Genomic DNA, 447,743 nt, shown 5'->3' with positions numbered 1-447,743 from the left:
GGCCAGCTCGGCGAAGCGTTCGCCGATACGGCGGTGGGTGGCGGCGTCAGGGTGGAGTTCGTCGGGCAGGGGCAGTTCGGCGAAGTCTCTCTCGCCGTACAGGTCACGACCGTCGAGGTAGTGCAGGTGGGGGTCGTCGGCGGACCGCTGGCGCACGATACGGGACAGCTCCTCCCGGATGACGCCCAGCGTCAGTTTTCCGGTGGCTCGCTCGGCGGGATCGCCGGTCGCCCGGAAACGCAGCGCTCCGGCGGCGAGCTCGCTGAAGTCGAAGGCTCCGGGGCCGGGCGTGTCCTCGTGGATGGGACACAGGATGGGCGAGACGACCAGCAGCGGTGTGGTGGGATGCCCTTCGCGGATGGTGTCGAGGAAGCCGTGCACGGCGGGGGTGAAGGCACGCAGGCGCATCAGGTCGAGGTTGACCAGGTTGATGCCGAGCTTGAGGCTGATCACGTCGGCGGGGGTGTCCCGAATGGCGCGGGCGGTGAAGGGGTCGAGCAGGGCGCTGCCGGCCAGGCCGAGGTTGATCAGTTCCACGCCGCCGAGGGCGGCGGCCAGCGCGGGCCAGGTGGTGGTGGGGCTCGCGGCGTCAGAGCCGTGGCTGATCGAACTGCCGTGGTGCAGCCAGACTTTGCGGCCCCGGTCCGCCATGGGCTCGACGGGGGCGTCGGTGCGCAGGGCGATCAGTTCGGTGGTCTCGTTGTGCGGCAACCAGATCTCGATGTCCTTGATGCCGTCGGGCAGGTCGGTGAAGCTGAGGGTGCCTGGCGGGCCCGGCTGGTGCTCGGCGGTTCCGGTGGTCATGTCGATCGTCACGGTGTTGCCGCCGGTCACGGTGGCCTGGCCGGTCAGCCGGCCGTCGACGAGCAGGTCGTACACGCCGTCCGGGCGGGGCGGGGCGCCCTCGTAGGTCCGCTTGGTGGGCAGCGTGTCCAGCTCGACGGCGGTGGCACGGGTACGGAAGAGCAGTCGTACGCCGGAGGGCTGGGACTCCACCATGGCGAGCTGTGGGTCGGTGCACTGGGCGCGGGCTCGGGCGGGGAGGCGGTGTGGCAGCACGCCGTGTCGGGTGGGCTCCAAGTCGAGGGCGCCGCGGAGGAGTTCGGGCGTGATGGGCGTGGTAGTCCAGTTGGGGTGGGTGTGCATGGCCTCCGCCTGTTGATCAGCATGCTCGGACAACACGGATTTCTCGGCTTGCTCGGATACGCCGATGTGGGGCGCGGGCGGCGGTCTCCGCCTGGTGCGTCAGGGCGCGGGCCAGTTCCGCAGCAGCGCATCGAGGGCGTCCAGGATTCGTGACCAGGATTCCTGTGAGTCGGGGGCGCTGTGACTGAAGCCGCCGGCCAACTCCAGGCTGACGTAGCCGTGGAAGACGCTGCCCAGCATCCGGACCGCGTGGGTCTGGTCCGGTTCCGTCAGGTCGTAGCCGCGCAGGATCGCCCGCGTCATCTGCGCGTGTCTGCCCCCGGCGCTCGCGGCCGCCGCCTGAGGGTCGAGCCTGAACTGGGCCGCGGCGTAGCGGCCGGGGTGCTCTCTGGCGTAGTCGCGGTAGACGTTCGCGAAGGCCGCGAGGGCGTCCTTGCCGGCCCGCCCGGCCAGGGCGTCGGCGGCCCGGTCGGCGAGTTCTTCCAGGGCGAGCAGGGCGATCCCGGTCTTGAGGTCCTGGGAGTTCTTCAGGTGCGAGTACAGGCTCGCGACCTTGACGTCGAACCGCCTGGCGAGCGCCGAGACGGTCACCTGGTCGAAGCCGACCTCGTCGGCCAGTTCGGCTCCCGCCCGGGTCAGGCGTTCCGCTGTCAGTCCTACACGTGTCATGCCCCTCCTCCCAATCGGCATAACCAATCCTGCAGTTACCTAATACCTTTAGGCAAATTACGTCACTGCTGCTTGAGCCACCTACCGAGGTCAGCCCAACCCTTGTACGGCGAGCGGTTGCGCACCCTCAGCGCCTACGTGAAAGGCTCAGCGCACGCAGGCGGCCGGACGACAACCGGCATCGATTGCCCCAGGGCATCGGCACGAGGAGAGGCGACGGCATGCGCATCGGACTGCTCGGTACAGGACCGTGGGCCGAGATGGCCCATGCCCCCGCCTTGAGCGAGCACCGCGAACTGGATTTCGTGGGCGTGTGGGGCAGGCGCAGGGACGCGGCCGAGGCCCTGGCCGAACGGCACGGGACACGCGCGTACGAGGACGTCGACACCCTGCTCGCCGAGGTGGACGCCGTCGCGATTGCCCTGCCTCCCTCCGTTCAGGCCCCGCTCGCGGCGCGCGCGGCGCGGGCGAACTGCCATCTGCTGCTCGACAAGCCCCTCGCGGCGAGCGTCGAGGAGGGGCGGGCGGTCGTCGAGGCGGTCAGGGAGGCCGGTGTCGCCTCGGTGGTCTTCTTCACGGCCCGCTTCCAGAACACCACTGAGGCCTGGATCACCGAACAGGCCGCTCTGGACGGGTGGTTCACGGGACGCGCGGAGTGGCTCGGTTCGGTGTTCACCGGCGACAGTCCGTTCGCCGACTCGCCGTGGCGACGGGAGAAGGGGGGCCTTTGGGACGTCGGCCCGCATGCCCTGTCCGTACTGCTGCCGGTTCTCGGCGACGTCGAGCGGGTGGCGGCCACCGCACGCGGCCCGAAGGACACCGTCCACCTGATCCTTCAGCACATCGGCGGGGCGTCGAGCACCCTGACTCTCAGCCTCACCGCACCGCCCGCGGCTGCCGGAGCCACGGTCGAACTGCGCGGCAAGGCGGGAGCGACCGTCCTGCCCGCGTCCACCGAAGGACCGGTACAGGCCCTGATCCGGGCCGCCGACGCCCTCCTCGCCGCTGCCGGCACCGGCCGTCCGCATGCGTGCGACGTCGCCTTCGGCCTGCGAGTGACGGAGATCCTGGTTGCAGCCGAGGCCCAGCTGGCAGGGCCGTACTGACCGGGACTCCCCGTTCGCCATAAAGCTGCTTTATGAGGTCATAGGCCGGACCCTCGTACCAAGTTAGGTTTGCCTTAGTTTAGGGTTGCCGACGAGTTGCCTGTTCATCGCTCGAAGGGAACCTGATCATGCCCCGCCCCCTGCGGGTAGCCATTGTCGGAGCCGGCCCCGCCGGGATCTACGCCGCCGACGCGCTGCTGAAGTCCGAAGTGGCCGCCGAACCCGGCGTGTCCATCGACCTCTTCGAGCGGATGCCCGCCCCGTTCGGCCTGATCCGTTACGGCGTCGCCCCCGACCATCCCCGCATCAAGGGCATCGTGAAGGCCCTGCACCAGGTGCTCGACAAGCCGCAGATCCGTCTCTTCGGCAACGTCGACTACCCGAGCGACATCAGCCTGGACGATCTGCGCACCTTCTACGACGCCGTGATCTTCTCCACCGGGGCGACGGCCGACCGGGCGCTCGACATACCAGGCATCCACCTCGACGGCTCGTACGGCGCGGCAGACTTCGTCTCCTGGTACGACGGCCACCCGGACGTCCCGCGGACGTGGCCGCTGGAGGCGGAGAAGGTCGCCGTACTCGGTGTCGGCAATGTGGCGCTCGACGTGGCGCGCATCCTGGCCAAGACGGCCGAGGAGCTGCTGCCGACCGAGATCCCGCCGAACGTCCACGACGGACTGAAGGCCAACCGGGCTCGCGAGATCCACGTCTTCGGCCGCCGTGGACCGGCGCAGGCCAAGTTCAGCCCGATGGAGCTGCGGGAGCTGGACCACTCCCCCAACATCGAGGTGATCGTCGACCCCGAGGACATCGACTACGACGAGGGATCGATCGAGACCCGGCGCGGCAACAAGCAGGCCGACATGGTCGCCAAGACGCTCGAGAACTGGGCGATCCGCGATGTCGGCAACCGGCCGCACAAGCTGTTCCTGCACTTCTTCGAGTCGCCGAGCGAGATCCTCGGCGAGGACGGCAGCGTCGTCGGCCTGCGCACCGAGCGCACCACCCTCGACGGCACCGGCAACGTCAAGGGCACCGGCGAGTTCAAGGACTGGGACGTGACCGCGGTCTACCGCGCGGTGGGTTACCTCTCCGACAAGCTGCCCAAGCTGCCCTGGGACGTCGAGTCGGGCACGGTGCCGGACAACGGCGGCCGGGTGCTCGAGGACACCGGCGCGCACCTGCAGTCGACGTACGTCACGGGCTGGATCCGGCGCGGTCCCGTGGGCCTGATCGGTCACACCAAGGGCGATGCCAACGAGACGGTCGCCAACCTGCTGGACGACTACGCGGGCGGGCGTCTGCACACGCCCGGTTCGCCCGCCCCGGAGGCTGTGGACGCGTTCCTCGCCGAGCGGAACGTCCGCTTCACGACGTGGGACGGCTGGTACCGGCTGGACGCCGCGGAGAAGGCGCTGGGTGAGCCCGAGGGCCGGGAACGCGTGAAGATCGTCGAGCGTGAGGACATGCTCAGGGAGAGCGGCGCGTAGCGCTCAGGCCGCGCGGCCGGGCCCTCCCCCCCCATGTGCAGGGGGGTGGGGCCCGGCCGCGCGGCGTTTTGAGTGCCGAGCGGTGGTGTCACGCCGCAGACGAGCCCGCTGCGAGTGCTCGGCCGACATTGCCCGTGCCCAGAATTGCGATACGCATGGTGTGACGCCAAAGTGCGTCCCTGTCCCGGCGGATCGGGCCGCGAGCCCAGGCATGACCGGTACCAAGGACGTAAGTCCACAGCGCCTGGCGTAACTTCAGGGGAACAACCGGCGCCGTCCGTACGTACATCTCTACGCCGGTGCGCCCCGCTGCAAGTGCGGCTCGCGAAGCAACGAGGAAGGTCAGCACCATGACTGAAAGCACTCCCCCTGCCACTGAACTGACGTCGCAGTACCTCGCCCAGGTGGTCGGCGACCTCGACCGCAACGTCAAGGAGCAGGAACGCATCCGCGCGGAGATCAGTGCGTTGCAGGAACAACTGCTCGCCCTGCAGCATGACCACACCGTGCTCGTGAGCATGCAGCGGGCGCTCGGCCCGGACGCGCCCACTCAGCCCGCGCAGCCCGAAGATGCCGCGGCACCCGGCGCACCCTCCACTCCCAGGCGGAAGAGGCCGAAGGCCGCGACCGAGTCCGGCACCGGAAAGCGGTCCGGGACGAAGAAGGCCGCCGGCGCACAGGGCGGCACGACAGCGGCCAAGAAACCCAAAGCACGGCCCAAAGCACAGCCCAAAGGCGGGCCCATAGCCAAGACCGAAGCCTCGAAGTCCGCCCAGCCCACGCTCGTTGAACTCATCCGCCGTCATCTCGGCGAGCAGAGCGAACCCCGTTCCGCGGCGGAAATCGCCACCGCGCTCGGCCAGGCCAACCCCGAGCGTCGCATCAAATCCACCGTCGTACGCACCTCGCTCGAAGGACTCGTGGCCAAGAGCCAGGCCCACCGCACCAAGCAGGGCTCGTCCGTCTTCTACACCGCCCCGGACGCACCCGAGCCGACGGAGCCGCCCCGCACCGAAACCCAGTACGCCGCAGACTGACTGACGAGCCGTCACCTGCGCTGGGGGTGCGGCGGTACGTCAGGCGTTGGGGTCGAAGGCGATGCCGGCCGGCTTGGCAGCGGCGAGGTGGTTGTTGAAACTGCCGTCCTTGAGGCCGAAGTTGGCGCTGCCGAAGTTGGCCTGGCTCAGCCTGTCGCGCAGGCCCGCGGGGTAGCCGTTCCAGCCGACCAGCGGGGGGTACTGCCAGGTGCCCTTGTGGTTCTCCGGCGGTTCGTCGCCCGCGGTCGCGGGGCGGAAGGCGTGCGTGCTGACGCCGTCCTTGTGGTACACGATCTTGGGGTGGTTTCCGTCCCAGCGGATCTGGTCGCGGCCGTGGACACTGAAGCTGCCGTGGGCCGAAGTGGACACGTACATGGCCTGGTTGTTCTGCACCCACAGCACGACGTGCTCCCAGTCGTGGCGGTGTCCGCCGAGACTGCTGCCGGCCACGGCCTGGTCCTTCTCGAAGTACAGGCCGTACATGATGGCGCACCAGCCGTTGTTGCACTTGTAGCGGGAGTACCCGTTGGTGTTGTCCAGGTCCGAGGCGTCGCGGCACTCGCCGTTGAGGGATCCGGTCGGGTTGAGCCCGCCGTTGATGGTGCCGTCGGGTCCGATGGCGGGCGTGGAGTAGCAGCCGTCGGTGTCGTAGTCGTACGTCGGCTGGAACGTCTGCTCCAGAGCTTCCGCGTTCGCGGGCAAGGACCGCGGCGGAGCCGCGAGAGCACTGCCCGGGAAGGCGACGACCAGCGCAACGGCGCTGCCGAGTACGAGAGTTGCCCTGCGGATCCGTGAACTCGTTTTCAACGCGTCCTCCTGATCGACCACGGTGTGGGCGCATGATGGCACGATTGACATGCCCAGAACAGTCATCAGGAGGCGCATTGACGCCGTGACCCCCGCGAGGTGTTGAAACGATGAAACGCCCGCTAATACATCGGATTTGACTGGCCGAGTCGGCCGTGGCACGAGTGTCGACGGGTCAAGTACGACTCCCGACCCCTTCCGGTTGGCGCCCTGACGTGTCGTCATGCCGAGGCAGGAGGAACGGCGTTGTGAGGATCAGGAGTCCGGCGATCGCGATCGCGGTACGGGGGCCGGTGAAGCCGGCCAGCAGACCCCACAGGGCGGTCAGGGCCGCGACGGTGAGTTTGCTGGTGATCGACCACGCGGACAGGGTGCGGGCGACCCGGTCCGTCGCCGTCAGTTCCAGCCGGTAGGTGGCATACACGGGGTTGAACACGCCCATGCTGGTGATCAGCCCGAACTCGACGGCGATGACGAGCACGAGTCCAACGGTGCCGGGGCGGACGAAGGCCAGCCCGAGCAACCAGCACGCGCGCAGCGTCCCGGCGGTGAGCATGACCCTGTGCCGCCCGAACCGCGCGACGAGCGGGCGGGCCAGTCGTGAGCCGATCAGGCCGCCGACGCAAGGCGCGGCGAAGGCGAGGCCGTACTGCCATGGCGCGAATCCGAGGTCACCGAGCATGAGGACGGCGAGCACCGGCGAGGTCGCCATGATCAGGCCGCTGACGAGGATCGTGTTGAAGAACAGCGGGCGCAGCGCAGGGTGGGCCAGGATGTACCGCCACCCTTCGAGCAGGTCGCCGGCTCTGAGCCGGCCCCGTGCGCCGGTTCGCGCGGGGCGCGGCTCCCCGCCGCCGATCGCGCGGATACCCATGGCCGAGAGCAGGTAGCTGACCGCGTCGGCGATCACGGTCATCACCGGGCCGAACAGCCCGATCGCGGCCCCGCCGAGCGGCGGTCCGAGCACGGTGGCGGTCCAGGTCGTGGACTCGAACCGCCCGTTCGCGACGAGCAGGTTCTCCGGCGGTACCAGTGCCTTGAGGCAGGCGCCGCTCGCCGTGGTGAAGGTGATGTCGGCCGCGGCGACGACGACCGACACGATCAGGAGTTGGACGAAGCCGAGCCGGCCGAGCGCGTAGGCGGCCGGGACGCTCATCAGTGCCGCGAACCGGATCAGGTCCATCGCGACCATCACAGGGCGCTTGCGGCGGAACTCCACCCAGGGGCCGAGCGGCACCGCTACCGCCGCGCCGACGGCCAGTCCCGTGGCTGCGAGCGCCGACACCTCGGCCGGGCCGGCGTGCAGCACCGTGATCGCGATCAAGGGGAACGCGTCGAACGCCAGTCGCGTGCCGAACGTACTGACCGCGTACGCCGCCCAGAGCCATCCGAACTGCCGCCCCAACGGGCGCCCGACCGCCATGTCCTGTGCACCCCCGCTACTTCGCTGGACCAACGTCGCGTTTTGATCAGCGAGATCCAACCGAGCGGGGGCCGAGCGGTCAAACAACCGCTCGGCCAGGAAGCGACAACCGCGTGTTGTGCCACGAGGTCGGTGCGCTGGCGCTCCGCTGGGAGAGCGGTTTGAAGCTGCGGGTTTGTGGGTGGCTGGTCGCTCCCCCACTCTCGGCTTCTCCCCCACTCTCGGCTCCGCTCGAGCGGGGGGACCCCATGAGCGGGGACCCCCATGAGCGGGGGACGCCCATCGCGGCGGAGCCGCACATTGATACAGCCCCGCGCCCCTTCGGGGCGCTACCCGAACCGGACTTCGGCAAGTTCGCCAGCGGCAACGACGCGTGAGCCGCAGCCATCAGGCCAGGGCGGCAAGGGCAACAGTCGTCTCAGGAACCCAGGCGTCTCCACGCCCGCTGAAGCAGAGTCCTGAGCAGTGCCGCCTCCTCGCCGCCGAGGGCCGTCACGATGCCCTCCTGCTCCTGCTCCACCGCCGCCGTCCAGCGCCCGAGCGCCTCGTTGCCGCGCTCGGACGCGAAGACCAGCACGCGTCGCCGGTCCGCGTCATCCACCCGGCGCAGGACGAGGTTGAGGGACACCATGCGGTCGACCACCTTGGTCAGGGTGAGGGCCGACAGCAGTGCGAACTCGGCGATCTCCGTCATCGCGTGGCCGGCGCCGTCGCCCAGGAACGACAGCACGCGCCACTCCTCGAGAGTCGCGCCCTCCGCCTTCAGCGCCTCACCGAGCCTCGATACGACGCTCCGCTCCACGAGCGTGAGCGCCCGCGCGAAGTCGAGGTCGGATACGGCCGTCGCCGGGGTCGTCGTCGTCGCCCTGCCAAAGGTTCGTCGGTGTCGTTGCGGCGCCATGGTGACCGATCGTCAGCGAACGGGAGACTGGCCAGATCACATGGAGTGATTCCACGCCTTCGTCAGCGCCGCCGCGATGTGCGCCCTGGGCACCCTCGCGGCCGCCCTCGGACTACGGCTGATGTTCGCCCCACCGGCCACGGCACCCGAGCCCCATGTGCGCGAGACCGGGGAGGTGACACCTGCGGCCAGCGAGGCACGCGCCTGAGCACGGGGGCCCGCCGTCAGCTGCGCTGCTCGATTGGCGGGCCCCTCATCGATCTCGTCGGCGAGCCGACCGAGCCGAGGTCGAGGAGGGGCGTACGGCGGCATGTACGGCGCCGATCATGCAGGTTCCGACCACAACCGCCCACAGCGAGTCCGACTCGGAGCATCAACGGCCCGGGCGGATCAGCCCTGTCAGGTACCGCCAGAGCGATGACCGCTGCCGTGCCGCCTGATCCCGTACGACGACCGTCCCGGCAACCTCCTCGGGTTCCGCGTCGACCGCCGGCGGTTGCTCGGCCGGCGAGGCGAGTTCGTACCGTACGGGCAGCGACCTCAGGCCGCGCATGAACGGGGAGGAGCGCCAGGGCAGTTGATCGGCCGGGAGTGCCAGGTCCAGATGGGAGAACCGCTCGAACAGCCGGCTCACGCCCACCGCCGCGACGGTCGACGCCAGCTCGCGGGCCGGGACCGGGCACTGACGGCGGCCCGCACCCCACGACAGGTGCGCCCGGGTGCTGATCGTGGTGCTCCCGCCCACATGGTCGGCGAAGAGCGGATCGGCGTGCGCGGCGGCCGAGGAGACCCACACCGGGTCACCCGCGCGGATCCTGTAGTTCCCGAGCGGCGTGTCCCTGGCCGCGAACCGAGGCACGAAGTTCACCAGCGGCGGCTTGCGCATGACAGCCCGGTTCATGGCCTCCCTCACCATCCCGGCGGACAGGCTGGCCCGCACCCCGCCCTCACCCGAGATGACCTCGACGACGGTGTTGGAGACGAGGATGCCGACGTGGTCGGACGTCATGCCGAGCAGCATGAACAACTCACGGGCCAGCTCGTCGAGCGAGAGATCCGGGTGCGCGGCCAGCAGGTACGAGGGGAAGTCGTCCCCCGGTTCCTTCAGCTTCGCCGCCGCCAGTTCGGCCAGCGTCTCCAGCAGCCGCTCCAGCGCGGGTTCGGCGTCAGGACCCGCGTCCAGCACACGCCACATGTCCATCAGGGCGTCGTCGCCCTGCGAGCCGGGAAAGCCCAGCAGTTGGCTGGCCACCATCAGCGGCAGCGGTCGCGAGAACTGCGCGGACAGGTCCGCCACACCCGTGGCGCCGCCCTGCGCGATGAGGGTGATCAGCTCGTCGGCGTACGCGGTGACTGCCGTCCTGAGGCGCTTCGCCTGCGGATGGCGCGGGTCCTGGAACGGCTTGAGCGCCACGTCCCACGCCGACCGCAGCGCCCGGTAGCCCGAACCGCCCTGAATCAGCACATGGTTGACCTCCAAGGAGGGCCCGAGCGGCCAGTCGGCCGGCACCCGGCCCTCCGACCGGGCCCGCCAGTTCTCCAGGCCCTTCGGCCAGCCGTCGTCGTCCTGGAGCACCTGGAGGGACTCGCGATATCCCAGCACCAGCCAGGCGGGCACACCGAGCAGATCGACGGGCGCGACGGGGCCGTGCTGCTGCCTCAGCCGTTCGTAGACGAGGGCGGGGCGCGTCTCGTAGTCACGGGTCAGCAGCGGCTGCGCGTTCAGCGCCTCGAGCCGCGTGTCGTCCAGGTCCACGGATGAGCCGTCGCCAAGCTGGGATTCCATCGTGTTGCGGCCCTCCGACACTCCCCGTAACGGCAGGCAACCGTTCGGTTTTGTTACTGACCGGTGGGAGACCATACCTCAGGCCGGCCAGGGCGAGTTGTCCGGGTGCGGTATCTACGTGAGCATCAAAGGAACCTCGCCGAGGAGGACGTATGACCACCCTTGCCGATCCCGTTCCCGGCGGGCGCCCGGGCGACGTCGAGCGGGCCACCGCGCTGAGCGCGGAGCTGTCCGGGCGGGACGTACACGGCGTCGTCCTGTCCTACGTCGACACCGCGGGCATCGGCCGGGTGAAGACGATCCCGCCGGCCCGGCTCGCCTCGGCCGCCGCGTGGGGCGTCGGCATGTCACCGGTGTTCGACACCTTCCTGGCGAACGACTCCATCGTCTCCACGGACGTACTCGGATCACCGGACGGCGACCTTCGCCTCTACCCCGACCTCGACCACCTGGTCGTCCTGTCCGGACAGCCCGGCTGGGCATGGGCCCCGGTGGACCGCATCACCCAGGAGGGCGACCGGCACCCTGGGTGCAGCCGCACCTTCCTGCGCCGGATCATCGCCGACGCCGCCGAGCACCACGGGATCACCTTCAAGGCGAGCATCGAGATCGAGTGGTCGGTCGGTCGGGGATCGGCCGGTCGGGCATCGGCCGGTCACGGATCGGTCCTCGACGACGACTTCGTTCCCGTGACCTCGGGCCCGGCCTACAGCGCCACCCGCCAGGTCGAACTGAGCGACTGCACCGCCGAGTTGATGGCCGCACTGGCCGCCCAGGGCGTCGACGTCGACCAGCTCCACCCCGAGTACGCGGCCGGTCAGTTCGAGATCTCGGTGGGAGCGCTCGACCCGGTGGCCGCGGCCGACCGGAGCGTGCTGGTACGGCAGACCATCCGGGCGGTGACCCAGCGCCACGGCCTCAAGGTCTCGTTCGCACCGGCCGTCTTCGCCGAAGGCGTCGGCAACGGCGGCCACGTCCATCTCTCCGCCTGGCGCGACGGGGTGAACCTGCACTCCGGCGGCGAGGGCCGGTACGGCATGACGGCAGAGGCGGAGTCGTTCGCCGCCGGCCTGCTCGCGCATCTGCCGGCGCTGACGGCCGTGACCGCGCCGAGCCCGGCCGGCTATCTGCGGCTCAAACCCTCGCAGTGGGCAGGGGTGTTCACCGCCTGGGGCCGCGAGACCCGCGAATCCGCGGTACGCGTCATCACCGGCACGGCGGGCCATCGCGACCAGGCGGCGAACCTGGAGGTGAAGCCGGTCGACCTCGCAGCCAACCCGTACCTCGCGCTCGGCTGCCTCATCACCGCCGGACTCGACGGCCTGGACTCGTCCGCGGCCCTGCCCGACGAGATCACCGGAGATCCGGCGCGGTTCACCGCCGAGGAAGCGGCGGGCCGAGGCGTGCGCCGACTTCCGACGTCGCTGGACGAGGCCGTCGAGGAGTTCCGCAAGGACGAGCTGCTCCGCGCCGCGCTGGGACCGGTCCTGGCCGACGCCGTGATCGCGGTGCGCCTCGGCGAGATCGCGGCGGTGGCCGGGCTGGACGACGGGCAGGTGGCGGCGGCGTACCGCTGGAAGTACTGACATGAGCGCCGGACCCGTCCAAGAGACGCTCGCCGCGCTGCGGTTGGTGGACCACCACTGCCACGGTGTCGTCACCGCCGACCCGGACCGCGAGGGCTTCGAGTCGCTGATCACCGAGGGCGGGACGTGGCCCGGGATCTCGCCGTTCGACAGCCCGGTGGGCTTGGCCGTCCGCCGCCACTGCGCTCCCCTGCTGGACCTTCCACGCCACGCGCCGCCCGAGGAGTACCTCGCCCGGCGGGCCGAACTGGGCCGGCGTGAGGTCGACAGGCGCTTTCTCGCCGCCGCGGGCACGGACGTCTTCTGTGTGGACACCGGGTTCGCCCAGGATCGCCTCACCACGCCGCGGGAGCTGGCCGCGGTCGTGGGCGGGGCCGCGTACGAGGTCGTACGGCTGGAGAGCGTCGCCGAGGCAGTGGCGGCCGAGGGGGTCGAGCCGGACGCGTACGCGGACGTCTTCCGGGCGGCCGCGTGGGATGCCGTACGGCGGCCGGGCGTCGTCGCGGTGAAGTCGGTGGCCGCCTACCGCACCGGATTCGACCTGGACCCGGTCCGTCCCTCGGACGCGGAGGTCACTGAGGCGGCCCGGCGGTGGCTCGCCCGCGGCGGCCGGCTGGACGACCCGGTCCTCGTACGGCACTTGTTGTGGACCGCCGTGGACCTCGGACTGCCGCTCCAGCTGCACACCGGCTTCGGGGACAGCGACATCCGGATGCACCGGGTGGATCCGACCCTGCTGACCGACTGGCTGCACCTGGCCTCGGGCACCGTTCCGGTGCTGCTCCTGCACTGCTGGCCCTATCAGCGCCAGGCCGCTTACCTGGCGACGGTCTTCGAGCAGGTGTACCTCGACGTCGGCCTCACCCTGCACTACGTCGGCCCGGCGCGGGCCCGGGCGATCCTCGAGGAGGCGCTGGAGATCACCCCGTTCCGCAAACTGCTCTACAGCTCCGACGCCTACGGAGTCGCGGAGTTCTACCATCTCGGCGCCCTGGCCTTCCGGCACGGCCTGGTGGGGCTGCTTCAGGACCGGGTGGACGCCGACGAACTGAGCCTGCCCGACGCGCTTCGGATGAGCAGGTGGATGGGGCGCGACAACGCCTGCCGCGTGTACGGGCTCCCGCTATCCCACGGAGAGGTCCGGATCTGAGGCGGACGGCTCAGGGCCGTGTGGGTTCCGCAGCGGTACGACGCCCACGCAGCGGCCGTCACCGTCCAGCAGCCGGCCCATGTGCTTGACCGTGCGCAGGACCACGGACCGGTCGCCGATGGTCAGGCGTGGCAGGCGGCGGGAGAGGTGTGCCTCGAAGGTGTGCACGTCGGCCAGCTCACGCAGCCAGACGTCGATGACGAGGTTGTGGGGTCCCGCCGTGATCGCGCACGACCGGACCTCCCGCACACCGGACAGCACCCGGACGGTCTCCGCCAGGTACTGGCCGGGTACGGACGCGAAGTACACCGCGGACAGCGGCCAGCCGGACAGGGGGCGGGCCAGGTCGCAGCGCAGGCTCACCCGTGTGGCGAGCAGCGAGTGGAGTCTGCGGCGGACCGTTGTCAGGCCCGCTTCGGTCACCGCCGCCAGTTCACGCAGGGACATCCGGCCGTCGGTGCCCAGCAGTTCCATGAGCCGCACGTCGAGGCCATCCCATCCTGTGGGTTCGACCGCGGCGGGTGGCGCGGGCAGGGCCGCCTCGATCCTGGCGCACTGGAGCGAGTCCAGGCTGCGCAGCCTCCAACGGCTGCCCTCGGTGGGCACGCCCGTCGACACATGGGTACGGGTGGCCCGTACACCCGGTGTCGTCTGGAACAAGTATGTGGTGAGGCGGGCGAGTTCGCCGAGGTCCCGGGCGTGCACCGTGGCCACCAGGTCGCGGCCGCCCGCCATGAGCTTCAGGTTCGCCACGGCGGACTCCGTCGCGAGGGCCTGGGCCACGTCCTGAGCCGCGCCGGGCTCCGTGTCGACCTCCACCACCCCGCTCACCACGATCCGGGAGTCGGACAGCCGTGGATAGGCCGTCACCCAGGCCAGACCTGCCTCTTCCAGGCGCCGCCAACGCCGGGCCGCCGTCACGGGGTTGACGCCGAGCACGTCGCCGATCAGCGTCCAGGAGGCCCGGGGGCGGATCTGGAGCGCGTGCACGACGGCACGGTCCAGCTCATCCATCTCGCCCAGTTCCCGGGTGGCACGATCCTGCGCTCCTCCGGGCGGCGCATTCCTGCGCGGTTCAGCGGGATCGAGGCCGAATGCTGCACTGTGACACGGCGTTTTCTTCTGCATTCCACACTCCATTCGCTTGTTTCCCGAGACCGGAGGAGTGATTCCGCCCACCATGACGGACCCCACGAAGCAGGAGACCACAAGGACCGCCCTGCGCGTCCGCAACGCCCGGCTCATCGACGGCACGGGGGCAACCCCCGTGGACGACGCCGTCGTTGTCATCGACGCAGAGGGAACCATCACCTACGCCGGCCCCGCCGCGACGGAGCCCGAGGACACCACCCCGACGCAGACCATCGACGCTGGGGGCCGCACGGTACTGCCCGGGTTCTTCGACTGCCATGTCCATCTCGCCTACGCGCAGGGCTCGCCACCCGGTCGTCGCGCCGAACTCGACCCCGTTCTGGTCACCTTGGACACGGCCACACGGATGCGGCAGACCCTCGACGCGGGCATCACCACGGCCCGTGACGTGGGTGGTCTCTCCGCGGGCTACCGCACCGCCGTCGAGACCGGCCGGATCGTGGGCCCCCGGCTGCACACGGCCGTACGGATCATCAGCCACACCGGTGGTCACGCCGACGTACGCCTGCCCGACGGCACCGATCTGAGCGCGGCCATGTCGGAGATCGCGGACACGGCCGACGCGGCCCGGCTCGCCGTGCGTCGTGTCCTGCGGGACGGCGCCGACCTGGTGAAGATCTGCGCCACGGGCGGCATGGGCAGCCCGTACGACCAGCCCGACGACGAGGGCCTCCTGGAGGAGGAGATCCGGGCCGTCGTGGACGAGGCCCGGCGGCACGGGGGCAAGCCGGTCGCCGCGCACGCCCAGGGCAACGCGGGCATCGTCAACGCCATCCGGGGCGGTGTCACCAGCATCGAGCACGGCTACGGCCTGGACGAGCGGGCCCTGGAGATGGCGGGCGAGCGCGGCACCTTCGTCGTACCGACGCTGTCCACCGTGTACGCCGGCATCAACAAGGACACGATGCCGGACTACCACTACCAGAAGAAGGTCCGCTGGTCCGGGCTGACCAAGGAGAACATCGCCCGGGCCATCGCGTACGGCGCCCGGATCGCGCTGGGCACCGACGCCGCCGTCGGTCCGCACGGTGTGAACCTGATGGAGCTCAGCTATCTGGTGGACCTGGGCATGGACCCGATGGCCGCCATCGTCGCCGGCACCCGCACCTCCGCCGAACTCCTCGGCGTCGCCGACCGGTTGGGCACGCTCACGGCCGGCCGCACCGCCGATCTCGTCATCTGCGACGGCGATCCGCTCACGGACATCGGCGTCCTCGGCGATCCCGCCAACATCGTCTGCGTCGTCCAGGACGGCGTGATCCGCAAGGACCTGCTCCCAGCGGCCCCGACCGGAAGGCAGCCCTGATGTCCTCCTCATTGACCGGCCTCCCCACGCCGGACAGCAAATCCCCGGACCCCGAGCGGCGCGGCACCCTCGACCGGGTGCTCTCGCTGATCGAGCGGGCGGGCAACGCCCTGCCCAACCCGATCGTCCTGTTCGCCTCGCTCTTCGTGATCCTGGGTCTCGTCTCCACCGCCCTCGCCCTCGCCGATGTCTCCGTCGACGTCCCCGGCACCGACGACACCAAGCCGATCGCCGGACTGTTCACCGGCGAGGGAGTGCGCTGGCTGGTGGAGAACCTGATCCCCAACTTCGCGACCTTCCCGCCGATCGGTGCCGTACTGGTCCTGATCATGGTGGTCGGGCTCGCGGAGAAGGTGGGCTTGCTGGAGACCCTGATGCGGGCCACGCTGGCCCGGGTGCCGCGCGCCGTGCTGCCGTACGCGGTGGCGCTCATCGCCAGCCAGGCGCACATGATGAGCGACGTCGCCGCGATCGTGCTGCCGCCGCTGGCCGCTCTGGTCTTCAAGAGCGCCGGACGTCACCCCGTCGCGGGTCTCATCGGCGGCTTCGCCTGCGTGACGGCGGGGTATTCCGCCGGCTTCACCATCGGCTCGCTCGACGCCCTGTACGTCGGGATCACCCAGCAGGCGGCCTCGGTGCTCCCGGCCGCCGACGGACTCGACATCCATCTGCTGATCAACTACTTCTTCACCGCGGCGAGCAGCATCGTGCTGGCCCTGCTCGGCGGATTCCTCATCAGCCGCGTCCTCGAGCCACGACTGGGCACGTACGAGCCCTCCGCCGACGAGCCCGAGCAGCACAGCCTCGCCCTCACGCCCGTCCAGCGCCGAGGTCTGCTCTACACAGGCCTGGTCGTCCTGCTCTACCTCGGCGCGGTCCTCACCCTGTGGCTGCCGCCCGGCGCGCCGCTGCGCGGTGAGGGCGGGGCCTTCGTACCCTCGCCGCTCCTCAGCGGCATCGTCCCGGTCCTCTTCGGGGCCTTCCTGCTGGCGGGACTCACCTACGGCATCACGGTCAAGAAGGTCACCAGCACCGAGGACGCGGTGACCGCCGTGACCGACTCGGTGAAGAACATGTCCGGCTACATCGTCATGATGTTCGTGGCCGCGCAGGTCATCGCGCTGTTCACCTGGTCCAACGTCGGGGTGCTGCTGGCGGTGAAGGCCGCCGCGCTGTTCAACTCCACGGGAGTGACCGGCTTCTGGGCGATCGTCGTGTTCGTCCTGCTGGCCTCCTGCCTCAACCTCTTCATCGTCTCCGGCTCGGCCCTGTGGTCCCTTGTCGGCCCCGTCTTCGTCCCCGCGTTCATGCTGATGGGCATGAGCCCGGCGCTCAGCCAGGCGGCCTTCCGTATCGGCGACTCCGCGACGGGCGCCATCACCCCGATGAACCCGTACGTCTTCCTCATCCTGGCCATGCTCCGCCAGTACGAGCCTGAGGCCCGGCTCGGCACCCTGATCTCCCGGCTCGCCGTCTTCGTGGTGCCGTTCATGGTGGTGTGGCTGGCGATCCTGGGGATCTTCTACGGATTCGATCTGCCGCTCGGGCCGGGTGCGCACATCGGCCTCGAGTGACCGAGGACAGGCCTCAAGTGACGGGGTATCGGCGGCCGCGAACGATCGGGCTACGTGGTCGCCGCCACCCATTCCAGGACGACCTTCGAGAACGGCTCGGGCTGTTGCTCCGGGAACGGGACATGGCCGCCGGACAGGACGCGGGTCTCGCATCCGAGCCTCGCGGCGAACTTCTCCAGTCCGGGCAGCGAGTAGTGGTCACCCGAGGCGCAGACCGCCAGCGTACGGGCGGTGATGTGGGGCAGGCGTTCGTCCATCACGTAGCGCCGCACCGCTTCGTGGCCCTCCTCCACGCGGTCGAGGACAGTCAGCGCGTCGACCATGAACCGGTTGAGCGCGGCCTCCTCCCCTTCCTGGTAGAAGCCTCGGCGCCGGTTCCACAGCTCCAGCAGGTGCGAGCCGTCGGGTTTCGGGTCGACGTGGTCGACGGGTTTGCGCGTGGCTGCCGTACGCCGTTTCTCCTCGTCGACAAAGGAGGTCGCGGACAGCAGGAGGCTCGCGACCCGGTCCTGGTGGCGGGCAGCGAGTTCGACCGCGATCACCCCGCCCGTGTGGTGCCCGACGAGATGGAAGCGGTCCAGCTCCAGCGCCTCGATCACGGCGTCGGCGGCGTCCGCGAACCGCTCGATCGTGTGCGGCCCCTCGGGTTTCGCGGAGGCGCCGAAGCCCAGGGTGTCCATGGCGATCGCCCGGTGTTCGGCGCCGACCAGGGGCAGTACGTCGAGGTACTCGGTCCAGGAGCGAGGGGTCTGGTGGAGCATCAGTACGGGCTCGCCCATGCCGCATTCGGCATAGTGCAACTGCCCGAAGGGGCTGGGGACATAGCCCTTGCGCAGAGTGGGCGTCATCGGTGACCTGCCTTCGCTGGGGTGGGAGGGGAGGCGGTAGGGGAGAGCGCCGGCAGCACCGAGGCGCCGACGGATTCGATCAGTTCGGTGGGCGGGTCGTACGAACCGACGTGCTGGAGCAAGACGCCGGTGACTGAGGTGGTATGCAGGGCGCGGAGGCGTTCGGTGATCTGCTCGGCGGTGCCGAACAGGCAGAATTCCCGGGCGAATTGGAGGGCGCTCTCGTCGCTGATCCATGCCGAGCAGATCTCGACTGCCCGGTCCCAGTCCTCCGCGTGCACGAGGTCCGGGTAGATGCCTTCGACCCTCGCGGGTACGTCGACCTCGATCCCGGCGAGGGCGAGGAAGGGCGCTCCGCCGTTCTGCGCGATCGAGGCGCAGATGGGTTTGAGCAGCCGGGCTTCGGCCTCGATGTCGTCGGTCACCGCGCAGAACGCGGAGACGGTCAGGGGGATGTCGTCGGCGTTCCGGCCGGCGGCCTCGGCGCCCTCCCGTACGCGGGCGGTAGCTCCCGTCAACGTCCTCGGCGAGACACCACTGAGGAGGATCACGCCGTCGGCGATCTCACCGGCGAGCCGCAGGTTGTTCGGTCCACTCGCGGCCAGGTGCAGGGGTACTTGGGGCTGAGGATCGCGCAGTCGGGAGCGGACCCTTCCCTCGAAGTCCCATTCGTTGCCGTCCAGGAGCGTTCGCAGCATGCCGAGTCCCTCGCGCATCGCCGCCGAGGTGGTCTGGCGCAGGCCGATGGGACCGACCGAGCTGTTGCCCACGCCCAGGCCGAGGGTGAAGCGGCCGGGGGCGAGTTCGGCGACGCTGCGGGCCGCTGACGCGACGACGGCCGGGTGGCGGGTCGCCAGGTTGGTGACCGCCGTGCCGAGGCCGATCTGTTCGGTGCCAAGGGCGGCGGCGGTCAGGGTGGTGAAGACGTCCCGCCACAGCAGCTGGGAGTCCGGGAACCAGACGTCGTCGAAGCCGAGTTGCTCCGCTCGTCGTACGGTCTCGACGACGCGGTCCGCGCGGTCGCAGGGCGGGACGCGGATCCCGATACGCAGCGGGATCCGTTGTGCACTCACGCCCGCTCCCCCGCTGCCGCCAGGTCCAGGGCGATGTCGGTGATCATGTCTTCCTGTCCGCCGACCATTCCGCGGCGTCCGACCTCCACGAGGATGGCGCGGGTGTCCAGGCCGTAGCGGGCGGCGGCGCTCTCGGCGTGGCGCAGGAAGCTGGAGTACACCCCGGCATAGCCGAGGCTGAGGGTTTCGCGGTCGACGCGAACGGGGCGGTCCTGGAGGGGGCGTACGAGGTCGTCGGCGGCGTCCATCAGCGGGAACAGTTCGCAGCCGTGCTGCCAGCCCATCAGGTCGGCGACCGCGATGAAGGCCTCCAGCGGGCAGTTTCCGGCGCCGGCGCCCTGCCCGGCCAACGAGGCGTCGACGCGGGTGCAGCCGTTCTCGACGGCGACCACGCTGTTGGCCACCCCCAGGGCCAGGTTGTGGTGGGCGTGGATGCCGAGTTCGGTGCCGGGGTCGAGGACGTCGCGGTAGGCGCGGAAGCGGTCCCGTACGCCGTCCATGGTGAGCCGGCCGCCGGAGTCGGTGACGTATACGCAGTGCGCGCCGTAGGACTCCATCAGCTTCGCCTGGCGGGCGAGTTCGGCGGGCTCCGCCATGTGGGACATCATCAGGAACCCGGCCACATCCATGCCCAACTCCCGTGCGGCGGCGATGTGTTGGGCGGCGATGTCGGCCTCGGTGCAGTGCGTGGCGATGCGGACGGAGCGGATACCGAGGGCGTGGGCTTGTTCGAGGTCGTGGACGGTGCCGATGCCGGGCAGCAGCAAGGTGGTCGGAGTCGCCTGCCGTACCGCGTCGGTGACCGCTTCGATCCATTCCCAGTCGGTGTGGGCGCCGACGCCGTAGGTGATGCTGGAGCCCGCGAGGCCGTCGCCGTGCGCGATCTCGATCGCGGCGACGCCTGCGGTGTCCAGGGCGGTGGCGATGGTGCGGGCCTGCTCGACGGTGTAGCGGTGCCGGATGGCGTGCATGCCGTCCCGCAGCGTCACGTCCTGGAGGTACAGGGCCGGGGTCGGGGTCATCGCGCGGTCACCTCACGGGTGCGGTGGGCGGCCAGGCGTTCCGCGGTGCGCAGCGCGGCCGAGGTCATGATGTCGAGGTTGCCGGCGTAGGCGGGCAGGTAGTGAGCGGCGCCCTCCACCTCCAGGAACACCGACACCTTCACCGGCGCGGAGCCGGCGGGCACCAGCGCACGCAGGGGGTCGTCGGCGGCGGCCTCCTCGAACTGGACCTTCTGTTTGAGGCGGTAGCCGGGCACGTACGCCTGCACCCGTCCGATCATGGCTTCGATCGAGGCGGTGACGGCCTGCTCGTCGCACTCGGAGACAAGGCAGTGCACCGTGTCCCGCATGATCAGCGGTGGTTCGGCGGGGTTGAGGACGATGATCGCCTTGCCGCGGGCCGCGCCACCCACCTTCTCGATCGCGGACGCGGTGGTCTCGGTGAACTCGTCGATGTTCGCCCGCGTGCCCGGCCCCGCCGAGCGGGAGGCGATGGAGGCGACGATTTCCCCGTAGTGCACCGGGGTGACGGCCGAGACCGCGGCCACGATCGGGATGGTGGCCTGCCCGCCGCAGGTGACCATGTTGACGTTCGGGCCGTCCAGGTGGGTGTCCGCGTTGACCGGCGGCACCACGTACGGGCCGATTGCGGCCGGGGTCAGGTCGACCACCGTGCGCCCGAGACCGCGCAGCACCTCGTCATGGCGGCGGTGGGCACCGGCCGAGGTGGCGTCGAAGACGATCTGCACGTCTGCGAACTCATCCATGGTGACCAGCCCGTCCACGCCCTCGTGGGTGGTGGCGACCTTCAGGCGGCGGGCGCGCGCCAAGCCGTCGGAGTCCGGGTCGATACCGGCCATCGCCGCCATCTCCAGGCTCTCCGACAGCCGCAGCACCTTGATCATGAGGTCGGTGCCGATGTTGCCCGAGCCGATCACGGCCACCTTGGTGCGGATACTCACGACCTGTCTCCCTCCATCGCGAACTCGACCGCCACCCGGCCCAGTTGACTGATACGCGCCTCGAACCGATCGCCGGGCGTCGCCACGGCCATCGGCCCCAGCGCTCCGGTCAGCACCACATCCCCGGCACGCAGCGGATCCCCCATGCCCGCCAGCGTCGAGGCCAGCCAGACGGCCGCGTTCAGCGGGCCGCCGAGGCAGTCGGCACCGGTTCCCTGGGAGACCGGCTCACCGCCGCGGGTCATCGTCATCCGCACGCCGCGCAGATCCAGGCCCATCAGCGGCACCGGCGTACCGCCGAGCACGAACAGGCCGCTGGAGGCGTTGTCCGCGACGGTGTCCACAAGGCTGATGTCCCAGTCGGCGATCCGGCTGTCCACGATCTCCAGCGCGGGAAGCGCGAAGTCGGTCGCCCGCAGCACATCGGCCACCGTGCATTCGCGGTGCGGCAGATCCGCGCCCAGGACCACGGCAACCTCCGCCTCCACTTTCGGCTGCAGCAGCCGTCCAGCCGCCACCCGGCCACCCTCCGGGACCGCCATGTCCGCGAACAGTGCCCCGAAGTCCGGCTGTTCCACGCCGAGTTGGGCCTGCACGGCCGGTGACGTCAGCCCGATCTTCCGGCCCACGACCCGCCGCCCGGCGGCCACGCCACGCTCGACGTTCACCCGCTGCACGGCGTAGGCGGTCTCGACATCACCCGCGGCGAGAAGGGAACGCACAGGCGGGCAGGCCGTACCCGTGCGCCCCGCTTCGACAAGAGTGTCCGCGGCCTTGATCACCTCGGGGGCGGTCATGAGCTCGCCCCGGACGCCCCGGACAGCAGAGGCGACTCGGCGTCGACGGGACCCACCCCGCTCGCACCGCCGGGTGTCCCCAGCGGCTCCGCCCGGCCGGGCAGCACCACCTCGAAGAACTGCTTGTTGTCCTCGCGGTGTTCGGGCTCGGCGCGCCGGTCGACGGTGATCGCCTGCTCGGGGCAGGCGACCTCGCAGGCCCCGCAGTCGATGCACTCCGTCGGGTTGATGTAGAGCTTGCGGGCACCTTCGTAGATGCAGTCGACGGGGCATTCCTCGACGCAGGACCGGTCCATGATGTCGACACAGGCCGACCCGATGACGTACGTCATCTCAGTTCTCCTTCTCGGTGGAGTGCCCGGGGAACAGCTGGGCCTCCGGGTCGATGACGGTGGCGGCGTTGTTCACGGCGGTGGCGACCTCTCCGAAGCCGACGGCGATGAGGCGCACCTTGCCCGGGTAGTCGGTGATGTCGCCCGCGGCGAACACGCGGGGAATGTTCGTTGCCATCCGGGTGTCCACGGCGATGTGCCGGGCCTGGAGGGTCAGGCCCCAGTCCTTGAGCGGGCCGAGGTCGGCGGTGAAGCCCAGGGCGGCGACGACGGTCTGTGCCTTCAGGAGGCGGATGCTCTTGTCGCCGCGGTGCCGGATCTCCGCCTGCTCCAGGTGCGTGGAGCCGTGCAGCGCGCTCACCTCGGAGTCGGTGATGATCTCGATGCCGAGGGTGCGGACCTTCTCCACCGTCGCGCGATGGGCGCGGAACCGGCTGGTGCGGTGGACGAGCTTGACGGACCGGGCGACCGGGGCGAGCATCGCCGCCCAGTCGAAGGCGCTGTCGCCGCCGCCGACGACCACCACGTCGTGGCCGGCGTGGTCGGCGGGGTCCGGTACGAAGTAGACCTGGCCACGGCCGAGGTAGGCGTCGCCCGCCGGGAGGGGTCTGGGAGTGAACGTCCCCACTCCCCCGGTGATGACGACGGCTCCGGCGTGGACCGTGGTCCCCTGGTCGCTGCGTACGACGGGATGTCCGTCCGCGTCGTGGGAGAGCTCGACCGCGCGATGGCCGAGGAGGTAGACGGGCCCGTACGGCTCGGCCTGTGCGACCAGGTTGCCGACCAGGTCGCGGCCGCGCACCGACGGGAACCCGGCGATGTCGAAGATGGGCTTTTCCGGGTACATCGCGCTGATCTGGCCGCCGCACTGGGGCAGGACGTCCATGACCGCCACCCGGAGCCCGCGGAAGCCCGCGTAGTAGGTGCCGTAGAGGCCCGCGGGCCCGGCGCCGATGATCAGGACGTCGGTCTCGATCCGGCGCGAGAGGTCCGTGCTCACCGGCACGTCGGAAAGTACGCTCATGCTCCGGGAGCGTATGGACGGCTCTGATACCGCCCAATGAGTTCGGTCCGGTGAGCAAGACGCTTCGCTTATGCCCGCCCGGGCGGCACTGGGATGGTCGGCGTCCGACGATTTCCCGCCATGGGAGGGCACCTATGTACACGGACAGAAAGCCACGAGCCGGGATCAGGCTCAGCAGCATGACCGCCGCCTGCGCGGCGCTGGTCCTCACCACGGCCTGCACGGCCGGTACGACGGACTCGGCGGGGGTGTCGTCGGCGGGGCAGCCGACGGTACGCGTAGCCCTCGGTGTCGACGCCTCGTACGCCCCGTTCTATCTGGCCATGGAGCGCGGCATGTTCAAGGAGGCGGGCGTCAACGTCGAGTTGGTGAAGACCGAGGGCGGTCCGGCAGCCTCCGAGGCGGTGTCGGCGGGCACGGCGCAGATCGCGGCCAACGCCGACTCCACCGCACTGCCGCTGATGGTCGGCAATCCCGATCTGCGGGCTCTCGGCGTCTTCCAGTCCTCCGGCCGCTACCTCAAGGTCGTCCTGCGCGACGGCATCGACTCCCCGAAGCAGATCAAGACCATGGCGTCGATCGGCGGGCTCGGCCTGTACGCGACGCACCAGTATCTGCGGCACAACGGAATCGATCCGAAGTCGGTGAAGATCCCGCAGAGTTCGCCGCCGGAGATCCCGGGCATGCTGCAGCAGGGCTCGATCGACGCGTACATCCTGTTCGAACCGTGGGCGGCGAAGGGCGACGCGGAGGGCGGTCATATCGCCGGGCGCATCGGTGACTTCGGGGTGACGTACAAGCAGTGGCTGCTGGCCGACCAGAGCTGGCTCAAGGACAACGAAGAGGCCGCCGGTAAGATCTTCAAGGTGGTGGCCGCCGCGGACAAGCTCGTCACCGACGACCTCGACGCCGCGGCGGAGGCCTCCAACGAACAGGTCAAACTCCCCGTGGCGCAGACGAAGAAGGTACTGCCGGAGATCACCTTCGCCGCCCGCGGTATCAACGACACGGATGTCGCCGAGTCGAAGAAGATCGTCGACTTCCTCCTCGCCCAGAACCTGATCAAGAAGTCGCCGGACCTGGGGACTTCTCTGCTGAAGGGCTGGTACGAGCAGAACGCCAAGTGAGTCCGACGTGCCCTGTGACGCAGGGAGTGCCGCCGTCCTTGAGGACGGAGACGTCGAGCGTCACCCTCACTCCCCCGTCGCAGGGCTCGGTCGTACGCACCGTCGCGGTCCAGGTGAGCTTCTCGCCGGCCACGGCGGTCGCCCGGTTGCGCCAGCTCACGGACTCCAGGCGGGCTTCCGGCCCGGCCCACTCCAGCGCATACCGGCTGAGCGTCTCGCCGTGCAGGGTGGACTGGACGACCACGTCCGGGAAGCCCTCCGAGGCGGCGAACTCGGCGTCGTAGTGGATGCGATGGGAGTTCCACGACACTGCGCTGAACCGGAACAGCTGCACCCTGCTGTGCGCGTACACGCGCGGCGGGCAGACCTGCCCGGCGACGAGGGCCGACGTCATGCGGCTGCCCCGCTCTCATCGTCCTTCTCGGCGCTCTTCTCGCCCGGGAGGCCGTCCACCACGCCGTCCAGGACGACGATCGTCTCGTCCACGGTCATAAGGTCCTCTCCGTCCTCAGCGGTGAAGCGGGTGGTGACGCCGAGCAGTACGAACTCGCCCGACCTGCCGCGCCGTTGGTCGGCCGAGGTGACCGCGCGGGCGGCGGTGACGCGGGTGCCCGCGACCAGTGGGCGGCCCAGTCGGACCGACTGCCCGCCGTGCACCTGGCGTACCGGTAGGCCCTGGGTGCAGGGCGACTCCCGTACGGCCAGCCCGTCCGGGCGCAGTTCGTCCTCGGCCGGGCCGTCCTCCCAGCTCAGCGTCCCGGCCAGGAACAGGGCGGGGGCGACGACCTGCTCACCGGCCGCCTCCTGGGCGCGGGCCCGGCGGATGTAGTCCATGTCGTTGAGTGCGGCGGCGTACCGGCAGAAGTCCTTCGCGCCCAGCACGCCGCAGTCCTCGCTCTCCCACTCACCGATCAGCTTCCGGGCCCGGGAGAGCACCTCGTCCAGTAGCGCGGTCACCGCAGCGACCGGCTGATTCCCAGGGCCGCGGTGCGCAGCGCGGTGGCGTGCCCGGACAGGTCCATGCGGTAGGTCGGCCCGGTGATGGACAGCGCGCCGACGAGCGTGGACTGGCTGCCGAAGACCGGCACGGCCATGCTCGTGTAGCCCAGGCGGATCTCCTCGGCCTCGACCGCGATGCCCTCCGCCCGGATCCGCTCCAGCTGGGTCCGCAGCCGGCCCGGCGAGGTGACCGTGTGGCGGGTGAACGGTTTCAGCCCGTTCCTGACGACTTCGGCGAAGAGGGTGGGCGGGGAGAAGGCCAGAATCGCCTTGCCGGTGGCCGTGCAGTACAGCGGCAGGCGGCCCGCCACCCGGGACTCCTCGTTCAGCCCGCGGTGCGGCAGGATCTTCTCCAGGTACACCACGTCGAGGCTGTCGTGGATGGCGAAGTGGATCGTCTCCTGCGTGGCCAGCAGCAGATCCTCCATGTACGGCTGTGCCACCTCACGCAGGATCCGCTGCCGGTGCACGCGCTGGCCGATCTCGAACAGGCGCAGTCCGAGCCGGTAGTCGCAGCCCGCCCGCTCCAGCAGCCCCCAGACGACCAACTCCTGGGCGAGCCGGTGCACGGTGGCCTTGGCCACCCCGGTGCGGCGCACCAGCTCGGCCAGCGAGAGGGCGCTGTCCTCGGCGGTGAACGCCTCCAGAATGGGTCTGACCTTGCCCAGAACGGAGTTCATCGGGTCTGGGCAGGGAGCAGGGCGAGGAATCGCGGATCCGACGGGTCCGATGCCGGTGTGGCCGACCGAGGTGACGGTCATGGGGAGAACCTCCCGATCAATCCATTGCCTTCCGGAGAACGCGGTGCGTACGTGGCTGGAACTGGCCCTCCACGGAACCATGACTGCCTTGATCATGGCTATGAGCCGGGCTGTTAATTCGCGGTGACCGCGAACGCCGGACGGGACGGCGCGCCCGGCGCCGGAGGGGGCCCGCCCCGGTCCGCTATCGCGCCTCGGCGAGGAACGCCAGGCTGAGCGGGTTGTAGAGGTCGGCCTTCTCGTGCTGCGGCCAGTGCCCGCAATCGTTGAAGATCTCCAGACGGGCGCCGGGGATGGCGGCGGCGATGGCTTCGGCCTCCGGGACGTCCCCGAACGGGTTCTTGTTGGCCCACACCACGAGGGTGGGAGCCTTGATCCTGGCCATACGGTCCGGCCGGAGCAGGTTGCGTTCGCGGGTGTCGACCTCCTGCAGGGCCAGCAGGTTGTGCAGGTTCCGCTGGAATTCGGGCTGGTGGTAGATCTCGTACCGCACCTGGGTCAGCTCGTCCCCGAGGTCCTCGTCCCAGTCGGCCCACAGCAGGCGCAGCCGGTCCCGGGTGAGGGAGATGTCGCCCTCCAGCGCGGCGGCCCGCGTCGAGGTCTTCAGCCGCTCCATCACCGTCGGGTTGACCTTCGTACCGCCCATGCACAGCAGTTGCAGGGAGGCGACCCGGTCGGGGTACTCGCTCGCCGCCCAGGACGAGACCCAGCCGCCCAGCGACTCGCCGACCAGGTGGGCGCGTTCGGCTCCCACCGCGTCCAGGTAGGCCATCAAGTGCTCGACGTAGGCGGGGATTTCGCCGGGGCGGTCCGGCTTGCCGGTGTATCCGTGGCCCAGCATGTCGACGGCGTGGCAGCGGTAGCGCTCGGCGTGCGCCGGGATGTTCCGTACGAACGCCTCCAGGTGGCCGGTCGTGCCGTGCAGGAACACCACGTGCTCGCCGTCCTCGGGGCCCGCCTGCAGCGCGCGGGTCTTGATGCCGCCGGCGTCGACGTATGCGTGCCGGTAGTCGATGCCCGACAGTTCGGTCCAGATGCTCATGGCTGCCTTTCCTGGGTGGTGCGTGCGGGGTCGAGGACGGCGACGGCCATGCCGGTGAGCCACTCGGGCATGGGCTCGTACGCCAGTCGGCGGGCGGGTGCGTGGTCGAGCAGGGCCGCCGTGAGCAGCCAGGTGCGCAGCTCCTGCGCTCCGTTGCCCGCCGTCTTCTCCAGCGTCTCGGTGGTGTACTCGGTGATGCGGTGCGTCTGGCCGCGCTCCACCAGGGACAGGAACTCGTCGTCGAACTCGGGGTTGAGCGCCGCCTCGGCGGCCCGGATGATCTCGCGGCGGCGGGCGTCGTAGTCCTGCCAGTCGTCCCGGCCGTTCAGCCAGGCGCCGACCATGAACTCCTCGTCGTCGCCCCGCGGATCGCGCCAGTCCGGCCAGGGCAGCCGGTGCGAGAGTCCGCCGGAGCCGATGACGGCGACCCGGCGGCCCTCGGGGAAGGCGAGCACGGCGTCCCGGATCGCCCGGCCCAGCTGCTCGCAGCGGTCAAGGGTCGGCAGCGGAGGCGCGAAGACGTTCACGACGAGCGGCACGATCTCCACGTCGTCCAGACCGTCGAGCAGGTACTGGATCGCGTGCGACTGGCCGTGGTCGATCTGCAGCCGGGCGGAGAAAGCCACGTCGAAACGGCCGCCTTCGACAAGGGAGCCCGCGATGTGCCGGGCCAGCGGCACGTCCACCGGCTGCGGTCCTTCGGGGGTGCCGGACTCGCCGCTGGCGATGCACTCCCCCACGCCGATCGTGAAGCTGGGGATGAGGTCCAGCCAGAAGCCCCGGAAGTGGTTGGAGCCGACCAGGATCGCCGTGTCGGGGCGGACCGCGGCGAGTTCGTCGCGCGCCGAGCGCAGTGCGTCACGGAACCGTTCGGCGCGGTCCTTGTGGAAGGTCTCCTCCCAGTGGGTGTTCATCAGCGTGCTGTGCGACGCACCCACCCCGAGGACGATCTCGGTCATGCCGGCTCTCCTTCCAGCTGGTGCAGTTCGGCGCGGGAGCGGGTGACGGTGTCGACGGCCGTACGGACCAGATGACGCGTCAGCTTCTCCATGGCCCGTACGGAGACGGTGTTCATCCCCCGGGCGAAGTCGATCTCGAAGGGCGCCTCGTCTGCCGGGACCTTCGGCATGCCGACCCGCACGGTGGGGATGCCGCGACCGCGCAGGATGTTGGCGTCGGTGGCGCCGCTGTTGCCGCGGATCACCTCGTGCTCGCGTCCCTCGAAGGCCTCCCAGCCGGCCGCCGCACTGCGGAAGACCCAGCTGCCCGGATCGGTTCGCGTCCCGGGGATCGCCAGGATCATCTCGGCGGTGACGTCGAGTCCGGGAACCTTGTCCCGGATGGCCTCCAACGCGGCTGCGAACTCCCGCTTGGCCTGCATCGGGGTCGTGTCGGGGCTGATACGCAGGTCCACCCTGAGGGTGCAGGCGGCCGGGGTGACCGCGGCCATGCGGGGCCAGCCGCCGCGTACGGAGGAGACGATGCCCTGCGGTGCGACGGTGCCGTCGGTGTGGCGGTCGGCGTATTCGACGAACCACTCCTCCAGGTGCCGGGCAACCTCGCCGGCGCGGGCGATGGCGTTGTCGTACGGAAGGCGGTGACGCGAGCCGACGTAGGTGTGCGTGCCGCGGACGGTGACCTCGAACCAGGCGAGGCCGACCTCGTCCCAGGAGACCGTCCAGCCGGGCTTGGCGATGAGCGCGTAGTCGGTCCACACCCCCTGCTCGAGGAGGTACGAACAGCCCACGCCCTGCCCGGTGTTGTGCCGGGTGCCCACCGGCCGGGCGTTGGTGGGCATGCCGCCCGCCCCGAACGCGGCGACCAGGTCGCCGGTGAGCGGGACCCCGGCGGCGGTGATCGCCTCGGCGGCCATCATCACGCAGGCGGCGTGGCCCTTGGGGTTGGAGGCCCCGAGGCCGACGACCAGGTCGTCGTAGACGGTGGCCTGCGGGCGCATGTCGTCACGCAACTCCGGGCCGATCCAGGGGAGATCCTCGCTCTCGTCCCCCACGGTCAGGGTGTCGATGGGCGCGTAGAGCATGAGGTCGGGGCCGGTGCCGTCGCCGTCGAGCCGGGACCAGGCGTTGGCCTGGCGGTCGTCGAGGGGCTGGACCGTGGCGTGGCATCCTGCGGCCTTCAGTGTGTCCGCGATGTGCGCGGCGAGTGGGCCCTCGTCGCCTGTCGGGCTCGGGATGTCGACGAGCCCCATGATCAGATCACGCAGCCGGTCCCGGGTGACGTACCGCCAGGCCTCCAGGACCCAGGCGCTGCGTTTGTCGTCGAGCCCGGCCAGGCCCGTCGGCTGACCGCCGCTCATTGGTTGATCCTGTGGACCTGGGTCATCGTGGAGCGCTCGAAGCGCCGCTTGGCCAGGGGGAACGCGATGGCGATCGCGGCTCCGGCCAGCAGGGTGAGCAGGGTACGCCCCATGATCATCCCTTCTTTTCGTTGACGGGTCCGACGGACTGTTCGTTGACGGGTCCGGCGACGCCGACCGCGGCGAGCCTCTTGCCGTACTCCTCCTCGCTGAGGTTCCGCCAGGCGGTCAGCGAGATGTCGGGGCGGTAGAGCTTCTCCGGGGGTGCGTCGGTGACGTCGACCATCCAGGCGTCCTGGCCGGAGAACTGGCCGTGGAACAGCCAGCGGATGGCGCCCAGGTACTTGGCGTAGAACCCCAGGGTCTGCCAGCCCTCGGTGAAGTTGACCATCACCCCGACGTAGCGGTGGTTGTCCGCGTCGACCGGGACGTAGAACTCGTAGTGGATGAAGTTGGGGTAGGCGATGCGCAGCACGCCCGGCATCGACAGGGACGCGAAGCCGGGGAACTCCTGGGCCTCGATCGTCGGGTTGATCTTGTCGGCCTTGCCGGTGTTGCCGATGTTGAAGGTCTCCTTGGGCGGCTGGAGCTTCCACCAGCGCTTGTTGGACCAGCGGCCGACGCCAGGGAAGTCGGCATCCCAGTGGACCTCGTCCTGCACCCGGAAGATCCAGCGGCCCTTGGGCACGATCCGGGTGATGTTCCAGGTCGGCATCGGCTTGAACAGCCGCCAAAGAGCCGTGCGGTGCAGGTACTTGGCGTGGCCCTCGTCGAAGCCGTTCTCGCAGGCGAACCGCCAGTTGCCGCCGCGGGGTTCGATGCGGCCGCCCATGACGAAGCCGTTGGAGACGAGCTCCTCGGGAAGCTGCTCGTCGATCGAAGGCGGCTCCTCGTCGGCGACAGCGATGTACACCCACACCATGCCGAGGCGTTCCTCGACGGGGTACGTCTTCACCTCGACCTTGCCGGTCAGCCGGCAGTCGGGGCCGTCGGTGATGACCGCGCTCAGCTTGCCGGTGGGCAGGTCGAACGTCCAGCCGTGGTACGGGCAACTGACCGTGCCGGGGAACTGCTGGTTGCCCTCGGACAGTGGCACACCGCGGTGGGGGCAGCGGTTGTGCAACGCGTATGCCGTGCCGCCGTCGCGGATCAGCGTGACCTTCTCGCCGCAGATCGTGAACGGGAGCGGTTTGCCGGTGATGTGGCTGGACCAGGTGACCGGATACCAGTAGCCGCGGAAGCCGGTCGCCGCGTCGTCGTAGTGGGGCCAGGACGACCAGTCCTGGCGACCGGGCTGCCGGCCTTGCCGGCCGGCCGGTCTGCGGCCTCCTCGGCCGGCGCCCTTGGAGTCGAGCGCTCCCTCACCCGTCGTCATCGTGCGTGACCTCCTGATGCCTGCCGTCGGAACATGGCATTGAGCATCAGGGGGCGCATCGGATCCGCCTACGGACTCGTTCCGCTGAGCAGACCGCGACCCGGCTCCGCGGCGGGCGGCTTGCTGCGGTTTTCGCCCCCGCCGCCCCTATCCGTCCCATCCTTCTGGGGCTCCGCCAGGGCCCCCGCCAGGGGCCGAGCCCTGGACCCCGCTGGGGGCTGCGCCCCCAGAACCCCTTCGGCCTGAACGGCCTTGTCCTCGAACTCCCCCAGCTACCGCTGGGGGCGCCCCCAGACGGGCTGGGTTGTTCAGCGCCCGACGGCGACGGCTCCCTCGCGCAGTTCCAGCCGGGAGCCGGTGAACCGCGCCCGTATCCGACGGTCGTGGGTGACCATCACCAGCGCGCCCGCGTAGCCGGCCAGCGCTTCCTCCAGTTCCTCCACGAGTGCCGGCGAGAGGTGGTTGGTGGGTTCGTCCAGCAGGAGCAGGTCCACCGGCTCACTGACCAGCCGGGCCAGCTCGACTCGGCGCCGCTGCCCGTACGACAGCTCCCCGACGCGCAGTCGCAACGCCTCCGGGTCGAACAGACCGAGTGACAGCAGCCGGTCGGCGTGCTCCTCCCGGTCACCGGTGCGGCCTTGGGAGAACGCCTCCAGCACGGTCAGTTCCGGCGCCCACGGCGACTCCTCCTGCCGCAGGTGCCCCACTCGCCCGGGCACACTTACCGCGCCTGTGTCCGGCAGCAGTTCCCCGGCCAGGACTCGTAGCAGGGTGCTTTTGCCTGCGCCGTTGGGGCCGGTGACCAGCAGCCGCTCGGCCGGGCCGAGCCGCAGCTCCGGCACGCACAGCCGCCCCTCCACGACCACACCGTCGAGTTCCGCGGCCGGCGCCCCGCCCTGCCCGCCCGCGGTGGCGATACGGCCCATGAAGGACAGCGGATCCGGCGGCGGCGTCACCGGGTTCGCGGTGAGCCGCTCGACGCGCTCCTTGGCGTTGCGGATACGGCTCATCGCGCCGTGGGCACGACCGCGCATACGGAACCCGCCGTGCCCGAAACAGGCCTTCGGCATCTTGCGCGGGATGCCGTCCAGGCGAACCACGCCTGCCTCGGCGAGCCGACGGCTGCGGTCGAGTTCCGCACGCCACTGTTCGTACTGCTGCTGCCGCCGCCGGCGTTCGGCGGCCTTGGCGGCACGGTAACCGGCATAGCCGTTGCCGTGCCGGGAGACGCGACCGCCGTCGACCTCCAGGATCGTGGTGGTGATCCGTTCCAGGAACACCCTGTCGTGGGTGACGGCGACGACGGTGCCGCGATGGGCCCGCAGATGCTCCTCCAGCCAGCCCACGGCCCGGTCGTCGAGGTCGTTGGTCGGCTCGTCGAGCAGCAGCAGCTCCGGCCGGGAGGCCAGCGTCGCGGCCAGCGCCAGCCGCGACCGCTCACCGCCGGAGAGCGTCCCCAGCCGCCGGTCCCGGGGCAGCCCCGGCAGACCGAGCCCGTGCAGCGCGGCATCCACGCGGGCGTCGGCGCCGTAACCGTCGCGAGCCTCGTACTGCTCGGTCAGCCGCGCGTACGCGGCGAGTGCGTTCTCCAGCGCCGCACCCTCGGGCGCCTCGGCCAGCGCGGCCTCGGCCCGCCGCAGCGCCGCCTCGAGCGCACGCAGCTCCGCCAGCGCCAGATCGACGGCGTCCTGGACGCGGGCCTGCGCAGGCAGGTTGAGCGTCTGGGCGAGGTATCCGATCCCGCCGGGCGCGGCCACGGTCATCTCACCCGCGTCGGGTCGCTCCTCGCCGGCGAGGAGACGGAGCAGCGTGGACTTCCCGGCCCCGTTGTCACCGACGACACCGGCCTTCTCACCGGGGGCGAGACTGAAGGAAACCTGGTCGAGCACGGTGCGGTCGCCGTATCGCCTGGTGACGCCGTGCAGGGAAAGCTGTGAGGAATGTACGGAGGGTACGGAATGTGACGCACGCATGGATAAGCCCCTGTTCTCGGCCATGCCGACAGAACGGATTCGTGAGGGCGAATGAGCGCTACGACGGCGGAGCAGAGCTCTACGCGGTCGTGCGCGGGGCGATCACAGAGTTCCCATGGCGACGACCCTACGTGAATACCCAGCTGCCGGGCTAAGCGCTTTTCGGCCGATCGCGCCGTTGTGTGGCCGAGTTGGCTCCGTGCCTGTCCCGCTCAGCGGACCGCGATCCATGCCCGGCTGCCGGTCCGCGTTCTACGGTTCGCCAATCCCACGGCGCACGCCGAGGACCAGCCGGAACCGGCGGTCTCCCGCCAACCCACCGAGGCACTCATGCAGAAACGGGTCATCAGGAGACACCCCTTCGCGGGTGTCTCCGCACTCTCCGCACTGATGTTCCTGACCGCGTGCAGCGCGGCCACCACCGATTCCGCCGGCGGTTCCGGCGCAGGCGCGGCCAATGGCACCACGGTCCGGATCGCCGTCGGCATCGACCCCTCTTTCGCGCCCTTCTTCCTCGCCGACGAGCAGGGGCTGTGGGCCGAGCGTGGTCTCGACGTCGAGCTCGTCCAGTTCGGGCGGGGCGGCGAAGGCGTCGACGCCCTGGCAGGCGGCCAGGTACAGCTGGCCGGGAACTCGGACACCACCACCATCGGCATGCTCCAGCAGAACTCCGGTCTGCGGTCGCTCCTGGTGTATGAGGAGTCCGGCCGCTACCTCAAGGTCGTCCTCCGCCCCGGCGTCGCCGAACCCTCGCAGATTCGGAAGATGGCCGTCGTACCGGGGCTCTCGGAACTCGCGGCGACCCGCTTCCTGGAGTCGAAGGACATCGACACCAAGTCGGTCGAGTTCGTCACGGCCGACCCGCCGGAAATCCCGGCGCTGCTCCAGAAAGGCGACGTCGACGGCTACGTCCTGTGGGAACCCTGGCCGGCCAAGGGCACCGGGCTGGGCGGAAAGGTTCTGGAAACGACCGGCGACTACGGTCTGTCCTACGCCCACTGGCTCATCACGGACAACAAGTGGCTGAGCACCAACAAGACCACGGCCGTCAAGATCGCGCAGGCGCTCCAGGAAGCGGCACGGCTCACCGAGTCGGACCCGGACGGAGCGGCGAGCGCCACGCAGAAGGCCGCGAATATTCCCACCGCCCAGACCCTGAAGGCGATCGAGGAGATCGACTTCGGCGTACGCGACATCACCGCACAGGACCTCAAGGGCTACACCGCGACCGCCAAGTTCTACGTGGACACCGGCAAGGTCGAGGCCCAGCCGGACGTGACGCGGGCCGCGCTGCGCGGATGGTTCACCGAACAGACGAAGGGATCGTGATGACGAAGGCCATCGAGGCCGACCGGCCGCCGTCCGGCGCGTCAGCCGTCGGCGGAAGCCGCGGCGCGGCCGTGTCCGTAGACGGAGTGGACATCCGGTTCGGCTCCTTCCACGCCGTACGCGGCATCTCGCTGGACATAGCCGCCGGTGAATTCCTCTGTCTGCTCGGTCCGAGCGGCTGCGGCAAGTCCACTCTGCTGTCCGCGCTGGCCGGGTTCGTACGGCCGCACCAGGGCGGCCTCACCGTCGACGGCGTCACGATCGGCGGCCCCGATCCCGACCTCGGCATGGTCTTCCAGAGCAGCGAGGCGCTCTTCGACTGGATGACCGTCCGTCAGAACGTGGCGTTCGGTCCTCGTATGCGCGGCAAGTCCCGTGCCGAGCAGGCCAAGTTGGCCGACGAGTACCTCGCCCTGGTGGGGCTGCGGCACTGCGCCGACCGGTTCCCGGACCAACTGTCCGGCGGCATGCGCCAGCGCGTGCAGATCGCCCGTGTGCTGGCCAACGAACCGCGGGTCGTGCTGATGGACGAACCGTTCGGCGCGCTCGACGCACAGACCCGGCAGGTGATGCAGGAGGAGATGGGCCGTATCTGGGAGGCCTCGGGCTGCACCGTCGTCTTCGTCACTCACGACATCGACGAGGCGATCCTGCTGGCCGACCGCGTCGCCGTCATGACGGCAGGACCGGCGGCGTCGGTCAAGTCCGTCTACCCCGTCGAGCTGCCCAGGCCGCGCGACGAGACCGACCCCGCGGCCCTCGAACTGCGCCGCGCCCTGCGGGACGACATCGGCGAAGAGGTTCGCAAGGCCCTGCGCGACCAGGGCCTCGACACCGAGGTGGACTCATGACGGTCGTCACGGCGAAACCGGCCGCCGAGCCCCGGGTCGAGCGGCGTGCGTTGCGGGACGCCGCGCGAGGACTGCGCGGGATCCTCGTGTCCACGGTGTCCGTCCTCGTCGGCATCGCAATCTGGCAGCTGCTGGCGATGCAGTACGGCGCCTCCCTGGTCGCCTCCCCGAGCGCGACCCTGGACGCGGCGGGCGAACTCGCGGGCGACGGAACGCTCACCAACTCGATCATCGCCTCCAGCCGCCGCATCCTGATCGGCTGGGGACTCGGTCTGCTCGTGGGCGTACCGGTCGGCCTGCTCATCGGGCAGATCAAGCTCGTACGCCAACTCCTCGATCCCTACATCGAGTTCTTCCGCTTCATACCGCCGGTCGCGTTCGTGACACTGGCGGTGGTGTGGCTGGGCATCGGCGAGTCGTCGAAGGTCGTGCTGATCTTCTACACGGCGGTCTTCATCGTCACGCTCAACACGAGCGCCGGCGTGATGGCCGTGAGCGAGTCGAAACTGCGCGCGGCGGCAAGCCTGGGCGCGAGCCGCCAGCAGATCCTGCAGGGGATCGTGCTGCCGTCGACCGTGCCGTACATCGTCACCGGGGCGCGCCTCGCCATGGGCAACAGCTTCCTGACCATCGTCTCCGCCGAGATCGTCGCCGCCCAGGTCGGGCTCGGCTCGCTGATCTGGACCTCCCGCAACTACGGCCGCATCGACTGGGTCTTCGTCGGGATCATCACCTTGGGCATCCTCGGGTTCGTCTTCGACCGCGTGCTGCGCGTCGTCGCTTCCCGGGCCCTGCGTCGATACGGAGTGAAGATTTGAACAGCGAGACATCGCGCGCCCTGGTCCTCGAAGAGTTCGGCACGCTGCCCCGCCTGGTGGAGCGGCCGTTGCCCGTACGAGGGCCCGGCCAGACCCTCGTACGGGTACGGGCGGCGCAGGTCGGCCACCTCGATCTGAACGTCGTGGACGGCAAGTTCGGCATCCTCCCGGATCTGCCCGCCGTACCGGGCACCACCGCGTGCGGAGTCGTCCTGGTCTCGGAGACGCACGCCGAGGGCAGCCTCGTAAGGATCAACGGCAAGGGCCTGGGGCTGCGCCGGGACGGCTGTTGGGCCGAGCACGCCGTGGTACCCGACTCGGCCGTGCTCCCGGTGCCCGAGGGCACGGACCCCGCGCTGGCGTGCAGCTTCTTCTCACCGGCGGGCACGGCGTGGGCGGCGGTGCACTCGGTCGCGGCCGTGCGGCCCGGGGAGCGGGTTCTGGTGACAGGGGCCGCGGGTGCGGTCGGGGCGCTGACCGTGCAGGTCGCGGCGCGGGCCGGGGCCGAGGTGATCGGCGTCGTCGGCCGTCCCGCCAAGCTGACCCATGTCCCGGCACCCGGAAAGCCGGTCCTTGCGGCCGAGTTGTCGCCTCAGGCGGTGGGCGGACCGGTCGACGCGCTCATAGACACCGTCGGCGGACCGGTGCTGCGGGACGCGCTCGGGCTCGTCCGTCCACGCGGGCGTGTCGCGCTGGTCGGCTACACCGCCGGGCGCGAATTCACCGTGGACCTAGCGGACTTCCTGCTCGCCGACGTGGCACTGCTGCCCGTCAATCTGATGTCCCGGGGCAGGGAGGTCGCCGCGGACGCCGAGCGGATGCTGGGCGAACTGGCGTCGGGGGAGCTGACGTTGCCGATCGAACGGTACGGGCTCGACCGGCTGGCGGAGGCGGTGGAGAGGCTGCGGACCGGGGAGGCGGTGGGGAAGGTGGCGCTGGACTTGTCCTGACACCGATCAGGCAGGACTGTCCCACAGCACGTGCAGGGTGGAGGGCTTACGGAAGACCAGACCGTGCGCAGTGGCGGGGCGGTCCGGGTCGAGGCGCAGGGCGGGGAGACGTTCGAGCAGACGATGGAGAGCGATGCGGGTCTCCAGGCGGGCGAGGTGCGCGGCAAGGCAATAGTGCGGGCCGTGTGCGAAGGCCAGTTGGAGACGAACGTTCTCGCGTCGGACATCGAACCGGTCGGGGTCGAGGAAGACGGCAGGGTCGCGGTTGGCACCTGTCAGGGAGACGGTGACCAGGTCACCCCGGCGGATCGCGGCCGGACCGAGGACGATGTCAGCGGTGGCGTAGCGGTCCACGACCGCCGCACCGGGTTCCAGGCGCAGCGATTCCTCTATCGCGCCGTCCAGCAGGTCGGCGTCGGCCCGGACCAGTGCGAGTTCGTCCGGGTGTCGCAGCAGGTGCAGCAGCGCGTTGGTGATCATCGCCTCGGTGGTCTCGATGCCCCCGAACATCAGAACCGCGGCATTGGAGGCCACCTCGGGCAGCGCCAACTGCCCGGCAGCGGAGACAAGGAGTGAAGAACGTCCGCGGTCGGCGACGGTTGCTTCCACGGCGGCCCGTAGTCGCGCGTACGCCGCGGCACCGGCGGGCTCCGCCTCATGTCCGGCTGTGATGGCCGAGACCGACCGCACTATGGAGTCGTACCAGGAGAGCACCGTGACCGGGGTGGTGCCGACCAGCCCGAGTGCCTCGGTCACGACGGCGACCGCGAGCGGGCCCGCGAAGGCACGCCGCAGTTCGACGGCGCCCGTCGGCTGCAGTGTGGTGATGAGCCGGTCGGTCTCCCGCTCGATGAACGAAGCGAAACCGTCATGCACCGTCCGAGGGCGGAAGGCAGAGGTGAAGGGCTCGCGGTGGCGGGTGTGCTGGTCTCCGTCCAGGGACAGCATGCTCGGCCCGACGACCTGTGCGGTGGAGAACCGAGGGTCGTCGACGGTGAAGGTCTCGGCGTCCCGCATCACACTCAACGCGAGGTCGCGACGCGTCACCAACCAGCCGTCCAGCTCCGGCAGCCAGGACACGGGCTCATGCGCCCGCAGCAACGCCAGTCGCGGGTGCGGATCCCGCGCGAGTTCGGCGAGTGTGGTCGCGGCACCGAGCGGGAATGAGTCGACGACGTTCATCGCGGACTTTGGCCGGGCAGGAGGAAATCGATCACAGCCAAGGCTACAACGTCTCTTCGGACGAGGCGGATTGGGCTCCGCGAGGGGCGAAGCGCCGCCGCAGCGGCAGGACGGTCTCGCGTGCCACGGCGCCGACGAGGTCGAGGTCGCCCAGATCCTGACATGGGCGCCGGTGAGGCCGGTGGCCGCCAAGGCGGCCAGCAGTTCGGCCGGCCGGGCGCCCCGTTCGGCGGGCGACGGGCGGGGCATGACCGCGGTGACCAAGTCCATCGCTGTGTGCTCGACCAAGTGCCCGGTCAGGCGCCCCCGGGTCGGCAAAGCAGGATCACGTCAGGCGCCGTTGCCTTCCGTGCCGCCACGGGCACGCAGAGCACACCAGGCAGGAGCCCGCGCCGTGAATACGCCGGACTCCCGGCGAGCAGCGATCTGTAGGAATTGCAGGGCTTGCGAGTCGGCGGGACGCTGGACAAGTCGGCCTTGCGGCATCCGGTGAGCCGACGCCCGCGAAATCCCGGGCTCAGAGACAACTTGGTGAAGTCCCGGTCCAAGCAGCGGGTGATCGAGGTGACAGCCGTGAAAGGCCGAAGCCGGGGGCAGGAAATCCGCTCCTCTCGAGGAGATCACCATGGACAGTGCGACCTTGGATGCGATGCGGACCTCTCTGCGGGGGCCGGTCATAGGCCCGCAGGATCCCGAATATCTCGAGGCCCGCAGCATCTACAACGCGATGATCGACAAGCGTCCCGCCGCCCTCGTGCGGTGCGCGGACGCCGCGGATGTCATGGATGCGGTCAACTTCATCCGCGACAACGGCCTGGAACTCGCCGTCCGGGGTGGCGGGCACAGCGGTCCCGGCCTGTGTCTCGTGGACGACGGCGTCACCGTCGACCTGTCGCCGATGCGCTGGGTACGGGCCGACCCCGCCGCGAGAACCGCCCAGGTGGGCGGCGGCAGCCAGCTCCGCGATCTCGACCACGCCACCCACGGCTTCGGGCTCGCCACCCCCACCGGCATCGTGTCGATGACGGGCGTGGGGGGCCTGACCCTCGGCGGCGGCCATGGATACCTCACCCGCAAATACGGCCTGACGGTGGACAACCTGCTGGCCGCGGACGTCGTGCTGGCCGACGGCAGCTTCGTCACCGCAAGCGAGACCGAGCACCCGGACCTGTTCTGGGCCCTGCGCGGTGGCGGCGGCAACTTCGGCATCGTGACCTCCTTCACCTACCGCCTGCACCCGGTGAACACCGTCGGGGTCGGCATCACCGCGTGGCCGGTCGACCACACCCGCGAGGTGCTCACGTGGTACCGAGACTTCCTCCCGCAGGCCCCGGAGGACATCTACGGCTTCTTCGTGCTGTTCACCATCCCGCCCGGCCCGCCCTTCCCCGAAGAGATCCACGGCCGGAAGGTGTGCGGCATCGTGTGGTGTCACACCGGTGACCCGGACCGCACGGAGAACGCCCTCGCGGTGGTGAACGAGCCCGCGCCGCCCGCCTTCCACTTCACGGCACCGATGCCCTATCCCGCGTTGCAGAGCCTGTTCGATGAGCTGATCCCCACCGGGTACCAGTGGTACTGGCGCGGCGACTTCTTCGACCGTATCCCGGACGCCGCCGTGGACGTGCACCTCAAGTACGGCGAGAACCTCCCCACCCCACTGTCGCTGATGCACCTCTACCCGGTCGACGCTGCGGCCCACCGGGTGGCCCGGGAGGACACCGCGTGGAGCTACCGGGACGCCGTCTGGTCCGGCGTCTTCGCCGGCGTCGACCCCGACCCGGCCAACGCCGAGACCGTCAAGCAATGGTGTGTCGACTACTGGGAGGAGATGCACCCCCACTCCATGGGCGGCTCGTACGTGAACTTCATGGGGCAGGGCGAGGACCAGGAGCGGGTCCGGGCCACCTACCGCGACCACTACGACCGGCTCGCACTGGTCAAGCGGACGTACGACCCGGACAACCTCTTCCACGCCAACCAGAACATCAAGCCCGCTCAGCAGCACTGACGGCCGGACCTCGCCGTCCGCGTCCACGGTGCTTCGCGGTGCCGCGGCCTCTGCGCACCGCTGGTGGACGCCTGCGTGAGTATCCCGAACAGGGCAACCCGGCACCTGGGCAATCACGGCAGCCTGGGGAGTGCTGGTCTCGAACCAACTGTTGCTCGTCGTTCTGATGATCGCCGTAGTACTGACCCACTCGACCTGCGCCGGCACACTGGGCACCATCACGGCCTTGGCGATCTATCCCCTTGGCCTGCTGGCCCTGAGCACCCTGGCATGGAGCCTCTTCACCGTCGTGGTACCCCGGGCTGCTCGACGATGACCGGCCCTGTCGTCCGCGTCGACACCACCAGCCAGGTGCCGCCGTACGGGCAGATTCGCACCCAGCTCGCTGCCCTGATCCGCACTGGTCGGCTGGCCGAGGGCGAACGCCTGCCGACCGTGCGTCCGTTCGCCGCCGACCTGGGCCTGTCGCCGGGCACCGTGGCCCGCGCCTACCGTGAGTTGGAGGCCGCCGAGCTGATCAGTGCTCGCCGTGGCGCAGGCACCCAGGTCGCGCCGCTGCCATCCGAACCGGCCCTCCTGATCCCGAATCAACTCGCCATGCAGGCAGGAGACTTCACCACAGCCGCCCGCGCTCTCGGCGCCGACACCGAAGCCATCCTGACCGCCGTGCACAAGGCCCTGGGCTTGAGTTCGGAGACGGTGAATCCGGCAGGGCCGACGTAGGTGCAGAAAAAAAATGTGGAAGGTCGCAACCTTGTCCCTGCTGGACTGCTCTACATGAACATGCACGAGTTCACGGACTGGCGCCGAAGGGCTCATCCGGCAGTTGGCACGGGTCGCGTGGTCACAGGCGCGCTGCCGCGCCGTCCCGGTCCCTGGCCGATTGGCGCGAAGTATCTGAACGGGTGTTGTCATCGGCCTGGCCACAGCGAGCAGGCGATGAAGTCTCAGTGACAGCCTCTGACCGGCAGCAGCCCAACAGGTGGTGACGGAGAGTGGTGATCCGGACGAGGTTCCGGGCAGCAACTCCGCGGCCTCAGCCGGGGGTATGTGAGTCAAGACGAGGTGGGGAACATGTCCGTGAACACGCGCAGCGTCAAGGTCAGGGTGATGCTCGCCGCGTTAATGCTCCTGTTTGTCTCCGTCCTGGCCGTACGCGCCCTGAGCGACAAGGACGTCAGTGACCTGACCTGGAAGTACGACAAATTCTTCGACGGCAAGGGCACGATTGAGCTGTCCGCTGTGATGGCGACCGCCGATGACGACATCTGGGTGGCGGGCACCACCCGTTTTCCCCCCGAACCGGCCGACGCCGACGGGGCATTCCTCCAGCACTACGACGGCACCCGGTGGCAGCGCCGTCCCATGCCCGCGTCGTTCGGCGACAGCGTCCACGACGCACGCTTCGACACTGTGGACTCAGGCGGATTCCTGCTGACAGCGAGCCTGGACCTCAACGCCGTGCGGATGGCCCACTGGGACGGCACCCGCTGGACGGCGCTGCCCAAACTCCCCAACGACCCCCGGGTCTCCGATGTAAGGGCGTTTGACACTGACGACATCTGGGTCCTCGACGACCAGTCCAACGCCTACCACTGGGACGGCACCAGCTGGACTGCCATGAAACTGCCCGTCACCATCACGGCACTCGACGGCGTCGCGCCGGACGACCTGTGGGCGGTCGGTTTCCACGAACCATATGACGACGACGACCCCGCCCTGCCGTTCACCCAGCCCGCCGGTGTGCACTGGGACGGCCGTGCCTGGAAGTCCGCGCCGATGCCGGAGTACCGGTTCAAGGTCTGGCCGACCGAGCCCCACGCCGGACTCACCGAGGTCGTCGCGCTGGCGAAGGACAATGTACGGGCCTACGGCAATCTCGCCTCCTACAGCGAGGACGACGAGTCCGACCCCCCGGATGAGGACGTCCGGCTGCGCTGGAACGGCACCCGCTGGACCAAACTGCCGAACGCCAAGGGAGCGTGTGCCGACCGCGGCCGCACGGTCCGCGACGGTGAGCGCGGGGCGGTCGTCAGCCCCAGGCGGTATCTCACCGCGGACGGCGACTGCGAAACGATCGCGTACCCGAAGCTGCCCAGCATCCAGGGAAAGCAATGGTTCCGTCTAAACGCCATCACGGCGGTCCCGGGCACCGCCAAGATCCTCGGCATCGGCTCCGTCGCATCCGCAAGCAGCGACCCCACGTACGAAGCGATGATCGTCAGCCTGAAACGCTGAATGCCGCCACGTCGGGCAGATAGTGAAGGCGGAAGCAAGAACACCTCGGGCAACCTGTACCGCCACCACGGGCACGAAAGGGAGCGTTCGCGGCCCCCAGAAAACGTACGGATCACAGTCCGTCTCACCAAAGTTGGAGTGACTGTGGCACCGGATCCGACCACGCTGTCCCGTCTCGCTGAGCCCGGACGAGTCTCACTGTTCTGAGCGGGGCGGACCAGCACGCTCGCCGCGCTCGGCAGCCTCGACCCGGCCACCGCCGCCGACCCCGTGGGACAGGCCGATGCCATCGCCGAGGTCCTCGGTCTTGGTCGTCTTGTCGCGCAGCCGCAGGTTCGCGCCCCGGGTGTATGTCGCGAATCGCCGAGACTTCACTGACCGTTACCACTTGCGCGGGTCTCTCGGGCTTCCACTGGCCGGCAAGCTCGGTCAGGATGCGGCTGTTGCACATCATGTCGTTCCGGTACCACGGATACGCAATCCATCGCGAAGCATCCCCCTTGGCGCACCTGGGAGCCCACCGAGGAGAGCCGCTCCCCCAAGAGCTACTGGACGACAGCGAGCGGATGACGCGCGAGCAGCTGGCAGAACTGCAACTCGACCGGCTGCGGGCGACGTTGCGGCACGCCTACGAGAGCGTCGAGCAGTACCGGAAGAAGTTCGACGAGGCCGGGGTCAGACCTGACGACTGCCGCTCGTTGGAGGACCTGTCCCGGTTCCCCTTCACCACCAAGGCCGATCTGCGGGACACCTACCCCTTCGGCATGTTCGCCGTCCCGATGGCCGAGGTCCGCCGGATCCACGCCTCCAGCGGGACCACCGGCCGCCCCACCGTGGTCGGCTACACGGAGAACGACCTGTCGATGTAGGCCGACGTGATCGCCCGCTCGATACGCGCCGCCGGTGGCCGGCCCGGGCACAGGGTGCACATCTCGTACGGCTACGGACTGTTCACCGGCGGCCTCGGCGCACACTACGGGGCCGAGCGCGCCGGGTGCACCGTCATCCCCGCCTCGGGCGGCATGACCGCCCGCCAAAGCTTCAGGAGCCAGGTCTTTCCGTCCTTCGAAGGTTCGATGGACTCGGCGAGGAAGGGTTTCAGGCGGTAGTCGGCGTCGTGATAGAAGAGCGGTTCGTACAGGTTCACTACACGCGCCTGGTCCGGGTAGGACAGCCGGCTGTGCGGGTCGAGGGTGTCCTTGGCGCTGCCACCGCTGACGCCGACCCGCAGGGCGCCGCCACGCACCGGCTTGCCGTTCGAGGGGGCGGCACGGGTCGCGGAGCAGGCGGTCAGCAGGCCGACTGCCGGGCAGGGAGGCGGCGAGGAGGGCGCCACCGCGGAGGAGATCCCTGCGCGTCATCGCGTGGGGAGGGGAATGGGTGCCGGGCATGGCTGGCCTCGCCTTCAGATCGCAAGACGTTCGAGACGTTCATATGACGCGACGGCTGCACGGATGATGAAAAGATAGGGATGACGGTCAAGTAGTCAAGGGGTGAATTCCGCACCCGGGGCCGTCGATCGCCCGCCGGGTGCGGGCCAGGCACTGCCCGGCACCCGAACGCCAACCGCCGGAAGCCGAGGAAGAGATGCTCATGTCGAAGGCCGAGCGCACCACCGACAACAGCAAGTCCGCCCAGATCACCGAGCCGGACGGGGTCGCAGCGTCGGCGTCGGGCAAGGTCCAGTCGCTGGAGCGGGCGATCATCCTGCTGCAGGCGACGGCGGATAGCGCGCCGGACGGCGATACGGCCTCCAACCTGGCCGCACGGTGCGGGCTCAACCGCGCCACGGCCTGGCGACTGCTGTCCACGCTGGAGCAGTACGGCATGGTGGAGCGCAGCCCCGTCACCAACCGGTACACGGTCGGCTTCGCGGTCGCCCGGATGGCCTCGGCGGCCGGCTTCGACGGTCTGATCCGCCGCGCGCACGGCACGCTGAGCCGGGTCAGCGAACAGACGGGCGAGACCGCCAACCTCGCGGTGGTGCAGCCGCTCGGGCTGACGTACATCGACGAGGTGACCCCACCGGTCGTGCTGGCCGCCAAGTGGCTGGGGCGACAGGTGCCCGTACACGCCACGTCCACTGGCAAGGCGCTGCTCGCCTGGCTGCCCGAGGAGGAGGCGGAGTCGCTGCTCAGCGGCTCGCTGGAGGCGTACACGGACACCACCATCACGGACCGGGCGCGGCTGCGCGCCGAGTTGGAGCAGACGCGGGAGCGCGGATACAGCGTCTGCGCGGGCGAGATGGAGCGAAACCTCTACGGCGTCTCGGCACCGGTGCTCGGCAGCCGCGGCCGGCCGTTCGCGGTGGTCAGCATCTGGGGGCCTCAGGACCGGGTGCCCGAGTCGCGGCTCACGACGCTGGGGCCGCTCGCGCGGGCTGCGGCGGAGGAAATCGCCAAGGTGGCGCAGGCGCTGTAATGTTCTGCGAGTGTTCATTTTATGCAATGCCCGACCGCATTATGAAACAGAGTATTGAGGTTCCTCCGCTGCGCGGCTAAGGTCGGGGCACTCCCGTCGCCCCTACCTCCGCTCAGAGAGGAACCCGCGCGGCCATGAACCAGGACGTCATCATCACCTGCGCCCTCACCGGCGCAGGTGACACCGTGCGCAAGAGCCCGCACGTGCCCGTCACCCCCGAGCAGATCGCCGCCTCCGCGGTGCAGGCCGCCGAGGCCGGTGCCGCCGCGGTCCACATCCACGTACGCGACCCCGAGACCGGAGCACCCTCCCGCGACCCGCGCCTCTACCGCGAGGTCGTCGAGCGCATCAAGGAGACCGGGACCGACGTCGTCATCAACCTCACCGCGGGCATGGGCGGCGACCTGGTCATCGACGCGGAGAAGCCGCTGAAGCAGCTGCCCGGCACCGACCTGGTCGGGGGCCTTGCGCGGTTGCCGCACGTAGAGGACCTGCTGCCCGACATCTGCACCCTGGACTGCGGGTCACTCAATTTCGGCGACGGGTCGAACCTCTACGTCTCCACGCCCGACATGCTGCGCACGGGTGCCAAGCGCGTTCAGGAGCTGGGCGTGCGGCCGGAGTTGGAGATCTTCGACACCGGGCACCTGTGGTTCGCGAAGCAGCTGCTCGCCGAGGGGCTGCTGGACGATCCGACCGTGTTCCAGCTGTGCATGGGCATCCCGTGGGGCGCGCCCGCGGACCCCGGAGTGCTGCAGTCGATGGTGAACATGCTGCCGGACGGCGCCCAGTGGGCCAGTTTCGCTCTGGGTCGCATGCAGATGCCGTGGGTGGCACAGTCGATCCTGCTCGGCGGCCATGTGCGCGTCGGCCTGGAGGACAACCTCTATCTGGGCAAGGGCGTCAAGGCGACCAACGCCCAGTTGGTGGAGCGGGCCGTGACGATCATCGAGGCCCTGGGGGCGCGGGTCGCGACTCCCGACAAGGCGCGTCTCAAGCTCGGCCTCAAGCCGCGCGGTTGAGCCGCGGATCGCTTCCCCCTCTTCGCGGATCACTCACCCCCCACTTCAAGGAGCCCCCGATGACGGAGACTTCCCCCCTCATGCCCTCTCCCGAGGACGTACGGCGTGTGGCCTGCGTGGGCGCCGGAGTGATCGGCGGCGGCTGGGTCGCCCACTTCCTGGCCCGCGGCTACGACGTCACCGCCTGGGACCCGGCCCCCGACGCCGAGGCCCGGCTACGACGGCTCGTCGACACCGCCTGGCCCGCGCTCGAACAGCTCGGCCTCGCCCCCGGCGCCTCGGCGGACCGCCTCATGGTCACCGCGACACTCGAAGAGGCGGTCTCCGAGGCACAGTTCGTGCAGGAGAGCGCCCCGGAGAAGCTGGACCTCAAGCGCGAACTGCTGGCGAAACTGGATGCGGCGACACCCGCCGGGGTCGTCATCGCCTCCTCCACCTCCGGCTACCCGATGACCGACATGCAGACCGAGGCGGTCACGCCCGGCCGGCTGGTCGTCGGCCACCCGTTCAACCCGCCGTACCTCATCCCGCTGGTCGAGGTCGTCGGCGGGGAGCGGACGGACCCTGAGGCGGTGCGCTGGGCATCGCGTTTCTACGAGGTGGCGGGCAAGTCCGTCATCACCATGGACCGCGAGGTCCCCGGCTTCATCGCCAACCGACTCCAGGAGGCCTTGTGGCGCGAGGCCCTGCACATGGTCGCCAGTGGTGAGGCGACGGTCCGCGACATCGACCTGTCCATCACCGAGGGGCCGGGCCTGCGCTGGGCGATCATGGGCCCGATGCTCACCTTCGCACTCGCGGGCGGAGAAGGCGGAATGGCCCACATGCTCGACCACTTCGGGCCGTCCCTGAAGTCCCCGTGGACCCGGCTGGAGGCCCCGGAACTGGACAAAGCGCTGTACGACGCGGTCGTGGCCGGCTGCGACGACGCCGCCGACGGCCGTACGATCGCCGACCTGGTCGCCGAACGCGACCGGGGCGTCATCGCCGTCCTGCGCGTGACGGGTCGACTGCCCGGGACCGGTGCCGAGTGAGCCTGCCGGGGCTGCCGCTGTTCCGCGACACCGTGCGCCCGGAGTGGATCGACTACAACGGGCATATGAGCGAGGCGTTCTACGTCCTGGTCTTTGGTTACGCGACGGACGCGCTGATGGAGCGTACGGGGTTGGACGCCGCCTACCGCAAGAGCACCGGCTGCTCGATGTACACGGTCGAGGCTCACGTCCGCTATCTGCGAGATGCGCCGGAGGGGGCCCAACTGGCGGTACGTACACGCGTGTTGGGTGCGGCCGGGAAGAAGGCACGCTTCACGCACGAGATGTACGTCGTCAAGGGCCCGCGGACCGATCCGGAAGCGGATACCTGCCCGGTCGCCACGACGGAACTGCTCACCCTCCACGTCGACCAGGAGGCCGGCCGTGCGACGCCGTTCCCCGACGCCGTCCGTGAGCGCCTCTCGGCACTGATGGAAGAACCTCCTTCGTGGGCGGGGCGCTCGATCACAGCGCCCTGAGACCAGCGCTTCCCCGAACGCGTGATGCCGCATCCAGCGACGGTGTGGTTCGCATCGCAGGTGCGGGTGATCGGCAGGCGGTCGAGGGGCCGGTTCTGACACTCGGCCATGCCCTCCATGACCTTGTCGGTGATGGTGGAGACGGTCTGCTTGGACACCTCAGCGCCATACACCTCGGCGAGATGAGCCGAGATCTCCCCGTGCGTGAGTCCCTTCGCGTCATCGACCACCTTGGCCCCATGCTCGGGCCGTTCCCTTGCACGGTCGGGGGCCCCGCTGGATTCTGGCCCGACGGCGACTGCCCACCACATGTGCGGTGACGGTTGGTATCGAAGATGTCGGTGTCAGACGAGCACGACCACGGCATGGCCCCGGCAGCAGATGGTGCCGGGATCTTCGCCGTCGGGGACTCCGCAGTGCTCTACGAGGTCGAGCGTGACCTCACCGCGTCGGGGATCAACCTCTCGTACCCTGCCGGTGACCACGAGCCGGTCCCCCGCGTGGGCGGGCGCCCGGTTCTGCCAGGCGACCTCGCGTACCCGCCCGGTCTCGCCGGCGAAACCCGTCGCCGTCCGGTGGAAGAGGCAGCCGTGCAACTGCGCCATGACGACCGGGCCGGCCAGCCCTTCGGACCGGGCGAAGGCGGTGTCGTAGTGGATGTGGTGGGTGTTGCGGGTGACGGCGCCGAAACGCAGCAGGGCGACCGCGTCGGGCGTGAACTCGACGGGCGGTACCGGCTGCCCGACGGCGACGGAATCGATGCGCTTGCAGAACTGTTCCCGACTCACCGGACGATGAACCTCTCCATGACCTCGACGAGCGTTCCGCGCGCCGCGCTGTACGTCTTCTCGACCGTGAGCAACAGGAACCCGTCCCCCGCCCCCTTGCGCTCAACTGCCCTGAGAGCCCGTAGCAGTTCAAGCGCGTCCCCGGGCCGCACCTCCCCCGTCCAGCGCACCTGCTGACCGCCCGCCATGAGGCGGACGTCGAGCCCGTCGGTGCCGGGGACCTCGTCGCGGTACATGCCGTCCGGCCGGACCTCGTCCGGGCCGGCTCCCGGCGCTCCGCGCAGCAGGCTGACGACGTACATGGGGTGGACGGTGAACCGGGGACTGCCCGGATCGACCAGGTGCGACGCGGTCTCACCGGCCGCCCGGGCGAACTCCGCGGCGTCCTCGGCCCGTACGACACCCAGATGCCGCCGCTCCCACCGCCCGACCAACGCCCGTGCCCGCTCCTCGGCCAGGTCCAGCCCGTTCGCCATGCGCCGCCTCCACATTCGGATGACCGGAACTCGGATGACCGGACGCTAGCCAAGGACATTCCGGGCCACCATGGAACCGGCCCGCTCAGCGGACCGCTCCGCTTGGGCGGGCTGCCGCCGCCGGAGACCATGCGGGACATGGACCTCATGGACATTCAGCCGCCTCCGCCGGGCGCCTACGCGGAGGCGGACGGCGTCACGTACCACTACATCGAGACGGGCGAGGGAAGCCCCACCGTCTTTCTGCACGGCGGCGGCCCGGGGTGCACGGGCTGGTCGGACTTCGGGCAGGTGGCGCCGCTGTTCGCCGCGGACCGCCGGTGCTTCCTCGTCGACATCCTGCAGTACGGGAAGTCCGCGAAGCCGGTCATCAAGGGCCCCATGTGGGACTACCACGCCGCCAAGACCGTGGCGCTGCTCGACTCGTTGGGGGTGGCACGCGCCGACTTCATCTGCAACTCGTGGGGCGGAACCATCGCCCTCAACCTGGCCGCCAAGTACCCCGAGCGGGTGCGCTCCCTCGTGATCACCGGCAGTATGCCGGTCTTCTACGGGCCCCTCGCGCCCCTTCCGGAAGGCGGCCGCCGTGGTCGCAACGCCAGGGACGTGTACTACGGCGGAGACGGCCCCTCGCCGGTGAAGATGCGCGAGTTGATGGCCCGTCTGGAGTGGTACGACGCGGACGTGGTCCCCGAGCGCACGGTGAAGCTGCGCCACGAACAGAGCCTCGACCCCGAGGAGATGGCGCTCGCCGCTGCCTCGGACAACCCGCGCGGCGACTGGCAGGACCTGACGGACGAACTGGGCCGGATCGAGGCCCCGTCACTCTTCATGTGGGGCATGCATGACGCGTTCCTGACCCCGGACTACCCGCTGATGCTGGCCCGGATGGTCCCCCGGGGAAACCTCCACATCATGAGCCGGACGTCCCATCACCTCCAGGAGGAGCGACCATACGACTACTACTCCGTCGTCACCGGTTTCCTGAACCAGCACCACGCCTGACTCTCCACCGACACTCACCGGAGGAAACGTGAGCGAGGCGGCTCCGCGCGTCGTCGAACTGTCCAGTCCCTTCGCCCGTTTCGCGGGCAGGCTCCTGATGGGCCTCGGTCACGAGGTGGTGCTGGTCGAATCGCCGGGAGGCGATGCGACCCGGCACGAACTCGACGGCGACGCCTTCGCCCACTGGCACGCCGGGAAGCGCTCAGTGACGCTCGACACGGACACGCCCGAAGGTGCTGCTGAGCTGCGCCGGCTCCTTGAGGGCGCGGACGCGCTGCTCGACGGGAGCATCGAGGGCGCCGAGCCGGTCGCCGCCGGTCTCGATCACCTCGTACACGTACGCGTCACCCCTTTCGGCCTCGTCGGCCCGCGCAGCCACTGGCAGGGCACCGACCTGGTCGTGGCCGCGCTCGGCGGCATGCTGGCGCAGGTCGGCGACCCGGACGGCCCGCCGCTGCGGCTGCCGGAGAACCAGGCGGAGCAACTCGCCGGCGTCAACGCGGCGATCGCCGTCCTGCTCGGTCTGCGGGCCCGGCGGGGCGGCTCCGGGCAGCTCATCGACGTATCGGCACAGGCGTGCGTCGCCGCGGCACTGGAGGCGGGTGCCCTCGCCTACCTGCACGAGGACCGGGTTCCGCCGCGCCCGGGACGGGTGCATCCGCTGGTCCCGCACGGGCTCTTCCGGGCCGCGGACGGCTATCTGGGCGGCGGGCTCGGCGGCAGCCCTCGCATGTGGGACGCGCTGCTCGCCTGGCTGTGCGAGGAAGGCGCGGAGGCCGATCTGGCGGAGCCACGGTGGCAGGATCCCGTCGAGCGCAAAAAGCACCAGGAGCATGTGTTCAAGGTCGTGCAGGACTTCGTGGGCGCCTGGCCGAAGTCCGAGTTCGCGGAGCGGGCGCAGGCCAGGAAACTGCCGTGGGCCGCCGTCGACCTGCCCGACGAACTGCCGGGCAACCCGCAGCTCGCCGCACGCGGCTTCTTCACCCGGGTCCGGACGGAGCAGGGCGACCGAACCGACCTCGGCTTCCCGTTCGCGTTCCCCGAAGGCCGCCGTGTCACGTCACTCACCGTGCCCGGGCCCGGTGCCGACCAGGCGCTGGTCGACGAACCTCGTCCGCCGCGCCCGGTCGACGGCGACTGCCCCACCCTTTCCGCGCTGGACGGCGTACGCGTCCTCGATCTGACCTGGGTGCTCGCGGGCCCGTACTGCACAAAGGTCCTGGCCGACCACGGCGCCGACGTCATCAAGGTGGAGTCCGTCCGGCGCCCCGACCCGACCCGTTTCGCGCCCTTCATGCACCTTTCGCGGGGCGACCACACGGACCCGGACACCAACGGCTACTTCAATGAGGTCAACCGGAACAAGCGCAGCATCGCACTCGACACGCGGACCGAGGAGGGCGTCGCGGTGCTCCGCGACCTCATCGCCTCCTGCGACGTCCTCGTGGAGAACTTCAGTGCCACGGTCATGACCGGGCTCGGCCTCGGCTACGAGGCGCTGCGCGAGATCAACCCGCGCCTCGTCTACGTGAGCATGTCGGGCATGGGCCACACGGGACCGCGGTCCGGCTGGGTGTCGTACGCGGACACCGTCTCGGCCAGTGGTGGGTTGACCGGGCTCACCGGCTGGGGCCCGGACGACGTGGTGGGCGTGATCTACGGGCACGGGGACATCGTCGCGGGACTTCAGGCCGCGCTGGCCACGGTCGCCGCGCTGGAGCACCGCGCGGAGACGGGCCGCGGACAGCACGTCGACCTCTCCCAACTCGAGGCGATCGCCGCCCACATGGGGACGAGCCTCCTCACGTCGGCACGGTCGCCGATGGGCAACGCAGACCCTCGGTGGAGCCCTCAGGGGGTGTACCGGTGTCTGGGCGCCGACCGCTGGCTCGCCGTCAGCGTCCGCTCGGACGAGGAGTGGACGGCCCTCTGCCATACGATCGGACGCCGGGAACTGGCCGATGACGAACGGCTGTTGACCGCTGAGGGCCGCAGGCGGGAGAGCGCGCTGATCGATGGCGTACTCGGTGACTGGGCACGGGGGATGCCCGCCGATGCCGCTGCCGAGCTGTTGCAGGAGCGCGGGATTCCGGCCGGTGCGGTGCAGGACGGTCGTGAACTCGTCGAGCACGACCCGCAGTTGAGGGCCCGCGGCTTCTACGTCCGTCTTGCGCACCCAGCGGCGGGCGCTTTCCTCCACGAGGGTGTGCCCATCCGCCTCAGCGGCACACCGGGCGGAGTACGCAAGCCCGCGCCCCTGCTCGGTGCCGACACCGACGAGGTGCTGAGCGAGGTGGCAGGCATCGGTCCCGAGCGGCTTCGGCGACTTCACCAGGCCGGAGTTCTGCGGTGAGTGGCATCGCGGATGCGCTGACCGTGCCGCAACTCGTCGACACCGCCGCCGAGAAGTTCGGCGACCGGACCTTCCTGCGTGTGGGCGACACGACGCGGACGTACGCGAAGACCCGCGAGGCCGCCGCCACCATGGCCGGGGCACTCGCGGCACGGGGCTGCGGACCGGGCGACCGGATCGCGGCCCTGTTGCCCAACCGGATCGAACTCGTCGACCTGATCCTGGGCTGCGCCTGGCTCGGCGCGGTCGTGGTGCCGTTGAACACCGCTCTGCGCGGCCGGTCGCTGCGACATGTGCTGCACGAAGCTCGACCGCAATTCCTCTACGCCGAGGCCGAGTTGGCGAAACGTGCCGTCGAGGCGGGCCATCAGGGCACGGTGTGGGTGGCGGGCGAGGAGGACGTCCCCGCGCCCGGCACGACCGGGGCGCTCCCGCCCGCACCGGTACGTCCGCAGGACACCACCGCCATTCTCTTCACCTCGGGCACCACGGGCGCGTCGCGCGGTGTCCGCTGTCCGCAGGCCCAGTTCGTGTGGTGGGGCCGCAACGTCGCGGACTCCCTGCGGCTCACCTCCGACGACGTGCTCTTCACCTGTCTGCCGCTGTTCCACACCAACGCCCTCAACACGCTCGCGCAGGCCATGACGGTGGGCGCGAGCTGCGTCGTCGGCGGGCGGTTCTCCGCAACGCGGCACTGGGCGCAGGTCGCTCAGTCCGGTGCGACCGCGGTGTACCTGCTCGGTGCGATGGTGCCCATGCTGCTGGCGCAGCCTCCGGGCCCTCAGGACCGGGCGCACCGGGCGTGGCGCGGGCTGTCGCCGGCGACCCCGGCCGCCGCGTGGGAGCCGTTCCGCGAGCGCTTCGGCATCCGTCTCGTCGACGGGTTCGGCTCCACCGAGACGAACCTCGTCATCGGTTCCACACCCGAGGAGGCCCGTCCCGGCTACCTCGGCACCGTACGCGCGGGCTTCTCCGCCCAGGTGGTCGACGAAGGCCTCGCTCCTGTTGCGGACGGGACGCCCGGTGAACTCGTCGTCCGCAGCCAGCGGGAGCACGCCTTCTCGACCGGCTATGTGAAGGATCCGGTGCAGCCGTCCGACTCCTGGCGCCGGACCGGCGACCGCGTGATCCGCGAGCCGGACGGCTGGTTCCGCTTCGTCGACCGGATCAAGGACGTCATCCGGCGCCGCGGCGAGAACATCTCCTCGTCCGAGGTGGAGTCGGCGGTCCGCACCCATCCGGCGGTCGCCGAGGCCGCCGCGTTCCCGGTCTCCTCCGAACTGGCCGAGGACGAGGTGATGGTCGCGATCGTCGTCCGGCCCGGTGCCGATCTGGACCCGGAGGACCTGACCCGGCACTGCGCGCTGGAGCTACCCGCGTTCGCCGTGCCCCGCTACATCGAGACGGTCCCGTCCCTGCCGATGACCGAGACCGGCAAGGTCCGCAAAGCGGCCCTGCGGGAACGCGGCGTCACCGCCGGCACCTGGGACCGGGCGCGCGCCGCGGGCCGGGCCGCCCGGACCTGACCCTGGTACTGCGGCCCCCGGGCCGTGGCCCGTCAGTGGCGGACGGCATCCAGGTCGCCTCCGCCGTCGTCGCCTCCGCTGTCCTGGACTCTCCGCTGCCGACGGCCACCGTCGACGGCCATCTGCGGGGAGTTCAGCCGCCGGTCGCGCCAGGGGCATCCGTCAGTGCGACCGGTTGTCCGGTGCGCAGCGACTCGTAGGCGGCCAGCACGATCCGGAGGGTGCGCAGGCCCGTCTCGCCGTCGGGAGACGGCCGCCGTCCGGTGCGTACGGTGTCGAGGAACTCCTCGAGCATGGCGGCGTCCAGGTCGGTCCCGCCCGCCTCCCAGCGGTCGCGACCGGTGGCGGCGTCGAACCCGCCGAGCAGCGGAGGGAAGGCGTCGAACTCCACGATCGCCTTTTCGCCGACGCAGGTCATGGCGAGCCCGCCCCACGTCGGGTGGTCCGGCGGATGGCTCCAGCTGGCGTCCACGGCGGCGACCAGCCCGCTGGGGTAGCGGACGGTGACAAGGGCCGCGGTCTCGACATCCGGAGCGGGGCCGTCGTCGTCGAGGATGCTGTTGGCCTGGGCGTACACCTCCGCCGCCTGCTCGCCGTCCAGCAGCGCGTCCACGAGGTCGGCGATGTGGACGGTGTGGTCGGCCAGCGCTCCGCCGCCGGCCAGTTCCGGGTCGGCGAACCAGGGGTGCGAACGGGCCGGGTTCGAGCCGTTGTTGGCTCCGTGGACGCTTATCAGTCCGCCGAGCGAGCCGTCGGCCAGTGCGCGGCGCAGGGCGGTGAAGGCGGGGCTGAACCGTACGGGATAGGCGGTCATCAGCCCGACCCCGGCGCGCTCACAGGCGTCGATCATGGCTCGTGCGTCCGCCTCGGTCGTCGCGAGGGGCTTCTCGCACAGCACATGTGCCCCGGTCGCGGCGGCCCGCTCGACCAGGTGCCGGTGCCGGGCGTTCTCGCTGGTGACCACCACGGCGTCGGGGCGGAGGGCGAACACCTCGTCCCAGGTGTCGGCGTAGGCGGCACCCAGGCTTTCGGCGAGTTGACGACCCCGGGTCGGGTCGCCCGGCGGGGCGTCGGGGTCCGCGGTGATCAGTTCGATGCCGTCGCGGTCGCGCAGCAGCCCGATGTAGGTCGCGGCGTGCACATGGGCGAAGGACAGTACGGCGACTCTCACTGGTCAATTCCCCTTGTGGGTACGGTGGTTGGCTGCGGGGCAAGCTCGACGGTCCGTCCGGTACGTGCGGACTGGGCCGCGGCCTCGGCGATGCGGACGGCCGCCACGCCGTCCTGCCCGCTCACCCGTGGTTCGGGACCGCCCGCGAACGCCTCGGCGAACTCGCGGATCTGGGTGAAGTACGGCGACTCCCCGAAGTCTCCGACGGGTATGCCGTCCGCCGGGCCGCCGGACGCGGCGCCGGTGATCCGCAGGTCGAGGTGGGCCTGGGAGTCGTGCTGGACGGTACCGCCGGTGCCCGACACATGGAACGTGGTGCGAAACGGCGTTGCCGGCGGCCCCCACACTCCTATGACCTGCGTGATGGCGCCTCCCGCGTGGGTGAGTACGGCGGTACCGGTGGCGACCGCCCCTTCCGGGGCCGGGGCGGTGAGATGCCCTTGGTGCCGGGCGTGGACCCGTACGACCTCGCCGAAGAGCCAGCGGGCGATGTCCATGTCGTGGATCATCTGGTCCGTCAGAATCCCACCGGAACGCACCGGGTCGGCGAACCAGCCGCTCCATGTGGGATAGCGGCCGGTACGGGTGAACCGGGCGACCGCCACCCGGCCCAGACCACCCCCGGCGACCAGGTCGCGAAGCCGGGCGTAGGCGGGGAAGAAGCGCACGACATGTCCCGGGTACAGCCTCAACCCGGCCTCTTGTGCCGCGTCGGCCATCTCCCCTGCCTCGGCGGCGCTGAGCGCCAGCGGCTTCTCACACAGGACATGGGCGCCCGCCGCGACGGCGGCCAGAGTGATCTCCCGGTGGGTGTCGGTCGGGGTGCACACATCCACCACGGCGGCCCCGGCGATCGCCTCACGCAGGGAGCCCACGGACGTCGCGCCGAACTCGCGGGCCAGGGCGGGGGCGCGGCCGTCGGGTGCGTACAGGCGTACCCGCGCGCCGAGGGCGACCCACGCGGGCAGATGCGTGCGGGCGATGCCGCCCGCACCGATCAGCGCGACTTCGAGTTCTGCCATGGAATTCTCCGACCTCCTGTGGGTTCAGGCCTGGTGTGGTCAGCCCTTGAGGGCGCCGCTGAGTACGCCACTGATGAAGTGCCGCTGGAAGAACAGGTAGACGAGCACCACCGGGGCGATCACGATCAGGGTGGCCGCGGCGAGCAGCGGCACGTCGACGCCGAACTGCCCGGTGAAGAAACCCAGTCCGGCCGGGGCCGTACGGCGGGCCGGGTCCTGGATCAGGATGAGCGGGAGCAGGAACTGGTTCCAGCTCCAGACGAAGTACAGAACGCCCAACGTGGTCACCGCCGGGCGGGAGTTGGGCAGCAGGATCCGCCAGAGCGTCGCCCACGACGAGGCGCCGTCCAGCCGCGCGGCTTCCATCAGGCTGCGCGGCATGGTCGAGAAGTGGGCGCGCATCCAGAAGACCCCGAACGGCATGAACGCGGCGATCTCCGCGAGGGCCAGCCCCGGCACGGTGTTGGTCAGGCCGATGGCGCGCAGGTCGTAGTAGAGCGGGATGATGGTGCCCTCGGAGGGGATGGACAGGCCGAGCAGCAGATACGCGTAGAGCCTTCCCCGGCCGGGAACGTCCAGGGTCGCGAGCGCGTACCCGGCGAGGGTCGCGCACACCACCGCGGCAGGCACCACGCACAGCGCGATCACCACGCTCGACCGCAGCAGTGTGCCGAAGCCGGCCGCGGACCAGGCGCGGGAGAAGTTCTCCAGGTGCAGCCCGTCCGGCAGGGCGAAGCCGGTCAGCGGAGCGCCCGCCGGCTGGAGTGCTGCCAGCAGAAGGGAGGCGAACGGTACGAGCACGGCGGCCATGAACAGCGCGAGCACGAGGGGTGCCGCGAACCGCCCGGGGGACGCTCTTGTACCGGTGAAAGCTCTTGGGCCGATCACCGCTTTCGTAGGTGAGGTCACGGCGCCTCCCTGGACAGCCGGTTGATCACCAGGACGGCGAGGGAGATGACCACCGTCAGCACGATCGCCAGCGAGCTGGCCACACCGACGGCGCCACCCCCGAAGGCCAGGCGGTAGATGAGGATTCCGGGGACGACGGTGCTGTTGCCCGGACCCCCTCCGGTCGTGATGTAGATGAGGTCGAAGCTGGACAGGGCGGCGATCACGGTGATGGACAGTGCCACCGCGAACTCCGGCCGCAGCAGCGGGACGGTGATCGCCGTGAACTCGCGTACCGGGCCCGCCCCGTCCATCCGTGCCGCCTCGTAGATCTCCGGGTCGATGCGCTGGGTCCCGGACAGGAACAGCACCATGCACAGGCCCGAGACGACCCAGCTGCCGATCAGTCCGACCGCCGGCAGGGCCCAGGTGAAGCTGCCCAGCCAGGCGTCGGTGAGGCCGCCCAGACCGATCGCCCTCAGCGCCTGGTTGAGGGTGCCGTCCTCGGCGTACACCCAGCGCCAGAGGATGCCGACCGCGACCAGCGGGATGACCTGGGGCAGGAACAGCACCGTGCGGACCAGGGTGGTGCCCCGGCGCCCGGCACGCCGGGACACGATCGCCGCCGATACCAGCCCCAGGCAGATGGGAAGCACGGAGAAGAACAGGATCAGCGCACCGGCATGCCAGGCGGCGGCGCGCAGTTGCGGGTCGGTGACGATACGACCGTAGTTGTCCAGGCCGACGAAGGACGGGAGTGTCACCCCGTCCCAGTCGAACAGCGAGAGATAAGCGGTGTGCAGCAGCGGCAGCACGGCGAAGAGCGTGTAGGGCAGCAGAGCCGGCAGCAGGTACAGCAACGCCACGGCCTGGCGTCGGCGGCGGTGGGACCGCACCGGGCGGGAGTGCCTGCGCACGGTGCTGCCCACCGCGCGCTCCGCCGGACTCTGGGATCCGGGAGCAGGGGCGGGCCCGGTCAGTCGGTCGGCAGTGGTCATTTGTGGTAGTTCTCGAAGTCCGCCTGGAGACCGGCCAGGAACTTCTCGGCGGTGGCCTTGCCCCCGGCGAGCAACTGCAGCTGGGTGGTGAGGGTGTCGCCCATCGTCGGGCTGGAGGAGTTCTGGATGAACGGCTGCAGGCCGGCGTCCTTGACGATCGTCTGCCAGCCCTGCTGGACATCGCCCAGCAGCCCGCTCTGGCTCGGCATGGCGCCCGCGTCGGGAGCCATGAAGCCTGCCTTGGCGGTGATGGCGGCGGCCTCCGCGCCGGCGGTGAAGTCGAGGAACGCGGCGGCCGCGGCAGCGTTCTTCGACTTGCTGGACACGCAGTAGTACACCCCGGCGCCGGTGGTGCGTATCTTCCCGCCGGAGGTGACGGGCGGCATGTTGAAGTAGCCCGCCCCCTCCCCCAGGCCTTCGGCCACCGCCGCCGCGGCCCAGTTGCCGCTGATCCGGAAGACGCCCTCGCCCTTGGCGAACGCGGCGGTGGCGTCGTTGTCGCTGACGCCGTTGACCTTGGGGGTGACATACCCCTCGTCCACCCACCGCTTGAGCGTCTCGGCCGCCTTCTCGGCCTCCGGCAGCACGATGGTGGCGCTCTGGTGGCCATAGGCCCACGCCTCGCGGTCCTTCGGTGTCAGATAGGCCGAGAGCAGCACGTTGAAGGCGTGGTTGAGGCCGCCGTCGAGATTGCCGGCGACCAGTGCGGTCTCACCGGCCGCCTTGGCCTTGGCGAACAGGGCCTCCAGCTCGTCCAGGGTGGCCGGAGGGACGGTCAGGCCCAGCTTCTGCGCCTTGGCCTTGTTGTAGTAGACGCCTTCGAACGACAGGCCCGCGCCCACCCCGTACAGGTCGCCGGTGCCGACGGTCTTGCCGTCCGGGGTGAGGGTGATCTGGTCCAGGCCGGGGAACTTCTCCGCCCAGCCGTAAGCCTTGCCGTACTCGCCGACCTTGAGCAGCAGCCGTCCGGGGACGAGGTTCTGCATACCGGAGGTGAACTGGGCGATGTCGGGTGCGCTGTCGGCCGACATGGTGGTGTTGACGCTCTTGAGGTAGTCGTCCCAGCCGGTGTAGTTGCGCTTGACGGTGATGTTGGGGTGCTTCTCGCGGAAGGCCGCGATGAGACCCGGGGTCATGGTGGTGTCGTCGGCGTCGGCGACCACCAGCGTGATCTTCTCGTCGGCCGGTATCGCCGTGGAGACGGGGCCGGAACTGCTCTTCTCCGACGACGATGCGCCTGGGGTCAGATCGCTGCACGCGGTGAGTGCCGCGGCGCCGACCGCACCGGTGGCCGTGAGGAACGTACGTCTGGACAGGGACGACGGGCTGGGGCTCATGGGGTCTCCTGGGTGTGACGGGACAGGGAGAGCCGACGGCGGGGCCGGCCGGCGGTGGAGACGTGGTGCATGAGGCCGCGATGGTGCGCGGCGCGGCGGAGGCGGCGCGAGGAGGGTGGGAAGACGCCGTGGACGGGCCGGGATCGCGGTGGGTCCTGCGAGCGGCGGGGTTTCGACAGCTCTATGAACTCGATCAGTGAGCTCGAGTAGTTCGATAACGCAGTTGCGTTTTATAATCGGAGCGAGCCTGGCGTGCGTCAAGGACTCATGGCTGGATTGTTATCGTCGGGCGGTCTGCACCGGTCCCCGTCGAGCCGCTCCACAGGAGGTTGATCATTGGCCACGTCCAGGGACCGCTCCCCGTCCACTGCCCCCGCCGCGCGGGCGCTGTGGCCGCTCGGCGGGCTGCCGGAGCCGTACTCTCCCGGGCGCGAACTGCCCGCGGTGGTGGGCGTCGCGGACCTGCGGGCCACGAACGCCGCTGCCATCCTCGCCGCCGTCCGCTCGACCGACCCGCACCCCCGGCTCTCCACCCTGGCCGAGGCGACCAAGCTCTCCCGCCCCACCGTTGAGGCGATCGTCGAGGAACTCATGGACTGCGGCCTCATCGAGGTCGCCCCGGCCGTCTCCGCCCGTGGTCAGCGTTCGCCCGGCCGCCCGGCCCGCCGGTTCCGCTTCTGCCCGCGCGCGGGCTTCGTCATCGGCGTGGATGTACGGGCCCGCTCGGTGAGCGCCTGCCTGGCCGACCTCGACGGCCTGCCGGTGGCCGTCGAACGCAAGGCGGTGCGCGCCGACTTGGGCGGCCGGGCCCGCGCCCGCGCCGTGACGGGGGTGGTACAGCGCGCGATCGACCGCTCCGGAGCCGACGCCCGGCGGGTGTGGGCCGCGACGGTGGGCACCCCCGGCCTGGTGGACAGGAGCAACACCCGTATCCGGCAGGCCGACAACCTCAAGGGCTGGGCCGAGGCGGACATCGTCACCGTCCTCCGCGACGCCCTCGGCTGCCCGGTCGCCGTGGAGAACGACGCCAACCTCGCCGCGCTCGGCGAGCAGTGGCGCGGGGTCGGCGGCGCAGCCGACGAGATGGTCTTCGTCCTGCTCGGTGAACGCCTCGGCGCCGGTGTCATCACCGGGGGGCGCCTGCTGCGCGGACACCGCGGTGCGGCCGGTGAGATCGGCTTCATCCGCTTCCCCGGCAGCCCCTCCTCGCAGCCCGGCCTCGAACCACTGGTCCCGGAAGCTGTGGCCCGGGATCCTGCGGACCCTGCGCGTCGCACCGGTACCGACATCGTCCGTGGCGCCGCCTCAGGGGATCCCGAAGCAGTCGCGGCCATCACGTCGTACGGGCGGAGGCTGGCCGCCGGGATCGCCCCCGTGCTGCTGGCGCTCGACCCGGCGCTGGTCGTGCTCGGCACCAGCCTCTTCCCTGTCCCCGGCCTGCTCCCGGCGGGGGAACTCCTCCTGAGCGCCGCCGAGGAGGAGGCCGGCAGCCTCCTCGTCGACCTGCCGCAGTGGCGGCTGTCCGCCCTGGGCGACGAGGCCGTGATCACCGGTGCGGTCCGCTTCGCCCTCTCCTCCGTCGAAGAGGTGCTGCGCACCCGGCCAACCAGCCTTCCGTCCCAGGGCGCGCTCGTCCGGCCCACGGGCCTGGAGACGGGGGCAGAAGCCCCCTAGTTGGCTCCGGTGCGAGCTCTCGGCGTGCCGGCCGGGAGGCGTCGTCTGCCCGAAAGGCCGCTCGTCCGCGTGCCAATCGACGCGCGTCCGGTACGACTCCGGTGATCCAGGCGTCCGGGCAATGGAGCTCGTAGGTGACGCCCACTTCAGACGCCCGCTGCAGCATCTCGACGGTCACGCGACAGCGCCCGGAGGCTCGGGACGACCGACAAGCCATCAGGTCATCTGTCCCGGACTCTTGACTCCGTTGACCACAGTCGCGATTCTCATGAGCATCCGCTTGTGCGAGTCATGACAACCAGGGCCCGACCTAGTCATACCCATGCCCTCCTGTCTGGCTCATCGACGGCGCCATCCGCCGACCGGGGACGTGAGTGATGACCATGACTCGACAGCCACACCGCAGGCGTAGCCCCATCACGGTTCTCTCGCTGCTCCTCATCGTGATGACCATGACGCTCGGCCCCACGTCCAGTTCCGCGGCCGGGGCAGACTGGTGGACCCCGGTCGCGCGGCCCGCGCCGGACTCCCAGATCAATGTCACGGGCGAGCCCTTCAAGGGAACCGACTCCCAGGGGGAGGTACGTGGCCTCGTCGACGCGCACAACCACCTGATGTCCAACGAAGCGTTCGGCGGCCGGCTCATCTGCGGCAAGCCGTTCTCCGAACTGGGGATCACCGACGCGCTCAAGGACTGTCCCGAGCACTATCCCGACGGCTCGCTCGCGATCTTCGACTTCATCACCAAGGGCGGCGACGGCAAGCACGACCCGAACGGATGGCCCACGTTCAAGGACTGGCCGGCCTATGACTCGGTGACCCACCAGCAGAACTACTACGCCTGGATCGAGCGGGCCTGGCGCGGCGGTCAGCGCGTGCTCGTCAACGACCTCGTCACCAACGGCGTGATCTGCTCGGTCTACCCCTTCAAGGACCGCAGCTGCGACGAGATGACCTCCATCCGTCTGCAGGCGAAGCTGACGTACGACATGCAGGCCTACATCGACAAGATGTACGGCGGCACCGGCAAGGGCTGGTTCAGGATCGTCACCGACAGCGGGCAGGCCCGCGAGGTCATCGAGCAGGGCAAACTGGCCGTCATTCTCGGGGTCGAGACCTCTGAGCCGTTCGGCTGCAAGCAGGTCCTGGACGTCGCGCAGTGCAGCAAGGCCGACATCGACCGCGGGCTGGACGAGCTGTACGACCTGGGCGTGCGCAGCATGTTCCTGTGCCACAAGTTCGACAACGCCCTGTGCGGGGTCCGTTTCGACGAGGGCGGTCTCGGTACGGCGATCAACGTCGGCCAGTTCCTGTCGACCGGCACCTTCTGGAAGACGGAGAAGTGCGCCGGTCCGCAAGCCGACAACCCCATCGGCGGCGCGGCGGCGCCGGACGCCGAGGACGAACTGCCGGCAGGTGTGGAGGTCCCGTCGTACGACGAGAACGCGCAGTGCAACACCCGCGGGCTCACCCAACTCGGCGAGTACGCAGTGCGCGGCATGATGGACCGCAAGATGATGCTCGAGATCGACCACATGAGCGTCAAGGCCACCGGCCGGGTCCTCGACATCTTCGAGGCGGAGTCCTACCCCGGTGTGCTCTCCTCGCACAGCTGGATGGACCTCAACTGGTCCGAGCGGGTCTACCGTCTCGGCGGCTTCATCGCCCAGTACATGCACGGCTCCGAGGAGTTCAGCGCGGAGGCGGAGCGCACGGACGCGCTGCGCGACAAGTACGGCGTCGGCTACGGCTTCGGCACGGACATGAACGGCGTCGCCGAGTGGCCGGCCCCCCGCGGCGCGGACACCGCGAACCCCGTGAAGTACCCCTTCCGCAGCGCCGACGGCAGCGCCGTCCTCGACAAGCAGACCACCGGGCAGCGCACCTGGGACATCAACACCGACGGCGCCGCGCACTACGGCCTCGTCCCGGACTGGGTGGAGGACGTCCGGCGCGTCGGCGGCCAGGGTGTCGTGGACGACCTCCTGCGGGGCGCCGAGTCCTATCTCGGCACCTGGGGAGCGTCCGAGGACCACAAGGCCGGGGTCAACCTCGCCTCGGGCTCGATCGCCTCGGCCAGTTCCTCGGAGTCGAACCCGTTCACGAGTTACGCACCCTCCAGGGCCGTGGACGGCAAACCCGACACGCGTTGGGCGAGCGACTGGAGCGGCGATCAGTGGCTCCGGCTCGACCTCGGGTCCGCGAACCTCGTCAAGCGCGTCACCCTCGACTGGGAGCGTGCCTACGGGAAGGCGTACCGCATCCAGGTCTCCACCGACGGCACGAACTGGCAGTCCGTATGGTCCACTACCACCGGCGACGGCGGCCTGGACACGGCCCGGTTCACCGGCGTGCCGGCCCGCTATGTACGCGTCCAAGGGCTCGAGCGGGGCACCGAATGGGGATACTCCCTCCGCGAAGTCGGTGTCTACAGCAACTGACAGCACGGAGTCGGTGTCCAAGGGCCGCGGCCGGCCGGATCAGCTCGCCTGATCCGGCCGGCCGCGGGACGCCTTCCCCGGCGGAACACAAGAGCCGAGACACGAGAGCAAAGGGAATCCACATGGCACGGATGCCGTCGGCCGAGCGGCGCCGACAGCTCACCGAGGCGGCGATCCGTGCGATGACCCGAGACGGCGTCCCCCGGACGACGACCCGGTCCATCGCCGCCGAGGCGGGCGTGTCACTGAGCATCTTCCACTACTGCTTCGACTCCAAGCAGGCCTTGATCGAGTCCGTCATCGAGACGATCACCGGTCATTACGTCACGGTCGTGAAGGAAGCGATCCGACCGAAGGCCACCCTGCGGGAGACCATCGGGGCCGGCTTCCAGGCCTACTGGGACCATGTGTCCGCCAATCCGGGCGAGCACATGCTCACGTACGAACTGACTCAGTACGCCCTGCGCCAACCCGGGTTCGAGCATCTGGCACGACGGCAGTACGAGCTGTACTCCGACACCTACGCCGAACTCATCGAACAGCTCGGGCACAGCATGAACTTCGAACTCCGTGTACCTGTCCCCGTGTTGGCCCGCTATCTGGCCGCCATGACCGACGGCCTGACTCTGAACTTCCTCGTCCTCGGCGATGACGCGGCCTGGGCGGACATTCTCGACACGATCACCGACCACGTCGCCGGTCTCGTCCGGGACGAGGCGCCCGCGGCGACCTGAACGCCGGGCTCCGCCCCTGGCCGGTAGGACCCCGGAGTCGATCGGGCGAGTGCCCCTGATCCTCCAGGGGACGGGAAACCCGAATTCCACCGCGCGCTCACCGTCCGGGGTGAGGATCCCAAAGAGATTCAACTCGCCGTACGAGCGCTCCCAGGCGCCGCCCAGCACGAGGGCGGGCCGGTGTCCGCCGGGGTGGTGCCGCCGGCGCAGCGCCACCTTCGACAGGCCGTGCGGGCCCGGGGCGGCGAGAGTCAACTCCTACTCTCCATCCGGCTGGTGACATGCCGTCACTTCCGCGCCGGGCGCCGTCCAGCGGCCCGGCCCCGGCGGTGCGGCGGAGCGCGGGTCCCCGTCCGCCGCGATGATCACGTGGAGGGCATCGGGCAGGGGAACATCGATCACCGACATGACCTGCCGCCTCTCTCAGCCCTTCACCGCGCCGGACGTGAGCCCTTGGACGATGTGACGGCTGGCGAAGGCGAACAGCAGCATCGTGGGCAGGATGGTGAGGACCGCCGCCGCGGACATGGAGCCCCAGTCGATGTTGAAGCTGGAGATGAATCCGTTCAGGGCCGTGGGGACGGTCTTGTTGGCGTCGCTGTTCAACAGCGTCACGGACAGGAAGAGTTCGTTCCAGCAGTTGACGAAGTTGAAGATGAACGCGGCCACGATCCCGGGACGCATCACCGGCAGCAGCACCCGGAACAGCGCCCCGAACCGGGACAAGCCGTCGATCATGGCGGCCTCCTCCAGCGCGTCCGGGATGTTCTCGAAGAAGCCGCGGAGCATCACCGTGCAGAACGGGATGCAGACGGCGATGTAGACGAGGATGAGCCCGAGCCGGTTGTCGACCAGCTTGAGGTCGGTCATCAGCAAGTACAGCGGTCCCAGCGCGATGAAGGTCGGAATCATCTGGGTGACCAGGGCGGCCATCAGCAGCGCGGACTTGGTACGGAACTCGAAGCGTGCCAGTACGTACGCCGACAGCATCGAGATCGCCGTGGCGACCGCGCCCGCGACGGTCGCCACGATGAGGCTGTTGGTGAGGTAGACGCCGAAGTCGGCCTTGCCGAACAGCCCGCTGTAGTTCTCGAGCGAGAAGCGCTCGGGCCAGTAGGCGATCGGGAAGGTGAAGATGTCGCCGGGTGCCTTCAGCGAGGTGATGGTGATCCAGTAGAGCGGGAAGACGGTGAAGACCAGCCACAGCCCCAGGAAGGTGAACTTGCTGGCCCGGCCGGCCGTGGACTCCTTGCCGATCACGGCTTCACCTCTCGCCTCTCGCGCGTGGCCAGAAGGAAGAAGACCGCGAACACCAGCAGCGTGGCGACCACGATGAGGCCGAGCGCGGAGGCCCTGCCGTAGTCGCCCTGCTGGGTGATCTTGATCATCCAGGTGGTCACGATGTGCGTCTCGTTGTTGGGTCCGCCGCCGGTCATTCCGAAGATCAGGTCGGGGAAGTTGAAGATCCAGATGACCCGCAGCAGCACCGTCAGCGCGAGGGTGACCCTGATGTACGGGATCGTGATCTGGAACAGCGTGCGCACCTTGCCGGCTCCGTCGAGCGCCGCCGCCTCGTACAGTTCCTCGGGGACGGACTGCAGGGCGGCCAGGATCATGATCGTGAAGAAGGTGACCCCGTACCAGACGTTGGCGACCACGACGGCGAACATCGCGGTCTTCGGGTCGGCCAGCCAGGCGACCGGCTCGTCGATCAGCCCGGCCTTCTGGAGCAGATCGTTGACGACACCGAACTCGCTGTTGAACAGCCAGCGGAACAGGATGCCGATGAGGAATCCGGAGATCGCCCAGGGGAAGAAGACCAGCGCCTGGTAGAGGCCGCGGAAGCGGAACTTCCGGCGCAGCCACAGGGCGAGGGCGAAGCCGATCACCAACTGGGGCACGATCGAACCGAACACCCAGACGGCGGTGTTGGTAAGGACGGTGCCCCAGGCGGGGTCGGCGAAGACGTCACGGAAGTTCTTCAGGCCCACCCAGGAGGTGTCGCTCAGGTCCGTCAGATTCCAGTTACGGAAGGCCATCTGGCTGCCGGCGATCATCGGGTAGTACGTGAAGACCGCCACGAAGATCGCGGCCGGGGCCATGAAGGCGGCGATGAGCAGCCCGCGCCGGGAGGTGAACTCCGGCTTGCGGCGTCCCCGTTCAGTGCCCCGGGCGGGCGGGTCTCCCCCCTTCCGGTTCCGGGAGGAGCCCGCCGACGCCGTTTTCGTCGTTTCCGTCGTACTCGTACTCGAACTCGTCGTTTCGGACGCGGACGGCATTTTGCCTAGTCCTCCTGCTGCCACTTCTCGGTCCAGTACGCGTCCCAGCCGGCCAGCAGCGCCTTGGGCGTCAGCTTGCCGAGCACCATCTTCTGCACGTCGGCGTCGGCCTTCTGCTGCCACTCGGTCCACCAGGCGACGCCCCGCGGCTGGCTGACGTTGAGGTACTTCTCCGGCTGCTCCGTCATGGTGACGTAACTGGACCAGGGGCCGGTCTTGTAGAACGGGTCCTCGGTGGCCGACTTGAGGATCGGCACCAGGCTGTTCTCCTTGGTGAAGGTCGTCGACGCCTCGCCCTCGGAGAGGAACTCGACCAGCTTGACGGCCTCGGCCTTGTTCTTGCTGCCGTCCGCGACGCCCCATCCGGCGGTGGCCAGCGGCTGGACGGTCTTGCCGCTGGGGCCTGCCACCAGCGGGGCGGTGTCCCACTGGTCCTTCGCGATCGCCTTGGACTCCGAAACCGTGGCGATCACTTCGGGATCCTGGAGCAGGAAGGCCGTGGAGCCGTTGGAGAACCCCTCGACCATCTCCGGATAGCCCCAGGACACGGACGACTTCGGGGACGCCTGCTTGAAGAGCTTGAGGTAGGTCTCCATGGCGTCGAGGGCCTCGGGCGCGGAGAAGATCGTGCTGCCGTCCTTCAGCTTGAAGCCGTTGGCGGGGTCGATCTCGTCGGCGACGTACGCCTCGATGACGGCGGTGGCGTTGCCGTTGGCGTTGGCCCCGCCGCGGAAGGCGTACCCGTAGCGGCGCTTCGCCGGGTCGTGGATGGCGGAGGCCTGCGTCAACAGCTCCTCCCAGGTGGCCGGCGGCGCGCTGAATCCGGCCTCCTTGATCAGGTCGGTGCGGTAGAAGACGCTCAGGCCGTAGAAGCCGTACGGGACGAAGTAGGTCTCGCCGTCGGCGTCCTGGGAGGCCTTGACGGCGTTCTCCGTCATGGCCTCCCAGCCCTTCCAGCCGGTGAGGTCCTTCTTCATGTCGTAGAGCCAGCCGTTGTTCGACCACGGGCCCACGGTGGTGTCCCGCACCTCGAGGGTGTCCACGCCACTGCCGGACTGGAGCATCTGCTGGATCTTCTGGTCGGCCTGCTCGGTGGGCGGCGAGACCAGATTGACCTTGATCTTGGGGTTCTGCTGCTCGAAGTCCGCTATGAGGCCCTTCAGCAGATCCGTGCGGGCGGGGTTCGTCAGGCTCTCGACCATGTTGAGGGTGACCGTTCCGCCACCACCACCGCTCACGGTGGAGCATCCGGTCAGCACCAACGCGCCGGCCGTGCCGAGGGCGAGAGCTACCGTCCTTCTTCTCATCATGCCGACCTCTTCCTTGGATGCGGCCGCGCCGGCGGCGGCTTCGGGGACGGGGGTTTCGCGGTGCCGCGCCGCTACGGCGCAGCGGGGTGTTCGCGGGCCGCGCGGGCCCACTCGCCGAGGACGGGGACGCAGTCCTCGGCGAAGTACTCGTAGTCGGCGGCGGTGTTGTAGACGTGCGCGGACAGCCGCAGATAACCGGTGCCGCCGAAGCTGGTGAAGGCCGTCTCCACGCCCAGTTCCCGGGCGGTCCGGTCGCGCAGCGCGTCGGCCTCGACGCGGCTGGCGCCCAGTCCCGCCGGCAGCCGCACCAGCCGCATTCCGGGCACCGCCATGCCCACGTCGACGGCGCTGGGTTCACCGGTGAGCTCGGCGAACGCGGCGCCGACGACGCGCTCGGCGTAGCCGACCAGGTCGTCCATGTACTGGCGGGCGGTCCCCCAGCCCCAGGTGCGCTCGATGAGGTCCAGCGCCGTCGGCGCCGCCAGATAGCTGGTGAGGTCCACCGTGCCCTGCTGGTCGAAGCGGTCGGGGTACGGATCGGCGGCGCCCCACGAGTCGATCAGGGGGTAGAGCTGCTCGCGCCGCGGGCCACGGGCGACCAGCGCGGCGGTGCCGCGCGGTGCGCAGCCCCACTTGTGCAGGTTCCCAGCCCAGAAGTCGCACGTCACACCGTCGAGGGGGGCGGCGATCAGACCGGGGGCGTGGGCTCCGTCGACGAGCAGCGGGATGTCGCGCCGCCGGGCCTCCGCGCCGATCCGCTCCACCGGCATCCGGCGTGCGGTCGCCGAGGTGATGTGGTCGAGGACGATGAGATCTGTGGCCTCACCGATCTCGGCGGCCACGGCCTCGTACGCCTGCTCCTCGTCCGCGTCCAGCGGCACCCGGGCGGTGCGGACCCGGCCGCCCCAGCGGCGTGCCAACCGTTCCGCGCCCATGGTCACAGCCCCGTAGCCGTGATCGGTGACGACGATCTCGCCACCGCGGCGGCGGGAGAGGCCGGCGAACACGACGCTGGCACCGGCACTGGCGTTCGGCACCAGGGCGAGGTCGTCCGGGGCGACCCGCAGGAAGGCGGCGAGTTCGACCCGGGTGGCGGAGATCCGCTGCGGCAGCGCCGGGAACCACACCACCGGGGAGCGGTCCATTTCCGCACGCAGTTGGTTCTGCCGCTCCTGCGCCACCGAGGGGACCGCCCCGAACGAGCCATGGTTCAGGTGCTTCATCGCGGGATCCAGCGACCACGCCCGAGCGGCGGGCCGGCCGTCGGCCAGCAGGAGGGGGCGCGGCGCGGTGGTGACCTCGGTCTCGCTCACATCACTCCGTATCTGCCCGACCTGAGTGCCCGAGACATCAGACGGTGTCTGATCTTTTCTCAGAGACATATGATGACTCGGCATCCTGGCATGGCATTTTCGCGTTCTGCAAGGCTCGTGCAGGGAAGTCATCAGATGAATCTTGGCCGATACATACAAGACATCTGATGTCTCGGTACTATGCACGAGGGCTTCGGTGATGCCGCCGGTCCGTCAGGGAGGAGTCGAATGTCCGCAGTCGACAAGGCGTTCCACGGCCTACGACACATGATCGCGACGGGACGTCTCGGTGCGGGCGAGCGCATCCCGCCCGAAGCCGAGCTCGGCGAGGAACTCGGCGTCTCGCGGGGATCGTTGCGTGAGGCCGTGCGGATGCTCGCGGCCCTGGGAGTGATCGAGCCGCGGCACGGCTCGGGTACCTACGTCTCCCAGCTCAGGCCGGAGGACATCATCGGCAGCCTCTCACTGACCCTCGAACTCCTGCCACTGCCCGGCCTGTTGGAGGTGTACGAGATCCGGCGGGTCCTGGAGGCTCATGTCGCGGCCAAGGCCGCCGCGCGCCGAACCCCCGAGACCGTGCGGACGCTCTTCTCGCTCATCGAGGCCATGGAGGCCACCGACGACCCCGCCGAGGCCTCGGAGCTCGACCACCGCTTCCACGCGGAGATCGCCCGGGCCGCCGAAAACCCCACCCTCGCCTCCCTGCTCGCGGTCTTCCGCGCCCGCTCCCGCAAGTACCAGGTCTTCACCCTCCCTGAAGGCCCCGAGCTGCGGCGCAAGAGCGACGCGGACCACCGCGTGCTGGCCACCGCGATCGCCGACCGCGACCCTGGCTCCGCCGCGGGCGCGGCCGAGGCCCACGTCACCCAGACGGAGCGGTGGCTGCGTGCCTTCATGCCTCCGGTGGAGGAGGGCGCCGAAGGCCGGGAGAAGAGCGGCGAGGCTGACGGCGCCCTGAGCTGATGGCACTCGGCCGTCGGCGGGCCGTACCCCGCGGCGCCCGTCACGGGGCTGGCCGGCCGGCCAGAGAGAATCGACGCGACGACCAATTGAGGTCCTGGCCGTCAAACTCCCTCGTTCCAAGCAGCTCTCACCCTCTCGGGGTGGCCCTCCGATCCCGTCCCTGGACCGGCCGCCCGACGCCAGTGCTCCGTCGCTTGCCGGCCGGTCGCGAACCAGACGTCCCTCTGCGCGCGGACGTGGTCCAGAAGTTCCTCGAGCAACAGGGCGCGGCCCGGCTTGCCGATGGACTGCGGGTCGAGGGCCAGGACCCAGCACAGGCCGTAGTCGCGGTAGGCGTCGAAGGAGTCCTTCCAGTCGTTCAGGACGTCCTGGTAGGCGGCGATGCGGGACTCGGCGGGAGGGAAGGCGACCGGGGCGCCGTTGAAGAGGAAGTACGGGTGATCGGCGTACTCCCACTGCCAGGGCAACTCCACGACGGGCGTGGGCCGTCCGGCGGTCCACAGCAGGTGGGGGCGGTCGTCGCCGTGTGTGGACGAGGACCAGCCGAAGCCCAGTTCGTCGAGGAGCGCGGCGTGCCCGTCGCCCATGGGGCCCGGTGCTGCCCGTAGCCCGGTCGGCCGGGCGCCGGTCACCGTCTCCAGCAGATCGGCGGTTCGCGACCAGGCCTCCCGGATGTCCGAGGTGGGTGTCCCTCCGGGGACGGGGGACGCAGCCGCGGCGATCTCGTGTCCCGCGGCGGCGACCTGGCGGACCGTGTCGGCGTGGCGCAGCGCGCTGTGCTCGGGAACGAACCAGGTGGCCGGGAGACCGTACGCGTCCAGGAGGTCCAGGAGGCGCGGGACGCCACGGGTTACGGCGTACGTCCCCAGCGAGAGGGTCTTGGGCCGGTGCCGGGCCGACGGGTGCTGCCTGAGCCAGAACAGTTCGGCGTCCAGGTTGAAGGTGAGCACCACCGCGCACCTGGCGCCTCCCGGCCACTGCGGGCGCGGCTGCCGACGCCGCCGGGTGCCACTGTCAGCGCCGGGACCCGACATGGCCGTATCAGAGATGCTCATATCGTCCTCCCCGAAGCGGTCTCGCCGCGCGACCGCCACCAGTCGGCGATCTCGGCACCCGTGGCGAACCAGACGTCACCAGCTCGCCGCATGTGGTCCAGCAGTCGCTCCAGGGCACGCACCCGCTGGGGTTTACCGATGACCTGGGGATGCAGCATCAGCACGTAGCACAGGCCCCATCGGTGGTAACCGTCGAACTCGCGGCGCCAGTTGTCGAAGGTGGTGAGCGTGGACGCGATCCGGTCCAGACCGCGCGGCTCCGGCGGGGACTCGTTGTAGACGAACTGCTGGTAGTCGTCCAGCTCCCAGTGCGCCGGGATCTCGATCAGGTCCAGGACGTGGCCGTCGGCCTCCCAGCGGTAGGGCCGGTCGTCGCCGCGCATGGAGCTGGAGTAGGAGAAGCCCAGTTCCGCCAGGAGGGACGGGGTGTCGGCGGCGATGTCGCCGCTCGGGCTGCGAAAGCCCACCGCGCGTACTCCGGCAGTACGTTCCAGCAGGTCCTGGCCGCGCTCGATGATGTCGCGCTGCGCCGCGCGGGAGTGGTCGAAGAAGGTCTCGTGCATCCAGCCGTGATGGCCGATCTCATGTCCGGACGCGGCGATGTCCTTCACCACGGCGGGCCACTCTTCGACGATTTTGCCCGGTACGAAGAAGGTGGCGGGCAGTGAGCGGTCCTCCAGCAGGTCCAGCAGGCGCGGGGTGCCCCGCCAGGGGCCGTACGCGCCGAGGGAGAAGCCCCGCGCGTCGTCCCACTGCCCGGTGGCGCGGTCGAGCCACAGGGTGGGGCCGTCCAGGTCGAAGCTGAGCATGGCGGCACAGCGTGCCCCGCCCGGCCAGACGGGCGGCGGTCCTTGGTGCATGGGCGGTTCCGATTCGCGTGAGTCGTGAGCGGTGCCGGTCAGCTCCTGCGTGGCCGTGACTCGGGCGCGTCGAGCAGCTGCCCGCGCAGCACAGTGAGTTGGTGGGAGGTCTCGACGGCCCGGTGCTCGTCCAGTGAGGCGAGGGCGAGTACGAGGGTGTCCATTACGACGGTGCCGGCGAGGGACTCGGCGGTGATGCCCGTTGGCGTGTGCGGGGCGCTGATCACCACGTCAGCGCGCCTGGCCAGGGGGCTCGTAGGCTCGTCGGTGACCAGCAGGACGCCCGCGCCGACCGCCCGCGCCCGCTCGGTGAGGACAGTGAACTCCCGCAGCAGTCGGCCGGGTTGGAGGATCACCACCGCGTCGCCGCGGCCGAGGTCCAGCAGTTCGTCGGCCATGGTGAAGCCGGTGGCGCCGACGAAACGGGCCCGGCGACCGGCCCGTCGCAGCTTCAACACCAGGTGGCGGGCGGCGAGTTCGGAGGCGCCGACGCCGTACGCGACCACTTCGCGCGCGTCGGCCAGGATCTGGACCGCCTGCTTGAGCACGTCCGTCTCCAGCAGCCGGCGGCACTGTTCGAGACGCTCCGCCGCCTCGTCGAAGACGCGGTCCTTGATCTGCTCCAGGTCGTGGCCGACATGGGCGATGCGCTGCTTGAGCCGTTCCTCGGGAGCGGTCGCGGAGGTGAAGTCTGCGGCGAGTTCCCGCTTGAGCGCGGGCAGTCCGGTGTAGCCGAGGCGCTGCAGGGCGCGTACGACGGTGGCGTTGCTGGTTCCGCTCGCCGTGCCCAGCTCCTGCGCGCTGGCGAAGAGCAGGTGCTCCGGCGGAGTGTTCGCCAGGTACTGGGCCACCACGCGCTCCGAGGCGGACAACTCCCCCCACAGGTCGCGAATCGTGGCGTGGAGTCGTGTCGCTCCGGTTACGTCTTCTGTTTCGCTCATTACAGCTATTGACTTCCTCGTAGCGTCCATTACTAACCTGGTGCCATCATTCCAGAAGCTCCGGATCCTGAAACGCACATTACAGGCCCGTTGTGGGTCCGGGCCTTGGATCACATGCGTCGCAGAGCACAATCGCAGAGCACAGGAGAGGCATGACAGCCAGCGCCATCCCGATCGTCGAGATCTCCGGTACGCCCGCCGAGCGCGGCCGCCAGTACGGCGAAGCCGTGCGCGGCAGACTCGGCGCCGCGCTCGCCTACTACCAGGAAGCCTTCGGCCAGTCGTCGGGGCTTGCCTGGGACCAGGTCACCGCGCGGGCCGAGCGCTGGCTGGAGCCGGTGCGCGCGTACGCCCCCGATCTCGTCGAGGAGATGCGCGGGATCGCCGAGGGGGCCGGGGTCGGTCTCCTGGACGTGCTCGCACTGAACGCCCGGGGCGAGATCCTCTACGACGAGACCTTCGCCGGGATGCGCGGCCGGGAGGACTCCACGGACGACACCGTGGAGGAGAAGGGCACGGCCGACGGCTGCACCTCGTTCGCCGTCATGGGCGAGGCCAGCGGCGACGGGCACGTGTACTGCGGTCAGAACTGGGACTGGAGGGCGGGCACCGCGGACACCCTCGTGATGCTGCGGATCGTCCAGCCTTCGCGGCCCACGGTGATCATGCAGGTCGAGGCGGGCCAGATCGGCCGCCAGGGCGCCAACTCCGCGGGCATCGCCCTCAACGCCAACGGTCTCGGCGGCCGTTTCGACGACGCCGTGGGCCTGCCCCAGACCGTGATCCGCCGCCGCGTACTGGACAGCGAGTCGATCAGCGAAGCGGTCGAGGTACTGTGCCGCACCCGCGGCCATATCGCCAGCAACGCCCTGCTGACCTGCCGCGAAGGCTTCGCCGTCGACCTGGAGACCACCCCCGGCGCGCACGGCTGGCTGTATCCGACCGACGGCCTGCTCGTGCACGGCAACCACTACCAGGCCGGCGTGCCCGTCCAGCTCGCCGCCAACTACCGCCCGGCGTCCTCCGATTCACTGATCCGCGTCCCCCGCGCCGAGTCCGGACTGCGCCAACTGCGTACGGCCACCGCCCCTGACGACTCCCGCAAGCTGATCCGCCAGGCCATGTCCGACCACCTCGGTCACCCCGAGGGCCTGTGCACCCACCCCGATCCGCGGCAGGCGGAGGTCAAGCGGTGGACGACGCTGCTGTCCTCCTGCGTGGACCTGACCACCGGTGACTACTACGTGACCCCGGGCACCCCCTGCGACCACGAGTACCAGTACCTGCCCTGGAACCTCTACGACGGCCCGCACGCGCCGAACTGACACACCATCAGTCGCCGCCCCGAACGTCCCGCCACCCCCCGCACCGACGCCCCGTCACCCCTCGAACCACCAGGAAGAGCCTGCTATGAGAACCAAGCTCTGTACCACCGCAGCCGGCCTCGCGGGAGCACTGCTGTTCACCGCGGGATGCTCCGGGGCCTCCACCGGGTCGGGCGGCGCGACTGCCGACGCCGCCGAGCTCAAGCTCACCAACACCACCGCCAAGGCGTCCGGCGAGGCCGCCTCGGTGAACTGGCTGGTGGAGCAGGAGCCCGGTTCCCTGGACCTGGACCGGCAGGGCAACACCAGCGGACGGACCGTGCTGGCCAACGTCTGCGAGCGGCTGCTCCAGCTCCAGCCCGACCTCACCACCGAGCCGCAGCTCGCGGCGAAGGCCGAGTACACCGACGACAGGACGCTCGTCCTCACCCTCCGCGACGGCGTCACCTTCCACGACGGCTCCCCCATGACGGCCGACGACGTGGTGTGGAGCCTGAAGCGGCACGCGCAGCCGGAGATGTCGGAGTCGGACGAGTACGAGGACGTCGACGAGATCACCAAGACCGGCGCATCCGAGGTCACCGTCACCTTCAAGGAGCCGAGTGCCCTGTTCATGAAGGCGCTGGCCGGTGACGCCGGGATCATCATGGACCGCGAGACGGTGGAGAAGCAGGGCGACGACTACGGCACCCCTGGCCGGCCGGACGCCTGCACGGGGCCGTACCGGCTGAAGAGCTGGGATTCCGGTTCGTCGATCAACATCGAGCGTTACGCGGACTACTGGGACGACAGCAGCCCGGCGCTGACGAAGAACGTCGTCTTCCGCTGGGCGACCGGCAGCGCGCTGGTCAACGCCGTCTCCACCGGCGCGGCGGACGGCGCGTATCTGACCGCCACGGGCCCGGCCGCCGTACTGGCCGAGAAGAAGGGCGTACGCGCCTACTACGGGCAGAGCACCACCGCCTGGTCGCTCAGCCCCACCGACAGCGGCGCGCTGAAGGACGCCCGGCTGCGCAAGGCGCTGTCGCTGGCGCTGGACCGTGAGGGCATCGCCAAGTCCGGGTTCAGCGGGCTCGCCACGCCCTGGGCGACGCCCGTCGGGCCCGGCGCGTGGGGCTACGAGAAGGCCACGTTCGAGAAGGCGCAGACGGACCTGGAGAAGTCGACCGCGTACACGGCGTCGCCGTCGTCCGACGACATCGACGAGGCCAAGCAGCTGGTCGAGGAGGCCGGGGCACCCGCGCAGCCGATCGTCGTGGCCAGTGACGGCGGTGAGAGCCAGACGGTCATCACCAACGCGGTGCGCGGCGCGGCACAGAAGGTCGGTCTCGAGGTGAACGTGAAGACCGTGCCGCCGAGTCAGTACGACGAGTTCTTCGCCGACCCGAAGGCGCGGGAGGGCTTCGATCTGATCGCGGTCGACTGGTACATCTCCAAGGCCGACCCGGTGGGCTTCTACGACAACGGCATGTCCGGCAGCGCCAACAACTGGCTCGGATACTCGGACAGCGGCTACGACACCCTCGTCAAGAAGGCCCAGCAGACGATCGACGACAAGCAACGGGCGAAGCTCGTCATCGAGGCGCAGTCGAAGTTCGCCGACGCCGCCGTGTGGATTCCGCTGGTGCAGGTGCCGTCGGTGCTGGTGCTCGGCGAGAAGTACACCGGCCCGCCCGCGTCCATGGTGTCGCTCTACTACCCCTGGGCCGCCGACCTCGGAACGAAGGGCTGAAGCCATGCTGCGCGGACTGCCGCGGCGCTTCGCCGGCCTGCTCGCGACGCTGCTCGCCGCCTCGTTCGTCATCTTCTCCGCCGTCTACGCGGCACCGGGCGACCCCGCCGTCCTCCTCTCCGGCAGCAGGCAGGAGCTCACCCCTGAGAAGCTCGCTGCGGTCCGCGCCGAGTACCACCTCGACGAGCCGCTGGTCGTCCAGTACGGGCGGTGGCTGTGGGAGAGCGCGCAGGGCGACTTGGGCCGGTCGTTCCAGTACCGCGACCAGGTGGCGGACCTGATCGGAGCGCGGCTGCCGACCACCCTCGAACTCGTCGCCTACGCCACGGTGTTCTTCGTGGTCCTGGGCGTCGGCTCCGGGGTACTGGCGGCGCTGCGCCGCGGCTGGGTGGACTCGGCTGTCGTCGGGGGCACCACGCTCGCCGCGTCCATCCCCTCGTTCGTCGCCGCGATCGCGCTGGTGTCGCTGTTCGGGGTGCGGCTCGGCTGGTTCCCGGTGACCGGCCAGGGCGAGGGATTCGCCGGCCGGCTGCACCATCTGACGCTCCCGGCGTTCGCACTGGCGCTCGGCGCGCTCGCGGTGATCAGCCGGGTGACCCGGCAGGCGATGGCCGAGGCATACGCCTCCGATCATGTGGAGGCCGCCCGCGCCGCCGGCCTGACGGAGCGTGAGATCGTCGTGCGGCATGTGCTGCGCAACGCGCTCGGCCCGATCGTCACCATGTGCGGTCTCGTCATGGCGGGCATGCTCGCCGGGACGGTGGTCGTCGAGACCGCCTTCGGCCTCAGCGGCGTCGGCTCGCTGCTGGTGAGCGCGATCACCGCGCACGACTTCCCCGTCACGCAGGCGGTGCTGCTGCTGATGGTCATCGGCTATGTCGTCGTCACGACGCTGGTCGACCTCGTACATCCGCTGATCGACCCCCGGGTCTCGCTCGGAGGGAGGGCCGCATGACGACCCTGACAGCCGGGGCACTGCTCCCGGTCAAGGTGCGGGCCCGGCGGCCGGTACCGGTGATGGTGGCGGGCGGCTTCCTCGCCTTGGTTGTGGTGGCGGCCCTCTTCGCCCCTCTGCTCGCGCCGTACGCGCCCGACGCGGTCGATCTGTCCGCCTCGCTCGCCGGGACGAGCCCCGAGCATCTGCTGGGCACCGACGCGTCGGGACAGGACCTGCTCTCCCGGGCGCTGTACGGAGCCCGGTCGAGCCTGCTCGCTCCCCTGGCCCTGCTGGCGCTGGCCGCACTGCTCGGCATCACCATGGGCACGGTCGCCGCCTGGTACGGCGGCTGGGTGGACACCCTGTTGTCTCGGGTGACGGATGTGATGTACGCCTTCCCGGGCCTGCTGTTCGTCGTCCTGGTGATCGCGGTGTTCGGCGACGGCCTCACCACCTCGGTCGTCGCCATGGGGCTCGCGTACGCGCCCACCATCGCCCGGTACACGCGCAGTCTCGCCCTGTCCGAGCGGTCCAAGCCCTACATCGACGCCTATCGGGTCCAGGGCATGGGCGGGGCGCGGATCTGCGTACGTCATCTCGTGCCCAATCTGTCCGGTGCGCTCGTCGGCTATCTCGTGGTGCTGTTCGGCGAGGGACTGATGAGCCTGGCCACGCTCAGCTATCTGGGCTTCGGCGCCGGATCCCCCAGTATCGACTGGGGGTTGATGGTGCAGGAGGGCCAGGACGCCGTGGTGCAGGGGGCGCTGCTGCCGGCCCTCGTACCGGGCACGGCCATCGCCGCCGTGGTGGTGGCCTTCAACATCGTCGGGGTCTGGGTCTCGGACCGGCTGGGCCAAGGAAGGTAACCGTCCATGCTGCTGGACATCGAGAATCTCACCCTCCGGCTGCCCTCCGGGGCCGCCGCCCGACCCCTGCTCGCCGAGGTGTCGCTGACCGTCGGCCAGGGCGAAGTGGTCGGCCTGGTCGGCGAGTCGGGCTCCGGGAAGTCGACCACGGCGCGGGCGGTGCTGGGCATGCTGCCGGAGGGGGCGTCGGTCTCCGGCGCCGTGCGAGTGGAGGGCGAGGACGTACTCGCCATGGACCCGGGGCGCCTGCGCGCGCACCGGTCCCGTACCGTCTCCATGGTCTTCCAGGACCCCCGCTCGGCGATGAACCCGGTCCGCCGGATCGGCGACTTCCTCACCGAGCCGCTCGTACGCGTCCTGGGGCTGCCCAAGCGCAAGGCGGCGGCGAAGGCCGTGGAGCTGCTGACCGCCGTGGGGCTGCCCGATCCGGAGCGCCGGATGCGGCAGCGCCCGCACGAGCTGTCCGGCGGCATGCTGCAACGGGTGGTGATCGCCGCCGCGCTTGCCACCGACCCTGGCCTCCTGCTCGCCGACGAGGCGACGAGTGCGCTGGACGCGACCACCCAGGCGGAGGTGCTGGCCCTGCTGCGCGGCATCCAGGAGGAGCGGCGACAGGCCGGCAGCGGCCTCGGCACGCTGTTCATCACGCACGATCTGCCGCTCGCCGCCGCCTACTGCGACCGCGTGTACGTGATGTACGCGGGCCGCGTGGTGGAACACCAGCCCGCCCGCGGACTGTTCGCCGCCCCCCGGCATCCCTACACCCGCGGCCTGCTGGACTGCTCGCCCGCGCTGGGCGACGAGCGCGAACTGCGCCCCATCCCCGGCCGCCCGCCGTCACTGTCCGACACCTTCACCGGCTGCCCGTTCACCCCGCGCTGCCAGCGCGCCGAGGCGGAGTGCGAGAGCTGGACGCCAGTGACGGTGCCGTTCGGTGGCGACAGCGGACCGGCGGACAGTGGATCGGCAGCCTGCCGCCGTCTGGAACTCGTAGCGAGGAGCAGCGCATGACCAAGGCCGAACCCGCACTCGTCGTACAGGGCCTGTGCAAGAGCTATCCGCTCCCGGGCGGCGGCCGTACGACGGCCGTGGACGACGTCTCGTTCTCCGTGGCGGCCGGCGGTTCGCTGGGTGTCGTCGGCGAGTCCGGCTCCGGAAAGACCACGGTGGCCCGGATGCTGGTGGGCCTCGTACGGCCTGACGCGGGAACGATCGCCGTGAACGGGCGGGAGCGGACGCCCGGGGAACGCGGCGGAAAGCTGCCCGGGCTGAGGCGGCCGGGCGGGGGCAGAGCGGCACGTCTGCGCCGCGCCCGCGAGATCCAGATCGTCTTTCAGGATCCGTATGTCTCCCTGGACCCCCGCCTGACGGCACGTCAGTGCCTGCACGGCGCATTGCGGCTGCACGGCCGGTACGAGGGTGAGGCCGCCGCGATGCGGGTCGGCGAACTGCTCGATCAGGTGGGCCTGGGCAAGAGGGAGGCCGATGCCCGGCCCCGTGGACTGTCGGGCGGGCAGCGACAGCGGCTGGCCATCGCCCGTGCGCTGGCCGTGGATCCCCAGGTGCTGGTTCTGGACGAGGCGGTGGCGGCGCTGGACGTGTCCATCCAGGCGCAGATCCTCCAGCTTCTGGCCGATATCCGCCGGGAGACCGGGGTGGCCCTGGTCTTCGTCAGCCACGACCTGGCCGTCGTACGGCACATCACCGACGACACGCTGGTGATGCGCCGCGGCCGCACGGTCGAGACCGGCCCGACGGCCCGTGTCCTGGACGCCCCGGCGGACCCGTACACCCGGCTCCTGCTCTCCTCGGTACCACGCGAGGGCTGGGACCCCGCGCAGACGGTACGGCTGCGCGGCGAACTCGCCGCAGCGACGCGGGCGGCCTGACGTACGTCGAACGAATCGAACGCGCCACCCAGGGCGTGGAAGTGGGCGTGGAAGTGGCGCGATCGAGCGTTGCGGCCCCGGTGCCCGAGGAAGAATCTGGAGGATGCGGGAGCGCTCCCATACCGGAATTCACCATCTCGGAAAGAAGGAGCCCATGACTTGTCATGATCGCACCAAGCCAGCCCGGCCTCGGTGGACACTCGCCCTGAGCCTGCTCACCGCGGCCCTGCTCTGCCTGATCCCCTGGAGTGGCACCGCCGCCGCCCACGGCTCCGTCATCGACCCGGCGTCCCGCAACTACGGCTGCTGGCTGCGCTGGGGCGACGACTTCCAGAACCCGGACATGGCCCAGGAAGACCCGATGTGCTGGCAGGCCTGGCAGGACGATCCGAACGCCATGTGGAACTGGAACGGCCTGTACCGCAACGGCTCCGCCGGCGACTTCCAGGCGGTCGTCCCCGACGGGCAGCTGTGCAGCGGTGGCCGGACCGAAGGCGGCCGTTACAACTCCCTGGACACCGTGGGCGCCTGGCAGACGACGGACATCGACAGCGACTTCACCGTCAAGCTGTACGACCAGGCCAGCCACGGCGCCGACTACTTCCTGGTCTACGTCACCCGCCAGGGTTTCGACCCCACCACCCAGCCGCTGACCTGGAACGACCTCCAACTGGTCGCCCGGACCGGCAAGTACGCCCCCAGCCAGAACTACTCGATCGACGTGAGCACCTCGGGCCTGACCGGCCGCCACGTCGTCTACACGGTCTGGCAGGCCTCGCACATGGACCAGACGTACTTCCTGTGCAGCGACGTGAACTTCCGCTGACACACCGTCGTCCCGCCGGACGCATCGGAAGCACCGCGTCCGGCGGGACACCCGGCCTGCGCGAGCTTCGCCGGAACAACGCCTAAGCTCGACAGATGGCCAAGTACTTCGACGTGCACCCCGACAACCCGCAGCAGCGCACCATCGGCCAGGTGGCCGAGAGCATCCGCTCAGGTGCCCTGGTCGTCTATCCGACGGACTCCTGTTTCGCGCTGGGCTGCCAGCTGGGCAGCCGTGACGGCATCGACCGGATCCGGTCCATCCGGCAACTGGACGACCGGCACCACTTCACGCTCGTCTGCCAGAACTTCGCGCAGCTGGGCCAGTTCGTGCATATCGACAAGGACGTGTTCCGCGCCATCAAGGCCTCCACGCCCGGCAGTTACACCTTCATCCTGCCCGCGACGAAGGATGTGCCGCGCAGGATGCTGCACCCGAAGAAGAAGACGGTCGGAGTGCGCATCCCCGATCACACCGTCGCCCAGGCCCTGCTCGCCGAGCTGGGTGAGCCGCTGCTCTCCAGCACCTTGCTGCTGCCGGACGAGGAGGAGCCCATGACCGTGGGCTGGGAGATCAAGGAGCGTCTCGACCACGTGGTGGACGCGGTGGTCGACTCCGGGGACTGCGGCACCGAGCCGACCACGGTCATCGACTTCTCGGGCGGCGAGGCCGAGATCGTGCGCAAGGGGGCGGGCGACACCGCACGCTTCGAGTGACGCGCCGCCCGACGACCGTGCGCGGCTTCCACACAGGGCGGCACGAGGGGTTTACAGGCCCGCGCCTGCCGGAATTGTGATCTTTGTCTGTTTAGCATACGGCGATGACACCCCCAGGCCGTCACAGACCACCGCTCCGGTACGCGTCATCCCGGCACGACCCCCAACTGCGCAGCGCCGCCCGGCACTTCGGGCGGCGCGGTTTGCTCAACCTCACCGCCGCGGCAGCCGTCCTCGCCTTCGCCACCCATCTGCCGGCCCCGGGCGCGGCGAGCGCCGCCGAGCTCGATGCGGCAAGGATCTCCGAGGATCCCTTCACGCTCGGTGTCGCCTCCGGAGACCCACTGCCCGACTCCGTACTGCTGTGGACCCGGCTCGCGCCCGCGCCGTACGAGCCGGGCGGCGGACTGGCCGGGCGCCGGGTCAAGGTCCAATGGGAGGTGGCCACCGACGAGTTCTTCCGCCTGACCGTCCGGCGCGGCACCGTCTGGACCCACCCCGAGTACAACCACACGGTGCACGTCGAGGTCGGCGGCCTCTTGCCGGGCCGGGAGTACTACTACCGCTTCCGGACCGGCAGCTGGATCAGCGAGGCGGGCCGTACCCGCACGGCACCCGCCACCACTGCCGCCGTTTCGGCGCTCACCTTCGCCGCCGTCTCCTGCCAGGCCTACCACCACGGCTACTTCACGGCGCACCGGCATCTGGCCGAGGACGACGTCGACGTGGTCTTCCATCTCGGTGACTATCTGTACGAGTACGCCGTCAACTCCGCGGGCGGACACCGCCGTTACACCGACCGCCGACTGCCCGAACTTTTCAACCGCGAGGCCAGGACCCTCGAGGAGTACCGGCTGCGGTACGCGCTCTACAAGAGCGACCCGGATCTGCGCGCGGTCCATGGGGCGCATCCCTTCGTCGTCACCTGGGACGACCACGAGACCGAGAACAACCACGCGGACGCCGTCGACGAGGAAGACAATTCGCCCGAGGAGTTCCTGCTACGCCGCGCCGCCGCCTACCGGGCGTACTGGGAGAACCAGCCGCTGCGCGGCGCCCAGGTGCCGCAGGGGCCCGACCTCCGGCTCTTCCGCCGGCTCCAGTGGGGCACGCTCGCCCAGTTCGATGTGCTCGACACCCGGCAGTACCGCTCCGACCAGGCGTACGGCGATATGCCGCACGCCCCCGGACCCGAGTCGGACGATCCGGCGCGCACCATCACGGGGGCGGCGCAGGAGCGCTGGCTACTCGGCGGCTGGCGTGCCTCGAACGCCCTGTGGAACGTGCTGCCGCAGCAGGTGCGCTTCTCCCAGCGCAAGCTCGGTACGGGCCCGCAGGCGACGGTGTCCATGGACACCTGGGACGGCTACCGTGCCTCGCGCGAGCGGGTCCTTGCCGGCGCGAGGTCGGCCGGGATCCAGAACCTGATGGTTCTCGCGGGTGACGCCCACGTGGGCTACGCCTTCGACATCAAGGAGGTCTTCGACGACCCGGCCTCCAGGATCGTGGGCACAGAGTTCGTCACCACGTCCGTCTCCAGTGGCAGGGACGGAGTTCAAAGGCCCGCCGACTGGGACGCGTACCTGACGGCCAATCCGCATCTGCGGTTCTACGACGGGCGGCGCGGCTATGTGCGGGTCGAGCTGGGGCGTGCTGCGGCGAGGGCCGACTTCCGGACCGTGTCCGCCGTGACGACGCCGGGTGCGCCCATCACGACGGCCGCGTCCTTCGTGACCGAGGCGGGCCGTCCGGGACTCGAACCCGCGTGAAGCCGATGCCGGACCGTGCGAGCACGGCCCGTAACCCCTTCCCTGTTCGGCTGAAGAGCCGAAGCCCCGCACATCTTTTGTGATGATTGCGGCAAAACCTACGGATTCGAGGCACTTTCACCATCGAAACCGAGGAGACATCCTGATGGTCCATCGATCCGCCGGAGCAGGCTGTGCCGCCCTGGCCGTGCTCGGCACACTCGTGCTGACGGGGACGTCCGCGGCCGTGGCGGCCGAGCCCCCCGTACCGACGACCGCCACCTCAGCCGCCGAGACGCTGGACGCCCACAAGCCGTCGGCCGAAGTGCTGCGCGCGCTGCGGCGCGATCTGGGTCTGACGGAGGCGCAGGCCAAGACGCGGCTCGTGAACGAGGCGGAGGCCGGCACGCGCGCCGGCCGTCTCCAGAACGCCCTCGGCGAGCGCTTCGCGGGCGCCTGGCTGCACGGCGCGACCTCCGCCGACCTCACCGTCGCCACCACCGATGTCGCGGACATCCCCGTCATCGAGGCCGGCGGCGCCCACGCCGCCGTCGCCAAGACCGGTCTGGACGAGCTCGGAGCCGCCAAGGAGAAGCTGGAAGCCACCGCGGCCCGTATCAAGGGCCTCGACACACCGGTCCGGTACGTCGACGTCCGGGCGAACCGGGTGACGGTGCAGGCGACCAGCCGGTCCGCCGGGAACGCGCTCATCGCGGCTTCCGGGGTCGACCGGAAACTCGTGGGCGTCAAGGTGTCGGCGGACCGGCCGCGTGCGCTGTACGACGTCCGGGGCGGCGACGCGTTTCACAACATCGAGGCGGAGACCCGCTGCTCCGTCGGATTCTCCGTCACCATGGACGAGCAGCAGGGCTTCGCCACCGCGGGCCACTGCGGGAGACAGGGCGACAGTACCGCCGGCTACAACAGCGTCGCCCAGGGAACCTTCGGAGCCGCCACGTTCCCGGGCGGCGACATGGCCTGGGTGGGCGTCAACGACGACTGGACGGCGACCCCCAACGTCAAGGCCGCGGGAGGAAGCACCATCGAGGTCACCGGCTCGGTGCAGGCTCTTGTGGGCGCCGCGGTCTGCCGGGCCGGCTCCACCAGCGGCTGGCACTGCGGTCGGATCGAGCAGCACGACACCAGCGTCAGCTACGACGAGGGCACCGTCGACGGGGTGACCGAGACGACGGTGTGCGCCGAGTCGGGCGACTCCGGCGGCTCCGTCGTCGCGGGCACCCAGGCGCAGGGTGTCCTCTCCGGCGGCTCCGGCGACTGCACGAGCGGCGGGACGACCTACTACCAGCCGATCAACCCGCTACTCGAAACGTACGGACTCGTCCTGCGGACCAGCACGAGCAGCACGGGCACTCCCGGCGGCGTCCCGGACGAGCCGACGGGCACCTGGGCCCCTGGCCAGGTCTACGGCGTCGGGAGCGAAGTGACCTACGGCGGCGTCACCTACGCGTGCCTTCAGCCGCATCAGGCGCAGGCGGCGTGGCAGCCTGCGGGCACCCCGGCTCTGTGGCAACGCCTCTGACGGCTGGTCAGGTTCATGCGGCGCGAGGCTTCGATCCGGCTCTCGCGCCGCGCCCGGTCTCACCCCTGCCGAGAGCCGCGTGCGACACCTTTCGCCCACAGCACGAGGGGGATCTGGAGGGGCAGGCGGCCGAATGCCGCGGTCTTGAGGGCGGTGGGGCGGTGTCGCCAGTCGAGCGCCATCTGCACATTGGCCGGGAACACCCCGACGAAGAACGCCGCCGTCGCGTGGGCCGCTGCGCGTCGTGTCCGGGGATGCGCGAGTCCGGCCGCCAGGGCGAGTTCGGCGGCGCCGCTGACGTAGGTCCACGTCCGGGGGGATCCGGGCAGCATGCGCGGGATGGTCGCGTCGTACGGCTTCGGCGCGACGAAATGCGTCACACCGGCGGTGGCGAGGAGACCGGCGAGCATGAGCGGGGAGCGTCGGGAAGGGGCCATCGTGCCTCCGTAGTCGTGGATACGGCGCAACGCTACGGGAGGGCAGGCGCTGCCGCGCAACGCCTGCGACCTCAAGGCCCTTGTCCCGTCAGGCGCTTGAGTCCCGGCACACCGCGCCCCCGCCGACCAGGGAAGCCGGGTCGACGGAGGTCGCCGCGGTGCTTGTCGACCGTCGTCGGCTAGGCGACGACGCCGGACTTCGCGATCTTGATCGGCACCCTGGTGGCGCCGGAACGGGAGCCCTGGGCCTCGATGGCCTTGACGACGTCCAGGCCCTCGACGACCTCGCCGAAGACGACGTGCTTGCCGTCCAGCCAGTCCGTGACGATCGTCGTGATGAAGAACTGCGAGCCATTGGTGTTCGGCCCGGCGTTGGCCATGGACAGCAGTCCCGGCTTGGTGTGCTTCAGCTGGAAGTTCTCGTCGGCGAACTTCTCGCCGTAGATGCTCTTGCCGCCGGTGCCGTCGCCGCGGGTGAAGTCGCCACCCTGGAGCATGAAGTCGGGGATGACCCGGTGGAAGCCGGAGCCCTCGTAGCCGAAGCCGTGCTCGCCCGTGGCCAGTTCACGGAAGTTGCGCGCGGTCTTGGGGACCACGTCGTCGTACAGCTTGAAGACGATCCGGCCGGCGGGCTGGTCGTTGATGGTGATGTCGAAGTACACGTTACTCATGGCTTCATCCTCACACCTTCACCCGCCGTCGCACACTTCGGGCCCCGCCCCCGGGGCCCGGCCGTGTCGCGTCAGGTGCCGAGGGCCGTACGCAGAGTGCTGACCGCCTGGGCGATGGCGGCTTCCGCCGCGTGGGTCTCGCGCAGGGCGTTGAGCATCACGAAGTCGTGGATGATGCCCTGGTAGCGGACCGCGGTGACCGGGACGCCGGCCTTGCGGAGCTTGTCGGCGTAGGCCTCGCCCTCGTCGCGCAGGACGTCGGCCTCGGCGGTGATGACCAACGCCGGGGGCAGCCCGGCGAGTTGCTCGGCGGTGGCGCGCAGCGGGGAGGCGGTGATCTCGGCGCGCTGGGCCTCGTCCGTCGTGTACTGGTCCCAGAACCACTGCATGGCGTCGCGGCGCAGGAAGTAGCCCTCGGCGAACTGGTGGTAGGAGCCGGTGTCGAAGGCGGCGTCGGTGACCGGGTAGAAGAGCACCTGCTGGACGAGGGGCACGTCGCCGCGCTCCTTGGCCATCAGGGTCAGCGCGGCGCTCATGTTGCCGCCCACCGAGTCACCGGCCACCGCGATGCGCCCGGCGTCGAGGGAGTGACCGGCGCCCTCGGTGACGATCCACCGGGCGACGGTGTAGTTCTGCTCGATGGCGACGGGGTAGCGGGCCTCGGGCGACAGGTCGTACTCGGGAAAGACCACCGCGGCGCCGGTGCCGACGGCGAGTTCGCGCACCAGGCGGTCGTGTGTATGGGCGTTGCCGAAGACCCAGCCGGCGCCATGGATGTACACGATCACCGGGAGAACGCCCTGTGCGCCCGCGGGTCGCACGATACGCGCGCGGACCTGGCCGGTGGGGCCGCCCGGAACGACGACCCACTCCTCGTCGACGGCGGGCTTGGTGACCTCGCCCGACTGCACCTCGTCGACGAGCTTGCGCCCGTCCGCCGGGCCGAGGTCGAAGAGGTACGGAGGGTTCGCGGTCGCCTCGGCGAAGGACAGGGCGGCGGGTTCCAGGACCGGGCGGGGTCCGGCGTTGTCAGTCATGGCGGTCTCCTCGGGTCGAATGCCGCGGGCGCACTCCGGAGGCGGTCTGCGCTGGGGAGCGGCGGCACGACGAGATAGTAGCGTGCTATTTGGTCGTGCACAATCTATTAGTGCTCGATACAATCGAGAGGACGTGAAAAGATAAGGTGGACGTCCTCATGCAGGGCACAGGAGCCTCATGCCGGGCACAGGACCAGAACAAGGGAGCGAGACCATGACCGCAACCGGGGCGGAACCGAGGCAGGAGGGCTCCCTGCTCCTCGACGACCAGCTCTGCTTCGCCCTCTATGCGGCCTCGCGGGCGGTCACGGCGCGCTATCGGCCCCTGCTGGACGAGCTCGGGCTCACCTACCCGCAGTACCTCGTGATGCTCGTGCTGTGGGAGCGTGACGCCGGATGCGACGTGTCCGTACGCGACCTGGGGACCGCCCTCCAGCTGGAATCCAGCACCCTCTCCCCCCTCCTCAAGCGCCTGGAGGCACACGGCCTGATCCGCCGCGAGCGCCGTGCGGACGACGAGCGTTCCGTCGCCATCCGTCTCACCGAGACCGGCGCGCGCCTTCAGGAACGGGCCGACACCGTGCCCGTGGCCATCGGTGACGCGATGGGCCTGACCCGCGAACAGGATGCCATGGCCAAGCAGTTGCTCCGCCTGCTCACCGCGAACGTCACCGAGGACTGACCTCGCCGGTCCCTCAAATGGCGGTCCCCGGTTGACGGGCAGACGATGGAGTTCAGGCCCGCGACAGTGCTGGCCATGGCCAGAGTGGAGGGAAGCACGATGATCGAGGTCAAGACGGTCGAAAAGCCGGATGAGCGGCGCGATTTCCCCAGGGGCCACCTCGAAGCCGTCCACCTCACCGGACTGGACTTCGCCGTGGCAACCTTCGAGCCCGGCTGGCGCTGGTCCGAGTCCGTGGGCCCGATCGCGGGGACCGAGAGCTGCCAGGTCCATCACAACGGCTATGTGGTCCAGGGACGGCTGCGCGTCCGCATGGACGACGGCGCCGAGAGCGAGGTCGGACCCGGCGATGTCTTTGTCGTACCGCCCGGGCATGACGCCTGGGTAGTCGGTGACGAACCCGTGGTGGCGTACGACTTCGCCGGCGGCATGGCCCAGGAGTACGCGAAGGCCAAGGAGGGATAGCCCGGCGTTCCCGGACCAGTTACGTCCGGAGCAGTTACGTACGGATCAGTTACGTACGGGCCTGGCCGTCGCGTTGCGCAGGCGGATGCCGCTGAATCTCAGCGTGCTGGTGATCACGGCGTCCCAGAACTCCCAGAGGTTGTCGAGTACGCGCAGCTGGATTCCGGCGCCCCGGTGGAGCTGGAGCAGGTCGCCGACCGGCTCGGGCGAGCCGAGCGGTTCGACGGGCTCACTCGCCACGAAGGCGTGCGGTACCGGTTCGCCGAACGGCCGGAAGGCGTCGGCGGAGAACCGGTAGGCGAACAGCCGGCCGCTCAGGAACCGTTCCACCCAGCCGTACTCGATGGCGTGCACGCGCTGGCCACCGCCCGGACCGAGAATGCGTTCCCGGTCGGATGCGGATGTGCCCTGCGCGGTCCAGGCCATGGCCCGCGGGCACTGGCGGGGAAACCAGTAGTCCGGTGCCCGGGCATGGTCGACGGCCCATACGTATGCCTCCGTCTGCTGGGCGGTGGCGGCGACGTGCGGGCGGAACTCGGTGATCGTCGGGTCTTCCGAGAAGTGCAGTACCTCGCCAGGTCGTGGGCGCATGCACTGTTTCTACCGCAGCGCCACCGCCCAGGGACGGTCGCGCGTCACTGGTTGGGGGCGGCCGCGCTGATGTCGCCCAGCGCGGACTCCGGGTCGCGCTCGATGGCGAGGTCGCCAAGGGCGACGATCCCCACCGGGGTCCTGCCCTCGACGACAGGGAGCCGGCGCAGGGAGTGTTCACGCATCAACTGCACGGCGCGGCCAACTTCGTCGTCAGGGGTGACGGTGACGAGTTCCGGGCTGCACGCGGACTGCACGGTCGTGTCGGCGGGGTTCTTGTCCTCGGCGAGCACGCGCACCACGAGGTCCCGGTCGGTGACCAGGCCGCGCAGTTCGTCCCCCTCGGCGACCAGCACCGCACCGATGTTCTCGTCACGCATCCGGTGCGCGACCTCGCTGACCGCGGTACGCGTGCCCACCGCGACGGGGGCACTCGTCATGATCTCGCGGACTTTCTGAGCCATCGCTGTCCTCCGATGAACGGGCGGCGACATCCCCAGCCGCCGCTGGACCGACCCAGTACCCGCAGGAGGCGGCTCCAAGCCCGCTCCCGTGCCATGTCATAGGCCGGGGTCCTCGTCGGAGCGGGCGCGCCAGCCGTGCCACCGTCGTACGGAGACGACGATCACCGGCCCGTCGGGGGGCCGCTCACGATACTGGGCGTACTTCTGCCGCAGCAGTTCGACCGCGGCGGCGTACTCGTCCCGCGCGTACGTTTCCGGCGCGTCCGGCTGTACGACCCGGGCGGTGCCGTCCGCCCGTATCCACCACAGCCGGTCCCAGTCCTCGTCGTACGCGTCCACCAGCAGGCACACCTCCGGGTGGACGGCGATGTTGTCCAGCCGCTTCACCCGGCCCGGCCGCTTCGGCTTCCAGTCGATGGCGGTGACGATCTCGTCGCCGTGCCGGGCGAACACGAGCGGCACCAGGTGCGGGCGCCCCTCGGCGTCCGAGGTCGCCAGGCGTGCCACCCGGGCCTCGACGAACCACTGCCGCGCCTCGGCCTCGTCCATGACCGGCATGAGGAGCCTCCGTCCATCTTTGTTCGCCTCGGTGTCCGTCCATGGTCGCGCGGGTTCTGGTTCTGGCCGAGCCGGGGGTACGTCCGACGCGGTGACGGGGCGGCCTTAAGGTCGAGGTGACGTACCGACCTGAGGAGAAGCACCGCTCGTGCACGACGCACCGATCTACGACCAACTGATCTCCGAACGCGGCGATATTCCGCTCCAGGTCCGCAGCGAGGCCCGCCGACTCCAGAGCGAACTCGGCTGGATCGCCGAAGCGGAACCCTCGCCTGCCGGCCGGACACCCCGCTCCCCCACTGCTCCCGCCCCGGTTCCTGCCCCCAACTCCCGTCCCCAGCCACCCGGTTCACAGCCCGGTTCGCAACAGGACTGGTTCGCCTGACGGGCTTCAGCACCGGATTCGGCACCTGGGCACGATGCGGGATTCAGACGCGCAGCCACTCCGTCACCACGACCTCCTCGTCGGTCCGCAGCCGTAGGGCGAACGGACCGGTGAGGAGCAGGTCGCAGAGGAAGCGGCCCATGTCGTCGGCCGTGACCGTGGTGGCCGCCGCCGGCTGCGCGGTGCCCAGGATCTCGATGCGGGCAGGCTGCGGCGGCAGCAGCTGGCCCGTCATCCCCTGGGCCGTCACCTCTACGTCGACGGTGAGGGCGGTCGTGTTGAAGGTCAGCATCCTGGGCACGTCCGCACCCCTGACCGGGGCTGCGTCGACGAGTGAGTCGAACGTCAACTCGGCGAGCTGCGCGTCCACATCACGCATCGCGTGCAGGGCGTAGGCCTCGACGGCGATGTGCCGCAGCTCGGCGGGCACCGGGTCCAGGATGGCGGCGGCCTCGCGCAGCGCCTCCTCGAGAGCGTCGTCCTGAGACGCCTCGAACGCCTCGAAGCCGTCGGTGCCCTCGGCGTCGAAGGTGTCGTTGCCACCGTTGTCGTTCACAGCACCCCCCGTGCGACAAGACGTGCACGCAGCCGGCCCAGACAGCGCTGGCGCATCGGTCCGATGCTGCCCACGGCGATGCCCAGCGCGGCGGACACCTCCTGGTAGCTGGGCGGCGGGGAGGCCATCAGCACGCGGAGCAACTCCCGGCAGCGGTCGCCCAGTTCGTCGAACTCCTGCCACATCCGGCGAATGCGTTCCGCCTTCGCGGCGGCCTCCTCGGACTCGATCAGGGTCTGCTCGGGCGTACGGTCCTCACTGATCCGGTCGAGCACCCGGGCGTCGTCCGTGGGAGTCAGCCGCCTGGTGCTCTTGATGACCTTCAGGCACTCGTGACGCGCGGTGCTCGCGAGCCAGGACCCGGCCTTGTGCGGTTCGCGGATCCGCCCGAGGTGCTGGGCGAAGCGGAACCAGGTGGTCTGGTACACCTCGTGCCCGTCGGCGTCGGAGAGCCGGTGCGCGCGTACGACGGACCACACCAGCGGGCTCAGCCCGTCCACCAGCGCTTTCCAGGCCGCCGCGTCCCCGTCGGCGGCGGACTGGACGAGCGCACCGACAGCATCACGATCCACGGCCCCACCCCTCGTGTACGGCAAGTCATCGTACGCCGCGGAGTGGGGGATTCCGACCGTGATCCGGGACCAGAGCACCGTGCCCGAGCGGGAGGTCATGCCGTCGCGGAGGGCGTGTCGACCGGGACGGGGCTCCAGGTCGGCGGGCGCAGCGCGGGCACGACTGCGCCGCGTACCTCCGCGTAGTCGCGGTTCGCCGACAGCAGCTGCCGCCGGGCGGCTCGGGGGTCGCTCTCCTTGTGTGCCGTCATATGGGCGGCGATCATCGCGGCGGTCACCGGGGTGGCGAACGAGGTGCCGCTCCACTGCGCGAGTCCCTCGAACATCACCTGCTCCGGCTTGGCGGGCGTCGGCTGCTGCTCCTCGCTCAACACGCCGATGTGCTGGGGGTGTTGGCAGGTGCAGACGTAGGCGAAGCCGTGTCGGCAGGCGTCGTACGTGGAGTGCTGGTACAGGTACGGGACGGGGATGTCGAAACCGGTGAGCGAACTGGTCAGCCTCTCCCCCGGCGCGTAGATCTTCACCCAGGAGCCGTGGTTGCTGAAGCAGGCGCCGAACTCGCCGTCGCCGCGCAGCGCTCCGACCGACAGCACCACGTCCTCGTAGCCGGGGACGTCGGCGTAGGCGGCGGGCCAGAAGGGGGTGGCGCTCGCGTTGTTGCCGGCCGCCGCGATCAGCAGCGTACGGGGCTGGTCGCGCAGCTCCTCCATGAAGCGCTCCAGGCCGAGCAGGCCGTCGGTGCTGCCGTTCGACGTGCCGGCGGAGAGGCTGATGAGGTCGGGCCAGCCGTCCTGGTCGACGGCTTCGAAGAGCTTGTCGCCGAACTCGGACTCCAGGATGGCGCCGACGTCGCCGAGGGTCCCCCGTACGGTGATGTCGGTGTTGGGGGCGACCGCCGCGACGAGGCCCGCGATGAACGTGCCGTGGCCGACGTACTGCTTGAGGAAGCCCTGGTCGTCGGTCTCCGCGAGCGCGCCGTCGCCCTGAACGTGCGCCAGCAGCGGGTACGACCGGTAGTCGTGCATGAGTCCGGTGTCGATCACCAGGACGCCGACGGCGGTCTCGGGCACGTACGCCGTTTCCGCCGGCGTCGGGTTGGCGGTGACGGTGGGCTGGGCGGGCACGGGTTCGTCGCCGGGGCAGGCGTTGACCGCGATCGTCACGACGTGGTTGCGGCTCACCAGGCGGCGTTCGGCCCGGCCCTCCACCTCGCGCATGGCCCGCAGCGCCCCCGCGACGGCACGGTCGCCCGATCCCGATCGGATGCCTGCCGCCGGGTCGCCCACCTGGATGCGGGTGATGCCCGACCGGTTCGTCTCCGGTCCTGCCCTGCGGACGCTGTCCGCGGTGAGGCCCGGGATGTCGGCGGACCGTGCCCGCAGGGTGTCCTCGACGATCCGTGCGTCCTCGCCGTCACGGGCCAGGACGACCCCCTGCTCGTAGAAGAACTCGGCGGAGTCGTCCGGCCCCATCGCCAGGGGGACGTCCGGCATCGCGCGCCGGACCTGGTCGAACTGCTCCTGGAATCGCTGTGGTGCCATGGCGTGTCCTCCCCTTCGTTCGACGGGTCGTCAATCAGAGCCGGGTAATGGCTGATTGATACAGCGGCGCTGATCGACCGATTCGGCAACGGTGATGGCCGAATCGGCGTCACACCTGTCTGCCGCACTGCCCGCGGCCCTACCATCCTTTGAGTGACAGCCGGAAGCGACCCGATTTTCGAGCTGCTCCCGATGGTGTTCGCCAGCCCCGGCGACGCGCTGGCGAGGGCGGAGGCGGTGCTGGACACCGATCCTTCGCCGCTGCACGCCTCAGTCGCCCACCATGTCATCGGTATGTGGCAGCGGGACTTCGGTGATCTGCGGGTCGCCCTGCGGCATCTGCGGCGCGCCCGTGATCTCGCGGCACGGTCGGGTTCGGCCGACCGGGAGGCGGACGTCCTCGGCACACTGGGGGTGGCGCTGGTCCACGCCGGTCGTACGCGGCAGGGTCTTGCCGCGCTCGAGCGGGGCGTCGCGCGGGGCACGAGGCACACCCGCGCCCGTGTCCTGTACCGGCGGGCGTACGTGTGGTGGGTGCTGGGGCACCATCGTGAGGCGCTGGACGATGTGCGCCGGGCGACGCCCGTGCTACGGCAGGCGGGCGATGTGATCTGGACGGCGCGCGCCCTGACGCTGCGTGCCACCGTGCATCTGGCGCTCGGCGCGGTGGAGCGGGCCGAGGCCGACTTCACGGCTGCTCAGCAGCTGTGGGACACCACCGGCCAGGAGCACGACAAGGCCGATGTCGTGGAGAGCCGGGCGCTGGCCGCCTTCCGCTCTGGCGACATTCCCGCGGCGCTGCGGCTGTTCGACGAGGCCGAGGAGGGGTACGCGAAGCTCGGTACCCCGGTGTTCGTGTTCCACATCCGGCGCTGTGAGGTCCTGATGGCCGCAGGTCTCGCGCCCGAGGCGCTGGCCGAGGCCGATGCGGCGATCGGTGTGCTCGACCGTATCGGCGGCCAGACCACCCGCAAGGCGGAGCTGCTGCTGGCCGCCGCCCGTGCCGCTCGGCTCGCGGGCGAACCGGACATCGCGATCGCTCGGGCGGCAGATGCCGTACGCCATTTCGCGGGCCAGCAGCGCGCCTGGTGGGAGACGCACGCCCAACTTGTGCTGATCGACGCGCGGTTGGCGGCCGGGCGTACGTCGGGGCGGATGGTCGCCGATGCCGCGGCCGTGGCTGAGCGGCTGACGGAATGCGGCTCGCCGGCCGTGCCCGAGGCGTCGCTGCTCGCGGGGCGGATCGCGCTGCGCCTGGGCCGACGGGCCGAGGCCGAGCTGCATCTGGGCGTGGCCGCGCGCAGCCGGCGGAGCGGGCCTCCGCTGGCGCGGATGACGGGCTGGGCCGCGCAGGCGCTGCGGGCCGAGGCCGCCGGTTCCAGCCGGGGCGTACTGGAGGCCTGCCGGCGCGGGCTCGATGTGCTCGACGACCACCGGATGACGCTCGGTGCCTCCGAGTTGCGCGCCCGGGCGACCGCGCAGGGTGCGGAGCTCGCCGCGCTGGCCCAGCGGGCCAGCCTGGTCTCCGGCGGGCCGCGGCGGCTGCTGGTGTGGAGCGAGCGCTGGCGGGCCACGGTGCTGTCGGCTCCGCCCACCCGGCCGCCCGCCGATCCGGCCCTGTCGCGGAATCTCACCGCCTTCCGGGAGATCGCCGCCCGGGCGGAGGCGGCCCGCGTCGACGCGCGGCCGGTGCCGGCACTGGAGCGTGAACAGCGGCGTCTTGAGCGGGAGATACGGTCCCGGACACTGCGTATGCGCGGTGAGGTGCCGGGCGACGGGCATCGGTTCGATCCCGGCAGGCTGCTGGAGCGGCTGGGCGGGGGGCGACTGGTCGAGATCGCCGAGCTCGGCGGCCGGGTACAGGTGCTGCTCTGCGGCGAGGGCCGCGTACGGCGGTTCGAGGGCGGGCCGCTCGCGGACGTGCTGGCCGAGTCCGAGCATGTGCAGGCCGGGCTGCGGCGGCTTGCCCATCCCGGGGCGGAGGGCAGGCTCCCGGTGCTCGAGGCCGCGGGGCGTCGGCTGGAGGAACTGCTGCTGGGCGCGGCCGTCTCCCACCTGGGCCCGGGCCCGCTCGTGGTGGTGCCGCCGGCCAGGCTGCACCGCGTGCCGTGGGCGCTGCTGCCCTCGCTCCGCGAGCGTGTCCTCAGCGTCTCGCCGTCGGCGAGCAGCTGGCTGCGGGCCGTGGAGACCGAGCCGCCGCCGGACGGAGGGCATGTACTGGTCCGCGGCCCCGGCCTCGCGACCGGCGGCGCGGAGGTGCCCGAACTCGCCGACCGCTACGGCGGCACGACCGTGCTGGAAGGCGACGAGGCCCGGGTGCCCCGCGTACTGGACTCGCTCGACGGTGCTGTGCTCGCGCATATCGCCGCGCACGGTACGTTCCGCGCGGACAGCCCCCTCTTCTCCTCCCTGCGGATGGCCGACGGCCCGCTGATCGTGCACGACTTCGAACGCCTCAACCGCAGCCCGTACCGCATCATCCTGTCCAGCTGCGACACCGCCCGCCTCGCCCCGTTCGGCGCCGACGAGGTCCTCGGCCTGGTCACGGCCCTGCTCCCGCTGGGCACGGCGGGCATCGTGGCGAGCAACGTCCCCGTCAACGACGCCACAGTGGTGCCGCTGATGCTCGCCCTTCACAAGGGCCTGAGCTCCGGTCTGTCCCTGGCCGAGTCACTGCGCGACGCGCGTGCCGCGCTGCCGGGCGATGCGGTGCATCAGGCGACGGGGTGGGCGTTCACGGCGTTCGGGGCGGCCTGAAGGGCGTTGCGCCTATGGGTGGTTGTGCGCTCGGCCTGCAGGCCGAGCGCACTGCGTCACGCCGACCGTGCGTCCGGCACTCCTCCCTCCGGGTCGTGTACGAGCCGGGGCAGGGAGCCGCGGTCGGTCGCGCCGAGCCGGGTGTAGGCGCTGTGGAGGTGGTTGCCGACGGTGCGGATCGACAAGGTCAGCCGGTCCGCTATCTCGCGGTTGCTCAGGCCGGCGGCGGCGAGGGTGACGATCTGCCGTTGGCGGGCTGTGAGTTCGCCCAGGACCAGGCCGGAGAGTGCCGGGGTGCGGGCTCCCTGGCAGCGGCGGGCCAGGGTTACGGCGCGCGTACGCGACATGCGGGCGGCACGCGGGTCGCGGTGCACCGACGCGGCCTGCGTGTGTGCTTCGGCTGCGAAGAGCAGGAAGCCGCGCTGCTCCAGGCGTTCGGCGGCTCGGTCCAGGGCCGGGCCGTCACCCCGGGTGAGTGCGTCCGCGTGCCGGGCCAGCAGGGCCGCGGGTTCGCCGGGAAGCCGGGCCAACCGGTCCGCGACCAGGGCTGGGTCGCCGAGGCGCGCCGCGTCATGCAGGGCGTAGGCGTCGTCCTCCGTGATGGACTCCAGTGCCCCGGCGGTGTCACCTCGGGCGGCCCTCAGCCAGGTGTTCGCCGCCCCTACTGACGCGGGATGCGCCGCAAGCAGCTTGTGAGCGGCTGCCGTCGCGGTGCCCAACTGAGCTTCGGCCACGGCCAGTTCGGCACGGCAGCCCCGGTCGTCCGGAGCCGCCCGCAGGCCTTCCCGCGCCCACGCCACGGCTTCCCGCAGCTCTCCGCGCAGCCGTGCGTACCGGGCGCGGAGCATCGCGTACCGGGGCGGGACCGAGTTGTCCGGGCCCGCGCCCTCCCCGGCCAGCCAGTCCCCGATCGGCGTCGGCACGTCCCGTACGTCTGCCTGCTCGATCCGCCGAGCCAAAGTGGCGGCCTCCGCGTCGAGGGCCGGGCCGCACCGGGACGGTGTACGGGCCAGCCGCCTGGCCCGCAGTTGTCCGGCCTCGGAGCGGAGCACCGGGCCATGGAGAGGGTGTGCGAGGCGGACCGAGGAGTGGCCGTCGATGGCCACCAGTCCCTGCGCTTCGAGGAGTTCGAGGACCTGTAGGTCCAGCTCGGCGACACCGAGGGGCAAAGGTTCGCTGAACGCGAGCCGTTCGAGGACCGCCCGTTCGTCCGGGTGGGGCCGGTCCAGGGCCTTCGCGGTTCGTTCGCGCAGGGTCGCGGTCACCGGCACCGGGCCCCTCCAGGCCCACGCGTCGGACCCCCGGGGCAGAAGTCCGCGCTCGCGCAGCGCGCCGAGCACGGCGCGCAGCAGCCGCAGATCCCCCTGGCACAGCCGGTGCAGCCGATTCACAGTGAGTGGCTCCGCCGCACCGCCGGCGCCCACCGCCACCAGCTGTGCCAGGTCCTCACGTGGCAGCGGTTCCAGGCCAAGGCGCGGCAGCAGCTCTCCGGTCCACAGCCGGGAGATCGCGCCGGGGACCGGCTCGCCGTCCGTCACGACGACGAGCAGGCGGGTACGCCCGTGCACGGCCAGCTGGTGGACCAGGGCGGCGGACGCGTCGTCCAGCAGATGCGCGTCGTCGATGAGCAACAGCCGTACGTCCGCGAGCAGTTGGACGGCGCGGTGCAAGGAGACATTCTCCGGCAGCAGGTGCGCGAACGCGGCGAAGGGCAGCTGCCCGGTCTGCGGCGTCCCCGTCACCTTGGCGCAGCCGGTGTCGCGGATGGCGTGAGTGACGAGCCGGGTCTTTCCGCAGCCCGCGGGGCCCGTCACCACCATGCCGTGCCGTCCGGCGGCCAGCGACCTGCGGATCAGGTCCAGTTCGCCTTCGCGTCCGGTGAACGGCCAGGGCAGTTCCAGGGTCTTCGCGTCCCGTTCGTAAGTCATCACGTACAAGAAGAGTCGGGCTACTCACCCTTGATACAGGGTGACTTGAGTACCCCTCGACTCATGCGCCCGGCAGGCGGCAGGCGGCATCCTGTGCGCAGACCACAGGCCATGTTCCGGCACCGGGGGAGCGGTCGAGGACGTCGCCGTCATGGGGGAGGGTGACGTCCTCGACCACGCCCCGAGGCTCCGGCACCGAGCCGCACGCCGCACCTCGGCGCCCCAGCGGATCAGCGGCTCAGCCGGTCGAAACGGAAGGGCGCGAGGGCTTCGGGCCGTCGGCCGGTGCGGATGTACTCGGCGAGCTGGTGCCCGGTGGCCGGGCCGAGCGTGACGCCGAGCATGCCGTGGCCCGTGGCCGCGAAGGCGTTGTGGTGGCCGGGGACGCGGTCGATCACCGGGAGCCCGTCGGGGAGGAACGGCCGCCCGCCGACCCAGGGGTCGCGGATCAGGCCGACCAGGTCGTCCGGGTCGTCGAACCAGCGGCCCAGGTAGTGCCGGCTGGCGAGGGCGACGGCGACGATACGGCGCCAGTCGAGCCGGTTGTTGTTGCCGCTCAGCTCCATCGTGCCGCCGATCCGCGTGGTGCCGCCGATCGGTGAGGCGACGGCCCTGCGCTCGCCGAAGTACAGCGTGTGCCGGGGCGCCTGGTCCAGCTCCACCGAGAAGCTGTAGCCCTTGCCCGCCTGGAGCGGCAGCGGCTGTCCCAGTGAGCGCAGCAGGTGCGGCGAGCGCATCCCGGCCGCGACGACGACGGCCGCACAGGGAATCTCCCCCTGGGTGGTCCGCAGCGCGGCGATGCGCCCCGCGGTCGACCGGAACCCTGTCGCCTCCGCGTTCTCGTGGACCTTCACCCCCGCGTCGGCCAGCGCCTCCCCCAGCCCCCGGGCGAACGCCTCCGGATCGACCACGCCCTCCCCGTCGACGAGGTAGGCCGCGCGCACCCCGGGCGACAGCGCGTCGTCCAGCAGATGTGCCTCGGGTCCGGTGGTGACGTCGTCGGGCATCGGGTAGCGGCCGTCCGCCATCTGCCGCTGGATCGCGAGATGGTGGCGGGCCTCGGCCGGCGACAGGAAGGCGTGCACCATGCCGGGGCGGGTCAGCGTCGTGGCCACGCCGTCCTCGCGCAGACCGTCGAAGAGGTCGAAGGTGTCGCGGTTCAGCTCGGCGATCGCCGCGTAACCGCGACGGAAGGCGGCCGGTGTGCTGCTGCGCCAGAACCGCCACAACCACCGTACGAATGCCGGATCCGGCAGGGGGCGCAGATAGAGCGGCGAGTCCGGCTGTCCCAGCGAGCGGAGGGCGTAGCGCACCACTCCGGGTGCCGGGACGGGCGTGGAATGGCTGAGGCAGACCCATCCGGCATTGCCACGGGAGGCCCCGGAGCCCAGTCCGCGCCGCTCGACGACCTCGACCGGAAGACCGGCAGCGGTCAGGTAGTACGCCGTGCACAGTCCGACGACGCCGCCTCCGACGACCACGACGGGGCCCTCGCCGAGCGGGCCCGCCTTGCCGGGTGCACCGGTCATGACGTGGGTCCGTACGAGGCGAGGAACTCCCGGGTCCGGGCGCGGGCGGGATTGTCGATGACGTCCTCGGGCCTGCCCTCCTCCACGATCCGGCCGCCGTCGACGAAGACGACGTGGTCGGCCACCTCGCGGGCGAACGGCAGTTCATGGGTGACCAGCAGCATCGTCATTCCGTCCGCGGCGAGTTCCCGCATCACGTTCAGCACCTCGCGGGTGGCCTCCGGGTCCAGGGAGGAGGTGGGTTCGTCGAAGAGCAGCACCTCGGGTTTGAGGGCGAGGGCCCGTGCGATGGCGACGCGCTGCTGCTCACCGCCGGAGAGCTGCTCGGGCTGGGCGAGCCCGCGGTGGGCCACCCCGACGCGGCGCAGCAGCGCGACTGCCCGCTCCAGCGCCTCCTGTTCGGGGACGCCCGCCTTGCGTTGCGCCAGGACGACGTTCTCCACGGCGGTGAGATGCGGGAACAGGTTGAACCGCTGGAAGACCATGCCGACCGTACGACGCAGCCCGGGCAGGTCGCGGCAGACCATCTTGCCTCCGTTGTGCACCACTTCACCGGCGACCTCGACCGTGCCGCCGTCCGGCCGTTCCAGCAGGTTGACGCAGCGCATCAGGGTCGTCTTGCCGCCGCCGCTCTGCCCGATGACGCTGACGATCCGGCCCCGGTCGACCTCCAGGTTCACGTTGTCGAGGACGAGACGGCCGTCGAAGGACTTGCTGAGGCCCTCGATCCGTACTACGGCCTCGGTGGCGGCGGCCGGTATGACGGTCTTCGCTGTGGTGACGGGCTCGGTCATACCGCCGCCTCCTTCCGGTCGGTCCTGCGGTCGGTGCCGGCCGAGAGGTCGGCCGCGAGCAGTGCGCGGGCGGCCCGCATCCGGCGCCGTCGCCATGGGGACAGAGGGACGCCCGCGCGCACCTTCCGCTCCAGCAGCAGGAGGAGCTGGGAGAGCGGGTAGCAGAGGGCGAAGTAGATGGCCGAGATGACCAGGTACACCTCCAGCGCCCGGAAGGTGGACGAGGTGATCAGCCGCCCCTCTGACATCAGCTCGGCGGCGGAGATGGTGACCAGCAGCGATGTGGACTTCAGCAGGTCGACGAGAAAGGTGTTGGTGCCGGGCAGTGCCTGCCGGACGGCCTGCGGCAGGATCACCTGGCCGAAGATGCCTGCCCTGCCCAGCCCCAGCGCCTCCCCCGCCTCCGTCTGTCCGGCGTGCACCCCGCTGATCGCGGAGCGGAAGATCTCGGACAGGTAGGCGGCGTAGAAGACGATGAGGCTGACGCAGCCGGCCGTGAACACGTCCAGCTTGAGCCCGGCCGAGGCCAGACCGAAGTAGGCCAGGAAGATGATGGCCAGGAGCGGGATGTTCTTGAAGACCTCGGTGTAGACGGCGGCGACGGCGCGCGCGAGCCATACCTTGCTCAGCCTGAGCAGGGCCACCGCCAGGCCGAGCAGTACGGCGCCGAGGAAGCTGACGACCGTGTAGGAGAGGGTGCGCCAGAGCGCGTCGATGAGGTCGGAACGGTAGTCGGACCAAGGGACTTGGAAGAGCTCGGACACTGTCATCCCCTCACTGGGCGATGGACGGCGGCGTCCAGTCCTGGGGCCGGTCCACGCCTTGGCGCGCGGGGGCGACAGCGGCGTCGGGTGTGAGGAACTGCTCCGGGTCACCGCCGTACTTCTTGACGAGTTTCTCCATCTCGCCGTTCTTGTACATGGCGACGATCTGCTCGGAGATCGCCTTCTCCAGCTTGGTGGCCTTCTTGGGGAGGTAGAAGCCGGTCTGGTACGGCTGGAAGTACTCGTACGCGGGCTTCGCCTTCACCTGCTCCGCGGTCGGCGGCGTCATGTACTGGGTCTCGATCTTCAGTTCCGGCCGTTCCTTCTGCGCCGCGATGATGATCAGCGGGTCGAGGAAGCCGACGTCGACGCGGCCGGCGCCGAGGTCGTCGAAGACGCCGTTGGCGTCGGGGTAGGCGTGCAGCTTGGCGTCGGGCACGGCCTGGATCGACTTGACCCAGACATAACCCTCGACCGTGCCCAGTTCCAGGCCCTTCAGGTCGTCGACCGTCTTGTACGTCTTGCCGTTCCTGACGGCCATCGCCGGGGGCGAGTAGTACGGCGGATCGGTGAACAGCCCCTGCTCCTGCCGCTCCTCGGACCAGGCGACGCCGCCGATGGTGATGTCCACCCGGCGGGACTGCACTCCGGCGAGCATGCCGGCGAAGTCCGTGACCTCGGGCTCGACCTTCAACCCCAGCTTGTCCGCCGCGTAGTTGAGGATGTCGCCGTCCAGTCCGACGATCTTGTCGCCCTGGACACTGGTGTACGGGGCGTACGGCTGGACGGCCACCTTGAGCACGCCCGGCGCGAGGGTGCCGAGCCCGGCGGCCTTCGCGGACACGTTGGTCGGTTCGTCGTCGCTGTCCGAGCCGCAGGCGGCGGTGGCCGAAAGCAGGAGTGTCGCGGACAAAGCGGCGACAAGTGAGCGCATACGGGTCATCAGCATGGCCTTCCGTTCTGGCACTGAAGGGGTCCGCCGTTCACTCGCTGTGCCCCGGCGGGGGATGTGACAGGGCCCATACGCTATGGACAGGCTCTCGGTACGTCACCGGTCACTTCGTCCGAACTTATGGCCGAAATCGCTCGATGCACTGTACGGTGCGTCCAGTCCGGGCAACGGCCCCGCGGTGGGAGGAGCCTTGATGCTGAGCCCGTCACTCGCGCAGGAGATCGCCGGGGACACCTCCGCGGTCATCGGCTTCAACGTGCTGATCACCGATGCGACGGGCACGGTCATCGGCAGCGGCGACAGCAGCCGGGTCGGCACCTTCCACGAGGCGTCGGTCGACGTGATCCGTACGAAGGAGCCCGCCACGCACACCACCTCGCAGGCTCTCCAACTGCGGGGCGTACGCCCCGGAGTCACCCTGCCGCTGATCACGGACGGGCAGGCGGTAGGCACGGTCGGGATCACCGGTACGCCCGCCCAGGTGCGCCGCTTCGGACTCCTGGTGAAGCGCCAGACGGAGATTCTGTTGCGGGAATCGGTGATGCTGCGCTCCCGACTGCTCGCCGAGCGGGCGGCCGAGAAACTGTTCGCCGACATCGCCTCGTACGACCCTCATGTCGTGGAAGGCGAGTTCTTGCTGTTCCGGGCCGCCGAGCTGGGTTTCGACCTGCGGCTTCGGCGGGTGGCGGTCGCGTTCGAGGTGACCGTGCCCGATGCGGGCGCCCGCCGCCAGGGGGCGCCGACCCGGGACATGGCGCTGATCCGCTCGGAACTGCTCCGCACGGTGCGCGAGGTCTTCGCCGACCCCCAGGACATCGTCGCCACCACGGCGCCCGGCTGGATCGGCGTACTGCACCGGCTGCCGGCCCGGCGTCCGATGACGTCGCTGGTCGGCGACTGCCGCCGGGTCACCGACGTCATCGCCGCCCAGGACGGCCTCGCGGCCCGCGCCGGGATCGGCGAGCCCGCCTCCTCGGTCGGCGCCCTGCACGACTCCTACCAGGACGCCTGCGACGCACTGCGCCTCGGCGCCCGCGTGGGGAGCGAAACGAGATGGGGGTCCCCCCGCCCGGAGGGTGGGGGAGGCTCCCCCGTCCACCTGATCACCGACCTCCGCGTCCACCAGGTCCTGGCGGCGGTGGGCCAGCCCGCCCGCAACCGCCTGCTGGACCTCACCGCCGCGGACCTGCTCACCCAACCGGACTGGCCGGTACTCCGCGACACGATCACCGCCTGGTGCGAGAGCGGCTTCAACCTCGTACGGGCCTCCGCGGCCCTGCACATCCACCGCAACACCGTCGTCTACCGAATGAACAAGATCGAGCAGATCACCGGCCGTCCCCTGCGTGAGCACCGGACCACCATGGCTTTGTACCTGGCCTGTCTGGCCGACCGACTGGGCAGCGGCGTACCCCCTGCGGGCGATTCCTAGGTCCGCAACTCGGCGAGGCGCTCGAGGTCTTCCTGGACCGAATCCCGGCCTGCGCCTGAGGAGCTCGTGGACACTCCCGGCAGGCCGCAGTACACCGCGGCGGTGCGCACCACCTCGTACGCCCGAGCTGGGCGCGGCGGCCGCTGATGGACTGTCATGGCCGGGTTGCAGCGCGGTCTCCAGCCGAAGGCACGACCGTGTAGAAGAGCCGCTTCCAGGCCCCGGACCTGGTCAGGGCCAGTCCCAGGGGCTCCAGAACGGAATGGAGCCTGTCGAGCCGGGCGCGCAGGGCCGCACGGTTCAGGGGCTGTTCGGCGGTGCCGAGCAGTTGGCTCAGATCGTGGCAGCACCACGGTCGCCGGTCGCTGAGCAGCAGACGCAGGAGCAGTCTTTGCGAGCCGTGGCGGGGAAGCGCCGAGGCGGGCGGGGAACACTGCTCGTGCGGCACGGGCCCGGCCGAGGCCAGCGAACGCTGTTCCGTGGCCAGCCGTACGGCCAGTTCCTCGACCGGCATGTTCCGCGTCAGGACGTTGTCGGCACCGGCGTCGAGGAGGTCGGCGGCATCGGCGCCTTCGGGCACGAGCGCTATCACGGGCGCCAGCCGGCGCAGCAGTCCGACGCGATGCTCCAGGCCGGGTCTCCACCGCTCGTCCGGTACGTCGAGAATCGCGAGCGGCCGCGGTTCGGTCAGCAGCTCTTCGTAGGCGTGGTGCGATCCCCACGGGTGGATGAGCGGAGGGAGTAATCGTGCCCCGCGCAGGGCGCGCAGAAGGGGTCCGCTGCGGGATCGGTCGAGAGAAACGATGACGTAGTTCATGTCGCCGTTCACTCAGCGGGCGAGGAGGCCGGAGCGCCTTGGTGATGTCGGTGGCGCCATCGAAGGCAACGTTGTCAAAAGGCTGGCGCGCTGGTGGTCCAAGTTCAGGACGGTCAGTGTCATGGTGTGCCGCTTCGGTCGACTGCGGGACGCGTCCGCCGGTCTACGGACACGCAGAGCCTGCCATGCCGGAGTCAAAATCCGGTCAGCATTCGATCGACGCGTCCGGAAGTGGCGCACTTGTTACGAGGCCCTGCGGACTCCACGGCCAACTGGCCCGTACGGAAGGGACTTTCGCTGCTGACCGGGGTGGGCCCCGGTCAGCAGCGGACAACGGGTCAGGGTCGCTGTGTTCCCGCGTTACTTCCCGGGGCACTCCTTCCAGGCCAGGTGATAGATGGTGCTGATGTCACCGTCGGTGGAGTCCATGGTCATGAAGCTCGTACTGCCGGGGGCGGAGGTTCCCGCATTGACCCGCAGTTCCGTGTTGATGTTGAAGTTGCGCTGCACTCCGCAGGGCGCCCAGACCAGTTGTGCCCAGTCGGTGGTGTCGGTCGCCTGCCAGTTGTCGTTGTAGGGGCCGCTGAACGGATGGGTTCTGGACTCCGTGTTCGGCGATCCCTGGAAGTAGTACGAGGCCTTCTGGGTACTGCTCGCGCCCGGCTGGAGCGAGGCGAAGCCTCTGTAGTCGGCGCTCGCGACCGCGTAGGTGAAGCCCTGCGGTACGTGGACGATGAGGTTGAGCTGGCAGTTCTTGCGGAACGCGGTGGGACTGGCGCCGCCGCCCACCTGGGCGAGGTAGTCGCTGTACGTCACCGTGAAGGCGGTGTTGTCCTGCGAGACGGCCACGGCGGCCGTCCCCCGGGGACAACCCGACCCGTTGACCGTGGCGACCTCGATCACGATCTTGTCCGGGGGCGGGTCGGTGATCGCGGAGGAGCTCTGCGGCGCGGGGAGCGCCGAGGCGAACAGCGCTGTGACCGCGCCGCTCAGAAGCAGTCCACCAGTCATCTTCTTCCAATCCGGTGCTTCGGTGGTCCTGGCGGTGCGGGCGGGTGCCGGCGCCGCCGGGGTTGGGGGGTGCGGGGTCCGCCTGCGCGGAGACCGTCGCTGACCAGGTGCGTCGGATGGAGCAAGGGCGTGGGCATGCGCACCCGACAACATGAAGGTCATGTGCATGCCAAACACAGGAGCGCACTCACGGCCTCGTGAAGGAAATGTGAAGGCCGTGAGCCATCGCGCATCGTATGGGGCTGCGCACCGGCGGACTAGGGCGATCTCCAGCCATTCAGGATTCCACCCTGTCCGCGTACGTGACGTGCCGGTGAAGATGCAAGGCGTCCAGTCTCTTGCTGCACGCATCTTGACGCCTTCGGCACAGTCGATCTCATAATGTCGCGTCCACATATCTAAACGCTGTTTCTTCTTGTGGACACAGCTCGAACAGCACGGAGGATCAGTGACCGGTCCAGGCTTAGTGCGTACCCGTTCGACGGCCCGTTCTCGCCAGGGGCGGGCGGCGGGTGCGTTCATGTCCGTAGGCGTACTGCTCGCCCTCTCAGGGTGTTCGGTGGCCGGTGCCGACCCCATCGGTGAAGGTCCGGACACTCTGCGCGTCGTCCTGCCCGAGGAGCCGCCGACCCTTGAGCCCTGCGATGCCTCGCTCACCGCGACGGGCCGGGTGACGCGGGCCAACATCACCGAGGCGCTGACCGAGCGCGAGCCGTCCACGGGGCGGCTGGAACAGGCCCTGGCCACCAAGTGGTCCCGTACGTCGCCCACTTCGTGGACCTTCACGCTCCGCGAGGGCGTCACGTTCCATGACGGCACACCGCTCACGGCTGAGGCGGCCGCGTTCTCGATCAAGCGCGCCACGGACTCGGACATCGACTGCAATGTCGACGGCTACATCTTCACGGACAGCGAGGTCACCGCAACTCCCGTCAACGACACGACACTTGAGGTCAGGACGGCGAAGCCGGACCCGATCCTCCCGCTGCGCCTGTCCTTCGTCGAGATCGTGCCGACCACCACCAACCCCAGTGCCAGAGTGCGCGAGCCGGTCGGCACAGGCCCGTACCGGATCGACGAATGGAGCCAGGGCCGCTTTCTGCGCGTGAAGCGCTACCCCGGCTACTGGGGCAAGGATCCTGAGTACGCCGCGGCGAAGTACGTATGGCGTGCGGAGGGCAGCGTGCGCGCGGCCATGGTGACCAACGACGAGGCGGATGTCGCGATCGGGCTCGCTCCCGAGGACGGGGCGGGCGACCGGGCGGTGGAGTTCGCCACCAACGAGGTCTCGTTCCTGCGGATGGACGCCGACAAGCCACCGCTCGACGACATCCGGATCCGCCGGGCCATCAACTACGCCATCGACCGGGAAGGCCTGGTCACGGCGGTCTTCGCGGGACGGCCGAGCGGCCAGCTCGTGGCGAAGGGCGTCACCGGACACAATCCACGGGTACGGCCATGGCCGTACGACCCGGAGCGCGCGAAGAAACTCGTGGCCGAGGCACGCGCCGACGGAGTGCCGACCGACCGGACCATCACGATCATCGGCCGCAACGCGATCTACCCGAAGGCTGCCGAGGCGATGGAGGTCGTACAGGACGGCCTGCTCAAGGCCGGGCTGAAGGTCGAGATCAAGATGCTCGACGTCAACGCCTGGCTGGAGTACCTGCTGCGGCCCTTTCCCAAGGGCATCGGTCCCACCCTCCTCCAGGCGCAGCACGGCAACCAGGCGGGGGACGCCGCGTTCACGATGGGCCAGATCTACGGCAGTAAGGGCGCGCAGAGCAGTTACGGCACTCCGGACCTGGACGGGTTGATCAACCAGGCCCAGCTCGCCGCCGGCGAAGCGCGGCAGAAGGCGTTCGCGGACGCGTTCGCGTACCAGAACGACGAGGTCGTACGGGACGCCGTCATGGCCAACATGACCGGCATCATGGCCCTTTCCCCGAACGTCCGTTACCGGCCCGACTCGGCCACCAACGACGAGATGCGGCTCGCCGACATGCACCGTACGGACTGAGGGAGGAGCGGGCCGATGTTCACCATGCTGCGCCGCCGCGCGGTCTCCAGTGTCATTCCCCTGCTGGTCGTGGTTCTCGGGGTGTTCTTCCTGGCCCGTCTCACCGGGGACCCCGCCAATCTGTACCTGCCGCTCAGCGCGACGCCCGAGATGCGGGCCGAGTTCGCCGCCCGCAACGGTCTCGACGACCCGCTGCTCGCCCAGTTCGGTGACTACCTCGGCCAGGTCGTCCACCTGGACTTCGGTGAATCGCTGCGCACCGCCCAGCCGGCGGGTGAGGCGGTGCTGCGGGCCTTCCCCGCCACCCTCCAGCTCGCCGGGTGGACGATGCTGCTCGCCATCCTGGGCGCCGTAGTGATCGGCAGCCTGGCGGCGTACCGCCCCAACTCGGCGACGGACCGGGTCGCGAGCTTTCTGTCCTCGACGGCCGCGAGCGTTCCCGACTTCTGGTTCGCCATCATGGGCGTGCTGGTGTTCGCGGTGACGCTGGGCTGGCTGCCCACCTCCGGCACGAGCGGCGCGGCGGCGTGGGTGCTGCCCGTGGTGACGCTGCTCATCCGCCCGTTCGGCGTGCTGGTGCAGGTGGTGCGCGGCGCCATGGTCTCCGCGCTGTCCGCCCCGTACGTCAAGGTGGCACGCAGCAAGGGTGCGAGCGAGTCGCGGGTGGTCTTCGGGCACGCCCTGCGCAACGCGGCGGCACCGGCGCTCACCGTCGCGGGTGACCTCGCTGTCGGGCTGGTCAACGGTGCCGTCGTCGTCGAGACGATCTTCGGCTGGCCCGGCATCGGCAAGCTCATGATCGACTCGGTTCTGCAGCGTGACTTCGCGGTTCTGCAGGCCGCGGTACTGCTGACCGCTCTGGTGATCTTCGCGCTCAACATCCTGGTGGACATCTGTCACGCGCTCCTCGACCCACGGGTCCGGCAGCAGGCGGCGGCGTGAGTCAAGGAGGTGACATGCTCCCGAAGGACGACGTGCTCCGGCAGGACGCGGACAAGGGACAGGACAGGGACACGGGTGCGGAGAGCGGCCGGGGTTCCGGGACCGACGGTGCGGCGGTACGGGTGAGATGGCCTGCTCTGCTGCTCCAGGACCGGTTCGCCTTCGCGGCGGCCATGTTTCTGTTACTGGTCGCGCTGTGCGCCGTGCTGGGCCCGCTCCTCATCGGTGACCTGGCGACGCGTCAGAACCTGCGCGACCCCGGCCGGCCGCCCTTCAGCCTCGAGGACGGCTGGGCGTACGTACTCGGCAGCGACTCCCTCGGCCGCCCCGTCGCCGCGCGGCTGATCGCCGCGGCCGGGACGACCCTGTCGGTGGCCGTACCCGCCGTCCTGTGTTCCCTCCTCGTCGGCTCGGTGTGGGGCATGTGGGCGGGCTATCACGGGGGTTGGCGCGAGAACGTGTCCCTGCGGATCGCCGATGTGATCCTCAGCTTCCCCTCGCTGCTGCTGGCCGTGGTCGTGCTGTACGTGTTCTCGCCGAGCGCCGCGAACATCGTGCTGGTACTGGCCGTCGCGCGGATCCCCGTGTATCTGCGGACCGCCCGGGCCGAGTCCGCCGAACTGCGCAGCCGGCTGTTCATCGACGCGGCCCGCACCTTCGGCACCAGCGGCTGGGCGACCATCCGACGCCACGTCGCACCCACCGTACTGCCCACCCTGCTCACCGTCGCCGCCCTCGACTTCTGCTTCGTGATGCTGACCGAGTCCTCACTGAGCTTCCTGGGGATCGGCATCCAGCCGCCGGACGTGAGCTGGGGGCTGATGGTGGCGCAGGGCCGACAGGAATTGCAGAGCTCCTGGTGGATAGCGGTCTTTCCCGGCCTCGCCATCGTCATCACGACGGTGTCGGCGACCGTCCTCGCGGCCTGGGCCCGGCTCTCGACGGACCCGGGTCAGCGGTGGCGGCGGGGGCTGCGGCGTGAGGGGCGGCGCCCTGAACCCGCTCCGGCGGTCCAGGAGACGGGAATTGAGCCGACGAAGTCCATCTCGGCGGGGAACCCGAGCGAACCGGTATCGGCCACTCCAGAAACACGGGACGTCCTCTCCCCTGCCGAGCCGCCCACGACTCCCCCTGACATCCTGGCCGTCGACGGTCTTTCGGTCTCGGTCCGTACCCCCGCGGGGCCCGTTTCCGTCGTGCGCGACGTGAGCTTCGGCGTGCGTTCCGGCGAGACCCTCGCTCTGCTGGGCGAGTCCGGATGCGGCAAGAGTATGACCGCGCACGCCGTCGCGGGCCTGCTCGATCCCGCCGCTCAAGTCATGGGCGGGCAGGCGCGGTTGCAGGGTGAGGACCTGCTCGCGCTGGGAACACGGGCGCGGCGCCGACTCGCCGGTCCCGGCCTTGCCATCGTCTTTCAGGACGCGCTGAGCGCGCTCAATCCGGTTCACACGGTCGGGGCCCAGCTCGCGGAGCCGTTCCGTATCCACCAGCGGATGTCGCGCCGCGCCGCGCGGGACAAGGCCGTTGAGCTGATGGAACGCGTGGGCATCCCCGAGGCGCGGTCACGCGCCGACGCGTATCCGCACCAGTTCTCCGGAGGCATGCGCCAGCGACTGCTGATCGCGATGGCGGTCGCGTTGCGGCCGAAGGTACTGCTCGCCGACGAGCCCACGACGGCACTGGACGTCACCGTGCAGGCCCAGATCATGGACCTTCTGACGGAGTTGCGGAGCGAGCAGCAGATGGCTCTGGTCCTCATCACGCACGACCTCGGGCTCGTCGCCGAGCACGCGGACCGGGTCGCCGTCATGTACGCGGGTACGGTCGTGGAGACCGGGCCGGTGGCCGAAGTGTTCGGCAAACCCAACCACCCTTACACCCGGGGCCTGTTGGAGTCGGTGCCGGCCGAGCAGCACAAGGGCTCACGGCTGAGCTCCATCCCCGGAGGCCCGCCCGACCCACGCGCCGTGCCCTCCGGCTGCGCCTTCCGTACGCGCTGCCCGATGGCCCGCGACCTGTGCGCCACCCACCGGCCGACGCTGGCCGGTACCGGAGCCGACCGAGCTGCCGCCTGCCACTTCGGGAAGGAGCTGGCCGATGCCTGAGTCCGGGACACTGCTGGAGGCCACCGGCCTGGCCAAGAGTTTCACGGTGCCGCGCACCGCCAAGGGAAGCACCAGGCTACGCGCGGTCGACGGGGTGGACCTCAGCCTGGGACGCGGCGAGACCCTCGGCCTCGTCGGCGAGTCCGGCTGCGGCAAGTCCACGCTGGCCAGGATTCTGCTGATGCTGGAGCATCCCGACGAGGGCACCGTACGGTTCGAGGGCGTGGACCCGTTCTCGTTGTCGGGTGCGAAGCTGCTCGCCTGGCGCCGCAAGGTGCAGATGGTCTTCCAGGACCCGTTCGGCTCGCTCAACCCCCGGCTGTGCGCACGGGATCTGATCGGCGAGCCCTGGCGCACCCACCGCGACCTCGTGCCCGGCCCGAAGCGCGAGGCGCGCGTGGGTGAGCTGCTGGAGATGGTCGGACTGCGCGCGTCCGACGCGCGCCGCTACCCACAGGAGTTCTCCGGAGGGCAACGGCAGCGGATCGGGATCGCCCGCGCCCTGGCACTGGAGCCCGATGTCATCGTCTGCGACGAGCCTGTCTCCGCGCTGGATCTGTCGGTACAGGCGCAGGTGCTCAACCTGCTGTGCGATCTGCGGGACGAGCTGGGGCTGTCGTACGTGTTCATCTCGCACGACCTGTCCGTGGTGCGGCACGTCGCCGACCGCGTTGCCGTCATGTACCTGGGCAGGATCGTGGAGACGGGCCCGGCGGAGGAGGTCTTCGAGCGGCCGCGCCACCCTTACACGGCGGCGCTCCTGTCGGCGGCCCCGTCCCTGGCGGCCGGGGGCAGGTCGAAGAGACAGCGCATCCTGCTCAGCGGCGAGATCCCGTCACCGGCCGACCCACCGTCCGGGTGCCGGTTCAGAACCCGGTGCTGGCGTGCGGAGGACGTATGCGCCGAAGTCGTTCCGACACCGACAGCCGCCGCACCGGGCCATACGGCGGCCTGCCACTTCCCGCTGGAGCAGGCATCCGCGCTCACGGGAGATCACCGGGCCGGCGCCTCCTGAGCCGGGATGCCGGCCCGCGCCACCGAAGTCCGCTCGGCCGACCAGAAAGGCCGCCAACACGCCCCCGACGCCCGCTCGTTCATCCGCCACGCCATTGGTATGGACCTGCCCATGATCACCGGCTAGGCTCTGCCCCGCTACGCACGAGAGCGCTCTCACCGTTCTGCTGTTCCACCCCCACCTTGCTGGAACAACGAAGGGCTACTGCCTTGAGACGCACTACAGCCATGCGTACCGGCCTGGCCACACTCCTCCTACTCGCCACGTGGGCCGGCGCGGGCGCCCTGCCCGCCTCCGCCGCCGACGCCACCGGCGCCCCCGAATCCGTCCGTTCCTCCGAGGCCCCGGCCTCCGCCGCACTCCTGTCCGCCATGGAACGGGATCTGGGCCTGACCAAGTCCCAGGCCGAGGCGCGGCTGGCGGACGAGAAGGCGGCGGCAGCCGTCGAAGCGAAGGCGCGGCGTGCCGCCGGAGCGGCGTACGGGGGCTCCTGGTTCGACGCCAAGAGCGGCAAGTTGACCGTCGCCGTGACGGCCGGCGCCACCGACGCCACCGTCGACGCCGTACGAGAGAGCGGCGTGAACATCCGTACCGTCGAGCACAGCGCGCGCCGGCTCGACGCGGCCAAGGCGCGCATCGACAAGCTGTCCGCGCCGGAGGGCGTCAGCGGCTGGCGTGTCGACCCCCGGGCGAGCACGGTCGTCGTGAGCGTCGTCGGCGCGCAGCGCGCTGACAACGATGTCCAGAGGTTCGTCGCACGGGCCCGTGCGGCAGGACCGGTCACCGTCGAGGAGACCGACGAGGTACCGCAGACCTTCGCCGCCGGGACGGTCGGCGGCGACCCCTACTACACCGGCAACGTCCGCTGTTCCATCGGGTTTTCGGTGCACGGGGGCTTCGTCACAGCCGGGCACTGCGGCCGGGCCGGAGCCGGTGTCAGCGGCTGGGACCGGTCGTACATAGGCAACTTCCAGGGGTCGTCGTTCCCGGAGAACGACTACGCCTGGGTCAACGTCGGAAGCGGCTGGTGGACGGTGCCCGTCGTGCTCGGCTGGGGCACCGTCTCCGACCAGCTCGTCCGCGGCTCGGCGGAGGCACCCGTCGGTGCTTCCATCTGCCGGTCGGGATCGACCACGCGCTGGCACTGCGGCACCGTGCTCGGCAAGAACGAAACCGTCAACTACAGCCAGGGCGCGGTACACCAGATGACCAGGACCAGCGTCTGCGCCGAACCGGGCGACTCCGGCGGCTCGTACATCAGCGGCGACCAGGCGCAGGGGGTCACCTCCGGTGGTAACGGCAACTGCAGCGGTGGCGGCCAGACCTGGTACCAGCCCGTGAACGAGATCCTCAACCGCTACGGCCTCACCCTGCACACGGCCTGATCTCGCACACCGCCTGACCGGCGCACCACTGTCAACGGGCTCCGTCGCCGCGTGGGTGACGGGGCCCGTCCCTGCCGTGAGTCCGGAGTGGGCCGGTACCCTCCGATTATTCCGGAGCGAAGCAGGGCGATCGAACATACGATGGGCGTGCGCTGGCGGGTGCTGCGGTGAGGCCGCGCCAGGACGCCGACCGCTCGGGGTGGGAGACGAATGGCACAGGGCGCCGAAGCAAGCCGGACCGTCATCCTGACCGTGGATGACGACCCGGGGGTCTCGCGTGCCGTGGCCCGCGACTTGCGGCGTCGTTACGGCGAGGCGTACAGGATCGTGCGCGCGGAGTCCTCTCAGAGCGCTCTGGAAGCCTTGCGTGAGCTGAAGCTGCGCGGTGATCTGGTGGCGGTGATCCTCGCGGACTACCGCATGCCGCAGATGAACGGGATCGAGTTCCTGGAGCAGGCGCTGGACGTGTACCCGGCCGCACGCCGGGTGCTGCTGACCGCGTACGCGGACACGAACGCGGCCATCGACGCGATCAACGTCGTCGACCTGGACCACTATCTCCTCAAGCCCTGGGATCCGCCGGAGGAGAAGCTCTATCCCGTCCTGGACGATCTGCTGGAGGCGTGGCGATCCTCTGATCACCGGCCGGTGCCGATCACGAAGGTCGTCGGGCACCGCTGGTCGGCGCGTTCGTCGGGGGTACGGGAGTTCCTGGCGCGGAACCAGGTGCCGTACCGCTGGTACTCGTGCGACGAGCCGGAGGGCCGGCGGCTGCTGGCCGCCGCCGGGCAGGACGAGCAGCGGCTGCCGCTCGTGGTCACCGCGGACGGCACCGCGCTCGTCGAGCCCGAGGATCCGGAGCTGGCCGACCGGGTGGGTCTTGCCACGACACCGACTGCCGACTTCTACGACCTCGTCGTCATCGGCGGCGGTCCTGCAGGGCTCGGCGCGGCCGTGTACGGCGCCTCGGAGGGACTGCGGACCGTGCTCGTGGAGCGGACGGCCACCGGCGGGCAGGCCGGGCAGAGCTCCCGTATCGAGAACTATCTCGGCTTCCCGGACGGCGTGTCCGGCTCCCAGCTCACCGACCGGGCACGGCGTCAGGCGGCGAAGTTCGGGGCCGAGATCCTGACCGCGCGCGAGGTGACCGGTCTTGAGGTCAACGGCGCGGCGCGCACCGTGCGGTTCTCCGACGGCTCCGCGGTCGCCGCGCACTGCGTGATCCTGGCGACCGGCGTGACATACCGACAGCTGGCGGCGCCCGGAGCGGACGACCTCACCGGATGCGGAGTGTTCTACGGCTCGGCACTGACCGAGGCCGCCGCCTGCCAGGGACACGACGTGTACATCGTCGGCGGCGCCAACTCCGCCGGGCAGGCCGCCATGCATCTGGCCAAGGGCGCCAAGTCGGTCACCCTGCTGGTCCGCGGCGCGTCCCTGTCCGACTCGATGTCGCACTACCTGATCCAGCAGATCACGGAAGCGCCCAACATCTCGGTGCGTACGGGCACGGTCGTCGAGGCGGCGCACGGCTCGGACCATCTGGAGCAGCTCACCCTGCGCGATGTGACGAGCGGGCACACCGAACTCGTCGACGCGCAGTGGATGTTCGTGTTCATCGGCGCGGCGCCGCTGACCGACTGGCTGGAAGGCACGGTACTCAGGGACGACCGCGGATTCATTGTCGCCGGGCCCGATCTGACCGCCGACGGTCGGCCACCGGCGGACTGGGAACTGGACCGGCCGCCGTACCACCTGGAGACCAATGTGCCCGGAGTGTTCGTGGCGGGCGACGCGCGCGCCGAGTCCGCCAAGCGTGTCGCCTCCGCCGTCGGCGAGGGAGCCATGGCCGTGATGCTCGTCCACCGGTATCTGGAGCAGTCGTGAGCGGGCAGCCGATGCCGTGCGACGCGGCGGAACTCGGCACGCTGTTCCTGTTCGAGAAGCTGGACGGCGAACAGCTGGCGCGGCTGTGCCGCGAGGGCCGGGTGGAGAAGTTCGAGCCCGGCTATGTGTACCGGGAGGGCGAGCCGGCCACCTGCTTCTTCGTACTCCTCGAAGGCACGCTGGTGATGTCCCGGCGGGTCGGCGCCGACGACGTGGAGATCAACCGCACGTCCCAGCGCGGGGTGTACGCGGGGGCCATGCAGGCCTATCTCGCCATGCCGGATGAGGCGCGCTACAAGGGTTCCCTGCGGGTCACCGAGCCTTCGCGGTTCTTCCTCCTGCCCGCCGAGACGTTCGCCGCGGTCCTGCGGGACTGGTTCCCCATGGCCGTACATCTGCTGGAAGGGATGTTCTTCGGCAGCCAGAACACCCAGCGGACGATCAACCAGCGCGAGCGGCTGCTGGCGCTCGGCTCGCTGTCCGCGGGGCTGACGCATGAGCTCAACAATCCGGCGGCAGCCGCGGTGCGGGCCACCTCGACACTGCGGGACCGGGTCGCGCACATGCGGCACAAACTCGGTGTCATCGCCGCGGGTCCGTACCACCGTGAGGCGCTGAAAACTCTGATCGACATCCAGGAGAGCACGGCCGAACGCGTCGCCAAGGCGCCCGCCCTGAGCCCCCTCGAAGCCTCCGACCGCGAGGACGCGCTCACCGACTGGCTCGACGATCACGGCATCGAGGGCGGCTGGCAGATCGCCCCGACGTTCGTGCAGGCGGGGCTCGACACCGACTGGTTGGAACGGGTCGCGGCAGTCGTAGATCAGGAGATGCTGCAGGGGGCCGTGGGCTGGCTCAACTACACCGTCGAGACCGAGCTCCTCATGAACGAGATCGAGGACTCCACGACGCGAGTCTCGAACCTCGTGAACGCGGCCAAGCAGTACTCCCAGCTCGACCGGGCGCCCTACCAGATATGCGACGTGCACGAACTCCTCGACAGCACGCTGCTGATGCTGTCCGGGAAGATCGGCTCGAGTATCAAGGTCGTCAAGGAGTACGACCGTACACTGCCGAGGATTCCCACGTACCCCGGTGAGCTCAACCAGGTGTGGACGAACATCGTCGACAACGCGGTCTCCGCGATGAACGGCGCGGACGGCGCGGATGACGCGGGCACGCTGACCGTGCGGACGGCCCTGGAGCGCGAGCAGTTGCTCGTCGAGTTCCGCGATACGGGGCCCGGGGTGCCGGAGGAGATCCGCGGCCGCATCTTCGATCCGTTCTTCACGACGAAGCCCGTGGGTGAGGGCACCGGTCTCGGTCTGGACATCTCCTGGCGCATCGTGGTGAACAAGCACCACGGGCACCTGGAGGTGCACTCCGTGCCCGGCGACACGCGTTTCCGGGTCTTCCTTCCGCTCACGGCCCAGGATCCCGAACCCTCGGCCGCGGATCCCGGGACTCCTCAGGAGGCGTCATGACCACTCCGACCGGAATCGAACCCGGCGTTCCGCCGAGCGGCACCGGATGCGTCGAGTGCGGTGCGGTCGGCGGCTGGTGGGTCCATCTGCGGCGGTGCGCCCAGTGCGGCCATATCGGCTGCTGCGACAGCTCCCCCGCGAAGCACGCCACGGCCCACTTCAAGGCCACGGGCCATCCCGTCGTCCGCAGTTTCGAACCGGGTGAGGCCTGGTTCTGGAACTACGAGACCTCCGAGCTGTACGAGTCCGGCCCCGCCCTCGCTCCCCCGGCCAGCCGCCCGTCGGACCAGCCCTCGCCCGGGCCCGCGGGCCGGGTTCCCGCGAACTGGGCGGACACACTGCGCTGACGCGGCCCGGCGTACCGGTCGCTTGGACAAGCGGGAGGAAGGCCGCAGTCATGATCGATCCGAGACATCCGCGACAGACACTGACCTACCCGGGCTCAGCCGGGTCCGCCCGTTACCTGCCCATCGCCGAGCACGGACTGATCGGCGACCTGCGCACCGTCGCGCTGGTGGGCACCGACGGCACGATCGACTGGTACTGCTGTCCGTCCTTCGACTCTCCGAGTGTCTTCGGCTCGATTCTCGACGCGGACCGCGGCGGGTCCTTCGAGCTGGCCGCCGCCGTGCCGGCGACGACGAAGCAGTTCTATTTCCCGGACACCAACGTGCTCATCACCCGTTTTCTCACCGAGGACGGGGTGGGCGAGGTGCAGGACTTCATGCCGGTCGCCGACGAGACGACCGCGGCGACGGAGGCCGACCGGCACCGGCTGATCCGCCGGGTGGTCTGCGTACGGGGGTCCATCCCGTTCCGCGCCCGGATCGCGCCGCGGTTCGGTTACGGGGCGCAGCCGCACACCCTGCGGCAGTTCGACAACGCGACGCTGTTCGAATCCCCCGATCTCTCGCTCGCGCTGACCGCCACCGTTCCGGTCGAGTGCGACGACCTCGACGTGACCACGGAGTTCAAGCTCAGCCAGGGCGAGTCCGCGGTGTTCGCGCTCGACCGGGTCGACGGCGGCATCGAGGCGCGCGGCTGCCCGCACATCGAGGCGGAGGAGCAGTTCGCCGCCACGGTGGCGTTCTGGCGGAGCTGGCTTTCCGCCTCTCAGTACCGCGGCCGGTGGCGGGAGATGGTGCACCGTTCCGCGCTGACCCTCAAGCTGCTCACCTACGCTCCGAGCGGCGCGATGGTGGCCGCGCCGACGACCAGTCTGCCCGAGCAGATGGGTGGCGAGCGCAACTGGGACTACCGGTACCTGTGGGTCCGGGACGCAGCCTTCTGCGTCTACGCACTGCTGCGGCTCGGCTTCAGCAGCGAGGCCAAGGCGTTCATGGACTTCCTGTCCGCGCGCGTCGACCGGAACGGCGGCGGGCCCTCGGGCCCCTTGCAGATCATGTACGGCATCGACGGGCGCACGGAGCTGCCCGAGCGCGAACTGAACCACCTGGAGGGACACCACGGCTCCGCACCGGTACGCGTCGGCAATGACGCGGCCGGCCAGCTGCAGCTCGACATCTACGGAGCCCTCATCGACTCGGTGTACCTCTACGACAAGTGGGGGCAGCCCATCTCCAGCGACCACTGGGACGCGGTCTGTGCCCTGGTCGACTGGGTCTGCGAGCACTGGGACCAGCCTGACGAGGGCATCTGGGAGACACGCGGCGGGCGTAAGAAATTCCTGTACTCCCGCCTGATGTGCTGGGTGGCCATCGAACGCGCCATGCGTATCGCCCGGCGCCGTGGCCTGCCCGCCGAGCTGACCCGCTGGGGGCACGTCCGCGACACGATCTACCGGCGGATCATGGACAAGGGCTGGTCCGCGACCCGGCAGGCGTTCGTCCAGCACGAGAACGACAACGTGCTCGACGCCTCGGTGCTGATGATGCCACTGGCGAAGTTCGTCTCCCCCAGCGACCCGAAGTGGCTGTCCACCCTGGACGCGCTCACCGCCGACCTGGTGTCCGACTCGCTCGTCTACCGCTACGACCCCCTGGTCAGCCCGGACGGTCTGAGCGGTCAGGAGGGCACCTTCTCCATCTGCTCCTTCTGGTACGTCGAGGCACTCACGCGCGCCGGCCGGCTCGACGAGGCCCGGCTGACCTTCGAGAAGATGCTCACCTACGCCAACCACCTCGGCCTGTACGCCGAGGAGATCAGCCACACCGGCGAGCAGCAGGGCAACTTCCCGCAGGCCTTCACCCACCTGGCCCTGATCAGCGCCGCGTTCAACCTCGACCGGGTGCTGGGCTGAGCAGTTGGAGGCGGTCTTCAGTGTCAGAGGTGCGTGCCAGGATGGTTCCGTGCCGACCACCGCATTCACCACGCCGTTCATCGGCCGCGAGGACGAACTCACCCGGCTGACCCGGGTATTGGAGCGTGCCCGGGCAGGCGAGGCGCGTGCTGTGCTGGTGGCAGGGGACGCCGGTGTGGGCAAGACGCGCCTGCTGGCCGAGGCCGCCGGGCACGCCGTGGAGACGGACATGACCGTCCTCACGGGGCACTGCGTCGACCTCGGTGACGTCGGCCTGCCGTATCTGCCGTTCACCGAGGTCCTCGGCGTGCTCGCCGCCGACGACCGGTTCTCCGCCACCCTGGCGAAGCATCCCGTGGTCGGCCGGCTGCTCGGCGACGGCGGCGGTGCCGTACGGGACGCGGGCAGCCGACTGCAGCTGTTCGAGGACATCGCCGCTCTGCTGGCCGGCCTCTCCGAGGTCACGGCCCTGCTTCTGGTGCTGGAGGACCTGCACTGGGCCGACCAGTCCTCCCGCGACCTGCTGCGTTTCCTGCTCAGCCGGGGCATCCTCCAGCGGCCTGCGGGCGGCACGCCCACCCACCGCCTGGCGCTCTTCGCGTCGTACCGGGCCGACGATCTGCACCGCCGTCACCCGCTGCGCCCCCTGCTGGCCGAGCTGGTGCGGCTGCCCGCCGTCGACCGCCTCGAGCTGCGGCCGATGCCCGATGCCGAGGTGGCCCGGCTGGTACGCGCCCAGCGGGCCGCTCCGCTGCCGGAGGCCACCGTCCGCCGTATCGTCGAGCGCGCCGAGGGCAACGCCTTCTACGCGGAGGAACTGCTCGCTGCCACCGCCGACACCGTGCCCGGCGGATCCACTCCGGCGTCCGCCGTGCCCAGTGGCCTCGCCGATGTCCTCCTCATCCGTTTCGAGCAACTGTCTGCCACCGCCCAGCAGGTACTGCGCACGGCGGCCGTCGCCGGGCGCCGCGTCGAGCACAGGCTGCTGCACGACGCCGTCGGCCTGCCCGAGCAGGAGCTGGACTCGGCGCTGCGCGAGGCCGTCGGCCGACAACTCCTCGTCCCCGGCGAGGAGGACACGTACTCGTTCCGGCACGCCCTCATCCGTGAAGCCGTCTACGCCGATCTGCTGCCGGGCGAGCGGGTGCGGCTGCACCGAGAGTTCGCCCGGCTGCTCGCCGGGCGGGGCCACAAGGCCGAAAGCGCCGCGGAGCGCGCCCACCACTCCCGCGAGAGCCACGACCTGGCCGACGCCCTCGCGGCCTCACTCGAGGCCGCCGACCATGCCGCGCGGATCGGCGCACCCGCCGAGGAACTCCGCCACCTCGAAGCCGTCCTCGACCTGTGGTCGGCGGTGCCCCGTTCCGCTCTGCCGGACAGCGTCCCCGACACGGTGACGCTCACCCTGCGTGCCTCGGCCGCGGCCGCCCACGCCGGCGAGACCCACCGGGCGGTCGCGCTCACCCGTGCCGCGCTCGCCCGAGTCGGCTCGGACACGGACGCCGAACTGGCCGCGCGCGTCCGGTACACCCTCGCGGGCAATCTGATGCAGGTCGACAGCCTGACAGCGGCATTCACCTACAGCAGCGAGGCGCTCGCCATGATCTCCGCGGAGCCTCCGTCGCGTACGTGGGTGTGGGCCGCGGCCACCCACGTCATGGCGGCGAGATACGTGGGCGAGGACGAGAGCGCCCGCCGAGTCGCCACGCAGGCCCTGCGTGTCGCCGAGCAACTCGACGTGGGCGACGCCCGGGCCGATCTGCTGATCTCCCTGACCGGTCTCGAAGCGCACAACCGCCGCACCCCGGAAGGCCGGGCCCGGCTGCGGGAGGCCCGCGAACTGGCCCGTCGTGCCGGCAACGTCCCCATCGAGATACGCGCGCTGTTCAATCTCGCCATCGGCTCATACGAGGCCGGCGCCCTGGACGAGTGCCTCAGCTGGCTCTCCGACGGCCTGGAGCGCGCGGACCACGCCGGGCTGCTTTCCTCGCCGTATCCCCTGGAGATGCGCTTCCTGCACTCCATGGTCCTCTACACCCTCGGCCGCTGGGACGAATGCGTCCAGGCAGCGGCCGCCGACGCCGAACAGCTGCCCGCGGCAGGCGCGTTCGCGATCGGCCCCGCGCTGTACGTGGCTCTGGCCCGCGGCGATCACACGGCAGTCGAGCGGGCCCGCACCCTCCTCGACGGACCGTTCGACTGGATGGCCACCCTCGTCGCGGGCATCGTGCTCACCGACGCCGCGGCCCTGCGGGGCGAACCCGAGGCGGCCGTCGAGCAGATGCGTACGGCGCTCGAGGCGCTGACCGACGAGTCCGTTGTGGAACACCCCGATGTCGCCGTACGGCTGGCGGCCCTCACACTGTCCGCCGTCGCGGACACGGCCGTGGAGTCACGGCTGACCGGCGACGAAGCGGGGGCTCTGCGCTGGACGGACACGGCCACGGAGCTGGTCGAGCTGGCCCGGGTCACTGCTGCCAAGGGGCAGGACGGCGGACCGCAGGGCCCCGAGGGACTGGCATGGCAGGCCCGCGCGGAGGCGGAATGGGCGCGGGCCACCAGTGGGCCGGATGTCGCAGCCTGCGAGAAGGCCGTCGCCGCGTTCGGCTACGGGGACGTCTATGAGCAGGCTCGCTGCCAACTCCGCCTGACGGAGGCCTTGGTGACGGCGGAGCGCCGCGACGAGGCGGCCGAGCACGCACGTGAGGTGCGCGACACGGCCGTACGGCTCGGTGCGGTGCCGTTGCGCGACAGCGTGGACCAACTGATCCGCCGGGCCCGCCTCGCGGACATCTCACCCGCGGCAGGGGGCGCCCCGGTGCTGACCTCGCGTGAGAACGACGTTCTGCGGCTCCTCGCCCGCGGTCGCACCAACCGCCAGATCGGCGAGGAGCTGTTCATCAGCGGCAAGACGGCGAGCGTCCATGTCTCCAACATCCTCGCCAAGCTGGGCGCCGCCAGCCGCACCGAAGCCGTGGCTCTCGCCTACCGCGAAGGTCTGATCGAGCCCGGGACGATCACGTCCGGCTGACGGCTCGGACGGTGACGATGCGGGAACGGGCCGCCGTCCCATCCCGGCTCATGCCCCGTGACGCAGCATCCGCATCTGTTCTTCCAGCGGGGCCAGACCGACGTCGCGGCGGCGTTCGTCGAGGGTGTCGGGGCAGCGGGTCGGGTACGGGCGGAACGTCGCCGGGTCGATGCGCGTGCCGTAGTACTGCGGCTGGCCCAGTTCGACGGCGCAGTGGTCGGCGATGTAGGCGTGATGCAGGGCAGGGCAGCGGCCGTCCGCCGTGGCCTGGGCGATCAGGTCGCGGCAGCTGAGCTGGAAGTCGAGATCCGGGGCGTGCAGCAGAATCATCAGGGCTGCCGTCGACGCCTCCGCCCCCACCAGGTCGGCGGTCGGCCAGGCGTGCCGGCGGACGATCGCCTTGAGCGCCTCGGCGTTGTCCTTGCGGCAGTCGAGGATGCGGCGGCGCAGGCCCGGCGTGCGATTGCGCTGCGCCTGCCGCATGAGCAGTTGTTCCTCCTCCGCCCTGCGCACGAGCTCGCGGGCGAGGGCGGAGGCAAGCGCGGGAAGCACCGCCGTGCCCGGGTCCTGGGGCGCGTCATGCGCCAGGGCGGTGTGTTCCTCGTGTTGCGCGTCGTGTGACGCGTCCTGGGTCAAGTGCCTTGAAGCACCGATGCCGTTCATGAGGGCTCCCGAAGCGTCAGCGTGAACCACACGCTCTTGCCCGTGGTGCCGGGGGCGGGCCCTGCGATGCCCCAGTCGTCGGACAGTGCGGCCACGAGGGCGAGTCCGCGTCCGCACTCCTCCGCCGTGTCCGCCGCACGCAGCTGTGGCAGGGCCGGCGAGCGGTCGGCGACCGTCACGCGTACGTCGTGGCCGGTGCGCTCGACGGTGACGGTGATGGTGTCGCCGGAATCGGTGCTCCCGTGTCTGACGGCGTTGGCGAACAGCTCGCCCGTCGCGAGGACGGCGTTGTCGAGTTGCTCCGGCGCCAGGGGGAGGGAGGTGAGATGTGCGGCGACGGCGCGGCGCACCGTAGAGGCGCGCGACGGCTGGGCGGGGAGCACGGTACGCAGGAGGCCGGGAGGTCCGCCGACCGCGACCGGGACGACCTCACCGGGCCGTGCCCGGCGGCCCGGTTCACCGACCCGGAGCGAGAATGACGCATACGAACGGCCGGCCTCCATCACGGCGGCGGCCAGCACCTCGTGGGCCCCGGCGGGGCCCTTGGCCGGACTCCTTGTTTGTCCGTCGGTCACGGTGGCCATCCCGGTCTCGCATCACGGTGCGCGGCATCCCCGTACCTGCCTCGCGATCAACTCCCGTGCGGTCGGGCACGGTTGACCGCCTTCGCCGCTGACTGTGCGACAGGTCACACGATCACTATGACGGGCTGCACATGCAGCCCGCAACACGCGTTCTGATAATTTCAGAACTATTCACATCAGCCTGTCTCTGTCAGTGCCGACGTGGCACACTGCTCGCTGTGACGGCCGTTCCGGGAGGGTGGACGTGAGCGACAACCGCTCTGGCGGCAACGCGCCGACAGTCCTGCGCATGGTTCTCGGCAAGCGGCTTCGGCAACTGCGGGAGCAGGCCGGGGTGTCGTTCGAGGATGCGGCACGGGCCATCGAGGTGACCCCTCTGACGGTCCGGCGGATCGAGAAGGCCGAGGTCGGCCTTCGAATCCCGTACGTAAAGGAGTTGCTGAGCACCTACGGGGTTCCGGCGTCGGAGATCGACGACTTCCTCGCCCTGGCCAGGGAGGCCAACCAGCCCGGCTGGTGGTACAAGTACCGCGACGTACTGCCCGAGTGGTTCAGCGCCTACGTGAGCCTGGAGAGCGAAGCAAGCGTCATCCGTCTCTACGAACCCCACTACGTTCCGGGCCTGTTGCAGACCCACGACTACGCAACCGCACTGATGCGGGTGGGGTTTCCCAACGAGTCGAAGGAGGACATAGAGCGCCGGGTCACGCTGCGGCTCAAGCGCCAGGACCTGCTCGCCAAGCCGGAGTCACCCGCCATCTGGGCCGTCCTGGAAGAGAGCGTGCTGCGCCGCCCGGTGGGCGGACGTGAGGTGATGCAGGCTCAGATCGACCGGCTGGACGAGGCGTTGGACCTGCCGAAGGTCCGGATCCAGATCATCAGCCTCGCCACAGGAGCACATCCCGGCGCGTACGGCCCATTCCACTACTTCCGTTTCGGTTTCTCCGAGCTTCCCGACGTCGTCTACACCGAAAGCCTCGCCGGCGCGGTCTATGTCGATCAGCCCGCCGACGTCGTCACGTATCTCGAAGTAATGGACCGGATGTCCGTGCAAGCGGAACCGGTCGCTCGAACCAGGGCCATCCTGGGTAAATTGCGCAAGGAGTTGGACGAATGAATGCCAAGGGCCCCATCTACAGCGGCATGCCGGCCACCGACCTGGGCACCGAGGGCTGGCACAAGCCCTGGAGCGGTACGAACGGCGGGAGCTGCGTCGAGGCCAAGCGGCTGCCCGACGGGAGCGTCGCCGTCCGCCAGTCCACGGACCCGGAGGGTCCCGCGCTGATCTACACCCGGGACGAGATGCTGACTTTCCTGGAGGGCGCGAAGTCCGGCAAGGCAGACTTCCTGGTCGCCTGAGGCACCACGGGAAAACCCGCACGCGGACTCCCCTCGTGCGGGTCGTCCGGTCACACTGAGGAAGTCAGTCGTCCGGAGGGAGTGGTATGCACACGCTCCATCAGGCCGTCGCCCAGTGCCGAACGCTGGTCGTCGAAGGCCCTGACGGCATCGGCAGGAGCGGTCTGCTCACCGAACTCGCCCGCCACGGGTTCCTCATCAGACGCGCACGGGAACAGCCACACCACGTGGACCCGTGCCGCCCGTACCATGAACTCCTCGCCGCGCCAGGCCTGTTGGCAGTCGACGGCAGCATCATCCACGAACTCGTCTACGGTCCGCTACGCCGGGGACACTCCCGGGTGACCTGGATCCAGGCCCTCGACTTCGCCGAGGCGGTCGCCGAACGTGACGGCGCCCTCGTACATCTGACGGCACCCCAGGAGCAGACGACGTCTCAAAGACAGGAGGGCATGGAAGGCGCCGAGGAGATCCGTGCGTACGAGCGCGCCTTCCGCACCCTCGCCCAGCACGTCCCCGTCGTCACCGTGGATGTCGGCGGCCTCGGCCCCCCGATCCGTGCGCCTGCCTCGTCCCCTTTTCAACTGGGGCGATACACAGGGAAGTTGACGGTAGGTTGAGCTGAGACCCGTGACGCACGGCAGGAGAATTCTTATGGCAGAAGCCCAGTCCCACCCCGACCAGGACGCTCTGTCCAAGATCGACACCACGGTGCCGCATTCGGCCCGGATCTGGAACTACTGGATGGGCGGGAAGGACAACTACGAGGTCGACCGGGTGGCGGGCGACGCCTACCGCGAGACCGCACCGAACATCGAGACCATGGCCCGCGCCTCCCGTGACTATCTGATCCGCACGGTGACCTTCGTGGCCGGTGAGCTCGGCATCCGCCAGTTCCTGGACATCGGCACGGGCCTGCCCTCGTACGACAACACCCACCAGGTCGCCCAGCGCGTCGCGCCCGAGTCCCGCATCGTCTACGTGGACAACGACCCGTTGGTGCTCCGGCACGCCCAGGCCCTGCTGACGAGCACCCCCGAGGGCGTCACCAACTACATCGACGCGGATCTGCACGAGCCAGAGAAGATCATCGCGCAGGCGGGCGAGATCCTGGACTTCACCAAGCCGGTCGCGCTGATGCTCATGGGCATCCTCGGCCACATCCACGACTACGAGGAGGCCAAGTCGATCGTCAGCCGCCTCCAGGCCACGCTCCCGTCGGGCAGTTACTTCGTGCACTACGACAGCACGGACACCGACACGGCGCTCAGGGAGGCCCAGCAGGGCTACGACGACACGGGCGCCATTCCGTACGTGCTGCGCAGCCCCGAGCAACTCGCCGCGTACTACGAGGGACTTGAACTGCTCGAGCCCGGCATCGTGTCGTGCCCCCTGTGGCGCCCGGAGCCCGGGACGTCGCCCGAGCCCACGGACGTCTACGGCGGTGTGGCCCGCAAGCCGTGATGCCATACCGATTCAGTTGATCAAGAGCCTGCGGCCGACTGGATGTTCCTGACCTGCACACGCCGGAGCGGCCGTACGAAGCGCCGTGCGGGGACGCTTCGGACGGCCGCCTTCACCGTGGGAGGACCACCTGCGGGTGGGACCTACCTGTAGGTGATGTCCGAGTTGCTGTACTTGCAGTTCGTGCTGTCGGGGCCCGTTCCGACGGCGGTGTTGTTGTTGTACTTCTGGCAGGGGATGACCTTGCGGCCGGCGTCGTTGAGGATCGTGATGCCCCTCAGCGTCGCCACGTCATTGCGGTTGACGTTGATGCCGACCAGGCGCGCGGTGGATCCGGTGCCGGTCACCTCGATGTTGGTGAGGTTGACCTTGCGCGTGTGCTGCGTGGAGCAGTCGCCGCACGAGCGGTACAGCGTCTTGAACTCGCTGACGGCGAAGTTGGAGATGTTCACCGTGCCAGGGCCGTTGTGCTGGAAGACCTTGTCCGCGGCCTTCTTTGCGCCACCACCGATCACGTTGTAGGTGGAGCCGCCACGGAAGGTCGCGGCGTCCTCGCCGACGTCCTCCCACCACACGTTCTGCAGGGTGCAGTTGCCCTCGCAGTGGATGCCGTCGGCGCCGGGCGCGCCGATGATGACGTTCTTCAGCGTCGCGCCGTTCGCGAGCTTGAAGATCGGGTCCTGGCCCTCCTCCTGGCCGTCACCGGCCAGGTCCCCGGTGCCGTAGAACTTCTTCATCCCGTAGTCCTTGGTGCCGGACACGGAGATGGTGGAGGAGGTTCCCTGGCTGCCGTTGGGGGTCGGCCAGTTGGCGGCGCTCGCCGGCGGCGCGCCGAGTGTCATGATCATGACAGAAGAGAGCCCGAGCGTGGCCAGTCCGCTGGTCAGTGCGCGCCTGCGGGCGCGGGGTTTTGCTGGTGAAGTCATGTCCCGATGCCTTCTTCCAGTTGGGGGGGTGATCAGATCTTTCCGGTGCCCGCGCCGGACGTCACCGAGGCGACCACGGACGAGGCGGGCTCGGCGGTGTAGCCGTAGGGCGGATTGGTGAAGCTGCCGACCCGCGAGACCTCGGTGGCGGCTCCGCCGAGGTCGTTGCCGCGCAGGTTGGCGTATCCGTCGACGTCGCTGCTGCGGTTCGTGGTGACCGCGATCTTCGTCGAGCGGAAGACGTTGTTCTCGACGAGCATCTGGGCGCCCATGCGCGAGTGGCAGGCGGTGTCGGCTCCGGCCACGTAGTTGTTGTAGAAGTGACCGGTGCCGAAGCGCAGGCTGGGGATGCGCGAGTACACGTTGCTGAATTGGTTGTGGTGGTACGTCACCTTCAAGTGGCCCGTGTCCTCAGAGGCGTTGTTGTCGCTGTGGCCGACCAGTGAGCCCTTGAAGTGGTCCTTGAAGGTGTTCCAGGACACCGTCACATGGTCGGAGCCGTGGTTGATGTCCAGCAGCCCGTCGTAGTAGTCCTTGTCGTGATCGCGGTCCGCCGAGAAGGAGTTGTGGTCGATCCACACCTTCGTCGACTCCTGGACGGTGATCCCGTCCGAGGGCTTGAGCGGCTTGCTGATGTTGAGGTTCCGGACGACGACGTTGGTCGCCTCCTTGATCCGCAGCCCGCCGCCGGTGAATCCGGACGCCGAACCGACGCCCAGCACCGTGGTGTTGGAGCCGATGTCGACCTGACCGCTCAGCGAGATCAGGCCGCTGACCCGGACCACCTTCGCCGATCCGCCCGTGACGGCCGTCTTGAAGGCGGCCAGGGTCGACACGGTCACTGGTGTGGCGCTGCCGCCACCGGTGGTCCCGGCTCCGAAGCCGATGGGGGCGCTCTCGGCGGCACCGGCCGGCTGGGGAAGGACGAGCACGGTGACGGCCGCGAGGGTGGCCGCGACTGCCGCGGCCGGGGTGGATCTGTGCGCTCGTGTACGTGGGGGACGAGTACGCATGCGGGTGCGTCCCTTCAGGAGGACCTGGGGATCATGTATATAGCTGTTGTTCACTGATCTGATCGCAGCACACAGACAGAGGTGCACCCGATGCAGGGCGCACAGGGCTCCGGAGCGTGTAGTGCCGCAGGTGGTACGGACCATGACATCGCTATCTCATATACGAGATACCTGATACCGGGTCACCGTTCTGAACGGACCGTAAGGGGTAAGCGCTTTCTGGTCAACGGTTCACGCAGAACGTGTTCGGGACATCTGGGAGCGCTTCCACAGACGCGCCCCGCTGGAGGCAGGGTGATGAAGCTGCGGGCCGGTGGAGGCCGGTCGCTCCCTCACTGTCGGCCCACTCGAGCGGGGCCCCCATCGCGGCGGAGCCGCAAATGTCACAGCCCCGCGCCCCTTACGAGGCGGTACTGCACCGGACTCACCGAGGGCGCTCAGGAGACGGTGCGGGATTCGAGGTCACGGCGGGTGTCGTTGCCGTAGACACCCGTCTCGTCGCCCCGGATGCCGTACCAGAGCTGGAATCGCGCAACGGCCTCGGTGAGTGTGGCGTCGTACTCGCCGCTGGTCGCGCCGTCCTTGTACACGTCCGGGATCTTCAGCAGGCGTTCCTGGAGCTCGCTCACCTCGGGACCGCTGTCGCCCTGGCGGAGTGTGCCGGGACCGTCCGGGTCGACCGCAGCGGGCGGGGCGGCGGGCGCGGATGCGGAGGGGGCGGGGGCGGGGGGTTTGGCCTGCGACTCGGTGGCTCCCTTGTCCCAGGTGAGCAGCAGCGCGGCGGCGAAGCCCGCCAGGGCGATCGCCACCGCGGCGACGGCGAGCGCCGCACGACGCATCCAGGGCGTGCGTCCGTACGCCGCCCGAGGTTCGGGCGGGCCCGAGCGCTCCTCGCCCGTGACGGACGGCAGTTCCTGGGTGTCGTCCTCGGTCGTCCAAGGAAGCGCGTTGGCTCCGGGCGTCCAGGCCGGTGGGGTGGCCTCGGCCTTCGTGGGAGGCGGCGTGGCTTCAGCCGCCGAAGGAGGCGGGGTGGTCTCGGCCGACGGTGCCGCGACGGCTTGGTACCCCTTTTTCCGCCGCTCACGCTCCACAGCGTCGACCAGCCGCACGAGTTCCGACAGGGCCCCTGGTGTGCGGCGTCGCTGGATGTCGGTGGGCTCGAGCGCCGGGCGGCTCGGCTGCGGTTCGGGGTCGTACGGTATCGACACGCTGCTCTCCTACCGGTCGTACTGGGGATTGATACGCGTCACCGCGCCCGGAGGTTCAACCCAGTGACACGGAGCCGCATTCAGTCCTCGGGGGCGATGGGGGCGCCGGATGGGTCCATCGGCGGGAACATGTCGACATGGCGATGATGCATGCCTGGGTGGTGGACGAGCCGCGGCCGATCGCGCGGGAGCCGTTGCGGTTCGTCGAGAAGCCGGTTCCCGCGCCGGGGCCCGATGAACTGCTCGTCCATGTGAGCGTCTGTGGCGTCTGCCTTACTGATCTCCATGTCAGCGAGGGCGATCTGCCGGTGCGCCGGCCACGGGTGACGCCCGGGCACGAGGTGGTGGGGCGGGTGGCGGGTATGGGTGAGGCGGTGACCGGATACGCGGTCGGGGACCGGGTCGGCGTGGCCTGGCTGCGCCATACCGACGGCAGTTGTGCGTACTGCGCGCGGGGGAACGAGAACCTGTGCCCGGAATCCGTCTACACCGGCTGGGACGCCGACGGCGGCTACGCGGAGTACACCACCGTGCCGGCCGCCTTCGCCTACCGGCTGCCCGGTGACCTCGACGATGTCGCCCTGGCCCCGCTGATGTGCGCGGGCATCATCGGCTACCGTGCGCTGCGCCGCGCCGCGCTGCCCGACGGCGGGCGTCTCGGTCTGTACGGCTTCGGCGGAAGCGCCCACCTTTGCGCGCAGGTGGCGATCGCACAGGGTGCCATCGTCCACGTACGGACTCGCGATGTGGCCGCCCAGCGTCTCGCTCTCGCCCTGGGCGCGGCCTCGGCGGCCGGTACGTACGATCCGCCGCCCGAGCCGTTGGACAGCGCGATCCTGTTCGCCCCGGTCGGCTCCCTGGTTCCCGTCGCCCTACGGGCCCTCGACCGCGGCGGCATCCTCTCGATCGCGGGAATCCACCTCAGCGGGGTCCCGCCGCTCGACTACGAGCGGGACCTCTTCTACGAGAGGGAGGTACGCAGCGTCACCTCCAACACCCGTGAGGACGGCAGGGAGTTCCTCACGCTGGCGGCCCGCTTCGGCGTACGCGCCACGACCCACACGTACCCCCTGTCCCAGGCCCAACAGGCCCTGAAGGACCTGAAGTCGGGCCGTTTCGACGGGGCGGCGGTACTGGTCAACGAGAGCGGAGCCGGAACGCGGGGCTGACTTCCTGGGGCGAGGGGCACCCTGACGGGGCGCCGACCCTAGGACGTGCCGAAGTCGGGGACGGTGAGCGAGCCGTCCTCGGCGAGGGTGAATCCGGGGTTGTGCGCGATCTCCCAGGCGTGGCCGTCCGGGTCGGTGAAGGCACCGGAGTAGAAGCCGACGACATTGGTGGCCGCGGGCTTGGTGACGGTTGCCCCGGCTCGTTCCGCGGCGGTGAGCAGATCGTCGACCTCGGCGTCGGAGCGTACGTTGTGCGCCAGGGCGATCCCGCCGAAGCCGGCCGCGGCCCCGTCCGTCAGCCCGCAGTCGGCCGCGAGCTTCTCGCGGCCCCACAGGACCAGGGCCAGACCACCCGCCTGGAAGAAGACGGTTTCCTCGATCTCCTGCCCCCGCCAGCCCAGGGCTTCGTAGAAGGTCCGGGAGCGCGTCACATCGGAGACTCCCAGCGTGACCAGACTGATGCGCTGTTCCATGCAAGGACATTAGAGGCCGTCGGAAGGGACGACAACGCAGCAGTCGGGCTCACTCGGTCGGCGCCAGGGAGATCCGTATCCCGACCGTCCCCGTCTTCCCGCGCCGCAGTCGGCTGCCGAACAGGACGAGTCGGCCGGTGATGCCGTATTTGCGGGCGATGAGTGTGCGGTAGCGAGCGGTGACGTCCTGGTCGCAGATCTCGGCGGTGGCGGGGATCTGTTCGCCACTCGGGTTGCCGCGCGCGTCGCACGGCCCGACGAGGACGTCGGCTCGGTTGCGGATCCGCTTGACCTTCCAGGAGTCCGCGGCCGACCAGGCCCCGAGCGCCTCGCCGTCCCGCACGACCCATACGGGGGTCGCGACCGCCGTACCGTTCTTCCGATAGCTCGTGATCAGCAGATACTTGGCGGCCCCTAGCCGCTCCAGCGCTGTGTTCTCCACGCCGGGAGTCTAGGCCGTACGTATGAAGAGCCCCCTCCGCTGTGCCGGTGCCATGCCATCCGTGCCGTACGCGCCCACGGCCAGGACGCCCCGTGTCAGACTCCCGCGAGGGGGATCAATGGCTGACAACACTTTGTGGGTGGCCGCGCTGACCGCGGGGACCGCCGTGCTCGCGAGTTGGGTGACCAGCCGCGGTACGTCCCGGGCCGCGCGTATCCAGGCCGACGCGGCTGCCGCGACGGTGCAGGCGGACCGGTTGCGGGCGGCGCGGCGGGCGGCGTATGTGGACGTCATCGAGCAGGCGCAGAGGATGGGCGACCTCTACTGGAAGGTGACCGACGCGCACAAGATCACGGACGCGGGCGAGCGCCTTGCCGCGCTCGAGGATCTGCGGCTACGGCTCCGCGGCGAGTACGCCGTGTTGCGGCAGCGTGTGTGGGTGGTGGATCTGGAAGGTCCGGCGGACGTGGCCTCGGCCGCGGACCGGCTCCGGGAATCGACCAGCAACAACTTCCGGGCGCTGGAAGCGATGATCGCCGGTGAGGCGGACGCGGCCCAGCGGTTCGACGACTGCTTCCCGCCCTACTGGCAGTCGGTCGTGACCTTCGTCGAGGTCGCTCGCCGCGCCGTCCATGAGACGCGCACGAGCTGATTCCTCGGACGCGTGAGGCCCGTACAGGCTCACTGACCCGGGACTGCTCGGTCCCGTGCGGGCTGATTCCTCTCCGCACCTCGGGTACTCGCCCTGCGACACACAAAAGCCTCGGACGAGGGGTTCTTCACTTCAGCTGGATACCCCCATGGGTATTTCTGCTAGAGTAAGGATCCCAGATACCCCCCGGGGTACACCGTTCTGTTGAGGAGTCCTGGCCGTGTTCTTCGTCGACACCCTGGAATTCGAAGGGCTGGGCAACCGCAGTTACCTGGCCGGAGGCCCCCGGGCCGCCGTAGCGGTGGATCCGCCCCGCGAGATCGATCAGGTCATCGCCGCTGCCGCCGGGCGCGGGGTGCGGATCGCCTACGTGGCGGAGACCCATGTACACAACGACTACGTCAGCGGCGGCCTGGAGCTCGCCCGTGTCAGCGGCGCCCGCTACCTGGTGCCGGACGGGGCGTCGGTGTCCTTCGCCCGCACTGCTGTCGCCGATGGCGACACGGTCGTCGTGGACGAGGGCCTGGTGTTGCGCGCCGTGGCCACGCCCGGCCACACCCCGCACCACACCTCGTACGTACTGGAGGAGGACGGCCGGCCGGTGGCGGCGTTCACCGGCGGCTCGTTGCTGATCGGCACGGTGGGCCGGCCGGATCTCGTCGAGCCGCGGCTGACCGAGCGGTTGGCCCGCGCCCAGCACGCCTCGGCGCATCGTCTGGCGGACGAGCTGGACGACGAGGTCGCGGTGCTGCCCACCCATGGCTTCGGCAGCTTCTGCTCCAGTGCGCAGGCCGAGGGGGACGCGAGCACGATCGGCGCGGAACGCAAGGGCAATGACGCGCTGACGCAGGACGTGGACACCTTTGTCGCTCAGCTGCTCGCCGGACTGGACGACATACCCGCGTACTACGCGCACATGGGCCCGGTGAACGCCGCAGGACCGGCACCGGTCGACCTCACCCCGCCGCGGCCCGCGGACGCCGAGGAGATCGCCTCCCGGCTGGCGGCCGGGGAGTGGGTGGTGGACCTGCGCAGCCGCGTCGCGTTCGCCGAGGGCCACGTCGCCGGGTCGTTCAACTTCGAGAGTGAGGGCAAACTCGCCACCTACCTGGCCTGGTTGATCCCCTGGGGCAAGCCCGTCACGCTGCTCGCCGACACCGCCGAGCGGATCGCCGACGCGCAGCGCGAGCTGGCCAGGGTGGGCATCGACCGCCCGGCCGCCGCCGCGAGCGGCGATCCCTCCGCGTGGATACGCGACGGGGAGCGGCTCGCGTCCTTCCGGCGCGCCCGCTTCGCCGAACTCGCCGGCGTACGCGATGACGTGGTGGTCCTGGATGTACGGCGGGACTCCGAGCGGGCGGGCGGTTTCATCGACGGTTCGGTGCACATTCCGATCCATCAACTGCCCGGCCGGGTCGGCGAGGTGCCGCCCGGTGTGGTCTGGGTGCACTGCGCCGGCGGGATGCGCGCGGCGATCGCCGCGTCCCTGCTCGATGCCGCCGGGCGCGAGGTGGTCGCTGTCGATGACGGGTTCGAGGCCGCAGCCGATGCGGGACTGGTTCTCGCCCGGCCCGCAGACGGTGACCGCTGAAGCACGCGCCCGCCTACGCCAACGCCCCCGCCCGAAGGTGATCGATTCATGGTGTTCTTCCGACGTGACTCCGGCCGTCTCTCCCCTGCACAGTCCCGGGAGCGTGTGGCGCAGGGCCGGGCCGTGCTGCTGGATGTCCGGGAGGACTTCGAGTGGCGGGCCGGGCACGCGCCCGGTGCCCTGCATCTGCCGCTGAGCCGGCTTGAGGCCGGTGCCGCGGTGCCTCGGGCCGCGCGGGGCCGGCCGGTGGTGGCGATCTGCCGCTCCGGGCGCCGCTCGCAGCGTGCCGCCGAGATTCTCACCGGTCGTGGTGTGGAAGCCACCGACGTCACCGGCGGCATGGCCGCCTGGGCCGGCGCGGGTCTGCCGGTCACCGGCCCGGGCGGCGGTGTCACCGCGTGAGCACGCTGATCCTGGCGCTGGTCGCCGGAGGGGCGGTCGGTCTGGCGCTCGGTGCACTCGGTGGGGGTGGCAGCATCCTGGCCGTACCCGCGTTGATCTACCTGCTCGGCTTCTCCCCGGCTGCCGCCACCACGGCCGGGCTCCTCATCGTCACCGCCACCTCCGCCACCGCCCTGTACGCGCATTCCCGGGCCGGCCATGTCCGGTGGAAGGCGGGCGCGTTGTTCGCCGCGGCCGGCCTCCTTCCGGCCGCGGCGGCGGGGGCGGCTGCGGCCCGTCTGCCGCAGCCGCTGCTGACCGCCGCTTTCGCCGCCGTTGCCGCCGGCGCCGCCTTCCGGATGCTCCGGCCCGCCGACGGCACGGTCGTACGGGGTGCGGCAGGAGTACGGCCAGGCAGGGCGGCCGGAGCTGGGGCGGGTCTGGGTGCGCTGACCGGGCTGCTCGGGGTCGGTGGGGGCTTCCTCGCCGTTCCGGCGCTCGTCACCGTGCTGGCCTTCGAGATGGAGGCCGCCGTCGGTACCAGCCTGCTGGTCATCACGGCCAACTCCCTGGCCTCCCTGACATTGCGCGGCGCCTCCGCGTCGGCTCTGGACTGGGCGGTGATCGCGCCGTTCACCGCGGGGGCGGTCCTGGGCGCCTGGGACGGCAGGCGCCTGGCGGGCAAGATTTCCGGCCCGCTGTTGCAGCGAGTCTTCGCGGTGGTGCTGCTGGCCGTGGCCACATTCATGCTCGCGGACGCCGTGGCATGAGCGGAGGCTGTGGCATGAGCGGCCGTCGCCGTTTCGGTCGGCGCCCTGACCACTACGTACTCGGCCCAGAGATCAGGCGAGCGACAGGAAGAGCTTCTCCAGACGCGCGCGCGTCTGTTCGCGGTCACCGTCTGCGGCCAGGTCCGAGTCCGCCAGGCAGTGCTGCAGACCGGTGGCGATGATCGCGAAGCCCGCCTTGTCCAGGGCCCGGGAGACCGCCGCGAGCTGGGTGATGACCTCCTCGCAGTCCCGGCCCTCCTCGATCATCCTGACCACACCGGCGATCTGGCCCTGCGCCCTGCGCAGCCGGTTGACCACCGTCTTCAGTTCGTCGGCCGCCATCGCCAGTTCCACGAGCCACTCCTTCGGCACACTGATTCTCCATACCCCTATGGGTATCCTACCCGTAGGCCGACCCCTCGAAAGAAGAGGAAAGATCCACGTGACCGCGACCACCGTCCTCGCCCCGGAACAGGCCCACGCCCGCCTGCACGAGCTGACCGTCATCGACGTCCGAACCCCCGGCGAGTACGCCTCCGGGCATCTGCCCGGCGCCCACAACGTCCCTCTCGACCACCTCGACCAGGCGCTGTCCGCCTTCCGGAGCGTCGCCGACCGCGGTGATCTCCTCGTCGTGTGCGCCTCCGGCGCGCGTTCCGCCCGGGCCTGCGAACGGCTCGCCGAGCATGGCATCACCGCCGCCACGCTCTCCGGTGGCACCAGCGCCTGGACCCAGCTCGGTCACGACATCCACCGGCCTGCGGGCGCCCGCGCCGTCTGGGCCATGGAACGTCAGGTCCGGCTGGCCGCCGGTTCGATCGTCCTGGCCGGGCTGGCGGCCGGACGCCAGTGGCCGCGCGCCCGCCTCCTGTCCGCGGGCATCGCGGGCGGCCTGGTCTTCTCCGCCCTCACGGACACCTGCGGCATGGCGCGCGTCCTCGCCAAACTCCCCCACAACCGCCCGCGCGCCACCGATCTGGACGCCACGCTCGCCGCGCTCGCCGAGTGAGGCGTCCCTCCGGGGCTCACGGGTGTGCATCGGCGAAGGCCGAGGGCAGGATCCGGTCCTCCAGACTGTAAGCGAGTCCGGGACATCACCTGCACCACAGGCTGTCCCGGACCTCCGTGTAATCCGGATCATCCCGGGCACTCGCTGCGCATGAGACCTGCCGTCGCGCAAGAAGAGAGCGCGCAGGTAATGGATCGCTCCTTCCGTCTCTCCAGTAATGTCACGCCATGAGCCATCCGCATCCAGAGCTGCAAGCCGCCCCGCCACTGCCCAAGGGAGGGCTGCGGGTCGTCGCCCTGGGCGGCCTGGGTGAGATCGGCCGCAACATGACCGTCTTCGAGCACGCCGGCAAGCTGCTCATCGTCGACTGCGGCGTGCTGTTCCCCGAGGAGACCCAGCCCGGGGTGGACGTGATCCTTCCGGACTTCACCTCGATCCGGGAGCGCCTGGACGACGTCGTGGCCGTGGTGCTGACCCACGGGCACGAGGACCACATCGGGGGCGTGCCGTATCTGCTGCGCGAGCGCTCCGACATCCCCGTCGTGGGCTCGAAGCTGACGCTGGCGTTCCTTGAGGCAAAGCTCAAGGAGCACGGCATCCGGCCGCGTACGGTGCGGGTGCGTGAAGGCGACCGGCGTGGGTTCGGTCCGTTCGACTGTGAGTTCGTGGCGGTGAATCACTCGATCCCGGACGGCCTCGCGGTCGCGATCCGCACCGGTGCCGGGATGGTGCTGCACACCGGCGACTTCAAGATGGACCAGTTCCCGCTGGACGACCGCATCACCGACCTACGGGCCTTCGCCCGCCTCGGCGAGGAGGGCGTCGACCTCTTCCTCACGGACTCCACCAACGCCGAAGTGCCCGGATTCACCGTCTCCGAGCGTGAGTTGAACCCGGCGATCGAGCAGGTCCTGCGCACCGCGCCACGCCGCGTGATCGTCTCCAGCTTCGCCAGCCATGTGCACCGCATCCAGCAGGTCCTGGACGCCGCTCACCAGCACGGCCGCAAGGTCGCCTTCGTAGGCCGCTCCATGGTCCGCAACATGGGCATCGCCCGCGACCTGGGCTACCTGAAGGTTCCACGTGGCCTGGTGGTCAGCATGAAGGAACTGGAGAAGCTGCCGGACCACAAGATCACCATGGTGTGCACCGGATCCCAGGGCGAGCCGATGGCCGCCCTGTCCCGGATGGCCAACCGCGACCATGTGATCCGCATCGGCGAGGGCGACACGGTCCTGCTCGCCAGCTCGCTCATTCCGGGCAACGAGAATGCCATCTACCGGGTGATCAACGGGCTGACCCGGTGGGGTGCCCAGGTCGTCCACAAGGGCAACGCCAAGGTGCACGTCTCCGGACACGCCAGCGCCGGTGAACTCGTCTACTGCTACAACATCGTCAAGCCCCGCCACGTCATGCCCGTACACGGCGAATGGCGCCACCTGCGGGCCAACGGCGACCTCGCCATCCGTACCGGCGTCGATCCCGACCGGGTTGTCATCGCCGAGGACGGTGTCGTCGTCGACCTCGTCGACGGCCGCGCCTCGATCACCGGCAAGGTACCCGCGGGCAACGTCTACGTGGACGGCATGGAAGTCGGCGGCGCCACCGAAGCCTCCCTCAAGGACCGCCTCACCCTCGCCGCCGAAGGCGTGGTGACGGTGGTGGCGATCGTCGACGCCGACACCGGCGCTCTCGCCGAAGCCCCCGACTTCCTGGCGCGCGGATTCGTCCACGACGACGCCACTTTCGAGCCGGTCATTCCGGTGATCGAGAAGACCTTGGCCACCGCAGCCGAGGAGGGCGTCGGCGACGCGCACCAGCTCGAACAGCTCATCGCCCGCGCGGTGGCGTCCTGGGCGTTCAGGACCTACCGCCGCAAGCCCCTGATCATCCCCGTCATCATCGACACCTGAGCCGGGCACGACCGCCGACTGCGCAATGCGGCGTCGCCGTATGGCGAGCCCGGCCGCCGCTTGAGCCATGGCGGACGGCGACCCCCAACCGTGGCAGGCCGAAAGAGGTGCATGGGATGAGCGCGCGCTTCGAAGAGATCGACTGGCGCCCGACACCTCTGGGAGACATCAGCCTTCGGCGTCGGCGCGACCCGGCATCAGGCGACGATGTGTACGAGGTGAAGCTCGGGGACGAGTTCCTGATGTCGAGCCTCTTCACCGTGGGAGAGGTCGCGCTGGCCCGACTCGGGCTGGCCCGGCTACCCGATGCCGATCTCGACATCGCGGTGGGCGGGCTCGGCCTCGGCTACACCGCCCAGGCCGCCCTGGACGACCCCCGTGTCCGGTCGCTGATCGTGGTCGAGGCACTCGGTGAGGTGATCGAATGGCACGAGCGCCATTTGGTACCGCTTGGCGCCCGCCTGACATCGGACCCCCGCTGCCGACTGGTGCAAGGCGACTTCTTCGCAGCGGTCGGCGATCCCCGCGGTCTCGACCCGCAGTCACCGGGCCGCCGCTTCCACGCCGTCCTGCTGGACATCGACCACTCGCCGCGCCACGTACTGAATCCACGCCACGCGGCGCTCTACCAGTCAGCAGGTCTCCGGGCCCTCGCCGATCACCTCCACCCCGACGGGGTCTTCGCCCTGTGGTCCAACGACCGGCCGGACGAGCAGTTCACCTCCACACTCGCGGAGTTCTTCGCCGCACCGGAAGCCCACGTCGTCGACTTCGGCAACCCACTCCAGGGCGGCACCGCGACCAACACCGTCTATGTGGCGCGGAAGAAGTAAGTGCGCCACTGTGCGGGGGCGCGGGACTCCTCCGGGCGCCGCGAGAGCGCACCCGAGCGGGTGCCCCACTGGCGCGGACGTCAGACCGGCCACCGCGGTCATGATCACCGTCACCGCGCCGAGTGTGACCTCCCTCCCCAGAGCCACCGCTGCGGCTCCCCGTGGACATCGTGGTCGCACACAGGCGTTCGATCCAGGTGGCTCGGCTGCGGCGTCGGTCCCCCGTGATGAGTCCCCCCGCCCAGGCGCCGTTGACGAGGCATCAGTCAGGTGAGAGAGGGTCTGCCCCTCCGGCGCCGAACGACTCCCGCCAGTTCGAGCCCTTGAGCACCCTGGATGCTCATCGGGTTGCGCGGCAGGCCCTGCTGGGAAGGCCAGGACTCGACGGGTCCAACCGCAATCCCCCGGCCGGGTTCGCCGAGCACCTCGTCGCGGCGTGCGGGGAGACGGGCTCGGCGGATCCCGAGTGAGTGCGGACTTTGACAATCCGCTCGGTGTGTCTGTCGTATCCACCGGCCCGCCGGTCGTCTTTTGGGTAACAGGGCCGTCCGGTCCTGCGTGTGAGCCACAGAAGGAGACGAGCCCATGTCACCGACAGCCGTCCCGAAGTCGATCCCCGACGCCTACCGACGGGTCACGCCGTGCCTGGTCGTCCAGGGGGCCGCCAAGGCGCTCGAGTTCTACGGCGATGTGTTCGGAGCCACCGAGCGGATGCGGTTTCCGGGGCCCGACGGGACCATCGCGCACGCCGAGATCGAGATCGGGGACTCGGTCGTCACCTGTGCAAGGCGCGTGGGCGGGTGAGTCTCCCTGTCGCCACGTGCCGGCCCCCGACCCATCACAGCGGGGCTCGCATCGGCGAGGCCGAAGCGCCAACTGACGCTCCAGACCGCGACACCGACGTCAAGAACCCACATCCTGTGGATCTGCTGCTCAGGGATCTACTGGGCGGCTCGGATGACTCCTTGGATGGCCCGCCTGATGCGGTCAGCAGCTTGGCCGGGCTCGGGCTGGCCGGTGTCGAGCCACATCATGACCGCTTCGAGGGTGAGGGTGGGCACGAGCTGCGCCGCCCAGGTCCGCCAGGGGCTGTCCGGGATCGCTTCGGCGAGGTGGCGGGCGGCGATCTCCGTCGAGGCGGACCGAATGCTGTCGATGACATCACCGAACTCGGGTTCGCGGGCGGCGTGGCGGAACAACAGCCGGAACCCGTCCGGATCCGCCGCGGCGGCGCGCAGCAGCGCGGCGACGCTGTCCTCGTCATAGTCGTCGGTGCCGACGATCTCGGCGAGCCGGGTGCAGGCCCGGTCGAGTACGGCGCGGTAGAGGTCGCTCTTCGAGGCGAAGTGCCGGTAGAGGATCACGTGGGTCACGCCTGCCTCCGCGGCCACGTCGTCCAGGCCGGTGGCGGCGAAGCCAGTGCGGGCGAAGGCGCGGGTAGCCGCGTCGAGGATCTGCTCACGCCGCTCCGCCCGAGGCATGCGCCGAACACGCTCAGGCTGCCCTGCTGACGTCGATCGAGCGGGTTGTCGACCGGCTGCGGCCACACCACACCTCCTCTTGTTTAAGCCAGACTATACAAGTACCTTGTTTAAGCGTTCTTGTACAAAGACAAATAAACCTCGTGGGGGTTGCCATGGCCATCGCGGCGCAGTTGCCGTTCGAGCAGACGGATCCATTCCGGATCGCGCCCCGGCTGCGTGAGTTGCAGTCCCGAGGCACGGTGCACCGAGTACGCACCGCGGTGGGGGACGAGGCGTGGCTGGTCACCGACCACGCGCAGGTGCGGCGGCTGCTGGACGACAACCGGCTCGGCCGGTCCCACCCGGCCCCTCAGACCGCGGCGCGCACCGGGGAATCGGCCCTGTTCGGCGGGCCGCTGGGCAACTTCGCCACCGAGGCGGCCGACCACGCACGCATGCGGTCGCTGCTGCAGCCGCACTTCTCACCCAAGCACCTGCGGGCCCTGCACCCGCGGGTCGAGACCCTGACGGCGCGACTGCTGGACGAGCTGACCGCTCAGGGGTCACCGGCGGACCTCCACGCGGCGGTAGCGGTGCCGCTGCCGATCCTGGTGATCTGCGAACTGCTCGGTGTGCCGTACGAGGACCGGGAGCAGTTCCGCGCCTGGACCGCCGACGCCGCCAACATCCGTGACCGCGCCTGTTCGGAGCGGGGACTGGCCGAGCTGTTCGACTACGGCCAGAAGCTGGTCAAGCGCAAGCGGGCCGAGCCCGGTGACGATGTGATCTCCCGGCTGTGCGCGACCGAGGGTGTCTCCGACGACGAAGCCGCCGGGCTGTCGATGGCGTTGCTGTTCGCCGGGCACGAGACCACGGTGGTCCAGATCGGTCTGGGCGCACTGCTGTTGCTGACCCATCCCGAGCAGTGGCAGGCCCTGGTGGACGACCCCGGCCTGGCCCCGAACGCGGTCGAGGAGATCCTGCGCGCGCCGGGCAAGGGCGGCGGCGGGATCCCCCGCTATGCGCGGACCGACCTGGAGATCGACGGCGTCACCGTCCGGGCCGGGGAGCTGGTACTGCTGGACAACGGCGCCGCCAACCACGACCCCGCCGTCTTCCCCGACCCCGACCGGCCGGACATCACCCGCTCGGCCGCGGGCCATCTCGCCTTCGGGCACGGCGCCCGCTACTGCCTCGGCGCAGCCCTGGCCCGCATCGAAGTGCAGGCGGTGTTCACCCAACTGGTGACACGGCTGCCGACGCTGCGACTTGCCGTCGCCGTGGAGGAGTTGACCATGCGGCGCGACACCCTCACCGGCGGCCTGGCCGAGCTTCCGGTGCGGTGGTGACCGGCATGGGACGCGGCACCTGCGTGCATCCGCTCTTCCGGCGGCTCAACCCGCTGATGGGCAAGGCCATGCTCGTCGCCGCTCTCACGTAGGGGCCGACGGCCCCGTTCTCACAGTGCGCCAGCCGCCTTGAGCAGCGCGGTTACCGCCGTCTCGATGTTTTCGGGCGTGCTCCAGCGTCCCAGGGACAGCCGCAGCGCCCCGAGCGCGCGGTCCGCATCGACGCCCATGGCGGTCAGGACGGGCGAGGGGGTGTGGGTGCCGCTGTGGCAGGCCGAGCCGGTGGAGGCCGCGAGGCCGAGTCCGGCGGAGAGGAGTTCGCGTCCGAGCACACCGTCGATGCTGACGTTCAGCGTGTTGGGCAGACGCCCTGTGCTGGGTCCGTTGAGGTGGACGCGGCCGGGCAGGGCGTCGGCCAGGCGCCGGTGCAGGCAGTCTCGGAGTGCCGCGATACGGCCCGGTGTCCCGTCGGCGAGTTCCGCGGCGGCGAGTTCGGCGGCCGTGCCCAGCGCGACGGCGAGCGCGACGTTCTCGGTGCCGGCGCGCAGGCCGTGCTCCTGTCCTCCGCCGTAGACGAGCGGTTCGAGGGCGAGGCCCTGGCGGACGTACAGGGCGGCGATGCCCTTCGGTGCGTACATCTTGTGGCCGACGACCGTCAGCAGGTCGACGCCCAACTCTCGTACGTCCAGGGGGACTTTCCCGACTGCCTGGGCGGCGTCGCAGTGAAAGAGCGCCCCGTGGGCGCGGGTCATGCGGGCCAGTTCGGCGATGGGCTGGAGGGCACCGGTCTCGTTGTTTGCGGCCATGACCGAGACCAGGACGGTGCGCTCGGTGAGGGCGGCGGCGAGCGCCGCCGGGTCGACCAGGCCGTCGCCGTCCACGGGCAGGTACGTCACCTCGGTGCCGTGGAGGCGTTCCAGGGCGCGGCAGGTCTCCAGAATGGCCGGGTGCTCGGTGACCTGGGTGATCACATGGGGGAGCTCGTTCTTGGCGGCCAGTGCGGCGCCGCGGAGGGCGAGGTTGTCGGCCTCGGAGCCGGAGCCGGTGAAGACGATCTCTCCCCCGTCCGCGCCGATGAGGGCGGCGACCTGAGCGCGGGCACGGGCCAGGGCGCGCTTCGGCGCTGCCGCGTAGGGGTGACTGCTGGACGGGTTGCCGAACCAGTCGGCCAGATATGGGTGGATGGCCTCGGCCACCCTCGGGTCCACCGGGGTGGTGGCGTTGTAGTCCAGATAGACCGGCCCGCCGACCAGCCCAGGATGCGGCGGGAGACCGCCGGTCACGCCAACTCCCCCGCGTGTACAGGCATCTCCGCCAGGCGCCACTCCAGCATGCCGTCATTCAGCCGGATCGCCCTGCGGCCGCGCTCGGTCAGCAGCCGCACCGCGTCGTACGCGAGCACGCAGTACTCGCCGCGGCAGTAGACGACGATCTGCGCGTCCTCGGGAAGCTCGTTGATCCGCCCGGCCAGCTCCTCCACCGGGATGGAGACGGCGCCGGGGATGTGTCCGGCCAAGTACTCCTCCACCGGCCGTACGTCCAGAACCACCACGTCACCGGCCTCCACCCGGGCGCGCAGCTGATCGCGGGTGACCTCCACCGCGTCGTCGGAACCGAGGTAGGCGTCCCGGGCGGCGGGGACCGCGGCCTGGTGTGCCTCGGCGACCTTGCGGAGCAGCGCGAACAGTTGCGCCACATCGTCCCCGGCCAGCCGGTAGTGGATGCGCACGCCCTCACGGCGCGTGGCGACGAACCCCGCCTGCTTGAGCGTCTGCAGGTGAGCCGAGGCCGTCGTCAGGTTCAGGCCGGCCGCCTTCGCCAGCGCGTCCACTGTCCGCTCGCCCTGCGCGAGCAGATCCAGCAACTCCAGACGCTTTCCGCTGGCCAACGCCTTGCCGCTGGCCGCGAAGGCGTCGTACAGCCGCGCCTTCGCACCGGCCTTGGTGGTCTCCGTCATGGCATCCTCCATAGATCCATGGAATATTGTATCCGTGGGCGGTTGCTGTGACTACCCAGCGCCTGCCGTGGCACCAGGAGGACCTGATGGGCTTCGCTGACGATCACCTCACACCGCTGGTCGACAAGGGGCTGGGCAACAGCGCCTACCTCGTCGACCTGGGCGACGGACGCGCCCTGGCGGTGGACGCGAGCCGGGATCTGCGCGCCCTACGCACTGCCGCCGGGCGGCGCGGGCTGAGCATCGCGTACGTCGCCGACACCCACCTGCATGCCGACTTCCTCACCGGCGCGCTCCAGCTCGCCGCCGAGGACGGCGCGACCGTCCTGGCCTCCGCAGCCGGACACCGCTCCTTCCCGCACACAGCACTCTCCGACGGCGACGAAACCGACCTGGGCGGGCTGACACTGCGGGCCCTGGCCACACCCGGCCACACCGACGAGCACCTGTCCTTCCTCCTGCTGGACGGCACACGAGAGCTGGGCGTCTTCACCGGTGGATCCCTCATCGTCGGCTCCGCCGCACGCACCGACCTGCTCGGCGCCGAGCGCGCCGACGAACTCGCCCGTGCCCAGCACCGCTCACTGCGGCGCCTGGCCCAGCTGCCGGACGCGACCGCCGTGTGGCCCACCCACGGCGCCGGGTCCTTCTGCTCCGCCCCGCCCGACGCCGAACGCACGACCACCATCGGCATCCAGAAGCAGGCCAACGCCCTGCTCGCCGCGCCGGACGAGGACACCTTCGTACGGCAGCTGCTCGGCAGCCTCGGCTCCTACCCCGCCTACTTCGACCGCCTGGGCGAGATCAACCGGCGCGGTCCCGCGGTCCTCGACAACACTCCCACCCTCGCCGCGCTCTCGACGGCCGAGACCCGTCAGCTGCTGGGCCAGGGCGCCCAGATCATCGACGTGCGGCCCGTCGCGGACTTCGCCCACGGCCACATCCCCGGCGCGATCTCCATCCCGCTGCGCGACCAGTTCGCCACCTGGCTCGGCTGGCTGCTGTCCGAGGACGCCCCCCTCGTCCTCGTCACCGCTCCCGGCCAGGACCTCGCCGAACTCACTTGGCAGGCCCTGAAGATCGGATACGAGCGGCTGGCCGGACACCTGGACATGGCCGCCTGGCAGGCAGGCGGCGGAGAGCGGCAGAGCATCGACCTGCTCACCGCCGACCGCATCGCCGACCGTCCGGTCCTCGACATCCGTCAGCGGGCCGAGCACGTCGCTGGGCACATCGCGGGCGCGGTCCACATCGAACTCGGCGACCTCGCCGGACATGCCGACGAAGCACCGGCCGGGGCCGTGGTCGCCTGCGGACACGGCGAGCGCGCCATCACCGCCGCCAGCCTCCTCGCGCGTGCCGGACACCACGACCTCGCTGTCCTGGACGGCGGTCCGGGCGCCTGGGCCAAGGCCACCGGCCGCACGCTGGAGGAAGGCGCATGACCTCCCCCGAGTTCTCGACGCCGCTCGAACAGGGGGGACCCCCATCCACAACCCCCGGCGGCATACGGCTCGGACTGCGCGCCAACCTCGCCCAGTTCACCCTGCTCGTCGCGGTCAACGCCCTGGTCGGCGGCATGCTCGGCCAGGAGCGCACCGTGCTGCCACTTCTGGCCGACGACGTCTTCCACCTGTCCGCCTACACCGCCGCCCTCACCTACATCCTGGCCTTCGGCGCCACCAAGGCCATCACCAACTTCTTCGCCGGCACCTGGTCGGACCGCTACGGCCGCAAGCCGGTCCTGATCGCCGGATGGCTGATCGCGCTGCCTGTGCCCGCCATGCTGGCCTGGGGGCCGACCTGGGCCTGGATCATCGGCGCCAACGTCCTGCTCGGCATGAACCAGGGCCTGGCCTGGTCCACCACCGTCATCATGAAGATCGACCTGGTCGGCCCGCGGCGCCGTGGGCTGGCCATGGGCTTCAACGAGGCCGCCGGCTACGGCGCCGTCGCCGCCACCGCCATGGCCACCGGCGCCATCGCCGAACACGCCGGGCTGCGCCCCGAGCCCTTCCTCCTCGGCGTCGCCTATGTCGCCATGGCCCTGGGCCTGTCCACTTTCGCCGTCCGCGAGACCCGCGAGCACGCGCGTGCCGAGGCCGCCCAACACCCCCAACAACCAGGCGCGAAAGCCGAGTTGACCACGGGCCAGATCGCCCGCCTCACCAGCCTGAGGGACAAGGCCCTGTCCGCCGCCAGTCAGGCCGGCATGGTCAACAACCTCAACGACGCCCTGGCCTGGGGCATCTTTCCCCTGCTCTTCGCCGCCCACGGCCTCTCCATCGCCCAGATCGGCGTCCTCGCCGCCCTCTACCCCGCCGTATGGGGCGGCGGCCAGACGCTCACCGGCTGGTGGTCCGACCACATCGGCCGCAAGCACCTCATCACCGCAGGCATGCTGCTGCAAGCAGCCGCCATCGCCCTCGTCGCCGCAGGAACCACCTTCTCCGTGTGGGCCGCCGCCCAGGTCCTGCTCGGCATCGGCACCGCGCTGGTCTACCCGACCCTCCTCGCCGTCATCGGAGACGTCGCCCACCCCGCCTGGCGCGCCCGAGCCGTCGGCGTCTACCGCCTGTGGCGCGACGGCGGCTTCGCCGTCGGCGCACTGGTCGCCGGAGTCCTCGCCGACGCCTACGGCCTCACCACCGCCATCTGGGCCGTCGCCGCCCTGACCGCTGTCTCCGGCCTCGTCGTCGCGGTACGCATGTACGAGACCCATCCGCGTACCTGACCTCCCCCGGGGTTGCCGTGCCCGAGCCTGGCGGACCAGGGGTGCCCGACCGCATTTGTCCCGCCCGACCACAGCCAACCCGGCAGGGGACGGAAGAGGGAGAGGCGCGGCCTTCCCGGGCCCGCCGCCCTCCGACACGATCCAAAGGAGGCGACCGGTGATGACCACGGTCAAGGACATGCTCGCCACCTACCCGGCCGATCTGGGCCAGGTCGGGCTGACCCACCGGACCGGACCGCGCACAGAACCGCCGGTGGCCGCCGGCAGCGTGATCCGGCGACACCGGCTTACCCCCTCACACCACGCACCGGCTGTGGGAGCGGCGCTGCTCGGCATCCGGTCATCGCCGGACCGGTTCGGTTCGTCCCATGGGGGTGTGGCGCCGGCGGCACCGCACGGCGTTTCGCTCGGGGAACCCCGCCCCGGGAACCACCCCCCTACGACGCCGATGCCGACGCCGCTGCCTCGGCACAGCCACCGTCCCGGAAAGCACCAGCTCACGACCGACACGGGACCGTACAGACGCTGTCGGTGCCACCCCGGAGGATCCCTGGTTTCGGTTACGCACATCGGCGGCGGGTACTCGCACCCCTCGAATCGTGCGCCGGCCATTCCGAGGTGACCCATGGACTCCAGCGTCGCGACGCAGGTCAGCACGCGTGGGAGTGAGCCCGTCGTCCCCGAGCCGCGCGGGCCGCTGTCCTCCGCCGTGCTGTCCACCCTCATCCGGCAGCCACCGGGTGGTCCGCTGCCGCTGCACGAGGTCGCGCATTCCGATCCGTACGGCGAAGACCTCCAACTCGCGCTCTACGCCTGCTACGAGCTGCACTACCGCGGCTTCTTGGGCGTCGACCCGGGCTGGGAGTGGGATCCGGAGCTGCTGCGGATGCGGGGTGCCATGGAGTCGGTCTTTCACGAGGCGCTGCGCGAAGCCGTGGCCGGCGGCGACAGCCCCGACGACCTCGATCGCGAGCTGGACATCCTCCTCGCCGAGCCGCGGGAACCGCGCGGTGTCTCCCAGTACCTGAAGCGGGACGGCACCCAGGAGCAACTGCGCGAATACTTCGCCCATCGCTCCGTCTACCAGCTCAAGGAGGCCGATCCGCAGGCCTGGGTCATCCCGCGCCTGGAAGGCTCCGCCAAGGCGGCCCTCGTCGCGGTCGAATACGACGAGTTCGGCGGCGGCCGGGCCGAGCGGGTGCACGCCCGGCTGTTCGCCGACCTGATGGCCGAGGCCGGGCTCGACCCGACGTACGGGCGCTACGTGGACGCCACGCCGGCCGTCACGCTCGCCACGGTGAACCTGATGTCGTACCTGGGCCTGCACCGCGCCCAACGCGCCGCGCTGGTCGGCCACTTCGCGGCGGCGGAGATCGCCACCGCCCCCACCGCGCGCCGCATGGTCGACGCGATCGACCGCCTGGGCGCGGGCCCGGCCTGCCGGTTCTTCTACAGCGAGCACGTCGAGGCCGACGCCGTGCACGAACAGGTCCTGCGCCGCGATGTCATCGGCGGCCTGCTCGACGCCGAGCCCGCCCTCCTCGGGGACGTGGTCTTCGGTATCCAGGCGACCGGGCTGCTCGACGACCGCATGGAGCGGCACCTGCTGGACTGCTGGCGCGACGGCAGGACATCCCTGCGCGAGCGCGGGCTGTGACGGCCCCTTTCAAGGGCGCCCCTGTCAAGGGCGACGGCGTCGGTGGCTGGTGTCGCACCACGGGTACGTACCGCTACGCCGGCACGCGCAGAGCGCCACCACGAATCGATCGGAGACGACGCGGCGGCCGTCGTCCAGTTCGACCTCGACCGGGCCCTCGATGAGGATCGGGCCGTCCGGTACGACGACGACGCGTCGCGGACCTCGCGGACGCTCAGATTCGGCGTGGTTGGTCGGCACGGATCACCACCAGCTCCTCCGTGTCCTGTCCGGGGCCGATCAGCCCGCGGGCGACGAGTTCGGACATGCGGGAGCGCAGCACGGGACCGAAGGGAACCATGGCGCGGTCGACCACCGCGGCCTTGAGCCCGGCGTCACGCAGGCGGGCGAGCGTCTCTTCGACGCCGCACAGGGCCGAGTGCACCATCAGCAGCATCCCGCCGGGAGCAAGGCACGGCGGGACGGCCGTGCAGAGGCGGTCCACCAGCGCCCTGCCGTCGGGCCCGGCGTCCCAGGCCAGGGCCGCTCCCCCGCGCGACGTCGGGCGCCCGGGCGCGGGCACGTACGGCGGGTTGGCCAGGATGACGTCGAACGTCTCTCCCGTGACAGGTCGCGTCAGGTCGCCCCTGACCACGCGTACCGGCACCCGCCGGACCGTCGCGTTGAGCCGGGCAGCCAGCACGGCCCACGGCGAGAGGTCCACCGCCGTCACCCGGCCCGCGCCCGCCTGTGCCGCGGCCAGGGCCAGCGCGCCGGTACCGGTGCCGATGTCCAGCACCCCGGCACCGGGTCGCATCGCCGCCAGCCGCAGGGCCCTGGCCAGCAGCCAGGTGTCGCCCTGCGGCGCGTAGACGCCGGGAGGTCGCAGCAGAAACACGGGGCGACGGGTACCTCGGCCCAGCCCTCGAAAACCGTCACCGCCGCTCGTCGGCCTCCCGTACGGGCCGAACGGACCGCACCCGCTCGACGCACCACTCCTTGGCGGTCTGTGCGACCTCCTCCAGCGCGCCCGGCTCCTCGAAGAGGTGGGTGGCTCCCGGCACCACGTGCAGGGAATGTGACGTCCGCAGCATGTCGGCCGCCTCCTCGTTGAGCCGCAGCACCTCATGGTCCCGGCCGCCGACGATGAGCAGCACGGAGGCTCGTACGCGGGGCAGCGCGTCGCCCGCCAGATCGGGCCGTCCGCCTCGCGACACGACGGTCAGTACGCGCTCGGGCCGCTCGGCGGCGGCCACCAGGGCTGCCGCAGCGCCCGTACTCGCGCCGAACAGGGCGATGGGGAGCCCCCTCGCGTCGGCCTGGCCGTCCAGCCAGTCGATCGCGGCCACGAGGCGTCGCCCCAGCAGCGGGATGTCGAAGCGGTGCTCAGCCGTCCGGGCGTCCTGGATGTCCTCCCGTTCGCTGAGCAGATCCATGAGCAGGGTGCCGAGTCCGGCCGTGCGGAACTCGGCGGCCACCATCCGGTTGCGCGGGCTGTGCCGGGAACTGCCGCTGCCGTGCGCGAACAGCACGACTGCCCCGGACCGGGTGGGAAGTACCAGATCACCGGCCAGCGTCACCTCGTCGGCCGGCACCGCAACCAACTGGGAGATCATCGGGATCATCTTCTTCCTCGGGCCGAAGGGCCCGCGGTTCGCCGTTCGTCTTGTCCGGTTGTCCGGTTCCTCCTCACCGCGTACCCCTGGTGGCCCCGGCGAACATCAGGCCCGTCCGACCAAGGAGCATGTCAATCCGCGGCCATGTCCCCCGGCTCGCGATAGCGCAGCAGCACGCCCACTCCGTCGGTCAGTGGGACCCGGTCCGGGTTCACCACGATCAGTTCGGCTCCGGTGCGGACGGTGGCGTGCAGCAGGGCGGCGTCGGCGGGCTGGGCACGTACGGACGTCGCTCCGAAGGCCTTCAACTCCTCTGCGTTCAGGGCGACTTGGTGCGGCTCTGCGCCCACCCACAGTCGCTCGGGGAGCCGTGGGGAACGGGTGAGCAGGAGGGCTCGGGCCCGGCCGCGTTGCAGGGCGGTGACGGCGGCGGTGATGCCCTCGGACTTCTGGCTGTGCCTGGCGCGCTGGGCGAGAAAGGTGTCCAGCTGGAGGCGGTCGGGTCCGCTCAGCCGGCCGTCCAGCGTACGGGCCACTTCCGTCTCCACCAGGGGCCTGCCGGGGGCGGTGTCGGCCGCCGTGCCGGGCTCGCTCTCGACCACGGTCACGCGGTTCCGGAGGTGGATGGGCATGCGGTTGACCAGGACGCCCGACAGCCAGGGGTCGCCCTCGTCCCGGCGGAGCACGACGAGCCCGGCTTGGTGCCGCCCGGCGAGTTCGTCCAGTTCCTGAGCGATACGGGGCGCCGCGTGCGGCCAGTCCTCGACCGGCAGCAGACGGTCAAGGCGTGGTCCCGGCGCGACCCGGCTGACGGGCCACCGCCCGCTCTCGGCGACGACCGAGACGTACTCGCCCTTCTCGGCCGAGACGCCTCGGGTGAGGGCGACGGCCACGTACGGGATGTCGGGTGCGCGCTGCACCGCCAGCGGCAGGGTGTCGGGCAGGTCGTCGAACCGGGCCGTGTCACGCACGGGCGGGTCGGGCAGGTCCGCCACCAGGACGAGCTGTCCGTGCGCGGCGAACAGGGCCTGCCCGTGCCGGCCGGGGAGGTCACGGCCGGTGCCCACCGCCGCGTCCAGGACGGAGACGGTGGCCGCGTCCGTCCCCTGGTCGCGCAGCGTGTCCCGCAGGTGGCGCCAGCGCAGGTCGATCGCCTTGTCGGGTTCGTCGATGTCCCGGGAGGTGTCGAGGTGGACGCTGGCCCACGGGCCGGGCCGGGAGAAGAGCGGGTCCAGGAACGAGAGCTTCACGGTGGCTCCCTGAGCGGTGGTGGCGGTTCGGCGGCCCTCGGGGGTGTGGGCGCGGAACCGGGTCACGTGCGCGTCCTGCGTGTACCCGCTCGGGCTGTGCGCCATGCGCGGGCGGCTGCTGGGTACTCGGCGGGCCCGTACCTCGTACGACATGGCCGGTGATCCGGCAGCCGATGCCAGGAGGAGGACTTCATGGGTGTGGAGAGCCTGCCCGATCCCGTCATCAGCAGGCGACCCGAGCGGCCGATCGACCCGGCCGTGCTGGAAGCAGCACTGCGTGAGCGGGTCGACGGCGAGGTGCGGTTCGACGCGGGCAGCCGGGCCGCGTACGCGACCGACGCCTCGAACTTCCGGCAGACGCCGATCGGTGTCGTCCTGCCGCGTACGCCCGAGGCGGGAGCCGAGGCGGTGACGGTGGCCCGGGAGCACGGCGCTCCGGTGCTGTCGCGTGGCGGCGGCACGAGCCTGGCGGGCCAGTGCACCAACACCGCGGTGGTGCTGGACTGGTCGAAGTACTGCGACCGCCTGGAGTCCGTGGACGCCGACGCCCGCACCTGTGTCGTACAGCCGGGCATCGTGCTGGACGAGCTGAACCGGCAGCTCGCGGCGACCGGTCTGCGCTTCGGCCCGGAGCCCGCCACCCACGCGAACTGCACCATCGGCGGCATGATCGGCAACAACGCGTGCGGCGCCACCGCGCAGCAGCACGGCAAGGTCGTCGACAACATCGCGCGCCTGGAGGTGCTGCTCTACGACGGCACCCGTTTCTGGTGCGGCGAGACCAGTGAGGAGGAGTACGCGGAGATCGAGCGGCGCGGCGACCTGCGCGCCACCCTGTACCGGCGGTTGCGGGCACTGCGCGACACGTACGCGGACGAGATCCGCCGCCGCTTCCCGGACATTCCCCGCCGGGTGTCGGGCTACAACCTCGACTCGCTGCTGCCCGAGCACGGCTTCGATGTCGCGGGACTGCTCGTGGGCAGCGAGTCGACGCTGGCCACCGTGCTGCGCGCCGAGCTGGAACTCGTGCCGGTGACGAAGGAGCGGACGCTGGTCGTGCTCGGATTCCCGGGCGTCGACAAGGCGGCGGACGCCGTGCCGGAGATCCTGCCGCACCGGCCGATGGCTCTGGAAGGCGTCGACGCACGGCTGATCCGCGACGAGCAGCTCAAGCACCTCAACCCGAAGGCGATCGCCCAACTACCCGCGGGGCGTGCCTTCCTGATGACGCAGTTCGGCGGGGAGACCCTCGAGGAGTCCGACGCGCGGGCGCATCGGATGCTGAGCGCGCTGCACGAGAGCGAGCACGACGCGGAGGTGGCCTTCCTGGACGATCCGGCGCGCGAGGAGGAGCTGTGGCAGGTCCGTGAGGCGGGTCTCGGTGCCACCGCGCATGTGCCGCACCGGCCCGACACCTTCGAGGGCTGGGAGGATTCGGCGGTGCCGCCCGGGCGGCTCGGCGAGTATCTTCGCCGGCTGCGCGGGCTGTTCGAGGAGTTCGGGTACCAGAGCGATACGGGGCCCAGTCTCTACGGGCACTTCGGTCATGGGTGCGTGCACACCCGCATCCCGTTCGACCTGTACAGCGCCGACGGGGTGGCGGCGTACCGGCGGTTCATGGAGCGGGCGGCCGATCTGGTCGCGGAGTTCGGTGGGTCCTTCTCCGGGGAGCACGGTGACGGTCAGAGCCGCGGTGAGCTGCTGCCGCGGATGTTCGGCAGCGGACTGGTCGAGGCGTTCGGCCGGCTCAAGGCGGTCTTCGATCCGGACGACCGGATGAATCCCGGCAAGGTCGTGGCGCCGTACCGGCTGGACGAGAATCTGCGGCTGGGTGCCGACTGGGCTCCGTACGACCCGCAGGATCTGTACTTCCACTATCCGGACGACGGCGGGTCCTTCGCGGAGGCCGCCAACCGGTGTGTGGGGGTGGGCAAATGCCGGCAGCTCACGAACAAGGGTGGCGCGGTGATGTGTCCGTCGTACCAGGTCACGCGTGAGGAGGAGCACTCCACGCGAGGGCGGGCCCGGCTGCTGTTCGAGATGCTCGACGGTCACGGGGACAGTGCGGTACGGGACGGGTGGCGATCAGAGGCCGTACGGGACGCCCTCGATCTGTGCCTGGCCTGCAAGGGTTGTAAGTCCGACTGTCCGGCGGACGTGGACATGGCCACGTACAAGGCGGAGTTCCTGGCCCATCACTACGCGGGGCGGCCTTGGCGTCGGCCGCGCTCGGATCTGTCGATGGGCTGGTTGCCGGCCGCGGCGCAGGCCGTCGGCCGGCTGCGGCTCGGGCCTGCGGTCAACGCGCTCACGCACGCGCCTCTGCTGGCGCGGGCGGCCGTCGCCGTCGCGGGGGTCGAGAAGCGCGAGATCCCGCTGTTCGCCGACGAGACGCTGCAACAGTGGTTCGCTCACGCTCGCCACGAGCGGCAGGGCGACGGGGCGCGCGGCACCGTTCTGCTGTGGCCGGACACCTTTACCAACTTCTTCCACCCGCACATAGGGCAGGCCGCGGTACGGCTGATGGAGGACGCGGGCTGGCGGGTCGTCCTGCCCGTGGAGCCGATGTGCTGCGGGCTGACCTGGATCTCCACCGGGCAGCTCGGCACCGCTCGGCGCATCCTGGCCCGGACCGTGCGCCGCCTGGCCGAACACCTCCACGCCGGCGGGCTTGTGGTCGGCCTGGAACCGAGTTGCACGGCGGTGTTCCGGTCCGATGCCGGTGAGCTGTTCCCCGGCGACCGCGATGTCCGCAGGTTACTCCGGCAGACGGTGACCCTCGCGGAGCTGCTCACCGAGCACAGTCCTGGCTACGTCCCTCCGCCGGTGCCGGTGAGCGGGTCGGAGGCGCTGGCGCAGGTGCACTGTCACCAGCACGCGGTGCTGGGGTGGGACGCCGACGCCGCCTTGCTGCGCCGCGCGGGGGTCGACGCCGAGCGTCTGGAGTCCGGCTGTTGCGGGCTGGCCGGCAACTTCGGGTTCGAGCGCGGGCACTTGGATGTCAGCCGGGCCTGTGCGGAGCGGGTGCTGCTGCCGCGTCTGCGCTCGGCTTCCACGCGGGCGGTGGTCCTGGCCGACGGCTTCAGCTGCCGTACGCAGATCCATGAGCTCGGCAGCTCCGGGCATGAGGGAGTCCACTTGGCGGAGCTGCTCGCTTCCGGGCTGCCGGACGCGCCAGGCACCGCCTACGCCGACGCTTCGGGCACCCGCCCGGCTCCTCCGGGCCGACTGGCCACCGCTGCTGCACTCGGCGCCACGGGGCTCGCGGCCGCGGGTGCGGCCACGGGGGTGGCTCGGTGGGTGCGGCGGCGGTGAGAGGGGCGCCGCCCCTCCCGGGGTCTTGTATCAATTTGCGGCTCCGCCGCGATGGGGGTCCCCCGCTCGAGCGAAGCCGAGAGTGGGGGAGCGACAAGCCACGACGGACTGGCAGCCGCGACACCACTGTCACCCCCGCCCCCGGGCGGGGCCTGGGGGCGGCACCCCCGTCAGACGGCGGCGTGCACCAACGCGTCCAGTTCCGCGGCGGACAGTTCGGCGGCGAAGGCGGTGGCACCGGGCTGGTGCCTGCGGCCGCCGCGGCCGAGGTAGCCGGCGTCGACCGGGTCGAAGCCGAGGTCGCGGATCAGGCCCGCTACCACCGCCTTGGCCTCCTCGTCGTCGCCGGACAAGGGGATGGCCAGCCGGGCGGGGTCACCCTTGGGGCGCCCGCGGTCGCGCAGGTTCTGCCAGTGGATGGCGTTGAAGGCCTTGACGAGGTCGGCACCGGTGAGAGCCCGTAGCTTCTCGCTGGAGGTGGTCCTGTCCTCGTCCAGATCGGGGTCGTGGCCGTCCCGCTGGGGGAAGTAGTTGCAGACGTCGACGACGACCTTGTCGCGCAGGTCGGCGATCGGCAGCTCGTTGATCCGCCCGTAGGGGATCGCGATGACGACCAGTTGCCCGAACCGGGCGGCCTCCTGAGCCGTCACGGCCCTGATCGGGCCGCTGATCTTCGAGACCAGGTCCTTCAGGGTCTCGGGGCCGCGCGAGTTGGCGATGGCCACTTCGTGGCCGATCCCGGCCAGCCTGGTGGCGAGTGTGGAGCCGACGTGACCGGCTCCGATGATCCCGATGCGCATGGTGTTCCCCCTGCCGGTGTCTGCGGGCGGGCGCTGGAATCTCCCGCGATCTGCAGACGGAGTTTCCGGATAAGAGCCGACGAAACGACCGTCGACGGTGACGGGCCCTCGTACGCCGCCCATGCCGCCGTGCCGTCGCGCCGACGGCATGGGCGGCGTTGCCGCACCGGCTTACGCACGAGGAAAGCCAAACGCCTTCTTCGGCTCGGCGTCGTACCTCCCGAACCACCACCCCCGCTGGCTCCTGCACCGCGCCGAGCTGCTGACCTGCGAGGAGAACCTCATCACGGCGGCCGGCCTGCCCGCCCTGGGCGACGCCCCGGTCAGCGTCCTGTACTCCGCCGGCGTCCCGGTTCTGCTCGGTCGCCCGTCCCGCCCGGCGGGCATCCCTACTCCCTGAGCCGTTCCGCGAGTGCTGGGACCAAGTCGGGGGATTGAAGCCAGGCGAGCAGGAGTCGATTCACGTCCTCGGGACGTTCCTGCTGCACCCAGTGGCCGCAGTTCTCGAGGATGTGGGACGAGACCAGGCCGGGGAGGGTCGCCGGGAAGGCCTTGACCGCGTCGGCCAGCCAGGCGAGGGAGGCGTCCTTTTCGCCGGCGAGGAAGAGCGACGGCTGGGTGATGGGGGCCCCGTCCCACTCGGCGAGGTCCTTCCAGTCCCGGTCGACGTTGCGGTAGCGGTTGAGTGCTCCGGTGAGTCCGGTGCGCTCGAACTCGCCCGCGTAGTAGTCGAGTTCTGCGCCGGTGAGCCAGGAGGGCCGGTCCTTCACGAATCGGTCGGCGAGCTGTCCGCCTTTCGGGACGAAGAAGACACTGCCGTCTCCTGACGTGGGCATCGTGTCGGCCGACAGCGTGGCGTAGAAGCCCGCCAGCCAACCCCGTACGTCCGGCTCGATCTCCGCCTCCGCCCGGCCCGGCTCCTGGAAGTAGCTGACGTAGAACTCCTCGTCCCCGCCGATCATGGCGAAGGCGTCGGTCGGACGGATCGGGTTCCGTGGTGCGTACGGGACGCCGAGCAGTGCCACGGCGGTGAAGACGTCCGGCCGGAGCAGGGCGGAGTGGGACGCGATGGTCGCGCCCCAGTCGTGGCCCACGATCACGGCCGTCTCCTCGCCGAGGGCGCGTACGACCGCGGCGTTGTCCTCGACGTGTGCCTTCATCCGGTACGCCGCCACATCGTGCGGCTTGGAGGAACGCCCGTACCCGCGTACGTCGACGGCGACGGCACGGTAGCCCGCCGCCGCGAGCGCGGGAAGTTGGTGGCGCCAGGAGTACCAGGACTCGGGGAAGCCGTGCACCAAGAGGACCAGGGGGCCCCTCCCCTGCTCGACCAGATGGATACGGCCACCTGGGACGTCCACCAGCCGATGCTGCGCGTCCGCCGGTGTGTACGGGTCCGCGATGTGCGACATACGTCCTCCTCGGGGGTTGGGGTCCACTGATCTCGATCGTCGGAGGTACGGCTGCGACATCGCGACCAAAGTTGCTGTTCCGGCAACAAGACCTCCTGTCCACCGGCCCCTTTGGATCGCGCCCGACCGTCGGGATCCGGCCGACTCCGAAGAGTGGGCGGGTTCGGTGAACCGGGCGGTATGTCGGCACGTACTGAAGGAGGGCGTCCACCCTGCGTGGGCGTCCGCGCGGGTGACGCTGTGTCAGGACAGGCGTACGGGAGCCATGGATGAGGCATGCACGACGGAACGTTCAGCGGTTCGCGCGGTTCGCCGCCATCGGCGGGCTGGTCTGCGGAGGGCTGATGGTCTCGAACGCCATGGCGAGCGAGACACCGGACGGGTCGGACCTGCCGGGCGCCGTGACCCGGTCTGCCGAAACGGGCCGGGGCCTCGTTTCCGAGCTGGGCACCGAGCGTACGGCGGGTACTTGGCTCGATGCCGACGGGCGTCCGGTGGTCGCGGTGACCGACGAGGAGGCGGCGGCGGACGTACGCAAGGCGGGCGCCCAGGCCAAGATGGTGAACCACAACATGCGCGAACTGCGGTCCGCCACCACAACGTTGAAGGACTCGCCCCGGGTGTCCGGCACCTCGTGGTCGATGGACTACGCCAACAACCAGGTGGTCGTCCGCGCGGACAGCACCGTCTCCGCGGACGAGTGGTCACGGCTGACCAAGGTCGCCGAGAGCATCGGGAAGTCCGTACGGATGGAACGCATCGACGGCGAGTTCACGCCACGGCTGAACGGCGGCGAGCCGCTCCTCGCGGGCGCGGGCCGCTGCTCGGCGGGCTTCAACGTGACCAACGGCCGGGCCAACTTCATTCTGACGGCGGGGCATTGCGGGCCCGAGGGCACCACCTGGTTCTCGGACACGCAGGGCACCCAGCAGGTCGGGACCACCGTGGACGGGGAGTTCCCCGGTAGTGACTACTCCCTGATCCGGTACGACACCGGCACCGTGCTCGAGGGCCCCGACGTGGTGGCCGTCGGCAACGGCGAAGGCGTGCGGATCACCGGTGCGGCTGATCCGGCCGTCGGGCAGGAAGTCTTCCGCAGCGGGAGCACAACGGGGCTCCGGTCCGGCGAGGTGACCGGTCTGGACGCGACGGTGAACTACCCGCAGGGCACGGTCACCGGGCTGATCGAGACCACGGTGTGTGCCGAACCGGGCGACAGCGGTGGCCCGTTGTTCGCCAACGGCACGGCGCTCGGCATCACCTCGGGTGGCAACGGGGACTGCGACAACGGCGGTACGACGTTCTTCCAGCCGGTCACCAAGGCGCTGGACTCGCTCGGCGTGCAGCTGGCCGCCGATCCCGATGCGGCGGGCGGCCGGCAAGCCTCACCGTCGGCCCGGGACGACAACGCGGGCGCGGGCAACGACGCCGACAACGGGGCAGGAGCGGGCGTGCCGCCCGGCGGAGCCTCGACCGCGCCCGGCGGCGTGGGAGAGGTGGAGACCGTGCCCGAGGACGGGTCGGACGAGGCCTCGTCACCGTTCGCGCGACTCGCGGAGTACCGGAATCTCGGGCCGGGGCTGCTGGTCATCGCCGGAAGCCTGATCGCGCTGGTGGCGATCCAGATCCGCATGGAGCGGGGACGCAGGCAGTACCGCAACGAGTACTCGCAAAGCTGGGGCTGACGTGAGCGCCGTACCTTGAGTCCTCCTCCTCGTAAACGAGGGGGATTCCTGGCTCAGGCTGCCTGGCGGAACAGCGTTCCGCCAGGTCTTGCGCCATCAGCACCAGCCGGGTTGAGACCAGCCCGGGCCAGCATCACGCGGGCGGAGTTCTTGTCTCTGGGCGAGACGGTTCCGCACGCGGTGCAGGCGTAGGTTCGTTCCGAAAGCGGTAGTGCGTGCTTGGTTCTCGCTCCGCACTGCGCGCAGTCCATCGTGGCGTGCGCGGGATGGACCAGGTGCACGATCCTGCCGTGCTTGCGGGCCATCTCCAACAGGGCCTTCTTGGTGGCGCCGATGGCGGCATCGGCGGCCTTCCGCGCCATGGTCGACTTCGCGAGGAACTTGGGGCGGAAGTCCTCCACGGCGATGGCGTCGTGGTCGGCCACTACGCGCTTGGCCCACTTGCGGCCGGTGTCCTGGCGTTGCCGGGACACCTTCTTGTACGCCTTGGCCCGCAGCTTCTTCGCTTCACGGTAGTTCTTGGAGGCTGCCTGTCCCTTGGCGGGTTTGCGGCGGGCCATCATGCGGTCGTACCGCGACAGCTTCGCCTGGGCCTTCTTCCCGTGCCGGGCGTGGGGGAGGTCGTGGGTGTCGCTGGTGGTGGTCGCGGACCGGCGATGCTGCGGCAGACGTTCGCGGATGTCCTTTTGCGCCTTCGCTCGGGACTTGCCGAAGTCGCGGATGATCTGCTGCTGGGGAACTGATGAGCCCTCACGCAGCCACGGCGTCTTCGCGGGGGCTTCGGTCAGCATCGTGTCGAGCCGGGCCGGACCGCACGTCGCCTTGTCCGTGTCTTGGGGGCGGTTGTGTTCGACGCCGAAGGCTCTATAGATCAAGCTGAGCAGCCATGCGGAGTCCTCACGGGGATCACGAGCGTCGCGCCGCACGGAGAGTGACACCAAGGACTCCGCCTGCACCACCGCCGAGCACCAGGCCCATCGCCATGTTGTCGAAAACAGCCAGCCCGAGCACGAGCCCAACTGGAATGCCGATCAGCATGCCTACAACAAGCCCTGTGCTGATGGACGGTACGTCGGCTTCCTCGTTGTTCGTCACACGATCACGATGCCGAACGAGCCCTCCGGAGACGAGCTTCAATACGGCCAACCTTCAAGATCGGCCGGACCTTAAAGAACAAGCTGAGTAGGTGTTTTTGATCCCTGGCCGCGAACTGGGTACGGCTGGATGATCTGGCTTGTGGGTGCCGGCGGGACGGCTCGGCGATATTGCTGGGAGTGCGGTGATCCGCTGCCGCAGACGATGGCGGCGGAGGCGGTGTTCTGCTCGGGTCGGTGCAGGTCACGGCAGTGGCGGAGGCTTGAGCGGACCCGGCAGCGGGTGGCTGCGATGCAGCGTGGAGAGCGGGCAGAGTGCCCGGTCTGCGGACGGTCGTGGACGGTGGGGGTGGAGCGGTCGACGGCTGCGGTGTATTGCTCGGACCGCCGCCGGGTGCGGGCCTGCCGTCAACGGCGGGCGTTGCGGAACGGCGTTACGGAAACGCCATAGCCGAACGCCTCGCGAACACCTCGAACACCCCTTGTTTTGCAGGGTAGTTGGAGCCGATTGCCGAGCGCTTCGAGCGCCCGGTTCACGCCCTGCCCTGGCCTGTCGCGCGCGTCACGGTGGACGGTGACCGGGGCCGGCGCCCCCATTGACCGGTCACGTCGTGGTGGCCGGGCCGGGCCCGGGCGAGGACGGTGGTCGTCATGACCGACGTGCCCGGCAGGAGGTCGAGTCGATATTCACGGCCCATTCCTGCCGGAACACCTGGCGGGCAAGCGCCCCGTCCGGGTCGCCGGCATCCGCCTCGATCTGTAACTCCTCAAGGACGGCCTTCCAGGTGCCGTCGGCCGACCAGCGACGATGCCGCTCGTAGACGGTCTGCCAGGGACCGTACCGTTCCGGCAGATCCGGCCAGGGCACCCCGGTCCGGGCCCGGAACAGCACCCCGTTGATCACCATGCGGTGACCCGCTCACTGCCCGCCCGGCCTGCCGTTGCCGGGCAGGAGGGGTTCGATCTTCCGCCACTGCGCGTCCGTGAGCTCGTGTCGCCGCACCATACGAGCGTCCTGCCCGGCCAACCACGAGATCCGCCCAGCCCATCAAGAGCCATCAGAAACGGCCTAGACGCAGGTGCCGGAGAACTGATTGTCGACGGTCCGATACAACGGAAACCTCATGGCGGCGTAGGTGTCGGGGCCGTACTCGCCGTCTACGTGGATTCGGTGCTGCGTCTGAACAGCCTGTACCGCTCTCAGGGTGTCGTTCCCGTAGATGCGATCGACATCAATATCAGGGATGCTGTTGTAGCAAAGGTTGATCGCCCCCTGAAGCGCTGCGACTCCGGCGTTTGCGGTTCCATAGGCCATCCAGCAGTGGTAGGTGTAGCCGCTGCCGCTGTACGTAGGCAGGTAGTGATACCGCCCGCTGGGGGTGGTTGACGTCACGATCCGGGCCCAGTTGCACTCGGGGGTGGCGGCAGAGGCAGGGCTCGCGGTCAAACCAACTAGCAGCGTCGAGATCACGCCGATGACAGCACTGATGGCGCCGACCTTGAAACGGTTTCTGTTCACGGTTCTCCAGTTCGTAGGTAACTGACAGGGGCGAGGCTCGACACCACGCAGTGCGCCCACGTGGTGCCGTCGCTCACGCACAACAAGGCTCGTGATGCGGGTGTCTGACGCCCCTCTCTCTGGCCTCGCCCATGGACCTTAGGGGGCGTCGTGGGCTTCGGAATTTGTCGTCCGTGCAGGGAACTTTGTCAGTCGTGCATCGCCCTGCGGGTGAGGTCATGCGCGACCGCCACGGCCGGTGTCAGCCCCGTACGACGGGCACAGTAGCCCGGCCCGGTCGCAGAGTGTGCCGGTCGTTTGACCCACAAGGAACAGCCGCCGCACACACCGGAATACGGGTAAGAACGACGACCCGTCGCAACGGGCGAGCTCACACAGGAAATTGACCGAGTTGCGCCCATGAGGACAGATCTGCTGACCATCTGGATCTCGGAGCGCCATGCTTCAACGCGCTAGGAAGAAAAACGCCTACTGAGCCGTTCCGTCCCCCGTGCAAACCCGCCGCGGCGGACGACGCCGCCCTGGATGTCGGCGCCGAACGGCTCCTGCCGCACGCCTGAACACACACGTTCCTGCAGCCCCGGCTGCGGGAACAGGCACCGAGTCAGAAGCCGCCAGGCGAGAACCGGTTGCCGTACGCGAAGTTCAGCGGCGGGGTATCACGAGGACGCTCGCCCCGCGATGCGGCGCTGCCACGCGTCGCGCAGTGCGGGGACGATGCCGCGGGGCAGGAACAGCACGACGAGGATGAGAAGGGCGGCGTACACGGCGTAGTTGAGGATGCTGGGGGCGCTGGCGGGCATGCCCGGTCTGGAGCCCAGGTCGTTGAGGAACTGCACGATCAGGGTGATCGCGGTGGCACCCAGGAGCGCGCCCCAGATGGTGCCGAGCCCGCCGACGACGGCCATCACCAGGAACTGGATGGACAGCAGGACCGGGAACGACCCCGGAGTGATGTAGCCGATGAAGAAGGCGTAGATCCCTCCGGCGAGTCCGGCGAACGCGGCGGCCAGGGTGAACACGGCGAGTTTGTAACGGGCCACCGGCACTCCGCTGGCACTCGCCGCCGTCTCGCTGGTGGCCAGCGCACGCAGTCCGCGGCCGGCCCGTGAGGTGACGACGTTGCCGGCGACCAGGACGGTGACGGCGAGGGCGGCCCAGGCCAGGTAGGCGTAGTGGATGTCCTCGCCGAGTTCCGTACCTCCGACGGAGAATCGTGGAATGCCCTGCAGACCGACCGCGCCACCGGCCCAGTCCGCCTCACCGAGCAGGGAGATGAGGATGAGCTGCAGGGCGATGGTGGCGAAGGCCAGGTGGTGGCCTCGCAGCCGCAGCAGCGGTCCGCCGATGGCTGCGGCGAACAGGGCGGCGACCAGTGGTGCCGCGGCCAGTGCCAGCAGCGGCGGTATGCCGTGGATGCTCAGCAGGCCGGCCGCGTAGGCGCCGATGGCGTAGAACGACGCCTGGCCGATGGAGACCTGGCCCGCGTAGCCCATGAGCAGGCTCAGCCCGACGGTGACCATGGCGGACAGAGCGAGCAGGATGTACACCGAGAGCTGGCTGGCGGTCAGCATCGGAGGCAGGGCGAGGGTCACGGCCGCCGCCGCGCCGGCTACGACGAGGCCGCCCCGCCTTCCCCGGCCGGCGAAACGGGCGGCGAGGGGCCCTCCGGCGTCCGGCGACTCGGCATCCCCTGTGCCGTCCGTGCCGCCGGGGGGCTGGGAAGTGGCCCGTTCACGGCCAGACGTCACGGCGCTCATATCGTGCTGCCTTTCTGGTGGGGCGGATACGGATCGAGCACGGGCGGGGTACCCCATGCCTGGATACGCCCTGTGGACGCGGAGGGCAGCGGGCGTCCCACAGAGGAGTGATGAGGCGTCATCCGGCCTCCGCCACGACGCTGTGGGTGCGGGCCGCCTGCCCGATCATCAGCGCCAGGACCAGGCCCAGCGCCACCACGGTCTGGTACGTGGCGCTTCCATAGCCCGCGACCATCGCTTCGGCCACTCCGAGGAACAGCGCACCGGCCAGGGTGCGGCCGATGTGATGCATGGAGCCGACGACCGCCGCCGCAAAACCGTTGATGATCAGCGCCACGTCGGAGTCGAAGGACACCGAGTTCATGGGCGCCAGCAGAACGCCGGACAGCCCGCCCAGAGCTCCGCCGATGGCGAAGGCGATCAACCCCATGCGGGTGACGGAGATCCCGACGACGCGGGCCGCGTACGGGTTGGAGGAGCACGCGGAGAGGGCCTTGCCCGCGTCGGTACGGCCGAACAGCGCGGCCATCGCGGCGAAGACGGCCACGGTGACGCCGATGATGAGCAGGTAGTGGGTCTGGATACGGGCGCCGTACACGGTCAAGGCGCCGGAGAGCCCCTCGGAGGACCGGCCCTGGTCCCCCCAGAGCATGACCTCCACGGCGTACGCCAGAATACCCAGTCCCAGGGTGACCATCAGCGCGGCCTGTGGCGAGGTGCCCCGTCGGCCGATGGCGACCATGCCGAAGAGCAGTCCCACGGCGGCGGCGACGGCGACCCCGAGTAGTTCGGCGAGCCCGTGCGGGAGGCCGCTGTCGAGGAGGGAGATGGCGGTCAGCGCCCCGACGACGGCGAAAGTGCCCTGGGCGAAGTTGACCACTCGCGTCACCCGGTGAATGAGCACCAGGCCACTGCCGATCAGCGCGATGCCGCACCCGGTGCCCAGTCCGGTGATGAGGTAGACGAGGAAGTCGCTCATTTCGCCTCCCGTGTCGCGGCCTGCGCGCCCCGGACGGCGGTGTCCTGGTTACCCCGGGCGGTCTCGGTGGTGCCCGGCGTGGATGCAGGGACGACCGTGGCCCGGTCGTGCGGGCCTGGGGCGTCCGGGCCCGGGGCGTCCGGAGCGTCCGGAGGGCCCGGGAGTCCCTGGGTTTCGCCGAGGTAGGCCCGGGCGATGTCGGGGCTGGCGGCCAGGTCGGCACTGTTGCCCTCGGCGGCGATCCGTCCCGCTTCCAGGACGTAGGCGCGGCTGCACAGGTCCAGGGCGAGCCGCGCGTTCTGCTCGATGAGCACAACGGCCGTGCCCTGCTCGCGGTTGAGTTCGGTCAGGTGTTCGGCGAGGTCCGCGACGACGAGGGGCGCGAGGCCGAGGGACAGTTCGTCGATCACGAGGACCTCCGGTCGGCTCATCAGGGCACGTCCGACGGCGACCATCTGCTGCTGGCCTCCCGACAGCCCGCCCGCCTTCCGCTCGCGTACCCGCACCAGGTCGGGAAGGAGTTCGTACACCCATGAGGTGTCGCGCTGCTCGCGGCGGTTTCGGCCGCGGCCGGGCGACCGCCAGGCGCCCAGGCGCAGGTTGTCGTCGACGCTGAGGTCGCCGAACATCTGCCGCCCCTCCGGTACCTGGGCGATCCTGGCTCGTACCACCACACTGCCCAAGGCCGGTGCCAGGACCCCGGTGAGGGTGTTGACCAGGGTGGACTTGCCGGCCCCGTTGGGCCCGACGAGGGCGACCATCTCACCGGGCGCGACATGCAGCGAAACGTTGTCGAGAGCGGTCGCCGCGCTGTAGCGGACCACCAGGTCGCGTACCTCGACGACATCGCTCGGGGACGGCTGCGAGGCGTTCATGCGGCCGCCTTCGTGCCCAGATAAGCGGTGACGACCCGCGGGTCGGTACGTATCTCGTCCGGTGTGCCCTCGGCGATGACCTTGCCCAGGTCCAGGACGGTGACGCGGTCGGCGAGGCGGCCGACGAGGGCGACATCGTGTTCGACGAGCATGATGGTGAGTCCGTCCGCGCGCAGTTGCTCGATGAGGTCGGCGAGCCGGTCCCGCTCCGCGGCCCGCAGGCCGGAGGCGGGTTCGTCGAGGAGCAGCAGGGTGGGTTCCCCGCACAGGGCGCGGGCGACCTGGAGCGCGCGCTGCTGCCCGAGCGGCAGCAGCTCTGCGGGGCGGTCCGCCCAGGCCTCGAGCCCGACCCGTCGTACCGCCTCGCGTGCCCGCTCGGCGATCAGGCGTTCCTCTCGGCGGTGGCGCGGCAGCCTGAGTGCGGCTGCCGCGAACCCGGCGCCGGTGGTGGCGTGGGCGCCGACCATCGCGTTCTCCAGCACGTTCATCCCGTGGAAGGTGCGGGCGCCCTGGAAGACGATGGCGATCCCCAGGCGGGCCCTGTGGTGGGGCGGCAGCCGGTCGATGCGTCGTCCGTCGAGTCGGATTTCGCCCCGCTCGGCGGGCAGTTGACCGCTGACCAGGTTGAACAGGGTCGACTTGCCCGCTCCGTTGGGGCCGATGATTCCGAGGGTGCTGCCCCGCTCCACCGTCAGGTCGACGCGGTCCACGGCGTACACCCCGCCGAACGACCGTGACAGGCCGCCCACCTGGAGCATGGGCTCGGTCACTTGGCCACCTTCTCCGACTCGCTCTTCGACCAGACGGTCGGCACGAACTTGCCGTCGGTGACGGTGTTGACCGAGATGTAGTCGGGGGACAGGCCCGAGTGGTCCTTCTCGCTGTAGCGGTAGGTGCCGTTCGGGGTGGTGAGCGTCAGCTTCTCCAGGGCCTGCCGGATCTTCTCGTGGTCGGTGCTCTTCGCCTTCTCGATGGCGGCGACCAGCAGCTGCACCCCGGTGTATCCGTCCTGCGCGAACTGCGGCGGCTGGTACTTGTACTTCTGCGCGAACGGCTTGTTGACGGCCTCGATGGCCTTCTTCTGCGCTCCGTCCGGCAGCGTGTCGCCAGCCAGGCCGATGGAACCGGCGACGATGGCGCCCTCGGCGGCCTTGCCGGCCGGGTCGAGCCACAGCTTGCTGGCCTGGGAGCCGGTGAAGGAGATCGGGATGTCCAGTCCCGAGGCGGCGTACTGCTTGGTCAGGACGACGGAGGCGGGACCGGTCACCCACACCGCGAGCGCCTGGGCGTCGGTTCCCTTGACGTGCGTGAAGACGGCGCTGAAGTCGGAGGCGGTGTTCTGGATCTCCTCGGTGGCGACGATCTTGATGCCGTACTTCCCGGCCTTCGCCTTCATCGCCTTGTAGCCGGCGGTCGGATACGCGGTCTTGGTGTCGTAGGCCACCGCCAGCTCGGTGAGGCCCTCCGACTTGTAGTACTGCAACAGTCGCTCGGCGTAGTCGGAGGCCAGGGCCGGTACGACGAAGACGTAGGGGTGGACGGGCTCCACCTGCTCGTCGGCCGGACTCAGGGAGATGTACGGGATCTCCGCCCGGTCCACCGCGGGCAGCGTGGCCAGCGCCGAGCCTGCGGACGGTGAGCCGAGAACCGCGGTCACGCCCTGGTCCTTGAACGCGTTGAAGGCCAGTACGGACTGGTCGGGCAGGCTCTTGTCGTCCTTGACGGTCAACTCCAGTTTCCGTCCGAGGACCCCGCCGTCCTTGTTGATCTGCTCGACCGCCAGTTCCGCGGCCTTGCGGCCCTCGGTGCCGAGGGTCTGGAGCTGACCCGTGAGCGAGGTGATCATGCCGATCTCGATCGGGCCGTCATCCGCCGAGGAGGACGCGGACGAATCACCTCCACACGCTGTGACGGTGAGAGTCAGACCGATGGCGAGAGCGGCAAGGGGTGTACGAGGGCGCACGGGAACCTCCGGGATACGGAGCGGGAACGGCATGGGGGAAGAAGCACACGCACCCGGAGGACACCCGGCGTGCACGAAAACGATGCAGGAAGAGTCGTTTGCGGGCTCTTGCGGCTTGCGGCCCGATCGACGGGTTGAACATAAGTCGCGGTCACATGACCGTCAACACTTCAAGCAAAAATTCCTGGACTCAGGTCCAAATATGATCTCAGGTCCGCCGATCATCCGGGCGAGGCGGAGGCGCCGCAGGGCGACGGCGAACCGGGCGAGGCCACCGCCCGCCATCGGCGGGACAGCAACGAGCGCACCGCCTGCGGGAGCAGCGGACATGACGCCCCGACGGCACTCCCCGCCCATCCGGGCAGGTCACGGACGCGCGAGGATGCCCAGCAGGATGATGTCGAGCGCCCCATCGAGGCGCCCGGGCAGGTCGAACGGCGCCGGATCCTCGCGGATCCAGCGCAGGACCGAGGAGAAGTAGCAGGACGCGAGCAAAGCGCCGGCCTGCTCGGGGTCGACCTGCGACCGGATCTCTCCGCGCTGCCGCCCCTCCTCGGCGATCTTCGCGAGTTCGGTTTCCAGGGAGGGATCCTGCAGCAGGCGGCCGAAGCGCGCGGAGGCGTCCATCAGGACAGTGGTCTCCGCACGGGAGGCGACGTTGAGGTCGGCCATCTCCCCCAGGTAGCGGCGCAGCCGGTCGCCGACCGGCAGGTCCTCGGCGTGCTCCTGGCCGAGGATGGCCGCGACCCGGGCTCGGCGGCGGACGCCCCACTCCTCCAGGAAGCCGACCTTCTGCGAGAAGTGATTGAAGGCGGTGGCCCGGGCGACGTCGGCGGACTCGGCGATCTGCTCCATAGTCGTCGCCTCGTAGCCCTGGGCGACGAACAACCCCACCGCGGCGCTGTAGAGCTGGTCGTGCACCTGCTGCCGCTTCCGCTCGCGGCGCCCGAGGGGCGGAGTGCCCTGTGCGGGTGCGCCTCCCGCCTCAGAGATCGTCATGGGCCCAGTACAGCACAGGCCCGTACAGGTATTGACCCCCGCGGGGTCACATCTTTAGATTTCGCCCCACAGATGGACTCCAGTCCATCAATGGATTTCAGTCTCGATTTTTGCTTCGGGACGTGGACAGGAGGCAGCGTGGCTTCCGTGCTTTCCCCAGCCGGCCGGATCGACCTCGGCCACGGCTGTCATGCATGGGTAGCGGGTGCGGGCGGATGGGGCATGAGCAACGCCGGGCTGGTCACCGGCCGGAGCGAGTCCCTGCTCGTCGACACCCTCTATGACCTGCGCCTGACCCGGGCCATGCTCGACGGGCTGGCGCCGGTGACCGACGCCGCGCCCGTCTCGACCGTGGTCAACACCCACGGCAACGGCGACCACTGGTTCGGCAACCAGCTCGTGGCCCACGCCGAGATCATCGCGGCCCGCGACTCGCTGACCGACATGCGGCAGGTGGGCCCGGCGGAGATGCGGGCGCTGACCGCCGCGGACACCGCCGCGGGACGATTCGCCCGCCGGATCTTCGGCCGCTTCGACTACTCCGGCATCCGGCCCGTGCTTCCGCACCGGGTCTTCGACGGCGAGACGGTCCTGGACATCGGCGGGACGGAGGTCCGTCTGATCGACGTGGGCCCCGCACACAGCACCGGGGACACGATCGTCCATGTCCCGCGAGCGCGGACCGTCTACACCGGAGACATCGTCTTCGCCGGTTCCACCCCCGTCATATGGCACGGCCCGTTCGCCAACTGGCTCGCCGCCTGCGACCTGCTCCTCGGCATGGACGTGGACATCATCGTGCCCGGACACGGCCCGGTCACCACGAAGGAGGCGGTCCGTGCCGTCCGCGACTACCTGTCGTACGTCCACGAAGAGGCCACCGCCCGCTTCAGCTCGGGAATGCCCGCCGAGGCGGCCGCACGCGACATCAGCCTCGGGCGCTTCGCCGACCTCGACGAGAGCGAACGTCTCGCCGTCAACGTGCACACCGTCTACCGCGGGCTCAACCCCTCGCTGCCCCCGCTCGACGGCCCTGGGCTCTTCGGCCGCATGGCCGGGCTCGCTTGCCCCTGCCCTGGCCTCTGATCCGCGTCAGCCCCCGGGTCTCGTACCGCCGTGGCCGTACATCCCCTCGGCCGCCCCCGGCCCCACCAAGGAGAAGACATGGTCACCAACCCCGTCCACGGCGCACCCGCCGCCCCGTCCGCCAGGCCACCCGCCCGGCACACCGGCACCGTCATCGCCGGATGCTCGGCGCCCTGCCCCGCCCGGCTCAGCCTCGCCCCGACCGAGGCGGAGGGGAGCGCGGCATGAGGTTCGCGACCTTCGCGCACGACGGAAAACGGCAGTCGGGGATCGTCGCCGACGACCGGATCCACGCCTTCGAACACCCCGTTGAACTGATGGACCTGATCGTGGAGGGCGAGAAGTGCCTGCGCGAGGCGGGGGAACGCGCGCTGACCGGCTCACTGCCCGTGCCCGTGGCCGACGTCCGGCTGCTGCCGCCGCTGCGGCCGCCGGCCGTACGCGACTACATGACCTTCGAGAGCCATGTCGCGGGCGTCGCCCGGGGATACGGCGACACCGTCCCCGAGGAGTGGTACACCGCACCCGCGTTCTACTTCACCAACCCGTACTCGGTGATCGGCGCCCACGACGACGTACCCGTGCCGCCCGGATGCCTCCGCTTCGACTACGAACTCGAAGTGGCCGCCGTCATCGGCAAGGCCGGCCGGGATCTGACCCCCGAGCAGGCACGCGAGCACATCATCGGCTACACGGTCCTCAACGACTGGTCCGCCCGCGACCTCCAGGGCCGCGAGATGCGCGTCAAGCTCGGCCCCGCCAAGGGCAAGGACACCGCCACCACCCTCGGCCCCTGGCTCGTCACCACCGACGAACTGGAGCCCCGCCGCAACGCAGAGGGCTTCCTCGACCTGGCCCTGACCGTCCAGGTCAACGGTGAGACGACCGGACGGGACAGGCTGGCCAACATGGCCTGGACGTTCGAAGAGATGGCAGCGTACGCCTCCCGCGGCACATGGATCCGCCCCGGCGACGTGCTCGGCTCCGGCACCTGCGGCAACGGCGGCTGCCTGGCCGAACTCTGGGGCCGGGGCGGCACCCTGCAACCCCCACCGCTCATCCCGGGCGACACCGTCACCATGACGGTCGAGGGCATCGGCACCCTCAGCAACACCGTCGTCGAGGGCGTCCCTCCGGTCCGTCTGCCCCCTGCCCGCCGCAGGCAGTGACCGCCGTACGTCCGGGAACCAGGGCCGGGGCGACGGTCCAGCCCCGTCCCCGACTCCCGCCCCTCACCAACCGGCTTCGACGACACCCCGTGCCGGACCGCCCGTCCGACACCGGAAGAAGGGCACCAACGACGTGGACAAGGTCATGGCCTCGGTCGCCGACGCGGTCACCGACATACCGGAAGGGGCATCGCCGGCGGTAGGCGGCTTCGGACTGTGCGGTATCCCCACCGTCCTCATCGACGCCCTGCACGCCCAGGGCGCCGGCGAACTGCGTGTGGTCTCCAACAACTGCGGCGTCGACGGCCACGGGCTCGGCGTCCTGCTGACGGCCGGGCTTTGGGGCTGCCGTTCCCGCACGCCGGCCAGCACTGCAGATCGTCCGACGGCGGCGCACGGTGCGCACCGGGAAGGGTGTCGCTCGAACGCGTCTACGCGGTCACCAGCCTGGCGGTGCACCAGGCGACAGCCGCTGAGCTGGCGGAACGCGTTCGCGGGCACTGGGCTATTGAGAATCGCGAGCACCATGTCAGGGATGTGACGTTCGGGGAGGATGCCTCGCGAGTACGGACCGGCAATGCGCCCCGGGCGATGGCCTCCCTGCGGAACCTGGCCATCGGCGCGCTCCGCCTGGCAGGGCGGGACAACATCGCCGAGGGCCTGCGCCATCACGGGCGAGACATGGCCCGGCCGCTGGCCACCCTCGGACTCACGTGATCATTCCCGGCCATTCACGAGAACGACGGAGCCCTGGGTCGACGACACGCGCAGCCGGAACGTCCGCCGGGCATGCCCGGCGTCCCCGGCCTGCTTCACCACCGACACGACATCCCCCTCCCACGCCCCGCCCGAGCTTCCATGAAGAGACCGTACGTACGACATGCGCACACCCGTACCTCCACTACGGCAAAGTCACCACCACCAGCGAACACGGGCACACCCGTTCACTTCCGGCTTCGTCGGCGGCTTTGCGGGCGCTCCGCGCCCCAGGAGACCGGACACGGCGACGCTCCGCGTCGCCGTCACGGGATGCGATTCCTCCCCGGCGTCGCCGGGGCACCCTCGCAAGAATCAGGTGAACGGTTTACTGGAGGGATGACACTTCCCGGCCCCACGCCTGACAACCACGACCGTGCCCCCGTCATTGTCAGCACCGCCGGCTCCTTCGCGCGGAGTGTGCTGGACGAGCGACATCCGGCCCTCATCGAGCGGGTACGGCAGGCCACGCCGTACCCGCCCGAGCAGCAGCGCGCGCTGAACGTCCTCCTGGAGGAGATCACCGAGGGAGTGATCGAGCCGCTGGGCGACGGCGAACCGGGTGCCGATCAGTGGCGGGACGAGCCCCACTACGGGCAACGCTGGCCGGACGTCCCCTTTCTGTGGGCGGAGAGCTTCTTCTACCGCAAACTCCTCGCCGCCCTGCGCTACTTCACGCCCGGCCCGTGGCAGGGCGTGGACCCCTTCGCCCCGTTCAAGAACGCCGAACTCGCGAGTTCCAAGGTCGACGACGAACTCGCCGCACTCGACCGCCTCCCCCAGCTCCCCGCGGAGGAACAGGACCGCACGCCCCTGCACTCCTCCCTCTGGGGCAACCGTGCGGACCTCGGCTTCCAACTGTCCGCGGGTGCCGAGGGTTTGGGCGCTCGCGTACCCGGTCTGGTGGTGGACGACTCGGCCGCGCTGTGGGGGACCCTGGCCGCCGCTCGGCCCGGCAAGGTCTGCCTGGTGGCCGACAACGCCGGACCCGAGTTGCTCCCCGACCTCGTGCTCGCCGACCACCTGCTGACCACGCGCCGCGCGAACTCGGTCGTCCTGCATCTCAAGCCATACCCGTACTACGTCTCCGACGCCACCACCGCCGACGCCCTCGCCTGCCTGGACCGCCTGACCACCGCGTCCGGCCACGCGGCGGACATCGGCAAGCGGCTGCGGCAGGCCGTCACGAGCGGCCGCCTGATCCTGCGTACCCACCCGTTCTCCTGCGCACCACTCCCCTACGTTCACATGCCGGCCGACCTCCGAGACGACTTCGCGTCCGCCACACTCACGATCATGAAGGGCGACCTCAACTACCGCCGCCTCGTGGGCGACCGCCACTGGCCCGCCACGATCCCCTTCGCCGAGGTCACCGCGTACTTCCCGGCCCCGGTGGCGGCACTGCGCACCCTCAAGTCGGACGTCGCCACGGGCCTGCCGCCCCGCACGCTCGAGCAACTGGACGCGACCGGGGAATCCTGGCGCACGAGCGGAACGCACGCTCTGATCCAGGTCAGCGCCTGACCGTTCACCGCGCGGCAGCCCGCGACCCGGCGGCGCGCGTCGAACTCGCCCACGAGTCGGGCGCCGTGGGCGTTCGATTTCTGGCAGGCTCAGGGGCGTGCGTGACAGGTGGCGCTGGGCTGGAGGCGTGTGATGGAGACGCTCGACTCGCGGGATCCCCTATCCGTCGCGGTGACCGAGGCGATCCGCGGAGGTGACGTGGCGGCGCTGCGGCAGTGCCTCGCCGAGCATCCCGAGCTTGCCACCGCGCGGATCGTCGAGCATGGCCGTGGTGCGGGGAGCCGGTCGCTGCTGCATGTCGCCGCGGACTGGCCCGGTCATTTTCCCCACGGTCCCGCGGTGGTCGCCACGCTGGTGGCGGCGGGTGCGGATCCCAACGCCCGTTTCGTCGGGGCCCATTCGGAGACCCCGCTGCACTGGGCGGCAAGCAGCAACGACGTCCCCATGCTCGACGCACTCGTCCAGGCGGGCGCCGACATCGAGGCCCCGGGTGCCGTGATCGGCGGCGGCACACCCCTCGCCGACGCCCGTGGTTTCGGCCAGTGGCGGGCCGCGCACCGGCTCGTCGAACTCGGGGCGCGCACGACGCTTGAGGACGCCGCGACGCTCGGCCTGCTGGACCGGGTGAAGGTCTTCGTCGAAGGCCCCGGACCGGCCGACGACAAGCAGGCGGATCACGAACCGGTCGACCACGACGCCCTCACGCGCGCTTTCTGGGGCGCCTGCCACGGCGGCCAACTGGCCACCGCCGAGTACCTGTTGGCGCACGGCGCCGACCGCGACTGGATCGGCTACGACGACCGGACGCCTCTCGACATCGCCCGTGCCGCGGACGCCGATACCGTCGTCCACTGGCTGCGCGAGCAAGGGGCGAAATCGCGCGCCCAACTGCCGTGAGCACCGGCGCGATCAGCGGGCCTCCGGCGACAGCAGCCAGGTCAGTACGAGCATGGTCTCCAAGTGGCGTTCGGGATCGGGGCAGGTGCCGTCCGTCAGCTGGGAGATCTGGCGGAGGCGGTAGCGGACCGTCTGCTCGTGGACGTGGAGGCGTTCGGCGGTGAGGACCGCGTTGTCTCCGCAGCGGAGGTAGACCAGCAGTGTTTCGAGGAGGGGCTCCCGGCGGCGGGGCGGGAGTTCGAGGAGCGGACCGAGCAGGGTGGTCGCGGCTGCTTCGAGGAGGTCGCCGGACTGGAAGGCGGTCAGGACGGCCAGGTGGTCGACGCAGCGCAGCGGTGCCTCCGCGGCCAGCACCCCGCGGTCGACCAGGTCCAGCGCACGCCGCGCCCAGCGCAACGACACCGCGCCCTGGTCGACCGGGACGACGGGCCCGAGCACCGCGCCCTTGGCCTTCGGCAGCCAACCCCGCCCGGATATACGGGGGTTGGGCACGATGAGGTACGGCTCGACGGGGTTGCGGTCGGCGAGGACCTCGGGCGGCAGGACGTGCGTCTGCGGGTGGTCCCCCGGTGGCAGGGCGAGCACGGCGAGGGTGCGCGGCAGCTGCCACCCGGCGGCCGCGGCCAGCTCGGCGAGCGGCCGCGGGGCCTGTCCGGCCTCGGCGACCAGCGCGTCGCGCAGCAGGTCCCGCTGTACGTCGACCGGGGCCCGGCCGCATACGTCGTCGTACCCGCGTGAGGCCGCCGCGATGGCCATACTCATCAGCTCGAAGGCGTCCTCCGTAAGCTTCGTCAGCACGGGCTCCGGCCACTTCTCGCGGTACGCGTCCTCGATGAGCCGGCGGCACGCAACCCGTCCTGCCAGGTCGAGCGCGTCTCTCAGTCCGTCGAGGGGGCGGCAGAGGCGGCCGTGCCGGGCGCCGATGGCCTCGTACAGGGCGATGAGCTCGGCGACGGCGGCGGGGCTGGGCCGGGTCACGTCGTGGAGCGTGACGAAACAGCTCACCGTCCGGTCGATGACCTGGCGTACCGAAAAGCCGGCCGCGTCGTCCGCGATCTCCGTGTATTCCGGCAGCCCGGAGCGTACGGCCTCCTCCATCTCGTCGACGACGGCCGGGACCTGCCGCAGCAGCATCCGGCGCAGCCCGCCTGGGAGCGGATCGGCGTCCTGTGCGTTCGCGAGGGTCAAGGTGCCTCCCGTGGATACCCGTGGGGCTGGACAATCATGGGGGACTCCTGTGACGTGCGCCAGATTTCGCGCGCGAGCGCACGGCAAAGGTGTCATTCGCCTTACACTCCAGACCACGACGACTCACCCTCTCGTGCTAGCAAGGGAGTTGCCACGTGTCAGCTGCCGAGCCGTTCTTATCCAGGCGCCCGTGGCACGAGCTGCCGCCGGCCCTCGCACCGCGTCTGCGCACCCGGCTTCCGGAGCTCACCACGGAGATGGTGCAGGCGATCCGCCGGGAGGTACGGGGCTACCGGCAGCCGATCGGCTCCGCCGTCGCGCGTGATCTGGCCGAGGCGGTGCGTCTGGCGGCCACCCAGTTCACCGAGCTCGTCGAGGAGCCGGACGCGCCGCAGCAGCACTATGTGCCGCGCTTCAGAAGGCTGGGCAGGCTGGAGTACCTGAGCGGGCGCGGCATGGACGGGCTGCAGGCCGCGTACCGCATCGGCGCCCGGGTGGCGTGCCGCCGCTATGTGGACGTGGCACGGGACGCGGCGCTGCCGGGCGAGATCGCCGTTCCGCTCAGCGAGGCGGTACTCACGCACATCCACGCGATGGCCGGGGAGGCGGTGGCGGGCTTCGAGGAGGCGCGGGCCGGCGCCGCCGACGACGTCCTGCGCAGTCGCCGGCTGCTCGTAGCGCGGCTGCTGCAGCGCCGCCACGATCCGCTCGCGGAACCGCTGCCGGACCTGGCCCGCAGGGCCGCCTGGCCGCTGCCGGAGCGGGTCCGTTGTGTGCTGCTGCCCGCCTCCGTCAAGGTGCCCGGCCTCGACGCCGATGTCCTCAGGGTGACCAGGGACGATGAGCTGCACCTGCTGGTGCCCGACGAGCGGCTGCTGACGGCCTTCCAGGGCACCGAGGCGGCGGTGGGCCCGGCCGTCCCCCTGGACGAGGCCTGGGTCTCGTTGCACTGCGCCCGCCTTGCCCGTCGCCTGGGACGGACCAGCGCCCAGGACCACCTCGCGGAGCTGCACCTGCTGCACGGCTCCCCGATCGGAAGTCTCCTGGCCGACCAGGTACTCGAGCCCCTGCAAGGCCTCCCGCCCGGCAAGGTGCAACGCCTCACGGACACGCTCGACGCGCTGCTCGCCTCCACCGGGCGTACCGCCCCGGAAGTCGCCACCGCGCTGGGCATCCATCCGCAGACGGCACGCAACCGGCTGCGTCAGCTGACCGCGCTGTACGGCGACCGGCTCGACGACCCGGCGTTCCGCTTCGAGGCGCAGCTCGCGCTGCGCAGCAGGTCAGCGCGGCATTCCTCGCTGCACTGACAAACTTCCGTACAGAATTCAGCAGTTGAACGAGAAGCGGTACTGAATTTCTGTCAGCATGCTCAGCCGCATGAGACATGCGAGCACCCGCACCGCGAAACGACTCGGACTGCTCTCCGGCGCCGCCGCCCTGGCGGTGACCGGTGCGAGCCTCCTCCCGCAGCAGGCGCAGGCAGGACCCGGCGACTTCCAACGGGGTCCCGCGCCCACCGAACAGTCCATCACCGCCGAGCGCGGCCCCTTCGCCACGGCCCAGACCACGGTCGACGGCCCGAACTTCAACAAGGGGACCGCCTACTACCCCACCGACACCAGCCAGGGCACCTTCGGAGCCGTGGCGATCAGCCCGGGGTTCTTGTCGCCGGAGGCCGTCGTCAGCTGGTACGGCCCGCGCCTGGCGTCCCAGGGGTTCGTCGTACTGACCCTGGAGACCAACTCCGGCACCGACCAGCCCGACGACCGGGCGACCCAATTGGTCAACGCGCTCGACTTCCTCGTCCAGAGCAGCTCCGTGAAGAACCGCATCGACCCCAACCGCCTTGCGGTGATGGGCCATTCGATGGGCGGGGGCGGCTCGCTCAAGGCCTCGGAGCTGCGGCCCTCACTCAAGGCCTCCATTCCGCTCCTGCCGTGGAACAACGACAAGACCTGGCAGGGCAACCGGGTACCCACGATGATCATGGGCGCCCAGAACGACGCCATCGCGTCACCGGCTTCGCACGCCAAGCCCTTCTACGACAGCCTCACCTCCGCACCGGAGAAGGCGTACCTGGAGCTGAGGGGCGCGGACCACTTTGCGGCGGTCTCCCCCAACGTGACGATCGCGAAGTACAGCATCGCCTGGTTGAAGCGGTTCGTCGACGAGGACGTGCGCTACGAGCAGTTCCTGTGCCCGGCTCCGGCACCGAACCAGCAGATCAGCGAGTATCGGAACACCTGTCCCACGGGTTAGAGGCTTCCCGGACCGGCCTGGTCTCAGGACCGGTCCGGGAGCACGATTTCCGCCCAGAGGGAGTCGTGGTCGGAGTAGTCGCTGTGCACGGTCTCGCTCCACTTGACGGTGACGGACGGGGGGACGAAGAGGTAGTCGATCTTTTTCAGGCCGAAGGTCGCCTCACCGGCCCGGCAGGGCACCGTCCAGTTGTTCATGTAGTTGCCGCAGGGACTACCCGCCTCCTTGAACTCCCCCGTCGCCCCGTCCCCGTAGTCGCGGTGATAGAAGCTGTCGGTGGGCGCCTCCTCGGCGGTCGTGTTGATGTCGCCCAGGAGGAACTTCCGGTAGCCGCTGTAGGTGGTGGCCAGGAGCCGCTTCGCCTCGGCGGCCTCCTTTTCCCGGGCTTCCTGGAGCTCGGGAGCGGAACCGCTCGACATATGGATCGAGCACACTGCCAGGCGCCGTTCCTGCGAGCGTATGCAGAGCATTTCGCGCTGTTCGCGGCCGGCCGGTGAACCGAGGTCGTGCCCGCCGCCGGTCGGAGGTGTGAAGCCGAGGTCGTTGCGGTAAAGGAGGGCGTTGCCGAATTCCGAGTCGTGCCAGCACCCCGCGGGCGTGCCGGCCTCCGGCACCACCGGGTCGAACACCGCCGAATAGCCGGGGAGTTGGCTGTCGAGCCGCTCCGTCCAGTCGCGGCATCCCTCCTGGATGGTCACGAAGGCCGGCCGGCGTTCTTTGACGGTGCGTACGAAGTCGTCGGCGGCCTCCTCGCCCGCCGTCCCGTACTTCGGGTTTCCGCCCGCCATGTTGAAGGTGCCGATCCGGTACGTCGTCGTGGCCGGGCCCGCCTGTATGGGCGCCGGACCCGGTGGTACGGGATCCGGGTTCGCCTGCAGGGGCGCCGCGCTGGGAGGCAGGCCGACGAGCAGCAGTGCGAGAGAAACCGCCGCCATGACGACCCGACGGCGGGACGAAGGCGGGGCCGGTTTCGTTGACGCTGCCATGAACGCAGTGCCCCCCTCTTGCTCCGCTGCCCCATCACCATGGCACAGCGCCATCCTCCGCTGGAACAACAGGAGTTCTGGTCAGGTGATCCACAGGGCGGCTGAAACTCGCTGTTACCGCGGGCATAGCTGACCCGGGGTCCACCTGTGGGGGTTGGGCGTGGACGGGGGCGCGACGGTGATCGGATACGTGCACCATCAGCTGAAGGGCGCCGCGACGGCGGCATGCGCCGTGGCCGTCAACGTGATCGTGGCTTTCGGGGTGCGCGACGCCCCGGAGGAGGACTACGGCTTCTGGCAGGCCCTCGGTGGCGCGCTTGCCGTGGGCGTGCCGGCAGGGCTCGTCTCCGTGTGCCCGCTGAAGTGGGTGGGCGAGGTGTCGTCGTACAAGTCCGCGCATCCCCTGGCCGACTCCGACGCCGTGCCGTCCCGGAACGTGGACCTGCGGCGCGAACTCCTCAGTGGCAGGCTGCTCGCCTTCATCACCGTGCCGACGCTGTCGTCACGTCCTGGTTCCCGTGGTTCGCCCTGGCGCCGCTGATCTCTGTCGTCGACCGGCTGATGCAGGCGGGGCACGCCGCCCGCTGGGAGCGGAAGCACGGGGTGGTGCTGTGGTGGGGTCAGGTGAAGGGACAGCCCTTCGCCGGCAACCAGCTTCAGTACTCGTCGCATCCCCTGACCTGAGCGGCCCTCGTCGCCCCGGAGGTATCGCCCCGGGACCACGAGGGGGCGGGGTCACTGTTGCGGCGGGCGGTCCTGGCGCTCGCCGCCGAACTGGTCCTTGAGCTTGTCCTGGGCGGTGTCGACCTGGCCGCTGTGCTTGCCCCGGGTCCTCTCGTCCACGACGTCGCCGCCCTTGTCGACGCCCCTGGACGTCTGCTCCGGGTGGCCCTTCAGCATGTTCTTGATCTTGTCCATCATGGACATGAGACATCCTCCTGATCAGCTCACCCCCACCTATCCAGGGTCACGGCAGGTGGGGGGTTTCGCATCCCCTGGCGGTGGGGTGGGAGCGGGGCGGACGGAGGGCTGTCGGAGGGCTATGCCTCTGTCCGGCACTCCGGGTGACCCCAGCCGTCGGGGTTCTTGGCGATGGTCGCGCCCGCCGCGTAGGGGCGACCGCAGCGGCAGCGGCCCGGGAACTTGGCCTTGAGCGTGCGGGACGAGGAGGCGGCGGAGGTGCGCTTCTTAGGGGACGCCGCCTTCTTACCGCCGGACGACGGGGGCGGCTCCGGCGACCCCTGCGCGCTGCCCGCCGGTTCCTGGACGAACGCGGCCTGGCTCGCGGCCCGGTCGGCGAAGTCGTTGAGCGGGTCCCCGCCGACCTGGTGCGCGGGTACGTAGCGGAAGTCCACCTCGCGGCCCTCCAGCAGCTCGTCGATGCGTACGACGAGGTCCTGGTTGGCCACCGGCTTGCCCGCGGCCGTCTTCCAGCCGTTGCGCTTCCAGCCGGGCAGCCAGCTCGTCACGGCCTTCATCGCGTACTGCGAGTCCATCCGGATCTCCAGCGGCACGCCCGGCTCGACGGCCGCCAACAGCCGCTCCAACGCGGTGAGTTCGGCGACGTTGTTGGTCGCCTTCCCCAGTGGTCCCGCTTCCCACGCGACGGGGGTTCCCGTCGCGTCGGCGATCACCCAGGCCCAGCCGGCGGGCCCTGGGTTTCCCTTCGACGCCCCGTCACACGCGGCGATAACGCGTTCAGCCATGCGTACGATCATGCCAGAGCGCTCCGCTGGGTTTTCCGGTTCCAAGCTGCGGGTCCGTTGTGGCAAGCGGTACCGCACCGGACGTGCGAGCGGATCACCGTCCGTCCCTCACGCCTCGCTGTATGTTGAACCACTGTGGGAGACCAAGGAGGCGCACCGGTGCCATCGCCGCAGCGCGCTCGCGCGCAGGCGTCCGCGATCAGCTCGGGAAAGCCGGTACCCGAGGCGGAGGCCGCCCCCTCGTCACGATTGCGGGCGCTCTTCGACGGGCAGCGGCTCTCCCCCGGCCAGCGGCGTATCGCTCAGTATCTGATCGAGCACATCACCGAGGCCGCTTTCCTGTCGATCACGGATCTCGCCGATCGGGTGGGCGTGAGCCAGCCCTCGGTGACGCGCTTTGCGACGGCGGTGGGCTTCAGCGGCTATCCCGCGCTGCGGGAGCGGCTTCAGTCGATCGCGCTCAGCACGCTCGCGTCCGCGCCGGACGCCGCCGAGGAAGTCCGACCGAACGAACTCCAGGCGGCCGTCGACTCCGAGATCGACAACCTGGAGAACCTGCGGCGCGACCTCGCCGATCCCGAGCGAGTGATCGAGATCGGCCGCGCACTGTCGCAGTCGACACCGCTGACGGTCCTGGGCTTGCGGATCTCGGGCTCGCTGGCCGAGTACTTCGCGTACGCCGCGCGTCGTATCCACCCGGACGTCCGGCTTGTGACACGGGGCGGCAGCGTCGCGTACGACGCACTGCTGCAGTCGCGCGAGGCGGGTGGGACCTGGGTCCTGGCCTTCTCCATGCCACGGCACGCACACGAGACGCTCACGGCCCTGCGGGTCGCCAAACGCGCGGGCCTGCGCGTCGCCCTGATCACCGATCTGGCGCTCGGCCCGCTCGCCGACGAGGCGGACGTGCTCTTCGCCTCCGGCACCGGCGCGCGCCTCGTCTTCGACTCGTACGCCGCGCCGGTCGTGATGTCCGCGGCCCTGCTCCAGGCGATGACCGACGCGGACCCCGAACGCACACAGGCCAGACTCGACGAGTACGAGCAGGGCGCGGAACAACACGCTTTCTTCCTCAAGGACTGACTCAGGCTGGGTACGGACTGCACCGTAAAGGTCCGATGTCCACCGGAACGCGGCGGTCGCCGCCCGCAAGGCATGATTCGGCCGTATTCAACGAGGCGCTCACATGAATTTTTTCATGCGCTTGCTTACCCGACGGTATATATGAATACTGCTCGCTGATCGGGAGTCTCCCGAACCGCCCGCCGCCTCGGAAATGCGATGACGATGTCCCTGACGTACTCACCGATCAGCACGGACTGGCCCTGCCAGGTAAAGACGCCCGGCAACCGGGACTGGGAACGATCGGCGGCCAAGTGGCTGCGCGAACTGGTGCCCTCCCGCTACGGCAGCTACCCGCTGCTGATCCGCGAACCCGTTCTACTCGCCCGCCATGCGCAGATACAGCTCCAGCAGGAGATCCGGGTCATCCGCACCGCGCTGCACAGCGCCCGCGCCGAGCTGCCCTCCATGGGGATGCCGGAGTCCGTCATCGAGCACACCATCAAGCTGTACGCCGCGGAACTCACGCAGCTGAACCACATCGCCCGCGGCGTACGCGTCGTCACCCAGGCCCTGGTGGACGGCAACAGCGGACGCACCGGACGCTGAGCCGGCCGGACACCGCTCGCCGCTCCGGCGGCCGGTGCGCGTATGGGGACGACACGTGGCACCGAGTTCCCTTTCGTGAGCGCACTGAGTGCCATCTCCCCTGGCCGATGCTAGGTTTCCGCACATGACCGTTCCGAAGCCGCCGATGCGGGACGCACTTGTGGCGGCGGCGTTCCAGTTGTTCCTGGAGCGGGGGTACGAGCAGACCACCGTCGATGACATCGTGGCGCTCGCCGGGGTCGGACGGCGGTCCTTCTTCCGGTACTTCCCGTCGAAGGAGGACGTGGTCTTCCCGGACCACGAGCGCTGCCTGGCCGATATGACCGAGTTCCTGGGCCGCGGCGGCGAGGAGCACGACCCAGTGGCGCGGGTCTGCGACGCGGCGCGACTGGTGCTGCGCATGTACGCGGAGAACCCGACGTTCTCGGTCCAGCGTTACCGCCTCACCAAGAAGGTCCCGGGGCTGCGCACGTACGAACTCTCGGTGGTCTGGCGGTACGAGCGGGCCCTCGCCGAGTATCTGCGCCGGCGCTTCGCGGGGCTGCCCGACGGGACTCTGCGGGCCGATGTGATCGCCGCGGCCGTCGTCGCCGCGCACAACAACGGGCTGCGGTCGTGGCTGCGTTCGGACGGCGAGAGCGACGCGAGCGCGGAGGTCGACCACGCGCTCACCCATGTGCAGCGGACCTTCGCCCCTGACAGCTCCGACACCCCTGACACCCCTGACACCCGTGGCGCCGGTCCCGGCGAGGTCGCCGCCGAGGATGTCGTCGTGCTCGTCTCCCGGCGTGGGGCGCCGATGTGGCGAGTGGTCCAGGAGATCGAGGCGACACTGGAACGCCGTCCCGACTGACGGAACCGAGCAAACTGAGGGAACTGAGTGCCTTTACTGGTGGCACTCCGTGCCATAGGCTGGGATTCGATGCGGCGCACAGCAGTTGCGCGCGTCAGCACATCAGATTCCGGCCCAGTGCAGGGAGATGACATCGTGTTCCACCCGGGAAGCCGGACCACGGCGGGCGTACTCGACGCGGAGACGGCGACGACCTCGAAACCGGCCCACGAGGGGCTCCACTACCAGCGCTGTCGCTGGTGCGGGACCGCCATGTTCCACCGGCTGCTCTGTCCGGTCTGCGCGGGCAGCGATCTGCGGACGGAACGCAGCGCGGGCCTGGGCGTCATACGCCACGCCACCATCGTGCAGCGCAACACCCCGGCCGCCCGCAATGTGTCCCTCGTCGAACTGGCGGAGGGTTTCACCGTGCGGGGGCGCGTGCAGGGCCCGCTCATCGCGATCCGGGTCGGCGACCGCGTACAGCTCACCACGGCCGCGGACACGGTGCGCCGCGAGCCCGTGTTCAAGCTGTGCGAAGAGCCGTACTCCGGCTGGTTCTGACCGACTCCTGACGCGCGCGGGCGGGCTCGCGCGGGAACACTGGCAGGGTCAGCTGCCCGCGCGGAGCGTGGAGGAACCCATGCATGCCAAGGACGTTCTCGCCGACGCGTACGGTCGCATCCAGGAGGAGGTCCACGCCGTCGTCGAGGGACTCCCCGCGGACGAACTGAACGCCCGCCTCGACGGCGAGGCCAACTCGATCACCTGGCTCGTCTGGCATCTCACCCGCGTCCAGGACGACCACATCGCCGATGCCTCCGGCCTCAAGCAGCTCTGGCTCGCGCAGGACTGGGCGGACCGCTTCGGCCTGAGCCTGCCCCGCAGGGACACGGGTTACGGTCACACCTCGTCGAAGGTCGGGAAGGTCCGCGTGGATTCGGGTGAGCTGCTCCTCGGCTACCACGACGCCGTCCACGAGCAGACGTCGGGCTTCCTGCGCGACCTGGACGACGACGAGCTCGACCGCGTCGTCGACGAGAGCTGGTCGCCGCCCGTCACCCTGGGCGTCCGTCTGGTCAGCGTCCTCTCCGACGACTTGCAGCACGTCGGGCAGGCGGCCTTCGTACGGGGGATCCTGCGAGCGCGATGAGGGCCGTGCGTGCCGTGTATTCGGCTGCTCCAGGGACACTCGCGTGAGGTACGGGTCTGTCGGCCATGCCGGAGGAACAGGGGCCCACGCACGCAGAGGAGTCGGGAACGATGCGGCACGACGAGCTGATCGCAAAGGTGCGGGAGCGGGCAGGACTGCCCGACCGGAGTTCCGCCGAGCGGGCCACGCGGGCGGTGCTGTCGACGCTGGCAGAGCGCATACCCGAGGGGCTTGCCGATCATCTGGCCGCCCAACTGCCCGCGCAGCTGGCCGAGTCGATACGCGAGAGGGTGTCCTCGCCCGCCGGGAGTGATGAGCGGCGCGGCTCCGGTGAACGCTTCGACCTGACCGCGTTCGCGGGGCGGGTCGCCTGGCGCGCCGGGGTGCCCGAGGATGCCGCACTGCGGGAGTCGGTCGCGGTCTTCGAAGTCCTGGACGCGGCGGTCGCACCCGAGGAGATGGAGAAACTGGCGCGCGTCCTGCCCACGGACATCCGCACGCTGCTGCCGGTCGCGCGGGCCGACATCACGGAGGTGTAGCGAACCGCGCACCGCCCCTCAGGCGATATCGCCCTCGCTCGAGGCGGCCCGTCCCCGGGGAGGTTCCACGGCGGAGTACACGTCCGTGGCGATGTCGAACGTGTCCGAGAGCCGGGTCAGGCGCAGAAGGCGCCGGTGGCGCGGGTCGTCGAGGACGAGGAGCAGTCGGCTCTGCCCGCCCTGCAGCCGGTTGCGGATCCGGCACAGAAGGGACAGGCCGCTGCAGTCCAGGAACGTGACCTTGCGCAGATCGAGCACCAGTTGACGGGGCTGGGCGGCGCACACGGCGTCGAGGGAGGTCACCAGCTCGGTCGTGGCCACGAGGTCGAGTTCTCCGGAGAGTTCGATGACCGTGCTGTTGCTCAGCCTCCGCTCCCGGAGGCCGTACGGCGGTTGCTGCACCATCGTCCCCACCCCCTTCGGGGTGTGCGCATGTGCGTGGTCATGGCGTAGGGGGTGAGTGGGACAGCTCTCCCTTGGGATGCGGCTACCCCTTGTGGACCACACCAATCGACTCGTACGAGACGCGCAGAGCCTGAGCCGCTCCTTTCGCATGGCCCACGATCGCGGGGGTACTCGCCGCTCGCCCGCCCCCCTCACCCACCAGGGAGAACGCACTCGGAGGCGGAAGGAGTGGAGTTCATGCGATTCCGTGACCGACAGCAGGCCGGTGCGGCCCTGGCCGAACGACTGCTCGTGCGCCGGGAGGAAGGCGCCCTGCCCGATCCGGTCGTGCTCGCTCTGCCGCGCGGTGGCGTCGTGGTGGCCGCCGAGGTGGCGCGAACCCTCGACGCCCCGCTGGATGTGCTGGTCGCCCGCAAGATCGGAGCGCCGTTCCAGACGGAGCTCGGCGTCGGCGCGATCGCCGGGGAGGACGAGCCGTTCTTCGACGAGCGGGCGCTGGACCGGCTCGGGCTGAGCAAGGCGGCCCTGGAGCCCATCGTGGAGCAGGAGCGGGACGAGCTGCACCGGCGCGAACAGCTCTACCGCAAGGGCAGGGCCATCCCCGAACTGACGGGCCACACCGCTGTCGTGGTGGACGACGGCGTGGCCACCGGAGTCACCGCACTCGCCGCCCTGCGCTCCGTACGGCGCCACGATCCCGCCCGCGTCACGCTCGCCGTCCCGGTGTGCTCGCCGGAGGCGGCCCTGCTGGTGCGGGAGGAGGCGGACGAGGTGGTCTGTCTGCACGAGCCGGTGGCGTTCATGGCGGTCGGGCTCTGGTACGAGGAGTTCGACCAGGTCACGGACGACGAGGTCCTCGACGTCCTGCACGGGTTGTCGTGACCGGACAGAGGATTCTGCTCACCGGGTGGTTCAGCTTCCTGGACGGGGAGGCCACGGCCGGTGACGTACTCGCGCTGCGGCGGGTGGAGCAGGTGCTGGCCCGCGAGGGGCTGTCGTACGACACGGTGTGGAGCCCCGGTTTCCAGCCCGAGGCACTGCACCTGGCGGACGTACGGCCGGATGCGTACTCCCACCTGGTGTTCGTGTGCGGGCCGCTGCACGGGCCCCAAGTCGCCCGGCTGCACGAGGACTTCAGGGCCTGCTGGCGTATCGCGATCGGTGTCTCCGTGGTCGATCCCGACGATCCCGCCGCCACCGGGTTCCACCACGTGCTGCCGCGGGACGCTCCCGGTACGGATCCGGCGTTGGACCTGTCGGCGAGCGCCCCGATCGGCCCGCCCACACCCGTCGTCGGGGTGATCCTCACGCACGGCCAGCAGGAGTACGGGCCTCGTCGGCGGCACGGCCATGTCGCCGAGGCGGTGACGCGGTGGCTCGCGGGCAAGGACTGCGCGCCGGTCGAACTGGAGACGCGTCTCGATACGCGGGACTGGCGGCTGGACTCGACACCCGAGCAGTTCCAGTCCGTGCTCGCCCGCCTGGACTGTGTCGTCACCGACCGGCTGCACGGGCTGGTGCTCGCGCTGCGGACCGGAATCCCGGCGCTGGCGGTCGATCCGGTCGCCGGTGGCGCGAAGTTGACCGCTCAGGCGCGCGCCTGCGACTGGCCGGCCCTCGTTCCGGCCGAGCGGCTGGACACCCGCCAACTGGACCGCTGGTGGGACTGGTGCCTCACATCGGGGCGGGCCGCGGCTCGGCAGAGCAGGGACGATTTCCTGCACGAGCCTGCCCGGGACGGCATGCACGGGCTCGTCGAGGCGCTGTCGGCTCGCCCCCTCCGGTCGGAGCGGTCGTCCGGTTAGTTCGCCGGAGCGCGGGGCACTCGTGATCACCGAACACCGCCCGTCATAGAGGGAACGAACATGGCGACAGGCCGACTCCCCGATCGCGAACAGCGCATTCTGGACGACATCGAAGCGGACCTGCGACGCGACCGACGGCTGCGTCGCAGGCTGCGCACCCTACGGATCAAGCGACGTCTGAACCCAGCACGGGCTGCCGATTACCGGCCGCGTGGTCCGACCGTCGCGCTCCTGTTGGCGATGTCGGTGGTGCTGATGGTGGTGGGTATCCGTACCTCCGAGCCGGTCGTGATCTGGGCCTTCGCCGCGCTGTGGCCACTGACGCTCTTCGGGGTCTTCCGGCTGGTGTGCCGGTGGACGGAGCCATGAGCCGGGGTCGGCCCATGAGCGGGGGCTGTGCGCGTCAGCGCTGGTAGAGCCCGACCAGGGTGCCGCTGGCCAGTTGCTGACGGTCGAGGACGTTGTGCACGTCCTCGGCGGTGGTTTCATCCGGGATGGAGACGGGGCCGGGGAGCGCGTACAGGCGGAGGAAGTAGCGGTGCGCCTTGTCCCCTACCGGGGGCTGCGGGCCGCCCCAGCCGGGTTCGCCGAAGCCGTTGACGTGCTGGTGGCCGCCCGGCGGCTTCTCGTCGGCGTCCAGGCCCTGGCTGCGCGGATCGATGCCCGTCACCAGCCAGTGGATGAAGGTCCCCGACGGCGCGTCCGGATCTTCACACACAAGAGCCAGCTCCACTGCCTCGTCGGGTACTCCGGACCAGGTCAGAGGCGGGGAGACGTTGTCGCCCTGCTTGGCGAAGCGGTCCGGGATCAGGGCGTGGTCATTGAATGCGGTGCTTTTGAGTTCGATTCCGGCCATGCGCGCCGCAGTACCCCGAAGGAGCGCGGCCACACCTGACGCGGCCGGAACGGTGTGGTCCGACCGCGGCGTCAGCGGCGCCCCGCGCGGGGAGTCCGGAAGGGTGGCCCTCAGCCCGGTGCGGTACGGCGCGCCCCGTAGGCCCTGGGGGAGCGCTCAACTCGTCAGTACCTGGGGCGAGGTCTCCTTCAACTCGGCGTTTGCCCAGCGGAGTTGGCGCAAGGTGTCGGGATGGCATCGCTGCGCGAGGTCGAGCAGCTGGTCGTCCGCGGTGGCCTGGGCGGCCTGGGCCACGAGTTCCCAGTCGACGGAGACCGCCGACGCCTGCTGGCAGATCCTTCTCAGATCACGGAGCAGGAGCAGTCCCGCGTCGCCCCGACGTCCCGCCTCGCTGCGGCGGCCGATGATCTCGCTGCCCTTTTCGCGCAGCCGGCCGACCGGTCCCGGCTCGTCGTCCGGTTCCGGGTCGAGGGCGACGTCATAGCGCTCGGCGAGTTCGGCCGGCTCGCGGATGTGCCGGTGGGACCAGTCCGCGAGGTCGAGTGCGAGGTGGTGGATGTCGTGCGAGGTCTTGTGCCGTTCAGCGGTGTGCAACAGTTCCCGGGCCAGCTCACGCTCCTCGCGATGCAGGTCCCGCAGCACCAGGCCGATCTTCATGTGTCACCTTCCGTCGGCGGCATACCGCGTACGTCCTCATCCGATTCCGCGGCCTGGCCGCCCCGCGTCTCGGGAACGCACCAACGGCCGTGTCAGCCGGTCCGGAGACGCGCCCGCCTGCCAGCCGAACAAGTCCTTGGGGTCCAGACGGCCGTGGTTCACCCGGTCTTCGGCACGGCCGCGCACTCCGACGATCCGCCCGTCCTTGACCGCGATGTCCAGCGCGTCACCGTTGGAGTGCAGTACCGAAGCGGACCGTACCCAGCGGTCGGGGTACTCGGCGCCGATGCCCTCGGCCAGGAAGGTGTCCACCCGCACCGGCCACGTCTCGCCTCGCGCGTACGGCGTGCGGGTCCCCCACGGCTCGGCGATGCGGTCCACTCGTCCCATCGGCCCGCCTCTCCCCTCCTGCCGCCGGAGTCCGCGTCGGTCACGTGGCGACGAGTGCCCTTCGTACGCCGGGCAAACCGCGGCGTACGTTCGGCGCACGCCCGCCGTGCCGAGATGCACCCCTCTACCCGTTTCGTGCCAAAGGCGGGGGTAACCCGTTCTGGGCGAACGGCAACGAAGCGAGGTGAACCATGCAGCACGATGCCTTTATCGGTCAGGTTCAGGCCCGCGCCCGACTGGACAGCCGCGGTGCGGCCGAGAGGGTCACCCGGGCCAGCCTGGAAACCCTCGCCGAACGCGTTCCGGCATCGGTCGCGGAGAAGGCCGCGGCCCAGCTGCCGCAGGAGGTCGGCGAGCATCTGCGCCGGGTCGCGCACACGCCGGGCGAGCCCTACACCGGCATCCGGATGGACCGGGAGGAGTTCTTCAGCCGAGTGGCAGAGCGTGCCGGAACCAGCTACCCGAAGGCCATACACGAAGCCCGCTGCGTAATCGAGGTCGCGACCGAGGCCACCGAGGGTGCCCTGGCCACGCAGATCCGTCCGGCACTCGACGACGACCTCGCCTAGGTCCTCTTCGCGGGCAGTACGGACTAGCGCGCGGCGGCAGACCAGCCAGCTCATCCTCAACCGGCGGCTTCCCCACGGCACGCAACCGCTGCGCCTGTCCCGGCTTCCCGCCCTGACGCGCCTGCTCGGCCCGTCGAGAGGGGCTGAGGTCCGGGTCGGAGTCGGGATCCACGCGCACGGCGCGTGCGACGTCCTCCTCGGTGACAAGTCGGCAGGAATAGGGAGGTTCTTCGCCGTTCGTCGGAGGATGGCCTGGGAACCCGGGCAGTATGCAGCAGCACAGCAACCCAGATCCCGATCCGCTGCGGACCCCCGGCCTGGAGCCCGGTGGCGGCGTTCCGCCCGGCGAGACGCCTCCTGCCGAGAGCAGTATGCCCGGCGCCGGACCGCAGGAGACCCATAACCCGCCGCGCGGCTGGGCCAAAGGCCCACTGACCGTCATCCTGGTTCTCGTGGTGCTGGTCGCCGCGGGCTTCCTCGCGTTCGCGATCGCGCTCGCCCTGTGAGCACGTACGGTCCGTGAGCCCGTACGCCTCGTCGATCGGACGCTCAGTCGTGCCGTCAATCGGGCTGTTCCTGTGGGCCGGGCTCCTCCTCGACCGGCTCGACCGGCTCGACCGGGGAAGCCCGGGAGTCGTCGTCGCCACGTTGTCCTGAACCCGCCTCGTCCAGGTCCGGGTACGCCTCCGGAGGCTCCGGCTCGGCGGACTCGGCGGCCGGAACGTCCACGATGGCCTCCTCCCGCTCGGCTTCCTCCGGTGACGCGGGCAGATCCCGCGGCACCTTGGTCTCGGTGCCCGGCTCCTCGGACCGTTTCTCCTCCATGCCGACCGTTCCCTTCGTCGAGTGCGTCGAACGAGAGCACCAACCGCTGGGTGCCCCTACGGCAGCGGTGTGCCGCCCGTGGCGTTGAGAATCTCCGCCGTGATGAAGCTCGCCTCCTGGGAGGCAAGATAGACGTACGCCGGAGCCACCTCGACGGGCTGTGCCGGGCGCCCCAAAGGGGCCTGCTTGCCGAACTTCACGGTGTCGGGCAGCGTCGCGGGGATCAGCGGCGTCCACACCGGGCCCGGCGCGACCGCGTTGACGCGGATGCCACGGTCCACGAGCATCTGGGACAGCCCTTGGGTGAAGGTCACGATCGCACCCTTGGTCGTCGCGTAGTCCAGCAGATGGGGGCTGGGCTTGTAGGCCTGCACGGACGTGGAGTTGATGATGCTGCCGCCCTCCGGGATGTGCGGCAGGGCGAACTTCGTCAGCCAGAACATTCCGTACAGGTTGGTGCGCATGACCCGGTCGAACTGCTCGGTCGAGATCGCCTCGATGCCCTCCGGCTGCGACATCTGGTACGCCGCGTTGTTCACCAGGACGTCGATGCGCCCGAACTCCCCGGCCGCCCGCTCGATCAGCGCCCGGCAGTTCTCCTCCTCGCGGATGTCGCAAGAGACGGCGACCGCCTTGCGGCCTGCGCCCTCCACAAGCCGGCACGTCTCGCTCGCCTCGTCCGCCTCCTGTTCGAGGTGGGTGAACAGCACGTCGGCGCCCTCCCGGGCGAAGGCCAGGGCCACCGCCCGTCCGATGCCGGAGTCCCCGCCGGTGATGACGGTCTTGCGGCCCTCCAGCCGGCCGCTGCCACGGTAGGACTCCTCGCCGTGGTCGGGCGGCGGGTCCATCGGTCCTGTCCAGCCCGGATGGGGCTGGTCCTGTGCCGGGAACTCGGGGCGAGGATGCTGCGTCACTGGATTCTGCTGAGCGTGCTGCGGATCGGTCACGTCGGCCTCCTGACCGCTGGGCTGACTGTCGGTAGTCCGGTCAGGCTGGCGAGTTCCCGTCCCGCCCCAGCCGAAAAGTCAGCGCAGGTGCCACTCGGCGCACGAGCACAGCTGCAGCGGGAATGTCAGCAGTGGGCAGAACACCGACCATCCCTCGGCGCCGCGGTCGAGGATGAGCCCTGCGCTCACGGGTACCCGAGGCCGGCGACCGCGCCCCGTCGTCCGCGAGGGGCCGCACACCGACTCGCGATGTGAGGTGATCCTCCATGGCTGATATCCACGGCCTCTCCGACCACGAACTCGACGCCTTGTGGGACGAGTTCCATCGCGTTGTGAACATGACCTCGCGCGAGCTCAGCGAGTGGCTCAGGACCCGGGATGCGAGCCCGGTCACCGAGCCGCTGCCCGAGGATGCCGGGAGCGAGGCGGGGCGGCACGTGCTGGCGATCCTGCAGAAACGCCGCCGGGACCTCACCGACGACGACGTACGCCTCATGCGCAAGGTCGTGGACGTCGTCGGTTCCCTGAGCGACGAGGAGCGCGAGCCGGAGTCCGCCGACCGGAGCCGGCGCCACCGGCTGATGACCCTGGGGCACGATCCCCTCAAGCCGTCCTGACCGGGCAGAACACCCGGTGGCTCGTTTCCGTGGCAGGGGCGCGGGGCACCCGGTGCGGGTGTTCACCAGGCGGAGAGCTCGCGCGGCGGCGCGGCTGCGGCGGGGCGCGGAGCGGACCACCGACGCGCTGGACGCGCGGCTGCCGGTGTCCGAGGGCGGACCGCTGCTGCGCAAGGCGTTCCCCGATCACTGGTCGTTCCTGCTGGGCGAGCTCGCGCTGTACAGCTTCGTCGTCCTCCTGCTGACGGGCGTCTGGCTGACTCTGTTCTTCCAGCCGTCGATGAACGAGGTCGTGTACGACGGCTCGTACCGGTCGCTGGAGGGCGTGCGCATGTCCGAGGCGTACGAGTCGACCCTGCACATCAGCTTCGACGTACGCGGCGGACTCCTCATCCGGCAGCTGCACCACTGGGCGGCCCTGGTGTTCCTCGCGGCGATCGGCGTGCATCTGCTGCGGGTCTTCTTCACCGGCGCATTCCGCAAGCCGCGCGAGGTGAACTGGGTGATCGGCGTGACGCTGTTCCTGCTGGCGCTCGCCGAGGGCTTCGCGGGCTACTCGCTGCCGGACGATCTGCTGTCCGGCACGGGGCTGCGGATCGCGCAGGGCATCATGCTGTCGATCCCGGTCGTGGGGACGTATCTGAGCATGTTCGCCTTCGGGGCCGAGTTCCCGGGGGACGACATGATTCCGCGGTTGTACTCGCTGCACATCCTGCTGCTGCCGGGCCTGCTGCTCGCGCTCGTCAGCCTCCATCTGATCCTGGTCTTCCACCTGAAGCACACGCACTGGGCGGGACGCGGCCGAACCAACCGCAATGCCGTGGGCAAGCCCATGTTCCCGCAGTTCCTGGCGAGTTCGAGCGGACTGTTCTTCATCGTCTTCGGCGTACTGACCCTGCTGGCGGGGGTGGCGCAGATCAATCCGGTCTGGGCGTACGGGCCCTACCGCACGGACCATGTGTCGACCGGCTCGCAGCCCGACTGGTACGTGGGCTTCCTCGAGGGCTCGCTGAGACTCGTGCCGCCGTGGGAGACAGCGGTCGCCGGGCACACGGTGATGTGGAACGTGCTGCTGCCCGCGGTGATCCTCCCGCTCGCCCTCTTCGCGGTGCTGTACGCGTATCCGTTCTTCGAGAAGTGGGTCACCGGCGACGACCAGGAGCACCATCTGTGCGACCGGCCGCGGGACAAGCCCGTCCGCACGGGTCTCGGTGTCGCCGCGATCGTCTTCTACGGCGTACTGCTCGCGGCGGGCGGCAACGACGTCCTCGCGCACACCTTCAAGATCTCGCTCAACACGCTGACGTGGGTGTTCCGGATCGCCCTCGTCGTGCTGCCGCCGTTTGCCTTCATGGTGACGAAGCGGGTCTGTCTCGCGCTGCGGGAGGCGGAGCTGAAGCGGCTCGCGGAGGGTGAGGAGACCGGCGAGGTGCGGCAGTCGGTCGAGGGCGGCTACGAGGAGAGCCACGAACCGCTGGACGCCGAGCGGCAGTACGTCTTGCGCACGCGCGAGCTGCCGCGGCGCCTGCCCCCGCCGGAGCACGACGGCGGCGTACCGCGGCTGGGCCGGCTGCGGGCCACGCTCAGCTCGTGGTACTACCGTGACCGGGTCGGGGACGAGCCGGAGTCCCGCAGGGGCGAGTTGGAGCCCTGACCGGCCCCCCGGTCGGGGCGTCCGGCGTACTGGAAGACCATCCCGAACACGCCGTGCGCGAGCACCCCGAGGCCGAGCAGGAACAGCCACAGCCCGTAGACCACGCCGAGTGCGGCGATGACCGATCCCAGGGCCGTGGTGATGGGCCAGGGGCTGTGCGGCGGGAGGAACTCCAGGGGCCCGGCAGCCTCCACCACCTCGGCGTCGCCCCGGTCCTGGGCTCGTCGGCCGCGCCTGCGGTACTGGACGTGCAGGAAGAACGCCACGAGTGCCGCCATCAGGAAGGCGATGGCCAGAACGGCCGTGCCGGCGGGCTCCTCGGAGAACCAGCCGTATCCGGCGGCGGTGACGGCGAAGAAGACCGCCACCCCCGTGAACAGACGTGCTTCGGTCCGCATCAGAAGAAGGTACCCATCAAAACGCGTGGCTCCAGCCCGACAGTACGGCCCGTACCCGGTCGACCAGTCCGGGCCCGGGAAAGAGCAGCTTGCTGGTCGGCGGGACACCAGGGGTGGCCGGGTAGGGGCGCGTCGGCACGATGGACTTCACCCGGCGGATCCGGCTGCCGAGATCGGTCAGCGTAGGCGGCGGCAGAGCGTCCTTCAGGCGTGGGAAGAGCAGGTCCTCCTCCTCCTTGGTCTGGCGGCGGACCTCGCGCAGCAGCTGGTCGACAAGCCGGGCGAAGGTGACGGTTCCCGCCTCGGCGTCTTCGAGATTTCTCATCAGCTGCTCCAGCCGACCGTGGTCTTCCATTCCCTTCTTCGCGAGATCGGCGCCGTCCACGACACGGTCACTCAGGACCGGGTAGACGAATTCCTCTTCGGAAACGAAATGCCGTACGAGCTCGATGGTGGCCCGGTCCGTATACATCTTGCATATGTGATCGGCGTTGGGGAGTGCCTCGATCTGACGGAATATGTCTTCCACGTGGCGATGGTCGTCGGTCAGTTCACTGATGGCGTCCGTCTCACCTGCCATGGCCTCGTCACCCTTTGTTTGTGCCCCGCTCGCGAGGGTACTGCCCAGGCTCATGGGCACGTCCGCGAGGAAGACCGGTCCGCTCGGTCCGTCGTCAGCGCCCCGGTCACCGGGCCTGCGGATGGGGCGTGCCCTGTACCGCTGGGCGACCACGACCGATCACAAGGTGATCGGCAACCTCTACATGGTCACCGCGTTCGGGTTCTTCCTGCTGGCCGGCGTGCTGGCTCTGCTGATGCGGGCCGAACTCGCCCGGCCCGGGCTGCAGTTGGTGAACGAGCACTCGTACAACCAGCTGTTCACCATTCACGGCACCATCATGATGCTGCTGTTCGCGACGCCGATGTTCGCGGGCTTCGCGAATGCCTTGATGCCGTTGCAGATCGGGGCACCGGACGTGGCCTTCCCTCGCCTCAACGCCCTGTCGTACTGGATGTATCTGTTCGGCGGGCTGATGGTGGTCTCCGGCTTCCTGGTGCCGGGTGGTGCGGCTGCGTTCGGCTGGTTCGCCTACGCACCGCTCAACAGCGCCGTGCGCTCGCCCGGATCCGGAGGCGATCTGTGGACCATGGGGCTGGTGGTCACAGGTGTGTCCACCACGCTCGGCGCGGTCAACTTCATCACCACCATACTGTGCCTCCGCGCGCCCGGCATGACGATGTTCCGTATGCCGATCTTCACCTGGAACATTCTGTTCACATCGATTCTGGTACTGCCCGCTTTCCCGGTACTGACCGCGGCGCTGCTCGCACTCGAGGCGGACCGAAAATTTGGTTCGCACATTTTCGACGCGGCCAATGGCGGTGCCATTCTGTGGCAACATCTCTTCTGGTTCTTCGGCCATCCCGAGGTCTATATCGTGGCCTTGCCGTTCTTCGGCATCATCAGCGAGATCATTCCGGTGTTCAGCCGTAAACCCATCTTCGGATATATGTCGCTCATCGGGGCGACCGTCGCCATCACCATGCTGTCGTCGGTGGTGTGGGCGCACCATATGTTCGCCACCGGTGCCGTGCTGCTGCCTTTCTTCTCGCTGATGTCATTCCTCATCGCCGTACCGACCGGCATAAAATTCTTCGCCTGGATCGGCACCATGATCAAGGGATCGCTGTCCTTCGAGACACCCATGCTGTGGGCCCTGGGCTTTCTGGTGTCGTTCCTTCTCGGCGGGCTGAGCGGGGTGCTCATCGCCTCACCGCCGCTGGACTTCCATCTCACGGACTCGTACTTCATCGTGGCCCATCTGCATTACGTCCTGTTCGGCACCGTCGTGTTCGCGATGTTCGCGGGCTTCTATTTCTGGTGGCCGAAATTCACCGGGAAAATGCTCGACGAACGCCTCGGGAAGATCCATTTCTGGCTGCTGTTCATCGGCTTCCAGCTGACCTTCCTGGTGCAGCACTGGCTCGGCGAGAAGGGCATGCCACGCCGGTACGCCGACTATCTGCCCGCGGACGGCTTCACCCTCCTCAACACGCTGTCCTCGGCCGGTGCGTTCCTGCTCGGCGTGTCCACGCTGCCGTTCCTCTACAACGTGTGGCGGACCACGCGGTACGGGCGGCGCGTGGCGGAGGACGATCCCTGGGGGTACGGCCGCTCACTGGAGTGGGCCACTTCGTGTCCGGCACCGCGGCACAACTTCGTGGCGCTGCCTCGGATCCGTTCGCATTCCCCGGCCTTCGACCTGCATCACCCCGAATTCGCCCAGCAGGACAGCAAGCGGCACGAGGCATAGAATTTCGCTTTGCCACCGGCAACACGGCTCCGGTCCATGGTCACCCGCCGTGCTCCACACGTTTGAGGTGCTGCACCCGGGTACTTGAGAGGCTGAAGGAGCAGAGTCGGCCGCCTGGGAGAACCCTGAAAAAGCGGGGTTACGGGCCGCCGGTGGGTGTCGTCTCGGAGATGAGTACCACGACCATTTCACTGAGGGGACCGCGACTTCCCGTTCCATGGTTGGTGACCCTACGAGGAGTCACTCTGGAGACGGGGTGGATGACCGTGCGGCTGGCGGGTCTGCCCCTGGATCTCGCTCTGTGGGGGGTACGGCAGTTCGCCGGACTGCTCGGCGCCGTCGACCGCCGGCTGCTGCCGGACGACAGTGATGGTGAGTTCGGAGTGTCATGCATGCCGGTGGTGTTCGTGCACGGGCTCGCCGACCGTCCGTCGATCTTCTCGAAGCTGCAGAACGGGCTGCGCGACTGCGGGGCGGGGCCGTTCGTCACGGCCACGTACAACGTGCTGAATCCGGACATCCGGGTCGCCGCCCGCATGCTGGGCGAGCAGGTCGAAAGGGTCCAGGAGCAGAACGGCGGCCGGCCCGTGTGCCTCATCGGGCACAGCATGGGCGGCCTGATCGCGCGCTACTACGTGCAGCGGCTGGGCGGGGACGCGCGTGTGCCGTTGGTGATCACGCTGGCCACACCCCACAGCGGCACGGCGATGGCGCTGTGGGCTCCCCCGCACCCAGTGTTCCGCCAGCTGCGCCCGGGAAGTCCCCTGCTGGCCGAGCTGGCGGAGCCGTGTGCCGACTGCCGCACCCAGTTCGTCGCCTTCTACAGCAACCTGGACGAAGCGATCATCCCCAGCAGCCGGGCCCGTATCGACCACCCGGACCTGCGGGTGCGCCACGTCCTCGTGGACGGCGTCGGGCATCTGATGCTGCCGGTGCACGGGGCGGTCATCAACGGGGTCCGCGACGTCCTCACCGAGGCCATGGAGCTCCCATTGGCCGGCTGATCCCGCTGCCCGCCCAAGACAGGGCGGGCAGCCTGCGAGAGGCTGGAGTACCCAGCGAATGCCGGAAGCAATGCCGGAAGAAGACGACACACCATGCGCAAAGACGGTGACATCACCGCGGCGCCTGACCGGCGCGAATGGCGTGTGCGCCCGTACCAGGCCGGGGACGAGCCGGCCGTACGGGAGTTGATCGATGCCGACCGGCTGCCCGGGCAGCCGCGCTGCTCACCGGAGCTGCCGAACGCCGCGCTGCGCGGCTGCCCGTCCGCGGCGGGCTGGCAGGCGCCGGCCCGGGCGCGGCTCAGCGTCCTCGCCGACACCGACGACCGGCCACGGGGAGCCATCGCGTTTCTGTCCTGGCAGGACCTGCGCTCCGGGCTGATCCATCTCCTGCACGCCCGCGAGGACACCCCGGCCCTGCACGACCTGGTCGCCCACGCCCTGGCCGCGCTCGGCGAATGCCCGCGGATCGAAGCGTTCACCGCCGCTTCGCCCGGCACCCTGGGCCCCGGCGGCCTGCCCCGCACGCACCGCGCCGCGACGCATGACGTACTGGTCGGCCTGGGCTTCACCGGCCGGCTGAGGGGCCACTATCTGCTCCGGCAGCTCGAGCCCGGTCCATCGCCCACCAAACTCATGGCCGATGTGTACCCCTGCGAGTATCCGCCGGGGCACCGGCTGGTCCTCCACAAGGCGGCGGAGCCGATCGCCGAGATCGTGGTGAGCACGGCACGCGACCGCACCGCGGCCCTGTACTGGATCGAGACGGCGCCGGAGTACCGCCACCGTGGCCTGGCCGGCAAACTGCTCGACCAGGCACTGGCCCTGCTCACCAAGGAGGGCGCCACGCATGTCGTCGCCGCCGTCGGCACGACGTGGCGAGCGACCGGCACCACCGGTACCGCCCCGCGCCTCTTCCGCGAGGCCGGCTTCGAAGTGGTCGACCAGCTGTGGGAGTACGACCGGCTGATCGATGTCGCGTCGAAGCCGCACGCTCAGGGTCGGTGACGCCTCACGCTCGGGTCGGTGGCCGGGGCGCCCACCCGACCCCGTCCGTTTCCGGATTGTTTGTCACGCCCGGGCCGGGCAACCCGAGCCCGTACCGGCCGATTCCGACGCGACGGGAGCGCATGGATGACCCACGCTGCCCAGCGCCCGCCCTCGTTCTCCCGTACGTCGGTCCCGCGGATCGGCGTCCTCGGTTCGTACGGCGGCTTCAACATCGGCGACGAGTCCATCCTGGCCTGCGTACTGGGCTGCCTCAGGGCCCATCGCCCGCACGCCCGGATCGTCGTCTTCAGCCGGAACGCCGAGCACACCCGCACCCATCACCGCTGCGCCGACGAGGTGGTGGACTGGGAGGGCGTCGCCCAGCGGCAGTTGCTGGACACGCTGTCCGGTCTGGACCTGCTGGTGCTGGGCGGCGGCGGGATCCTCTACGACGGAGAGGCGCGCCGGTATCTGCGGCTGGTCCGCGCGGCACAGGCCCACGGGGTGCGCACCTTCGCCTACGCCGTCGGCGCGGGCCCGCTGCGGGAGCCCGACGACCGGGAGGCGGTGCGCAGCGTGCTGCCCCAGATGGACGACGTGGTCGTACGGGACGAGGAGTCCGGCCTGGTCCTCGACGAGGTCGGGGTGGAGCGCGAGCTCACGGTCACCGCCGACCCGGCGCTGCTGCTGTCCGCGGAGCCGTTCACCAGCCGGATGATGACGCACGAGGGCATCCCGACCGGGAAACGTCTGGTGGGGATGTCGGTACGGGAACCGGGCCGGGCGGCCGAGAAGCTGGACGAGGGCGGCTATCACGCACTGCTAGCCGACGTGGCCGACTTTCTGGTCCGACGCCTGGACGCCCATGTGGTGTTCCTGCCGATGGAACGCCACGACGTGCGCCACGCCCATGCCGTGCTCTCGCACATGTCCGCGCCGGACCAGGGCCGGATCATGAACGGCACCTACAGCCCCGGGCAGGTTCTCGGCTTTATGCGCCACCTGGATCTGGCCGTCGGCATGCGACTGCACTTCCTGATCTTCGCGGCGGTCTCCGGACTGCCGGTACTGCCGCTCCCCTACTCGGGCAAGGTCTTCGACTTCGCGCGCCGAGTGGGCGCTCCGGCCCTGCTCGGGGTGGCACGGGAGCAGGCAGGGCTGCTGCTGGCGGAAGTCGACCGGCTCTGGGACGAGTATCCGCAGCGGCGCGAGGAGATGCAGTCGCGGGTCCGGGAGCTGTGCGGGCTCGCCCAGGAGACCTGCGCACGCTGCGGAGCCCTCCTGGACGAGATCGACGGCGGCCTGCGCACCGGCTCCGACATGGAAGACCTGAGTACGAGGCCCTGAGGCGCTGCGGCCCGCAGAGGGCCGAAGGGAGGAAGACGGAGGACGAGGGAGGAAGGAAGGGAGGAAGGAAGGGAGCGATGCCGATCCTGGAGCCGCCCGACGAGTTCCGTACCGTCACGCTGCCACCGCGGGACGCCGAGTACGCGGGCCGGACCGACGTCCTGGTGGTCGGCGGCGGTCCCGCCGGCTGCGGCGCCGCACTCGCCGCGGCGGACGCGGGAGCCGAGGTCACGCTCGTCGAGCGATACGCGTTCCTCGGCGGCAACGCGACCGTGGCGCTCGTCATGCCCCTGATGTCGTTCCACAACGAGCACAAGCAGGCCGCGTTCACCGAGAACGGCGAGGACACCCGGCTGCTGCCCACCGACCACGGCGAGGGCGAGCCGGTGGTCGCCGGCGTCCTGTGGCGGCTGATGGAACGCCTCACCGCGAGCGGCGGCTGCGTACCGCCCGCTGTCGAGACCGGCTACACCGTGCCCTTCGACCCGGAGATCTTCAAGCTGGTTCTTCTCGAAATGCTCGACGAGGCGGCCGTACGGATGCTGTTCCACGCTTTCGCCTCCACGGCGCTGCCGCTCGACGACGGCTGGCGCGTGGTCTTCGAGACCAAGTCGGGTCCCGTGGTGATCGACGCGGGCGTGGTCGTCGACGGCACGGGTGACGGCGATGTGGCGGCCGCCTGCGGAGCCCCGTACGAGATCGGCCGTCCCGAGGACGGACTGGTGCAGCCGATGACGCTCATGTTCCGCGTCGTGGACTTCCTGCGGCCGCGGTTCGCCGAGTATGTACGGGCCCATCCCGACCAGTGGCGCGGCGTGCACGGCCTGTGGGACCTGGTCAGGGAGGCCACGGAGGACGGCGAGCTCCGGCTGCCGCGCGAGGACGTGCTGTTCTTCGGCACCCCGCACCCTCGCGAGGTCAGCGTCAACAGCACCAGGGTCACCGGGGCGCTCGGCACCAGCGTCTGGGACCTCAGCCGCGCCGAGCACTCCGCCCGCCGCCAGCTGGCCCAGATCGACCACTTCCTGCGCACCCGGGTGCCGGGCTTCGAGCACGCGTACGTGGCACAGAGCGGCAGCCACATCGGTGTACGGGAGACCCGCCGCATCGTCGGCGACTACCAGCTGACCGGCAACGACATCCTCGAGGCCCGCACCTTCGCGGACGCCGTCGCGCACGGCGCCTATCCGATCGACATCCACAATCCGGAGGGCACCGGCACGCTCCTCAAGCGGGTGCCCACCGGCCGCTTCTACGACATTCCGCTGCGCTGTCTGCTGCCCCAGGACACCGACCGTCTGCTGGTGGCCGGGCGCTGCATCTCCGGTACGCACGTGGCCCATTCCTCGTACCGCGTCATGCCCATCGCGATGGCCACCGGCCAGGCGGCAGGCGTCTGCGCGGCACTGGCCTCACGCCTCGGGCGCAGCCCGCGGGAGCTGCCGCATTCCCTCGTCCAGCGCGAACTGCTGCGCCAGGGGGCGCGGTTGCGGGACGGCGTCCCTGAGAGCACCTCCGCGACGCTCTGACCGCTGACCCTTGACGTCGCGTGAGGTCGTTGCCACACTCACCACCCGCGAGAAAGCGCTTGCTGGCGTACCTCCGGTAACGCGCCACCGTTCCCCGAGCCGAGTCACTCCAGGTCACGCACGCCTTGATCATGAATCGATTCAATCGAATCGGTTTCGACGACGGGAACGGCGGGACGACAGCCCGGACGACAGGGCAGCGGGCGCGTCCGCCCTCACAACTTCCGCCCTCACAACAGGAGAAGACGAGATGGGACGCAGAGCCGCACCTCACCTCATCGGCAGGACCTTGAGTACCCGCAAGAAGCGGGCCGGCGTCACCGCCGCCTGCGCCACCGCCCTGCTCACCGGAGCGGCCGTACTGACGGCACCGGCCGACGCGGCCCAGGACAAGGAGGCCGCCGCACCCGAACCGGCCGCCGCCTCCGTCGCGGCGGCGTGCGGCGACGGCTCGTACCAGGCCGAGGCCGTGCTCAGCGGCGGCACCTGGACCGCCCGCCGGGGCAGCAGCGTCGTCCACACCGGCACCGATATGCGCGCCGCGATGCAGGCCGCCGTCAACAGCCTTACGGCAGGCCGTACTTCGAAGGAGCGGGTGGTCGTGCGCGGCTCGGGCTCCATCAGTGCCGGGTCCAGGGTCTCCCTGCCGAGCTACACCGTCCTCGACGTCTGCGGCACCATCAACGTCACCGGTTCGGGCTCCGGCGACCAGGCCCCGGTCTACGCGCGCGGCGCCCGCGACATCGAGGTCCAGCACCTCAACCTCACCGGCGCCCCGCTGTACGGCATCTTCATGCGCAACGTGCAGAACGTGGTGCTCGGCCAGATCGACATGCGGCTGTCGCGCGGTCTCGGCGTCCGCATCGACAACCGCGGCGACACCAGTCAGTGGACCAGGAACGTCCGGATCGACAACGTGTACGTGTCCGGGGCGAGCAGCCACGCCGTGGAGACGTACGGCGTCGACGGCTTCACCGTCGGCACCGTAACCGCCCGCAATGTCGGCGAGTCCGGTCTGCTGCTGAACCAGACCATCAACGCCGACGTCGCCAAGGTGGACGCGGACAACGCGGGCGCCGGCACCGGTTACGCGGCCTTCCGGATGGCCAACCGCAACGGCCGGGTCGGCAGCAACTACCCGACGAACATCCGGGTGGGCGAGGTCATCGCGCGCGGCGGCGGACGCGGCGTCTTCTGCGTCTCGGAGAGCGGGGGCGCGGTCATCGACAAGGTGTCGATCTCCAACACGGGCAACAACTCGATGCTGATCGAGAACTGTTACAACGTGAACATCGCCGCCCAGAGCGGCAGCGTCACGGGCGGCGGGGAGATCCGGCTCGCCGCACGCTCCGACTTCCCGAACAACCGGGACATCACCATCCAGAATCTCACGGTGACCGACTCGGCCATCAGGGAAAGCCCCTGCGGCGAGAACACAACGTTCCGCAACAACCGGCTGGTCAACAGCAGTCAGAACATCTGTTAGCGCGCACCGCACGACGAGGGTGGCGGCCGGCTTCCCCGCAAAACGGCCGCCGCCCGAACCGTCAGGACACGTCCGTCAGCTTCGGCATCTCGCCCTTCGTCGTGGTGATGTCGATGACCGAGAACGACGCGCCCTGCGGGTCGCTGAGTGCCGCGAAGCGGCCGTAGGGGGTGTCCATCGGGCCGAACCGCAGCACGCCGCCGCGTTCGGTAGCCTTCGCCACCGCTGCGTCGCAGTCCTCGACCGTGAAGTACACGTTGATGTAGGGCGGCACCTCGGGCGGGAACTCGCCGGTCATCTTCATCCGGCCGAGCACCGGCTGCTTGTCGATGTTGAAGAGCCGGAAGTCCATCTCGTCCTCTTCAATCTCCATCTGCTGGGCGGTGTACGGGAAAACAGCCGGGAAGAAGGCGTCCGACTTCTCCGGCTCCCGGGTGAAGACCTCGGCCCAGCAGTACGCGCCCGGCACGGCCTTCGCCTCGAAGCCCTCGTGCGTGCCGGCCTGCCATACGCCGAAGACGACACCGCTCGGGTCGCGGGCGAGCAGCATGGAGCCGAAGTCGCCGACCTCCATGGGCTCCATCAGCACCTCGCCGCCGTTGTCACGGATCCTGGCGGCGGTGGCCATGACGTCCGGCGACGAGAGGTACAGGCACCAGGCCGACTGCTCCTCCGCCCCGGGCATCGGCGGCACCACGGCGGCCACCGCCTTGCCGTTCGCGTACGCCTCGGTGTAGTTGCCGAACTCCGTCGACGCCTCGCCGAACGTCCAGCCCAGCACGTCACCGTAGAAGCTCTTCGCCCCCTCGACATCGCTGAACATCGCATCGGCCCAGCACGGCGTTCCCTCGGGTTCCACGGCCATGGCTTCGACTCCCTCGTCCTTGAAGGTCGCTGCGAGTACGTGCTCCGACTTTCACGCTAGCCAGCGCCCCGCCTCCGCGCGCGCCGAGGATCCGACCGTATCGGCGTATCACACGGCGGGGTCCGTGAGGGACTGCTCGGTCCAGATGATCTTGCCGTCCCGGGTGTGGCGGCAGCCCCAGCGCTGGGTGAACTGCGAGATCAGGAAGAGTCCCCGGCCGCCCTCGTCGGTCGTCTTGGGATGGCGCAGGTGTGGGGCGGTGGCGCTGCCGTCCCAGACCTCGCAGATCAGGGCGGTCCGGGTGAGGATCAGGCGCAGCCTGATCGGTGCCGAGGCGTGCCGGATGGCGTTGGTGACCAGTTCGCTGACGACGAGCTCGGTGGTGAAGGTCAGCTCGTCCAGATCCCATTCGGTCAGCCGCCGCGCGGTCCGCCTGCGGACGTCGGCGACGACCGCGGGGTCGGAGGGCAGTTCCCAGGACACGATCCGGTGCGGGTCGAGGCGGCGGGCGCGGGCCATCAGCACGGCCACGTCGTCCGGCGGGCGCGCCGGGACGAGGGCGTCGACCACGGCCTTGCAACGGTCGTCGAGCAGGGGCTCCGGCCGTTCCAGCGCACGGCGCAGCCGTTCCCGGCCCGCGGCGGCCTCCTCACCAGGGTCGAGCCCGACGCCCGCGAGCAGGCCGTTGGTGTGGAGGGCCAGCACACTGTCTTCCGCGAGCGGCAGTTCGACCGACTCGAAGGGCGTGCCACCGACGCCGAGGAGGGGGCCGGCCGGCAGTTCGAGGAAGTCGACGGTGCCGCCGGAAACCACGATGGCGGGCGCGGCGTGACCGGCGGCGGCGAAGGCGCACTGCCCGGCGACCGGGTCGTAGACCGCGTACGTACAACTGGCGCCCACCGCGTGCACGCCGCCGCCGCGCGAGTTCGGCTCGGTGTCGTCCTGGTGCGCGGCCTGTACGACCACGTCGTCGAGATGTGCCAGCACCTCCTCGGGGCGCAGGTCCAGGTCGGCGAGCGTCTGGACGGCGGTGCGCAGCCGGCCCATGGCCACGGCGGCCTCGATGCCGCCTCCCGCCACGTCCCCGACCACCAGGGCGACCCGGGCGCCCGACAGCGGGATGACGTCGTACCAGTCGCCTCCGAGGCCGGTCAGTTCGTCGGCCGGCCGGTAGCAGGCGGCGACCTCCATGGCGTCCTGCTCGGGAAGCCGGTGCGGCAGCAGATTGCGCTGCAGTACGAGAGCGGCGTCGCGTTCGCGCGTATAGCGGCGGGCATTGTCGAGGCACAGGGCCGCGCGGGCGACGAACTCCTCGGCGAGGCTCAGATCGTCCGCCTCGAAGGGGTCCTGCCACGCCCGCCGGAAGAATGTGGTGATCCCCAGCGTGGTGCCCCGCGCCCGGATCGGCACGATCATCACGCTGTGCAGTCCGAGGTCGAGGAAGGAGGCGGCCCTGCCTCCGGGTATGTCGGCGGCCCACTCCGTGGCCAGCGGGTCGAGCCGTTCCTGGTGCCAGGATCTGCCACTGGTCAGACAGCGGATCGGCGGTGCCCCGGCCCGGTACCGGGCGACCTGCCCGATCGCGACGACGGCTTCCGGGACGCCCGCGTTCACCGACTGGTGAGCGGCCCGCCGCAGCGGCACCCCGTCCGGCTCGTCCAACGGCCCGGACAGCGGCTCGCCGCCTTCGAGGACGGACTCCAGGAGATCCACGGCGACGAAGTCGGCCAGCCCTGGCACGGCCACGTCTGCCAGCTCCTGGGCGGTGCGGCGTACGTCCAGTGTGCGGCCGATGTGCTCGCCGGCCTGGTCGAGCAGGGTGAGCCGCCTACGGGCCCGGTAGCGCTCGGTGACGTCGACCACCGTGTAGTACACGCCGATCGGGTTGCCGTGGTCGTCCTCGAGCCGGGTGAACGACATCGCGTGCGCCGACTCCCGGTACGCAGCGGACTGTACCCGGCCCACGTGTTCGTGGTCGACGATCGGCACACCGGTGTGCAGCACCTGACGCATCACGGCTTCCAAAGCCTCGGCATCCAGGCCCGGCTGGATGTCGGCAAGGCGCTTGCCGAGCCGTTCGTGCGCGGGTCCGCCGCCGAACTGCTGCATGGCCGTGTTCGACCACACATACCGCAGATCCGTGTCCACGATGGCGAGGCCGATCGGCGCCTGGGTGGCCAGCCGCTCCAGGACTGCACGGCTCATGTCCCAGCCCGCGGCGCCGGTCATGTCGGAGGCCAGCACCATCCAGCGCGCGGGGCCGTCCGGCGCCAGGGCGGGAACGATACGCACCATCGTGGCGACCGGGTGCCCGTCCCGGTGGCGTACGGACAGCGGACCGGCCCAGCCGCCGCCCCGTTCACAGCGCTCGATCAGGTCCGGAAGACGCGCGGCGTCCTCGGGCATCAGCAGGTCGGCGGCGCCACGGCCGAGGACCTCGGGCGCGGAGTATCCGTACAGCCGCTGGGCGTCGCCGCTCCAGCCGGTCACCATCGTGGCCGCGTCCAGCAGCACCGGCGCGGCGTCCGCCACGTCGAACCGCCGCCCCGTGACTCCGCTCTCCTCGCTCGTCACCACCGTGACCCTCTCCGTCCCCGAGAGTGGTCTGCTGTCGTACACCGTCGGCCGGTGCCCCGTGCGGCTGCCGCCACCGGTGTCCGGTATTGCCCCAACGTACCGCCGCGCGGGCGGCCGGGCCCACGGAAGTCACCGGCTCAGGCGCGCATGAGCAGCTGGAAGTCGAAGGCGTAGCGGGCGGCGCGGTAGACGTGGGTGCCGTATTCGACCGCCCGCCCGGTGTCGTCGTACGCCGTGCGCCGCATGGTGAGCAGCGCGGCGCCCTGCGGATCGTCAAGGAGATCGCCCTCCGCAGCGGAGGCCGAGCGGGCGCCGACGCTCTGGCGGGCGCTGTGCAGGGTGATCCCGGCGGCCCGCATCATCCGGTAGAGGCCGGTCTCCTCCAGCCGGGCGGTGTCGAGGTCCAGGAGTGCGGCGGGCAGGTAGTTGCACAGGTACGCCACCGGCTCGCCGTGGGTCAGGCGCAGCCGCTCGAGGACCGTGACGTCGCCGCCTTCAGGGATGCCGAGGGCGGCGGCGACGTCCGCGGAGGCGGGCAGGACCTCGTTGCGCAGGACCTTGGTGGCGGGGCTCTGCCCGGCCGAGTCCAGGTCGTCGTAGAGGCTGCTCAGCTCCAGTGGGCGTTTGACCTGGCTGTGCACCACTTGGGTGCCGACGCCGCGGCGACGCACCAGAAGGCCCTTGTCCACCAGGGACTGCATGGCCTGGCGGACGGTGGGCCGGGACAGCCCGAGCCGCGCGGCGATCTCCATCTCGTTGCCCAACAGATCGCCGGGCGCGAGCGTTCCGTGCTCGATCGCGGATTCCAGCTGCCGGGCGAACTGGTAGTAGAGCGGGATCGGACTGCCCCGGTCCAGCGCGAACTCGACGCCGTCGACCGAGGAGGCGGTTCTGGCACGAACGGCCCGCCCCTTCTTCGCCACCAGAACCCCCTCCCTTCGCGTCGCTTGCTCGAGAGCCGTCAGGAGTGGCTGGGGAAGCCGAGGTTGATGCCGCCGCTGTCGGCCGGGTCGGGCCAGCGGGTGGTGATCACCTTGCCCTGCGTGTAGAAGGCAATGCCGTCGTTGCCGTAGATGTGGTGGTCGCCGAAGAGGGAGTCCTTCCAGCCGCCGAACGAGTGGTAGCCGACGGGGACCGGGATCGGCACGTTGACGCCGACCATGCCCGCCTGGACCTCGAGCTGGAAGCGGCGGGCGGCGCCGCCGTCGCGGGTGAAGATCGCGGTGCCGTTGCCCCAGCGGGAGCCGTTGATGAGCTTCATGGCGTCGTCGTAGGTGTCGGCGCGCACCACGCACAGCACCGGGCCGAAGATCTCGTCCTGGTACGCGTCCGCCGTCACCGGCACCTTGTCCAGCAACGAGACGCCGAGGAAGAAGCCGTTCTCGTGGCCCGGGACGGAGTAGGCCGTGCCGTCGACGACGACCTCGGCACCCTGCGCCGCCGCACCGGAGACGTACGAGGCCACCTTGTCGCGGTGCTCGCGCGTGATCAGCGGGCCCATCTCCGAGGCGGGGTCGGTGCCGGGGCCGATCTTCAGTCCCTTGGCCCGCTCGGCGATCTTGCCGACCAGCTCGTCGCCGGTGTCACCGACCGCGACGACGACCGACACCGCCATGCAGCGCTCGCCGGCCGAGCCGTACGCGGCGTTGATGGCCTGGTCCGCGGCGAAGTCCAGATCGGCGTCGGGCAGGACGAGCATGTGGTTCTTGGCGCCGCCGAGGGCCTGGACGCGCTTGCCGTGCTCGATGCCCTTCATCTGGATGTACTTGGCGATCGGTGTGGAGCCGACGAAGGACACGGCGGCGATGTCCGGGTGCTCCAGGAGGCGGTCCACGGCGACCTTGTCGCCCTGCACGACGTTCAGTACGCCGTCGGGCAGGCCCGCCTCGGAGGCCAGTTCCGCCAGCCGGTACGAGGCGGAGGGGTCCTTCTCGCTCGGCTTGAGCACGAAGGTGTTGCCGCAGGCGATGGCGACCGGGAACATCCACATCGGCACCATGGCCGGGAAGTTGAACGGCGTGATGCCCGCGACGACGCCGAGCGGCTGGCGGATGGAGGCCACGTCCACCCGGGTGGAGACCTGTGTGGACAGCTCGCCCTTGAGCAACTGCGGGATGGAACAGGCGAGTTCCACGATCTCCATGCCGCGGGCGACCTCGCCGAGCGCGTCGGAGTGCACCTTGCCGTGCTCGGCGGTGATCAGTGCGGCGATCTCGTCGCGGCGCGCATCCAGCAGCTCGCGGTACTTGAACAGCACAGCGGTGCGCTTGGCGAGCGAGGCGGCGCCCCAGCTCTCGAACGCGGCCTTGGCGGCGGCGACGGCGCCGTCCACCTCGTCGGTGGTGGCGAACGCGACCTGCTTGTCCTGGGCGCCGGTGGCGGGGTCGTACACGGGGCCGAAGCGGCCGGAGGTGCCCTCGACGGGCTTGCCCCCGATCCAGTGGCTGATGGTCTTCATGGCGTGCGGGTCCTTTTCGTGAGCGGGGGGTCGGGCGAGGGGCTTCAGAGGTGCCGGCGGCGTCCCTGCGCGTGCTGGTCGTAATTCTCGCGGGCCCGGTTGGCCGCCTCACGGGAGGCGACCTCGGCGACCGGTACGTCCCACCATGCCTGGGCCGCGGGGGCGGTGGGTGTGGGGTCCGTCTCGACGTACACGCAGGTCGGGCGGTCCGAGGCGCGGGCGGTGGCCAGCGCGTCGCGCAGTTCGCGGACGGTCTTGGCGCGCAGGACGTCCATGCCGAGGCTGGCCGCGTTGGCGCCGAGGTCCACGGGCAGGGGCGCGCCGCTGAACGTGCCGTCGGCCGCCCGGTAGCGGTAGGCGGTGCCGAACCGCTCGCCGCCGGTCTCCTCGGAGAGGCCTCCGATGGAGGCGTAGCCGTGGTTCTGGATGAGGAGGAGATTGACGGGCAGGCCTTCCTGGACGGCGGTGACGATCTCGGTCGGCATCATCAGGTACGTACCGTCACCGACCAGGGACCATACGGGAGTCGAGGGCGCCGCCTGCTGTACGCCGATGCCCGCCGGGATCTCGTAGCCCATGCAGGAGTAGCCGTACTCCAGGTGGTACTGGCGCGGGGAGCGGGCCCGCCACAGCTTGTGGAGGTCGCCGGGGAGCGAGCCGGCCGCGTTGATGATCACGTCGTCGTCGCCGACCACGGAGTCCAGGGCGCCGAGCACCTGCGTCTGGGTGGGGATCTGGTTCTCGTCGTCCGCCCGGTAGACGGCGTCCACGACCTGCTCCCAGCGCTCCTTGCCCGCGCGGTACTCGGCCTCGTACGCCGCGTCCACACGGTGGCCGGACAGCGCCTCGGTGAGTGCGTCGAGCCCTGCGCGGGCGTCGGCGACCAGGGTGCGGGCGGCGAGCTTGTGGGCGTCGAAGGCGGTGACGTTGAGGTTGAGGAAGCGGACGTCGGGGTTCTGGAAGAGCGTGGCGGAGGCGGTGGTGAAGTCGGTGTAGCGGGTGCCGACGCCGATGACCAGGTCGGCGGTGCGCGCGATGTCGTCGCAGACCGCGGTGCCGGTGTGGCCGATGCCGCCGAGGTCGGCGGGGTGGTCGTGACGCAGCGAGCCCTTGCCGGCCTGGGTGGAGGCGACGGGGATGCCGGTGGCGTCCACCAGCGCCTTCAGCGCGTTCTCGGCCTCGCTGTGGTGGACGCCGCCGCCCGCGACGATCAGCGGCCGTTCGGCGGCCCGGATCGCGCGTGTGGCCTCGGCGAGTTCGGCCGGTTCGGGCGCGGGGCGGCGCACCTGCCAGACGCGGTCGGCGAAGAACTCCTCGGGCCAGTCGTACGCCTCCGCCTGGACGTCCTGCGGCAGGGCGAGGGTGACAGCCCCGGTCTCGACGGGGTCGGCGAGTACGCGCATGGCGTTCAGGGCGGAGGAGATCAGGGCCTCGGGGCGGTTGATCCGGTCGAAGTAGCGGGAGACCGGGCGCAGGGTGTCGTTGACGGACACGTCCGCCGAGACCGGGTGTTCGAGCTGCTGGAGCAGCGGGTCGGCGATGCGGGTGGCGAAGTAGTCGCCGGGCAGCAGCAGCACCGGGAGCCGGTTGACGGTGGCGAGGGCTGCGCCGGTGACCAGATTCGTGGCGCCGGGCCCGATGGAGGTGGTCACGGCCTGCGCGGAGAGCCGGTTGAGCTGGCGGGCGTAGCCGACCGCCGCGTGCACCATGGACTGCTCGTTGCGGCCCTGGTGGAACGGCATGGTCTCCTCTTGGGCCTCCAGCAGCGCCTGGCCGATCCCCGCGACGTTGCCGTGCCCGAAGATCCCCCAGGTGCCGGCGATGAGGCGGTGCCGGACGCCGTCGCGTTCGGTGTACTGCGCGGCGAGGAAGCGCACGAGCGCCTGGGCGACGGTCAGGCGGCGGGTGGGGCTCATCGGTTACCTCACTGAGACGGGGTGATGGGGGTCCCCCCGCTCGAGCGAAGCCGAGAGTGGGGGATGGTGAATCTGGGGTCTACGGGCTGGCTCGGCCAGGTGTCGCGAATCCAGGCGTGGTCGGGGTGGTCGCAGATCAGCCAGGCGCGTTCGGCGCCGGGGCCCGCCATGACGTTCAGGTAGTACATGTCGTGCCCGGGCACGGCCATGGAGGGACCGTGCCAGCCGTCCGGGATCAGTACGACGTCGCCGCCGCGCACCTCCGCCAGTACGTCCGTGCCGTGGCCCTGACCGGACGGCGAGACCCGCTGATAGCCGAGGCCGGGCGTGCCCTCGTGGTCGGCGAACTCGAAGTAGTAGATCTCCTCCAGCTCGGACTCCTCGCCGGGGCGGTTCACATCGTGCTTGTGCGGCGGGTACGAGGACCAGTTGCCGCCGGGGGTGATCACCTCGACGGCGATGAGCTTGTCGCATTCGAAGACCCCGGCCGCGCCGAAGTTGTGGACCTTGCGCGAGCAGTTGCCGCTGCCGCGCAGTTCGACGGGGACGGAGGAGGCGGGCTCGTAGCGGGCGGGCAGGCGGCGGGTGCAGCGGGCGCCGGTGAGCGCGAAGCGTCCGCCCGCCGGGGAGGTGAGGCTCGCGGTCGCGTCGCGCGGGACGTACACGAAGTCGCTGGGGCCGCTGAACACGTCGGCGCGGCCGTGCAGTTGGTAGGTCTCACCGCCGAAGTCGTCGGTGACGGCGACGGTGGCGCCGCCACTGAGCGACAGTACGATCCACTCGCTGTCCCCGGCCGTGAGGTGGTGGGTGCCACCGGGCGGCAGTTCGAGCACCCGCAGGCTGGAGTAGCCCCAGCCGGCGCTCTCAGGGGTGACGTCGACGGCGTACTGCTCGCTGGTGGCCTTCCCCAGGGGCAGGTGGTGCGTGTTGGTCATCGGTCGGCTCCTCCTGGTCCGGTCATCGCGTGGTTCCTCCGGGTCAGGCTCACAGCAGCCCGACCGCGGTGTCCACGGCGGTCTCGACGCTGCCCTCCGCGGGGTAGAGCAGGGAACGGCCGACGACCATGCCCTGGACGGTGGGCAGCCGCAGCGCCTTGCGCCACCTCTCGTACGCGCCCTCCTGATCCTTGCCCACCTCGCCGCCCAGTAGTACGACCGGCAGGGTCGAGGTCTCCAGCGTGGCGGCCATGTCGTCCGGGTCGCTGGTGACGGGCAGCTTCAGCCAGGTGTAGGCGGAGGTGCCGCCGAGGCCCGAGGCGATGGCTATGGAGCGGGTGACGGCCTCGGCGGACAGGTCGTTGCGTACCTTCCCCTCGACCCGGCGGGAGATGAACGGCTCGACGAACAACGGGAGTCGACGCTCGGCCATGGCGTCGACGGCCCGCGCGGTCGACTCCAGGGTGGCCAGCGAGCCGGGGTCGTCGTAGTCGATGCGCAGCAGCAGCTTGCCCGCGTCGAAGTTCAGCCGGGCGATGTCCTCGGGGCGGTGTCCGGTGAAGCGGTCGTCCATCTCGAAGGACGCCCCGGCGAGCCCGCCGCGGTTCATCGAGCCCATGACGACCTTGTTCTCCAGGGCGCCGAGGAGCAGCAGGTCCTCCAGGATGTCGGCGGTGGCGAGCACCCCGTCCACCCCGGGCCGGGACAGCGCGATGCACAGCCGCTCCAGCAGATCGGCCCGGTTGGCCATGGCCAGACGGCGGTCACCGACACCGAGGGCGCCGCGGGCCGGATGGTCGGCGGCCACGATCATGAGACGTCCGCTGTCGCCGATGAGCGGGCGGCGGCTTCGGCGGGCGGCGGCTTCGGCGATGGCCTCCGGGTGCCGGGCGCGCACTCTGACGAGGTCGGGGATGGTGAGGCTCAAGGGTTGGCTCCGTTCAGGGGGGCGTCGGGGTCAGCCTCGGGAGGCGACGAGATCCTCGACCTCGGTGGTGGTCGGCATTGCGGAGGAGCAGGCGAGGCGGGAGGCGACGAGGGCTCCGGCCGCGTTGGCGTACCGCATGGTCTTCTCCAGCTCCCAGCCGGCCAGCAGCCCGTGGCAGAGCGAACCGCCGAAGGCGTCGCCCGCGCCGAGTCCGTTGACCACCTCGACGGGCACCGGCGGCACCTCGGCGGTCGTGCCGTCGCGGTGTACTGCGAGGACGCCCTTGGGTCCCTGCTTGACGACCGCGAGTTCCACGCCCGCCTCGAGCAGGGCCTCGGCACAGGCGTGCGGTTCGCGTACGCCTGTCGCGACCTCGCACTCGTCGAGGTTGCCGACGGCGACCGTGACGTGGCGGAGGGCCTCGGCGTAGTACGGGCGGGCCTCGGCCGGGTTCTTCCAGAACATGGGGCGCCAGTCGAGGTCGAATACGGTGGTGCCCGCCTTGTCGCGCGCCTTGAGGGCGGCGAGGGTGGCCGAGCGGCTGGGCTCCTCACTCAGGCCCGTCCCGGTGATCCAGAAGATCCGGGCCGAGCGGATGGCGAAGAAGTCGAGCTCCTCGGTGCGGATCTCCAGGTCCGGCGCCTTGGGCTGCCGGTAGAAGTACAGCGGGAAGTCGTCGGGGGGAAAGATCTCGCAAAAAGTGATGGGCGTCGGATAGGCGTCGACCGGGGTGACCCAGCGGTCGTCGACTCCGAACTCCCCCAGCGCCTGGTGCAGATACGCGCCGAAGGGGTCCTTACCGGTGCGGGTGATGATCGCGGTTCTCCGGCCCAGGCGCGCGGCGGCCACCGCGACGTTCGCCGCGGAGCCGCCGAGGAACTTCCCGAAGGTGTCGACGTCCGTGAGGGGGACGCCGGTCTGGAGGGGATAGAGGTCGACGCCGATACGGCCCATGGTGATCAGGTCGAAGGACTCGGTCATGCGTCGCTCCTCGTTCTTGTGGATGCCCTCAGGTGTAAGTCGCCGGACGGGACCCTGTCAATAGTTTGTACTGACATTCTCACGTGCTCGTGAAATGATGTCTTAACAAAGTATTGACACGGCACCTCATCAGCGGCTTACATCCCGTCCCAACAAGTGCAGCCGAAAGTTCCTCGGCATGTGGCCCGGCGTATGTTCTTCGCACGGGCTCCCAGGGTGCGGGCGTTTGCCCGGCCCGCGTCCTCGCCCGCTCCCTATTTCCCCGCAGCACAGTGAGGTGCCGGAAAGATGGACCGTACGTCTCGCCCCCGCTCCCGCAGACTCCCCATACTCGTGGCCGCAGCCGCCGCGACAGCACTGATCGCCACCGGCTGCTCCAGCAGCTCCGGAGGCAAGGAAGCCGAGGAGAGCGGCGAGAACCTCGCCGCGGGCAAGGCCAGCACTCCCCGCATGACCATCGCCCTGGTCACCCACCAGGCCCCCGGCGACACCTTCTGGGACATCGTCCGCAAGGGCGCGGAGGCGGCTGCCGCCAAGGACAACGTCAAGCTGATCTACTCCAGCAACCCCACCGCGGCCGAGCAGGCCAACCTCGTCCAGAACGCCATAGACCAGAAGGTCGACGGCATCGCAGTCACGCTGGCCAAGCCGGACGCCATGAAGGAAGCGGTGGCCAAGGCGGAGAAGGCCGGTATCCCCGTGGTCGGCCTCAACTCCGGCGTGGACGACTGGAAGAGCATGGGCCTCCTGTCGTACTTCGGCCAGGACGAAGGCATCGCCGGCGAAGCCCTCGGCAACAGGCTCAACGAGTCCGGCGCCAAGAACGCCGTCTGCGTGGTCCAGGAACAGGGCCACGTCGGGCTCGAGGCGCGCTGCGCGGGCGTGAAGAAGACCTTCAAGGGCAAGACGGAGAACCTCTACGTCAACGGCACCGACATGCCGTCCGTGAAGTCGACCATCACCGCCAAGCTCAAGCAGGACACCTCCATCGACGAAGTGGTCACGCTCGGCGCCCCGTACGCGCTGACGGCCGTGCAGTCGGTGTCCGAGGCGGGCAGCGAGGCCAAGGTCGCCACCTTCGACCTCAACAAGGACCTGACCGGCGCCATCGAGAAGGGCGACATCGAGTTCGCCGTCGACCAGCAGCCCTACCTGCAGGGCTACCTCGCGATCGACACTCTGTGGCTCTACAAGAACAACGGAAACTACAGCGGCGGCGGCGAGGCTCCGGTCCTCACCGGCCCGGCCTTCGTGGACAAGTCCAACGTCGAGTCCATAGCGAAGTTCGCCGCGAAGGGTACTCGGTGATCCCCATGACCCAGCAGGCTGCGCCGGCGGTGTCCGCACCGCCGGCCTCCGGCCCCAAGAAGGAAACCGACGGCCGGACCTCGCAGCGCCCCATGTGGCTGCGGCTGCTTGCCCGGCCCGAAGTCGGCGTCTTCCTCGGAGCCGTCGCGGTGTTCGTCTTCTTCCTGATCGCGGCGCCGCCGGTCCGTGAGGCCGGCTCCATGGCCACGATCCTTTATCAGTCGTCGACCATCGGCCTGATGGCCCTGCCGGTGGCGCTGCTGATGATCGGCGGCGAGTTCGACCTGTCGGCCGGTGTCGCCGTGCTCACCTCGGCACTCACCGCGAGCATGGTCAGTTACCAGCTGACGATGAACGTCTGGGTGGGCGTCATCGTCGCCCTGATCGTGTCGCTGGCAATCGGCGCGTTCAACGGCTGGCTGCTGGTGAAGACCGGACTGCCGAGCTTCCTGATCACCCTGGGCACCTTCCTGATCCTGCAGGGCGTCAACCTGGCGGTCACCAAGCTGGTCACCGGCAACGTCGCGACGAACGACATCAGCGACATGGACGGCTTCGAGGGGGCCAAGTCGGTCTTCGCCTCGACCTTCAACATCGGTGGCGTGGGGGTGAAGATAACCGTCTTCTACTGGCTGATCTTCGCGGCGATCGCCACCTGGCTGCTGCTGCGCACCAAGTTCGGCAACTGGACCTTCGCGGTCGGCGGCAACAAGTTCAGCGCCCGCGCGGTCGGTGTGCCGGTGACGTTCACCAAGATCGCGCTGTTCATGGGCGTGGGCTTCGGCGCCTGGTTCGTCGGTATGCACCAGCTGTTCTCCTTCAACACCGTCCAGTCCGGCGAGGGCGTCGGCCAGGAGCTGATCTACATCGCCGCGGCGGTGATCGGCGGCTGTCTGCTGACCGGCGGCTACGGCTCCGCGATCGGCCCGGTCTTCGGTGCCTTCATGTTCGGCATGGTGCAGCAGGGCATCGTGTACGCCGGCTGGAACCCCGACTGGTTCATGGCCTTCCTGGGCGTGATGCTGCTCGGCGCCACCCTCGTCAATCTGTGGGTCCGCAACGCGGCCACCCGGAGGTGATCTGATCCCATGACAAGCAACGGATCCACGGCCGGCGCGGCCCTCGTCAAGGACGACGCTCCCGAGGCCGAGAAGCCGATCGTCGAACTGCGCGGCGCGGGCAAGTCCTACGGCAACATCCGCGCCATGCACGGTGTGACCCTCTCCGTGCACCCCGGCAGGGTGACCTGCGTCCTCGGCGACAACGGCGCCGGCAAGTCCACGCTGATCAAAATCATCTCCGGGCTGCACCAGCACACCGAGGGCGAGTTCCTCGTCGACGGCGAACCGGTGCGCTTCAGCACCCCGCGCGAGGCACTGGACCGCGGTATCGCCACCGTCTACCAGGACCTCGCCGTCGTCCCGCTGATGCCGGTGTGGCGGAACTTCTTCCTCGGCTCCGAGATGACCAGCGGCCCCTGGCCGATCCGCCGCCTCGACATCGCGCGGATGAAGAAGACCGCGGACGAGGAACTGCGCGCCATGGGCATCGTCCTGGACGACCTCGACCAGCCCATCGGCACGCTCTCCGGCGGCCAGCGCCAGTCCGTGGCCATCGCCCGCGCCGTCTACTTCGGCGCCCGCGTCCTCATCCTGGACGAGCCGACCGCCGCGCTCGGCGTCAAGCAGTCCGGCGTCGTACTGAAGTACATCGCCGCCGCCCGCGACCGCGGACTCGGCGTCATCTTCATCACCCACAACCCGCACCACGCCTACATGGTCGGCGACTACTTCAGCGTGCTGCGCCTGGGCACCATGGAGCTGTCCGCCGACCGCAGCCAGGTCAGCCTGGAAGAGCTCACCAACCACATGGCGGGCGGTGCCGAACTGGCCGCGCTCAAGCACGAGTTGGCGGAAGTCCGCGGCGTCGACGTGGAAGAGCTCCCCGAGGAGCGGGACCTCAAAGCCCCCGTAGTGACGTCCGAAGGGACCGCATCGTGACCAACGCCCTCGACCGCATCCGCGTCGGCTCGGCTCCCGACTCATGGGGCGTGTGGTTCCCCGACGATCCGCTCCAGGTGCCCTGGGAACGCTTCCTGGACGAGGTCTCCGAGGCCGGTTACTCCTGGATCGAGCTCGGCCCGTACGGCTATCTGCCGTCCGACCCGGCCAGGCTCACCGACGAGGTGAACAAGCGCGACCTCAAGGTGTCGGCCGGCACGGTCTTCACCGCACTGCACCGCGGCCCCGACGTCTGGGACTCCACCTGGGAGCACGTCAGCCAGGTAGCCGATCTGACCCGGGCCATGGGCGCCAAGCACCTGGTGGTCATCCCGTCGTTCTGGCGGGACGACAAGACCGCCGAGCTGATCGAGCCGCCCGAGCTGACCGTCCGTCAGTGGGCCAATCTCACCAAGGGCATGGAGCGGCTCGGGCACGAGGTGAAGGAGCGCTTCGGTCTCGACATCGTCGTACACCCGCACGCGGACACCCATATCGACACCGAGGAACACGTCGAGCGCTTCCTCGACTCCACCGACAGCGCTCTGGTCAGCCTCTGCCTGGACACCGGCCACTACGCCTACTGCGGAGGCGACAACGTCAAGCTGATCGAGACGTACGGCGAGCGCATCGGCTACCTCCACCTCAAGCAGGTCGACCCGGAGATCCTCGCCGACGTCGTCAAGAACGAGGTGCCGTTCGGGCCCGCCGTCCAGCGCGGAGTGATGTGCGAACCGCCGTCCGGCGTACCCGAGTTGGAGCCGGTGCTGGTCGCCGCACAGAACCTCGGCGTCGAACTGTTCGCGATCGTCGAGCAGGACATGTACCCGTGCGAGCCGGACAAGCCGCTGCCCATCGCCACGCGCACCCGGAAGTTCCTCCGCTCCTGCGGCGCCTGAGAGGGGACACCAGCCCATGACCCAGCGCGGCCCGCTCGGCGTGGCCGTCGTCGGCACCGGCACGATGGGGGCCGACCATGTGCGTCGTATCAACGAGGTGACGAGCGGTGCGCGGGTGGCGGCGGTCGTGGACATCGACACCGAACGGGCCGAGCGGCTCGCCGACGGCATCGACGGCTGCACCGCGTACACCGACCCCGCCGCCGCCATGGCGGCGGACGACGTGGACGCGGTGCTGATCGCTTCCCCCGGTCCCGCTCACGAGGCGGCTCTGCTCATGGCCTTCGCGCACGACCTGCCCGTCCTGTGCGAGAAGCCGCTCACGCCGGACGCTGCCTCCGCGCTGCGGGTCATGGAGGCGGAGCAGAAGCTGGGCCACCGGCGGGTGCAGGTCGGGTTCATGCGACGCTACGACGCCGAGTACATGCGGCTCAAGGAGTTGCTGGACAGCGGCCGGCTGGGACGTCCGCTGATGCTGCACAACCGGCACCGCAACGCGACCCTCCCGGTGCCCGGCTTCACCAGTGAGATGCTCATCAACGACGCCGTCGTGCATGAGATGGACATCACCAGGTGGCTGCTGGACCAGGAGATCACCGCGGTCACCGTGATGAAGCCCAGGCCGTCGTCCAACGCGCCCGAGGGCCTCCAGGACCCGCAGTTCGTCGTCTTGGAGACCGACGGCGGCGCCGTCGTCGACGTCGAGATGAGCGTCAACTGCCGGTTCGGTTACCAGGTTCAGGCGGAGGCGGTCTGCGAGAACGGCACCGCACGGATCGGTGACGCCCACGGGATGCTCGTCAACTCGGCCGGGCAGTGGGGCGGTTCGATCGCCCCGGACTTCGTGGCGCGCTTCGAGGACGCGTACGACCGTGAAGTGCAGGCGTGGGTGGACGCCACCCGCCGCGGCGAGGTCACCGGCCCGAGCGTGTGGGACGGCTACGCGGCCGCCGCGGTCTGCGAGGCGGGCGTGACGGCACTGACCGAGGGCGGCCGGAGAGACGTGGAGCTGATCGACCGCCCTGAGCTGTACCGGAGCTGACAGGGCGTCATGCCAGACCGATCAAGGCGCGGGCCAGGGAGCGAATCCCCGGCCCGCGCCTGCCGCTTGACGTGGCGTCAAGCCGAGAGGGCCATACGGGGTCGCGGGCGGAAGCCCGCCGCCGTGTAGCACTCGTCGATCAGGGTCATCGTCGCCAGCGCGTCGTCCGCGTCCAGTGGGAGCGCCGCCCCGCCGCGGACGTGCGCGGCGAAGGCGTCCAGCTGGTACGTGTACGACGACCTGGTGCCGAGGCGCTCCACCCGCTCGCCCTCCTCGGTGCGCACCACGACCCGGTCGTCCTGGTGCGGCAGCACGAAGTTCGGTGCGAGGGCCTCACCCCGGCTGCCGACGATCCGGCAGCTCATCTCCAGCTCGCCGTACGCCATGTGGCAGCGGGCCGCCCCGGTGGCGCCGCCGGGGAACTCCAGCTCGGCGTCGATCCACTCGTCGACCCCGGGCGCCCCCGCCCGTTCCTCACCCCGCGCGGACACCAGCCGGGGTGCACCCCCCGCCCACGGCGCCAGCATCCGCACGGCGTGCAAGCTGTAGCAGCCAAGGTCCATCACGGCACCGCCGGCGAGCGGCAGCGACCAGCGCGGGTCGGCGTCGTCCGGGGCGGGAATCGCGACCAGTGTCTCCACCCGTCGCAGCTCGCCGAGTTCACCGCCGGCCAGCAGCTCGTGCAGGCGCCGGGTGACCGGGTGGAAGAGGTAGTGGAAGCCCTCCATGAAGCCGGCTCCGGCCTTCGCGGCCGCCTCCCGTACCTCGGCTGCCTCCTCGGCGTTGCTCGCCGACGGTTTCTCGGTCAGGACATGCTTGCCCGCGGCGAGGGCGGCGAGGTTCCACGGCCCGTGCAGACCGTTGGCGAGCGGGTTGTAGACGACCTCGACCTCGGGGTCGGCGAGCAGGTCGCCGTACGAGTCGTGCACCCGCTCCACGCCGTGCTGTGCGGCGAAGGTCTCCGCCCGGCCGCGGTCCCGCGCGGCCACCGCGACGAGACGGTGGCCGCCGGCCCGGGCCGGGTCGACGAGCGCGCGTTCGGTGATCCGTGCTGCCCCGAGTACGCCGATGCGCAGTGGTTCCCGGCCCGGTTCGCTCATGCCTGCTGCTCCTCCTCGATCGTGACAGGGCGATCTTCCTGCAGTGTCGCTCCGCCGTCCACAGGCGGGAAGTGCCGGCGGGCGAGATCCTGGGCGTGGGCCACGGCGCACTCGACCAGTTCGAAGGCGGGCAGGCCGCCGACGTAGTAGGTGCGGGCCCGGCCCTGCAGGGCGTCGAGGCGGTCCAGGGCGCCGCCGGCGAGGTCGTCGCTGCCGAAGTGCGGCATGAAGGCCCACTGGCGCCGCAGATGCACCTCCCCCAGCCGCCCGCCGAGTGCCGCGACGTCGTCCCGCAGCAGCGCGGGGACGTCCTCGGGGCGGCCGTAGGAATAGAAGGTGCGCACATCGCTGCCCGGATAACGGTGGTGGAACGAGACGCAGTGGCCCCTCGCCTCGCGGGTCGCGGTGTGGCGGTCGAGGAAGTAGAAGGCGTTCTCCGGCAGGCCGGACGCGGTGGCGAGGGTGGTGTGGTAGGGGTTGCAGCGGATCCGCGCGGCGAGGTCGCGCTCCTCCTCGGTGGCGTCCAGGACCGGCAGGATCCGGTCCAGGGCGACGGCGAGCACCAGGTCGTCCGCCTCCACCGGGCCGCAGTCGGTCCCGACCCGCACTCCGCCCGCGTGCCGCTCGACCGACTCCACGCGCACGGCGCACCGTACGTCCTTCAGCTCGTCGGCGACCCGGCGCCACAGCGTGGCGAATCCGCCCACGACGGTGAAATCCCCTGCGTGTCCGAGCAGTTCGGGTCTGCGGGAGGACAACAGCCCGGTCATCTCCGCGTACTTCACGAAGTACAGCGTGGGCACGTCGTCGTCGAGATAGCCGTATCCGGCCGCCGTGTATCCGGTGCCGAACGACTCAGCCATGGACTCAAGGCCGTTCTGGGCGAGCCACTCGGAGACGGGCGCGGCGAGCGCCCGCGCGGAGTGGGCGAGTCCGGGTTCGGCGATGCGGGGGAACTCCCGCTCGCGCAGCGCCTGGTAGCGCGGGAGGGAGCCGTCGAGCAGGAACGCCATGGACTGGCGGCCCGGGGCGCGCGCGGCGACGTCGAGACCGCCGATGACTCGGTAGCGCGTGGTGCGTTCCGTCGCCACGTCCAGCTCGCTCACCAACTCCGCGACCCGCGCGTACTGGCTGGTGCATATGTGGCCGCCGAGGTCGTAGGCCCGGCCGTCGACGTGAACGCTCTGGCACTTCCCCGCCACCGTGTCCTGCTCCTCCAGGACGGTCACCCGGTGCCCGGCACGCTCCAGTTCACGGGCGGCCACCAGACCGCTCGGTCCCCCGCCGATGACGACCACGCTCCGGGGGCCGGCGGTGTCGGGTAACTCGTACATGGTCGTCGCTCCTCGATCGGTCGGACGTGAACGGCTCTCATGGTCGTATGGAGGGATCACAAGGCCGTAAACGGACGCGGGAGCTGTGGTGTTCACACACAGGTGTCCCGGGCGCCCGAGGCGCCCGGGACAGAGGAGAGGTCTCAGCCGGCGCGGACCTCGGCGATCGTCACCGGCCGGTGCTCGTGCAGCGACAGCGTGCAGGCCTCGGCGATCCAGCCTGCCTCCAGCGCGTCGGCCACCGTGCACGGCGAGGTCCGCCGGCCGGCGACGACCTCGGTGAACGCGTCGAGTTCGGCCCGGTAGGCCTCGGTGAAGCGGTCCATGAAGAAGTCGTGCGGCGTCCCGGCCGGGAAAGTGACGCCGGGCTCCACGGAGCGCAGCGGAAGCTTGTCCTCCAGGCCGACCGCGATGGAGTCCTGGAAGCCGTGGATCTCCATGCGGACGTCGTAACCCCGGGCGTTGTGGCGGGAGTTGGACACCACCGCGATCGTCCCGTCGTCGAGGGTGAGGATCGCGCCGGTGGTGTCGGCGTCGCCCGCCTCCTTGATGTATTCGGCGCCCCGGTTGCCGCCGACGGCGTACACCTCGGTCACCTCGCGGCCGGTCACCCAGCGGATGATGTCGAAGTCGTGCACGGAGCAGTCGCGGAAGATGCCTCCGGAGGCGGCGATGTACGGGGCCGGCGGCGGCGCCGGGTCCAGGGTGGTGGACCGTACGGTGTGCAGCGGGCCGAGTTCGCCGCTCTGGACGGCGGCACGGGCGGCCACGAACCCGTCGTCGAAGCGCCGGTTGTAGCCGATCTGGATCTCGACGCCGCTGTCCCGCACCGCGTGCAGCACTTCGACGCCCTCCTTCATCGCGCGGGCGACGGGCTTCTCGCAGAAGACCGGCACTCCCGCCTCGACGGCGGCCCGGATCAGTCCGGGATGGGCGTCGGTGGCGGCGGCGATCACCACACCGTCCACGCCGGCGGCCAGCACCGCCTCCGGCGAGCCGACTGCTTCGGCGCCGAAGCGCTCGACGGCCGCCGTGATGGCATCCGCGAACGGGTCCGCGACGACGAGGGACTCGACCACGTCGAGCCGGGAGAGGGTCTCGGCGTGGAACGCGCCGATGCGGCCGAGGCCGAGGATGCCGATACGCATGGTTCAGGGGCTCCTTGTTTCCTTGTGCGTCGTACGTACTGCTTCTGATCGCTGCTGGGTCGTACGGATGAAGTGCGCGTCGTAGTCGAGTTGAGGGTCAGTCGAGTCCGCCGAGGACGTTCTGGTCCCAGTCGATGACCGAGCCGGTGACGACACCGCTGTGGTCGGAGAGCAGCAGGACCACGAAGTCGGCTATCTCGTCGGGCTGGCCGAGCTTGCCCATCGGCAGTTTCTCCGCGGCCTGTTCGCGCCAGTCGTCGCCCGCGCCGTGGAAGGTGCGCTGGGTGGCGTCCTCGCCCTCGGTCGCGGTCCAGCCGATGTTCAGGCCGTTGATCCGGATCCGGTCCCAGCGGTGGGCGTGCGCGGCGTTGCGCGTCAGCCCCGCGAGTCCGGCCTTGGCCGCGACGTACGGGGCGAGGAAGGGCTGCCCGCCGTGCTCGGACGAGGTGATGATGTTGACGATCGTGCCGGGCGCCTTGCGGGCCACCATGTCGGCGACGGCGGCCTGCATGGCGAAGAACGGGCCCTTGAGGTTGATCGCGATGTGCTCGTCGAACAGCTCGGGCGTGGTGTCGAGCAGCGTTCCGCGGGAGGTGAGCCCGGCGGAGTTGACCAGGCAGTCGACCCGGCCGTACGCCTCGATCACCCGGGCCACGCTCCCCCGCGCCTGCTGCGCGTCGGCGAGGTCGGCCCGTACGTACATGGCCTTGGTCCCGGCCTCGGTCAGTTCCGTGACCAGTGCCTCGCCGGGTTCGGGGCGGCGGCCCGTGACCGCAACGGTCGCGCCCTCGCGGGCGGCGGCCCGGGCGACGGCCGCGCCGACGCCCTGGCTGCCGCCGTTGACGAGGACGACCTTGTCCTCAAGAAGTCCCATGTGCTCTCTCGTTCCTCAGCTCTCGCGGCGCTCGGTGGCGGCCCGCAGTGCGTTCCGCAGGCGTTCCGGGGTCCAGTCCTCGCCGAGGGCGCGCCGGACGAGGTCCGCCTGGGAGGGCGGGGCCAGTCCGTCGACGGGCGGGTCGGAGTCCAGGTTCGTCGGGAAGGGGTAGCCCTCGGCGCAGGCCGCGATCACCGTGTCCAGCCAATCCTGGCGTACGCCCTCGGCCTTGCGCTTCAGCAGGACCGGGTAGACGGCGTTCGCCACGGCCTCGCGGTCAACCGTCTCCATCGCACGGCCGAAGGCCGAGGAGACCTGGAGGAGGTTGGCCATGCGGCGGACGTCCGCCGAGCGGTTGTGCCCGGCGGCGTGGAACAGGGCGGGGTTGAAGAAGACCGCGTCGCCCTTGGCGAGGGGGAGCTGGACGTGACGTGCCTCGAAGTAGGCCCGGAATTCCGGCATTCGCCAGGCCAGGTAGCCGGGCTCGTATTTCTGTGAATGCGGCAGGTACATCGTCGGGCCCGACTCGACGGGCATGTCGCAGTGGGCGACCGCGCCCTGGAGGGTCAGTACGGGTGAGAGGCGGTGGACGTGCGCCGGGTAGGCGGCCGCGGTCTCGTTGGAGAGGAAGCCGAGGTGGTAGTCGCGGTGCGCGGTCTGGGCGGCGCCGCCCGCGTTGACCACGTTGATCTGGGAGGTGACCTGGTAGCCGGGGCCGAGCCAGGCCGATGACACCAGGGCGAGGACGTCGTTGGCGTAGTAGTCGGCGAACGCCTCGGCGTCGTAGAGGGCCGCCTTCTCCAGCGCGTTCCACACCCGGTCGTTGGCGCCCAGCTTGGCGAAGTGGTCACCCGCGGTCGCGCCCGCGGCATGCTGCTCGGCGATCAGGGCGTCGAAGACGGCGGTGGCCCGGTCGACGACCTCCGGGTCCGCAAAGGCGCCCCGGAAGACCACGATGCCCGGGCCCTCGGCGAGCGCGTGCACCAGCTCGGCCTGGAACTCGCGGTCTGCCTCGACCTGGTCGGCGTCGTAGACCGGCACGTTCCGCACGATGGCGGAGGCCTGAGGGTAGTCGGTGGCGTCGGTCTCCTGCTCGACGAGCGCACGGAAGGAGTCCAGGTCGCAGTCCTGCTCGGACAGCCAGGGACGGGGGTGTACGGAGGTGACGGTCATCGTCGTCCCTTCGGGTCACGGAGCGGTGGAGCGCTGTCATTCTTGTCAGTACAAACCCCTCGAACAACCAGCAGGAACCCATCAAAAACCCCTCAAGGAGCCGGCGCATGGGCCACCCCTTTCCCGTCCGCGAGATCGCACGTCAGGCGGGCCTGAGCGAGGCCACGGTCGACCGGGTCCTCAACGGCCGGGGCGGCGTGCGGGAGAGCACCGCGCAGGAGGTGCACCGGGCGATAGCCGACTTGGACCGGCAGCGCACCCAGGTCCGGCTCGTCGGCCGTACCTTCATGATCGACATAGTGATGCAGGCACCGGAGCGCTTCACCACCGCCGTACGCGCCGCCCTGGAGGCCGAGTTGCCGTCTCTGCACCCGGCCGTGCTGCGCTCCCGTTTCCGGTTCCGCGAGAGGGGCCCGGTCGGGGAACTGGTCGGCACCCTCGACCGGATCGCCCGGCGCGGTTCGCAGGGCGTGATCCTGAAGGCCCCGGACGTCCCCGAGGTCACCGCCGCGGTCGGCCGGCTCGAGGCGGCGGGCATCCCGGTCGTGACCCTGGTGACCGATCTGCCCGCGAGCATGCGGCTCGCCTACGTCGGCATCGACAACAGGGCGGCGGGCGCCACCGCCGCGTACCTCCTGGGCCAGTGGCTGGGCGAACGGCCGGGGCACGTCCTGACCACCGTCAGCCGGGGTTTCTTCCGGGGCGAGGAGGAACGCGAGATGGGCTTCCGCGCCGCGATACGCGCCCGTCATCCCGTACGGCGCCTGGTCGAGGTCACGGACAGCGACGGTCTGGACGCCACCCAGTACGACCTGGTGCTGGCCGCGCTCCGGGACGACCCCGGCATCAAGGCCGTCTACTCGATCGGCGGCGGGAACGTCGCCACGCTCGACGCCTTCGACGCCTTGAACCGGCCGTGCGAGGTCTTCATCGCCCACGACCTGGACCACGACAACGCGGGGCTGCTGCGGGCGGGGCGGTTGTCCGCCGTACTCCACCACGACCTGCGTCAGGACATGCGCCGCGCCTGCCGGGTCATCATGCGGGCCCATGGCGCGCTGCCCGCCGATACGGCACCCGTACTGCCGTCCCCGATCCAGGTCGTCACGCCGTACAACATGCCGCCCGAGTCGGCAGGGGCCGCTGACTCGTAGTGCAACCCTGGAGTTGCACATGGAAGAGCGTCGTGCAACTCTGGAGTTGCACAAAGGACGTCGATGAATGACACCGACGAATGACTGCGACAAAGGAGTCACCTCATGAGCGAGGACCGGATCGAGCGCGAAACACTGATCGCGGCACCCCTGGAGCGTGTCTGGACGCTGGTGGCCCAGCCCGGGTTCTGGGTGGCCGACAAGGCGAGCCTGCCCGGCACGGTGGCAAGGGAAGGAGAGTCGATGGTGGCGAAGAACGCCGAGCACGGGGACTTCCCGGTGCGAGTGGAGAAGGTTCAGCCTCCGACGTATCTGGCGTACCGCTGGACCAGCGCGTTCCCGGGTGAAGAGCTGCGCGAGGACAACAGCACCCTCGTCGAGTTCACGTTGTCACAGGAAGGCGACGGGACCCGGCTGCGCGTGGTGGAGAGCGGGTTCGCGGCACTGGCCGGCTCCGAGGAACTGCGCAGCCAGAACTTCAAGGACCACAGCGAGGGCTGGCCCCTGGAGCTCGACGCGCTCAAGACGCGCGCCGAACAGCCATCCGCATGACGGAGGAGTCTCGCGGCGCGGTCGGGCCGGTCGACAGCGTCCTCGGCGCGCTGGCCGACCCGACACGGCGTCAGCTCCTCGACCAGCTGGCCGCCCAGGGCGAGGCCACCGCGACGACGCTCGCCGCCCAACTCCCCGTCTCTCGCCAGGCGGTGGTCAAACACCTCGCTGTCCTGGATGCCGCCGGGCTGGTGTCCGGGAGCCGGGTCGGACGCGAGATGCGCTACGTGGTGCGGCCCGCGGCGCTGAATGCGACGGCGCGATGGATGGCCACGCTGGCGACCGAGTGGGACAGGCGGTTGGCGACGATCAAGCGGGTTGCCGAGGAAGCGGAGGCAGCGGAGCGCGATTCAGGCTGAGTGCTCTGCTGGAAATGCGGTTCGTAAACTGCGGGTTGCATGTGGCTCGCCATTGCCGAGCGCAATCGACAGCCCATCCCCTCCTGGCAGTTCACCAAGTACGGACTCGCCGTCACCGTCGCCGCCGTCATCACCGTCGTGCGCTCCGTCGGCTACGTGTGGCTGCGCTACTTCGCCCTCACCTGACGGACACTCAGGAAGAACGGCGCTGAATGGCCCTGGGCGTCTTCCCGATCCCGGCAATCACATAGGCGATCGCGCCGGAGGCCGGTCGATTTCGGCCGCGGCCGGATGCGCCCCCCGCACTTCGTGAGGCAAGCCGGGCGAGGAACAGGCCAGGCACTCACTGCTGGCCAACGGTCCAGTCGAGGGACCCTGCCCCCGGGAGCGGTCGCCGGATTGCGGCCGAGTCGCCGCCGACCTAGCTTCAAAGACGTCACATCTTGTGACAAGGCCGATATAAGTCATATATCGGCTTCCGCATGGTGGCATCGAATGGAGCATTCATGTCGGTGATGACCGGTACCCAACCCCAGCAGCAGGCCGGCCCGCAGCTCGGCGGCCCGCAGCAGATCGCCCAGCTGGTCCAGCAGACCATCCAGCAGGCGTGCCAGCAGACGGCCCAGCAGGTCGCGCAGCAAGTGCAGCAGACGTTCCAGCAGATCCAGCAGATCCAGCAGCAGCTCCAGCAGCAGGGCATGGCCCAGCAGGCGCACCCGTACCTGGCTCTCGCGCTGCACCGCTCGCTGCACGCGGGCATCCGGCACGCTGTGGAGCAGTCCGTTCAGCAGGCGCTGCCGACCGCGATCGTGGCGCTGCTCCAGCAGAGCCAGCAGGGCCAGCAGGGCCAGCAGGGCCAGCAGCAGTGGGGTGGTGGGTTCGGCCAGCAGTCGTTCGGCCAGCAGCCGTACGGTCAGCAGTACCAGCAGCCTGGCTTCGGCTTCGGTCAGATGGGTCAGCCGTTCGGTATGGGCTGACCCCAGGGCAGCGCGATGCGGTGTGCCCGGAGCTCTTGGGCACACCGCATCAGCGTGCGAGCGAGAGCGGTCCCATGGCCGGATCAGGAGCACTAGGACGACGTAGGCGTGGCGAAGGTGGACGTAATGGTCAACGAGAGGCCCGAAAACAGCCGCGAGAGCGGATCCGAGGGTAACGGCGCTGGTGAATTCGAACCCGAGGGCCGGACAGCGGTACCAGGCGAGAAGAGCGCGTCGGCGCCGCTCGCCGTGCAACCGCGCCGCGAGCGGTACATGGTGACACCGCTGCCGCCGCATCTGCTCCCGCCAGGAGTACCCGAACTCAGCATGGACGCCCTGTGCGACCGGCTGGAGCGCATGCCCGAGGTCAAAGTGACCCGCAGGCTCCAGCCGCCGGAGAAGCTCCGGTCGGGCGGACTGCACCCCTCCTGCCCGGAAATCGCGGTCGTGGAGGCAGTCGAAGCCCAGGTACCGGCGATGCGATCGCTGCACGTACACATCGAGCCGGACCTGCCGCTCTCCGGCACCGGACCCGCCGTCACACCGACGGCGGGGATCCTGCCGCTCCGCGATCCAGCGCTGGTCGCGCCGCTCGAACAACCCATGAAGATCTCGCTGCGCGTCTGCGGCCCGGAGGGCGAACCGCTCGCCGGCGCGGGGGTGTACCTGATCGGGTCGTCATGGCCGGCCCAGGGCATCACCGGGGCCGACGGGACAGTCACCGTCACGCTGGCCACGGAGACCGCAGAGTCCGTGCAGTCCCTCTACGTGCGGCCCGCGGGCGGCTATGCGGACCGCTGGATCAGCCGTCCCGATCTGTCGGCGGCCCGGGAGAACCTGGTCGCCCTCACACCGCTGGACAAGGTGTACCCGGGGCTGGACGAGAGGCAGCAGTACGGCTGGGGCCAGCAGGCCATGCGGTTGGACCGACTGCCTCCCACATTCCGCGCCTTCGGCATCAGGGTCGCGGTCATCGGGTCGGGGGTCGCCTCCGAGCACCCCGATCTGAAGCAACGGGCGCGCTCCGGGGTCGATCTCGTGCGCGGAACGGAAGAGGGCTGGGCCCACGACAGGATGGGCACCGGCACCCACGCGGCGGGCATCATCGCCGGGGCTGACACCGGCAAGGGCATCATCGGCATCGCGGTCGACGCCGAGCTGGAAATCTGTCAGGTGCAGCCCGGCGGCTGCTTCAGCGACCTGATCGCCGCGCTGGATCACTGCATCGAGCGCGAGGTCGACGTCGCGCACATCGCGGTGGCGTCCCCGTACGCCTCGGCGCTGGTCTCCCGCAAGCTCGCCGATGCCAACGCCGCGGGCATCGCCTGCGTCGCTCCGGCGGGCGACACGGGCGGACCCGTGGCCTTCCCCGGCTCACTACCGACCGTGTTCGCCGTGGGCGCGCTGGGCGCCTTCGGCTCGTACCCGCCGGACACCTCCCAGGCCACCCACACAGGCCCGCAGCTGACACCGGAAGGGGTGTTCGCCGCACCGTTCAGCTGCTACGGCCCGGGGGTCGACGCGGTCGCTCCCGGCGTAGCGGTCCTGTCCTGTTCGCCGCGGGGCGGATACACGGCCCTCGACGGCACCGGCACGGCCTCCGCCCATGTCGCCGGACTTGCCGCCCTCGTCCTCGCCCACCACGAGGACTTCCACGGCCAGCTGTTGCCCCGCGGACCCGGCCGCGTACAGCACCTGTTCGACATCATCTCCGCCAGCTGCCGCCAGCTGGCTGCCCCCAGCACCGCGGAAGCCGCCCGCGTCGGCCGCGGCCTCCCGGACGCCCTCGTCGCCCTGGGGCTGTCCCCCGGCGTGCAACTCGCCCCCGCCCTGACCCCCTACACTTCGGCCCCGGCCGGTTAAGGCCCGGTCGGGGCACAGCCAGACCCGTCCCCACAACAAGAATCACTGAGCGGCGCCCGCCCTCGACGGAACGGGTGCCGCTCGCTCCGGCCCACGCACCTCCCGCCGGTGAAACAAGCACCGGTTCGTTTGGGCTCGCGGCTCCGGGAGTGCCTCTTCCTGAAGGGGCGCGGGGCTGGTGGTGAAACTGAAAAGGTCAGGGTTGGTGCATGCCGACTGCCTTTCGGGGTGCGACCCCGTACTGCGCAGCAGCGAGCAGCAGTTCGCGCCATGCCCGCGCCGTCGAGGAGGCGCATCGAGGTCAGCGGGAAACCGGCCGCGGTGACCGCGGCGGAGGCGTCGATCTGCGCGCGGGCTCGCATGCCGTTGCTCGCCGGCGCGAGGAAGGCGCCGATGTCCTCGGCCGATTCGGCGTGCGCCTCGTACACGCAGACGTCGAAGCCGGCCTTGTGCAGGGCCGGCGCCGTCGTCGCGCCGGCGATCCCGCCGCCGACGACGAGTAAGCATCCCGTCCAACTACGGCCTTCCAGCGGCCTGTTGACTCCGGGGATCAGGGGTTTGATCCATGAGATCACCCCGCGGGCCTCGGGTGTGCGGTGTCAACCGATCAGCCACGGTGGGTTGGGTCAGGTTGTCGAAGCGGGACCGGGGGGCAGCTGGACCGTCATGATCAGGCTGCAGGCTTCGGTGCCGGAGCCGCGGTAGGTGTGAGGGGCGTCGGCGTCGAACGTGGCGGTCTGTCCGGCTTCCACGGTGTGTTCGGTGCCGTCGACGATCAGGGTCATCCGGCCGGAGGTGACACTGACGGTTTCCACGACGCCGGCCTGGTGGGGGTGGCTGGGGTATTCCTCGCCCGGTTCCAGTTGCCAGCGCCAGACCTCGACAGGGGCCGGGCCCGAGGTCGTCAGCATCAGCCGGGCCTCACTCCCCCGTTCTCCGGTCCACAGCGGCGCCACAGTGTCGGCGGCCACGACGCGGACGCGGCCTTCGGGCCGTCCCTGCATCAGGTCGGACACCGAGATGCCGAGGGTGTCGGCCAGCCGGACCAGAGTGGCCAGGTTCGGATTGCCCTGGGCCTTCTCCAGTGCCACCAGGGCTCCCTTGCTGACCTGGGAGCGTCGGCTGAGTTCCTCCAGGGACAGGCCCGCCCGGGTGCGGGCCGCCCGGACGTTGTGCGCGACCGTCCGCAGGGCTGCGGCTGTCTCGACCATCTACTCTCCCATCCCTCGCCACTGACCACTTCAATGCACCGTGCGGTCGTTCGGTTGGCACGGACCGGTCGTTACGTTGTACGGTTCGGTCGTTCGAATGAATGGTAGGGGATGTGCTGTGTTCGCTCTGCTGCTGGCCCTGGGCAGCTCACTCGCCTATGGATGCGCCGACTTCCTCGGCGGCTTCGGCGCCCGTAAGGCTCATGTGCTGCGTACGCGATGTCCGCAGCCGCGGGTGTGCTGGACTCCGTGGCGAACGTGCTGTTCCTGCTCGCCGTCCGCAGCGGGGACCTCGCCGTCGTAGCAGTGATCGTCGCCCTGTACCCGGCCGGGACGGTCCTGCTCGCCCGCGGCGTGCTCGCGCATCCACCGCGGCCAGCTCGTCGGCCTGGGCAGCGTCGCCGTCAGCCTCCTCGCGCTGACCCGAGAAGCCCGCAGCCCGCCACAGCACCTACCACGCAAGGAGACCAGCATGTTCATCCAGCCCTGGGACGCCGGCCTGGACGTAGCCGAATGGCAAGCCTGGATCGCCGAAGGCCACGACTTCGGACAGCTCAACGTCAACGGCCTGCCCGGCCACCCGCCCGTCGCCGTGCCCACCCACTTCACGAGCGACGGCGACCATCTCCTGGTCCACCTCGCCCGGCCCAACCCGGTCTGGAAGGCGATCGAGAGCGACCCGAACGTCCTCTTCACCGTCTTCGGTGACTACGCCTTCGTCCCCGGCCCCTGGCGCGCCCAAGGCGACACTGCGCCCACCGATGGCGTCCCCACCAGCTACTACACAGCCGTCCAGTTCACCTGCCGCGCCCATATCGTCGACGACCCCGAGGCCAAGGCAGAACTGCTGCGCCGCCAGCTCGCCCACTTCCAGCCCGACGGTGACCACGCCCCCGTCGCCGTCGGCCGGCCGCCCTACGGCCGGATGCTGCCCGGCATCCGTGGCCTGCGCCTCGAAGTCACCGACGTACAGGCCAAGTTCAAGTACGACGACCACAAGTCCGTCGAGCACCGCACCGCCGTCGCCGACCGCCTCAGCGCACGCGGCCAGGGGCTCGACGTGCCCACCGCACACCAGCAGCGCCGCCGCCTGGACCGCATCGGTCCCTGGAAGCCCTGACCCCGCCCCGACCGCCCCCGCCCTCACGCACGCAGGAAACGGAAACCCCGCCCATGCCCGCCATCCGCATCACCCCAGCCGTCGCGGACGCCTTCCCCGACACCCTCATCGCCCTGGTCACCGCCACCGGTCTGCGCGGCCGTGGACCCTGGCCCCACACCGCCACCGCCCTGGAGGACCTGGAGCAGCAACTCGCCGACGGCACGTGGCACCCCGCCGACGAGACCGACCCCCGCATCGAGGCCTGGCACACCGCCTACCGGTCGTTCGGCACCAATCCCCGCCGCATCCGCCCCAGCGTCGACGCGCTCGGCCGCCGCCTCGCCAAGAAGGGCACGCTGCCGCGCATCAACCCGGCGGTCGACTCCTACAACGCCGTCTCCGTCCGGCACGGGCTGCCCGCCGGCGCCTTCGACGCGGACCACGTCACCGGCGACGTAGACATCCGATACGCGGACGGCGCCGAGTCCTTCACCCCGCTCGGCGAACCGGACACCGTCGAGAACCCCAAGCCCGGCGAGATCATCTACGCGGACACCATCGGCGTCCTGACCCGCCACTGGAACCACCGCGACGCCCACCGCACCCGCGTCACCGAGGACTCCACACACGTCGTCTTCGTCCTCGAAACCCTCCACGCCACCCGCGACGGCGACCTCCTCAAGGTCGCGGCTGAGGAGCTCCAGGGCCTGCTCGCCTCTCACGCCGAACAGACCGCCGTGCACTTCCTCAGCCCGGCACAACCCCAGGTCAGTACCTGACCGCCGTCATCACCCTTGTACATGCGGGCGAAGGCGTCCTCGACCCCGTCCAGGGCGATCGTCTCGCTGACGAACGCGTCGAGGTCCAGGCGACCCTGGAGGTACAGGTCGATCAGCGTGGGGAATTCGCGCGAGGGCAGGCAGTCGCCGTACCAGCTCGACTTCAGCGCCCCGCCCCGGCCGAAGACGTCCAGCAAGGGCAGTTCCAGTTTCATCTCCTCTCCGGGGTCGGCACTCCGACGAGGACGACCGTGCCCGCCAGGTCGCGGGCGTAGAAGGCCTGTTCATACGTCTCGGGGCGGCCGACGGCCTCGATGACGACGTCGACGCCGAAGCCGCCGGTCAGCTCGCGTACCGCCTCCACCGGGTCCGTCTCCCGCGAGTTGACGGTGTGCGTGGCGCCTAATCTCGGGGCGCGAATATGGTGTTCCACCGGCCAAGCGGCCTGTCCCGCCCTACCAGGCGGCCAGTGAGCCGTCCGTGTTCCGCCAGACCGGGTTGCGCCAGCGGTGGCCGCGTTCGGCGGCGGCCCGGACCGCGTCCTCGTCGATGGTGATGCCGAGACCGGGCGCGGTCGGGCGGTCGATGTAGCCGCCGCGGAACGTGAAGGGCGTGGTGTCGGCGAGGTAGTCCAGCAGTCCGCTGCTGTCGCCGTAGCCGATACCCAAAGCCTGTTCCTGGATGAGGAAGTTGGGGATCGCGAAGTCGAGTTGCAGGCTGGCCGCGAGGGCTATCGGGCCGAGCGGGCAGTGCGGGGCCACCACGATGTCGTAGGCCTCGGCCATCGCGGCGATCCGGCGGGTCTCGGAGATGCCTCCGGCGTGGCTGATGTCGGGCTGGGCCACGGCGATGCCGTCGGAGAGCACCGAGCGGAAGTCCCAGCGGGAGTAGAGCCGTTCGCCGGTGGCTATGGGGATGGAGGTGGAGCGCACCACGGCGCCGAGGTCCTGGGAGAACTCCGGCAGCACCGGCTCCTCGACGAACATCGGCAGCAGGGGCTCGAGCAGGGGCAGCACGCGGCGGGACATGGCCCCGCTGAACCGGCCGTGGAAGTCGAGTGCCAGGTCGCGGTCCGGGCCGATGGCCTCGCGGACCGTGGTCACGCTGTCCACGATGGCGTTGATCGCGCCGGCCGTGGCGAGCGGCTCCAGCTGCCCGCAGGGGTTGAGCTTGACCGCGGTCATGCCCTTGGCGACCTGCTCGGCCGCCGACTCGCCCAGCTCCTCGAGGGTTTCCCCGCCGACCCAGCCGTAGACGCGTACCCGGTCCCGTACATGGCCGCCGAGCAGCTGGTACACCGGCACACCGTGGGTCTTGCCCGCGATGTCCCACAGGGCCTGGTCGATACCGGCCAAGGCGCTGTTGAGTACGACGCCTCCACGGTAGAAACCGCTCTTGGCGAGCACCTGCCAGTGCTCCTCGATACGGGCCGGGTCCTGCCCCAGGAGGTAGTCGAACATCTCCTCGACGCACTTGGCGACGGTGTGGGCCTTGCCCTCGACTATGGGCTCTCCCCAGCCGGAGATGCCCTCGTCGGTATCGACGCGCAGGAAGAGCCAGCGCGGCTCTACGAGGAAAAGCTCGTATCCAGTGATCTTCATGGGGTGGACCTCCGGTCCTGTGCTGGGTCCGCCGGGCAGGGCCCAGGCCAGACAGCGTGCGGGTGAGTCGGTGTAGTTGGGGCGGGTGAGAGGACGTGCCCGCTCCGAGGGAGAGAGTCGAACTGTGAGGAAGCGACTGCTGTGCAGGACACCCGCGGGCGCGGCCCACCGGGACGCGGAGAGCCGGGTCGTGCCTGGAGCGGGCAGGGGCCAGGCCTGGAACGGGCGAGCGCGGCCTACTCCTGGGAGCTGATGCTGCGGCCACCGTCCACGAGCAGGTTCTGGCCGGTGACGAAGGAGGCGTCCTCGGAGGCGAGGAAGGCGACGGCGGCGGCGATGTCCTCGGGCGCGCCGAGCCGACCGACGGGAGTGCGTGCGATGGTCTGCGCCTTGTACTCCGGGGGTGTCTCGGCCCACAGGGCGGTGGCAACGGCTCCGGGCAGGACGGCGTTGAACCTGATCTGCCCGGCGTACTCGACGGCGAGCTGGCGTACGAGGGCGTTGATCCCGCCCTTGGCCGCCGCGTACGCGGGGAAACCCTTGAAGCCGATGACCGCGTGTACGGACGAGGTGATCACCACCGTGCCCTTGGCCGTCCTGAGCAGTGGCACGGCGGCCCGGACACCGTAGAAGACGGAGTCGAGGCAGAGCCGCAGCTGGTCGTGCCAGGCGGCGTCGTCCAGTTCGTGTGCCGCTCCGGGGAAGTTCTGGCCGGCGTTGAGGTGGAGCACGTCCAGATGACCGGTCCAGGACTCGGCCTCGGCGACGGCCGCGGCCCACTGACTCGGTGAGGTGGCGTCGAGGCGCTGGTCCTGCGCCCGCCCTCCTGCGGCGCGGATCTCCTCGGCGACGCGATGGGCGCCCTTGGCGTCCACGTCGGTGACGAGGACCGAGGCGCCCTCCGCCGCCAGTCGGCGGGCGGTGGCCGCTCCGATGCCGGAGGCGGCCGCGGTGAGCAGGGCCGTACGGCCGGTGAAACGCGCCGGTGCGGCGGCGACGGTCATGGCGTTCCTCCTGGTCCTGCCGGTCTGGCCGTCGAGTGACGCAACATCAGCCGCGGCTCGGTCGGTACGACGACGTCTCCCACCGGCCTGCCCTCGATGGTGGCCACCAGGGCGTCCACTGCGGCGGTCCCCAGCTCGTACAGGGGCATCGCCACGGTGGTCAGCGGGGGATGGAGATGCGCGGCCACGGGCAGGTCGTCATTGCCGATCACGGAGACGTCCTCCGGAATCCTCAGGCCGAGCTCCCGGATCGCGGCCATGGCACCGATCGCCTGGGCCAGCGAGCTGGTGTAGAGGGCGGTGACCGGTGGGCGCTCGCCACCGTCGGTGGGACGCAGCAGTTCCCGCGCCGCAAAGCCGCCGCCGTCCTCGGTGAACTCCCCGGAGGCGACCGGAGCCGCATCCAGCCCCAGCGCGTCGGCGTGGCGCAGGAACGCCTCCTTGCGGACCTCGCTGGGCGTTATCCCGGGCGGACCCGCGATGTGGCCGACCGCGCGGTGACCGAGGCCGTGCAGGTGGTCGAGTGCGGTCACGCTGGAGCGGGCGACGTCCATCGTGACGCTGCGGCCGGATCCCGGCACGGCGCGGTTGAGGAAGACGTGCGGGACAGGGCTGCGGCTCAGGGTGTCCAGCAGGGGGTGGCCGGGGCGGGCCGAGGCGATGAGCAGCCCGTCGACCCTGCCCTCCTGCACCAGGTCGTTGAACGACTCGTCGGCTTCCTGCCCGTCGAAGTCCTCGGCCAGCAGGGAGAGATAGCCGAGCTGACGGGCGCGCTGGTAGGCGCCGCGAGCGATGGTGACGTACGTGGGGTTGCCGAGGGCGGGGACCAGCAGGGCCAGTACGTGCGTGCTGGCGCCGGCCAGCGCACGGGCCCCGGAATGAGGCCGGTAGCCGAGTGCCTCGGCTGCCTCCAGGACGCGTTGGCGCGTCTCCGGCCGCACGGACAGGTCCTGTCGGCCGTTGAGCAGCTTGGACACGGTGGCCTTGGAGACTCCGGCTCTCTCCGCCACGTCCACCAGCCTCGCCCTGACGGGCTGTTCCGGCACTTGGGTCCCCCTCTCCGGTGGGCGCCAGGGGCCGCTCGTAGTGTGCGGCGGTGGCGCATTCCGTTCTCTTCGCGGCCTCTTGACATCTTCTGGCGCTGCAACTTAACGTTCGCCGAAGTTCGAGTCAACCGGTTTCCCCAGAAGGAAATAGACGACATCTCTGGGCAGAGCTGCAGAAACCGGTCCATGTGAACGCAGCAGTGTCATCGCCGAATTCCGGCCATTGACAGGGTGCTACGAGGCGCCCTGGGAGGGTCACCGCGGACGCGACCACCGTCGCCGTCGCGGCCGGACGACGCGGTGCCGACGCATATGCACGACAGCCGTGTGCGCGCCCGGTCCAGGACGTCTCGCGCCATGGCTGAGTGAGCCCGAAGCTTCCCGCCCGGTCCGTCCCCACGCCCCCATCCCTTGCCGCTCCTCCCCGCGGGCAGTTCCGCATGCCCAATACGTCCCGTACGAAAGGCTGTCCAGTTATGTCCGTCCCGACCACAGGGTCTCTCGACAGACGTCGTTTTCTCACCTACTCCGGTGCCGCGCTCAGCGCCGCCGCGCTGTCCGGCTGTGCCGCTTCCGTCGACGACGGCTCGGGTGGCGGCGGTTCGACGAGCGGCAAGACGACGCTCACCGTCATGGCCGCGGAAGAGGACTTCGACATCAAGGCCGCCCAGAAGGCACTGGGCGTGAAGATCAGGTTCCTCAAGACCGACCCCACCAAGCTCAACGCCATGCTGGCCAGCAAGACCCCGCCGGACGTGGTGCGCGGGCTCGGTGCCATGGAAACCCCGTACTTCGCCGCGCGCGGCCTGATGGCCGATCTGGACCCGTACTTCGCCAAGAGCACGGTGCTCAAGCCCGCCGACCTCGACCCGGTCAACGACCTCTGGAGGTACGACGGCAGCAAGCAGGGCGCGGGCCCTCGCTACGGCATGGCCAAGGACTTCTCGCAGGACCAGATGTTCTGGTACCGCACCGACCTGTTCGAGGCCGCGAAGCTGGACCTGCCCAGCGAGAGTGAGCCGCTGTCCTGCGACGAGTGGCTGGACCTCGGCAAGCAGCTGACCAAGCGCCGGCTGGGCAAGGTGAAGGTGTACGGCCTGAACGCCACCGGACTCGGCTACTTCTCCCAGCTGATGGGCATGACCGCGTCGGCCGGCGGCAGCCTGTTCGCCGAGGACCTGACTTCGGTGGACTTCTCGTCCCCCGAGGCGCGCAAGGCGCTGCAGTGGTACCTGGACTACACGAAGGCCGACATCGGCCCGAGCGTCGCCAACCCGAACCCTGACGGCTGGGACTGGCCGACCTACCAGGCCGGCCGAATGGCGATGGCCAGCGACGGCTACTGGTTCGGCGGGGCGATCGCCGGCGATCCCAAGGTCGCCGAGCTCTCCCGCTTCGCGCCCGCGCCCCAGCTGGGCAGCAACCGCGTCAGCCCCTGTTTCGGCGCCACGGGCTTCTGGATGCCCGCGGACGCCAAGAACAAGGACGCGGCCTGGAAGTTCTTCGAGTGGTTCTTCGGCGGAGAGCCCGCCCAGGGCCGGGCTGCCGGCGGCTGGGGCATTCCCACCCTGAAGTCGCTGCGCGCGAAGATGCCGCAGGACAAGCCGTACCAGAAGCAGGCCTTCAAGGTGCAGGAGCAGGAGCTCGCCCACTTCTCGGCCCTGACCTTCACCCCGTACGCCCAGATCGCGGCCCTGGACGGGGTGATCAGCAAGGTGCTGCCGGGCGCCGTCAAGTCCGGTACCTCCGTGGGCAAGGTCGCGGACGCGCTGAACAAGCAGATGAACGACCAGCTCGCCAAGGGCAAGGAGCTGGTGGGGTGACCACCGGACAGCTCACCGAGACGTCTGCCGGGCCGGGTGCCAAGAGCCCGGCCGGCGCGGCGGCCGCCCGGCCGCCGCGCCGGCGCCTCTCACTGACAACGCGCAGGGCCTGGTCCTTCTATGTCTTCGCCGGTCCCTGGATGCTGGGGTTTCTGGCCCTGACGGCCTATCCGCTGGGCTACGCCCTGTGGCTGAGCTTCACCAACTCCGACGGGCTGTCGAAGAACTCCCGCTTCGTGGGCCTGGACAACTACAAGGAGGTCTTCTCCGACTCGGAGACGCTTCTCTCCCTGGCCCGCACAGGGGCGTTCACCGCGATGACCGTGCCGCTGACGATCGTGGCGGGGCTGTTCCTGGCGGTCCTGGTGAACCAGCCGATACGGGGCCGCGGCCTGTTCCGCACGCTGCTGTACCTGCCCGCCGTGGTGCCGCCGGTCGGCGGCGCCCTCGCCTTCAAGATGATCTTCGACCGTGACTCGGGGTCGGCCAACGGCCTTCTGGACCTCTTCAGCATCAACGCGCTCGCGTGGCTGGCGGATCCCTACGCCCGCTGGGTACTGATCGTCCTGACCCTGTGGGGCGTGGGCAACGTCATGATCATCTCCCTGGCGGGACTGCAGGACATCCCCAAGGAGCTGCACGAGGCGGCCCGGGTCGACGGCGCCAGTCCCTGGCAGTCCTTCACCCGGATCACTCTGCCGCTGCTCTCCCCCGTCATCTTCTTCCAGGTCGTCACCGGGATCATCGCCGCGCTGCAGACCTTCGCACCGCTGCTCATCTCGCTCGATCCCACACCGAGAGGCCTTGGATCGGTCCCGGAGAGCAACTACTTCGTCATGATCCACGTCCTCAACCAGTACCTCGTCGACGGCCGTTACGGCTACGCCTCCGCCCTGCTGTGGGTGCTCTTCCTGATGATCGTCGCCGTCACCTTCCTCGTCTTCAAACTCAGCAAGGGCGCGGTCTTCTACTCCGTGGAGCCGGAGCGCGCGAAGACCAAGGCCCGCACGATCGGAGGCGCGTGATGGTGCTCTCTCGGCGCAGTGTCGTCTACATGCTCCTGGTCAGCTGCCTCGTCCTCATGCTCAGCCCCTTCGCCTGGCTCGTGATCACCGCGTTCAAGGACCCGTCGGAGCTGCGTGCCTTCCCCATCCACTGGTGGCCGCATCATCCGAGCCCCGGGAACTTCGTGAAGGCGCTGACCAGTTGGGACTACTTCGGCTACGCCCGCAACTCCCTGACGATCGCCGTCATCTACTCGGTCCTGGCGACACTCGCCTCGGCCTGGGCCGGGTACGGTTTCGCCCGGCTCGAAGCGCCGGGAAAGCGGGTGATCTTCGGTGTGCTGCTGTCGACGATGATGCTGCCGCAGGTCATCACCCTCATCCCGACCTACCTGCTGTTCGCCAAGGTCAACCTGCTCAACACCTATATGCCGTGGGTGCTGTGGGGGCTGTGCGGCGCACCGTATCTGATCTTCCTGTTCCGGCAGTTCTTCAGCAACATGCCCAAGGAACTGGAGGAGGCGGCGATCGTCGACGGCTGCGGTCAGATCCGTATCTTCTGGCGGATCTTCCTGCCCCAGTCGTGGCCGGTCATCGCCACCAGCCTGATCCTGTCCTTCAGCTGGACCTGGGGCGACTGGATCGCCCCCGCTCTGCTGCTGGACACCAGCCGCACCACCCTCGCGGTCCAGCTCACCACCGGCTACGTCAACGCGCACGGCGCCCAGCTCAGCAACCTCGTCGCGGCAGGCACCGTGATGTACGTCGTGCCCGTGCTGGTGCTCTTCCTGATCCTGCAGCGCGGCTTCGTCGCCGGGATCTCCACTTCCGGACTCAAGTAACGCTGTTTACCAACGCTCCACGCTGCAAAGGAACTTCGTATGACCACCACCCAGCGCTTCGGCACGTCGTCCGCGGCGGTGAGGTCTTGACCGAGCGTCCCCCACTCACCCCGCAGCTGGGCGGGACCCGCGTCATGGCCATCCTGCGGTCGGCCGACGCGACGGGACTGCCCGCAGTGGCCCGGGCCCTCGCGGACGGTGGCATCACCTGCCTGGAGGTCACCCTCACCACATCGGGTGCCCTCGACGCGCTGGCCACCATCCGGGACGAGCTCGGGCCCGATGTGGCGGTCGGCGCCGGCACGGTGATCACCACCGAGCACGCCCGGGAAGCGCTCGCGGCCGGGGCCGAGTTCCTGGTGGCCCCGGCCGTGGACACCGACGTGATCCGCGGCTCGACCGACAGCGGCATCCCGTTCTACCCGGGCGCCTGGACACCCACCGAGGTGTCCACCGCCTGGCGGGCGGGTGCCGCCGCCGTCAAGCTCTTCCCCGCGAGCACCGGCGGTCCCGACCACCTGCGGCAGCTGCGGGCGCCGCTGCCGGACATCCCGCTCGTCGCCGTCGGCGGAGTCGGCATCGACCAGGCCCGCGACTACCTCGACGCGGGCGCCCTCGCCGTCGGCATCGGCTCCCCGCTGCTGCGCGGAGCGGACCGGAATCCGGCACCGGAGACCCTGGACGCCCTCACGGCGAGGACCCGCACGCTGCTCGAAGCGATCCGGGCCACGTCCAGTCATCAGGAGATCGGCCCGTGAACGACCCTTCCCAGCAGCGCTACTTGGTGACCGTCGGCGAGGTCCTCGCGGTCCTGGCCGCGTCGGACACCGGCCCACTGGCCCTCGGCTCCGACCTGCGTCTCGGGCTCGCCGGAGCCGAGTCGAACGTCGCCGTGGGCGTCAGCCGGCTCGGCGGGTCCGCCACCTGGATCGGCCGCGTCAGCGACGACGCACTCGGCGACCTCATCCTCCGCGAGCTGCGCGCGGAAGGCGTCACCACGGTCGCCGCACGCGACCGAGCCCCCACCTCGCTGTTGCTGCGCGAACGCCGTACGGCCACGCACAGCCGTACGCGCTACTACCGCACCCACACGGCGGGTGCCCGGCTGTCCGCCGACGACATCCCCGAGGACCTCGTCGCAGGCGCGGCGGTCCTGCACATCACCGGGATCACCCCGGCGCTGGGCGAAGGTCCGGCGCGTGCCGTCACCCGGGCGGTGGACATCGCCGTCGACGCCGGCGTACCGGTCTCACTGGACATCAACTTCCGGTCGCTGCTGTGGAACGAGCAGGAGGCCGGGCGCACGCTGCTGCCGCTGCTGCGCAGAAGCAACCTGGTCTTCGCGGGACCGCACGAGGCCCGTCTCATGGTGCCGGACGCCGACGGCCCGGAGGAGCTCGCCAAGCGCATCTGCGATCTCGGCCCCACCGGAGCCGTCATCAAACTGGGCGCCGAGGGCGCGTACGCCCTCCTCGACGGCCGGGAACACCGGCAGCCCGCCGTGCCCGTCACCCTGCACGACTCCGTGGGCGCGGGAGACGCGTTCGCCGCCGGATACCTCGCCGAACTGCTCTCGGGGGAACCGCCGGAGAAGCGCCTGCGGACGGCGGCCCTGCTCGGCGCCTTCGCCGTCAGCACCACCGGCGACTGGGAAGGCCTGCCCAGGCGCAACGAACTGGATCTGCTGGACCACCACGACGACATCGTGCGCTGAGCCCTTCCCGGCACCCCATCCGCGCAGGTACCCACCCGCTCAAGGAACTTCCAGGGACCACCCATGCCCACGCCTTCCTCCACCGATGAGGTCGCTGTCCTCATCGGCTCCTACACACCCGACTCCGGCGGGGACGGTGCCGGGATCGCAGCGCTGAAACTCGCCCCGGCAACCGGCCACCTGGCGCACGACACCAAAATGCCGCCGCTGCGCGTCAGCGGGGCATCCTTCCTGGCGGCGCATCCCTCGCTCGACGTCGTCTACAGCACGAACGAGACCGATCCGGGCACCGTCAGCGCCCTGGTCCGGCACGGCGACGGCCAACTGTCCCCGCTGGGCGACCCGCCCAGCAGCGGCGGCGCCAACCCGTGCCACCTCACCGTCCACCCGGACGGGGGCTGGCTGCTGACCGCGAACTACGGCAGCGACACGGCGCCCGGCAGCGTGGCCGTGCACCGTCTCGACGCGGACGGACGCCCGGTGGAGCTGACCGACATCGCCGTCCACGAAGGGGCGGGCCCGGTCGTCGGGCGGCAGGAGGGCAGCCACGCCCACCAGGTGCTCGTCGACCCGGCCGGCCGTTACGTCCTCGCCACCGACCTGGGCGCCGACGCGGTCTTCACCTACCGGCTCGACACCCGGACCGGCACCCTGGAGCGGGTCGTGGTGAACCGGCTGCGCCCCGGTTCCGGTCCTCGCCACCTCGCCTTCGCTCCCGGGGGTGAGCTGGTGTTCAGCGCGGACGAACTGTCCTCGACAGTCACCTGCCACCGGTACGACGCCGGTACGGGCACCCTGACGGGACTCTCCTCAGTGCCCGCCACGGCGGTCCGGGACGTCACCAACCAGCCGGGCGGCATCGTCGCCTCGCCATGCGGCCGTTTCGTGTGGGTGACCAATCGGGGCGCGGACACGGTGGCCGCGTTCCGGGTCACCGGCACAACACTGGAACCGATCGACGAGATGCCCGCCGGCGGCACCTGGCCGCGCGGCCTGACCCACGCGGACGATCACCTGCTGGTCGCCAACCAGCACAGCGGGACGCTCGTCGCGCTGCGTGTCCTGGACGACGGGGCGCTGCGGCAGGCGGGCCCGGCGCTGTCCGTTCCGTCGGTGGTCTGCGCGCTCGCCCCCTGACACCCGCTTCGCCCCGAACACCTCGTCCGCAAACGCCGGACAGCCTCAAAACAGCCAACGAAAGGCAGTCATGTCCCGCCCCACCACCCCCGCACGCTTCACCCTCGACCCGGCGTTCGGCATCGGCTCCGTCAACTCCCGGCTGTACGGATCTTTCGTCGAGCACCTGGGCCGCTGCGTCTACACCGGCATCTACGAACCCGGCCACCCGCAGGCCGACGCCGACGGCCTGCGCCGGGACGTTCTGGAGCTGATCCGGGAACTGGGCGTCACCACCGTGCGCTACCCGGGCGGCAACTTCGTCTCCGGCTACCGCTGGGAGGACTCCGTGGGACCGCGCGAGGAGCGCCCGGTCCGGCTGGATCTGGCCTGGAAGTCCACCGAGACCAACGAGTTCGGCCTCGGGGAGTTCATGGACTTCTGCGCCAAGACCGGCATGGAACCCATGATGGCCGTCAACCTCGGCACCCGCGGGGTGGAGGACGCCCTGCGGCTGCTGGAGTACAGCAACCACCCGGGCGGCACCGAGCTGTCCGACCGCCGTGCCGCCCACGGCGCCAAGGAGCCGTTCGGCATCAAGATGTGGTGCCTGGGCAACGAGATGGACGGGCCCTGGCAGACCGGGCACAAGACGGCGGAGGAGTACGGGCGGCTCGCCGCCGAGACCGCTCGCGCCATGAGAATGATCGACCCCGGCCTGGAACTGGTCGCGTGCGGCAGTTCGGCGTCCTCCATGCCGACCTTCGGCTCCTGGGAGGCGACCGTCCTGGAAGCCGCGTACGACCAGGTCGACCACATCTCGCTGCACGCCTACTACGAGGAGATCGACGGCGACCGCGACTCCTTCCTGGCCTCCGCCGTCGACATGGAGCACTTCATCGAGTCGGTCGTCGCCACTTGCGACCACGTCCGGGCGCGGCTCAAGGAGAAGAAGCGGATCAACCTCTCCTTCGACGAGTGGAACGTCTGGTACCAGAAGCGGCCCAATCCCCACCAGGTCGAGGACTGGCAGCAGGCCCCGCGCCTGCTGGAGGACGTCTACACCGTCACCGACGCCGTCGTGTTCGGCTCGCTGCTCATCGCCCTGTTGCGGCACGCCGACCGGGTGACCGCCGCCTCCCTGGCCCAGCTCGTCAACGTCATCGCGCCGATCATGACCGAGCCGGGCGGCCCGGCCTGGCGGCAGACCACCTTCTTCCCCTTCGCCCAGGCGGCGACGTACGGGCGCGGCCGGGTGCTGCGCGTCGACGTGGACAGCCCGGCGTACCCCACCGCCCGCTTCGGTGACGTACCGCTGCTCCACGCCACCGCCGTGGTCGACGACGAGACCGGCGCCGTCACCGTCTTCGCGGTCAACCGCAGCCAGACGGACACTCTGCCGCTGAGCATCGACCTGCGCGGCGTCGGCGCCCACTCCCTGGCGGAGCACCTGGTCCTGGCCGACAGCGACCCGGAGGCAACGAACACCGCGGACCAGCCCGACCGGGTCACCCCGCACCCCGCCACCGGCACCACCGTGACCGGCGGTGTCCTCCACGCCGAACTCGAGCCGCTCTCCTGGAACATGATCCGGCTGACGAACCGGCAGGACTGACCACTCACGACACCCTCACACTCACGCCTGGGAAGAACCGATGACAACCGTTGCCCGACCTCTGTTCCGAGACCCCATGCACGACGGCGCGACCGACCCCACTGTCATCTGGAACCGGCAGGCCGGCGAGTGGTGGATGTTCTACACGAGCCGTCGCGCCGACGCGCCGCCGATGGACGACGTGAGCTGGATACACGGGACCGACATCGGGATCGCGTCCTCCGCGGACGGCGGAGCCGGCTGGCTGTACCGGGGAATCGCCGAGGGGCTGGACATCGAGCCCGGGCGGCACACCTACTGGGCCCCCGAGATCATCGACGACGGAACCGAGTACCACATGTTCGTCAGCGTGATCCGCGGTGTTCCGACCCAGTGGGCGGGCCATGCACGCGTGATCCGTCACTACACGAGCCATGACCTCTTCTCCTGGACCTACCGTTCCACCCTGTCGCTCTCGTCCGAGAGAGTGATCGACGCCTGCGTCCTGCGGCTCCCCACGGGCGGCTACCGCCTGTGGTACAAGGACGAGGCCGATCACGCGCACACCTACGCGGCGGACAGCGACGATCTGGCCGAGTGGACCGTCCGGGGGCCCGCCGTCGAGATCTCGAAGCACGAAGGCCCGAACGTCTTCGAGCTCGGCGGCAGCTACTGGATGCTCATCGACGAATGGCATGGCCAGCGGGTTCTTCACTCACGGGACCTGGAGACATGGGAACCGCGAGGACTCATCCTCGATCGCCCCGGGCAGGGCCCGGACGACGGGGGGTACGGCTATCACGCCGATGTCGTCACGAGCGAACTCGGCGCGTTCGTCTTCTACTTCTCGCACCCCAGGCGATCCGACGACGACCCTGGACCCCACATCGACCACAACGGCCGGCGGAGCTCGATTCAGGTCGCCCGCCTGCGGGTGAGCGGAGACACCCTCGTGTGCGACCGCGACGAAACCCTCGAGGCCCCCATCCTCCCTCTCGAAGGGCCTGACCGGTGACACTAACCGCGATGGCGAGGCCGTGCCGGGCGTTGGCCAACTCGGCGAGCGGGGCGGGCAGTTTGATGCTGATCTCGCCCTTGAGTGTGACGCGGATCGTCTCGTTGCCATACCGCTTGCCCGATTCGCCATCCGTCTGAAGGAACCACCGCTCGGCTTCCCAGCGCTCCCGCCACCCAGCCTCGGTCAGCCCCGTGTCAGTGAGGTTGTGCCGGTTGCGGGCCAGCCGCTTCCCGCCGCGGACCACGTGCACGACACCGGCCTCACGGTCCGCCCGCTCCCGCTGCAGACGATCCTCAAGGACGTGGAGCCGGCGCGTCTTCGCATGCCACTCCTGCTTGCTGCGGTATCCGCCGGGAGCCCGCTTGGATCCCTTCTCCCCGACCGGAGGCGACAACCGATGCCGGACCGTGCTGAAGGCACCATCGCCGTGAACTGGGCGTTCGACGAGGCACGTTCCGGATCGACGTCGACGTACCCCCCAGGATCGACGGCGACCGTCGTTCTCCCGGACGGTACGGACCTTTCGCGCCGCCGAGTGGACGGGCCATCGAGCTGCCCGGGCTGGGCAGCGTGGCCGACAAGCGCAGCCGGGCGGCCTCGAGTTCGCGGTGGGCGCGGCCCCCGGTGCAGGGAAGTCGCGTTCGGGGCCTGCCAGGACGGGCATATGTGAGCCAGACCACAGGTCGAGGGTGCATAGCGGGGCAGGGGCCAGTGCCTTTATCTAGGGTGTAGGGGCGTGCGGGGGTAAGGGGCAACGTTGATGGGGCGGTTGCCGGCCGATGAGTTCGACCGGTTCGTGGCGGCTCGGTGGTCGGCATTGCTTCACCTGGCGCGGCTGCTCACCGGCGGAGACCGGCACCGGGCCGAGGATCTGCTGCAGGAGGCGCTGGTCAAGCTGTGGTTTGCCTGGCCGAAGGTGGCCGAGCAGGCGCCCGAGGCGTATGTGCGCCGGGTCCTGGTCCGTGGCGCGGCTCGCTCGGCACGGCGTCGCTGGTGGGGCGAGCACCCCGTGGACCAGCTGCCCGACCCGCCCGAGGTGGGGGATGAGACCGCCGCCGTGGATGAACGGACCCGGTTGGAGGCCATGTTGGCGTTGTTGCCGGCGCGGCAGCGGGCTGCGGTGGTGCTGCGCTACTACCAGGACCTGCCCGAGCGGCACGTCGCGGAGGTGCTGGGGTGTCCGGTGGGTACCGCCCGTTCGCTGACGGCACGCGGCGTCGCACGGTTGCGGCAGCTTCTGGCTGAGGCCGTCGAGCCGGTGGAGTGAAAAGGGGAGCCATGGATCACTTCGAGCAGGAGCTGGCACGGATGATGCGTGACAGCCAAGAGGACACGCCCTATGAGGAGCGGCACAGACACCGACTGCAAACCGGCGTTCGCGCCCGACGGCGCGCCCGGACGGCCTGGATGGCCACCGGATCCGTGCTGACCGTTGCCGGACTTGGAGTCGGACTGGTGGTCCTGCCGAGCTCTTTCGCTCAGGGCGGGCCTGCCGGCCCTCAGCCCCGCCCCGTCACCTCTGCCGAGTCGGCCTCGATGCCCTCGACGGCCCGCCCCGCCTCCACCGCCAAGGAGGTGCCGACGTCGACCTGCACGTCAGCCACCGGACCGGTGCCGATGCCCTCGACCGCCCGCTCCGCCTCCACCGCCAAGGAGGTGCCGATGCCGACCTGCACGTCTACCACCAGGCCGGCGCCGATGCCGTACCGACCCTCAACCCCCGAGACGGTCCCGATGCCGACGCGAACCTCAACCACCAGGTAGCGCCTTGGCCTGGTTCATGCGGTCCCGATGGGTCAGGGCTGCCTGAGCCGACGTGACCACCACCGACCGCCGGGCAGCTGGTCCCCCGCTTGTCCCGTTCTCCACGAGTTGAAAGCTCACCACGTGATCCGTGCGAAAGCGCCCGCGTCTGTCGACGTGCCGCAAAAGGCGGCGCCTCGCCGGCCGACCTCCTGGGAGCGGCGGTTGCGCCACTTCGGGTACGCGGAGCGGCCGCGTACGTCCGTGCGCGACCGCCTGGTGATGCCGTTTCCCGAACGCGGGTCACGGCTGTGGCGCACGCTCGGGCTGTCCCCGGTAGCGGCGGGCCGACTGGCGCGCTGGTCAGGGTGGGCCGGGCCGCTCCTGGTGGCACTCCTTGCCGGACTGCCGCGCTTTTGGCGTCTGGGCAGCCCGCGGGACGTCGTCTTCGACGAGACCTACTACGCCAAGGACGCCTGGGCCTTGCTGCGGCTCGGTTACGAGGGCACCTGGCCGGACCGCAAGGTCGCCGACCCGCAGATCCTGGCCGACCCCCAGATGATCCCGCTCTCCGACACCGGGTCCTTCGTCGTGCACCCGCCGACGGGCAAGTGGGTGATCGCCCTCGGCGAGTGGATGTTCGGCCTCAACCCCTTCGGCTGGCGCTTCATGACCGCGGTCCTGGGCACGCTGTCGGTGCTGATGGTGTGCCGCACAGGCCGCCGCCTGTTCCGCTCGACGGTACTGGGTTGCCTGGCCGGCGCGCTCTTGGCGGTGGACGGCCTGCACTATGTGATGAGCCGCACCGCTCTGCTCGACCTCGTCGTCATGTTCTTCGTCCTGGCCGCGTTCGGCTGCCTGCTCCTCGACCGGGACCGGGCGCGGGCCCGGCTCGCGGCAGCCCTACCGGCGGGCGAGGACAGCCACGCGCGCCCCGACGAGGACACCGGCGACCGCGCCGCGACGGGAGTGCGTCCATGGCGGCTCGCGGCCGGCTTCTTCCTGGGACTGGCGATCTCGGTCAAATGGAGCGGCCTGTACTTCCTGGCCTCCTTCCTCATCCTGACCCTGCTGTGGGACGTCGGCGCCCGCCGTGTCGCGGGGGCACGGCACCCGTACCGTGCGGTGCTGCGCAAGGACCTCGGCTGGTCGGTGGTGTCCGTCGTGCCGGCTGCCGTGGTGACGTATCTGGCGACGTGGACCGGCTGGTTCCTGTCCGACAACGGCTATGGGAGACACTGGGCGGACGGCCGCGGCGGCACATGGTCGTGGATTCCGGCACCACTTCGCAGCCTGTGGCACTACGAGTACGGGGTCTACCAGTTCCATGTGGGACTGCACACTCCGCACAAGTACGAGTCGAATCCCTGGAGTTGGCTGGTCCTCGGCCGTCCCGTGCTGTTCCACTCACAGTCACCGGAGCCCGGCAAGGCCGGCTGCCAGGCGACGGCCGACTGCTCGCAGACGATCCTCGCACTGGGCACACCGCTGCTGTGGTGGTCGGCATGCTGCGCCCTCGTGTATCTGCTCTTCCGGTGGGCGCTGCGCCGCGACTGGCGCGCCGGTGCGGTTCTGTGTGCCGTAGGCGCGGGTTATCTTCCCTGGTTCCTGTACCAGGACCGAACGATCTTCTCCTTCTACGCCGTCGTCTTCGTGCCGTACCTGTGCCTGGCCGTGGCGATGATGGTGGGCGCGCTGCTGGGTCCGCCGGGGACGAGCGAAACACGCCGCACAAGCGGTGCGGTGGCTGCGGGCGCGCTGGTGCTGCTCATCACCTGGAACTTCATCTATTTCTTCCCGATCTACACGGGCCTGACGATTCCGTATCCCAGCTGGCACACCCGCATGTGGCTCGACACCTGGATATGAGCTCCGTCCTGACAGTCTCCGACGTGACGTCGCACCTGGCTCACCGGGACGTGACGCCGGGCATCCTCCGTCGTCACGCTGACCGTGCCGGCGGTCGCTCCCCTGGCTGCGGGACGGGCGCCGTTTCCGTCCGACTGCGGAGCCGGACCCTGCGGTTTCCTGGATTGACATGCTCCTCGGACTGAAGCCCGGGGATTCTGGCCTTCCGTTCCGTTGCCGTGCCGCTACGCGGCACGGGGTTCGGTCGGGAATCCGTGGCTTCCTGTTTCTTCGCGCTGTGCCAGAACAGGTTCTGGTCTTACCGGCGCTCCGCAGGCCGATGCCGCCAGTCCGGCGGCCGTCTTCACATTGATCGCGGCATTGATGTCACGGTCGTGGACCGTCCCGCAGGCGGCACACGTCCACTCCCGCACATCGAGGGGCTTGGGCCCGTCCTGGACACCGCAGGCCGAGCAGACCTGACTCGTCGGCTCGAACCGGCCGATCTTCACCAGAGTGCGACCATACCGTTCTGCTTTGTAGGCCAGCATGCTGATGAACGAGGACCAGCCGGCGTCGTGCACGGACTTGGCCAGCCTCGTGCGGGCCAGTCCCGCCACCGACAGGTCCTCCACGGCGATCGCTTGGTTCTCGCAGATCAGCTTCGTGGAGAGCTGGTGGTGGAACTCGCGGCGGGCGTCGGCGACCTGGGCGTGGGCGCGGGCGACCTTCAGGCGGGCCTTGGCCCGGTTCCTGGATCCCTTCTGCTTGCGGGACAGCTCCCGCTGGGCTTTCTTCAGTTTCTTCTCCGCGCGGCGCAGGAAACGCGGGGAGTCGATCTTCGTGCCGTCGGACAGGACCGCGAAGTGGGTCAGGCCGAGGTCGATGCCAATGGTGCGGCCGGTTTCGGGCATCCGGGTCGCGTCGGCGGCCGGGTCGGTGTCGATGACGAAGGACGCGAAGAATCTGCCCGCACTGTCCTGGATGACGGTGACCGAGGTGGGGGTGGCGGGCAAGGCACGGGACCACTTCACCTTCACCGCCCCGATCTTCGGCAGGTACAGCCGGCCGCTGTCGGTGATCTTCCAGCGGGCGTTCGCGGTGAACCGGATCGACTGCCGGGCGTCCTTGCGGGACTTGAAGCGGGGCGGGCCGGTCCTGGGGCCCTTGCGGGTGCCCTTGAGGGAGGCGAAGAAGTTGCGGTATGCGGTCTCGGCGTCGCGCAGGGACTGCTGCAGGACCACCGCGGAGACCTCGCCCAGCCAGGAGCGTGAGGTGGTCTGCTTTGCCTGGGTGATCAGGCGGGTGGACAGCTCGCCGATCTTCGGGAACGGCTGCTGGGCCTTGCGGGCGTCCTCGCGGGCACGCACCGCGTCGTTGAACACGACGCGGGCTCACCCGAACGCCTTCGCCAGCGCCCTCTGCTGGCCGGTGTCCGGGTACAGCCTGAAGGCGTACCGGAGCTGCATGACGGCCACGATACATACTTGGGTTATGGGTGAGATGTAGAAGATCAGAACTGGTCGGCACTGTGTTTTCGTGATGCATGTGCACTTGGTCTTCGTGACCAAGTTCCGGCACAAAGTGTTCACAGACACCCACTTGAGGCGCATGGAGGAGATCATGCGGTCCGTGTGCACGGACTTCGAGTGCGAGCTGGTGGAGTTCAACGGCGAGGACAACCACGTCCACCTGCTGGTGAACTTCCCGCCCAAGGTCGCCGTGACCAAGCTGGTCAACTCCCTCAAGGGCGTCTCCTCGCGCCGCCTGCGCCAGGAGTTTCCCGACCTCGTACGCCACTACTGGCGGGCCAACAAGCTGTGGTCCGGCTCCTACTTCGCCGGAACCGTCGGCGGCGCCCCGCTCACCGTGGTCAGGCAGTACATCGAGCAGCAGAACCGGCCGATATGAGCGTTCCCCGGCTCCGCCCGGGCAGGCCGTCATGACGCTTCACGCCATGAGTGACGAATGTGCCATCTCCGGCTCCGCCGGATCAGATACGGCGACGCTCCGCGTCGCCACCATCAGATTCGCTTCACCCCCGGCGTGAACGCCGAGGCACTGCGAATGAATCCCGGTAGCGGCGGTTATGTGGTCCGGATGTCGTCCACCCTCTCCCCCTCCGCCTGGGATGGCTCGGTTCTGGGGACGTCCGGGTGCTGCTCCGTGGCCGCACGCTCGGCCGGTTCGTCGCGCTCGCCCTCGGCCTGGGATGGCGTGTGCGAGTACAGCCAGCGGTCGTAGTCCGAGGCGCCGGTCTTCATGACGGTCCTCCTTGGTCGCTCATCTCCCATACTCCTCCCGGGACCGCAACGGGGCCAGAGCAGCCCCAGGTGTTCAGAGGCCGACGTCGACGGCGGCGCTGGTGTGGCCGGCGATGATCTCGAATGCTTCGTTGATCGCCGCTCGGACCCGGTCCAGGCGCGGGCCTTTGAAAAAGGAGCCCCTCGTTCAGGCGGAGGCGCGGGGGGCTGGTGGTGAAATATTTAAAATGTCAGGTTTGGACCATGCCAACTGCCTTTCGGGGTGCGACCCCGTACTGCTACGCGAACTCACTCGCCATGGTCCTGGACCCGGACGCGCCTTCGCCCTCGGCGATCGAGGTTCTGACCGGGTCGCCCTTCGGTGCGCAGATCGAGGGCGGGCTGCCGTACTTCGATCCGCTCGGCTGGAATCCCGATCTCGGCCTCGACCAGGCCGTCGGGCTGCTCGGCTGGACCTGCCGCCGCACCACGGGCGGTACAGCGGACGAGGCCGTCGGCCGCCTGCAGGAGGCCACCGGGCGAGGGCCGGTGCTGGTCGGCCCCGTGGACATCGGGCTACTCCTGCACCAGCCCTGGTCGACCGGCACCGCCAACGGTGGCGGCCACTGGGTGGCGGTGCTCGGTGTCGACGACCGTACGGTGCTCTTCCACGACCCCGGCGGCTTCCCCTTCGCCACGCTGCCCATCGATGCCTTCGTGGCGGCCTGGCGGGAGCAACTGCCGTACTGCGCAGGTCCGTTCACCATGCGCAGCGACTTCCGGCGTACCGAACAGGTCGACGTATCGACGGCTCTGCGTCGGTCCCTGCCCGCCGCGTTCGGGTGGCTCACAGGTCAACACAGCGGGCCCGGCCGGCACTTGCAAGATGGCGGTGCTGCCGCGGTGGAGCGGCTCGCGGACGACGTACAGGCCGGGTTGGACGACGGTACCCTCAGCCACCTTGCCGAATTCGCCGTCCGGGTCGGCACCCGCCGTCTCGCCGACGCCTCGCTCTGGCTGGCCGAGATCGGCGAGATGCGCGCCTCCGGAATCGCGGAGCGTCAAGCGCGGCTGCTCGGCAGCGTGCAGTACGGCCTCGTCGTGGGTGACACGCGGTCGGCCGTCGGCGCGCTGCGGCAACTGGCGGCCGGATACGACGAGTTGGGGGCTGCGCTGATGTGATCATCCCTTGGCGCGGCTACACCAGGAAGAGCAGTTGGACGGTCGCCGCCGAGGTCCATCTGGCCCGGGCACGGTCCGCAACCACCTCTCCGCCGCCATGTCCAAGCTGGGAGCCCCCACGCTCGGCTTCGCTCACGCGGGGGCCCCCATCGCCGCCGCCCACGCCTGGCAGCAGGGCTGGATCTGACTCCCCCTCCCCCTCCCCATGCCGATTTGGGCCTGCCTGCGGCTCACTTGGCCAAATCCCATATGGTGCGGCCGAGTTCACCTGCCAGGACGTGGGCGGGAAGCCGGACCGTTCGACTAGATTGATGTCCGGTTACCGAACACCGATGCGCAGGAGGCACTTTCGTGTCCGATCAAGACCCCCAGCTCGCCGCCGCTGCCGAGATACGTGCCCGGATCGACACGACCAAGCCGCACTCCGCGCGTTTCTGGAACTACTTCGTGGGCGGCAAGGACAACTACGAGGTGGACCGCGAGATCGGGGACCAGATCAAGGAGATCTTCCCCGGCCTCGTCGACGTGGCGCGTACGAGCCGCCAGTTCCTCGGGCGCGCCGTCCGGCACCTGGCCGGCGAACAGGGCGTCCGGCAGTTCCTCGACATCGGTACCGGCCTGCCGACCGCCGACAACACCCACGAGGTGGCCCAGCGTGTGGCCCCCGACTCCCGGATCGTGTACGTCGACAACGACCCCATGGTCCTCGCTCACGCCCGCGCGCTGCTCACCAGCACACCCGAGGGCGAGACGGCGTACATCGACGCCGACTTCTACGAGCCCGAGGAGATCCTCAAGACGGCGGCGAGCACGCTGGACCTCTCGCAGCCCGTCGCCCTGATGATCCTCAACACCCTGGGCCATGTGGCCGATTACGAGCAGGCCCGCTCGCTGGTCTCACGTCTCATGGCCGGTCTGCCGTCCGGCAGTTACCTGGTCATCAGCGACAGCACCGCCACCAGCGAGGGCATGATCGCCGCGTCGAACGCGTACAACGAGAGCGGGGCCGTTCCGTACTACGTACGCAGCGTCGAGGAGATCGCCGGGTTCTTCGACGGGCTGGAACTGGTCGAGCCCGGCGTCGTCCAGGTCACCGAGTGGCGCCCGGAGTCCGACGTGTCGGTGGTCGACGCCTACGGCGCAGTGGGCCGCAAGCCGTAGCGGTACGGCTGCGGGGCGGTCAGGTGGCGAGGAGGGACCTACGCCGGCTGACCGCCCCCCCTGCTACCAGCGGTGGTGGACCTGCGCCCGGATGCTGCGGTCGTACAGCTCCCGTACGGCGTCGAGCGTCGCGTCCGGCAGTGGCGCCAGCGCGGCGGCCTCCGCGTTCGCACGCGCCTGCTCGGGAGAGCGGGCGCCGGGGATGACCGAGGTCACGCCGGGCTGCTGGATGATCCAGCGCAGTGCGGTCTGCGCGGGCGTCGCCCCCTTGGGCGCGAGTGCCGAGAACTCCGCGGCCGCTTCGAGGCCCGACTCGTAGTCGACACCGGAGAACGTCTCGCCCTGGTCGAAGGACTCGCCGTGCCGGTTGAACGTCCGGTGGTCGTCGGGCGGGAAGACGGTGTCCTTGGTGTATTTGCCGGACAGCAGCCCGGAGGCCAGCGGCACCCGCGCGATGATGCCCACGCCCGCCTCGGCGGCGGCCGGGAGCACCGCCTCCAGCGGCTTGAGCCGGAAGGCGTTGAAGATGATCTGGACGCTGGCCGTGCCGGGCCTGGCGATCGCGGTCAGCGCCTCCTCACAGGTCTCCACGCTCACGCCGTACGCGGCGATGCGCTGCTCCTCGACGAGGGTGTCCAGGGCGTCGAAGACCGCGTCGGAGGAGTAGACGGGTGTGGGCGGGCAGTGCAGTTGTACGAGATCGAGGGTGTCCACGCCCAGGTTCGCACGCGAACGGTCCGTCCAGGCACGGAAGTTGTCGAGGGTGTAGTGCGCCGGCTCCTGCGCCACGCGGCGGCCCATCTTCGTCGCGACGAGGAGATCCGCGTCCGGGCGTTCGCGCAGATAGCGGCCGATGAGCTGCTCGCTGCGCCCGTCGCCGTACACATCGGCGGTGTCGAAGAAGGTCACGCCGCTCTCGACGGCGGCGTCCAGCACGGCCAGCGCGTCCTCCTCCTTGACGTCGCCCCAGTCGGCGCCCAGCTGCCAGGTGCCGAGGCCGACGACGGAGACCTGCTGGTTGATCCTGCCGATTACCCGCTGTTCCATGGTGTCTCTCTCAGTGGTGCCCGTGGGACTTCAGTGCGATGGCGAGCCTCCAGCATCAGGCCTGAGAAGATCGCACGTCCAACAGAAGAACTCGCACGCATTCATGAGCCGGCCTTCTCAATGAGCCCCGTACCCGTACCCGTGCCCGCGTCCCGCGGCTGAGGACCGACCGCGGGACCGGCCGTGCGGTAGGCGTGCGGCGCGACGCCGGTCACCCTGCGGAACACCCGGCTGAAGTACGCCCGGTCGGTGAAGCCCACCGCCCGGGCCACGCTCTGGATGCTGTCCTCGCTGCCGCGCAGCTGCTCGCAAGCCCGCTGGATCCGAAGGCGCGTCAGGTACTCCCACACCGTGAGGCCGTACTGCTGGTGGAAGAGTCGGCCCAGGTGATCGGCGCTGACCCCGACGGCCTGGGCGATCTGCCAGCGGGAGATCCGCCGGCGGTAGTGCGTCTGGAGGCAGACCAGGGCCTGGTGGACGAGGGCCCGGTTCCGTCCGGCGGCCTGCGCCCCGTCGGCCGTCATCGCGACGACCAGCCGGGCGGTCTCGTCCTCGGTGAGGATGTCGCGGTCGAGGAGGACGAGACCGGGATGGGCCTTGGCGCGGTGGGCGTCGGCGTGGGTGAACCCTTCGGCGCTGAGCAGCAGTACGGGGCACGGCGGACGCCCTCCGACCAGATGTCCGCCGGCGAGCACTCCCCCGGCGGCCCCGCCTCCCGGGACGCCACCTTCTGCCAGGCCCGTTTCGCCGGGCCCTCCTTCCCAGAGGCGTCCTTCCAGCACCCGTATCCGGTCGACGAAGTCGAAGCCGTCCATGTCCGCGAGCGTCCGCTGCGCGATCACCAGGTGCGGTTCCTCCTCGGTGATCAGGGCGAGCGCCGTGGTGCCGTCGGCCGCGGTACGGACCGGGTGGCCGCGTAACGCGGTGGCCGCCGAGCGTCTGAGACGTTCCCGCGACGGTGTCGCTCCGTCGACCACGATCACCGGCCGCGGACTCTTGCTCGGCCGCTGGCCCCGAAGCGCCTGCGCGAGGTCCTCACCCGTCACCCCGAACAGCACGAACGGAGTGCCGCTCAGCGCAGGTTCGTCGTACAAGCGCTGCACCACCCGCCACTCCTCGGGCCCGGCGGCCTCGACGTCCCATACCACCGCGGCCACCGTGCGCTCGCCGGTGGGCGGGGCGGCGTCCGCGTCGGGGTCGGTGTCGGGGTCGGTGTCGGGGCCGACCGGGCGGAGCCGGAGCCGGTGCTGCCTGGCGAGGGCGGCGACATCCCCGGCGGGCCGGCCCGTACCGACAGCCAGCAGGATGCGCCCGGCTCCGGCCGAGGGCGCCCGCGGCCCCGGCACGGCGGGCAGCGGCAGTTCCACGGTCAGCCGGATGTGCGGCGGACTGTCGCCGACCGCGTACGAACCGCCGTGCAGCATCACCAGACGACGCGCCGTGGCCGAACCGAGGCCCGCCCCTTCGGCCTCCCCGGACCGCGGGTCCGCGGACGGATCGGCCACCGCCGTGACGGTGACCCTGACGGACGTCGGCGCGGTGCGCGCCGTCAGCACGACGCCTCCCTGCGTGTCGGCTCGCGCAGTGGCGTCCAGTACATGACAGACCGCTTTGGTCAGCTGTTCCCGGTCGGCTAGCACGGCCGGCAGCCGACGGGGCAGTACGAGTGACCAGTCGGCCCCGCCCGGTGCCGTGGCGGCGACGGCACGGAACGCCTTCACCAGTACGGGACGCGGGTCGATCAGCCGTGGGGACGGGCCGAGTTCGTCCGTCCCGGTGCGGGACCACTCCAGCAGATCGTCGACCAGTCGCAGCAGCCGGCCGGCATCGCGATGCACCAGCTGGAGCGCCTCACCCCCGCCCGCTTCGCCCCCGCCCACTTCGTCCCCGCCCGTTTCGGTGCCCGCATGCCGCCGGATCTCCTCCAGTGGTCCGCGCAGCTCCTGGGTGACCTGGGTCAGCAGTCGTGTCTTGAACGTGCTGGCCCGTTCCGCGGCGTCACGGGCGCGGCGCACCTCCGCGAACAGCCGGATGCCCTTCAGCGCCGCGCTGATCTGGTCACCCAGCGCCCGGTACAGGCTTCCTCGCCGGTCCGCCTCGTGCCCCGTACCGGATTCGAAGACGGCGAAGCCCAGTTGCTCGTCACCGACGTGGAGGGGTTCGAGCACGAAGGTGAACCGATCGGCCTCGGGCAGCAGTTCGTCGGGAAGCAGCAGGTGCGCGGGGTACGGATCCGGCTCGGGGCGCGCCCCGCCATGGTCGCCCGATGCGGACGGGACCGGCAGGACCCGCGCCAGTCCGCGGCCGGGGCCGGAGAGCCGGTCCCAGGCACCCTCGTAGAGCACCACCCGGCACCCCGGCAGCCCGCCCGCCACCGCGTGCCGCTCCAGTACCTCGCCGAGCCCGTCGAGATCGACCACCGTGGCCAGCGCCGTGCCGAACTCCCGCAGCCGGCCCGCTTCCTGGGCATCAAGCCACCGCTCGTATTCCAGCAGTCGCCTGGACGCATCGGCCGCCAGCAGCCTCGCCTGTGCGAGAAGCCGCTCCCCGCGGACCCGCGCGGCTTCCGGCAGACACCTGACCGCGTCGTCACGTATCTCCAGCAAGGCCCGCTCCCAGGCCGCCACCGTGTCCGGGCTGCGCACCTGCTGTCCCAGCAGGCGCTCCAGCATGGGTAGAAAGCCGTGGGGGCCGGAGCCGGGACCATGGACGTCGGCGCCCCCGAGGTCGGCGCCCCCGAGGTCGGCGCCCTGGACGCCAGGGCCCCGAGCGCCGGGGCGATCGACGTCCGCCACGCGATCGGCATCCGCCCACGCGGGATCCGCATCCGCACGGAACGCCGCCGCCAGCTCCCGCCCCGCGCAAGGAAGCGCCGCGAAGACCTCGTCGTACAAGAGCGAACCACCCGAGCGCGACCCGCTCGATCGCGGCCTCTGCGAGCGCGATCCGCCCGGTTGCGGCCCGTCGGTAAGCGACCCGCCCGAGCCCGACCCCTCGGTGAGCGACCCGCACGAGCGCAACCCATACGAGACCGACCTGCCCGAGCGCGGCCCCTCCAACCGCGACCCGCCCGGTTGCGGCCCGTCGGCGAGCGACCCACCCGAGCCCGACCCATCACCGAGCGACCCACCAGAAAGCGACCCCCCGCTCACCAAACCCTCCGCCACCAACGGCGAAGGACACCCGCAAGACCGGCGGACGACCACAGCCCCCGCAACCGCCCTGCGGTCCGGCGCACGCCCGCCCCGCAGCCGAGCCACCAACGTGTCCACGGCCAGCCCGCCCAGCTCCGCGAAGGGCAGCGAGACCGAGGTCAACGGCGGCTCGGAGAGCCGGGCTTCGGGGGAATCGTTGAAACCGACCACGACGACGTCCTCGGGTACCCGGATGCCCCGCCCGGCGAGCAACCGCAGCGCGTCCGCCGCCAGTACGTCACTGCAGGCGACCACCGCGTCGAAGTCGATACCGGGCCGCAGCCCGCGCGCGTCCAACAGCACCCGCATCGCCGAGGCACCGGCGCCCGCCGCGAAGTCGCCCGCGGCGCAGACGAGTTGGCGTTCGGCGGGCAGGCGGTACTGGGCCAGTGCCTGTGTGTAGGCGCGGTACCGGCCGAAGGAGACGGGGTTGGTGAGCGGCCCGCGGATGCACGCGGGGCGCCGTACGCCGTGCCGCGCGACCAAGTGGCCGACGAGCTCCCGCATACCCGCGTACGAGTCGAGTGTGAGGGTCTCGTGTTCGTCGACGCCCTCCAGGGCGTGGTTGAGGCTCACGACCGGCAGACGCCGAAGGGAGCGCAGCAAGCGTTCGGCGTGGTCGCCGGATGCCGGCAGGCCGAGGGTGGAGCTCCAGCAGACGACGCCGTCGAGCCGGGCCCGGCCCACCAGTTCGTACAGTGCGCTCCGCGATGCCTCGCCGCCCGGGCGCAGTGAGCCTCCCGGGAAGCACACGAGGTTCACGTCGTCGCGCTCCGCGGCCCTCAGCGCCCCGGACCACAACGTGGCCCCGACGCCGAGATGGATGTTCGCCGTGACCAGCCCGATCGTGAGCCGTTCCGGTACCTCCCGCCGTCCTGCGGCTCCGGCGGGCCCTTGTTCCGCCATAGGTGCCTCACTCGTCAGGTGTGCTCCCGGATGCCTGCCCGGGGATGTCCCGTCGGGTGGAGGAACGTAGGGGAAAGCGCTTACCGAGGCAAGACCCGCGGCACGGCTCGTCCGCGGGTCCTGCCCCGGTGTCCGTGCGGCCATCAGGTGCCGCACGGTGGGAGTCCGGTGTGCACCGGATCGAATGGTGCGTCAGATCTTGCCCACTCCGGCGCCCGCCATCACCGCGGCCTTCACGCCGGAGGCGGCGTCGGCGGTGTAGTCGTACGGGATGCTCGCCACGCTGCCGCCGGTCTGGCCCTCGCCGGAGCCCTCGAAGTGATTGTCCTTGGCGGCCAGCGTGCCGGGTCCGGAGTCGCCCTCGCCGAGGTGGAAGGGGTCCTCGGTGTTCTCGAAGTAGTTCCCCTCGACGAGCACACCCGCACCCTCGGTGGACGCCACGCCGTAGGACCCGATGTCGCTGAAGTAGTTGTTCAGCACGTGGACCGGGTTGCCGAAGCGGACGCGCGGGTTGCGCTGGCCGGTGCCGTCGAACCAGTTGTGGTCGTACGTCACCTTCAGCTTGCCGCTGTCCTCACTGCCGTTGTCGTCGGAGTGGCCCAGCAGCATGTTCTTGTCCTGGTCGTGACTGCGGTTCCACGAAACGGTGATGTTGTTCGAGGCCCGCTTGATGTCGACTCCGCCGTCGCCGGCGCCGGAGATGTCGTTGTGGTCGATCCAGACCTTCTCGGCGTACTCGACGTTGATCGCGTCGTCGCCGGAGCCCGAGAAGGCCAGGTTCTGGATGATCACGTTGTTGACCTTGCTGACGTTCAGACCGCCACCGGTGATCTTGCCATTGGTGCCGACGCCGACGATGGTCTTGTTGCCGGCGACCTTCGTCATGCCGCTGAGCGAGATGGTGCCGTCGACCTTCACGATCGTGGCGCCGCTGCTCTGAACGGCCGAGGTGAAGGCGGAGGCGTTGGACACGGTGACCGTGCTGCCGCCCGCACCTCCCGTCGTACCGGCGCCGAAACCGATGGGGCCTGCCGCAGCTACCGCTTTGTCGCCTTCCGACTCGGTCGGGACTCCGTTCGCGGTGGTCGCCGCGGTGACGGCCAGTACAACGGCCGTCCCGGCGGCGACGCTCATCAAAGTGATCCTTGCGCTCGTCCTGCGCATGGGATTCTCCATCCGTGGGGGTTTGGAGAGCTGATGTACGCGTACGTGTGACTGAGCCGCGCGACTGGCTTTGCACGATGCTAGAGCGACCGTTGTGGACGATGACGGCGGCTGTGTGGACTATTGCGCGCAGCGGACGAAGTAACGTGTGCGGCGGGATCTTGACGAGCCTTTGACAAGCGCTTGACGCCGGCGATACGCGGCGACGGCTCTCGGAATACGGGGAAGGAACGGGCGGTGGCGGGACTGCTGACGCGGGTGCGGTCGTGGCCCTCGCTGCTCGCGGCGCATCCCGCGCGTGCGGTCGTGGTGGCATTCGCCGTCGTGGTGCTGGGTGGTGCTGTGCTGCTGACGCTGCCGGCCGCCTCCGAGGACGGCTCCGCCACGCGCTTCGTCGCGGCGTTGTTCACGTCCACCTCCGCGGTCTGCGTCACCGGTCTGGCGGTGGTCGACACGGGAACGTACTGGAGCGGCTTCGGCGAGGGAGTGATCCTCGCGCTGATCCAGGTCGGCGGCTTCGGGATCATGACGATGGCCTCGCTGCTGGCACTGCTGGTCTCGGGCCGGCTGCGCCTGCGGATGCAGCTGACCGCGCAGGCCGAGACGAAGAGCCTCGGCATCGGGGACGTACGCCGGGTGCTGATCGGTGTCGCCGGTACGACCCTGATCGTCGAGCTCGCGGTGAGCGCCGTCCTCGCGCTGCGTTTCCGCTACGGATACGGCAACGGCTTCGGCGAGTCGGTGTACCTGGGCTACTTCCATGCCGTGTCGGCGTTCAACAACGCCGGGTTCGGGCTGCACGCCGACAGCCTCACCCGCTATGCGCAGGACGCCTGGGTCACGCTGCCGATCGCCGCCGCCGTGATCCTGGGCGGCATCGGCTTCCCCGTCATGCTGGAGCTGCTGCGCCATCGCAACCGGCGGCGGACGACCGGGCGCCGCAACTGGACGCTGCACACCAGGATGACGCTGATCATGACCGGTGTCCTGCTGGTCGCGGGGACCGTGCTGACGTGCCTGCTGGAGTGGACCAACGCGGCGACGCTGGGCCCGCAGGGCGTGGCGCAGAAAATCCTCAGCGGCTTCTTCCACTCGGCCATGTCGCGCACCGCCGGGTTCAACTCCCTCGACATCGGCGCCCTGCACGCCTCGACGCTGCTGATGACCTGCGTACTGATGTTCATCGGCGGCGGCAGTGCCGGAACCGCGGGCGGCATCAAGGTCACCACCTTCGCCGTCCTGTTCGCCGCGATCACCGCGGAGGTCCGCGGCGAGAGTCACTCCGTGGTGCTGGGCCGCCGGCTGGCCCCGCAGGTGCTGCGCCAGGCGCTGACCGTGGCGCTGCTGGGCATCGGCCTGGTCATCGCCTCCACGCTCGCCCTCCTTGCGCTCACCGAGGAGCGTCTGGAGGCGGTGCTGTTCGAGGTCGTCTCCGCCTTCGCCACGGTGGGCCTGTCCACCGGCATCACCGCCGACCTGCCGACGACCGGTCAACTGCTGCTGATCGTCCTGATGTTCGTCGGCCGCCTCGGCCCCATCACCCTCGTCTCGGCCCTCGCCCTGCGCGAGCGCACCCGCCGCTACGAACTGCCCGAGGAGCGACCCGTCATTGGTTAAGCACCTGCCCTCCCTGCGTCATTGGCGCCGCAAGCGCCGCGCCGAGACCCCCGCCCGCGGCGGCGCCGACCAGCGCGTCGCCGTCATCGGCCTGGGCCGCTTCGGCTCCTCACTGGCCGGCGAGCTGATGCGGCGCGGCTGGGACGTCCTCGGGATCGACACCGACGCCCGGCTGGTGCAGAAGTACAGCGACAGCCTCACCCACGCCGCTGTCGCCGACTGCACCGACGTCCAAGCCCTGCGTCAGCTCGGTGTCCACGAGTTCACCAGCGCCGTCGTCGCCATCGGTACGGACGTCGAGGCGAGCATCCTGGTCAGCTCGAATCTTCTGGAGGCCGAGGTGCCCAACCTGTGGGCCAAGGCCATCAGCCGCCAGCACGGCCAGATCCTCGAACGCCTCGGTGTGCACCATGTCGTGCTGCCGGAGCACGAGATGGGCGAACGCGTCGCCCACCTGGTCACCGGCCGGATGCTGGACTTCATCGAGTTCGACGACGACTACGCCCTGGTGAAGACCGTCGCCCCTCAGGTCGTCACGGGCATGCCGCTCGGCGAGAGCCAGGTCCGCCGCAGGTACGGCGTCACGGTCGTCGGCATCAAGCGGCCCGGCGAGGGCTTCACGTACGCGACCGCCGACACCGTCGTCCAGAAGGGCGACGTCCTCATCGTCACCGGCAAGACCCACGCGGTGGAGTCCTTCGCCGAACTGAGTTGAGGTTCAGCTCAGTGATGTACGTATTTCGTCAACGAGCGACAAGGATCCATCGGGCCGGCCCGAGACGGTCGACGAACGTGGCTCGCCGTGCGTTGCTGTGAGAGAGCGGCAACCTCGTACGCACAGGGACGGGTGAGGGGAGCAGTCATGGTGGAGTGGCATCCGCTGCGGACCCCCACCGTCAGGCCCGTGCCCGAGCCGGTGGCGACCGGCTTCGTGTGCATGGCGGCCTTCGCGGGATCCTGCCTCCTGGTGGCCGTGCTCGGTGCCGTCGGCGGACTGTCCAGCCCGTCCTTGGCGCTGGGAGCGTTGTGCGGGCTCGCGGTGCTGCTCGGGCTGCCCGCCCGTTTCCGCGCGGCGCCCGGTATCGCCCTCGTGTGCTGGCTGTTCCTCAACAACTTCGCCATCGCGCCCCGCGGTGAACTCAGCTGGGAGGGACGCCTCGACGCCGCGCGGCTCGTCCTGCTCCTGGCCGCCGCGTTCCTCGGCACGGTCCTCGCGCGGATCATGCACGCCCACGGCGCCCACCACCGCGTCACACCGAGGCGGGAGCGACAATGAGCGGTGCGGCGACCGAGCGGGAGACAGGAGCCGATCGTGCGGGCACGTGATCTGGCAGTGGAGTACGAGACGGTCGGTCTCGACACCGACGCCCTCGAGGCGGCACGGCTGATGGCCCGGCACCGGCTGCCCGCGCTCCTGGTGGTCGACGAGTCGGGCGCGCCGAAGGCGATCCTGCCGGCCTCCCAGATGATCAAGATCCTGGTACCGGAGTACGTCACAGAGGACCCGACGCTGGCGGCCGTGGTCGACGAGCGCCACGCCGACCGGCTGTGCCAGTCGCTCAGGGGCCGGACCGTACGGGACTGTCTGTCGAAGTCCGTGCCGGCGCCGCCGGTCGCCGCGCCGGACGACACCGCCCTCGAAGTCGCGGCGCTGATGGCGCAGGTGCGCAGCCCGCTGGTGGCGGTGGTGGAGAAGGACAAGGCCGGTCTGCATCTGCTCGGCGTGATCACCGCCTCGCATCTGCTGGACCGGCTGCTCGGCGCCGTGTCGTAAGGGCGGCATCGCGCTCCGTGTTCCGGAACCCGGCAGGATTCCGGCTCCTCCCCTGCGCAGAGGCCACCTGCCAGAGACGCGTCATGAACGGGTAAGGTTCGCCCCGGTGTGCCGGGAAGCCTGGTCGGCAAGCAGAGGATCACTCTCTCTTCCGATCGGTGTGAATCATGAACGACTGGCACGGCTGGGCCGCGATCGTCGTGTTCGTCGGCGCGTACGCCCTGATCATCAGCGAGAAGATCCATCGCGTCGCCGTGGCCCTCGGAGGCGCGGGCCTGATGCTCGCGATCGGGGCGACCGACGACGTCTCGGCGTTCTACTCCGAGCACTCCGGAATCGATTGGAACGTCATCTTCCTGCTCATGGGCATGATGATGATCGTCGGCGTGCTGAAGAAGACCGGCATGTTCGAGTACCTGGCGATCTGGTCCGTGAAGAAGGCACACGCCAAGCCGTTCCGAGTGATGGCGATGCTCGTCGTCATCACGGCGGTCGCCTCGGCGCTCCTCGACAATGTCACCACGGTTCTGCTGATCGCCCCCGTCACGCTGCTGGTCTGCGAGCGGCTCGGCCTTCGCGCCGCGCCGTTCCTGATCGCCGAGGTGCTGGCCTCCAACATCGGCGGCACGGCCACCCTCGTCGGCGATCCCCCGAACATCATCATCGCCAGCCGCGCCGGTCTGACCTTCAACGACTTCCTGATCCACCTCGCCCCGCTGTCCGCCTTCCTCGTGGTCGTCCTCGTCGTGCTGTGCCGGGTGATGTTCCGCAAGACCTTCGTGTACGACGAGGACCGGGCCGCCGAGATCATGGCGCTGGAGGAGCGGGAGGCCATCCGCCATCCGCGGCTGCTGATCCAGGGGTTGATCGTGCTCGCCCTGGTCGTCGCCGGGTTCGTTCTCCACCCTGTGCTGCATTACGAGCCCAGCATCGTGGCGCTGCTCGGCGCCGGGCTCCTCATCGCCATCTCCTCGGTGGAGACCGGCGAGGTCCTGGCCGAGGTCGAATGGCCCACCCTCGCCTTCTTCGCCGGCCTCTTCATCATGATCGGCGGACTGATCGACACCGGTGTCATCGGTGAGGTCTCCAAGACCCTGGCCGACGCGATCGGTGACAACGAACTGGGCGGATCCCTGACGATGCTGAGCGCCTCCGCGGTCCTGTCGGGCATCGTCGACAACATTCCGTACGTCGCCACGATGGCGCCCATCACCGGTGACCTGGTCGAGAACATGGGCGGCGGTAGCGATCACGTCATGTGGTGGTCCCTCGCCCTGGGCGCCGACCTCGGCGGCAACGCCACCGCGATCGGCGCGTCCGCCAACGTCGTCGTCCTGGGCATCGCGGAACGCAATCGCCAGCCCATCTCCTTCTGGCAGTTCACGAGGTACGGCCTGATCGTCACCGCGGTCACGGTGGCGTTCGCCCTCGTTTATGTGTGGCTGCGATACTTCGCCCTCGCGTGACGTACGCCGATGCCGGCAAGCCCCGACGCATACGGCCCCGGGATCCGGGCACTCGTCGCCATTGCACGGAACTCCGGCGGGCGCGAACGGGTGAGCACCATGGCACACCTCAACTGGCATATCGACCTGGACATCGACCGGTCCGAGACCGAGAGCGAGGCGAGGGCGACCCTGCAGTTGCCCGACACCACGCGGCTGACGACCCGCGGCCATGCGAAGCGCAATCCCAACGATCCGGAACAGGCCCAGGTCGGTGAGGAACTCGCCGCGGCCAGGGCGCTCAACGACCTGGCCCGGCGACTGCTGCGCAAGGCCGCCCACGAGATCGAGGAGGCCACGCACGCACCGGCCCACCCCCACCCGTGACGCGGGCTACTGACCCTGTCGGCCGCAGACCGCACGGTCGATCAGGTCGATGGTGGCCTCGGCCTGCTGGATGAAGCGTTTCTCGTCACCGAAGCGGGTGGTGAAGACGGCCGTTGCGGCCGAGACCCTGCCGTCCGGGGTGACGGCGGACTCGGAGACGGTGCCGAAGGAGGTGCCGCCGTGGTGCCAGACACCCTCGGGGCAGCCCTTGACCGGGCGCCAGGCGATGCCGAGCCCGTAGCGCGTCTTGTCGCCGCCGACCTCGTCGGGCGCCGGGACAGTGGTGCGCATCTGCGCCAGTTGCTCCGCGGGCAGCAGCCGTCCGCTCATCAGGCCGCGCAGGAACGTGTTCATGTCGTCGGTGGTGCTGATGACGGCACCGTCCGCGCCGCCCTCCACGGCGAGCGTGGTGTCGGTGAGGTCGTCGCGGCCGGGGAACTGGAGGTACGCAGTGGCGGTGGGCCGGGGGACGTATGGCGAGGTGCCGGGGGTGAGAGTGTGGCGCAGGTCCAGCGGCTCGATGACGCGCTCGTGGACTTCCTGCTCCCAGCGGTGACCGGTGGCCTTCTCGATGATCATGCCGGCCAGTACGTAGTTGGTGTTGGAGTACGCCCAGCGGGTCTCGGACCCCGGGTCGTCGGCGTCCGGCAGCCAGCCGGGCTTGCGCGTCATGGCCAGCGCGACCTGTTCCTCGGGGGTGCGGACCTTGAAGCGCTGCTCGCGATAGCGCCCGGGCGTCAGCTCAGCCGGGTCGCCGAAGAGGATGTCGGTGTAGTCGACGAGCCCGCTGGTGTGCTGGAGCAGGTTGCGGATGGTGATGCGGCTGCCGTCGTTGCCGTTGCCGGTGACCACTTTGGGCAGCCACTTGTCGACGGTGTCGTCCAGGCTCAACTTGCCGTCGGCGACCAGCTGGAGGGCGACGACGGCCACGAAGGTCTTGGTGTCGCTGCCGATCCGGTAGTAGGCGTCGTACGGCACGGGCCCGCCCCGCTCCAGATCGGCGACGCCGGACCTGACCGACATGTCCCGGCCGGCGGCGTCCCGCGCCCTGGCCACCAGTCCGGTGGCGCCGGTGTCCCGAACCGCGTCCGCGTCCCGCTGGAACCGGCCGCGTGAGACCCCCTCGCTGTCGGCGCCCAGGGCTCCCGCGCCGGAGCCGAGCAGGGTGGTCGCCCCGATCGCCCCGACCCCGGCCACCGCCAGCGTCACCCTCACCCATGCCGACCGACTGAACCGCCCGCGTGTCTGCGTACCCATGCGTCAGACGTTACGGATCGTCAACTCCTCGCCCCATCCAGGCAACCCGAGCGTCTGGAGTAGGGCCACCCCCCGTTCCGGGGGGCTGAGTTCCCCACCCTCGACCCGATTCTCAAAGCGGTCGCGGCAGTGGCTGTTCGGTCCAGATGATCTTGCCGTTGGTGGTGTAGCGGGTTCCCCATCGCTGGGTGAGCTGGGCGACGAGGAAGAGGCCGCGCCCTCCCTCGTCCTCGTTCCTGGCGCGGCGCAGCCGGGGCGAGGTGCTGCTGCCGTCGGAGACCTCGCAGATCAGCGCCCGGTCGCGGAGCAGCCGTAGCTGGACGGGGCCGGTCGCGTGCCGGATGGCGTTGGTGACGAGTTCGCTGGCGACGAGTTCGGTGGTGAAGGCCAGTTCGTCGAGGCCCCAGTCGGTCAGCTGGTCGGTGACCGTCGCGCGGGAGCGGGAGACGACCGCCGGGTCGCTGGGCAGGTCCCACTGGGTGACCTGCTCGGGACCCATTGCTTTCGTACGGGCCACGAGCAGGGCCACGTCGTCGCTCGGGCGGCTCGGGAGCAGGGCGTCGAGGACCGCCTCGCAGGTGTCCTCCGGCCCGCGGTCGGCATGGGCGAGGACGGTGCGGAGCTTGTCGAGGCCCGCGTCGATGTCCCGGTGCCGGTCCTCGATCAGGCCGTCGGTGTACAGCACCAGTTGGCTGCCTTCGGCCAGTTCCAGCTCGACGGTCTCGAAGGGCATCCCACCGAGACCGAGCGGCGGCCCCGAGGGCAGATCGACGAAGTCCACCACCCCGCCGGGTCCGACGACCGCGGGGACGGGGTGCCCGGCGCGGGTGAGGGTGCAGCGCCGGGACACCGGATCGTAGACGGCGTACAGGCAGGTGGCACCGACGATGCCGGCGTCCGGCTGGGCGTGCTCCACGGCCCAGCCCTCGCCCCGGTCGAGCCGTCCGACGAGGTCGTCGAGTTGGGTGAGGAGCTCGTCGGGCGACAGGTCCAGGGCGCAGAAGTTGTGCACGGCGGTACGCAGCCGGCCCATGGTGGCGGCGGCGTGCAGTCCGTGGCCGACGACATCGCCCACGACCAGCGCGACCCGGGCGCCGGACAGCGGGATGGCGTCGAACCAGTCGCCGCCCACCCCGGCATGGGCGGGCAGATAGCGGTAGGCGACCTCGACGGCGTTCTGCACGGAGCGGCCCCGGGGCAGCAGGCTGCGCTGCAGGGCGAGGGCGGTGTTGTGCTCGCGGGTGTAGCGGCGGGCGTTGTCGATGCAGATCGCCGCGCGGCCGACGAGCTCCTGGGCCAGGTAGAGGTCGTCGTCCTCGAAAGGGGCGGGCTTCTCACAGCGGAAGAAGCTGACCACGCCGAGGGTGGTGCCGCGGGCCCGCAGCGGCACGGCGATCAGGGAGTGGATGCCGGCCTCCAGCACCCGCTCGAGCCGTGGCGGGTCCTGGGCGATCCAGCCGCCGGCCTCGGCCAGTACGGGTTCGAGTACGGACTGCCCGCTCTCCAGGCAGCGCGCCTGCGGCGTGGAGGGGACGTACTGGACCGGGGCGCCGACGCCGTACAGATGGGAATCGTCATGTGCGGCGCCCAGCGCGATCCGGCGCAGCGCGCTGTCCCCGCCGAGCGGTTCCGGCTCCTCGCCGCGCAGTACGCATTCCGGCAGGTCCACGGCGGTGAAGTCGGCGAACCGGGGAACGGTCACCTCCGCCAGTTCCTCCGCGGTGCGGTCGACGTCAAGGGTGGTGCCGATCCGGACGCCGGCGTCGTGCAGCAACTCCAGCCGCCTGCGCGCGAGTACGGCCAGCCGGCCGACACCGAGCTCCCCGACGAGCAGCGGCCAGCCGTCGGCACCGGCACCGTCTGCGCTGCCGTCCCCGTCCGTTCCGGCCCGGCTCCCGGGTTCCGCCCCGGCCGTGGCGGGCTTCTGTGGCACGGCGGTACGCATGACGAACGGGGGCGTTCCGGCCGGCCGCGGCACCTGGGACGGCGAGGGGACGGGCATGGTCGGAGCGGTCACGAGCGCGGTGTCGGCCGGCGTGGCCTGCGCGTCGAGTGCGGGATGACGCAGCCGCGGGCCGCCGAGCAGGCGGGCCTCGACGACCACGCCCGTCTCTCCCTCCGCTCCCCTGACCTGGCGACGCAGCAGGGTGGCGATCCGCCCACCGGACAGAGGCACCTCATCGAGGGTGCGGTTCGGCGAGGCGATCAGCGCCTCGGCCCTTTCCCGCAGCACGGCCAGGTCGATCGGACGGAGGTCGCCGCCGTCGTGCGCGTTCCCGTGCCCCGCCCGCGGATGCCCGAGCCGGTCGTCGGCGCTGCCCGCGTCCTGGGTGACCCGCCGGTAGGCGGCGAGCAGCGCCCGCTCCCGTGCCGTGGCCTGCTCCAGCAGTCGCGTCTCGATGTCCCGGGCGGCTTCACGGACCAGCCGCACCATGGCTGGGTCGCCGTTGTCGCGCAGGCAGGTGATGTCGAGGATTGCCTCGATGCGTCCGCTGAGCGGGTCCCGGACGGGCGCGCCCGCGCAGGCGAACGGCTGCAGGCAGTCGGCGAAGTGCTCGCGGCCGACCACGTAGCAGGGACTCCGCGCGGCCAGCGCGGTGCCGACGCCGTTGGTGCCCGCGGTGTGCTCGGAGGCGTCGAAACCCGGAGCGAAGCTCACCTCGTCGAGGCGTTCACGCAGGTCCCGGTCACCGCCGAGGCGCTGGATCATGCGGGCCTGTGCGTCACAGAGGGCGACCGTCATGCCGACCTGGGCGAGCGCCACGCTCAGGTCCTTGAGCACCGGGTCGGCCGCGCGCAGGAACCGTTCGTCCAGTGTCAGATCCGGCGCGTACGGGACCACGAGACGGTGCGGCACCACCCCTGCGGACCTACACCGCTTCCAGGAGGCGAGCACCGGGCTCCGGACCTCGGAGTCGACCCGCGCGCCGGCCATAAAACGCTCGTGGGCATCGACGAGCCCACCGATGCTGTCCCAGGCGACGGACAACGGGATCACTTCCCTCGCCTGGAGGCGGCCCCGCCGCGCACCGCCACTCGGCCCGCCGCCGGGGTAAGTCCTCCAAGTGTTTTCACCCTAGACCCTTTGTGATACAAGTCACAGGCTTGGGTGCCTAAGGATCCAGCCCGGCCTTGGTGAAGTCCGGTGCGGCATGACCCGCCCCCGAGGGCGCGGGGCTGCGACCAGCCCCACCGGCCCGCGGGTTCATCACTGTGCTTCCAGCGGAGCGCTTACGCGCGGGCCAGTGCCGCCGCGCCGAACGAGACGTTGAACCGGTCGCACCAGATGCTCACGCTCGTGTACGCGGCGGGGTCGGTGTCGGCGGGCAGGACGTAGTTCTGGTCGCCCTTGTTCCCCTTGAGCTTGCCGAGGCTGACGTACTTCCCGTCGTCGAAGACACCCCAGCCGGCCTTGCCCTCCTTGACCGGCGCGTCGGTCAGCCATACCCGCAGATCCGGGCCATTGCTGGTGTCGAGGTTCTCCAGCCGCAGTACGTGGGAGCCGTCGGCCAGCCGCAGCACGGTCGCCGTACCGGACGTCGCGTGCTCGTGGCTGATCAGGTCACCGCGCGCCAGTGTCTGGGGCCCGGCCGGCTCGGGTGGCGTGGCGGCGGCCTTCGAGGGTTCGTCCGCGGGGGCTTCGCCTGCGGGCTCTTCGGCCGGGGGCGTCTGTGTGGCGGCAGCCGGCAGGGACTCCTGCACGGTCTCGTCCTGCCACAGCTTCCACGGCTGGAACCAGTACAGCCCCACCCCGACCACGACGACGGCCACCACCACGAAACCCGCGATCACCGGCCCGCTCAACACCCTGCGCACGTGCCCCACCCTGCCCTCCAAAAGCCCAGAACTTCTCGCCCTCATTCAATCCGACCGACGCCCGCACAACACCGATCAAGAGATGACGGAAGACTTACGGCTGCGCTTGCTGGCGCCTTCCAGCAGGAGGAGTCTCGAAGGGAGAGGCCGTTCGCGGCCCGCTCCCCCGCGCGGCCCCGGCCTTCGAAGACCGTCCACCAGGAGGTTCACCATGGGCACTGCCGCAGCCCCCGGCTTCGACACCGAAACTCTGCGCCGGGCCATCGAAGGCCAGAGCGCGGACGCACTCCTGTCGCTGTACGCCGACGACGCCGAGCTCCGCGTCGTCGACCGCAACACCCAGCCCAGCCACCCGAAGGTCATGCACGGTCGCGACCAGATCAGCGAGATGCTCAACGACGTCTACAGCCGCGACATGACCCACAAGGTCGAACAGTGCATCGTCCAGGGCGACCACCTCGCGTACACGGAATCGTGCCAGTACCCCGACGGCGTCAAGGTCCTCGCCAGCTCGATGGTGGAGCTGCGCAACGGGAAGATCGTCGACCAGACCCTGCTCCAGGAATGGGACGACGAGGGCTAGCAAGCGCCCCACCGAGGGCCCGGGTCACTTCTCGTCCGACCCGGGCCCTCTCCATCCCACCGGCTGCAGCACTCCCAGAAGCATCTGCACGAGTTCGTCGACGACCTCGTCGAGCGTCGCGTCGACCCAGCCCGAACTCCAGTCGTGCAGCAGTCCGTTGACGCTGCCGATGAAGGCGGCGGCGGCGACCCGGTAGTCGCGGGACGCCGCCTCGCCGCGTTCGGCGGCGGTGTCGGCCTCGGCGCAGATGAAGTCGATCCAGCGGGAGCGGCGGGTCAGCCGCTGCCGTTCGAGACGGGGACTGACGCCGATGATCTCGACGAAGGCGATACGCAGGCGCCGCGGATCGCCGGTGACATCGGCGGCATAGGCACGGAAGGCCGCGGTGACGCGCTCCTCGATCGGCCGGCCGTCCGCCTCGGCGAGCCCGGCCAGGGCGGCTTCCTCGGCCCAGTCGTTGACCTGGAGGTGGAGGGCGGCGAGTACGTCCTCCAAGTTGCGGAACTCCTCGTAGAACTGACGGGTCGACAACCCGGCGGCCTCGCTCAGGGCGGCGACGGTCGTGGCGCGGTAGCCGGGGCTGTCGCCGAAGAGCTGGAGCGCGGCGTCCAGAAAGCGTCGTCGCCGCTCGGCCTGCCGCTCCTGGGCGGACTTGCCGCCATAACGGCCGGTCGGCGCTTTGAGCCTGCCCGTCACTGGGGCCTCCCCGATCTCACATGTCACATAGGTGACCAATTTTGTCGTCTTCGACGTCTTGTGCAGAGCGGCATCGACTCCTTACTTTCCAGTAAGTAACTCTGAACGCCCGCGTATTCAGACTCCCCCTCTCGCACACCTTGTCATGCGCCCAACATTCAGGAGAAGTCATGACTGCCTTCAAAGCCCGGCACGTCGGCTCCCTCGCAGCCGCCCTCGCCTTGACCGTCGCCGGGTCGGCGGCGGCCACGGCCGAGACTCAGGACGCCTCCAAAGGCAGCAAGAACGCCGCCGCGGATCTGCGCGAGGTGATGTTCGTCGGCAACAACTGGGACGGCACCGCCGACGTCATCAAGCCCGGCGGCGACCTCGCGAAGATCGGCCGGATCAATGTCATCCCGGACAAGGAGGAGCGGATCGCGGAGATCAACGCGGACCCGATCAAGTGGATCTACTTCACGGCCATCCGCAACGGCGTCGGTGAGGGCCACGACCAGTACGTCGACGACATGTACTCCACGCCGGACGGCTCGGCCATGGTGGTCTCCCGGCCCAGCTTCGCCGATGTCGTGTCGATCGACCTCGCCACCGGGAAGATCAACTGGCGCTTCCCCGTGTCCGGTTACCGTTCCGACCACATGGCGGTCTCCCCCGACGGCAAGCGGGTCGCCGTATCGGCCTCGATCTCCAACACCGTGCACGTCCTGGACATCGCCACCGGCAAGCAGCTCGGTTCGTTCAAGACCGGTGACAAGCCGCACGAGAACGTCTTCTCCGAGGACGGCAGGTACTTGTGGAACATGTCGATCGGGGACGTGAACACCGCAACCGACGCCCCGTGGCTGGACTGGACAAAGGGCGACCGCAAGATCACCGTCGTCGACGCGAACACATACGATCAGGTCAAGGTCATCGACATGCGTGAGCGGCTCGACGCCTTCGGCCGCAAGGACCTGTCCGACGCCGTACGTCCCGTCGCCTTTACCCCGGACGAGTCGAAGCTCTACTTCCAGGTGTCCTTCTTCAACGGCTTCGTCGAGTACGACGTCGCGAGCGACAAGATCACCCGGGTGAAGACCCTCCCGAAGAACCCGGCGACCAGTGAGGACCGTACGACCTGGGTCAACGACTCGCGCCACCACGGCATGTCGATGAGCCCCGCCGGCGACAAGCTGTGCATCGCCGGGACGATGGACGACTACGCGACCGTCGTCGACCGCTCCTCCCTCCAGGAGGGCCCGCTCGTCACCGCCTCGAAGCCCTACTGGGCCACCGTCAGCGGTGACGGCAAGTCCTGCGTCATCTCCGAGAGCGGCTCCGACCGGGTCACCGCCATCGACTTCGCCACGGGGAAGAAGACGGCGTCGGTGGAGGTCGGCGACCACCCTCAGCGCGTACGCCTGGCCAAGGTCCCGGCGGACTGGACGGGCCCGTCCGCCGGCTGACCTTCGCTCAACCCGCTTTCGCAGCAGCCCAGTTGGCCAGCTCCGTCCGCGCGGCGCTCAGCAGCTCCGCGGACGGAGCCGTCGCGCCATTGGTGACCAGGGCGTAGTGCGTGCCCGAGCCGGGTGCGGTCAGGAGCAGTCGACGGCTGCCCGTCCCGCCCGGCTCGTTCGCGACCGCGATCGGGGTGGTCTTCGTGTACGAGGGCGGGGCCGCCGTCGTGCCGAGGTCCGAGACCACCGAGGTGGAGGACGTCGGGAAGGACGCGGGCAGGTGCAGTTCGGTGGGGGCCGAGCTGCCGTCGGAGCGCCACACATGGAGGGCGTACTGGCCCGAGCCCACGAGTTCCTTCACACGCGGGAGCGAGTCCGGCACCGGGTTCCAGGTCAGGGTCGTGGAGCCGTCGCGGGAGCGGTCCTCGTACGTGAACGCGACGGTGCTGCCCGCGGTGGCGCTCGGATAGACGCGGTCGAGGAGCCGGGCGTCCTGGCGCAGTACGGCCTTGCCGGAATCGTCGAGGCGTACGGCGGACAGGTCCTCGTCGTTCCAGGCGTCGCCGTGGGTGAGCACCTTGTCGGGGTTGCCGTTCATCAGCTCCTTGTGGCGGCCGTTGTAGATGTCCCACTGCCACTGCGAACCGGAGAGCACCGGCCCGGACTCTGCGGGCTTGGACCACCAACTGGCGCCCGGCAGACGGGAGTCGAGGGCCTGGTACATCCCCTTGAGGACGGTCGGGGCCTTGTCGGAGACGAGCCCCGCCAGCGGATGACCGAACTCGCTGATGATCCCCGCCGTGCCGGCCGCGGCGGCACGGTCACGCACCACCCCGAAGTCGGTGCTGTACTGACCGTCGCCCGCCTTGCCCGGCATGAAGATGCCCGAGATCGCCTTCTGGTCGTAGAAGTGGGTGTTGAAGACGTAGTCCGGGCCGATCTTGCCCGCGTCGAGGAGGCCACCCTCCTGCTTCTGGAAGTCGAGGTTGGCGTTCCAGAAGAGGTTCGGCTCCACGAAGGCGGGCTTGTCCTGCCAGCCGGCCGCGTCCATCCGGGCGCGGAACTTCTCATAGAACGGCCACAGCACGTCCTTCTCCCAGGCGCGGCTGCTCTGCCCGGAGTCGTAGGTGCCCGCATGCGGCTCGTTGTACGGGTCGAAGCCGATGACGCCCGCGAACTGGGCGGCGGTCAGGTTCTGTTCGACGTACGCCATGGTCTTCTGGGCGGTCGTGAGGAATGCCTCCTGGAGCCCGTACTTGTTGTGCCAGAAGTCGTAGGTCGCCTGTGTCACAGCCTTGTTCTGGGTGATGTTCTGGCCCCAGAAGGGACAGATCCCGCAGTACTCGTCCGGGTAGTTCCCGGCGTCGACGGCCCACTTCGGGGCTCCGTCGCCGGTGTACCAGCTGTCCGGGTCGAAGAGGTGGCGCGAGTAGAGGTCCTGGTGGAAGTCCGGGTACACACGGATCCCGGCGTCGAGGAAGGCACGCATCTGGCCGGTGGCGGCGGCGAGATACTCGGCGCTCACCTTGCCGCGTTCGGGTTCGGCGTACGCCCAGGAGAGCAGGAAGCGGACGGAGTTGCCGCCGCCCAGTGCCCGGAGCGCGGTCGCGGACTTCTTGGCATCGGCGACCGAGGCGAAGGGCAGGCCGTTGTTCTCCGCCAGTTTCGTCTCACCGGAGACGTTGTAGCCGCGGAGCACCACCTCGCGGCCGAGGCCGTCGGTGAAGCGGCCGTTCTTGACCGTGAGGGTGGCCGCGGCGGGTCCGTCGAACCAGAGGTCGTCGGGGAGAGCGGTGGCGCGCTGGGCGCCCGCCGTGGTCAGCAGGCCGGTGAGCAGCAGGAACACACCGAGCACAGGCATACGCAATCGGAACATATCCGTCATCTTTGACATGTTCATTACATTCGCAATGCTTCAGCGGCCCCGTCAACACCCCTGACTCCAGAGTAAGTACCCAATTTACTCTGGAGTAAGTCCCCTTCCTCTCAAGGGGAGTTCGCCTTCACCCGCCGACACGTCGCGTCACGTTGAGTAGGTACTCCTTCCGGTCCAGAGGGTTGTGATCGGTCCGCTCCCGCTCGGGGAGCGCGCCTCGGGCGACCGGTGCGTAGTGGTCGAAGGCGGTCTCCAGCTCACCCTCGCCTCGGGTCAACGCCGGGAGCCGCTGCTCCAGTTGGTGCACCCGGGCCGCCGGGATCCGGCCCTCGAGCACGGACGCCGTGCCCCGCGCCTGAGTCGTCTGCGGTACGGCGCGCAGCTTCGCCAGGACGGGCAGCACCGCGCCCAGCGTGTCCGCCGGGGCCTGAAGCCGGAAGGCGTGCATCGGCTCGTGCACCAGGCTGCCCGCCTGCCGCAGCGCGTCCATCAGCACCAGCGGCGTCAGTCCGCGGAAGTCAGCACCCGTGCTCGACATGCTCTTGTCGAAGCCCTGGTGCGCATGGCTCTGCCGCGGTGAATAGCCGGAGTGCGTCATGGTGACCGTGCAGTCGGTGACCTGCCAGCCGTGCGGTCCCTGGCCGAGCGTCTCCCGCACGGTGTCCTCGACGGCCTTGAAGAAGGCGTACGGCATCGACCCCAGCTCGACCTCCAGCCGGAAGACCACGCCGGAGCCGACCGGCGCCGGATCGACGCGCAGTCCGACGGTCGCGAGAAACGGGTTCGGTTCCTTGCCGTTGAACTCGACGGCCGCACCGGTGCCGACCAGCCGCTCGATGCACAGGGGCGTCGTCTCGCGGAAGCCGACGTCGAGGCCGAACTCCTCGGCCAGCGTGGCCTGGATGACCTCCTTCTGGACCTCTCCGTACAGGGACACCGAGATCTCCTGCCGGATCTCGTCCTGCCGCAGGTTGATCAGCGGGTCCTGCTCGGCGAGTTGGGTGAGCGCGAGGTGCAGAGCACCCTTGTCAGTCCTGTCGCGGGGCACGACGACGGTTTCCAGGGTCGGTGGTGAGAAGTAGTGCTCGTCCGGCCCTTTCCGCGGTACGCCGAGGGTGTCTCCGATACGGATGCCGGTCAGCCCCCAGAGCCTGCCGATCCGCCCTGCGGGCACTTGATCGCCCCGCGGGTCCGAGCCCCGGTCGAAGACGGTGATGCCGGTGACCTTCCCGTCCTCGCCGTCGCCGAAGGTGACGCGGTCGCGGGTGCGCAGCGTGCCCGAGAACATCCGCACGTACGCGATCTTCTCTCCCGCCGGTCCGCGCTCGACCTTGAAGACGGTGCCCGAAACCGGACCGTCCGCGTCCCGCTCGGTGGAGGGCAGCAACTCCCGGATCCCGTCGATGAGTTCATCGACGCCCGCGCCCGTGACGGCCGAGCCGAAGAACACCGGGTGCACCAGTGACTGCCCGGTCTGCGCGGCGAGTTCGGTGCGCAGCCGGTCCTGCGAGACGGTCGCCTCTTCGTCGACGTACGCGGCCAGCAGTGCGTCGTCGTGCTCGGCGAGCAGTTCGAGCAGGCGTGGCGGGAAGCCGTCGTGCGAGGTGAAGTGGGCGTCCCTGCCGCCCAGTTCGCGGACCTCTCCCATCGGGACGATCGCCGGGGTGAGCCGCGTGGAGATGCTCTCCAACAGCTCCGTGTAACGCGCTCCGGCGCGGTCGATCTTGTTCACGAAGATCAGCGTCGGAATGCGCAGCCGTTGCAGCGTCCGCATGAGGACGCGGGTCTGCGCCTGTACGCCTTCCACGGCCGAGATCACCAGGACCGCGCCGTCGAGCACACTCAGTACCCGTTCGACCTCGGCGATGAAGTCGGGGTGGCCGGGGGTGTCGATCAGGTTGACCGTCACGTCGTCGATCGCGAAGGAGACGACGGCGGATTTGATCGTGATGCCGCGCTGCCGCTCCAGCGCGAGTGTGTCCGTCTGTGTACTGCCGTCGTCGACGCTGCCGATCTCGTCGATGACCCCGACGGTGTGCAGGAGCCGCTCGGTCAGGCTCGTCTTACCGGCGTCTACGTGCGCGAGAATTCCCAAGTTCAGCGAGTGCACCTGGCGTCATGTCCTTTGGAGTGAGGGGGATTCCTTCCTGGGTGGACATGAACGCTGCTCGCATCGCTGCTCCTTGATCTTCCTGACGGATCTTCCTGACGGCTTGTCCCCCGTAGTGCAGCAGGCGACCGCGAGCGGCGGCAACGGATTAACGCTCAACAAGGCCCGCCGCGTACTTCGAGGGCGCGGGGGCGGATGGCAGGATCTTGTCCGCGGCTCCCCCGCCACGGCTGCGGATGGTCGTACGGGACGCCGCCTCTCCCCGTACACCTGCCAAGGGTGAAGGCGAGCCGGACGCCGTGCCCGGCGCCGTTCTCGCAAGCTCGGCGGAGGTGCCGCGGCACCGCGACTTCGCCGGGCTGAGCACCGTTGAGCGGGACCAACTGCGGCGCCTGCCGGCCGTGTTCGCGCTGCGCGGCGCGCCCCGGCGTACCGGACTGGCGCGGCGGCACCCGGCTCGGCGAGTTGCTGCGGGCCTTCCCAGCCACCACGCCCGAGGCCGAGCCACGCCCGCCGAGCCGATCGGCCTCGTACGGACGGCCGGTCCTTCGCTCGCCAAACGCGCCGTGGCCGCGGCGGCGGCCGTCGCGGTGGTACTCGCCTTTCTGGGGCGGCTCAGGCGCCGTCGCGGGAGTCGGCGCTCAAGACCTCGCGATGACGGGGCGGCAGCCGGTGCAGCGTCACGTCGGTCAGCCGGCCGCCGTCCACGAACGCGGTCATGTACGTGCAGTGCGGCTGGCGGCGGCGGTCGGTGGGTGAGCCGGGGTTGAGCAGGCGCAGGCCGGTGGGTGCCGTGGTGTCCCAGGGGATGTGGCTGTGGCCGAAGACAAGGACGTCGAGGTCGGGGAAGCGGGCGGCGCAACGGCGTTCGCGGCCCGCAGCGGCGCCGGTCTCGTGGACGACGCCGAGGCGCAGGCCGTCCAGTTCGGCACGGGCCACTTCGGGCAGGCGCGCCCTGAGCTCGGGGCCGTCGTTGTTGCCGTACACGCCGATCAGCCGCCGCGACCGGCTTTCCAAGAGGTCGAGGGTGGCCACGTCCACCCAGTCGCCTGCGTGGATCACGACGTCGGCGCGCGGGAGTTCGGCGAGGAGCGGTGCCGGGAGCTCCTTGGCGCGCCTGGGGAGGTGGGTGTCGGACATCAGCAGGAGGCGGAACACGCCTGAAAGCCTAGGGCGGATCACGGCGGCGTACCGCTCAGCTCAGGGCGATCTCGCACCAGACCTGCTTGCCGCCGCTGACCGGGACCGTTCCCCACGCTGCCGACAGGGCCTCGACCAGGAGGATGCCCCGGCCGCCGGTGGCCTCCCAGCCGATGCTGGTGGGCTTGATGGGTGTGCGGGGTGAGATGTCGGCCACCGCTACGCGGAAGCGGTTGTTGATGAAGGTGAGGTCGAGGCGGACCTGGCCGTCGGTGTGGACGAGGGCGTTGGTGACCAGTTCGGAGACGACCAGGAGGATGGCATCGGTCTGCTGGGTGACGCCCCAGGCGCGCAGGGTGCGCTTGGTGAAGCGGCGGGCGTGGCCGACGGCCTGGGGTACGCGCCACACGGTCCAGCTCTCGCGCTCGGGGCGCAGCGCCATGCCGTCGTAGCGCATGAGAAGCAGGGCGACGTCGTCGGAGCGGTTGGCGTAGGTGAGCAGGGCGTCGGCGACGAGACCGAGGTGGGCGGGGTCGGAGGCCGCCATCTGGTCGGACATACGGCGCAGGCCGTCCTCGAGGTCGAGTTCGGCGGACTCGACGAGACCGTCCGTGGTCAGTGCCACCAGCGCGCCGGGCCGTAGCGGTATCTCGGTCATCGGGAATTCGGCCTGGGTGACGACACCGAGCGGGGGTCCGCCCTCTGTGATCACGATCTCGGTGGTGCCGTCCGGGTGGCGCAGGACCGGGGGCAGATGTCCGGCCCGTACGCACCAGGCCGTGCCCTCCTCCAGGTCGACGTCGACGTAGGCGCAGGTGGCGAAGAGATCGGTCTCCATGTCCATGAGCAGCCGGTTGGCGTGCGAGACCACCACGTCCGGGGGGTGGCCTTCGACGGCGTAGGCGCGCAGGGCGGTGCGCATCTGACCCATGAGGGTCGCGGCTCCGGCGTTGTGTCCCTGGACGTCGCCGATGACGAGCCCGACATGGTTGTCGGGCAGCGGGATCACGTCGTACCAGTCGCCGCCCACCTCCAGACCCGCGGTGGTGGGCAGATAGCGGGCGACGGCGACCGCGCCGGGCAGGGTGGGCAGCCGGCGCGGGAGCAGCGTGCGCTGAAGCGTGCCGACGAGTTCGTGTTCGGCGTCGAAGGCGTGGGCGCGCATCAGGGCCTGGCCCGCGAGCCCGGCGGAGGCGGTGAGCAGGGCGCGCTCGTCGGGGCCGAAGTCGTGCGGGGTGTCCCAGCCGATCAGGCAGGCTCCTGCCATGCGTCCGCCGGCCGGCAGCGGCAGGACGGCGAGGCCGCCGGGACCGACGTCGGCGAGCGCGGGTTCCAGCGGTGTCCCGGCGGGCCAGATCGCGGCGCGGCCCTCGCGCAGGGCGGCGGCCAGGGTCGGCATGGTGCGTACGGGCGCGTCGGGCCACTCCGAGCGCCATTCGCTGCGCCACAGCTCGGGCCATGCCTCCGGTTCGGGCGGGTCCAGGACGGTGACGACGAGCCGGTCGCCCTCCAGTTCGGCCAGCGCGATCCGGTCGGCCAGCAGGGGCTGGCGCAGGGCGGTGACGACGGCCTGGCTGACGTCGCGGACGGTGCCCGCGGTGGCGAGGTCGGCGGCGAGGCGCTGGACGCGGCCCACCTCGTTGACGCGGGACCGCAGTTTCGAGGCGTCCGCGACGGTGCCCACGAGCCGGTCCGGTTGCCCGTCCCCCGGAGACAGCAGCCGTCCGCGCAGCCTGAGCCACTTCTGCTCCCCGGTGGGCCGGCGGATACGGAACTCCAGCTCACGGTCGCCGATGGACATGTGGTCAGCCTCGACCACGGACATCAGCGAGGGCAGGTCCTCCGGCACGGTCATGCCCAGCAGCGTCTCGACCTTGCCGTCGAAATCCTCGCGCCCGATGCCGAACAGCTCCAGCGTCTCGTCGTCGACCTCGACGCGCCCGGTGTCCATGGCCAGGCTGAACGAGGTGTGGGGCAGCAGGTCCTCGGCCGTCACGGCGTCCTCGGGCGCGGGCCGGGCTGGCTCCGGGCAGACCATGGCCTCGGCGAGAAGCCCGAGACAGTGCCGGTCCTCGGTGTCGAAGCCGCCGGGGCTGTCGGTCACGGCGATCAGACAGCCGCCGCCATGCGGGCCGGGCGGCAGCGGCAGGGCGGCCAGCGAGAAGTCCCCCACGGACGTCCGCCGGGTGTCGGGGCTGACGGCGAATTCCTCGGGGCCGAACCACAGCGGCTGTCCCAGGCGGTACGACTCCGCCGCGGGCGAGCCGCCGGTCAGCGGATAGCTGTCGCGCACCCCGTACAAGGACCGCGGTACGCCCGCCGACTCGAGCAGGGTGAGCCGGTCGTCCCTGGGCGCGTACACGGCGGCGACGACCGCGCCGCTGAAGACCAGGACCAGCTCGATGACGCTGCGTAGCCGCTCAAACGAACCGGGCTCCGCGTGAAGGGTCTTGAGGGCAAGTTCGGCACGCAGCGTTCGTGTTCTGCGTCCCGCAGCGCCGTCACTGACCACGTCCGCAATTACAGCGCGTCCGGGTCGCATGCGCAGCCCCTACGACGGTACGTGACCGGCGGTCACTGTAGGTGCTCCCTGTGCGGGAACCCCGTACAAGAGGGAGCCTTGACCCTGGGCTGCTTCATGTCTGCCGTGGGAGGAGGTGGTCGGCGTGTCCGATCAAACGTCCGACCAGACGTCCGGGCGGCAGTCGGAGCGCCGTGCGGCGCCGGTCGGCCGGCCGCTGCTCTCGCTGACGCTGGCCGCGATCATGGACGATGTCGGCGCGCACTCCGGCGCGGTCTATCTGCTGGCGCCGGGTGAGCAGGTCCTGGAGATGGCCGTGATGGCCGGTCTGCCGCGGGCCTTCGCGGCGCCCTGGGAGCGGGTGGGGCTGAGCGCGCCGGTCCCGGTGGCCAAGGCGGTGCGCGACCGGCGGCTCGTCTGGGTCGGCGGCGAGGAGGACATGGCCCGCGACTATCCGCGGATCGCCGTGGTCCTGCCCTATCCGTTCGCGCTGGCCGCGGTGCCGGTGGCGACCGAGCGTGCCGTGTACGGGGCGATCTTCGTGACCTGGCCGGGCACGCGCCCGGCGGAACTGTCCGACCGGGAGCGGGACCATCTGACCGCGGCCTGCGGCCGGCTCGCGCTGCGCCTTGAGCGGGCCGCCGAGGAGGGCCACCCGGTGCGCCCCGAACCGGACCTGCTCGCCCCGGCGTCGGCGGCGACCGTGGCGGGGACGCTCGGCGCGGTGGAGGCCGTGCGGATGGTGGCGCGGCTGCCGTACGGGCTGTGCGCGCTCGATCTGCACGGCCGGATCAGCTTCGCCAACGCGGCGGCGGGCGAGCTGCTCGGCCTGCCGGTCAGCGCGCTGCTGGGTTCGCATCTGTGGGCGTGCGTGCCGTGGCTGAACGACCCGCTCTTCGAGGACCGCTACCGTGCCGCTCTGCTGGGCCAGCAGGTGACGTCGTTCGTGGCGCTGCGACCGCCGACGGACTGGCTGTCGTTCCGGCTGTATCCGAGTACGAACGGGCTGAGCCTCAGGATCTCCCGGGCACGGTCGGCGGAGGGGACCGGCCGCACCGGGCAGCGGCCTGCGGACGGCGGCTCGCGTCTCGTCACCATGTCGCACGTCCTGAACCTGTCCGGCGCGCTCACCAAGGCGGTGGGTGTGCAGGACGTGGTGCAGCTGGTCGCGGACGAGATCGCGCCCGCCATCGGCAGCCAGGCGCTGGTTCTCCTCGGCTCCCAGGGCGGCCGACTGCACGTGCTCGGCCACCGTGGCTACCCGGACCCGCACGCCGTGGAGCGGTTCGACGGGATGTCGCTCACCGCGCAGTCGCCCGGGGTGCACGCGCTGTCCAGTGGGGTGCCCGCGTTCTTCGAGTCCCGCCGGCAGATGGAGCGGCTCTATCCGGAGCAGTACGCGACACAGGACGGCATGGCGGCTTGGGCGTATCTGCCGCTGATCGCGTCGGGCCGTCCGGTGGGCACCTGTGTCCTCGCGTACGCCGAGCCGCATCACTTCCCCGCCGACGAGCGTGCCGTGCTGACCAGCATGAGCGGGCTGATCGCGCAGGCGCTGGAGCGGGCACGGCTGTACGACGTGAAGCACCAGCTGGCGCACGGTCTGCAGGCGGCCCTGCTGCCGCCCTCGCTGCCGTCGCTGCCCGGTATCGAGGCGGCCGCCCGGTATCTGCCCGCCACCCGTGGCATGGAGATCGGCGGTGACTTCTACGACCTGGCGCCGACGCCCGGCGGGGCCGTGGCGGTGATCGGGGACGTGCAGGGCCACAACGTCACGGCAGCCGGGCTGATGGGACAGATCCGGACCGCCGTACGCGCGTACACGACCGTCGGCCAGCCGCCCGAGGAGGTCATGAGCAGCACCAACCGGCTGCTGATGGACCTGGGCAGCGAGCTCTTCGCGAGCTGTGTGTATCTGCGTCTGGACCCCGCGCACGGCCAGGCCGTGATGGCCCGGGCCGGGCATCCGCCGCCCCTGCTGAGAAGGCCCGACGGGCAGGTGCGGGTGCTCGATCTGGCCGGCGGGCCGCTGCTCGGGATCGACGAGGCGGCCACGTATCCGACGACTCAGGTGTCGCTCGCCCCCGGGTCCGTACTCGCCCTCTACACCGACGGGTTGATCGAGTCCCCCGGTGCCGATATCGAGGAGGCGCTGGCCCGTCTCGCGGGGCGGCTCACCGAGATCGGCGACCATCCGCTGGAGGAGCTGGCCGACGCGCTGGTACGGCACAGCGGGACGGAGCGGGAGCGGGTCGACGACGTGGCGCTGCTGCTGCTCCGCGCGCGCGACGGCTGACGGCCGCACGCCACCCTCACATACACGCGGGGTGGCCCGGCCCTCCCGCCGGAGAGCCGGACCACCCCACCATGGCCGTTCTGCGCGTACGGCCGAAATCTACGAAGCGTCAGCCGGTCAGGCCCGCGATCACACCGGCTTCTTCGTCGGCACCGGCTTCTTCACCAGCGCCCGCTTCCTCACCAGCGCCCGCTTCCTCACCAGCGCCCGCTTCCTCACCAGCGCCGGCCTCTTCACCAGCGCCGGCCTCTTCACCAGCGCCCGCTTCCTCACCGGCACCGGCCTCTTCACCAGCGCCCGCGCCACCGGCACCAGCCTCTTCACCGGCACCGCCGCCGGCTCCGCCGTCGCCGATCGTCGCGCCGACCGCCTCCAGGGCGGTGGTGACCGGCTGGAAGAAGGTCTCGCCGCCGACGGTGCAGTCGCCGCTGCCGCCGGAGGTCAGGCCGATCGCGCTGTTCTCGTTGAACAGCGAGCCGCCGCTGTCACCGGGCTCGGCGCAGACGTCGGTCTGGATCAGACCGGTGACCGTGCCCTCCGCGTAGTTCACGGTGGCGTTGAGGGCGGTGACCGTGCCGGAGTCCTGGCCGGTGGTGCTGCCCATCCGGGTGACCGGCATACCGACCTCGGCCTCTGCGGCCTGCGCGATGTCGACCTGCTCGCCGCCGAGGTTCACCGTGCTGGGCGCCTCGGTGGCCGGGTCGTCGTAGTCGACGAGCGCGAAGTCGCCCTCACCGGGGAACGTGGCGGTGGCGGCGTCCGTCGTGCCGATCGGCGCGCCACCCTCCTCCTCCGACCACTCGGCGGCCGCGACACCACAGTGACCCGCTGTCAGGAAGGCGGGGTCACCCTCCGAGTTGGTGACGTTGAAGCCGAGCGAGCAACGCGAACCGCCACCGAAGATGGCGTCGCCGCCCGCGGCGAACGTCTTGAACTCACCGGCGGACCTCTTGACGGACGCCATGTCCGAGCCGAGCGACTTGACCGTCGACTCCACCTGGTCCCAGTTCGAGCCCGTGACCGTGCTGTCGGCGGTGACCTGGATCTTGTTGGTCTTGGGATCCATGGCCCAGGCGGTGCCGGGGACAGCGGCCTTGGTCTTCAAGGTCTGCTCGGCGGCCGCGAGTTCGGCCAGGCTGTTGTCGACCTGCTGTACAACCGCGCCGGCCTGCTCGCCCACGATGACGTTGTTGTTGTCGCCGACGACGTTGATGATGAGCTGCTGCTTGTCGCCGTCGTACCACGAGCCGGCGAACGCTTCACCGAGCTGCGAGGCCAGTTGTGAGGCGAGGTCCTGGGCCTCCGCGGCCTTCACCGTCTTGGGGGCGGCGGTGCTGTCCGTTCCCTCGTCCTGGGACGCCATCGCGTTGGGCAGGATCAGTGCCGCCGCTCCGAGCGCCGCCACGCTGCCCGCTGCTATGACGGCCTTGCGCTTTGGTGTTCGCTTGTGACTCAAGTTCCTGACCTCCTGTGGGGACGGGGTCCGCGCTGCCGCTAGGCAGCTGATGGCGGCGCCTGGATGCCGACTGGTACGGATGCGGCGCGTGGGGTGTTCAACTCCCTTGGCGAACTTCCTCGTTCACTCGCCCTCCGCCACCGCGAAGTAACAGCGCGTTCGCGTCAGAGACCGGAATCCCGGCTTCAGGAAATCTGCACACCGATTACGCAGCCGGGTCACGGCGGGTGGTGAATCTGCACAGCGGACCGGCGGCTGCCGCCTCATTGGTTCGGGAGTGTCTGTTTCGCCAGTACGTCCGCAAGGGCATCGGAGCGATCACACCGGGGATCGTGTGAAGAAGTCGCCACCGAGCCGTGCGCAGGTGTGCACGGTTGGGCTTCTGTCGGCCGCAAATGCCCTGATCACATGGGCCGTTGATTGGAAGCGCGGCGCGGCAGCGTGCTTTGATCCATCGCACCGCAGGGTCACCCCACGGTTCCCGGCAACGGGTGCCCGGGCCTTGCGGACGCGGCCGACCATCTGTCCCCCAGAGGGGGCCGCTCCCCCCTTGTGAATATCAATAGGAAGGGAAGTTCCCACATGAACTCCACCCCCCAGGTCGAGACCGTCGAGATCTCGGACGCCGACCTCGACACCGTCTCCGGCGGCCTGTCCGTCAACGCCCTGGGCACCGTCACCGGCGCGCTGGACTCCGTTGCCCCGGTCTCGGGCATCGTTGACACCGCCGTCGGCACCGTCGAGGGTGCGACCGGCCTCAACACGGCCCCGGTCACCAGCCTGGTCGCCGGTCTCTGATCGCATCAGCGTGCCGTGAGTCCCGGAACCGTGCGCCGGTTCCGGGGCTTCCGGATGCCGTGAACCAGTCGGCAATGCGGCAGCCGTTCATTGATCCCGTACGTCCTGTCGTCCGCAGGTGAGGGAAAGTCCCCGTGCAGTTCCGCCAACAGGCCCTCGCCAAGCTCCAGTCACCGGAGGAGCTCGACCTTCCGGTGCGCTTCGCCCGCCCGCAGGGCTGGCTCGTGCTGTCCGTGACGGTCGTCGTGATGGCCGCCGCCTCCGTCTGGGCCGTCACGGGGTCCGTCGCCTCCACGGTGACCGCGCCCGCCATCCTCACGCACGGGCAAGGCAGTTACGTTCTGCAGAGCCCGGTCTCCGGCCAGGTCACCGCGGTCCTCGCCAAGCAGGGCGAGCGGATCGGCGCCGACGCCCCCGTACTCAAGGTACGTACGGCGAAGGGCGAGACGGTCGTGCGCGCCGTCGCCGCGGGCCGGGTCAACGCGCTCGCCGCCACGATGGGCGCCATCATCCAGACCGGCGCGAACGTCGCCTCCGTCGAGAAGGTCGCAGGCGCCAAAGACCCGCTGTTCGCGACGGTGTACGTGCCCGCCGAGAACGCCGCCACCATTCCCGACGACGCGGCCGTGGACCTCACCGTCCAGTCCGTGCCGACACAGGAGTACGGCGTACTGCGCGGCCAGGTGAAGAAGGTCGACCGGAACGCCCAGACGCCGCAGCAGATCACCGCCTTCCTCGGCGACAGCCAACTGGCCGAGCAGTTCACCAAGGACGGCCGGCCGGTGGCCGTACTCGTCCGCCTCGACCGTTCGTCCGGCACGAAGTCCGGCTACAAGTGGTCGTCCACGGAGGGCCCGCCGTTCCGGCTCGACTCCATGACCATGGCCTCCGGCTCGATCCGGATGGCCGACGAGCGCCCGATCGATTGGCTGCTGCCGTGACCGCCCCCCAGGAAACCGGCACCGGCACCGATCGGTCCGAACTCCCACCGCCCGTACGGGGACGACGCCGCGCCGCGCCGCCGAAGCGCACCGTCCCCAAGGGCCGCCGCAAGACCGTCCGCACGCCCACGGTCCTCCAGATGGAGGCCGTGGAGTGCGGCGCCGCCTCCCTCGCCATGGTGCTCGGCCACCACGGGCGGCACATCCCGCTCGAAGAACTGCGCATCGCCTGCGGTGTCTCGCGGGACGGCTCGCGGGCCAGCAACCTGCTGAAGGCGGCGCGCAGCTACGGCCTCACCGCCAAGGGCATGCAGATGGACACGGCGGCGCTCGCCGAGGTGCGCGCCCCGGCGATCCTGTTCTGGGAGTTCAACCACTACGTCGTCTACGACGGCATGGGGCGCCGCTTCGGCCGGCGCGGGGTGCACATCAACGACCCCGGCAAGGGCCGCCGTTTCATCCCCATGGAGGACTTCGACACCAGCTTCACCGGTGTCGTCCTGGTCATGGAGCCGGGTCCTGACTTCGAGAAGGGCGGCCGCAAACCGGGTGTCCTGGGCGCCATGCCGGCCCGGCTGCGCGGGACTTCGGGCACCATGCCCGCCGCAGTGCTGGCGAGTCTGCTGCTGGTGGCAGTCGGGGCCGCGGTCCCCGCGCTCAGCCGTACGTACATCGACATGTTCCTGATCGGCGGGCAGACCTCGCTGCTCACCGTGCTGTTCGCCTCGATGGGCGCGACCGTGCTGCTCACGGTCGTGCTGACCTGGCTGCAGCAGGCGAACCTGCTGCGCGGGCGCATCATCTCCTCGACGCTGAGCAGCGCGAAGTTCCTGCGGCATCTGCTGCGGCTGCCCGTCACGTTCTTCGCCCAGCGCAGTCCGGCCGACCTGGTGCAGCGGCTCCAGTCGAACGACGCGGTGGCCGAGACGCTGGCCCGGGATCTCGCGGCGGCGGGCGTGGACGCGGTCGTGGTGGTGCTGTACGCGGTCCTGCTCTACACCTACGACCCGCAGCTCACAGCCGTGGGCATCGGGGTCGCGCTGCTCAACCTGGTGGCGATGCGGGTGGTGATCCGGCTGCGGGCGACGCGTACCGCCAAGCTGCGCGCGGACAGCGCACGGCTCACCAACACGGCGTACACCGGGCTGCAGTTGATCGAGACGATGAAGGCGACCGGCGGTGAGGACGGCTACTTCCGCAAATGGGCCGGGCAGCACGCCACCACGCTCGAAGAGCAGCAGCGGCTCGGTGTGCCGAGCGCCTGGCTGGGTGTGGTCGCGCCGACGCTGGCGACGCTCAACAGCGCACTGATCCTGTGGATCGGCGGAATGCGGGCCGTGGAGGGCCACATATCCGTCGGTCTGCTCGTGGCGTTCCAGGCGCTGGTGACCCGCTTCACCGCGCCGATCACCCGCCTCAACGGCGTCGCGGGCCGCATCCAGGACTTCGCCGCCGACGTCGCACGCCTGAAGGACGTCGAGAACTTCGCGGCGGACCCCCTCTACTCACGCCCGGGCGCCGGCGACAGCACCCGGCGGCTGCACGGCCATGTGGAGCTGGAGAACATCACGTTCGGCTACAGCCCGCTCGACAAGCCGCTGCTGTCCGGCTTCTCACTGACGGTCGGGCCGGGGCAGCAGGTGGCGCTCGTCGGCGGTTCCGGCAGCGGCAAGTCGACCGTGTCCAGGCTGATTTCAGGTCTCTACGCTCCCTGGGAGGGCGTCATCCGGATCGACGGACAGCGGCTGGAGGACATCCCCCGTGGCGCGCTCGCCGCCTCCGTGTCCTTCGTCGACCAGGACGTCTTCCTCTTCGAGGGCACGGTCCGCGACAACATCGCACTGTGGGACCCCTCGGTCCCGGACGACGCCGTGGTCGCGGCGCTCCAGGACGCGGCGGTGTACGACGTCGTCATGCGCCGCCCCGGTGGCATCCACAGCAAGGTCGAGCAGGACGGCCGCAACTTCTCCGGCGGCCAGCGCCAACGCCTGGAGATCGCACGGGCGCTGGTGCGCAGGCCCAGCATCCTCGTCCTCGACGAGGTGACGAGCGCCCTGGACGCGGAGACCGAGCAGATCGTGATGGACAACCTGCGCAAGCGCGGCTGCGCCTGCGTGGTGATCGCACACCGGCTCAGCACCGTGCGCGACAGCGACGAGATCGTGGTCCTCCAGCACGGCACGATCGTGGAGCGCGGGCGTCACGACGCCCTGGTGGCGGCCGGCGGCCCGTACGCCGAACTGGTCAGGGAGCGCTGAGATGACCTCCGTACCCGACCAGCACCAACAGCCGGTCGCCGACGGCGACTACGTGCTCGCCGCGCTCGGCGGCATGGGCACCCCGGTCGACGGCTCCGGCCTCACCCGCCTGGACCTCGAAGGGCCGCACGTGCTGTGGCTCGTCGCCTCCGGCGCCATGGACCTCTTCGCGGTCGACGCGGTCCAGCAGGGCCACTGGCACCACCTCGGCCGCCTCGAAGCGGGCACACTGCTGCTCGGCCCGGTCGCGGGACCGCAGCACGGCCTGGTCGGCAGGCCCCTGCGCGAGTGCGTACTGCGCCGTATCGAAATGCGCGAGCTGTACCAGCCGCCGCAGACCGAGACATGGACGTACGACCCCTACGGCAACCCCGTGTTCGTACCCCCGGCCACCAGCCCCCTGGAGTACGCCCTCTCCCTGGGTGTCGGCCGGGGCCTGGCCATCCTCTTCGAGGCGCCCCTCGCGACCGAGCGGGGCGCGGCCCTGACCGACGACGACATCCTGTGGATGCAGGTGCCGCCTGGCAGTGTGCAGTACGGGTCCGTGTACGGCGCCGAGGCCGCGGCCGATCTGCTGGTGGACCCGGCGATGTGGCAGGCCATGGTCGACCAGCAGTACCGGCTGCTCGCCACCCTCGACCGCTGGATCGAGCAGCTGGAACGCACCCATGAGGACCGTACGGCCGAGGGCATCAAGGCCGGTGAGGAGGTCCGTGCCCGGGCCGACCGCACCCTGATCGCCTCCATCTCCAAGCGCTCGGGATCGACCGGGCCCGCGGCGGACGCCGACGCCACCTACGCCGCCTGCAAGCTCGTCGCCCGCGCTGCCGGGCTCGCGCTCGCGGACCCCGCGCAGAGCGGCACGGAGAGCGACCGCCTCGACCCCGTCGAGCGGATCGCGCTCGCCTCCCGCGTCCGCACCCGGGCCGTACGCCTGGACGGGCGCTGGTGGCGCGACAACATCGGTCCGCTGGTCGGCCACCGGGCCGCGTCCGGCGCCCCGGTCGCGCTGCTGTGGCGGCGCGGCGGCTATGTGGCCGTGCACCCGAGCGGTCGTGAGACACCGGTCGAGAAGGCCAATGTGGCGGAGTTCGAGCCGCGCGCCGTCATGTTCTACCGGCCGCTGCCCGAACGCCGGTTGGGCCCGCTCGGTCTGCTGCGGTTCAGCCTCCGCGGCACCGGCGGCGATCTGCGCAATCTCGCGCTCAGCGGACTTGTCACGGTGGCGCTGGGCGCGCTGGTGCCGATCGCGACCGGGCAGGTGCTCGGGGTCTATGTGCCGAAGGCCCAGGAGAACCTGATCGTGCAGTTCTGTCTGGCCATCATGATCGCCAGTGTGGTGTCGGCGGCGTTCATGCTGATGCAGAACCTCACGATCCTGCGGGTGGAGGGACGTATCGAGGCCACGCTCCAACCCGCCGTGTGGGACCGGCTGCTCAGGCTGCCCACGAAGTTCTTCACCGCGCGCTCGACCGGCGAACTGGCCAGCGCCGCCATGGGCATCAGCTCGATGCGCCGCATGATGGCGGGCATCGGCCCGGTCGTCGTCCAGGCGGGCACGGTCGGCCTGATGAACCTCGTCCTGCTGCTCGTGTACAGCGTCCCGATGGCGCTGGCCGCGATCGGCATGCTCGTCGTGATCGCCGCGGTGTTCCTCGGGCTCGGACTGTGGCAGGTGCGCTGGCAGCGCCGCCTTGTCGTGCTGAGCAACAAGCTCAACAACCAGGCGTTCCAGACGCTGCGGGGCCTGCCCAAGCTGCGGGTCGCGGCGGCCGAGAACTACGCGTACGCGGCCTGGGCGGGCGAGTTCGCCCGCAGCCGTGAGCTGCAGCAGCGGGTCGGGCGGATCAAGAACCTCAACACGGTGCTGGGCGCGGTGTATCTGCCGCTCAGCTCGCTGATCATCTTCATGCTGCTGGCGGGACCGGCACGCGGGTCGATGTCGGCCGGCGCCTTTCTGACCTTCACCACCTCGATGACCATGCTGCTGACCTCGGTGACCCAGCTGACCGGTGCGTTCGTCTCGGCGGTCGCCGCGCTGCCGATGTTCGAGGAGATCAAGCCGGTCCTCGACGCGACGCCCGAGGTCCGTGTGGCGAGCACCCGCCCCGCCGCGCTGTCCGGCGCCATCGAGGCCAAGAAGCTGTCCTTCCGGTACACCGACGACGGCCCGCTCGTTCTCGACGACGTGTCCTTCGCGATCCGGCCGGGCGAGTTCGTGGCGATCGTCGGTCCCAGCGGCTGCGGCAAGTCCACCCTCCTGCGCCTGCTCATCGGCTTCGACAAACCGGTCTCGGGCAGCGTCCTGTACGACGGTCAGGACCTGGCCGCACTCGACCAGTCGGCCGTACGCCGTCAGTGCGGTGTCGTACTCCAGCACGCGCAGCCGTTCACCGGCTCGATCCTGGACTGCATCTGCGGCACCGAGCCGTACACACCCGAAGAGGCCATGGCCGCCGCCGAGATGGCCGGACTCGCCGAGGACATCAAGCGCATGCCGATGGGCCTGCACACCATCGTCTCCGGCAGCGGCGCGATCTCAGGCGGCCAGCGCCAACGGCTGATGATCGCCCAGGCACTGATCCGCCGGCCGCGCATCCTCTTCTTCGACGAGGCCACCAGCGCCCTCGACAACGAGACGCAGCGCCGGGTCATCGAGAGCACCCACGCGCTCAACGCCACACGTGTCGTGATCGCGCACCGGCTGTCGACCGTGCTGGACGCGGACCGCGTCCTCGTCATGTCCGAGGGGCGCGTGGTGCAGCAGGGCCCGCCCGCACAACTGCTCGCCGATACGAGCGGGCGGCTGCACGAGCTGGTACGACGACAGATGGCCTGAGCGACGCCGAAGTCCCGTACGAGCGCTGCGGGCTCGGGCACTGGGGCACGTTCCTCCGGGGCGGTCGGGCGCCGGCGCGCCCCGGAGTCACTGCCCGTGCGCGTAATGGCGAGCCAGGGCGCGCAGGGCGGCCCTGCTGTTCCGACCGGTGCGGTCGCGAAGACTCGCCAGGTGCTTTTCGACGGTGCGTGGCGAGAGGAAGAGCTGCTCGGCGATCTCCTGATTGCCGAGCCCCCGGCCGAGCAGGCGCAGCACCTCGAACTCCCGGGCGGTCACCCCCGTCCGCCGCAGCTCCTGCGGAATCGTGTCGTGGCCCTGTCGGCGGCGGGCAACGGGAGAGCCCGCTTCCCGCAGCAGGGCGCGGCAGGCTGCCGACACCCGTGTCGTGCCCCGGTCGTGGAAGAAGTGCTCGGCGGCGCGCAGCCACTCGACGGGCCTCCCCCAGTTGTCGGTGAACGCCGCCTGAGCGCCCAGGCGCAGACACAAGTGGCGGGCCAGGGGTATGGCGTCTGTCCCGGCCAGGGCCTCCTCAGCCGCCTTGGCGGCCTCGGCGGCCCGGCCTTCGCGGCCCAGCAGCACGGCCCGGGACCAGCCGACGAAGGGCCGGTCCCAGTGGGCCTCGGTGAGCCGGCTCGCGACGGCTCCGTCCAGCTCCGCCCAGCCGGCCGCGCCCCGTGCGGTACGCAGCAGCAGGTACGGACCCAGGAAACCGGTGACCCCCCGGGTGCTGGGCAGTGCACGCATGACCTGGTCAGCCTCGGTGAACTCGGCCATCGCCCGGTCGTGTTCCTCCCTCAGCAGGGAGCAGACGCCCCGGGCCCAGCCCCATACGGAGGTGTCGGCGTAGCCCCAGACCGCTCCGGCGCTCCCTCCGGCCAGTGCGCTCTCGAGGACGTGCAGCGCGGCCTGGAGCTTCTCCCGCTCCCCACGGACGGCGGCGATGATGGCGTCCACTCCGGCACCGAGCAGCTCCACTTCGTGCAGCCGCAGTCTGCGAGCCGTCGCCCGGAGCCGCCGGGCGGAATCCGCGGCCGCGCCCAGGTCGTCGCGCAGCACATGGGCGAGCGTCAGATGCATGTCGGCCCAGGCCGTCATCAGCACCGCGCCGGTCTCGTCGGCCGCCTTCCGCGCGGCCAGCAGCCGCTCGGTCCCGGTGAAGCGGACCCGGTCGAGGGCGCCGAGTTCCAGCAGGCCGCGTATCCGCCAGACCGGCAGCCCGTGGGTCTCGGCCGTGGCCACCAGGCGCTCGAACACCGTTTCCGCCTCGGCCAGGTCCCGGGGCCTCAGGCAGTACCCCAGCATGTTCAGCGCCTTGCAGCTCACTTCCGGCAGACCGACCGCCTCGGCGGTCGCCACGGCCCCTTCGGCCAGGGCCCTGGCGCTCTCCAGCCGGTCCGGGCGCTGCGAGTTGAGCACCAGGTGCGCGGCGACCGCGTCCAGGGCCGCGCGGGACGCCGGGTCGGGCTCTGCGCCGAGCAGCTCCCGCGCCCGCCGGACGGCGGTCAGTCCCTCCTCCCAGCGCTGGACGGTGGCCGCGGCCCCGGCCTGCGTCAGGAAACCCGCGGCACGCCGGGCGGGCGGCGCGCCCCACGCGGTCAGAATGCGGTCCAGCCGGTCGCCGAGCTCCGGGACCCGCTGGACGTCGCCCGTGAGGACGAGTGTCCTCAGCAGTTCCTCCAGCAGCCGGGCCACGGACTCGGGCGGGGCGTCCGTGGCGTCGGCGGTCAACTCCAGCCCCCGGTCGAGGAGTTCCACCGCGGTCAGCAGGGCGCCCCGCTGGACCGCCTGCCGGCCGGCCCGGGTGAGCAGTACGGCCGCCCGTGGCCGCTGCCCGCCGGCGACGCACAGCTCCGCGGCCAGGCGATACAGGTCGTCGCCCGAGTCACCGCCGATCAGACCGTGAGTCTCCCCGGGCCGGCCTGCGCCTCCCGTCCCCTGCTCCGCCGCGTCGGCGGACTCGGTCGCGTGGCTCGCGTGGGCGGACTCGATGGCGTCGGCGGCGGCGAGACAGAGCGCCGCCCGCTCCGCGGGCAGCAGCCTGTGGGCGATGGCATCGGCGGTCAGGGCGTGGCGGAAAACGTGCCAGCCGGGCTCCTCCACGGTGGGGCCGTGGGTGGTGCCGTCGGCAACCAGGTGGGCGCGTGCCGCGTGCCTCAGCTGGCGGAGTGCCGTCGTCCGGTCGAGCCCGGCGACACGGGCGGCGATGTCCACGGGGAAGCGCCTGCCCAGGACAGCCGCCGCTTCCAGGAGCGCGACTCCGGGCGGTTCCAGGTGGTCCACGCGCTGGAGGACGGCGGCGGCGACCGTCGCGGGTACTCCGGCGTTCAGCGCGCCGGTCACCGTCCAGCCGGCGCCCTGCCGCTGAACGAGGTCGCCGCTGTCGACCATGGCTCGCAGCAGTTCCTCCACTACGAAGGGGACGCCGTCGGAGACGGCGTGCAGGCGGTCCAGTACGGCCGCCGGTACCTTGTCGGCGTCGTCGTGGCCCAGACAGCGGGCGGCCAGTTCCGCCGTATGGGCGGGCCCGAGGCGGGCCAGGCGCAGTGTGCGGGCCGCACGGCGGGACGCCGCGGCTTCGGCGAGGTCGAGGGCGGGCCCGGGCCCACCGCGCAGGGTGGCCAGCAGGACGGCCCGCTGGCCGGGAAGGTTGTCCGTGAGGTAGTCGACGATGGTCAGTGTGTCAGCGTCCGCGTCGTGCAGGTCCTCCAGCACCAGAACGCAGCCACGGGTGCGTCCGAGAACCCCCAGGAGCCGCAGCACCGCCTCCGCGTAGCCCACCAGCGGCGCACCGTCCTGCGGCGCCAGTCCGCACAGCCGCGACAGCAGCGGCTCGTAGGGGCCCAAGTCCCCGTCCGCGGGCGCCCCTTCACCGCGCAGTCCGGAGAACACGGCCTCCGCCAGCGGGCGCAGTGGCACCGCGCGCCCGGCGGACGCGGCCCGCCCGCGCAACACCCGTAACCCGGTGCGTACGGCTGTGGCTGCTGCGTCCTCGACGAGGCGCGACTTGCCGATGCCCGGCTCGCCCAGCACGAACACCGACGAGCCCCGCCCTTCGCCCGCCGACCGGCCTGCCTCGGTCAGAAGGTCCAGTTCCGGTCCTCTGCCGACCAGCGTCGGTGACGACAACGACGACACTCAGGCCCCCTGTGCCCTCTTCCGGGATGCCCCGGCCGCCCCCTCGAATACTCCTTCGAGTTCATACAGCCTAGTACCCACGCGTCACAGGGGCCGCACAACTAGATGGGGGCCCTTCCCCCATGTCCGCGGCCAAGGCGCACGGCACGCTCTTCTCCAGCAGGTAGGGGGGACAGGGCATGTCCGGGGGACATGCCCTGCTGCTGTTCTTTCTTCGATGGGGGGTTCCCAATGCCTTCAAGGTCTTCGGTTCTGGTCACCGCCGGGCTTCTGGGTGTGGTCCTGTGCGGATGCTCGTCGCTCACCGGAAGCTCGGAAGGGGGTGCCGGCACGTCGCCGTCGCAGGGTGCGGCAGCGGACGGGCCGGAGGTGCCGGAGTCCGTCCTGGACCTGGAGCGGGTGTGCACGGACGGGCTCGGCTACTCGGGGATGCCCGCATACGACCGCACGAAGAAGACCGTGCACCCGGCGATGCTCATGAACAACCCCGGCGACAGCTGGTCGCAGTTCGAGCCGCCCGCCGGAGACTTTCCCAGGGGCTGGTTCCTCGGCTACTCGGACAAGCCGGCCGACGCCGAGCTGGTCGTCTGCCTCGAGCGCACCAAGGCGACCCCGACCGGCAAGGTGTGCGACATGGAGACCGATGACGGCAAGCCGCTGAAGATACGCACGTACAACACCTCGTACCGGCTGAGCGTCGTCGAGGCGCGCACGGGCGACGAGCTGTACAAGCACACCGGTGAGGCCCAGTCCGACGAGTGCCCGGTGTATATCTTCACCTCGGAGGGTGAGGACAAGGACAAGTACTACAACGAAGTGCGGCCCAAGGACTACCGCAAGCGGGTCCAGCCCTTCATCGCGCCGTAAGCCGTCCCGCCCCCACCCTCCCCTGGAGGACAGCGTGCCCGCCACGACCACCACCGTCGATCTCACCGAGTTCAGCGCCGCCCTCGGCGGCTCCCGTCACCTCAGAGGCCATCTCACCCGACCCACCGGGCCGGGCCCCTGGCCCGGCGTCGTCGTGATCCATGAGGCGCTGGGCGTCAATGACGTGATGCACCGCCAGGCAGAGCGGCTGGCGAGTGCCGGGTACCTCGTCCTCATGCCCGACCTGTTCACCGACGGAGGGGCCGTACGCTGCCTGGTGCCGACCTTCCGGGCCGCCCTGTCCGGACGCGGCCGAGCCTTCCATGACATCGAGGCGGCCCGTACCCACCTCGCCCGGGATCTCGACTGCACCGGGCGGATCGGCGTCATCGGCTTCTGCATGGGCGGTTCCTTCGCCCTCCTCGCCGTGAGCGGTGGCGACTTCGACGCCGCCTCCGTCAACTACGGCCGCCTGCCGAAGCATCTCGAACGGGCGCTCACCGGTTCCTGCCCCGTCGTCGCGAGTTACGGAGCCCGCGACCGGACACTGAAGGGCGCGGCCTCCGGTCTGGAGGCATCGCTCGACCGGCTCGGCGTCGTCCACGACGTCAAGGAGTATCCGGAAGCCGGGCACTCCTTCCTGAACGACGCCGAGGTCGGGCCACGCGCGCTGCGTCCGCTGATGCGTGTCGCCGGAATCAGGCCGCACCCGGAGTCCGCCGTCGATGCCTGGCGACGCATCGACGGCTTCTTCGCCACGCACCTCAAGGCGGAAAGCCGGGAGGCCTGATCGACCGAGGTGGCGTCGAAGGATCTTCACCCGCTGGTCCGCAAGATCGGGTAAGTGAGCGTAGCCATGTATGGGTGAGTGTCGTTGTCAGAGCGTGAATTTGACGGAATGGGCGAAGACGCAGGGCGTGCATCCGCAGACCGCGTATCGCTGGTTTCGTGAGGGAACGTTGCCGGTACCGGCTCAGCGGGTCGGGCCGCGCACGATCCTGGTGAACATCGAGACCCACGCCGCTGCGGAAGCGGTGGACGGGCTGGGTCTGTATGCCCGCGTCTCCTCGCACGACCAGAAGGGTGATCTGGAACGGCAGTTGGCCCGGCTGTCTGCGTGGGCGGCCAAGGCCGGCGGCAAGGTCGTCCGGGCCGAGTCCGAGATCGCGTGGCCCAGCACTACCGGGACGCCCGCGGCTGCGCCGCTGGCCGGGCCTGAGTGACGCGCACTCGTGTACCGGCGGTAGCCGACAGGGTCAGCTCGCGTCGTCCATGCCGGGTACCGGAGCGCCCGACGGGACTCCGGCACCGACGTAGCCGCGGTAGAACTCGTGCCACTGCGGGGTGTCACCGGCGTGCGGCCCCTCGAACCGTTCGCCGCGGGCCCATGCGTCGAGGGCCATGAGGCAGACCTCCCAGCCGGCGCCGTTGCGGGCAGCCGTGTTCTCCTCCACCAGCACGTTGGTGAGCGTGAAGCGTGTGCGCTTCTCATCCAACTCCTCGAGGTCGAAGTGCAATTCGTCGTCGCCCCAGCTGAAGGAGAGGTGCCGGGGTGCGTCGACGGCAAGTACCCGGCCCGTCGAGTCCTCCAGGTTCGGGTCACCGCTGAACCTGACCGTACCGCCGGCCCGCAGCTCGATCTCGGCGCGGGACGGGAACCAGTGAGCCAGCTCGTCCGCGTCGGTCACGAACTGCCAGACGCGGTCGATGGGGTGGTCGTAGACGCGGGTGAATCGGACGGCCGGGCGGCCGTCGTCCAGGGTGAGGTAGGTGCCGGTGAGTTCGGCGGACATGGTGGCTCAGTCCTTCGGTGAGGAGTCCTCGGCGTCGTCCGGCGGTTCATCGAGGCGTCGGCCCAGCGCGTCGAGGCTTTCGTCCCACAGCTTCCGATAAGGGGCGAGCCAGGCGTCGAGCTCGGCGATGGGCGCCGGTTCGAGTGCGTACACCCGCCGCTGCGCGTCCTGCCGTACGCGCACCAGGCCCGCGTCGCGCAGCACCTTCAGGTGCTTGGACGTGCTCGGCTGGCTCAGTCCGCACGCTTCGACGATCTCCCCTACGGGCCGTGGCCGCTCCAGCAGCAGGCCGACGATGGCCCGCCGGTGCGGGTCGGCGAGTGCGGTCCACGGGGAGGCGTCGGACATGTATTCAATATGCCCCGACAGTTATATGCCCGTCAAGGCATACAAGGGCTCCGAAGTAGATCGAAACAGCGTGTGTCACATCCGTTGACATCCCCCTCACGCGACTCTACGTTCAGCGCGCTCGAACGTTCGGATTACCGACCTACGTTCGACATACCGACCACACCTCCCGGAGGCTCGCCCCCTCCCTCCGGAAAGGAGCCGCATGTTCCCCTCTCGGTTCAGATCCGCCGCCCTGAGAAAACTCTCCCTGGCGACCGTCGCGACGGTTGCCCTGCTCTTCGCCCAGCCGGGCCAGAGCCCCGCACCCGTGACTGAACTCGACGCCAAGCCCGCCGCAGTGACGAACCGTCAAATAGCTGTCCCGGAAGCCCCCATGGGCTGGGCCTCCTGGAACGCCTTCGCCGCGAAGGTGGACTACAACGTCATCAAGCAGCAGGTCGACGCCTTCGTGGCGGCGGGACTGCCCGAGGCCGGCTACGACTACATCAACATCGACGAGGGCTGGTGGCAGGGCACCCGCGACAGCGCGGGCAACATCACCATCGACGAGGCCGAGTGGCCCGGCGGCATGAAGGCCATCGCCGACTACATCCACAGCAAGGGCCTGAAGGCGGGCATCTACACCGACGCCGGCAAGGACGGCTGCGGCTACTACTTCCCCACCGGCCGCCCCGCCGCGCCCGGCAGTGGCAGCGAGGGCCACTACGAGCAGGACATGCTGGCCTTCTCCCAGTGGGGCTTCGACTTCGTCAAGGTCGACTGGTGCGGCGGTGACGCCGAGGGCCTCGACCCGAAGACGACTTACCAGGCGATCAGCGACGCTGTGGCCGAGGCGACCGCGACGACCGGCCGCCCGCTCGCCCTCTCCCTGTGCAACTGGGGCTACGAGAATCCCTGGAACTGGGCGCCCGGCATGGGCCCGATGTGGCGGACGAACACGGACATCTTCTTCCACGGCAACACACCGTCGTACAGCTCGGTCCTGACAGCCTTCGACCGCAACATCCACCCCACGGCCCAGCACACCGGCTACTACAACGACCCCGACATGATGGTCGTCGGGATGACGGGCCTCACCGCAGCCCAGAACCGCAGCCACATGAACCTGTGGGCGATCTCCGGCGCCCCGCTCCTCACCGGCCTCGACCTCACCACCATGACCACCGAGACGGCCAACACCCTCAAGAACCCCGAGGTCATCGCCGTCGACCAGGACACACGCGGCCTTCAGGGCGTCAAGGTCGCCGAGGACACCTCCGGCCTCCAGGTGTACGGCAAGGTCCTGTCCGGCACCGGCAACCGTGCCGTCGTCCTCCTCAACCGCACATCGACCACGCAGAACATGACCGTCCGCTGGTCCGACCTCGGTCTGACGAACGCCGCCGCGACGGTCAGGGACCTCTGGGCGCGGCAGAACGTGGGTACGCCCGGCACCAGTTACACCACCAGCGTCCCGGCGGGCGGCTCCGTGATGCTCACGGTCACCGGTGGCACCGAGCAGTCGAGCAGCACGTACAACGGCACGTCGGACTTCTCCGGCGTGGTCGCCGGGAGCACCGGCCTGAAGACCGTCGACGTCTCCTACACCAACACCACGTCCGCCGCCCGCGTCGGCACCCTCACGGTCAACGGCAGCCAGACCCCCACCAAGGTCTCCTTCCCGCCGACCGGCTCGACCCCGGGCAACATCTCTGTCCAGGTCGGTCTCTCCAAGGGCTCCACCAACACGATCGCCTTCTCCGGCGCCCCCACCCTCGAAGGCATCGTCGTACGACCGCTGCCGGGCGCGAACGGCACGCTCATCACCGGTACGGGCTCCGGCCGTTGCGCGGACATCAACGGCAACACCATCGTCAACGGCACCGACGCCCAGCTGTGGGACTGCAACGGCGGCCAGAACCAGGCGTGGACGTATAACACTTCCCGCAAACAACTGGTGGTGTACGGCAACAAGTGCCTCGACGCCTACAACCGCGGCACCACCAACGGCACCCGGGTCGTCATCTGGGACTGCAACGGCCAGACCAACCAGCAGTGGAACGTCAACAGCGACGGCACCATCACGAACGTCAATGCCGGGCTCTGCCTCGACGCGTACGGCGCGGCCACGGCCAACGGCACCAAGCTCGTGCTGTGGGCCTGTAACGGCCAGAACAATCAGAAGTGGAGCCTGACGTGACCAACGGACCCCTCTCCTCCGGCCCCTCCCGCCGTCTGTTCCTCGGTATGGCGGCGACCGTTCCCCTGGCCGCGACCGGCGCGCTGACCCTCGGCGCCGGGACCGCCCACGCCGCCGACTCGGCGTACGCCATGGTCTACTTCACCGAGTCCAACACCATGCTGGAGGCCGACTACGGCCTGCACCTGGCCGTCAGCACCGACGGCCTGCGCTGGACGCCGCTCAACCAGAACGCCCCCGTGGTCACCCCGACCGCCGGTGCCGGCGGACTGCGCGACCCCTTCGTGATGCGCAAGCAGGACGGCACCTTCGTCGTGCTGGCGACAGACCTGAGCGGCACCGACTGGACCCGCAACAGCGTCAACATCCACATCTGGGACTCGACCGACCTGCGGACCTTCACCGGCTACCGGCTGCTGAAGCTGCACGACATGACCAACACCCACAGCTGGGCGCCGGAAGCCTACTGGGACGCCTCGCGCGGCCAGTACGGGATCCTCTACTCGTCGGTGAACAGCAGCGGCCACAACGTCATCATGGTCAGCTACACGACCGACTTCCGGACGACGACGAACCCCCAGGTCTTCTTCGACCCCGGCTACGACATCATCGACGGCAACCTCACCATCGGTGTGAACGGCGTCAACTACCTGTACTACAAGAGGGACCAGAAGCTCGTCGGAGCGCGGTCGACCTCCCTGAGCCCCGGCAGCTTCACCCCGTTCAGCACCCCGGTCGCGCACGGCGGCACCGAGGCGCCGACGGTCGTGAAGTCGCTGACGTCCAACGCCTGGTACCTGTGGGGCGACACCTACTCACCCAACGGCGTCTTCTACGTCTGGCAGTCCACCGACCTCGCGTCCGGCACCTGGACGGCACTCGACCAGAAGCTCTACACCCAGCCGCTCAACTCCAAGCACTGCGGCATCCACCCGATCACCTCGACCGAGTACACCAACCTGCTCGCGAAGTGGGGCGCGCCCACCTGGAACCGGCTCAAGTCATACAACTACCCGGCCCGTTACGTCCGGCACAGCGGCTTCGCCGGCCGGATCGACGAGTACCCCTTCGACCCGTTCCCGGACTCCCAGTGGAAGCTGGTGCCCGGCCTGGCCGACTCCTCCGGCATCTCCTTCCAGTCCGTCAACTACCCCACCCGCTACCTACGGCACTACAGCTACAACCTGCGCCTGGACGCGAACGACGGCACGTCGTCGTTCGCCGCGGACGCCACCTTCGTACGAACGGCCGGGCTCGCGGACTCCTCCTGGGCGTCCTTCCGTTCGTACAACCTCCCGACCCGCTACATCAGGCACAGCGGGTTCGCGCTGCGGATCGACCCGGTCTCGACGGCGACGGAACGGGCGGACGCGACGTTCCAGGTCGGCTACTGACGCCTGGCCGCCGCTGACCTGTTCACATTCCACCGTACGGCGCCCATCGTGGCCGTATGCGCAGGTCTGTGGCGGCTGTGGGCGGTTCGCTCCTCGTTCCCGCCTTGCGAGCCATATGGTCGTTCGCCAAGTGGTACGAGGAGCCCGAACTGCTGGCCCGCCTCGGTGCCGAGTGCGAGCGTTACCGTCGGGCGGTGCCCGGCTGGTGTCCCAGGGTGCGGCCCCGGCGCGCCGGCTGCGGGCGACGAGGCAGCAGGGCGACGGACGCCACGGGGATCGCGGCGAGGACCAGCCAGGGCACGGCGGGTGGCAGGCCCACGTCGAGCAGTGAGCCGGTGCCCGCGCTGCCGATCAGGACGATCAGTCCGGACACGGAGGACAGGGCACCCATGTAGAGGCCGAGGCGCCCGTCCTCGGCGAGATCCGGCACCCAGGCGCGGGCGGCGGGCGCGACGAGCATCTGGCCGAGCGTGAGCAGCACGACGAAGCCCGCCGCGGGCAGCAGCCCGGCGTTGCCCGTCCACCCGGCGGGCCGCGCCGCGGCCACCACCGCGAACCCGGCGGCGATCAGCAACAGCCCCGCGGCCATGGACCGGCGCAGGTCGAGCCGGTCCCCGGCCCAGCGGGTGAGGGGCAGTTGGGCGGTCACGACGAGCAGCGAGGACAGCGCGAACAGCCACGCCAGCGGCGCCTGCGAGCCCGCCGCCCGCTCCACCTCGTCGGGGAGGATCAGATACAGCTGGTTGTACGCCAGCAAGTAGGCGCCGTACGCACAACACAGCGCCAGGAAGCGGCGGTTGCCCACCAGTACGCGGGCTCCGCCCTTGACCGCGACCCGTTGCCGCCCCGGGATGTGCTGGGGCAGCAGCCGGAGATGCCCGGCCAGGACGAGGACGAAGACGCCCGCTCCCGCGAGGCACGCCACCCGGAAGTCCACCGCGAGCAGCAGCGCACCGAGGAACGGTCCGACGAACGCCCCGGCCTGCCCGGCCACGGTGAACAGCGCGAGCACGCTCGTACGAGGGCCACCGCCCGCCTCCTCCCACACCACGGCCTGGCGGGCGACCTCCGACTCGACGGCCGGGGAGAACAACGCGGCGGCGAAACCGATCAGCAGGACGGCCCCGATGACCGCCCAGGTCCGGTCCGCGTACCCGAGCCAGGCGAACCCGGCGATGCGCAGGGCACAGCCGGCGAGCACCACGGGTCGTACGCCGTAGCGGTCGGCCAGCGCGCCGCCCACCACGAACAGGCCCTGCTGGCTGAAGGTCCTCAGGCCCAGGACGAGTCCGACCATCCAGCCCGCCATGCCGATAGCGGTGCCCAGGTGTTCGGCGAGGAAGGGCAGAACGGCGTAGAAGCCGACGTTGAAGGCGAGTTGAGTGAGAATCAGCAGGCGCAGCAACGGGTTCAGCCGGCTCCAGGTGCGTAGGCGCGAAGCACCGGCGGCGGCAGCGGTCTGCCGGTCCGCCGCCTTGGCCTGTTCGGTCGGCTGCCGGGTCATCGGGACTCCTTCGGAGCGGTCGTGGCGTGCTGCTGTGCGGCGGGCGCGGATCGGGGGACGGCGAGGGTGGTCGGCGGCTGCGTGGCGACGGGCTTCGCGAAACGTCGGCGTCGGCGTCGCGGTCGGCCGGGCCACCGCACCCCTCCCCCGGCCGTCACCGCCACCGCGCCCAGCAGGGCGAGCACGGCGGCCGGGGCCAGGACGGCCCACGGGGCGCGTTCGACGTACGGCTGGTTCTCGGCGAGGAGCAACCCCCATTCAGGAGACGGTGGTTGGGCTCCCAGACCGAGGAAGCCGAGGGCCGCGAGGGCGAGGGCCACGCCCGGCAGGCGCAGGAGTGCGTGGCGTACGACCGGGGGCAGGACGGCGGGGAGGAGTTCGTGGCGAAGGAGGTAGGACGGGCCCGCGCCGAGCCCGCGGGTCGCGGTCAAGTGGGTGGTGGCGCGCTCCTGTTGGAGCAGTGCCGAGGTGTGGGCGGCGAGCGGCGACCAGGCGACGGCGGTCACGGCGAGGGCCGGGGTCCAGCGCCCGCTCCCCGCGACCGAGGCGACCAGGAGTCCCGCGAGGACCGGCGGTACGGCGTTGACCGTGTCGAGCAGCGGTCCGGAGAAGCGCGGCAGCAGCCCGAGTACGACCCCCAGCACCAGCGCCGCCGCGCTCACCGCGATGGCCAGGGCCAGCGTGTCCAGCGCACCGTGCCCCACCCGGGCCAGCACATCGCGGCCGAGCGCGTCCGTGCCGAAGGGGTGGGCCCAGGACGGCGATTGGAGCCGTGCCGTGGTGTCCAGCTCCAGCGGGTCCCGAGTCAGACCGAGCGCGATGACGGCGAGCAGCAGCGCGCCGTAGAGGAGGGGAAGTGTCGTGGGACGCGGCGGCGTCGGGCGGTGCAGCGAGGAGAGCGCGCCGTCGCGCAGGGCCGGTCCGACGAGCAGCCGTGCCGCGAGCCGGGCGAGGCCTCCGGCTGCTGCCGCGAGCAGGACGAGAGCGAGGGTTCCGGCCTGGAGTACGGGCAGGTCCTGTGCCACCGCGGCCTGCAGGCTCAGCCGTCCGAGCCCGGGGATGTCGAAGATCTGCTCCACGGCGACCGCGCCGCCGGTCAGGCCGACGACGAACAGGCCGACGTTCGGCAGCAGTCCGGGCACACAACGGCGCAGTGCCTGCCGGGCCACGCTGCGGCCGTGGACACCGCGGGCGGCGGCCGCCAGCGCCCAGGGTTCGGCGAAGGCGCCGGGCAGCATGTCGTCGAGCAGCCGCCCGAGCAGCGCGCCCGCGGGCAGGCCCAGCGACAGCGCGGGCAGCACCATCCACTGGGGCCCGTACCAGCCGAGCGCGGGCAGCCAGCCGAGTTGTACGCCGACGACGGCGGCCAGCACGGACGCGGTCAGGAAGTCGGGCAGCGTGGACAGGAACGCCGAGCCGGTACCTCCGGACGGACGCCCGGCGAGTTCTCGCCGCGCGCCGAGCCTCAGCGTCCGGGCGCACACCGCGCCCGCCGTCACCACCGCGACGGCCAGCGCCCCGGCCATCAGCAGCAGTGAGACCCCGAGCGCCTGCAGGACCGCCGGCGTGACCTCCGCTCCGGAGATCCACGACCGGCCCGCGTCACCGCGCAGCAACGCGCCGAGCCAGCTCCCGAGCAGCGGCAACGGGCCCGCATCCAGGCCGAGTTGAGAGCGAACCGCCTCCAGCGCCTCGGGCGTGGGGTCGCGTTCCGCGGACCGCGCCTTGAGCACGGTGAGCGCCGGATCGGTGCGCGACAGCCACGGCAGAAGCCCGACCCCGCACAGCAGCGCACCGACGAGTACGGCACGCCACAGCGGCACGAGCCCCCGTACGACAGTCACGTCCCCCGCCCGTCAGCGCCGCGTCCCGACCCCGACGAGAGCACGCTCGTACGGGTCGAGCTGCACACCGCTCACCTCGGCGCGCACACCGGTGATGATCCGCTGATGGACGAGCGGCACCATCGCGTCCGTGCCGAGGACGGCCGCCTCCGCGGCCATCGACGCGTCCTGCCGCTCGGCGGTGTCCGTGATCGACTCCGCCGTGGCGACGGCCTTGTCGACCGTCTTGTCGCACAGCAGGGCCAGGTTGTAACCGCCGTCGCAGGTGTAGTCGCCGGCGAGGATGGAGACGGGGTCGCCGGTGTCGAGCATGGTGTTGCGCGCGGAGACGACCGCGTCGAACTTTCCGGCCAGGGCGTCGCTTTCGAGGCGTGCGTACTCGCGCACCTCCAACTCGACCTTGAATCCGGCCCGTTCGAGTTGCTGCTTGAGCACCTGGGCGGCCTCGGGCAGTTCGGGCCGGTTGTCGTACGTCGCCACAGTGACCGAAGTCCCGTCCGCGTCCCCCGCGCCGGCCCGGCCGGAGGGCTTCACCCGCTTTTCGGCCGCCCAGGTCAGGGCGGGCCCGTAGATTCCGGCGCCGGGATCGGCGTACCCCTCGTACACGCCCTTGGCGAAGGCGGATGTGTCGATCGCCTCGCGGGCCGCGGCCCGGACCTTCGGGTCCTTGAAGGGGCCGGACTCCGTGTTGAGCAGCAGGCTCGTGGTGCGTGTGGTGGCCGTGTCGCGGCGGGTCGCCTTGTCCAGCGAGGCGGCCTGCGAGACCGGGACGGCCTCGGCGATGTCAGTCTCGCCGGTGCGCAGCGCGTTCGTACGGGCCGTGCCGTCGGCGATGAACCTCGCGTCGATACCGGAGGCCTGCGCCCGGCCGCCCCAGTAGTCGTCGAAGCGGTTCAGGGTGGCCGCGGTGGTGCCGGTGACCTTGGTGAGCTGGAAGGGCCCGGTGGCGGTGCCGACCGGACTTACGGCGTCCTTCTTCGCGTACGCCTTGGCCGACAGCACGGCCAGCGCAGGGCTCGACAGACGCAGTGGCAGTACGGGATCCGGGTCGGCGGTGGTCACTCGTACCCGTCCGCTGTCCGCGGCCTCGGCGGTCAGCTCGACCCCGGACAGCGCGGGGGTCACGGGCTTCGCCCGGGTGGCGTGGGCGAGGGAGGCGGCGACGGCCTTCGGGGTGACCTCGGTGCCGTCCTGGAAGGTGGCCTCGCGGAGGGTGAACAGCCAACTCCGGTCGTTCTCACGGCTCCACGAATCGGCGAGCGCGGGGACCGCCGTGCCGTTGGCGTCGAGGCGGGTCAGCCCCTCGGTGACGCCGAGGCGGCTGAGGAGGGTGGCGTCGGCGCCGTACGGGGAGTAGTTCTCGGCGGGCGGGAAGGCGAGCGCGACCCGCAGCCGGGAGCCGTGCGAGGTGTCGGAGGCTTCCCCGCCCCCGGAAGCGAAGCAGCCGGTGAGCAGAGGAGTGAGCAGCAGGCCGGCGAGGAACCGACGGCGAGACGGAGAGCGCATGGTCTCTTTCTTGGTGGGGCTTCGTGGAGCTTCCTGGGGGAGGATGCCGGTGGGTGCGAAGGGCGGGTCCGTCAGAGCAGCGGGACCTCGAAGTGCATGACGCTCTTGCCGCCGCCGGGTTCCGCGCGCTCGTCGAGCAGCACCTTGCCGCGCGAGCGCCAGAACGCCTCGGCGCCCGGCACCGACGGGTCCGTGTGCAGATAGACGGCGCGGTAGCTGCCGTCCTTCGCCGCGAAGTTCAGCAGCTCGTCCACCAACTGCCGGGCCAGGCCGCGCCGTCGGTGCTCGGGACGTACGTACACGCGGCGCAGCTGGGCGGTCTCTCCCGAGGGGTAACGCTCGGCCAGATGCCGCGGGTTGGGCGGATGGGCCGGTCCGCGGGAGTCGAGCGCGCCGGTCGCGACGACCGTGCCGTCCTGCTCGTCGACCGCGACGAGCAGGGTGTGCCGGGCGGGTGCGACATAGGCGTGCGCGAGGTCGACGATGTCGCGATGCCACCGCGGTACGTACCCGGTGCCGAGGTCGCGGTAGACGGTGTCGAGCATGACGGACCGCGCGCCGTCCAGGTCGTCGGAGGTTGCCGTTCTTATGCAGTAGTCACGCACCTGCACATCATATGCATTAAGATCCTGGCGTTCCGCTGGGGGCGCGATCCGCGGCTGGCCTGTAACCTGACCCTCAAAGTCAATGGTCACGCCCGAGATTCATCAGTTCGAGTGAGATTGGATCTTACGGTCGGCGTGGCGGGGATGGCTCCTGGCCCACCGGGGTAGCTGCCTGGATCAAGTGCGCCCTCCCCTGCACGAGGTGGAGCCGACATGCCGCCGGAAGCCGATGACCGAGCCGCCGCACTGCCCGAGGGCAGTGCGGTGCACTACTCCGGTCTACCCGCGGTGAATGCGTATGCCCACAGCCGGGTGAGCGGTCCGTTCACCGTGGTCGTGGTGCGCGGCGAGATCGACATGGCTGCGACCGACGACCTGACCGAGCACTTGGACGCCGCCACCTCCCGTCCCGTGCCGCAGGTCCTGGTGGACCTGCGGTTCGTCGACTTCCTCGACTGCTCGGGCCTGCGGGCGCTGTGCCGGGCCGAGCGCCGCGCGAAGGAGCGCGGCGGCAGCCTTCGACTCGTCTCCGATCAACCCCGCATCCACCGGCTGTTGCGCGTCTCGGGACTCCTCAGCCGCTTCCCGCCGCTTGCGGAACTTCCTCCTGAGTGCCGTCCGGAAAGCGGACCAGGACCCCGCCCTCAGGAGTGACCTGGGTGCCCGCCCGTGCGCTCAACTCCTCTGGATCACAGGGCAGTTCGGGGTCAGCACTGAGGACGATGAGGGTGACGAGGAGGTGGGTGCCGCCCGGGTGGGCGGGCAGCCGGAGACAAGGGGTGGCCGAGTACTCGCCATAGGCGTTGGCGCCCCGGGCCCGAGCAACCGCGCCTTCGGACGCCCCCCAGCCACGCAGCGCGACGATCGCGCTCGTCAGCCCGTCCCCCGGCCGTCGCGCCAGCGCCCAGCCGTCCCCCGTGGCCTCCTCCAGCGGCCCGCTGTCGTCGGCCACGGCCCACCCCCCTTCGCGTACGACCGCTCCGCGCGGCCCTTCGACGCGATGGACCCGTATCTCCCAGGGACCGTGCGCCACGCTGGTCGTCTCGATGCGATGCCCCTCGTCGGTGTCCGGGAGGACGGCGCGGTGCCAGGACGCCGCGTGCCGTCCGCTCGCGCCGAGGGGATGGATCCGGCCCCGCCGGGAGGCCGCCGTGCCGTCGGCCGTGAGGAGCGCGATGTGGTTGTCGGGGCCGAGAGTGGGATCGTCCGGCGGAGTGTCGGGGGCCGCCACGCTCGCGTACGCGAGCTTCGCGTAGTGCGGGCTGTCGTCGGCCTCGGCCGGAGGCGGGGGCAGGCGGTCGCTGCCGTGGTTGACCAGCCGTACGATGCCGTCGGCCGCCGTCGAGTGCAGCAGCCAGCCGGGGGCGGGCAGCGCCAGCGTCGCGTCGGCGGTGTCCACCGGGCCGGGCTCCTCGGGCGCCGTCCACACGGGATGGTCGGCGGGCAGCAGCAGCCCGAGAAACGCCTTGCTCGCCCAGTACGGCGACGCGGGCCCGGAGTACCGTTGGGTGACCGGGAGAAAGGGCCGGTACCAGCCCAGGCTCAACAGCCCCCGCTCGTCGGGCACTTGACGCTCAGCGAAGTGCTTCAGCGCCCCGGAGGCGAGGCGCCGGGTGCGGCCCGGCGGCAGCGGGGTGGCGTCGGCGAGCGCTCCGGCCCACAGCGGGGCGACCGTCGCGAAGCGGTACGTCAGCGACCGGCCCTGGTGGACGGGCGCGCCGTCGGAGCCGAAGAAGTACTGGTACACGCCGAGGAATTCACGCAGGCGGGAGCGGTGGGCGCTGACCAGGGCCGGGTCCGCACGCGGTCCGGCCATCCGGGCCCACAGGACCGGATACAGGTGCAGGGCCCAGGCGTTGTAGTAGTCGAATTTGCGGCCGTCCCCGTCGGTGTACCAGCCGCCGCCCCGGTACCAGTCCTCCAGGCGCGCGAGCCCTCCGTCGATGTCGGCCCGGCTGTGCGGGGCGCCCACGGAGGCGAGGAACTCCTCCGTGATGACTTGGAAGAGCCGCCAGTTGGAGTCGTTCGCCCGGGCTCCGACGAAGCCGCCGAGCCAGTCGGCCACGCGCCGGCGTACCGGGTCGTCGAGCTTGTCCCAGATCCAGGGGCGGCTCTCGTGCAGGGCGATCGCGATGGAGGCGGCCTCGACCATCGGCTGCGCCCGGTCGGTGATGGGCGGCCAGCGGTCGGCGCCGTCCGGGTCGGTGCCCGCGGCGAGCCCGGCCGCGTACCGCTCGATCAGGGCTTCGGAGACCTGTCCGCCGGAGCCGGCGATCCGGAAGGCGGCGAGCAGGAATGAGCGCGCGTATCCCTCAAGGCCGTCCGACCAGTCTCCGGAGTGGCTGACCCGGCCGGGCAGCCGGTAGTGCGCCAACTCCCTTGACGCGTACGGCAGCAGACCGTCCAGAAGGCGGTCGGCGATCGTTTCCCAGTGCGCGCGGGTCCAGCCGGTGACAGGCGAGCCGGCGGGGTCGAACGAGGGCAGTTGTGGAAGGTGGGGAAGGTGCGTCGGGTCGGGAAGCGACACATGCGGCGCGGTCATACGGGGGCGGATCCTCCGTTACTTGGGGGCGCGCCCCGGCGGGGGCGGCGAGACGCTGTCGCGTACGACGATGTGGGTGCCGAGCAGATGGTGGGCGCCCGCGGCGTGCTCGGGGTCGCGCAGGGCGATGCGCACGGCGGCCCGGCCGAGTTCCTCGGCGGGGGTGCGCACGGTGGTGAGCGGTGGGCTGAAGTCCTCGGCGAGCGGGATGTCGTTGTAGCCGACGACGGAGATGTCGTCGGGCACCCGCAGCCCGGCGTCGGCGATGGCCCGCAGGGCGCCGGCGGCGACCATGTCGTCTCCGGCGAACACGGCGGTGAACTCCCCTGTGTCCCCTGTGCTCTTGAGGAGTTCGGTCATCGCACGATGGCCCGCCGCCCGCCCGAGACCGCAGTCGACGACATGCGCGGCCCCGGGCGGCAGTCCGTGCTCGGCGAGCGCGGCGCGGTATCCGGCGACGCGCGCGTCGAGGGCCGTGTTGCCGGGCAGCCCGCCCAGGAAGGCGATGCGACGGTGGCCCGCGGACAGCAGATGGCCGGTGATGGCACGGGCTCCGGCCTCATTGTCGAACTCGACGACCAGCGCGGGGATGTCGGGGTCGGGCGCGGGCCGCCCGCACAGCACGAGCCGCGCTCCGGACGAGTCGAGGGCGTGCGCGTAGTGCGCCACCCGCTCCCGGTAGGCGTCGTCCTCGACGACCCCGCCGACCAGGATCACCAGCCGGGCGCCCTCCTCGCGCATGAGCTGCACGAAGTCCATCTCCCGCTGTGGATCCCCCGCTGTGGCGCCGACCAGGCAGAGCCAGCCGCGCTCGGCCGCCTCCGCCTCGACTCCCTCGGCGACCTGCGCGTAGAAGGGGCTGGTCACCTGGCGCAGCACGACAGCGACCATCTTGCGACCGCCGCCGACCAGGGCGCGGGCGTGTGCGTTGGCGACATAGTCGAGCGCCTGTGCCGCGCGCATCACCCTGGTGCGGGTGGCCGACGGGACCGGGTAGTTGCCGCTGAGCACCCGCGAGACCGTGGCCACGGACACGCCCGCCCGCTCGGCCACCTCCCGGATCGTGACCCGCCCCTTTGCCGCCATGTCGTTCCCCGTTCCTCTGTTTCACTTCGCCCGCGACCGGTCGGTCCCTGCCGCCTCATGTATTGGCGGCATAGTCCTCGGCGAATTCCTCGGCCATTCTGTCGCCACCTCGCTGACGCCATGTCTTGACCGCCGCGTCCCACTCGGACAGCGGCTTGCGTCCGGCGATGATCCCGGTGGCGGTGTCCTTGAGGAGTGTTTCGAGGGTGGTGCCCTGGGAGGTGTGTGTCCGGGACTGGAGTCCGTACGAGGCATTGCGGATGGCGTGCGGGACGGTCTTCGCCTGCCAGGCGTGCAGGGCCTTCACCGCGTCGGGCATGCCGGGTACGAACAGCGCCTGCGGCCCTTCGGCGAGGTACTTCAGCGGCAGGTTGGTGTTGTTCTCGACCTGGCCGAGGTCGTTGGGCTCGGGCGAGCCGTCCTTGGCCCGGGTGAAGTGGGTGCCCTCCAGGCCGTAGTGGACGAGTTCCCACTCCTTGCTGCCGAACGGCGCCGCGAGATAGTCGAGTACGCGCAGCAGCAGCTGGATACGCTCCTTCTTCGCCTTCTTGAGGATGGTGTAGCCGAACGAGCGGCGTGCCCCGACTATGCCCCCCGGCGCCCCGCCCACGCTGTACGGAAAGGCCGGCGCCGGTGTGAACTCCCGGCCCTTCTCAAGGAATTTGGGGAGGTATCCGCCGAAACCGTCCTGTATGGAGCCGACGGTCCCGTTGTAGTAGAGGTCGATCATCTCGGGCTGTGCGCTCGAGGTCGCGTCAGGGTGGTAGGAGCCCGCCTTGCGCAGCCGGAGCTGGAAGTCGAGCATCTGCTTGTAGCGCTCGTCGGCCGCGGACGGGACGAATGTACCGTCTTTCTTCACCGACCAGCCCCGTGCGTGGACGCCGTGCGCCGCGGAGTGGAAACCGTCGCCGAACACGGACCCTTCCGCCGCCCCGAGGGCGTACTTCTTCCCGCCCGTGCCCTTCTTGGCGACCGCCGCGAAGTCCTGGTCCGTCCAGCCTTCCCTCATCCCGGCGGCCCCGAAGGACTCCTGGTTGAGCCAGAGCGTGGAGCCGGGCAGCGGACGTTCCAGGGGGATGCCGTAGATGCGCCCACCGATGCGGCCCATGTCGCGCCAGGCGTGGGTGGGGATGTTCGCCAGGTTCGGGTAGTCCGCGACCGCGTCGCCGGAGAGGAACGGTGTGAGGTCCTCGGCGCGACGCTGCACGAACTGGGCCTCGCGCGGCAGCACGAACCCGGAGAAGATGTTGATGATGTCAGGGAGTTCACCCGGGTCGCCGGCCATCACCGTGGCCATCTTCTTCTGGTAGTCGGGCTGCGAGATGATCGTGTACTCGATCTTCACGCCGAGAGCCTTCTCCACGGCCCGCCAGAACCGGTTCTCCCCCCGCCCCTTCGGCGGCACGCCGAAGCTGATGGTCATCACCTTGACCGTGGAGCCGTCCCCGGGGGTGCGGGATACCGACTTCGCCAGGTCGGACGGATAGGAGGTGTAGCCGGGCTGGACTCCCTCCGCGGTCGGCGCGAGGTCTGGCTTGGGCCCTGCGAAGGCCTTGTACGTGGGCCAGGGCGCCAGCTTCTTGCCCGCGTTGGAGACCCCGTCGTCGCCGGACTCCGTGGAGCAGGCGGTCAGGGTGGCCGGAGCGGCGAGCGCGAGACTGCCCACGGCGGCGGTGCGCATCAGGGCACGGCGGGACAGCGGGGTACCGGACATGCGTGTTCTCCCAGCTCTTGATGACTGGCTCTTGATGACTGGCTCTGGACGGCCGGCTCTTGATGGACGGCCAGGTGGACCGGGTGAAGTGAGGTGCAGTGCAGAGCGCCCCGCAAGGGGCGCGGGTCTGTGTCAATATGCGGCTCCGCCGCGCGGGCACGACCAGCCACGGCCGGCCCGCAGCCGAAATACCGCAGCCGGAGCGCCGCACCAGCAAGGCGCTCAACTCTTGATCGCGCCGGTGAGTACGCCCTTGGTGAAGTACTTCTGCAGGAAGGGGTAGACGAGCAGGATCGGCACGGTGGCGATCACCAGGACCGCCATCTGCACGGTCTGCGGGGCGTTGACGGTGCCTTCGCTCGTGGCGGTGTCGGTGAGGTCCGTACCGGCCACCACGTAGGTACGCAGCACCTGTTGGAGCGGCCAGTGGTCGCTCTCCAGGTAGAGGGAGGCGTAGAACCAGGAGTTCCAGTACGCCACCGCGTAGAACAGGCCGACGACCGCGAGTGCCGCCTTCGACAGCGGAAGCACGACCGACCACAGCACGCGCCAGTCCCCCGCCCCGTCGAGGCGTGCGGCCTCGTACAACTCCTCGGGGATGCCCTGGAAGAAGCCGCGCAGGACGACCAGGTTGAAGACGTTCACCAGCACCGGCAGGACCAGCGAGGAGTACGAGTCGAGCAGGCCGAGCTCCTTGACGACCAGGAAGCCGGGGATCATGCCCGGCGGGAAGAGGAAGGTGAACAGCACCAGCAGCAGCACGGGTTTGCCGCCGAAGACGCCGGGGCGGGACAGTGCGTAGGCGAGGGTCACCGTGCAGGCGAGGCTGAGCAGGGTGCCGACGACGGTCACTCCCGCGCTCACGCCGAGGGCGTGGGTGACGATGCCGCCGTCGAGGATGTCCTGGTACGCCTTGAAAGTCGGCTCCTGCGGCCACAGCACCCAGCCGCCGCCCTCGACCACCTCGCGCTGCGAGGCCAGCGAGGTCGACACGATGACCAGGAAGGGCACGCAGACCAGCAGGACGACGGCTGCGAGGGCCACCGCCTTGGCGGCCTGGGTGAGCGGCTTCGGCTTCTCCATCCAGCCGGGCCGGACGTGGGCGCTCACTTGTAGACCCCCTGTTCGCCGAGGCGATGGGCGACCTTGTTGGCCGCGTAGACGAACAGGGCACCGATGACGCCCTTGAACAGGCCTGCTGCCGCGGCGAATCCGTAGTCGCCGCCGACGATGCCCTGGTAATAGACGAAGGTGTCGATGATCTCGGCCGCTTCGGGGCCGACCGCGTCGCGCTGCAGCAGCATCTGCTCGAAGCCGACGGAGAGGATGTCGCCGAGCCGCATGATGAGCAGCAGGACGATCACCGGGCGGATCGCGGGCAGTGTGACGTGCCAGAAGCGCCGCCAGGGTCCGGCGCCGTCGATGGCGGCGGCCTCGTACTGCTGCTCGTCGACCTGGGAGAGCGCGGCGAGGAAGATGATCGTGCCCCAGCCGGCGTCCTTCCAGATCACCTGCGCGACGGTGAGCGGTTTGAAGGCGTCCGGGTTGCCGATGATGTCGACGGTGCTCAGTCCGGCGTCGCCGAGGTAGCTGTTCACCAGGCCGGTGTCGCCGAGGACTTGCTGGAACAGGGCGACGACGATCACCCATGAGATGAAGTGCGGCAGATACGCCACCGACTGCACGAACCGCCGGACGGTGCTCCAGGTGAGGGTGTGCAGGAGCAGGGCGAGCGCGAGCGGGACGGGGAAGTAGAAGACGATCTGCAGGACCGCGATCCAGAGGGTATTGAGGACCGCGTCCCAGAACGCTGTGTCCTGGAACATCCGCTGGAAGTTCTCCAGGCCGACCCAGGGACTGCCCCAGATGCCGTCGAACGGCACGTAGTCCTTGAACGCGATGACGTTGCCCACCAGCGCGCCGTAGTGGAACACAAGGAAGTACACGAGCCCGGGCAGCATCAGCAGGAACAAGGTCCGGCTTCTGCGGGCGTGGAAACCTTTTCGCTTCGTAGGCGCTTCAGGCGGACGACGGCGAGAAGGGCTCACCGCTTCCTTGCCCGTGCGCTCCCGCAACACCGCGGCCACGGAGCCTCCTCACCTCTGGCTGTCGGGTGCGGAGAAAATTAAAACGTTTCCAACACGGGGTCAACACTTCTGACACAGCTGACTGTTGGGACTTGGGGCGGCTTGCGCCCCGACCTGCGTTGATCCCTGAAAACGTTTTAGGTCGTGGGCGCCATGAATGCCGGGGGCCGGCAGGACGGCCCCACTCCGTCCCTGCCGACCCCCGGGTGAGATCGCGTGACTTCCGCGACAGGGCCGCACTCCCCAGCTACGGGCCCCGGTCGAGGTTCGCGGGCGGCACGCGATCCCGGTCTCTCAGAACGCGAAGACGGCTCTCCCCTGAGAGCTGTTCTTCACGCACTCGTTCGCGAAGGTGCGCTCGTAGGAGACGCGGCGGCCCTGCCAGACGCCGTCGACCGTGACGACCACGGGTCGGTACTCGCGGGTGCACATGCCCTCGCCTCTACCGGCCAGGGTGTCGAAGTTCCCGCCGGACGCGCGCAGTTGGACGCAGGCGCGGGCAGCGTCCGGGTGCGTGCCCGAGGCGGCGGGCGCACAGGTCAAAGTGACCGCGCGATCCGGGGCGGCAGTGGCCGCGCTCTCACCTCGGCCCACGGTGAGCACGAGGGCCGAGGGGGCGTAGAGGGTGGACGGGGCGGGCTCGGGGGCGGCGTGGGCGGCTCCGGCGAGGGATCCGCAGACAGCGGTGACGGCGGTGGCCGTCAGGGTGAGGGTCGCTGCCCAGCGCGCGGTGTTCGGCATTGTGTGCATCCTTCCGCTTGGGTGGCGTTCCGGATCGTTTGCGTTCCGGAACATTCGGGTGCCGGTTCCTGTGTGCCGGACCGGCGAGCGCGAGTCTGCCGAGTCCGCGGCGGAAACACACGTCCACCCCACTCGTTTCAGTAACGTTGTGTATTGAATCAGTGGCGTGAAGTGACGGAACTTGAGCACGCCGAGCCCGCAACTGAGCGGAGGCCATGGCACGGAAGGCGCACTCTGGCCGGATTCGCACCGCTCAGCAATAGGCCGGAAACATTCCGCTTCCAGCAGAAGCGGAACCCTTGCCTTCACTGAGCAGCAGAGTAAGGCTCATTACATGATTACAACGGAGCAGCACGAGAAACTGCGCGGGTGGTTCGTCGGACGGCTGCCCGACGATCTCTTCGAGAGCCTCAGCGAGGTGACGGTCGACCGCGAGGAGATCACCGTCATCGGCCGCATAGGCGAGCCCCGGCTCGCCGAGGGCACCTCGGACGCCGAGAAGGAGGCGGCCGTCGAGTCCCGTGTCCAGGAGTTCAGGGAGCGCACCCGCGACGACCGGGTCGCGGTGGCCCGCGAGGCCGAGCACCGCTTCCGCAAGAAGGTCTCGTGGGGCGTGGAGTGCGGGGGCGAGCGCGCCCTGTTCACCCATGTCGCCGCCCCCGTCATGACCCGGCTGCGGCAGCCCCAGCGGCAGGTTCTGGACACCCTGATCGCCGCCGGTGTCGCCCGCAGCCGCAGCGACGCACTCGCCTGGTGCGTACGGCTCGTCGAACGCCACGCGGACGACTGGCTCACAGAACTGAGGGACTCCCTGGAACACGTCCAGCGAGTCCGGGCACAGGGACCGGACGCCGAGAGCACCGAGGACGGCGAAGCCGAGCCCGAGGACACACCACGCGACGAACAGACCGAGAACTGACCCGAGTCGGCCGGGCGAGCTGAGGCGCCCGGCCAGGCGGAGCCCTCAGTCCAAGTCGCTCACCGGTTCCGCCACCGACAAGGACTCCGGGCTCGCCGAGGACGTGCTGCCGTCCGTGCGCCAGCGTTGTTCGTCCGTCCTGTCGCGGATCTTGACGACCACGTCCGAGTCCGGGTCCTTGGCGGCAGGGGCGACCGCGAGGTCTTCCTGCCAGCGCGGCAGCAACTCCCCCTGGACCGTGAGGTCGTAGCGGACGTCGTCGCCCCGCTTGGAGCCCGCGGAGGCGCAGCTGCCGAGGACGACCACGCCGGCATCCACGTGGGAGTCCACGCACAGGTCGGGGTTCGCGACGCTGCGCAGCAGTCCGTCCTCCTCGTAGGACCACTGCTGGGTCCCAGCGGAGGAGCACGCCGCCAGCTTGAGCGAGGCACCGGACTGCGCCTTGCCCCCCTTGATGTCCAGGCAGAGGTCCGCGGCGACATTGCGCAGCCGGGTCTGCACGGGAGGCGTGGGCACTGCGGGCGGCGGGGACGTCGACCCGGCGGGCGGCGCCTGGGGACCGGGAGTGGCGCTCTGTCCGGGGCCGGGAGTGCCGGAGGCGGAAGGGTCACCGCCGTCGTCCTGCGGCCACAGGGTGGTGATCAGTACGGTCGCAAGCAGCGCCCCGGAGAGCACACCCGCCCCGGTGAGCAGGGCCTTTGAGTTCCCCTGGCCCTGAGCGGCCCTTCGGCCCCCGCCGGGGAACTGGGGCAGCACGCGCCCGCGATGACGGCCGCCGCCCTGCCGTCTGCTGCCGGAACGGCTCGGCCGCGTTCCGGACTGGCCCCGTCCCGGGCGGGAGTCGAGATAGCGGCGGGCGCCCCAGCCGAGCACCGATTCGGCGAGCAGCACACCGAGACTGCCCTGAGAGCCCTCGAAATGGCTGAGCTGCTCGGCCGCGTAACGGCAGAAGCGGCACTCCAACAGATGCTGCTGGACATCGGGGAGCAGGGTGCCGCCGCGCCGAATCGGGACGTCCAGGAGACGGTTGTAGTAGCGGCAATCCTTGTTCGGCGCGAGTTCGCGGTGGGCGCGTACGCAGCCCTGGCGGAATTGCTCCCGTGCCTGGTCCAGAGCGGCCGACGCGGTGTCGGGATCCATACCCAACAGACCAGCAGGTACGGATATGTGCTCTGCCTCGACCTCGGTGTGCCAGAGGATGCACTGGGCCAGTCCCGGGAGAGCCTGGAAAGAACGTTCGGCGAGCTTGCGATTTTCCGGCGTCATCGACTTCGTGGCGCGCATACCACGGCCTCCGGCGGGTTTCCGGAGTTCCGGCAGAACGCCGGATATGCGGTCCGCGGCGGACCAGGCCCGGACCGTGTCCCGCACGGTCACCAGCAGGTGGGGGCGCAGCGCGGCGGCGGACTCGGCTCGTTTGAGGCGGTCGAGGGCCTGTTGAAAGGCGGCCGCGGTGACCATGGAGGCGACGCTCGCCGAGGTGGCCAGGCAGATGACCGCGTAGTCGTACGCCGGCTGCCAGTGCCGCGCCATCAGCAGCGCGACGGACTGGGCGAGTTCGCCCTCCGGCTGCGCCCGCAGGAGAGCGGCGAGGCTCTCGTCCGACTCCCCGGGAGCGGCGGCACCCCCGGGAGCGGGAACGGCGAGGCCGGGGCGCGGGGGATATGTGGGACGAGGCGGGTGGGGGGTGTGCACTGAGCGGGGTCCTTCCAAGGCACAAGATGGCACACAGAAGTTCTGGCCGCCGAAAAGGTGCTCCTGTTGGTGCATACCTTTCTGGCTTGGTGCATGGAAAGCGGCCGGCGGGTGGCCCGGTCGAGTCGTCGGCCGACCGCCTTTTGAGCAAAACCGGCAGAACTAAAACTCGAGCATCGAATCAGACCCGGCCATTAGCCATGTACGAGGAAGTTCACCCTTGCACAAATCCCTCACGGCCAACAAGCCACTCGGGCGACTTGCGCAACATCCGACCTCTGAAGGAAAGTCAAGTTCGCTCCGGCCAAGTCGCCCCGCCGTAAGGGCTTTTGAAAATCAAGTGCAACTTCAGATCTGCCAGGAGCGCAGCCGGTCGGCCGCGCCGAAGACGTCCGCCTTGCCGGACATCAGGTCGCGCGCGAGGTCGACGAGGGCACCGTAGGGCGGGTCGATGCCGACGCCGCTGACGAACATGTACGAGACCGCCGTCGCGCAGGCGAAGCGGGCGTTGGCTGACGGCAGCGGCTTGAGCATGGCCAGGGTGTGCAGCAGCGCGGCGGCGCGCCAGGCCGGGTCCGAGTCCACGCCGAGCCGCGGCGGGTCCACGCGGTGCCGGGCCACGGCAGCCACGAGCGCGGAGAAGTCGTTCACCGTGGGCTGGTCGGGCAGGACCTCTTCGTGGCGCTGGAGCAGCCACGGCACGTCGATATGAATGACTGGGGCGGCCATGACTCAGGCGGCCCGCCCCTCGCCTGTGCCGGGTGGTTCGTCGTCGGGAAAAGCAGCGGCGAACTCATCGGCGTGCGCCGCGAAGAACCGGCGGAATACGTCAGCACCCTCCTGCAACGCGCGGTGCCGCACAATGTCGGCCGCCGCCGCCTCACGTACCAGGGCCTTCATCGACGTACCGCGCTCCTTGGCGATCTGCCGCAGATCCTCGAGCTCGCGCTCGCTGAACTCCACGTTGAGAGCTGGCATGCCCTCACGGTACCGCGCAGGTACTTACTCGTAAATAGCCCCAGGTCAAGTGCTGCTCAGGGCGGTACCGAGCAGGTGCGGGCGAATACACTCCCCGGCTCGTACGAGCTGAGACGTACGTCACTCACCCCCGCCGGATGTCACACTCCGGGCCCCTGTGGCCCTCGAAGTAGTGAGGCGCGCTACGGGAGGCACAGGCATGTCCAGAAGTCCGGCAGCGGATCCGGCAACACACTCGCGGCCCGATGAGGCCCTGAACACGGCGACCCGTCTGTTCATGGACCATCGCGAGCTGCTGTTTGCGATCGTCTACAACATGCTCGGCAGTGTCGCCGACACCGAGGACGTACTGCAGGAGACCTGGCTGTCCTGGTCCGGCAGCCGCAGCCGGTCACCGCACAAGGAGATCGGCAATCCGCGCGCGTATCTCGTCCGCATCGCGGTGAACCACGCGCTGAAGCGGCGGGCCGTGATCAGCCGGCGACGCGAGACGTACGTCGGCCCTTGGCTGCCCGAGCCGCTCCTCACCCAGGCCACGGACGAGCCGCCCCCGGACGCCGCCGACCCCGCCCTGCGCGCCGAGTCCGTGTCGATGGCGATGCTGGTGGTACTGGAGTCACTGTCCCCGCTGGAGCGGGCGGTGTTCGTCCTGGGCGAGGTGTTCGGCTACGCCCACACCGAGATCGCGGACGTCCTCGACCGCAGTCCCGCCGCCGTGCGCCAGCTCGCGCACCGCGCCCGGCAGCATGTGCACGCCCGGCGCCCGCTGTACGAGGCGCATCCGCGGGTGCGCAGGGAGGCGACCGAGCGGTTCGTGCAGGCCGCGCTCGGCGGTGACATCGGTGCGCTGATGGAGATCCTCGCGCCGGACGTCACGGTGTGGTCGGACGGCGGCGGCAAGAGGCGCGCGGCGCTCAGGCCGGTGCGGGGCAGGGACAAGGCCGTGCGGCTCCTCACGGCGCAGGCAGGGCGGGGCGGGGCGCGGCTGGACATCACATACCGGCGCGTCAACGGTGACGACTCCGTGGTGTTCTTCGACGGCACGTCCCCGTTCGCCGTGATGGTCATGGACCTCACGCCGGAGGGCGACCGGGTCAGCGGCGTCTACATCGTCTTCAACCCCGACAAGCTCACGCACGTACGCAAGGACGATGACGTATGACCACGTACGAGAAGGCACCCTCGCGCCGGTCCGCGGCCGAGGAGGCGTCCTCGGGGCAGCGTGTGGCCGACTGGGTCGACGGCCGTCTGGGCATCCACAGCCTCGGCAGGAAGTATTTGCGCAAGGTGTTCCCGGACCACTGGTCGTTCCTGCTCGGGGAGATCTGTCTGTGGAGCTTCGTCGTACTGATCCTCACGGGCGTCTATCTGACGCTGTTCTTCCATCCGTCCATGAACGAGGTGACGTACCACGGCAGTTACGTCCCGCTGAAGGGTGTGCGGATGTCGGAGGCGTACGCCTCGACGCTGGACATCAGCTTCGACGTACGGGGCGGACTGCTGATCCGGCAGATCCATCACTGGGCCGCGCTGATCTTTGTCGCCGGGATGCTGATGCACATGATGCGGCACTTCTTCACGGGCTCGTTCCGCAAACCCCGTGAGATCAACTGGCTGTTCGGCTGGACGCTGTTGTTCCTCGGCCTGTTCGAGGGGCTCTTCGGCTACTCGCTGCCGGACGATCTGCTGTCCGGCACCGGGCTGCGGTTCCTGGACGGCGCGATCCTGTCCGTGCCGGTCATCGGGACGTATCTGTCGTTCTTCCTGTTCGGCGGCGAGTTCCCCGGAGACGACATCGTCGCCCGCCTCTACTCCCTGCACATCCTGGTGGTCCCCGGCATCATGGCGGCCCTGGTGGTGGCCCATCTGATCCTGGTCTTCTACCACAAGCACACCCAGTTCCCGGGGCCCGGGAAGACCGAACGGAACGTCGTGGGCGCCCCGTTCATGCCGGTGTACATGGCGAAGGCAGGCGGGTTCTTCTTCCTGGTGTTCGGGGTGATCGCGCTGATCGCGGCCATCGCGACGATCAACCCCGTCTGGGCGTACGGGCCTTACCGCGCCGACCAGGTGTCCACTGGAGCCCAGCCGGACTGGTATCTGGGCTTCGCGGAGGGTCTGGTGCGCATCATGCCGGGCTGGGAGATCAATATGGCGGGCCATACGCTGGTCCTGGGCGTGCTGATCCCGATCGTCGTCTTCCCCCTCCTCCTCGTCTTCATCGGTGCCTATCCGTTCCTGGAGTCCTGGATCACCGGCGACAAACGCGAGCACCATCTGCTGGACCGCCCGCGCAACCGACCGGTCCGTACCTCCATCGGCACGGCCTGGATCAGCGTCTACCTGATCCTGCTCGCGGCCGGCGGCAACGACATCGTGGCCACCCGTTTCCATCTGTCGATCAACACGGTCACCTGGGCGGCCCGCATCGCGCTGTTCGTCGTCCCCGTCCTGGTCTTCATCGCCACCCGGCGCATCTGTCTCGGGCTGCAACGCCGGGACCGCGACCTGGTGTTGCACGGTCGCGAGACCGGCGTCGTCAAGCGCCTGCCGCACGGCGAGTTCGTCGAGGTGCACCAGCCGCTCTCCCCCGCCGAACTGCACACGCTGACCCAGCACGAGCAGCCCCGGCCCCTCGAGACGGGCCCGGCACACGACGCGAACGGCGTGCCGAACCCCAACGGCTCGAAGGGGCGGCTGCGGGCTCTCCTGTCCCGTGGTCTGTACGGCGGCGGATCGCAGGTGGCGAAGCCGACGGCCGAGGAGTACCGCGAGGCTCATCCAGAGGAGGAGGCCGAGGTGGTCAAGGTGGCCGAGGAGCCCCGGGAAGCCCGCGCGGTCAGCGAGGCGGGGCCTCCAGACGGCTGATCCACTGGGGCGCCCCGGGCCTCGCCCGGGTGGCGGCTCGTCATGGTGAGCCGGACCCGGCTGCCGCGTATCGCACCGAAGGTGATCGCCGTCGGCGCGTCGGACTCGGTGGCCCAGTCGATCTTCTCGGCTCCCGTAGCGGCGGCCCTCCCAGTACGCCACCTCGACCGTGGCGGGCAGGGTGTGCGTGGCGTCGGCGGTGAAGGAGACCTCGATACGGTCCAGGGTGTCGGTACGTCCCCAGTCGACGCGGACCCAGTCCTCCTCGCGGGTGCCGTTGAAGGCGGGCAACAGGGCGGTGGCCTCCTTGTGGAAGGCGTTGGACCAGCCAGTCGCCGGGGCGCCGTCGAGCATCGCAAAGGGCAGGGTGTCCGGTCGGCCCGAGTAACTGGCGTCCGCCCCAGGGTGGTTCGGGACGTCCGGACCCGGGTCGGGCTCGAACTCCGGCGCCGGGGTGAGGACCTTCGTACTCGCGGGCGTGGTGCGTGAGGTGAGGGTGGCGCTCCGCAGACCTGCGAGCGGGTCCGGACCTGAGGCGTCCCGCCTTCATACCGGAGCGGAGTCTCGCGGCACCCGACTCGTTGACGACTCCCGTCTCCACCCGTAAGAGTGCGCGCCCCTTCTCGATCTCGGACGTGGTCACATCCGTGCCCCAGCGCCCCTGCGCGTCACCGTCATGGCGTGTCTTTCCCTTCGTCAAGGGCTCAGAAAGACTCACAACTGCTCGCGATCAAACAGATTTTGACGGTCTGACACTCTGGACCGTCAAGACTCCGGCAGGCCTCTTCTGTCCGTCACGTCACATCGGCCGGAAACCCTCCCGGTGACGGACGGGCCCAGGGGCGACGGTCGGTGCCGGGGTGTCTGAGGCGGTGTGCGGACCGCGGGCACGGACTAGGCTGGGACCCAAGTGACGCATCTGATCACTGCCAGTGTCCGTAATGGAGTGTGGCGACGATGAGGAGCCACGACGACACACCGCCCGACGGTCCGGACTACCCCTTCGACGAGACCGCCACGGCACGGGCCGTCCTCGACGGGGACGGAATCATCGTCGAGTGGAACGAGGGCGCCCGTCGCCTGCTCGGCCATGCCCCGGCCGATGTCCTCGGCCGGCCCGCCGCGGATCTGCTGGCCCCGGGGGCCGAGGCGGCGCGCCCCGAGCTGACGAGCAACCGCTGGAGCGGAGAGCTCGCGCTTCGCCATCGCGACGGGAGCCTCCGGGACGTATGGCTGCTCGCGCACCGGCGACTGCCCGAGCGCGGCGACCGCAGCGAATGGCTCCTCGTGACGCCCCTCGACGGCACGGACCCGCTGCCCGACGGCGATCCCCTGACGAACGCTGTCCTGGAACAGTCCCCCTGTGCCACGGCGATCTACGACGAGCGGCTGCGGCTGCGCAGGATCAACGAGGCGATGGCCGACACGATCGGCCTCCCGGAGGAACGGATCCGCGGGCTCCGGCTCCCCGAGATCGGCGGCAAGCCGCAGAGCGAGGACCTGGAGCGGCATCTGATCCGGGTGCTGCTGTCCGGGCAGCCCGAGGATGTGCAGACGTACATGCGGGTGGGCGACGTCCGTGAGCCGCACGCCTGGCTGGCGCGGATCGCGCCGCTCATGGACTCCGAGAGCAGGGTGTGCGGCGTCTGTCTGACCGCCCACGACTTCACCGAGCAGTACCTGGCCCGTGAACGTCTCCAACTCGTCAACGAGGCGAGTATCCGCATCGGCTCCACCCTCGACGTCAGACGCACGGCCCAGGAGCTGGCCGACGTGTGCGTGCCCGCGCTCGCCGACTTCGTCAGCGTCGACCTGATGGATCCGGAGGACCAGGGCGGCGATCCCGGACGGTTGTCCGCCCCCGTCAGCCTGCGCCGTGCCGCGCACCGGTCGGTGAACCCGGGCAACCCGGAGGCGGTGGTCAAGCCGGGCCAGGTCGATGTCTACCCGGCGTCCTCGCCGCAGGCCGACTCCCTGCTGGCGGGCCGGCCCATCGTGGCCTCGGACCTCGCGTCCACGCTGTCGGAATGGCTCGCCTGGGACCGGCCGCGCTTCGAGCACGCCAAGGAGTACGGCATCCACTCGACGATGTCGGTCCCGATGCAGGCCCGCGGCGCTCCCCTCGGCGTCGTGGTCTTCACCCGGTTCCGGCGGCCCGAGTCCTTCACGCCCGACGACGTCCTGCTGGCCGAGGAGGTCACAGCCAGGGCGGCCGTCTGCATCGACAACGCCCGCCGCTATTCCCGCGAACGCGCGACCGCGCTCGCCCTGCAGCGCAGCCTGCTGCCCCGGACGCTGCCGCGCACGGCCGCCCTGGAAGCGGCCTCCCGCTATCTGCCCGCGGCCCGGGCCGGGGTCGGCGGCGACTGGTTCGACGTGATCCCGCTGTCGGGCATGCGGGCCGCCATGGTCGTCGGGGACGTCGTCGGCCACGGTATCCAGGCCTCGGCCACGATGGGGCGGCTACGGACCGCCGTCCGCACCCTCGCCGACATCGACCTGGCTCCGGACGAGCTGCTGACCCACCTCGACGACCTAGTCCTCAGGCTGTCCACCGAGGCCGGCAGCGACGGCACGACGGGCGAGGTGGGCGCCACCTGCCTGTACGCGGTGTACGACCCGGTCAGCCGCCGCTGCACCCTCGCGCGGGCAGGGCACCCGCCGCCGGTGATGCTGCCGCCGGACGGCCCGCCGCGGGAGATCCACATACCGCCGGGGCCCCCGCTCGGCCTCGGCGGGCTGCCGTTCGAGTCCATCGAGCTCACGCTCGCCGAAGGGACAGTGCTCGCCCTCTACACCGACGGTCTGATCGAGAGCCGCGAGCGGGACATCGACGTCAGTCACCGGATGCTGTGCCAGGCGCTGGCCCGCCCGTCGAGCTCCCTGGACGACACCTGCCACCATGTCCTCCAGTCGCTGCTCCCGCCGAGGGGCGTCGCCGACGACGTGGCCCTGCTTCTCGCCCGCACGCGCGGACTTCCGGCTTCCCGGGTCGCGACCTGGGACATCCCGGCCGACCCCGCCCTCGTCGCTCCGATCCGCAAGCAGGTCGTCCAGCAGCTGGACACCTGGGACCTGGACGAGGCGGTGTTCACGACGGAGCTCGTGGTGAGCGAACTCGTCACCAACGCCATCCGGTACGGCGAGCGCCCCATCCGGCTGCGCCTCATCCACGATGCCGGCACGCTGATCTGCGAGGTGTCGGACGCCAGCCACACGGCCCCGCATCTGCGGCGCGCCAAGATCTTCGACGAGGGCGGTCGCGGACTGCTCCTGGTCGCCCAGCTCACCCAGCGGTGGGGCAGCCGGCACACGCCCGAGGGGAAGACGATCTGGGCGGAGCTGACCATGGACGAGGACTGACCGTACGGATCATGGTGTGCGGCCGGGGTCGGGCCGGGCGCTGTGCGTCGGCTCGGGCGAATCGCCGTCCGTGTACGCGTTGATCCACTCCATCTGGAGCGAGGTCACCGAGGTCTCGAACTGCCAGCGCTGGGATGCGCCGTCCTGCCGGGTCTTGAGGACGAGGGCCGTCTCGCCCTCTTCAGCGGCGGGTGTCAGGGCCAGCTCCTCGCGCGCGAGCGGCAGCAGCTCGTCCTCGCGGGTGAAGTCGTACCGCACGTTCTTGGTGTTCCGCTGGGACTCGCCCTCGCATGGGCCCAGCCGGACCGAGGAGGCGAGGCGGGAGTCGAGGCACAGCTCAGGGCTGTCGAGGCTGCGGAGCAGGCCGTCGTTCTCGTACGACCACTGCTGGCGGGCGGAGGAGGTGCAGGTGGTGAGCACGGCCTCCGCGTCCTTGACCGCCTTGTCGCCGACGACGCCGACGCACAGACCGCTTCCGGCATTGCGCAGCCGGCCGCGCGTGGTGCCGGACGGCGAGTCGTCCGCACCGTCCGCACCACCCGAGTCGGCTCTGGAGGGCCCGGCATCGGGCGCCCTGGAACCGGGTGTTCTGGACGCCGTCCCGGTTCCCGCGTCGGAGGGGGGCTGTGTGTCGTCCCTGTCGCCGGCCCACAGGACGAGCGGCACGGTGATGCATGCGCTGACGGCGAGTACGGCCAGGGCGAGGGTTCTCCTGCCGCGCGAGCGCCTTGTCGGCTCCGGGGGGTAGGGCGGCTCCGTGGGAGGAAAATCGAGGTGCGCGGAGAGGTCGTCGGGATATGTGGGGGCGCCTGCCTCGTGGTGGTGGGCGACGTCCGCCGTGGTGGTGTTCCAGGATTCGCCCGAGGTCACGGCCACGACCGGGCCGGGCGGCGCCTCCTCCACGATCGGGCCCGTGGGTGGCTTCGCCATGACCGGGCCTGTGGGTGCCGATGCCACGACGGGGCCCGCCTGCGCTTCCTCGAACCGGGCACGGCGGCCGGGACGGGAGTCGAGATAGGGCCGCGCCCCCCAGCCGAGCACCGCCTCGGCCAGCAGCACCGGCAGCCGGCCGCCGGACTGGTCCAACTGGTCGGACGCGTACCGGCAGTACCCGCACTTGTTCATGTGCCGCAGCAGATCGCGGCAGGTCTTGGTGTTGCTGCGCCGGACCGAGGCTTCCAGCAGTCGGTTGTAGCGGCGGCACTCCTCCCGGGGGGCGAGTGCGCTGTGTGCCTCGAGGGTGCCCGCGCGTAACAGCTCACGCGCCTTCTCCAGCTGCGCGGGAGCGTCGGCGGCGGTCAGGCCGAGCAGTTCGGCCGGTATCGCGAGGTCCTCCGCCTCGACTTCCACGTGCCACAGAATGCAGCGGGCGGGCTCCGGCAGCTCCTGAAATGCGCGGGACACAAGGCGCCGGTTCTCCGGCGGAAGAAGCCGTACCGAGGCGCGGTCCCCGTCCTCGGGGCCGGAGTGGAGATCGGGGTGGAGCTGTGAGCGCCGGTGGTCCGCGTCCCATTCAGCCGCGACAGCGCGCACGGTGACGAGCAACCGCGGCAGCCACGCCACGGTCTCTCCCGTCCGCCGCCCGGATTCCCCGAACAATCGTGTGAATGCGGCGGTGGTGAGCATTCCTGCGTACTGCGTACTACTGGTGCACAGTCGCGCGTACGAGTGGACTGCTGCCCAGTGCCGCGCCAGCAGTTGCTCGTCCGTCGCGCCGTTCACGTGCACTTTCCTCCAAAGAATTTACCGAAATCAGTACATACCATCCGGTATGGAATTGCCGCACGCCACCAAACGCACCCTCGCACAGCGCACCGTCCCGGTACAAGCCAAACATCTCAATGCCCGCTTCTACCCGTGTAGTTGGAGCACTCAAATGGTCAACGAGAGTTCGTCGCACGCTGATTCGAAATTCATTTCTCGAAGTTACCTGTCGTATGTGGCGATTTGCCGTCCGGGAAGGGCAGACATCGGATCAGACGTCGGATCTCCTACGGGGCTCGGAGTCTCGCCCGATACGCACCGGGAGGCGCCCCGTAACGTTGCCGGAAGACACGGTTGAAGTGGTACGGGCTGGTGAAACCGGAAGCCACCGCCACCCGTTCCACCGGCAAATCGGTGGCTTCCAGGAGCCGGGCGGCGTGCAGCAGCCGCGCGGCGAGCAGGGCCCGCATCGGGGACTGGCCCAGCTGCTGGCTGAAGAGGTGCGCGAACCGGGAGGGCGACAGCGACACGCCCGCGGCCAGCGACTCCACGGTATGCGGCGCGCCCGGGTCCGCCGCGATCAGCGCCTCGGCCCGGCGGATCCGTGCGTCGATGCCGGAGCGCTGCGGCTCCGTGCGCGCGGTGGCGGCCGTGAGCAGCACGATCGACTCCAGGGAGCTGAGGGTCAGCTCGCGGGCCGCGGCTCCATGGGCGACAGCGACCTGACCGGCCTCCGCGATACCGCGCGGAGCGGCGATCCGGCCGGGCGGTGCGCCCTGACCCGTCCACCGCGCGTCGGCCAGCATCCGCCGGAACGCCGACTCCACTCGTTCGTGCACACCTACCGGGACCGGCGTCACGGCGTACAGCCGGTCCCCGTGTGCGTACGGCCGCAGCCAGCCCGCCCACGACGGCCTGGCCTGGCAGTGCGCCCACCAGAATGCCCAGTGCCGCGCGCCCGGCGCGACCGCGTACCGGTGGGGAACGTCCGGTCCGAGCACCACCAGGTCACCCGCGCCCGCCCGCGTTTCGACGGCGCCCTGGCTCAGCCGTCCGATCCCGCCCGTGGTCCAGGTGAACAGCCAACTGTCCGCGCCACGCGGGCGGTTGACGCTGTAGCCGGGCCGCTCGTCGAAGCGGCCGACGGTGACGAGGCCTGGTGGCGGGGCGGGGGCAGCAGGCTCGGGCAATCCCTCAGCGTTCACGGGCATCCTCCCGTACGACGCGGCCGCCTAGCGTGGACTGGACGGAGCCCCCGCCGGAAAGGTGAACGCATGACAGTCACGGACATCGGCGCCTTCCATGAGCCCATCCTGCCCCAGGCGGGCCACCGCCAGTTCGAGGAGGACGGCTTCACAGTGCTGCGCGGGCTGTTCGGCCGGGACGAGATCGCCGAGCTGAACGCGGAGTTCATGGCCCTGCGTGCCGCCGGTCCGGTGCCCGGTCACTTCGAGCCGCGCGTGTCGGAGACGCTGGGACCCGCCGATCCGCTGCACCGCTACCCCCGCGTGATGCATCCGCACCGCATCAACGACCTGGCTCTGCGTTTCCTCCTCGAACCGCGGCTGCGCGGCGTCCTGGAGAACCTCTTCGACGAGGAGGTGCTGGCCGCCCAGAGCATGTTCTACTTCAAGCCGCCGGGCGCCCGGGGCCAGGCCCTGCACCAGGACAACTTCTATCTCCGTGTCGAGCCGGGCACCTGTGTGGCCGCGTGGATCGCCTGCGATGTGATCGACCGGGAGAACGGCGGCCTGGAGGTCGTTCCCGGCACGCACAAGATGGACCTGTTCTGCCCGGAGGAGGCGGACGAGGGGCTGTCGTTCGCGCGGGAGTACGTACCGCCGCCGGCCGGGCTCGCCGCCGTGCCGGTCGACATGTCGCCGGGCGACGTTCTGTTCTTCAACGGCACGCTGGTCCACGGTTCGCAGCCGAATCGCTCCGCCGACCGGTTCCGCCGGTCGTTCATCGCCCACTACGTGGGGCGGTCGGCCGACTGCATCGGCAGCCACTACCGCACGCTGACGATGAGCGGGGATCCCGTGCCGCTGCGGGAGAGCGAGGGCGCGGGGCCGTGCGGGACGGAGTTCGCACCGGCCGGCCCCCACTAGGCGCTCCGCTGGGAGGGCGGTTTCTGATCTGCGGGTTCGTTGCGGCCGGCCGCGCCCCGCGGCGGAGCCGCTGATGTCGCAGCCCCGCGCCCCTGGGTTCGTTGGGGGTCGGGGCCGTGGGCCGGTCCGTCAGCCCGTCGCAGGGTGGGCATACGGCCCTTTGCTGATACAGAGGCCAGGTGACCCGAGACAGAACCTACGCGACGGGCATACGACGCACCGGCCCACGTCCCCTCCCGCCGGTGGGAGAGTGCGGGTAGTCGGGGGTGCGGGATTTCCCTGGGCGCCGGGAGTCGCAGGCTTTTGCTTTTTTAGGGGCGCGGGGCTGTGACATTTGCGGCTCCGCCGCGGGGCGCGACAAGCCACGGCGCACCCGCAGCCGCGACACGACCTGTCACCCCCACCCCCTGGCGGGGGCCTGGGGCGCAGCCCCAGTTTCGGGAAGGGGCGGGACTGGGGAAAGAAGCCCTGCCCCGCCCCAGTGGGCGTCAGGACCGCAGTAGGCGAGACTCGGTGAGGTCCAGGACGCCGTTCTGCCAGGTCACCCCCCGAAGATCGGGTACGACGACGGGGGCGTCGGTGACAAGGCCCCGCGGGCCGACGCCGATGACGTACGCCCCCGCCGCCACTCCCGCCCTCGCACCCGCGACGCTGTCCTCGAAGACGACGGCACCCGCGGGATCGACGCCGAGCTTCTCGGCCGCCGCGCGGTAGCCGTCCGGGGCCGGTTTGCCGTGGGTGACGTCGTCCGCGGTGATGAGTACGGGCGGCAGCGGCAGACCCGCGGCGGCGAGGCGGGCACGGGCGAGGGCAGTGACGCCGGAGGTCACGACGGCCCAACTCCCTTGTGGCAGAGACGTGAGGAGGTCGAGCGCCCCAGGCAGCGCGGTCGTGAGGGCGGCGGCCTCGATCTCCAGGCGGTCGATCTCGGCGAGCGCCGCGGGCCGCTCGGCCGGATCGTCGACGAGCAGCGCGACGGTGTCGGCGGAGCGCCGCCCGTGCACCATCGCGGTGACCTCCTCGGCCGGCAGCTCGCGCTCCCGGGCCCACCGGCTCCATGCCTGGTCGACACCCGCGTCGGAGTCGACCAGGACGCCGTCGTTGTCGAAGAGGAGGCCTTGGCAGGGGATCTTCATGCGGGGTCCTTCAGCTGACGGGACGGTTGCGGTAGCGGCCGACGAGTTCGCGCGCGGCGACCTGCATACGGGCGGGCGGCAGGCCACGCGCGATCAGGGTCAGATCGTCGACCACCATGTCGCCGATGGTCCAGAACGCCTCCGGGATACCGCCCGCACGGTGAGCCGAGAGCACGAGTCCTTCCAAGGCGCGAGCGGGGTCGTCGGCGGCGACGGGCTCCTCGGGCCAGACGTCGATGCCCGCCAGCAGACGGCCTTCGGCGACCCGCGCGAGCAGCGCCGGGAAGTCGACGACGGGCGCCCGGCTGATGAGCACGAGCCGGGCACCTTCCGGGAGCAGGTCCAGTTCGCGCTCGCCGAGCAGATGGCGGCTCTCGTCGGTGACGGTGGCCAGCACGAACACGAACCGGCTGCGGGTCAGGGTCTCGTCCAGCGTGGCGGGCAGGAGGCCTTGCTCGCGCAGGACGGCGGGCGGTAGCCAGGGGTCGTACACCCGGAGCGTGGGGCGGAATGCCGCCAGCAGCGGGTGGAGGGCACGGCCGAGTTGGCCGAAGCCGATCAGACCGATGTCGGAGCCCCGCAGCAGTACGGCATCGGCGTTGCCCTCGGACACATACCGCTCCCGTCCGGCGCGGAAGGCCCGGTCCTCGCGGCTGATGCCGCGCGCCAGGTCGAGGGCGAGACCGAGTGCGTATTCGGCGACGGCCTGGGCGTACGCGGGGCCGCAGTTGAGGAGGCGGATGCCACGCTCGAAACAGGAGTCGTAGTCGACATGCGGATAGAAGTTGCCCTCGACGTTGAGCACGGCCTTCAACTTCCCTGCCCGGGCGAGCCGTTCGGCCGGCAGCTTGGGCTGCCCGACGACGGCGAAGGCGTCGGGCAGGGCCTGCTCGAGGGCCGCTTCGGAGTCCGGTTCGATGACGGTGAAGCGGTCGTGCAACCGGGTCAGCGCGTCCGGCGTGAAGATACGGTCGATCGGGTGCGGGGCGGCGCGCAGGATCACAAGCGGCTTGTCCGGGGTGCTCACGGCTCTCCTTGCATCCGTACGGGAACAACGGGCGGCGACCTCCCGAAACGGTAACCGGGTCTGTGGCGGGCCGCTGCTGTGCCAACTTGACGTGCCCGTCGCCCCCCGCTTTGATCCTCGCGTGCCCAAGCGCTCCGCTGGAAATACGGTTCGAAGCAGCGGGTCCGTCGTGGCCGGTCGCTCCCTCACTCTCGGCTTCTCCCCCGCTCTCGGCTCCGTTCGAGCGGGGGGACCCCCATGAGCCGGGGGACCCCCATCGTGGCGGAGCCGCACATTGACACAGCCCCGCGCCCCTGGAGGGGCGCGGGGAACTGCACCGAACTTCGCCGACTCCGCTTAGGAGCGCAGGACTCCCCATGGACCGAACAGGCATGCCCGTCAAGCGCGTTGCCGTTGCCCTTGCCGCCCTCGTGGCGCTGGCCGCCTGTACGTCCGGGTCCGGCAAGAGCGGTGAGCACACGGACGGCAGCGCCGCACCGCCGAAGCCCAGGAATGTTCAACTGCCGCCCCGGAACGCCGGCTTCGACTACCAGATCGGTGGCGCCTATCCCCCGCCGGCCCGCGTCCGTGTCGTCGCCCGCGACCGCTCGGCGGACCCCGCTCCGGGCCTCTACAACATCTGTTACGTCAACGCCTTCCAGGCCCAGCCGGACGCACGGGGCGACTGGCCCGCCGACCTGCTGCTGCGCGACAAGGCCGGCAAGGTCGTGATGGACGGCGACTGGGACGAGGCGCTGCTCGACATCAGCACGCCGGCGAAACGGGAGCGTATCGCCGCCCGGATCAACCAGTGGGTCGACGACTGCGCGGCGAAGGGGTACGACGCCGTCGAGCCGGACAACTACGACAGCTACACCCGTTCCCGCGGCCTGCTGACCGCCGACGACGCCATGTCCTTCGTCAAGCTGCTCTCGGCGCACGCGCACGCCCGTGGGCTGGCCGTCGCCCAGAAGAACGCCGTGGAGCTGGCCGGCTTCAGGTCCCGTACGGGACTGGACTTCGCGGTGGCGGAGGAGTGCGGCGCGTACGACGAGTGCGGTGCGTACGCGGAGGCCTTCGACGACCGGGTCGTGGTGATCGAGTACACCGACAGCGGCCTGGAGAAGGCACGTTCGGGCTTCGGTGACCGGCTGAGCATCGTGCGCCGGGATGTGCAGGTATCGACGCCGGGCGACGCAGGTTACGTCCGCGAGTGAGTCAGCAGCTCCAGGCCCTGCTCCCAGCTGAACCCGTCGCCCGGCTCGCTGAACCGCACGCCCATCCCGCGCAGCCGCGTGATGCTCTCCTGGTACGCGGGGTGGGCGGTCAGCGCCTCACCCACGCCGGGCAGTACCGCGATCGGCACGCCGAGGCCGTACGCCTCGCAGAGGGTGCCGAGGGCGAGGGTGTCGGCGATCCCGGCGGCCCATTTGTTGATGGTGTTGAACGTCGCGGGTGCCACGACAACGGCGTCCGGGTCCGGAAACGGGCGCGGGTCGCCCGGCGACCGCCAGGCGGACCGGATGATCCGGCCGGTCTGCTCCTCGACCGCCGCGGTGTCGAAGAAGCCCATTGCGGGCGGCGTCGCGATGACTCCGACGTCCCAGCCCTGCTCCTGCGCCAGGCTGATCAAGTCGCCTACGTTCTCGGCGACTTGGGCAGCGCAGACGATGACGTAGAGGAAGGGTTTCCGGGCCTGTTCGGTCACGTTGCAAACCGTACTCAACGGACCGGGGATCCGGCGCTCGGCTGATCAACGTCTGATCACCATCACTGATTGACGGAGACCGCGTCACGTTGCAGACTCAATCCAACATTCAACGAAGTAATGTTCACCAGGCGGACAAGCGGCTGAGCCCCAGGCGTGGCATGGTCGTCTTGCCTCGCACGACAGGAAGAGCCGCGCATGACCCTGCATCGTGACCTGCTGATCGGCGGCAAGGACGTGCCCGCCGCCTCCGGCCGCACCACTGAGGACGTGAATCCGTACAGCTCCGAGGTGTACGCCACGGTCGCCGCGGCCGGAGTCGAGGATGTGACGCGGGCCGTGGACGCCGCGGATGCGGCGTTCGCCGACTGGGCCGCGACGAGCCCCGTGGTCCGGCGCAAGATCCTTCTCGACGCGGCCGACCTGCTGGAGTCGCGCGTCGAGGACGCCGTGCGGACGATGGCGGGCGAGGTGGGCGGGACCCGGCCCTGGGCCATGTTCAACGTCGGCCTCGCCGCGAACATGTTCCGCGAGGCCGCCGCCGCGGTGACCGCCCCGCGCGGCGAGGTGCTGAGCGCCCAGACGGAGGGCGCGCTCGGCCTGGCGGTCCGGGAGCCCGTCGGTGTCGTGGCGGCGTTCTCGCCGTGGAACGCGCCGGTCATCCTTGGCGTGCGTGCCGTCGCGGCGCCGCTCGCCGCGGGCAACACCGTGGTGCTGAAGCCGAGCGAGGACGCGCCGCTGGCCTGCGGTCTCTTCGTCGCGGACATCCTGCGGGACGCGGGCCTGCCCGACGGCGTGCTCAATGTGATCACCAACGCCCCCGAGGACGCCGCCGCTGTTGCCGAGGCGTTGATCGCCGACACACGGGTGCGGTCCGTCAACTTCACCGGTTCCACGGGAGTCGGCCGCATCATCGGCGTCCACGCTGCCCAGCACCTCAAGCCCGCGCTCCTCGAGCTCGGCGGCAAGAACTCCGTGATCGTGCTGGCGGACGCCGACGTCGACTACGCGGTCGACGCCGCCGTGTTCTCCGTGTTCATGAACGCCGGCCAGATCTGCATGTCGGCCGACCGGCTCCTCGTCCACGAGAGCCTCGCCGAGGAGTTCACAGCCAAGTTCGTCGCGAAGACCGAGTCCCTCGCGGCCGGCGACCCGGCCAACGATCACACGGTGGTCGGCCCGCTGGTCACCCCGGACGCCGCCCGCCGCGTCGCGGCGCTGGTCGAGGACGCCGTCGCCAAGGGTGCCACCGTACTGACCGGCGGTACCGCTCCCGAGGGTGCCGTACACCCGGCGACCGTGCTCACCGACCTGCCGCAGAACGCCGAGCTGTACCACGGCGAGGCCTTCGGCCCGGTCGCCGTGATCAGCACGTTCGTCACGGACGACGAGGCGGTCGACTTCGCCAACGCCACCGAGCACGGGCTGACGTGCGGCATCATCACCGAGAACGGCACCCACGGGCTGAAGGTCGCCCGCCGGATCCGTACCGGCATCGTGCACGTCAACGACCAGTCCGTAGCCGATGAGCCGAACGCTCCCTTCGGCGGCTTCAAAGCCAGCGGATACGGCCGGTTCGGCGGGCGCTGGGGCATCGAGGCGTTCAGCAACACCCGCTGGGTGACACTGGCGACGCAGCACGCGCACTATCCGTTCTAGACCGTTCGTTCGCCGGGTGCTGTGGGGTAGTTGGTGAATACGCCACTGTGTTGATTCACCACGCATACGACGATGGGAACGATGACATGCCTCTTGAGGGCGAGTACGAGCCCAGCCCCACCGGCTGGGTCCGTAAGCAGGTGGAGTTGATCGAGAGCTCCGGCGGGACCGAGGGAATGACGCTGCAGGGCACGACACGGCCCGTGATCCTGCTGATCACCCGGGGCGCCAAGAGTGGCAAGATCCGCAAGACGCCCCTCATGCGCGTGGAGCACGAGGGCACGTACGCCGCCGTCGCCTCCCTGGGCGGTGCCCCCAAGCACCCGGTCTGGTACTACAACGTCAAGGCCGACCCCAAAGTGGAACTCCAGGACGGCACGGTCCGCCAGGACATGACGGCCCGCGAGGTGACCGGCGAGGAAAAGGCGCTGTGGTGGGAACGGGCCGTCGCGGCATATCCGCCCTACGCCGACTACCAGAAGAAGACCGACCGCGAGATCCCGGTCTTCGTCCTGGAACCGGTCGACGACCACTGAACCCGTAGCAACGGTGCTCGGCAGGCCCGGCCGATTCCTCCGAATCCGGTAGGCATGAAGCGGCGTACGCCGGGCAGACGAGTCTCAGGCCCCGCCGCGCTCCCCCGTCGCGGCGGGGTCGCCCCCTGTCTGGGCGGGAGGCGACCCCGCGGGTCAGCTTCCGTGTGGTTGGCGGCGGGCGGTTCGTTTCGCGGTCAGCGCGTCCGTGATGTCGAGGAAGATCTGGTCGGCTTCCGGGATCGCGTAGGACACGGTGCGCTTGATGCGTTCGGCGACCAGTTCGACCTCTTCGCTGTCCAGACCGGGGGCCAGGTCGATCCGGGCGGCCACCAGGGTCGAGTCCAGACCCAGCTTCATCGTCAGCAGGGACTCCACTGAGTCGATCTCCGGCTGCGCCTGAAGCAGGGAACGGATACGGCGGCTCTGCTCGGGGTCCACGGCCCGGCCGATCAGCTGGTCGCGGGCGTCGCGGCCCAGGCGGTACGCCACGTACACGAGCAGCGCCCCGATGGCGCACGAGGCCAGCGCCTCCCAGACGACCTGGCCGGTGGCCATGTGGAGCGCCATCCCGGCGATCGCGAGGGTGACGCCGAGCACGGCGGTGCCGTCCTCGGCGACGACCGTCCGCAGCGCCGGATCACGGGCCCCGGCGACACCGCCCTGGATGCGCACCTGGTGCAAGGCCCGCAACAGGGAGATCCCCTCGGAGACGAGGGCGACCCCGAGGACGACGAGCCCCGCCACGTAGCCGTCGTACGACTCCGCCGCTCCTCCGCGCAACGCCTCGAAGGCCTGGAAGAAGGAGAAGCAGCCGCCCATCACGAAGATGCCGACGGCTGCCAGAAGCGACCAGAAGAAGCGTTCCTTGCCGTAGCCGAAGGGATGGCGGCTGTCGGCGGGACGCCTGCTGCGGCGCAGGGCAGCGAGGAGGAACACCTCGTTCATGCTGTCGGCCACGGAGTGCGCCGCCTCGGAGAGCAGCGCGGGCGAGCCCGCGATCAGGCCGCCCACCGTCTTGGCCGCGGCGATCACGACGTTCGCGGCCAGCGCCACCAGCACGGTGACACGGGTCCTGCGGTCCGACATGGTCAAGGGCTTACGGCTCACTTGGGCCGATTGCCCCAGTCGCGCGCCCTCACACGAGGTGAGCGGCGAAATCGGGGAACTCCTGTCACCAGGGCCGGTACGGGCATCCCCAAAGCAGGACAGGCAGGACAGGCAGGGCAAGTAGGACAGGCAAGGTCAGGAGACAGGAGACATGAGCGACACAGACGGCAACACTGAGTACGGCAGGAAGTCGTTCAAGCGGTCCAAGAGCCACTTCACGGACCGCATCACGGCGGACGCCCGGGACGGCTGGCCGGTCGAGGCCGGACGCTACCGGCTGGTCGTCAGCCGCGCCTGCCCCTGGGCGAGCCGCGCGGTGATCTCCCGGCGACTGCTGGGGCTGGAGGAGGCCCTGTCGCTGGCCATCGCGGACCCCATCCAGGACGACCGCAGCTGGCGCTTCACGCTGGACCCGGACGACCGCGACCCCGTACTCGGCATCCGCTTCCTCAGCGAGGCGTACGACGCGCGGGAGCCAGGGAGTCCTGACTACCCCGGCGGCGTCAGCGTCCCCGCGATCGTGGACGTACCCAGTGGCCGCCTGGTCACCAACGACTTCCAGCAGATCACCCTGGACCTGGCCACCGAGTGGACGGCCCTGCACCGGGACGGAGCGCCGGACCTCTGTCCGGCCCGGCTGCGCGACGAGATCGACGAGGTCATGCAGGGGGTGTACGAGGACGTCAACAACGGGGTGTACCGGGCGGGCTTCGCCACCGGCCAGGAGGAGTACGAGACGGCCTGTGAGCGGCTCTTCCGGCGACTGGAGCTGTTGTCTGCGCGGCTCGCCGACCGGCGCTATCTGGTCGGCGACACGATCACGGAGGCGGACATCCGGCTGTTCACCACGCTGGTCCGGTTCGACGCCGTCTACCACGGCCACTTCAAGTGCAACCGCTGGAAGTTGACGGAGGATGAGGTGCTGTGGGCGTACGTCCGCGATCTCTACCAGACGCCCGGCTTCGGCGACACCGTCGACTTCGACCACATCAAGCGCCACTACTACCAGGTCCACACGGGCATCAACCCGACCCGCATCGTGCCACTGGGCCCCGATCTGTCCGGTTGGCTGGTGCCGCACCGCCGTGAGGAGCTCGGTGGCCGCCCCTTCGGCGACGGGACGCCGCCGGGGCCGGTGCCCGAGGGCGAGCAGGTCCCGGCAGCGGGGCGGCCCTGACCCGCGCGTACAGGAACTTCGCCAACGACAAATAGACAAAGGCATAAGGACATAAGGAGTCAGCGATGCCGAAGAAGCAGAAGAAGATGAAGCTGCCCCTCGCCTACAAGCCCCTCGGCTTCCTGCTCGGCTGGACCAGCGGAACCATCGCCAGCCTGGCTTTCCAGAGGACGTGGAAGGCGATCCGGCACGAGGACGACGCGCCCGACGCACTGGACAAGGACCGCAGTTGGGGGGAGATCCTGCTGGCCGCGGCCGTCCAGGGGGCCATCTTCGCCGTCGTCCGCAGTGCCGTGGACCGTACGGGTGCGGCGTTCGTCGAGCGCACGACCGGAGTGTGGCCGTCCGGGGACGAGCGAGGGCGCGACTGAACTCCCCTGCCATCGCGTAAGGTTGCCTTCCGGAACGGCGGCCGGAAGGCAGGAGTGCGAGCTGTGACCAGCAAGCCAGAAGTGGGCGACACCGTCGAGGACTTCGCGCTGCCCGACGAGACCGGCACGTCCCGGAAGCTCTCCGAGCTCCTGGCCGAGGGTCCCGTCGTCCTCTTCTTCTACCCGGCTGCACTCACGCCGGGCTGCACCGCCGAGGCGTGCCACTTCCGCGATCTGGCCGCGGAGTTCGCCGCCGCCGGGGCGCGGCCGGTGGGGATCAGCGGCGATCCGGTGGACCGGCAGCAGGAGTTCGCGGGGAAGCACACGCTCGGGTTTCCGCTGTTGTCGGACTCCGACGGCGCGATCCGGGAGCGGTTCGGTGTGAAGCGCGGTTTCTCGATGGCGCCCACGAAGCGGGTCACCTTCGTCATCTCCGAGGACCGGAAGGTACTCGAGGTGGTGCGCAGCGAGTTCAGGATGAGCGCACATGCGGACCGCGCCCTGGCGGCCCTGCGCTCCGCCTGACTCGGCTGCGTTCAGCCCGACTTGGGTGTCGTGGCGCGGGTGCGGCGCAGTGTGAAGGAGTGGCCGGCCGGATCGGCGTATCCCCGCTCCTCGAAGGGGCCGGACGCCTCCTTGGTGTCCAGCGGGCGTCCGCCGAGTGACACGACCCTACGTTCCGCCTCGTCGAGGTCCTCCACATGGAAGTCCAGGTGGACTTGCAGGGAGTTCTCGGGGCGCGGCCAGCTCGGCGGAGTGGCCGTCATGTCCCGGCGGAACGCCATCCGGGTCCCGTCGGCGCCCTTGATCTCCACTCGGTTCGCGGTCGCGTCCGTCTGCTCGGCCTCCAGCAACTCCTTGTAGAACAGGGCGAGTTTCTCGGGCTCGGCACAGTCCAGCACCACGACGCCTGCCACTACGAGTGCCATGTCTCCTCCATACGGGGACCGAACGCGGCGGCGTTCCCAGCCGCCGCCCCGTCGTCCACGGGTACCCCGCACCCCGGTTTCAGTCGTCCAGGACCAACGGGCCGCCCGACGTAGGCATTTCGCCAAGGTCGCCGGAAGAGTAACGAAGGTCACGAAGAAGTCACGGAGGTCACGGCATAGATCATTTACGATCAGGGCAGCCTCGTAGCGAATTCGAGTCAACTTTCGCCTCGGGAAGCGCAGTTCGAGTCGGCGGGGATCGGTTCCGATCGCTCGCTCGCAGGGTGGGGGGCCCTGTGAATCGTCTTCAAGAGAGGATGCGAATGCCGCAGGACGTCAAATTCGACCTCCCCTTCACCACCCCCATCAGCGAGCATGTCGAGTACGCCCGGGCGCGTCATCTGCGCTGGGTCTGGGACCGTCGTCTGGTCCGCAGCAAGGAAGGTTTCGAGGAGTACCGGTCCTGGGATCTGCCCCAGGCCGCTGCCCGAACGTATCCGCACGCCTCGGCCGAGGACATGGTCGTCCTCATGAACTGGTTCTCGCTGGCCTTCCTCTTCGACGACCAGTTCGACGCCGCCAGGCCGGACCGCGCCGACCGCATAGCGGACGTCGCGCGCGAGCTCATCGTCACGCCGCTGCGTCCCGCGGGGAGCACGCCCCGGGTGGACTGCCCGATCACGGTGGCCTGGGCGGAGGTCTGGGCGCACCTTTCCGAGGGCATGTCGCTGACATGGCGTACGCGGTTCGCGGCCTCCTGGGGCCGGTTCCTCGTGGCGCACACCGAGGAGGTGGACCTGGCGGCCCGCGGCCTGGAAGGCACACTCGGTCTTGACGAGTACGCCGAGTTCCGCCGCCGGACGGTCGGCATTCACCACAGCATCGACGCCGGTGAGCGCAGCCGCGGCTTCGAGGTTCCGGCACAGGTGCAGGCCCATCCGCTGATGATCCGGATGCGGGATCTGGCCGCGGACACCATCGGCTTCATGAACGACATCCACTCCTTCGAGCGCGAGAAGCGCAGAGGAGACGGACACAACCTCATAGCCGTCCTGCACCGGGAGCGTCGGTACACCTGGCAGGAGGCGGCCGACGAGGCGTTCCGGATGACCACGGACTGTCTCGACCGGTACCTCGAACTGGAGGCCCAGGTACCGAACATGTGCGACGAACTCGGCCTGGACGAGGAAGAGCGAAGTCAGGTGCGCATGGGCGTCGAGGCCATCCAGCACTGGATCAACGGCAATTACGAGTGGGCGCTGACCTCGGGCCGCTACACCGCGGACAAGGAAACCGCGGCGGCTGCCGCGGAATTGGCGGGCAAGGGGTCGGTGGACGACTTGCTCACGGTCTGACGCGGGAACCGTTCGGCCGGCCACCCCACAGGTGGCCGGCCGAACGCGCTCCTATACGGCGAACTCGACCGGCAGGCGGTCCAGTCGCGCCTGCCAGGTGGAGGCCGTCGAGGTGAGCTCTTCCGGCGCGACCGCGAGGCGCAGACCCGGCAGGCGGTGCAGCAGGACGTCGACGGCCGTTTCGATGATGGCCTGGCCGATGTTCTGCCCCGGGCACTCGTGCGGGCCGCCGCTGAAGGCGAGATGCGATTGGTTGCCGTGCACGGAGATACCGACATCGGGCCGGACCTCCGGGTCGACGTTGCCCGCGGTCAGTCCGAGCACCAGCAGGTCGCCCTCCTGGAGCCGGTGTCCGCCGAGTTCGAGATCGGCGGCGGCGAACCGGCCCGGCAGGACGGCCAGCGGCGGGGTGTTCCACATCACCTCCTCGACGACCGCGGAGATGTTCAGCTGCCCGCTGATCAGCCCGGCGAGCCGGGTGGTGTCGGTGAGGATCAGTTGCAGCACCCGGGCCAGCAGATTGCTGGTGGTGGTGTGCGCGGCGATCAGCACCAGCCGCAGGTGGCTGAGGATCTCGTCGTCGTCGAGGTCGGCGTGGTGTTCCATGAGCCCGGTGGTGAAGTCGGAGCCGGGCTCCACTCGCTTGCGTTCTGAGAGTTCGCCGAGGATCTGCATGATGCGGTCGTTGTGCAGAACGGCGTCCTCACCGCCCTTGAGCACCTGCGCGGAGGATTCGGCCAGCTGCCGCCCCTCTCCCTCCGCGAGTCCGTAGATCCTGGTGAGTACGAGCATCGGCAGGTACTCGGCGTACTCGGACACGAGGTCGGCGCTGCCCGCGCCCGCGAAGGCGTCGATCTGCTTGTTCGCGAAGTGCGTGACATGGCGACGTATCCCGCGGCTCGCCACGGCCTGCAGATTGTCGGTGACGGCGCCGCGCAGCCTGCGGTGCGGTTCGCCGTCCTGGGACACGCAGTCCGGGCGCCAGCCCAGCATCGGGATCAGCGGTGAGGAGCTCTCGACGCGGCCCTCCTTCCAGTCGCGCCAGATCCGCGCGTCGCGGCTGAACTGACGGGGGTTGTCGAGCACCCGTCGGTTCTCCCGGTAGCCGAGCACCAGCCAGGCGGGGATGTCGCCTTCGAGGAGTACCGGCGCGACCGGCCCGTGTTCCTTGCGCAGCCTGGCGTAGATGCCGTGCGGGTCGCTCGCCGCCTCGGGCCCGTAGAGGCGGGTGGATTCCTCTCCCCCGCCGTGCGCGACAGGACAGCCGCGCGGGGCGTCCGGACCGTTCGAGGGCTGATCGGTCATCGAGTCTCCAGAGCGACGGCAGAGCGTTCCTTGAGATGACGTATCAGGGCGATGAGTACGTCACGACTTGATTCCCGGTCGCGGGCGTCGCAGGCCACGATCGGAGTGTGCGGGGAGATGTCCAGGGCGTCCCGGATCTCCTCCACCGGGTGGTCCTTGGAGTCGGGGAAGACGTTGAGGGCGATGACGAAGGGGACGTCCTGCCGCTCCATCTCCTCGATGGCCCGGAAGCTGGAGGCCAGCCGACGGGTGTCGACCAGGACGACGGCGCCGAGCGCGCCCTTGAACAGGCCGTTCCACAGGAACCAGAACCGCTCCTGCCCAGGCGTCCCGAACAGGTACAGCACCAGCTGCTCGTTGATGCCGATCTTGCCGAAGTCGAGGCTGACGGTGGTCTCCTGCTTGTCCGCCACCCCGATCAGGTTGTCGACATCGGCGCTGGCCTGGGTCAGCGTCTCCTCGGTGGTGAGCGGCTTGATGTCGCTGACCGAGCGGACCATGGTGGTCTTTCCGGTGCCGAATCCGCCCGCGATCATCACCTTCACCGAGCGGGCGCCGGCCGGCAGGGTGCCCCCGGCCACCTGCCGGCCGGGATGGTCAAAGCCTTTCAAGTCCACTGAGTACCTCCTCAAGGAGCGCGAGGTCGGGCCCGCGACCGGCGCCGGACGCCGGGATGGGATCACGGGCTTCGATACGGCCTGCGTCCAGCAGATCGGCCAGGAGCACCGCGAGAATGTTGAACGGCAATCCGAGGTGGGCGCCGAGTTCGGCGACCGACAGCGGATCGCGGCAGCGCCGGAGGATCTCCTCGTGCTCGTGCTGCATACCGGGGACGGTGGCGGCACGGGAAATGATGAGGGTCGCCACGTCGAGACTCGACGCCGAACCGCCCGGTCCGCTGCGGCCGCCTGTGAGGACGTAGTAGCGCTCCAGACCGGACGGGTTCAGGGGTCGGCTGGGACCACTCATCCAGAGTGCTCCTCCAGGCGCGGAGTGGTGCCGAGGAGTTCACCCATCCTGCGGGCGAGATCCCTCATCTGATGCCCGAGCAGGCCCTGGTCGAGGCCTTCCCTGGCGAGAACTCCGAGGTACGTCTCCACGCCGGCCCGCACCACGAAGAGATGGCCGCCGTCGACCTCGATCATCGCCAGGCGCAGCTGCCCGGCGTACTGGGGGAACTGCCCCGCCACCGGCTGGGCCAGCGCCTGCAGTCCCGCGACCACGGCGGCGAAACGGTCCACGTCGTCGGGGTCGTCGGCGCCGTAGGAGGTGATGGCCTTTCCGTCGCTGGAGGCCACCAGGGCGAAGCGGATCTCCTTGATGCTCTCGACCAGATCGCGCAGCGCCCAGCTCACGTCGGTTCCCTGTTGCGTCATGTGGACTAGTCGCTCTCTTCAGTGCGGTGCTCGGTGGACTCGCGTCCCGCGGTGGACTCGCGTCCCGCGGTGGACTCGCGTCCCGCGGTGGACTCGCGTCCGGCGGTCGGCTCGTCTCCGGCGGTCGGCTCGTCTCCGGCGGTCGGCTCGCGCCCGGCGGTGGCGAAAGCGGCCAGGCCGGTGAAGGACGCGTCCGGCGGCACGGCGTGCGAGGCCGTGTCCTCGGACATCGCCGACTCGTCTTCGTCGCGCTCGACCGGCTTCAGCCGGGCGGACTCCGCTCGCTTGCGGCGCCGGGGCAGACCGCCGGGTGTGGTGTCCCCGGCTTCTTCGGCGGAGTCCGGAGCGGACTCGGGCACAGCCGCCTCGGTGCTCGTCGCGGCCGGGGCGGCGACCTGGGCGGCCGGAGCCGGAGCCGTGACGGCAGGCAACGGGCTGAAGTACTTGTGGGGTACCACCAGTACGACCGAGGTGCCGAGCCAGGGCGAGTCCGCGAACGTGACCCTGATGCCGTAGCGGCGGGCCAGGGCCCCCACCACGCGGAGGCCGAGATGGGCGTCCTCGGACACACCGCCGAGACCGGGGCCGGCGGCTTCGCCCTCGAGCGCCTGGAGCGCCTCCCGCTTCTTCTCCTCGTTCAGTCCCTTGCCCGAGTCCTGGATCTCGATGCCGACGCCGTTGGGCACCTCCTTGCCGGAGACGACCACGGGCTCGGTGGGCGGCGAATAGCGCGCCGCGTTGTCGAGGAGGTGGGCGAAGACCAGCGTGAGGTGGTCCACGAGGCCGCCGTCGACGCCGAGTTCGGGCAGATGCCGGACCTGGACACGGTCGAAGTCCTTGATCCGGCCGATGCCGCCGCGGACCACGCTGAGCAGCCGTTGCGGTTCCTGCCACTGCCGGCCGGGCCGGTCCGAGCCGCCGAGCACGCCGATGCTCGCGGCCAGACAGTCGGCGGGGCCGATCTCCTGGTCGAGTTCCATCAGTCCCTGGGCCACGGCGGGCAGCCTGCCGTGCTCGCCCTGCATCTCGTGCAGACGTCCGCGCAGCTTGCTGGTGAGCACGTGGATACGGCTGCCGATGCTGATGACGGCCTGTTCGGCCGAGGTGGAGCGGTTGAACTCCTCCTCCACGCCGATCAGCGCGGTCCTGAGCACCTTGCGCAACTCGGCCCGCAGGTCGGGGCTGACCTCCGCGCACTGGTTGACGGTGGGCAGGACGTCGTCGATGGCCTCACCGCTGCGCAGCCGCTTCAGCGCGTCCGGCAGCTGGGTGTCCGCGAGCAGAGCCACGGCGGCCTGCTGTCGGTCCAACTGCACCTGCCAGGCCTGGGCCTGCTCGGCGGTCCGCGCCTCGTACACCTGGGCCTGCTCGGCCAGCTGCGCGTCGTGGGCCGAGCGCTCGGCGGCGTACTTCCGCTCCAGGCCGGCCACATGCTGCTGCCACTGCTGGGAGTGCTCGGCCTGCGCGTTCCGGAACTCACCTGCGCTACTGCGCAGTTGGCGCTGGGAGCGAACAAGTAAACGTACGCAGAAGGCACTTGCCGTCGTCGCCAGCGCCCCGGCGACGATCGCGGGTATTCGGGTCTGATCGGATCCCGCGACGGCGGCGACCACGGTCCCGGTGCCCAGGGCGAGGGGCAGCAGCCACCAGCCGTACCAGGAGACCGGAGCCCGCGCCGCCGGTGGCGGAGTGGCAAGTTCCATCTGCATCCTTCGAAGCAACATGGTCGAACAAGGGGCGGGAGAAGCTCGGGGACGCACTCGTCGAGCGGCGGTCAACCGCGCAACGGGCATGCGTGGACAGCGAGCGACAACGGAGTGCTGCCGCGCCAACTCGCCGCGCCACAAGGAACCTTATCGGGTCTGATCTCCTGGGGATCAACCTCCCGACCCACATCCATAAGGCTTTCACCACGCTTTGACCTGGGACGTTCGAGTCGACAAATCCCTTTACTCGCCACTCCGACCCCTCTCGGCGGTGTGACACGAGCCGCGGATACGCCATGGGACACATGGGCATGCATTTCATGATCGCCCCAAGCCCCCCCCTGGTTGACCTTGAGGAGATGTACCGATGAGCGGCATGTCAGGTACTTCCGCGGCGGCTCCCACCGCACCCGGTCGCCTGCCCTTGATCGGGCACGGACACCAACTGGCCAGACGTCCCCTGGAGTTCATGGACTCGCTGCGTAGTCAGGGCAGCGTCGTCAAGATCCTGATAGGACCTACCGCTGCCTATGTGGTCACCGATCCGGCCGTCACCCGCCGGGTGCTGGTGACGGAGGTCGACGCGTTCGCCAAGGGCGGCAAGATCATCGATGCGCTGCGGGTGTTCTTCGGCGACGGGCTCGCCACGATCGCCGACGGCGACCTGCACCTGAAGCACCGGCGGCTGATGCAGCCCATGTTCAACAAGGCACACATCGCCACCCGGGGCGACGTCATGATCAGGCACGTACGGGCCACGACCGAGAGGTGGGCGGAGGGGGTCGCGCGGGACACGTACGAAGACATGAACGATCTGACGCTGTCGACCTTCCTCGTGGCGCTCTTCGGTTCGGGACTGCCGGGGCACGTCGAGGGGGAGTTCCAGAGCCTCATGCCGGCGATCATGCGCGGCACGATCCGGCAGACCATCCTGCCGGGCTGGGTGACGAAGCTGCCGCTGCCCGCGAACCGCGCGCACGAGCGGCGGGTCGCGCGCCTGCGGGCGCTCATCGACCAGGCCATCGACCATCACCGCGCCCAACTGGCCGCGGAGCCGGACACGTCGGCCGGGCCACCCGCGGGCTGTCCCGCGCACGCGGGCGGCTCGACGGACAGCCCGACAGGCAGCTCAACAGGCAACTCGCCCGAAGGCGGCCTCTTCTCCACCCTCCTCACCGCCGACGACCCCGAGACGGGCCCCCTCTCACGCCAGCAGCTCCAGGACGAGGCGATCACGCTCCTCACCGGGGCCATCGAGACCACGGGGACGACACTCGCGTGGACCCTGTACGAGATCAGCCGGAACGCGGAGATCGAGCGGCGGCTGCACGACGAGCTCGACGCCGTGTGCGGCGACCGGCCGCTGCGTCAGGAGGACCTGGGCTCACTGCCGTACATGCGCAGCGTCCTCAAGGAAGCCATGCGCATGTACGGCCCCGCCTGGCTCGTCACACGCACGACCACGCGCCAGGTCGTCCTCGACGGACACCCGATCCCCGAGGGTGCGGACGTCGTCTACAGCCCGTACGTCCACCAGCACGACCCCGCCGTCTACGCGGACCCCACGGCCTTCGACCCGGACCGCTGGGAGCCGGAGCGCGCCAAGAGCATCAGCCGCACCTCGTTCCTCGCCTTCGGCGACGGCCGCCGCAAGTGTATCGGCGAGGAGTTCGCCTGGACCGAACTCCTCATCGTCCTGGCCACCATCGTCCAGCGCTGGCGCCTGACCCTGACATCGCCTCCCCCACGCCCGCAGGCCATCGTCACGGTCAAGCCGGACAAACTCTCGATGACGCCGCAACTGAGGGTGCCGAAGAGAACGCAGGGCAACGCGGAGCAGCCCGTCTGACTGCTCACGCCCCCGCCCTGAGGAGCTCCCGGCGCTCGGAGTCACTCACTCCGAGGCCGGGAGCGGGCGCCAGGGAGAGGACGCCGACCTTGCCCAGATGGTCGTTGCTCTGGACCAGACGGGCGGCCTCCGCCGTCGCGGTGAGGGGGTAGGTCACGGTGAGCGCCGGGGTGAGGTGGCCGAGGTCCAGGAGGCGGCCGACGGCGGCCTGTTCCTGCAGGTTGGAGCCGTGGCTGCCGATGACGCGCTTGAGGCGCATCCACAGGTAGCGGTTGTCGAACTCGTGCTGATAGCCCGTACTGGATCCGCAGGTCACGACCGCGCCACCACGCCGTACGACGAAGACGGAGACACCGAAGGTGGCCCGGCCGACGTGCTCGAAGACGATATGCGGGTCCTCGCCCGTCGCGGCCCGGATCAGTTTCCCGAGCCGCTTGCCGACCACGGTTGGATCGGCCGGTGCCTCGCTGCTGGTGAGCCCGATCTCCTCGCGGTTGATCACCACATGACAGCCCAGCCGGCGGGCGTACTCCGCCTTCCGCTCGCTGCTGACGACGCCGACGGCGATACCGCCTCCGTTACGGACGAGTTGGACGGCGTACGCCCCGAGCCCGCCGGCCGCTCCCCAGATCAGCACCACATCGCCCTGCGTCATCCGGGCGCCCCGGTCGCTGACCAGCATGCGGTACGCCGTGCCCGCGCACAGCGGATTCGAGGCCGCCTCTTCCCAGCTCAAGTGGGCCGGTTTCGGCAGGAGTTGGCTGGTCCGGGCCACGCAGTAGTGGGCAAGGCCCCCGTAGTTGGTCTCGAAGCCCCACGCCAGCATGCCCGAACCCAGCATGCCGTCGGCGTGGGTCGCCGGATCCTCCTCGTCCACGTACACCGGGCTCACCACGACCCGGTCGCCGACCTGCCAGCGGCGCACGCCCGATCCGGTGCGCACGACGACCCCGGACGCGTCCGAGCCGATCACATGGAACGGCTGGTCGTGCCGGGCCGCCCATCGGTCCTGGCGGCCGAAGTGCTTCAGGAAGGTGAAGGTCGGGATGGGTTCGAACATCGCCGACCAGACGGTGTTGTAGTTGATGCCGCTCGCCATGACGGCCACCAGCACCTCGTTCGGGGCGAGTTCGGGCATCGGTACGGAGCCGATGTGGATGGACTTGCGGACGTCCTTGTCGTCGGCTTCGGTGAATCCCGTGAAGCTGTCCACGTCCTCCGCCCGCAGATGAGCGGCCGTGTAGTGACCAGGTACGGGCAGCTGCTCCAGTTCGGCACGGGCGGCTCCCGCCACCACGGCCTGGGCCAGCGCGTCCATGTTTCCTCCTTGGTGGGGCCTTGAGAGGTCAGCGCAGGCCGAGGCCCGCTGCGAGCGTCGGCCACGAGGCCTTGAACTCCTGCCGCCAGTTCGGCCAGTTGTGCACTCCCCCGTTGTAGAAGTGCGTCTGGGCCGGGATGTTCAGAGCCTCCAACTGCCTTGCGAATCGGCGCGCCTGGGACCAGAGGACGCCTTCGAGCACCGCACCTTCGAGGTTGCCGAAGTCATCGCTGGGCAGTCCGCTGCCCTGGGAGACGTACAGCTTGGTGCCCTTGAGGTGACGCGCCTGTGCGTAGGGGTTGTGCCGGGTCCAGTTGTCGCGCTGGAACAACGGGCTGCCCCACAGGGTCAGGGGCGGCAGCTGTTCGCGAGCGACAATCGCGTTGAGGACGGTGGGCATGCCGAAGGCGGTGGTGTCGAGGATCCCGCTGTACGAGGCTGCCGCCCCGAAGGTGCCGGGGTGCCGCGCGGCGAAGGCGAAGGCTCCATAGCCGCCGGTGGAGACACCGGCCACGGCACGCTTGGTGCCGGCTCTGAACCTCTGCGCCAGCAGCCCCATCAGTTCGTCGACTTGGAACGTCTCGTAGTCCGGCGCGTCGGCGCTGCCGTTGTTCCACCAGTCGGTGGGGATGCCGGTGGGGCCCGAGGCGGGCATCACGGTGAGGACGTCCTTGTCCGCCAGGAAGTCGGCGACGTCCGTCTCCCGGGTCCAGGACGTGTAGTCGTCGTGGGCGCCCTGGAGGAGGTAGAGGACGGGCCAGGTGCGGTCCGGCTGCGCGGCGTAACGCGTCGGCAGGATCACGCGTACGGGCAGGGCGGCGCCGACGGCCGGGGAGTCGATCGTGAGGTCGACGGTGCGGGCGTCCAGCCAGTTCTCTCCCACGATGGCGGCGCCGTCCGCGTCTGCCACGGTCGCCGCCGTGGGCGCCGCGGACGACTGCGGGGCGAGCACAACTCCCGTGCCGAGCAGAGTGGTTGTGAGCGCGATGGCGAGGGCGCAGCGGCGCTGTGAACGCGGTATCGGACGCGGCATGGGTGAAGTCCCTTCAGGAGTCCTTCAGAAGTCCCGCAGATCGCGTGTCAGCAGTCCGGCGAGTACGTCGACGACCGGTGGGTCGAGCAGTGACAGGTGGTGGCCGGGCAGCGGGACGACGGTGAGGTCGGTGCAGTGGGCGTCCCAGCCGAGCGCCTGGTCGTCGCGTTCGTAGCGGGGGTCGCGGACCGTGTGCGGGGCGGGCTCACTCGCGCGGTAGAGGAGGGTGCGGCCGGTGTGGGGCCCGGGCGTGTGGCGTTCGCCGCTGCGGAGGTCCAGGTACGAGGTGCGCTGGTGCTCCAGTACGGAATCCGGCAGCTCGACGATGTCGCCCAGCACCTTGAGGACGAGGTCGATCCGGTCCGAATCGTCGAGCCCGGCGAGTTCGTCGTACGGCAGGTCGAGGCGGGTGCCGTAGGTGCGTTCCACGTACGCGGCGAAGTCCTGGAAGTGGCGCACGGCCCGCTCGGTGGCGGTGAGCTGGCTCGGCAGCGGCAGTACCGAGTCGATCAGGACGAGGGAGGTGACGGTGCCGTGCGGGGACAGGAGCCGGGCCGCCTCCTGGGCGAGGACACCGCCGTACGACCAACCGCCCACAGCCCAGGGTCCGTTGGGGCGGACCTCGCGTATGCGCCTGGCGAACTCGGCGGCCCGGCCCGGCACATCGTCGGGGTCCGGCAGCCGGTCGAAGCCGTGGACCGGGCGGTCGCCGTCGAGGCGTGCGGCCAACCGGTCGTAGACGTCAGCGGATCCGCCGGCGGCGTGGGCCAGGAAGAGGGGGGTGTGCGGGCCGGTGGCAGGAAAGGCACGGAGGTGATCGGAGGCGACGGGTCGCGCTCGTACGGGGAAAGCCGGGTGCCGCAAGTCCACGTCGCCCACGAGCAGTTGGGCGACCCTCCGCAGAGTCCCCTGTTTCAGCAGCACGCCGGGCTCGACCTCGACATCGAACTCCCGCTGCACGACGGCACGGATGCGCACGGCCGTGAGCGAGTCCAGGCCGAGGTCGGTCAACGGCGTGTCGGGATCGATGTGTTCTGGGCTGTACCCCATCACTCCGGCCACGCACAGCCGCAGCCGTTCGACGGGACTCATGGCGCGGTCGGTGGACCCGGCCTGGGGCTCGGCCGGGCCCGCCGCCGTCTCCTCCCCCACCCAGAACCTGCGGTGCCGCCAGCGCGGCGCCGGTACGTCCACGATGCGCCCCTCGGGGTGCAGGCGTTCACGCGGCCGGGCTGTCCGTACGCCGTGCACGAGGAGGGTGGCGAGCGAGGTGCGGAAGGTGAGCGCGTCGTCGGTGTCGCGGCGCAGGGTGGGGACGACCAGGGAATCCTCGGCACCTGCCGCGCGCAGGGTTTCCGTCAGGGGGTGCAACTGCGTCGCGTGCGGGGCGACTTCGACGAAAACGCGGTGTCCGTCCTCGGCCGCCGCGCGTACGGCCTGGGTGAAGCGGACGGGGTTGCGCAGATTGGCCGCCCAGTACGCCGTGTCGGCGGGCGCGACCTCGCGGGGGTCGTCGAGCACGGTGGAATAGCGGCGGCAGTGGAGGGCTTCTGCGGATTGCCGGATCTCGCCCAGCTCACGGGTGAACTCCCCCAGTAGCGGCTCCACTTCGGGCGAGTGACCGGCTCCGGACACGCCCAGCGCACGGGCGAAGCCGCCGTCGCCGTTCACCCGGGCGACCAGGGCGGTGACGTCCTCGGCCGATCCGGTGACCACACACTGCACCGGCGAGGCGTGTACGGCGACATCAAGTGTGCGCAACTCCCTGGCCAGTACGGGGATTTCAGTGGCCGGAAGGTCCACGACGGCCATGGCTCCGCCGGTGAGCCCGTCCAGCAGCCGGGAGCGTACGGCGACGATGCGGGCACCGGTGGCCTCGTCGAGGGCTCCGGAGACGACCGCCGCGGCGATCTCGCCCAGGGAGTGGCCGATGACGGCGGCGGGTTCGAGGCCGTACGAGCGCCACAGTTCGGCGAGGGCGACCTGGATGCCGTACAGCACGGGCATGACGGTGGCGGGGGTCGACAGGTCGGCGTCTGCGCGGAGCCCGGCGCGCAGGGAGACGCCTGCGTGTTCGCGCAGCAGTGGTTCCAGGCGGTCGACAGTTGCGGCGAACTTTCCTTCCGTGACGAGGAGTTGGCCGCCCATGCCGGGCCACTGGGAGCCGTAGCCGGAGAAGACCCAGACCGGGCCGGGGCCGCCCGGTGTCCCCTCCGCCGTGATCAGGTGCGGAGAGGGGGCGCCGGTGGCGAGGCGAGTGAGCGCGGTGACCGTCTCCGCGCGGTCGCGGGTGACGAGGGCCGCGCGGTGCCGGCCGCGGCCGATGCGGCCGGCCAGGGTGCGGGCGAGGTCGGCGTCGCGTACGCGTCGGCTGCCGGGGGTGTTCAGCCAGGCCGCGAGCTCAGCCGCGTACGACCGCACCCTTTCCTTGGTGGGCCCGTCGAGCAGCAGGAGCCGGGGACGCTCCGGCACACTGCTCGCCCGACGGGCCGGTCTGTGGTCGGCGAGGACGACATGGGCGTTCGTGCCGCCGAAGCCGAAGGCGGAGACGCCTGCGGTCGCCGTGCCCGAGTAGCGGGGCCAGGGTTCCGGGGTGGTGACCACGCGCAGGCCGAGTGCGTCGAGGTCGGCGTGCGGGCCCTGGCGGGTGAAGTGGAGCTGGCCGGGGATCTCGCCGTGGTGCAGCGCCAGTACGGTTTTGATCAGGCCCGCGATGCCCGCCGCGGCTTCCAGGTGCCCGAGGTTCGTCTTGGCGGAGCCGATCAGCAGGGGCTGGTCCGCGGGGCGGCCCCGGCCGAGTACGGCGCCGAGAGCGCTCGCCTCGATGGGGTCGCCGAGGGCGGTGCCGGTGCCGTGCGCCTCGACGTAGTCGACGGTCGTGGGGTCGGGGTGCGCCTCGGCGAGGAGGGCGCGTTGGGCTTCGGCGTTCGGGGCGGTCAGCCCGTTGGAGCGGCCGTCGGAGTTGACGGCTGTCGCGTGGATGACCGCCAGGACACGGTCGCCGTCGCGTTCGGCGTCGGCGAGACGTTTCAGTACGACCACGCCGCAGCCCTCGCCGCGTACGATGCCGTCGGCCTCCGCGTCGAACGCCTTGCACCGGCCGTCCGGGGCGAGGGCGCCCGCGCGCTGGAGGCCGAGGGTGACGGCGGGGCTCAGCAGCAGGTTCGCCCCGGCGGCGAGCGCCGTGTCGCTCTCGCCGCTCACCAGGCTCCGTACCGCGTGATGCACCGCGACCAGTGATGACGAGCACGCGGTGTCGACGGACATGCTGGGCCCGCGCAGGTCGAGGGCGTACGACAGGCGGCCCGCGGCGATGCTCAGGGAGGCGCCGGTGGCGGTCCAGGCGTCCACGGCGCCGGGGTCGGCGGTGGTGAGGTGGGCGTATTCGTTGCCGCTGATGCCGACGAAGACGCCGGTGCGGCTGCCGGCGAGCGCGGGCACGGGCAGGGCCGCGTGATCGAGGGCCTCGCGGGCGACTTCGAGGAGCATGCGGTGCTGGGGGTCCATGGCGACGGCCTCGTGCCCGGCGATCCCGAAGAACTCTGCGTCGAACCCGGCGATCTCGTCGATGCCACCGAGAAAGGCCCCGTGCGGACTCACGTCGCCCGGCAACCGCGCCGGGTGCCGCACGAAGGCTTCCCACCGCCCGTACGGAACCGTGCCCACGGCATCCCGCCCCTCGGCGAGAAGCCGCCAGTACGCCTGCGGCGAGCGGACCCCGCCGGGGAGCCGGCAGCCGAGGCCGATGACGGCGACGGGGGTCGGGGCTCCGCGGCCGTCCGCGACACGCAGGGCGTGGGCGCCGGCACCGGGCGTGGGGCGGGCGGTTGGGGCACCTGGCGCGCGGCCCTCGGCCTCCCCGCTCGGCATTGGACTGCCGGCAGGCGTCGCGTCTGCCCCATGACCGTCGGCCGCTACGCCCGCCATCCGGCCGTCCGCTGCCGCGAGCGGTGCACTGGTTGCCGGAGCTGCGGCGCCGTCGGCGACGCGCGCGGTGTGAGCCGCCGTGCCGGGCCCGTGGCCTTTGGTCGGTACGCCCGGCGTGCGGCCGTCCGCTGCCGCCCCGTCCGGCGCCCAGCCGCTGGCAGCCGCGAGCAGCGCGTCGCCTGACGGCGGGCCCCCCGGCGTCGGCGGAGGCGCGGCCGGAGCTCCGTCGGGGGCCGGCGCCTCGGCCCGGCCCACCGGATCCGCGTCCTCCGTCAGTCGCGTCACCACCGCGTCGATCGTCGGGGCGTCCCACAGGAACGTGTTCGGGAGGCGGCGGCCGGAGAGTTCGCTCAGGGCGGCTGTCAGCGCTACCGCGTCGCGGGAGGTGAGGCCGGTCTCGGCGAGGGGCAGGTCGTCGGGGAGGTCGGAGGGGGCGAGGCCGTACCAGGTGTTGAGCCGTTCTGTCACCAGGGCGCGGATCGCCGTACGGGACGCGGTCATCGGGTGCCGAATCCTTCTTCGAGGAACCGGCTCCGGGTCGCCGTCCGGGAGACCTTGCCGCTGCTGGTGCGGGGCACGGAGCCGGGTGGGACGAGGAGCAGGGTGCCAAGGCGCAGGCCGTGGCGGGTGGAGACGGTGGCGCGTGCGGTGCGTTCGGCCGCGCGGGCGTCCTCGGCCGTCGGTTCGGTGTCACGGCGGTGTTCCGCGATCACGACGAGTTCCTCGCCCGTGCCGTCCGGCCGGGTGACGCCGAACGCGGCGAGCCGGTCGCGACGGACCAGGGAGACGGCCGTCTGTACGGTCTGCTCGATGTCCTGGGGGTAGTGGTTGCGCCCGTCCACGATGATCACGTCCTTGTGCCGCCCGGTGACGAGGAGCCGCCCCTGATGCAGGGCGCCGAGATCGCCGGTGCGCAGCCAGTCGCCCGTCGCGCCGAAGCCGAAGGTCTCGGCGGAGAGTTCGGCGCGCTTCCAGTAGCCGAGCCCGACGTTCGGCCCGCGCACCTGGATCTCGCCGACCCGCCCTTCCGGGAGTACGGCACCGTCCGCGCTGACGATCCGCACCTCCTGCCCGACGGGCGTCCCGCAGGAGACGAGCACGACGGCCGTCGCCGCATCCGGCGCCTCCTCGACGCGTCCCTCCTCGAGGGCGTCGGCGTCGCAGTCCATGGCCGAGGGCGCCGCGTCCAGAGCGTCCGCGGTCACGAAGACCGTGGCCTCCGCCAGTCCGTACGCCGGGCAGTGCGCCGCGGGGTCGAGTCCGGCGGCCGCGAACCTGGTGCGGAAGCGGTCCACCGTCTCCGCGCGCACCGGCTCACTGCCGTTGATGAGCACCCGTACGCGGTCCAGGTCCAGCTCGTCGGCCAGCGCCGGATCCGTACGTGCCACGCAGTAGTCGTAGGCGAAGTTCGGGGCGGCGCTGACGGTCCCCTCGTACGAGCCGAGGAGGCGCAGCCAGCGGGAGGGGTCCTGGAGGAAGTCGGCGGGGTCCATGAGGACGGATGGGAAGCCGCCGACCACGGGGGCGGCGATGCTGAGGACCAGGCCCATGTCGTGGAAGAGCGGCAGCCAGCCGACCGTCGTGGTGGTCCGCGGGTCGGCGACGAACGCGTCGATGGCCTGACGGGCGTTGGCGACGACATTGGCATGGCTGATCATCACGCCGGCGGGGCTGCGGGTGGAGCCGGAGGTGTACTGGAGGTACGCGATGTCGTCGGGCTCGGGCCGCGCTTGCGGGTCGTCCGTGGCCTCGAATCCCGTGCCGGGGGCGTGCAGTTGGTCGAGAGGGACGACTGGCAGGTCCGGCAGTTCGCGGTCCCGTACGAAGGCGCGTACTGAGGGTGCCGTGGCGGAGTCGGTGAGCAGGCACGCGGGTTCGCAGTCGGCGAGGACGCCCGCGAGTCTTCCTTCGTGGCCCGGCAGCCCGGGGCCGAAAAGGGGCACGGCGATGACACGGGCGTACAGGCAGCCGAGGAATCCGGCCGCGTAGTCGAGCCCTTGCGGCAGGACGAGTGCGGCCCGTTCGCCGGGGGACGCGATCGTGGCGAGGTGGTCGGCGACGGCTCTGGCGCGGGCGTCGAGGGCGCGCCAGCCGAGGGTGCGGTGCCGTCCCGTGGGGGCGCTGCCGGGGAAGTCGACGTGACTGAAGGCGCGTTGCTGCGGCCGGTGCCTGGCCCAGTGCCGCAGGTGGTCCGTCATGAGGGTGGCTTCGACAGTTGGCTGGGCGGGCGACATGGCGACTCCAACTGTGAGGGGGGTCATGCAGTTGAGGCGGTGCACGTTGAGGCGGTGCACCAGGTTCCGCCTCCTCGGGCTGAGGGGTTAGGGGACGTACTGACAGTTCGTCTGCCGCGTTCTGTCAGTTCGCTGACAAAGCGGGCCGCCGATTCCATGCCGTGGGCCAGAGCCAGTGCGAGGCCGCGCCGCCGACAATCCGGGCGACGGCTGCGCCGGCCGGCGGAAGGAGCGACTCTTGGGACGTACACGGCTGTTCGCGTTGTTTGCCCTTCTCACGCTGACCGGGTTCATCACGACGCTCGACAACACGGTCATCAACGTGGCCCTGCCGACCGTGCAGCGCGAACTCGGTCTGACCGTCACGGACTTGGAGTGGGTGGCCAGCAGTTACGTACTCAGTTTCGGCGCGCTGTTGCTGCCCGGTGGGCGGCTGACCGATCTGTTCGGGCGCCGGTCCGTGCTGGCGGTGGGGGTCGTGGTCTTCACGGCGGCGTCAGCGGCTGCGGCCGTCGCGGACAGCGGTGGCACGCTGATCGCGGCCCGTACGGTGCAGGGGGTCGGGGCCGCGCTGGTGATCCCGGCGTCGCTGGCCGTGGTCGCCGCCGATCTGCCCGCGCGGCGGCAGTCGATGGCTGTCGGCCTGTGGACGGCGGCGCTTGCCGTGGCGCTGGCGCTGGGGCCCGTGGTCGGCGGCTTCGTCACCCAACAGTGGAGCTGGGGCTGGGTGTTCGCGCTGAACATACCTTTCGGGATCATCGCTCTGCTGCTGATGCCCGCCGTGCCCGCCAAGGCGAAAGGGCCGCCAGGGGCCGAGTCCCGGCGCGGCGGGCTCGATCTGCCGGGTGTGCTGTTCTCCGTCCTCGCGCTCTATCTGCTGACGTACGGGCTGGTGCGGGGCACAGAGCACGGGTTCGGCACCGCGCCCGTACCGCTGTGCCTGGGTGTTTCAGCCGTCGCCGCCTGTGCGTTCCTCCTCGCGGAGACCCGGACCGGCCGGCCGCTCCTCGAACTCGGGCTGCTACGCGACCGGTTCCTCACGGGCGGGGTGATCGCGCAGGTGCTGTGGGGCATCGGCGTGAACGGCGTCTTCTTCTTCACGGCCCTCTACCTCCAGCAGGTGCTCGGCTTCTCCCCGACCAGGGCAGGGCTGGCCTTCCTGCCGCTGGCCGGTGCGCTGCTGCTCTGCACTCCGCTGGCCGAGCGGGCGGCTCGCGTACTGGGCGCCCATGTGTCGATCGCGACGGGGCTCGGCGTGGTGGCGGCCGGTCTGCTGTACGTCTCGGGGACAGGCGCACACACCGACTACTGGGATCTCCAGCCGGGCCTGCTGATGATCGGCGCCGGATCGGCGCTCACCACTCCGCTGACGGTCCGCTGTCTCGCCCAGGTCCCGGACGCACGGACGGGGATGGCGACCGGTCTGGTGAGCGCGGCGCGCGAAGTCTCCGGGGTGTTCGGGGTGGTACTGGTCGGCGTCGTCCTCACCCGACGCGAGCGCTCCGAACTGCGGTCGGGCACGGATCCGCGCAACGCGTTCCTGGAGGGCTACGACCTCGGGCTGCGGCTCGCGGCGTGCTGTGTGCTGGCGGGCGCGTTCGTCACGCTGACGACGCTGCGGCGCCGGGGGCGGCATCGGCGGGCACGGCAACGGTGGGTACGTCCACGCCGGGAGCCGGTGCGCAGCGGAACTCTCCCGGTCGCCGGGACGCTCACAGGGACACCCCCAAGGTGACCACATCGCGAGGAACCGACCGGGCGGGGTTTCCTGGGCAACTGTCCATGTATGATGGACACCTGTCCAGAAAATCCAGGGCAGCACCCACCCCTCAGAGGAGCCCCCGTCATGCAAGCGCTCGCAAACGTGTTGGTCGGGCTCGTGGCTGCCCTGCACGCCTACATCCTGGTTCTGGAGATGTTCCTGTGGGAGCGGAAGCCGGGGCGGGGACTGCACGGGTTTGAGCCGGAGATGGCGCGGGCCACCGCGGCGATGGCCGCCAACCAGGGGCTCTACAACGGGTTTCTGGCCGCGGGCCTCGTGTGGGGACTGGTCGCCGGGGATCCGACGGGGTTCCGCGCGCAGGTGTTCTTCCTGGTGTGCGTGATCGTCGCGGGTGTCTATGGAGCCGTGACCGCGAACCGCCGCATCCTGTTCGCCCAGGCGCTGCCCGGCACCCTCGCCCTGATCGCCGTCCTCGTCGCCCGGTGACCCCCGCCTCCGACCCCCGGGCCGAACGCACCCGGGCCAAGCTGCGCCGCACGCTCCTCGACGAGTGCGCGCGGCGCCCGCTGTCGGAGGTCAGCGTCGCGGCGCTGGTGCGTGGGGCCGGAGTCGGGCGGGCCACGTTCTATCTGCACTACGCCGACCTGGAGGCACTCGCGGTCGACGCCTGCGCCGATGTCGTACGCGATGCTGTGGAGGCCCTGCACGCCTGGCGCGGCCGGCCCGACCCGAGGACCGCGCCGCCCGCGTTGCTGGCGTTCTTCGAGGGCCTGCCCCCGCATGCTCCCCTCTACCGCGCCCTGTTGAGCCCGGGCGGCGGGGGCCCGCTGGGCCGCGTACTGCATCAGGATCTGCGTGCCCGCAGTCAGGCCGAGCGCGAACTCGTGGGTGCGCCGGAGGCACCGCTCATCGCCTCCGCCGTGGCCGCGACGTTCGCCGGAGTCCTCGCCGACTGGCTGCATGGACTCATCGAGGCCACCCCGGAGGAGATCGCACACCGGGTATGGCGCCTGCTCGTCACCCTGAACCTCAGCCAGTAGGGTCCGCGCCGTTCACCGCCGGCGCCGGCACGGCGGAAGGGGCACCCCATCGCGCCAGTGCTTGGGGCGCCCCCTTGCGAAGCCGGATGCCGACGTCAGGCGAAGGTCACCACCGGCTTGATCGCCTTGCCGGCGCCCATGTCCTGTACGGCCTGCCCGATGTCCTCGAAGGCGTACTTGCTGATCAGCCGCTCCAACGGCAGGCGGCCCTCGCGGACCAGCTTGACCAGCGCGGGTATCGCGGTCTGGGTCTCGTGGTCGCCGAGCGTGAGGCCCACCACGCGCTTGCCGCCGAGCATTCCGTTGACGTCCAGGGCGACCTCCGAACCGAACGGCGGGGCGCCGACGATGACCGCCGTGCCACGCGCGGCGAGCGCGTCCACGCCCTTGCGCAGGACGGCGACGCTGCCGGTGGTCTCCACCACACCGTCCGCCCCGGCGCCGTCCGTGATCACCTGAATCGCCTCCAGGATGTCCCCGTCACCGGCGTTCACAGTGTGCGTGGCGCCCAACTCGCGGGCCAGCTCCAGCCGTTCGGCCACCAGGTCGACGGCGATCACCGTGGTCGCGGGTGTCATGGCGGCGGCCATCACCGCGGACAGACCGACCGCGCCGGCCCCGAGGATCACCAGCGTGTCACCGGTCCGGGGCGCCAGGACGTTCCATACGGCGCCGACGCCGGTCTGCACGCCGCAGCCCAGCGGTGCGATGGTCTCCAGCGGTACGTCCCGGTCGACCTTGACGAGGCTGCGCTGGTCCACCAACGCCCGCTCGGCGAACGAGGACTGGCCGAAGAAGTGGCCGCCGAGGGGCTCGCCGTCGCGGCTGATGGTGCTGGTGCCGTCGGGCCGGCGCCCGCCGAGCAGGTTCAGCGGAAGCCAGGTGGCGCAGTAGGCCGGGTGTCCGTCACGGCAGTTCTTGCAGCCGCCGCAGGACGTGAAGGACATCAGTACGTGGTCGCCGGGCTCGATGCCGGTGACGTCCGAGCCGACGGCCTCGACGACACCCGCGCCCTCGTGCCCGAGAACTCCGGGCAGCGGGAAGGGCAGACCGCCACCGGCCACACCGAGGTCGGTGTGGCACAGACCGGCGGCGACCATCCGGACGAGCGCCTCGTTCGGGCGCGGTTCGTCCAGTTCGATGGTGGACAGCGTGAACGGCGCTCCCCCGGACTCGACCACGGCTGCACGAGTGGTGGACATACTCAACTCCTTAACAATGGTGACGAGATGCGGGAGCGCTCAGTCGAGCGAGATGACGACGGACTTGACCTTGGTGTACGCGGCAAGCGCCTCGGGCCCGTACTCCCGGCCGAAGCCGGAGGCCTTGACCCCGCCGAAGGGGACGTTGGGGTCGAGCATCGCCCACTCGTTGACCCAGACGATGCCGGCCTCGAGGCGGTCGGCGACCCGGTGCGCGCGAGCGAGGTTGCTGGTCTGGAGGCCCGAAGCCAGCCCGTACGGCGTGGAGTTGGCCATCGCGACGGCCTCGTCCTCGGAGTCGAAGGGCTGCACGGTGAGGACCGGGCCGAAGATCTCCTCCTGGACGACACGGGAGTCGTTTGCGAGGTCGGCGATGACCGTGGGCTTGTAGTAGAAGCCACCGTTCAGGTCGAGGCGCTCACCGCCGCAGACGATGCGGGCGCCCTCCTTGCGGGCCAGTTCGACGTACTCCTCCACCTTCTTCAGGTGCTTCTCCCCCGCCATCGGTCCGACGACGGTCTCGGGCTGGCGGGGGTCGCCGACCGGGACGCCGGGCACGGCGTCGGCGAGGATGCCGACCACGGTGTCGTACAGCGGGCGGGCGACCAGCAGGCGCGGACCGCCCATGCAGAACTGACCCGTGTTGAAGACGAAGCCCTTGATGACGGCGCCGATGGCCTTCTCGATGTCGGCGTCCTCGAAGACGATGTGGGCCGCGTTGCCGCCGAGCTCCATCGTGACCGGCTTGAGGGCCTCACCGGCGACGCTCGCCGCGTGCCGGCCGACGGCGGTGGAACCGGTGAAGGCCACCTTGTCGATGCCGGGGTTGCGCAGCAGCGCCTCACCGGCGACCGGGCCGCTGCCGGTGACGACGTTGTAGACGCCGTCCGGGACGCCGGCCTTCTTCAGCAGGCCGGCCATGTAGAGGGCGCTGAGCGGGGTCTCGTCGGCGGGCTTGTGCACCACCGTGTTGCCGGCCGCGAGCGCCGGGGCGATCTTCGAACCGGCAAGGATCAGCGGGAAGTTGAAGGGTGTGATCGCGGCGACCACCCCGAGCGGTCCGCGCCGGGTGTAGGCGTGGGCGTTGAGCGGGGTGTCCCGGGTCGCGCCGTCCAGGGTCCAGGCGAGGGAGGCGTAGTACTCGTAGTCGTTGGCCGCGTTCGTCACATCGACGGCGTGGCACAGCGAGATCGGCTTGCCGACGTCGAGGCTCTCCAGGTTCGCGATCTCGTCCGCGTTCTCCCGGATCAGCTCGGCGACCCGGTGCAGCACACGACCTCGCTCACGGCCGCTCAGCGTGGCCCAGCCGCTGTTCTCGAAGGCGTCGCGTGCGGCCCGTACGGCCGCGTCGACGTCGGAGGCATCGGCCTCCGCGACCGTCGTGACCACCTGGCCCGTCGACGGGTCGATCACATCCGTACGCGCCCCGCCGGACGCCTCCCGCCACTGTCCGCCGATGAACAGCTGCCCGGGCTCACTCTCGAAGGTGGTCATGGCCACTCCCCAGCCTTGTTCGCCAAGATTTCAATCAACAGGATTCCTGTTGGTCCGCAGTCTCATTACAGACAGGTTTCCTGTCAATGCCTTACGCTGACCCCATGGTCGGCACCAAGGCATCCACCAAGGCACCTCCGTCACTCCTGTACATGATCAAGCAGGTGGAACTCGTGGTGCGCTCCCATCTGGACGAGCTGCTGCGACCTGCGGGGATCACGGCGTTGCAGTACACCTCGCTCACCGTCCTGGAGCGGCACGACGGTCTCTCCGCGGCCCAGCTCGCGCGCGACTCGTTCGTCACCGCGCAGTCCGTGGCCGATGTGGTCCGGGCCCTGGAGAACCGCGGCCTGGTGCGCCGCGAGCGCAACCCCCGCAACCGCCGGGAACTCCTCATCCTTCTCACCGAGTCTGGCCGCGATCTGCTCGCACGGCACGCCGAACCCGTGAGAGAACTCGAGGAGCGCATGGTCCGCAATCTCACCGCGCACCAGACCGACCAGTTCCGGCTGGCACTGTCGAAGGCCTGGCACGCGCTGTCGTAGCGGCACGGTCGTACGGAAGTGGGCCCGTAACCGTTGGCCATCGAACCCCGCAAATCCAAGACATATGTCAATCGAACATGCTGGAATTCACGCTATCGGGGTCGAATTCCAGAGTGCTCAGGGTGCTCGGGTACTCAAGGGCGGGGAACGGTGAGGTGATGTCCGCGTGCGCAACGGAACCGAGACCCTCACCCCGCATCTGCACGTCCACCGGGACCGCGGGTACACCGTGCTGGAGTTCCACGGCGAGATCGACATCATCGCGGCGCTGGAGACCGTCCCGTTCCTGGACGCGGCGACGGGGCGCCCAGGAGCGCAGGTCGTGCTCGATCTGCGGCACATCGAGTTCTTCGACTGCTCGGGACTGCGCTTACTCCACCGGGCCCGGCTCCGGGTTCTCGACCGCGGCGGGCGGCTGCGGCTGGTCTGTACCCACCCGCTCACCCTGCGCATCCTCCAGGTGACCGGGCTCGCGGAGCACCTGCCCGCGCTGTCGACCCTGGAAGAGGCACTGGAGCAGCCCGAGGCCACCTCCGGCTCCGTATGACCTGCCACTGACCTGCCCCGGAGGTCGCCCCGGGGCTACTTCACGATCTTGGTCACCTGACCGGCGCCGACGGTCCTACCGCCCTCACGGATGGCGAACTTCAGCCCCTCCTCCATGGCGACAGGCTGGATCAGCTCGACGTTCATGGTGGTGTTGTCGCCGGGCATGACCATCTCGGTTCCCTGTGGCAGGGTCACCACACCGGTCACATCCGTCGTACGGAAGTAGAACTGCGGACGGTAGTTGTTGAAGAACGGCGTGTGCCTTCCTCCCTCGTCCTTGGACAGGATGTACGACCGCGCCTCGAACTCGGTGTGCGGAGTCACCGAGCCCGGCTTGATGATGACCTGGCCGCGCTCCACGTCCTCGCGCTTCACACCGCGCAGCAGCAGACCGCAGTTCTCCCCGGCCCGTCCCTCGTCGAGGAGCTTGCGGAACATCTCGATGCCCGTGACCGTGGTGGTGGTCTTCTCCGGCTTGATGCCGATGATGTCGACGGTTTCGTTGACCCTGAGGACGCCGCGCTCGATACGGCCGGTGACGACCGTACCGCGGCCCGTGATGGTGAAGACGTCCTCGATCGGCATCAGGAACGGCTGGTCGACATCACGTACCGGCTCGGGCACGAACTCGTCGACGGCCCTGAGGAGTTCGAGGACCGACTGGCCCCACCGCTCGTCGCCTTCGAGGGCCTTGAGCGCGGAGACGCGGACGACCGGGACGTCGTCGCCCGGGAACTCGTAGTCGGTGAGCAGCTCGCGCACCTCCAGTTCGACGAGTTCGAGGATCTCCTCGTCGTCCACCATGTCGGCCTTGTTCAGGGCGACGACGATGTACGGCACGCCGACCTGACGCGCGAGCAGGACATGCTCCTTGGTCTGCGGCATCGGGCCGTCCGTGGCGGCGACGACGAGGATCGCCCCGTCCATCTGCGCCGCGCCCGTGATCATGTTCTTGATGTAGTCCGCGTGACCGGGGCAGTCGACGTGCGCGTAGTGCCGGTTCTCCGTCTGGTACTCGACATGCGCGATCGAGATCGTGATGCCGCGCTGACGTTCCTCGGGCGCCTTGTCGATCTGCTCGAACGGCGTGTACGGGTTCAGGTCGGGGAACCTGTCGTGCAGCACCTTCGTCACGGCTGCCGTAAGGGTCGTCTTACCGTGGTCGATATGACCAATGGTCCCAATGTTCACATGCGGTTTGGTCCGCTCGAACTTCGCCTTGGACACTGCAGGCCCTCCTGATCACCTGGGTGACGCCGAGCGCGCTTGGCTTGGTCCTGTCGCCGTGTTCTCTCAGTGTTGTGCGGTCCTGTTTTCAGAGTACGCGGGTAGGGCGAGCCGCACCGAGCGGCGGCTGCGGGCATCACACCAGGCCCCCGGTCACCAGCTCACCGGCAGTCGCAGCGGGCTGCGGGTCATCTGGCCCTCTCGCCAGGTGATCGTTTCCGGGGTGAACGCGGCGCTCAGCCGGGGGAAGCGGGTGGCAAGGTGGAGCAGGGCGAGTTCGAGTTCGAGGCGGGCGAGCCATGCGCCGAGGCAGTGGTGAGGGCCCGCGCCGAAGGCCACGCTGGGAGCCGGGAGCGGGGCGGAGAGGTCCGGCATGCCCGGCGGGTAGACCTGGGGGTCGCGGTTGGCGACATTCGTCCGGAGGGCGACCACGCTGCCGGCCGGGATCGTCACTCCGCCGATCTCCGCGTCCTCGACGGCCCGCCGGATCAGTCCGGGCAGAACGCGTCCCTCGGAGAGCGGAACGGTGCGAAGGAGCTGTTCGGCCGCGGTGGCCGCCGCCTCCTCGTCCTTCGCGAGGCCCGGCCAGTCGGCGCGGCCGTCGGTGAGGAGGTAGACGACCGCGTTGCCGAGGGCGGTCATGGTCGTCTCGTGTCCGGCGACGACCAATCCGCAGACCAGGGACGTCAGTTGCAGGTCATCGACACCGGGGGCCGCATCCCCGGCCGCCACCAGCTCGCTGACCAGGTCCTCCCCCGGCGCGGCCCGCCGCTCGGCGACGAGCTGCGCGGAGAACGCGCCGAACTCCATCAGCGCGCGCTCGACTTCCTCCGCGGTGTGCGCGCCGCCTGACAGGGCATGGTCGGCCCAGTGGCGTATGCGCTCGCTGTCCAGGTGTTCGAGGCCCATGAGGCGGCAGATCACCGACACCGGCAGCGGCCGGGTGAACCCCTCGATGATGTCGGCGGGTTGGGGCCGCTCGGCGAACCGGTCGAGCAACGTGGTGACCGTACGGGCCACCCAGGGCCGCCAGCGCGCGATCGCCCGCGGGGTGAACGCCCGCTGCACGGTCCGGCGCAGCCGCTGATGGCCAGGACCGTCCTGGTTGAGCAGCCCGTTCGGACTGTCGAGCAGGTTCGGCACGACGAGCAGACGTGGCGGATCGTCGCCGTAGAGCGAACTGCGATTGAAACGCGGGTCCATGAGCACCTGGCGTACGTCGGCATGCCTGCTGACGAGCCAGACGGGTGTGCCGGTGGCGAGCGTGCCACGACGGGGCGGCCCGGCCTCCGGGAGGGGCATGCGATGCATGGGGACGAGGGGCCGGGAGGTGCTGTGTGAGGTCATCCGGGTCTCCTGGCGCGCCGGTGGGACACCTGTCAACGCTAGTGAGCCTTCAATGCGCCCGTCTCGGTCGCATTCGGCCAAGGAAGCGGTCCGACAACGGACTTGATGGGTATTCAACAAGCGGGAAGGAGGTCGTTCGACATGACGACGTCCCTGAAGCGCATGCCCGGATGGGCAAAGCTCCTGAGCGCGGTACTCCTGGTACTGGTGGTGCTCTTCGCCGGACTGCGGCTGAGTCTGCTGCCCGGCCTGGGCGATGTGTTCCGCGAGGACACCCACGACCGGTCGGGGCCCACGCTCCTCAAGTCGATCCAGGACATCAGCCGTTACGACGCCGCCTCCGGCAACTTCCAGGTGGTGGTGGATCTGGAGAAGGACGCCCGTTTCCTGCCCGACGCGCTCCGCGGCACCCGCACCCTGTACGTGGGCGCCGGCACCGTGGACGCCTATGTGGACCTCGGAAAGGTCGGCGAGAACGACGTGACGGTCAACGAGGACCGCACGTCCGCCACGCTCAAACTCCCCCACGCCGCGCTGGGCAAGCCCGCCCTCGACCCCGACCATTCGTACGCCGTGTCCAAGCAGCGCGGTCTCCTCGACCGGCTCGGCGACATCTTCTCGGACAACCCGAACGACGAACGCGCCGTCCAGCGGCTCGCCGCCCGGCACATCGGTGACGCGGCGAAGGACAGCCGGCTCACCGCCCGCGCCGAGGAGAACACCACCAGCATGCTCAAGGGACTGCTGAGCTCCCTGGGCTTCAAGGAGGTGAACGTGACCTACGGGGCGTGAGCCCGCCGTCTCCGAACGGTGATCCATGCCGTCCTCAACCGGTATGGATGCCGGGCAGGGCCAGGCCGCCCAGCAGCGCCGCAACCGCGAGCAGCCAGGCCACGTAGTCCCCGATGTGCCCGGACTGCAGGCGGCGCAGCGGTCCGGCCCAGGCCTCGCCCGGCAGCCAGGTCCGCCGGGTGACGGCGAGCCCGGCGAGGCCCACGGCCAGCAGGGTCGAGGTCAGGCCCAGAAGCGCTCCGGCCGGGGTCCAGTGGGGCGAGGCGAACGCTGCCCCGGCGCCCGCTTCGGTTGCGGCGTGGTCGACGACGGTGGCGAAGCCCGGCGCCACGCCGGCAGTGAGCGAGGCGGCGAGCAGCACCGCGGGGACGGTCGTCATGGTGTCCGGTACGCGCCTGAGCCGCCGCCGGGTCTCGGGCGGCTCGCCGGCGCCGGTCGTCTCGTACGAGGCGTGTTCCTCGGGTTTCGGACCGAGCCCGAGGAACACGCGCGCGGCGACCCGCAGCACTGCGCCCGCGGTCACCGTGGACACGGCCACGTACAGCAGGGTCAGCGCGGGCCCGGCCTCCTCCTCGGTGAGCGCCTTGCCCAGTGCGGTGCCGACCCGCGGTGGCCGGCTCCGGACCGTCCGGTCGGCATCGTCGACCGATTCGGGGGTAACTGTCTTTATTGAAGCGTCACTTGAACGCTGGAGGGTTGCATGGCCAGTGCCCCGAAGTCACGTTCGAGCACCCCTAAGTCAGGCTCAAGCGCCCCGAAGTCCCGCTCAAGCGCCTCAAAAGCTCCCCCGAGCACCGCGAAGTCCCGGTCCCGTACGGCGAAGTCGGGCCGCAAGCCGACGCCCGCACCGAGCGGCCGACGTCCCCTGCCACTGCCCGTACGCCTGCTGGTGCTGGTGGTCGCCGTCGCCGCCATGGTGGCGTTCGCCGCCGCGCTGGCACGGATCACGCTCCAGCCCTCGCCCGCCTCCGAGGCGCTGACGCACAGCAATCTGCACCCGGGCCGCTCCCTGCGGGCCTACCTGGACCAGCCCGAACTCCGCGACGCGGCCAAGCAGATAGGCGGCAACCTCGTCCTCGGCGTACCCTTCGGGATCCTGCTGCCCGTGGTACTCCCCCGGGCGCGGGGAATCCTGCGGGTGATCGCGCTGACCGCGGCGGTGATGCTGCTCGTCGAGCTGGTGCAGGGGGCGCTGGTCACCGGGCGCGCCTTCGACATCGACGACGTACTGCTCAACATCACCGGGGCGATGGTCGGTTACCTGCTCCTCGGCAGGCGAATGGGCCGGGCCGTGCACCCACGTAAGCCCAAGGACCCGGCCTGAATCGTGTTGGTTCGCCCGCCTCGCGACGGCTAGACCAGCGCCTTCGCGAGGAGGGCGGCGGCCTCGGCGACGAGTGGTTCGTCCATCGGGGTGTCGGGGTCGGCGTCGGGCTTCGTGGACAGGACGGCGAGCACAACCGGGGTCCCGTCCGGTGTCCAGGCGATGCCCACGTCGTTGGTGGTGCCGTACTTGCCGGTGCCCGTCTTGTCGCCGAGCGGCCAGTCCTGGGGCAGACCTGCGCGGAAGCGGTTGGTGCTGGTGGTGTTGGCGAGCAGCCATGCGGTCAGCTGCCGCCGGTCCCGGGGCGTGAGGGCGTCGCCGAGGGCGAGCTTCGCGTAGGTGCGCCCGATGGCGGCCGGGCTCGAGGTGTCCGTCACGCGCCAGGGTTCGGCCGAGTTGAGCTCGGGCTCCCAGCGGTCGAGCCGGGTCGTCCTGTCCTCGATCGAGCGGCAGAAGCGGGTGATGGCCGTGGGGCCGCCGAGTTCGCGGAGCAGGAGGTTCGCGGCGGCGTTGTCGCTGTAGGCGATGGCGGCCTCGCACAGCTCGGCGACGGTCATGCCGTTCGCGAGGTTCTCCTCCGTACCGGTGACCGGGGCGCCCCCCGCGTCCTCGACGTCCTGCTCGGTGTACCTGATGCGCAGGGCGAGGAACTCGCCGTGCCGGTCGAGGTCCCTGAGGACGGCGGCGGCAGCGAGCGTCTTGAACACCGAGCACATCGGAAAGGATTCGTCCGCGCGGTACAGCACGCTCCGGCCGGTCACGGTGTTGCACCCGAACACCCCGAGCCGGGCGGAATGCTCCCGCTCGAGCTGGTCCAGCGCTTGCGTAATGTCGTCACCCGCCGCGCCCGACGAGGCCGCGTGAGCCGACCCGCTCGCGGACACGGCGGCGGCGAGGGCCGTACCGGCGCCGACGGAGAGCACCGCGCGACGGCTGGGGCGTACTGCTAAGAAATCCACGTTCACTGTCTCCTCGTACCGATGATCAGTGTTCGCAGAGACAGACTCCCCGCCGGCCCCTCGCGGTTCCCTCGCCCGACCTGTGTCGTGGGCCGCACCAGACGCTAGGCGGATCTACCGAATCCGATCCGGTATCGCGCTCCTAGGGAGGCCGCAGGCCTCTTAGGGGCGCGGGGAACTGCACGACCAGCCACGGCGGACCCGCGGCTTCGAACTGCCTTCCAGCGGAGCGCTCAGCGGCGCGTCCACGTGTGTTTGTCGCCACCCACCCAGCGGACGACCTCCGGGTCGTCGGCGTCGTGCACAGGGATGCCGTACGCCGCGGCGGCGACCAGGACGTCGGTGAAGGACTTGGCCTCGCCGATGACGGCGCCGTCGATTTCCACGATGCGGAAGGGAGGATCCCCGGGCTGGACGCCCAGCACCATGATCCGCGGGTGCGAAATGTAAGGGCTTGCGCTTTCAGTCATGATCCCACCGGTTCCACACACGTGCCGCCGGTAAGCCTGCCGTGGCGGCGATGTCAGTCGTGGCACTCGGCTGCGCCGAGAGGGCCCGCGGCCGAACGAGGGTCGCACTTCATGGTGGCACAGCAGAGCTCCGGCGGCCGCTGTGCGGAGCCGAGCGAGTGGCGCGACGCTGGTGACATGGACCCGGCCGAGGCCCTGGACCGGATCGCGTTCCTGCTGGAACGGTCCCAGGCCCCCACCTATCGCGTACGGGCGTTCCGCACGGCGTCGAACGCGGTCGCGGCGCTGCCCGCCGAGGAAGTGGTCCGGAGGGCGGCCACCGGATCGCTGGAGTCGCTGAAGGGCGTCGGGCCGAAGACCGCGCAGGTGGTGCGGGAGGCGCTGGCGGGTCAGGTGCCGGGGTATCTGGAACGGCTGGAGCAGGAGGATCCGGATCCGCGGGCGCAGGGCGGTGAGCCGTTGCGGGCGTTGCTGCGAGGTGACTGCCATATGCATTCGGACTGGTCGGACGGAGGGAGTCCGATCGAGGAGATGGGGCGGGCGGCAGCCGGACTCGGGCACGAGTGGGCGGTGCTCACCGACCACTCGCCCACCCTCACGATCGCGCGCGGGCTGTCCCCGCAGCGACTGCGGGAGCAGCTCGGCGTGGTGGCGGAAGTCAACGCGCGCTGGGCACCGTTCCGGCTGCTGACCGGCATCGAGTGCGACATCCTCGAGGACGGTTCGCTGGACCAGGAACCGGAATTGCTGGACCGGCTGGACGTCGTGGTGGTCTCGGTGCACTCGAAGCTGCGGATGAACGCGGCGGCGATGACCCGCCGTATGGTCACCGCCGTACGCGATCCGCACTCCGACGTGCTCGGGCACTGCACCGGCCGGCTCGTCAGCGGGCGTGGGCGGCCGGAGTCGGAGTTCGACGCGGACGCGGTCTTCGCGGCCTGCGCCGAATCGGGGACGGCTCTCGAGATCAACTGCCGTCCCGAACGGCTCGACCCTCCGCGTCGGCTGCTGCGCCGGGCGGTCGACGCGGAAGTGCTGTTCTCCGTGGACACGGACGCGCACGCACCCGGCCAGCTGGACTGGCAGGGGTACGGGTGCGCGCGGGCCGAGGAGTGCGGGGTGCCCGCCGAGCGCGTGGTCACCACCTGGTCGGCGGACGAGCTGCTGGCGTGGGCGCGGCATCGGGAAGTGCCGGGTGGCGTGACCTCGTAGCCGAGGGCCGGGATGCGTGCGCGTTCCGCTTCTCCGGTTACTCGGGCCGGATGATCCATGTGACTGAGGCCAAGTACCGGGTGCGGAACGAGATGCGGATCGTGGCCGAGGCCGCACGGCGGGCGGCGCGCGAGCCGGGCAGGGAACGAGACCTCGTCGTGCAGTCGCTCAAGGCCGCTGCGGCGGCGCTGCTCTCGTGGACCGTGGCGGACGAATGGCTCGGCGACCCGATGGCGCTGATGGCGCCCTGGGTGGCGGTGGTCCTGGTGCAGGCCACGGTCTACAGCTCGCTGCGGCAGGCGGCCCAGCAGTTCGCGGCCATCTGCGTCGGCACTCTGCTGGCTTCGACGGCACAGGTCCTCACGGGCAACACCCTGGCCGCGCTCGCGCTGTCCGTCCCGGTGCTGATGCTGCTCGCCAACTGGCCCCGCTTCGGCGACCAGGGCATCTACGCCACGACCACCGCCCTGTTCACCCTCGTCTCGGACACCGTGACGACCTCCGCGATCAGCCATCGGCTCGCTCAGGCCGCCCTCGGGGCGGTCATCGGGGTCGCCGTCAACGCCCTGGTCCTGCCGCCGGTCCACCTGCGCGACGTACGCGAGAACCTGGCAGCTCTCGCGCAGGAGACGGGCGACGTACTGACCGATATCGCCGAGGACCTGCGGCAGGGCGACTGGGACGCGTCGACCGCCGCGCACTGGTCGCACGCCTCCGCCCGTCTGGCGCGCAGGCTCGACGGTCTGCGGGCGGCCAGGGGCTGGAGTCAGGAGAGCCTGCGGCTCACGAGGGACTGGCTGAGGGCGTTCCACCGGGCGCCGCTGGATGTTCCGGCGGCGGACGAGGACGAGCGGTGGAGCAGGATCACCGGGCATGTGGCGGCGCTGATCCGGGCCCTGGCGGTCTCCGTCGACGGCGGACGGACCGCCGGCCCACCGGACGGAGCGGCCCTTCACCGTTACGCCCGGCTGCTCGCCCTGCTCGGGGAGGCCTGCCACCGCGAGGGCCGGAGGTTTCTGGAGCCGGGCGGACGCCGGGACGGTTCCGATGCGTACGGAACGGACCGCCGGGCGCAGGCGAGCATGCGGGAACTGCACGAAGCGCTGCAGACGAGCCTGCGGGACCACGCCGGTCTGGGCGCGCCCCGCGCCGCCGTCCTGGGCACCCTGCTGCTCCAGGCCGAGAACATCTGGGCCGAGACGGAGCGGCCGAGCCCGGCGCCTCGCTCGTGACACATATCACGGTTGACCTGCACGTACCTGGGAACCTCGGTCAGTAGTTTCCCGTTAAATGAGGTGTGAGGCCCCGACCGTGATTCCCCCGTCCGGTCGGGGTCTCTTTCCGTTCCGCGCCCCGGCCGGAGGCTCAGGAGGCGAGCGCGTCCAGGGCAGCGGTCAGTTCTGGAGAGACGGTCTCGCGGACCCAGGACCCGCGCTCGTTGCCCGAGGCCCGGGGGACGGTCTCGATGAGCATGATCAGGTAGAGGTAGCTGCGGTAGAGGGCGAGGCGTCGACGGGCGGTCGAGGCGAACACGGCGTGGCCGCCCGCCTTTTGATAGCCCGTCAGGAACGCCTCGTCCTGCTCGATGTCGCCGAGCAGCGCCAGCGAGACGAAGTCCGCCAGTGGGTCTCCCCAGAACATGCGCTCGCCGTCGATCAGCCCGCCGATCACGGGTGCCGCACCGCCTTCCGGACGCTCGACCAGAATGTTCCCCCGCCACAGGTCGAAGTGCACGAGGCGCGGCTCCGAGACCTCGTCGAGCGCGTCGTACGCGGCCTTGGCCGTCCGGGCGATCTCGTCCACCGGTCGCGGCAGCCACGCACGATAGCGGCGGGCGTCGTCCAGGACGGCGTCGTACATCGTGGTGAAGGCCGTACGCCAGTCGTCGGCCAAGGGCCCGAGGGCACCGGACGGGTATCCGTAGCCGGGCCCGGTCACCCGGTGGAGCCGGGCCACCTGGCGACCCAACTCCTCACGGAGAAGGGTCTGTTCGCCGTCTGTGACGGAGTCATCCCACGGCTGGCCCGGGCACGCCGTCATCAGCAGATAACGCCCGGTGGACGCGGCGCCGTCGAGACAGACGCCCACCACACGCGGTGCGGTCACGTCGACTGTCGCGGCGGCCCGGTAGAACTCCGCTTCGGAGGCAAGCAGTTCACGCTCATGACTCATACCGGGGTCGGTAGGCGGAGGCGGAACCTTCAGCACGTAACGACTGCCGTCGTCGAGCAGAAGCTCCTCGACTGCGTTGTACGTCCCCCCGTCCAACGACCGGCACCGGACAAGCCGTTCCCCCGGCACCCCGACCGCCTCAAGCACTTGCCGGGCCCGCTCCTGCGACATCGTGCCCCTCCCCGTTCATGATCCGACGTACGGCTTCGGTACAGCGTACGGTCCCTGAAATTCATTAGCTCTAGGCAATATGGCTATGTAACGTAGGCTGAAACCTAGGCTCCCTAGGTTCGACATCGGTCCGACCGGATTGCCCACAGCCCCGACTCCCCACAAGGACCCGCACGATGAGACCACTCACCGAGCAGGACATACGCAACTCGTTCATCAACTGCTCGAAGGGAGAGGCCAAACGCCTGGCCATACCGCGTGACCTCGCCGAACGCCCGTGGAGCGACCTCGACTTCCTCGGCTGGCGAGATCCGGGGGCACCGGATCGCAGCTATCTCGTCACCGAGCGCGAGGAGCGACTCGTGGGCGTCACCCTGCGCTTCCCGTCCTCGCGGCGCGGCTTCCTGCACCGCAGCATGTGCTCCCTGTGCATGACGACCCACCCGGGCAACGGCGTCTCGCTGATGACGGCGCGCAAGGCGGGCGCGGCAGGACGCGAGGGCAACTCCGTCGGCGTGTACATGTGCGCCGACCTGGCCTGCTCGTTGTACGTACGCGGGAAAAAGGTCCCGGAGTCCGTACTCCGCATCGAGGAGAGCCTCACGGTGGAGGAGCAGATCTCCCGGGCGACCGGCAATCTCTCCGCCTTCCTGGACAAGTTGTACGCCTAGAAGGGCTGGCCCGGCCCACCGAACGGCCCCGTGTCAGACTGGCCGCTCGGCCTGCGTGTCCCCGCCGTCGTTCCGGGTCAACCGCGCCGTCGGAGACGTTCGGTGGGGCTACGGAACGGGAAGTTGCCAGAGATGCGGGATGTACGTGAGGCATGGGCCGCCGCCGCGGTCCGGGTCGTGAAGTGGCGCCAGGAGCCCGTCTTCGTCCAGACGGTGCGGTCGGCCGCGGCCGCGACGGTCGCCTACGTGGTCGCGCTTCAGTTCAGCCCGGAGGTGGCACCGCTCACCGCTCCGCTGACCGCACTCCTCGTCGTCCAGGTGACCCTCTACTCCACGCTCACCACGGGCGTACGCCGAGTGAACTCCGTGGTGGCAGGCGTTCTCCTCGCCATCGCGTTCAGTGCGATCGTCGGACTCACCTGGTGGAGCCTCGGCCTGCTGATCCTCGCCTCGCTGGCCGTCGGCCACCTGGTGCGGGTCAGCGAGTTCGTCCCCGAGGTGGCGATCAGCGCGATGCTGGTCCTCGGTGTCACCAGAGTCGGTGACACGGCCTGGGCGCGGGTGCTGGAAACGGTCATCGGCGCCGTGGTCGGGCTCGGCTGCAATCTGCTCTTCTCTCCCCCCGTGTGGGTGGGCGCGGCCGGAGAGTCCATCGAGGATCTGGCCCGCCGTATGCGGCAGTTGATGCTGCTGGTCGGCGAGGAGGCCGGCGGGCGCACCCCCGTGGCGTACGCGGCGGAACGCCTGTACGAGGCCCGCCGCCTCGACCACGACATCGTCGAGGTGGACGCGGCCCTCAAGCAGGCCGAGGACAGCCTGAAGCTCAATCCCCGGGTACGCGAAGGGCTGCTGCACCGGGTCGTCCTGCGGACCGGCCTCGACACGCTGGAGATCTGCACGGTCGTCCTTCGGGTACTCGCCCGCAGCCTCACCGACCTCGCCAGGCTGCGTGAGCCCGAGCCGCTGTTCGAGCGCGAGACCGGCGCGACGGTGGAGCAACTGCTGGCCGAGGTCGGTGACGCCGTGGTCAGCTTCGCCGTCCTGGTGACCACCGATGTCAGCCGCAGCGCGGAGTCCGCGGAGGCCCGGCTCGCCACCGAACTCGCCTCGGCGACCGCCACCCGCGACAAACTGGCCCAGCTCATGCTCGACGAGGTCCAGCGGGACGCGCGCCAGTGGCAACTGCACGGCGCGGTGCTCACCGAGGTCACCCGGATCCTCGACGAGCTCGACATGGAGCGCCGCTCCGATCGGCTCCTGGAGGAACTGGACCGCTGCACGCGCGAGCAGAGCGAACGCATGCCCAGCCTGACCCGCCTGCGCCGCCGTCTGCGGGGGCTCCGCCGCAAGCCTCGTACCGCCTCGGACCGAGCTGCCTGACCCGCCACTCGGAGCCGCATTTGCCCCGCACCGCCGCGAGCGGCCAAGGTGGCTGTCACGGCCGTGGCAACCGAGACCGGAGGTGCGGGCATGAGCAAGGGTGCGGAACCGGCGCGAGGCGCGCTCGGCAGGCGCCGATTCGTCGGGGCGCTCGCGGCAGCCGCGGTGACCGCCCCGGCCGGATGCGGCACCCAGGACACGCAGGACCGCCCTCAGGCCGGCACCACCTCCACCCCCGCGCGCGCCACGTCCCCCTCGCCCTCCGCGAAGCCCCGCCCCACCGGCCCCCGCCCCTTGTTCCTCGGCACGTACACCTCGGCCGAGGGCGGCGGCACCGGCATCGGACTCGCGACGTACGACATCACGACAGGCCGCATCACCGGCACGGGAACCCTCACCGGCATCGGCGACCCGTCCTATCTCGCGACGCACCCGGACGGCCGTACGCTCTACGCCGTCAACGAGCGCGAGGACGGCGGCGTGACGGCGGTCCGGCTGTCAACGAGCGGGCGGCACAGGGTACTTGGCACGCGCACTACGGGAGGTGCCGCTCCCACTCATCTGTCCGTGCACCCCGGCGGGCGCTGGCTGCTGAGCGCCAACTACGGGTCCGGCAGCGTGGCGGTGCACCCCATCGAGACCTCGGGCGCGCTCGGCGGGCGGACGGATCTGGTGACGCACTCCAGCCCGCCGCCGGGTCCCGGCCAGGAGGGGCCGCACGCGCACCAGTTCATCACCAGCCCGGACGGCGGCCATGTGCTCGCGGTCGATCTGGGCACGGACACGGTCTACACATACCGCCTGGACGAATCCGCGGGCACACTCCGCCCGGTCTCCCAAGGCCACACGCACCCCGGCGCGGGTCCACGCCATCTCACCTTCCACCCCGGGGGCCGCTTCGCCTATCTGGCGAACGAGCTCGACAACACGGTCACGGTGTGCGCCTACGACCCGGCGACGGGGCGGCTGACGCCGGGTGATCCGCAGTCCACGGGCACGGTCGGGGGCACGAGTTACCCGGCGCAGCTGCTCGTGACGCCGAAGGGCTCGTACGCGTATCTCGCCAACCGTGGCCACAACAGCCTGTCCCGGTACGCCGTCGAGGCTGAAGGGGCCCGGCTGCGCCTGCTGGACACCGTGCCGGTGCGCGGCGACTTTCCGCGTCACATCGCCTTCTCGCCGGACGGGAACCTGCTGTTCGCCGCGAACCAGAAGTCGAGCACGGTCAGCGTCTTCCACGTCGACGGGGAGTCCGGCGAACTGCGGCCCGCGGGCGAGCCGTTCGCGTCACCCGTCGCCGTCTGTGCGCTGCCGCTGTAGGGCGCGGGGGCAGGTTCCGGCACTGGCCTGGGCCAGGAGGATGTGCATGCGTTCCGTCAGCTGGCCGAGGTCGTCGGCGGGCCGGTGGAAGGGCAGTCGTACGTCGCCGTGGCCGCGGGAGCGCTCGATGCGCAGGGTCAGCGCGTGCCGGTCGACGGCGAGCGGCTGGACGCGTACCGCGCCGTGCAGGCTGTCGGGCTCCACGAGGCGGGTGAGCCGCTCGACGGCGTCCGGGTGGGTGTCGGCGAGGTGGGTCAGCAGCCGGGCCTCGGCTGTGGCCAGCGGGTCGGGTTCGGCGCGGGCGTACTCGTCGCGGTCGACCACGACCGCCCCGCCGGAGTCGCGCAGCACGATGCGGGTCGGGCTGAACGTCAGGTGTCCCTCCTCGGGCGCGAACCAGCCGGCCATCCAGAGCCGGGCGCGGATGCGGTTGCGTACGGGGACGGGGGACACGTCGGCGAACTCGAGAACGGCGGACGGCTCTCCGCGTGGCGCTCCCCCACTCTCGGCTCCGCTCGAGCGGGGGGACCCCCAGATCGCGGCCGTGGTGAGCATGCTGTCGTCCGGCAGATGCAGCAGCACGCGACCGTCCTCGGCGACGGTGTGGACGCCGATGAACTCCTCGCGGCCGCCCTCGGCGGTCACCGCGCAGGACCAGGCCGTGGCGAGCACGGAGCGGGCCCGCTGTGCCGTTGCCGGCACGGCGGTCCAGGTGTGACGGTCACCCATCCCAAACCTCCCTTAGGTAAGCCTTGCCTAACCTACCGAAGATCGAGGCTGACGCCAACCACGTCAGGCCCTTTTCACAGGAAGGGGGTCTGTCGCCCTCAGCAGAGGGCCCTTCACCCTCAGAGCTGCGCGGTCCAGTGCACTGGGCGGGTGACCGCCCTCGGCAACTTCGTACTCCCGCTGCCCCGGGCCGAGTTGAGCTGGGGCTGGGTGAGGAAGAAGGCGTCGGTCAGGTCCGCGTCCGTGAGGTCGGCGTCGCGGAGATCCGCGCCGATGAGGTCCGCGCCCCGCAGATCGGCGCCGGTCAGGTCGGCGGCTATGAGGTAGGCGCCGCGCAGGTTGGCACCCCTGAGGTCGGCCCCCTTGAGGCGGGCGCCCATGAGGTCCGCGCCCCGGCGGTCCTTCTTGCGGCCACGGGTGCCCGAGCGCACCAGCTCGCTCGTCCGCAGCAGGAGCACATTGACCTTCTGCCGGTGCGCGCCCACGTCCAACTCGCCCAGTTCCTGCGGGGTTCGGCGCGTGAGCCGCTCGGTCTCGCGGAGCAGTCGGCGGAGGTCGGCGTGGACCGGGCGGGCAGCGGGCAGGGCCAGCGCCTCCGTCAGGTACCAGAGCAGTTCATGGAGTTGCCGTACGACTGGGAAGACGTCGAACATCCGCCGGGCGTGCTCCCGCGTCCCCGTCCGCCAGTCCTCCCCGCCGAAGGTGACCTGGGAGACCTGCTGTCCGGCGCCGAAGCAGTCGTAGACCGTGCAGCCGGTGAAGCCGCGCTGCCGCAGCTCGGTGTGGATGCCGCAACGGGAGTCGGTGCCGAGGTGGGAGCAGGGCTTCCCCGCCTCCTTGTCGACCGCGAAGTCCGCCGAGGCCGAGAAGGGCAGCGCGACACAGCAAAGGCCGAAGCAACGGGTGCAGTCCGCGCGCAGATCGTGGAGGGCGTGGAGGTTGACGGGCTGGTCCTGCATGCCGGTCAGCCTACGTGGGCCCGGTCCGGCCCAGCCAACTCCCCCTCTCGACCATCCAACTCCCCTCCCCCGAACGAATCCTCACCGATGAATTTCCGGCCGTGTGGGGGTCTCCACATACAGAAGAAAACAAGCTCCGCTACTACAGAGATACGAGCCCATAGGTACGCGCCACACAAACCGAGGAGAGCGTCATGTGCACCCACCAGCCCCCGTGCCCGACCGCCGAGAGCCCCGACCACCACGCCGCCGTGATCGTGTCCGCGCATCCCGAGCAGGGCTGGTACCGGCTGTGCAACGGCACCATCGTCTTCGACGACACCGGCGAACTCCTCCCGGACGGCAGCGTCGTCCACCCGCTCCGCGCCCTCGGCACCCTGACCGTGGCCGCCTGATCCACCGGCTGACCGACCGCCGGCTGGACACTCACCGGCCGAAGAGCTCGAAGGCCACGGCCGGTTTCCCGCCGAAGCGCTCGCCCGTCGACTCCGCGTAGCCGCTCAGGACGCCACGTACGTACGTCTCAGGGTCCTCGTCCGTCAACACCTCGATGTACGTGCGGTGTTCGAGCAGAGACCGTACCGCCCGCTCAAGACCCGGCGTCGCGTCCACGGCGTGCGTGGGGCTCGCCGAACCGGCGACGGCGACCCAGCGGACCCCGTTCCAGGGTTCGAGGCCCTGGTCGGCCAGTTCGGGGAAGATCCACCGGTTCCCCGCGTCGGCGGCGGCGTCGAGCGTGGCCCGTCCCACGGCGACATGGTCCGGGGTGTTCCAGCCGACCCCGCCCCAGGTGTCGCGGTGGTTGAGGGTGATGACCAGTTCGGGCCGGTACTTGCGGATCGCTGCCGCGATGTCCCGCCGAAGCGCGGTCCCGTACTCCACGACCCCGTCCCTGTGGTCGAGGAACTCCACCTCGCTCACCCCGACGACGGCCGCACTGGCCCGCTGCTCCCGCTCCCGCAGCGGCCCGCACTCGGAAGGGTCCAGCGTGTCGATGCCCGCCTCACCACGGGTCGCCAGCACATACGCGACCTCCCGGCCCGCGTCCGTCCACGCGGCGATCGCCGCCGAGCAGCCGTACTCGAGGTCGTCCGGGTGGGCCACCACGGCAACGGCGCGCTGCCAGTCGTCGGGCATGGGCTTGAGCTGGCCGTCAGTCGATTCCGTCATGCTCGGCTCCGTCATGGTTCGCAGATTAGTGGGGCCGGGTCTTACGCGCCGAGCAATAACCGGGCCCGCGACCGTCGTTCAGACCTCGTCCCGCGACATGGCGATCAGCCGGTCCAGTACGCGCGAACCGCCCGCCCGTACCCCGTCGTGCTCGAACTCGTTCGTCACCCACGCACGCAGCCCCCGGATGCTCCGCGCCGTCGCCAGCGAGTGCTCGGTGTCGACGTACATGTCGTCGTGGTAGACGGCCGCGGCGACGGGGACCTCGTTGGCGGCAAGGCGGTCGGGGTCGTACAGCGGCAACCAGCCCCTGTCTTCGGCCAGGTCCTTCGCGGTCTCGCGCAGCGGGCGCAGCGCCGGGTCGCAGTCGAAGGTCCACGGGTGCACGGACTCGCCCGTGAACAGCAGCGGGGCGTCGCCCGCGAGCGTCTTGGCCGCGTCGAACTGCGGGAACTCGGCACGCACCCGCTCCGCGGCCCAGTCGGTGGGCCCGGCGTCCTGCCCGTAACAGGCCTCGTGGACCAGCGCGTACAGCGGGTGGCCCGCGAACGACAGCAACCCCTGTACCTCCTCCTGGAAGGCGTCGGAGAGGCCCAGGCCCTGAGGGGTGCGGACGAAGGCGTCCTCCAGGAGGTAGTGGAGGCGGTGGCTTCCGTCGCTCTTGCCGAGGACGATGCCGAGGGACTGGAAGGCCTGGACGCTGAGCCGGTAACCGTTCGGCAGGACGACGTCGTGCGCCAGCAGGTGCTCGGCGATGCGCCGGGCCCGCTCGACGTCCTGCGGGTAACGGGCGTAGTGCGCGGCGACCTTGCGCTCGATGCGCGGGTACGCGGCCCGGTAGATGTCGTCCGCGCCCGCGTCCAGGGAGGGCAGGCCGCCGGTGATCAAGGCGGCGCGCAGGCCTTCGGGTGCGTACGACAGATAGGTCACCGTGCAGAAACCGCCGAAGCTCTGGCCGAGAACCGTCCACGGCTCGCCGCCGGTGACCGTGGGGCGGATGGCCTCGCAGTCGCGGACGATGGAGTCGGCGCGGAAGTGTGCGAGGTAGTCGGCCTGTTCACGCGGGCCGCCGCGCAGCGGGAGCGTCTGGCGGTTGGCGGGCGTGGAGTTGCCGGTGCCGCGCTGGTCGAGCAGCAGCACCCGGTACTCCTGGAGGGCGCGGCCGAGCCAGGCCTGCCGGCCGATGAAGCGGTTGGCACCGAAGCCGGGGCCGCCTTGCAGGTAGACCATCCAGGGCAGGTCACCCTCAGCTTTGCCGGTGGCGACGACTTCACGGGCGTACAGCTCGATCGTCTCCCCGTCCGGGTCCTCGTGGTCGAGGGGCACCGTGAAGCGGCGGTCGGTGAGGACGACGCCGGGCTGACGGTAACTGACGCTCACTACGGGCTCCCGAGGACGTACGGACGCTTCCGGGGCCAGTTCAGCACATGGTCGTCAGCGCGGGGGCAGGCTGGAGCGGCGTACGACGAGTTCCGGCTGGAGTACGACCCTTCGGTGCTCGTGCGGGACCGGTGCCGTCTCGGATTCGGTCTCCTCCAGGAGGAGCTCCGCGGCGAGCGCCCCCATGGTCACGGCGGGCTGCCGTACGGAGGTGAGGGGGACGGCGGCGGCGGCCGCGAACTCGATGTCGTCGTAGCCGACGATCGCGAGGTCGTCGGGGACGGAGACACCGGCCGCGAACATGGCCTGCAGGACACCGAGCGCGAGCAGGTCGTTGGCGCAGAAGACGGCGGTCGGGCGCTCGGCGAGGCCGAGGAGCCGGGCGCCGGCGTCGCGGCCCGCGGCCACGTCGAGCCGCTCGGTCGGCAGCTCACGAAGGCGGTCGGCGCCGAGCCCCGCCTCGGCCAGCGCGTTCAGCGCGCCCGTGCGCCGGTCCCTGACCTGGTTCAGTCCGGGCGGCCCGCTCACATACGCGATAGAGCGGTGCCCGGCGTCGATCAGATGCCGTACGGCCAGCTCGCCGCCCGCCACGTCGTCGACCGAGACCGAGCACTCGGTGGCGCCCTCGGCGACCCGGTCGACGAGCACGAACGGGATGCCGTGACGGCGGAACGCCTCGATGTTCCGCCCGGTCGCGTCGGCGGGCGTCAACAGCACGCCTCGTACCCGCTGTTCGGCGAACAGCGACAGGTACTCGGCCTCCTCGCCCGGGCTCTGCGCGCTGTTGCAGACCATCACGCCGAGGCCGGCGTCACGGGCGGCGCGCTCGGCGCCGCGTGCCACGTCCACGAAGAACGGGTTGCCCATGTCCAGGACGAGCAGGCCCATGATCCGGCTGCGTCCGGCCCGCAGCTGCCGCGCCGACTCGCTGCGGACATAGCCGAGCCGGTCTATCGCGGACAGCACGCGGGCACGGGTCTCGGAGGCGACCGTGTCCGGCCGGTTGATCACGTTCGACACGGTGCCCACCGACACCCCGGCGACACGGGCGACGTCCTTGATACCCACCGAATGAGCCATCAGGCAGGGACCTCCAAGGTGACGGGGGGCGGCAGGCAGACCCTCACATTACCGGCGCGCCCACCGCCACGAGCAGCACTCACGCGGGCAGCCGGAAGTCGACGACATGGAGAGCCGAGGGCGTCGTACCGCTGGACTTCTCCTGGTACATGACCGACAGGACCCCGTCCTGCACGATGCGCATCTCGTCGATCACGACCTCGCCGAAGGCGTTCAGCCCGGCGCCGTCGAACAGGATCCTCCAGTCGGTGTGTCCGGAGGCCACCGAGGCTCCGGCGATCCGGCCGAACGGGAAGATCGCGTAAGCGTTGTTGTACTTGTCCATGACCAGCTTGGTGCGCTGGCTGGAGTTCAGCGGCACCGGTATCTCCGTCTTCTGCCAGGTGCCGGCGGAGCTCTTGCGGACGAGGAAGGCACGGCCGTTGGCCGTGCGGTCGGCGACGTAGTTCGTGGTGCACTGGCCGAAGCGGCCGGGGACATAGCTGATGATGGCGTGCGGTCGGCCGGCGGAGTCGGTCCACTGGCTCTCCTGGTTCATCAGCGAGTGGTCGGGGTTGAGCGGGTCCACGACGAGACCCGCGTCGTTGACGGAAACCCTGTCGGAGCCGCCGGTGGTACCGACGACGGTGCCCGCGTTGTTGCGCCAGGTGCGGCCACGGTCGTCGGAGTAGACGTAGCCGGTGTCATGGTTGGTGATGCCGCCGCCGTTGCACATCACGGCGTTGTTCTGCTCACGCCAGGTGAACAGGGAGTGCAGGCGCCCGTTCCGGTCGTAGTCGATGCCGTGCAGGTACATGTTGCGGGCCGTGCTGGAGCCGTGCTCGCTGCTGTAGGTGCCGGTGGAGCTGGTCCACTCACCGAGGTTGGTCCACCTGGTGCCGTCGTACTCGGCGAGCGCGTTGCGGCCGTTGCCGGAGACCGCCACGCGGTAGCTGAGCTGGAGCCTGCCCTCGGGGGTGGAGATGAACTGCGGGTATGTGAACTGCGAGGTGAGCGCCAGCCCGTCGAGGGTGGACTGCGGCGCGCCGAAGCGGCTCGCGGTCCAGCTCAGCCCGGCGGGGTTGTCGAGGAGCCCGGCCACCGACTTGACGTAGGTGAAGCCGTCGCTGTGCGAGTCCATGTTGAGGTGCAGCCGGCCGTCGGTCTTCGAGACGCCCATGGAGATCACGTTGTGGGAGTCGTTGTAGCGCAGGGTGTGGCCGACCTTGACGGTGGACCAGGTGCTCGAGCCGAGGGCCCGGCGGCCGACGACGGCGTTGCGGTCGGCGGTGTACCAGGCGGCGTACTGGTAGCCCTTGTACGTGAACAGGCCGTTCTTCTGGAACGAGTTGTTGTTGACCAGACCGTCGTACGACACGAAGAAGAGGGCCTGCGCGTCCAGGCGGCTGCTGCCGATGCGGGTGACCGAGGGGCCGGGGTCGGCGGCCCGTGCGGCGCCGGCGCCGGCGACCGGGCCGGCCACGGCAGTGAGGATGGTGCCGGCCAGCAGCGTACGTCTTCTCATCTCGGGGGACTCCTTTGTCGGGCGAGATCGAGCACTTCAGTCGGGTGAGTTGTGTCGAGCGGTTCTGTCACGCGAGGTGGAACACCTCGGTGAGCGGTTTCATCGCCTCGTCGGGGCGGGCGCCGTCCAGTGACTCGAAGAACGGCGCCATCTCCGCCTGCCAGCGGGCGTTGACCTCGGTGGCCTCCATGCCGGCCACGGCGGCCTCGAAGTCCTCGGTCTCCAGATAGCCGACGAGCAGGCCGTCCTCGCGCAGGAAGAGCGAGTAGTTGTGCCAGCCGGTGGCCGAGAGAGCTTCGAGCATCTCCGGCCACACGGCGGCGTGCCGCTCGCGGTACTCGGCGATCCGGTCCTCGCGGACCTTCAGCAGAAAGCACACGCGCTGCATCAAGGACCCTCCGGGGCCTAGAAGTTGAAGTCGTCGATGTTCTTCGCGTCGAACACGGTCGGCTTGCCGAGGTTGATCACGCCGTCCTTGCCGATGGTGTACTCGCCCATGTCACCGGCGGTGAACTTCTCGCCCTCCTTGCCGGTGATCTGACCCGAGGCCAGCGCCACGGACGTACGCGCGGCCAGCTCGCCGAGCTCCGCCGGGTTCCACAGCTCGAACGCCTCGACGGTGCCGTTCTTGACGTACTTGCGCATGTCGTTCGGGGTGCCGAGGCCGGTCAGCTTGACCTTGCCCTTGTACTTGGAGCCGGACAGGTACTGGGCGGCAGCCTTGATGCCGACCGTGGTCGGGGAGATGATCCCCTTCAGGTTCGGGTACTCCTGGAGCAGGCCCTGGGTCTGCTGGAAGGACTTCTGGGCGTCGTCGTCACCGTAGGCGACCTTGACGAGCTTCATGTCCTTGTACTTGGGATCCTTGAGCTCGTCCTCCATGAAGTCGATCCAGACGTTCTGGTTCGTCGCCGTCTGCGCGGCGGACAGGACCGCGATCTCGCCCTTGTAGCCGATCTGTTCGGCGAGCAGCTGCACCTCGGTACGGCCCAGGTCCTCGGCGCTGGCCTGCGAGACGAAGGCATTGCGGCAGTCGGGCTTGGTGTCGGAGTCGTAGGTGACGACCTTGATGTCGTTGCTCATGGCCTGCTTGAGCGCGGTGCACAGGGCACCCGGGTCCTGCGCGGACACGGCCATCGCGTCGACCTGCTGCTGGGTGAGCGTGTTCACGTAACTCACCTGGCCGGCGGTGTCGGTGGCGCTGGACGGGCCGACCTCCTTGTACTTGGAGCCCAGCTCCTTGAGGGCCGCCTCGCCGCCCTTGTCGGCGGTGGTGAAGTACGGGTTGTTGACCTGCTTGGGCAGGAAGCCGACGGTCAGGCCCTTCTTGAGTTCGGCGTTCGGGTCGGCCTTGCCGGCGGTGGCGGCGGCGCCGCCCTCCTTGCTGACGTCTTCCTTGGTGGTGCCACCGCCGCAGGCGGTGGCGGCGAGAGCGAGCGAGGTGACCGCGGCGAGCGCGACGGCGCTGCGGCGGAGAGATGACTTGCGCATGGCGGGTTCCTTTTTTGGCGGACTTGAATGGGTGCGCCCCGTAGGGGCGCGGGGCTGCTGTCGATTTGCGGCTCTGCCGCGATGGGGTCCCCCCGCTCGAGCGGAGCCGAGAGTGGGGGAGCGACCAGCCACGGATGGCCCGCAGCCTTCGAACGGCCCTTTCAGCGGAGCGGTTGCGCGGAGAAGGGTTTTACGAGGTCGGGGTGGGGGCCTTGGAAACAGGCGCTGAGGCCGCTCTTCGGCCCGCCCTCGCGATGGAGATCTGCCGTGCGACCCTGGGGCCGAGCACGGAGGCGACGAGCAGTACGCCGGTGACGACGATCTGCGACTGGGCGGAGACGTCCTGGATGCTCATCACGTTCTGCAGCGCGCCGAGCAGGAAGACTCCCGCGATCGCGCCGCCGAGCGTGCCCTTGCCTCCGTCGAAGTCGATGCCGCCGAGCAACACGGCGGCCACGACGGAGAGTTCGAGACCCGTGGCGTTGTCGAAGCGGGCGCTGGCGTAGTGCAGCGCCCAGAAGATGCCGGTGAGTGAGGCCATCAGGCCGGTCAGGGTGAACAGGATCAGCTTCTGCCGCTTCACCCGGATCCCGGCGAACCGTGCGGCCTCCTCGCTCGCGCCGATCGCGAAGAGCGAGCGCCCGAACGGGGTGGCGTGCAGCGCGACCACGGCGATCGCGAGCAGTACGAGGAAGGGGAAGAAGGCGTACGGGATGAAGGTGTCCCCGATGCGTCCGGACGCGAAGTCCAGGTACTGGGCGGGGAAGTCGGTCACCGCGTCAGAGCCGAGCACGATCTGTGCGATGCCCCGGTAGGCGGCGAGGGTACCGATGGTGACGGCGAGGGAGGGCAGCCCGAGCCGGGTCACCAGCAGGCCGTTGATCAGCCCGCAGACCACGCCGAGCAGCAGGCAGATCGGGATGATCGTCTCGATGGTCATGCCCTGGTTCCACAGCGCGCCCATCACGGCACCGGACAGGCCGGCCGTGGAGGCGACCGAGAGGTCGATCTCGCCGGCCACCACGAGCAGCGTCATCGGCAGGGCGATCAGCGCGATCGGCAGGGTGTTGCCGATCAGGAACGACAGGTTGAGGGCGTTGCCGAAGCCGTCGACGGTGGTGAAGGACAGCAGCAGTACGACGATGAGGAGGGCGCCGACGACCCCATCCCACCTCAAAGAGGCGGACCGGCGGACGGCGCGCCCGAGCAGCGAGTCAGCCATGGCGGGCGTTCCTCTTCTTCAGGGCGGACGCCACGCGCAGGGCGACGATGCGGTCGACCGCGATGGCGAGGATGAGCAGGATGCCGTTGATGGCGAGCACCCATACCGAGCTGACGCCGAGGGCGGGCAGCACGCTGTTGATGGAGGTCAGCAGCAGGGCGCCGAGCGCGGCGCCGTAGACGCTGCCGGAGCCGCCGGTGAAGACGACGCCACCGACCACCACGGCGCTGACGACGGTGAGTTCGTAGCCGGTGCCGGTGCCCGAGTCGACGTTGCCGAACCGGGCCAGGTACAGCGCGCCGGCGAGACCCGTGAGCGCTCCGCAGAAGGTGTACGCGACCAGGATCCGCTTGCGTACCTGGATGCCGGCGAGCCGGGCGGCCTCGGGGTTGGAACCGAGCGCGTACAGCTCGCGTCCGCTGCCGAAGTGCTTGAGGTAGTAGGCGGTGGCGATCAGCACGGCCAGCGCGATCAGGGCGAGATAGGGCACCGCCCAGATTCCGCCGGAGCCGAAGTCCGCGAATCCGTCGGGGAGATCGGCCGCCGTGATCTGCCGTGAACCTACCCAGATCGAGTCGATGCCGCGGATGATGTAGAGCGTACCGAGGGTGACGACGAGGGCGGGCACCTGGCCGAGGCTGACGAGCAGTCCGTTCAGCAGCCCGATGCCGACTCCGAGCAGGACCGCGAGGACGATCGCCACGACGGAGTTGCCGCCGCCCTGGAGGTACGTACCGGCGGCGAAGGCGCTGATACCGAGGGTCGAGCCGACCGACAGGTCGACGTTCCGGGTGATCACGACCAGCGACTGGCCGGTGGCGACCAGCATCAGGATGGTCGCGTTCAGCAGCAGGTCCTTGATGCCCTGCTCCGACAGGAACTCGCTGTTGCCCGCCTGGGTGACGGCGATCATCACCAGGAAGACGACCAGGATGGCGAGTTCGCGCATCTTGAAGACCCGGTCGACAAGTCGCGTACCGCTCGACTTCTCCACTTCGGCAGGGGGCGCGGGGGGTGCGGTCACCGTCATGCGGCGGCCCTCCCCGTTGCTGCGGCCATCACGGTTTCCTCGGTGGCTTCGGTTCGGGGGATCTCGGCGGTGATCCGGCCCTCGTGCATCACGAGCACACGGTCGGCCATGCCGAGGATCTCGGGCAGGTCGGAGGAGATCATCAGGACGGCGACCCCGTCGGCGGCCAACTCGCTGAGCAGCCGGTGGACTTCGGCCTTCGTACCGACGTCGATGCCGCGCGTCGGCTCGTCGACTATCAGCACCTTCGGGCCGGTGGCGAGCCACTTGGCGAGGACGACCTTCTGCTGGTTGCCGCCGGACAGCGTGTTGACGGTGTCGGCGATGCGGGCGTACTTGACCTGGAGCTTGACCGCCCAGTCGAGGGACCGGCTGCGCTCGGCGCCGCGGTCCATGAGGCCCGCCTTCACGGTCGTACGCAGCCCGGTCAGGCCGATGTTGCGCTCGATCGACATGTCCATCACGAGGCCCTGGGCCCGCCGGTCCTCGGGGACGAGGGCGAGCCCGGCGGCCATGGCGGTGGACGGCGCGCCGTTGGTCAGCGCCTTCCCGTCGATCTCGACCTCGCCGGCGTCCCACCGGTCGACGCCGAAGACGGCTCGCGCCACCTCCGTACGACCGGCTCCGACGAGCCCGGCGAGTCCGACGATCTCGCCGCGGCGGACGTCGAAAGAGATGTCGGTGAAGACGCCCTCGCGGGTCAGCCGGCGCACGCTCAGTGCCACCTCACCGGCCCGCACCTCCTGCTTGGGGTACAGCTCTTCGAGATCGCGGCCGACCATGCGGCGTACAAGATCGTCCTCGGTCATGCCGTCCAGCGGCTCGCTCGAGATCAGCGCACCGTCGCGCAAGGTCGTGACCCGCCGGCAGATCTGGAAGATCTCCTCCAGGCGGTGCGAGATGAACAGCACCGCGGCGCCCTGCTCGCGCAGGGTGCGGACGACTCCGAAGAGACGGGCCACCTCGCTGCCGGTGAGGGCGGCGGTCGGCTCGTCCATGATCAGGACGCGGGCGTCGAAGGAGAGCGCCTTGGCGATCTCGACGATCTGCTGGTCGGCGATGGACAGTCCGCGCGCCGGACGGTCGGGGTCGAGTTCGACACCGAGGCGCTGCATCAGGGCCAGCGTCGCGGTGTGCGTCGCCTTGTGGTCGATACGTCCGAGGGCGCGGCGGGGCTGGCGGCCCATGAAGATGTTCTCGGCGATCGACAGATCGGGGAAGAGCGTGGGCTCCTGGTAGATCACGGCGATGCCCGCGTCCCGGGCGTCGGCCGGACCGTGGAAGACGGTGGGCTCACCGTCCAGCAGCACCTGGCCGGCGTCCGGTCGGTGCACCCCGGCGAGCGCCTTGATGAGGGTCGACTTGCCCGCGCCGTTCTCTCCGGCGAGGGCGTGCACCTCGCCGGGGAACAGCTCCAGGGACACGTCCCGCAGGGCGCGTACGGCGCCGAAGGACTTCGAGATGTCCTTCAGCGCCAGCACGGGGGCCGGACCCGTGTCGGACGGGTGGGTCATGAGGGGCTCCTCAGCGACGCGGGGCGGGGGCCTCACGACGTCGTGAAAGGTTTCAACTGGATTGCCGGGACGTTAGACAGGTCACGCAGGTCACGTCAATGGGTCGCGGGCGAAAATTTCGATAGCCAGAGGTCACAACCGAGTCACGGAACGAAGTCCGTGCAGGAGGGCTTGACAGCCCTTCGGGCGGCTCATAGCTTCGCGTTCTGAATCGTTTCAGACAGACACCCTTCAGAAGACGTCTTCCAGACCCGAAGTCACAGGAGTTCCGAAGTGACCGAGCTCGCCGCGGTGAAGGCCGCCCTCAAGACCCAGGCCGTAGAGACGCCGTCATGGGCGTACGGGAATTCGGGGACCCGCTTCAAGGTGTTCGCGCAGGCGGGAGTGCCGCGCAATCCCTTCGAGAAGCTGGACGACGCGGCACAGGTACACGCTTATACGGGCGTCGCTCCGACCGTGGCGCTGCACATCCCCTGGGACAAGGTCGACGGATACGCAGAGCTGGCCAAGTACGCGCAGGACCGCGGCGTGAAGCTCGGCACCATCAACTCCAACACCTTCCAGGACGACGACTACAAGCTCGGCAGCGTCTGTCACGCCGACGCGGCGGTGCGGCGCAAGGCCCTTGATCATCTGCTCGAGTGCGTCGACATCATGGACGCCACAGGGTCCAAGGACCTGAAGCTGTGGTTCGCGGACGGCACGAACTATCCCGGCCAGGACGACATTCGCGAGCGCCAGGACCGGCTCGCGGAGGCGCTGACGGCCGTGTACGAGCGGCTCGGTGACGACCAGCGGATGCTTCTTGAGTACAAGTTCTTCGAGCCCGCCTTCTACACGACGGACGTTCCGGACTGGGGCACGGCGTATGCGCACTGCCTCAAGCTCGGGCCGAAGGCGCAGGTCGTGGTGGACACCGGGCACCATGCGCCCGGCACCAACATCGAGTTCATCGTCGCGACGCTGCTGCGCGAGGGGAAGCTCGGGGGGTTCGACTTCAACTCGCGCTTCTATGCCGACGATGACCTGATGGTGGGAGCGGCGGATCCGTTCCAGCTGTTCCGGATCATGTACGAGGTGATTCGGGGAGGTGGGTTCACGCCCGACGTCGCTTTCATGCTCGATCAGTGTCACAACATCGAGGCGAAGATTCCGGCGATCATTCGGTCGGTGATGAATGTGCAGGAGGCTACGGCGAAGGCGCTCCTGGTGGACCGCGACTCTCTGGTCTCCGCGCAGCGGTCGGGTGACGTTCTCGAGGCGAACGCCGTGCTCATGGATGCGTACAACACTGACGTGCGGCCGTTGTTGCGCGAGCTGCGCGAGGAGATGGGGTTGGACCCCGATCCCATGGGGGCGTATCGCAGCTCCGGCTGGGCGCAGAAGATCGCTGAGGAGCGGGTCGGGGGCCAGCAAGCCGGCTGGGGGGCGTGACCGGGCCGGATCGCGTCTGCCGAGTAAGGATCATCGCAGGCTGCGGGCCGTCTGTGGCTGGTCGCTCCCCCACTCTCGGCTTCGCGGCGGAGCCGCAAATTGATACCGACCCGCGCCCCTGAAGGGGCGCCCCAGGCACCCCATGTCCACAAGGCCCCGTACACACATCACGAAGGACTGATCAAACCCATGGCACCCCACCCCGAAGCCGATGCCCTCCTCGCCCGTTCTCACCGGCTCGGCGCCGATCCCCGTAACACCAACTACGCCGGCGGCAACGCCTCCGCCAAGGGCACCGACACCGACCCCGTGACCGGCGGCGACGTCGAGCTCATGTGGGTCAAGGGATCTGGTGGCGATCTTGGCACCCTGAAGGAGTCGGGGCTGGCCGTTCTCCGGCTCGACCGGCTGCGGGCGCTTACCGATGTATACCCGGGCGTTGAGCGCGAGGACGAGATGGTGGCCGCGTTCGACTACTGCCTGCATGGGAAGGGCGGTGCGGCTCCCTCCATCGACACCGCCATGCACGGGCTTGTGGACGCGGCCCACGTCGATCATCTCCATCCGGACTCCGGTATCGCGCTCGCGTGTGCGGCCGACGGGGAGAAGCTGACCGCCGAGTGCTTCGGGGACACGGTGGTGTGGGTGCCGTGGCGGCGGCCCGGGTTCCAGCTCGGGCTGGACATCGCGGCTGTCAAGGAAGCCAATCCTCAGGCCATCGGGTGCGTCCTCGGTGGGCATGGGGTCACGGCGTGGGGCGCGACCTCCGAGGAGTGCGAGCGGAACTCGCTGCACATCATCCGCACCGCCGAGGCGTTCCTGGCCGAGCGCGGGAAGGATGAGCCGTTCGGGCCGGTGATCGAGGGGTACGCGGCTCTCGGCTCCGTCGAGCGGAAGGAGCGTGCGGCCGCGCTGGCGCCGGTCATCCGTGGCATCGCCTCGCAGGACCGTCCGCAGGTCGGGCACTTCACCGACTCCGAGGTGGTCCTCGACTTCCTCGCGAGTGCCGAGCACCCGCGTCTCGCGGCCCTCGGCACCTCCTGCCCCGACCACTTCCTGCGGACGAAGGTCAGGCCGCTCGTTCTCGACCTGCCGCCCACCGCTTCCGTCGACGAGTCGATCGCCCGTCTCAAGGAGCTGCACGCCGAGTACCGCGAGGAGTACGCCGCGTACTACGAGCGCCATGCCCAGCCCGACTCCCCCGCGATGCGCGGCGCCGACCCGGCGATCGTGCTCGTGCCCGGTGTCGGCATGTTCAGCTTCGGCAAGGACAAGCAGACCGCGCGGGTGGCCGGCGAGTTCTACGTCAACGCGATCAACGTGATGCGCGGGGCCGAGGCGGTCTCCACGTACGCGCCGATCGAGGAGTCGGAGAAGTTCCGTATCGAGTACTGGGCCCTTGAGGAGGCCAAGCTCCAGCGGATGCCGAAGCCCAAGCCGCTCGCGACGCGGGTCGCGCTGGTGACGGGTGCGGGCAGCGGAATCGGCAAGGCGATCGCGCGGCGGCTCGCGGCCGAGGGCGCGTGTGTCGTGGTCGCGGACCTGAACGCCGGGGGGGCCGCGCAGGTCGCCGAGGAGCTGGGCGGCCCTGACAAGGCCGTGTCCGTCACGGTCGACGTGACATCCGAGGAGCAGATCGCCCAGGCCTTCAAGGCGGCGGTGCTCGCCTTCGGCGGGGTCGACCTCGTGGTCAACAACGCCGGTATCTCCATCTCCAAGCCTCTGCTCGAGACGACGGCGAAGGACTGGGATCTCCAGCACGACATCATGGCCCGCGGTTCGTTCCTCGTCTCGCGCGAGGCGGCCCGGGTGATGACCCAGCAGGGCCTGGGCGGCGACATCGTCTACATCGCCTCCAAGAACGCCGTCTTCGCGGGCCCCAACAACATCGCGTACTCGGCGACCAAGGCCGACCAGGCGCATCAGGTCCGGCTGCTGGCAGCCGAGTTGGGCGAGCACGGGATCCGCGTCAACGGCGTCAACCCGGACGGTGTGGTGCGCGGCTCGGGCATCTTCGCGGGCGGCTGGGGCGCACAGCGCGCCGCCACCTACGGGATCGAGGAGGAGAAGCTCGGCGAGTTCTACGCCCAGCGGACCATCCTCAAGCGCGAGGTTCTGCCGGAGCATGTGGCGGGCGCCGTATTCGCCCTGACCGGTGGGGACTTGACCCACACCACAGGCCTGCACATCCCCGTCGACGCCGGCGTCGCCGCCGCCTTCCTGCGATGACGGCTCCGATCTCGGCTCAAGTGAAGGCGTACGCGGCGGTCGACCTCGGCGCGTCCAGCGGGCGCGTCATGGTCGGCCGCGTCGGGCCGGACTCACTCGGCCTCACCGAGGCGCACCGCTTCCCGAACCGGCCGGTGCGCACCCCCGAGGGGCTGCGGTGGGACATCCTCGCGCTGTACGCCGGTGTCCTCGACGGGCTGCGTACGGCAGGGCAGGTCGACTCGGTCGGCATCGACAGCTGGGCCGTGGACTACGGGTTGCTGGACGCGGACGGCGCGCTGCTCGGCAACCCGGTGCACTATCGCGACACGCGCACCGAGGGTGTCGCGGAGAAGGTGTGGGCAACGGTTCCGGCGGTCGAGCTGTATGCGCGTACGGGCCTCCAGTACGCGCCCTTCAACACGCTGTACCAGTTGGCGGCGGCTCGTGAGTCGGCTCAACTGGCGCACGCCAAGCGGCTGTTGCTCATCCCGGACCTGCTGACGTACTGGCTCACGGGCGAGGCGGGCACGGAGCTCACCAACGCCTCGACGACCCAGCTGATCGACCCGCGCACCCGCGAGTGGGCCCACGACGTCGCCTCGCGCCTGGGCATCGACCTCGGACTCTTCGCACCGCTGCGGCGGCCCGGAGATCCGGCGGGCCTGCTGCGCCCCGAGGTCCTGGAGGAGACCGGGATGACCGGCCCGGTCCCGGTGACCACGGTCGGTTCGCACGACACGGCGTCCGCGGTGGCCGCCGTCCCGGCCACCGGCGGAGAGCGCTTCGCGTACATCTGCACCGGCACCTGGTCGCTCGCGGGCCTGGAGCTGGACGCGCCCGTGCTGACCGAGGCCGGCCGGGCGGCCAACTTCACCAATGAACTGGGCCTTGACGGCACGGTCCGTTATCTCCGGAACATCATGGGGCTGTGGCTGCTCCAGGAGTGTCTACGGGCCTGGGGAGACCCGGAGTTGACCGAGTTGCTGCGCGCGGCGGCCGACGTCCCGCCGCTCAGGTCCGTCGTGGACGCCGGGGACGCGGCGTTCCTGGCCCCCGGCCGCATGCCCGCACGGATCGCCGACGCGTGCCGGGACTCGGGCCAGCCCGTGCCCGAATCCCCCGCCGAGATCACGCGCTGCATCCTCGACTCGCTCGCCCTCGCCCACCGCCGGGCGGTCACCGAGGCCCAGGCCCTCGCCGACCACCCCGTCGACACCGTCCACATCGTCGGCGGCGGCACCCGCAACGCCCTCCTGTGCCAGCTGACGGCGGACGCCTGCGGCCTCCCGGTCGTGGCGGGCCCGGCGGAGGCCGCCGCCCTGGGCAACGTCCTCGTCCAGGCGCGGGCGGACGGTTTGGTCGGCGACCGCACGGCGATGCGGCAGCTCCTCGCTCGTACGCAGCCGTTGGAGCGGTACGAACCGCGGGGTGACACGGCGGCGTGGCGTGCGGCGGAGGCCCGGCTCACCGCCCGGTGAGCCGGAACAGCCGAACGGGGCCCGGTGGATCGGGCCCCCTCCCCGCCGGCGCCTCCGCGTCGTAACCTGCATCCATCCGATGATCGACCTCAAGGAGCCGCGATGCGTGTCGCCCTGTTCCTGACCTGTGTCAACGACACGCTGTATCCGGAAACCGGCCGTGCCGTGGTGAAACTGCTGACCAGGCTGGGCGTGGACGTCGACTTCCCCATGGGCCAGACCTGTTGCGGGCAGGCTCACTACAACACCGGCTATCGCCATGAGGCCGAGCCACTGGCCCGGCACTTCTCCGATGTCTTCGGGGAGTACGAGGCGATCGTGACGCCCTCCGGCTCCTGTGGCGCCATGGTCCGGGAGCTGTATCCGCGCATGGGCGAGCGGGCCCGCGCGGAAGGTCGCGGCGACACCCTCGCGCGCACGCTCGCACCGGTCGTGCCCAAGACATACGAGCTCACGGAGTTCCTCGTGGACGTCCTGGGTGTGACCGACGTCGGCGCGTACTACCCGCACACCGTCACCTATCACCCGACCTGTCACGGTCTGCGCAGCCTGGGCCTCGGCGACCGTCCGCGCCGGCTCCTCCAGGCGGTCAAGGGCCTGGAGCTGAGGGAGCTTCCCGGCGCCGACGAATGCTGCGGCTTCGGCGGCACGTTCGCCGTGAAGAACTCCGATGTCTCGTCGGCGATGGGCGCCGACAAGGTCCGTAACGCCGCGTCGACGGGCGCGGACGCGCTGTGTGCCGCGGACAACTCCTGTCTGATGCACATCGGCGGCACGATGACCCGCCTCAGAACGGAGATGCGGTCGGTGCACATCGCGGAGATCCTGGCGAGCACGGAAGAGGAGCTCCTGACATGAGCGGCACCTTCGTCGGTATGCCGGCCTTCCCCGAGGCCGCGCACGAAGCCGTCTACAACCAGACCCTGCGTGGCAACCTCCGGCATGCCACGCACACGATCCGCGCCAAGCGTGCCAAGGCGGTGGCGGAGGTGTCCGACTGGGCGGCGCTGCGCGAGGCGGGCAAACAGATCAAGGACCACACGCTCCGTCATCTCGACCGGTATCTCGTGCAGTTGGAGGAGTCGGTCACGGCGGCGGGCGGCATCGTGCACTGGGCGGCGGACGCGGACGAGGCCAACCGCATCGTCGCCGACCTGGTGAAGATGACCGGCGAGACCGAGGTCGTGAAGGTCAAATCCATGGCCACCCAGGAGATCGGCCTCAACGAGGCGCTGGAGGCCGAGGGCATCCACGCGTACGAGACCGATCTGGCCGAGCTCATCGTGCAGTTGGGCAAGGACCGGCCGTCCCACATCCTCGTCCCGGCGATCCACCGCAACCGCGGCGAGATCCGCGAGATCTTCGCACGCGAGATGAGCGAGTGGGGCCGCCCGGCCCCCGAAGGGCTCACGGACACCCCCGCCGAACTCGCCGAGGCCGCCCGTCTGCACCTGCGCGAGAAGTTCCTGCGCGCCAAGGTCGGCATCTCGGGCGCCAACTTCATGGTCGCCGAGACCGGCACCATGGTGGTCGTCGAGTCCGAGGGCAACGGCCGTATGTGTCTGACCCTCCCCGAGACGCTGATCTCGGTCGTCGGCATCGAGAAGATCGTGCCGACCTGGCAGGACCTGGAGGTCTTCCTCCAGACACTCCCCCGCTCCTCGACGGCCGAGCGCATGAACCCGTACACCTCGATGTGGACGGGCACGACGGACGACCAGACCGCGGACGGCCCTCAGACCTTCCACCTGGTCCTGCTCGACAACGGCCGCACCGACACCTTGGCCGACGAGGTCGGCCGCCAGGCCCTGCGCTGCATCCGCTGCTCGGCGTGTCTGAATGTCTGCCCGGTGTACGAGCGGGCGGGCGGCCACGCGTACGGCTCGGTGTACCCGGGCCCGATCGGCGCCATCCTCAGCCCTCAACTGAGGGGCACCGCAAGCGAGATCGACGCCTCCCTGCCGTACGCCTCCTCGTTGTGCGGCGCCTGCTACGAGGTGTGCCCGGTGGCGATCGACATCCCCGAAGTGCTCGTGCATCTGCGGGAGCGGGTCGTCGAGGGGGGTGCGGTGACCCGGGACGGCAACAAGGTCGTCCTCAAGCCCGCGAAGGGACACGCCGCCGAACGGGCCGCGATGCGCGCGGCACGCTGGGCGTTCAGCCACCCCGGCGCCCTGCGCACCGGCCAGCGGCTGGCGTCGCGGAGCCGCCGCTTCCATCCCCGTACGCTGCCGGGCCCCGGCAGTGCGTGGAGCGCGACCCGCGATCTGCCGACGGTGCCGTCGGAACCGTTCCGCGACTGGTGGCAGCGTACGCGCGGCGGAAGGCACGACAGGAAGGACGCCAAGTGAGTACCAGGGATGTGATCCTCGGCCGCGTGCGCCGCGCGCTGGCGGACGTGGGACAGGACGACAGGCCGTACGAGCGGGCCGTTGACCGGGGCTACCTGCCCGAGCACGGAGACCGGAGTGTCGAGCAGACGGTGGATCTGCTGGCCGAGAACCTGGCGGACTACCGGGCGATCGTGCACCGCTGCGAGGCCGACGGCCTTGCGGCGCTGATCAGCGGGCTGCTCGCCGGGCGGGGCTCGACGTCGGTGGCCGTGCCGCCGGGCCTGGATGCGGAGTGGCTGGCGGCGACCGATGTCACGCGCGTTCCCGACCGTTCCGAGAACACACCGTACGAACTCGACCAGGTCGACAGCGTGATCACGGCATGTGCGGTCGCCATCGCCGAGACCGGCACGATCGTGCTGGACGGCGGCCCGGATCAGGGCCGCCGCCGCATCACGCTTGTCCCGGATCACCACATCTGTGTCGTACGCGTACCGGACCAGGTCGTCTCCTCGGTGCCGCAGGCGCTCCCGCGTCTCGACCCGACACGCCCGCTGACCTGGATCTCCGGCCCTTCGGCGACCAGTGACATCGAGCTCGACCGGGTCGAGGGGGTGCACGGTCCGCGCACCCTCGAGGTGGTACTGGTGACCGATCGTGCTGTCGGCGGGAGTTGAACGGATCGCGCGCGGGCCTCGTACTTCACGGAGACAACGGGGCGGCCGGCAGCCGGGGCTGACAGCCATGGCACAGCGGGCCGACCCGTTTGCCGTGCCAAGGAGGACCCGACGGATGACCGCACACCGCCGCATCGCCGCCCTCGTCGGGGCGGCTCCGCTGCTGCTCACGGTGTGGGCCGCCTGGCCCGCCGCAGCGCAAGGGGCGCAGGACGGCGCCGCCGCCCCGGCGAAGTCGTCGACGATCGTCAGCAGCACGACCGCCGAGTCCCCGGCGGGTGTCACGAGCGAGCGCGGTGAAGCGGTGTCCTCCGAGGACTCCGTACTCGATGACCGTGCGAGTACCGCCCTGCCTCTCGTCGCGGGCGGCGCGGCGGGCGTGCTGATCACGGGAGGCGCGGCCTTCACCTTGCGGCGGCGTCGCTGAGCCGGCGATGGCAGTCGCTGGGATACGGAACTCCCACTGTCGACCGTACGTTCTCGGGAAGATCACGCAACCGATGACGTACGCCGCTCACCGGCTTAATCTTGGGCGGTACCTTCAGGCCAACTCGGAGATGCCCCATGCCTCATGACGTTCCGTTGATCAACAGCAGCGTGCCGCACTCCGCGCGGATCTGGAACTACTGGCTCGGGGGCAAGGACTGCTACGAGATCGACCGCGAGGTCGGTGACCAGATCCGCGAGGTGAACCCGGAGATCGTCCAGATCGCCCGGGCCCAGCGGGCGTTCCTCAAGCGGACCGTCACGTATCTGGCCGGTGAGGTCGGCATCCGCCAGTTCCTCGACGTCGGCACGGGACTGCCCACGTTCGACAACACCCATGAGGTCGCCCAGCGGATCACCCCCGAGGCGCGGATCGTGTACGTGGACCACGACCCCATCGTGCTGGCCCACGCCACGGCACTGCTGACCAGCACGCCCGAGGGCGCCACCGACTACATCGACGCGGACCTGCGCGACCCGGCGGCCATATTGGAAGGCGCCGCCCGGACGCTGGACTTCGAGCAGCCGGTGGCTTTGATGCTGCTGGGCATCGCGGCTCACGTACCCGACGACAGTGCGTACGGCATCGTCGAGCGCCTGCTGGACGCCCTGCCGTCCGGCAGCCACCTCGTGTTCTGCGACAGCACCGAGGTGTTCCATCCCAAGGCGATGCGCGCCATGGTCGAGCAGTGGAACCAGGCGAGCGACAACCCGCGCACCAACCGCAGCCCCGACCAGCTCGCCCGCTTCTTCGGAGGCCTCGAACTCCTCGATCCCGGCCTGGTCTCCGTCGCCCAGTGGCGCCCCGTGGATGAGCCGGACTCGCCGCGGGAACCGGCGGAACCTCAGGAGGTCGACAGCTTCGGCGGGGTGGCGCGCAAGCCGTAGCCGCAGCTTCGCACGGACATCGGGTTCAACTCGGTCCCCGGCGCCGCAGGTCCGGGGCCGACGCGGCGGCGACGACCCGGTCCCGCTCCAGCAGAACCGGCCCGTAGAACACCGACTGGACGGCGATCGTCCAAAGCTGCGCAAGATCAGAGGTCAGCCGGTAAGTCCGGCCCTGTCGCAAGCGGGCCGGAGTTCCCGGACGCAGATCTGGTCGATGGTGTACACGCCGTCATTGACGAGTGTCTGCTCGATGTTGCCGACCGTCACCGCCGTCGGAGTGAGCAGGACGGACGGGATGTTCTTGGTGGTGGGGCTGTCAAAAGTCGTCGTGGCGACGTCGCGGCCATCCTCGCCGCGCCCCAGGGCGACGGCCATGGCGGCGACAGCGGCGGCTTGAGTCTCGAAGGGTTTGTACACCGTCATGTACTGCTCGCCCTTGACGATGCGCTGCACGGCGTCGAGATCGGCGTCCTGTCCGGTGACGGGGGGCAGCTCTTTGACGCGGGCGCTCTTGAGAGCGGAGATGACTCCTGCGGCTATGTCGTCGTTGGCCGCCAGGACGCCGCCGATCCGGTCCGGGCCAAGGGCCGTGATGGCGGCGGACATGTTGGCGTGGGCGTTCTCCGACCTCCAGCCCCGAGTGTCGTACGACCTGCTGATCTTCACCTCGCCGGTGAGAACCGACAGCGCGCCCCTGCGGAACCACGCCGCGTTGGCGCTGGACGGATCGCCGTTCATCATGACGATGTTCCCGCCGTTCCCCTTGTCGGCCATGGCCTCCAGCAGCGCCTCGCCCTGGAGCCTGCCGACCTGCGCGCCGTTGAAGCTGACAAAGCCCGAGATCGGGCCTTCGGCGAGCCGGTCGTAGGCGACGACCGGGACTCCCGCCTCGCGTGCCTCCTGGATCGAGGAGCGGAGCGCCCTGGTGTCGGCGGGGTCGAGGATCAGGACCCTGACCCCCTTGGTGATCATGGAAACCATCTGCTGCCGCTGATTCGCCACGTCGTTGTCGGCGTTGGCGTACTCCACGGTGCAGGAGGGACAACGCTCCTTCAGCTGCTGCTCGATCAGCGGCCTGTCCCATTTCTCCCAGCGTGGGGTCGTTCGGTTCGGCAGCAGCAGGCCGACGGTGAAGCTGTCGGTGCCCGCCTCGCCGTCCCCGCCACAGGCGGCCAGGGACATCGCCGTGAATCCCGCTACGAGCACCGCGACGATGCGCCGCTTACGGGACATACGGGCCTTGCGGGACCTGTGAGTCGTACGGGTTCTCACACCAGACCCCCTCATTCCGTTCCGGGCCCCGAGTCCGCGGGAGCCGGCTCGCGCGGCGGCACAGCGATCTCGCTCCACACCTGCTTGCCACCGGCCACCGGCACCGTGCCGAAGGACTCCGACACTGCTTCGACCAGAACCAGGCCTCGGCCGCCGGTAGCCTCCCAGTCCACGATCACCGGCTTGGCGGGCGCACGCGGCGAGGCGTCGTTCACACTGACTCGCACCCGGTCACCGCGGAGCATGAGGTCGACGCGGACCTCACCCTGAGTGTGCACCAGAGCATTGGTGACCAGCTCGGACACGACCAGCAGCACCGCGTCGGCCACTTCCTGCACCTTCCACCGACGCAGAGTGCGCGCCGTGAAACGGCGGGCGTGCATGACGGCGTCGGGCAGCCGCCACACCGCCCAGCCGGCCCGTGTGGGCCGGGTCTCCATGCCGTCGTAGCGCAGCAGCAACAGCGCCACGTCGTCCTCACGACGGCCGACGTCGCCGAGCAGTTCGTCGGCCATCCGCCCCGGATCCGCCGGATCGGCCGCGGCGAGCGCGGTACGTGTGCGGAGCATGCCCTCGTCCAGAGGCAGGTCGGAGGCCTCGACCAGGCCGTCGGTGACCAGGGCGAGCACCGCACCTGGGGCCAGTGCGACTGCGGTCATGGGGAACTCCGCCTCCGCGAGAATGCCCAGTGGAGGGCCGCCCTCGACCTGGACTTCCTCGGTAGAGCCGTCGGGATGGCGTACCAGCGGTGAGAGGTGCCCGGCCCGGACGAAAAGGATGTTGCCCTCCTCTATGTCCAGTTCGGCATAGCAGCAGGTGGCGAACAGGTCGGTCTCCATACCGACGAGGAGGCGGTTGGCGTGTGAGAGGACCACATCGGGCGGGTGGCCCTCCACCGCGTAGGCCCTGACCGCGGTACGCATCTGGCCCATGATCGTCGCGGCTCCGGCACTGTGCCCTTGGACATCCCCGATGACCAACGCCACACGATCTCCGGAGAGGGCGATGACGTCGTACCAGTCGCCGCCTACCTGCAGCCCTCGTCTGGCGGGCAGATAGCGGGCGACGGCCTTCCCCCCGGGCAGCTCGGGGAGGCGCCGGGGCAGCAGACTGCGCTGCAGCATCGTCGCGAGTTCCTGCTCGGCGTCGTACGCGTGCGCACGATTGAGGGCCTGCCCGACCAGCGCCGCGGTGGCGGTCAGCAGGGACCGCTCCTCGGGGACGAACTCGTGGGGCCGGTCCCAGCCGACCAGGCACACGCCGGCGACCCGGCCCTTGGCAGGGAGGGGCAGGACGGCCAGACCTCCGGTGCCGATGCCTGCCAGTCCGGGTTCGAGGGCCGTGCCCGCGGGCCACAGATCCATGCGTCCGTCCCGCAGCGCCATCTGAAGGGTGGGCAGGGCGTTGACCGGTGCGTCGGGCCACTCCGAGCGCCACTCGGATCGCCATGTCTCCGGCCAGGCATCGGGCTGCGGCGGGTCGAGCACGCTGACCATGAGCCGGTCGTCCTGCAGCTCGGCGAGCGCCACCCGGTCGGCGCCCAGCGGCTCACGCAGCGCGGTGACCACCACCCGGCCGACGTCACCGACCGTCGCGGCATCGTCGAGTGCGGCGGTCAGCCACTGGATCCTGGAAACGTCGTCGGCGCTTCGGCGCAGGACCGAGGTCGCCATCACCAGGCCCAGCACCTGCCCCGGCCGGTCATCGGTGGTCGCCGCCACCCTGCAGATCAGGCTCAACCAGCGCATTCCACCGGTGGGGCGTCGGACACGGAACTCCAGCTCCCGCCGGCCCCATGCCTGGCCGGACGGCTCCAGGACCGACATCAGCGCGTGCACGTCCTCCGGGAGGGTGTGCGCGATCAGGGTGTCGGCCTTGCCGTCGAAGTCGTCCGGCGCGATCCCGACCAGCTCGAGCAGAGTCTCGTCCGCCTCGATCAGGCCGGTGTCCGGCACCAGGACGAAAGTGCCGACACGCAGACTCCGCAGGGCCGGACTCAGGAGCGACGACGGCGTGGGGCGGCCGCTCCCGGCCTGGAGCAGGCCGGCGATCGCGTCGGCGTACCGCTCCAGGAAGCTCCGTTGCTCGGCCTCGAAGCCGTCCGCGGGATGCCCCACGACGACAAGACAGCCCAGTCGCCTGCCCCCCACCCTCAGTGGAAGCGCACCCAGCGACGTCTCCGCTCGCGGTGGCGTCGGCCCACCCTCGGGGTAGGAGGCGAGTGCCGCGGGGTTCAGCCACAGAGGCCGGTCGGTGCGGAAGGCGTGCGCCGCGGGTGAGCCGCCGGACAGGGGCAGCCGCTCCGGCAGCCCGCACTGGGGAGTGGCGTATCCGGCCGCTTCCACCAACCGAAGCTCTTCGTGCCCGGTACCGGGCACATAGACCGCTGCCAGCGCCGCTCCTGCGAACGCCAGGGCCCGGTCGCTCACGGCGGCCTCTGGCACCGGAGGCGGAGAACCGGTGTCTGCGGCGCCGGCCTCGGATGCCCGCAGCTCCGTGACGCCGGCCCGGGCATGGCCGTCATGAGGCATCTCCGCAACCTACCTCCCGTCCATGCCGCAGGTACCGACAGGATCGGGGCACCCACTACCAGAATCGCACACGGTGACTAAACGGACAGATCTACTTGATTAGTACTTGCGCCGGACATCGATGGTCGCCGCCGCTGCGATCGCGGATCACCACAGCCGGTGTCACACTGACGACGTGGTCGTCATCGTCTGTCACTTCCGCTCCCCCCGCACACGCATCCCCGACACCGCGACGCACGCGCGCCGTCTCCCCACGCGTACCCGTTGAAGGCCGGTCGCGCGTACTCCGTGAGCGCCCCCTCACCACGCACGGTGCAGGACAAGGGAGGTCTCTCACATGAAGGCCCGCATACGGGACGCGGCCATCGCCATGACCGCCGTCTCGACGGCTGTTGTTCTCGCGGCGTGCGGCGCGGGTGCCGGCGACGACTCCGACGGGGGGAACACGCCGACGATCGGTCTGCTGCTGCCGTCCGCCACAACGGACCGTTGGGAGGCACAGGACAGGCCGTTGTTCGAGAAGAAGGTCAAAGAGCTGTGCGGCGACTGCACGGTCGAGCATGGCAATGCCGAGAACGCCGTGGCCGTCCAGCGGCAACAGATGGAATCGATGATCACCAAGGGGGTCGATGCCATCGTGCTGGTCTCCGTGGACGCCAGATCGCTCGGCGCCGCGGTCAGGAAGGCGGATGAGGCAGATATCCCGGTCATCGCCTACGACCGCCTCGCCGAGGGCCCGGTCTCCGGCTATGTCTCCTTCGACGGCGAGAAGGTCGGCAGGCTGCAGGGCGAGGCACTGCTGAAGGCCATGGGCGACAGGGTGCCCGGCGGCCAGATCGTCATGATGAACGGCGATCCCAGCGACCCCAACGCGGCAGCGTTCAGGAAGGGCGCACTGCGCGTGCTCGAGGGGAAGGTGAAGATCGGCAAGGCCTACGAGACACTCCAGTGGAGGACGGAGACCGCGAACATGAACATGTCCCGCGCCATCTCCGCGCTCGGCGCCGACAACATCGACGGGGTCTACGCGGCCAACGACGGCCTCGCCGCCGGCAGCATGTCCGCCCTCAAAGCGAACCAAGTCAACCCGCTGCCCCCCGTCACCGGGCAGGACGCCGAACTCGGAGCTGTGCGGCGCATGGTCGCCGGCGATCAGTACATGACCGTCTACAAGCCCTTCGGACCCCAGGCTTCCGCCGGCGCCGCCATGGCCGTGGCCGCGGCCCGCGGCGAAAGCCTCGACGGCGTCGCCACGGGCACGGTGGAGAGCAGCACTGGGAACGCCGTCCCGGCCGTCCTGCTCACCCCCGTCTCCGTGACCGTCGACGACATCAAGGACACCTTGGTGAAGGACGGCGTGTACACGATCCAGCAGATCTGCACGCCCCAACTCGAGGCCGCCTGCAAGAGGGCGGGGCTGATCTGACAGACCCGTCCAACGAGGTCCGGGCCCCGGGAAGGAGATGGTTCGCGTGCCGGCTCCGCCCTTGCTGGCGCTTCACGGCGTGTGCAAGCGCTTCGGCGTCGTCGAGGTCCTCACGGAAATCGAGCTGGAGATTCACGCCGGCCAGGTGGTCGCTCTTCTCGGGGACACCGGGGCCGGCAAATCCACCCTGGTCAAAGTGATCTCCGGCGTCACCCCCGCGGACAGGGGCACCATCGAGTGGGAGGGCGGGACGGTCCAGATCAGGCGGCCGCACGACGCCCGGGACCTCGGCATCGCCACCGTCTACCAGGACCTCGCGCTGTGCGGGAATCTCGACGTCGTGGGCAATCTTTTCCTCGGGCGGGAGATCCGCAGGTTCGGGTTCCTCGACGAGATGGAGATGGAGCGCCGCACCAGACACCTGTTGGAACGCCTGACCAGAGGGGTGCCCGATCTGCGCGCCCCCGTCGTCTCGCTGTCCGGCGACCAGCGGCAGACGGTCGCCATCGCCCGCTCGCTCCTCGGCGACCCGCGGGTCCTCCTCCTTGACGAACCGACCGCGGCTCTGGGAATCGACCAGGCCAACGAGGTCCTGGACCTCGTCGACGAGCTGCGTGACCGTGGCAAGGGAGTGCTGCTCATCAGCCACAACCTGGGCGATGTCAAAGCTCTCGCGGACCGGGCCGCCGTGCTTCGGCTCGGTCGCAACAACGGCTTCTTCGACGTGAACACCGCGCCTCAGGAACAAATCCTTTCTTCCATCACCGGCGCGACGGAAAGCGTGCCGCGCCGGACGGCCTCCCGGGATGCGGGGTGGTGAAAGGGATGCGCAACATGGCGGACAAAGACACGCGGGCCGAACCCGCCACACCCACCCCCGAGGCCCGTCCTCCACACCGGGGACGGGCCATCGCCCGGGCAGTGGAGAGCCGGGTCGACGTCTTCCGGCACAGGCTGAGCGCCGGTGAAGTGGGCTCGCTCCCCATCGTCCTCGTCCTCGCCGCGGTCTGGATCACCTTCCAGTCCCTCAACGAGAACTTCCTCTCACCCCGGAACCTGTCCAATCTCAGCGTGGACATCGTGGGCACGGGTCTGATCGCGGTCGGCCTCGTCTTCGTGCTGCTGCTCGGTGAGCTCGATCTGTCAGTCGGCTCGATCAGCGGCCTCGCGGCGGCCGTCTTCGCCGTTCTGAACGTGAACAACGGCGTGCCGGAATGGCTGGCCCTCATCGTAGGAGTCCTCGCGGGCACCGTGGCAGGAACCGTCCAGGGCTTCTCCTTCGCCAGGACCCGGGTGCCGGCGTTCGTCGTCACACTCGCCGGGCTGCTCACCTGGAACGGCCTCATGCTCTACATCCTCGGGACCAGCGGCACCGTCAACCTCGACGAGAACGGGCTCGTCGCCAAGCTGACCAGCCATTACTTCACCAACGACGCTGCCGCCTACGGACTGGCCGCGCTCGGCGTGGGCCTCGTCTTCCTCGTGTCCTACCTGGACAGGCGGCGCCGCAAGGCCGCCGACATGCCGCACCGCTCGCTGAAGGAAACAGCGGTGCGCACGGGAGGCTTCGCGGTGATCGCGTTCGCCTCCGCTTATCTGCTCAACCGGTTCCAGGGGCTGCCGCTCGCCCTCCTGATCTTCCTCGTGGTGGTGGCCGTCCTCGACGTCATTCTCCGCCGCACGCACTACGGGCGGCAGGTCTACGCGCTCGGCGGCGGTGTCGAGGCGGCCCGTCGCGCCAGCCTCAGTGTGGCTCGGGTGCGGACCGCGGTGCTCGCGGTTTCGGGCACCATGGCCGCGGTCGGCGGCCTGTTCCTGGCCTCGCGCATCACTTCGGTGAGCCAGGGTTCAGGCTCAAGCATCCTGCTGCTCAATGCCATCGCCGCAGCCGTCATCGGTGGCACCAGCCTGTTCGGAGGACGGGGTACGACCTGGTCAGCGGTGCTCGGCATGCTGGTCATCCAGTCGATCGCCTCGGGCATGGCCATCACGGACACCCCCGCTGCCGTCCAGTTCATGATCACGGGCGGGGTGCTCTTCGCCGCGGTGGTACTCGACTCACTGTCACGACGCTCGCAGGAAGCACATGGGCGGGCTTGACGCGTCTGCCGGTTCCTCGATGGTTCAGCGCACCCTTCCCCGCGGCTTCGGCGGCACCGGCGGCACCGGCGGCAGTTCGGTTTCCCACCGCCGACTGCGTCACGGTTCACCGGAAATACGTGCAAGACCCCTGGATGGCGCGATGGCGGGAACGAGGTCCCCTGGACGGGATAGTCGATAAGGAGGGCGGGTAACCGGAAGTGGCTCATCAGACTTTGGGGGCTGCAGTGATCAAGGTTCTTGTTGTGCATGAGACCTGTCTGTTACGGCAGGCGCTGGCCATCCTGTTATGCCGGGAGCGTGACCTGGAGGTGAACACGGCGTCTTGGTCGGACGCGGTGACCGGGTTAATTTCCTGGCAGCCGCGCGTGTGTGTGCTGGACGTGGACGCCCCGGAACCGGCGGCGCCCATGTCTGAGTTGGCGCTGCTGGCTGAGCACGCGGCTGAGCGGAAATGCGGGCTGCTGGTACTGGCGCCACCCAGTAGACCGGGGCTGCTGTATCGCGTTTCGCAGGCGCGGGCGATGGGATACGTCAGCAAGGGCGAGCCGTGCGAGGCGCTTCTGGGGGCCATCAGGCACGTGGCGCAGGGCGAGCAGTTCGTGGACACCACACTGGGATGGGACTTTCTGCAGGCGGCACGAGTCCCGCTGACCGAGCGGGAGTTGAGTGTTCTGTCCCTGGCCTCGCAAGGAGCCTCCGTTGCGGAGATAGCGGGTGACCTGCACCTGACGCACGGAACCGTGCGCAACTATCTGTCGGCCATCACCCGCAAGACGGGAGCCCGCAACCGCGTCGATGCCATCCGTATCTCCCAGAAGGCGGGCTGGGTCTGAGACCGTCCGGGACGTCGGGAAGCTCCCCCGCGGACGTTTCCTTTCACCGATGAACACCCTCGGCCGCGAACGCCGTTGCGTCCCAGTGGCCGGCCATGTCGCGGTACAGGGGCGAGCGGGTCATCAACTCGTCGTGGGTCCCCCACTGGACGTGTGCGCCGTCCATGACCAGGATCCGGCCGGCCCGTTGGGCGGAGGTGATCCGATGGGCGATGATCACCAGCGTGCCCGGTCTGCGCGCGAAGGCCAGCTCCGCACGGGCCTCGGCTGCCGGATCCAAGTGGCAGGTGGCCTCGTCCAGCAGGGCCAGTGGTGCGGGCGAAAGGTAGGCCCTGGCCAGTGCGATCAGCTGGGCCTCGCCCGTGGAGAGGGCCGAGGGATCGACGGACGAGTCGAGTCCGCCGAGCCTGCCGGCCAGAGCGTCGAGTCCGAGACACGCGACAGCGGCCCGCACTGTGCCGTGGGGCGGCGGTTCCGGGCACAAGTACAGCAGGTTGTCACGGAGGGAGCCTGAGAACACGTACGCCTCCTGAGGGATGAGTACGCGCAGGGCGGCCAGCTCTTCCGCGGCTCGGCCACTGACCGGCACACCGGCGATTCGCACCTGTCCGCTGTGGGGGCTCAGCAGGCCGGCGATGAGGCCGACGAGGGTCGACTTGCCGATACCGCTGGGTCCGACGACGGCCAGATGCTCGCCCTCCGGCACCGTCAGGTGCAGATCGCGGACGACGGGCCGGGTGTGGTCGCCGTGGGCGAAGGTGACGCGGTCCAGCTCGACCGCGGGAGGCCTGGAGGCCGGGGGCGGCCCGTACGGTGCCGGTTGAGCCACCCGTACGCGGGCCTGCCGTCCGGCCGGGCGGCAGGCCCGCCCTGCCTGCGGCCCCGTGTCGTCCGGAGCCGTCAGGCGGGCCGCGTCGGCGTCCCCTGCGGCGCCGCCGGTGTCCGCATTCTGATCCGCGCGGCTGCCTGGCGGCGCACTCTCCGGGTCGGCCCACAGCCGCCGTAGGACGGCCCCCAGCCGCGTACCGGCCGTGCCCAGACCCTGTGTCAGGTTGTGCAGCGCAGGCAGTAGCGATTGCGTGACGTACACGAGCGCGCCTGCCAGGGCGCCCGCCGTCACACCGTGGCGCAGCAACCACGGAGCGGCACCCAGCAGCAGGATGACCGGCAGCCGCCCCGCGAGAGCGATCGCGAGGACACGGGACACCTCCCAGCGCGCCAGCGACCGCGAGGCCCGGAACTCGGCCGCGATCAGAGCCTCAGTCTCCTCGCCCATCACGTCCTCCGCACCGGTCGCGGTGACGTCCCGCAGACCACAGGCGAGGTCACCGCACTGCCGCGCAAGGTCCTCGTCAACCGCCAAGTAAGCCTCCTGCCGCCGGGCCAGCGGGCCGAGGGTCGCCACGAACAGTCCCAGCCCGGCGACCAACGGGGGCATCACCACCGCAAGCAGGAGCGGATCCAGCGCGAACAGCCCCGCCAAGGCACCGGCTGCGGTGAAGACGAACGAACGGGCGGCCATCGTCACTCCGGCAAAAGTGTCCCGGGCCAGCTCCACCTGCTGAGTGAGCCGTGAGACCGCGGTCGCATCGGTCCGGTGCGGCCCGGCCACAGCCCCCTCCAGGGCAGCGAAGACCACTCGGCGCACCAGCGCGTCCCGCAGCGGTTCGACCAGACCGGCCAGCGCCCAATAGGCACCTTTGGTACCGAAGGCCGCGGCGATCACCGACACGGCGGCCGCCGCGAGCCATGCCAGGCCAAGGTCCGTCCGGGCCCTGAGGAAACCGTCGTCCAGCGCCCGGGCCAGGGCGATGCCCAGCAGGAAGGCCTGGCCGGCTTCGAGGACGGACCACCCGGCCAGGGCGGCGACTGCCGCCTTGTGGCGGCGCAGAAATGCGAGGGCGGCGTTCCGCAGACGGCACTCGGTCTCCTCGGGCGCGACGCCACGGGCCGCGTCAGCCACCCGGCCCTCCTTGCCCTTGATCGAGCAAAGGGGCAGGAGCCGGCCGATCGTCCTCGGTGCACGGCGGTTCGAAGACGGCCCGGTACTCCGGCAGGCACCACAGCGCGGAGTGCGGGGCGACCGCCCGCACCCGCCCGCAGTCGAGCCAGGCCACCAGGTCGGCGCGGGCCGCCGTGGACGCGCGGTGGGCGACGACGACACGGGTGCGGCCATCGAGCCCGTGCCACAGCGCGGCGCCGATGCGGCGCTCGGTGACCGTGTCGAGGCTGGAGGTGGCGTCGTCCAGCACGAGCAGTCGGCCACTGTGCGCGAATGCCCGGGCCAGGCCCAGACGTTGCACCTCACCGCCGGACAGGGCTGTGGCCCGGCAGGCGGTCTCGTAGCCGTCCGGCAGGAGGCGTACGAAGTCATCGGCACACGCCTGGCGGGCCGCCGAGACGACCGTCTGTCGCGGAACGGTGGTGGGGCCGACGGCGATGGCACCGCCGACCGTGCCACCGAAGAGGGCTGGTCGTGCGAAGGCGTAGCCGACAGCGCGGCGCAGCTCGTCGCGGCACAGCTCCGGCAAGGGCACCCCGTCGAGAAGCACGACGCCCTCGTCGGGATCGGCGAGCCGTCCCGCGAGCGCGGCGAACACCGACTTGCCCGTCCCGGAACGCCCGACCACGGCCAGCGAGGAACCGGCCGGAACCGACACGTCGACGGCGCGGAGCACCGTGCGGTCGCCACGCACCGCGGCGACACCACGGAACTCCAGCGCTCCGGCCCCTGCCGGGAGCCGCCGTGTGCCGTGGGCGGTGGCGGGCTCGGTGAGGACCTCGGCGACCCGGTGGGCGGCCGCACGGCTGCGTACGACGTCGTTGACCCGGGAAACCAGCATGCCGATGCCGGTGGCGAGTGCGGCGTAGCGTGAGGCCGCGAGCAGTTCGCCGACCGTCAGGCGGTGAGCGGTCAGAAGCAGGCCGCCGACGGCCAGGACGAGGAGTTGCAGCAGCGGAAGGATCGCCGCGGCCCGAGCCGTCGAACGGCCCAGGACTCGCCAGGTTCGGTGTCCGTGCCGGCCCAGTTCGGGCAGCGTGCGCAGGATGCGGGACCTCTCACGCCGGGTGGTGCCCGCTGCGGCCACCGTGCGTGCCCCGCGCAGCGTCTCCAGCAGACGGCCGGCCATCTCACCCTGGACCCGCTGGTAACGCGAGACGCTGTCGGAGGTGTCGCGCACGAAGGCCCGCAGCAACAGCACGAGGAGGGGTATGCCGAGGATGAACGCCGCTCCCAGCCACGGATCGAGGAGCGTGAGGACGAGCAGCGCGCCCAGCGGTGTGATCCCGGCGGCCAGCAGCCCGGCGACGGCTGCCGGAGCCGCACCGGTGTGTGCGGCGTTGCCGACCACCCGGGAGGCCAGGTCTCCCGGGGCGAAGCGGTCCTGGGCGCGCGGCCCGACCGCCAGTATGTGACGCAGCAGCCGCCCTCGCGTCCAGGCCGCCGTACGGGCAGCGGTCGTTCCGGTGAGCAGGGCCTCGCCCGCCTGGGCGGCGATGAGCGTGCCCGTCAGGGCCGCCGCCAGCACAGTCCAGCGCCCGGCCCACGGTGCCTGCCGGTCCGTCAGCAGCGCGTCGACGGCGTGGCCGAGCAGAAAGGGCATGACCAGCTCCGCAGTCGCGGTGGCCACGCTGATCAGGCACAGCGCCGTGCAGCGGCCGGCACTGTGCCGGACAACCTCGCGCAGGAAGCGGTGGGTTGAGGGACCGGGCTCGGGGCTGCGGGGGGCGCCCAGGCGCATCGCTTCGACCTTCCCGGGAGGGGGCGCGGGGCCCGACGGTCACCAGACGTGCCCCCGGACGACGGCTACCGTCCGGGGGCACGCCCTCGGTCTGTCACCGACGCCCGGCGCTCACAGGGGCGGGGATGCGCCGGGGCAGAGCTGTCACAGGCACAGGGTGGTGGAGGAGGTGCTCGCGGAGCACAGCAGCAGGCTCGCGCTGCTCACCGTCGACGCGGCGTTCTCCGGAGACTCCGGCGACTCCGGCGGTTCGGGAGTTTCGAGTGTCTGCAGGTCGAGCAGTGTCATGGTGCATCCTTTCGGTTCGGTGCTGCCTCCGTACGCATCCCGCCAAGGCGTCGCTCCGCGGAGTCTCCGTCGGTGACGTGCGCAGGTGGTGTCCGTACGGACTCAGCGCATGCGAGTGGATCTTCCGTTTCGGCCCCCAGCTGCGGGGACCGGCTCTGGGGCCGCCGGAGCGGCGGGAGGAAGGGGAACGCGGCCGGCCGCTCGTCGAGCGCGGCGCCGATCGCCAGCAGGCAGCCCGCCGTTCCCGTGGCGAGGTCCATCGACAGGCGCATCACCTGGTCGCCGGCGAAGGCCAGCTGCCCGCGGTAGGGCACGGCGTGCCAGGACAGGCGGGCGACCTGGTCGGCCAGATGACGGGGAGCGACCTCGGGGGTGGCGGTGCGGGCGAGGTGCAGCAGCATGCCCGCGCGCCCGCCGAAGAGCCCCGACTGGGCGTAGAAGCGTGACGTGGCGGCGGGAAGGACCGCCGTGCGGGCACGCGCGAGGTCCTCGTCGTCGTGGCGGGCGAGGTAGTCGTCGAGCACCATGGCGATGCCCACGCTGCCCTGGCCGAGATACGGCATGGAGCGGCGGCCTTCGTCCACGGCCAGCGCGCCCGAGCGGTCCATCGCGCAGTACGCCAGGTCGGCACGGAGGTGGCGGGCGGCCAGCTCGAGCAGGGCAGGTGCCCCGGTGCGCTCGTGCAGACGCAGAAAGCACAGTGCGGAACCACTGGATCCGTACAGCAGGCCGGCCTTGCCCGCCCTGGAGGCCCGCTCGCCGCGGTTTGCTCCGTGCGTGCCGCCGGGCGGAGCCTGCAGCGGGTCCGGACCGGTGGGGAGGTGCTCAGATCGGTCCGCGAGCAACTGGACCGCTTCGAGAGCGCGGTCGCGCAGGATCCTCTCGCCCGTGGTGCGCGACAGCTCGTCCAAGGCGAGCGCGACCCCGGCCAGTCCTCCGTACAGGTCGGGCCCCAGGCGCTGCCATCTCTCGCCCAGCACCCTCTCGGTCAATTCCAGTGCGGGTCCGGTGTGGCCGAGGCGCGCCAGGACCCAGGCGGTGCCGAGCAGCCCGTCGAACAGGCCGAGGGGAGTGCCGGATCCGGGCGCCGAGGTGTGCCGCAGCAGCCACTCCTCGGCCGGCTCGTGGCGTGGGCAGCCGGTCTCGGCGAGGGCGTACAGGACGCCTGCCGCCCCGTGCGCCAGGCTGGTGCCGCCACCGTCCTTGAACTGCTCGATGTCCCCGGGGAACAGGCGGTCGTCTCGTTCGGGTGTGGCACTCGCGATGAGCGCGCAGTACATCGAGTCCCGGCTGCGCGGCCAGTCGCCCGGGCCGACCGGCAGATAGCGTTCGGCCCGTCGACGGCGGCCCTGCGGTGTTCCGCCCCGGTGCGACTGCGGCGCCCCGGTGATCTCGCGAACGGCGTCGGCGAGGAAGGCGCGCGGCACGGGGAACTCCGCGGCAGCCGCGTCGGCGAGGTGGGCGGCTTTCCCGCGGTCGACGCCGAGCAGCGTCGTCAGTGGGAGGAAGAGCGCGAGGCGCAGGCACGCCAGGGCATAGCGGTCGATGGCGAAGCCATGGCGGTCGGCCGGCGCGAGGAAACCAGGGTGGGCGACGACCTGACGGCGGTCCTCGTCGATGTGCGCAGCGGCCTCGAAGTCGATCAGGCGTACGGATTCCTCGTCGGGGCCGATGAGGATGTTGAACAAGTGCAGGTCGTTGAAGACGATCTCGCGGTCGTGCACGGAGGCGAGGGCACGCTCGACGGACCGCTGCACGCGCAGCGCCCAGGCGGTGTAGTCGGCGAGCACGCCGGGATCGGGATCGGCGACGAGCAGCGGATGGCGTCGGCCGAAATACGTGTTGAGGGTGCTCCCCTCCAAGTACTCCATCACCAGGAAGCGATGGTCATCCAGCACGAACCAGTCCCGCACCTCCGGCGCCACACCCGACCCGGAAAGGCGCTCCAGAACCGCCCGTTCGCGCTCCAGCCGGGTGACGGCGTCCGCGCCGTCCGCCGCCAGACCGGCGTGCGGCCGGGCCTCCTTGAGCACGACCTTCTCACCGGTCCGCAGGTCGTGGCCGGCGTAGACCCCGCCCCCGTTGGAGAAGTGCAGGGCCTGCTCGATCCGGTAGGGCAGGCCGCCGGTGGTCGTGGCGTTGCGGGCGGCCAGCTCCGGCTCAAGGAAGTCGGGCAGGACCACCCACTCCGGGACGTGGAACACCGGATCCCGGCGGTCCGGCACCAACCGGCCGCTGCCGTCCTCGACAGCCGGCACGAGTGTCCCCCCGGCGTCCGGGCAGAACCGCTGGACGAAGCCCCCGTACCTCACATACAGGGGTCCTTGTCGCCAGCGCAGATCGGTGAGGATGTACGGTCCCGGCTCGCCGTCCAGTAACTCGCCCAACTCCTCGAGCGCACGGTGGAGTTGGTCCTCATCGACCGGATAGAGGGTGGCGAACTTCCCGCTGGCACCTCGCCCGGCATACTTCGAGTTCCTCAGGAAGAGGTGGTTCGGTCCGGGCACGAACTTGAACGGAATCGTGTGGGAGACGCAGTAGTCCCACACGACACCGGCCACCTTCTCCGCGTTGCCCAGGCAGGCCGATACGTGGATCTTCCAGCCCTGTGCGGGAGTTCGTCCGTTGGCCGGCGACAGGTGCAGCCAGTCACCGGACCGGTGCCGGCGCCAGCCGTCTGGCGCGGGCCGGTTGGCGGGCTCGTAGAGCTGCGGTGTGCCGTCGACGGCACCGAAGAGCTGGTTCGGTGTCTCGTAGAAGTGGTCATCGGCGAGACAGAAGACCTCGTATCGCTTCTCCATGTGTCTCCTCTGCTGGGTCGACAACAGACTCCAGCGGGCATGCGGCCTCGTACAGTCACGCCTGTCATCGGTCACCCATGACAAACGCAGCACTCGGGAGACAGCCCTGTCACGGCGCGAAAGGCATGGACGACCACCCCGGTCCGCTTCGCGAAGCGCCCCGGGGTCAACCGTGCCCAGACGTGTCCGTCCCCCTCGGCCGGGTCTGCCGAGGGGGACGGAGAAAGTCTCTGCCGGTGATGCACCCAGAACACATCAACCCAGGTCAGCGCACCCGACCCCGCGGTTTCAGCGGCACCGGCGGCAGTTCCGGAGCACGCAGCGGCGCCCCGTCGTAGCCCTTGACCTCACCGAAGCGGGAGCCCTGTGCCCAGTCCCTCCGGGCCGCCTCGATCTCGGCCTGCGTGCGCCCGATGAAGTTCCACCACATGATCAGCTCCTCCTCGAAGGGCTCGCCGCCGAGGAGCATCAGTCCCGCGTCCGACTCGGCGCGCAGGGGCAGTTCGGAGCGGCCGCAGCCGAGGTAGAGCATGGAACCGGGCAGCAGTGGTACGCCGTCCACGTGGGCCTCGCCGGACATGGACAGGACGGCGTACTCGAAGTCCGGCTCCAGCGGCAGGCGTACGTCACTGCCGTGGTCGAGCGCGAGATCGGCGCCTACGATCGGGGTGTAGGTCGTGCCGGGCGAGGCGGCGCCGTCGACCGAGCCGAGGATCAGCGTGGCTCTGAGGCCGGGGGCGGTGACGACGGGCAGCTCGGCATGGTGCTCGAAGAGCGGGTCGGTGTGGCGGTGGGTGTCGGGCAGAGCCACCCACAGCTGCGCGCCGTGCAGAAAGCGGGCGTGCGAGCGCGGGCTCTCCTCGGAGTGACTGATGGCCCGCCCGGACGTCATCAGGCCCAGCTCGCGCGGGCGGATCGTCTGAAGGCTGCCGGTGGAGTCACGGTGCAGCACCTCGCCCTCATGCAGCCAGCTGACGGTCTGCAGCCCCATGTGCGGATGCGGCGGCACCTGCATACCGGGCTCGTCCGCGATGTCATCCGGCCCGTAGTGATCGACGAAGCACCAGGCGCCGACCATCCGTCTCCCCAGATTGGGCAGCAGCCGCCGAACTTCACTGGATTCGCCGAGCTTGACCTTGCGCGGACTGAGGAGCTCACGCACCGGCTCGGCCACCACGAAACCCCGGCCACCGCAGAGGGCGGGAACTGCCTCGCGATCAAGATTGCTCATGGCCCTCAACCTAGACCCGCGGGGGTCTCTCCGTCAGGTCGTACAGGGCCTCGAAGATACTAGCCATGGACATAGTAGCCATGTACTGTATCTGTCATGAGTACGACACCCGAGGGCGCGACGCCCGGTTTCCTGGTCTGGCGCCTGTCGATGAAGTGGCGAGTGGCCGTAGACCGGACGGTCGCACCCTTGGGCCTCACCCACGCGCAGTACTCGCTGGTGGCGTCGTTGCACGGCATGCACCGGGCCGGACTCCGCCCCAGCCAGCGGCAACTCGCCGACCACACCGGACTGGAACCGCTGTACGTGTCGAAGCTGGCCCGGTCCCTGGAAGCCGCCGGGCTCGTCGACCGCACCCGGGACCCCACCGATCCTCGCGCGGTGCGACTGTCACTCACCGAACAAGGAGCGGAGGTCACCCGCCGCGCGATCAAGGTCGTCCAGGGACTCCTGGAGCAGTTGGTCGCACCTCTCGGGGGGCTCGACAGTCAACGAACCAAGGCGTTCAAACACGAGTTGACCATCCTGCTCGACGTACCTCTTGATCCACCGACCGAGAACATGACGGAGCAGCCATGACGACCACAACACCGACAGTCGACGGCCGGGTCATAGGCCTGGCCCACTACGCGAGCCGCGCCGCCCTGGAGCGGATACTGGCCCGCACCGGCAACACCTTCAACCAGCTGGTGACACTACGGCTCGTCGCGGTCGGCGGCGACTGGGTCGAGCGCGACCGGCTGGTGGAGGGCGTGACCGGCTCGCTGAAAATCGCGGAGTCGATCGTGCAGGACACCATCGACGAGTTGACGACCGCGAACCTGGTCGAAGAGGCGCCGGCGGAGAAGCCCCGACTGCGACTCACGGAGGCCGGCCAGGAACGATACGAACGCATCGCCACCGCGACCGGCGAGGTTGCCGCCCGCATCTACGCCGGCGTCCCGGCCGAGGACCTGGCGACGGCTGGCCGCGTGCTGACACTCATCACCGAGCGGGCGAACGCCGAGTTGGCTCGCGCGTAGACGCCCGGCAGGGACATGGAATTTTCAACAAAACTGTGCCGTTGTGGCCACCGAAGGAGGTCGAAGTGAACACGACGTACTACGACCACGGGACGGCCGCGGAGCGCTGGGAGCGCGCCCGGACATTCTTCGACGCCAAGGACTACGCCGCGGCGGCGCGGATTCTGGACGGACTGGTCGAGGAGGTGCCGGAGCAGGTCGGACCGCGTCTCCTGCTGGCCCGCGCGTACTACCACTCGGCCCAACTCCGCCGCGCCGAGGCCCAGTTGAGGATACTCGTCGAACGGGACCCGGTAGAGCACTACGCCCGACTGATGCTCGGCCGCACACTCCAACGACAGGGCCGTCACGAGGAGGCGCAGCCCCACATGCGCCTCGCATCGGCTCTCGCGGGGGATTTCGAGTCGCTGTGAGTGTCCTCAAAGGCGCGCGCCGCGCAGGGGCGGCGTGAGCGCGGTCGCAGCCGCCAGTACGCAGATCACGCCACACCCCGCGAAGAAGGTCGCCGTGCCCCAGGCCGCGGCGACGAGGCCGGTAAGCGGATAGAGAAGAGGGCTGAGCCCCAAAGTGCAGAGGGTCGTCACCGAGGTGACGCGCCCCAAGTATCGGGGCTCGGCCTCTTTTTGCAGTAGGGCATTGCCGAGCACCATCGCGACGCCGCTGACGACGCCGAGCAGCCCGCCCAGCGCGATGGCGGTTCCGGGCGGGCCGGTCCGGCCCAGCGCCGCGACCACTGCGGCGGTCACGAGCAACGATCCCGCCAGCACGGCCCCAGCGCTGGGCACGTGGCGCGCGACCGCCATCGTCAGCGCACTCACAGCTCCGCCGACACTGAACGCGGTCAGAATCCAGCCGAGCGCGGCGGTGCCCCAGCCCCGCTCGTCGGCAAGCAGCACGAGCCCGGCGAAGAGCGGCCCGCTGAAGCACATCTCGCCAAGGCCGATGACCCAGACGAGACGACGCAGCCGCCGATGCCCACGCAGGTGCCGAAGACCGTCCCGCAGTTCGCCCAACAGACGCCCGCGCGGCGCGCATTCGGCCCCCGCCCGCCCCACTGCCTCCACCGGCCCCACCCGCACCGCCCACAGCAGCCCCACCGACACCCCGAACAGCACCCCCACTGCAGCGAACGCGCCCGCTGCCCCCTGAGCCGCCAGCAGGAAGGACGCGATCAGTGGCCCGACCGCGTTGCTGAACCGCACCGCCAGCACCCGCATCCCCTGTACCCGGGCCAGCTGGTCTTGCTCCGTGAGCCTTGGTGGCAAGGCGCCCACCGCCGGCAAGAAGACCGCGTCGACGACGCCGAAGAGCAGGGCCACAACGTACAGCGGCCACAATCGAGGGCCGTCGATCCCGGTCAGTGCAGCGGCGCCCAGTACGACCGCGCACCGTACGACGTCGCTGGCAAGGAGAACGCGGCGTGGGCCGAAGCGGTCGGCGAGTACGCCGCCGCCGAGCATGAGGACGGCGCGGGGTATCGCCCCGACGGCGAGAACGGCGCCGACCTGTGCGGGACCGGCGGTGCGGGTGGCGGCCCAGGCCAGGATCAGGTGGTAGCCGACGTCACCGGTGACAGACGTGGTGTAGGCGCCCAGCCAGCGCAGGATGTTCGGGTCGCGATAGGGGGACCGCGCAGTCATGCCTCGTCGGCGAGCAGCGGGAACAACTGAAGGTGTACGGCCACTCGTTCAGCCCCGTCTGCGGGTTCGCGCTCCCGGTAGCTCTCGACCACCCGCGACAACTCACCCTTAATCGCGTCGAGTTGACCGGGTTCCAGACGCAGCATGTAGCTCATGAATCCGCTGACCCCGAACCATTCGTCGGGCAGCACCGGCACAACCTCGGCGGCCACCCTGCGCAGCGTCTCCCCGTCGGCCAGGGCCACGGCCTGTGCGTACGCCCGACTGGCGGCGTCCGGTGACGTGGCCGGATCGTGCAGCGAGATCCGGTGCAGCGCTCGCCACCAGCGGTCCCGCTTCGTCCCCCGCTCCGTGTCCTCCTCGATGAGCCCGCCTGCCGCGAGTCGCCGCAGATGGTAGCTGGCCGCACCGGAGTCCAGCTCGAAGTGCGCGGCCAACTGCCGCACGGTGGCCGGTCCCTGCTGTCGCAGCCGGTTCAGCAACGCGAGCCGCGTGGGGTGCGCCAGTACGCGCAATGCGGCCGTGTCGAGGGTGATGTCGGTCGTGCCGTCGTCTGCCATGGCGCGCAGCGTAGAACGCGAAGAATCCTTCCGGAAGACTTGTTCGCGAACATCCCTTCGCGAACACCCCTTCGCGAACAGGTCTTCATCAACGTTGCAGCAACAACTGCCCCTCAGACAGCGGGAGTCGTGCGCGTACGATCGGCGGCTGTCGGACCCTTCGCCACACGACCGCAACTACCGGGCGTACGTCCGCTTTCCCCGCCGGTACGCGATCTCGCCCAGGACCACGTCCACGGCGATGAAGGCCGCCAGGGGGATGCCGAGGAGGGGTACGAAGTAGCCGATCACGGCGACGGTCGCCATCAGGGGGACGAGGACGTACGGCGGGACCTGTTGCCAGGCGCCGCGTGGGATCGGGCGGCCGAAGGCGGAGGCGCGGCCGCGTTGCCACCACATGCGGTAGCCCCAAAGGATCAGCAGGATCAGGGAGAGCGCGAGGCCCATCAGTGCGATCTGGTTGACGATGCCGAACAGGACGCCGGTGTGCGCGTCGATGCCCCAGCGGCTCAGCTTCGCGAGGACCGGGTAGTCGGCGAACCGCACCACGTCCATGACCTGGCCGTTCGTCGGGTTCACGGCGACCGCGTCCTGCTTGGTGGGCCAGCTGCGCTGGACCTGCTGTACGACATACGCCGTCGAACCCGCCGAGGCGTCGGCCGGCGGCACGATCTCCACCGGGTCCCCCAGGCCCTCGGCGCGTCCGGCCGCGAGGACCTTGTCGAGGCCGACGCCGTGGTCGGCACCCGACTCGGCGGAGGCGGACCCGTGCTCGGCGTGCTCACCGCCCGACGACGCCGACACCGTGGGCGTGGCCTGGTTGAGGGAGGTACGCAAGGCGTCGATGTGGGATCCGGCGTACGCCGACCAGGTCAGGCCCGTGGCCGACAGGAAGAAGAACCCGGCCGCCGCCCAGACGCCGACGGTGCCGTGCAGTCCCAGTGTGCGGCGGCGACCGCTGGTGCCGCGCACCTTCCGCTGCTTACGACGGCGGCTGAACCACAGCACGAGGCCGCCGCCCGCGATCACCCACAGCCAGCTGGCCGCCAGTTCGCTGTAGAGCCGGCCGGTCTCGCCGAGGTGCAGATCGCGGTGGAACTCGTCGATCCAGGTGCGTAGCGGCAGCGCGCCGGTGGATCCGTACTGCTCGAGCGCGCCGCGCACCTCCCCGGTGTACGGGTCGACGAACACGGCGAGCTTGTGCTCCGCGTCGACGCCCGGGACCCCGGACAGCAGCACCCTGGTGCTCGCGTCCGCCTCCGGTGAGGGGCGTACGGCGGCGACCGTGCCCCGTGGGTGCTCCTCGCGCGCGGCGGCCACCTGCTCGGAGATCGGCAGCTTGCTCTCGCCCACGGGGACGGTCATCTCCTGCGCGTACACGATCTTCTCGGCCTGGAACGAGGCCGCGTACAGCAGCCCGGTCGTGGCGGCGACGAGCAGGAACGGGGCGACGAGCACTCCAGCGTAGAAGTGCAGCCGCAGCACCAGGGGGCGCAGGGGCGACCAGATGCTGCGCCCCGGTGCGGGCGTGACGGATTCCGGTGAGTCCGGGGAATCCGGGTCCGGGGAGTCATCCGTCTCGGTCGAGGGAGCGGTGGTCATCGGCGGGCTTCTCCGGTCGTGCGGGGCGGGCCGTGCGGCCGTGTTCGGTCGCGGCGGTCCAGAAGTCGGCCGACGGGGGTGATGAGTTCCCGGGCTTGCGCGTGGCGTGGGTCACACAGGCGGGTGCCGCCGGTCAACGGAACCGGCGGCACCCCCTGCCGCGACTACGCGTCCCGATACGCCTCCAGCAGCCGCAGCCACACCTCGCTCACCGTCGGGTAAGCCGGCACCGCGTGCCAGAGCCGGTCCACCGGTACCTCTCCGGCCACCGCGATCGTCGCGGAGTGGAGGAGTTCGCCCACGCCGGGGCCGACGAAAGTGACGCCACGGAGGGTTTCGGTGTCGAGGTCGACGATCATGCGGGCCCGGCCGCGGTAGCCGTCGGCGTAGAGGCCGGCGCCCGCTACCGAGGCGAGGTCGATGTCGACCGCGCGGACTCGGTGGCCGGCTTGTTCGGCCTCGGCGAGGGAGAGGCCGACCGCGGCGGCCTCCGGGTCGGTGAAGACCACCTGGGGAACGGCGGCGTGGTCGGCGGTTGCCGCGTGGGCGCCCCAGGAGTTGGACTCCAGGAGGGGGACGCCGGCGGCGCGTGCGGCGATCGCGGCGCCCGCTATACGGGCCTGGTACTTGCCCTGGTGGGTCAACAGCGCACGGCGGTTGACGTCCCCCACCCCATAGAGCCACTCGCTGCCCGTCACCCGGCAGCTGTCGTCGACGGTGAGCCAGGAGCCGGGCTCCAGACCGACCGTGTCCAGGCCGACGTCGTCGGTTCGCGGAGCGCGGCCTGTGGCGAAGAGGATCTCGTCGGCCTCGATGCGGTCGCCCTTGTCCGTCATGACCACGACCGCCGAGCCGTTCCGCGTCACCGACTCCACCGATGTGCCGGTCCGCACGTCCGCGCCCGACTCCGTCAGCGCTTCGGCGACGAGTTCCCCGGCGAAGGGCTCCATGCGGGGCAGCAGGCCCTTGCCGCGGACGAGGACCGTGACGCGGGCGCCGAGGGCCTGCCAGGCGGTGGCCATCTCGACGCCGACGACACCGCCGCCGACGACCACGAGAGAGCCCGGCACCGCCTGCGCACTGGTGGCCTCGCGGCTCGTCCACGGCTTGATCTCGGCGATTCCCGGCAGCTCGGGCACAACGGCACGGCTGCCCGTGCAGACGGCCACGGCGTGCCGGGCGGTGAGCACATGCTGCTCGCCCCCCGGTCCGGCGACCGCGACCCGGCGCGGCCCGGCGAGCCGCCCGTGTCCGCGGTAGAAGTCGGCGCCGATGCTGTCCAGCCACGCGATCTGGCCGTCGTCCTTCCAGTTCGAGGTGAAATAGTCCCGGTGCGCGAGGACCGCGGCGGCGTCGAGGGGCCCCTGCACGGACTGCCGCAGGCCGGGCACCCTGCGTGCGTCGGCCCGGGCGATGACCGGGCGCAGCAGGGCCTTGCTGGGCATGCAGGCCCAGTACGAGCATTCGCCGCCGACCAGCTCGCTCTCCACGACCGCCGTGGAGAGGCCGGCCGCGCGCGTGCGGTCGGCGACGTTCTCCCCCACGGGACCGGCCCCGAGCACCACGACGTCGTACGCGATGGTTTCCGTTTCCGTCATGGGCTCAGTCTGGTGGGTGGTGTGCGCCGTGGCCACACGGGTACGCGCGCGGAATACGCCACCGACGGGCACCGTTGTGCACAGCGGCCACGCCCCGAAACCAGGAAGTGGGAATCAACGCCATGAGCAGCACCGTGGAGCTCACCAAGGACAACTTCGACCAGATGGTCACGGACAACGAATTCGTCCTGATCGACTTCTGGGCGTCCTGGTGCGGGCCCTGCCGGCAGTTCGCGCCCGTCTACGAGAAGGCCGCGGAGGCCAACCCCGACCTGGTCTTCGGCAAGGTGGACACCGAGGCGCAGCCGGAGCTGGCCCAGGCCTTCAACATCCAGTCGATTCCGACCCTGATGATCGTCCGCGACCAGGTCGCGATCTTCGCCCAGCCCGGAGCGCTGCCCGAGGCCGCGCTGACGGACGTCATCGGACAGGCCCGGAAGCTGGACATGGAAGAGGTCCGCAAGTCCATCGAGGAGCAGCAGGCCCAGCCGGAGCAGTGACCGAGCCGGTCACAGAGGCAGCGGCAGCCCCGTGTAGTTCGCGGCCAGCTCCACGGCCGCTGGGCGGGACGCCGTGATCCGGCGCAACCGGGCGAGTTGCAGCCGGTGTTCAAAGGCGTCCCCGTCCGGATCGGCGTGCAGCATCCGGGTCATGTCGTACGAGAAACGCATCGCCTGCCAGACCCGGTCCAGGCACAAGTCCGAGTAGCGGTCGAGGAGTTGACCCGACCCTGTCCGGTGCAGCTCGATCAGGCCGCGGGCGAGGAGGCGTACGTCGGACACCGCGAGGTTGAGCCCCTTGGCGCCGGTCGGCGGCACGATGTGCGCGGCGTCCCCGGCCAGCAGCAGCCGTCCGTGGCGCATCGGCTCCTGGACGTAGCTCCTCATCGGGGTAACGGACTTGGAGGTGATCGGCCCGCGCTCCAGGTGCCAGTCGGCGTCGATGGCGAAGCGTGCCGACAGCTCGTCCCAGATGCGGTCGTCCGGCCAGTCGTCCGGGGACGTGCCGTTGGGGACCTGCAGGTAGAGGCGTGAGACGGGCGATCCAGAAGGGAGCGAAGCGACTTCCTTGGAGGGGTGGTGGTGGGAGACGGGCGATCCAGAAGGGAGCGAAGCGACTTCCTTGGAGGGGTGGTGGTGGGAGACGGGCGGGCCCATGCTGTGCAGCGCGAAGCCCCCGTCGCCGCGCGCGTAGATCAGCTCCTCGCAGGACGGCCGCACATCGGCCAGGACACCGAGCCAGGAGTACGGGTAGTCGTGCTCGTACGTGCGGCTCACGGTGGCCGGGAACGTGTCGCGCGCGATGCCGTGGAAGCCGTCGCAGCCGACCACCCAGTCGCAGGTGAGGCTCTGTTCCCGGCCCTGGTGTACGAAGCGTACGACGGGTGTGTCGCTCTCCGGCCGCTCGATCGCGAGCGCCTCCGCCTCGAACAACAGCTGTGGCCCGTCGGCGAGTTGGAGCGCGATCAGGTCCTTCACGATCTCCGCCCGGGCGTAGATCGTGACGGTACGGCCGCCGGTGAGGACCGGGAAGTCGATGTGGTGCCGCTCGCGGTCGAAGCGCAGCTCGATACCGTTGTGGACCAGGCCGTCGACCTCCAGCCGGTCGGCGGCTCCGCACTCGCGCAGCGCGTCCACCGTGCCTTGTTCCAGCATTCCGGCACTCCCCCAGTCTTCGGCCGGGGGTACCGCCAGACGCTGCTCGACGTACGCGCGTGTTCTGCTCTCCAGCACGACACAGTCAAGACCTGCCCGGTGCAGCAGCCTGGCGAGCAGCAGTCCGGCGGGGCCGCCGCCGATGATGCCGATCGTGGTTCGCATGAACATGCCTCCCACGTACGCGAGTTGTCAGGTAGACGCACGGTGCACGACGGTCGCTCCCAGTACCTCGTGCGTTTCGGGCACGGCGCCCGCGGCACGCACCGCGCGGTCGACCAGTTCGGCGAGCTCCTGCCCGGAAGGAAGCTCGATGTGGACGGTGCTCAGGCGCGGGCGCAGCAGCCGGCCGAGCATCAGGTCGTCGGCGCCGATGACGGCCGTGTCGTCCGGGACGCGGACGCCCTCGTCCTTCAGGGCGCGCATCAGCAGCATGGCGTACTCGTCGTTGTACGCGAACACCGCGTCCAGGCCCAAGGAACCCCAGCCCTTGGCGAGTTGGGCCGCGGCCTCCTCCTCGTACGCCAGCGGCACCTCGGTGACCGTGGCGTCCTGCCCGTGCAGCGCCTGGCGTACGCCTTCGAGCCGGGGCTTGGAGAAGAGTTCCAGTTCGGGGTCCTCGGGCATCACCACGCCGACGCGGCGGCGGCCCTGGGCCAGCAGGTGCCCGCCGGCGCAGCGGCCGACGATGCTGTGGTCCATGAGCAGCGCGTGGGCGCCCTCGACGCGCTCGGGTCCGAGCGTGACGACGGCGCGCGCACCGGAGCGCTTGAGGACGGCCACGCCCTGCGGGCCGAGTCCGCTGCCGGGCACCAGGACGGCGACCGGTCGCAGCTCCGCCCAGGCGCGGGCCGCCTCGTCGCCCTGGAGGCCGACGCTGCCGTACTGCACGACGGTGTAGTCGAGGCGGCTGAGCGCCCACTGGAGTTCGTTGAAGAACTGGCTGTAGAGCGGGCCCGCCGGCACGGTCGGCGCGGGCATCAGCACCATGCGGCTGTGCCCAGCGCGCAGGCTGCGGGCGGCGGCGTGCGGGACGTATCCAAGATCCCTGGCGGCCTGGTGGACGCGGCGCCGTGTGGGCTCGCTGATCCGTACGGCGCCCGTGTTGTTCAGGACGTAGGAGACGGTCGCGCGCGAGACACCCGCCACGCGGGCAACGTCGGCGCTCGTCGGCACGGAGCGCTGCGCGGGCAGGGACGGGGCTGGCTGTTCCGGTATCTGCACCATGACGTAACGCATCTTTGCAGAAGCCCTCCGTGGCGCCTGTCGTGGGTCTCGGTTGGCTCCGGGGGTGCGGGGGCGCCGACGGATCCCCTGGTGTACGAGGGAAGTTGCGCACCCTGTACCGGATCGCGCGCCCGGAGGTTACCGTTCGGTATTCGTTGTGCTTCCGGAGGTGTCTCGAATGGCTGCCGACCGTGCCCCAGGACTGGCTGAGTGCGCGCGCGCCCTGGCCGACGGCGAGGTCTCCTCGCGGGTGCTCGTCGAGGAGGCGCTCGCCAGGATCGAGGCGACGCAGGGCACGTTGAACGCGTTCCGGCTGGTGCGGGCCGAGGCGGCGCTCGGCGAGGCCGAGGCGGCGGACAAGGAGCTGGCGGCGGGGGTGCGGCGGCCATTGCTCGGGGTGCCGGTGGCCGTGAAGGACGACATGGACGTGGCGGGCGAGCCGACGGCGTTCGGCTGCCGCGGGGATTTTCAGCCGGTGGCCGAGGACGGTGAGGCGGTACGGCGGTTGCGGGCGGCCGGGGCGATCGTCGTGGGCAAGACGAACACCTGCGAGTTCGGGCAGTGGCCGTTCACCGAGGGGCCCGCCTTCGGGGAGACCCGCAACCCGTGGCACACCGGGCACACGCCGGGCGGCTCGTCCGGCGGTTCGGCGGCGGCGGTCGCGGCGGGCCTGGTGCCGGCCGCGCTGGGCTCGGACGGCGCGGGTTCGGTACGGATCCCGGCCTCGTGGACGCATCTGATCGGGATCAAGCCGCAGCGCGGCCGGATCTCGACCTGGCCGCGCGCGGAGTCCTTCCATGGGATCACGGTGAACGGGACGCTCGCCCGCACCGTCGAGGACGCCGCGCTGCTCCTGGACGCGGCGAGCGGCTCCCACGCACGTGATCTGCACCGGCCGCCCACGCTGCGCGTGTCGGACGCGGTGGTCCGGGAGCCGGGCCGGCTGCGGATCGCCCTCTCGCTGAAGCCGCCGTTCACGGCGTTGCCCGCACGGCTGCAGCCCGACGTACGGGCGCGGATCGTCGCCCTCGCGGAGGGGCTGGCCGCGCTCGGGCACGAGGTCGAGGAGGCCGATCCGCCGTACGGGCAGATCGGGTTGACGTTCGTGCCGCGTGCCACCGCGGGGATCGCCGAGCGGGTGCGCGAGGCGCCCCACCCCCATCTGCTCGACCGGCGCACGCGCGAGGCGGCCCGCGTGGGACGGCTGCTCGGCGGGGCTCCGCTGCGGATGGCGCGGCGTGCCGAGGCGATGCTGCACCGGCGGATCGGCGGACTCTTCAAGACGTACGACGTGGTGCTCGCGCCGACGACGGCCGCTCCCCCGCCGCGGATCGGTGCCCTCGCGCAGCTGAACGGCCTGGGCACCGACCGTGCCATGATCGCCGCCTGCCCGTACGCCTGGCCGTGGAACGTGTTGGGCTGGCCCGGTGTGAACGTCCCCGCAGGCTTCGTCGACGACGCTCTGCCCGTGGGTGCGCAGCTCCTCGGCCCGGCGAACAGCGAACCGCTCCTCGTGTCGCTGGCCGCGCAGCTGGAGGCGGAGCTGCGCTGGCACGAGCGGTGGCCGACGGTTGAGGCCCACGGCGCTCTACGGGAGTTCAGGCCGCCCGCCGCTTCGTAGGCGCCCCGCTCGGCGGGCGGGGACGTGGGGGCTCTACCGTGACTCGCGTGACTGCCTTCACCGATGACGCCGCCCAAGCTTCCGACGTCCCCGGCCGCCACGGCCCGTCGGCGACCACCGAGGCGGAGGCCCGCGAGGTGGGCCGGGTCCGCACCGAGTACTCACCCGCGCACGACGGCGACCCCGATCCCGGCGAGATCGTGTGGACGTGGGTGCCCTTCGAGGAGAACGACGGCCGGGGCAAGGACCGACCGGTGCTCGTGGTCGCCCGCGAGGCCGCCGGTACGTTCCTCGCCGTGCAACTGTCGAGCAAGCGGCACGACGGCGACCGCGAGTGGGTCCCGATCGGCAGCGGGCCGTGGGACCGCTCGGGGCGCGACTCGTGGGTTTCCGTGGACCGGGTGCTGCGGCTCCACGAGGCGGGGATGCGGCGGGAGGCGTGCGCGCTGGACCGGATGCGGTTCAACTCCGTGGTGCACCGGCTGAGGGAGCGCTACGGCTGGCGCTGAGCTTGCTCAGGACTGGGCTGAACTGCTGGGCTGTCCTTTGCGGCCGAGACCGGCATCAATCAGCCCGTCCGGCGCTTGAGGACGAGGCCGTTCACTCCGACGGGGGGTCTGGGGCGCAGCCCAGCGGGGTCCAGGGGCTCCGCCCCTTGTGGGGTTCGGGGCCGGCCCTGGACGGGACGGGTGGGGGCGGCGTGGGCGAAATCCCCTGCGCAACTTCCACGTGCCCTGGCCCGTACAACCGCGCCCACCGCGCAGGCGCGCACCCATGGCGCCACCCCTGTACGCGCCATGAACGCGCCACGCGACATCTCTCCCGTCGTGCTCATGAACGCATCGTGAGCGATCCTTGTACTGCGCCGCAACAGAGTTACCCGGCCCCAAGAGCGTCCATACGCACCCTTGTGCGAAGCGGCGCAAGCGTCTTGGGTGGACAGGTGATTGCCGGGCCGGCCCATCCGACACCGGGCCGGCGGCATGGTGGAATCTCAGGAGGATCCCTACATGTCCGATTCGGAAAGTGACTGTACGGAGAGCCGCTCCGCTGTCACCGAGGCCGAGGTGGAGGCCCTGGTCAGGGGCATCTGCTTCAAGACCGGACCACCCCGTTTCCTCGGTGTCGAAGTGGAATGGTTCATCCGCGAGCTGCGCTTCCCGCGGCTCCCCGTAAGACCGGAACGACTCGAAGCGGCGTACGCCACACTGCGGACCCTGCCCCTGCGGTCGACGCTCACCGTCGAACCCGGCGGCCAGCTGGAGCTCAGCTCCCCCGCCGCCGCCTCCCTGATGGAGTGCATCGGGTCCGTCTCCACCGACCTCGACGCTGTACGCGCGGTACTGCGCGAGGCGGGTCTCGGCCTCACCGGAATAGGCCAGGAACCCTGGCACCCACCTACCCGCTTCCTCCATGAGCCGCGCTATGACGCCATGGAGAGATACCTCGACCGTACGGGCCCCGAAGGCCGCGCCATGATGTGCAACTCGGCCTCCGTCCAGGTGTGCCTGGACGCCGGGTACGAGGAGCCGGGGCCGCTTGGGCACGGACGGCGCTGGTGGCTTGCGCACCAGTTGGGCGCGGTCCTGGTGGCCGCCTTCGCCCACTCGCCGCTGGCCCGGGGGCGGCACACCGGCTGGCGCTCGACCCGGCAGTCTCTGTGGACCGCGATGGACCCGGGGCGCTCGGGTGCCCCGCCCCTGGACGACGATCCACGGGCGGCCTGGGCACGGCACGTGCTCGACGCGCCGGTGATGTGCGTCCGGGCACGGGGCAGCGACGCCTGGGACGTACCCGAGGGCATGACTTTCCGGGCGTGGACCAGGTCGGGCACGCCGCCGGACCGGGAGGATCTCGACTACCACCTGACGACCCTGTTCCCGCCGGTCCGTCCGCGTGGCCATCTGGAACTCCGCATGATCGACGCGCAGCCGGGCGACGACGGATGGATCGTGCCGCTCGCCGTGACGGCGGCGCTGTTCGACGACGCGGAGGCCGCAGAGGTCGCCTACCGGACCGTCAAACCCCTTGCCGAGCGGGCAGATTCGCTCACCGCTCCGCGAAATCCGCTGTGGATCGCGGCCGCCCGGTCGGGCCTCGCCGATCCCGAGCTGCGCGAGGCGGCGGTCACCTGTTTCGCGGCGGCGGCCGAGGCCCTGCCCAGGCTCGGGGCCACGGACGAAGTCCAGGACGCCGTCGCTCAGTTCACCGACCGCTATGTGGCCCGGGGCCGCTGCCCCGCCGACGACCTGCTCGACGCCGTCGGCCTGGGCGCCACCGAAGTCGAGGCCATCGACCTGGACACCACCGGCCTGATCGACCGCGCCCACGGCACGCAACACCCGCTCCACGGGAAGGACATCCGCACATGACCGCCCCCGACCTCACCGACCCGGAAACGCTCAGGGAGCGCGCGCTGGCGGCGCTGACCACGGCCCGCGACCGCACCGCGCTGCTGACCTCGTGCGTGGAGGATCCCGATCTCACCGCGCAGCATTCGCCGTTGATGTCCCCGCTGGTCTGGGACCTCGCGCACATCGGCAACCAGGAGGAGATGTGGCTGCTGCGGGAGGTCGCGGGGCGTGACGCGATGCGCCCCGAGATCGACGGACTGTACGACGCGTTCGAGCACCCGCGCGCCGAACGGCCCTCCCTGCCGCTGCTGCCGCCGGACGAGGCACGCCGCTATGCCGCCGAGGTGCGCGGCCGGGCGCTCGACGTCCTGGAGGGCACGCGCTTCCGCGGTACGCCGCTCACCGAGGCGGGCTTCGCCTTCGGCATGATCGCCCAGCACGAACAGCAGCACGACGAGACGATGCTGATCACTCATCAGCTGCGCAAGGGCCCCGCGGCCCTGACGGCGCCGGATCCCGCGCCCGCGCCCCCGTTCACCGGACCGGCCGAGGTCCTGGTGCCCGGCGGCCCGTTCACGATGGGCACCTCGGCCGAACCATGGGCGCTGGACAACGAGCGGCCCGCGCACCAGCGTCTCGTCCCGCCGTTCTTCATCGACACCACGCCGGTGACGAACGCCGCGTACCAGGCGTTCATCGCGGACGGCGGCTACGGCGACCCACGCTGGTGGGCCCCCGACGGCTGGACCCACATCCGCTCGCACTCCATCGAGGCGCCGCTGTTCTGGCGCCGCGAGGGCGGTCAGTGGCTGCGGCGGCGCTTCGGCGTCACCGAGCTCGTCCCACCCGACGAGCCGGTGCTGCACGTCAGTTGGTACGAGGCGGACGCCTACGCACGCTGGGCCGGGCGGCGGCTGCCCACCGAGACCGAGTGGGAGAAGGCGGCCCGCCACGACCCGGCGGCCGACCGCTCCACGCGGTACCCGTGGGGCGACGCCGACCCCACGCCCGAGCACGCCAACCTCGGTCAGCGCCATCTGCGGCCCGCCCCCGCCGGGAGCTATCCGGCCGGTGAATCACCGCTGGGCGTACGGCAGTTGATAGGCGACGTCTGGGAGTGGACGGCGAGCGACTTCCTGCCGTACCCGGGGTTCACGGCCTTCCCGTACAAGGAGTACTCGGAGGTGTTCTTCGGTCCGGAGCACAAGGTGCTGCGCGGCGGCTCGTTCGCCGTGGACGCGGTGGCCTGCCGGGGGACGTTCCGCAACTGGGACTATCCGATCCGGCGGCAGATCTTCTCCGGATTCCGTACGGCACGCGACGCTGCCGCGGAGACCGCCTGATGTGCCGTCACCTCGCCTACCTGGGACCCGAGGAGCCGCTCGGCCGGCTCCTCGTGGAACCGGCGCACAGCCTGTTCCACCAGTCGTGGGCGCCGCGCCGGCAGCGGCACGGGACCGTCAACGCGGATGGTTTCGGGGTCGGTTGGTACGCCGAAGGGGATCCCGTACCCGCACGGTACCGGCGTACGGGCCCCATCTGGGGCGACCAGTCCTTCGCCGACCTGGCGCGGGTGGTGCACTCGCGCGCGCTGCTCGCCGCCGTGCGCGACGCGACCGTGGCCGGCGCCGACGGGGAGGCCGCGGCAGCCCCGTACACCGCGGGCTCGTGGCTGTTCAGCCACAACGGCGCGATCAGCGGCTGGCCGCGCTCCCTGGCACCGCTCACACAGACCCTTCCGCCCGCCGAACTGCTGTCACTGGAGGCGCGCTGCGACTCGGCCCTCGTCTGGGCCCTGATCCTGAACCGGCTGCGCGCCGGCGACGAGGAGGGACAGGCGCTCGCCGGAACGGTCCTGGACATCGCGGCCGCCGCCCCCGGCTCGCGACTCAACCTCCTGCTCACCAACGGCGAGACGATCGTCGCGACCGCCTGGGGCGACACCCTCTGGTATCTCACCGAACCCGGCCGACGCACCGTCGTGGCCTCCGAGCCGTACGACGACGATCCGCACTGGCAGGAAGTGCCCGACCGCACCCTGCTGGCCGCAAGCCGCACGGACGTCCTGCTCACGCCACTCAAGGACGTCGACGAACCCATGGCAGAACGCCTGGCATCCTCCCCCACTCTCGGCTCCGCTCGAGCGGGGGGACCCCCATCGCACAAGGAGCCCAGTACGTGAGCCCGTTCCCGGCCACCCGCACCCTGCCCGAGGACGCCACCGCGGCCGCGCTGCGCGCCGACGTCCCGCACGGCCTGATCCGCATGCCCAAGACGCTCCCGCCGAAGTGGTTCTACGACGTCCACGGCAGCGAGCTGTTCGAGAAGATCACCGAACTGCCCGTAGCGGCACCGGCCGTGCCCCGCGCAGGTCGTGTTGCCTCAATGGCGGCCAGAGGTCTTCGCTCTTGTCGTGTCGCAGTCCCCCACTGTGTCCCTTTCGGAAATGCCAGTCGACTCCAGTCGGTGACGCGGAGGGCCCAGGTTCAGACCCGACCCCGAGCAGGACGTCCGATCCAGGGGGAGAACCGGGCCTGACTTCTGGTTCCCGCAGTCCCCTCCAGGTACCCAGCGGCAGGACGTCGACTGAAATGAGGCAATCATGACGGGCACCCGCGCCTACGGCTACACCGACACCCTCGACGCCGAGCACTACGCCAAGGCGCTGCGCGCCGATATCCGCGCCGGGCTGACCAGCACCCCCAAGTCCACGGCACCCACGTGGTTCTACGACGCCCGGGGCAGCGAACTCTTCGAGGAGATCACCCAGCTCCCGGAGTACCCCTTGTGGAGGGCGGAACTGGGGTTGCTCCAGCTCCACGCCCGGGACGTGGCCGCGCGGACCGGGGCCCGCAGCATGGTCGAGCTCGGGTCCGGGAGTTCGACGAAATCAAAGCTGATCATCGAGGCGCTGGGGCCGACCGACCTGAACTACGTCCCCGTCGACGTCAGTGCGGACGCGCTCCATCAAGCCAGCGCCCAACTCGTCCAGGACTACCCGGGGATCCGCCTGCACGCCCTCCGCGCCGACTTCACGACTCCCCTCGTCCTGCCGACTCTGCACCAGAACGGCCCACGCCTCATCGCCTTCCTCGGCAGCACGCTGGGGAATTTCCGGCGACCCGCCCGTGGCCCGTTCCTCCGCGGGCTCCGAGACATCATGCGTCCCGAGGACTTCCTTCTGATCGGCGCCGACCTGGTCAAGACCGAGCAGGAAATGACTGCCGCCTACGATGACGCTCAAGGCGTCACGGCAGAGTTCAACAAGAACCTGCTGTACGTCCTGAACCGCGAGCTGAACGCCGACTTTGACCCGGACGCCTTCGACCACGTATCGGTGTGGAACGGCACGGAAAGTCACATCGAAATGAGGCTGCGCAGCCGAGTCGAACAGCTCGTCAAGATTCGAGGCCTTGACCTGGCAGCGCAATTCGCGCGCGGAGAGGAATGGGTTACCGAGCGGAGCGCTAAGTTCACCCAGGGCGGACTCCAGGAAGAAATGACTGAAGCGGGTCTCCGTACGAATCAGCTCTGGGCAGACACCAACGCCGGCTTTGCACTCATTCTCGCCACCGCTCGCTGAACAAGCCGGTGCACTTCCGCGACAGCGACAGCGACAGCGACAGCGTGACCTCTGTCTGACACACCGGGCGGTCTGCCGGAGCCGCAACCACGCGACTCCGGCAGGCCGCTCATCCTGGGACGCTTCAGCGCGAGGACACTTCGTCCTTGTTTGCTGAGATGAGCTGCCGTGGCGGCGCCCGCCAGACGCCCGCCCACCACTACAACGTCATACATGGTGCTCCTTCAACATGCCTGTTTTGCTTGCTTGTTCAAATATGTTGATCAGCAATGACGCCGGTACGCGGTCCGCGCCAGGATCGAAGCCACCCCCTCCCAGAAGGTCCGCGCCTGCGGCCTGCACCGAACCCGCTACCGAGGCCTGCCGAAAGCACACATCGGGCACGTCCTGACCGCACCGGTCTGCAACGTCACCCGCATCGCCGACTGGATCGCCGAACCGACCCGCCCCCGGCGGGCACCAAGCCACTTCCGCGCTCTCTGCACCGCCCCCGACTGACACCGGCAAGATCACCAACAGAGTCACGGCATTGGCCCTAGGCCGAAACGGCTGCTTGCCTTCGGCTTCGCGGGAGACGGGAGCCCACTCGGCCCACTCGGTGAGGTGTTGCCGGGGGAAGGTCTTCTCTGGGGTTCAGAGCCCGGCGACGACGCGTCGTAGTGTGCCCGGCGCGATGCGCAGCATGGCGGGCATGACTTTCGTCTGACCGGGGAACGCCATGTTCCGCCCCCGGCGAAGAGCTTTCATCGTGACCGCCGCCACCTGTGCGGGAGTCAGTTTCTTCCCCGTGGCTTCGGCGTTCATGGGCGTGTCCGTGGACGGTGGGAGGACCTCGAGGACATGGGTGCCCTGCGGCGCGAGTTGACGGCGCAAGCCGTCCGCAAAGCCGTGCAGGCCGGCCTTCACCGCGCCGTGGGTAGGCGCGCGAGTGGGCGAGACCAGAGCGAACCCCGAGGTGATGAATACGATCGCGTCGGGCTCTGGCCATCGCTCGAGCACTTCCCCCGTCAAGTGGATGGGGGCGGTGAGGTTCAACGCCACCTCGGCATCGAGAGTCGTGTTGGGGTTCTTGCCGGCTGCATAGTCTCGTTCCTCGAACGTACCGGCGTTGTTGACCAACACGTCCAGACGCCCGAAGCGATCAGCGACTGCTTGCAACAACGCTGCCCGATCAGCTGCGTCCGTCACATCGGCCCGCACGGCCAGCGCCTGCGGGTGGGCCTGCGCGAATCGGTCAAGCGCAGCCTGCGAACGCCCGCAAACGACGACAGATGCCCCGAGGTCCACGAAGGACTGCGCGAGGCTCAAGCCGATGCCTGAGGTTCCGCCAGTGATGAGTACGGTCTGTGACATGATGTCGCCTCTCTGTATAGCGTACCGATTGGTACGAAACACTTTAGCACATCCGTACCGATCGGTATCGAAGGGTAGGATGAAGAAATGTGCTCGACGACACCGGTCCCTCCTGGCAGGCCTCGCGCATTCGACATCGACGAGGCGCTCGATCGTGCCGTCCTGGTGTTTTGGTCAAAGGGTTTCGAGGGCGCCAGCCTTGACGACCTCACCGAAGCGATGGGGATCAGCCGCCCCAGCCTGTACCGGGCGTTCGGCAACAAAGAAGACCTCTTCTACAAGGCGCTGGAGCGGTACACCGAGGGCCTGACCTCCTACTTCGCCCGAGCACTGGCCGAGCCCACAAGTGCAGCAGTGGCTACTGCCGTGCTCCAAGGGACGGTCGAGGCGGCGACCGTGCCGGGGTTGCCCGCGGGCTGTCTTGGCGTGCTGGGTGCGTTGGCCACCGGGGATGAGAGCCGCCCGGTCCGAGACGCACTCATCGCATGGCGTGAGGATGGGATAGCCCACTTGACGCGCCGGTTTCAACAGGCGGTGGACGCCGGTGACCTTCCGCCTTCCACAGATCCTCATCTTCTTGCGCTCTACCTGAGAACAGTCGCCAATGGGATCGCCGTCCAGGCCGCGAGTGGTAGTTCCCGCCCTGAGCTGCTGCAAGTAGCGAACCTCGCGTTGGGCAGCTGGCCGAAGCTGTAGCCAGCTGGTTAGCCCGGGACCTGATGTCGACGCGGCAGACGTGCGGGGAGAAGTCACCCCGCCGGAACCTGTACGAGGAGGCCATCCGCCAGCCGGCCCTCGAAAACGATGCCCTGCGCAGCGGCGCCGCCGTTCTTCCACTGCCTACCCGCAGCACGCCCGCGCCGTCCTGAATCCGGCACCGCCCCCGGGGGCGTCTGGCGTGCGAGGGGACGCTGGGCGTGGCGCGCAGCCAACTACCGATGATCAAGGGAAGTTCATCAAGCCGTGCGTGCCGGCGGCGTCCCGGTTCCCGTCCTTGTCGCGTCGGTGCCCCAGCTGGCCAGCAGTCGTAGTGCCTCCGCGGACGGGGAACCCGGTACGGCGTGGTACGTCGCCAGCGTCTGTTCGTGGTCGTCGGCCAGGTGGAACGATTCGAGGCGCAGATCGAGTTCGCCGACGAGCGGGTGGTGCAGGCGCTGGATGCCGTGGCACCTCTCCTTGACGTCGTGGGCGGCCCACAGCCGCCGGAACTCCTCGCTCTTCACGGAGAGTTCGCCCACGAGCGCGGACAGCCGGGGGTCGTTGGGATGGGAGCCGGCGTCCATGCGCAGCTGAGAGACGACGTCGTTCGCTTTGTGCTCCCAGTCCACGAACAAGTCGCGGTACTCGGGCCTGAGGAACACCAGCCGCGCCCAGTTCCGCTCGTGCGCCGGCAGCTCGGCCCAGTCGCCGAAGACCGCCGCGGCCATCCGGTTCCAGGCGAGGATGTCCCCGCGCCGCCCCACGAGGATCGCCGGGCCGCCTTCCATGGTGTCCAGCAGCGTCCGCAGGGGGCCCCGCACCCGCTGGGTGCGGCTGGCCGGCTTCTTCTTGTGCTGTTTCGGCTTCGCCAGGTGGGTGAGGTGGGCGTGCTCGGCGTCGCTCAGCCTGAGCGCGCGGGCGATGGCGTCGAGGACCTCCGCCGACACGTGCTGCCCGTTGCCCTGCTCCAGACGCGTGTAGTACCCCACCGACACCCCGGCCAGCTGCGCCAGCTCCTCGCGGCGCAGCCCCGGCACCCGCCGGTGCCGCCCGAAGTCCGGCAGACCCACGTCCTCCGGCTTCAGCCGGGCCCGCCGGGTGCGCAGGAACTCACTGAGCTCGGCACGCGGGTCCAGAGCGCCGTCGGCGGGCTCGTGCACCGGTTCGGGGTATTCGTCCATGCCTCCGAGTATCCACGGTCGGACACACACCAGCCTGCCCAAGCCAGTGGTAGGCACAGCGGATGTACACAAGGCCGTGACCTGGGTGAATACCGGATCGTCCAGCACGCTGGAGACCGTGCCCGGCTGGAAGGCAGCCGGGGCGTGGCTTGCATCAAGAACGGAGTACACCCCATGACCGCAACACAGGGGACCGAGTCGAGGACGCACCGGAGCGAATCGGCCGCGGAGGTGGTCGGCCGCCTTCGTGCGACGTTCAACACCGGCGTCACTCGCGGACTGGACTGGCGCGTGGAGCAGCTGCGGCGGCTGCGGGCGCTGCTGGTCGAGAACGAGCAGGAGCTGATCGAAGCGCTCTGGGCGGATCTGAGGAAGAACGCCGCCGAGGCGAAGACGCAGGAGATCGACTTCACCGTCGCCGACATCGACGAGACGCTGGCGAATCTGGAGAGCTGGCTTCAGCCTCGCCCGGTGGAGGTTCCCGCCCACTTCGGTCCCACGACCACGGCCTACACCGCCTATGACCCGCTCGGGGTCGTCCTGGTGATCGCCCCGTGGAACTTCCCGCTGCACCTGCTCATCGACCCCATCATCGGCGCCCTGGCCGCCGGGAACACCGTGGTGGCCAAGCCGAGCGAGATCTCGGTGCACACCTCGGCGGTGGCTTCACGCCTGCTGCGTGAGTACTTCGACCCTGACGTGCTCACCGTGGTCGAGGGGGGCGCCGAGGCGACCACGGCCCTCCTGGCGCAGCGGTTCGACCAGATCTTCTACACCGGCAATGGCACGGTCGGCCGGATCGTCATGGCCGCAGCCGCCAAGAACCTCACCCCCGTCACGCTCGAACTCGGGGGCAAGTCGCCGGTCTTCGTGGCGCCCGACGCCGACGTGGACGAGACCGCGAAGCGGCTGGTCGGCGCCAAGTTCGGCAACGCGGGGCAGCAGTGCATAGCCCCGGACTACGTTCTGGCCGATCCTGCCACCGCCGCCGCACTGGTTCCCGCCCTGCGCACGGCGGTCGAAACCCAGTTCGGCTCCAGCCCGCAGACCGCGGCCGGCTTCGGCCGGATCATCAACGAGCGGCACTTCGACCGGCTCACCCGTCTGCTGGACTCCGGCCGGGCGGCGGTGGGAGGCCAGCACGACCGTGACGACCTGTTCATCGCACCGACGGTGCTCACCGATGTCGACCCCGCATCGCCGGTCATGCAGGAGGAGATCTTCGGTCCGATTCTCGCCGTCGTGGAAGTCGAAGACCTCGATGCCGCCATCGCCTTCATCAACGAGCGCGACAAGCCCCTGGCCCTCTACGCCTTCACCGAGTCCGAGGCCACCAAGTCGCGCCTGGTGAACGAGACGTCCTCCGGCGGCGTCGCCTGGGGTCAGCCGGTGATGCAACTGCTCATGACCGGCCTGCCTTTCGGTGGCGTCGGCGAAAGCGGCATGGGCCGGTACCACGGCCGGTATTCCCTGGAGACGTTCAGCCACCTCAAGGCTGTCGCGGACGTCCCGCTCAGCTAGCCTCGCGCTTTCGTGAAGCAGGCTGCCCGACTGGTGATCGGCACCGCAGGAAGTGCCTCAGGCCGGTGAGAATGAGGATCGCTGAGATCGCTGTTCCCGCCACCGCCCAAAGCGCATTCCAGGTGAAGCCGTGTATCGGTCCTCTTCGCGGGGGCGCGTCGAGGGAGCCGGTCGCGGCGCGAGGTGCAGACACCGATCCGTACCGACTCCGGCGGCGGCACCCATGACATCGTTCACCTGGCCGGCTGCTGTTCGTGTGCAAGGAGCGAACGCCCGTACTGCGGTGGGCGGTTGCGTTTGACCGGCATCGACACCGACGCCGACGGCATGCGGCTCTCACCGCGTTCGCCGCCAACACCACCCACACCCCGGTCGCGGTCCTGGAACCGCGTCATCGTCAGCGGGCCCGCGCCTGTCCGAAGACCGCATCCGCGCCTCCGCCGGGACAGCGCGGACCCCCTGCGGCGCAAACCTTCATCCCGTTTCCTCTGTATTACAGAAAGAGAAAACCCCATGACTGTCGACACTTCAGAACTTTCGCCCGTTCCTTCGCTTTTCTCCCCCGTCTCTCTTGGGAAGATCGAGCTCGCCAACCGCATCGTCATGGCACCGATGACCCGGGTCCGGGCCGGTTCCTCCGGCATTCCCGGGGATCTGGTGGTCGAGTACTACCGGCAGCGGGCGAGCGTCGGAATGATCGTCACCGAGGGCACCTACCCCGACCACGCGTCGCAGGGGTATGTCGGTGAGCCGGGCATCGCCACCGACGAGCAGGCGGCCGGCTGGCAGCGAGTGTTCGAGGCGGTGCACGCCGAGGGCGGCCGCATCGTCCTGCAGCTCATGCACGCCGGCCGCCAAACCCACCCCGACATCAACGGCGGCCGCCGCATCCTCGCCCCCAGCGCGATCGCCCGCAGCGGCGAGACGTTCACCGAGAAGGGCGAGCAGCCCTACCCCGTACCCGAAGCGATGACCACCGCAGAGATCCGGGCAGCCCTTAAGGACTTCGTCACCGCGGCCCGCCGGGCCATCGAGGCGGGAGCGGACGGCGTGGAAATCCACGGCGCCAACGGCTACCTGCTCCACCAGTTCCTCTCCCCGGCGGCCAACCAGCGCACCGACGGATACGGCGGCTCGCCGCACAACCGCGCCCGCTTCATCGTCGAGGTCGTCACGGCCATCGCCCAGGCCGTCGGTGCCGAGCGGGTCGGGCTGCGGATCTCACCGGAGGTCGACTTCGGGGACGTCTTCGAGACCGACCGGGACGACGTCCTGGCCACCTACGGCACCCTGCTCGACCAACTGCGCCCGCTGGGCCTGGCCTACCTCTCCGTACTGCACACCGAGCCGGGCGGCGACCTCGTACAGGAGCTGCGACGGCGCTTCAACGGCAAGCTGATCGTCAACAACGGCCCCCTCGGCGGGGGGCAGACCACCCGCGAGCAGGCACTCCAGCAGATCGAGGCCGGCCACGCCGACGCCGTGGTCGTGGGCCGGGCCCTCATCGCCAACCCCGACCTGGTCGAGCGCTGGCAGGGTGGCCACCCGGAGAACGAGCCGCGGCCGGAACTGTTCTACGGGCCGGACGCCGAGGGCTACACCGACTACCCCTTCCTCGAAGCGGCCTGAGGCCCACGGTCACGCCTGTCCATGCACCAGCCCCACTCACCCATGGACAGGCGCCCGACCGGCGACACTGCGCCCGCCCCTGTGAGCCCCGCGGTCACACCGGCGATCACCGGCGCGAGGACCGTCGGGTCCGTCAGGGCGTTGACAGTCCTTCAGGTTCCTGGTCAGCAGCCTGCGTTCGGTGACCTCGTCGAGCGCACCGCTCTCGTGCGTGCCACCGCGGCGGCCTTCGGCCACAGCTGACGCCTATGACAGTTTTCGGGCGGCGGCCCGTCAACCAGGTCCGCCTTCCGTGAGGGAGTCCTTCGCCGATATCCGTCAGTTCGCCGCGGCCGACGCCCCGCCGCGGGCACGGCAGGTCTGCGAGGCGATGAACATGGAGATCGCGCCCAACAACATCAACAACACCCCCTGAAACTCAAGCGGCTGACCGAGCGCGGCATCCTGGTCGAGACCGAGCAGGGATTGTTCGCCCAGCCGCGGCCATAGCCGCCCGGCGGACCCCGAGCAGCCTGCCTACCCCAACCGACAGGGCAACACAGACATCAAGTCACGTACCGCCCTCTGACGCCGGGCACAGCCGCTGGCCAACACGTAGATAATGGCGGCGAAGCGACCCGAACTCGCGGAAGTTCTACGACCGCAAACGCGCCGAAGGCAAGAAACACGTCCAGGCCGTGCTCGCCCTCGCCTGCCGACGCGTCAACGTCCTCTGGGCCCTGATCCGTGACCGACGGTGCTACGAGGTCACACCTCCGGTCACCCCGGCTGCCTGACTGCTGGCACGCATAATCACGGTCGGCCCGCTTCCCGCGCGGCTATCCTCCACGGGATGCCACTTCGCCGGTACGCCTACTTCGCGCTGTTCAGCCAGCACACGTCGGCAGACGACATCACCTCCCAGCTGGACATCACTCCAGACCAGGTGGCTGTTCGCGGCAGCCGGTTCACCGAACCGACGGTGGTTCCGGTGGACCACTCGTGGATGGTTGTCTGCCGGGAGCCGGGTCTGCGCGTCGACGAGCAGATCACCCGCATTCTCGACAGGCTCCAGCCCCGCACGGACCACATCTGCGACCTCACCCGGCATCTGGCCCGCACCGGCGGCGGAGCAGTGCTCCAAATCGTGCGCTACTTCAATGACGCCGACCAAGCCCATCCGGGCGCAGTGGATGCCCCCAACCTCTTCGGCTGGCACCTGGACCGCAAGGTCCTGGACCACCGCCCGCGCCTGGCGTGGCCACAGCGCCGCTGCCGCCGGAGGCTTCCTCCGTCTCTCCGTGGCCGGGCCTGCCGTAAGTCTCGGACATGCGCCGCAGCCCCTTTGCCCCAGTCGTCCGGGGCTGCCCGGCCGGCGGCCACTACCGACGGGAGGACGTCCACGAGGCATTCCTCGGCCTCGCCACCTGCCTGATCACCTACCGGCACGTGCAACGCTTGTGTCAGGACCTCTAAGACAGCGTGATGCCGAGTCGCTCCGCGAGCTCATGGGCGCTGACGCCATACGTCTCCCGGATCCGTACGCCGTCGGGACCGACGTCGAAGACCCCGCAGTCCGTGTAGACGCGGCTGACACAGCCGACGCCGGTGAGCGGGTAGGTGCACTGCGGCACGAGCTTCGGCTCACCGGAGCGGGTGAAGAGCGTCATCATCACGTAGACGTCCTTGGCGCCGATGGCGAGGTCCATGGCGCCGCCCACGGCAGGGATGTCGTCGGGCTTGCCGGTGGTCCAGTTGGCGAGGTCGCCGTTGAGTGCGACCTGGTAGGCCCCGAGGACGCAGACATCGAGGTGTCCGCCGCGCATCATCGCGAAGGAGTCGGCGTGGTGGAAGTACGCCGCCCCCGGCAGCTCGGTCACCGGGACCTTGCCGGCGTTGGTCAGGTCGGGGTCGACCGCGTCGCCCTCGGCCTTCGGGCCCATGTTGAGCATGCCGTTCTCGGTGTGCAGCACGACCCCGGAGTCGGCCGGCAGGTGATCGGCGATCTTGGTGGGCTGCCCGATACCGAGATTGACGAAGGCGCCGGCCGGAATGTCGCGTGCGATGACGGCGGCCAGTTCATCCATCGAGAGCCGGTGTTCGGCGCTCCTCGGCGCCCCGGCGTACGCCTGGCCGCTCGACGTGGTGGTTGACGTGGTGGTCATCGGGCCCCCTGCACGGTGTAGTGGCGGGCCGCCACCTGCACGACCCGGTCGACGTAGATGGACGGGGTGACGACGGCCTCGGGGTCGAGCGTTCCGGGCTCGACGACCTCGTCGACCTGGACGATGGTCGTCGTCGCGGCCGTGGCCATGACCGGTCCGAAGTTGCGGGCCGTCTTGCGATAGACGAGGTTGCCCATCGCGTCCGCGACGTGGGCGCCGATCAGCGCGTAGTCGCCCCTGATGGGGTACTCCAGCAGATACTTCCGGCCGTCGATCTCCCGCACCTCCTTGCCCTCGGCCAGCGGCGTGCCGACCGCGGTCGGGCAGTAGAACGCGCCGATACCGGCACCTGCCGCGCGCATCCGCTCGGCGAGATTGCCCTGCGGCACCACCTCGAGTTCGATCTTCCCCTCGCGGTAGAGGCCGTCGAAGACCCAGGAGTCGGCCTGGCGCGGAAAGGAGCAGAGCACCTTGCGCACCCGGCTGGCGGCCAGGAGCGCGGCCAGCCCCACATCGCCGTTGCCGGCGTTGTTGGACACGATCGTGAGGTCCTTCGCACCCTGCCGGATGAGCGCGTCGATCAGATCGAACGGCATCCCTGCCAGGCCGAAGCCGCCGACGAGGACGGTGGACCCGTCATCAATGCCGACGACCGCCGCATCGGCGCTCTCGACGATCTCCGCCCGGCTCACTGGGCCGTCTCCGTGACATCGCAGTTCTCGAGTACGACAGCCAGCCCCTGACCGACCCCGATGCAGATCGCGGCGACGCCGTAGCGCTGCCTCGTCTCGCGCAGCACCTTGGCCAGCGTGGCGAGGATGCGGCCGCCCGAGGCGCCCAGCGGATGCCCGATCGCGATGGCGCCGCCCTTCTGGTTGACGATGCCGGGGTCGACCTTCCACCCGTCGAGGCAGGCGAGCGACTGCACGGCGAAGGCCTCGTTGAGCTCGACCGCACCCACCTGGTCCCAGCCGATCCCGGCCCGGGCCAGCGCACGGTTCGCTGCCTCGACGGGGGCGTAGCCGAAGGCCTGTGGCTCCAGCGCCATCACGCCGCGGCCGGCGATACGGGCGATCGGTTCGGCCCCGATCACGGCCGCGGCGTTCTCGCTGCCCAACAGCACCGCGGAGGCACCGTCGTTGAGAGGGCTGGCGTTGCCCGCGGTGATGGTGCCGCCCTGCTGCGGGGTACGGAAGACCGGCTTGAGCCCGGCCAGCACCTCCGGTGTGGATCCGGCTCGGATGCCCTCGTCGCGGGTCAGGTCGACACCTTCGACCGGTACCACCAGGTCGTCGTAGAAGCCCGACTCCCACGCCTCGTGGGCGAGTTGGTGTGAGCGGGCGGCGAACTCGTCCTGCCGCTCGCGGGAGATCCCGAAGCGCTCCTGGAGTTGCTCGTTGGCCTCGCCGAGGCTGACCGTCCACTCCTTCGGCATCCGCGGGTTGACCAGCCGCCAGCCGAGCGTGGTCGAGACCGCGGTGACATCGCCGGCCGGGAACGGTTTCGCCGACTTGGGCAGCACCCACGGCGCACGCGTCATGGACTCCACGCCGCCGGTCAACACCACCTCTGCGTCGCCGGACTCGATCGTTCGGCTGGCCGTCATCGCCGCATCGAGGCTCGAGCCGCACAGCCGGTTGACGGTGGTGCCGGGCACGCTCACCGGAAGCCCGGCGAGCAGCGCCGCCATGCGGCCGACGTTGCGGTTCTCCTCACCGGCGCCGTTGGCGTTGCCCCACACCACGTCGTCGATCGCGGCCGGGTCGAGGCCCGGCACCCGGGCGAGCGTCGAGGTGATCGCGGCGGCGGCGAGGTCATCGGGGCGGACTCCGGCCAGCGCGCCGTTGAAGCGGCCGAACGGAGTCCGCGTCGCGGCGTAGACGAAAGCACTCATGGCAGCGACGCTAATCCCGGGCCACGATATTCTGAAGTACGCATATCCCAGCTGATTGATATGGACGACATATGGATCTGCGCCACCTGCGGTACTTCGTGGCGGTGGCCGAGGAGCGCCACTTCGGTCGCGCCGCCGAGCGGCTCCACATGGCCCAGCCACCGCTCTCCACGCAGATCCGCCAGCTCGAAGCCGAACTCGGCGTCGAACTGCTCCACCGCACCACACGTCGCGTCGACCTCACCGAGGCTGGCCGGGCCTACCTCGAACGGGCGCGCGCGCTCCTCGCCGACGTCGACGAGGCAGCCCACCACGCACGGCTTGTCGCCGCCGGCGCGGTGGGCCACCTCGCGATCGGGTGCGTGGGCTCGGCGACGTACAGCCTCCTGCCCGCACTGTCGCGGCGGCTTACGGAGGAGCTTCCCGGCGTCGACTTCTCCTTCCGCGGGGAGATGCTCGCGCCCGACCAGGTCGAGGCACTGCGCTCCGGCGCGATCGACGTCGCGCTGCTGCGCCCTCCGGCGGCCGACCTCTCCCTCACCGTGCACACGCTGCGCCGTGACCGGCTCGTCGTCGCCGTACCGGTCGACCACCCCCTCGCCCGCCGCAAACGGTTGCGGGCAGCGGACCTGGCCGGTGCCGACATGATCGTGCACTCCGCCGATCGCCGGTCGGTGATGTACGACGTGGTGCTGGGCCTCCTGCGCGACGTCGGCGTCGAGCCGCACATCCGCCACGAGGTCGGCGAGACCTCGACGCTGGTCACGCTGGTGGCCGGCGGCCTCGGCGTCGCAGTCGTGCCCGAGCCCGTGACCGCATTGGCGCTCGACGGCGTCGCCTACCTACCGCTGGTCGGAGCCAACGCGCGCGTGGAACTGGCCGTCGCCCACCGCGCCGACCGCTCCGAGCCGCACCTGGAGCGCACCGTAGGAGTCATCCGGGCGACGTTCTGAGACATCCACCGACGCCGGATACGGCCGCCCCCGCATGATGTAAGAAACCGTGCCTGGTGACGTCGGGTCAGTTGACGCCGAGCGGGAGTGGATCGAGATGCGGCTGCGCGCAGGTGCGCCGCTGACGGTGAAGATCCCCGCGCTCGACCTCGCCGTCGACTTCGCGGCAGGTGAGGAGCTGCGGACCGAGGTGTCGGTGAAGTTCCGCGAGGAGGGCGTACTGGGTGAAATGGTGGCCAGCAGGCTGGAGATGACGCACTGGTGGACGGACCGGGAGGGACGGTTCGCACTGTCGCTGAGCATGGCCCGGTGACGGGTCGCGTGCCGCTGCCTCGTACGGCACCGTGGAAATGACGCGTGGCACACCCGCCACCCGCGGAGAGGAGCACCCGCATGACTGATCACACATACCGGGTCACCGAGATCGTCGGCAGCTCGACCGAGGGGGTCGACCAGGCAATCCGCAACGGCATCGCCCGGGCCTCGCGAACCCTGCGCCACCTGGACTGGTTCGAGGTCACGGAGGTCCGCGGCCAGATCGAGAACGGCCAGATCGAGCACTACCAGGTCGGTCTGAAGGTGGGGTTCCGGCTGGAGGACGAGGAGTAGAAGGGGAAGTCGGCAGCCGGACCGACTCAGGTGCGTCCCTCCCGCTCCTGAGCCACCTGCAGCACAGCGGACTGGCCGGCCCACCGCGCCCGTACGACCGTGAAGCCGGCCCGCTCGGCGTCCCCGCACACCAGTTCGTCGTCGTCCACAAGCACCCGGACCTCGCGATTCCGGGCAAGCCCGCGGAGGATCTCCAGCTTGGTGCGCCGGGCGGGCCTGCGGTCGTTGTCGCGGCGCATCCAGATGCGGCCCTCGGGCAGCCCCTGCGCTGCCAGCCACTCCACCGTGTCCTCGCGGCACCGCTCCGGCCTCCCCGTGAGGTAGACGACCTCGCACTCCTCGGCGTGCTCCAGCGCCAGCGCCACGCCCTCGGTCAGCGGCGGATCGTGCGGCGCCGCCGCAAAGAAGGCGTCCCAGTCGCGCGGCCTGCGCTCCAGAAACCGCTGCCGGTGTGCGGTGTCGGCGAGCGTGTTGTCGAGGTCGAACACGGCGAGTGGTTTGTGGTCGTTGTCTGTCACGTCGACCACGATAGGGCTCCGCTGGTTGTGCGGTTTTCGGGTGCGGGTCCGTTGTGGCTGGTCGCGCCCCGCGGCGCAGCCGCGACACGACTGTCACGCCCACCCCTGGCGGGGGTCCTGGGCGCAGCCCCCCCCCGCTTCGGGAAGGGGCGGGCTTGGGAAGAGGAACCCCTGGAAGTCCCCTCAAAGCTCAGGAGCCACACTGAGCTCTGCCCAGATGATCTTGCCGGTCGGAGTCTGACGCGTGCCCCAGCTCTCGGTGAGCTGAGCGACAAGGAGGAGGCCCCGGCCGCCTTCGTCGTAGGCGCGGGCGCGGCGCAGATGGGGTGCCGTGTTGCTGCCGTCGAAGACCTCGCAGATCAGGACCGCGTCGCGGATCAGGCGGAGCCGTATCGGGTCGCCGCCGTAACGGATGGCGTTGGTGACGAGTTCGCTGACCACCAGTTCCGTCGTGAACAGCGCCTCTTCCAGCCCCCACGCGGCGAGCTGAGCCGTCGCGTACTTGCGGGCCTCGGCGACGATCTGAGGGTTGTTCGGCAGGTCCCAGGTCGCCACCCGGGCGGCGTCGAGGACCCGGGTCCTGGCCAGGAGGAGGGCGACGTCGTCCATGGGGCGGCCGGGCAGCAGTTCGTCCAGCAGGTCGTCGCACAACTTCTCCAGGGACCGGACTGGTTGCCCGAGCACCCGGCCCATGAGAGCCATGCCGGTGTCGACGTCCCGGACCCTCGCCTCGATCAGGCCGTCGGTGTAGAGGGCGAGCAGGCTGCCTTCCGGAAGCTCGAACTCCGAGATTTCGAAGGGCAGTCCACCGAGGCCGAGCGGCGGGCCGACCGGCAGATCCGGAAAGGCGACCGTGCCGTCGGGCGTCACCACGGCGGGCAGCACATGGCCCGCGCTGGCGAGCGAGCAGATCCGGGACACCGGGTCGTACACCGCGTACAGACACGTGGCGCTCAACTCCGTGACCGGCCGGGCCTCGGCTACGGCGCCGGGGGTATCGGGCTCCTCCCGGGCCAGCCGGATCACCACGTCGTCGAGCTGCGTGAGCAACTCGTCCGGCGCCAGGTCGACGTCGGCCAGCGTACGCACCGCGGTCCGCAACTGCGCCATCGTGGCCGAGGCCCGCAGCCCGTGACCGACCACGTCGCCCACCACGAGCGCCACCCGGGCACCGGACAGGGGGATCACGTCGAACCAGTCGCCGCCCACCCCGGCCCGCCCACCGGCCGGCAGATAGCGGGTGGTCACATCCACCGCGGACTGCTCCGGCGTGGCGCGCTGCAACAGACTGCGCTGGAGGGTCACCGCGGTGGCACGCTCACGGCTGTAGCGGCGGGCGTTGTCGATGCTCAGCGCGGCCCTGGTCGCGATCTCCCGCGCCAGCAGCAGATCCTCGTCGTCGAAGGGCTCGGTGATGCGGTGACGATGGAACTGGGCCAGCCCGAGCGTCACGCCCCGGGCCTGCAACGGAACGACCAGCAGAGCATGGATCCCGTGGGCGCGGACGCTGCGCGCACGGTCCGGATCCGCGGTCAGCCACGCGGGGAAGCTCGCGCTGTCGAGCCGGTACTGGGCGGGACGGCCGACGGCGAGGGCTGAGGTCTGCGGTGAGTCGGCGGCGTAGACGTGCCGCTGGCCGATCTCGACGGTGGCCTCCGGGCAGCCCGGCAGTACGGACGCCTGGGCGCACCGGCGGAAGACCGGCTGGCCCGCGCTCGGCGCGAGGTCCGCCTCGACGTTCTGGAAGAGGTCGTCGAGCAGATCGACGATGACGAAGTCGGCGAACCCCTCGGTGCCGATCTCGGCGAGTTCCTGGGCGGTGCGGGTTACGTCGAGCGTGGTTCCGACGCTGAGGCTCGCCGCGTTCACCACGGACATCCGCCGCCGCGCCCAGTACTGCTCGGTCGTGTCGTACACGGCGGAGGCGACGCCCCGGACGCGGCCCTGCGGGTCCTTGAGCGGGAACAGCAGGGAGGACCAGGAGCGCTCACGCCTCGTTCCCGGGGTCCGCAGATAGGCCTGGTGGCGGACGACGTCTCCGGTTCGCATGGCCTGTTCGGCCAGACGGGGGATCTCCTCGGCGCCGTCGACGATCTCGCCGGTGATCCGCTCCGCTAGGCCGAGGCCCCGAAGCCGGTCCTCCGTCGCTCCCGACATGGCGGTGAAGGCGTCATTCGCACGTACGACTCTGACGTCGTCGTCGCACACGACCACCGCGATGGGCAGCTGCTCGATCGCCCAGCGGTTCAGGGTCTCGGGGGCGGGTTCGTCCGCCGCGGTGGCCGCGACGATCCACAACGGGTCGTCGTTGGCGCCGGTCAGCGGCCGGAGATGGGCCAGCAATTCGAGGCGCCGCCCCTCGCGGGTGCGGACCACGGCGCCACCGCTCCACGGTATACGGGAGGCACAGGCGCCGCGGACCGCGTACGGAAGCTCGGCGGCCAGCAGTTCCCGGGCGTCACGGCCCACGGCGTCCGCGGAGTCGTGGCCGAGCAGCCGCCGGGCGCCCTCGCTCCAGGCGAGGATCCTCCCGCCTTCGTCCACCACGGCGGTCGCTTCCCACCCCGAGCCGAACACGTCTGGGTCCATGAACACGTCTCTCGCCCACCACGGGCACGCCCCGCGGCCATGCTCTCAGCATGGCCCCATGGGAGGGCGTACTCAACGGGACTTCCCATTCTGCTCAGGCTCGCGGGGACAGGTACGCGGCTTACGCGGACGTCCGCACGCCCGCGCCGGGAATCCTGGCGCGACGGGGGCGTTGAAGTTCATGTGAGCCCAGTGACAGCAGCGACCCGTTTCTCCGTCCTCGACCGCTCGCGCACCCGGGAGGGGCACGACGGTCCCGAGGCCCTGCGTGACACCGTGCGGCTGGCGCAGGAGCTCGAGCGGCTCGGCTACCACCGCATATGGGTCTCGGAACACCACGGCGTTCCCGGAGTCGCCGGTTCCGCGCCCACCGTGCTGGCCGCCGCGGTCGCCGCCGCGACGCGCACGATCCGGGTCGGCACGGGCGGGGTGATGCTGCCGAACCATCAACCCCTTGTCGTGGCCGAGCAGTTCGGCGTCCTTGAGTCCCTCTTCCCGGGACGTATCGACATGGGTCTGGGCCGCTCCGTGGGCTTCACCGACGGCGTACGCAAGGCGCTGGGCCGGGACAAGGACGTCGCCGACGATTTCGCGGGGCAGCTCGACGAGTTGCTGGGCTGGTTCCGCGGCACCTCTCCGACGGGGGTGCACGCGCGTCCGGCCGAGGGTCTGACCGTGCCGCCGTTCGTGCTGGCCATGGGCGAGGGCGCCACGATCGCTGCCCGGGCGGGCCTGCCGATGGTCATCGGCGACCTCCGCGGCCGCGAGAAGATGCGGCGCGGCATCGATCACTACCGCGCGACGTTCCGGCCCTCCGCCTGGGCGAGCGAGCCGTACGTCGTCATCTCCGGCACGATCGCGGTAGCGGACAGCCCCGAGGAGGCCCGCCGGCTGCTGCTCCCGGAGGCCTGGTCGATGGCGCACTCCCGCACCCGCGGCACCTTTCCGCCGCTGCCGCCCGCCGAGCGCGTGGAGACGCTGAGGATGAGCGACAAGGAGCGCGGTTTCTACGAGTCCGGGCTCAGGGGTCATATCGCCGGCACCAAGGAGCAGGTCGCCCACGAACTGGAGACGGTGCTCAAGGAGACCGACGCGGACGAGGTCCTGGTCACGACCAGTACGTACGACCGCGGCGCCCTCCTTGACTCGTACGAGAGGCTGGCCCGGATCGCGGGACTGGACGGCGCGGGCCCGGCCTAGGACGCCGGCCTGTGGGCCCCTTCCGAGTTCGCGCACGTCCGGTGGGTGGCGGCCGTCTCGGCGGCGCGGGCCAGGGTCCGGCGGTCGGGTGCGCTGCCCGGCACGAGCACCGGCTGTACGCGTACCTCGGCCACGAGGCCGCGCGCCGAAACGACCCGCCACACCGAGGCGAGCAGCGAGTCGCTCCCGACGAACGCGGGTGCCGTGGTCGCCGCTCCCCCGTCGAGCCGGTAGTGCAGGCGTACCGGCTGGACGGGTACGGCGGCGTCCAGTGCGGCCTGGAAGACGGCCCTGCGGAACTGCCCCTGGGCCCGGCCGCACCAGGTGCTGCCTTCGGGGAAGACCACGACTGCGGCGCCGTCGCGCAGGGTGTCCGCGATCCGCGCGACCGTCGTCGGCAGCGCGCGCAGCCGGTCCCGCTCGATGAACAGCGCCCCGCTGCTCGCGGTCAGCGCGCCCGCGACGGGCCACTGCCGGATCTCGGCCTTGGCGAGCATCCGTCCGGGACGGACGGCCGCGAGCAGCGGTATGTCCAGCCAGGAGATGTGGTTGGCCACCAGCAGCAGCCCGCCGGTGGGCGGGGCGGCTCCGGTGGTCTGTACGCGTACGCCCACCGCGCGCACGATCGTCCGGCACCAGAGCCGGATGGCACGGTCACGCCGCACACCCGCGAGCCGTCCGACGACCGGGATCAGCACGATGCCGACGAGGAGCACGGCCACCACCACGGTCAGCCGCAGCACGGCCCGCGGTACGGCGGCCAGGGACCCCATGGACTGCACGCAGGCCCCCGGGGTGCACGGGGCGCTGGGCAGCCAGGCGCTGGCCAGAGCGGTCCCCGGAGGCGTCACACCGGGGCGGTCCCCGACCTGCGTCCCGGCACGGCGTGCTCGGGGCACCGGCCGACGGCCCGGGAGCGCGGCCGTGCCCGCACCGGGGCTCGCGAGCGCCGCCGCGCCGCGCCGCGGGCGGACCAGCACCGTGAGGCGCAGCGCACTCGTCACATTCACCCGCGAGGCGTTCATCAGGCGGGGACGAGCGACAGGAAGTGCCGCAGGTAGCGGGAGTTGACACGGTGCATCGGCAGCAGCACGTACAGGTCGGCCACGCCGAAGTCGGGGTCGTGGGCGGGTTCCGCGCAGACCCAGGCACCGAGGCGGAGGTAGCCGCGCAGGAGCGCGGGGAGTTCGGTGCGGGCCGGGTGCTGGATGCCCTCGGAGTTCCAGGGCAGCAGCGGGCGTACGCGGTACTCATCGGGCGCCAGGTACTTCTCCTGTACGCGATCCCAGGTGCCCGCGGCGAGCGTGCCGCCGTCGGCCAGCGGGATGGAGCAGCAGCCCGCGAGCCATTCGTGGCCGCCTTCGACCATGTAGCGCGCGATACCGGCCCAGATGAGACTGATGACGGCGCCGTCCCGGTGGTCGGGGTGGACGCAGGAGCGGCCGACCTCGACGAGCCCTGAGCGGATCCCGGCGAGCGGCCCGAGGTCGAACTCACTCTCCGAGTAGAGCCTTCCGGCGACCGCGGCGCGCTCCGGCGGCAGCAGCCGGTAGGTGCCTACGACCTGCCCGTTCACCGTGTCGCGGACGAGCAGGTGGTCGCAGTAGGCGTCGAAGGCGTCGATGTCGAGGCCCGGCTGCGGGGTGGTCAGCAGGGCTCCCATCTCTCCCGCGAAGACGTCGTGACGCAGCCGCTGCGCGGCCCGCACATCCGCCTCGTCGCGGGCCAGGGTGACGGTGTAGCGGGTGGGTGCGGTCGCTTGGGACGGGCTGGCGAGCGTGGTTACGCCGGTCATGGCTGGCTCTCTCCTGGGGACGTTGGCCGGTGTGCGGCGGGAGGTGAGCGGAGCGGAAGGTGAGCGGGCCGGTTGGGTACGGCGTGCTCGCTCCTGTTCTCCCGACGCCGGCTGACCGGCGCGTAACCTACGCAGAGAGGTGGGATGTGGGCTTGTTGAATGCCCGGGTGCGGCGGCCTGACAAAGCTTGGCGGGGCCGGAGAGCACCACTCCCGGCCCCGCCCGTCCGCACCTTGACGGCGAACGACCTACGGCTGACGCCTTCCCGACTTGCGGGTCGCGCGCAGCCACTCCTTGTTCATGCCGGTGATGGAGACCAGCGGGATGCCCTTCGGGCAGGCGGTGGCGCATTCGCCGGTGAGGGTGCAGCCGCCGAAGCCCTCCTCGTCCATCTGCGCCACCATGTCGAGCACACGGGTCTCGCGCTCGGGCGCCCCCTGCGGCAACACGTTCAGGTGGTTCACCTTGGCCGAGGTGAACAGCATCGCGGCCCCGTTCGGGCAGGCCGCCACGCAGGCCCCGCAGCCGATGCACTCGGCGTGCTCGAACGCGAAGTCCGCGTCCGGCTTCGGTACGGGCGTGGCGTGGGCCTCGGGCGCGGCGCCGGTCGGCGCGGTGATGTAGCCGCCGGCCTGGATGATCCGGTCGAAGGCGCTCCGGTCGACCACGAGGTCCTTGACCACCGGGAACGCCGAGGCCCGCCACGGCTCGATGTCGATGGTGTCGCCGTCCTTGAAGGACCGCATGTGCAGCTGACAGGTGGTCGTACGCTCCGGACCGTGCGCGTCGCCGTTGATGACGAGCGAGCAGGCGCCGCAGATGCCCTCACGGCAGTCGTGGTCGAAGGCGACGGGGTCCTCGCCACCCAGGATGAGCTCCTCGTTGAGAGTGTCGAGCATCTCCAGGAAGGACATGTCGGGCGAGATGTCGTCCACTTCGTACGTGGACATCGCTCCGTCGGCGTCGGCGTTCCGCTGCCGCCAGACGCGCAGGGTGAGCTTCATGCGTAGCTCCGCTGAGTGGGGTGGACGTACTCGAAGACGAGGTCTTCCTTGTGGAGAACCGGCGCATCGCCGGTGGCGGTGAACTCCCAGGCCGCCGCGTACGAGAACTCCTCGTCCTTGCGCTCCGCCTCACCGTCCGGGGTCTGGGACTCCTCGCGGAAGTGGCCGCCGCAGGACTCGCCGCGGTGCAGTGCGTCGAGGCACATCAGCTCGGCGAGTTCGAGGTAGTCGACGACGCGGTTCGCCTTCTCCAGCGACTGGTTGAACTCCTCGCCGGTGCCGGGGACCTTGATGCGCCGCCAGAACTCCTCGCGGATCTGCGGGATACGCTCCAGCGCCTTGCGCAGCCCCGTCTCCGTACGCGCCATTCCGCAGAACTCCCACATCAGTTCGCCGAGTTCCCGGTGGAAGGAGTCGGGGGTGCGGTCTCCGTCGACGGCGAGGAGCAGGCTCAGCCGGTCCTCGGTCTCGGCCAGCACCTCCTGGACGGCGGGGTGTTCGGCCGAGACCTTCTCGTGGTGCGGATTGCGGGCGAGGTAGTCGTTGATCGTCGACGGCAGTACGAAGTAGCCGTCGGCCAGCCCCTGCATCAGCGCCGAGGCGCCGAGCCGGTTCGCCCCATGGTCCGAGAAGTTGGCCTCACCGATCGCGAACAGGCCGGGGATGGTGGTCTGGAGGTCGTAGTCGACCCACAGTCCGCCCATCGTGTAGTGGACGGCGGGATAGATCCGCATCGGCACCTCGTACGGATCCTCGTCGGTGATCCGCTGGTACATGTCGAAGAGGTTGCCGTACTTGGCCTCGACGGCCTTGCGGCCCATGCGCCTGATGGCGTCCGCGAAGTCCAGGTAGACGCCCTGGCCGCCGGGGCCCACTCCCCTGCCCTCGTCGCAGACGTTCTTGGCCGCCCGGGAGGCGATGTCACGGGGCACGAGGTTGCCGAAGGACGGGTAGATGCGCTCCAGGTAGTAGTCGCGCTCGTCCTCGGGGATCTCGTTCGCGGCCCGCTGGTCGCCCTTCGCCTTCGGCACCCAGATCCGGCCGTCGTTGCGCAGCGACTCGCTCATCAGCGTGAGCTTCGACTGGTGTTCGCCGGTGCGCGGGATGCACGTCGGGTGGATCTGTGTGAAGCACGGGTTGGCGAAGTACGCGCCGCGCCGGTGCGCCCGCCAGATGGCGGTGGCGTTGGAGTTCATGGCGTTCGTCGACAGGTAGAAGACGTTGCCGTAGCCGCCGCTCGCCAGGACGACGGCGTCCGCGAAGTACGTGTCGATACGGCCCGTGATCAGATCGCGGGCCACGATCCCGCGCGCCCGGCCGTCGACCACGATCAGGTCCAGCATCTCGGTGCGCGGATGCATCTCGATGTTTCCGGCGGCGATCTGCCGGGAGAGCGCCTGGTACGCGCCGAGCAGCAGCTGCTGGCCCGTCTGCCCGCGGGCGTAGAAGGTCCGCGAGACCTGTACGCCGCCGAAGGACCGGGTGTCGAGGAGGCCGCCGTACTCGCGGGCGAAGGGCACGCCCTGGGCCACGCACTGGTCGATGATCTCCACCGAGATCTGCGCCAGGCGGTGGACGTTGGACTCGCGGGCCCTGAAGTCGCCGCCCTTGACGGTGTCGTAGAACAGCCGGTGGATGGAGTCGCCGTCGTTGCGGTAGTTCTTCGCGGCGTTGATGCCGCCCTGCGCGGCGATCGAGTGGGCGCGGCGCGGTGAGTCCTGGTAGCAGAACTGCACGACGTGGTAGCCCTGTTCGGCCAGCGTGGCCCCTGCGGAGCCGCCGGCGAGGCCGGTGCCGACGACGATCACCGTGTGCTTGCGGCGGTTGGCGGGGTTGACCAGCTTGGCCTCGAAACGGCGGGTGTCCCAGCGCTCGTTCACCGGCCCATCGGGGGCCTTGGCGTCGACGACCGGCTCCCCGGTCGTGTAGTCGGCGTACTCAGCGGTCATGTCAGCTCACCACTCCGGTCATCACGCCCACGGGCACGGAGACGAAGCCCACCGTCAGTACCAGAGCGAGCACGTTGGCGATGGTCTTGAAGGCACGGTCGCGGGAGCGGCTGCCGACCCCGAGGGTCTGCGCCGCGCTCCAGAAGCCGTGCCGGATGTGCAGGCCGAGAGCGAGCACCGCGACGAGATAGACGACGTTGCCGTACCAGGTGGAGAAGGTGTCGATCACGTTCTGGTACGGGTGTCCGGCCTCGAAGCCGCCTGGGTGCACGGTGCCGGTCGTCAGGTCGAGGATGTGCCAGACGATGAACAGCCCGAGGATGATCCCGCCCCAGCGCATCGTCCGTGTCGCGTAACTGGCACGCGGCTTCTTGTGCACGTACTTGGTGGGCCGCGCCTTGATGTCGCGGCGGCTCAGCTGGTACGCGGAGACGGCGTGCGCGACGACGGCTGCGACCAGGACGACGCGGATGATCCACAGCGCCCATTCGTAGTGCAGGAAGGGCTCGCCGAGGGTGCGCAGGGCGTGCGCGTACTCATTGAACTCGTCGGATCCGAAGAAGATCTTCAGGTTGCCCAGCATATGGACGACCAGGTACGCCAGCATGATCAGACCGCTCACGGCCATGACCGTCTTCTTGCCGACGGAGGAGTCCCACATCGTGCGGGTCATGGACGGTTTTCGGTCCGTCCGCGTTAGCAGCGCCATGACACGCACGCTAGGGCCGGAGGTCCCGATCGGTCCAAGACATGGAATGGCTGGTTTCAATAGTCAGAACCTATGTTGGTGGGATGCAGTTCCAACAGCTCCAGTACTTTGTGGCGGTCGCCGAGACTCGGCACTTCACCCGGGCCGCGGACCTCGTCCATGTCGCGCAGCCGTCCCTCTCGCAGCAGATCAAGGCGCTGGAACGGGAGTTGGGGGCGGATCTGTTCCTGCGCGCACGCGGCAACATCACACTCACGGACGCGGGCGAGGCACTGCTGCCGCTGGCCCGCCGCATCCTGGCCGACGCGGAGACGGCTCGGCACGAGGTGGGGGAACTGGTACAGCTGCGCAGCGGGCGGATTCGTCTCGGTGCGACTCCGAGCGTGTGCACGGGGCTGCTGCCCGACGTGCTGCGCGCCTTCCACGACCGGTATCCGGGCATCCGGCTGTTGATCGAAGAGGGAGGCTCGCATGATCTCGTACGGGAGCTCGCTCGCGGGGCGCTCGATCTCGCCCTCGTGGTGCTGCCTCTGCCTTCGCCATCACCCGCGCTGACCACGGTCGAGGTGCTGCGGGAGGACCTGGTGGTGGTGTCGTCCCCGGACGCACCCGCACCGGGCCGGGGTCGTACGGTCCGGATTCCGGACCTGGAGGGTGAGCGGCTGGTCATGTTCCGGCACGGGTACGACCTGCGGGAACTGACCGTCGCCGCGTGTCGCTCCGCTGGGTTCGAGCCGGACTTTGCGGTGGAGGGTGGGGAGATGGATGCGGTGCTGGGGTTTGTGGCCGCGGGACTCGGGGTGGCTGTGGTGCCGCGGATGGTGGCTGTTCGGGCGGGGCGGGGGTTGCGGGTGACTCCGTTGGCGCAGCCGGGGTTGCATCGGAGGATCGCGCTGGCACACCGGAGCGATGTGGCTCCGCCGCGGGCGGCTCGGGAATTTCAGCGGATGCTGCTCGAGCGGTAACCCCTTCGCTGAAGGTGCTGTCTCCGGGAGCGCCGTATTACTGGAAGCGACGTTGGGGACTGCGGGTCCGTCGTGGCTGGTCGCCCCTCCACTCTCGGCTTCTCCCCCACTCTCGGCTCCGCTCGAGCGGGGGGACCCCGATGAGCAGGGGGACCCCATCGCGGCGGAGCCGCAAACTGACACAGCCACGCGCCCCCGCCGGGGCGCTGCAGTCGCCGAAGCCGCGGAAGGGGCCGTCCGCCGTGGTGCCCAGGAGGCCGCCCCAACGGCGACCTACGCTCCGCTGTATGCGTCAGCCCGTCGCGTCCACCAACGCCAGCTCGTGGAGTCTGTCCGGTGGGCCGGGGCGGGCGTAGTACCAGCCCTGTGCCGTGTCGCAGCCCAGGACCTTCAGTTGTTCCGCCTGGGCGCCTGTTTCCACGCCCTCCACCGTGACCTTGAGGTCGAGGCTGTGGGCCAGGGAGACGATTCCGTCGACGATCTTCAGGTCGACCGGGTCCGCCGGGAACTGCTGCATGCTCTGGGTGAAGGAGCGGTCCAGTTTGAGGATGCTGACCGGGAGGCGGCGCAGGTTGGCGAGGTTGGAGTAGCCGGTGCCGAAGTCGTCGAGGGCGATGTCCACGCCCATCTCGGCCAGACGGCGCAGTGGCTTGAGGAGGTCGTCGTCGGCGCCGATCAGGGCGGACTCGGTGACCTCCAGGCAGAGGGAGGCCGGTTCGAGGCCGGCGCGCTCCAGGATGTCGACCGTGTCCGCGACCAGGCCGGGGTGGGTCAGCTGGCAGGGCGAGAGGTTCACGTTGATACGGAACGGGCCCGCCTGTTCACCGTGACGTTCCTGCCAGTCGCGGGCCTGGCGGACCGACTGCTCCAGCACCCAGCGGCCGAGCGGGACGATGAGGCCGGTGTGCTCGGCGAGCGGGATGAACCGGTCGGGGCCGAGCACGCCGTGCTGGGGGTGCAGCCAGCGGACGAGGGCCTCGGCGCCTCGTACGCTGTCGTCGCCCAGGTGCACGAGCGGCTGGTACTCGATGAAGAACTCGCCGCGGTCCAGGGCCGCGGGCAGTGCCGTGGTCAGTCCGTGGCGGGTGATGGCGCGGGCGTCGGCCTCGGGGTCCGCGAGCTCGTAGCGATTGCCGCCCGCCGACTTGGCGCGGTACATCGTGATGTCGGCGCTGCGCAGCACCTCCGCAGGGCCGCGTTCGCCGGCCGGGCCCTCGACGATGCCGATACTGCCGCGGACGGTCAGTTCCCGGCCGTCGATACGGACCGGGGTGACGAGGGCGTTCATGATGCGGTCGGCGAGCGCGTCGACCTCTGTCTCGGTGTCGGGCCCGGTGGTCAGCGCCACGAACTCGTCGCCGCCGAGCCGGGCGACCATCTCTCCGGGCGCGGTCGCGCAGGACTGCAGCCGGTCGGCGACCTCGACGAGCAGCCGGTCACCGGCGGCGTGCCCGAGGCTGTCGTTGATGGTCTTGAAGCCGTCGATGTCGAGATAGCAGAGCCCGAAGCGCATGCCCTCACCCGCGGAGAGCGCCTTTTCGAGCCGCTCGAAGAACAGGGTGCGGTTGGGCAGTCCGGTGAGGGCGTCATGGGTCGCCTCGTACCGCAGCCGCAGATTGAGCAGCCGGCGTTCGGTGGTGTCCTCCATGAGGGCGAGCTGGTACTGGGGCCGGCCGTCGGCGTCACGCAGCAGGGAGACCGTCAG

The 447,743-nt window shown here is 70.2% G+C and carries 402 protein-coding genes and 17 pseudogenes (2 of these 419 only partly in view); 210 read left to right on the top strand and 209 right to left on the bottom strand.

Going from position 1 to position 447,743, the window contains the following annotated elements; genetic code table 11:
- A protein-coding gene (locus ACFYO0_RS03900) for a GDSL-type esterase/lipase family protein (protein ID WP_388670080.1) crosses the window boundary here: on the bottom strand, positions 1 to 1,146 show its 5' portion. Its footprint begins 39 nt before the window's first position; only the first 1,146 of its 1,185 coding nucleotides appear in the window; its start codon is at positions 1,144 to 1,146; its stop codon lies beyond the left edge, outside the window.
- A gap of 99 nt (positions 1,147 to 1,245) precedes the next feature.
- Positions 1,246 to 1,815, bottom strand: a complete 570-nt coding sequence (locus tag ACFYO0_RS03895; protein ID WP_388670077.1) for a TetR/AcrR family transcriptional regulator — start codon at positions 1,813 to 1,815, stop codon at positions 1,246 to 1,248.
- Between the two features lie 221 nt (positions 1,816 to 2,036).
- Between ACFYO0_RS03895 and ACFYO0_RS03890 the strand changes: the two genes are divergently transcribed.
- The 3 genes from ACFYO0_RS03890 (at position 2,037) to ACFYO0_RS03880 (ending at position 5,451) form a co-directional block, all read left to right on the top strand.
- Entirely contained in the window at positions 2,037 to 2,921 is an 885-nt protein-coding gene (locus tag ACFYO0_RS03890) for a Gfo/Idh/MocA family protein (RefSeq protein WP_388670074.1), read from the top strand.
- Positions 2,922 to 3,049: 128 nt separating this feature from the next.
- Entirely contained in the window at positions 3,050 to 4,414 is a 1,365-nt protein-coding gene (locus ACFYO0_RS03885; RefSeq protein WP_388670071.1) for an FAD-dependent oxidoreductase, read from the top strand.
- A gap of 350 nt (positions 4,415 to 4,764) precedes the next feature.
- Positions 4,765 to 5,451: a hypothetical protein gene (locus tag ACFYO0_RS03880; RefSeq protein ID WP_388670068.1), complete on the top strand. Its 687-nt coding sequence runs from the start codon at positions 4,765 to 4,767 to the stop codon at positions 5,449 to 5,451.
- A 39-nt stretch (positions 5,452 to 5,490) separates the two neighbouring features.
- On the opposite strand, the gene ACFYO0_RS03875 is transcribed toward ACFYO0_RS03880, so the two are convergent.
- The 3 genes from ACFYO0_RS03875 to ACFYO0_RS03865 all read right to left on the bottom strand — a co-directional run bounded on the left by ACFYO0_RS03875 (position 5,491) and on the right by ACFYO0_RS03865 (position 8,582).
- Complete coding sequence (locus tag ACFYO0_RS03875) at positions 5,491 to 6,309, bottom strand: NPP1 family protein (protein ID WP_388670065.1); 819 nt, start codon at positions 6,307 to 6,309, stop codon at positions 5,491 to 5,493.
- Between the two features lie 124 nt (positions 6,310 to 6,433).
- Positions 6,434 to 7,681 carry an MFS transporter gene (locus ACFYO0_RS03870; protein WP_388670062.1) on the bottom strand — a complete coding sequence of 416 codons (1,248 nt, stop codon included), beginning with the start codon at positions 7,679 to 7,681 and terminating at the stop codon, positions 6,434 to 6,436.
- 418 nt (positions 7,682 to 8,099) lie between these two features.
- Positions 8,100 to 8,582 (bottom strand): MarR family winged helix-turn-helix transcriptional regulator, encoded by a 483-nt coding sequence (locus ACFYO0_RS03865; RefSeq protein ID WP_388670059.1) that lies wholly within the window; start codon positions 8,580 to 8,582, stop codon positions 8,100 to 8,102.
- A 76-nt stretch (positions 8,583 to 8,658) separates the two neighbouring features.
- Here ACFYO0_RS03865 and ACFYO0_RS03860 point away from each other — a divergent pair, with 76 nt between their 5' ends.
- Entirely contained in the window at positions 8,659 to 8,790 is a 132-nt protein-coding gene (locus tag ACFYO0_RS03860; protein WP_388670056.1) for a hypothetical protein, read from the top strand.
- Between the two features lie 165 nt (positions 8,791 to 8,955).
- Here ACFYO0_RS03860 and ACFYO0_RS03855 read toward each other — a convergent pair whose 3' ends face one another.
- Positions 8,956 to 10,368 (bottom strand): cytochrome, encoded by a 1,413-nt coding sequence (locus tag ACFYO0_RS03855; RefSeq protein WP_388670053.1) that lies wholly within the window; start codon positions 10,366 to 10,368, stop codon positions 8,956 to 8,958.
- Between the two features lie 152 nt (positions 10,369 to 10,520).
- Between ACFYO0_RS03855 and ACFYO0_RS03850 the strand changes: the two genes are divergently transcribed.
- Both ACFYO0_RS03850 and ACFYO0_RS03845 read left to right on the top strand, forming a co-directional pair.
- Positions 10,521 to 11,954, top strand: a complete 1,434-nt coding sequence (locus tag ACFYO0_RS03850) for a glutamine synthetase family protein (RefSeq protein ID WP_388670050.1) — start codon at positions 10,521 to 10,523, stop codon at positions 11,952 to 11,954.
- Position 11,955: 1 nt separating this feature from the next.
- Positions 11,956 to 13,104, top strand: a complete 1,149-nt coding sequence (locus tag ACFYO0_RS03845; protein WP_388670047.1) for an amidohydrolase family protein — start codon at positions 11,956 to 11,958, stop codon at positions 13,102 to 13,104.
- On the opposite strand, the gene ACFYO0_RS03840 is transcribed toward ACFYO0_RS03845, so the two are convergent.
- Complete coding sequence (locus ACFYO0_RS03840; RefSeq protein ID WP_388670044.1) at positions 13,078 to 14,118, bottom strand: Lrp/AsnC family transcriptional regulator; 1,041 nt, start codon at positions 14,116 to 14,118, stop codon at positions 13,078 to 13,080. The genes ACFYO0_RS03845 and ACFYO0_RS03840 overlap by 27 nt on opposite strands.
- Before the next feature lie 166 nt (positions 14,119 to 14,284).
- On the opposite strand from ACFYO0_RS03840, the gene ACFYO0_RS03835 reads away from it, so the two are divergent.
- Both ACFYO0_RS03835 and ACFYO0_RS03830 read left to right on the top strand, forming a co-directional pair.
- On the top strand, positions 14,285 to 15,562 hold the full coding sequence (locus ACFYO0_RS03835) for an amidohydrolase family protein (RefSeq protein WP_388670041.1): 1,278 nt from the start codon (positions 14,285 to 14,287) through the stop codon (positions 15,560 to 15,562).
- Positions 15,562 to 17,136: an AbgT family transporter gene (locus tag ACFYO0_RS03830; protein ID WP_388670038.1), complete on the top strand. Its 1,575-nt coding sequence runs from the start codon at positions 15,562 to 15,564 to the stop codon at positions 17,134 to 17,136. The genes ACFYO0_RS03835 and ACFYO0_RS03830 overlap by 1 nt, the downstream gene beginning before the upstream one ends.
- Positions 17,137 to 17,186: 50 nt before the next feature.
- Here ACFYO0_RS03830 and ACFYO0_RS03825 read toward each other — a convergent pair whose 3' ends face one another.
- The 7 genes from ACFYO0_RS03825 to ACFYO0_RS03795 are packed head-to-tail and all read right to left on the bottom strand — an operon-like array spanning position 17,187 to position 23,173.
- A complete protein-coding gene (locus ACFYO0_RS03825) occupies positions 17,187 to 17,984 on the bottom strand; it encodes an alpha/beta fold hydrolase (RefSeq protein WP_388670035.1) in 798 nt (265 codons plus the stop codon).
- Positions 17,981 to 19,057, bottom strand: coding sequence for an LLM class flavin-dependent oxidoreductase (locus ACFYO0_RS03820; RefSeq protein WP_388670032.1), 1,077 nt, complete (start codon positions 19,055 to 19,057; stop codon positions 17,981 to 17,983). Before ACFYO0_RS03820 ends, ACFYO0_RS03825 begins: the two co-directional genes overlap by 4 nt.
- Positions 19,054 to 20,079 (bottom strand): 4-hydroxy-2-oxovalerate aldolase, encoded by a 1,026-nt coding sequence (dmpG, locus tag ACFYO0_RS03815; protein WP_388670029.1) that lies wholly within the window; start codon positions 20,077 to 20,079, stop codon positions 19,054 to 19,056. The genes ACFYO0_RS03820 and dmpG overlap by 4 nt, the downstream gene beginning before the upstream one ends.
- Positions 20,076 to 21,014, bottom strand: coding sequence for an acetaldehyde dehydrogenase (acetylating) (locus ACFYO0_RS03810; protein ID WP_388670862.1), 939 nt, complete (start codon positions 21,012 to 21,014; stop codon positions 20,076 to 20,078). The genes dmpG and ACFYO0_RS03810 overlap by 4 nt, the downstream gene beginning before the upstream one ends.
- A gap of 2 nt (positions 21,015 to 21,016) precedes the next feature.
- Positions 21,017 to 21,817 (bottom strand): 2-keto-4-pentenoate hydratase, encoded by an 801-nt coding sequence (gene mhpD, locus ACFYO0_RS03805; protein ID WP_388670026.1) that lies wholly within the window; start codon positions 21,815 to 21,817, stop codon positions 21,017 to 21,019.
- Positions 21,814 to 22,149, bottom strand: a complete 336-nt coding sequence (gene fdxA, locus ACFYO0_RS03800; protein WP_388670023.1) for a ferredoxin — start codon at positions 22,147 to 22,149, stop codon at positions 21,814 to 21,816. Before fdxA ends, mhpD begins: the two co-directional genes overlap by 4 nt.
- A gap of 1 nt (position 22,150) precedes the next feature.
- Positions 22,151 to 23,173, bottom strand: coding sequence for an NAD(P)/FAD-dependent oxidoreductase (locus ACFYO0_RS03795; RefSeq protein ID WP_388670020.1), 1,023 nt, complete (start codon positions 23,171 to 23,173; stop codon positions 22,151 to 22,153).
- 179 nt (positions 23,174 to 23,352) lie between these two features.
- Between ACFYO0_RS03795 and ACFYO0_RS03790 the strand changes: the two genes are divergently transcribed.
- Positions 23,353 to 24,300 carry an ABC transporter substrate-binding protein gene (locus ACFYO0_RS03790; RefSeq protein ID WP_388670017.1) on the top strand — a complete coding sequence of 316 codons (948 nt, stop codon included), beginning with the start codon at positions 23,353 to 23,355 and terminating at the stop codon, positions 24,298 to 24,300.
- Here the strand turns inward: ACFYO0_RS03790 and ACFYO0_RS03785 are convergent.
- From ACFYO0_RS03785 to ACFYO0_RS03750, 8 genes are all read right to left on the bottom strand, one after another.
- On the bottom strand, positions 24,236 to 24,694 hold the full coding sequence (locus ACFYO0_RS03785; RefSeq protein ID WP_388670014.1) for an acyl dehydratase: 459 nt from the start codon (positions 24,692 to 24,694) through the stop codon (positions 24,236 to 24,238). The genes ACFYO0_RS03790 and ACFYO0_RS03785 overlap by 65 nt on opposite strands.
- Positions 24,691 to 25,257, bottom strand: a complete 567-nt coding sequence (locus ACFYO0_RS03780; protein WP_388670010.1) for a MaoC family dehydratase N-terminal domain-containing protein — start codon at positions 25,255 to 25,257, stop codon at positions 24,691 to 24,693. Before ACFYO0_RS03780 ends, ACFYO0_RS03785 begins: the two co-directional genes overlap by 4 nt.
- Positions 25,254 to 25,979, bottom strand: coding sequence for an IclR family transcriptional regulator (locus tag ACFYO0_RS03775; protein ID WP_388670007.1), 726 nt, complete (start codon positions 25,977 to 25,979; stop codon positions 25,254 to 25,256). The genes ACFYO0_RS03780 and ACFYO0_RS03775 overlap by 4 nt, the downstream gene beginning before the upstream one ends.
- 265 nt (positions 25,980 to 26,244) lie before the next feature.
- Positions 26,245 to 27,102: an alpha/beta fold hydrolase gene (locus tag ACFYO0_RS03770; protein ID WP_388670004.1), complete on the bottom strand. Its 858-nt coding sequence runs from the start codon at positions 27,100 to 27,102 to the stop codon at positions 26,245 to 26,247.
- A complete protein-coding gene (locus ACFYO0_RS03765) occupies positions 27,099 to 28,061 on the bottom strand; it encodes a catechol 1,2-dioxygenase (protein WP_388670001.1) in 963 nt (320 codons plus the stop codon). The genes ACFYO0_RS03770 and ACFYO0_RS03765 overlap by 4 nt, the downstream gene beginning before the upstream one ends.
- Positions 28,058 to 29,419, bottom strand: a complete 1,362-nt coding sequence (locus tag ACFYO0_RS03760) for a M20 family metallopeptidase (RefSeq protein WP_388669998.1) — start codon at positions 29,417 to 29,419, stop codon at positions 28,058 to 28,060. Before ACFYO0_RS03760 ends, ACFYO0_RS03765 begins: the two co-directional genes overlap by 4 nt.
- Before the next feature lie 115 nt (positions 29,420 to 29,534).
- The gene (locus ACFYO0_RS03755; RefSeq protein ID WP_388669995.1) at positions 29,535 to 30,794 is read right to left on the bottom strand and encodes a Rieske 2Fe-2S domain-containing protein; all 1,260 of its coding nucleotides are present in this window, start codon (positions 30,792 to 30,794) and stop codon (positions 29,535 to 29,537) included.
- A gap of 308 nt (positions 30,795 to 31,102) precedes the next feature.
- Positions 31,103 to 32,767 carry a TlrC/CarA/OleB/SrmB family ABC-F type ribosomal protection protein gene (locus ACFYO0_RS03750; protein ID WP_388669992.1) on the bottom strand — a complete coding sequence of 555 codons (1,665 nt, stop codon included), beginning with the start codon at positions 32,765 to 32,767 and terminating at the stop codon, positions 31,103 to 31,105.
- 330 nt (positions 32,768 to 33,097) lie between these two features.
- On the opposite strand from ACFYO0_RS03750, the gene ACFYO0_RS03745 reads away from it, so the two are divergent.
- The 4 genes from ACFYO0_RS03745 to ACFYO0_RS03730 are packed head-to-tail and all read left to right on the top strand — an operon-like array spanning position 33,098 to position 36,715.
- Positions 33,098 to 34,096: an ABC transporter substrate-binding protein gene (locus ACFYO0_RS03745; RefSeq protein ID WP_388669989.1), complete on the top strand. Its 999-nt coding sequence runs from the start codon at positions 33,098 to 33,100 to the stop codon at positions 34,094 to 34,096.
- The gene (locus ACFYO0_RS03740; RefSeq protein ID WP_388669986.1) at positions 34,096 to 34,947 is read left to right on the top strand and encodes an ABC transporter ATP-binding protein; all 852 of its coding nucleotides are present in this window, start codon (positions 34,096 to 34,098) and stop codon (positions 34,945 to 34,947) included. Before ACFYO0_RS03745 ends, ACFYO0_RS03740 begins: the two co-directional genes overlap by 1 nt.
- Positions 34,944 to 35,765 (top strand): ABC transporter permease, encoded by an 822-nt coding sequence (locus ACFYO0_RS03735; protein ID WP_388669983.1) that lies wholly within the window; start codon positions 34,944 to 34,946, stop codon positions 35,763 to 35,765. Before ACFYO0_RS03740 ends, ACFYO0_RS03735 begins: the two co-directional genes overlap by 4 nt.
- Complete coding sequence (locus ACFYO0_RS03730) at positions 35,762 to 36,715, top strand: zinc-binding alcohol dehydrogenase family protein (protein ID WP_388669980.1); 954 nt, start codon at positions 35,762 to 35,764, stop codon at positions 36,713 to 36,715. The genes ACFYO0_RS03735 and ACFYO0_RS03730 overlap by 4 nt, the downstream gene beginning before the upstream one ends.
- 6 nt (positions 36,716 to 36,721) lie before the next feature.
- Here ACFYO0_RS03730 and ACFYO0_RS03725 read toward each other — a convergent pair whose 3' ends face one another.
- On the bottom strand, positions 36,722 to 37,897 hold the full coding sequence (locus ACFYO0_RS03725; protein WP_388669977.1) for a cytochrome P450: 1,176 nt from the start codon (positions 37,895 to 37,897) through the stop codon (positions 36,722 to 36,724).
- A gap of 625 nt (positions 37,898 to 38,522) precedes the next feature.
- Between ACFYO0_RS03725 and ACFYO0_RS03720 the strand changes: the two genes are divergently transcribed.
- The 3 genes from ACFYO0_RS03720 to ACFYO0_RS03710 all read left to right on the top strand — a co-directional run bounded on the left by ACFYO0_RS03720 (position 38,523) and on the right by ACFYO0_RS03710 (position 42,146).
- Positions 38,523 to 39,908: an FAD-binding oxidoreductase gene (locus ACFYO0_RS03720; protein ID WP_388669974.1), complete on the top strand. Its 1,386-nt coding sequence runs from the start codon at positions 38,523 to 38,525 to the stop codon at positions 39,906 to 39,908.
- A gap of 312 nt (positions 39,909 to 40,220) precedes the next feature.
- The gene (locus ACFYO0_RS03715; RefSeq protein ID WP_388669971.1) at positions 40,221 to 40,631 is read left to right on the top strand and encodes a GntR family transcriptional regulator; all 411 of its coding nucleotides are present in this window, start codon (positions 40,221 to 40,223) and stop codon (positions 40,629 to 40,631) included.
- Between the two features lie 351 nt (positions 40,632 to 40,982).
- The gene (locus ACFYO0_RS03710) at positions 40,983 to 42,146 is read left to right on the top strand and encodes a hypothetical protein (RefSeq protein ID WP_388669968.1); all 1,164 of its coding nucleotides are present in this window, start codon (positions 40,983 to 40,985) and stop codon (positions 42,144 to 42,146) included.
- A gap of 195 nt (positions 42,147 to 42,341) precedes the next feature.
- Here ACFYO0_RS03710 and ACFYO0_RS03705 read toward each other — a convergent pair whose 3' ends face one another.
- Positions 42,342 to 42,521, bottom strand: coding sequence for a hypothetical protein (locus tag ACFYO0_RS03705; RefSeq protein ID WP_388669965.1), 180 nt, complete (start codon positions 42,519 to 42,521; stop codon positions 42,342 to 42,344).
- A 191-nt stretch (positions 42,522 to 42,712) separates the two neighbouring features.
- Between ACFYO0_RS03705 and ACFYO0_RS03700 the strand changes: the two are divergent.
- Positions 42,713 to 43,183: pseudogene (locus tag ACFYO0_RS03700) on the top strand (phenylacetate--CoA ligase family protein); the annotation flags it as partial.
- Here the strand turns inward: ACFYO0_RS03700 and ACFYO0_RS03695 are convergent.
- On the bottom strand, positions 43,120 to 43,482 hold the full coding sequence (locus ACFYO0_RS03695) for a hypothetical protein (RefSeq protein ID WP_388670908.1): 363 nt from the start codon (positions 43,480 to 43,482) through the stop codon (positions 43,120 to 43,122). The pseudogene ACFYO0_RS03700 and the gene ACFYO0_RS03695 overlap by 64 nt on opposite strands.
- Before the next feature lie 257 nt (positions 43,483 to 43,739).
- Between ACFYO0_RS03695 and ACFYO0_RS03690 the strand changes: the two genes are divergently transcribed.
- The 4 genes from ACFYO0_RS03690 (at position 43,740) to ACFYO0_RS03675 (ending at position 47,102) form a co-directional block, all read left to right on the top strand.
- Entirely contained in the window at positions 43,740 to 44,567 is an 828-nt protein-coding gene (locus ACFYO0_RS03690; RefSeq protein ID WP_388669962.1) for an IclR family transcriptional regulator, read from the top strand.
- 134 nt (positions 44,568 to 44,701) lie between these two features.
- Complete coding sequence (locus ACFYO0_RS03685; RefSeq protein WP_388669959.1) at positions 44,702 to 45,589, top strand: 3-keto-5-aminohexanoate cleavage protein; 888 nt, start codon at positions 44,702 to 44,704, stop codon at positions 45,587 to 45,589.
- An 80-nt stretch (positions 45,590 to 45,669) separates the two neighbouring features.
- Positions 45,670 to 46,623, top strand: a complete 954-nt coding sequence (locus ACFYO0_RS03680) for a 3-hydroxyacyl-CoA dehydrogenase NAD-binding domain-containing protein (protein ID WP_388670859.1) — start codon at positions 45,670 to 45,672, stop codon at positions 46,621 to 46,623.
- A 2-nt stretch (positions 46,624 to 46,625) separates the two neighbouring features.
- Positions 46,626 to 47,102, top strand: a complete 477-nt coding sequence (locus ACFYO0_RS03675; protein ID WP_388670855.1) for a thioesterase family protein — start codon at positions 46,626 to 46,628, stop codon at positions 47,100 to 47,102.
- Between the two features lie 74 nt (positions 47,103 to 47,176).
- On the opposite strand, the pseudogene ACFYO0_RS03670 reads toward ACFYO0_RS03675, so the two are convergent.
- From ACFYO0_RS03670 to ACFYO0_RS03660, 3 genes and pseudogenes are all read right to left on the bottom strand, one after another.
- Positions 47,177 to 47,320 (bottom strand): annotated as a pseudogene (locus ACFYO0_RS03670) (transposase); the annotation flags it as partial.
- Between the two features lie 126 nt (positions 47,321 to 47,446).
- A complete protein-coding gene (locus ACFYO0_RS03665) occupies positions 47,447 to 47,890 on the bottom strand; it encodes an acyl dehydratase (RefSeq protein WP_388669956.1) in 444 nt (147 codons plus the stop codon).
- The gene (locus tag ACFYO0_RS03660; protein WP_388669953.1) at positions 47,887 to 48,366 is read right to left on the bottom strand and encodes a MaoC family dehydratase N-terminal domain-containing protein; all 480 of its coding nucleotides are present in this window, start codon (positions 48,364 to 48,366) and stop codon (positions 47,887 to 47,889) included. Before ACFYO0_RS03660 ends, ACFYO0_RS03665 begins: the two co-directional genes overlap by 4 nt.
- Before the next feature lie 138 nt (positions 48,367 to 48,504).
- Between ACFYO0_RS03660 and ACFYO0_RS03655 the strand changes: the two genes are divergently transcribed.
- The 3 genes from ACFYO0_RS03655 to ACFYO0_RS03645 are packed head-to-tail and all read left to right on the top strand — an operon-like array spanning position 48,505 to position 53,250.
- Complete coding sequence (locus ACFYO0_RS03655) at positions 48,505 to 49,371, top strand: alpha/beta fold hydrolase (protein WP_388669950.1); 867 nt, start codon at positions 48,505 to 48,507, stop codon at positions 49,369 to 49,371.
- Between the two features lie 28 nt (positions 49,372 to 49,399).
- Complete coding sequence (locus tag ACFYO0_RS03650; RefSeq protein ID WP_388669947.1) at positions 49,400 to 51,724, top strand: CoA transferase; 2,325 nt, start codon at positions 49,400 to 49,402, stop codon at positions 51,722 to 51,724.
- A complete protein-coding gene (locus ACFYO0_RS03645; protein ID WP_388669944.1) occupies positions 51,721 to 53,250 on the top strand; it encodes an AMP-binding protein in 1,530 nt (509 codons plus the stop codon). Before ACFYO0_RS03650 ends, ACFYO0_RS03645 begins: the two co-directional genes overlap by 4 nt.
- A gap of 133 nt (positions 53,251 to 53,383) precedes the next feature.
- Here ACFYO0_RS03645 and ACFYO0_RS03640 read toward each other — a convergent pair whose 3' ends face one another.
- From ACFYO0_RS03640 to ACFYO0_RS03620, 5 genes are all read right to left on the bottom strand, one after another.
- Entirely contained in the window at positions 53,384 to 54,421 is a 1,038-nt protein-coding gene (locus ACFYO0_RS03640; RefSeq protein WP_388669941.1) for a Gfo/Idh/MocA family protein, read from the bottom strand.
- Positions 54,418 to 55,443 carry a Gfo/Idh/MocA family protein gene (locus ACFYO0_RS03635; protein WP_388669938.1) on the bottom strand — a complete coding sequence of 342 codons (1,026 nt, stop codon included), beginning with the start codon at positions 55,441 to 55,443 and terminating at the stop codon, positions 54,418 to 54,420. The genes ACFYO0_RS03640 and ACFYO0_RS03635 overlap by 4 nt, the downstream gene beginning before the upstream one ends.
- Before the next feature lie 39 nt (positions 55,444 to 55,482).
- Positions 55,483 to 56,352 (bottom strand): carbohydrate ABC transporter permease, encoded by an 870-nt coding sequence (locus ACFYO0_RS03630; RefSeq protein ID WP_388669935.1) that lies wholly within the window; start codon positions 56,350 to 56,352, stop codon positions 55,483 to 55,485.
- Positions 56,349 to 57,260 (bottom strand): carbohydrate ABC transporter permease, encoded by a 912-nt coding sequence (locus ACFYO0_RS03625; protein WP_388669932.1) that lies wholly within the window; start codon positions 57,258 to 57,260, stop codon positions 56,349 to 56,351. Before ACFYO0_RS03625 ends, ACFYO0_RS03630 begins: the two co-directional genes overlap by 4 nt.
- 65 nt (positions 57,261 to 57,325) lie before the next feature.
- Positions 57,326 to 58,666: an ABC transporter substrate-binding protein gene (locus ACFYO0_RS03620; protein WP_388669929.1), complete on the bottom strand. Its 1,341-nt coding sequence runs from the start codon at positions 58,664 to 58,666 to the stop codon at positions 57,326 to 57,328.
- 336 nt (positions 58,667 to 59,002) lie between these two features.
- Here ACFYO0_RS03620 and ACFYO0_RS03615 point away from each other — a divergent pair, with 336 nt between their 5' ends.
- The 3 genes from ACFYO0_RS03615 to ACFYO0_RS03605 all read left to right on the top strand — a co-directional run bounded on the left by ACFYO0_RS03615 (position 59,003) and on the right by ACFYO0_RS03605 (position 63,515).
- Positions 59,003 to 60,340 (top strand): ROK family transcriptional regulator, encoded by a 1,338-nt coding sequence (locus ACFYO0_RS03615; RefSeq protein ID WP_388669926.1) that lies wholly within the window; start codon positions 59,003 to 59,005, stop codon positions 60,338 to 60,340.
- A 383-nt stretch (positions 60,341 to 60,723) separates the two neighbouring features.
- A complete protein-coding gene (locus tag ACFYO0_RS03610) occupies positions 60,724 to 62,781 on the top strand; it encodes a discoidin domain-containing protein (protein WP_388669923.1) in 2,058 nt (685 codons plus the stop codon).
- A gap of 122 nt (positions 62,782 to 62,903) precedes the next feature.
- Positions 62,904 to 63,515: a TetR/AcrR family transcriptional regulator gene (locus ACFYO0_RS03605; RefSeq protein WP_388669920.1), complete on the top strand. Its 612-nt coding sequence runs from the start codon at positions 62,904 to 62,906 to the stop codon at positions 63,513 to 63,515.
- 258 nt (positions 63,516 to 63,773) lie between these two features.
- On the opposite strand, the gene ACFYO0_RS03600 is transcribed toward ACFYO0_RS03605, so the two are convergent.
- The 5 genes from ACFYO0_RS03600 to ACFYO0_RS03580 all read right to left on the bottom strand — a co-directional run bounded on the left by ACFYO0_RS03600 (position 63,774) and on the right by ACFYO0_RS03580 (position 68,417).
- On the bottom strand, positions 63,774 to 63,923 hold the full coding sequence (locus ACFYO0_RS03600; RefSeq protein ID WP_388669917.1) for a hypothetical protein: 150 nt from the start codon (positions 63,921 to 63,923) through the stop codon (positions 63,774 to 63,776).
- Between the two features lie 15 nt (positions 63,924 to 63,938).
- The gene (locus ACFYO0_RS03595) at positions 63,939 to 64,775 is read right to left on the bottom strand and encodes a carbohydrate ABC transporter permease (RefSeq protein ID WP_388669914.1); all 837 of its coding nucleotides are present in this window, start codon (positions 64,773 to 64,775) and stop codon (positions 63,939 to 63,941) included.
- On the bottom strand, positions 64,772 to 65,794 hold the full coding sequence (locus tag ACFYO0_RS03590; RefSeq protein ID WP_388669911.1) for a carbohydrate ABC transporter permease: 1,023 nt from the start codon (positions 65,792 to 65,794) through the stop codon (positions 64,772 to 64,774). Before ACFYO0_RS03590 ends, ACFYO0_RS03595 begins: the two co-directional genes overlap by 4 nt.
- A 5-nt stretch (positions 65,795 to 65,799) precedes the next feature.
- Positions 65,800 to 67,101 (bottom strand): ABC transporter substrate-binding protein, encoded by a 1,302-nt coding sequence (locus tag ACFYO0_RS03585; protein WP_388670852.1) that lies wholly within the window; start codon positions 67,099 to 67,101, stop codon positions 65,800 to 65,802.
- A 74-nt stretch (positions 67,102 to 67,175) separates the two neighbouring features.
- Complete coding sequence (locus ACFYO0_RS03580) at positions 67,176 to 68,417, bottom strand: aminotransferase class V-fold PLP-dependent enzyme (RefSeq protein ID WP_388669908.1); 1,242 nt, start codon at positions 68,415 to 68,417, stop codon at positions 67,176 to 67,178.
- 228 nt (positions 68,418 to 68,645) lie between these two features.
- Between ACFYO0_RS03580 and ACFYO0_RS03575 the strand changes: the two genes are divergently transcribed.
- The gene (locus ACFYO0_RS03575; protein WP_388669905.1) at positions 68,646 to 69,380 is read left to right on the top strand and encodes a FadR/GntR family transcriptional regulator; all 735 of its coding nucleotides are present in this window, start codon (positions 68,646 to 68,648) and stop codon (positions 69,378 to 69,380) included.
- Between the two features lie 101 nt (positions 69,381 to 69,481).
- Here the strand turns inward: ACFYO0_RS03575 and ACFYO0_RS03570 are convergent, their stop codons facing one another.
- The 3 genes from ACFYO0_RS03570 to ACFYO0_RS03560 form a co-directional block, all read right to left on the bottom strand.
- Positions 69,482 to 70,435, bottom strand: a complete 954-nt coding sequence (locus ACFYO0_RS03570) for a polysaccharide deacetylase (protein ID WP_388669902.1) — start codon at positions 70,433 to 70,435, stop codon at positions 69,482 to 69,484.
- On the bottom strand, positions 70,432 to 71,244 hold the full coding sequence (locus tag ACFYO0_RS03565; RefSeq protein WP_388669899.1) for a polysaccharide deacetylase: 813 nt from the start codon (positions 71,242 to 71,244) through the stop codon (positions 70,432 to 70,434). The genes ACFYO0_RS03570 and ACFYO0_RS03565 overlap by 4 nt, the downstream gene beginning before the upstream one ends.
- 89 nt (positions 71,245 to 71,333) lie before the next feature.
- The gene (locus ACFYO0_RS03560) at positions 71,334 to 72,236 is read right to left on the bottom strand and encodes a MurR/RpiR family transcriptional regulator (protein ID WP_388669896.1); all 903 of its coding nucleotides are present in this window, start codon (positions 72,234 to 72,236) and stop codon (positions 71,334 to 71,336) included.
- A 152-nt stretch (positions 72,237 to 72,388) separates the two neighbouring features.
- Between ACFYO0_RS03560 and ACFYO0_RS03555 the strand changes: the two genes are divergently transcribed.
- The 10 genes from ACFYO0_RS03555 (at position 72,389) to ACFYO0_RS03510 (ending at position 83,815) form a co-directional block, all read left to right on the top strand.
- Entirely contained in the window at positions 72,389 to 73,561 is a 1,173-nt protein-coding gene (locus tag ACFYO0_RS03555) for a C45 family autoproteolytic acyltransferase/hydolase (protein ID WP_388669893.1), read from the top strand.
- Positions 73,562 to 73,646: 85 nt separating this feature from the next.
- The gene (locus ACFYO0_RS03550) at positions 73,647 to 75,293 is read left to right on the top strand and encodes an ABC transporter substrate-binding protein (RefSeq protein WP_388669890.1); all 1,647 of its coding nucleotides are present in this window, start codon (positions 73,647 to 73,649) and stop codon (positions 75,291 to 75,293) included.
- A 4-nt stretch (positions 75,294 to 75,297) separates the two neighbouring features.
- Positions 75,298 to 76,248, top strand: a complete 951-nt coding sequence (locus ACFYO0_RS03545) for an ABC transporter permease (RefSeq protein ID WP_388669887.1) — start codon at positions 75,298 to 75,300, stop codon at positions 76,246 to 76,248.
- On the top strand, positions 76,245 to 77,096 hold the full coding sequence (locus tag ACFYO0_RS03540) for an ABC transporter permease (RefSeq protein WP_388669884.1): 852 nt from the start codon (positions 76,245 to 76,247) through the stop codon (positions 77,094 to 77,096). Before ACFYO0_RS03545 ends, ACFYO0_RS03540 begins: the two co-directional genes overlap by 4 nt.
- Before the next feature lie 6 nt (positions 77,097 to 77,102).
- The gene (locus ACFYO0_RS03535) at positions 77,103 to 78,107 is read left to right on the top strand and encodes an ABC transporter ATP-binding protein (RefSeq protein ID WP_388669881.1); all 1,005 of its coding nucleotides are present in this window, start codon (positions 77,103 to 77,105) and stop codon (positions 78,105 to 78,107) included.
- A complete protein-coding gene (locus ACFYO0_RS03530) occupies positions 78,104 to 78,985 on the top strand; it encodes an ABC transporter ATP-binding protein (RefSeq protein ID WP_388669878.1) in 882 nt (293 codons plus the stop codon). Before ACFYO0_RS03535 ends, ACFYO0_RS03530 begins: the two co-directional genes overlap by 4 nt.
- A 154-nt stretch (positions 78,986 to 79,139) precedes the next feature.
- A complete protein-coding gene (locus tag ACFYO0_RS03525; RefSeq protein ID WP_388669875.1) occupies positions 79,140 to 79,811 on the top strand; it encodes a lytic polysaccharide monooxygenase in 672 nt (223 codons plus the stop codon).
- Between the two features lie 95 nt (positions 79,812 to 79,906).
- Entirely contained in the window at positions 79,907 to 80,527 is a 621-nt protein-coding gene (locus tag ACFYO0_RS03520; protein WP_033319247.1) for an L-threonylcarbamoyladenylate synthase, read from the top strand.
- A gap of 104 nt (positions 80,528 to 80,631) precedes the next feature.
- Positions 80,632 to 82,296 carry an alkaline phosphatase D family protein gene (locus ACFYO0_RS03515; RefSeq protein ID WP_388669872.1) on the top strand — a complete coding sequence of 555 codons (1,665 nt, stop codon included), beginning with the start codon at positions 80,632 to 80,634 and terminating at the stop codon, positions 82,294 to 82,296.
- Between the two features lie 145 nt (positions 82,297 to 82,441).
- Positions 82,442 to 83,815, top strand: coding sequence for a carbohydrate-binding protein (locus ACFYO0_RS03510; RefSeq protein WP_388669869.1), 1,374 nt, complete (start codon positions 82,442 to 82,444; stop codon positions 83,813 to 83,815).
- Between the two features lie 59 nt (positions 83,816 to 83,874).
- On the opposite strand, the gene ACFYO0_RS03505 is transcribed toward ACFYO0_RS03510, so the two are convergent.
- From ACFYO0_RS03505 to ACFYO0_RS03495, 3 genes are all read right to left on the bottom strand, one after another.
- A complete protein-coding gene (locus tag ACFYO0_RS03505) occupies positions 83,875 to 84,252 on the bottom strand; it encodes a hypothetical protein (RefSeq protein ID WP_388669866.1) in 378 nt (125 codons plus the stop codon).
- A 179-nt stretch (positions 84,253 to 84,431) separates the two neighbouring features.
- The gene (locus ACFYO0_RS03500; RefSeq protein ID WP_388669863.1) at positions 84,432 to 84,923 is read right to left on the bottom strand and encodes a peptidylprolyl isomerase; all 492 of its coding nucleotides are present in this window, start codon (positions 84,921 to 84,923) and stop codon (positions 84,432 to 84,434) included.
- Between the two features lie 71 nt (positions 84,924 to 84,994).
- On the bottom strand, positions 84,995 to 85,960 hold the full coding sequence (locus ACFYO0_RS03495) for an alpha/beta hydrolase (protein ID WP_388669861.1): 966 nt from the start codon (positions 85,958 to 85,960) through the stop codon (positions 84,995 to 84,997).
- A 214-nt stretch (positions 85,961 to 86,174) separates the two neighbouring features.
- Between ACFYO0_RS03495 and ACFYO0_RS03490 the strand changes: the two genes are divergently transcribed.
- Both ACFYO0_RS03490 and ACFYO0_RS03485 read left to right on the top strand, forming a co-directional pair.
- Complete coding sequence (locus tag ACFYO0_RS03490) at positions 86,175 to 86,642, top strand: MarR family winged helix-turn-helix transcriptional regulator (protein ID WP_388669858.1); 468 nt, start codon at positions 86,175 to 86,177, stop codon at positions 86,640 to 86,642.
- Between the two features lie 99 nt (positions 86,643 to 86,741).
- Positions 86,742 to 87,107 carry a cupin domain-containing protein gene (locus tag ACFYO0_RS03485; RefSeq protein ID WP_388670849.1) on the top strand — a complete coding sequence of 122 codons (366 nt, stop codon included), beginning with the start codon at positions 86,742 to 86,744 and terminating at the stop codon, positions 87,105 to 87,107.
- Positions 87,108 to 87,152: 45 nt separating this feature from the next.
- On the opposite strand, the gene ACFYO0_RS03480 is transcribed toward ACFYO0_RS03485, so the two are convergent.
- The 3 genes from ACFYO0_RS03480 to ACFYO0_RS03470 form a co-directional block, all read right to left on the bottom strand.
- Positions 87,153 to 87,698, bottom strand: coding sequence for a DUF6886 family protein (locus tag ACFYO0_RS03480; RefSeq protein ID WP_388669854.1), 546 nt, complete (start codon positions 87,696 to 87,698; stop codon positions 87,153 to 87,155).
- A 44-nt stretch (positions 87,699 to 87,742) separates the two neighbouring features.
- Complete coding sequence (locus tag ACFYO0_RS03475; RefSeq protein WP_388669851.1) at positions 87,743 to 88,162, bottom strand: CBS domain-containing protein; 420 nt, start codon at positions 88,160 to 88,162, stop codon at positions 87,743 to 87,745.
- 96 nt (positions 88,163 to 88,258) lie between these two features.
- Entirely contained in the window at positions 88,259 to 88,720 is a 462-nt protein-coding gene (locus ACFYO0_RS03470; protein WP_388669849.1) for a TIGR03668 family PPOX class F420-dependent oxidoreductase, read from the bottom strand.
- Positions 88,721 to 88,868: 148 nt separating this feature from the next.
- On the opposite strand from ACFYO0_RS03470, the gene ACFYO0_RS03465 reads away from it, so the two are divergent.
- Entirely contained in the window at positions 88,869 to 89,105 is a 237-nt protein-coding gene (locus ACFYO0_RS03465) for a hypothetical protein (protein WP_388669846.1), read from the top strand.
- A gap of 43 nt (positions 89,106 to 89,148) precedes the next feature.
- On the opposite strand, the gene ACFYO0_RS03460 is transcribed toward ACFYO0_RS03465, so the two are convergent.
- Genes ACFYO0_RS03460 through ACFYO0_RS03450 form a run of 3 tightly spaced genes read right to left on the bottom strand, consistent with a single transcriptional unit; the run spans position 89,149 to position 91,774 of the window.
- Positions 89,149 to 89,661 carry a hypothetical protein gene (locus tag ACFYO0_RS03460; RefSeq protein ID WP_388669843.1) on the bottom strand — a complete coding sequence of 171 codons (513 nt, stop codon included), beginning with the start codon at positions 89,659 to 89,661 and terminating at the stop codon, positions 89,149 to 89,151.
- A complete protein-coding gene (locus tag ACFYO0_RS03455; RefSeq protein WP_388669840.1) occupies positions 89,658 to 90,332 on the bottom strand; it encodes an RNA polymerase sigma factor in 675 nt (224 codons plus the stop codon). Before ACFYO0_RS03455 ends, ACFYO0_RS03460 begins: the two co-directional genes overlap by 4 nt.
- Complete coding sequence (locus ACFYO0_RS03450; protein ID WP_388669837.1) at positions 90,329 to 91,774, bottom strand: S8/S53 family peptidase; 1,446 nt, start codon at positions 91,772 to 91,774, stop codon at positions 90,329 to 90,331. Before ACFYO0_RS03450 ends, ACFYO0_RS03455 begins: the two co-directional genes overlap by 4 nt.
- 153 nt (positions 91,775 to 91,927) lie before the next feature.
- On the opposite strand from ACFYO0_RS03450, the gene ACFYO0_RS03445 reads away from it, so the two are divergent.
- Positions 91,928 to 94,531: a CHAT domain-containing protein gene (locus ACFYO0_RS03445; RefSeq protein ID WP_388669834.1), complete on the top strand. Its 2,604-nt coding sequence runs from the start codon at positions 91,928 to 91,930 to the stop codon at positions 94,529 to 94,531.
- A gap of 56 nt (positions 94,532 to 94,587) precedes the next feature.
- Here ACFYO0_RS03445 and ACFYO0_RS03440 read toward each other — a convergent pair whose 3' ends face one another.
- The 5 genes from ACFYO0_RS03440 to ACFYO0_RS03420 form a co-directional block, all read right to left on the bottom strand.
- Positions 94,588 to 96,459 carry a LuxR C-terminal-related transcriptional regulator gene (locus ACFYO0_RS03440; protein WP_388669831.1) on the bottom strand — a complete coding sequence of 624 codons (1,872 nt, stop codon included), beginning with the start codon at positions 96,457 to 96,459 and terminating at the stop codon, positions 94,588 to 94,590.
- A 230-nt stretch (positions 96,460 to 96,689) separates the two neighbouring features.
- Positions 96,690 to 97,988, bottom strand: coding sequence for an NAD(P)/FAD-dependent oxidoreductase (locus tag ACFYO0_RS03435; protein WP_388669828.1), 1,299 nt, complete (start codon positions 97,986 to 97,988; stop codon positions 96,690 to 96,692).
- A complete protein-coding gene (locus tag ACFYO0_RS03430) occupies positions 97,985 to 98,782 on the bottom strand; it encodes an amino acid ABC transporter ATP-binding protein (protein WP_388669825.1) in 798 nt (265 codons plus the stop codon). Before ACFYO0_RS03430 ends, ACFYO0_RS03435 begins: the two co-directional genes overlap by 4 nt.
- Positions 98,779 to 99,552 (bottom strand): amino acid ABC transporter permease, encoded by a 774-nt coding sequence (locus ACFYO0_RS03425; RefSeq protein WP_388669822.1) that lies wholly within the window; start codon positions 99,550 to 99,552, stop codon positions 98,779 to 98,781. Before ACFYO0_RS03425 ends, ACFYO0_RS03430 begins: the two co-directional genes overlap by 4 nt.
- A gap of 4 nt (positions 99,553 to 99,556) precedes the next feature.
- Positions 99,557 to 100,513 (bottom strand): substrate-binding periplasmic protein, encoded by a 957-nt coding sequence (locus tag ACFYO0_RS03420; protein ID WP_388669819.1) that lies wholly within the window; start codon positions 100,511 to 100,513, stop codon positions 99,557 to 99,559.
- A 178-nt stretch (positions 100,514 to 100,691) separates the two neighbouring features.
- On the opposite strand from ACFYO0_RS03420, the gene ACFYO0_RS03415 reads away from it, so the two are divergent.
- Positions 100,692 to 101,930 (top strand): CdaR family transcriptional regulator, encoded by a 1,239-nt coding sequence (locus tag ACFYO0_RS03415; protein ID WP_388669816.1) that lies wholly within the window; start codon positions 100,692 to 100,694, stop codon positions 101,928 to 101,930.
- A 154-nt stretch (positions 101,931 to 102,084) separates the two neighbouring features.
- Here the strand turns inward: ACFYO0_RS03415 and ACFYO0_RS03410 are convergent, their stop codons facing one another.
- Both ACFYO0_RS03410 and ACFYO0_RS03405 read right to left on the bottom strand, forming a co-directional pair.
- Positions 102,085 to 102,747, bottom strand: coding sequence for a hypothetical protein (locus ACFYO0_RS03410; RefSeq protein WP_388669813.1), 663 nt, complete (start codon positions 102,745 to 102,747; stop codon positions 102,085 to 102,087).
- Positions 102,748 to 103,107: 360 nt separating this feature from the next.
- On the bottom strand, positions 103,108 to 103,758 hold the full coding sequence (locus tag ACFYO0_RS03405; RefSeq protein ID WP_388669810.1) for a DUF4360 domain-containing protein: 651 nt from the start codon (positions 103,756 to 103,758) through the stop codon (positions 103,108 to 103,110).
- Between the two features lie 520 nt (positions 103,759 to 104,278).
- Here ACFYO0_RS03405 and ACFYO0_RS03400 point away from each other — a divergent pair.
- From ACFYO0_RS03400 to ACFYO0_RS03355, 10 genes are all read left to right on the top strand, one after another.
- A complete protein-coding gene (locus tag ACFYO0_RS03400) occupies positions 104,279 to 105,778 on the top strand; it encodes an ABC transporter substrate-binding protein (RefSeq protein WP_388669807.1) in 1,500 nt (499 codons plus the stop codon).
- A 15-nt stretch (positions 105,779 to 105,793) separates the two neighbouring features.
- Positions 105,794 to 106,720 carry an ABC transporter permease gene (locus ACFYO0_RS03395; protein ID WP_388669804.1) on the top strand — a complete coding sequence of 309 codons (927 nt, stop codon included), beginning with the start codon at positions 105,794 to 105,796 and terminating at the stop codon, positions 106,718 to 106,720.
- Positions 106,721 to 106,734: 14 nt separating this feature from the next.
- On the top strand, positions 106,735 to 108,825 hold the full coding sequence (locus ACFYO0_RS03390; RefSeq protein WP_388669801.1) for a dipeptide/oligopeptide/nickel ABC transporter permease/ATP-binding protein: 2,091 nt from the start codon (positions 106,735 to 106,737) through the stop codon (positions 108,823 to 108,825).
- Positions 108,818 to 109,840, top strand: a complete 1,023-nt coding sequence (locus ACFYO0_RS03385; RefSeq protein ID WP_388669798.1) for an ABC transporter ATP-binding protein — start codon at positions 108,818 to 108,820, stop codon at positions 109,838 to 109,840. The genes ACFYO0_RS03390 and ACFYO0_RS03385 overlap by 8 nt, the downstream gene beginning before the upstream one ends.
- 209 nt (positions 109,841 to 110,049) lie before the next feature.
- Positions 110,050 to 111,225, top strand: a complete 1,176-nt coding sequence (locus ACFYO0_RS03380) for a S1 family peptidase (RefSeq protein ID WP_388669795.1) — start codon at positions 110,050 to 110,052, stop codon at positions 111,223 to 111,225.
- Positions 111,226 to 111,435: 210 nt separating this feature from the next.
- Positions 111,436 to 113,112, top strand: coding sequence for an FAD-dependent oxidoreductase (locus ACFYO0_RS03375; protein ID WP_388669792.1), 1,677 nt, complete (start codon positions 111,436 to 111,438; stop codon positions 113,110 to 113,112).
- The gene (locus tag ACFYO0_RS03370; RefSeq protein ID WP_388669789.1) at positions 113,109 to 114,596 is read left to right on the top strand and encodes an ATP-binding protein; all 1,488 of its coding nucleotides are present in this window, start codon (positions 113,109 to 113,111) and stop codon (positions 114,594 to 114,596) included. Before ACFYO0_RS03375 ends, ACFYO0_RS03370 begins: the two co-directional genes overlap by 4 nt.
- On the top strand, positions 114,593 to 114,943 hold the full coding sequence (locus tag ACFYO0_RS03365; protein ID WP_388669786.1) for a UBP-type zinc finger domain-containing protein: 351 nt from the start codon (positions 114,593 to 114,595) through the stop codon (positions 114,941 to 114,943). Before ACFYO0_RS03370 ends, ACFYO0_RS03365 begins: the two co-directional genes overlap by 4 nt.
- A 50-nt stretch (positions 114,944 to 114,993) precedes the next feature.
- Positions 114,994 to 116,856 carry a glycoside hydrolase family 15 protein gene (locus tag ACFYO0_RS03360; protein ID WP_388669783.1) on the top strand — a complete coding sequence of 621 codons (1,863 nt, stop codon included), beginning with the start codon at positions 114,994 to 114,996 and terminating at the stop codon, positions 116,854 to 116,856.
- Positions 116,857 to 116,905: 49 nt separating this feature from the next.
- The gene (locus ACFYO0_RS03355; RefSeq protein ID WP_388669780.1) at positions 116,906 to 119,887 is read left to right on the top strand and encodes an AAA family ATPase; all 2,982 of its coding nucleotides are present in this window, start codon (positions 116,906 to 116,908) and stop codon (positions 119,885 to 119,887) included.
- Between the two features lie 48 nt (positions 119,888 to 119,935).
- Here the strand turns inward: ACFYO0_RS03355 and ACFYO0_RS03350 are convergent, their stop codons facing one another.
- Positions 119,936 to 120,550 (bottom strand): DUF6624 domain-containing protein, encoded by a 615-nt coding sequence (locus tag ACFYO0_RS03350; RefSeq protein WP_388669777.1) that lies wholly within the window; start codon positions 120,548 to 120,550, stop codon positions 119,936 to 119,938.
- Entirely contained in the window at positions 120,547 to 121,125 is a 579-nt protein-coding gene (locus ACFYO0_RS03345; RefSeq protein ID WP_388669774.1) for an ATP-binding protein, read from the bottom strand. The genes ACFYO0_RS03350 and ACFYO0_RS03345 overlap by 4 nt, the downstream gene beginning before the upstream one ends.
- A 298-nt stretch (positions 121,126 to 121,423) precedes the next feature.
- Here ACFYO0_RS03345 and ACFYO0_RS03340 point away from each other — a divergent pair, with 298 nt between their 5' ends.
- The 4 genes from ACFYO0_RS03340 to ACFYO0_RS03325 all read left to right on the top strand — a co-directional run bounded on the left by ACFYO0_RS03340 (position 121,424) and on the right by ACFYO0_RS03325 (position 123,957).
- A complete protein-coding gene (locus ACFYO0_RS03340; protein ID WP_388670846.1) occupies positions 121,424 to 122,251 on the top strand; it encodes a helix-turn-helix domain-containing protein in 828 nt (275 codons plus the stop codon).
- Positions 122,248 to 122,493: a DUF397 domain-containing protein gene (locus tag ACFYO0_RS03335; protein WP_386351723.1), complete on the top strand. Its 246-nt coding sequence runs from the start codon at positions 122,248 to 122,250 to the stop codon at positions 122,491 to 122,493. Before ACFYO0_RS03340 ends, ACFYO0_RS03335 begins: the two co-directional genes overlap by 4 nt.
- A gap of 86 nt (positions 122,494 to 122,579) precedes the next feature.
- Positions 122,580 to 123,113 (top strand): hypothetical protein, encoded by a 534-nt coding sequence (locus tag ACFYO0_RS03330; protein WP_388669770.1) that lies wholly within the window; start codon positions 122,580 to 122,582, stop codon positions 123,111 to 123,113.
- Positions 123,114 to 123,147: 34 nt separating this feature from the next.
- Positions 123,148 to 123,957 (top strand): SAM-dependent methyltransferase, encoded by an 810-nt coding sequence (locus ACFYO0_RS03325; RefSeq protein WP_388669767.1) that lies wholly within the window; start codon positions 123,148 to 123,150, stop codon positions 123,955 to 123,957.
- Positions 123,958 to 124,100: 143 nt separating this feature from the next.
- On the opposite strand, the gene ACFYO0_RS03320 is transcribed toward ACFYO0_RS03325, so the two are convergent.
- From ACFYO0_RS03320 to ACFYO0_RS03310, 3 genes are all read right to left on the bottom strand, one after another.
- Complete coding sequence (locus ACFYO0_RS03320; RefSeq protein WP_388669764.1) at positions 124,101 to 124,883, bottom strand: pectate lyase; 783 nt, start codon at positions 124,881 to 124,883, stop codon at positions 124,101 to 124,103.
- Positions 124,884 to 124,915: 32 nt separating this feature from the next.
- Positions 124,916 to 125,896 carry a polysaccharide lyase family 1 protein gene (locus ACFYO0_RS03315; RefSeq protein WP_388669761.1) on the bottom strand — a complete coding sequence of 327 codons (981 nt, stop codon included), beginning with the start codon at positions 125,894 to 125,896 and terminating at the stop codon, positions 124,916 to 124,918.
- 437 nt (positions 125,897 to 126,333) lie between these two features.
- Positions 126,334 to 127,104: a peptidoglycan-binding protein gene (locus tag ACFYO0_RS03310; protein WP_388669758.1), complete on the bottom strand. Its 771-nt coding sequence runs from the start codon at positions 127,102 to 127,104 to the stop codon at positions 126,334 to 126,336.
- Positions 127,105 to 127,250: 146 nt separating this feature from the next.
- On the opposite strand from ACFYO0_RS03310, the gene ACFYO0_RS03305 reads away from it, so the two are divergent.
- Positions 127,251 to 128,273 carry a zinc-binding alcohol dehydrogenase family protein gene (locus ACFYO0_RS03305; RefSeq protein ID WP_388670843.1) on the top strand — a complete coding sequence of 341 codons (1,023 nt, stop codon included), beginning with the start codon at positions 127,251 to 127,253 and terminating at the stop codon, positions 128,271 to 128,273.
- Between the two features lie 38 nt (positions 128,274 to 128,311).
- Here the strand turns inward: ACFYO0_RS03305 and ACFYO0_RS03300 are convergent, their stop codons facing one another.
- A complete protein-coding gene (locus ACFYO0_RS03300; protein WP_388669755.1) occupies positions 128,312 to 128,746 on the bottom strand; it encodes a VOC family protein in 435 nt (144 codons plus the stop codon).
- A 49-nt stretch (positions 128,747 to 128,795) separates the two neighbouring features.
- Positions 128,796 to 129,188, bottom strand: a complete 393-nt coding sequence (locus ACFYO0_RS03295; protein WP_388669752.1) for a PPOX class F420-dependent oxidoreductase — start codon at positions 129,186 to 129,188, stop codon at positions 128,796 to 128,798.
- Between the two features lie 118 nt (positions 129,189 to 129,306).
- Here ACFYO0_RS03295 and ACFYO0_RS03290 point away from each other — a divergent pair, with 118 nt between their 5' ends.
- From ACFYO0_RS03290 to ACFYO0_RS03275, 4 genes are all read left to right on the top strand, one after another.
- Complete coding sequence (locus ACFYO0_RS03290; RefSeq protein ID WP_388669749.1) at positions 129,307 to 129,840, top strand: hypothetical protein; 534 nt, start codon at positions 129,307 to 129,309, stop codon at positions 129,838 to 129,840.
- A gap of 220 nt (positions 129,841 to 130,060) precedes the next feature.
- Positions 130,061 to 131,431 carry a rhodanese-like domain-containing protein gene (locus ACFYO0_RS03285; RefSeq protein WP_388669746.1) on the top strand — a complete coding sequence of 457 codons (1,371 nt, stop codon included), beginning with the start codon at positions 130,061 to 130,063 and terminating at the stop codon, positions 131,429 to 131,431.
- Between the two features lie 48 nt (positions 131,432 to 131,479).
- Positions 131,480 to 131,833, top strand: coding sequence for a rhodanese-like domain-containing protein (locus ACFYO0_RS03280; protein ID WP_388669743.1), 354 nt, complete (start codon positions 131,480 to 131,482; stop codon positions 131,831 to 131,833).
- Positions 131,830 to 132,582 (top strand): sulfite exporter TauE/SafE family protein, encoded by a 753-nt coding sequence (locus tag ACFYO0_RS03275; RefSeq protein ID WP_388669740.1) that lies wholly within the window; start codon positions 131,830 to 131,832, stop codon positions 132,580 to 132,582. Before ACFYO0_RS03280 ends, ACFYO0_RS03275 begins: the two co-directional genes overlap by 4 nt.
- 72 nt (positions 132,583 to 132,654) lie before the next feature.
- On the opposite strand, the gene ACFYO0_RS03270 is transcribed toward ACFYO0_RS03275, so the two are convergent.
- The gene (locus ACFYO0_RS03270; protein ID WP_388670840.1) at positions 132,655 to 132,936 is read right to left on the bottom strand and encodes a metal-sensitive transcriptional regulator; all 282 of its coding nucleotides are present in this window, start codon (positions 132,934 to 132,936) and stop codon (positions 132,655 to 132,657) included.
- Positions 132,937 to 133,024: 88 nt separating this feature from the next.
- On the opposite strand from ACFYO0_RS03270, the gene ACFYO0_RS03265 reads away from it, so the two are divergent.
- From ACFYO0_RS03265 to ACFYO0_RS03250, 4 genes are all read left to right on the top strand, one after another.
- Complete coding sequence (locus tag ACFYO0_RS03265; protein ID WP_388669737.1) at positions 133,025 to 133,591, top strand: rhodanese-like domain-containing protein; 567 nt, start codon at positions 133,025 to 133,027, stop codon at positions 133,589 to 133,591.
- 227 nt (positions 133,592 to 133,818) lie between these two features.
- Entirely contained in the window at positions 133,819 to 135,504 is a 1,686-nt protein-coding gene (locus ACFYO0_RS03260; protein WP_388669734.1) for a ribonuclease J, read from the top strand.
- A 116-nt stretch (positions 135,505 to 135,620) separates the two neighbouring features.
- Positions 135,621 to 136,337, top strand: a complete 717-nt coding sequence (locus ACFYO0_RS03255; protein WP_388669732.1) for a spermidine synthase — start codon at positions 135,621 to 135,623, stop codon at positions 136,335 to 136,337.
- Positions 136,338 to 136,922: 585 nt separating this feature from the next.
- Positions 136,923 to 137,141, top strand: coding sequence for a VOC family protein (locus ACFYO0_RS03250; RefSeq protein WP_388669729.1), 219 nt, complete (start codon positions 136,923 to 136,925; stop codon positions 137,139 to 137,141).
- A gap of 137 nt (positions 137,142 to 137,278) precedes the next feature.
- On the opposite strand, the gene ACFYO0_RS03245 is transcribed toward ACFYO0_RS03250, so the two are convergent.
- The gene (locus ACFYO0_RS03245; RefSeq protein WP_388669726.1) at positions 137,279 to 137,818 is read right to left on the bottom strand and encodes a TetR/AcrR family transcriptional regulator; all 540 of its coding nucleotides are present in this window, start codon (positions 137,816 to 137,818) and stop codon (positions 137,279 to 137,281) included.
- 155 nt (positions 137,819 to 137,973) lie between these two features.
- On the opposite strand from ACFYO0_RS03245, the gene ACFYO0_RS03240 reads away from it, so the two are divergent.
- Positions 137,974 to 139,149 (top strand): cytochrome P450, encoded by a 1,176-nt coding sequence (locus ACFYO0_RS03240; RefSeq protein ID WP_388669723.1) that lies wholly within the window; start codon positions 137,974 to 137,976, stop codon positions 139,147 to 139,149.
- A 110-nt stretch (positions 139,150 to 139,259) separates the two neighbouring features.
- Here the strand turns inward: ACFYO0_RS03240 and ACFYO0_RS03235 are convergent, their stop codons facing one another.
- Both ACFYO0_RS03235 and ACFYO0_RS03230 read right to left on the bottom strand, forming a co-directional pair.
- Positions 139,260 to 140,432 carry a cysteine desulfurase family protein gene (locus ACFYO0_RS03235; RefSeq protein WP_388669720.1) on the bottom strand — a complete coding sequence of 391 codons (1,173 nt, stop codon included), beginning with the start codon at positions 140,430 to 140,432 and terminating at the stop codon, positions 139,260 to 139,262.
- The gene (locus ACFYO0_RS03230) at positions 140,429 to 141,106 is read right to left on the bottom strand and encodes an ArsR/SmtB family transcription factor (protein ID WP_388669718.1); all 678 of its coding nucleotides are present in this window, start codon (positions 141,104 to 141,106) and stop codon (positions 140,429 to 140,431) included. Before ACFYO0_RS03230 ends, ACFYO0_RS03235 begins: the two co-directional genes overlap by 4 nt.
- A gap of 86 nt (positions 141,107 to 141,192) precedes the next feature.
- On the opposite strand from ACFYO0_RS03230, the gene ACFYO0_RS03225 reads away from it, so the two are divergent.
- The 3 genes from ACFYO0_RS03225 to ACFYO0_RS03215 all read left to right on the top strand — a co-directional run bounded on the left by ACFYO0_RS03225 (position 141,193) and on the right by ACFYO0_RS03215 (position 145,497).
- On the top strand, positions 141,193 to 142,551 hold the full coding sequence (locus tag ACFYO0_RS03225) for a rhodanese-like domain-containing protein (protein ID WP_388669715.1): 1,359 nt from the start codon (positions 141,193 to 141,195) through the stop codon (positions 142,549 to 142,551).
- Entirely contained in the window at positions 142,548 to 143,840 is a 1,293-nt protein-coding gene (locus ACFYO0_RS03220) for an MFS transporter (RefSeq protein WP_388669712.1), read from the top strand. The genes ACFYO0_RS03225 and ACFYO0_RS03220 overlap by 4 nt, the downstream gene beginning before the upstream one ends.
- 625 nt (positions 143,841 to 144,465) lie before the next feature.
- Complete coding sequence (locus ACFYO0_RS03215; RefSeq protein WP_388669709.1) at positions 144,466 to 145,497, top strand: iron-containing redox enzyme family protein; 1,032 nt, start codon at positions 144,466 to 144,468, stop codon at positions 145,495 to 145,497.
- Between the two features lie 24 nt (positions 145,498 to 145,521).
- On the opposite strand, the gene ACFYO0_RS03210 is transcribed toward ACFYO0_RS03215, so the two are convergent.
- The 4 genes from ACFYO0_RS03210 to ACFYO0_RS03195 all read right to left on the bottom strand — a co-directional run bounded on the left by ACFYO0_RS03210 (position 145,522) and on the right by ACFYO0_RS03195 (position 148,447).
- On the bottom strand, positions 145,522 to 145,737 hold the full coding sequence (locus tag ACFYO0_RS03210; RefSeq protein WP_388669706.1) for a CDGSH iron-sulfur domain-containing protein: 216 nt from the start codon (positions 145,735 to 145,737) through the stop codon (positions 145,522 to 145,524).
- Positions 145,712 to 146,374 carry a HemK2/MTQ2 family protein methyltransferase gene (locus ACFYO0_RS03205; RefSeq protein ID WP_388669703.1) on the bottom strand — a complete coding sequence of 221 codons (663 nt, stop codon included), beginning with the start codon at positions 146,372 to 146,374 and terminating at the stop codon, positions 145,712 to 145,714. Before ACFYO0_RS03205 ends, ACFYO0_RS03210 begins: the two co-directional genes overlap by 26 nt.
- Positions 146,375 to 146,411: 37 nt before the next feature.
- Positions 146,412 to 147,092: a dienelactone hydrolase family protein gene (locus tag ACFYO0_RS03200; protein WP_388670837.1), complete on the bottom strand. Its 681-nt coding sequence runs from the start codon at positions 147,090 to 147,092 to the stop codon at positions 146,412 to 146,414.
- Positions 147,093 to 147,223: 131 nt separating this feature from the next.
- Positions 147,224 to 148,447: a hypothetical protein gene (locus tag ACFYO0_RS03195; protein ID WP_388669700.1), complete on the bottom strand. Its 1,224-nt coding sequence runs from the start codon at positions 148,445 to 148,447 to the stop codon at positions 147,224 to 147,226.
- Positions 148,448 to 148,534: 87 nt separating this feature from the next.
- Here ACFYO0_RS03195 and ACFYO0_RS03190 point away from each other — a divergent pair, with 87 nt between their 5' ends.
- Complete coding sequence (locus ACFYO0_RS03190) at positions 148,535 to 151,657, top strand: FAD-binding and (Fe-S)-binding domain-containing protein (RefSeq protein ID WP_388669698.1); 3,123 nt, start codon at positions 148,535 to 148,537, stop codon at positions 151,655 to 151,657.
- Positions 151,658 to 151,827: 170 nt separating this feature from the next.
- On the opposite strand, the gene ACFYO0_RS03185 is transcribed toward ACFYO0_RS03190, so the two are convergent.
- Complete coding sequence (locus tag ACFYO0_RS03185; protein WP_388669695.1) at positions 151,828 to 152,457, bottom strand: NADPH-dependent F420 reductase; 630 nt, start codon at positions 152,455 to 152,457, stop codon at positions 151,828 to 151,830.
- Positions 152,458 to 152,638: 181 nt separating this feature from the next.
- Between ACFYO0_RS03185 and ACFYO0_RS03180 the strand changes: the two are divergent.
- Positions 152,639 to 152,857, top strand: a pseudogene (locus tag ACFYO0_RS03180) (DUF2071 domain-containing protein); the annotation flags it as partial.
- On the opposite strand, the gene ACFYO0_RS03175 reads toward ACFYO0_RS03180, so the two are convergent.
- On the bottom strand, positions 152,847 to 153,869 hold the full coding sequence (locus ACFYO0_RS03175) for an alpha/beta fold hydrolase (protein ID WP_388669692.1): 1,023 nt from the start codon (positions 153,867 to 153,869) through the stop codon (positions 152,847 to 152,849). The pseudogene ACFYO0_RS03180 and the gene ACFYO0_RS03175 sit on opposite strands and share 11 nt — an antisense overlap.
- Positions 153,870 to 154,138: 269 nt before the next feature.
- On the opposite strand from ACFYO0_RS03175, the gene ACFYO0_RS03170 reads away from it, so the two are divergent.
- Positions 154,139 to 155,554 (top strand): S1 family peptidase, encoded by a 1,416-nt coding sequence (locus ACFYO0_RS03170; protein ID WP_388669689.1) that lies wholly within the window; start codon positions 154,139 to 154,141, stop codon positions 155,552 to 155,554.
- 53 nt (positions 155,555 to 155,607) lie between these two features.
- Here ACFYO0_RS03170 and ACFYO0_RS03165 read toward each other — a convergent pair whose 3' ends face one another.
- From ACFYO0_RS03165 to ACFYO0_RS03120, 10 genes are all read right to left on the bottom strand, one after another.
- On the bottom strand, positions 155,608 to 156,429 hold the full coding sequence (locus tag ACFYO0_RS03165; protein WP_388669686.1) for an RNA-guided endonuclease InsQ/TnpB family protein: 822 nt from the start codon (positions 156,427 to 156,429) through the stop codon (positions 155,608 to 155,610).
- A gap of 31 nt (positions 156,430 to 156,460) precedes the next feature.
- Entirely contained in the window at positions 156,461 to 156,649 is a 189-nt protein-coding gene (locus tag ACFYO0_RS03160) for a hypothetical protein (RefSeq protein ID WP_381217867.1), read from the bottom strand.
- Between the two features lie 648 nt (positions 156,650 to 157,297).
- The gene (locus ACFYO0_RS03155; protein WP_388669682.1) at positions 157,298 to 157,555 is read right to left on the bottom strand and encodes a transposase; all 258 of its coding nucleotides are present in this window, start codon (positions 157,553 to 157,555) and stop codon (positions 157,298 to 157,300) included.
- Positions 157,556 to 157,717: 162 nt separating this feature from the next.
- Positions 157,718 to 158,167 carry a peptidoglycan-binding domain-containing protein gene (locus tag ACFYO0_RS03150; RefSeq protein WP_388669679.1) on the bottom strand — a complete coding sequence of 150 codons (450 nt, stop codon included), beginning with the start codon at positions 158,165 to 158,167 and terminating at the stop codon, positions 157,718 to 157,720.
- A 659-nt stretch (positions 158,168 to 158,826) separates the two neighbouring features.
- Positions 158,827 to 159,927, bottom strand: coding sequence for a branched-chain amino acid ABC transporter permease (locus ACFYO0_RS03145; RefSeq protein ID WP_388669676.1), 1,101 nt, complete (start codon positions 159,925 to 159,927; stop codon positions 158,827 to 158,829).
- 118 nt (positions 159,928 to 160,045) lie between these two features.
- Complete coding sequence (locus ACFYO0_RS03140) at positions 160,046 to 160,906, bottom strand: branched-chain amino acid ABC transporter permease (protein WP_388669673.1); 861 nt, start codon at positions 160,904 to 160,906, stop codon at positions 160,046 to 160,048.
- Positions 160,903 to 161,781 (bottom strand): ABC transporter ATP-binding protein, encoded by an 879-nt coding sequence (locus ACFYO0_RS03135; RefSeq protein ID WP_388669670.1) that lies wholly within the window; start codon positions 161,779 to 161,781, stop codon positions 160,903 to 160,905. The genes ACFYO0_RS03140 and ACFYO0_RS03135 overlap by 4 nt, the downstream gene beginning before the upstream one ends.
- Positions 161,778 to 162,551, bottom strand: coding sequence for an ABC transporter ATP-binding protein (locus ACFYO0_RS03130; RefSeq protein WP_388669667.1), 774 nt, complete (start codon positions 162,549 to 162,551; stop codon positions 161,778 to 161,780). Before ACFYO0_RS03130 ends, ACFYO0_RS03135 begins: the two co-directional genes overlap by 4 nt.
- The gene (locus ACFYO0_RS03125; protein WP_388669664.1) at positions 162,548 to 163,744 is read right to left on the bottom strand and encodes an ABC transporter substrate-binding protein; all 1,197 of its coding nucleotides are present in this window, start codon (positions 163,742 to 163,744) and stop codon (positions 162,548 to 162,550) included. Before ACFYO0_RS03125 ends, ACFYO0_RS03130 begins: the two co-directional genes overlap by 4 nt.
- A gap of 366 nt (positions 163,745 to 164,110) precedes the next feature.
- Positions 164,111 to 164,743: a TetR/AcrR family transcriptional regulator gene (locus ACFYO0_RS03120; protein ID WP_388669661.1), complete on the bottom strand. Its 633-nt coding sequence runs from the start codon at positions 164,741 to 164,743 to the stop codon at positions 164,111 to 164,113.
- 222 nt (positions 164,744 to 164,965) lie between these two features.
- Here ACFYO0_RS03120 and ACFYO0_RS03115 point away from each other — a divergent pair, with 222 nt between their 5' ends.
- The 7 genes and pseudogenes from ACFYO0_RS03115 to ACFYO0_RS03085 all read left to right on the top strand — a co-directional run bounded on the left by ACFYO0_RS03115 (position 164,966) and on the right by ACFYO0_RS03085 (position 170,175).
- Positions 164,966 to 165,829, top strand: a complete 864-nt coding sequence (locus tag ACFYO0_RS03115; RefSeq protein ID WP_388669658.1) for an MBL fold metallo-hydrolase — start codon at positions 164,966 to 164,968, stop codon at positions 165,827 to 165,829.
- Positions 165,830 to 165,907: 78 nt separating this feature from the next.
- Entirely contained in the window at positions 165,908 to 166,057 is a 150-nt protein-coding gene (locus ACFYO0_RS03110) for a hypothetical protein (protein WP_388669655.1), read from the top strand.
- A complete protein-coding gene (locus ACFYO0_RS03105; protein ID WP_388669652.1) occupies positions 166,054 to 166,998 on the top strand; it encodes a fumarylacetoacetate hydrolase family protein in 945 nt (314 codons plus the stop codon). The genes ACFYO0_RS03110 and ACFYO0_RS03105 overlap by 4 nt, the downstream gene beginning before the upstream one ends.
- Positions 166,999 to 167,143: 145 nt before the next feature.
- Positions 167,144 to 167,335: pseudogene (locus ACFYO0_RS03100) on the top strand (CoA-transferase); the annotation flags it as partial.
- Positions 167,290 to 167,715, top strand: a complete 426-nt coding sequence (locus tag ACFYO0_RS03095) for a hypothetical protein (RefSeq protein ID WP_388670834.1) — start codon at positions 167,290 to 167,292, stop codon at positions 167,713 to 167,715. The pseudogene ACFYO0_RS03100 and the gene ACFYO0_RS03095, both read left to right, overlap by 46 nt.
- A 378-nt stretch (positions 167,716 to 168,093) precedes the next feature.
- Positions 168,094 to 169,278 carry a damage-control phosphatase ARMT1 family protein gene (locus tag ACFYO0_RS03090; protein ID WP_388669649.1) on the top strand — a complete coding sequence of 395 codons (1,185 nt, stop codon included), beginning with the start codon at positions 168,094 to 168,096 and terminating at the stop codon, positions 169,276 to 169,278.
- Positions 169,279 to 169,410: 132 nt separating this feature from the next.
- Positions 169,411 to 170,175, top strand: coding sequence for an ankyrin repeat domain-containing protein (locus ACFYO0_RS03085; RefSeq protein WP_388669646.1), 765 nt, complete (start codon positions 169,411 to 169,413; stop codon positions 170,173 to 170,175).
- A gap of 12 nt (positions 170,176 to 170,187) precedes the next feature.
- Here the strand turns inward: ACFYO0_RS03085 and ACFYO0_RS03080 are convergent, their stop codons facing one another.
- Positions 170,188 to 171,363, bottom strand: a complete 1,176-nt coding sequence (locus ACFYO0_RS03080) for a helix-turn-helix domain-containing protein (protein ID WP_388669643.1) — start codon at positions 171,361 to 171,363, stop codon at positions 170,188 to 170,190.
- Positions 171,364 to 171,620: 257 nt separating this feature from the next.
- Between ACFYO0_RS03080 and ACFYO0_RS03075 the strand changes: the two genes are divergently transcribed.
- Together ACFYO0_RS03075 and ACFYO0_RS03070 are read left to right on the top strand one after the other, a co-directional pair.
- The gene (locus tag ACFYO0_RS03075) at positions 171,621 to 172,673 is read left to right on the top strand and encodes a helix-turn-helix domain-containing protein (protein WP_388669640.1); all 1,053 of its coding nucleotides are present in this window, start codon (positions 171,621 to 171,623) and stop codon (positions 172,671 to 172,673) included.
- A 70-nt stretch (positions 172,674 to 172,743) separates the two neighbouring features.
- Entirely contained in the window at positions 172,744 to 173,625 is an 882-nt protein-coding gene (locus ACFYO0_RS03070; protein ID WP_388669637.1) for an alpha/beta hydrolase, read from the top strand.
- Between the two features lie 23 nt (positions 173,626 to 173,648).
- On the opposite strand, the gene ACFYO0_RS03065 is transcribed toward ACFYO0_RS03070, so the two are convergent.
- The gene (locus tag ACFYO0_RS03065; RefSeq protein WP_388669634.1) at positions 173,649 to 174,611 is read right to left on the bottom strand and encodes an endonuclease/exonuclease/phosphatase family protein; all 963 of its coding nucleotides are present in this window, start codon (positions 174,609 to 174,611) and stop codon (positions 173,649 to 173,651) included.
- 160 nt (positions 174,612 to 174,771) lie between these two features.
- On the opposite strand from ACFYO0_RS03065, the gene ACFYO0_RS03060 reads away from it, so the two are divergent.
- On the top strand, positions 174,772 to 175,152 hold the full coding sequence (locus tag ACFYO0_RS03060) for a hypothetical protein (RefSeq protein ID WP_388669631.1): 381 nt from the start codon (positions 174,772 to 174,774) through the stop codon (positions 175,150 to 175,152).
- Between the two features lie 194 nt (positions 175,153 to 175,346).
- On the opposite strand, the gene ACFYO0_RS03055 is transcribed toward ACFYO0_RS03060, so the two are convergent.
- Together ACFYO0_RS03055 and ACFYO0_RS03050 are read right to left on the bottom strand one after the other, a co-directional pair.
- Positions 175,347 to 175,538, bottom strand: a complete 192-nt coding sequence (locus ACFYO0_RS03055; protein WP_388669628.1) for an antitoxin — start codon at positions 175,536 to 175,538, stop codon at positions 175,347 to 175,349.
- Between the two features lie 113 nt (positions 175,539 to 175,651).
- Positions 175,652 to 176,329, bottom strand: coding sequence for a ribonuclease H (locus ACFYO0_RS03050; RefSeq protein WP_388669625.1), 678 nt, complete (start codon positions 176,327 to 176,329; stop codon positions 175,652 to 175,654).
- A 147-nt stretch (positions 176,330 to 176,476) separates the two neighbouring features.
- Here ACFYO0_RS03050 and ACFYO0_RS03045 point away from each other — a divergent pair, with 147 nt between their 5' ends.
- The 6 genes from ACFYO0_RS03045 to ACFYO0_RS03020 all read left to right on the top strand — a co-directional run bounded on the left by ACFYO0_RS03045 (position 176,477) and on the right by ACFYO0_RS03020 (position 180,512).
- Entirely contained in the window at positions 176,477 to 177,400 is a 924-nt protein-coding gene (locus ACFYO0_RS03045) for a MurR/RpiR family transcriptional regulator (RefSeq protein ID WP_388669622.1), read from the top strand.
- Between the two features lie 204 nt (positions 177,401 to 177,604).
- Positions 177,605 to 177,988 (top strand): hypothetical protein, encoded by a 384-nt coding sequence (locus tag ACFYO0_RS03040; RefSeq protein WP_386343516.1) that lies wholly within the window; start codon positions 177,605 to 177,607, stop codon positions 177,986 to 177,988.
- Positions 177,989 to 178,133: 145 nt separating this feature from the next.
- Entirely contained in the window at positions 178,134 to 178,841 is a 708-nt protein-coding gene (locus tag ACFYO0_RS03035) for a TetR family transcriptional regulator (RefSeq protein ID WP_388670831.1), read from the top strand.
- Positions 178,842 to 178,976: 135 nt separating this feature from the next.
- Complete coding sequence (locus ACFYO0_RS03030; RefSeq protein WP_388669619.1) at positions 178,977 to 179,384, top strand: Zn-ribbon domain-containing OB-fold protein; 408 nt, start codon at positions 178,977 to 178,979, stop codon at positions 179,382 to 179,384.
- 79 nt (positions 179,385 to 179,463) lie between these two features.
- Positions 179,464 to 179,973 (top strand): DinB family protein, encoded by a 510-nt coding sequence (locus ACFYO0_RS03025; RefSeq protein ID WP_388669616.1) that lies wholly within the window; start codon positions 179,464 to 179,466, stop codon positions 179,971 to 179,973.
- Between the two features lie 110 nt (positions 179,974 to 180,083).
- Positions 180,084 to 180,512 carry a DUF2267 domain-containing protein gene (locus ACFYO0_RS03020; protein WP_388669613.1) on the top strand — a complete coding sequence of 143 codons (429 nt, stop codon included), beginning with the start codon at positions 180,084 to 180,086 and terminating at the stop codon, positions 180,510 to 180,512.
- A gap of 18 nt (positions 180,513 to 180,530) precedes the next feature.
- Here the strand turns inward: ACFYO0_RS03020 and ACFYO0_RS03015 are convergent, their stop codons facing one another.
- Positions 180,531 to 180,917 carry an STAS domain-containing protein gene (locus ACFYO0_RS03015; RefSeq protein WP_388669610.1) on the bottom strand — a complete coding sequence of 129 codons (387 nt, stop codon included), beginning with the start codon at positions 180,915 to 180,917 and terminating at the stop codon, positions 180,531 to 180,533.
- 237 nt (positions 180,918 to 181,154) lie between these two features.
- On the opposite strand from ACFYO0_RS03015, the gene ACFYO0_RS03010 reads away from it, so the two are divergent.
- The 3 genes from ACFYO0_RS03010 to ACFYO0_RS03000 are packed head-to-tail and all read left to right on the top strand — an operon-like array spanning position 181,155 to position 183,091.
- The gene (locus tag ACFYO0_RS03010; protein WP_388669608.1) at positions 181,155 to 181,799 is read left to right on the top strand and encodes a phosphoribosyltransferase; all 645 of its coding nucleotides are present in this window, start codon (positions 181,155 to 181,157) and stop codon (positions 181,797 to 181,799) included.
- Positions 181,796 to 182,722, top strand: a complete 927-nt coding sequence (locus ACFYO0_RS03005) for a polysaccharide pyruvyl transferase family protein (protein WP_388669605.1) — start codon at positions 181,796 to 181,798, stop codon at positions 182,720 to 182,722. The genes ACFYO0_RS03010 and ACFYO0_RS03005 overlap by 4 nt, the downstream gene beginning before the upstream one ends.
- Positions 182,723 to 182,782: 60 nt before the next feature.
- Positions 182,783 to 183,091: a DUF3040 domain-containing protein gene (locus tag ACFYO0_RS03000; RefSeq protein WP_388669602.1), complete on the top strand. Its 309-nt coding sequence runs from the start codon at positions 182,783 to 182,785 to the stop codon at positions 183,089 to 183,091.
- 34 nt (positions 183,092 to 183,125) lie between these two features.
- Here ACFYO0_RS03000 and ACFYO0_RS02995 read toward each other — a convergent pair whose 3' ends face one another.
- The 3 genes and pseudogenes from ACFYO0_RS02995 to ACFYO0_RS02985 form a co-directional block, all read right to left on the bottom strand.
- A complete protein-coding gene (locus ACFYO0_RS02995) occupies positions 183,126 to 183,578 on the bottom strand; it encodes a YbhB/YbcL family Raf kinase inhibitor-like protein (RefSeq protein WP_388669599.1) in 453 nt (150 codons plus the stop codon).
- A gap of 156 nt (positions 183,579 to 183,734) precedes the next feature.
- Entirely contained in the window at positions 183,735 to 184,235 is a 501-nt protein-coding gene (locus tag ACFYO0_RS02990; protein WP_388669596.1) for a hypothetical protein, read from the bottom strand.
- A 75-nt stretch (positions 184,236 to 184,310) separates the two neighbouring features.
- Positions 184,311 to 184,625: pseudogene (locus tag ACFYO0_RS02985) on the bottom strand (nitrate reductase); the annotation flags it as partial.
- 191 nt (positions 184,626 to 184,816) lie between these two features.
- On the opposite strand from ACFYO0_RS02985, the gene ACFYO0_RS02980 reads away from it, so the two are divergent.
- Together ACFYO0_RS02980 and ACFYO0_RS02975 are read left to right on the top strand one after the other, a co-directional pair.
- Positions 184,817 to 185,194, top strand: a complete 378-nt coding sequence (locus ACFYO0_RS02980) for a DUF2267 domain-containing protein (protein ID WP_388669593.1) — start codon at positions 184,817 to 184,819, stop codon at positions 185,192 to 185,194.
- Positions 185,195 to 185,463: 269 nt separating this feature from the next.
- Positions 185,464 to 185,700: a DUF6480 family protein gene (locus tag ACFYO0_RS02975; protein WP_388669590.1), complete on the top strand. Its 237-nt coding sequence runs from the start codon at positions 185,464 to 185,466 to the stop codon at positions 185,698 to 185,700.
- Positions 185,701 to 185,755: 55 nt separating this feature from the next.
- Here ACFYO0_RS02975 and ACFYO0_RS02970 read toward each other — a convergent pair whose 3' ends face one another.
- Positions 185,756 to 186,019 (bottom strand): hypothetical protein, encoded by a 264-nt coding sequence (locus ACFYO0_RS02970; protein WP_388669587.1) that lies wholly within the window; start codon positions 186,017 to 186,019, stop codon positions 185,756 to 185,758.
- Between the two features lie 56 nt (positions 186,020 to 186,075).
- On the bottom strand, positions 186,076 to 186,966 hold the full coding sequence (locus ACFYO0_RS02965; protein ID WP_388669585.1) for an SDR family oxidoreductase: 891 nt from the start codon (positions 186,964 to 186,966) through the stop codon (positions 186,076 to 186,078).
- Between the two features lie 266 nt (positions 186,967 to 187,232).
- Here ACFYO0_RS02965 and ACFYO0_RS02960 point away from each other — a divergent pair, with 266 nt between their 5' ends.
- Together ACFYO0_RS02960 and ACFYO0_RS02955 are read left to right on the top strand one after the other, a co-directional pair.
- On the top strand, positions 187,233 to 187,583 hold the full coding sequence (locus ACFYO0_RS02960; protein WP_388669582.1) for a DUF3140 domain-containing protein: 351 nt from the start codon (positions 187,233 to 187,235) through the stop codon (positions 187,581 to 187,583).
- Positions 187,584 to 187,599: 16 nt separating this feature from the next.
- Entirely contained in the window at positions 187,600 to 189,237 is a 1,638-nt protein-coding gene (locus tag ACFYO0_RS02955) for a cytochrome bc complex cytochrome b subunit (protein WP_388669579.1), read from the top strand.
- Here the strand turns inward: ACFYO0_RS02955 and ACFYO0_RS02950 are convergent.
- A complete protein-coding gene (locus tag ACFYO0_RS02950) occupies positions 189,180 to 189,635 on the bottom strand; it encodes a cytochrome c oxidase subunit 4 (protein ID WP_388669576.1) in 456 nt (151 codons plus the stop codon). The genes ACFYO0_RS02955 and ACFYO0_RS02950 overlap by 58 nt on opposite strands.
- A 16-nt stretch (positions 189,636 to 189,651) precedes the next feature.
- Positions 189,652 to 190,215 (bottom strand): hemerythrin domain-containing protein, encoded by a 564-nt coding sequence (locus ACFYO0_RS02945; RefSeq protein WP_388669573.1) that lies wholly within the window; start codon positions 190,213 to 190,215, stop codon positions 189,652 to 189,654.
- Between the two features lie 121 nt (positions 190,216 to 190,336).
- Between ACFYO0_RS02945 and ctaD the strand changes: the two genes are divergently transcribed.
- From ctaD to ACFYO0_RS02915, 6 genes are all read left to right on the top strand, one after another.
- Entirely contained in the window at positions 190,337 to 191,950 is a 1,614-nt protein-coding gene (gene ctaD, locus ACFYO0_RS02940) for a cytochrome c oxidase subunit I (RefSeq protein WP_388669570.1), read from the top strand.
- Positions 191,951 to 192,210: 260 nt separating this feature from the next.
- Positions 192,211 to 192,954, top strand: a complete 744-nt coding sequence (locus ACFYO0_RS02935) for an esterase/lipase family protein (RefSeq protein WP_388669567.1) — start codon at positions 192,211 to 192,213, stop codon at positions 192,952 to 192,954.
- A gap of 93 nt (positions 192,955 to 193,047) precedes the next feature.
- Complete coding sequence (locus ACFYO0_RS02930; RefSeq protein WP_388669564.1) at positions 193,048 to 193,962, top strand: GNAT family N-acetyltransferase; 915 nt, start codon at positions 193,048 to 193,050, stop codon at positions 193,960 to 193,962.
- 126 nt (positions 193,963 to 194,088) lie between these two features.
- On the top strand, positions 194,089 to 195,291 hold the full coding sequence (locus ACFYO0_RS02925) for a polysaccharide pyruvyl transferase family protein (protein WP_388669561.1): 1,203 nt from the start codon (positions 194,089 to 194,091) through the stop codon (positions 195,289 to 195,291).
- A 77-nt stretch (positions 195,292 to 195,368) separates the two neighbouring features.
- Positions 195,369 to 196,820 (top strand): FAD-dependent oxidoreductase, encoded by a 1,452-nt coding sequence (locus tag ACFYO0_RS02920; RefSeq protein ID WP_388669558.1) that lies wholly within the window; start codon positions 195,369 to 195,371, stop codon positions 196,818 to 196,820.
- A gap of 250 nt (positions 196,821 to 197,070) precedes the next feature.
- The gene (locus ACFYO0_RS02915; protein ID WP_388669555.1) at positions 197,071 to 198,306 is read left to right on the top strand and encodes a hypothetical protein; all 1,236 of its coding nucleotides are present in this window, start codon (positions 197,071 to 197,073) and stop codon (positions 198,304 to 198,306) included.
- A 61-nt stretch (positions 198,307 to 198,367) separates the two neighbouring features.
- Here ACFYO0_RS02915 and ACFYO0_RS02910 read toward each other — a convergent pair whose 3' ends face one another.
- From ACFYO0_RS02910 to iolC, 8 genes are all read right to left on the bottom strand, one after another.
- Positions 198,368 to 199,171 carry a VOC family protein gene (locus ACFYO0_RS02910; protein WP_388669552.1) on the bottom strand — a complete coding sequence of 268 codons (804 nt, stop codon included), beginning with the start codon at positions 199,169 to 199,171 and terminating at the stop codon, positions 198,368 to 198,370.
- A gap of 108 nt (positions 199,172 to 199,279) precedes the next feature.
- Positions 199,280 to 201,748: a SpoIIE family protein phosphatase gene (locus ACFYO0_RS02905; RefSeq protein ID WP_388669549.1), complete on the bottom strand. Its 2,469-nt coding sequence runs from the start codon at positions 201,746 to 201,748 to the stop codon at positions 199,280 to 199,282.
- A gap of 137 nt (positions 201,749 to 201,885) precedes the next feature.
- Positions 201,886 to 202,671 carry a GntR family transcriptional regulator gene (locus ACFYO0_RS02900; protein WP_388669546.1) on the bottom strand — a complete coding sequence of 262 codons (786 nt, stop codon included), beginning with the start codon at positions 202,669 to 202,671 and terminating at the stop codon, positions 201,886 to 201,888.
- Positions 202,672 to 202,709: 38 nt separating this feature from the next.
- The gene (locus tag ACFYO0_RS02895) at positions 202,710 to 204,206 is read right to left on the bottom strand and encodes a CoA-acylating methylmalonate-semialdehyde dehydrogenase (RefSeq protein WP_388669543.1); all 1,497 of its coding nucleotides are present in this window, start codon (positions 204,204 to 204,206) and stop codon (positions 202,710 to 202,712) included.
- 44 nt (positions 204,207 to 204,250) lie between these two features.
- Complete coding sequence (iolD, locus tag ACFYO0_RS02890) at positions 204,251 to 206,122, bottom strand: 3D-(3,5/4)-trihydroxycyclohexane-1,2-dione acylhydrolase (decyclizing) (protein ID WP_388669540.1); 1,872 nt, start codon at positions 206,120 to 206,122, stop codon at positions 204,251 to 204,253.
- A gap of 8 nt (positions 206,123 to 206,130) precedes the next feature.
- Positions 206,131 to 207,057, bottom strand: coding sequence for a 5-deoxy-glucuronate isomerase (gene iolB, locus ACFYO0_RS02885; RefSeq protein ID WP_388669537.1), 927 nt, complete (start codon positions 207,055 to 207,057; stop codon positions 206,131 to 206,133).
- Positions 207,058 to 207,106: 49 nt separating this feature from the next.
- Positions 207,107 to 207,985 carry a deoxyribose-phosphate aldolase gene (locus tag ACFYO0_RS02880; RefSeq protein WP_388669534.1) on the bottom strand — a complete coding sequence of 293 codons (879 nt, stop codon included), beginning with the start codon at positions 207,983 to 207,985 and terminating at the stop codon, positions 207,107 to 207,109.
- 30 nt (positions 207,986 to 208,015) lie between these two features.
- Positions 208,016 to 208,966, bottom strand: coding sequence for a 5-dehydro-2-deoxygluconokinase (gene iolC / locus ACFYO0_RS02875; protein WP_388669532.1), 951 nt, complete (start codon positions 208,964 to 208,966; stop codon positions 208,016 to 208,018).
- A gap of 288 nt (positions 208,967 to 209,254) precedes the next feature.
- Here iolC and ACFYO0_RS02870 point away from each other — a divergent pair, with 288 nt between their 5' ends.
- From ACFYO0_RS02870 to ACFYO0_RS02850, 5 genes are read left to right on the top strand one after another with little or no spacing between them, the layout of a single operon-like run.
- The gene (locus ACFYO0_RS02870; RefSeq protein WP_388669529.1) at positions 209,255 to 210,274 is read left to right on the top strand and encodes a sugar ABC transporter substrate-binding protein; all 1,020 of its coding nucleotides are present in this window, start codon (positions 209,255 to 209,257) and stop codon (positions 210,272 to 210,274) included.
- Complete coding sequence (locus tag ACFYO0_RS02865; RefSeq protein WP_388670828.1) at positions 210,274 to 211,353, top strand: ABC transporter permease; 1,080 nt, start codon at positions 210,274 to 210,276, stop codon at positions 211,351 to 211,353. Before ACFYO0_RS02870 ends, ACFYO0_RS02865 begins: the two co-directional genes overlap by 1 nt.
- A gap of 9 nt (positions 211,354 to 211,362) precedes the next feature.
- Positions 211,363 to 212,274 carry an ATP-binding cassette domain-containing protein gene (locus ACFYO0_RS02860; protein WP_388669526.1) on the top strand — a complete coding sequence of 304 codons (912 nt, stop codon included), beginning with the start codon at positions 211,363 to 211,365 and terminating at the stop codon, positions 212,272 to 212,274.
- The gene (locus tag ACFYO0_RS02855) at positions 212,271 to 213,173 is read left to right on the top strand and encodes a sugar phosphate isomerase/epimerase family protein (protein ID WP_388669523.1); all 903 of its coding nucleotides are present in this window, start codon (positions 212,271 to 212,273) and stop codon (positions 213,171 to 213,173) included. Before ACFYO0_RS02860 ends, ACFYO0_RS02855 begins: the two co-directional genes overlap by 4 nt.
- 16 nt (positions 213,174 to 213,189) lie before the next feature.
- Positions 213,190 to 214,215: a Gfo/Idh/MocA family protein gene (locus ACFYO0_RS02850; RefSeq protein ID WP_388669520.1), complete on the top strand. Its 1,026-nt coding sequence runs from the start codon at positions 213,190 to 213,192 to the stop codon at positions 214,213 to 214,215.
- A 77-nt stretch (positions 214,216 to 214,292) separates the two neighbouring features.
- Here ACFYO0_RS02850 and ACFYO0_RS02845 read toward each other — a convergent pair whose 3' ends face one another.
- The 5 genes from ACFYO0_RS02845 to ACFYO0_RS02825 form a co-directional block, all read right to left on the bottom strand.
- Positions 214,293 to 215,315: a Gfo/Idh/MocA family protein gene (locus tag ACFYO0_RS02845; RefSeq protein WP_388669517.1), complete on the bottom strand. Its 1,023-nt coding sequence runs from the start codon at positions 215,313 to 215,315 to the stop codon at positions 214,293 to 214,295.
- Entirely contained in the window at positions 215,312 to 216,649 is a 1,338-nt protein-coding gene (locus tag ACFYO0_RS02840; RefSeq protein ID WP_388669514.1) for a protoporphyrinogen/coproporphyrinogen oxidase, read from the bottom strand. The genes ACFYO0_RS02845 and ACFYO0_RS02840 overlap by 4 nt, the downstream gene beginning before the upstream one ends.
- Positions 216,650 to 216,792: 143 nt before the next feature.
- Positions 216,793 to 217,797 (bottom strand): Gfo/Idh/MocA family oxidoreductase, encoded by a 1,005-nt coding sequence (locus ACFYO0_RS02835; RefSeq protein ID WP_388669511.1) that lies wholly within the window; start codon positions 217,795 to 217,797, stop codon positions 216,793 to 216,795.
- Positions 217,798 to 217,894: 97 nt separating this feature from the next.
- On the bottom strand, positions 217,895 to 218,671 hold the full coding sequence (locus ACFYO0_RS02830; RefSeq protein ID WP_388669509.1) for an SDR family oxidoreductase: 777 nt from the start codon (positions 218,669 to 218,671) through the stop codon (positions 217,895 to 217,897).
- Between the two features lie 15 nt (positions 218,672 to 218,686).
- Complete coding sequence (locus tag ACFYO0_RS02825) at positions 218,687 to 219,844, bottom strand: phytanoyl-CoA dioxygenase family protein (RefSeq protein WP_388669506.1); 1,158 nt, start codon at positions 219,842 to 219,844, stop codon at positions 218,687 to 218,689.
- Between the two features lie 107 nt (positions 219,845 to 219,951).
- Here ACFYO0_RS02825 and ACFYO0_RS02820 point away from each other — a divergent pair, with 107 nt between their 5' ends.
- The 6 genes from ACFYO0_RS02820 to ACFYO0_RS02795 all read left to right on the top strand — a co-directional run bounded on the left by ACFYO0_RS02820 (position 219,952) and on the right by ACFYO0_RS02795 (position 224,749).
- On the top strand, positions 219,952 to 220,998 hold the full coding sequence (locus ACFYO0_RS02820; protein ID WP_388669504.1) for a LacI family DNA-binding transcriptional regulator: 1,047 nt from the start codon (positions 219,952 to 219,954) through the stop codon (positions 220,996 to 220,998).
- A 105-nt stretch (positions 220,999 to 221,103) separates the two neighbouring features.
- The gene (locus ACFYO0_RS02815; RefSeq protein ID WP_388669501.1) at positions 221,104 to 221,550 is read left to right on the top strand and encodes an SRPBCC domain-containing protein; all 447 of its coding nucleotides are present in this window, start codon (positions 221,104 to 221,106) and stop codon (positions 221,548 to 221,550) included.
- The gene (locus tag ACFYO0_RS02810; protein ID WP_388669498.1) at positions 221,547 to 221,909 is read left to right on the top strand and encodes an ArsR/SmtB family transcription factor; all 363 of its coding nucleotides are present in this window, start codon (positions 221,547 to 221,549) and stop codon (positions 221,907 to 221,909) included. Before ACFYO0_RS02815 ends, ACFYO0_RS02810 begins: the two co-directional genes overlap by 4 nt.
- A gap of 39 nt (positions 221,910 to 221,948) precedes the next feature.
- Positions 221,949 to 222,095, top strand: a complete 147-nt coding sequence (locus ACFYO0_RS02805) for a hypothetical protein (protein ID WP_388669496.1) — start codon at positions 221,949 to 221,951, stop codon at positions 222,093 to 222,095.
- A 320-nt stretch (positions 222,096 to 222,415) separates the two neighbouring features.
- Positions 222,416 to 222,886: a hypothetical protein gene (locus ACFYO0_RS02800; protein ID WP_388669493.1), complete on the top strand. Its 471-nt coding sequence runs from the start codon at positions 222,416 to 222,418 to the stop codon at positions 222,884 to 222,886.
- A gap of 126 nt (positions 222,887 to 223,012) precedes the next feature.
- On the top strand, positions 223,013 to 224,749 hold the full coding sequence (locus tag ACFYO0_RS02795; RefSeq protein WP_388669490.1) for a S8 family serine peptidase: 1,737 nt from the start codon (positions 223,013 to 223,015) through the stop codon (positions 224,747 to 224,749).
- A 272-nt stretch (positions 224,750 to 225,021) separates the two neighbouring features.
- Here ACFYO0_RS02795 and ACFYO0_RS02790 read toward each other — a convergent pair.
- A pseudogene (locus ACFYO0_RS02790) lies at positions 225,022 to 225,279 on the bottom strand (FAD-dependent oxidoreductase); the annotation flags it as partial.
- A gap of 96 nt (positions 225,280 to 225,375) precedes the next feature.
- A complete protein-coding gene (locus ACFYO0_RS02785) occupies positions 225,376 to 225,960 on the bottom strand; it encodes a helix-turn-helix domain-containing protein (protein WP_388669487.1) in 585 nt (194 codons plus the stop codon).
- A gap of 210 nt (positions 225,961 to 226,170) precedes the next feature.
- On the opposite strand from ACFYO0_RS02785, the pseudogene ACFYO0_RS02780 reads away from it, so the two are divergent.
- From ACFYO0_RS02780 to ACFYO0_RS02770, 3 genes and pseudogenes are all read left to right on the top strand, one after another.
- Positions 226,171 to 226,384: pseudogene (locus tag ACFYO0_RS02780) on the top strand (EamA family transporter); the annotation flags it as partial.
- A gap of 48 nt (positions 226,385 to 226,432) precedes the next feature.
- Positions 226,433 to 227,080 (top strand): FMN-binding negative transcriptional regulator, encoded by a 648-nt coding sequence (locus ACFYO0_RS02775; protein WP_388670825.1) that lies wholly within the window; start codon positions 226,433 to 226,435, stop codon positions 227,078 to 227,080.
- 53 nt (positions 227,081 to 227,133) lie between these two features.
- Positions 227,134 to 227,841: a B3/4 domain-containing protein gene (locus ACFYO0_RS02770; RefSeq protein ID WP_388669484.1), complete on the top strand. Its 708-nt coding sequence runs from the start codon at positions 227,134 to 227,136 to the stop codon at positions 227,839 to 227,841.
- Here ACFYO0_RS02770 and ACFYO0_RS02765 read toward each other — a convergent pair.
- The 4 genes and pseudogenes from ACFYO0_RS02765 to ACFYO0_RS02750 form a co-directional block, all read right to left on the bottom strand.
- A pseudogene (locus tag ACFYO0_RS02765) lies at positions 227,781 to 228,256 on the bottom strand (zinc-binding dehydrogenase); the annotation flags it as partial. The gene ACFYO0_RS02770 and the pseudogene ACFYO0_RS02765 sit on opposite strands and share 61 nt — an antisense overlap.
- Before the next feature lie 40 nt (positions 228,257 to 228,296).
- Positions 228,297 to 229,442: a galactonate dehydratase gene (gene dgoD, locus ACFYO0_RS02760; RefSeq protein ID WP_388669482.1), complete on the bottom strand. Its 1,146-nt coding sequence runs from the start codon at positions 229,440 to 229,442 to the stop codon at positions 228,297 to 228,299.
- Positions 229,443 to 229,678: 236 nt separating this feature from the next.
- Positions 229,679 to 230,446 (bottom strand): SDR family NAD(P)-dependent oxidoreductase, encoded by a 768-nt coding sequence (locus ACFYO0_RS02755; protein ID WP_388669479.1) that lies wholly within the window; start codon positions 230,444 to 230,446, stop codon positions 229,679 to 229,681.
- Positions 230,443 to 231,456 carry a LacI family DNA-binding transcriptional regulator gene (locus ACFYO0_RS02750; RefSeq protein WP_388669476.1) on the bottom strand — a complete coding sequence of 338 codons (1,014 nt, stop codon included), beginning with the start codon at positions 231,454 to 231,456 and terminating at the stop codon, positions 230,443 to 230,445. The genes ACFYO0_RS02755 and ACFYO0_RS02750 overlap by 4 nt, the downstream gene beginning before the upstream one ends.
- 512 nt (positions 231,457 to 231,968) lie before the next feature.
- Between ACFYO0_RS02750 and ACFYO0_RS02745 the strand changes: the two genes are divergently transcribed.
- From ACFYO0_RS02745 to ACFYO0_RS02710, 8 genes are all read left to right on the top strand, one after another.
- Positions 231,969 to 233,315, top strand: a complete 1,347-nt coding sequence (locus ACFYO0_RS02745; RefSeq protein WP_388669473.1) for an extracellular solute-binding protein — start codon at positions 231,969 to 231,971, stop codon at positions 233,313 to 233,315.
- Positions 233,312 to 234,340 carry a carbohydrate ABC transporter permease gene (locus ACFYO0_RS02740; protein ID WP_388669470.1) on the top strand — a complete coding sequence of 343 codons (1,029 nt, stop codon included), beginning with the start codon at positions 233,312 to 233,314 and terminating at the stop codon, positions 234,338 to 234,340. Before ACFYO0_RS02745 ends, ACFYO0_RS02740 begins: the two co-directional genes overlap by 4 nt.
- Complete coding sequence (locus ACFYO0_RS02735; protein ID WP_388669467.1) at positions 234,340 to 235,161, top strand: carbohydrate ABC transporter permease; 822 nt, start codon at positions 234,340 to 234,342, stop codon at positions 235,159 to 235,161. The genes ACFYO0_RS02740 and ACFYO0_RS02735 overlap by 1 nt, the downstream gene beginning before the upstream one ends.
- A gap of 86 nt (positions 235,162 to 235,247) precedes the next feature.
- The gene (locus ACFYO0_RS02730; RefSeq protein ID WP_388669465.1) at positions 235,248 to 235,919 is read left to right on the top strand and encodes a bifunctional 4-hydroxy-2-oxoglutarate aldolase/2-dehydro-3-deoxy-phosphogluconate aldolase; all 672 of its coding nucleotides are present in this window, start codon (positions 235,248 to 235,250) and stop codon (positions 235,917 to 235,919) included.
- A complete protein-coding gene (locus tag ACFYO0_RS02725; protein WP_388669462.1) occupies positions 235,916 to 236,875 on the top strand; it encodes a sugar kinase in 960 nt (319 codons plus the stop codon). The genes ACFYO0_RS02730 and ACFYO0_RS02725 overlap by 4 nt, the downstream gene beginning before the upstream one ends.
- A gap of 63 nt (positions 236,876 to 236,938) precedes the next feature.
- Positions 236,939 to 238,012, top strand: a complete 1,074-nt coding sequence (locus ACFYO0_RS02720; RefSeq protein ID WP_388669459.1) for a lactonase family protein — start codon at positions 236,939 to 236,941, stop codon at positions 238,010 to 238,012.
- A 70-nt stretch (positions 238,013 to 238,082) separates the two neighbouring features.
- Complete coding sequence (locus tag ACFYO0_RS02715) at positions 238,083 to 239,606, top strand: alpha-N-arabinofuranosidase (RefSeq protein ID WP_388669456.1); 1,524 nt, start codon at positions 238,083 to 238,085, stop codon at positions 239,604 to 239,606.
- Between the two features lie 76 nt (positions 239,607 to 239,682).
- Complete coding sequence (locus ACFYO0_RS02710) at positions 239,683 to 240,600, top strand: glycosyl hydrolase (RefSeq protein WP_388669453.1); 918 nt, start codon at positions 239,683 to 239,685, stop codon at positions 240,598 to 240,600.
- On the opposite strand, the pseudogene ACFYO0_RS02705 reads toward ACFYO0_RS02710, so the two are convergent.
- A pseudogene (locus ACFYO0_RS02705) lies at positions 240,584 to 241,012 on the bottom strand (IS200/IS605 family accessory protein TnpB-related protein); the annotation flags it as partial. The gene ACFYO0_RS02710 and the pseudogene ACFYO0_RS02705 sit on opposite strands and share 17 nt — an antisense overlap.
- A gap of 351 nt (positions 241,013 to 241,363) precedes the next feature.
- Here ACFYO0_RS02705 and ACFYO0_RS02700 point away from each other — a divergent pair.
- A complete protein-coding gene (locus ACFYO0_RS02700; RefSeq protein ID WP_388669450.1) occupies positions 241,364 to 241,870 on the top strand; it encodes a SigE family RNA polymerase sigma factor in 507 nt (168 codons plus the stop codon).
- Between the two features lie 232 nt (positions 241,871 to 242,102).
- Here the strand turns inward: ACFYO0_RS02700 and ACFYO0_RS02695 are convergent, their stop codons facing one another.
- Entirely contained in the window at positions 242,103 to 242,360 is a 258-nt protein-coding gene (locus ACFYO0_RS02695) for a hypothetical protein (protein ID WP_388669447.1), read from the bottom strand.
- Positions 242,361 to 242,490: 130 nt separating this feature from the next.
- Between ACFYO0_RS02695 and ACFYO0_RS02690 the strand changes: the two genes are divergently transcribed.
- Complete coding sequence (locus tag ACFYO0_RS02690) at positions 242,491 to 244,215, top strand: dolichyl-phosphate-mannose--protein mannosyltransferase (protein WP_388669444.1); 1,725 nt, start codon at positions 242,491 to 242,493, stop codon at positions 244,213 to 244,215.
- Between the two features lie 224 nt (positions 244,216 to 244,439).
- On the opposite strand, the pseudogene ACFYO0_RS02685 reads toward ACFYO0_RS02690, so the two are convergent.
- Positions 244,440 to 245,663 (bottom strand): annotated as a pseudogene (locus tag ACFYO0_RS02685) (RNA-guided endonuclease InsQ/TnpB family protein).
- Between the two features lie 43 nt (positions 245,664 to 245,706).
- Here ACFYO0_RS02685 and tnpA point away from each other — a divergent pair.
- A complete protein-coding gene (gene tnpA, locus ACFYO0_RS02680) occupies positions 245,707 to 246,105 on the top strand; it encodes an IS200/IS605 family transposase (RefSeq protein WP_388670822.1) in 399 nt (132 codons plus the stop codon).
- A gap of 176 nt (positions 246,106 to 246,281) precedes the next feature.
- On the opposite strand, the gene ACFYO0_RS02675 is transcribed toward tnpA, so the two are convergent.
- Positions 246,282 to 246,458 (bottom strand): hypothetical protein, encoded by a 177-nt coding sequence (locus ACFYO0_RS02675; protein WP_388669441.1) that lies wholly within the window; start codon positions 246,456 to 246,458, stop codon positions 246,282 to 246,284.
- A 243-nt stretch (positions 246,459 to 246,701) separates the two neighbouring features.
- Here ACFYO0_RS02675 and ACFYO0_RS02670 point away from each other — a divergent pair, with 243 nt between their 5' ends.
- The 3 genes from ACFYO0_RS02670 (at position 246,702) to ACFYO0_RS02660 (ending at position 248,780) form a co-directional block, all read left to right on the top strand.
- The gene (locus ACFYO0_RS02670; RefSeq protein ID WP_388669439.1) at positions 246,702 to 247,619 is read left to right on the top strand and encodes a hypothetical protein; all 918 of its coding nucleotides are present in this window, start codon (positions 246,702 to 246,704) and stop codon (positions 247,617 to 247,619) included.
- 7 nt (positions 247,620 to 247,626) lie between these two features.
- Entirely contained in the window at positions 247,627 to 247,806 is a 180-nt protein-coding gene (locus ACFYO0_RS02665; RefSeq protein WP_388669436.1) for a hypothetical protein, read from the top strand.
- A gap of 164 nt (positions 247,807 to 247,970) precedes the next feature.
- The gene (locus ACFYO0_RS02660; protein WP_388669434.1) at positions 247,971 to 248,780 is read left to right on the top strand and encodes an SAM-dependent methyltransferase; all 810 of its coding nucleotides are present in this window, start codon (positions 247,971 to 247,973) and stop codon (positions 248,778 to 248,780) included.
- Positions 248,781 to 248,843: 63 nt separating this feature from the next.
- On the opposite strand, the gene ACFYO0_RS02655 is transcribed toward ACFYO0_RS02660, so the two are convergent.
- From ACFYO0_RS02655 to ACFYO0_RS02645, 3 genes are all read right to left on the bottom strand, one after another.
- Positions 248,844 to 249,827 (bottom strand): aldo/keto reductase, encoded by a 984-nt coding sequence (locus ACFYO0_RS02655; RefSeq protein ID WP_388669431.1) that lies wholly within the window; start codon positions 249,825 to 249,827, stop codon positions 248,844 to 248,846.
- A gap of 101 nt (positions 249,828 to 249,928) precedes the next feature.
- Entirely contained in the window at positions 249,929 to 253,927 is a 3,999-nt protein-coding gene (locus ACFYO0_RS02650; RefSeq protein WP_388669428.1) for a substrate-binding domain-containing protein, read from the bottom strand.
- 192 nt (positions 253,928 to 254,119) lie between these two features.
- Positions 254,120 to 255,061: a polysaccharide lyase family 1 protein gene (locus tag ACFYO0_RS02645; RefSeq protein ID WP_388669425.1), complete on the bottom strand. Its 942-nt coding sequence runs from the start codon at positions 255,059 to 255,061 to the stop codon at positions 254,120 to 254,122.
- Positions 255,062 to 255,328: 267 nt separating this feature from the next.
- Here ACFYO0_RS02645 and ACFYO0_RS02640 point away from each other — a divergent pair, with 267 nt between their 5' ends.
- From ACFYO0_RS02640 to ACFYO0_RS02615, 6 genes are all read left to right on the top strand, one after another.
- Positions 255,329 to 256,708 (top strand): TrkH family potassium uptake protein, encoded by a 1,380-nt coding sequence (locus ACFYO0_RS02640; RefSeq protein ID WP_388669422.1) that lies wholly within the window; start codon positions 255,329 to 255,331, stop codon positions 256,706 to 256,708.
- Entirely contained in the window at positions 256,701 to 257,423 is a 723-nt protein-coding gene (locus tag ACFYO0_RS02635) for a potassium channel family protein (protein ID WP_388669419.1), read from the top strand. The genes ACFYO0_RS02640 and ACFYO0_RS02635 overlap by 8 nt, the downstream gene beginning before the upstream one ends.
- Before the next feature lie 147 nt (positions 257,424 to 257,570).
- On the top strand, positions 257,571 to 257,984 hold the full coding sequence (locus ACFYO0_RS02630) for a hypothetical protein (protein ID WP_388669416.1): 414 nt from the start codon (positions 257,571 to 257,573) through the stop codon (positions 257,982 to 257,984).
- 36 nt (positions 257,985 to 258,020) lie between these two features.
- Positions 258,021 to 258,482: a CBS domain-containing protein gene (locus ACFYO0_RS02625; protein ID WP_388669414.1), complete on the top strand. Its 462-nt coding sequence runs from the start codon at positions 258,021 to 258,023 to the stop codon at positions 258,480 to 258,482.
- Between the two features lie 167 nt (positions 258,483 to 258,649).
- A complete protein-coding gene (locus ACFYO0_RS02620; protein ID WP_388669411.1) occupies positions 258,650 to 259,948 on the top strand; it encodes an SLC13 family permease in 1,299 nt (432 codons plus the stop codon).
- A gap of 9 nt (positions 259,949 to 259,957) precedes the next feature.
- Complete coding sequence (locus ACFYO0_RS02615) at positions 259,958 to 260,314, top strand: DUF1876 domain-containing protein (RefSeq protein WP_388669409.1); 357 nt, start codon at positions 259,958 to 259,960, stop codon at positions 260,312 to 260,314.
- Positions 260,315 to 260,320: 6 nt separating this feature from the next.
- Here the strand turns inward: ACFYO0_RS02615 and ACFYO0_RS02610 are convergent, their stop codons facing one another.
- From ACFYO0_RS02610 to ACFYO0_RS02600, 3 genes are all read right to left on the bottom strand, one after another.
- On the bottom strand, positions 260,321 to 261,571 hold the full coding sequence (locus ACFYO0_RS02610) for a serine hydrolase domain-containing protein (RefSeq protein ID WP_388669406.1): 1,251 nt from the start codon (positions 261,569 to 261,571) through the stop codon (positions 260,321 to 260,323).
- A 112-nt stretch (positions 261,572 to 261,683) separates the two neighbouring features.
- Complete coding sequence (locus ACFYO0_RS02605) at positions 261,684 to 264,569, bottom strand: SpoIIE family protein phosphatase (protein WP_388669403.1); 2,886 nt, start codon at positions 264,567 to 264,569, stop codon at positions 261,684 to 261,686.
- A 233-nt stretch (positions 264,570 to 264,802) separates the two neighbouring features.
- On the bottom strand, positions 264,803 to 265,396 hold the full coding sequence (locus tag ACFYO0_RS02600; RefSeq protein ID WP_388669401.1) for a DM13 domain-containing protein: 594 nt from the start codon (positions 265,394 to 265,396) through the stop codon (positions 264,803 to 264,805).
- Between the two features lie 202 nt (positions 265,397 to 265,598).
- Here ACFYO0_RS02600 and ACFYO0_RS02595 point away from each other — a divergent pair, with 202 nt between their 5' ends.
- Positions 265,599 to 265,970, top strand: coding sequence for a nuclear transport factor 2 family protein (locus ACFYO0_RS02595; RefSeq protein WP_388669398.1), 372 nt, complete (start codon positions 265,599 to 265,601; stop codon positions 265,968 to 265,970).
- 24 nt (positions 265,971 to 265,994) lie between these two features.
- On the opposite strand, the gene ACFYO0_RS02590 is transcribed toward ACFYO0_RS02595, so the two are convergent.
- Positions 265,995 to 266,666 carry a TetR/AcrR family transcriptional regulator gene (locus tag ACFYO0_RS02590; protein WP_388669395.1) on the bottom strand — a complete coding sequence of 224 codons (672 nt, stop codon included), beginning with the start codon at positions 266,664 to 266,666 and terminating at the stop codon, positions 265,995 to 265,997.
- 170 nt (positions 266,667 to 266,836) lie between these two features.
- Between ACFYO0_RS02590 and ACFYO0_RS02585 the strand changes: the two genes are divergently transcribed.
- Positions 266,837 to 268,111 carry a YncE family protein gene (locus ACFYO0_RS02585; RefSeq protein ID WP_388669392.1) on the top strand — a complete coding sequence of 425 codons (1,275 nt, stop codon included), beginning with the start codon at positions 266,837 to 266,839 and terminating at the stop codon, positions 268,109 to 268,111.
- Positions 268,112 to 268,118: 7 nt separating this feature from the next.
- Here ACFYO0_RS02585 and ACFYO0_RS02580 read toward each other — a convergent pair whose 3' ends face one another.
- From ACFYO0_RS02580 to ACFYO0_RS02565, 4 genes are all read right to left on the bottom strand, one after another.
- A complete protein-coding gene (locus tag ACFYO0_RS02580) occupies positions 268,119 to 269,978 on the bottom strand; it encodes an endoglycosylceramidase (RefSeq protein WP_388670819.1) in 1,860 nt (619 codons plus the stop codon).
- 127 nt (positions 269,979 to 270,105) lie between these two features.
- Entirely contained in the window at positions 270,106 to 272,088 is a 1,983-nt protein-coding gene (locus ACFYO0_RS02575; RefSeq protein ID WP_388669389.1) for a GTP-binding protein, read from the bottom strand.
- Between the two features lie 615 nt (positions 272,089 to 272,703).
- Positions 272,704 to 273,246 (bottom strand): metallophosphoesterase family protein, encoded by a 543-nt coding sequence (locus ACFYO0_RS02570; RefSeq protein WP_388669386.1) that lies wholly within the window; start codon positions 273,244 to 273,246, stop codon positions 272,704 to 272,706.
- Positions 273,247 to 273,283: 37 nt separating this feature from the next.
- Entirely contained in the window at positions 273,284 to 275,770 is a 2,487-nt protein-coding gene (locus ACFYO0_RS02565; RefSeq protein WP_388669383.1) for a SpoIIE family protein phosphatase, read from the bottom strand.
- Between the two features lie 115 nt (positions 275,771 to 275,885).
- On the opposite strand from ACFYO0_RS02565, the gene ACFYO0_RS02560 reads away from it, so the two are divergent.
- Positions 275,886 to 278,045 carry a SpoIIE family protein phosphatase gene (locus ACFYO0_RS02560; RefSeq protein ID WP_388669380.1) on the top strand — a complete coding sequence of 720 codons (2,160 nt, stop codon included), beginning with the start codon at positions 275,886 to 275,888 and terminating at the stop codon, positions 278,043 to 278,045.
- A 109-nt stretch (positions 278,046 to 278,154) separates the two neighbouring features.
- Here ACFYO0_RS02560 and ACFYO0_RS02555 read toward each other — a convergent pair whose 3' ends face one another.
- On the bottom strand, positions 278,155 to 279,501 hold the full coding sequence (locus tag ACFYO0_RS02555; RefSeq protein ID WP_388669378.1) for a S1 family peptidase: 1,347 nt from the start codon (positions 279,499 to 279,501) through the stop codon (positions 278,155 to 278,157).
- Between the two features lie 582 nt (positions 279,502 to 280,083).
- Between ACFYO0_RS02555 and ACFYO0_RS02550 the strand changes: the two genes are divergently transcribed.
- The 4 genes from ACFYO0_RS02550 to ACFYO0_RS02535 all read left to right on the top strand — a co-directional run bounded on the left by ACFYO0_RS02550 (position 280,084) and on the right by ACFYO0_RS02535 (position 286,337).
- A complete protein-coding gene (locus tag ACFYO0_RS02550; RefSeq protein WP_033318983.1) occupies positions 280,084 to 280,299 on the top strand; it encodes a hypothetical protein in 216 nt (71 codons plus the stop codon).
- Positions 280,300 to 280,433: 134 nt separating this feature from the next.
- On the top strand, positions 280,434 to 281,240 hold the full coding sequence (locus ACFYO0_RS02545) for an HlyD family efflux transporter periplasmic adaptor subunit (RefSeq protein ID WP_388669374.1): 807 nt from the start codon (positions 280,434 to 280,436) through the stop codon (positions 281,238 to 281,240).
- Complete coding sequence (locus tag ACFYO0_RS02540; RefSeq protein ID WP_388669371.1) at positions 281,237 to 283,498, top strand: NHLP family bacteriocin export ABC transporter peptidase/permease/ATPase subunit; 2,262 nt, start codon at positions 281,237 to 281,239, stop codon at positions 283,496 to 283,498. Before ACFYO0_RS02545 ends, ACFYO0_RS02540 begins: the two co-directional genes overlap by 4 nt.
- Position 283,499: 1 nt before the next feature.
- Positions 283,500 to 286,337 carry an NHLP bacteriocin export ABC transporter permease/ATPase subunit gene (locus ACFYO0_RS02535; protein ID WP_388669368.1) on the top strand — a complete coding sequence of 946 codons (2,838 nt, stop codon included), beginning with the start codon at positions 283,500 to 283,502 and terminating at the stop codon, positions 286,335 to 286,337.
- Between the two features lie 87 nt (positions 286,338 to 286,424).
- Here ACFYO0_RS02535 and ACFYO0_RS02530 read toward each other — a convergent pair whose 3' ends face one another.
- Positions 286,425 to 289,472: a helix-turn-helix transcriptional regulator gene (locus tag ACFYO0_RS02530; RefSeq protein WP_388669366.1), complete on the bottom strand. Its 3,048-nt coding sequence runs from the start codon at positions 289,470 to 289,472 to the stop codon at positions 286,425 to 286,427.
- A gap of 231 nt (positions 289,473 to 289,703) precedes the next feature.
- On the opposite strand from ACFYO0_RS02530, the gene ACFYO0_RS02525 reads away from it, so the two are divergent.
- The 3 genes and pseudogenes from ACFYO0_RS02525 to ACFYO0_RS02515 form a co-directional block, all read left to right on the top strand.
- Entirely contained in the window at positions 289,704 to 290,339 is a 636-nt protein-coding gene (locus ACFYO0_RS02525) for a hypothetical protein (RefSeq protein ID WP_388669363.1), read from the top strand.
- A 34-nt stretch (positions 290,340 to 290,373) separates the two neighbouring features.
- The gene (locus ACFYO0_RS02520; protein ID WP_388669360.1) at positions 290,374 to 291,129 is read left to right on the top strand and encodes a dienelactone hydrolase family protein; all 756 of its coding nucleotides are present in this window, start codon (positions 290,374 to 290,376) and stop codon (positions 291,127 to 291,129) included.
- A 94-nt stretch (positions 291,130 to 291,223) separates the two neighbouring features.
- A pseudogene (locus tag ACFYO0_RS02515) lies at positions 291,224 to 291,508 on the top strand (recombinase family protein); the annotation flags it as partial.
- Positions 291,509 to 291,595: 87 nt separating this feature from the next.
- Here the strand turns inward: ACFYO0_RS02515 and ACFYO0_RS02510 are convergent.
- Together ACFYO0_RS02510 and ACFYO0_RS02505 are read right to left on the bottom strand one after the other, a co-directional pair.
- The gene (locus ACFYO0_RS02510) at positions 291,596 to 292,132 is read right to left on the bottom strand and encodes an SRPBCC family protein (RefSeq protein ID WP_388669357.1); all 537 of its coding nucleotides are present in this window, start codon (positions 292,130 to 292,132) and stop codon (positions 291,596 to 291,598) included.
- A 6-nt stretch (positions 292,133 to 292,138) separates the two neighbouring features.
- A complete protein-coding gene (locus ACFYO0_RS02505) occupies positions 292,139 to 292,480 on the bottom strand; it encodes an ArsR/SmtB family transcription factor (protein ID WP_388669354.1) in 342 nt (113 codons plus the stop codon).
- A gap of 205 nt (positions 292,481 to 292,685) precedes the next feature.
- On the opposite strand from ACFYO0_RS02505, the gene ACFYO0_RS02500 reads away from it, so the two are divergent.
- Together ACFYO0_RS02500 and ACFYO0_RS02495 are read left to right on the top strand one after the other, a co-directional pair.
- Complete coding sequence (locus ACFYO0_RS02500) at positions 292,686 to 294,662, top strand: RICIN domain-containing protein (RefSeq protein ID WP_388669351.1); 1,977 nt, start codon at positions 292,686 to 292,688, stop codon at positions 294,660 to 294,662.
- Between the two features lie 47 nt (positions 294,663 to 294,709).
- Positions 294,710 to 296,056 (top strand): glycoside hydrolase family 43 protein, encoded by a 1,347-nt coding sequence (locus ACFYO0_RS02495; RefSeq protein WP_388670816.1) that lies wholly within the window; start codon positions 294,710 to 294,712, stop codon positions 296,054 to 296,056.
- Between the two features lie 181 nt (positions 296,057 to 296,237).
- Here the strand turns inward: ACFYO0_RS02495 and ACFYO0_RS02490 are convergent, their stop codons facing one another.
- The 4 genes from ACFYO0_RS02490 to ACFYO0_RS02475 all read right to left on the bottom strand — a co-directional run bounded on the left by ACFYO0_RS02490 (position 296,238) and on the right by ACFYO0_RS02475 (position 301,515).
- A complete protein-coding gene (locus ACFYO0_RS02490; RefSeq protein ID WP_388669348.1) occupies positions 296,238 to 297,560 on the bottom strand; it encodes an MDR family MFS transporter in 1,323 nt (440 codons plus the stop codon).
- Positions 297,557 to 299,404: an ABC transporter permease subunit gene (locus tag ACFYO0_RS02485; RefSeq protein WP_388669345.1), complete on the bottom strand. Its 1,848-nt coding sequence runs from the start codon at positions 299,402 to 299,404 to the stop codon at positions 297,557 to 297,559. The genes ACFYO0_RS02490 and ACFYO0_RS02485 overlap by 4 nt, the downstream gene beginning before the upstream one ends.
- Positions 299,405 to 299,416: 12 nt before the next feature.
- Complete coding sequence (locus tag ACFYO0_RS02480) at positions 299,417 to 300,910, bottom strand: ABC transporter substrate-binding protein (protein ID WP_388669342.1); 1,494 nt, start codon at positions 300,908 to 300,910, stop codon at positions 299,417 to 299,419.
- Between the two features lie 71 nt (positions 300,911 to 300,981).
- Positions 300,982 to 301,515, bottom strand: a complete 534-nt coding sequence (locus ACFYO0_RS02475; protein WP_388669339.1) for a GNAT family N-acetyltransferase — start codon at positions 301,513 to 301,515, stop codon at positions 300,982 to 300,984.
- A gap of 213 nt (positions 301,516 to 301,728) precedes the next feature.
- Here ACFYO0_RS02475 and ACFYO0_RS02470 point away from each other — a divergent pair, with 213 nt between their 5' ends.
- A complete protein-coding gene (locus tag ACFYO0_RS02470; protein ID WP_388669336.1) occupies positions 301,729 to 302,169 on the top strand; it encodes an STAS domain-containing protein in 441 nt (146 codons plus the stop codon).
- Here ACFYO0_RS02470 and ACFYO0_RS02465 read toward each other — a convergent pair.
- From ACFYO0_RS02465 to ACFYO0_RS02440, 6 genes are all read right to left on the bottom strand, one after another.
- On the bottom strand, positions 302,090 to 304,057 hold the full coding sequence (locus tag ACFYO0_RS02465; RefSeq protein WP_388669333.1) for a DUF2264 domain-containing protein: 1,968 nt from the start codon (positions 304,055 to 304,057) through the stop codon (positions 302,090 to 302,092). The two genes, ACFYO0_RS02470 and ACFYO0_RS02465, sit on opposite strands and share 80 nt — an antisense overlap.
- A gap of 18 nt (positions 304,058 to 304,075) precedes the next feature.
- Positions 304,076 to 305,143 carry a LacI family DNA-binding transcriptional regulator gene (locus tag ACFYO0_RS02460; protein WP_388669330.1) on the bottom strand — a complete coding sequence of 356 codons (1,068 nt, stop codon included), beginning with the start codon at positions 305,141 to 305,143 and terminating at the stop codon, positions 304,076 to 304,078.
- Positions 305,144 to 305,198: 55 nt separating this feature from the next.
- The gene (locus ACFYO0_RS02455; protein WP_388669327.1) at positions 305,199 to 306,857 is read right to left on the bottom strand and encodes a sugar ABC transporter substrate-binding protein; all 1,659 of its coding nucleotides are present in this window, start codon (positions 306,855 to 306,857) and stop codon (positions 305,199 to 305,201) included.
- A gap of 222 nt (positions 306,858 to 307,079) precedes the next feature.
- Entirely contained in the window at positions 307,080 to 307,967 is an 888-nt protein-coding gene (locus tag ACFYO0_RS02450) for a carbohydrate ABC transporter permease (RefSeq protein WP_388669324.1), read from the bottom strand.
- The gene (locus tag ACFYO0_RS02445; protein ID WP_388670814.1) at positions 307,964 to 308,818 is read right to left on the bottom strand and encodes an ABC transporter permease; all 855 of its coding nucleotides are present in this window, start codon (positions 308,816 to 308,818) and stop codon (positions 307,964 to 307,966) included. The genes ACFYO0_RS02450 and ACFYO0_RS02445 overlap by 4 nt, the downstream gene beginning before the upstream one ends.
- Positions 308,819 to 309,238: 420 nt before the next feature.
- The gene (locus ACFYO0_RS02440) at positions 309,239 to 309,685 is read right to left on the bottom strand and encodes a subtilase-type protease inhibitor (RefSeq protein ID WP_388669322.1); all 447 of its coding nucleotides are present in this window, start codon (positions 309,683 to 309,685) and stop codon (positions 309,239 to 309,241) included.
- A 334-nt stretch (positions 309,686 to 310,019) separates the two neighbouring features.
- Here ACFYO0_RS02440 and ACFYO0_RS02435 point away from each other — a divergent pair, with 334 nt between their 5' ends.
- Positions 310,020 to 310,604 carry a hypothetical protein gene (locus ACFYO0_RS02435; RefSeq protein WP_388669320.1) on the top strand — a complete coding sequence of 195 codons (585 nt, stop codon included), beginning with the start codon at positions 310,020 to 310,022 and terminating at the stop codon, positions 310,602 to 310,604.
- A gap of 45 nt (positions 310,605 to 310,649) precedes the next feature.
- Here the strand turns inward: ACFYO0_RS02435 and ACFYO0_RS02430 are convergent, their stop codons facing one another.
- The 3 genes from ACFYO0_RS02430 to ACFYO0_RS02420 form a co-directional block, all read right to left on the bottom strand.
- Complete coding sequence (locus ACFYO0_RS02430; RefSeq protein ID WP_388669317.1) at positions 310,650 to 312,299, bottom strand: RICIN domain-containing protein; 1,650 nt, start codon at positions 312,297 to 312,299, stop codon at positions 310,650 to 310,652.
- A 348-nt stretch (positions 312,300 to 312,647) separates the two neighbouring features.
- A complete protein-coding gene (locus ACFYO0_RS02425) occupies positions 312,648 to 313,028 on the bottom strand; it encodes a toxin Doc (RefSeq protein WP_344397278.1) in 381 nt (126 codons plus the stop codon).
- Positions 313,029 to 313,031: 3 nt separating this feature from the next.
- On the bottom strand, positions 313,032 to 313,277 hold the full coding sequence (locus tag ACFYO0_RS02420) for a hypothetical protein (RefSeq protein WP_344397280.1): 246 nt from the start codon (positions 313,275 to 313,277) through the stop codon (positions 313,032 to 313,034).
- A 199-nt stretch (positions 313,278 to 313,476) separates the two neighbouring features.
- On the opposite strand from ACFYO0_RS02420, the gene sigJ reads away from it, so the two are divergent.
- Positions 313,477 to 314,439, top strand: a complete 963-nt coding sequence (sigJ, locus tag ACFYO0_RS02415) for an RNA polymerase sigma factor SigJ (RefSeq protein ID WP_388669313.1) — start codon at positions 313,477 to 313,479, stop codon at positions 314,437 to 314,439.
- Positions 314,436 to 316,145: a cytochrome bc complex cytochrome b subunit gene (locus ACFYO0_RS02410; RefSeq protein ID WP_388669310.1), complete on the top strand. Its 1,710-nt coding sequence runs from the start codon at positions 314,436 to 314,438 to the stop codon at positions 316,143 to 316,145. Before sigJ ends, ACFYO0_RS02410 begins: the two co-directional genes overlap by 4 nt.
- On the opposite strand, the pseudogene ACFYO0_RS02405 reads toward ACFYO0_RS02410, so the two are convergent.
- Positions 316,117 to 316,658: pseudogene (locus ACFYO0_RS02405) on the bottom strand (discoidin domain-containing protein); the annotation flags it as partial. The gene ACFYO0_RS02410 and the pseudogene ACFYO0_RS02405 overlap by 29 nt on opposite strands.
- Before the next feature lie 444 nt (positions 316,659 to 317,102).
- Here ACFYO0_RS02405 and ACFYO0_RS02400 point away from each other — a divergent pair.
- Entirely contained in the window at positions 317,103 to 319,508 is a 2,406-nt protein-coding gene (locus tag ACFYO0_RS02400; RefSeq protein WP_388669307.1) for a SpoIIE family protein phosphatase, read from the top strand.
- Between the two features lie 9 nt (positions 319,509 to 319,517).
- Here ACFYO0_RS02400 and ACFYO0_RS02395 read toward each other — a convergent pair whose 3' ends face one another.
- Complete coding sequence (locus ACFYO0_RS02395; RefSeq protein ID WP_388669304.1) at positions 319,518 to 321,230, bottom strand: ricin-type beta-trefoil lectin domain protein; 1,713 nt, start codon at positions 321,228 to 321,230, stop codon at positions 319,518 to 319,520.
- Positions 321,231 to 321,499: 269 nt separating this feature from the next.
- On the bottom strand, positions 321,500 to 322,423 hold the full coding sequence (locus tag ACFYO0_RS02390) for a helix-turn-helix domain-containing protein (protein ID WP_388669300.1): 924 nt from the start codon (positions 322,421 to 322,423) through the stop codon (positions 321,500 to 321,502).
- 63 nt (positions 322,424 to 322,486) lie between these two features.
- Between ACFYO0_RS02390 and ACFYO0_RS02385 the strand changes: the two genes are divergently transcribed.
- Positions 322,487 to 323,320, top strand: coding sequence for a phytanoyl-CoA dioxygenase family protein (locus tag ACFYO0_RS02385; protein ID WP_388669298.1), 834 nt, complete (start codon positions 322,487 to 322,489; stop codon positions 323,318 to 323,320).
- Positions 323,321 to 323,808: 488 nt separating this feature from the next.
- Here the strand turns inward: ACFYO0_RS02385 and ACFYO0_RS02380 are convergent, their stop codons facing one another.
- Together ACFYO0_RS02380 and ACFYO0_RS02375 are read right to left on the bottom strand one after the other, a co-directional pair.
- The gene (locus ACFYO0_RS02380; RefSeq protein ID WP_388669295.1) at positions 323,809 to 324,456 is read right to left on the bottom strand and encodes an HAD-IA family hydrolase; all 648 of its coding nucleotides are present in this window, start codon (positions 324,454 to 324,456) and stop codon (positions 323,809 to 323,811) included.
- 10 nt (positions 324,457 to 324,466) lie between these two features.
- Positions 324,467 to 325,483 (bottom strand): NAD(P)-dependent oxidoreductase, encoded by a 1,017-nt coding sequence (locus ACFYO0_RS02375; protein WP_388669292.1) that lies wholly within the window; start codon positions 325,481 to 325,483, stop codon positions 324,467 to 324,469.
- 356 nt (positions 325,484 to 325,839) lie between these two features.
- Between ACFYO0_RS02375 and ACFYO0_RS02370 the strand changes: the two genes are divergently transcribed.
- Positions 325,840 to 326,679 carry an endo alpha-1,4 polygalactosaminidase gene (locus tag ACFYO0_RS02370; protein ID WP_388669289.1) on the top strand — a complete coding sequence of 280 codons (840 nt, stop codon included), beginning with the start codon at positions 325,840 to 325,842 and terminating at the stop codon, positions 326,677 to 326,679.
- Here the strand turns inward: ACFYO0_RS02370 and ACFYO0_RS02365 are convergent.
- Positions 326,664 to 327,170 carry a flavoprotein gene (locus tag ACFYO0_RS02365; RefSeq protein WP_388669286.1) on the bottom strand — a complete coding sequence of 169 codons (507 nt, stop codon included), beginning with the start codon at positions 327,168 to 327,170 and terminating at the stop codon, positions 326,664 to 326,666. The genes ACFYO0_RS02370 and ACFYO0_RS02365 overlap by 16 nt on opposite strands.
- A 198-nt stretch (positions 327,171 to 327,368) precedes the next feature.
- On the opposite strand from ACFYO0_RS02365, the gene ACFYO0_RS02360 reads away from it, so the two are divergent.
- Both ACFYO0_RS02360 and ACFYO0_RS02355 read left to right on the top strand, forming a co-directional pair.
- Positions 327,369 to 328,829, top strand: coding sequence for an aldehyde dehydrogenase family protein (locus ACFYO0_RS02360; protein WP_388669283.1), 1,461 nt, complete (start codon positions 327,369 to 327,371; stop codon positions 328,827 to 328,829).
- A gap of 86 nt (positions 328,830 to 328,915) precedes the next feature.
- Positions 328,916 to 329,365, top strand: coding sequence for a nitroreductase family deazaflavin-dependent oxidoreductase (locus tag ACFYO0_RS02355; protein ID WP_388669280.1), 450 nt, complete (start codon positions 328,916 to 328,918; stop codon positions 329,363 to 329,365).
- A gap of 153 nt (positions 329,366 to 329,518) precedes the next feature.
- On the opposite strand, the gene ACFYO0_RS02350 is transcribed toward ACFYO0_RS02355, so the two are convergent.
- A complete protein-coding gene (locus ACFYO0_RS02350; RefSeq protein WP_388669277.1) occupies positions 329,519 to 330,451 on the bottom strand; it encodes a cation diffusion facilitator family transporter in 933 nt (310 codons plus the stop codon).
- 172 nt (positions 330,452 to 330,623) lie between these two features.
- Between ACFYO0_RS02350 and ACFYO0_RS02345 the strand changes: the two genes are divergently transcribed.
- The 3 genes from ACFYO0_RS02345 (at position 330,624) to ACFYO0_RS02335 (ending at position 332,545) form a co-directional block, all read left to right on the top strand.
- Positions 330,624 to 331,649 carry a glutathione S-transferase family protein gene (locus tag ACFYO0_RS02345; protein WP_388669274.1) on the top strand — a complete coding sequence of 342 codons (1,026 nt, stop codon included), beginning with the start codon at positions 330,624 to 330,626 and terminating at the stop codon, positions 331,647 to 331,649.
- 65 nt (positions 331,650 to 331,714) lie between these two features.
- Entirely contained in the window at positions 331,715 to 332,020 is a 306-nt protein-coding gene (locus ACFYO0_RS02340; protein ID WP_388669271.1) for a DUF4235 domain-containing protein, read from the top strand.
- Between the two features lie 63 nt (positions 332,021 to 332,083).
- Positions 332,084 to 332,545, top strand: coding sequence for a peroxiredoxin (locus tag ACFYO0_RS02335; RefSeq protein ID WP_388669268.1), 462 nt, complete (start codon positions 332,084 to 332,086; stop codon positions 332,543 to 332,545).
- Positions 332,546 to 332,556: 11 nt separating this feature from the next.
- On the opposite strand, the gene ACFYO0_RS02330 is transcribed toward ACFYO0_RS02335, so the two are convergent.
- Positions 332,557 to 332,949, bottom strand: coding sequence for a VOC family protein (locus ACFYO0_RS02330; RefSeq protein WP_388669265.1), 393 nt, complete (start codon positions 332,947 to 332,949; stop codon positions 332,557 to 332,559).
- A gap of 323 nt (positions 332,950 to 333,272) precedes the next feature.
- Between ACFYO0_RS02330 and ACFYO0_RS02325 the strand changes: the two genes are divergently transcribed.
- Complete coding sequence (locus tag ACFYO0_RS02325; RefSeq protein WP_388669262.1) at positions 333,273 to 334,304, top strand: 7-epi-alpha-eudesmol synthase; 1,032 nt, start codon at positions 333,273 to 333,275, stop codon at positions 334,302 to 334,304.
- 51 nt (positions 334,305 to 334,355) lie between these two features.
- On the opposite strand, the gene ACFYO0_RS02320 is transcribed toward ACFYO0_RS02325, so the two are convergent.
- The 5 genes from ACFYO0_RS02320 to ACFYO0_RS02300 are packed head-to-tail and all read right to left on the bottom strand — an operon-like array spanning position 334,356 to position 338,688.
- Complete coding sequence (locus ACFYO0_RS02320; protein ID WP_388669259.1) at positions 334,356 to 335,609, bottom strand: cytochrome P450; 1,254 nt, start codon at positions 335,607 to 335,609, stop codon at positions 334,356 to 334,358.
- A complete protein-coding gene (locus tag ACFYO0_RS02315; RefSeq protein WP_388669256.1) occupies positions 335,606 to 336,226 on the bottom strand; it encodes an ATP/GTP-binding protein in 621 nt (206 codons plus the stop codon). The genes ACFYO0_RS02320 and ACFYO0_RS02315 overlap by 4 nt, the downstream gene beginning before the upstream one ends.
- Positions 336,207 to 336,578: a DUF742 domain-containing protein gene (locus ACFYO0_RS02310; protein ID WP_344397319.1), complete on the bottom strand. Its 372-nt coding sequence runs from the start codon at positions 336,576 to 336,578 to the stop codon at positions 336,207 to 336,209. The genes ACFYO0_RS02315 and ACFYO0_RS02310 overlap by 20 nt, the downstream gene beginning before the upstream one ends.
- Positions 336,575 to 336,985, bottom strand: coding sequence for a roadblock/LC7 domain-containing protein (locus ACFYO0_RS02305; protein ID WP_386342921.1), 411 nt, complete (start codon positions 336,983 to 336,985; stop codon positions 336,575 to 336,577). The genes ACFYO0_RS02310 and ACFYO0_RS02305 overlap by 4 nt, the downstream gene beginning before the upstream one ends.
- Positions 336,986 to 336,990: 5 nt before the next feature.
- Positions 336,991 to 338,688: a sensor histidine kinase gene (locus ACFYO0_RS02300; protein ID WP_388669252.1), complete on the bottom strand. Its 1,698-nt coding sequence runs from the start codon at positions 338,686 to 338,688 to the stop codon at positions 336,991 to 336,993.
- A 370-nt stretch (positions 338,689 to 339,058) separates the two neighbouring features.
- On the opposite strand from ACFYO0_RS02300, the gene ACFYO0_RS02295 reads away from it, so the two are divergent.
- Complete coding sequence (locus tag ACFYO0_RS02295) at positions 339,059 to 340,540, top strand: cytochrome P450 (protein WP_388669249.1); 1,482 nt, start codon at positions 339,059 to 339,061, stop codon at positions 340,538 to 340,540.
- Positions 340,541 to 340,544: 4 nt separating this feature from the next.
- On the opposite strand, the gene ccrA is transcribed toward ACFYO0_RS02295, so the two are convergent.
- From ccrA to ACFYO0_RS02275, 4 genes are read right to left on the bottom strand one after another with little or no spacing between them, the layout of a single operon-like run.
- Positions 340,545 to 341,858: a crotonyl-CoA carboxylase/reductase gene (ccrA, locus tag ACFYO0_RS02290; protein ID WP_388669246.1), complete on the bottom strand. Its 1,314-nt coding sequence runs from the start codon at positions 341,856 to 341,858 to the stop codon at positions 340,545 to 340,547.
- 28 nt (positions 341,859 to 341,886) lie between these two features.
- Positions 341,887 to 342,891, bottom strand: coding sequence for an alpha/beta hydrolase (locus ACFYO0_RS02285; protein WP_388669243.1), 1,005 nt, complete (start codon positions 342,889 to 342,891; stop codon positions 341,887 to 341,889).
- Positions 342,892 to 342,915: 24 nt separating this feature from the next.
- Complete coding sequence (locus tag ACFYO0_RS02280) at positions 342,916 to 347,319, bottom strand: beta-ketoacyl synthase N-terminal-like domain-containing protein (RefSeq protein ID WP_388669240.1); 4,404 nt, start codon at positions 347,317 to 347,319, stop codon at positions 342,916 to 342,918.
- Positions 347,316 to 349,112: a fatty acyl-AMP ligase gene (locus ACFYO0_RS02275; protein WP_388669237.1), complete on the bottom strand. Its 1,797-nt coding sequence runs from the start codon at positions 349,110 to 349,112 to the stop codon at positions 347,316 to 347,318. The genes ACFYO0_RS02280 and ACFYO0_RS02275 overlap by 4 nt, the downstream gene beginning before the upstream one ends.
- 178 nt (positions 349,113 to 349,290) lie before the next feature.
- Here ACFYO0_RS02275 and ACFYO0_RS02270 point away from each other — a divergent pair, with 178 nt between their 5' ends.
- The 3 genes from ACFYO0_RS02270 (at position 349,291) to ACFYO0_RS02260 (ending at position 351,815) form a co-directional block, all read left to right on the top strand.
- Positions 349,291 to 350,787 carry an MFS transporter gene (locus tag ACFYO0_RS02270; RefSeq protein WP_388669234.1) on the top strand — a complete coding sequence of 499 codons (1,497 nt, stop codon included), beginning with the start codon at positions 349,291 to 349,293 and terminating at the stop codon, positions 350,785 to 350,787.
- Between the two features lie 111 nt (positions 350,788 to 350,898).
- On the top strand, positions 350,899 to 351,261 hold the full coding sequence (locus ACFYO0_RS02265; RefSeq protein ID WP_344397333.1) for a DUF1304 domain-containing protein: 363 nt from the start codon (positions 350,899 to 350,901) through the stop codon (positions 351,259 to 351,261).
- Positions 351,258 to 351,815, top strand: a complete 558-nt coding sequence (locus ACFYO0_RS02260) for a TetR/AcrR family transcriptional regulator (RefSeq protein ID WP_388669231.1) — start codon at positions 351,258 to 351,260, stop codon at positions 351,813 to 351,815. Before ACFYO0_RS02265 ends, ACFYO0_RS02260 begins: the two co-directional genes overlap by 4 nt.
- Positions 351,816 to 351,910: 95 nt before the next feature.
- Here the strand turns inward: ACFYO0_RS02260 and ACFYO0_RS02255 are convergent, their stop codons facing one another.
- Together ACFYO0_RS02255 and ACFYO0_RS02250 are read right to left on the bottom strand one after the other, a co-directional pair.
- Positions 351,911 to 353,017: an NAD(P)-dependent alcohol dehydrogenase gene (locus tag ACFYO0_RS02255; RefSeq protein ID WP_388669228.1), complete on the bottom strand. Its 1,107-nt coding sequence runs from the start codon at positions 353,015 to 353,017 to the stop codon at positions 351,911 to 351,913.
- A 39-nt stretch (positions 353,018 to 353,056) separates the two neighbouring features.
- On the bottom strand, positions 353,057 to 354,511 hold the full coding sequence (locus ACFYO0_RS02250) for an aldehyde dehydrogenase family protein (RefSeq protein WP_388669225.1): 1,455 nt from the start codon (positions 354,509 to 354,511) through the stop codon (positions 353,057 to 353,059).
- Between the two features lie 104 nt (positions 354,512 to 354,615).
- Here ACFYO0_RS02250 and ACFYO0_RS02245 point away from each other — a divergent pair, with 104 nt between their 5' ends.
- The gene (locus ACFYO0_RS02245; RefSeq protein WP_388669222.1) at positions 354,616 to 355,056 is read left to right on the top strand and encodes a MarR family winged helix-turn-helix transcriptional regulator; all 441 of its coding nucleotides are present in this window, start codon (positions 354,616 to 354,618) and stop codon (positions 355,054 to 355,056) included.
- Between the two features lie 166 nt (positions 355,057 to 355,222).
- Positions 355,223 to 355,603 carry an anti-sigma factor antagonist gene (locus ACFYO0_RS02240; protein WP_388669219.1) on the top strand — a complete coding sequence of 127 codons (381 nt, stop codon included), beginning with the start codon at positions 355,223 to 355,225 and terminating at the stop codon, positions 355,601 to 355,603.
- Positions 355,604 to 355,638: 35 nt separating this feature from the next.
- Here the strand turns inward: ACFYO0_RS02240 and tuf are convergent, their stop codons facing one another.
- Together tuf and ACFYO0_RS02230 are read right to left on the bottom strand one after the other, a co-directional pair.
- Positions 355,639 to 356,832 (bottom strand): elongation factor Tu, encoded by a 1,194-nt coding sequence (gene tuf / locus ACFYO0_RS02235; protein ID WP_388669216.1) that lies wholly within the window; start codon positions 356,830 to 356,832, stop codon positions 355,639 to 355,641.
- Between the two features lie 153 nt (positions 356,833 to 356,985).
- On the bottom strand, positions 356,986 to 358,179 hold the full coding sequence (locus tag ACFYO0_RS02230; protein WP_388669213.1) for a cytochrome P450: 1,194 nt from the start codon (positions 358,177 to 358,179) through the stop codon (positions 356,986 to 356,988).
- A 141-nt stretch (positions 358,180 to 358,320) separates the two neighbouring features.
- On the opposite strand from ACFYO0_RS02230, the gene ACFYO0_RS02225 reads away from it, so the two are divergent.
- Positions 358,321 to 358,971 (top strand): DUF4230 domain-containing protein, encoded by a 651-nt coding sequence (locus ACFYO0_RS02225; RefSeq protein WP_388669210.1) that lies wholly within the window; start codon positions 358,321 to 358,323, stop codon positions 358,969 to 358,971.
- A gap of 34 nt (positions 358,972 to 359,005) precedes the next feature.
- On the opposite strand, the pseudogene ACFYO0_RS02220 reads toward ACFYO0_RS02225, so the two are convergent.
- A pseudogene (locus ACFYO0_RS02220) lies at positions 359,006 to 359,581 on the bottom strand (NADH-quinone oxidoreductase subunit D); the annotation flags it as partial.
- A 90-nt stretch (positions 359,582 to 359,671) separates the two neighbouring features.
- Here ACFYO0_RS02220 and ACFYO0_RS02215 point away from each other — a divergent pair.
- On the top strand, positions 359,672 to 360,295 hold the full coding sequence (locus tag ACFYO0_RS02215; protein ID WP_388669207.1) for a VanZ family protein: 624 nt from the start codon (positions 359,672 to 359,674) through the stop codon (positions 360,293 to 360,295).
- A 29-nt stretch (positions 360,296 to 360,324) separates the two neighbouring features.
- Here ACFYO0_RS02215 and bla read toward each other — a convergent pair whose 3' ends face one another.
- The gene (gene bla, locus ACFYO0_RS02210) at positions 360,325 to 361,254 is read right to left on the bottom strand and encodes a class A beta-lactamase (protein ID WP_388669204.1); all 930 of its coding nucleotides are present in this window, start codon (positions 361,252 to 361,254) and stop codon (positions 360,325 to 360,327) included.
- A gap of 233 nt (positions 361,255 to 361,487) precedes the next feature.
- Positions 361,488 to 361,724: a hypothetical protein gene (locus tag ACFYO0_RS02205; RefSeq protein WP_388669201.1), complete on the bottom strand. Its 237-nt coding sequence runs from the start codon at positions 361,722 to 361,724 to the stop codon at positions 361,488 to 361,490.
- A gap of 177 nt (positions 361,725 to 361,901) precedes the next feature.
- Between ACFYO0_RS02205 and ACFYO0_RS02200 the strand changes: the two genes are divergently transcribed.
- Both ACFYO0_RS02200 and ACFYO0_RS02195 read left to right on the top strand, forming a co-directional pair.
- Entirely contained in the window at positions 361,902 to 362,936 is a 1,035-nt protein-coding gene (locus ACFYO0_RS02200) for a PHP domain-containing protein (RefSeq protein ID WP_388670811.1), read from the top strand.
- 50 nt (positions 362,937 to 362,986) lie between these two features.
- Entirely contained in the window at positions 362,987 to 364,168 is a 1,182-nt protein-coding gene (locus ACFYO0_RS02195) for an aromatic acid exporter family protein (RefSeq protein ID WP_388669198.1), read from the top strand.
- 133 nt (positions 364,169 to 364,301) lie between these two features.
- Here ACFYO0_RS02195 and ACFYO0_RS02190 read toward each other — a convergent pair whose 3' ends face one another.
- A complete protein-coding gene (locus ACFYO0_RS02190; RefSeq protein ID WP_388669195.1) occupies positions 364,302 to 365,279 on the bottom strand; it encodes a phosphotransferase family protein in 978 nt (325 codons plus the stop codon).
- Between the two features lie 176 nt (positions 365,280 to 365,455).
- On the opposite strand from ACFYO0_RS02190, the gene ACFYO0_RS02185 reads away from it, so the two are divergent.
- The 3 genes from ACFYO0_RS02185 (at position 365,456) to ACFYO0_RS02175 (ending at position 368,650) form a co-directional block, all read left to right on the top strand.
- Positions 365,456 to 365,950: an FBP domain-containing protein gene (locus ACFYO0_RS02185; protein WP_388669192.1), complete on the top strand. Its 495-nt coding sequence runs from the start codon at positions 365,456 to 365,458 to the stop codon at positions 365,948 to 365,950.
- A gap of 132 nt (positions 365,951 to 366,082) precedes the next feature.
- Positions 366,083 to 367,330: an aromatic acid exporter family protein gene (locus tag ACFYO0_RS02180; RefSeq protein WP_388669189.1), complete on the top strand. Its 1,248-nt coding sequence runs from the start codon at positions 366,083 to 366,085 to the stop codon at positions 367,328 to 367,330.
- Positions 367,331 to 367,420: 90 nt separating this feature from the next.
- Complete coding sequence (locus ACFYO0_RS02175) at positions 367,421 to 368,650, top strand: lactonase family protein (RefSeq protein WP_388669186.1); 1,230 nt, start codon at positions 367,421 to 367,423, stop codon at positions 368,648 to 368,650.
- Here ACFYO0_RS02175 and ACFYO0_RS02170 read toward each other — a convergent pair.
- Positions 368,618 to 369,379, bottom strand: a complete 762-nt coding sequence (locus ACFYO0_RS02170; RefSeq protein WP_388669183.1) for a DUF2470 domain-containing protein — start codon at positions 369,377 to 369,379, stop codon at positions 368,618 to 368,620. The two genes, ACFYO0_RS02175 and ACFYO0_RS02170, sit on opposite strands and share 33 nt — an antisense overlap.
- A 119-nt stretch (positions 369,380 to 369,498) precedes the next feature.
- Complete coding sequence (locus ACFYO0_RS02165) at positions 369,499 to 370,338, bottom strand: pentapeptide repeat-containing protein (RefSeq protein WP_388669180.1); 840 nt, start codon at positions 370,336 to 370,338, stop codon at positions 369,499 to 369,501.
- A gap of 194 nt (positions 370,339 to 370,532) precedes the next feature.
- On the opposite strand from ACFYO0_RS02165, the gene ACFYO0_RS02160 reads away from it, so the two are divergent.
- Positions 370,533 to 370,733 (top strand): DUF5999 family protein, encoded by a 201-nt coding sequence (locus ACFYO0_RS02160; RefSeq protein ID WP_388669177.1) that lies wholly within the window; start codon positions 370,533 to 370,535, stop codon positions 370,731 to 370,733.
- 31 nt (positions 370,734 to 370,764) lie between these two features.
- Here the strand turns inward: ACFYO0_RS02160 and ACFYO0_RS02155 are convergent, their stop codons facing one another.
- From ACFYO0_RS02155 to ACFYO0_RS02115, 9 genes are all read right to left on the bottom strand, one after another.
- Positions 370,765 to 371,508: a PIG-L deacetylase family protein gene (locus ACFYO0_RS02155; RefSeq protein ID WP_388669174.1), complete on the bottom strand. Its 744-nt coding sequence runs from the start codon at positions 371,506 to 371,508 to the stop codon at positions 370,765 to 370,767.
- 78 nt (positions 371,509 to 371,586) lie between these two features.
- Positions 371,587 to 372,888 (bottom strand): alpha/beta fold hydrolase, encoded by a 1,302-nt coding sequence (locus tag ACFYO0_RS02150; protein WP_388669171.1) that lies wholly within the window; start codon positions 372,886 to 372,888, stop codon positions 371,587 to 371,589.
- A 54-nt stretch (positions 372,889 to 372,942) separates the two neighbouring features.
- A complete protein-coding gene (locus ACFYO0_RS02145) occupies positions 372,943 to 373,968 on the bottom strand; it encodes a LacI family DNA-binding transcriptional regulator (RefSeq protein ID WP_388669168.1) in 1,026 nt (341 codons plus the stop codon).
- A gap of 79 nt (positions 373,969 to 374,047) precedes the next feature.
- Complete coding sequence (locus tag ACFYO0_RS02140; RefSeq protein WP_388669165.1) at positions 374,048 to 375,472, bottom strand: BNR repeat-containing protein; 1,425 nt, start codon at positions 375,470 to 375,472, stop codon at positions 374,048 to 374,050.
- A 67-nt stretch (positions 375,473 to 375,539) separates the two neighbouring features.
- Positions 375,540 to 375,860 carry an L-rhamnose mutarotase gene (locus ACFYO0_RS02135; protein WP_388669162.1) on the bottom strand — a complete coding sequence of 107 codons (321 nt, stop codon included), beginning with the start codon at positions 375,858 to 375,860 and terminating at the stop codon, positions 375,540 to 375,542.
- Between the two features lie 17 nt (positions 375,861 to 375,877).
- Positions 375,878 to 376,963, bottom strand: coding sequence for a rhamnose ABC transporter substrate-binding protein (rhaS, locus tag ACFYO0_RS02130; protein ID WP_388669159.1), 1,086 nt, complete (start codon positions 376,961 to 376,963; stop codon positions 375,878 to 375,880).
- 190 nt (positions 376,964 to 377,153) lie between these two features.
- Positions 377,154 to 378,185, bottom strand: coding sequence for an ABC transporter permease (locus tag ACFYO0_RS02125; protein WP_388669156.1), 1,032 nt, complete (start codon positions 378,183 to 378,185; stop codon positions 377,154 to 377,156).
- Entirely contained in the window at positions 378,178 to 379,215 is a 1,038-nt protein-coding gene (locus tag ACFYO0_RS02120; RefSeq protein WP_388669153.1) for an ABC transporter permease, read from the bottom strand. The genes ACFYO0_RS02125 and ACFYO0_RS02120 overlap by 8 nt, the downstream gene beginning before the upstream one ends.
- Positions 379,212 to 380,729: a sugar ABC transporter ATP-binding protein gene (locus ACFYO0_RS02115; RefSeq protein ID WP_388669150.1), complete on the bottom strand. Its 1,518-nt coding sequence runs from the start codon at positions 380,727 to 380,729 to the stop codon at positions 379,212 to 379,214. The genes ACFYO0_RS02120 and ACFYO0_RS02115 overlap by 4 nt, the downstream gene beginning before the upstream one ends.
- Before the next feature lie 273 nt (positions 380,730 to 381,002).
- Between ACFYO0_RS02115 and rhaI the strand changes: the two genes are divergently transcribed.
- From rhaI to ACFYO0_RS02075, 8 genes are all read left to right on the top strand, one after another.
- Positions 381,003 to 382,163, top strand: coding sequence for an L-rhamnose isomerase (gene rhaI / locus ACFYO0_RS02110; RefSeq protein WP_388669147.1), 1,161 nt, complete (start codon positions 381,003 to 381,005; stop codon positions 382,161 to 382,163).
- 189 nt (positions 382,164 to 382,352) lie between these two features.
- On the top strand, positions 382,353 to 384,392 hold the full coding sequence (locus ACFYO0_RS02105; protein ID WP_388669144.1) for a bifunctional aldolase/short-chain dehydrogenase: 2,040 nt from the start codon (positions 382,353 to 382,355) through the stop codon (positions 384,390 to 384,392).
- The gene (locus ACFYO0_RS02100) at positions 384,389 to 385,852 is read left to right on the top strand and encodes a rhamnulokinase family protein (RefSeq protein ID WP_388669141.1); all 1,464 of its coding nucleotides are present in this window, start codon (positions 384,389 to 384,391) and stop codon (positions 385,850 to 385,852) included. The genes ACFYO0_RS02105 and ACFYO0_RS02100 overlap by 4 nt, the downstream gene beginning before the upstream one ends.
- Positions 385,853 to 385,954: 102 nt before the next feature.
- Complete coding sequence (locus tag ACFYO0_RS02095; protein WP_388669138.1) at positions 385,955 to 386,710, top strand: (Fe-S)-binding protein; 756 nt, start codon at positions 385,955 to 385,957, stop codon at positions 386,708 to 386,710.
- The gene (locus tag ACFYO0_RS02090) at positions 386,707 to 388,203 is read left to right on the top strand and encodes a LutB/LldF family L-lactate oxidation iron-sulfur protein (RefSeq protein WP_388669135.1); all 1,497 of its coding nucleotides are present in this window, start codon (positions 386,707 to 386,709) and stop codon (positions 388,201 to 388,203) included. The genes ACFYO0_RS02095 and ACFYO0_RS02090 overlap by 4 nt, the downstream gene beginning before the upstream one ends.
- Entirely contained in the window at positions 388,200 to 388,862 is a 663-nt protein-coding gene (locus ACFYO0_RS02085; RefSeq protein ID WP_388669132.1) for a lactate utilization protein C, read from the top strand. Before ACFYO0_RS02090 ends, ACFYO0_RS02085 begins: the two co-directional genes overlap by 4 nt.
- A gap of 115 nt (positions 388,863 to 388,977) precedes the next feature.
- Positions 388,978 to 389,289 (top strand): hypothetical protein, encoded by a 312-nt coding sequence (locus tag ACFYO0_RS02080; RefSeq protein ID WP_388669129.1) that lies wholly within the window; start codon positions 388,978 to 388,980, stop codon positions 389,287 to 389,289.
- A gap of 137 nt (positions 389,290 to 389,426) precedes the next feature.
- Positions 389,427 to 390,236: an SAM-dependent methyltransferase gene (locus tag ACFYO0_RS02075; RefSeq protein ID WP_388669126.1), complete on the top strand. Its 810-nt coding sequence runs from the start codon at positions 389,427 to 389,429 to the stop codon at positions 390,234 to 390,236.
- Between the two features lie 153 nt (positions 390,237 to 390,389).
- On the opposite strand, the gene ACFYO0_RS02070 is transcribed toward ACFYO0_RS02075, so the two are convergent.
- Both ACFYO0_RS02070 and ACFYO0_RS02065 read right to left on the bottom strand, forming a co-directional pair.
- Positions 390,390 to 391,469 carry a sugar ABC transporter substrate-binding protein gene (locus ACFYO0_RS02070; protein WP_388670808.1) on the bottom strand — a complete coding sequence of 360 codons (1,080 nt, stop codon included), beginning with the start codon at positions 391,467 to 391,469 and terminating at the stop codon, positions 390,390 to 390,392.
- Positions 391,470 to 391,519: 50 nt separating this feature from the next.
- Entirely contained in the window at positions 391,520 to 394,039 is a 2,520-nt protein-coding gene (locus ACFYO0_RS02065) for a SpoIIE family protein phosphatase (protein WP_388669123.1), read from the bottom strand.
- A 337-nt stretch (positions 394,040 to 394,376) separates the two neighbouring features.
- Here ACFYO0_RS02065 and ACFYO0_RS02060 point away from each other — a divergent pair, with 337 nt between their 5' ends.
- The 4 genes from ACFYO0_RS02060 to ACFYO0_RS02045 all read left to right on the top strand — a co-directional run bounded on the left by ACFYO0_RS02060 (position 394,377) and on the right by ACFYO0_RS02045 (position 398,401).
- Positions 394,377 to 395,465, top strand: coding sequence for a sugar ABC transporter substrate-binding protein (locus tag ACFYO0_RS02060; protein ID WP_388669120.1), 1,089 nt, complete (start codon positions 394,377 to 394,379; stop codon positions 395,463 to 395,465).
- A gap of 37 nt (positions 395,466 to 395,502) precedes the next feature.
- On the top strand, positions 395,503 to 396,285 hold the full coding sequence (locus ACFYO0_RS02055) for an ATP-binding cassette domain-containing protein (RefSeq protein ID WP_388669117.1): 783 nt from the start codon (positions 395,503 to 395,505) through the stop codon (positions 396,283 to 396,285).
- Positions 396,286 to 396,290: 5 nt separating this feature from the next.
- The gene (locus ACFYO0_RS02050) at positions 396,291 to 397,565 is read left to right on the top strand and encodes a sugar ABC transporter permease (protein WP_388669114.1); all 1,275 of its coding nucleotides are present in this window, start codon (positions 396,291 to 396,293) and stop codon (positions 397,563 to 397,565) included.
- Positions 397,566 to 397,810: 245 nt separating this feature from the next.
- A complete protein-coding gene (locus tag ACFYO0_RS02045; protein ID WP_388669111.1) occupies positions 397,811 to 398,401 on the top strand; it encodes a DNA-binding response regulator in 591 nt (196 codons plus the stop codon).
- A gap of 43 nt (positions 398,402 to 398,444) precedes the next feature.
- Here the strand turns inward: ACFYO0_RS02045 and ACFYO0_RS02040 are convergent, their stop codons facing one another.
- From ACFYO0_RS02040 to ACFYO0_RS02020, 5 genes are all read right to left on the bottom strand, one after another.
- Positions 398,445 to 400,364 (bottom strand): ATP-binding cassette domain-containing protein, encoded by a 1,920-nt coding sequence (locus ACFYO0_RS02040; protein ID WP_388669108.1) that lies wholly within the window; start codon positions 400,362 to 400,364, stop codon positions 398,445 to 398,447.
- Positions 400,357 to 402,144, bottom strand: a complete 1,788-nt coding sequence (locus tag ACFYO0_RS02035) for an ABC transporter ATP-binding protein (protein ID WP_388669105.1) — start codon at positions 402,142 to 402,144, stop codon at positions 400,357 to 400,359. Before ACFYO0_RS02035 ends, ACFYO0_RS02040 begins: the two co-directional genes overlap by 8 nt.
- A 144-nt stretch (positions 402,145 to 402,288) precedes the next feature.
- Positions 402,289 to 402,432 carry a SapB/AmfS family lanthipeptide gene (locus ACFYO0_RS02030; RefSeq protein ID WP_165341522.1) on the bottom strand — a complete coding sequence of 48 codons (144 nt, stop codon included), beginning with the start codon at positions 402,430 to 402,432 and terminating at the stop codon, positions 402,289 to 402,291.
- Positions 402,429 to 405,233: a class III lanthionine synthetase LanKC gene (gene lanKC, locus ACFYO0_RS02025; protein ID WP_388669101.1), complete on the bottom strand. Its 2,805-nt coding sequence runs from the start codon at positions 405,231 to 405,233 to the stop codon at positions 402,429 to 402,431. Before lanKC ends, ACFYO0_RS02030 begins: the two co-directional genes overlap by 4 nt.
- A 265-nt stretch (positions 405,234 to 405,498) precedes the next feature.
- The gene (locus ACFYO0_RS02020; protein ID WP_388669098.1) at positions 405,499 to 406,464 is read right to left on the bottom strand and encodes a pirin family protein; all 966 of its coding nucleotides are present in this window, start codon (positions 406,462 to 406,464) and stop codon (positions 405,499 to 405,501) included.
- A 96-nt stretch (positions 406,465 to 406,560) separates the two neighbouring features.
- Here ACFYO0_RS02020 and ACFYO0_RS02015 point away from each other — a divergent pair, with 96 nt between their 5' ends.
- The 3 genes from ACFYO0_RS02015 (at position 406,561) to ACFYO0_RS02005 (ending at position 407,899) form a co-directional block, all read left to right on the top strand.
- The gene (locus ACFYO0_RS02015; RefSeq protein WP_388669095.1) at positions 406,561 to 407,043 is read left to right on the top strand and encodes a MarR family winged helix-turn-helix transcriptional regulator; all 483 of its coding nucleotides are present in this window, start codon (positions 406,561 to 406,563) and stop codon (positions 407,041 to 407,043) included.
- On the top strand, positions 407,040 to 407,486 hold the full coding sequence (locus ACFYO0_RS02010) for a MarR family transcriptional regulator (protein WP_388669092.1): 447 nt from the start codon (positions 407,040 to 407,042) through the stop codon (positions 407,484 to 407,486). The genes ACFYO0_RS02015 and ACFYO0_RS02010 overlap by 4 nt, the downstream gene beginning before the upstream one ends.
- 65 nt (positions 407,487 to 407,551) lie before the next feature.
- Positions 407,552 to 407,899, top strand: coding sequence for a tetratricopeptide repeat protein (locus ACFYO0_RS02005; protein WP_388669089.1), 348 nt, complete (start codon positions 407,552 to 407,554; stop codon positions 407,897 to 407,899).
- Between the two features lie 6 nt (positions 407,900 to 407,905).
- On the opposite strand, the gene ACFYO0_RS02000 is transcribed toward ACFYO0_RS02005, so the two are convergent.
- From ACFYO0_RS02000 to ACFYO0_RS01985, 4 genes are all read right to left on the bottom strand, one after another.
- On the bottom strand, positions 407,906 to 409,126 hold the full coding sequence (locus ACFYO0_RS02000; RefSeq protein ID WP_388669086.1) for an MFS transporter: 1,221 nt from the start codon (positions 409,124 to 409,126) through the stop codon (positions 407,906 to 407,908).
- Positions 409,123 to 409,686, bottom strand: coding sequence for a helix-turn-helix domain-containing protein (locus ACFYO0_RS01995; RefSeq protein ID WP_388669083.1), 564 nt, complete (start codon positions 409,684 to 409,686; stop codon positions 409,123 to 409,125). Before ACFYO0_RS01995 ends, ACFYO0_RS02000 begins: the two co-directional genes overlap by 4 nt.
- Before the next feature lie 177 nt (positions 409,687 to 409,863).
- Positions 409,864 to 411,288 carry a PepSY-associated TM helix domain-containing protein gene (locus ACFYO0_RS01990; RefSeq protein WP_388669080.1) on the bottom strand — a complete coding sequence of 475 codons (1,425 nt, stop codon included), beginning with the start codon at positions 411,286 to 411,288 and terminating at the stop codon, positions 409,864 to 409,866.
- 164 nt (positions 411,289 to 411,452) lie between these two features.
- Positions 411,453 to 412,886, bottom strand: a complete 1,434-nt coding sequence (locus ACFYO0_RS01985) for a dihydrolipoyl dehydrogenase family protein (protein WP_388669077.1) — start codon at positions 412,884 to 412,886, stop codon at positions 411,453 to 411,455.
- A gap of 122 nt (positions 412,887 to 413,008) precedes the next feature.
- On the opposite strand from ACFYO0_RS01985, the gene trxA reads away from it, so the two are divergent.
- Positions 413,009 to 413,386: a thioredoxin gene (trxA, locus tag ACFYO0_RS01980; protein WP_388669074.1), complete on the top strand. Its 378-nt coding sequence runs from the start codon at positions 413,009 to 413,011 to the stop codon at positions 413,384 to 413,386.
- A gap of 9 nt (positions 413,387 to 413,395) precedes the next feature.
- Here the strand turns inward: trxA and ACFYO0_RS01975 are convergent, their stop codons facing one another.
- Entirely contained in the window at positions 413,396 to 414,706 is a 1,311-nt protein-coding gene (locus ACFYO0_RS01975; RefSeq protein WP_388669071.1) for a 4-hydroxybenzoate 3-monooxygenase, read from the bottom strand.
- Between the two features lie 27 nt (positions 414,707 to 414,733).
- Positions 414,734 to 415,768: a LacI family DNA-binding transcriptional regulator gene (locus ACFYO0_RS01970; RefSeq protein WP_388669068.1), complete on the bottom strand. Its 1,035-nt coding sequence runs from the start codon at positions 415,766 to 415,768 to the stop codon at positions 414,734 to 414,736.
- A gap of 178 nt (positions 415,769 to 415,946) precedes the next feature.
- Between ACFYO0_RS01970 and ACFYO0_RS01965 the strand changes: the two genes are divergently transcribed.
- The 8 genes and pseudogenes from ACFYO0_RS01965 to ACFYO0_RS01930 all read left to right on the top strand — a co-directional run.
- Entirely contained in the window at positions 415,947 to 417,389 is a 1,443-nt protein-coding gene (locus tag ACFYO0_RS01965; RefSeq protein ID WP_388669065.1) for an amidase, read from the top strand.
- A 47-nt stretch (positions 417,390 to 417,436) separates the two neighbouring features.
- Positions 417,437 to 417,898 (top strand): type II toxin-antitoxin system PemK/MazF family toxin, encoded by a 462-nt coding sequence (locus ACFYO0_RS01960; protein ID WP_388669062.1) that lies wholly within the window; start codon positions 417,437 to 417,439, stop codon positions 417,896 to 417,898.
- Between the two features lie 501 nt (positions 417,899 to 418,399).
- Positions 418,400 to 419,761, top strand: coding sequence for an ergothioneine biosynthesis glutamate--cysteine ligase EgtA (gene egtA / locus ACFYO0_RS01955; RefSeq protein WP_388669059.1), 1,362 nt, complete (start codon positions 418,400 to 418,402; stop codon positions 419,759 to 419,761).
- Complete coding sequence (gene egtB / locus ACFYO0_RS01950; protein ID WP_388669056.1) at positions 419,758 to 421,086, top strand: ergothioneine biosynthesis protein EgtB; 1,329 nt, start codon at positions 419,758 to 419,760, stop codon at positions 421,084 to 421,086. Before egtA ends, egtB begins: the two co-directional genes overlap by 4 nt.
- On the top strand, positions 421,086 to 421,925 hold the full coding sequence (gene egtC, locus ACFYO0_RS01945) for an ergothioneine biosynthesis protein EgtC (protein ID WP_388669053.1): 840 nt from the start codon (positions 421,086 to 421,088) through the stop codon (positions 421,923 to 421,925). The genes egtB and egtC overlap by 1 nt, the downstream gene beginning before the upstream one ends.
- A complete protein-coding gene (locus ACFYO0_RS01940; RefSeq protein ID WP_388669050.1) occupies positions 421,922 to 422,281 on the top strand; it encodes an L-histidine N(alpha)-methyltransferase in 360 nt (119 codons plus the stop codon). Before egtC ends, ACFYO0_RS01940 begins: the two co-directional genes overlap by 4 nt.
- Before the next feature lie 64 nt (positions 422,282 to 422,345).
- Positions 422,346 to 423,326 carry an L-histidine N(alpha)-methyltransferase gene (egtD, locus tag ACFYO0_RS01935; protein WP_388669047.1) on the top strand — a complete coding sequence of 327 codons (981 nt, stop codon included), beginning with the start codon at positions 422,346 to 422,348 and terminating at the stop codon, positions 423,324 to 423,326.
- 288 nt (positions 423,327 to 423,614) lie between these two features.
- Positions 423,615 to 423,824 (top strand): annotated as a pseudogene (locus ACFYO0_RS01930) (IS5/IS1182 family transposase); the annotation flags it as partial.
- A gap of 135 nt (positions 423,825 to 423,959) precedes the next feature.
- Here the strand turns inward: ACFYO0_RS01930 and ACFYO0_RS01925 are convergent.
- On the bottom strand, positions 423,960 to 424,679 hold the full coding sequence (locus ACFYO0_RS01925; RefSeq protein ID WP_388669044.1) for an SDR family NAD(P)-dependent oxidoreductase: 720 nt from the start codon (positions 424,677 to 424,679) through the stop codon (positions 423,960 to 423,962).
- Positions 424,680 to 424,766: 87 nt separating this feature from the next.
- Here ACFYO0_RS01925 and ACFYO0_RS01920 point away from each other — a divergent pair, with 87 nt between their 5' ends.
- Positions 424,767 to 425,375 carry a TetR/AcrR family transcriptional regulator gene (locus tag ACFYO0_RS01920; RefSeq protein ID WP_388669041.1) on the top strand — a complete coding sequence of 203 codons (609 nt, stop codon included), beginning with the start codon at positions 424,767 to 424,769 and terminating at the stop codon, positions 425,373 to 425,375.
- Positions 425,376 to 425,635: 260 nt separating this feature from the next.
- On the opposite strand, the gene ACFYO0_RS01915 is transcribed toward ACFYO0_RS01920, so the two are convergent.
- Entirely contained in the window at positions 425,636 to 426,559 is a 924-nt protein-coding gene (locus ACFYO0_RS01915) for a helix-turn-helix transcriptional regulator (RefSeq protein WP_388669038.1), read from the bottom strand.
- A gap of 174 nt (positions 426,560 to 426,733) precedes the next feature.
- On the opposite strand from ACFYO0_RS01915, the gene ACFYO0_RS01910 reads away from it, so the two are divergent.
- The 5 genes and pseudogenes from ACFYO0_RS01910 to ACFYO0_RS01890 form a co-directional block, all read left to right on the top strand.
- Positions 426,734 to 428,080: an aldehyde dehydrogenase family protein gene (locus ACFYO0_RS01910; RefSeq protein ID WP_388669035.1), complete on the top strand. Its 1,347-nt coding sequence runs from the start codon at positions 426,734 to 426,736 to the stop codon at positions 428,078 to 428,080.
- A 513-nt stretch (positions 428,081 to 428,593) separates the two neighbouring features.
- A complete protein-coding gene (locus ACFYO0_RS01905; RefSeq protein ID WP_388669032.1) occupies positions 428,594 to 429,709 on the top strand; it encodes an alkene reductase in 1,116 nt (371 codons plus the stop codon).
- A 292-nt stretch (positions 429,710 to 430,001) separates the two neighbouring features.
- A complete protein-coding gene (locus tag ACFYO0_RS01900) occupies positions 430,002 to 430,124 on the top strand; it encodes a hypothetical protein (RefSeq protein WP_388669029.1) in 123 nt (40 codons plus the stop codon).
- A 193-nt stretch (positions 430,125 to 430,317) separates the two neighbouring features.
- A pseudogene (locus ACFYO0_RS01895) lies at positions 430,318 to 430,485 on the top strand (IS110 family transposase); the annotation flags it as partial.
- Positions 430,486 to 430,541: 56 nt separating this feature from the next.
- Positions 430,542 to 430,928 (top strand): annotated as a pseudogene (locus ACFYO0_RS01890) (DUF4279 domain-containing protein); the annotation flags it as partial.
- A 232-nt stretch (positions 430,929 to 431,160) separates the two neighbouring features.
- On the opposite strand, the gene ACFYO0_RS01885 reads toward ACFYO0_RS01890, so the two are convergent.
- From ACFYO0_RS01885 to ACFYO0_RS01875, 3 genes are read right to left on the bottom strand one after another with little or no spacing between them, the layout of a single operon-like run.
- The gene (locus ACFYO0_RS01885) at positions 431,161 to 431,853 is read right to left on the bottom strand and encodes a 3-oxoacid CoA-transferase subunit B (RefSeq protein WP_388669026.1); all 693 of its coding nucleotides are present in this window, start codon (positions 431,851 to 431,853) and stop codon (positions 431,161 to 431,163) included.
- Complete coding sequence (locus tag ACFYO0_RS01880; protein WP_388669023.1) at positions 431,850 to 432,545, bottom strand: 3-oxoacid CoA-transferase subunit A; 696 nt, start codon at positions 432,543 to 432,545, stop codon at positions 431,850 to 431,852. The genes ACFYO0_RS01885 and ACFYO0_RS01880 overlap by 4 nt, the downstream gene beginning before the upstream one ends.
- On the bottom strand, positions 432,542 to 433,747 hold the full coding sequence (locus ACFYO0_RS01875; protein ID WP_388669020.1) for a thiolase family protein: 1,206 nt from the start codon (positions 433,745 to 433,747) through the stop codon (positions 432,542 to 432,544). The genes ACFYO0_RS01880 and ACFYO0_RS01875 overlap by 4 nt, the downstream gene beginning before the upstream one ends.
- Positions 433,748 to 433,818: 71 nt before the next feature.
- Here ACFYO0_RS01875 and ACFYO0_RS01870 point away from each other — a divergent pair, with 71 nt between their 5' ends.
- From ACFYO0_RS01870 to ACFYO0_RS01860, 3 genes and pseudogenes are all read left to right on the top strand, one after another.
- Positions 433,819 to 434,700: a LysR substrate-binding domain-containing protein gene (locus tag ACFYO0_RS01870; protein ID WP_388669017.1), complete on the top strand. Its 882-nt coding sequence runs from the start codon at positions 433,819 to 433,821 to the stop codon at positions 434,698 to 434,700.
- Positions 434,701 to 434,773: 73 nt separating this feature from the next.
- Positions 434,774 to 435,013 (top strand): annotated as a pseudogene (locus ACFYO0_RS01865) (L-histidine N(alpha)-methyltransferase); the annotation flags it as partial.
- A gap of 80 nt (positions 435,014 to 435,093) precedes the next feature.
- Positions 435,094 to 435,309, top strand: a complete 216-nt coding sequence (locus ACFYO0_RS01860) for a dodecin (protein WP_388669014.1) — start codon at positions 435,094 to 435,096, stop codon at positions 435,307 to 435,309.
- A gap of 26 nt (positions 435,310 to 435,335) precedes the next feature.
- Here ACFYO0_RS01860 and ACFYO0_RS01855 read toward each other — a convergent pair whose 3' ends face one another.
- Both ACFYO0_RS01855 and ACFYO0_RS01850 read right to left on the bottom strand, forming a co-directional pair.
- Entirely contained in the window at positions 435,336 to 435,827 is a 492-nt protein-coding gene (locus ACFYO0_RS01855; RefSeq protein ID WP_388669011.1) for an HAD family acid phosphatase, read from the bottom strand.
- 183 nt (positions 435,828 to 436,010) lie between these two features.
- Positions 436,011 to 438,416 (bottom strand): SpoIIE family protein phosphatase, encoded by a 2,406-nt coding sequence (locus ACFYO0_RS01850; protein ID WP_388669008.1) that lies wholly within the window; start codon positions 438,414 to 438,416, stop codon positions 436,011 to 436,013.
- Positions 438,417 to 438,599: 183 nt separating this feature from the next.
- Between ACFYO0_RS01850 and ACFYO0_RS01845 the strand changes: the two genes are divergently transcribed.
- Positions 438,600 to 439,616, top strand: a complete 1,017-nt coding sequence (locus ACFYO0_RS01845; RefSeq protein ID WP_388669005.1) for an LLM class flavin-dependent oxidoreductase — start codon at positions 438,600 to 438,602, stop codon at positions 439,614 to 439,616.
- On the opposite strand, the gene ACFYO0_RS01840 is transcribed toward ACFYO0_RS01845, so the two are convergent.
- The 5 genes from ACFYO0_RS01840 to ACFYO0_RS01820 all read right to left on the bottom strand — a co-directional run bounded on the left by ACFYO0_RS01840 (position 439,613) and on the right by ACFYO0_RS01820 (position 445,073).
- Positions 439,613 to 440,389: a lysophospholipid acyltransferase family protein gene (locus ACFYO0_RS01840; RefSeq protein ID WP_388670805.1), complete on the bottom strand. Its 777-nt coding sequence runs from the start codon at positions 440,387 to 440,389 to the stop codon at positions 439,613 to 439,615. The genes ACFYO0_RS01845 and ACFYO0_RS01840 overlap by 4 nt on opposite strands.
- A 251-nt stretch (positions 440,390 to 440,640) precedes the next feature.
- Positions 440,641 to 441,411 (bottom strand): GNAT family N-acetyltransferase, encoded by a 771-nt coding sequence (locus ACFYO0_RS01835; protein ID WP_388669002.1) that lies wholly within the window; start codon positions 441,409 to 441,411, stop codon positions 440,641 to 440,643.
- Positions 441,412 to 441,659: 248 nt separating this feature from the next.
- Positions 441,660 to 442,415, bottom strand: a complete 756-nt coding sequence (locus ACFYO0_RS01830; RefSeq protein WP_388668999.1) for a succinate dehydrogenase/fumarate reductase iron-sulfur subunit — start codon at positions 442,413 to 442,415, stop codon at positions 441,660 to 441,662.
- Positions 442,412 to 444,364, bottom strand: a complete 1,953-nt coding sequence (locus tag ACFYO0_RS01825; RefSeq protein ID WP_388668996.1) for a fumarate reductase/succinate dehydrogenase flavoprotein subunit — start codon at positions 444,362 to 444,364, stop codon at positions 442,412 to 442,414. The genes ACFYO0_RS01830 and ACFYO0_RS01825 overlap by 4 nt, the downstream gene beginning before the upstream one ends.
- Position 444,365: 1 nt before the next feature.
- On the bottom strand, positions 444,366 to 445,073 hold the full coding sequence (locus ACFYO0_RS01820) for a succinate dehydrogenase (protein ID WP_388668994.1): 708 nt from the start codon (positions 445,071 to 445,073) through the stop codon (positions 444,366 to 444,368).
- Positions 445,074 to 445,156: 83 nt separating this feature from the next.
- Between ACFYO0_RS01820 and ACFYO0_RS01815 the strand changes: the two genes are divergently transcribed.
- Positions 445,157 to 446,038: a LysR family transcriptional regulator gene (locus ACFYO0_RS01815; RefSeq protein WP_388668991.1), complete on the top strand. Its 882-nt coding sequence runs from the start codon at positions 445,157 to 445,159 to the stop codon at positions 446,036 to 446,038.
- A 292-nt stretch (positions 446,039 to 446,330) separates the two neighbouring features.
- On the opposite strand, the gene ACFYO0_RS01810 is transcribed toward ACFYO0_RS01815, so the two are convergent.
- On the bottom strand, positions 446,331 to 447,743 hold the 3' portion of the coding sequence (locus ACFYO0_RS01810) for a putative bifunctional diguanylate cyclase/phosphodiesterase (RefSeq protein WP_388668988.1). The gene runs 726 nt beyond the window's last position; only the last 1,413 of its 2,139 coding nucleotides appear in the window; the start codon falls outside the window, past its right edge; its stop codon occupies positions 446,331 to 446,333.

Source organism: Streptomyces sp. NPDC006365 (assembly GCF_042870755.1).
Lineage (GTDB): Bacteria > Actinomycetota > Actinomycetes > Streptomycetales > Streptomycetaceae > Streptomyces > Streptomyces xiangluensis.
Note: the sequence above shows the minus strand (reverse complement) of the source record. Positions and strands in the feature narration are given on the sequence as shown.

What these genes read in the sequence shown, in the direction of transcription:
- ACFYO0_RS03895 (WP_388670077.1), bottom strand. Translation starts at nt 1,815, where the DNA reads ATGACACGTGTAGGACTGACAGCGGAACGCCTGACCCGGGCGGGAGCC.
- ACFYO0_RS03890 (WP_388670074.1), top strand. Translation starts at nt 2,037, where the DNA reads ATGCGCATCGGACTGCTCGGTACAGGACCGTGGGCCGAGATGGCCCAT.
- ACFYO0_RS03885 (WP_388670071.1), top strand. Translation starts at nt 3,050, where the DNA reads ATGCCCCGCCCCCTGCGGGTAGCCATTGTCGGAGCCGGCCCCGCCGGG.
- ACFYO0_RS03880 (WP_388670068.1), top strand. Translation starts at nt 4,765, where the DNA reads ATGACTGAAAGCACTCCCCCTGCCACTGAACTGACGTCGCAGTACCTC.
- ACFYO0_RS03875 (WP_388670065.1), bottom strand. Translation starts at nt 6,309, where the DNA reads ATGTCAATCGTGCCATCATGCGCCCACACCGTGGTCGATCAGGAGGAC.
- ACFYO0_RS03870 (WP_388670062.1), bottom strand. Translation starts at nt 7,681, where the DNA reads ATGGCGGTCGGGCGCCCGTTGGGGCGGCAGTTCGGATGGCTCTGGGCG.
- ACFYO0_RS03865 (WP_388670059.1), bottom strand. Translation starts at nt 8,582, where the DNA reads ATGGCGCCGCAACGACACCGACGAACCTTTGGCAGGGCGACGACGACG.
- ACFYO0_RS03860 (WP_388670056.1), top strand. Translation starts at nt 8,659, where the DNA reads ATGTGCGCCCTGGGCACCCTCGCGGCCGCCCTCGGACTACGGCTGATG.
- ACFYO0_RS03855 (WP_388670053.1), bottom strand. Translation starts at nt 10,368, where the DNA reads ATGGAATCCCAGCTTGGCGACGGCTCATCCGTGGACCTGGACGACACG.
- ACFYO0_RS03850 (WP_388670050.1), top strand. Translation starts at nt 10,521, where the DNA reads ATGACCACCCTTGCCGATCCCGTTCCCGGCGGGCGCCCGGGCGACGTC.
- ACFYO0_RS03845 (WP_388670047.1), top strand. Translation starts at nt 11,956, where the DNA reads ATGAGCGCCGGACCCGTCCAAGAGACGCTCGCCGCGCTGCGGTTGGTG.
- ACFYO0_RS03840 (WP_388670044.1), bottom strand. Translation starts at nt 14,118, where the DNA reads ATGGATGAGCTGGACCGTGCCGTCGTGCACGCGCTCCAGATCCGCCCC.
- ACFYO0_RS03835 (WP_388670041.1), top strand. Translation starts at nt 14,285, where the DNA reads ATGACGGACCCCACGAAGCAGGAGACCACAAGGACCGCCCTGCGCGTC.
- ACFYO0_RS03830 (WP_388670038.1), top strand. Translation starts at nt 15,562, where the DNA reads ATGTCCTCCTCATTGACCGGCCTCCCCACGCCGGACAGCAAATCCCCG.
- ACFYO0_RS03825 (WP_388670035.1), bottom strand. Translation starts at nt 17,984, where the DNA reads ATGACGCCCACTCTGCGCAAGGGCTATGTCCCCAGCCCCTTCGGGCAG.
- dmpG (WP_388670029.1), bottom strand. Translation starts at nt 20,079, where the DNA reads ATGACCCCGACCCCGGCCCTGTACCTCCAGGACGTGACGCTGCGGGAC.
- mhpD (WP_388670026.1), bottom strand. Translation starts at nt 21,817, where the DNA reads ATGACCGCCCCCGAGGTGATCAAGGCCGCGGACACTCTTGTCGAAGCG.
- fdxA (WP_388670023.1), bottom strand. Translation starts at nt 22,149, where the DNA reads ATGACGTACGTCATCGGGTCGGCCTGTGTCGACATCATGGACCGGTCC.
- ACFYO0_RS03795 (WP_388670020.1), bottom strand. Translation starts at nt 23,173, where the DNA reads ATGAGCGTACTTTCCGACGTGCCGGTGAGCACGGACCTCTCGCGCCGG.
- ACFYO0_RS03790 (WP_388670017.1), top strand. Translation starts at nt 23,353, where the DNA reads ATGACCGCCGCCTGCGCGGCGCTGGTCCTCACCACGGCCTGCACGGCC.
- ACFYO0_RS03785 (WP_388670014.1), bottom strand. Translation starts at nt 24,694, where the DNA reads ATGACGTCGGCCCTCGTCGCCGGGCAGGTCTGCCCGCCGCGCGTGTAC.
- ACFYO0_RS03775 (WP_388670007.1), bottom strand. Translation starts at nt 25,979, where the DNA reads ATGAACTCCGTTCTGGGCAAGGTCAGACCCATTCTGGAGGCGTTCACC.
- ACFYO0_RS03770 (WP_388670004.1), bottom strand. Translation starts at nt 27,102, where the DNA reads ATGAGCATCTGGACCGAACTGTCGGGCATCGACTACCGGCACGCATAC.
- ACFYO0_RS03765 (WP_388670001.1), bottom strand. Translation starts at nt 28,061, where the DNA reads ATGACCGAGATCGTCCTCGGGGTGGGTGCGTCGCACAGCACGCTGATG.
- ACFYO0_RS03760 (WP_388669998.1), bottom strand. Translation starts at nt 29,419, where the DNA reads ATGAGCGGCGGTCAGCCGACGGGCCTGGCCGGGCTCGACGACAAACGC.
- ACFYO0_RS03755 (WP_388669995.1), bottom strand. Translation starts at nt 30,794, where the DNA reads ATGACGACGGGTGAGGGAGCGCTCGACTCCAAGGGCGCCGGCCGAGGA.
- ACFYO0_RS03750 (WP_388669992.1), bottom strand. Translation starts at nt 32,767, where the DNA reads ATGCGTGCGTCACATTCCGTACCCTCCGTACATTCCTCACAGCTTTCC.
- ACFYO0_RS03745 (WP_388669989.1), top strand. Translation starts at nt 33,098, where the DNA reads ATGCAGAAACGGGTCATCAGGAGACACCCCTTCGCGGGTGTCTCCGCA.
- ACFYO0_RS03740 (WP_388669986.1), top strand. Translation starts at nt 34,096, where the DNA reads ATGACGAAGGCCATCGAGGCCGACCGGCCGCCGTCCGGCGCGTCAGCC.
- ACFYO0_RS03735 (WP_388669983.1), top strand. Translation starts at nt 34,944, where the DNA reads ATGACGGTCGTCACGGCGAAACCGGCCGCCGAGCCCCGGGTCGAGCGG.
- ACFYO0_RS03725 (WP_388669977.1), bottom strand. Translation starts at nt 37,897, where the DNA reads ATGAACGTCGTCGACTCATTCCCGCTCGGTGCCGCGACCACACTCGCC.
- ACFYO0_RS03720 (WP_388669974.1), top strand. Translation starts at nt 38,523, where the DNA reads ATGGACAGTGCGACCTTGGATGCGATGCGGACCTCTCTGCGGGGGCCG.
- ACFYO0_RS03715 (WP_388669971.1), top strand. Translation starts at nt 40,221, where the DNA reads ATGACCGGCCCTGTCGTCCGCGTCGACACCACCAGCCAGGTGCCGCCG.
- ACFYO0_RS03710 (WP_388669968.1), top strand. Translation starts at nt 40,983, where the DNA reads ATGTCCGTGAACACGCGCAGCGTCAAGGTCAGGGTGATGCTCGCCGCG.
- ACFYO0_RS03690 (WP_388669962.1), top strand. Translation starts at nt 43,740, where the DNA reads ATGTCGAAGGCCGAGCGCACCACCGACAACAGCAAGTCCGCCCAGATC.
- ACFYO0_RS03685 (WP_388669959.1), top strand. Translation starts at nt 44,702, where the DNA reads ATGAACCAGGACGTCATCATCACCTGCGCCCTCACCGGCGCAGGTGAC.
- ACFYO0_RS03680 (WP_388670859.1), top strand. Translation starts at nt 45,670, where the DNA reads ATGCCCTCTCCCGAGGACGTACGGCGTGTGGCCTGCGTGGGCGCCGGA.
- ACFYO0_RS03660 (WP_388669953.1), bottom strand. Translation starts at nt 48,366, where the DNA reads ATGGCGAACGGGCTGGACCTGGCCGAGGAGCGGGCACGGGCGTTGGTC.
- ACFYO0_RS03655 (WP_388669950.1), top strand. Translation starts at nt 48,505, where the DNA reads ATGGACCTCATGGACATTCAGCCGCCTCCGCCGGGCGCCTACGCGGAG.
- ACFYO0_RS03635 (WP_388669938.1), bottom strand. Translation starts at nt 55,443, where the DNA reads ATGGCAGAACTCGAAGTCGCGCTGATCGGTGCGGGCGGCATCGCCCGC.
- ACFYO0_RS03620 (WP_388669929.1), bottom strand. Translation starts at nt 58,666, where the DNA reads ATGAGCCCCAGCCCGTCGTCCCTGTCCAGACGTACGTTCCTCACGGCC.
- ACFYO0_RS03610 (WP_388669923.1), top strand. Translation starts at nt 60,724, where the DNA reads ATGACTCGACAGCCACACCGCAGGCGTAGCCCCATCACGGTTCTCTCG.
- ACFYO0_RS03605 (WP_388669920.1), top strand. Translation starts at nt 62,904, where the DNA reads ATGGCACGGATGCCGTCGGCCGAGCGGCGCCGACAGCTCACCGAGGCG.
- ACFYO0_RS03600 (WP_388669917.1), bottom strand. Translation starts at nt 63,923, where the DNA reads ATGTCGGTGATCGATGTTCCCCTGCCCGATGCCCTCCACGTGATCATC.
- ACFYO0_RS03590 (WP_388669911.1), bottom strand. Translation starts at nt 65,794, where the DNA reads ATGCCGTCCGCGTCCGAAACGACGAGTTCGAGTACGAGTACGACGGAA.
- ACFYO0_RS03585 (WP_388670852.1), bottom strand. Translation starts at nt 67,101, where the DNA reads ATGAGAAGAAGGACGGTAGCTCTCGCCCTCGGCACGGCCGGCGCGTTG.
- ACFYO0_RS03575 (WP_388669905.1), top strand. Translation starts at nt 68,646, where the DNA reads ATGTCCGCAGTCGACAAGGCGTTCCACGGCCTACGACACATGATCGCG.
- ACFYO0_RS03570 (WP_388669902.1), bottom strand. Translation starts at nt 70,435, where the DNA reads ATGAGCATCTCTGATACGGCCATGTCGGGTCCCGGCGCTGACAGTGGC.
- ACFYO0_RS03565 (WP_388669899.1), bottom strand. Translation starts at nt 71,244, where the DNA reads ATGCTCAGCTTCGACCTGGACGGCCCCACCCTGTGGCTCGACCGCGCC.
- ACFYO0_RS03560 (WP_388669896.1), bottom strand. Translation starts at nt 72,236, where the DNA reads ATGAGCGAAACAGAAGACGTAACCGGAGCGACACGACTCCACGCCACG.
- ACFYO0_RS03555 (WP_388669893.1), top strand. Translation starts at nt 72,389, where the DNA reads ATGACAGCCAGCGCCATCCCGATCGTCGAGATCTCCGGTACGCCCGCC.
- ACFYO0_RS03550 (WP_388669890.1), top strand. Translation starts at nt 73,647, where the DNA reads ATGAGAACCAAGCTCTGTACCACCGCAGCCGGCCTCGCGGGAGCACTG.
- ACFYO0_RS03545 (WP_388669887.1), top strand. Translation starts at nt 75,298, where the DNA reads ATGCTGCGCGGACTGCCGCGGCGCTTCGCCGGCCTGCTCGCGACGCTG.
- ACFYO0_RS03540 (WP_388669884.1), top strand. Translation starts at nt 76,245, where the DNA reads ATGACGACCCTGACAGCCGGGGCACTGCTCCCGGTCAAGGTGCGGGCC.
- ACFYO0_RS03535 (WP_388669881.1), top strand. Translation starts at nt 77,103, where the DNA reads ATGCTGCTGGACATCGAGAATCTCACCCTCCGGCTGCCCTCCGGGGCC.
- ACFYO0_RS03530 (WP_388669878.1), top strand. Translation starts at nt 78,104, where the DNA reads ATGACCAAGGCCGAACCCGCACTCGTCGTACAGGGCCTGTGCAAGAGC.
- ACFYO0_RS03525 (WP_388669875.1), top strand. Translation starts at nt 79,140, where the DNA reads ATGACTTGTCATGATCGCACCAAGCCAGCCCGGCCTCGGTGGACACTC.
- ACFYO0_RS03520 (WP_033319247.1), top strand. Translation starts at nt 79,907, where the DNA reads ATGGCCAAGTACTTCGACGTGCACCCCGACAACCCGCAGCAGCGCACC.
- ACFYO0_RS03515 (WP_388669872.1), top strand. Translation starts at nt 80,632, where the DNA reads ATGACACCCCCAGGCCGTCACAGACCACCGCTCCGGTACGCGTCATCC.
- ACFYO0_RS03510 (WP_388669869.1), top strand. Translation starts at nt 82,442, where the DNA reads ATGGTCCATCGATCCGCCGGAGCAGGCTGTGCCGCCCTGGCCGTGCTC.
- ACFYO0_RS03505 (WP_388669866.1), bottom strand. Translation starts at nt 84,252, where the DNA reads ATGGCCCCTTCCCGACGCTCCCCGCTCATGCTCGCCGGTCTCCTCGCC.
- ACFYO0_RS03500 (WP_388669863.1), bottom strand. Translation starts at nt 84,923, where the DNA reads ATGAGTAACGTGTACTTCGACATCACCATCAACGACCAGCCCGCCGGC.
- ACFYO0_RS03495 (WP_388669861.1), bottom strand. Translation starts at nt 85,960, where the DNA reads ATGACTGACAACGCCGGACCCCGCCCGGTCCTGGAACCCGCCGCCCTG.
- ACFYO0_RS03490 (WP_388669858.1), top strand. Translation starts at nt 86,175, where the DNA reads ATGACCGCAACCGGGGCGGAACCGAGGCAGGAGGGCTCCCTGCTCCTC.
- ACFYO0_RS03485 (WP_388670849.1), top strand. Translation starts at nt 86,742, where the DNA reads ATGATCGAGGTCAAGACGGTCGAAAAGCCGGATGAGCGGCGCGATTTC.
- ACFYO0_RS03480 (WP_388669854.1), bottom strand. Translation starts at nt 87,698, where the DNA reads ATGCGCCCACGACCTGGCGAGGTACTGCACTTCTCGGAAGACCCGACG.
- ACFYO0_RS03475 (WP_388669851.1), bottom strand. Translation starts at nt 88,162, where the DNA reads ATGGCTCAGAAAGTCCGCGAGATCATGACGAGTGCCCCCGTCGCGGTG.
- ACFYO0_RS03470 (WP_388669849.1), bottom strand. Translation starts at nt 88,720, where the DNA reads ATGCCGGTCATGGACGAGGCCGAGGCGCGGCAGTGGTTCGTCGAGGCC.
- ACFYO0_RS03455 (WP_388669840.1), bottom strand. Translation starts at nt 90,332, where the DNA reads ATGACCTCCCGCTCGGGCACGGTGCTCTGGTCCCGGATCACGGTCGGA.
- ACFYO0_RS03450 (WP_388669837.1), bottom strand. Translation starts at nt 91,774, where the DNA reads ATGGCACCACAGCGATTCCAGGAGCAGTTCGACCAGGTCCGGCGCGCG.
- ACFYO0_RS03440 (WP_388669831.1), bottom strand. Translation starts at nt 96,459, where the DNA reads ATGACTTACGAACGGGACGCGAAGACCCTGGAACTGCCCTGGCCGTTC.
- ACFYO0_RS03435 (WP_388669828.1), bottom strand. Translation starts at nt 97,988, where the DNA reads ATGACCGGTGCACCCGGCAAGGCGGGCCCGCTCGGCGAGGGCCCCGTC.
- ACFYO0_RS03430 (WP_388669825.1), bottom strand. Translation starts at nt 98,782, where the DNA reads ATGACCGAGCCCGTCACCACAGCGAAGACCGTCATACCGGCCGCCGCC.
- ACFYO0_RS03425 (WP_388669822.1), bottom strand. Translation starts at nt 99,552, where the DNA reads ATGACAGTGTCCGAGCTCTTCCAAGTCCCTTGGTCCGACTACCGTTCC.
- ACFYO0_RS03415 (WP_388669816.1), top strand. Translation starts at nt 100,692, where the DNA reads ATGCTGAGCCCGTCACTCGCGCAGGAGATCGCCGGGGACACCTCCGCG.
- ACFYO0_RS03410 (WP_388669813.1), bottom strand. Translation starts at nt 102,747, where the DNA reads ATGAACTACGTCATCGTTTCTCTCGACCGATCCCGCAGCGGACCCCTT.
- ACFYO0_RS03405 (WP_388669810.1), bottom strand. Translation starts at nt 103,758, where the DNA reads ATGACTGGTGGACTGCTTCTGAGCGGCGCGGTCACAGCGCTGTTCGCC.
- ACFYO0_RS03400 (WP_388669807.1), top strand. Translation starts at nt 104,279, where the DNA reads ATGTCCGTAGGCGTACTGCTCGCCCTCTCAGGGTGTTCGGTGGCCGGT.
- ACFYO0_RS03395 (WP_388669804.1), top strand. Translation starts at nt 105,794, where the DNA reads ATGTTCACCATGCTGCGCCGCCGCGCGGTCTCCAGTGTCATTCCCCTG.
- ACFYO0_RS03390 (WP_388669801.1), top strand. Translation starts at nt 106,735, where the DNA reads ATGCTCCCGAAGGACGACGTGCTCCGGCAGGACGCGGACAAGGGACAG.
- ACFYO0_RS03385 (WP_388669798.1), top strand. Translation starts at nt 108,818, where the DNA reads ATGCCTGAGTCCGGGACACTGCTGGAGGCCACCGGCCTGGCCAAGAGT.
- ACFYO0_RS03375 (WP_388669792.1), top strand. Translation starts at nt 111,436, where the DNA reads ATGGCACAGGGCGCCGAAGCAAGCCGGACCGTCATCCTGACCGTGGAT.
- ACFYO0_RS03365 (WP_388669786.1), top strand. Translation starts at nt 114,593, where the DNA reads ATGACCACTCCGACCGGAATCGAACCCGGCGTTCCGCCGAGCGGCACC.
- ACFYO0_RS03360 (WP_388669783.1), top strand. Translation starts at nt 114,994, where the DNA reads ATGATCGATCCGAGACATCCGCGACAGACACTGACCTACCCGGGCTCA.
- ACFYO0_RS03350 (WP_388669777.1), bottom strand. Translation starts at nt 120,550, where the DNA reads ATGAACGGCATCGGTGCTTCAAGGCACTTGACCCAGGACGCGTCACAC.
- ACFYO0_RS03340 (WP_388670846.1), top strand. Translation starts at nt 121,424, where the DNA reads ATGGTTCTCGGCAAGCGGCTTCGGCAACTGCGGGAGCAGGCCGGGGTG.
- ACFYO0_RS03335 (WP_386351723.1), top strand. Translation starts at nt 122,248, where the DNA reads ATGAATGCCAAGGGCCCCATCTACAGCGGCATGCCGGCCACCGACCTG.
- ACFYO0_RS03330 (WP_388669770.1), top strand. Translation starts at nt 122,580, where the DNA reads ATGCACACGCTCCATCAGGCCGTCGCCCAGTGCCGAACGCTGGTCGTC.
- ACFYO0_RS03325 (WP_388669767.1), top strand. Translation starts at nt 123,148, where the DNA reads ATGGCAGAAGCCCAGTCCCACCCCGACCAGGACGCTCTGTCCAAGATC.
- ACFYO0_RS03320 (WP_388669764.1), bottom strand. Translation starts at nt 124,883, where the DNA reads ATGACTTCACCAGCAAAACCCCGCGCCCGCAGGCGCGCACTGACCAGC.
- ACFYO0_RS03315 (WP_388669761.1), bottom strand. Translation starts at nt 125,896, where the DNA reads ATGCGTACTCGTCCCCCACGTACACGAGCGCACAGATCCACCCCGGCC.
- ACFYO0_RS03305 (WP_388670843.1), top strand. Translation starts at nt 127,251, where the DNA reads ATGCATGCCTGGGTGGTGGACGAGCCGCGGCCGATCGCGCGGGAGCCG.
- ACFYO0_RS03300 (WP_388669755.1), bottom strand. Translation starts at nt 128,746, where the DNA reads ATGGAACAGCGCATCAGTCTGGTCACGCTGGGAGTCTCCGATGTGACG.
- ACFYO0_RS03290 (WP_388669749.1), top strand. Translation starts at nt 129,307, where the DNA reads ATGGCTGACAACACTTTGTGGGTGGCCGCGCTGACCGCGGGGACCGCC.
- ACFYO0_RS03280 (WP_388669743.1), top strand. Translation starts at nt 131,480, where the DNA reads ATGGTGTTCTTCCGACGTGACTCCGGCCGTCTCTCCCCTGCACAGTCC.
- ACFYO0_RS03260 (WP_388669734.1), top strand. Translation starts at nt 133,819, where the DNA reads ATGAGCCATCCGCATCCAGAGCTGCAAGCCGCCCCGCCACTGCCCAAG.
- ACFYO0_RS03255 (WP_388669732.1), top strand. Translation starts at nt 135,621, where the DNA reads ATGAGCGCGCGCTTCGAAGAGATCGACTGGCGCCCGACACCTCTGGGA.
- ACFYO0_RS03250 (WP_388669729.1), top strand. Translation starts at nt 136,923, where the DNA reads ATGTCACCGACAGCCGTCCCGAAGTCGATCCCCGACGCCTACCGACGG.
- ACFYO0_RS03245 (WP_388669726.1), bottom strand. Translation starts at nt 137,818, where the DNA reads ATGCCTCGGGCGGAGCGGCGTGAGCAGATCCTCGACGCGGCTACCCGC.
- ACFYO0_RS03240 (WP_388669723.1), top strand. Translation starts at nt 137,974, where the DNA reads ATGGCCATCGCGGCGCAGTTGCCGTTCGAGCAGACGGATCCATTCCGG.
- ACFYO0_RS03230 (WP_388669718.1), bottom strand. Translation starts at nt 141,106, where the DNA reads ATGACGGAGACCACCAAGGCCGGTGCGAAGGCGCGGCTGTACGACGCC.
- ACFYO0_RS03225 (WP_388669715.1), top strand. Translation starts at nt 141,193, where the DNA reads ATGGGCTTCGCTGACGATCACCTCACACCGCTGGTCGACAAGGGGCTG.
- ACFYO0_RS03220 (WP_388669712.1), top strand. Translation starts at nt 142,548, where the DNA reads ATGACCTCCCCCGAGTTCTCGACGCCGCTCGAACAGGGGGGACCCCCA.
- ACFYO0_RS03215 (WP_388669709.1), top strand. Translation starts at nt 144,466, where the DNA reads ATGGACTCCAGCGTCGCGACGCAGGTCAGCACGCGTGGGAGTGAGCCC.
- ACFYO0_RS03200 (WP_388670837.1), bottom strand. Translation starts at nt 147,092, where the DNA reads ATGATCTCCCAGTTGGTTGCGGTGCCGGCCGACGAGGTGACGCTGGCC.
- ACFYO0_RS03195 (WP_388669700.1), bottom strand. Translation starts at nt 148,447, where the DNA reads ATGGCGCACAGCCCGAGCGGGTACACGCAGGACGCGCACGTGACCCGG.
- ACFYO0_RS03190 (WP_388669698.1), top strand. Translation starts at nt 148,535, where the DNA reads ATGGGTGTGGAGAGCCTGCCCGATCCCGTCATCAGCAGGCGACCCGAG.
- ACFYO0_RS03185 (WP_388669695.1), bottom strand. Translation starts at nt 152,457, where the DNA reads ATGCGCATCGGGATCATCGGAGCCGGTCACGTCGGCTCCACACTCGCC.
- ACFYO0_RS03175 (WP_388669692.1), bottom strand. Translation starts at nt 153,869, where the DNA reads ATGTCGCACATCGCGGACCCGTACACACCGGCGGACGCGCAGCATCGG.
- ACFYO0_RS03170 (WP_388669689.1), top strand. Translation starts at nt 154,139, where the DNA reads ATGAGGCATGCACGACGGAACGTTCAGCGGTTCGCGCGGTTCGCCGCC.
- ACFYO0_RS03155 (WP_388669682.1), bottom strand. Translation starts at nt 157,555, where the DNA reads ATGGTGATCAACGGGGTGCTGTTCCGGGCCCGGACCGGGGTGCCCTGG.
- ACFYO0_RS03145 (WP_388669676.1), bottom strand. Translation starts at nt 159,927, where the DNA reads ATGAGCGCCGTGACGTCTGGCCGTGAACGGGCCACTTCCCAGCCCCCC.
- ACFYO0_RS03140 (WP_388669673.1), bottom strand. Translation starts at nt 160,906, where the DNA reads ATGAGCGACTTCCTCGTCTACCTCATCACCGGACTGGGCACCGGGTGC.
- ACFYO0_RS03135 (WP_388669670.1), bottom strand. Translation starts at nt 161,781, where the DNA reads ATGAACGCCTCGCAGCCGTCCCCGAGCGATGTCGTCGAGGTACGCGAC.
- ACFYO0_RS03120 (WP_388669661.1), bottom strand. Translation starts at nt 164,743, where the DNA reads ATGACGATCTCTGAGGCGGGAGGCGCACCCGCACAGGGCACTCCGCCC.
- ACFYO0_RS03115 (WP_388669658.1), top strand. Translation starts at nt 164,966, where the DNA reads ATGAGCAACGCCGGGCTGGTCACCGGCCGGAGCGAGTCCCTGCTCGTC.
- ACFYO0_RS03110 (WP_388669655.1), top strand. Translation starts at nt 165,908, where the DNA reads ATGGTCACCAACCCCGTCCACGGCGCACCCGCCGCCCCGTCCGCCAGG.
- ACFYO0_RS03105 (WP_388669652.1), top strand. Translation starts at nt 166,054, where the DNA reads ATGAGGTTCGCGACCTTCGCGCACGACGGAAAACGGCAGTCGGGGATC.
- ACFYO0_RS03090 (WP_388669649.1), top strand. Translation starts at nt 168,094, where the DNA reads ATGACACTTCCCGGCCCCACGCCTGACAACCACGACCGTGCCCCCGTC.
- ACFYO0_RS03085 (WP_388669646.1), top strand. Translation starts at nt 169,411, where the DNA reads ATGGAGACGCTCGACTCGCGGGATCCCCTATCCGTCGCGGTGACCGAG.
- ACFYO0_RS03075 (WP_388669640.1), top strand. Translation starts at nt 171,621, where the DNA reads ATGGTGCAGGCGATCCGCCGGGAGGTACGGGGCTACCGGCAGCCGATC.
- ACFYO0_RS03070 (WP_388669637.1), top strand. Translation starts at nt 172,744, where the DNA reads ATGAGACATGCGAGCACCCGCACCGCGAAACGACTCGGACTGCTCTCC.
- ACFYO0_RS03065 (WP_388669634.1), bottom strand. Translation starts at nt 174,611, where the DNA reads ATGGCAGCGTCAACGAAACCGGCCCCGCCTTCGTCCCGCCGTCGGGTC.
- ACFYO0_RS03055 (WP_388669628.1), bottom strand. Translation starts at nt 175,538, where the DNA reads ATGTCCATGATGGACAAGATCAAGAACATGCTGAAGGGCCACCCGGAG.
- ACFYO0_RS03050 (WP_388669625.1), bottom strand. Translation starts at nt 176,329, where the DNA reads ATGATCGTACGCATGGCTGAACGCGTTATCGCCGCGTGTGACGGGGCG.
- ACFYO0_RS03040 (WP_386343516.1), top strand. Translation starts at nt 177,605, where the DNA reads ATGTCCCTGACGTACTCACCGATCAGCACGGACTGGCCCTGCCAGGTA.
- ACFYO0_RS03035 (WP_388670831.1), top strand. Translation starts at nt 178,134, where the DNA reads ATGCGGGACGCACTTGTGGCGGCGGCGTTCCAGTTGTTCCTGGAGCGG.
- ACFYO0_RS03025 (WP_388669616.1), top strand. Translation starts at nt 179,464, where the DNA reads ATGCATGCCAAGGACGTTCTCGCCGACGCGTACGGTCGCATCCAGGAG.
- ACFYO0_RS03020 (WP_388669613.1), top strand. Translation starts at nt 180,084, where the DNA reads ATGCGGCACGACGAGCTGATCGCAAAGGTGCGGGAGCGGGCAGGACTG.
- ACFYO0_RS03015 (WP_388669610.1), bottom strand. Translation starts at nt 180,917, where the DNA reads ATGGTGCAGCAACCGCCGTACGGCCTCCGGGAGCGGAGGCTGAGCAAC.
- ACFYO0_RS03010 (WP_388669608.1), top strand. Translation starts at nt 181,155, where the DNA reads ATGCGATTCCGTGACCGACAGCAGGCCGGTGCGGCCCTGGCCGAACGA.
- ACFYO0_RS03000 (WP_388669602.1), top strand. Translation starts at nt 182,783, where the DNA reads ATGGCGACAGGCCGACTCCCCGATCGCGAACAGCGCATTCTGGACGAC.
- ACFYO0_RS02995 (WP_388669599.1), bottom strand. Translation starts at nt 183,578, where the DNA reads ATGGCCGGAATCGAACTCAAAAGCACCGCATTCAATGACCACGCCCTG.
- ACFYO0_RS02990 (WP_388669596.1), bottom strand. Translation starts at nt 184,235, where the DNA reads ATGAAGATCGGCCTGGTGCTGCGGGACCTGCATCGCGAGGAGCGTGAG.
- ACFYO0_RS02980 (WP_388669593.1), top strand. Translation starts at nt 184,817, where the DNA reads ATGCAGCACGATGCCTTTATCGGTCAGGTTCAGGCCCGCGCCCGACTG.
- ACFYO0_RS02975 (WP_388669590.1), top strand. Translation starts at nt 185,464, where the DNA reads ATGCAGCAGCACAGCAACCCAGATCCCGATCCGCTGCGGACCCCCGGC.
- ACFYO0_RS02970 (WP_388669587.1), bottom strand. Translation starts at nt 186,019, where the DNA reads ATGGAGGAGAAACGGTCCGAGGAGCCGGGCACCGAGACCAAGGTGCCG.
- ACFYO0_RS02960 (WP_388669582.1), top strand. Translation starts at nt 187,233, where the DNA reads ATGGCTGATATCCACGGCCTCTCCGACCACGAACTCGACGCCTTGTGG.
- ACFYO0_RS02950 (WP_388669576.1), bottom strand. Translation starts at nt 189,635, where the DNA reads ATGCGGACCGAAGCACGTCTGTTCACGGGGGTGGCGGTCTTCTTCGCC.
- ACFYO0_RS02945 (WP_388669573.1), bottom strand. Translation starts at nt 190,215, where the DNA reads ATGGCAGGTGAGACGGACGCCATCAGTGAACTGACCGACGACCATCGC.
- ctaD (WP_388669570.1), top strand. Translation starts at nt 190,337, where the DNA reads ATGGGGCGTGCCCTGTACCGCTGGGCGACCACGACCGATCACAAGGTG.
- ACFYO0_RS02935 (WP_388669567.1), top strand. Translation starts at nt 192,211, where the DNA reads ATGACCGTGCGGCTGGCGGGTCTGCCCCTGGATCTCGCTCTGTGGGGG.
- ACFYO0_RS02930 (WP_388669564.1), top strand. Translation starts at nt 193,048, where the DNA reads ATGCGCAAAGACGGTGACATCACCGCGGCGCCTGACCGGCGCGAATGG.
- ACFYO0_RS02925 (WP_388669561.1), top strand. Translation starts at nt 194,089, where the DNA reads ATGACCCACGCTGCCCAGCGCCCGCCCTCGTTCTCCCGTACGTCGGTC.
- ACFYO0_RS02920 (WP_388669558.1), top strand. Translation starts at nt 195,369, where the DNA reads ATGCCGATCCTGGAGCCGCCCGACGAGTTCCGTACCGTCACGCTGCCA.
- ACFYO0_RS02915 (WP_388669555.1), top strand. Translation starts at nt 197,071, where the DNA reads ATGGGACGCAGAGCCGCACCTCACCTCATCGGCAGGACCTTGAGTACC.
- ACFYO0_RS02910 (WP_388669552.1), bottom strand. Translation starts at nt 199,171, where the DNA reads ATGGCCGTGGAACCCGAGGGAACGCCGTGCTGGGCCGATGCGATGTTC.
- ACFYO0_RS02895 (WP_388669543.1), bottom strand. Translation starts at nt 204,206, where the DNA reads ATGAAGACCATCAGCCACTGGATCGGGGGCAAGCCCGTCGAGGGCACC.
- iolD (WP_388669540.1), bottom strand. Translation starts at nt 206,122, where the DNA reads ATGAGCCCCACCCGCCGCCTGACCGTCGCCCAGGCGCTCGTGCGCTTC.
- iolB (WP_388669537.1), bottom strand. Translation starts at nt 207,057, where the DNA reads ATGACCAACACGCACCACCTGCCCCTGGGGAAGGCCACCAGCGAGCAG.
- iolC (WP_388669532.1), bottom strand. Translation starts at nt 208,966, where the DNA reads ATGACCGAGTCCTTCGACCTGATCACCATGGGCCGTATCGGCGTCGAC.
- ACFYO0_RS02870 (WP_388669529.1), top strand. Translation starts at nt 209,255, where the DNA reads ATGGACCGTACGTCTCGCCCCCGCTCCCGCAGACTCCCCATACTCGTG.
- ACFYO0_RS02860 (WP_388669526.1), top strand. Translation starts at nt 211,363, where the DNA reads ATGACAAGCAACGGATCCACGGCCGGCGCGGCCCTCGTCAAGGACGAC.
- ACFYO0_RS02850 (WP_388669520.1), top strand. Translation starts at nt 213,190, where the DNA reads ATGACCCAGCGCGGCCCGCTCGGCGTGGCCGTCGTCGGCACCGGCACG.
- ACFYO0_RS02845 (WP_388669517.1), bottom strand. Translation starts at nt 215,315, where the DNA reads ATGAGCGAACCGGGCCGGGAACCACTGCGCATCGGCGTACTCGGGGCA.
- ACFYO0_RS02840 (WP_388669514.1), bottom strand. Translation starts at nt 216,649, where the DNA reads ATGTACGAGTTACCCGACACCGCCGGCCCCCGGAGCGTGGTCGTCATC.
- ACFYO0_RS02835 (WP_388669511.1), bottom strand. Translation starts at nt 217,797, where the DNA reads ATGCGTATCGGCATCCTCGGCCTCGGCCGCATCGGCGCGTTCCACGCC.
- ACFYO0_RS02830 (WP_388669509.1), bottom strand. Translation starts at nt 218,671, where the DNA reads ATGGGACTTCTTGAGGACAAGGTCGTCCTCGTCAACGGCGGCAGCCAG.
- ACFYO0_RS02825 (WP_388669506.1), bottom strand. Translation starts at nt 219,844, where the DNA reads ATGACCGTCACCTCCGTACACCCCCGTCCCTGGCTGTCCGAGCAGGAC.
- ACFYO0_RS02820 (WP_388669504.1), top strand. Translation starts at nt 219,952, where the DNA reads ATGGGCCACCCCTTTCCCGTCCGCGAGATCGCACGTCAGGCGGGCCTG.
- ACFYO0_RS02815 (WP_388669501.1), top strand. Translation starts at nt 221,104, where the DNA reads ATGAGCGAGGACCGGATCGAGCGCGAAACACTGATCGCGGCACCCCTG.
- ACFYO0_RS02810 (WP_388669498.1), top strand. Translation starts at nt 221,547, where the DNA reads ATGACGGAGGAGTCTCGCGGCGCGGTCGGGCCGGTCGACAGCGTCCTC.
- ACFYO0_RS02805 (WP_388669496.1), top strand. Translation starts at nt 221,949, where the DNA reads ATGTGGCTCGCCATTGCCGAGCGCAATCGACAGCCCATCCCCTCCTGG.
- ACFYO0_RS02800 (WP_388669493.1), top strand. Translation starts at nt 222,416, where the DNA reads ATGTCGGTGATGACCGGTACCCAACCCCAGCAGCAGGCCGGCCCGCAG.
- ACFYO0_RS02795 (WP_388669490.1), top strand. Translation starts at nt 223,013, where the DNA reads ATGGTCAACGAGAGGCCCGAAAACAGCCGCGAGAGCGGATCCGAGGGT.
- ACFYO0_RS02785 (WP_388669487.1), bottom strand. Translation starts at nt 225,960, where the DNA reads ATGGTCGAGACAGCCGCAGCCCTGCGGACGGTCGCGCACAACGTCCGG.
- ACFYO0_RS02775 (WP_388670825.1), top strand. Translation starts at nt 226,433, where the DNA reads ATGTTCATCCAGCCCTGGGACGCCGGCCTGGACGTAGCCGAATGGCAA.
- ACFYO0_RS02770 (WP_388669484.1), top strand. Translation starts at nt 227,134, where the DNA reads ATGCCCGCCATCCGCATCACCCCAGCCGTCGCGGACGCCTTCCCCGAC.
- dgoD (WP_388669482.1), bottom strand. Translation starts at nt 229,442, where the DNA reads ATGAAGATCACTGGATACGAGCTTTTCCTCGTAGAGCCGCGCTGGCTC.
- ACFYO0_RS02755 (WP_388669479.1), bottom strand. Translation starts at nt 230,446, where the DNA reads ATGACCGTCGCCGCCGCACCGGCGCGTTTCACCGGCCGTACGGCCCTG.
- ACFYO0_RS02745 (WP_388669473.1), top strand. Translation starts at nt 231,969, where the DNA reads ATGTCCGTCCCGACCACAGGGTCTCTCGACAGACGTCGTTTTCTCACC.
- ACFYO0_RS02735 (WP_388669467.1), top strand. Translation starts at nt 234,340, where the DNA reads ATGGTGCTCTCTCGGCGCAGTGTCGTCTACATGCTCCTGGTCAGCTGC.
- ACFYO0_RS02720 (WP_388669459.1), top strand. Translation starts at nt 236,939, where the DNA reads ATGCCCACGCCTTCCTCCACCGATGAGGTCGCTGTCCTCATCGGCTCC.
- ACFYO0_RS02715 (WP_388669456.1), top strand. Translation starts at nt 238,083, where the DNA reads ATGTCCCGCCCCACCACCCCCGCACGCTTCACCCTCGACCCGGCGTTC.
- ACFYO0_RS02710 (WP_388669453.1), top strand. Translation starts at nt 239,683, where the DNA reads ATGCACGACGGCGCGACCGACCCCACTGTCATCTGGAACCGGCAGGCC.
- ACFYO0_RS02700 (WP_388669450.1), top strand. Translation starts at nt 241,364, where the DNA reads ATGGGGCGGTTGCCGGCCGATGAGTTCGACCGGTTCGTGGCGGCTCGG.
- ACFYO0_RS02675 (WP_388669441.1), bottom strand. Translation starts at nt 246,458, where the DNA reads ATGAAGACCGGCGCCTCGGACTACGACCGCTGGCTGTACTCGCACACG.
- ACFYO0_RS02670 (WP_388669439.1), top strand. Translation starts at nt 246,702, where the DNA reads ATGCCAACTGCCTTTCGGGGTGCGACCCCGTACTGCTACGCGAACTCA.
- ACFYO0_RS02655 (WP_388669431.1), bottom strand. Translation starts at nt 249,827, where the DNA reads ATGGAACAGCGGGTAATCGGCAGGATCAACCAGCAGGTCTCCGTCGTC.
- ACFYO0_RS02650 (WP_388669428.1), bottom strand. Translation starts at nt 253,927, where the DNA reads ATGGCGGAACAAGGGCCCGCCGGAGCCGCAGGACGGCGGGAGGTACCG.
- ACFYO0_RS02645 (WP_388669425.1), bottom strand. Translation starts at nt 255,061, where the DNA reads ATGAGCGTCGCCGCCGGGACGGCCGTTGTACTGGCCGTCACCGCGGCG.
- ACFYO0_RS02630 (WP_388669416.1), top strand. Translation starts at nt 257,571, where the DNA reads ATGGTGGAGTGGCATCCGCTGCGGACCCCCACCGTCAGGCCCGTGCCC.
- ACFYO0_RS02620 (WP_388669411.1), top strand. Translation starts at nt 258,650, where the DNA reads ATGAACGACTGGCACGGCTGGGCCGCGATCGTCGTGTTCGTCGGCGCG.
- ACFYO0_RS02615 (WP_388669409.1), top strand. Translation starts at nt 259,958, where the DNA reads ATGCCGGCAAGCCCCGACGCATACGGCCCCGGGATCCGGGCACTCGTC.
- ACFYO0_RS02610 (WP_388669406.1), bottom strand. Translation starts at nt 261,571, where the DNA reads ATGGGTACGCAGACACGCGGGCGGTTCAGTCGGTCGGCATGGGTGAGG.
- ACFYO0_RS02595 (WP_388669398.1), top strand. Translation starts at nt 265,599, where the DNA reads ATGGGCACTGCCGCAGCCCCCGGCTTCGACACCGAAACTCTGCGCCGG.
- ACFYO0_RS02585 (WP_388669392.1), top strand. Translation starts at nt 266,837, where the DNA reads ATGACTGCCTTCAAAGCCCGGCACGTCGGCTCCCTCGCAGCCGCCCTC.
- ACFYO0_RS02580 (WP_388670819.1), bottom strand. Translation starts at nt 269,978, where the DNA reads ATGTTCCGATTGCGTATGCCTGTGCTCGGTGTGTTCCTGCTGCTCACC.
- ACFYO0_RS02565 (WP_388669383.1), bottom strand. Translation starts at nt 275,770, where the DNA reads ATGCGACCCGGACGCGCTGTAATTGCGGACGTGGTCAGTGACGGCGCT.
- ACFYO0_RS02550 (WP_033318983.1), top strand. Translation starts at nt 280,084, where the DNA reads ATGAACTCCACCCCCCAGGTCGAGACCGTCGAGATCTCGGACGCCGAC.
- ACFYO0_RS02535 (WP_388669368.1), top strand. Translation starts at nt 283,500, where the DNA reads ATGACCTCCGTACCCGACCAGCACCAACAGCCGGTCGCCGACGGCGAC.
- ACFYO0_RS02525 (WP_388669363.1), top strand. Translation starts at nt 289,704, where the DNA reads ATGCCTTCAAGGTCTTCGGTTCTGGTCACCGCCGGGCTTCTGGGTGTG.
- ACFYO0_RS02510 (WP_388669357.1), bottom strand. Translation starts at nt 292,132, where the DNA reads ATGTCCGCCGAACTCACCGGCACCTACCTCACCCTGGACGACGGCCGC.
- ACFYO0_RS02505 (WP_388669354.1), bottom strand. Translation starts at nt 292,480, where the DNA reads ATGTCCGACGCCTCCCCGTGGACCGCACTCGCCGACCCGCACCGGCGG.
- ACFYO0_RS02500 (WP_388669351.1), top strand. Translation starts at nt 292,686, where the DNA reads ATGTTCCCCTCTCGGTTCAGATCCGCCGCCCTGAGAAAACTCTCCCTG.
- ACFYO0_RS02495 (WP_388670816.1), top strand. Translation starts at nt 294,710, where the DNA reads ATGGCGGCGACCGTTCCCCTGGCCGCGACCGGCGCGCTGACCCTCGGC.
- ACFYO0_RS02490 (WP_388669348.1), bottom strand. Translation starts at nt 297,560, where the DNA reads ATGACCCGGCAGCCGACCGAACAGGCCAAGGCGGCGGACCGGCAGACC.
- ACFYO0_RS02480 (WP_388669342.1), bottom strand. Translation starts at nt 300,910, where the DNA reads ATGCGCTCTCCGTCTCGCCGTCGGTTCCTCGCCGGCCTGCTGCTCACT.
- ACFYO0_RS02470 (WP_388669336.1), top strand. Translation starts at nt 301,729, where the DNA reads ATGCCGCCGGAAGCCGATGACCGAGCCGCCGCACTGCCCGAGGGCAGT.
- ACFYO0_RS02465 (WP_388669333.1), bottom strand. Translation starts at nt 304,057, where the DNA reads ATGACCGCGCCGCATGTGTCGCTTCCCGACCCGACGCACCTTCCCCAC.
- ACFYO0_RS02460 (WP_388669330.1), bottom strand. Translation starts at nt 305,143, where the DNA reads ATGGCGGCAAAGGGGCGGGTCACGATCCGGGAGGTGGCCGAGCGGGCG.
- ACFYO0_RS02455 (WP_388669327.1), bottom strand. Translation starts at nt 306,857, where the DNA reads ATGTCCGGTACCCCGCTGTCCCGCCGTGCCCTGATGCGCACCGCCGCC.
- ACFYO0_RS02445 (WP_388670814.1), bottom strand. Translation starts at nt 308,818, where the DNA reads ATGCTGCCCGGGCTCGTGTACTTCCTTGTGTTCCACTACGGCGCGCTG.
- ACFYO0_RS02440 (WP_388669322.1), bottom strand. Translation starts at nt 309,685, where the DNA reads ATGCCGAACACCGCGCGCTGGGCAGCGACCCTCACCCTGACGGCCACC.
- ACFYO0_RS02435 (WP_388669320.1), top strand. Translation starts at nt 310,020, where the DNA reads ATGATTACAACGGAGCAGCACGAGAAACTGCGCGGGTGGTTCGTCGGA.
- ACFYO0_RS02425 (WP_344397278.1), bottom strand. Translation starts at nt 313,028, where the DNA reads ATGGCCGCCCCAGTCATTCATATCGACGTGCCGTGGCTGCTCCAGCGC.
- ACFYO0_RS02420 (WP_344397280.1), bottom strand. Translation starts at nt 313,277, where the DNA reads ATGCCAGCTCTCAACGTGGAGTTCAGCGAGCGCGAGCTCGAGGATCTG.
- sigJ (WP_388669313.1), top strand. Translation starts at nt 313,477, where the DNA reads ATGTCCAGAAGTCCGGCAGCGGATCCGGCAACACACTCGCGGCCCGAT.
- ACFYO0_RS02410 (WP_388669310.1), top strand. Translation starts at nt 314,436, where the DNA reads ATGACCACGTACGAGAAGGCACCCTCGCGCCGGTCCGCGGCCGAGGAG.
- ACFYO0_RS02400 (WP_388669307.1), top strand. Translation starts at nt 317,103, where the DNA reads ATGAGGAGCCACGACGACACACCGCCCGACGGTCCGGACTACCCCTTC.
- ACFYO0_RS02390 (WP_388669300.1), bottom strand. Translation starts at nt 322,423, where the DNA reads ATGCCCGTGAACGCTGAGGGATTGCCCGAGCCTGCTGCCCCCGCCCCG.
- ACFYO0_RS02385 (WP_388669298.1), top strand. Translation starts at nt 322,487, where the DNA reads ATGACAGTCACGGACATCGGCGCCTTCCATGAGCCCATCCTGCCCCAG.
- ACFYO0_RS02380 (WP_388669295.1), bottom strand. Translation starts at nt 324,456, where the DNA reads ATGAAGATCCCCTGCCAAGGCCTCCTCTTCGACAACGACGGCGTCCTG.
- ACFYO0_RS02370 (WP_388669289.1), top strand. Translation starts at nt 325,840, where the DNA reads ATGGACCGAACAGGCATGCCCGTCAAGCGCGTTGCCGTTGCCCTTGCC.
- ACFYO0_RS02360 (WP_388669283.1), top strand. Translation starts at nt 327,369, where the DNA reads ATGACCCTGCATCGTGACCTGCTGATCGGCGGCAAGGACGTGCCCGCC.
- ACFYO0_RS02355 (WP_388669280.1), top strand. Translation starts at nt 328,916, where the DNA reads ATGCCTCTTGAGGGCGAGTACGAGCCCAGCCCCACCGGCTGGGTCCGT.
- ACFYO0_RS02350 (WP_388669277.1), bottom strand. Translation starts at nt 330,451, where the DNA reads ATGTCGGACCGCAGGACCCGTGTCACCGTGCTGGTGGCGCTGGCCGCG.
- ACFYO0_RS02345 (WP_388669274.1), top strand. Translation starts at nt 330,624, where the DNA reads ATGAGCGACACAGACGGCAACACTGAGTACGGCAGGAAGTCGTTCAAG.
- ACFYO0_RS02340 (WP_388669271.1), top strand. Translation starts at nt 331,715, where the DNA reads ATGCCGAAGAAGCAGAAGAAGATGAAGCTGCCCCTCGCCTACAAGCCC.
- ACFYO0_RS02330 (WP_388669265.1), bottom strand. Translation starts at nt 332,949, where the DNA reads ATGGCACTCGTAGTGGCAGGCGTCGTGGTGCTGGACTGTGCCGAGCCC.
- ACFYO0_RS02325 (WP_388669262.1), top strand. Translation starts at nt 333,273, where the DNA reads ATGCCGCAGGACGTCAAATTCGACCTCCCCTTCACCACCCCCATCAGC.
- ACFYO0_RS02320 (WP_388669259.1), bottom strand. Translation starts at nt 335,609, where the DNA reads ATGACCGATCAGCCCTCGAACGGTCCGGACGCCCCGCGCGGCTGTCCT.
- ACFYO0_RS02310 (WP_344397319.1), bottom strand. Translation starts at nt 336,578, where the DNA reads ATGAGTGGTCCCAGCCGACCCCTGAACCCGTCCGGTCTGGAGCGCTAC.
- ACFYO0_RS02305 (WP_386342921.1), bottom strand. Translation starts at nt 336,985, where the DNA reads ATGACGCAACAGGGAACCGACGTGAGCTGGGCGCTGCGCGATCTGGTC.
- ACFYO0_RS02300 (WP_388669252.1), bottom strand. Translation starts at nt 338,688, where the DNA reads ATGGAACTTGCCACTCCGCCACCGGCGGCGCGGGCTCCGGTCTCCTGG.
- ACFYO0_RS02295 (WP_388669249.1), top strand. Translation starts at nt 339,059, where the DNA reads ATGAGCGGCATGTCAGGTACTTCCGCGGCGGCTCCCACCGCACCCGGT.
- ccrA (WP_388669246.1), bottom strand. Translation starts at nt 341,858, where the DNA reads ATGGACGCGCTGGCCCAGGCCGTGGTGGCGGGAGCCGCCCGTGCCGAA.
- ACFYO0_RS02285 (WP_388669243.1), bottom strand. Translation starts at nt 342,891, where the DNA reads ATGCCGCGTCCGATACCGCGTTCACAGCGCCGCTGCGCCCTCGCCATC.
- ACFYO0_RS02280 (WP_388669240.1), bottom strand. Translation starts at nt 347,319, where the DNA reads ATGACCGCGTCCCGTACGGCGATCCGCGCCCTGGTGACAGAACGGCTC.
- ACFYO0_RS02265 (WP_344397333.1), top strand. Translation starts at nt 350,899, where the DNA reads ATGCAAGCGCTCGCAAACGTGTTGGTCGGGCTCGTGGCTGCCCTGCAC.
- ACFYO0_RS02255 (WP_388669228.1), bottom strand. Translation starts at nt 353,017, where the DNA reads ATGTCCACCACTCGTGCAGCCGTGGTCGAGTCCGGGGGAGCGCCGTTC.
- ACFYO0_RS02250 (WP_388669225.1), bottom strand. Translation starts at nt 354,511, where the DNA reads ATGACCACCTTCGAGAGTGAGCCCGGGCAGCTGTTCATCGGCGGACAG.
- ACFYO0_RS02245 (WP_388669222.1), top strand. Translation starts at nt 354,616, where the DNA reads ATGGTCGGCACCAAGGCATCCACCAAGGCACCTCCGTCACTCCTGTAC.
- ACFYO0_RS02230 (WP_388669213.1), bottom strand. Translation starts at nt 358,179, where the DNA reads ATGACCTCACACAGCACCTCCCGGCCCCTCGTCCCCATGCATCGCATG.
- ACFYO0_RS02225 (WP_388669210.1), top strand. Translation starts at nt 358,321, where the DNA reads ATGACGACGTCCCTGAAGCGCATGCCCGGATGGGCAAAGCTCCTGAGC.
- ACFYO0_RS02215 (WP_388669207.1), top strand. Translation starts at nt 359,672, where the DNA reads ATGGCCAGTGCCCCGAAGTCACGTTCGAGCACCCCTAAGTCAGGCTCA.
- ACFYO0_RS02205 (WP_388669201.1), bottom strand. Translation starts at nt 361,724, where the DNA reads ATGACTGAAAGCGCAAGCCCTTACATTTCGCACCCGCGGATCATGGTG.
- ACFYO0_RS02200 (WP_388670811.1), top strand. Translation starts at nt 361,902, where the DNA reads ATGGACCCGGCCGAGGCCCTGGACCGGATCGCGTTCCTGCTGGAACGG.
- ACFYO0_RS02195 (WP_388669198.1), top strand. Translation starts at nt 362,987, where the DNA reads ATGATCCATGTGACTGAGGCCAAGTACCGGGTGCGGAACGAGATGCGG.
- ACFYO0_RS02190 (WP_388669195.1), bottom strand. Translation starts at nt 365,279, where the DNA reads ATGTCGCAGGAGCGGGCCCGGCAAGTGCTTGAGGCGGTCGGGGTGCCG.
- ACFYO0_RS02185 (WP_388669192.1), top strand. Translation starts at nt 365,456, where the DNA reads ATGAGACCACTCACCGAGCAGGACATACGCAACTCGTTCATCAACTGC.
- ACFYO0_RS02180 (WP_388669189.1), top strand. Translation starts at nt 366,083, where the DNA reads ATGCGGGATGTACGTGAGGCATGGGCCGCCGCCGCGGTCCGGGTCGTG.
- ACFYO0_RS02175 (WP_388669186.1), top strand. Translation starts at nt 367,421, where the DNA reads ATGAGCAAGGGTGCGGAACCGGCGCGAGGCGCGCTCGGCAGGCGCCGA.
- ACFYO0_RS02170 (WP_388669183.1), bottom strand. Translation starts at nt 369,379, where the DNA reads ATGGGTGACCGTCACACCTGGACCGCCGTGCCGGCAACGGCACAGCGG.
- ACFYO0_RS02165 (WP_388669180.1), bottom strand. Translation starts at nt 370,338, where the DNA reads ATGCAGGACCAGCCCGTCAACCTCCACGCCCTCCACGATCTGCGCGCG.
- ACFYO0_RS02160 (WP_388669177.1), top strand. Translation starts at nt 370,533, where the DNA reads ATGTGCACCCACCAGCCCCCGTGCCCGACCGCCGAGAGCCCCGACCAC.
- ACFYO0_RS02155 (WP_388669174.1), bottom strand. Translation starts at nt 371,508, where the DNA reads ATGACGGAATCGACTGACGGCCAGCTCAAGCCCATGCCCGACGACTGG.
- ACFYO0_RS02145 (WP_388669168.1), bottom strand. Translation starts at nt 373,968, where the DNA reads ATGGCTCATTCGGTGGGTATCAAGGACGTCGCCCGTGTCGCCGGGGTG.
- ACFYO0_RS02140 (WP_388669165.1), bottom strand. Translation starts at nt 375,472, where the DNA reads ATGAGAAGACGTACGCTGCTGGCCGGCACCATCCTCACTGCCGTGGCC.
- ACFYO0_RS02135 (WP_388669162.1), bottom strand. Translation starts at nt 375,860, where the DNA reads ATGCAGCGCGTGTGCTTTCTGCTGAAGGTCCGCGAGGACCGGATCGCC.
- rhaS (WP_388669159.1), bottom strand. Translation starts at nt 376,963, where the DNA reads ATGCGCAAGTCATCTCTCCGCCGCAGCGCCGTCGCGCTCGCCGCGGTC.
- ACFYO0_RS02125 (WP_388669156.1), bottom strand. Translation starts at nt 378,185, where the DNA reads ATGGCTGACTCGCTGCTCGGGCGCGCCGTCCGCCGGTCCGCCTCTTTG.
- ACFYO0_RS02120 (WP_388669153.1), bottom strand. Translation starts at nt 379,215, where the DNA reads ATGACGGTGACCGCACCCCCCGCGCCCCCTGCCGAAGTGGAGAAGTCG.
- ACFYO0_RS02115 (WP_388669150.1), bottom strand. Translation starts at nt 380,729, where the DNA reads ATGACCCACCCGTCCGACACGGGTCCGGCCCCCGTGCTGGCGCTGAAG.
- ACFYO0_RS02105 (WP_388669144.1), top strand. Translation starts at nt 382,353, where the DNA reads ATGGCACCCCACCCCGAAGCCGATGCCCTCCTCGCCCGTTCTCACCGG.
- ACFYO0_RS02100 (WP_388669141.1), top strand. Translation starts at nt 384,389, where the DNA reads ATGACGGCTCCGATCTCGGCTCAAGTGAAGGCGTACGCGGCGGTCGAC.
- ACFYO0_RS02095 (WP_388669138.1), top strand. Translation starts at nt 385,955, where the DNA reads ATGCGTGTCGCCCTGTTCCTGACCTGTGTCAACGACACGCTGTATCCG.
- ACFYO0_RS02090 (WP_388669135.1), top strand. Translation starts at nt 386,707, where the DNA reads ATGAGCGGCACCTTCGTCGGTATGCCGGCCTTCCCCGAGGCCGCGCAC.
- ACFYO0_RS02080 (WP_388669129.1), top strand. Translation starts at nt 388,978, where the DNA reads ATGACCGCACACCGCCGCATCGCCGCCCTCGTCGGGGCGGCTCCGCTG.
- ACFYO0_RS02075 (WP_388669126.1), top strand. Translation starts at nt 389,427, where the DNA reads ATGCCTCATGACGTTCCGTTGATCAACAGCAGCGTGCCGCACTCCGCG.
- ACFYO0_RS02070 (WP_388670808.1), bottom strand. Translation starts at nt 391,469, where the DNA reads ATGTCCCGTAAGCGGCGCATCGTCGCGGTGCTCGTAGCGGGATTCACG.
- ACFYO0_RS02065 (WP_388669123.1), bottom strand. Translation starts at nt 394,039, where the DNA reads ATGCCTCATGACGGCCATGCCCGGGCCGGCGTCACGGAGCTGCGGGCA.
- ACFYO0_RS02060 (WP_388669120.1), top strand. Translation starts at nt 394,377, where the DNA reads ATGAAGGCCCGCATACGGGACGCGGCCATCGCCATGACCGCCGTCTCG.
- ACFYO0_RS02055 (WP_388669117.1), top strand. Translation starts at nt 395,503, where the DNA reads ATGGTTCGCGTGCCGGCTCCGCCCTTGCTGGCGCTTCACGGCGTGTGC.
- ACFYO0_RS02050 (WP_388669114.1), top strand. Translation starts at nt 396,291, where the DNA reads ATGCGCAACATGGCGGACAAAGACACGCGGGCCGAACCCGCCACACCC.
- ACFYO0_RS02035 (WP_388669105.1), bottom strand. Translation starts at nt 402,144, where the DNA reads ATGCGCCTGGGCGCCCCCCGCAGCCCCGAGCCCGGTCCCTCAACCCAC.
- ACFYO0_RS02030 (WP_165341522.1), bottom strand. Translation starts at nt 402,432, where the DNA reads ATGACACTGCTCGACCTGCAGACACTCGAAACTCCCGAACCGCCGGAG.
- lanKC (WP_388669101.1), bottom strand. Translation starts at nt 405,233, where the DNA reads ATGGAGAAGCGATACGAGGTCTTCTGTCTCGCCGATGACCACTTCTAC.
- ACFYO0_RS02020 (WP_388669098.1), bottom strand. Translation starts at nt 406,464, where the DNA reads ATGAGCAATCTTGATCGCGAGGCAGTTCCCGCCCTCTGCGGTGGCCGG.
- ACFYO0_RS02015 (WP_388669095.1), top strand. Translation starts at nt 406,561, where the DNA reads ATGAGTACGACACCCGAGGGCGCGACGCCCGGTTTCCTGGTCTGGCGC.
- ACFYO0_RS02010 (WP_388669092.1), top strand. Translation starts at nt 407,040, where the DNA reads ATGACGACCACAACACCGACAGTCGACGGCCGGGTCATAGGCCTGGCC.
- ACFYO0_RS02000 (WP_388669086.1), bottom strand. Translation starts at nt 409,126, where the DNA reads ATGACTGCGCGGTCCCCCTATCGCGACCCGAACATCCTGCGCTGGCTG.
- ACFYO0_RS01995 (WP_388669083.1), bottom strand. Translation starts at nt 409,686, where the DNA reads ATGGCAGACGACGGCACGACCGACATCACCCTCGACACGGCCGCATTG.
- ACFYO0_RS01990 (WP_388669080.1), bottom strand. Translation starts at nt 411,288, where the DNA reads ATGACCACCGCTCCCTCGACCGAGACGGATGACTCCCCGGACCCGGAT.
- ACFYO0_RS01985 (WP_388669077.1), bottom strand. Translation starts at nt 412,886, where the DNA reads ATGACGGAAACGGAAACCATCGCGTACGACGTCGTGGTGCTCGGGGCC.
- trxA (WP_388669074.1), top strand. Translation starts at nt 413,009, where the DNA reads ATGAGCAGCACCGTGGAGCTCACCAAGGACAACTTCGACCAGATGGTC.
- ACFYO0_RS01975 (WP_388669071.1), bottom strand. Translation starts at nt 414,706, where the DNA reads ATGCGAACCACGATCGGCATCATCGGCGGCGGCCCCGCCGGACTGCTG.
- ACFYO0_RS01970 (WP_388669068.1), bottom strand. Translation starts at nt 415,768, where the DNA reads ATGGTGCAGATACCGGAACAGCCAGCCCCGTCCCTGCCCGCGCAGCGC.
- ACFYO0_RS01965 (WP_388669065.1), top strand. Translation starts at nt 415,947, where the DNA reads ATGGCTGCCGACCGTGCCCCAGGACTGGCTGAGTGCGCGCGCGCCCTG.
- egtA (WP_388669059.1), top strand. Translation starts at nt 418,400, where the DNA reads ATGTCCGATTCGGAAAGTGACTGTACGGAGAGCCGCTCCGCTGTCACC.
- egtB (WP_388669056.1), top strand. Translation starts at nt 419,758, where the DNA reads ATGACCGCCCCCGACCTCACCGACCCGGAAACGCTCAGGGAGCGCGCG.
- egtC (WP_388669053.1), top strand. Translation starts at nt 421,086, where the DNA reads ATGTGCCGTCACCTCGCCTACCTGGGACCCGAGGAGCCGCTCGGCCGG.
- egtD (WP_388669047.1), top strand. Translation starts at nt 422,346, where the DNA reads ATGACGGGCACCCGCGCCTACGGCTACACCGACACCCTCGACGCCGAG.
- ACFYO0_RS01925 (WP_388669044.1), bottom strand. Translation starts at nt 424,679, where the DNA reads ATGTCACAGACCGTACTCATCACTGGCGGAACCTCAGGCATCGGCTTG.
- ACFYO0_RS01920 (WP_388669041.1), top strand. Translation starts at nt 424,767, where the DNA reads ATGTGCTCGACGACACCGGTCCCTCCTGGCAGGCCTCGCGCATTCGAC.
- ACFYO0_RS01915 (WP_388669038.1), bottom strand. Translation starts at nt 426,559, where the DNA reads ATGGACGAATACCCCGAACCGGTGCACGAGCCCGCCGACGGCGCTCTG.
- ACFYO0_RS01910 (WP_388669035.1), top strand. Translation starts at nt 426,734, where the DNA reads ATGACCGCAACACAGGGGACCGAGTCGAGGACGCACCGGAGCGAATCG.
- ACFYO0_RS01905 (WP_388669032.1), top strand. Translation starts at nt 428,594, where the DNA reads ATGACTGTCGACACTTCAGAACTTTCGCCCGTTCCTTCGCTTTTCTCC.
- ACFYO0_RS01885 (WP_388669026.1), bottom strand. Translation starts at nt 431,853, where the DNA reads ATGACCACCACGTCAACCACCACGTCGAGCGGCCAGGCGTACGCCGGG.
- ACFYO0_RS01875 (WP_388669020.1), bottom strand. Translation starts at nt 433,747, where the DNA reads ATGAGTGCTTTCGTCTACGCCGCGACGCGGACTCCGTTCGGCCGCTTC.
- ACFYO0_RS01870 (WP_388669017.1), top strand. Translation starts at nt 433,819, where the DNA reads ATGGATCTGCGCCACCTGCGGTACTTCGTGGCGGTGGCCGAGGAGCGC.
- ACFYO0_RS01860 (WP_388669014.1), top strand. Translation starts at nt 435,094, where the DNA reads ATGACTGATCACACATACCGGGTCACCGAGATCGTCGGCAGCTCGACC.
- ACFYO0_RS01850 (WP_388669008.1), bottom strand. Translation starts at nt 438,416, where the DNA reads ATGGACCCAGACGTGTTCGGCTCGGGGTGGGAAGCGACCGCCGTGGTG.
- ACFYO0_RS01840 (WP_388670805.1), bottom strand. Translation starts at nt 440,389, where the DNA reads ATGGGGTCCCTGGCCGCCGTACCGCGGGCCGTGCTGCGGCTGACCGTG.
- ACFYO0_RS01835 (WP_388669002.1), bottom strand. Translation starts at nt 441,411, where the DNA reads ATGACCGGCGTAACCACGCTCGCCAGCCCGTCCCAAGCGACCGCACCC.
- ACFYO0_RS01830 (WP_388668999.1), bottom strand. Translation starts at nt 442,415, where the DNA reads ATGAAGCTCACCCTGCGCGTCTGGCGGCAGCGGAACGCCGACGCCGAC.
- ACFYO0_RS01825 (WP_388668996.1), bottom strand. Translation starts at nt 444,364, where the DNA reads ATGACCGCTGAGTACGCCGACTACACGACCGGGGAGCCGGTCGTCGAC.
- ACFYO0_RS01820 (WP_388668994.1), bottom strand. Translation starts at nt 445,073, where the DNA reads ATGGCGCTGCTAACGCGGACGGACCGAAAACCGTCCATGACCCGCACG.
- ACFYO0_RS01815 (WP_388668991.1), top strand. Translation starts at nt 445,157, where the DNA reads ATGCAGTTCCAACAGCTCCAGTACTTTGTGGCGGTCGCCGAGACTCGG.